Source organism: Methyloligella sp. GL2 (assembly GCF_013341275.1).
Taxonomy (GTDB): domain Bacteria; phylum Pseudomonadota; class Alphaproteobacteria; order Rhizobiales; family Methyloligellaceae; genus Methyloligella.
Genome location: NZ_CP054476.1, coordinates 2,645,903 through 3,102,287 on the forward strand (window position 1 = coordinate 2,645,903; position 456,385 = coordinate 3,102,287).

Annotated in this window: 412 protein-coding genes, 6 tRNA genes and 3 riboswitches (2 of these 421 cut by a window edge); of the genes, 204 read left to right on the forward strand and 214 right to left on the reverse strand. The window is 64.1% G+C overall.

Annotation, left to right across the window (positions count from 1 at the left end):
* The 3 genes in view from HT051_RS12325 to HT051_RS12335 are tightly spaced (at most 6 nt apart) and all read left to right on the forward strand, a layout consistent with a single transcriptional unit that may run on beyond the window.
* A protein-coding gene (locus tag HT051_RS12325) for an ABC transporter ATP-binding protein (protein ID WP_174542309.1) crosses the window boundary here: on the forward strand, positions 1-1,109 show its 3' portion. 34 nt of this gene lie to the left of the window's left edge; 1,109 of the gene's 1,143 nt are visible here — the last part of the coding sequence; its start codon lies beyond the left edge, outside the window; its stop codon occupies positions 1,107-1,109.
* Positions 1,110-1,115: 6 nt separating this feature from the next.
* On the forward strand, positions 1,116-2,012 hold the full coding sequence (locus HT051_RS12330; RefSeq protein ID WP_174542310.1) for an ABC transporter permease subunit: 897 nt from the start codon (positions 1,116-1,118) through the stop codon (positions 2,010-2,012).
* Positions 2,009-2,824: an ABC transporter permease gene (locus HT051_RS12335; protein WP_174542311.1), complete on the forward strand. Its 816-nt coding sequence runs from the start codon at positions 2,009-2,011 to the stop codon at positions 2,822-2,824. The genes HT051_RS12330 and HT051_RS12335 overlap by 4 nt, the downstream gene beginning before the upstream one ends.
* Positions 2,825-2,846: 22 nt before the next feature.
* On the opposite strand, the gene HT051_RS12340 is transcribed toward HT051_RS12335, so the two are convergent.
* The 3 genes from HT051_RS12340 to cobF form a co-directional block, all read right to left on the reverse strand.
* Positions 2,847-3,788, reverse strand: coding sequence for a DMT family transporter (locus HT051_RS12340; RefSeq protein WP_174542312.1), 942 nt, complete (start codon positions 3,786-3,788; stop codon positions 2,847-2,849).
* A gap of 264 nt (positions 3,789-4,052) precedes the next feature.
* Positions 4,053-6,179 (reverse strand): molybdopterin-dependent oxidoreductase, encoded by a 2,127-nt coding sequence (locus HT051_RS12345; protein WP_174542313.1) that lies wholly within the window; start codon positions 6,177-6,179, stop codon positions 4,053-4,055.
* A gap of 185 nt (positions 6,180-6,364) precedes the next feature.
* A complete protein-coding gene (cobF, locus tag HT051_RS12350) occupies positions 6,365-7,123 on the reverse strand; it encodes a precorrin-6A synthase (deacetylating) (RefSeq protein WP_174542314.1) in 759 nt (252 codons plus the stop codon).
* A 170-nt stretch (positions 7,124-7,293) separates the two neighbouring features.
* Between cobF and cobT the strand changes: the two genes are divergently transcribed.
* Complete coding sequence (cobT, locus tag HT051_RS12355) at positions 7,294-8,355, forward strand: nicotinate-nucleotide--dimethylbenzimidazole phosphoribosyltransferase (protein ID WP_174542315.1); 1,062 nt, start codon at positions 7,294-7,296, stop codon at positions 8,353-8,355.
* Between the two features lie 24 nt (positions 8,356-8,379).
* On the opposite strand, the gene HT051_RS12360 is transcribed toward cobT, so the two are convergent.
* On the reverse strand, positions 8,380-9,267 hold the full coding sequence (locus tag HT051_RS12360) for a DUF1289 domain-containing protein (RefSeq protein ID WP_174542316.1): 888 nt from the start codon (positions 9,265-9,267) through the stop codon (positions 8,380-8,382).
* A gap of 19 nt (positions 9,268-9,286) precedes the next feature.
* Positions 9,287-10,333: a threonine-phosphate decarboxylase CobD gene (gene cobD, locus HT051_RS12365; protein WP_174542317.1), complete on the reverse strand. Its 1,047-nt coding sequence runs from the start codon at positions 10,331-10,333 to the stop codon at positions 9,287-9,289.
* A gap of 30 nt (positions 10,334-10,363) precedes the next feature.
* Here cobD and cbiB point away from each other — a divergent pair, with 30 nt between their 5' ends.
* Positions 10,364-11,347, forward strand: coding sequence for an adenosylcobinamide-phosphate synthase CbiB (cbiB, locus tag HT051_RS12370; protein WP_174542318.1), 984 nt, complete (start codon positions 10,364-10,366; stop codon positions 11,345-11,347).
* Here the strand turns inward: cbiB and HT051_RS12375 are convergent.
* Genes HT051_RS12375 through cobU form a run of 3 tightly spaced genes read right to left on the reverse strand, consistent with a single transcriptional unit; the run spans position 11,330 to position 13,992 of the window.
* Complete coding sequence (locus tag HT051_RS12375) at positions 11,330-12,817, reverse strand: cobyric acid synthase (protein ID WP_174542319.1); 1,488 nt, start codon at positions 12,815-12,817, stop codon at positions 11,330-11,332. The genes cbiB and HT051_RS12375 overlap by 18 nt on opposite strands.
* Positions 12,817-13,440 (reverse strand): cob(I)yrinic acid a,c-diamide adenosyltransferase, encoded by a 624-nt coding sequence (gene cobO / locus HT051_RS12380; protein ID WP_174542320.1) that lies wholly within the window; start codon positions 13,438-13,440, stop codon positions 12,817-12,819. Before cobO ends, HT051_RS12375 begins: the two co-directional genes overlap by 1 nt.
* A gap of 12 nt (positions 13,441-13,452) precedes the next feature.
* On the reverse strand, positions 13,453-13,992 hold the full coding sequence (gene cobU, locus HT051_RS12385) for a bifunctional adenosylcobinamide kinase/adenosylcobinamide-phosphate guanylyltransferase (RefSeq protein ID WP_174542321.1): 540 nt from the start codon (positions 13,990-13,992) through the stop codon (positions 13,453-13,455).
* Between the two features lie 36 nt (positions 13,993-14,028).
* Positions 14,029-14,224, forward strand: a riboswitch (cobalamin riboswitch).
* A gap of 30 nt (positions 14,225-14,254) precedes the next feature.
* Between cobU and HT051_RS12390 the strand changes: the two genes are divergently transcribed.
* Genes HT051_RS12390 through cobJ form a run of 9 tightly spaced genes read left to right on the forward strand, consistent with a single transcriptional unit; the run spans position 14,255 to position 23,568 of the window.
* Positions 14,255-14,440: a CbtB domain-containing protein gene (locus HT051_RS12390; RefSeq protein WP_174542322.1), complete on the forward strand. Its 186-nt coding sequence runs from the start codon at positions 14,255-14,257 to the stop codon at positions 14,438-14,440.
* A gap of 10 nt (positions 14,441-14,450) precedes the next feature.
* A complete protein-coding gene (locus HT051_RS12395) occupies positions 14,451-15,215 on the forward strand; it encodes a CbtA family protein (RefSeq protein ID WP_174542323.1) in 765 nt (254 codons plus the stop codon).
* Positions 15,215-15,640, forward strand: coding sequence for a DUF1636 domain-containing protein (locus HT051_RS12400; protein ID WP_246810079.1), 426 nt, complete (start codon positions 15,215-15,217; stop codon positions 15,638-15,640). The genes HT051_RS12395 and HT051_RS12400 overlap by 1 nt, the downstream gene beginning before the upstream one ends.
* Positions 15,637-16,674 (forward strand): cobalamin biosynthesis protein CobW, encoded by a 1,038-nt coding sequence (cobW, locus tag HT051_RS12405; RefSeq protein ID WP_174542324.1) that lies wholly within the window; start codon positions 15,637-15,639, stop codon positions 16,672-16,674. Before HT051_RS12400 ends, cobW begins: the two co-directional genes overlap by 4 nt.
* 10 nt (positions 16,675-16,684) lie before the next feature.
* Positions 16,685-20,134: a cobaltochelatase subunit CobN gene (cobN, locus tag HT051_RS12410; RefSeq protein ID WP_174542325.1), complete on the forward strand. Its 3,450-nt coding sequence runs from the start codon at positions 16,685-16,687 to the stop codon at positions 20,132-20,134.
* Complete coding sequence (gene cobG / locus HT051_RS12415; protein WP_174542326.1) at positions 20,131-21,408, forward strand: precorrin-3B synthase; 1,278 nt, start codon at positions 20,131-20,133, stop codon at positions 21,406-21,408. Before cobN ends, cobG begins: the two co-directional genes overlap by 4 nt.
* An 11-nt stretch (positions 21,409-21,419) precedes the next feature.
* Positions 21,420-22,052, forward strand: coding sequence for a precorrin-8X methylmutase (locus HT051_RS12420; protein WP_174542327.1), 633 nt, complete (start codon positions 21,420-21,422; stop codon positions 22,050-22,052).
* Entirely contained in the window at positions 22,049-22,807 is a 759-nt protein-coding gene (locus HT051_RS12425; RefSeq protein ID WP_174542328.1) for a precorrin-2 C(20)-methyltransferase, read from the forward strand. Before HT051_RS12420 ends, HT051_RS12425 begins: the two co-directional genes overlap by 4 nt.
* Positions 22,804-23,568: a precorrin-3B C(17)-methyltransferase gene (gene cobJ / locus HT051_RS12430; protein WP_174542329.1), complete on the forward strand. Its 765-nt coding sequence runs from the start codon at positions 22,804-22,806 to the stop codon at positions 23,566-23,568. The genes HT051_RS12425 and cobJ overlap by 4 nt, the downstream gene beginning before the upstream one ends.
* Here cobJ and HT051_RS12435 read toward each other — a convergent pair.
* A complete protein-coding gene (locus HT051_RS12435; RefSeq protein WP_174542330.1) occupies positions 23,535-24,308 on the reverse strand; it encodes a cobalt-precorrin-6A reductase in 774 nt (257 codons plus the stop codon). The two genes, cobJ and HT051_RS12435, sit on opposite strands and share 34 nt — an antisense overlap.
* Here HT051_RS12435 and cbiE point away from each other — a divergent pair.
* The 7 genes from cbiE to HT051_RS12470 all read left to right on the forward strand — a co-directional run bounded on the left by cbiE (position 24,307) and on the right by HT051_RS12470 (position 31,261).
* The gene (gene cbiE / locus HT051_RS12440; protein ID WP_246810080.1) at positions 24,307-25,554 is read left to right on the forward strand and encodes a precorrin-6y C5,15-methyltransferase (decarboxylating) subunit CbiE; all 1,248 of its coding nucleotides are present in this window, start codon (positions 24,307-24,309) and stop codon (positions 25,552-25,554) included. The genes HT051_RS12435 and cbiE overlap by 2 nt on opposite strands.
* 62 nt (positions 25,555-25,616) lie before the next feature.
* The gene (locus HT051_RS12445; RefSeq protein WP_246810081.1) at positions 25,617-25,934 is read left to right on the forward strand and encodes a cobalamin biosynthesis protein; all 318 of its coding nucleotides are present in this window, start codon (positions 25,617-25,619) and stop codon (positions 25,932-25,934) included.
* On the forward strand, positions 25,931-26,695 hold the full coding sequence (gene cobM, locus HT051_RS12450) for a precorrin-4 C(11)-methyltransferase (protein WP_174542332.1): 765 nt from the start codon (positions 25,931-25,933) through the stop codon (positions 26,693-26,695). Before HT051_RS12445 ends, cobM begins: the two co-directional genes overlap by 4 nt.
* 51 nt (positions 26,696-26,746) lie before the next feature.
* On the forward strand, positions 26,747-27,544 hold the full coding sequence (cobA, locus tag HT051_RS12455) for a uroporphyrinogen-III C-methyltransferase (RefSeq protein WP_174542333.1): 798 nt from the start codon (positions 26,747-26,749) through the stop codon (positions 27,542-27,544).
* Entirely contained in the window at positions 27,541-28,872 is a 1,332-nt protein-coding gene (locus HT051_RS12460; RefSeq protein ID WP_174542334.1) for a cobyrinate a,c-diamide synthase, read from the forward strand. Before cobA ends, HT051_RS12460 begins: the two co-directional genes overlap by 4 nt.
* Before the next feature lie 184 nt (positions 28,873-29,056).
* Positions 29,057-30,478: a mannose-1-phosphate guanylyltransferase/mannose-6-phosphate isomerase gene (locus tag HT051_RS12465; RefSeq protein ID WP_174542335.1), complete on the forward strand. Its 1,422-nt coding sequence runs from the start codon at positions 29,057-29,059 to the stop codon at positions 30,476-30,478.
* A 282-nt stretch (positions 30,479-30,760) separates the two neighbouring features.
* Positions 30,761-31,261, forward strand: coding sequence for a polysaccharide biosynthesis/export family protein (locus HT051_RS12470; protein ID WP_174542336.1), 501 nt, complete (start codon positions 30,761-30,763; stop codon positions 31,259-31,261).
* 12 nt (positions 31,262-31,273) lie between these two features.
* Here HT051_RS12470 and HT051_RS12475 read toward each other — a convergent pair whose 3' ends face one another.
* Entirely contained in the window at positions 31,274-31,582 is a 309-nt protein-coding gene (locus HT051_RS12475) for a hypothetical protein (RefSeq protein WP_174542337.1), read from the reverse strand.
* A 499-nt stretch (positions 31,583-32,081) separates the two neighbouring features.
* Between HT051_RS12475 and HT051_RS12480 the strand changes: the two genes are divergently transcribed.
* The 3 genes from HT051_RS12480 to HT051_RS12490 all read left to right on the forward strand — a co-directional run bounded on the left by HT051_RS12480 (position 32,082) and on the right by HT051_RS12490 (position 35,659).
* Positions 32,082-33,347: an outer membrane beta-barrel protein gene (locus HT051_RS12480; RefSeq protein WP_174542338.1), complete on the forward strand. Its 1,266-nt coding sequence runs from the start codon at positions 32,082-32,084 to the stop codon at positions 33,345-33,347.
* Between the two features lie 221 nt (positions 33,348-33,568).
* Positions 33,569-33,988 (forward strand): hypothetical protein, encoded by a 420-nt coding sequence (locus HT051_RS12485; protein ID WP_174542339.1) that lies wholly within the window; start codon positions 33,569-33,571, stop codon positions 33,986-33,988.
* A gap of 306 nt (positions 33,989-34,294) precedes the next feature.
* Positions 34,295-35,659 carry a sugar transferase gene (locus tag HT051_RS12490; protein WP_246810258.1) on the forward strand — a complete coding sequence of 455 codons (1,365 nt, stop codon included), beginning with the start codon at positions 34,295-34,297 and terminating at the stop codon, positions 35,657-35,659.
* 68 nt (positions 35,660-35,727) lie between these two features.
* Here the strand turns inward: HT051_RS12490 and HT051_RS12495 are convergent, their stop codons facing one another.
* A complete protein-coding gene (locus tag HT051_RS12495) occupies positions 35,728-36,117 on the reverse strand; it encodes a VanZ family protein (protein ID WP_174542341.1) in 390 nt (129 codons plus the stop codon).
* A 99-nt stretch (positions 36,118-36,216) separates the two neighbouring features.
* On the reverse strand, positions 36,217-37,506 hold the full coding sequence (locus HT051_RS12500; protein ID WP_208454320.1) for a hypothetical protein: 1,290 nt from the start codon (positions 37,504-37,506) through the stop codon (positions 36,217-36,219).
* Between the two features lie 165 nt (positions 37,507-37,671).
* Between HT051_RS12500 and HT051_RS12505 the strand changes: the two genes are divergently transcribed.
* Positions 37,672-38,721 carry a glycosyltransferase family 4 protein gene (locus HT051_RS12505; RefSeq protein ID WP_174542343.1) on the forward strand — a complete coding sequence of 350 codons (1,050 nt, stop codon included), beginning with the start codon at positions 37,672-37,674 and terminating at the stop codon, positions 38,719-38,721.
* Between the two features lie 7 nt (positions 38,722-38,728).
* Here the strand turns inward: HT051_RS12505 and HT051_RS12510 are convergent, their stop codons facing one another.
* Genes HT051_RS12510 through HT051_RS12525 form a run of 4 tightly spaced genes read right to left on the reverse strand, consistent with a single transcriptional unit; the run spans position 38,729 to position 42,110 of the window.
* Positions 38,729-39,499: an FkbM family methyltransferase gene (locus HT051_RS12510; protein WP_174542344.1), complete on the reverse strand. Its 771-nt coding sequence runs from the start codon at positions 39,497-39,499 to the stop codon at positions 38,729-38,731.
* A 3-nt stretch (positions 39,500-39,502) separates the two neighbouring features.
* Positions 39,503-40,186 (reverse strand): class I SAM-dependent methyltransferase, encoded by a 684-nt coding sequence (locus HT051_RS12515; protein ID WP_174542345.1) that lies wholly within the window; start codon positions 40,184-40,186, stop codon positions 39,503-39,505.
* 22 nt (positions 40,187-40,208) lie between these two features.
* Positions 40,209-41,291, reverse strand: coding sequence for a glycosyltransferase (locus HT051_RS12520; protein ID WP_174542346.1), 1,083 nt, complete (start codon positions 41,289-41,291; stop codon positions 40,209-40,211).
* Positions 41,292-42,110, reverse strand: coding sequence for a WecB/TagA/CpsF family glycosyltransferase (locus HT051_RS12525; RefSeq protein WP_174542347.1), 819 nt, complete (start codon positions 42,108-42,110; stop codon positions 41,292-41,294).
* A 609-nt stretch (positions 42,111-42,719) separates the two neighbouring features.
* On the opposite strand from HT051_RS12525, the gene HT051_RS12530 reads away from it, so the two are divergent.
* Entirely contained in the window at positions 42,720-43,379 is a 660-nt protein-coding gene (locus HT051_RS12530; protein WP_246810082.1) for a sulfotransferase, read from the forward strand.
* A gap of 13 nt (positions 43,380-43,392) precedes the next feature.
* Here the strand turns inward: HT051_RS12530 and HT051_RS12535 are convergent, their stop codons facing one another.
* The 8 genes from HT051_RS12535 to HT051_RS12570 form a co-directional block, all read right to left on the reverse strand.
* Positions 43,393-44,817 carry a Coenzyme F420 hydrogenase/dehydrogenase, beta subunit C-terminal domain gene (locus HT051_RS12535; RefSeq protein WP_174542349.1) on the reverse strand — a complete coding sequence of 475 codons (1,425 nt, stop codon included), beginning with the start codon at positions 44,815-44,817 and terminating at the stop codon, positions 43,393-43,395.
* 100 nt (positions 44,818-44,917) lie between these two features.
* Complete coding sequence (locus HT051_RS12540; protein WP_174542350.1) at positions 44,918-46,165, reverse strand: polysaccharide pyruvyl transferase family protein; 1,248 nt, start codon at positions 46,163-46,165, stop codon at positions 44,918-44,920.
* A gap of 70 nt (positions 46,166-46,235) precedes the next feature.
* A complete protein-coding gene (locus tag HT051_RS12545) occupies positions 46,236-47,630 on the reverse strand; it encodes a flippase (RefSeq protein WP_174542351.1) in 1,395 nt (464 codons plus the stop codon).
* On the reverse strand, positions 47,627-48,538 hold the full coding sequence (locus HT051_RS12550) for a glycosyltransferase family 2 protein (RefSeq protein ID WP_174542352.1): 912 nt from the start codon (positions 48,536-48,538) through the stop codon (positions 47,627-47,629). Before HT051_RS12550 ends, HT051_RS12545 begins: the two co-directional genes overlap by 4 nt.
* A 64-nt stretch (positions 48,539-48,602) precedes the next feature.
* Positions 48,603-49,199 (reverse strand): hypothetical protein, encoded by a 597-nt coding sequence (locus tag HT051_RS12555; protein WP_208454321.1) that lies wholly within the window; start codon positions 49,197-49,199, stop codon positions 48,603-48,605.
* Positions 49,196-51,385 carry a polysaccharide biosynthesis tyrosine autokinase gene (locus tag HT051_RS12560; protein WP_174542354.1) on the reverse strand — a complete coding sequence of 730 codons (2,190 nt, stop codon included), beginning with the start codon at positions 51,383-51,385 and terminating at the stop codon, positions 49,196-49,198. The genes HT051_RS12555 and HT051_RS12560 overlap by 4 nt, the downstream gene beginning before the upstream one ends.
* A gap of 54 nt (positions 51,386-51,439) precedes the next feature.
* Positions 51,440-53,002, reverse strand: coding sequence for an O-antigen ligase (locus HT051_RS12565; RefSeq protein WP_174542355.1), 1,563 nt, complete (start codon positions 53,000-53,002; stop codon positions 51,440-51,442).
* Positions 52,917-53,636, reverse strand: a complete 720-nt coding sequence (locus tag HT051_RS12570; RefSeq protein WP_246810083.1) for a metallophosphoesterase family protein — start codon at positions 53,634-53,636, stop codon at positions 52,917-52,919. Before HT051_RS12570 ends, HT051_RS12565 begins: the two co-directional genes overlap by 86 nt.
* Positions 53,637-53,833: 197 nt before the next feature.
* Between HT051_RS12570 and gluQRS the strand changes: the two genes are divergently transcribed.
* Both gluQRS and HT051_RS12580 read left to right on the forward strand, forming a co-directional pair.
* Positions 53,834-54,697: a tRNA glutamyl-Q(34) synthetase GluQRS gene (gene gluQRS, locus HT051_RS12575; RefSeq protein ID WP_174542356.1), complete on the forward strand. Its 864-nt coding sequence runs from the start codon at positions 53,834-53,836 to the stop codon at positions 54,695-54,697.
* Positions 54,698-54,832: 135 nt separating this feature from the next.
* Positions 54,833-55,207, forward strand: coding sequence for an HPF/RaiA family ribosome-associated protein (locus HT051_RS12580; RefSeq protein WP_174542357.1), 375 nt, complete (start codon positions 54,833-54,835; stop codon positions 55,205-55,207).
* 48 nt (positions 55,208-55,255) lie between these two features.
* On the opposite strand, the gene HT051_RS12585 is transcribed toward HT051_RS12580, so the two are convergent.
* Together HT051_RS12585 and HT051_RS12590 are read right to left on the reverse strand one after the other, a co-directional pair.
* Complete coding sequence (locus HT051_RS12585; protein WP_174542358.1) at positions 55,256-55,846, reverse strand: NTP transferase domain-containing protein; 591 nt, start codon at positions 55,844-55,846, stop codon at positions 55,256-55,258.
* On the reverse strand, positions 55,800-56,819 hold the full coding sequence (locus HT051_RS12590; protein ID WP_174542359.1) for an XdhC family protein: 1,020 nt from the start codon (positions 56,817-56,819) through the stop codon (positions 55,800-55,802). Before HT051_RS12590 ends, HT051_RS12585 begins: the two co-directional genes overlap by 47 nt.
* A 252-nt stretch (positions 56,820-57,071) precedes the next feature.
* Between HT051_RS12590 and HT051_RS12595 the strand changes: the two genes are divergently transcribed.
* From HT051_RS12595 to HT051_RS12665, 15 genes are all read left to right on the forward strand, one after another.
* Positions 57,072-58,061, forward strand: a complete 990-nt coding sequence (locus tag HT051_RS12595) for an ABC transporter substrate-binding protein (protein ID WP_174542360.1) — start codon at positions 57,072-57,074, stop codon at positions 58,059-58,061.
* Positions 58,058-58,918 carry an ABC transporter permease gene (locus tag HT051_RS12600; protein WP_174542361.1) on the forward strand — a complete coding sequence of 287 codons (861 nt, stop codon included), beginning with the start codon at positions 58,058-58,060 and terminating at the stop codon, positions 58,916-58,918. The genes HT051_RS12595 and HT051_RS12600 overlap by 4 nt, the downstream gene beginning before the upstream one ends.
* Positions 58,915-59,718, forward strand: a complete 804-nt coding sequence (locus HT051_RS12605; protein WP_174542362.1) for an ABC transporter ATP-binding protein — start codon at positions 58,915-58,917, stop codon at positions 59,716-59,718. The genes HT051_RS12600 and HT051_RS12605 overlap by 4 nt, the downstream gene beginning before the upstream one ends.
* Complete coding sequence (locus HT051_RS12610) at positions 59,715-61,283, forward strand: GMC family oxidoreductase (protein ID WP_174542363.1); 1,569 nt, start codon at positions 59,715-59,717, stop codon at positions 61,281-61,283. The genes HT051_RS12605 and HT051_RS12610 overlap by 4 nt, the downstream gene beginning before the upstream one ends.
* Before the next feature lie 145 nt (positions 61,284-61,428).
* Positions 61,429-62,094: an NADPH-dependent F420 reductase gene (gene npdG / locus HT051_RS12615; protein ID WP_174542364.1), complete on the forward strand. Its 666-nt coding sequence runs from the start codon at positions 61,429-61,431 to the stop codon at positions 62,092-62,094.
* A gap of 34 nt (positions 62,095-62,128) precedes the next feature.
* The gene (gene cofD, locus HT051_RS12620; protein ID WP_174542365.1) at positions 62,129-63,130 is read left to right on the forward strand and encodes a 2-phospho-L-lactate transferase; all 1,002 of its coding nucleotides are present in this window, start codon (positions 62,129-62,131) and stop codon (positions 63,128-63,130) included.
* Entirely contained in the window at positions 63,127-65,520 is a 2,394-nt protein-coding gene (gene cofH / locus HT051_RS12625; RefSeq protein ID WP_174542366.1) for a 5-amino-6-(D-ribitylamino)uracil--L-tyrosine 4-hydroxyphenyl transferase CofH, read from the forward strand. The genes cofD and cofH overlap by 4 nt, the downstream gene beginning before the upstream one ends.
* A 214-nt stretch (positions 65,521-65,734) precedes the next feature.
* On the forward strand, positions 65,735-66,700 hold the full coding sequence (locus tag HT051_RS12630; RefSeq protein ID WP_174542367.1) for a CoA transferase subunit A: 966 nt from the start codon (positions 65,735-65,737) through the stop codon (positions 66,698-66,700).
* Positions 66,693-67,463 carry a CoA-transferase subunit beta gene (locus tag HT051_RS12635; protein ID WP_174542368.1) on the forward strand — a complete coding sequence of 257 codons (771 nt, stop codon included), beginning with the start codon at positions 66,693-66,695 and terminating at the stop codon, positions 67,461-67,463. Before HT051_RS12630 ends, HT051_RS12635 begins: the two co-directional genes overlap by 8 nt.
* Before the next feature lie 17 nt (positions 67,464-67,480).
* Complete coding sequence (locus tag HT051_RS12640; protein ID WP_174542369.1) at positions 67,481-68,437, forward strand: LLM class flavin-dependent oxidoreductase; 957 nt, start codon at positions 67,481-67,483, stop codon at positions 68,435-68,437.
* 27 nt (positions 68,438-68,464) lie between these two features.
* A complete protein-coding gene (locus tag HT051_RS12645) occupies positions 68,465-69,769 on the forward strand; it encodes an ArgE/DapE family deacylase (protein WP_174542370.1) in 1,305 nt (434 codons plus the stop codon).
* 109 nt (positions 69,770-69,878) lie between these two features.
* A complete protein-coding gene (locus HT051_RS12650) occupies positions 69,879-72,248 on the forward strand; it encodes a xanthine dehydrogenase family protein molybdopterin-binding subunit (RefSeq protein WP_174542371.1) in 2,370 nt (789 codons plus the stop codon).
* A complete protein-coding gene (locus HT051_RS12655) occupies positions 72,245-73,072 on the forward strand; it encodes a xanthine dehydrogenase family protein subunit M (RefSeq protein WP_174542372.1) in 828 nt (275 codons plus the stop codon). The genes HT051_RS12650 and HT051_RS12655 overlap by 4 nt, the downstream gene beginning before the upstream one ends.
* Positions 73,069-74,283, forward strand: a complete 1,215-nt coding sequence (locus HT051_RS12660; protein ID WP_174542373.1) for a 2Fe-2S iron-sulfur cluster-binding protein — start codon at positions 73,069-73,071, stop codon at positions 74,281-74,283. The genes HT051_RS12655 and HT051_RS12660 overlap by 4 nt, the downstream gene beginning before the upstream one ends.
* Before the next feature lie 75 nt (positions 74,284-74,358).
* Complete coding sequence (locus HT051_RS12665) at positions 74,359-75,135, forward strand: GntR family transcriptional regulator (RefSeq protein ID WP_174542374.1); 777 nt, start codon at positions 74,359-74,361, stop codon at positions 75,133-75,135.
* A 26-nt stretch (positions 75,136-75,161) separates the two neighbouring features.
* Here the strand turns inward: HT051_RS12665 and HT051_RS12670 are convergent, their stop codons facing one another.
* Positions 75,162-76,364 carry a diaminopropionate ammonia-lyase gene (locus tag HT051_RS12670; RefSeq protein WP_174542375.1) on the reverse strand — a complete coding sequence of 401 codons (1,203 nt, stop codon included), beginning with the start codon at positions 76,362-76,364 and terminating at the stop codon, positions 75,162-75,164.
* Between the two features lie 255 nt (positions 76,365-76,619).
* Between HT051_RS12670 and HT051_RS12675 the strand changes: the two genes are divergently transcribed.
* Positions 76,620-78,095: an aldehyde dehydrogenase family protein gene (locus HT051_RS12675; RefSeq protein WP_174542376.1), complete on the forward strand. Its 1,476-nt coding sequence runs from the start codon at positions 76,620-76,622 to the stop codon at positions 78,093-78,095.
* 27 nt (positions 78,096-78,122) lie between these two features.
* Here HT051_RS12675 and HT051_RS12680 read toward each other — a convergent pair whose 3' ends face one another.
* The 6 genes from HT051_RS12680 to HT051_RS12705 all read right to left on the reverse strand — a co-directional run bounded on the left by HT051_RS12680 (position 78,123) and on the right by HT051_RS12705 (position 84,875).
* A complete protein-coding gene (locus HT051_RS12680; protein WP_174542377.1) occupies positions 78,123-78,821 on the reverse strand; it encodes a cysteine hydrolase family protein in 699 nt (232 codons plus the stop codon).
* A gap of 131 nt (positions 78,822-78,952) precedes the next feature.
* On the reverse strand, positions 78,953-79,729 hold the full coding sequence (locus HT051_RS12685; protein ID WP_174542378.1) for a (2Fe-2S) ferredoxin domain-containing protein: 777 nt from the start codon (positions 79,727-79,729) through the stop codon (positions 78,953-78,955).
* 12 nt (positions 79,730-79,741) lie between these two features.
* On the reverse strand, positions 79,742-80,809 hold the full coding sequence (locus HT051_RS12690) for an iron ABC transporter permease (RefSeq protein ID WP_174542379.1): 1,068 nt from the start codon (positions 80,807-80,809) through the stop codon (positions 79,742-79,744).
* On the reverse strand, positions 80,806-81,765 hold the full coding sequence (locus tag HT051_RS12695; RefSeq protein WP_174542380.1) for an ABC transporter substrate-binding protein: 960 nt from the start codon (positions 81,763-81,765) through the stop codon (positions 80,806-80,808). Before HT051_RS12695 ends, HT051_RS12690 begins: the two co-directional genes overlap by 4 nt.
* On the reverse strand, positions 81,762-82,568 hold the full coding sequence (locus tag HT051_RS12700) for an ABC transporter ATP-binding protein (RefSeq protein WP_174542381.1): 807 nt from the start codon (positions 82,566-82,568) through the stop codon (positions 81,762-81,764). The genes HT051_RS12695 and HT051_RS12700 overlap by 4 nt, the downstream gene beginning before the upstream one ends.
* A gap of 12 nt (positions 82,569-82,580) precedes the next feature.
* On the reverse strand, positions 82,581-84,875 hold the full coding sequence (locus HT051_RS12705; RefSeq protein ID WP_174542382.1) for a TonB-dependent siderophore receptor: 2,295 nt from the start codon (positions 84,873-84,875) through the stop codon (positions 82,581-82,583).
* A gap of 109 nt (positions 84,876-84,984) precedes the next feature.
* Positions 84,985-85,181: riboswitch (cobalamin riboswitch) on the reverse strand.
* A gap of 573 nt (positions 85,182-85,754) precedes the next feature.
* Here HT051_RS12705 and HT051_RS12710 point away from each other — a divergent pair.
* Positions 85,755-86,768 (forward strand): response regulator transcription factor, encoded by a 1,014-nt coding sequence (locus tag HT051_RS12710; protein WP_174542383.1) that lies wholly within the window; start codon positions 85,755-85,757, stop codon positions 86,766-86,768.
* A gap of 110 nt (positions 86,769-86,878) precedes the next feature.
* Here HT051_RS12710 and HT051_RS12715 read toward each other — a convergent pair whose 3' ends face one another.
* The 8 genes from HT051_RS12715 to HT051_RS12750 all read right to left on the reverse strand — a co-directional run bounded on the left by HT051_RS12715 (position 86,879) and on the right by HT051_RS12750 (position 97,458).
* A complete protein-coding gene (locus tag HT051_RS12715) occupies positions 86,879-89,200 on the reverse strand; it encodes a N,N-dimethylformamidase beta subunit family domain-containing protein (protein ID WP_174542384.1) in 2,322 nt (773 codons plus the stop codon).
* An 80-nt stretch (positions 89,201-89,280) separates the two neighbouring features.
* Positions 89,281-89,646, reverse strand: coding sequence for a hypothetical protein (locus tag HT051_RS12720; protein ID WP_174542385.1), 366 nt, complete (start codon positions 89,644-89,646; stop codon positions 89,281-89,283).
* 31 nt (positions 89,647-89,677) lie between these two features.
* Positions 89,678-91,999 carry a LamG domain-containing protein gene (locus HT051_RS12725; protein ID WP_174542386.1) on the reverse strand — a complete coding sequence of 774 codons (2,322 nt, stop codon included), beginning with the start codon at positions 91,997-91,999 and terminating at the stop codon, positions 89,678-89,680.
* A gap of 41 nt (positions 92,000-92,040) precedes the next feature.
* Entirely contained in the window at positions 92,041-93,690 is a 1,650-nt protein-coding gene (locus HT051_RS12730; RefSeq protein WP_174542387.1) for a branched-chain amino acid ABC transporter permease, read from the reverse strand.
* A gap of 3 nt (positions 93,691-93,693) precedes the next feature.
* Positions 93,694-94,575, reverse strand: a complete 882-nt coding sequence (locus HT051_RS12735; RefSeq protein WP_174542388.1) for a branched-chain amino acid ABC transporter permease — start codon at positions 94,573-94,575, stop codon at positions 93,694-93,696.
* A gap of 3 nt (positions 94,576-94,578) precedes the next feature.
* Positions 94,579-95,346: an ABC transporter ATP-binding protein gene (locus HT051_RS12740; RefSeq protein ID WP_174542389.1), complete on the reverse strand. Its 768-nt coding sequence runs from the start codon at positions 95,344-95,346 to the stop codon at positions 94,579-94,581.
* Positions 95,347-95,356: 10 nt separating this feature from the next.
* Positions 95,357-96,160: an ABC transporter ATP-binding protein gene (locus tag HT051_RS12745; RefSeq protein ID WP_174542390.1), complete on the reverse strand. Its 804-nt coding sequence runs from the start codon at positions 96,158-96,160 to the stop codon at positions 95,357-95,359.
* A complete protein-coding gene (locus HT051_RS12750) occupies positions 96,160-97,458 on the reverse strand; it encodes an ABC transporter substrate-binding protein (RefSeq protein WP_174542391.1) in 1,299 nt (432 codons plus the stop codon). The genes HT051_RS12745 and HT051_RS12750 overlap by 1 nt, the downstream gene beginning before the upstream one ends.
* Before the next feature lie 344 nt (positions 97,459-97,802).
* Here HT051_RS12750 and HT051_RS12755 point away from each other — a divergent pair, with 344 nt between their 5' ends.
* The gene (locus tag HT051_RS12755) at positions 97,803-98,684 is read left to right on the forward strand and encodes a transporter (protein WP_246810084.1); all 882 of its coding nucleotides are present in this window, start codon (positions 97,803-97,805) and stop codon (positions 98,682-98,684) included.
* A 100-nt stretch (positions 98,685-98,784) separates the two neighbouring features.
* On the opposite strand, the gene HT051_RS12760 is transcribed toward HT051_RS12755, so the two are convergent.
* From HT051_RS12760 to HT051_RS12770, 3 genes are all read right to left on the reverse strand, one after another.
* A complete protein-coding gene (locus HT051_RS12760) occupies positions 98,785-99,393 on the reverse strand; it encodes a helix-turn-helix domain-containing protein (RefSeq protein ID WP_174542392.1) in 609 nt (202 codons plus the stop codon).
* 206 nt (positions 99,394-99,599) lie between these two features.
* A complete protein-coding gene (locus HT051_RS12765) occupies positions 99,600-99,911 on the reverse strand; it encodes a hypothetical protein (RefSeq protein ID WP_174542393.1) in 312 nt (103 codons plus the stop codon).
* 125 nt (positions 99,912-100,036) lie between these two features.
* A complete protein-coding gene (locus HT051_RS12770; protein ID WP_174542394.1) occupies positions 100,037-101,392 on the reverse strand; it encodes a ferric reductase-like transmembrane domain-containing protein in 1,356 nt (451 codons plus the stop codon).
* A 367-nt stretch (positions 101,393-101,759) separates the two neighbouring features.
* On the opposite strand from HT051_RS12770, the gene HT051_RS12775 reads away from it, so the two are divergent.
* Positions 101,760-102,338, forward strand: coding sequence for a DUF1523 family protein (locus HT051_RS12775; RefSeq protein WP_174542395.1), 579 nt, complete (start codon positions 101,760-101,762; stop codon positions 102,336-102,338).
* Positions 102,339-102,474: 136 nt separating this feature from the next.
* On the opposite strand, the gene HT051_RS12780 is transcribed toward HT051_RS12775, so the two are convergent.
* Positions 102,475-102,548, reverse strand: a tRNA-Gln gene (locus HT051_RS12780).
* Positions 102,549-102,800: 252 nt separating this feature from the next.
* Here HT051_RS12780 and HT051_RS12785 point away from each other — a divergent pair.
* Positions 102,801-102,877 (forward strand) — tRNA-Pro (locus HT051_RS12785).
* A gap of 110 nt (positions 102,878-102,987) precedes the next feature.
* Entirely contained in the window at positions 102,988-103,530 is a 543-nt protein-coding gene (locus tag HT051_RS12790) for a 5-formyltetrahydrofolate cyclo-ligase (RefSeq protein ID WP_174542396.1), read from the forward strand.
* A 9-nt stretch (positions 103,531-103,539) separates the two neighbouring features.
* Here HT051_RS12790 and HT051_RS12795 read toward each other — a convergent pair whose 3' ends face one another.
* Positions 103,540-104,349, reverse strand: coding sequence for a hypothetical protein (locus HT051_RS12795; protein WP_174542397.1), 810 nt, complete (start codon positions 104,347-104,349; stop codon positions 103,540-103,542).
* A gap of 445 nt (positions 104,350-104,794) precedes the next feature.
* On the opposite strand from HT051_RS12795, the gene HT051_RS12800 reads away from it, so the two are divergent.
* Positions 104,795-106,399 (forward strand): glucan biosynthesis protein, encoded by a 1,605-nt coding sequence (locus HT051_RS12800; RefSeq protein WP_246810085.1) that lies wholly within the window; start codon positions 104,795-104,797, stop codon positions 106,397-106,399.
* A gap of 401 nt (positions 106,400-106,800) precedes the next feature.
* On the opposite strand, the gene HT051_RS12805 is transcribed toward HT051_RS12800, so the two are convergent.
* Positions 106,801-109,116: a DUF1989 domain-containing protein gene (locus HT051_RS12805; RefSeq protein WP_174542398.1), complete on the reverse strand. Its 2,316-nt coding sequence runs from the start codon at positions 109,114-109,116 to the stop codon at positions 106,801-106,803.
* A gap of 95 nt (positions 109,117-109,211) precedes the next feature.
* Entirely contained in the window at positions 109,212-110,567 is a 1,356-nt protein-coding gene (locus tag HT051_RS12810) for an NAD(P)-binding domain-containing protein (protein WP_174542399.1), read from the reverse strand.
* Positions 110,568-110,955: 388 nt separating this feature from the next.
* Here HT051_RS12810 and HT051_RS12815 point away from each other — a divergent pair, with 388 nt between their 5' ends.
* Complete coding sequence (locus HT051_RS12815) at positions 110,956-111,882, forward strand: MBL fold metallo-hydrolase (protein ID WP_174542400.1); 927 nt, start codon at positions 110,956-110,958, stop codon at positions 111,880-111,882.
* A 468-nt stretch (positions 111,883-112,350) separates the two neighbouring features.
* Here HT051_RS12815 and HT051_RS12820 read toward each other — a convergent pair whose 3' ends face one another.
* Positions 112,351-113,256 (reverse strand): DUF1499 domain-containing protein, encoded by a 906-nt coding sequence (locus HT051_RS12820; protein WP_174542401.1) that lies wholly within the window; start codon positions 113,254-113,256, stop codon positions 112,351-112,353.
* Between HT051_RS12820 and HT051_RS12825 the strand changes: the two genes are divergently transcribed.
* Complete coding sequence (locus HT051_RS12825; protein WP_174542402.1) at positions 113,255-114,643, forward strand: aminotransferase; 1,389 nt, start codon at positions 113,255-113,257, stop codon at positions 114,641-114,643. The genes HT051_RS12820 and HT051_RS12825 overlap by 2 nt on opposite strands.
* A 330-nt stretch (positions 114,644-114,973) precedes the next feature.
* Here HT051_RS12825 and HT051_RS12830 read toward each other — a convergent pair whose 3' ends face one another.
* Positions 114,974-115,744, reverse strand: a complete 771-nt coding sequence (locus HT051_RS12830) for an SDR family NAD(P)-dependent oxidoreductase (protein WP_174542403.1) — start codon at positions 115,742-115,744, stop codon at positions 114,974-114,976.
* A 44-nt stretch (positions 115,745-115,788) separates the two neighbouring features.
* Positions 115,789-116,430, reverse strand: a complete 642-nt coding sequence (pdxH, locus tag HT051_RS12835; RefSeq protein WP_174542404.1) for a pyridoxamine 5'-phosphate oxidase — start codon at positions 116,428-116,430, stop codon at positions 115,789-115,791.
* 277 nt (positions 116,431-116,707) lie between these two features.
* Here pdxH and HT051_RS12840 point away from each other — a divergent pair, with 277 nt between their 5' ends.
* The 5 genes from HT051_RS12840 to HT051_RS12860 all read left to right on the forward strand — a co-directional run bounded on the left by HT051_RS12840 (position 116,708) and on the right by HT051_RS12860 (position 120,656).
* Positions 116,708-117,052, forward strand: a complete 345-nt coding sequence (locus HT051_RS12840; protein WP_174542405.1) for an RT0821/Lpp0805 family surface protein — start codon at positions 116,708-116,710, stop codon at positions 117,050-117,052.
* Positions 117,053-117,250: 198 nt separating this feature from the next.
* Positions 117,251-117,529, forward strand: a complete 279-nt coding sequence (locus HT051_RS12845; protein WP_174542406.1) for a hypothetical protein — start codon at positions 117,251-117,253, stop codon at positions 117,527-117,529.
* 147 nt (positions 117,530-117,676) lie between these two features.
* Positions 117,677-118,498, forward strand: coding sequence for an enoyl-ACP reductase FabI (fabI, locus tag HT051_RS12850; RefSeq protein ID WP_174542407.1), 822 nt, complete (start codon positions 117,677-117,679; stop codon positions 118,496-118,498).
* 231 nt (positions 118,499-118,729) lie between these two features.
* Positions 118,730-119,824 carry a chorismate synthase gene (gene aroC / locus HT051_RS12855; RefSeq protein WP_174542408.1) on the forward strand — a complete coding sequence of 365 codons (1,095 nt, stop codon included), beginning with the start codon at positions 118,730-118,732 and terminating at the stop codon, positions 119,822-119,824.
* A 124-nt stretch (positions 119,825-119,948) separates the two neighbouring features.
* Positions 119,949-120,656 (forward strand): NAD-dependent deacylase, encoded by a 708-nt coding sequence (locus tag HT051_RS12860; RefSeq protein WP_174542409.1) that lies wholly within the window; start codon positions 119,949-119,951, stop codon positions 120,654-120,656.
* Positions 120,657-121,006: 350 nt separating this feature from the next.
* Here HT051_RS12860 and HT051_RS12865 read toward each other — a convergent pair whose 3' ends face one another.
* Positions 121,007-121,756 (reverse strand): TlyA family RNA methyltransferase, encoded by a 750-nt coding sequence (locus HT051_RS12865; protein WP_246810086.1) that lies wholly within the window; start codon positions 121,754-121,756, stop codon positions 121,007-121,009.
* A gap of 375 nt (positions 121,757-122,131) precedes the next feature.
* Here HT051_RS12865 and HT051_RS12870 point away from each other — a divergent pair, with 375 nt between their 5' ends.
* A complete protein-coding gene (locus HT051_RS12870) occupies positions 122,132-122,614 on the forward strand; it encodes an SET domain-containing protein (RefSeq protein ID WP_246810087.1) in 483 nt (160 codons plus the stop codon).
* A 117-nt stretch (positions 122,615-122,731) separates the two neighbouring features.
* Complete coding sequence (locus HT051_RS12875; RefSeq protein WP_174542412.1) at positions 122,732-123,229, forward strand: hypothetical protein; 498 nt, start codon at positions 122,732-122,734, stop codon at positions 123,227-123,229.
* 26 nt (positions 123,230-123,255) lie between these two features.
* On the opposite strand, the gene dxs is transcribed toward HT051_RS12875, so the two are convergent.
* Entirely contained in the window at positions 123,256-125,193 is a 1,938-nt protein-coding gene (dxs, locus tag HT051_RS12880; protein ID WP_174542413.1) for a 1-deoxy-D-xylulose-5-phosphate synthase, read from the reverse strand.
* A gap of 188 nt (positions 125,194-125,381) precedes the next feature.
* Here dxs and HT051_RS12885 point away from each other — a divergent pair, with 188 nt between their 5' ends.
* A complete protein-coding gene (locus HT051_RS12885) occupies positions 125,382-125,864 on the forward strand; it encodes a hypothetical protein (protein WP_174542414.1) in 483 nt (160 codons plus the stop codon).
* 34 nt (positions 125,865-125,898) lie between these two features.
* Here HT051_RS12885 and HT051_RS12890 read toward each other — a convergent pair whose 3' ends face one another.
* The 3 genes from HT051_RS12890 to HT051_RS12900 form a co-directional block, all read right to left on the reverse strand.
* Positions 125,899-126,156 (reverse strand): exodeoxyribonuclease VII small subunit, encoded by a 258-nt coding sequence (locus HT051_RS12890; protein ID WP_174542415.1) that lies wholly within the window; start codon positions 126,154-126,156, stop codon positions 125,899-125,901.
* Between the two features lie 253 nt (positions 126,157-126,409).
* Positions 126,410-127,240, reverse strand: a complete 831-nt coding sequence (locus HT051_RS12895) for an SMP-30/gluconolactonase/LRE family protein (RefSeq protein WP_246810088.1) — start codon at positions 127,238-127,240, stop codon at positions 126,410-126,412.
* Between the two features lie 216 nt (positions 127,241-127,456).
* Positions 127,457-128,389: a histone deacetylase family protein gene (locus tag HT051_RS12900; RefSeq protein ID WP_174542417.1), complete on the reverse strand. Its 933-nt coding sequence runs from the start codon at positions 128,387-128,389 to the stop codon at positions 127,457-127,459.
* A gap of 123 nt (positions 128,390-128,512) precedes the next feature.
* Between HT051_RS12900 and HT051_RS12905 the strand changes: the two genes are divergently transcribed.
* Both HT051_RS12905 and HT051_RS12910 read left to right on the forward strand, forming a co-directional pair.
* Positions 128,513-129,490, forward strand: coding sequence for an L-threonylcarbamoyladenylate synthase (locus HT051_RS12905; protein WP_246810089.1), 978 nt, complete (start codon positions 128,513-128,515; stop codon positions 129,488-129,490).
* Positions 129,487-130,923: an FAD-binding oxidoreductase gene (locus HT051_RS12910; RefSeq protein WP_174542418.1), complete on the forward strand. Its 1,437-nt coding sequence runs from the start codon at positions 129,487-129,489 to the stop codon at positions 130,921-130,923. The genes HT051_RS12905 and HT051_RS12910 overlap by 4 nt, the downstream gene beginning before the upstream one ends.
* A 46-nt stretch (positions 130,924-130,969) precedes the next feature.
* Here HT051_RS12910 and HT051_RS12915 read toward each other — a convergent pair whose 3' ends face one another.
* Positions 130,970-132,142 carry an alpha/beta fold hydrolase gene (locus HT051_RS12915; protein ID WP_174542419.1) on the reverse strand — a complete coding sequence of 391 codons (1,173 nt, stop codon included), beginning with the start codon at positions 132,140-132,142 and terminating at the stop codon, positions 130,970-130,972.
* 272 nt (positions 132,143-132,414) lie between these two features.
* Here HT051_RS12915 and HT051_RS12920 point away from each other — a divergent pair, with 272 nt between their 5' ends.
* The 3 genes from HT051_RS12920 (at position 132,415) to HT051_RS12930 (ending at position 134,069) form a co-directional block, all read left to right on the forward strand.
* On the forward strand, positions 132,415-132,993 hold the full coding sequence (locus HT051_RS12920; RefSeq protein WP_174542420.1) for a hypothetical protein: 579 nt from the start codon (positions 132,415-132,417) through the stop codon (positions 132,991-132,993).
* A 61-nt stretch (positions 132,994-133,054) separates the two neighbouring features.
* A complete protein-coding gene (locus HT051_RS12925; RefSeq protein WP_246810090.1) occupies positions 133,055-133,675 on the forward strand; it encodes a TIGR02301 family protein in 621 nt (206 codons plus the stop codon).
* Between the two features lie 160 nt (positions 133,676-133,835).
* Complete coding sequence (locus tag HT051_RS12930; RefSeq protein WP_246810091.1) at positions 133,836-134,069, forward strand: hypothetical protein; 234 nt, start codon at positions 133,836-133,838, stop codon at positions 134,067-134,069.
* Between the two features lie 30 nt (positions 134,070-134,099).
* Here HT051_RS12930 and HT051_RS12935 read toward each other — a convergent pair whose 3' ends face one another.
* On the reverse strand, positions 134,100-134,771 hold the full coding sequence (locus HT051_RS12935; protein ID WP_174542421.1) for a LysE family transporter: 672 nt from the start codon (positions 134,769-134,771) through the stop codon (positions 134,100-134,102).
* A 70-nt stretch (positions 134,772-134,841) separates the two neighbouring features.
* Here HT051_RS12935 and HT051_RS12940 point away from each other — a divergent pair, with 70 nt between their 5' ends.
* Positions 134,842-135,492 (forward strand): hypothetical protein, encoded by a 651-nt coding sequence (locus HT051_RS12940; RefSeq protein ID WP_174542422.1) that lies wholly within the window; start codon positions 134,842-134,844, stop codon positions 135,490-135,492.
* Between the two features lie 21 nt (positions 135,493-135,513).
* Here the strand turns inward: HT051_RS12940 and HT051_RS12945 are convergent, their stop codons facing one another.
* On the reverse strand, positions 135,514-136,845 hold the full coding sequence (locus HT051_RS12945) for a dihydroorotase (RefSeq protein ID WP_246810092.1): 1,332 nt from the start codon (positions 136,843-136,845) through the stop codon (positions 135,514-135,516).
* A gap of 87 nt (positions 136,846-136,932) precedes the next feature.
* On the opposite strand from HT051_RS12945, the gene HT051_RS12950 reads away from it, so the two are divergent.
* Positions 136,933-137,811, forward strand: a complete 879-nt coding sequence (locus HT051_RS12950) for a folate-binding protein YgfZ (protein WP_174542424.1) — start codon at positions 136,933-136,935, stop codon at positions 137,809-137,811.
* Between the two features lie 8 nt (positions 137,812-137,819).
* Positions 137,820-138,410: a DNA-3-methyladenine glycosylase I gene (locus tag HT051_RS12955; RefSeq protein ID WP_246810093.1), complete on the forward strand. Its 591-nt coding sequence runs from the start codon at positions 137,820-137,822 to the stop codon at positions 138,408-138,410.
* Between the two features lie 33 nt (positions 138,411-138,443).
* On the opposite strand, the gene HT051_RS12960 is transcribed toward HT051_RS12955, so the two are convergent.
* Positions 138,444-138,686: a DUF2188 domain-containing protein gene (locus HT051_RS12960; protein WP_208454322.1), complete on the reverse strand. Its 243-nt coding sequence runs from the start codon at positions 138,684-138,686 to the stop codon at positions 138,444-138,446.
* A 142-nt stretch (positions 138,687-138,828) separates the two neighbouring features.
* Here HT051_RS12960 and HT051_RS12965 point away from each other — a divergent pair, with 142 nt between their 5' ends.
* From HT051_RS12965 to HT051_RS12975, 3 genes are all read left to right on the forward strand, one after another.
* Positions 138,829-139,440: an HD family hydrolase gene (locus HT051_RS12965; protein WP_174542426.1), complete on the forward strand. Its 612-nt coding sequence runs from the start codon at positions 138,829-138,831 to the stop codon at positions 139,438-139,440.
* 115 nt (positions 139,441-139,555) lie between these two features.
* Positions 139,556-140,083: a tyrosine phosphatase family protein gene (locus tag HT051_RS12970; RefSeq protein WP_174542427.1), complete on the forward strand. Its 528-nt coding sequence runs from the start codon at positions 139,556-139,558 to the stop codon at positions 140,081-140,083.
* 3 nt (positions 140,084-140,086) lie between these two features.
* A complete protein-coding gene (locus HT051_RS12975) occupies positions 140,087-141,100 on the forward strand; it encodes an NAD regulator (RefSeq protein ID WP_174542428.1) in 1,014 nt (337 codons plus the stop codon).
* A gap of 3 nt (positions 141,101-141,103) precedes the next feature.
* Here the strand turns inward: HT051_RS12975 and HT051_RS12980 are convergent, their stop codons facing one another.
* The gene (locus tag HT051_RS12980) at positions 141,104-142,813 is read right to left on the reverse strand and encodes an NAD-dependent malic enzyme (protein WP_174542429.1); all 1,710 of its coding nucleotides are present in this window, start codon (positions 142,811-142,813) and stop codon (positions 141,104-141,106) included.
* A 379-nt stretch (positions 142,814-143,192) separates the two neighbouring features.
* Between HT051_RS12980 and HT051_RS12985 the strand changes: the two genes are divergently transcribed.
* From HT051_RS12985 to nadC, 4 genes are all read left to right on the forward strand, one after another.
* The gene (locus HT051_RS12985) at positions 143,193-144,380 is read left to right on the forward strand and encodes a PQQ-dependent sugar dehydrogenase (RefSeq protein ID WP_246810094.1); all 1,188 of its coding nucleotides are present in this window, start codon (positions 143,193-143,195) and stop codon (positions 144,378-144,380) included.
* 202 nt (positions 144,381-144,582) lie between these two features.
* Positions 144,583-145,659 carry a quinolinate synthase NadA gene (nadA, locus tag HT051_RS12990; RefSeq protein WP_208454323.1) on the forward strand — a complete coding sequence of 359 codons (1,077 nt, stop codon included), beginning with the start codon at positions 144,583-144,585 and terminating at the stop codon, positions 145,657-145,659.
* Between the two features lie 23 nt (positions 145,660-145,682).
* The gene (locus HT051_RS12995) at positions 145,683-147,311 is read left to right on the forward strand and encodes an L-aspartate oxidase (RefSeq protein WP_174542432.1); all 1,629 of its coding nucleotides are present in this window, start codon (positions 145,683-145,685) and stop codon (positions 147,309-147,311) included.
* Positions 147,312-147,334: 23 nt separating this feature from the next.
* Positions 147,335-148,198, forward strand: coding sequence for a carboxylating nicotinate-nucleotide diphosphorylase (nadC, locus tag HT051_RS13000; protein ID WP_174542433.1), 864 nt, complete (start codon positions 147,335-147,337; stop codon positions 148,196-148,198).
* Here nadC and HT051_RS13005 read toward each other — a convergent pair.
* The 9 genes from HT051_RS13005 to HT051_RS13045 all read right to left on the reverse strand — a co-directional run bounded on the left by HT051_RS13005 (position 148,149) and on the right by HT051_RS13045 (position 158,815).
* Positions 148,149-149,501: a cell wall hydrolase gene (locus HT051_RS13005; RefSeq protein ID WP_174542434.1), complete on the reverse strand. Its 1,353-nt coding sequence runs from the start codon at positions 149,499-149,501 to the stop codon at positions 148,149-148,151. The genes nadC and HT051_RS13005 overlap by 50 nt on opposite strands.
* 262 nt (positions 149,502-149,763) lie before the next feature.
* Positions 149,764-152,478, reverse strand: coding sequence for a pyruvate, phosphate dikinase (gene ppdK, locus HT051_RS13010; protein WP_174542436.1), 2,715 nt, complete (start codon positions 152,476-152,478; stop codon positions 149,764-149,766).
* Between the two features lie 77 nt (positions 152,479-152,555).
* Positions 152,556-153,005 carry a gamma-glutamylcyclotransferase gene (locus HT051_RS13015; protein ID WP_174542437.1) on the reverse strand — a complete coding sequence of 150 codons (450 nt, stop codon included), beginning with the start codon at positions 153,003-153,005 and terminating at the stop codon, positions 152,556-152,558.
* A gap of 90 nt (positions 153,006-153,095) precedes the next feature.
* Positions 153,096-153,902, reverse strand: coding sequence for a c-type cytochrome (locus tag HT051_RS13020; RefSeq protein ID WP_246810095.1), 807 nt, complete (start codon positions 153,900-153,902; stop codon positions 153,096-153,098).
* A 163-nt stretch (positions 153,903-154,065) separates the two neighbouring features.
* Positions 154,066-154,545, reverse strand: a complete 480-nt coding sequence (locus HT051_RS13025) for a c-type cytochrome (RefSeq protein ID WP_174542438.1) — start codon at positions 154,543-154,545, stop codon at positions 154,066-154,068.
* A gap of 10 nt (positions 154,546-154,555) precedes the next feature.
* Entirely contained in the window at positions 154,556-156,637 is a 2,082-nt protein-coding gene (gene glyS / locus HT051_RS13030; protein WP_174542439.1) for a glycine--tRNA ligase subunit beta, read from the reverse strand.
* Entirely contained in the window at positions 156,634-157,569 is a 936-nt protein-coding gene (locus HT051_RS13035) for a glycine--tRNA ligase subunit alpha (protein ID WP_174542440.1), read from the reverse strand. Before HT051_RS13035 ends, glyS begins: the two co-directional genes overlap by 4 nt.
* A 147-nt stretch (positions 157,570-157,716) precedes the next feature.
* A complete protein-coding gene (locus tag HT051_RS13040; RefSeq protein WP_174542441.1) occupies positions 157,717-157,926 on the reverse strand; it encodes a hypothetical protein in 210 nt (69 codons plus the stop codon).
* Positions 157,927-157,945: 19 nt separating this feature from the next.
* Positions 157,946-158,815, reverse strand: coding sequence for a S49 family peptidase (locus HT051_RS13045; RefSeq protein ID WP_174543014.1), 870 nt, complete (start codon positions 158,813-158,815; stop codon positions 157,946-157,948).
* A gap of 293 nt (positions 158,816-159,108) precedes the next feature.
* Here HT051_RS13045 and HT051_RS13050 point away from each other — a divergent pair, with 293 nt between their 5' ends.
* Complete coding sequence (locus tag HT051_RS13050; RefSeq protein WP_174540127.1) at positions 159,109-159,378, forward strand: hypothetical protein; 270 nt, start codon at positions 159,109-159,111, stop codon at positions 159,376-159,378.
* A 243-nt stretch (positions 159,379-159,621) separates the two neighbouring features.
* Positions 159,622-159,927 (forward strand): hypothetical protein, encoded by a 306-nt coding sequence (locus tag HT051_RS13055; RefSeq protein ID WP_174542442.1) that lies wholly within the window; start codon positions 159,622-159,624, stop codon positions 159,925-159,927.
* Positions 159,928-160,066: 139 nt separating this feature from the next.
* Here the strand turns inward: HT051_RS13055 and HT051_RS13060 are convergent, their stop codons facing one another.
* Positions 160,067-160,867 (reverse strand): tRNA1(Val) (adenine(37)-N6)-methyltransferase, encoded by an 801-nt coding sequence (locus HT051_RS13060; protein ID WP_174542443.1) that lies wholly within the window; start codon positions 160,865-160,867, stop codon positions 160,067-160,069.
* Positions 160,868-160,871: 4 nt separating this feature from the next.
* Positions 160,872-161,105: a DUF2007 domain-containing protein gene (locus HT051_RS13065; RefSeq protein ID WP_174542444.1), complete on the reverse strand. Its 234-nt coding sequence runs from the start codon at positions 161,103-161,105 to the stop codon at positions 160,872-160,874.
* A gap of 211 nt (positions 161,106-161,316) precedes the next feature.
* Here HT051_RS13065 and HT051_RS13070 point away from each other — a divergent pair, with 211 nt between their 5' ends.
* Positions 161,317-162,252 (forward strand): polyprenyl synthetase family protein, encoded by a 936-nt coding sequence (locus HT051_RS13070; protein ID WP_174543015.1) that lies wholly within the window; start codon positions 161,317-161,319, stop codon positions 162,250-162,252.
* Between the two features lie 2 nt (positions 162,253-162,254).
* On the opposite strand, the gene HT051_RS13075 is transcribed toward HT051_RS13070, so the two are convergent.
* The 3 genes from HT051_RS13075 to HT051_RS13085 all read right to left on the reverse strand — a co-directional run bounded on the left by HT051_RS13075 (position 162,255) and on the right by HT051_RS13085 (position 166,808).
* Positions 162,255-163,136: a 4-(cytidine 5'-diphospho)-2-C-methyl-D-erythritol kinase gene (locus tag HT051_RS13075; protein WP_174542445.1), complete on the reverse strand. Its 882-nt coding sequence runs from the start codon at positions 163,134-163,136 to the stop codon at positions 162,255-162,257.
* An 89-nt stretch (positions 163,137-163,225) separates the two neighbouring features.
* Entirely contained in the window at positions 163,226-165,037 is a 1,812-nt protein-coding gene (locus tag HT051_RS13080; protein ID WP_174542446.1) for a tetratricopeptide repeat protein, read from the reverse strand.
* Positions 165,038-165,173: 136 nt separating this feature from the next.
* Positions 165,174-166,808, reverse strand: coding sequence for an electron transfer flavoprotein-ubiquinone oxidoreductase (locus tag HT051_RS13085; RefSeq protein ID WP_174543016.1), 1,635 nt, complete (start codon positions 166,806-166,808; stop codon positions 165,174-165,176).
* Positions 166,809-167,039: 231 nt separating this feature from the next.
* On the opposite strand from HT051_RS13085, the gene HT051_RS13090 reads away from it, so the two are divergent.
* Together HT051_RS13090 and moaB are read left to right on the forward strand one after the other, a co-directional pair.
* Complete coding sequence (locus tag HT051_RS13090; protein ID WP_174542447.1) at positions 167,040-167,885, forward strand: uracil-DNA glycosylase family protein; 846 nt, start codon at positions 167,040-167,042, stop codon at positions 167,883-167,885.
* A 358-nt stretch (positions 167,886-168,243) separates the two neighbouring features.
* Positions 168,244-168,786, forward strand: coding sequence for a molybdenum cofactor biosynthesis protein B (gene moaB, locus HT051_RS13095; protein ID WP_174542448.1), 543 nt, complete (start codon positions 168,244-168,246; stop codon positions 168,784-168,786).
* Here the strand turns inward: moaB and HT051_RS13100 are convergent.
* The 6 genes from HT051_RS13100 to HT051_RS13125 form a co-directional block, all read right to left on the reverse strand.
* Positions 168,783-169,712, reverse strand: a complete 930-nt coding sequence (locus HT051_RS13100; protein WP_174542449.1) for a LysR family transcriptional regulator — start codon at positions 169,710-169,712, stop codon at positions 168,783-168,785. The two genes, moaB and HT051_RS13100, sit on opposite strands and share 4 nt — an antisense overlap.
* Before the next feature lie 115 nt (positions 169,713-169,827).
* Positions 169,828-170,673, reverse strand: a complete 846-nt coding sequence (locus HT051_RS13105) for an ABC transporter ATP-binding protein (RefSeq protein ID WP_174542450.1) — start codon at positions 170,671-170,673, stop codon at positions 169,828-169,830.
* A 2-nt stretch (positions 170,674-170,675) separates the two neighbouring features.
* Complete coding sequence (locus HT051_RS13110) at positions 170,676-171,764, reverse strand: ABC transporter substrate-binding protein (RefSeq protein WP_174543017.1); 1,089 nt, start codon at positions 171,762-171,764, stop codon at positions 170,676-170,678.
* Between the two features lie 45 nt (positions 171,765-171,809).
* The gene (locus HT051_RS13115; RefSeq protein WP_208454325.1) at positions 171,810-172,703 is read right to left on the reverse strand and encodes an ABC transporter permease; all 894 of its coding nucleotides are present in this window, start codon (positions 172,701-172,703) and stop codon (positions 171,810-171,812) included.
* On the reverse strand, positions 172,700-173,734 hold the full coding sequence (locus tag HT051_RS13120) for an isopenicillin N synthase family oxygenase (protein ID WP_174542451.1): 1,035 nt from the start codon (positions 173,732-173,734) through the stop codon (positions 172,700-172,702). Before HT051_RS13120 ends, HT051_RS13115 begins: the two co-directional genes overlap by 4 nt.
* The gene (locus HT051_RS13125; protein ID WP_174542452.1) at positions 173,731-174,441 is read right to left on the reverse strand and encodes a hypothetical protein; all 711 of its coding nucleotides are present in this window, start codon (positions 174,439-174,441) and stop codon (positions 173,731-173,733) included. Before HT051_RS13125 ends, HT051_RS13120 begins: the two co-directional genes overlap by 4 nt.
* A 317-nt stretch (positions 174,442-174,758) precedes the next feature.
* Between HT051_RS13125 and HT051_RS13130 the strand changes: the two genes are divergently transcribed.
* Together HT051_RS13130 and HT051_RS13135 are read left to right on the forward strand one after the other, a co-directional pair.
* Positions 174,759-175,325 carry a TetR/AcrR family transcriptional regulator gene (locus HT051_RS13130; protein WP_174542453.1) on the forward strand — a complete coding sequence of 189 codons (567 nt, stop codon included), beginning with the start codon at positions 174,759-174,761 and terminating at the stop codon, positions 175,323-175,325.
* Positions 175,326-175,391: 66 nt separating this feature from the next.
* Positions 175,392-175,673: a DUF4242 domain-containing protein gene (locus tag HT051_RS13135; protein ID WP_208454326.1), complete on the forward strand. Its 282-nt coding sequence runs from the start codon at positions 175,392-175,394 to the stop codon at positions 175,671-175,673.
* 33 nt (positions 175,674-175,706) lie between these two features.
* On the opposite strand, the gene HT051_RS13140 is transcribed toward HT051_RS13135, so the two are convergent.
* The gene (locus HT051_RS13140; RefSeq protein WP_208454327.1) at positions 175,707-176,351 is read right to left on the reverse strand and encodes a TIGR04282 family arsenosugar biosynthesis glycosyltransferase; all 645 of its coding nucleotides are present in this window, start codon (positions 176,349-176,351) and stop codon (positions 175,707-175,709) included.
* A 54-nt stretch (positions 176,352-176,405) separates the two neighbouring features.
* A complete protein-coding gene (locus HT051_RS13145; RefSeq protein ID WP_174542454.1) occupies positions 176,406-177,095 on the reverse strand; it encodes a TIGR04283 family arsenosugar biosynthesis glycosyltransferase in 690 nt (229 codons plus the stop codon).
* A gap of 162 nt (positions 177,096-177,257) precedes the next feature.
* Here HT051_RS13145 and HT051_RS13150 point away from each other — a divergent pair, with 162 nt between their 5' ends.
* From HT051_RS13150 to HT051_RS13165, 4 genes are all read left to right on the forward strand, one after another.
* Positions 177,258-178,322 (forward strand): PA0069 family radical SAM protein, encoded by a 1,065-nt coding sequence (locus HT051_RS13150; RefSeq protein ID WP_174542455.1) that lies wholly within the window; start codon positions 177,258-177,260, stop codon positions 178,320-178,322.
* 135 nt (positions 178,323-178,457) lie between these two features.
* Complete coding sequence (locus HT051_RS13155) at positions 178,458-179,129, forward strand: ribonuclease HII (protein WP_174542456.1); 672 nt, start codon at positions 178,458-178,460, stop codon at positions 179,127-179,129.
* Between the two features lie 99 nt (positions 179,130-179,228).
* On the forward strand, positions 179,229-180,332 hold the full coding sequence (locus tag HT051_RS13160) for a site-specific DNA-methyltransferase (RefSeq protein WP_174542457.1): 1,104 nt from the start codon (positions 179,229-179,231) through the stop codon (positions 180,330-180,332).
* Complete coding sequence (locus tag HT051_RS13165; protein WP_174542458.1) at positions 180,329-180,532, forward strand: hypothetical protein; 204 nt, start codon at positions 180,329-180,331, stop codon at positions 180,530-180,532. Before HT051_RS13160 ends, HT051_RS13165 begins: the two co-directional genes overlap by 4 nt.
* Before the next feature lies 1 nt (position 180,533).
* Here HT051_RS13165 and mutY read toward each other — a convergent pair whose 3' ends face one another.
* On the reverse strand, positions 180,534-181,688 hold the full coding sequence (gene mutY / locus HT051_RS13170) for an A/G-specific adenine glycosylase (protein WP_174542459.1): 1,155 nt from the start codon (positions 181,686-181,688) through the stop codon (positions 180,534-180,536).
* A 164-nt stretch (positions 181,689-181,852) separates the two neighbouring features.
* On the opposite strand from mutY, the gene HT051_RS13175 reads away from it, so the two are divergent.
* From HT051_RS13175 to HT051_RS13215, 9 genes are all read left to right on the forward strand, one after another.
* Positions 181,853-182,404 carry a DUF721 domain-containing protein gene (locus HT051_RS13175; protein WP_174542460.1) on the forward strand — a complete coding sequence of 184 codons (552 nt, stop codon included), beginning with the start codon at positions 181,853-181,855 and terminating at the stop codon, positions 182,402-182,404.
* Positions 182,405-182,500: 96 nt separating this feature from the next.
* Entirely contained in the window at positions 182,501-183,247 is a 747-nt protein-coding gene (locus HT051_RS13180; protein ID WP_174542461.1) for a DsbA family protein, read from the forward strand.
* Positions 183,248-183,444: 197 nt separating this feature from the next.
* The gene (locus HT051_RS13185; protein ID WP_246810096.1) at positions 183,445-183,918 is read left to right on the forward strand and encodes a DsbA family protein; all 474 of its coding nucleotides are present in this window, start codon (positions 183,445-183,447) and stop codon (positions 183,916-183,918) included.
* Between the two features lie 96 nt (positions 183,919-184,014).
* Positions 184,015-187,470 carry a chromosome segregation protein SMC gene (gene smc / locus HT051_RS13190; RefSeq protein WP_174542462.1) on the forward strand — a complete coding sequence of 1,152 codons (3,456 nt, stop codon included), beginning with the start codon at positions 184,015-184,017 and terminating at the stop codon, positions 187,468-187,470.
* Positions 187,471-187,751: 281 nt separating this feature from the next.
* Positions 187,752-188,078, forward strand: coding sequence for an AtpZ/AtpI family protein (locus tag HT051_RS13195; RefSeq protein WP_174542463.1), 327 nt, complete (start codon positions 187,752-187,754; stop codon positions 188,076-188,078).
* Between the two features lie 90 nt (positions 188,079-188,168).
* Positions 188,169-188,882, forward strand: a complete 714-nt coding sequence (locus tag HT051_RS13200; RefSeq protein ID WP_174543022.1) for a F0F1 ATP synthase subunit A — start codon at positions 188,169-188,171, stop codon at positions 188,880-188,882.
* Positions 188,883-188,929: 47 nt separating this feature from the next.
* A complete protein-coding gene (locus HT051_RS13205; RefSeq protein ID WP_174542464.1) occupies positions 188,930-189,157 on the forward strand; it encodes a F0F1 ATP synthase subunit C in 228 nt (75 codons plus the stop codon).
* Between the two features lie 27 nt (positions 189,158-189,184).
* The gene (locus HT051_RS13210) at positions 189,185-189,670 is read left to right on the forward strand and encodes an ATP F0F1 synthase subunit B (protein ID WP_174542465.1); all 486 of its coding nucleotides are present in this window, start codon (positions 189,185-189,187) and stop codon (positions 189,668-189,670) included.
* A 10-nt stretch (positions 189,671-189,680) separates the two neighbouring features.
* Positions 189,681-190,169 carry an ATP F0F1 synthase subunit B gene (locus tag HT051_RS13215; protein WP_208454328.1) on the forward strand — a complete coding sequence of 163 codons (489 nt, stop codon included), beginning with the start codon at positions 189,681-189,683 and terminating at the stop codon, positions 190,167-190,169.
* 53 nt (positions 190,170-190,222) lie between these two features.
* Here HT051_RS13215 and HT051_RS13220 read toward each other — a convergent pair whose 3' ends face one another.
* Positions 190,223-190,831, reverse strand: coding sequence for a hypothetical protein (locus HT051_RS13220; protein WP_174542466.1), 609 nt, complete (start codon positions 190,829-190,831; stop codon positions 190,223-190,225).
* Between the two features lie 267 nt (positions 190,832-191,098).
* Here HT051_RS13220 and ispH point away from each other — a divergent pair, with 267 nt between their 5' ends.
* Genes ispH through rnhA form a run of 3 tightly spaced genes read left to right on the forward strand, consistent with a single transcriptional unit; the run spans position 191,099 to position 193,539 of the window.
* Positions 191,099-192,088, forward strand: a complete 990-nt coding sequence (ispH, locus tag HT051_RS13225; RefSeq protein WP_174542467.1) for a 4-hydroxy-3-methylbut-2-enyl diphosphate reductase — start codon at positions 191,099-191,101, stop codon at positions 192,086-192,088.
* Between the two features lies 1 nt (position 192,089).
* Entirely contained in the window at positions 192,090-193,049 is a 960-nt protein-coding gene (gene thrB, locus HT051_RS13230; RefSeq protein WP_174542468.1) for a homoserine kinase, read from the forward strand.
* A gap of 49 nt (positions 193,050-193,098) precedes the next feature.
* The gene (gene rnhA, locus HT051_RS13235; RefSeq protein WP_174542469.1) at positions 193,099-193,539 is read left to right on the forward strand and encodes a ribonuclease HI; all 441 of its coding nucleotides are present in this window, start codon (positions 193,099-193,101) and stop codon (positions 193,537-193,539) included.
* A gap of 10 nt (positions 193,540-193,549) precedes the next feature.
* Here rnhA and HT051_RS13240 read toward each other — a convergent pair whose 3' ends face one another.
* Entirely contained in the window at positions 193,550-194,035 is a 486-nt protein-coding gene (locus HT051_RS13240; protein ID WP_174542470.1) for a peroxiredoxin, read from the reverse strand.
* Positions 194,036-194,141: 106 nt separating this feature from the next.
* Positions 194,142-194,891 carry a protein-disulfide reductase DsbD domain-containing protein gene (locus HT051_RS13245; protein WP_174542471.1) on the reverse strand — a complete coding sequence of 250 codons (750 nt, stop codon included), beginning with the start codon at positions 194,889-194,891 and terminating at the stop codon, positions 194,142-194,144.
* A gap of 288 nt (positions 194,892-195,179) precedes the next feature.
* On the opposite strand from HT051_RS13245, the gene HT051_RS13250 reads away from it, so the two are divergent.
* The gene (locus HT051_RS13250) at positions 195,180-195,797 is read left to right on the forward strand and encodes a YqgE/AlgH family protein (protein WP_174542472.1); all 618 of its coding nucleotides are present in this window, start codon (positions 195,180-195,182) and stop codon (positions 195,795-195,797) included.
* On the opposite strand, the gene HT051_RS13255 is transcribed toward HT051_RS13250, so the two are convergent.
* The 12 genes from HT051_RS13255 to coxB form a co-directional block, all read right to left on the reverse strand.
* Positions 195,788-198,892: an EAL domain-containing protein gene (locus HT051_RS13255; protein WP_174542473.1), complete on the reverse strand. Its 3,105-nt coding sequence runs from the start codon at positions 198,890-198,892 to the stop codon at positions 195,788-195,790. The genes HT051_RS13250 and HT051_RS13255 overlap by 10 nt on opposite strands.
* 99 nt (positions 198,893-198,991) lie before the next feature.
* Positions 198,992-199,579, reverse strand: a complete 588-nt coding sequence (locus HT051_RS13260; protein ID WP_174542474.1) for a GNAT family N-acetyltransferase — start codon at positions 199,577-199,579, stop codon at positions 198,992-198,994.
* 14 nt (positions 199,580-199,593) lie between these two features.
* On the reverse strand, positions 199,594-200,874 hold the full coding sequence (locus HT051_RS13265) for a pitrilysin family protein (RefSeq protein ID WP_174542475.1): 1,281 nt from the start codon (positions 200,872-200,874) through the stop codon (positions 199,594-199,596).
* The gene (thrC, locus tag HT051_RS13270) at positions 200,871-202,304 is read right to left on the reverse strand and encodes a threonine synthase (RefSeq protein WP_174542476.1); all 1,434 of its coding nucleotides are present in this window, start codon (positions 202,302-202,304) and stop codon (positions 200,871-200,873) included. Before thrC ends, HT051_RS13265 begins: the two co-directional genes overlap by 4 nt.
* 118 nt (positions 202,305-202,422) lie before the next feature.
* On the reverse strand, positions 202,423-203,214 hold the full coding sequence (locus tag HT051_RS13275; protein ID WP_174542477.1) for an SURF1 family protein: 792 nt from the start codon (positions 203,212-203,214) through the stop codon (positions 202,423-202,425).
* The gene (locus tag HT051_RS13280; protein ID WP_174542478.1) at positions 203,215-203,625 is read right to left on the reverse strand and encodes a DUF983 domain-containing protein; all 411 of its coding nucleotides are present in this window, start codon (positions 203,623-203,625) and stop codon (positions 203,215-203,217) included.
* Between the two features lie 79 nt (positions 203,626-203,704).
* Positions 203,705-204,592, reverse strand: a complete 888-nt coding sequence (locus tag HT051_RS13285; RefSeq protein ID WP_174542479.1) for a cytochrome c oxidase subunit 3 — start codon at positions 204,590-204,592, stop codon at positions 203,705-203,707.
* 63 nt (positions 204,593-204,655) lie between these two features.
* Positions 204,656-205,288 (reverse strand): cytochrome c oxidase assembly protein, encoded by a 633-nt coding sequence (locus tag HT051_RS13290; protein ID WP_174542480.1) that lies wholly within the window; start codon positions 205,286-205,288, stop codon positions 204,656-204,658.
* A 26-nt stretch (positions 205,289-205,314) separates the two neighbouring features.
* Positions 205,315-205,461 (reverse strand): hypothetical protein, encoded by a 147-nt coding sequence (locus tag HT051_RS13295; protein ID WP_174542481.1) that lies wholly within the window; start codon positions 205,459-205,461, stop codon positions 205,315-205,317.
* Positions 205,461-206,426, reverse strand: a complete 966-nt coding sequence (locus HT051_RS13300; protein WP_174542482.1) for a heme o synthase — start codon at positions 206,424-206,426, stop codon at positions 205,461-205,463. Before HT051_RS13300 ends, HT051_RS13295 begins: the two co-directional genes overlap by 1 nt.
* Before the next feature lie 108 nt (positions 206,427-206,534).
* Positions 206,535-208,139: a cytochrome c oxidase subunit I gene (gene ctaD / locus HT051_RS13305; protein WP_174542483.1), complete on the reverse strand. Its 1,605-nt coding sequence runs from the start codon at positions 208,137-208,139 to the stop codon at positions 206,535-206,537.
* A 67-nt stretch (positions 208,140-208,206) separates the two neighbouring features.
* The gene (gene coxB, locus HT051_RS13310; RefSeq protein ID WP_174542484.1) at positions 208,207-209,097 is read right to left on the reverse strand and encodes a cytochrome c oxidase subunit II; all 891 of its coding nucleotides are present in this window, start codon (positions 209,095-209,097) and stop codon (positions 208,207-208,209) included.
* 567 nt (positions 209,098-209,664) lie between these two features.
* Here coxB and HT051_RS13315 point away from each other — a divergent pair.
* Positions 209,665-210,180, forward strand: coding sequence for an invasion associated locus B family protein (locus HT051_RS13315; protein ID WP_174542485.1), 516 nt, complete (start codon positions 209,665-209,667; stop codon positions 210,178-210,180).
* Positions 210,181-210,424: 244 nt separating this feature from the next.
* On the opposite strand, the gene HT051_RS13320 is transcribed toward HT051_RS13315, so the two are convergent.
* Both HT051_RS13320 and HT051_RS13325 read right to left on the reverse strand, forming a co-directional pair.
* A complete protein-coding gene (locus tag HT051_RS13320) occupies positions 210,425-211,831 on the reverse strand; it encodes a glutamate--cysteine ligase (protein ID WP_174542486.1) in 1,407 nt (468 codons plus the stop codon).
* A 112-nt stretch (positions 211,832-211,943) separates the two neighbouring features.
* Positions 211,944-212,675: a 16S rRNA (uracil(1498)-N(3))-methyltransferase gene (locus HT051_RS13325; RefSeq protein ID WP_174542487.1), complete on the reverse strand. Its 732-nt coding sequence runs from the start codon at positions 212,673-212,675 to the stop codon at positions 211,944-211,946.
* A 42-nt stretch (positions 212,676-212,717) separates the two neighbouring features.
* On the opposite strand from HT051_RS13325, the gene ubiA reads away from it, so the two are divergent.
* From ubiA to lpxK, 6 genes are all read left to right on the forward strand, one after another.
* Positions 212,718-213,689, forward strand: a complete 972-nt coding sequence (gene ubiA, locus HT051_RS13330) for a 4-hydroxybenzoate octaprenyltransferase (protein WP_174542488.1) — start codon at positions 212,718-212,720, stop codon at positions 213,687-213,689.
* Positions 213,690-213,931: 242 nt separating this feature from the next.
* A complete protein-coding gene (locus HT051_RS13335; RefSeq protein WP_174542489.1) occupies positions 213,932-214,756 on the forward strand; it encodes a 3'(2'),5'-bisphosphate nucleotidase CysQ in 825 nt (274 codons plus the stop codon).
* A gap of 62 nt (positions 214,757-214,818) precedes the next feature.
* The gene (locus HT051_RS13340) at positions 214,819-215,055 is read left to right on the forward strand and encodes a DUF4170 domain-containing protein (RefSeq protein ID WP_174542490.1); all 237 of its coding nucleotides are present in this window, start codon (positions 214,819-214,821) and stop codon (positions 215,053-215,055) included.
* 138 nt (positions 215,056-215,193) lie between these two features.
* On the forward strand, positions 215,194-217,053 hold the full coding sequence (locus tag HT051_RS13345) for an ABC transporter ATP-binding protein (protein ID WP_174542491.1): 1,860 nt from the start codon (positions 215,194-215,196) through the stop codon (positions 217,051-217,053).
* Positions 217,054-217,068: 15 nt separating this feature from the next.
* Positions 217,069-219,069, forward strand: a complete 2,001-nt coding sequence (locus tag HT051_RS13350; RefSeq protein ID WP_174542492.1) for a glycosyltransferase N-terminal domain-containing protein — start codon at positions 217,069-217,071, stop codon at positions 219,067-219,069.
* A 9-nt stretch (positions 219,070-219,078) separates the two neighbouring features.
* Positions 219,079-220,095, forward strand: a complete 1,017-nt coding sequence (lpxK, locus tag HT051_RS13355) for a tetraacyldisaccharide 4'-kinase (RefSeq protein WP_174542493.1) — start codon at positions 219,079-219,081, stop codon at positions 220,093-220,095.
* Positions 220,096-220,317: 222 nt separating this feature from the next.
* On the opposite strand, the gene HT051_RS13360 is transcribed toward lpxK, so the two are convergent.
* Together HT051_RS13360 and xseA are read right to left on the reverse strand one after the other, a co-directional pair.
* Complete coding sequence (locus HT051_RS13360) at positions 220,318-220,536, reverse strand: DUF2093 domain-containing protein (RefSeq protein WP_174543024.1); 219 nt, start codon at positions 220,534-220,536, stop codon at positions 220,318-220,320.
* 85 nt (positions 220,537-220,621) lie between these two features.
* Positions 220,622-222,259 carry an exodeoxyribonuclease VII large subunit gene (gene xseA / locus HT051_RS13365; RefSeq protein WP_174542494.1) on the reverse strand — a complete coding sequence of 546 codons (1,638 nt, stop codon included), beginning with the start codon at positions 222,257-222,259 and terminating at the stop codon, positions 220,622-220,624.
* A 109-nt stretch (positions 222,260-222,368) separates the two neighbouring features.
* Here xseA and purD point away from each other — a divergent pair, with 109 nt between their 5' ends.
* Entirely contained in the window at positions 222,369-223,634 is a 1,266-nt protein-coding gene (gene purD / locus HT051_RS13370) for a phosphoribosylamine--glycine ligase (RefSeq protein WP_174542495.1), read from the forward strand.
* Positions 223,635-223,704: 70 nt separating this feature from the next.
* Positions 223,705-223,914 (forward strand): hypothetical protein, encoded by a 210-nt coding sequence (locus HT051_RS13375; protein WP_174542496.1) that lies wholly within the window; start codon positions 223,705-223,707, stop codon positions 223,912-223,914.
* A gap of 549 nt (positions 223,915-224,463) precedes the next feature.
* Here the strand turns inward: HT051_RS13375 and HT051_RS13380 are convergent.
* Positions 224,464-224,922: a nucleoside deaminase gene (locus HT051_RS13380; protein WP_246810097.1), complete on the reverse strand. Its 459-nt coding sequence runs from the start codon at positions 224,920-224,922 to the stop codon at positions 224,464-224,466.
* 40 nt (positions 224,923-224,962) lie between these two features.
* Between HT051_RS13380 and HT051_RS13385 the strand changes: the two genes are divergently transcribed.
* The 3 genes from HT051_RS13385 to HT051_RS13395 all read left to right on the forward strand — a co-directional run bounded on the left by HT051_RS13385 (position 224,963) and on the right by HT051_RS13395 (position 227,623).
* Complete coding sequence (locus tag HT051_RS13385) at positions 224,963-225,892, forward strand: pseudouridine synthase (protein ID WP_371740587.1); 930 nt, start codon at positions 224,963-224,965, stop codon at positions 225,890-225,892.
* The gene (gene rsmD / locus HT051_RS13390; RefSeq protein WP_174542498.1) at positions 225,893-226,462 is read left to right on the forward strand and encodes a 16S rRNA (guanine(966)-N(2))-methyltransferase RsmD; all 570 of its coding nucleotides are present in this window, start codon (positions 225,893-225,895) and stop codon (positions 226,460-226,462) included.
* 99 nt (positions 226,463-226,561) lie between these two features.
* Entirely contained in the window at positions 226,562-227,623 is a 1,062-nt protein-coding gene (locus HT051_RS13395) for a hypothetical protein (protein ID WP_174542499.1), read from the forward strand.
* A 12-nt stretch (positions 227,624-227,635) separates the two neighbouring features.
* On the opposite strand, the gene HT051_RS13400 is transcribed toward HT051_RS13395, so the two are convergent.
* The 9 genes from HT051_RS13400 to ileS all read right to left on the reverse strand — a co-directional run bounded on the left by HT051_RS13400 (position 227,636) and on the right by ileS (position 239,626).
* Positions 227,636-228,496 carry a hypothetical protein gene (locus tag HT051_RS13400; protein WP_174542500.1) on the reverse strand — a complete coding sequence of 287 codons (861 nt, stop codon included), beginning with the start codon at positions 228,494-228,496 and terminating at the stop codon, positions 227,636-227,638.
* A gap of 68 nt (positions 228,497-228,564) precedes the next feature.
* Positions 228,565-230,442: a DNA mismatch repair endonuclease MutL gene (gene mutL / locus HT051_RS13405; protein WP_174542501.1), complete on the reverse strand. Its 1,878-nt coding sequence runs from the start codon at positions 230,440-230,442 to the stop codon at positions 228,565-228,567.
* A 631-nt stretch (positions 230,443-231,073) separates the two neighbouring features.
* A complete protein-coding gene (locus tag HT051_RS13410; protein WP_174542502.1) occupies positions 231,074-232,396 on the reverse strand; it encodes a glucose-6-phosphate isomerase in 1,323 nt (440 codons plus the stop codon).
* A gap of 67 nt (positions 232,397-232,463) precedes the next feature.
* Positions 232,464-233,726 carry a pitrilysin family protein gene (locus HT051_RS13415; protein ID WP_174542503.1) on the reverse strand — a complete coding sequence of 421 codons (1,263 nt, stop codon included), beginning with the start codon at positions 233,724-233,726 and terminating at the stop codon, positions 232,464-232,466.
* Between the two features lie 12 nt (positions 233,727-233,738).
* Entirely contained in the window at positions 233,739-235,031 is a 1,293-nt protein-coding gene (locus tag HT051_RS13420; RefSeq protein ID WP_174542504.1) for a pitrilysin family protein, read from the reverse strand.
* Between the two features lie 39 nt (positions 235,032-235,070).
* Positions 235,071-235,346 carry a hypothetical protein gene (locus tag HT051_RS13425; protein WP_174542505.1) on the reverse strand — a complete coding sequence of 92 codons (276 nt, stop codon included), beginning with the start codon at positions 235,344-235,346 and terminating at the stop codon, positions 235,071-235,073.
* Between the two features lie 121 nt (positions 235,347-235,467).
* Positions 235,468-236,007 carry a hypothetical protein gene (locus HT051_RS13430; RefSeq protein WP_174542506.1) on the reverse strand — a complete coding sequence of 180 codons (540 nt, stop codon included), beginning with the start codon at positions 236,005-236,007 and terminating at the stop codon, positions 235,468-235,470.
* A 92-nt stretch (positions 236,008-236,099) separates the two neighbouring features.
* On the reverse strand, positions 236,100-236,633 hold the full coding sequence (lspA, locus tag HT051_RS13435; RefSeq protein WP_174542507.1) for a signal peptidase II: 534 nt from the start codon (positions 236,631-236,633) through the stop codon (positions 236,100-236,102).
* A gap of 11 nt (positions 236,634-236,644) precedes the next feature.
* On the reverse strand, positions 236,645-239,626 hold the full coding sequence (gene ileS / locus HT051_RS13440) for an isoleucine--tRNA ligase (protein ID WP_174542508.1): 2,982 nt from the start codon (positions 239,624-239,626) through the stop codon (positions 236,645-236,647).
* A 45-nt stretch (positions 239,627-239,671) separates the two neighbouring features.
* Here ileS and HT051_RS13445 point away from each other — a divergent pair, with 45 nt between their 5' ends.
* Positions 239,672-240,400 carry a hypothetical protein gene (locus tag HT051_RS13445; protein ID WP_174542509.1) on the forward strand — a complete coding sequence of 243 codons (729 nt, stop codon included), beginning with the start codon at positions 239,672-239,674 and terminating at the stop codon, positions 240,398-240,400.
* A gap of 150 nt (positions 240,401-240,550) precedes the next feature.
* Here the strand turns inward: HT051_RS13445 and HT051_RS13450 are convergent, their stop codons facing one another.
* Together HT051_RS13450 and HT051_RS13455 are read right to left on the reverse strand one after the other, a co-directional pair.
* Positions 240,551-241,492 (reverse strand): bifunctional riboflavin kinase/FAD synthetase, encoded by a 942-nt coding sequence (locus tag HT051_RS13450; RefSeq protein ID WP_174542510.1) that lies wholly within the window; start codon positions 241,490-241,492, stop codon positions 240,551-240,553.
* Between the two features lie 78 nt (positions 241,493-241,570).
* Positions 241,571-242,032: a MaoC family dehydratase gene (locus tag HT051_RS13455; protein WP_174542511.1), complete on the reverse strand. Its 462-nt coding sequence runs from the start codon at positions 242,030-242,032 to the stop codon at positions 241,571-241,573.
* Between the two features lie 242 nt (positions 242,033-242,274).
* Between HT051_RS13455 and HT051_RS13460 the strand changes: the two genes are divergently transcribed.
* Together HT051_RS13460 and HT051_RS13465 are read left to right on the forward strand one after the other, a co-directional pair.
* Positions 242,275-242,658: a response regulator gene (locus tag HT051_RS13460; protein ID WP_174543026.1), complete on the forward strand. Its 384-nt coding sequence runs from the start codon at positions 242,275-242,277 to the stop codon at positions 242,656-242,658.
* 16 nt (positions 242,659-242,674) lie between these two features.
* Positions 242,675-243,097, forward strand: coding sequence for a hypothetical protein (locus tag HT051_RS13465; RefSeq protein ID WP_174542512.1), 423 nt, complete (start codon positions 242,675-242,677; stop codon positions 243,095-243,097).
* Between the two features lie 4 nt (positions 243,098-243,101).
* Here HT051_RS13465 and HT051_RS13470 read toward each other — a convergent pair whose 3' ends face one another.
* Both HT051_RS13470 and HT051_RS13475 read right to left on the reverse strand, forming a co-directional pair.
* The gene (locus tag HT051_RS13470) at positions 243,102-244,028 is read right to left on the reverse strand and encodes a TIGR01459 family HAD-type hydrolase (RefSeq protein ID WP_174542513.1); all 927 of its coding nucleotides are present in this window, start codon (positions 244,026-244,028) and stop codon (positions 243,102-243,104) included.
* A gap of 130 nt (positions 244,029-244,158) precedes the next feature.
* A complete protein-coding gene (locus tag HT051_RS13475) occupies positions 244,159-245,412 on the reverse strand; it encodes a hypothetical protein (RefSeq protein WP_174542514.1) in 1,254 nt (417 codons plus the stop codon).
* 248 nt (positions 245,413-245,660) lie between these two features.
* Here HT051_RS13475 and HT051_RS13480 point away from each other — a divergent pair, with 248 nt between their 5' ends.
* The 3 genes from HT051_RS13480 (at position 245,661) to HT051_RS13490 (ending at position 249,739) form a co-directional block, all read left to right on the forward strand.
* Positions 245,661-245,948 (forward strand): co-chaperone GroES, encoded by a 288-nt coding sequence (locus tag HT051_RS13480; RefSeq protein WP_174542515.1) that lies wholly within the window; start codon positions 245,661-245,663, stop codon positions 245,946-245,948.
* Positions 245,949-246,057: 109 nt separating this feature from the next.
* Positions 246,058-247,710, forward strand: coding sequence for a chaperonin GroEL (gene groL / locus HT051_RS13485; RefSeq protein WP_174542516.1), 1,653 nt, complete (start codon positions 246,058-246,060; stop codon positions 247,708-247,710).
* 256 nt (positions 247,711-247,966) lie between these two features.
* Positions 247,967-249,739 carry an ABC transporter ATP-binding protein/permease gene (locus tag HT051_RS13490; RefSeq protein ID WP_174542517.1) on the forward strand — a complete coding sequence of 591 codons (1,773 nt, stop codon included), beginning with the start codon at positions 247,967-247,969 and terminating at the stop codon, positions 249,737-249,739.
* Between the two features lie 296 nt (positions 249,740-250,035).
* Here HT051_RS13490 and hisG read toward each other — a convergent pair whose 3' ends face one another.
* The 7 genes from hisG to HT051_RS13525 all read right to left on the reverse strand — a co-directional run bounded on the left by hisG (position 250,036) and on the right by HT051_RS13525 (position 259,609).
* Positions 250,036-250,743 carry an ATP phosphoribosyltransferase gene (hisG, locus tag HT051_RS13495; protein ID WP_174542518.1) on the reverse strand — a complete coding sequence of 236 codons (708 nt, stop codon included), beginning with the start codon at positions 250,741-250,743 and terminating at the stop codon, positions 250,036-250,038.
* Positions 250,743-251,918, reverse strand: a complete 1,176-nt coding sequence (locus tag HT051_RS13500) for an ATP phosphoribosyltransferase regulatory subunit (protein ID WP_174542519.1) — start codon at positions 251,916-251,918, stop codon at positions 250,743-250,745. The genes hisG and HT051_RS13500 overlap by 1 nt, the downstream gene beginning before the upstream one ends.
* A 6-nt stretch (positions 251,919-251,924) precedes the next feature.
* Positions 251,925-253,418, reverse strand: coding sequence for a histidine--tRNA ligase (gene hisS, locus HT051_RS13505; protein WP_174542520.1), 1,494 nt, complete (start codon positions 253,416-253,418; stop codon positions 251,925-251,927).
* Positions 253,419-253,517: 99 nt separating this feature from the next.
* Positions 253,518-255,461: a PAS domain-containing sensor histidine kinase gene (locus tag HT051_RS13510; RefSeq protein ID WP_174542521.1), complete on the reverse strand. Its 1,944-nt coding sequence runs from the start codon at positions 255,459-255,461 to the stop codon at positions 253,518-253,520.
* A 114-nt stretch (positions 255,462-255,575) separates the two neighbouring features.
* Complete coding sequence (glcF, locus tag HT051_RS13515) at positions 255,576-256,925, reverse strand: glycolate oxidase subunit GlcF (RefSeq protein ID WP_174542522.1); 1,350 nt, start codon at positions 256,923-256,925, stop codon at positions 255,576-255,578.
* 6 nt (positions 256,926-256,931) lie between these two features.
* Positions 256,932-258,155 (reverse strand): glycolate oxidase subunit GlcE, encoded by a 1,224-nt coding sequence (glcE, locus tag HT051_RS13520; protein WP_174542523.1) that lies wholly within the window; start codon positions 258,153-258,155, stop codon positions 256,932-256,934.
* Between the two features lie 8 nt (positions 258,156-258,163).
* The gene (locus HT051_RS13525) at positions 258,164-259,609 is read right to left on the reverse strand and encodes an FAD-binding oxidoreductase (RefSeq protein WP_174542524.1); all 1,446 of its coding nucleotides are present in this window, start codon (positions 259,607-259,609) and stop codon (positions 258,164-258,166) included.
* 181 nt (positions 259,610-259,790) lie between these two features.
* On the opposite strand from HT051_RS13525, the gene HT051_RS13530 reads away from it, so the two are divergent.
* Entirely contained in the window at positions 259,791-260,186 is a 396-nt protein-coding gene (locus tag HT051_RS13530; protein WP_174542525.1) for a c-type cytochrome, read from the forward strand.
* 52 nt (positions 260,187-260,238) lie between these two features.
* On the opposite strand, the gene HT051_RS13535 is transcribed toward HT051_RS13530, so the two are convergent.
* Positions 260,239-261,330, reverse strand: coding sequence for a TRAP transporter substrate-binding protein (locus HT051_RS13535; RefSeq protein ID WP_174542526.1), 1,092 nt, complete (start codon positions 261,328-261,330; stop codon positions 260,239-260,241).
* Between the two features lie 442 nt (positions 261,331-261,772).
* On the opposite strand from HT051_RS13535, the gene HT051_RS13540 reads away from it, so the two are divergent.
* From HT051_RS13540 to HT051_RS13550, 3 genes are read left to right on the forward strand one after another with little or no spacing between them, the layout of a single operon-like run.
* Positions 261,773-263,725, forward strand: coding sequence for a nucleoside-diphosphate sugar epimerase/dehydratase (locus tag HT051_RS13540; RefSeq protein ID WP_174542527.1), 1,953 nt, complete (start codon positions 261,773-261,775; stop codon positions 263,723-263,725).
* 23 nt (positions 263,726-263,748) lie between these two features.
* Positions 263,749-264,762, forward strand: coding sequence for a glycosyl transferase (locus tag HT051_RS13545; RefSeq protein ID WP_174542528.1), 1,014 nt, complete (start codon positions 263,749-263,751; stop codon positions 264,760-264,762).
* On the forward strand, positions 264,759-265,712 hold the full coding sequence (locus HT051_RS13550; protein WP_174542529.1) for an NAD-dependent epimerase/dehydratase family protein: 954 nt from the start codon (positions 264,759-264,761) through the stop codon (positions 265,710-265,712). Before HT051_RS13545 ends, HT051_RS13550 begins: the two co-directional genes overlap by 4 nt.
* Positions 265,713-265,740: 28 nt before the next feature.
* On the opposite strand, the gene HT051_RS13555 is transcribed toward HT051_RS13550, so the two are convergent.
* Entirely contained in the window at positions 265,741-266,889 is a 1,149-nt protein-coding gene (locus HT051_RS13555; RefSeq protein WP_174542530.1) for a glycosyltransferase family 4 protein, read from the reverse strand.
* Positions 266,890-267,045: 156 nt separating this feature from the next.
* On the opposite strand from HT051_RS13555, the gene HT051_RS13560 reads away from it, so the two are divergent.
* Positions 267,046-267,588 (forward strand): PRC-barrel domain-containing protein, encoded by a 543-nt coding sequence (locus HT051_RS13560; protein ID WP_174542531.1) that lies wholly within the window; start codon positions 267,046-267,048, stop codon positions 267,586-267,588.
* 119 nt (positions 267,589-267,707) lie between these two features.
* On the opposite strand, the gene HT051_RS13565 is transcribed toward HT051_RS13560, so the two are convergent.
* Positions 267,708-267,784, reverse strand: a tRNA-His gene (locus HT051_RS13565).
* 269 nt (positions 267,785-268,053) lie between these two features.
* Positions 268,054-268,551, reverse strand: a complete 498-nt coding sequence (locus HT051_RS13570; protein WP_174542532.1) for a phasin family protein — start codon at positions 268,549-268,551, stop codon at positions 268,054-268,056.
* 308 nt (positions 268,552-268,859) lie between these two features.
* On the opposite strand from HT051_RS13570, the gene HT051_RS13575 reads away from it, so the two are divergent.
* From HT051_RS13575 to HT051_RS13600, 6 genes are all read left to right on the forward strand, one after another.
* On the forward strand, positions 268,860-270,230 hold the full coding sequence (locus HT051_RS13575; protein ID WP_174542533.1) for a HAMP domain-containing sensor histidine kinase: 1,371 nt from the start codon (positions 268,860-268,862) through the stop codon (positions 270,228-270,230).
* A 381-nt stretch (positions 270,231-270,611) separates the two neighbouring features.
* Positions 270,612-271,649, forward strand: a complete 1,038-nt coding sequence (locus tag HT051_RS13580; protein WP_371740614.1) for a Fe(3+) ABC transporter substrate-binding protein — start codon at positions 270,612-270,614, stop codon at positions 271,647-271,649.
* 10 nt (positions 271,650-271,659) lie between these two features.
* Entirely contained in the window at positions 271,660-272,199 is a 540-nt protein-coding gene (locus tag HT051_RS13585) for a hypothetical protein (RefSeq protein ID WP_174542535.1), read from the forward strand.
* A gap of 83 nt (positions 272,200-272,282) precedes the next feature.
* Entirely contained in the window at positions 272,283-273,911 is a 1,629-nt protein-coding gene (locus tag HT051_RS13590) for an iron ABC transporter permease (protein ID WP_174542536.1), read from the forward strand.
* Positions 273,912-274,038: 127 nt separating this feature from the next.
* Positions 274,039-275,931: an AsmA family protein gene (locus HT051_RS13595; RefSeq protein ID WP_174542537.1), complete on the forward strand. Its 1,893-nt coding sequence runs from the start codon at positions 274,039-274,041 to the stop codon at positions 275,929-275,931.
* A 97-nt stretch (positions 275,932-276,028) separates the two neighbouring features.
* Positions 276,029-277,222 (forward strand): extracellular solute-binding protein, encoded by a 1,194-nt coding sequence (locus tag HT051_RS13600; protein WP_174542538.1) that lies wholly within the window; start codon positions 276,029-276,031, stop codon positions 277,220-277,222.
* A 625-nt stretch (positions 277,223-277,847) separates the two neighbouring features.
* Here the strand turns inward: HT051_RS13600 and bcsS are convergent.
* On the reverse strand, positions 277,848-278,591 hold the full coding sequence (gene bcsS / locus HT051_RS13605; RefSeq protein ID WP_174542539.1) for a cellulose biosynthesis protein BcsS: 744 nt from the start codon (positions 278,589-278,591) through the stop codon (positions 277,848-277,850).
* Positions 278,592-279,288: 697 nt separating this feature from the next.
* Between bcsS and HT051_RS13610 the strand changes: the two genes are divergently transcribed.
* Positions 279,289-279,747, forward strand: coding sequence for a phasin family protein (locus HT051_RS13610; RefSeq protein ID WP_174542540.1), 459 nt, complete (start codon positions 279,289-279,291; stop codon positions 279,745-279,747).
* A 78-nt stretch (positions 279,748-279,825) separates the two neighbouring features.
* On the opposite strand, the gene HT051_RS13615 is transcribed toward HT051_RS13610, so the two are convergent.
* Genes HT051_RS13615 through HT051_RS13630 form a run of 4 tightly spaced genes read right to left on the reverse strand, consistent with a single transcriptional unit; the run spans position 279,826 to position 283,769 of the window.
* A complete protein-coding gene (locus tag HT051_RS13615; RefSeq protein WP_174542541.1) occupies positions 279,826-280,563 on the reverse strand; it encodes a peptidase in 738 nt (245 codons plus the stop codon).
* A gap of 10 nt (positions 280,564-280,573) precedes the next feature.
* Entirely contained in the window at positions 280,574-281,410 is an 837-nt protein-coding gene (locus tag HT051_RS13620; protein WP_174542542.1) for a transglutaminase family protein, read from the reverse strand.
* Positions 281,410-282,375, reverse strand: a complete 966-nt coding sequence (locus HT051_RS13625) for an alpha-E domain-containing protein (RefSeq protein ID WP_208454329.1) — start codon at positions 282,373-282,375, stop codon at positions 281,410-281,412. The genes HT051_RS13620 and HT051_RS13625 overlap by 1 nt, the downstream gene beginning before the upstream one ends.
* The gene (locus HT051_RS13630) at positions 282,372-283,769 is read right to left on the reverse strand and encodes a circularly permuted type 2 ATP-grasp protein (protein ID WP_174543028.1); all 1,398 of its coding nucleotides are present in this window, start codon (positions 283,767-283,769) and stop codon (positions 282,372-282,374) included. The genes HT051_RS13625 and HT051_RS13630 overlap by 4 nt, the downstream gene beginning before the upstream one ends.
* Positions 283,770-284,162: 393 nt before the next feature.
* On the opposite strand from HT051_RS13630, the gene HT051_RS13635 reads away from it, so the two are divergent.
* Positions 284,163-284,798, forward strand: coding sequence for a MarC family protein (locus HT051_RS13635; protein WP_174542543.1), 636 nt, complete (start codon positions 284,163-284,165; stop codon positions 284,796-284,798).
* Here the strand turns inward: HT051_RS13635 and HT051_RS13640 are convergent.
* From HT051_RS13640 to HT051_RS13675, 8 genes are all read right to left on the reverse strand, one after another.
* Complete coding sequence (locus tag HT051_RS13640) at positions 284,795-287,959, reverse strand: efflux RND transporter permease subunit (RefSeq protein ID WP_174542544.1); 3,165 nt, start codon at positions 287,957-287,959, stop codon at positions 284,795-284,797. The two genes, HT051_RS13635 and HT051_RS13640, sit on opposite strands and share 4 nt — an antisense overlap.
* Before the next feature lie 9 nt (positions 287,960-287,968).
* Entirely contained in the window at positions 287,969-289,120 is a 1,152-nt protein-coding gene (locus HT051_RS13645; RefSeq protein ID WP_174542545.1) for an efflux RND transporter periplasmic adaptor subunit, read from the reverse strand.
* Positions 289,121-289,581: 461 nt separating this feature from the next.
* Positions 289,582-290,595 (reverse strand): energy transducer TonB, encoded by a 1,014-nt coding sequence (locus tag HT051_RS13650; protein WP_174542546.1) that lies wholly within the window; start codon positions 290,593-290,595, stop codon positions 289,582-289,584.
* Positions 290,592-291,083, reverse strand: a complete 492-nt coding sequence (exbD, locus tag HT051_RS13655) for a TonB system transport protein ExbD (RefSeq protein ID WP_174542547.1) — start codon at positions 291,081-291,083, stop codon at positions 290,592-290,594. Before exbD ends, HT051_RS13650 begins: the two co-directional genes overlap by 4 nt.
* 15 nt (positions 291,084-291,098) lie before the next feature.
* Positions 291,099-292,223, reverse strand: coding sequence for a tonB-system energizer ExbB (exbB, locus tag HT051_RS13660; protein ID WP_246810099.1), 1,125 nt, complete (start codon positions 292,221-292,223; stop codon positions 291,099-291,101).
* Between the two features lie 189 nt (positions 292,224-292,412).
* On the reverse strand, positions 292,413-295,514 hold the full coding sequence (locus tag HT051_RS13665; RefSeq protein WP_174542548.1) for an efflux RND transporter permease subunit: 3,102 nt from the start codon (positions 295,512-295,514) through the stop codon (positions 292,413-292,415).
* Complete coding sequence (locus HT051_RS13670) at positions 295,511-296,578, reverse strand: efflux RND transporter periplasmic adaptor subunit (protein ID WP_174542549.1); 1,068 nt, start codon at positions 296,576-296,578, stop codon at positions 295,511-295,513. The genes HT051_RS13665 and HT051_RS13670 overlap by 4 nt, the downstream gene beginning before the upstream one ends.
* A gap of 231 nt (positions 296,579-296,809) precedes the next feature.
* Positions 296,810-297,571, reverse strand: coding sequence for a Spy/CpxP family protein refolding chaperone (locus HT051_RS13675; protein WP_208454330.1), 762 nt, complete (start codon positions 297,569-297,571; stop codon positions 296,810-296,812).
* 221 nt (positions 297,572-297,792) lie between these two features.
* On the opposite strand from HT051_RS13675, the gene HT051_RS13680 reads away from it, so the two are divergent.
* Complete coding sequence (locus HT051_RS13680) at positions 297,793-298,512, forward strand: response regulator (protein WP_174542551.1); 720 nt, start codon at positions 297,793-297,795, stop codon at positions 298,510-298,512.
* Positions 298,509-299,756: a HAMP domain-containing sensor histidine kinase gene (locus HT051_RS13685; protein ID WP_174542552.1), complete on the forward strand. Its 1,248-nt coding sequence runs from the start codon at positions 298,509-298,511 to the stop codon at positions 299,754-299,756. The genes HT051_RS13680 and HT051_RS13685 overlap by 4 nt, the downstream gene beginning before the upstream one ends.
* Before the next feature lie 3 nt (positions 299,757-299,759).
* Here HT051_RS13685 and HT051_RS13690 read toward each other — a convergent pair whose 3' ends face one another.
* The 3 genes from HT051_RS13690 to HT051_RS13700 are packed head-to-tail and all read right to left on the reverse strand — an operon-like array spanning position 299,760 to position 302,108.
* The gene (locus HT051_RS13690) at positions 299,760-301,145 is read right to left on the reverse strand and encodes a HAMP domain-containing sensor histidine kinase (protein ID WP_174542553.1); all 1,386 of its coding nucleotides are present in this window, start codon (positions 301,143-301,145) and stop codon (positions 299,760-299,762) included.
* Entirely contained in the window at positions 301,135-301,800 is a 666-nt protein-coding gene (locus HT051_RS13695) for a response regulator transcription factor (RefSeq protein ID WP_174543030.1), read from the reverse strand. The genes HT051_RS13690 and HT051_RS13695 overlap by 11 nt, the downstream gene beginning before the upstream one ends.
* Positions 301,800-302,108: a PepSY domain-containing protein gene (locus tag HT051_RS13700; RefSeq protein WP_174542554.1), complete on the reverse strand. Its 309-nt coding sequence runs from the start codon at positions 302,106-302,108 to the stop codon at positions 301,800-301,802. Before HT051_RS13700 ends, HT051_RS13695 begins: the two co-directional genes overlap by 1 nt.
* 130 nt (positions 302,109-302,238) lie before the next feature.
* On the opposite strand from HT051_RS13700, the gene HT051_RS13705 reads away from it, so the two are divergent.
* Positions 302,239-302,523, forward strand: coding sequence for a PepSY domain-containing protein (locus tag HT051_RS13705; RefSeq protein WP_174542555.1), 285 nt, complete (start codon positions 302,239-302,241; stop codon positions 302,521-302,523).
* Between the two features lie 35 nt (positions 302,524-302,558).
* On the opposite strand, the gene HT051_RS13710 is transcribed toward HT051_RS13705, so the two are convergent.
* A complete protein-coding gene (locus HT051_RS13710) occupies positions 302,559-303,782 on the reverse strand; it encodes an MFS transporter (protein WP_174542556.1) in 1,224 nt (407 codons plus the stop codon).
* Between the two features lie 216 nt (positions 303,783-303,998).
* Here HT051_RS13710 and HT051_RS13715 point away from each other — a divergent pair, with 216 nt between their 5' ends.
* From HT051_RS13715 to HT051_RS15185, 6 genes are all read left to right on the forward strand, one after another.
* Entirely contained in the window at positions 303,999-304,433 is a 435-nt protein-coding gene (locus HT051_RS13715; RefSeq protein ID WP_174542557.1) for a curlin, read from the forward strand.
* A gap of 42 nt (positions 304,434-304,475) precedes the next feature.
* Positions 304,476-304,901 carry a curli-like amyloid fiber formation chaperone CsgH gene (gene csgH / locus HT051_RS13720; protein ID WP_174542558.1) on the forward strand — a complete coding sequence of 142 codons (426 nt, stop codon included), beginning with the start codon at positions 304,476-304,478 and terminating at the stop codon, positions 304,899-304,901.
* A 37-nt stretch (positions 304,902-304,938) separates the two neighbouring features.
* Entirely contained in the window at positions 304,939-305,361 is a 423-nt protein-coding gene (locus HT051_RS13725; RefSeq protein ID WP_174542559.1) for a hypothetical protein, read from the forward strand.
* A 173-nt stretch (positions 305,362-305,534) separates the two neighbouring features.
* Positions 305,535-305,726, forward strand: coding sequence for a hypothetical protein (locus tag HT051_RS13730; RefSeq protein ID WP_174542560.1), 192 nt, complete (start codon positions 305,535-305,537; stop codon positions 305,724-305,726).
* Between the two features lie 80 nt (positions 305,727-305,806).
* Positions 305,807-306,361 (forward strand): carboxymuconolactone decarboxylase family protein, encoded by a 555-nt coding sequence (locus HT051_RS13735; protein ID WP_174542561.1) that lies wholly within the window; start codon positions 305,807-305,809, stop codon positions 306,359-306,361.
* A 170-nt stretch (positions 306,362-306,531) separates the two neighbouring features.
* On the forward strand, positions 306,532-308,748 hold the full coding sequence (locus tag HT051_RS15185) for a diguanylate cyclase (RefSeq protein ID WP_246810100.1): 2,217 nt from the start codon (positions 306,532-306,534) through the stop codon (positions 308,746-308,748).
* Positions 308,749-308,762: 14 nt separating this feature from the next.
* On the opposite strand, the gene HT051_RS13745 is transcribed toward HT051_RS15185, so the two are convergent.
* A complete protein-coding gene (locus HT051_RS13745; protein WP_174542562.1) occupies positions 308,763-311,954 on the reverse strand; it encodes an efflux RND transporter permease subunit in 3,192 nt (1,063 codons plus the stop codon).
* Positions 311,955-312,008: 54 nt separating this feature from the next.
* Positions 312,009-313,070, reverse strand: a complete 1,062-nt coding sequence (locus HT051_RS13750; RefSeq protein WP_174542563.1) for an efflux RND transporter periplasmic adaptor subunit — start codon at positions 313,068-313,070, stop codon at positions 312,009-312,011.
* Between the two features lie 365 nt (positions 313,071-313,435).
* Here HT051_RS13750 and HT051_RS13755 point away from each other — a divergent pair, with 365 nt between their 5' ends.
* Together HT051_RS13755 and HT051_RS13760 are read left to right on the forward strand one after the other, a co-directional pair.
* Positions 313,436-314,467 (forward strand): glycosyl hydrolase family 28-related protein, encoded by a 1,032-nt coding sequence (locus tag HT051_RS13755; protein WP_174542564.1) that lies wholly within the window; start codon positions 313,436-313,438, stop codon positions 314,465-314,467.
* 65 nt (positions 314,468-314,532) lie between these two features.
* On the forward strand, positions 314,533-315,471 hold the full coding sequence (locus HT051_RS13760) for an ankyrin repeat domain-containing protein (protein ID WP_174542565.1): 939 nt from the start codon (positions 314,533-314,535) through the stop codon (positions 315,469-315,471).
* 5 nt (positions 315,472-315,476) lie between these two features.
* Here the strand turns inward: HT051_RS13760 and HT051_RS13765 are convergent, their stop codons facing one another.
* Together HT051_RS13765 and HT051_RS13770 are read right to left on the reverse strand one after the other, a co-directional pair.
* Positions 315,477-316,082, reverse strand: a complete 606-nt coding sequence (locus HT051_RS13765) for a cytochrome c4 (RefSeq protein ID WP_174542566.1) — start codon at positions 316,080-316,082, stop codon at positions 315,477-315,479.
* A gap of 98 nt (positions 316,083-316,180) precedes the next feature.
* Complete coding sequence (locus HT051_RS13770; RefSeq protein ID WP_174542567.1) at positions 316,181-317,902, reverse strand: PQQ-binding-like beta-propeller repeat protein; 1,722 nt, start codon at positions 317,900-317,902, stop codon at positions 316,181-316,183.
* Positions 317,903-318,221: 319 nt separating this feature from the next.
* Here HT051_RS13770 and HT051_RS13775 point away from each other — a divergent pair, with 319 nt between their 5' ends.
* Together HT051_RS13775 and HT051_RS13780 are read left to right on the forward strand one after the other, a co-directional pair.
* A complete protein-coding gene (locus tag HT051_RS13775) occupies positions 318,222-319,463 on the forward strand; it encodes an ABC transporter substrate-binding protein (protein WP_371740588.1) in 1,242 nt (413 codons plus the stop codon).
* A gap of 35 nt (positions 319,464-319,498) precedes the next feature.
* Complete coding sequence (locus HT051_RS13780; protein WP_371740589.1) at positions 319,499-320,485, forward strand: PQQ-dependent catabolism-associated beta-propeller protein; 987 nt, start codon at positions 319,499-319,501, stop codon at positions 320,483-320,485.
* A 6-nt stretch (positions 320,486-320,491) separates the two neighbouring features.
* Here HT051_RS13780 and HT051_RS13785 read toward each other — a convergent pair whose 3' ends face one another.
* The gene (locus tag HT051_RS13785) at positions 320,492-321,010 is read right to left on the reverse strand and encodes a polymer-forming cytoskeletal protein (protein WP_174542570.1); all 519 of its coding nucleotides are present in this window, start codon (positions 321,008-321,010) and stop codon (positions 320,492-320,494) included.
* Positions 321,011-321,436: 426 nt separating this feature from the next.
* Here HT051_RS13785 and rraA point away from each other — a divergent pair, with 426 nt between their 5' ends.
* Positions 321,437-321,937 carry a ribonuclease E activity regulator RraA gene (gene rraA, locus HT051_RS13790; RefSeq protein WP_174542571.1) on the forward strand — a complete coding sequence of 167 codons (501 nt, stop codon included), beginning with the start codon at positions 321,437-321,439 and terminating at the stop codon, positions 321,935-321,937.
* A gap of 163 nt (positions 321,938-322,100) precedes the next feature.
* Entirely contained in the window at positions 322,101-323,336 is a 1,236-nt protein-coding gene (locus HT051_RS15310) for a DUF2853 family protein (protein WP_208454331.1), read from the forward strand.
* A 49-nt stretch (positions 323,337-323,385) separates the two neighbouring features.
* On the opposite strand, the gene HT051_RS13805 is transcribed toward HT051_RS15310, so the two are convergent.
* The 3 genes from HT051_RS13805 to HT051_RS13815 all read right to left on the reverse strand — a co-directional run bounded on the left by HT051_RS13805 (position 323,386) and on the right by HT051_RS13815 (position 327,329).
* Positions 323,386-325,008: an arylsulfatase gene (locus HT051_RS13805; RefSeq protein WP_174542572.1), complete on the reverse strand. Its 1,623-nt coding sequence runs from the start codon at positions 325,006-325,008 to the stop codon at positions 323,386-323,388.
* A 319-nt stretch (positions 325,009-325,327) separates the two neighbouring features.
* Positions 325,328-326,770 (reverse strand): DUF1254 domain-containing protein, encoded by a 1,443-nt coding sequence (locus HT051_RS13810; RefSeq protein WP_174542573.1) that lies wholly within the window; start codon positions 326,768-326,770, stop codon positions 325,328-325,330.
* Positions 326,771-326,936: 166 nt separating this feature from the next.
* Complete coding sequence (locus HT051_RS13815; RefSeq protein WP_174542574.1) at positions 326,937-327,329, reverse strand: hypothetical protein; 393 nt, start codon at positions 327,327-327,329, stop codon at positions 326,937-326,939.
* Positions 327,330-327,501: 172 nt separating this feature from the next.
* Between HT051_RS13815 and HT051_RS13820 the strand changes: the two genes are divergently transcribed.
* The gene (locus HT051_RS13820) at positions 327,502-327,711 is read left to right on the forward strand and encodes a hypothetical protein (RefSeq protein ID WP_174542575.1); all 210 of its coding nucleotides are present in this window, start codon (positions 327,502-327,504) and stop codon (positions 327,709-327,711) included.
* An 88-nt stretch (positions 327,712-327,799) separates the two neighbouring features.
* Here the strand turns inward: HT051_RS13820 and HT051_RS13825 are convergent, their stop codons facing one another.
* Entirely contained in the window at positions 327,800-329,089 is a 1,290-nt protein-coding gene (locus HT051_RS13825; protein ID WP_174542576.1) for a hypothetical protein, read from the reverse strand.
* Positions 329,090-329,204: 115 nt separating this feature from the next.
* Entirely contained in the window at positions 329,205-329,900 is a 696-nt protein-coding gene (locus tag HT051_RS13830) for a CerR family C-terminal domain-containing protein (protein WP_174542577.1), read from the reverse strand.
* 113 nt (positions 329,901-330,013) lie between these two features.
* On the opposite strand from HT051_RS13830, the gene HT051_RS13835 reads away from it, so the two are divergent.
* The 4 genes from HT051_RS13835 to HT051_RS13850 are packed head-to-tail and all read left to right on the forward strand — an operon-like array spanning position 330,014 to position 335,171.
* On the forward strand, positions 330,014-331,099 hold the full coding sequence (locus HT051_RS13835; protein WP_174542578.1) for an efflux RND transporter periplasmic adaptor subunit: 1,086 nt from the start codon (positions 330,014-330,016) through the stop codon (positions 331,097-331,099).
* Complete coding sequence (locus tag HT051_RS13840; protein WP_174542579.1) at positions 331,096-332,868, forward strand: ATP-binding cassette domain-containing protein; 1,773 nt, start codon at positions 331,096-331,098, stop codon at positions 332,866-332,868. Before HT051_RS13835 ends, HT051_RS13840 begins: the two co-directional genes overlap by 4 nt.
* 3 nt (positions 332,869-332,871) lie before the next feature.
* Positions 332,872-334,044 (forward strand): ABC transporter permease, encoded by a 1,173-nt coding sequence (locus HT051_RS13845; RefSeq protein ID WP_174542580.1) that lies wholly within the window; start codon positions 332,872-332,874, stop codon positions 334,042-334,044.
* Complete coding sequence (locus HT051_RS13850; protein ID WP_246810102.1) at positions 334,041-335,171, forward strand: ABC transporter permease; 1,131 nt, start codon at positions 334,041-334,043, stop codon at positions 335,169-335,171. Before HT051_RS13845 ends, HT051_RS13850 begins: the two co-directional genes overlap by 4 nt.
* Before the next feature lie 14 nt (positions 335,172-335,185).
* Here the strand turns inward: HT051_RS13850 and HT051_RS13855 are convergent, their stop codons facing one another.
* On the reverse strand, positions 335,186-335,791 hold the full coding sequence (locus HT051_RS13855) for a hypothetical protein (protein ID WP_174542582.1): 606 nt from the start codon (positions 335,789-335,791) through the stop codon (positions 335,186-335,188).
* A gap of 123 nt (positions 335,792-335,914) precedes the next feature.
* Between HT051_RS13855 and HT051_RS13860 the strand changes: the two genes are divergently transcribed.
* On the forward strand, positions 335,915-337,144 hold the full coding sequence (locus HT051_RS13860; protein ID WP_174542583.1) for a glutaredoxin: 1,230 nt from the start codon (positions 335,915-335,917) through the stop codon (positions 337,142-337,144).
* A 112-nt stretch (positions 337,145-337,256) separates the two neighbouring features.
* Here HT051_RS13860 and HT051_RS13865 read toward each other — a convergent pair whose 3' ends face one another.
* Together HT051_RS13865 and HT051_RS15060 are read right to left on the reverse strand one after the other, a co-directional pair.
* The gene (locus HT051_RS13865; RefSeq protein ID WP_174542584.1) at positions 337,257-338,189 is read right to left on the reverse strand and encodes a DUF2950 domain-containing protein; all 933 of its coding nucleotides are present in this window, start codon (positions 338,187-338,189) and stop codon (positions 337,257-337,259) included.
* A 32-nt stretch (positions 338,190-338,221) separates the two neighbouring features.
* Positions 338,222-339,844: a DUF3300 domain-containing protein gene (locus HT051_RS15060; RefSeq protein WP_246810103.1), complete on the reverse strand. Its 1,623-nt coding sequence runs from the start codon at positions 339,842-339,844 to the stop codon at positions 338,222-338,224.
* Positions 339,845-340,299: 455 nt separating this feature from the next.
* Here HT051_RS15060 and HT051_RS13875 point away from each other — a divergent pair, with 455 nt between their 5' ends.
* The 4 genes from HT051_RS13875 (at position 340,300) to HT051_RS13890 (ending at position 346,113) form a co-directional block, all read left to right on the forward strand.
* Positions 340,300-341,904 carry an arylsulfatase gene (locus HT051_RS13875; protein WP_246810261.1) on the forward strand — a complete coding sequence of 535 codons (1,605 nt, stop codon included), beginning with the start codon at positions 340,300-340,302 and terminating at the stop codon, positions 341,902-341,904.
* 128 nt (positions 341,905-342,032) lie between these two features.
* Positions 342,033-342,410, forward strand: coding sequence for an MliC family protein (locus tag HT051_RS13880; protein ID WP_174542585.1), 378 nt, complete (start codon positions 342,033-342,035; stop codon positions 342,408-342,410).
* A gap of 154 nt (positions 342,411-342,564) precedes the next feature.
* On the forward strand, positions 342,565-343,323 hold the full coding sequence (locus HT051_RS13885) for an alpha/beta fold hydrolase (RefSeq protein WP_174542586.1): 759 nt from the start codon (positions 342,565-342,567) through the stop codon (positions 343,321-343,323).
* Between the two features lie 249 nt (positions 343,324-343,572).
* Positions 343,573-346,113, forward strand: a complete 2,541-nt coding sequence (locus HT051_RS13890) for a sulfatase-like hydrolase/transferase (RefSeq protein WP_174542587.1) — start codon at positions 343,573-343,575, stop codon at positions 346,111-346,113.
* 96 nt (positions 346,114-346,209) lie between these two features.
* Here the strand turns inward: HT051_RS13890 and HT051_RS13895 are convergent, their stop codons facing one another.
* Positions 346,210-348,051 carry an ABC-F family ATP-binding cassette domain-containing protein gene (locus HT051_RS13895; RefSeq protein ID WP_174542588.1) on the reverse strand — a complete coding sequence of 614 codons (1,842 nt, stop codon included), beginning with the start codon at positions 348,049-348,051 and terminating at the stop codon, positions 346,210-346,212.
* A 463-nt stretch (positions 348,052-348,514) separates the two neighbouring features.
* Here HT051_RS13895 and HT051_RS13900 point away from each other — a divergent pair, with 463 nt between their 5' ends.
* A complete protein-coding gene (locus HT051_RS13900; protein WP_208454332.1) occupies positions 348,515-350,260 on the forward strand; it encodes a sulfatase-like hydrolase/transferase in 1,746 nt (581 codons plus the stop codon).
* 112 nt (positions 350,261-350,372) lie between these two features.
* The gene (locus HT051_RS13905) at positions 350,373-352,061 is read left to right on the forward strand and encodes an alpha/beta-hydrolase family protein (protein ID WP_174542590.1); all 1,689 of its coding nucleotides are present in this window, start codon (positions 350,373-350,375) and stop codon (positions 352,059-352,061) included.
* 20 nt (positions 352,062-352,081) lie between these two features.
* Here the strand turns inward: HT051_RS13905 and HT051_RS13910 are convergent, their stop codons facing one another.
* The 3 genes from HT051_RS13910 to HT051_RS13920 all read right to left on the reverse strand — a co-directional run bounded on the left by HT051_RS13910 (position 352,082) and on the right by HT051_RS13920 (position 355,919).
* Complete coding sequence (locus tag HT051_RS13910) at positions 352,082-352,861, reverse strand: alpha/beta fold hydrolase (RefSeq protein WP_174542591.1); 780 nt, start codon at positions 352,859-352,861, stop codon at positions 352,082-352,084.
* 197 nt (positions 352,862-353,058) lie between these two features.
* The gene (locus tag HT051_RS13915; RefSeq protein ID WP_174542592.1) at positions 353,059-354,156 is read right to left on the reverse strand and encodes a glycosyltransferase family 2 protein; all 1,098 of its coding nucleotides are present in this window, start codon (positions 354,154-354,156) and stop codon (positions 353,059-353,061) included.
* Positions 354,157-354,359: 203 nt separating this feature from the next.
* Positions 354,360-355,919 carry a glycosyltransferase family 39 protein gene (locus HT051_RS13920; protein ID WP_174542593.1) on the reverse strand — a complete coding sequence of 520 codons (1,560 nt, stop codon included), beginning with the start codon at positions 355,917-355,919 and terminating at the stop codon, positions 354,360-354,362.
* A gap of 485 nt (positions 355,920-356,404) precedes the next feature.
* On the opposite strand from HT051_RS13920, the gene HT051_RS13925 reads away from it, so the two are divergent.
* From HT051_RS13925 to yecR, 10 genes are all read left to right on the forward strand, one after another.
* Positions 356,405-356,632, forward strand: coding sequence for a hypothetical protein (locus HT051_RS13925; protein ID WP_174542594.1), 228 nt, complete (start codon positions 356,405-356,407; stop codon positions 356,630-356,632).
* 145 nt (positions 356,633-356,777) lie between these two features.
* The gene (locus tag HT051_RS13930; protein WP_174542595.1) at positions 356,778-357,029 is read left to right on the forward strand and encodes a hypothetical protein; all 252 of its coding nucleotides are present in this window, start codon (positions 356,778-356,780) and stop codon (positions 357,027-357,029) included.
* 224 nt (positions 357,030-357,253) lie between these two features.
* The gene (locus HT051_RS13935) at positions 357,254-358,708 is read left to right on the forward strand and encodes a DUF1254 domain-containing protein (RefSeq protein WP_174542596.1); all 1,455 of its coding nucleotides are present in this window, start codon (positions 357,254-357,256) and stop codon (positions 358,706-358,708) included.
* Positions 358,709-358,727: 19 nt separating this feature from the next.
* A complete protein-coding gene (locus HT051_RS13940; protein WP_174542597.1) occupies positions 358,728-361,139 on the forward strand; it encodes a sulfatase-like hydrolase/transferase in 2,412 nt (803 codons plus the stop codon).
* Positions 361,140-361,268: 129 nt separating this feature from the next.
* Positions 361,269-362,258: an HTH domain-containing protein gene (locus HT051_RS13945; protein ID WP_174542598.1), complete on the forward strand. Its 990-nt coding sequence runs from the start codon at positions 361,269-361,271 to the stop codon at positions 362,256-362,258.
* A 299-nt stretch (positions 362,259-362,557) separates the two neighbouring features.
* Positions 362,558-363,325, forward strand: a complete 768-nt coding sequence (locus HT051_RS13950; RefSeq protein ID WP_174542599.1) for a hypothetical protein — start codon at positions 362,558-362,560, stop codon at positions 363,323-363,325.
* Positions 363,326-364,080: 755 nt separating this feature from the next.
* Entirely contained in the window at positions 364,081-365,292 is a 1,212-nt protein-coding gene (locus HT051_RS13955) for a phage major capsid protein (protein ID WP_174542600.1), read from the forward strand.
* A gap of 627 nt (positions 365,293-365,919) precedes the next feature.
* Positions 365,920-366,771: a hypothetical protein gene (locus HT051_RS13960; protein WP_174542601.1), complete on the forward strand. Its 852-nt coding sequence runs from the start codon at positions 365,920-365,922 to the stop codon at positions 366,769-366,771.
* A gap of 3 nt (positions 366,772-366,774) precedes the next feature.
* Positions 366,775-367,350: a tail fiber assembly protein gene (locus HT051_RS13965; RefSeq protein WP_174542602.1), complete on the forward strand. Its 576-nt coding sequence runs from the start codon at positions 366,775-366,777 to the stop codon at positions 367,348-367,350.
* An 86-nt stretch (positions 367,351-367,436) separates the two neighbouring features.
* On the forward strand, positions 367,437-367,766 hold the full coding sequence (gene yecR, locus HT051_RS13970) for a YecR family lipoprotein (RefSeq protein ID WP_208454333.1): 330 nt from the start codon (positions 367,437-367,439) through the stop codon (positions 367,764-367,766).
* A 205-nt stretch (positions 367,767-367,971) separates the two neighbouring features.
* Here the strand turns inward: yecR and HT051_RS13975 are convergent, their stop codons facing one another.
* The 4 genes from HT051_RS13975 to HT051_RS13990 form a co-directional block, all read right to left on the reverse strand.
* The gene (locus HT051_RS13975; protein ID WP_174542603.1) at positions 367,972-368,163 is read right to left on the reverse strand and encodes a hypothetical protein; all 192 of its coding nucleotides are present in this window, start codon (positions 368,161-368,163) and stop codon (positions 367,972-367,974) included.
* 69 nt (positions 368,164-368,232) lie between these two features.
* A complete protein-coding gene (locus HT051_RS13980; protein WP_174542604.1) occupies positions 368,233-368,622 on the reverse strand; it encodes a hypothetical protein in 390 nt (129 codons plus the stop codon).
* 118 nt (positions 368,623-368,740) lie between these two features.
* A complete protein-coding gene (locus HT051_RS13985) occupies positions 368,741-369,040 on the reverse strand; it encodes a helix-turn-helix transcriptional regulator (RefSeq protein ID WP_174542605.1) in 300 nt (99 codons plus the stop codon).
* A 249-nt stretch (positions 369,041-369,289) separates the two neighbouring features.
* Positions 369,290-369,703, reverse strand: coding sequence for a hypothetical protein (locus HT051_RS13990; protein ID WP_174542606.1), 414 nt, complete (start codon positions 369,701-369,703; stop codon positions 369,290-369,292).
* A 91-nt stretch (positions 369,704-369,794) separates the two neighbouring features.
* On the opposite strand from HT051_RS13990, the gene HT051_RS13995 reads away from it, so the two are divergent.
* The 4 genes from HT051_RS13995 to HT051_RS14010 all read left to right on the forward strand — a co-directional run bounded on the left by HT051_RS13995 (position 369,795) and on the right by HT051_RS14010 (position 372,009).
* A complete protein-coding gene (locus HT051_RS13995) occupies positions 369,795-370,013 on the forward strand; it encodes a helix-turn-helix domain-containing protein (RefSeq protein WP_174542607.1) in 219 nt (72 codons plus the stop codon).
* A 39-nt stretch (positions 370,014-370,052) separates the two neighbouring features.
* The gene (locus tag HT051_RS14000; protein WP_174542608.1) at positions 370,053-370,577 is read left to right on the forward strand and encodes a hypothetical protein; all 525 of its coding nucleotides are present in this window, start codon (positions 370,053-370,055) and stop codon (positions 370,575-370,577) included.
* 4 nt (positions 370,578-370,581) lie between these two features.
* Positions 370,582-370,782 (forward strand): hypothetical protein, encoded by a 201-nt coding sequence (locus HT051_RS14005; RefSeq protein ID WP_174542609.1) that lies wholly within the window; start codon positions 370,582-370,584, stop codon positions 370,780-370,782.
* Between the two features lie 270 nt (positions 370,783-371,052).
* Complete coding sequence (locus HT051_RS14010) at positions 371,053-372,009, forward strand: tyrosine-type recombinase/integrase (protein ID WP_246810104.1); 957 nt, start codon at positions 371,053-371,055, stop codon at positions 372,007-372,009.
* A 76-nt stretch (positions 372,010-372,085) separates the two neighbouring features.
* Here HT051_RS14010 and HT051_RS14015 read toward each other — a convergent pair.
* From HT051_RS14015 to murA, 8 genes are all read right to left on the reverse strand, one after another.
* Positions 372,086-372,161: transfer RNA gene (locus HT051_RS14015), tRNA-Phe, on the reverse strand.
* Positions 372,162-372,292: 131 nt separating this feature from the next.
* Positions 372,293-372,511, reverse strand: a complete 219-nt coding sequence (gene yacG, locus HT051_RS14020; RefSeq protein ID WP_174542611.1) for a DNA gyrase inhibitor YacG — start codon at positions 372,509-372,511, stop codon at positions 372,293-372,295.
* 8 nt (positions 372,512-372,519) lie between these two features.
* Complete coding sequence (locus tag HT051_RS14025; protein ID WP_246810264.1) at positions 372,520-373,140, reverse strand: Maf-like protein; 621 nt, start codon at positions 373,138-373,140, stop codon at positions 372,520-372,522.
* Between the two features lie 145 nt (positions 373,141-373,285).
* Positions 373,286-373,504, reverse strand: a complete 219-nt coding sequence (gene infA / locus HT051_RS14030) for a translation initiation factor IF-1 (protein ID WP_045365920.1) — start codon at positions 373,502-373,504, stop codon at positions 373,286-373,288.
* Between the two features lie 137 nt (positions 373,505-373,641).
* Entirely contained in the window at positions 373,642-374,133 is a 492-nt protein-coding gene (locus HT051_RS14035; RefSeq protein ID WP_174542613.1) for a UPF0262 family protein, read from the reverse strand.
* The gene (gene hisD / locus HT051_RS14040) at positions 374,133-375,434 is read right to left on the reverse strand and encodes a histidinol dehydrogenase (protein WP_174542614.1); all 1,302 of its coding nucleotides are present in this window, start codon (positions 375,432-375,434) and stop codon (positions 374,133-374,135) included. The genes HT051_RS14035 and hisD overlap by 1 nt, the downstream gene beginning before the upstream one ends.
* A gap of 9 nt (positions 375,435-375,443) precedes the next feature.
* Positions 375,444-375,905, reverse strand: a complete 462-nt coding sequence (locus HT051_RS14045) for a DUF2948 family protein (RefSeq protein WP_174542615.1) — start codon at positions 375,903-375,905, stop codon at positions 375,444-375,446.
* A 128-nt stretch (positions 375,906-376,033) separates the two neighbouring features.
* The gene (gene murA, locus HT051_RS14050; RefSeq protein WP_174542616.1) at positions 376,034-377,323 is read right to left on the reverse strand and encodes a UDP-N-acetylglucosamine 1-carboxyvinyltransferase; all 1,290 of its coding nucleotides are present in this window, start codon (positions 377,321-377,323) and stop codon (positions 376,034-376,036) included.
* A gap of 538 nt (positions 377,324-377,861) precedes the next feature.
* Here murA and HT051_RS14055 point away from each other — a divergent pair.
* From HT051_RS14055 to HT051_RS14070, 4 genes are all read left to right on the forward strand, one after another.
* Positions 377,862-377,936, forward strand: a tRNA-Thr gene (locus HT051_RS14055).
* Between the two features lie 82 nt (positions 377,937-378,018).
* Positions 378,019-379,401, forward strand: coding sequence for an L-serine ammonia-lyase (locus tag HT051_RS14060; protein WP_174542617.1), 1,383 nt, complete (start codon positions 378,019-378,021; stop codon positions 379,399-379,401).
* A gap of 83 nt (positions 379,402-379,484) precedes the next feature.
* Positions 379,485-379,916: a thermonuclease family protein gene (locus HT051_RS14065; RefSeq protein ID WP_174542618.1), complete on the forward strand. Its 432-nt coding sequence runs from the start codon at positions 379,485-379,487 to the stop codon at positions 379,914-379,916.
* Positions 379,913-380,479 (forward strand): hypothetical protein, encoded by a 567-nt coding sequence (locus HT051_RS14070; RefSeq protein ID WP_174542619.1) that lies wholly within the window; start codon positions 379,913-379,915, stop codon positions 380,477-380,479. The genes HT051_RS14065 and HT051_RS14070 overlap by 4 nt, the downstream gene beginning before the upstream one ends.
* Before the next feature lies 1 nt (position 380,480).
* Here HT051_RS14070 and HT051_RS14075 read toward each other — a convergent pair whose 3' ends face one another.
* The 9 genes from HT051_RS14075 to mscL all read right to left on the reverse strand — a co-directional run bounded on the left by HT051_RS14075 (position 380,481) and on the right by mscL (position 389,421).
* Entirely contained in the window at positions 380,481-381,263 is a 783-nt protein-coding gene (locus tag HT051_RS14075) for a sulfite exporter TauE/SafE family protein (RefSeq protein ID WP_246810105.1), read from the reverse strand.
* Positions 381,264-381,336: 73 nt separating this feature from the next.
* Positions 381,337-382,809, reverse strand: a complete 1,473-nt coding sequence (locus HT051_RS14080; protein ID WP_174542621.1) for a GTP-binding protein — start codon at positions 382,807-382,809, stop codon at positions 381,337-381,339.
* Position 382,810: 1 nt separating this feature from the next.
* Positions 382,811-383,716, reverse strand: a complete 906-nt coding sequence (cysD, locus tag HT051_RS14085) for a sulfate adenylyltransferase subunit CysD (protein ID WP_246810106.1) — start codon at positions 383,714-383,716, stop codon at positions 382,811-382,813.
* Positions 383,713-384,906, reverse strand: a complete 1,194-nt coding sequence (locus tag HT051_RS14090) for a phosphoadenylyl-sulfate reductase (protein ID WP_208454334.1) — start codon at positions 384,904-384,906, stop codon at positions 383,713-383,715. The genes cysD and HT051_RS14090 overlap by 4 nt, the downstream gene beginning before the upstream one ends.
* Entirely contained in the window at positions 384,893-386,548 is a 1,656-nt protein-coding gene (locus HT051_RS14100) for a nitrite/sulfite reductase (protein ID WP_174542623.1), read from the reverse strand. Before HT051_RS14100 ends, HT051_RS14090 begins: the two co-directional genes overlap by 14 nt.
* Positions 386,535-386,879: a DUF2849 domain-containing protein gene (locus tag HT051_RS14105; protein WP_174542624.1), complete on the reverse strand. Its 345-nt coding sequence runs from the start codon at positions 386,877-386,879 to the stop codon at positions 386,535-386,537. Before HT051_RS14105 ends, HT051_RS14100 begins: the two co-directional genes overlap by 14 nt.
* A gap of 5 nt (positions 386,880-386,884) precedes the next feature.
* Positions 386,885-388,321 carry a siroheme synthase CysG gene (gene cysG, locus HT051_RS14110; RefSeq protein ID WP_174542625.1) on the reverse strand — a complete coding sequence of 479 codons (1,437 nt, stop codon included), beginning with the start codon at positions 388,319-388,321 and terminating at the stop codon, positions 386,885-386,887.
* Positions 388,321-388,671 (reverse strand): 2Fe-2S iron-sulfur cluster-binding protein, encoded by a 351-nt coding sequence (locus HT051_RS14115; protein ID WP_174542626.1) that lies wholly within the window; start codon positions 388,669-388,671, stop codon positions 388,321-388,323. The genes cysG and HT051_RS14115 overlap by 1 nt, the downstream gene beginning before the upstream one ends.
* Positions 388,672-389,004: 333 nt before the next feature.
* Positions 389,005-389,421: a large conductance mechanosensitive channel protein MscL gene (mscL, locus tag HT051_RS14120; RefSeq protein ID WP_174543036.1), complete on the reverse strand. Its 417-nt coding sequence runs from the start codon at positions 389,419-389,421 to the stop codon at positions 389,005-389,007.
* Between the two features lie 296 nt (positions 389,422-389,717).
* Here mscL and HT051_RS14125 point away from each other — a divergent pair, with 296 nt between their 5' ends.
* Together HT051_RS14125 and HT051_RS14130 are read left to right on the forward strand one after the other, a co-directional pair.
* On the forward strand, positions 389,718-389,978 hold the full coding sequence (locus HT051_RS14125) for a sodium/substrate symporter small subunit (protein WP_174542627.1): 261 nt from the start codon (positions 389,718-389,720) through the stop codon (positions 389,976-389,978).
* Between the two features lie 7 nt (positions 389,979-389,985).
* Entirely contained in the window at positions 389,986-391,866 is a 1,881-nt protein-coding gene (locus HT051_RS14130) for a hypothetical protein (RefSeq protein ID WP_246810265.1), read from the forward strand.
* Between the two features lie 46 nt (positions 391,867-391,912).
* Here HT051_RS14130 and HT051_RS14135 read toward each other — a convergent pair whose 3' ends face one another.
* A complete protein-coding gene (locus tag HT051_RS14135; protein ID WP_174542629.1) occupies positions 391,913-392,347 on the reverse strand; it encodes a secondary thiamine-phosphate synthase enzyme YjbQ in 435 nt (144 codons plus the stop codon).
* 229 nt (positions 392,348-392,576) lie between these two features.
* Here HT051_RS14135 and HT051_RS14140 point away from each other — a divergent pair, with 229 nt between their 5' ends.
* The 3 genes from HT051_RS14140 to HT051_RS14150 all read left to right on the forward strand — a co-directional run bounded on the left by HT051_RS14140 (position 392,577) and on the right by HT051_RS14150 (position 397,400).
* Positions 392,577-395,501 (forward strand): SEL1-like repeat protein, encoded by a 2,925-nt coding sequence (locus tag HT051_RS14140; protein ID WP_174542630.1) that lies wholly within the window; start codon positions 392,577-392,579, stop codon positions 395,499-395,501.
* Positions 395,502-395,661: 160 nt separating this feature from the next.
* On the forward strand, positions 395,662-396,588 hold the full coding sequence (locus HT051_RS14145) for a sulfite exporter TauE/SafE family protein (protein ID WP_174542631.1): 927 nt from the start codon (positions 395,662-395,664) through the stop codon (positions 396,586-396,588).
* Entirely contained in the window at positions 396,585-397,400 is an 816-nt protein-coding gene (locus HT051_RS14150; protein ID WP_174542632.1) for a TIGR02186 family protein, read from the forward strand. The genes HT051_RS14145 and HT051_RS14150 overlap by 4 nt, the downstream gene beginning before the upstream one ends.
* 282 nt (positions 397,401-397,682) lie before the next feature.
* On the opposite strand, the gene pdeM is transcribed toward HT051_RS14150, so the two are convergent.
* Positions 397,683-398,381: a ligase-associated DNA damage response endonuclease PdeM gene (gene pdeM, locus HT051_RS14155; RefSeq protein WP_174542633.1), complete on the reverse strand. Its 699-nt coding sequence runs from the start codon at positions 398,379-398,381 to the stop codon at positions 397,683-397,685.
* Positions 398,365-400,953 (reverse strand): ligase-associated DNA damage response DEXH box helicase, encoded by a 2,589-nt coding sequence (locus HT051_RS14160; RefSeq protein WP_174542634.1) that lies wholly within the window; start codon positions 400,951-400,953, stop codon positions 398,365-398,367. Before HT051_RS14160 ends, pdeM begins: the two co-directional genes overlap by 17 nt.
* 130 nt (positions 400,954-401,083) lie before the next feature.
* On the opposite strand from HT051_RS14160, the gene HT051_RS14165 reads away from it, so the two are divergent.
* Positions 401,084-401,380, forward strand: a complete 297-nt coding sequence (locus HT051_RS14165; RefSeq protein ID WP_174542635.1) for a DUF6460 domain-containing protein — start codon at positions 401,084-401,086, stop codon at positions 401,378-401,380.
* A 9-nt stretch (positions 401,381-401,389) separates the two neighbouring features.
* Here the strand turns inward: HT051_RS14165 and HT051_RS14170 are convergent, their stop codons facing one another.
* Positions 401,390-402,430: a quinone-dependent dihydroorotate dehydrogenase gene (locus HT051_RS14170; RefSeq protein WP_174543037.1), complete on the reverse strand. Its 1,041-nt coding sequence runs from the start codon at positions 402,428-402,430 to the stop codon at positions 401,390-401,392.
* A 53-nt stretch (positions 402,431-402,483) separates the two neighbouring features.
* Positions 402,484-402,852: a DUF952 domain-containing protein gene (locus HT051_RS14175; protein WP_174542636.1), complete on the reverse strand. Its 369-nt coding sequence runs from the start codon at positions 402,850-402,852 to the stop codon at positions 402,484-402,486.
* 114 nt (positions 402,853-402,966) lie between these two features.
* Here HT051_RS14175 and HT051_RS14180 point away from each other — a divergent pair, with 114 nt between their 5' ends.
* Genes HT051_RS14180 through HT051_RS14190 form a run of 3 tightly spaced genes read left to right on the forward strand, consistent with a single transcriptional unit; the run spans position 402,967 to position 404,958 of the window.
* Complete coding sequence (locus tag HT051_RS14180) at positions 402,967-403,665, forward strand: helix-turn-helix transcriptional regulator (protein ID WP_174542637.1); 699 nt, start codon at positions 402,967-402,969, stop codon at positions 403,663-403,665.
* 16 nt (positions 403,666-403,681) lie between these two features.
* Positions 403,682-404,401, forward strand: a complete 720-nt coding sequence (locus tag HT051_RS14185; protein ID WP_174542638.1) for a thermonuclease family protein — start codon at positions 403,682-403,684, stop codon at positions 404,399-404,401.
* 56 nt (positions 404,402-404,457) lie between these two features.
* Positions 404,458-404,958: a lysozyme inhibitor LprI family protein gene (locus HT051_RS14190; protein ID WP_174542639.1), complete on the forward strand. Its 501-nt coding sequence runs from the start codon at positions 404,458-404,460 to the stop codon at positions 404,956-404,958.
* 8 nt (positions 404,959-404,966) lie between these two features.
* Here the strand turns inward: HT051_RS14190 and HT051_RS14195 are convergent, their stop codons facing one another.
* The gene (locus tag HT051_RS14195; protein WP_174542640.1) at positions 404,967-406,601 is read right to left on the reverse strand and encodes a lysine--tRNA ligase; all 1,635 of its coding nucleotides are present in this window, start codon (positions 406,599-406,601) and stop codon (positions 404,967-404,969) included.
* Here HT051_RS14195 and HT051_RS14200 point away from each other — a divergent pair.
* The 3 genes from HT051_RS14200 (at position 406,600) to HT051_RS14210 (ending at position 407,767) form a co-directional block, all read left to right on the forward strand.
* Positions 406,600-406,890 (forward strand): hypothetical protein, encoded by a 291-nt coding sequence (locus tag HT051_RS14200; RefSeq protein ID WP_174542641.1) that lies wholly within the window; start codon positions 406,600-406,602, stop codon positions 406,888-406,890. The genes HT051_RS14195 and HT051_RS14200 overlap by 2 nt on opposite strands.
* A 96-nt stretch (positions 406,891-406,986) precedes the next feature.
* Positions 406,987-407,400 (forward strand): tellurite resistance TerB family protein, encoded by a 414-nt coding sequence (locus tag HT051_RS14205; RefSeq protein ID WP_174542642.1) that lies wholly within the window; start codon positions 406,987-406,989, stop codon positions 407,398-407,400.
* 94 nt (positions 407,401-407,494) lie between these two features.
* Entirely contained in the window at positions 407,495-407,767 is a 273-nt protein-coding gene (locus HT051_RS14210) for a hypothetical protein (protein ID WP_174542643.1), read from the forward strand.
* A gap of 39 nt (positions 407,768-407,806) precedes the next feature.
* Here the strand turns inward: HT051_RS14210 and HT051_RS14215 are convergent, their stop codons facing one another.
* Positions 407,807-408,703 carry a hypothetical protein gene (locus HT051_RS14215; protein ID WP_208454335.1) on the reverse strand — a complete coding sequence of 299 codons (897 nt, stop codon included), beginning with the start codon at positions 408,701-408,703 and terminating at the stop codon, positions 407,807-407,809.
* A 396-nt stretch (positions 408,704-409,099) separates the two neighbouring features.
* Here HT051_RS14215 and HT051_RS14220 point away from each other — a divergent pair, with 396 nt between their 5' ends.
* The gene (locus HT051_RS14220) at positions 409,100-409,684 is read left to right on the forward strand and encodes an HdeD family acid-resistance protein (protein ID WP_246810108.1); all 585 of its coding nucleotides are present in this window, start codon (positions 409,100-409,102) and stop codon (positions 409,682-409,684) included.
* An 89-nt stretch (positions 409,685-409,773) separates the two neighbouring features.
* Here HT051_RS14220 and HT051_RS14225 read toward each other — a convergent pair whose 3' ends face one another.
* A complete protein-coding gene (locus HT051_RS14225) occupies positions 409,774-410,622 on the reverse strand; it encodes a transporter substrate-binding domain-containing protein (protein WP_174542646.1) in 849 nt (282 codons plus the stop codon).
* A 273-nt stretch (positions 410,623-410,895) separates the two neighbouring features.
* On the opposite strand from HT051_RS14225, the gene HT051_RS14230 reads away from it, so the two are divergent.
* Entirely contained in the window at positions 410,896-412,743 is a 1,848-nt protein-coding gene (locus HT051_RS14230) for a glycosyltransferase family 2 protein (protein ID WP_174542647.1), read from the forward strand.
* A 40-nt stretch (positions 412,744-412,783) separates the two neighbouring features.
* On the opposite strand, the gene HT051_RS14235 is transcribed toward HT051_RS14230, so the two are convergent.
* Positions 412,784-412,858 (reverse strand) — tRNA-Gly (locus HT051_RS14235).
* 94 nt (positions 412,859-412,952) lie between these two features.
* Here HT051_RS14235 and HT051_RS14240 point away from each other — a divergent pair.
* Positions 412,953-413,927 (forward strand): radical SAM protein, encoded by a 975-nt coding sequence (locus tag HT051_RS14240; protein ID WP_174542648.1) that lies wholly within the window; start codon positions 412,953-412,955, stop codon positions 413,925-413,927.
* 180 nt (positions 413,928-414,107) lie between these two features.
* On the opposite strand, the gene HT051_RS14245 is transcribed toward HT051_RS14240, so the two are convergent.
* Positions 414,108-415,469 (reverse strand): sodium:alanine symporter family protein, encoded by a 1,362-nt coding sequence (locus tag HT051_RS14245; protein WP_174542649.1) that lies wholly within the window; start codon positions 415,467-415,469, stop codon positions 414,108-414,110.
* A 607-nt stretch (positions 415,470-416,076) separates the two neighbouring features.
* On the reverse strand, positions 416,077-417,255 hold the full coding sequence (locus HT051_RS14250; RefSeq protein WP_174542650.1) for a 2'-deoxycytidine 5'-triphosphate deaminase: 1,179 nt from the start codon (positions 417,253-417,255) through the stop codon (positions 416,077-416,079).
* 138 nt (positions 417,256-417,393) lie between these two features.
* Here HT051_RS14250 and aac(6') point away from each other — a divergent pair, with 138 nt between their 5' ends.
* Both aac(6') and metZ read left to right on the forward strand, forming a co-directional pair.
* Positions 417,394-417,843 carry an aminoglycoside 6'-N-acetyltransferase gene (gene aac(6'), locus HT051_RS14255; RefSeq protein ID WP_174542651.1) on the forward strand — a complete coding sequence of 150 codons (450 nt, stop codon included), beginning with the start codon at positions 417,394-417,396 and terminating at the stop codon, positions 417,841-417,843.
* Between the two features lie 35 nt (positions 417,844-417,878).
* Positions 417,879-417,957, forward strand: a riboswitch (SAM riboswitch).
* Positions 417,958-418,047: 90 nt separating this feature from the next.
* Positions 418,048-419,244 carry an O-succinylhomoserine sulfhydrylase gene (metZ, locus tag HT051_RS14260; protein WP_174542652.1) on the forward strand — a complete coding sequence of 399 codons (1,197 nt, stop codon included), beginning with the start codon at positions 418,048-418,050 and terminating at the stop codon, positions 419,242-419,244.
* A 76-nt stretch (positions 419,245-419,320) separates the two neighbouring features.
* Here metZ and HT051_RS14265 read toward each other — a convergent pair whose 3' ends face one another.
* Positions 419,321-419,617: a GIY-YIG nuclease family protein gene (locus tag HT051_RS14265; protein ID WP_333502649.1), complete on the reverse strand. Its 297-nt coding sequence runs from the start codon at positions 419,615-419,617 to the stop codon at positions 419,321-419,323.
* A gap of 213 nt (positions 419,618-419,830) precedes the next feature.
* Here HT051_RS14265 and argE point away from each other — a divergent pair, with 213 nt between their 5' ends.
* Complete coding sequence (gene argE / locus HT051_RS14270; RefSeq protein ID WP_208454336.1) at positions 419,831-420,991, forward strand: acetylornithine deacetylase; 1,161 nt, start codon at positions 419,831-419,833, stop codon at positions 420,989-420,991.
* 304 nt (positions 420,992-421,295) lie between these two features.
* Here the strand turns inward: argE and HT051_RS14275 are convergent, their stop codons facing one another.
* The 3 genes from HT051_RS14275 to HT051_RS14285 are packed head-to-tail and all read right to left on the reverse strand — an operon-like array spanning position 421,296 to position 424,470.
* Positions 421,296-422,249: an Hsp33 family molecular chaperone gene (locus HT051_RS14275; protein WP_174542653.1), complete on the reverse strand. Its 954-nt coding sequence runs from the start codon at positions 422,247-422,249 to the stop codon at positions 421,296-421,298.
* Positions 422,249-423,238: an ornithine carbamoyltransferase gene (gene argF / locus HT051_RS14280; RefSeq protein ID WP_174542654.1), complete on the reverse strand. Its 990-nt coding sequence runs from the start codon at positions 423,236-423,238 to the stop codon at positions 422,249-422,251. Before argF ends, HT051_RS14275 begins: the two co-directional genes overlap by 1 nt.
* 38 nt (positions 423,239-423,276) lie before the next feature.
* Positions 423,277-424,470: an aspartate aminotransferase family protein gene (locus tag HT051_RS14285; RefSeq protein WP_174542655.1), complete on the reverse strand. Its 1,194-nt coding sequence runs from the start codon at positions 424,468-424,470 to the stop codon at positions 423,277-423,279.
* Positions 424,471-424,894: 424 nt separating this feature from the next.
* On the opposite strand from HT051_RS14285, the gene HT051_RS14290 reads away from it, so the two are divergent.
* Positions 424,895-425,407, forward strand: coding sequence for a GcrA family cell cycle regulator (locus tag HT051_RS14290; protein ID WP_174542656.1), 513 nt, complete (start codon positions 424,895-424,897; stop codon positions 425,405-425,407).
* A gap of 367 nt (positions 425,408-425,774) precedes the next feature.
* Here the strand turns inward: HT051_RS14290 and phoB are convergent, their stop codons facing one another.
* The 7 genes from phoB to HT051_RS14325 form a co-directional block, all read right to left on the reverse strand.
* Positions 425,775-426,488: a phosphate regulon transcriptional regulator PhoB gene (gene phoB / locus HT051_RS14295; protein ID WP_174542657.1), complete on the reverse strand. Its 714-nt coding sequence runs from the start codon at positions 426,486-426,488 to the stop codon at positions 425,775-425,777.
* A gap of 11 nt (positions 426,489-426,499) precedes the next feature.
* The gene (phoU, locus tag HT051_RS14300) at positions 426,500-427,228 is read right to left on the reverse strand and encodes a phosphate signaling complex protein PhoU (RefSeq protein WP_174542658.1); all 729 of its coding nucleotides are present in this window, start codon (positions 427,226-427,228) and stop codon (positions 426,500-426,502) included.
* A gap of 29 nt (positions 427,229-427,257) precedes the next feature.
* Positions 427,258-428,043 (reverse strand): phosphate ABC transporter ATP-binding protein PstB, encoded by a 786-nt coding sequence (gene pstB, locus HT051_RS14305; RefSeq protein WP_174543040.1) that lies wholly within the window; start codon positions 428,041-428,043, stop codon positions 427,258-427,260.
* A gap of 78 nt (positions 428,044-428,121) precedes the next feature.
* Positions 428,122-429,435, reverse strand: coding sequence for a phosphate ABC transporter permease PstA (pstA, locus tag HT051_RS14310; RefSeq protein ID WP_174542659.1), 1,314 nt, complete (start codon positions 429,433-429,435; stop codon positions 428,122-428,124).
* Positions 429,435-430,916, reverse strand: a complete 1,482-nt coding sequence (pstC, locus tag HT051_RS14315; RefSeq protein WP_174542660.1) for a phosphate ABC transporter permease subunit PstC — start codon at positions 430,914-430,916, stop codon at positions 429,435-429,437. The genes pstA and pstC overlap by 1 nt, the downstream gene beginning before the upstream one ends.
* 93 nt (positions 430,917-431,009) lie before the next feature.
* Positions 431,010-432,053 carry a PstS family phosphate ABC transporter substrate-binding protein gene (locus HT051_RS14320; protein ID WP_174542661.1) on the reverse strand — a complete coding sequence of 348 codons (1,044 nt, stop codon included), beginning with the start codon at positions 432,051-432,053 and terminating at the stop codon, positions 431,010-431,012.
* A 454-nt stretch (positions 432,054-432,507) separates the two neighbouring features.
* Positions 432,508-433,815: an ATP-binding protein gene (locus tag HT051_RS14325; protein ID WP_174542662.1), complete on the reverse strand. Its 1,308-nt coding sequence runs from the start codon at positions 433,813-433,815 to the stop codon at positions 432,508-432,510.
* A gap of 241 nt (positions 433,816-434,056) precedes the next feature.
* Here HT051_RS14325 and ppk2 point away from each other — a divergent pair, with 241 nt between their 5' ends.
* The gene (gene ppk2, locus HT051_RS14330; protein WP_174542663.1) at positions 434,057-434,938 is read left to right on the forward strand and encodes a polyphosphate kinase 2; all 882 of its coding nucleotides are present in this window, start codon (positions 434,057-434,059) and stop codon (positions 434,936-434,938) included.
* An 86-nt stretch (positions 434,939-435,024) separates the two neighbouring features.
* Here ppk2 and HT051_RS14335 read toward each other — a convergent pair whose 3' ends face one another.
* Positions 435,025-435,408 carry a gamma-butyrobetaine hydroxylase-like domain-containing protein gene (locus HT051_RS14335; RefSeq protein ID WP_246810109.1) on the reverse strand — a complete coding sequence of 128 codons (384 nt, stop codon included), beginning with the start codon at positions 435,406-435,408 and terminating at the stop codon, positions 435,025-435,027.
* Positions 435,401-435,595, reverse strand: coding sequence for a DUF6494 family protein (locus HT051_RS14340; protein WP_174543041.1), 195 nt, complete (start codon positions 435,593-435,595; stop codon positions 435,401-435,403). The genes HT051_RS14335 and HT051_RS14340 overlap by 8 nt, the downstream gene beginning before the upstream one ends.
* Before the next feature lie 309 nt (positions 435,596-435,904).
* Between HT051_RS14340 and moaA the strand changes: the two genes are divergently transcribed.
* Both moaA and HT051_RS14350 read left to right on the forward strand, forming a co-directional pair.
* Entirely contained in the window at positions 435,905-436,891 is a 987-nt protein-coding gene (moaA, locus tag HT051_RS14345) for a GTP 3',8-cyclase MoaA (protein WP_174543042.1), read from the forward strand.
* Positions 436,892-437,058: 167 nt separating this feature from the next.
* Positions 437,059-439,008 (forward strand): bifunctional diguanylate cyclase/phosphodiesterase, encoded by a 1,950-nt coding sequence (locus HT051_RS14350; RefSeq protein WP_208454337.1) that lies wholly within the window; start codon positions 437,059-437,061, stop codon positions 439,006-439,008.
* Positions 439,009-439,343: 335 nt separating this feature from the next.
* Here the strand turns inward: HT051_RS14350 and HT051_RS14355 are convergent, their stop codons facing one another.
* Both HT051_RS14355 and HT051_RS14360 read right to left on the reverse strand, forming a co-directional pair.
* The gene (locus HT051_RS14355) at positions 439,344-440,528 is read right to left on the reverse strand and encodes an Mrp/NBP35 family ATP-binding protein (protein ID WP_174542666.1); all 1,185 of its coding nucleotides are present in this window, start codon (positions 440,526-440,528) and stop codon (positions 439,344-439,346) included.
* An 82-nt stretch (positions 440,529-440,610) separates the two neighbouring features.
* A complete protein-coding gene (locus HT051_RS14360) occupies positions 440,611-441,723 on the reverse strand; it encodes an NADH:flavin oxidoreductase/NADH oxidase (protein ID WP_174542667.1) in 1,113 nt (370 codons plus the stop codon).
* A 116-nt stretch (positions 441,724-441,839) separates the two neighbouring features.
* Here HT051_RS14360 and mobA point away from each other — a divergent pair, with 116 nt between their 5' ends.
* Together mobA and HT051_RS14370 are read left to right on the forward strand one after the other, a co-directional pair.
* Positions 441,840-442,460: a molybdenum cofactor guanylyltransferase MobA gene (mobA, locus tag HT051_RS14365; protein ID WP_174542668.1), complete on the forward strand. Its 621-nt coding sequence runs from the start codon at positions 441,840-441,842 to the stop codon at positions 442,458-442,460.
* 127 nt (positions 442,461-442,587) lie between these two features.
* The gene (locus HT051_RS14370) at positions 442,588-444,963 is read left to right on the forward strand and encodes a transglycosylase domain-containing protein (RefSeq protein WP_174542669.1); all 2,376 of its coding nucleotides are present in this window, start codon (positions 442,588-442,590) and stop codon (positions 444,961-444,963) included.
* A 200-nt stretch (positions 444,964-445,163) separates the two neighbouring features.
* On the opposite strand, the gene HT051_RS14375 is transcribed toward HT051_RS14370, so the two are convergent.
* Positions 445,164-445,559: a GIY-YIG nuclease family protein gene (locus tag HT051_RS14375; RefSeq protein WP_371740590.1), complete on the reverse strand. Its 396-nt coding sequence runs from the start codon at positions 445,557-445,559 to the stop codon at positions 445,164-445,166.
* A 197-nt stretch (positions 445,560-445,756) separates the two neighbouring features.
* Here HT051_RS14375 and HT051_RS14380 point away from each other — a divergent pair, with 197 nt between their 5' ends.
* The 3 genes from HT051_RS14380 (at position 445,757) to HT051_RS14390 (ending at position 449,479) form a co-directional block, all read left to right on the forward strand.
* Complete coding sequence (locus HT051_RS14380; RefSeq protein ID WP_174542670.1) at positions 445,757-447,640, forward strand: Yip1 family protein; 1,884 nt, start codon at positions 445,757-445,759, stop codon at positions 447,638-447,640.
* Between the two features lie 127 nt (positions 447,641-447,767).
* The gene (locus HT051_RS14385; protein WP_174542671.1) at positions 447,768-448,406 is read left to right on the forward strand and encodes a hypothetical protein; all 639 of its coding nucleotides are present in this window, start codon (positions 447,768-447,770) and stop codon (positions 448,404-448,406) included.
* An 80-nt stretch (positions 448,407-448,486) separates the two neighbouring features.
* A complete protein-coding gene (locus HT051_RS14390) occupies positions 448,487-449,479 on the forward strand; it encodes a zinc-dependent alcohol dehydrogenase family protein (RefSeq protein ID WP_174543044.1) in 993 nt (330 codons plus the stop codon).
* A 246-nt stretch (positions 449,480-449,725) separates the two neighbouring features.
* On the opposite strand, the gene HT051_RS14395 is transcribed toward HT051_RS14390, so the two are convergent.
* Complete coding sequence (locus HT051_RS14395; RefSeq protein WP_208454338.1) at positions 449,726-449,893, reverse strand: hypothetical protein; 168 nt, start codon at positions 449,891-449,893, stop codon at positions 449,726-449,728.
* A gap of 176 nt (positions 449,894-450,069) precedes the next feature.
* Between HT051_RS14395 and adh the strand changes: the two genes are divergently transcribed.
* Together adh and HT051_RS14405 are read left to right on the forward strand one after the other, a co-directional pair.
* On the forward strand, positions 450,070-451,590 hold the full coding sequence (gene adh, locus HT051_RS14400; protein ID WP_174542673.1) for an aldehyde dehydrogenase: 1,521 nt from the start codon (positions 450,070-450,072) through the stop codon (positions 451,588-451,590).
* Between the two features lie 224 nt (positions 451,591-451,814).
* Complete coding sequence (locus HT051_RS14405; RefSeq protein ID WP_174542674.1) at positions 451,815-452,180, forward strand: DUF779 domain-containing protein; 366 nt, start codon at positions 451,815-451,817, stop codon at positions 452,178-452,180.
* A 17-nt stretch (positions 452,181-452,197) separates the two neighbouring features.
* On the opposite strand, the gene HT051_RS14410 is transcribed toward HT051_RS14405, so the two are convergent.
* From HT051_RS14410 to ybaL (HT051_RS14420), 3 genes are all read right to left on the reverse strand, one after another.
* The gene (locus tag HT051_RS14410) at positions 452,198-452,857 is read right to left on the reverse strand and encodes a hypothetical protein (protein ID WP_174542675.1); all 660 of its coding nucleotides are present in this window, start codon (positions 452,855-452,857) and stop codon (positions 452,198-452,200) included.
* 160 nt (positions 452,858-453,017) lie between these two features.
* On the reverse strand, positions 453,018-454,808 hold the full coding sequence (gene ybaL / locus HT051_RS14415) for a YbaL family putative K(+) efflux transporter (RefSeq protein WP_174542676.1): 1,791 nt from the start codon (positions 454,806-454,808) through the stop codon (positions 453,018-453,020).
* Between the two features lie 31 nt (positions 454,809-454,839).
* Positions 454,840-456,385, reverse strand: partial view of a YbaL family putative K(+) efflux transporter gene (gene ybaL / locus HT051_RS14420; protein ID WP_174542677.1) — the 3' portion only. It continues 269 nt past the right edge of the window; 1,546 of the gene's 1,815 nt are visible here — the last part of the coding sequence; the start codon falls outside the window, past its right edge; the stop codon is at positions 454,840-454,842.

Below are 456,385 nucleotides of genomic sequence, written 5' to 3' on the forward strand. Positions count from 1 at the left end.
CTTGGCTGGATGCTGACGCGAAACCGATCATCAGCTTTGAGAATGTCACCAAGAAGTTCGGCGACTTCACTGCGGTCAACACTCTCAATCTGAAAATCTACGAGCGCGAGTTTTTCGCGCTGCTGGGCTCCTCGGGCTGCGGCAAGACCACCTTGCTCCGCATGCTGGCCGGCTTCGAAACCCCGACCAGCGGCTTCATCCTCGTCGACGGCCAGCACATCAACGACATTCCGCCGAACAAGCGCGCCATCAATATGATGTTCCAGAGCTATGCGCTGTTTCCGCATTTGAGCGTCTGGGACAATATCGCCTTCGGTCTGCGCCGCACCGACATGGAGAAAGACGCCATCGGCGACCGGGTCACCGAGATGCTGCGGCTGACGCAGCTCGACGGGTTCTCGCACCGCAAGCCGCATCAGCTTTCCGGCGGGCAGCGCCAGCGTGTGGCCTTGGCCCGCTCTCTCGCCAAGGCACCCAGGATCCTGCTGCTCGACGAGCCGCTGGCCGCGCTCGACAAGAAGCTGCGCCAAGAGACGCAGTTCGAGCTGATGGACATCCAGGAGAAGACGGGCACGACCTTCGTCATCGTCACCCACGATCAGGAGGAGGCGATGACCGTGGCCTCCCGCGTCGCGGTGATGAACAAGGGCAATCTGCTACAGGTGGCGACGCCGGGCGAGATCTACGAAGCGCCCAACTCGGTCTATGTCGCCGACTTCATCGGCGAGGTGAACATCATCGAGGGCGAGGCGAAGCTCGAAGGGCCCGACAAAATCGCGATCACCTATGCGGAGAACATGCCGCCGATCATCTCTGTCGGGAAGACCGAGGGGATAAGCGAAGGGCAGAAAGTCTCCTTCATCGTCCGTCCCGAGAAGGTCCGGGTCTCGCTGACCGGCGACGACGACCGGGCCAACAAGGTCAAAGGCACGGTGATGGACATCGCCTATCTCGGCAGTATCTCCACCTATCACGTGCGTCTGGATAACGGGCAGATGCTCTCCGCCCAGATGACCAACACGCAGCGCATCGAACATCGCGAAATCACTTGGGACGACCAAGTCTGGCTGAGCTGGTCGGACGAGGCTGGCCTGGTCCTTACGCAGTAAAAGCTCATGAATTTCCGCCGGCTTCTGATCATCGTCGTTCCCTACGCCTGGCTGATCGCGCTGTTCCTCGTTCCGTTTCTGATTATCCTGAAGATCTCGCTGTCGGATATCGCCATCGCGATTCCGCCCTACACGCCGACCTTCGACCTCTCGGCCGGCTGGGAGGGGGTGAAGACGTTCTTCTCGGAACTGGATTTCGAGAATTACATCTTCCTGTGGACCGACGACCTGTATTGGAAGTCCTTCCTCTCCTCGATCACCATTGCCTCGGTCTCGACCTTTCTCACGCTTCTGGTGGCGTTTCCCATCGCCTACGGCATGGCGAAGTCGCCGCCGAGCTGGCGTCCGACCTTGATGATGCTGGTGATCCTGCCGTTCTGGACCTCGTTCCTGATCCGCGTCTATTCCTGGATGGGCATCCTCTCCAATAACGGCTTTCTGAACAGCTTCCTGGTCTGGACCGGGATCATCGACAGCCCGCTGCATATCCTGAACACCAATATCGCGGTCTATATCGGCATCGTTTACACCTACCTGCCGTTCATGATCCTGCCGATCTACGCCAGCCTGGAGAAGATGGACATCTCGCTGCTGGAGGCGGCGGAAGATCTCGGCTGCACCCGGATGTCGGCATTCTGGCTGGTCACGGTTCCTCTGGCGCGCCACGGCATCATCGCCGGCTGCTTCCTGGTGTTCATTCCGGTGAACGGCGAATTCGTCATCCCCTCGCTGCTCGGCGGCTCCTCGACCAACATGATCGGCAAGGTGCTGTGGGATGAGTTCTTCAACAACCGCGACTGGCCCGTCGCCTCGGCGGTGGCCATCGTCCTCCTATTGATCCTGGTGATCCCGATCATGCTGTTCCAGCGCAATCAGCAGAAGCAGCAGGAGGCTGTGCTATGAACGGCCGCCCCTTAAGCTGGTTCAACGTCACCTCGCTGACCTTGGGCTTCGCCTTCCTTTATCTGCCGATGCTGATCCTGGTGATCTACAGCTTCAACGCCTCGAAGCTGGTGACGGTGTGGGCCGGGTTCTCGACCAAATGGTACGTCGCGCTGATCCACGATCAGCAGTTCCTCGATGCGGCCTGGGTCACCTTGCGGGTGGCCGTCGCCTCCTCCACCTTGGCGACGATCCTCGGCACCATGGCGGCCTACGCGCTGACACGGTTCAGCCGCTTCGCCGGGCGCACGGTGTTCTCCGGAATGATCTACGCCCCGCTGGTGATGCCGGACGTGATCATCGGTCTGTCGCTTCTCTTGCTGTTCATCTCCATCGGGCTGGACCGGGGCATCTTCACCATCATCCTGGCCCATACCACCTTCTCCATGTGCTACGTGGCGATCGTGGTTTCGTCGCGGCTGCAGAGCTTCGACAAGTCTCTGGAAGAAGCGGCGCTGGACCTTGGCTGCACGCCTTTCGACGCCTTCAAGTCGGTGACCTTGCCGATCATCGCCCCGGCGGTGATCTCGGGTTGGCTGCTCGCCTTCACCCTGTCGCTCGACGATCTGGTGATCGCCTCCTTCGTCACCGGCCCCTCGTCGACGACCTTGCCGATCAAGATCTTCTCCTCGATCCGGCTGGGCGTGAATCCTGAAATCAATGCGCTTTCCACGATCCTGATCGCCATCGTGGCGGTGGGCGTGATCACCGCATCGCTGGTGTCGAAGCGCACCATCGCCAAGCGGGAACGCGAGGCGCTGGAGGCCAACTAGGCCGGCTTCGGCAGCCCGCCCTCTAGAGCGGCGGGCGATCCCGCTTGAGGATCTTCTTGCGGTCGACGCTGGCCACGAGAAGGGCGACCAGGATCAGCGCGCTGCCGGCCACCTGCATGGTGGAGAGCGGCTCGCCCAAGAACAGCACCGCACCGCCGACGCCGAACACCGGCACGAGGGTCAGGAACAGCGAGGCCTGCTGCACCGGAATGGTGCGCACGGCGATGAGGTAGAGCCAGAACGCGATGGCATGCTGGACCAGGCCGGAGGCGATGATGAACAGCCACTCGCCCATGGTCGGCCATCGGGAAATCTGCTCCCAGCCCAGGCTGAGCGCGACAGCCGCGGCAATCGCCACTACGATCAGGCCGAGACCTTGCTGCATCCCGGCCATCAGCAGCGGTGGGGCATGCTCGGACAGGCGGCTGGAGAGCACGACGTAAAGCGCAGCGAACAGCGTGCCTCCGACAATCAGCATGTCGCCGGCGAACTGCCCGGTCCCGTCCTCGCCGCCGGTCACGGTCACGCAGCCCGCGCCGATCACCGCCAGGATGATGGCCAAGATATCGCGCTGCTTGCTCTTCACGCGGAACAGCAGAAACAGCAGCCCTAAGGAGAGGACCGGCTCGGTGGCGCCGATCAGCGAGGCGCTGGAGGCCGAGGTGAGTGCAAGGCCCTGCATGCCGACCACGTAGGACAGGCCGGGCTCCAGAATGCCGTTGAGCGCGGCGCGGCGGGCGGCCCGGTCGATGCGCGGAATGCCGTTGATCGCCAGGATCAGCACCCAGGTCAGGGTGACGCTGGTGATCAGCTGCACGGTCACCAGGGAGAGCGGGGGCAGCACGGAGAGCGCGCCCTTGCTCATCACCGTTGCCAGGCCCCAGCAGGCGGCCGAGGAGACAATAGCGAGCGTTGCAACCCCCCTGCTCGGCGCCGGGGCCATGGTAAGCGATCCTGTGGTCATGATTTCACGCGTCGGCAGGCGGCGGAAACGAGGCCCCTATTGGCCGTGCCGCGCCGGCAGAGTCCGTGAAAGATCGTCCGCCGGGGCGCCGCTGCGCAGATGCTGGTAATGCATTTTTCGGCATTGCGCAATTTGATCAAATAACGCAGCGCCAGTTTTTATCTCGCAAAGCGTGCTTCGAAGCCTTTTGGCGAGATCGTCGGCCCGGACGCGAAGACGGGAGGCAAGCTGGACGCCCGCCTCCCGTCCGTCGTTCGACCCGGTTCAGTTCGCGAGGCTGACCTCGACGAGATTGTCGGAGAATGAGGGGGCGTGCCCCATATCGGTGAACTCGGCCGAGCTGATGCTGTTGACCGTGCCCTGGTTGAGCTGCCGCCAATAGCCGAGGGTTGCGACGACGATGCCGGGATTGACGTCGCTGGTGAGCCGGGCAACGCCCTTGAAGGTGCCGCGGCCGTTGCCGACCTGGACGCGGTCGCCATCGACGATATTTCGCGCGCCCGCATCCGCCGGATTGATCATCACGAACTGCTCGCCCTGGCCTCTGATCTTGTCCTCCATATTGGCGTAGCAGGAGTTCAGGAAGCCGTGGCTCTTGGGCGAGACGATGCTGAGCGGATATTTGCGGGCCAGCTCCGGATTGGTGACCGGCGATTCCCGCGCCGGGATGTAATCAGGCAGCGGATCCAGATCTTCGCCGGATTGCAGCTCGGCATACATCTGGCGGAACGGACCAGCGACGAAGTTCTTGGCGCCCTCGATGAGAAATTCGCATTTGCCCGAAGCGGTCGGGAAGTTGCCCTCCTTATGGGGCGCCCGATCGTCGGGGGTTCCGACCTTGAGCCGGGCGAAACCGTTCTCCCGCAGATAGTCGAGGTCGATCCCTTCGCAGGCCGGCGAATCCCAATCGACGAAGTGCTCCAGGCACTCCGTGTCGCTCCATTTGAAGTTCTCTTCCTCATAGCCCATCCGCGCCGCGAGCCGGCGGAAGATCTCTGCATTCGGGACCGCCTCGCCGGGCGATTCGGCGCATTTGGTGTTGTAGGTGAGATGGAGATGCCCCCAGGAGAGGATCATGTCCTCCATCTCCGCGCCCATCGATGCGGGAAGCACGATATCGGCATAAGAGGCGGTGTCGGAGATGAAATGCTCGGCCGAGACGAGGAACAGATCCTCCCGCATCAGGCCTTGCACGATCTTGTCGGTCTCCGGCGCCTGGGTGACGGGATTGGAGTTCCAGCACATCATCGACTTGATCGGCGGGTCGAGCGGGATTTCGCCGGTGAGTGCCCGTCCGATCTGCAGATTGTTGACAACGCGGGTTTTCTCCGGGATCAGATCGGGCCGGCAGATCACGTCGAATTTGTAAGGATGCTCCCAGACCGGGAACTGGGTCACGCCGCCACCGACATGGCGCCAAGCGCCGGTGAGCGCCGGGATCGAGGTGACGGCGCGGATGGTCTGGCCGCCGCCGTAATGGCGCTCCAGCGCAACGCCCATGCGGATGCCAGCCGGCTGGACGGTGGCGAGCTCGAAAGCCAGCTTGCGGATATCGGCCGCCGGCACACCGGTGATCGCCTCGGCCCATTCCGGCGTTCTTGAAGCGGCGCGCTGTTTCAGCTCTTCGAAGCCGACCGTGTAGTTGTCGACGTAATCCTGATCGACCAGCCCCTGCGCGATGATCGAATTGATCAGCGCCATCGCAAGGGCCCCATCGGTGCCCGGCTTCGGGCAGATATGCCAGTCGGCGGCCTTGGCGGTGCGCGACGCATAGGCGTCGATCACCACCACCTTGGCGCCGGCATTCTGGGCCTCCTTCACGATGGCCCAGTGATGCAGATTGGTGCTGATGCTGTTGCAGGCCCAGATCACGATATATTTGGAATGGGCGTAGCTTTCCGGATCGAGGCCGGCGGTGGCGCCGACGGTGAGCAGCCAGGCGGTGCAGGAACCCTCGCCGCAGAAGGTCCGTTCGCAGACCGTGGCGCCCATGCGGTTGAAGAAGGCATCGCCGCCATTCAGGCCGTGCACCAGGCCTTGGTGGCCGAGATAGCTGTAGGGGATGATGGCTTGCGGGCCGTATTCGGCGATGATCGCCTTCCAGCGCGTGGTGATCTCATCGAGAGCTTCGTCCCAGGAGATGCGCTCGAACTGCTTGGAGCCCTTAGGCCCGACCCGGCGCATGGGATAGAGCAGCCGGTCGGGATGATAGTGCCGCTTCTCGTAATCCTTCAGCTTCACGCAGAGCCCGCCGCGGGTGATCGGGTGGTCGGGATTGCCGCGCACGCGCGTGAGCACGCCGTTATCCACGTCGAACAGCATCGAACATGTGTCGGGGCAATCGTGCGGACAGCCGCCGTAAAAGGTCTTGGTGGTGACGTGCTCGTTCATCAATTCCCTCCCAGAACGCTCAACCGCCCTCCCCATCGGGGAGGCGCCAAGGGGGCACGTTAGCAGACTTGCTGCGACATTTTGGCACAAATTCCAGCGCCGTTTTGCCGGTTGGGAGCAGTCACGGCATTGGGCAACGCGCCCCGCGCCGTATTCCGTTTCGATTCCGGTTGGGAGCCGCAGAGCTAGGCGAGGCGGCGGAGAAGGTAGATATCCATGATCCACCCCTTCTCGGCGCGGTGCTTTTCACGAGTCGCCAGGATGTCGTCCAGCACCTCGGCGACCTTGCCTTGGCGCAGTACCTCGTCCTCGCTGCCGAGATAGGCGCCCCACCAGATTTCCAGATCCTGGCCCGCAAGAGAGTTCAGCCCGGTTCCGCCATCGAGCATGACGACGACCGTCTCGGCGCAATCTGGGAAGCCTTGCTGGGCGAGCTTGCGCCCGGTGGTGATCAGCACCGCCTCGCCGACCGTGTTCAGCGTCATCTTATGGGCGGCGGCCAGAGCATGCAGGCTGCTGATTCCGGGGATCACCTCGTATTCGATGGCAAGGCTCTTATCGGCGGCAAGCGCCGGCAGAATGCGCAAGGTGCTGTCGTAGAGCGAGGGATCGCCCCAGACGAGAAAGGCGCCGGTTTCGCCGTCTTTCAGCTCGTGTCGAATCAACTTGGCGAAGGCTTCGCCCTTGGCGGCATGCCAGTCGGCGACGCCCTGCTTATAGCCGCCGGCCGCGTCGCGCTTCGGGCTTTCCGCCTCCACCCAGCGGGGGCCCTCGCCTTCGGAAAAGCGGGCGCAGATTTCCTTGCGAAGCCGCGTCAGATCGGATTTTTGCGGCCCCTTATCGAGGGCGAAGACCACGTCGGCCGCATTCAGGGCGGCGATGGCCTCTATCGTCATATGCTCCGGATTGCCGGTTCCAATTCCGATCACATAGAGCTTGTTCAAGGCTTTGACATCTCATGGTTTCGCTAGGCCTTTGCGGCTTCGGCTCCGGTGATAGACGGGGCACGCCGCTCGCGCAATGGAGCGGCGCCCCCGCGCCAATCGGTCCGGCTTGACGTCTCTCTTCCGAAGGGTCTCCATGCGGGCCGAAACGAGCCGGAGGAAAAACACGCGTGACAGAGCAAGATTGGGTAGCCGCCCCCGCCGCATCGCCCTCGGAGCAGCATAGGCAAGCCGCGGCCGCGCGGCAGGAGGTGCTGACCAAGCCGCCAGGATCGCTCGGCGTGCTGGAGGATTTGGCGGTGCGGCTGGCGGGCTTACAGCAGACCGACCGGCCCAAGGCCGACAGCGCTGCCATCGTGCTGTTCGCCGGCGATCACGGCATCACCGCGCAAGGCGTCTCGCCCTACCCCTCCGACGTCACGGTGCAGATGCTCTATAATTTCACCAGCGGCGGCGCGGCGATCTCGGTGCTGGCGCGGGAGCTCGGCGCCTCGCTGGAGGTGGTCGATGTGGGAACGCTGGCGAAAGACGCGATCGACGGCGTGGTCACCGATAAGAACCGGCGCGGCACGGCGGATTTCTCGCAAGAGCCGGCGATGACGGAGCAAGAGCTTTGCTTCGCGCTTGGCGCCGGAAAACGGGCGGTGGCGCGCCTCGCCGAGCAGAAGCCGGATATTCTGATCCTCGGCGAGATGGGCATCGGCAACACGACGGCGGCGGCGGCGATCGCCGCCGCTCTCCTCGGCAAGCCGCCGGCGGAGCTGACCGGCGCCGGCACCGGGCTCGATGGAGACGGCATCTCCGCCAAGGCGCGGATCATCGGCGAGGCGTTGGCGCGCCACGGCATCGCCGCGGGCGAGACCCCGCCGCTGGAGGTGCTGCGCAAGGTCGGCGGGCTGGAGATCGCCGCGCTTTCCGGCGCGATGATCGCCGCGGCGCAAGCGGGAATTCCGGTGCTGGTCGACGGGTTCATCGTCACGGCAGCGGCCTTGGCTGCGGTGCGGATCAATCCGTCTTGCCGGGATTGGCTGCTGTTCTCGCATCGCTCTTTCGAGCAGGGCCACCGCATCGTGCTGGATGCGCTGGAGGCGCAGCCGCTGCTCGATCTTCGGCTGCGGCTCGGCGAAGGCTCCGGCGCGGCCACAGCCCTGCCCTTGGTGCGGCTCGCCTGCGCGCTGCATGCGCAGATGGCGACCTTCGAGGAGGCGGCGGTCTCGGGTCCGCAGGGCTGATCGTCTCTCCGGCGGACTTCGCGCTTAGGCCGGCGGCGTGCCGGGATAAAAAATCGCGATCGGCGCGGCGTATTCCGGCAGTCCCAAGGCGGCGGGGATTTCCTCTCCCGTCGTCAGAAACTCAGCCAAAAGATGGGTGTGGGGACCGGTGGGCGAGGTACCGCCAGGCGGCGGAATCTCGGCGAAGACCTCGATGCGGGCGAGCCCCGTCTCCACCACGCGGTGCGGGCTCTTCTCGATGATCGTCGCGCCGGTCTTAGCCATCAGCTCGGTCCAATGGCGCCCCTCGGCGGCGCGCAAGGCGGCGATCAACTCCGCATCGCCGGTCCGCACGCAGAAGCGGCTGGCGCGGCGGGCGACACCGATATCGAACAGCTCGTGGTCGCGAAACTCCGGATCGATCGCCGCCTCATCGGGGCCGAGCGGGGTCACCACCTCGGCCATGGGCAGCGCCACGCGCCGCTTGGGCAGGCCGAGCACCACAGGCCCGTCGCCATCGAAGGCGAACGCGCGCAGCTTCTCCGAACCCTTCAGGCGGAAGCGAGCTTTGGGCATGGCGGCCGTAAGCTCGTCCTCGCCGCGGGTCACTGTGGCGTCGCGGTCGTGGCAGGGAAATTCCGCCACCGCGCCCGGTGCGCCGGCAACCCAAGTGCCTCGGCCCTCGCGGATGGTCTCGCCGACCCAATCGAGCAGCTCGCCGCCGGCATAAGGCAGCAGCCGGACCCGCACGGAGAGTGCCTGCAGGCGCTCGGGGATCAGCTGCCAGATGGCGTCCTTGCCGGCCTCGTCGAGGGAGGCCCAGGCGCCGATCTCATCGCCGGAGCGGCCGCAGCCGAGGCAAAAGCCGGTGCTCTCGTCGAGCTTGCAGATGCCGATACAGGGCGAGTGGCGGTTTTGGGTTAGCGCGGTCATGCCTCTCTCCTAGACCATCTCACGATGGCTGCAAGCCGGACAATGCGGCAAGCTTTGCCGGGAGATCTTGCAAGGCAGCCGCGAGGCGCTGCCACTCCGCCTCTGGGCCGGGCAGACCGAAACGGAGCCAGCGCGGATAGGCCGGGAACTGGCGCAGATAGATGCCGGCCACGCCGAGATGTGCGGCGATGTCGCCGGCCTTCTCATGCGCAGCAAGGCGAAACAGCGGGGTTCCGCCGAGGATTTCCAGGCCGGCTTCGGTCAGCATTTCGTCGAGCCGGTCCGCCCCCGCAGCAAGCGAAACTCTCGCCTCTTCGAGCCAAGCGTCATCGGCAAGCGCGGCGGTGCCGACGCTCAAGGCGGGCGCGGCGACGGACCAGCGGCCGAAAGCCTGTTGCAGCGGGGCGGCCTCTTGCGCGTGGGCAATAGCGAAGCCGAGTCGGAGACCGGCGAGGCCGTACATCTTGCCGAAGGAACGCAGCACGACGGTGCCCCGCGGCAACTCCGGCACCAGGCTCACCGGCTCGGCCATGGCATCGGCGAAGGCCTCGTCGACCACCAGAAGCCCACCCCGCGCGCCCAGCTCTTCCGCCAGCGCGTGCAGCGTGAAAAGCGGCGTGATGCGGCCGGTCGGGTTGTTGGGATTGACGACGATGACGGCTTTCGCATCGCCGATCTCGTCCAGCTCGGCGATTTCCGCGACCTCGTGGCCCTCGCGCCGCCAGGCAATGGCGTGCTCGCTATAGGTCGGGCTCAGCACCGCAGTCTTGCCGGGTGGAAGCAGCCGCGGCAGCGATTGAATCAGGGCCTGGGTGCCGGGCGCGGCGACGATCTCGGCCCGCTCGGGCACGCCATAGCGGCGGCGGCCGGCCTGGCGCAGGGCTTCCTCAGATGAGGCTTGCGGAAGCTGGGCCCAGAGCGCCGTATCGAGCGGCGGCACCGGATAGGGATTCGGGTTGATGCCGGTGGAAAGATCGATCCAGGGCAGCGGCGCATCGGGAAAGCCCCGCGCCGCGGCATCGAGATCGCCACCATGCGCAACCGGTTCCGGCTCGGCCCCGCTCATGCTAGCACCTGAGGCCCGGTTGGATCGGATATGCACGCCCTCATCACGCTTCTCGCCCTCTTCTTCGATGCCGCTCTCGGCTACCCGCAATGGCTGTTTGGCGCCATCGGGCATCCGGTCAGCTGGATCGGCAGGCTGATAGCACGGTGCGACGCGGCCTGGAACGGCAAGGGACGTGGTAAGGGACGCAGCGCCGCGGTCAGGCGGCGGAACGGTGTCGCAATGCTGCTGCTTTGCCTCGGCGTCGCGCTTGCCGCCACGCTTGGCGCGCAAGGGCTGGCGCTCTGGCTGCTGCCCAGTTGGGCCGCGCTTTTGCTGCTCGGCCTCCTCGCCAGCAGCCTGCTGGCCCAGCGCAGCCTCAACGATCATGTCGCCGCCGTGGCACACGCCTTGGAGACCGGCACGCTGAAGGATGCTCAAGGCGCGGTCTCGCAGATTGTCGGGCGCGATCCCCACAGCTTGGACGCCCATGCCATCGGCCGCGCCGCCATCGAAAGCTTGGCGGAGAATTTCTCCGACGGGGTCACCGCGCCGGGCTTCTGGATGGTGATCGGCGGGCTTCCCGGCGCGGCGCTGTATAAGACCATCAACACCGCCGACAGCATGGTGGGGCATCGCAGCGAGCGCCATGCCGCCTTCGGCTGGGCCTCGGCAAGGCTGGACGACCTGGTCAATCTGCCGGCTTCGCGGCTCTCCGCTCTGATGCTCGCTGGTGCAGCGCTCTTGGTGCCTAAAGCCTCGGCGCGGGGTGCGATCAAGGCGGTGTTCCGGGATGCCAAGCAGCATAAATCGCCCAATGCCGGCTGGCCGGAAGCGGCGATGGCGGGGGCTCTGGGGCTGAAAATCGCCGGGCCCCGCATGTATGACGGGGTGCTGGTGCCCGATCACTGGATGGGCGACGGGCGCGCCAGCGTCGAGGCTGCCGATATCCGCAGGGCGCTCACCCTGTTTCGCGTCGCCGCGCTGCTGCAAGCGGCGCTGGTGGCGGCGATCGCCCTACCCTTCGTGCTCTAGGGAGGGGGCGCGGGCGATCTGCAAAATCGCATCGCAATCGACATGGGCTTCCAGATGGGCGGCCAGGGCATCGAGAGCGGCTTCCACCGTCTCCTCGTAGGCAGTGCCGGCCTCGCCGCCCCCGAACCAGGCCATCCAGGCGCTGCGCTGGCGATCGTCGGCGAACAGCCCGTGCACATGGCAGCCGGCAATGGCGCCGGTGGGATCGGCGGCGCCATCGGTACGGCCATCGGCAAAACGTAGCACCGCGCGGGCGCAGTCGGGGCCATCGGTGCGCCCGACATGCATCTCATAGCCCTGGAACGGCACCTCGCCGGGCAGCGAGATGCCGGAGACCTCGGCCAGGATCTTCTCGTCCGTAAGGGTGGTCTCGATATCGAGCAGGCCGAGGCCTTCTGATGTGCCAGGCTCCCCCTCGATGCCGTCCGGATCGGCGATGCGACGCCCAAGCATCTGATAGCCGCCGCAAATGCCGAGCAGCTTGCCGCCGCGGCGAAGATGAGCGCGGATGTCGATATCCCAGCCAGTTTCGCGCAGCGCCTGCAGATCGGCGATGGTGGCTTTCGATCCGGGCAGGATGACCAGCGCGGTGTCGCCGGGGATCGGCGTGCCCGGATTGAGGAAGACGAGATCGATATCGGGCTCATGGGCCAGCGGATCGAAATCGTCGAAATTGGAAAGCCGCGGATAGGCCAGCACGGCAATGCGCGTCTTGCCCTCGGCCAGCGGCTTGGCACGGGATCTGACGCCCATGGCGTCTTCTTCGGGAAGGCGCTGGGCGTCGCGGCAATAGGGCACGAGACCGAGGGACCGCCAGCCGGTCGCCTCGGCAATGCGCGCCATGCCATCAGTGAACAGCGCCGGGTCGCCGCGAAATTTGTTGACGATGAAGCCTTCGATCATGGCGGCATCTTCCGGCGGCAGCACCGCCTTGGTGCCGACCAGGCTGGCGATAACGCCGCCGCGGTCGATATCGCCGATCAGCACCACGGGCACGTCCGCAGCGCGGGCGAAGCCCATATTGGCGATATCGCCGGCGCGCAGATTGACTTCCGCCGGGGAGCCGGCCCCTTCCACCAGAACGATATCCGCCTCTTCGCCAAGCTTTCCGAAGCTCTCCAGCACCGCCCCCATCAGCTTGGGCTTCATGCCCTGATAGGCGGCGGCCTTGGCATTGCCCAAGACCTTGCCCTGCACCACGACTTGCGCGCCGATATCGCTTTGCGGCTTCAGCAGCACCGGGTTCATATGGACGCTGAGGGGCAGTCCGGCGGCGCGGGCCTGCAAGGCCTGCGCCCGGCCGATCTCGCCGCCATCGGCCGTCACCGCAGCATTGTTGGACATGTTCTGCGGCTTGAACGGCGCGACCTTCAGGCCGCGCTTTGTGAAGGCGCGGGCGAAACCGGCAACGAGCAGCGACTTGCCGACATCGGAGCCGGTGCCCTGAAACATGATGGCTTTCGCCGCCATCAGAACTCGATGCCCTCCTGGGCTTTCACGCCTGCATCGAAGTGATGCTTCACCGGGGTCATCTCGGTGACCAGATCGGCGGCCTCGATCATCTCCGGCTTGGCATTGCGGCCGGTGACGACGATGTGCAGATCGGGGCGGCGGGCGGAAAGCGCGGCAACAACCTCGCCGACATCCAGATGGCCATAGCGCAGCGAGATGTTCAGCTCGTCGAGCACCAAAAGCCCCAGATCGGGATCGGCCATCAGCTCCTTGGCCTTACCCCAAGCCTTCTCCGCCGCAGCGACGTCGCGCTCGCGGTCCTGAGTCTCCCAGGTGAAGCCTTCGCCCAGCGCATACCAGGTGACCCGGTCGGGGAACATATCGATGGCAACTTTCTCGCCGGTGTCCCAGGCGCCCTTGCCGAACTGCACCACACCCACCTTCATGCCGCGCCCCAGCGCCCGCAGCAGCAGGCCGAACGCGGCGGTGGATTTGCCCTTGCCCTTGCCGGTGTTGACGATGAGCAGGCCCTTTTCGATGGTCTTGCCGGCGACTTCGGCGTCTTGCACCGCCTTGCGGTTGGCCATCTTGGTCTTGTGGCGTTCGCGCTCCTGGTCGTTTTCTTCGGGGGTCTCGGCCATTGCGGGCCTCCTTTACGCGGGGGATTTCAGGGTGAGGGGAATGCCGGCGGTCATCAAGACCACCTGATCGGCGATGGCGGCGATACGCTGATTGAGCAGCCCTTGCGCATCGCGGAAACGCCGGCCGAGCGGCGTATCGGGCACGATGCCGAGGCCGACCTCGTTGGAGACGGCGACGATAGGACCGGGCGCCCTCTCCAGCGCGGCGACGAGGCGTGCGCTCTCCGCCTCGATATCGCGTTCCGCAAGCAGGATATTGCTCAGCCACAGGGTCAGGCAATCGATCAGGATGGCGCCCTCCTCCGCCTCGGAGATGGCGCGGGCCAAATCCAGCGGCGCCTCCAGCGTGCGCCAGTCCTGCCCACGGCGCGCCTGGTGGTCGCCGATCCGCGCCTTCATCTCAGCATCCAGGGCTTCCGCCGTCGCAAGATAGGTCCAGGGCGGCGGCGCAAGGCCGATCAGCGCTTCGGCATGGCGGCTCTTACCGGAGCGCGCGCCGCCAAGCACGAGGGTCAAACGGGGCAAGGAAGCGAGCGAGGAAGCGCCGGTCATGAGCGGTGAATTCGATTGACGGACATCGGAGCGACCCTTTATCAAGATGGGAACGGTTCCCCGCAAGGGGATTTAAAAGGGAATGCGGTGCCGCTCTCCGGAGCGAATTCCGCAACTGCCCCCGCAACTGTAATTGGCGAGCCTGAGGCGATTTCACCACTGGGAGACCGGGAAGGTGGCCAAAGGCAAGGACCCAAGAGTCAGGAGACCTGCCGTTGGTGTTGCAGCTCGTCGGGCCACGAGGGGTGGCTAAGGAGGCAAAATGAACGCTCAGACCTACAACAGCACAGCAGCCGCTAGCAGCGAGCGCTCGCAGGTGATCATCGCCGCGACCATCGCTCTGGTGTTCGGATTGGGCCTGGTCTTCACGACCGGCTTCGCTCATTCGAGCAGCATCCACAATGCGGCGCACGATACCCGTCACGCGCTGAGCTTCCCCTGCCACTAAGGCAGCCCTCATGCTGATGCGTATACTCGCGGTCGGCCTTCTGGCCGGCCTCGTTTCCGGTGTTCTGGTCGCGCTATTGCAGACCGTCACCACCACCCCGATCATCATCGAAGCCGAAGTTTATGAGAATGGCGGGGGCCACGAGACCCACGACCATGGCGGCGAGGCCGCGCTGCAATCCGGGCTTCTGCACTATGCCGTCGCCTCCGCCGAGAAAGCAGAGCTGATCTTCGTTCATGCCGGCGAGGATCATGGCGCGGGCGACGTCTGGGCGCCCGAGGACGGCCTGCCCCGCACCCTCTATACCAGTATCGCCACGGTCGGCACGGCGATCGGCTTTGCCATGATCTTGCTGGCCGGCATGCTGTTCGCCGGCGACACCATCACCGAGAGCCGAGCCATGGCCTGGGCCGCGGCGGGCTTCGTCGCGACCGGGCTTGCACCAGCCGTCGGGCTTTCGCCGGAAGTGCCGGGCATGGCGGCGGCAGAGTTATCCAGCCGCCAGGCTTGGTGGTTCGCCACGGCGACCTGCACCGCAGCAGCTTTGTGGCTGATCCTGCGCGGCAGCAACAACTGGTACCGCCTGCTTGGCGTCGCGATCCTGGTCGCGCCGCATGTCTGGGGTGCGCCGCATCTTACCGAGCATCCGGCAAGCAGCGTGCCTGCCCATCTGGCGGCGCAGTTCGCCAGCACCTCGCTCGCGGTTCATGCGGTGCTGTGGCTGCTGACCGGCTTCTTCGTCGGCTTCTGGTGGAAACGCATCGGGCAGTCCTGATGGCGCCCAAGATGCCGGTACCGGAGACAGACGCGGCCGTCACGGTCTATGTCTGCACCGCCTGCCGCAAAGTGCTGAAGGAGGAGGCGGATTTCGACGATGTCGGCCGCCGCTTGCTGCAAGCGCTGGAGCAGAAGCTATCGGACGCCGGTGACAGCAAGGTGCGGGTGGCCGGCGTGGATTGCCTCGCCGTCTGCACCCGCCCCGCGACACTGGCGCTGACCGCCAAGGGGCGCTGGACCTATGTGCTCGGCGATCTCGACCCCGATGCGCAGCTTAGCGAGATCGTCGATGGCGTCCTCGCCTATGCGCGGTCGGAGAACGGCATCATCCCCTGGAAGGAGCGCCCCAAGTGCTTCCGCAAAGGGGTGGTCGCCCGCATTCCGCCGCTCGGATTTGTGCAACCGGAGATCGACCCTTCATGAGTAGCCTCGCCAAAACCCCCGCCACCATCGTCACCGGCTTCCTCGGTGCGGGCAAGACCACGCTGCTGCGCCATGTGCTGGAGAATGCCGGAGACCGGCGTATCGCGGTGATCATCAACGAGTTCGGCGATGTCGGCATCGACCGGGAGATTTTGCAGGGCTGCGGGGTCAAAGGCTGCGGCGAGGACGGCATCGTGGAGCTCTCCAATGGCTGCATCTGCTGCACCGTGGCGGACGATTTCATCCCCGCCCTGGAGGGGCTGCTGGGGATGGCCGAGCCGCCGGAACACATCATCATCGAGACCTCTGGCCTGGCGCTGCCGAAGCCGCTGGTGCAGGCATTCAACTGGCCGGATATCGCCTCGCGCGTCACCGTGGACGGGGTGATCGCGGTGGTGGACGGGCCGGCCGTGGCGGCGGGCCGCTTCGCCGACGATACCGAGGCGCTTGCCGCGCAGCGCCAGGAAGACGGCTCCGTCGATCACGAGAACCCGCTGGAAGAGGTCTACGAGGATCAGCTGCTTTGCGCCGATCTGATCGTCATGAACAAGTCCGATCTGATGAGCGAAGACCAGCGGGCGAAAGTCGCCGCCGAGATCAAGCAGACGGTGCCGCGCGCGGTGAAGGTGGTGGAGACGGAAGGCGCACAGATCGATGCCGCCGTGCTGCTCGGGCTTGGCGCGGCGGCGGAAGCCGATCTGGACGCCCGCCCCTCGCATCACGACCATGAGGAAGAGCACGACCACGACGATTTCGACACCTTCATCGTCGATCTGCCGCAAGTGGAGGAGACCGAGACGGTGATCGCACGGATCGCGGAGGCCACCGGCAGCCACGACATTCTGCGGGTGAAGGGGTTTCTGGACGTGAAGGGCAAACCGATGCGCCTTCTGGTGCAGGGGGTCGGCGGCCGTATCCAACAGCAATTCGACCGGCCCTGGCGCCCCGACGAGGCACGCCACGGGCGGCTGGTGATCATCGGGCAACACGGGCTCGACCGCGAGGCTATCGCACGATCCATCGCGGGCGAGTAAGCTCTCAGATATGCATCTGCTTGCCACCGATACCGCAACGCTGGACGAGGTCGAGACCGCCGTCGACCTTGAGCAGAGTCCTGCGGATATCGTGGTGCTGTCCTTCTCCGACAGCGACCTCTCGGCGCTGGCGGCCGCTTGGGGGCAAGATCGGAACCAAGACCGGGAAAACCTGCCCATCTTGCGGCTCGCCAGCCTGAAACGGCTGCGCCATCCGATGTCAGTCGATCTTTATATCGAGACGGTGATCGCCGGCAGCCGGTTGGTGATTATCCGCAGCATCGGCGGGCTGGATTATTGGCGCTACGGCTTCGAATCCGTCGCCGCTTCCTGCGCCAAGCACGGCATCTTGCTGGTGGCGCTTCCCGGTGACGATAGGCCCGACCCGCGGCTGGCGAAGCTTTGCACAGCGCCGGAAGAGGCGGTCGCAGCGTTCGATGCGTATTTCCGGCAGGGCGGGACAGAGAATTTCGGCAACGCTTTGCGCCTTGGGGCGACGCTTCTGGGTCGCGAGGCCGAGGTGGCGCCGCCCGTGCCGCTCGGGCCTGCGATCGGCATGCACGCCGACGGGAGCATGGCGGCGGCCGCCGAGCTTACGCCTGCCGATCCCGGCCGGCCGGTTGCGCTGATCGTATTCTACCGGGCGAGCCTGCTGGCCGCCGACACCGCGCCGATCATTGCCTTGATGGACGCGCTCACTGGCGAAGGCATGAGCCCGCTAGCGCTTGCCGTGACCAGCCTGAAGGACCGCCACGCTGGCGCGGAGATCGAAGCCCTGATCGGCCGTGCGAAACCGTCCGTGGTGCTGAACGCCACCGCCTTCTCGGCAAGGCGCGAAGACGACACCACGGTGCTGGATGCCGCCGATTGCCCGGTGCTGCAGGTCGCCATGGCCGGCTCGGCTTTCGAGGCTTGGGACGACTCCTTGCGCGGTCTCTCGCCCAGCGATCTGGCGATGAATGTGGTGCTGCCGGAGCTGGACGGGCGGCTGTTTACCCGGACCATCTCGTTCAAGGAAGAGCGGGAGGCGGACCCGGCGCTGCAATATTCCGCCACGCTGCATGGCCCGGCGATGGATCGCATCGCCTATGTCGCTAAGCTCGCCGCAAGCTGGGCGCGGCTGCGGGAGACGCCGCGCGAGGACCGGCGCCTGGCGCTGATGATCTCCGATTACCCGGCGCGCGGCGGCCGCACCGGCTATGCTTGCGGGCTGGATACGCCGGAAAGCGTCGCCTCGATTGTGCGGCTGTTGCGCGAGGCGGGCTACGCCACCGGCGATGCCGATTGGCCGGCGGAGGAGATCATTCCGCGTCTGACCGACCGCGCTTCCGAAGACATGCTTCGCGTGCCGCTTTCCGCCTATCGCGCTTGGACTGTGGCACATCCGGAGAATGTCGCCGCGATAACCGAGGCATGGGGGCCGGTGGAAGACGATCCGCAATTCGACGGCGAAGCGTTCCGGTTTCCGTGCCTCCGCGCAGGCAATTTGTTGGTGCTGCTGCAGCCGGACCGCGGCTCTTTCTCCGACCGCAGCCAGGGCTATCACGACCCGACCTGCCCGCCGCGCCATTCCTATGCGGCGCTCTATAGCGCGCTACGCGAGGCGGAGAAGATCGATGCGCTGATTCATCTGGGCACCCACGGCACGCTGGAATGGCTGCCGGGCAAGGCGCTGGCGCTTTCCAAGAGCTGCTTCCCGGAGGCCCTGCTCGGGCCGGTGCCGGTGATCTATCCCTTCATCGTCAACAATCCGGGCGAAGCGGTGCAGGCCAAGCGGCGCATCTCGGCGGCGACCATCGGCCATCTGACCCCTCCCCTCAGCGAGGCCGGGCTGCACGGCACCATGGCCGAGCTGGAAGGGCTGATCGAGGAATATGCCGAGGCCGAAGGCGTCGACCGGCGGCGCGTGCCGCTGCTGGAGGCGGAGATTCTAGAGGTCGCCTGGCGGACCGGCATGGCCGCCGATTGCGGCGTGACCAAAGACGATGCGCCGCGCGAGGCCATCGCCAAGCTCGACGCCCAGCTCTGCGATATCAAGGATCTTGCCATTCGCGACCGGCTGCATGTGTTCGGTCAGGCGCCGGAAAGCAATGCGCGCGGGGACCTTGCCGCCGCGGCGCTTGCCAGCCTTGCCGAAAGCAACACGCCGGCGACCAAGGAGTGGATCGAGACGCTGCTCGGCGAGTGCGCAGGCGCGGAACGCGACGGCCTGTTGGCGGCGCTGGACGGGCGACGCGTGGCGCCGGGGCCCGCAGGGGCGCCGACACGCGGCCGGCTCGACGTGCTGCCGACGGGGCGGAACCTCACCACCATCGACCCGCGCTCCATCCCGACGCGCATCGCCGCACGGATCGGGGCGCGGGCCGCGGACGACGTGGTGCGGCGGCATTTGCAGGATCACGGCGACTACCCCCGGGCGCTGATGCTGGACCTTTGGGCCTCGGCGAGCTTGCGCACCGGCGGGGACGATCTCGCGCAAGCCTTCGCCTATCTCGGGGTGACCCCGACCTGGGATGGCGGCTCCAACCGGGTAACCGGCATCGAGGTGCTGCCCATCGCCAAGCTGGAGCGGCCGCGCATCGACGTGACCTTGCGGATCTCCGGCCTGTTCCGCGACATCTTCCCGGCGCAGATCGCCCTGTTCGACATGGCGGTGAGGAAGGTGACGGAGCGGGACGAGGACGAAGAGTGGAACCCGCTCGCGGCCGCACGGCAGCGGGGCGAGAGCCTGTCGCGCATCTTCGGCGGCGCGCCGGGCAGCTATGGCGCCGGGATGACCGATCTGGCCCTGGACGGGGTTTGGGAGGCGCGCGGCGATCTCGCCGAGGCCTATCTCCGGGCCGGCTCTTATGCTTACGGGCCTCAGCATGAGGGGGTTGCTGCGCGCGATGCCTTCGAGGCACGCATCGCCGAGGCGGACGCTCTGGTGCATCCGCAGGACGACCGGGAGCGCGATCTTCTCGATGGCGACGGGATCGCCGATTTCGTCGGCGGGTTCGCCGCGGCGGCCGCCTCGTTGAGCGAGAAGTCCCCTGCCCTTTATCACCTCGACACGTCCAAGCCGGAGACGCCGGTCACCCGCACGCTGAACGAGGAGATCACCCGTATAGTGCGCGGGCGGCTGACCAATCCGCGCTGGATCGCCGGCATGCTGGAACACGGCCATCGCGGCGTCGCGGAGATGGCGCAAGCGGTGGACGCGCTCTATGCCTTCGCCGCCGGTACGGAGGCCGTCCCTGGCCATCTGTTCGATGCGGTGCATGAGGCGCTGATCGCGGACGAGGCGGTTTGCGCAGCGATTCGAGCGGCCAATCCGGACGCCTTGCATGCGATGACGGCGCGGCTCGACGATCTCCTCGCGCGCGGGCTTTGGACGCCGAAGCGCAACGCGGTGCATGGCGAGCTGGCGCAAGCGCGCCTACAGCTCGGCGGCGCCAATTTTGGGAGGGCCGCAGAATGAGCCTCACCCTCGAACACCAGATCCGCGGCTGGTGCCCCGGCGCCTTGCGGCCGATGCAAAGCGGCGATGGGCTGATCGTGCGCTTGCGCCCCTATAGCGGTGCGTTCAGCGCCGCCGACCTGCATCTTATCGCCAAAATTTCAATGGCTTACGGAAACGGTCTGATCGACCTGACGCGCCGCGCCAATCTGCAATTGCGGGGCATCGGCGAGGATGTGCTGCCCGATCTGTGGCATGTGCTGGCCGATGTCGGGCTGCTGGACGAGACGGCAGAGGCGGAATCGGTGCGCAATGTCATGCTCAACCCGCTGGCCGGGATCGACCCTTGCGAGCGGGCCGATCTTCGTGCCGTCGCCGACGGTATCGAACAGCGCCTGGCCGCCAATCCTGCCCTGTGGCAGCTTGCCGGCAAGTTCGGCTTTCTCATCGACGGCGGCGGTCTATTGCCGCTTGCCGCCGAGCGCGCCGATATCCGGCTGACCGCCATCGACGGCACCCGGCTCGCCATCGGTCTCGACCGGCAAGACGACATCGATTCCAGCATCGATTGGCTCGGCGCGGTGGCGATCGAGGACGGCGCCGCTCTTGCGGTCCGCGCCGCGTCTTTGTTCCTCGACCATCGCCCGAACGCGCGTGCCCGGATGCGCGATTTGACCGGCGCCGCCTATGGAAGCTTGCGACAAGCGCTGACAACCGTGCTGGAGCCGATGGCATCGGCGCCCGGCGAAGAGAGCCGCCCGCCCATGCTCGGCCCCATTTATTCGGACGACCGCATCGTCGGGTTCGGGCTCGCTAGCGCCTTCGGACGCATCGAGGCCCCTGCCCTTCTGACGCTGACCGATCCGACGGCCATGCTCGGCATTTCGGAATTCCGGCTCTCGCCCTGGCGCGCGCTCTATGGGGCGGTCGAGAATGCGGACACCGCCGAAGCCCTGAGGCAGCGCGCTTCTGAAACCGGCTTCATTCTCGATGCCGACGATCCGCTGCTCGCCATCGACGCCTGTCCGGGTGCGCCCGGCTGCGCCTCGGCGAGATGCGATACCCGGGCGGCGGCGCGGGCCATCGCTCCCCGGCTGGCGCAGCTCGGCTACCGCAGCTGCCATATCTCCGGCTGCGCCAAAGGCTGCGCGCGGTCGGCCAAGGCCGATTTGGTGCTGATCGGCGAGGATGGCGGATTCGACGTGGTGCATGACGGCACGGCGGGCGACCGGCCGGAGCGCCGGCTGGCGGCACGCGACGTTTCGCGCTTGCCGGCCTCCCGCGAAACCGTCTAGGACGGCGGGCCATGTCTGACTCTTCTTCCTATATCCGCGACGGCGCGGAGATTTATCGCAATTCCTTCGCCATCATCCGGTCCGAGGCGGATCTCTCCCGCTTCTCCGGCCAGGCCGAGAAGGTGGCGGTGCGCATCATCCACGCCACCGGCATGGTGGAGATCGTGCAGGATATCGTGATGTCCGACGGCTTCGCCGATGCGGCGCGCGGGGCGCTGCTCGCTGGCGCGCCGATCCTTTGCGATGCGCAGATGGTGGCCCATGGCGTCACCCGAGCGCGGCTGCCGTCCGGCAATCAGGTGATCTGCACGTTGAGCGATCCCGACGTGCCGAGGCTGGCCGAGGAAATGGGGACCACCCGCTCCGCCGCGGCGCTGGAGCTGTGGCGGCCGCATCTTGAAGGTGCTGCGGTGGCCATCGGCAATGCGCCAACCGCCCTGTTCCGCCTTTTGGAAATGCTGGAAGACGGGGCGCCAAAGCCGGCGGCCATCATCGGCGTGCCGGTTGGCTTCGTCGGCGCCGCCGAATCCAAGGAGGCGCTGGCCGCTTATGCCGGCGTGCCCTACCTGATCGTTCGCGGACGCAAGGGCGGAAGCGCCATCGCGGCGGCGGCGGTGAACGCGCTGGCGAGCGAAGCAGAATGAGCCCGCTGGAGCGCATTGCCGGGGAAGCGGAGAGCGGCACGCTGTACGGTATCGGTGTCGGGCCGGGAAACGCACGCTATCTCACGCTTCGCGCGGCGGGGCTGATCGGCAGCGTCGACATCCTCGCCTATTTCGCAAAGCGCGGGCGCACCGGCAATGCCCGCAAAATCGTGGCACCTCTCATCGCCGACGGCCGCACCGAGCTGAAATTCGAATATCCCTTCACCGACGAGATTCCGGTCTCCGATCCCGATTACGTCTCTTCCATCGGCGCGTTCTACGAGGATATGGCGACGCAGCTTGGGGCGGCGCTTCGGGACGGAAAATCGGTGGGCCTCCTCGCCGAGGGCGATCCGTTCTTCTATTCCTCCTTCATGCATATCTGGCGGCGGCTCGAGGGCGACTTCCCCATCGAGGTAGTGCCGGGGGTTACCGGCATGTCGGGCTGCTGGACCCGCGCCAATATCCCGATCACCTGGGGCGACGACGTGCTCGCCGTGCTGCCGGGAACGCTCTCCGAGGCGGCTCTGGCGGAGCGCCTCTCCCTCGTCGATGCGGCGGTGATCATGAAGGTGGGCAAGAATTTGCCCAAGGTGCGCCGCGCGGTGGAGGCGGCCGGGCTCACCGCCCGCGCTATCTATGTGGAACGCGGCACCATGGAGGCGGAGCGCATTCTGCCCTTGGCCGATTGTCCCGAAGAGGCGGGACCCTATTTCGCCATGGTGCTGATCCCCGGCAAAGGGCGGCGGCTATGAGCGGGCGGCTGACCATTGTGGGGCTCGGGCCGGGCGATGCCGATCTCACCACGCCGGCGGTGACGGAGGCCTTGCGCGCCGCGACGGACCTGATCGGATACGACACTTATCTGGCGCGGGTGCCGGATTTCGGCACCGAACAGCATCGCCACGGCTCCGACAACCGGTACGAGCTGGACCGGGCGCGCCACGCCTTGACCCTTGCCGCGGAAGGCCGGCATGTGGCCGTGGTCTCCGGCGGCGATCCCGGCGTCTTCGCCATGGCGGCGGCTGTGTTCGAAGCGGTCGAGACCGGCGATCCTTCCTGGCGCGATCTCGATATCACCGTGCTGCCGGGGGTGAGCGCCATGCTGGCGGCGGCGGCGGAAGCCGGCGCACCTTTGGGGGGCGATTTCTGCGTCCTCTCGCTCTCCGACAATCTGAAATCCTGGGAGACCATCGCGAAGCGTTTGACGGCGGCGGCGGCGGGCGATTTCGTCATCGCGCTGTATAACCCCGCCTCCAAGGCGCGGCCGCATCAGTTGGGCGAGGCCTTCGATCTTTTGCGCCAAGAGAAACCGCCGGAAACGCCGGTTCTGTTCGCGCGCGCGGCCGGCTCGAAAGACGCCACGCTGACGGTGACGACGCTGGGAGAGGCCGATGCCGGGCTCGCCGATATGCGGACCCTGGTGATTATCGGCTCGAAGGGAACGCGGCTGATCCCACGCGAGGGGCGCCGGCCTTTGGTCTATACCGCCCGTTCCGAAGGAGAAGCGCGGTGAGCGCGCAGCGCCTCCAGCCATGCGAGCGCCGCCTCGGCGTCGGCGACGCTGTGGACGCCGGCCGGCTTTTCGGGTCGCTGCACCATGACCACGGGAAGATTGAGGCTGCGCGCGGCGGCGAGCTTCGGCGCGGTGGCCGCCCCGCCGGAATTCTTCGAAACCAGGATGTCGATGCTGCGCTCCCGCAGCAGTGCCGTCTCGGCCGCCTCGTCGAACGGGCCGCGCGCCAGAAGCAGCTCTGCGTTGGGCGGCAGGTCTTCCGGCTGCGGCGCTTCGATGGAGCGGATCAGGTAACGATGCTGGGGCGCGGCTTCGAAAGCGGCGACCTCCTGACGACCGATGGTGAGGAACACACGGCGCGGGGCTTCACCCAGAGCTGCCGCCGCCGCATCCATATCCGCCACCTCGATCCAGCGGTCGCCCTGTTGCGGCGCCCAGGCCGGGCGCAGCAAACTGAGCAGCGGAACGCTTTCGGCCTTTGCCGCAGCAACCGCATTTTTCGAGATCTGCGCGGCGAAGGGATGGGTGGCATCGATCACCGCCTCGATCCCCTCGTCTCTCAACCATTGCCGCAGAGCCCCCATGCCGCCAAAGCCGCCGATGCGGTAAGCTATGGGCGGTGCGGCCGGCGCCGCGGTGCGGCCCGCCAAGGAGAGGGTCGGCGCAAAGCGCGTATCGCCGGCGAGGCGCTGCGCCAGCCGGGCGCTTTCCGTGGTGCCGCCGAGTATGAGGATCCGCATGGCCGTCTCTGAAATGCCTGCATTCGAGACCGGGAGCATACCCAAGCGGTGGCTGTCTGTCGTCGGCATCGGCGAGGACGGGGTCGCCGGGCTCTCCCCCATCGCCCGCACGCTGATCGGCGAGGCGGCGCTGGTGGTCGGCGGCCGGCGACATCTCGAACTGGCGGCATCGCTGATCGGCGGCGAACAGCTTGCCTGGCCAAGCCCGATCGACGAGGCCTATCCGCAGATCCTGGCCCGCCGCGGCGAGACGGTGGTGGTGCTGGCTTCGGGCGATCCGTTTTATTACGGCATCGGCAAGCAGCTTGCGGCGCTGGTCGATGCGGATGAGATGCTGTGCCTGCCGCAGCCTTCGGCCTTTTCGCTGGCGGCGTCGCGGTTCGGATGGGCACAGCAGGATGCGACCACAGTCTCGCTGCATGGCCGGCCGCTGGAGCGGATCATTCCCTTGCTGCAGCCGGGCGCGCGCATTCTGGCGCTGTCCTGGGACGAGACCACGCCGGAGAAGCTCGCCGCGCTTTTGACGATGCGAAAGCTGGGGGCAAGCCGCATCACGGTGCTGGAGCGGCTTGGCGGGTCGGCCGAACGAGTTCGCAGCGTACTCGCGCGCGATTTCGATCTCGCCGAGATCGATCCTCTCAACACGATTGCGCTGGAGATCGCCGCCGAGCCGGGCGCACAAATCCTCAGCCTCGCAGGGGGACTCGACGATGCCTGGTTCGAGAATGACGGCCAGCTCACCAAGCGGGAAATCCGCGCCGTTGTGCTCTCCTCCCTCGCCCCGCGCCAAGGCGAGCTGCTGTGGGATATCGGGCTCGGTGCGGGCTCGGTCGCGATCGAGTGGATGCTGCGCGCCCCCTCCATGCGGGCCATCGGCATCGAGGAGCAAGCCGAGCGGGCGGCCCGGGCGGCGCGCAATGCGGCGGCGCTGGGCGTGCCGGATCTCAACATTCTCGAAGGCCGCGCGCCGGAGGCACTCGCCGGTCTGCCGGCGCCGGATGCGGTGTTCATCGGCGGCGGCTTGAGCGACGGCGCGCTGGAGACGGCATGGAACGCGCTGAAGCCGGGCGGGCGGCTTGTCGCCAATGCGGTGACCCTGGAAGGCGAGCAGATTTTGGCCGCCGCCTATCAGCGGCTCGGCGGCGCGCTGACCCGGATGGAGATCGCCCGGGCCGAGCCGGTCGGTTCGATGCAAGGCTGGCGCCCGGCCATGCCCATCACCCATTTTCGTATCGAGAAGCCATGATGGTCGCGGGGATCGGCTGTCGGAAGGATGCGCCTATCGAGGCGATCGAGGCGGCGCTTATCATGACGTTGAAAGAGTGCGGATTGGAGCGCGATGGGCTCGATGCGCTGGCGACGGCCGCCGAGAAAAGCCGCGAGCCGGGGCTTGTTAAGCTTGCGGAATCTTTACGCCTTCCGCTGATGGCGGTCACGGAGGCGGAGATGCAGGCGGTGGCCGATAAGGCGCTCAGCGTCTCCTCGCGCGTGATGGCGCTGAAGGGCGTACCGTCGGTCGCCGAAACGGCGGCGCTGGCTGCGGCGGGTAAGGATGCGCGGCTCTTGGCACCGCGGCTTTCGACGAAAGGCGCAACTTGCGCGATCGCCAGCGGAGGCAGCGCATGACGGTGCATTTCATCGGCGCTGGGCCCGGCGCTGCCGACCTGATCACCTTGCGCGGCCGCGATCTGATCGCCCGCTGCCCGGTCTGCCTCTATGCCGGTTCGCTAGTTCCGCAAGCGCTGCTAGAGCACTGCCCGACCGGCGCGCGCATCGTGAATACCGCGCCGATGTCGCTGGACGAGATCGTCGCCGAGTTCGAACGCGCCACGGCGGCGGGCGAGGATGTGGCGCGGCTCCATTCCGGCGATCTGTCGATCTGGAGCGCGCTCGGCGAGCAGCTCCGCCGGCTGGACGGGCTCGGCATTCCCTATACGGTGACGCCGGGCGTGCCGGCCTTCGCCGCCGCTGCCGCCGCCATGGGAGCGGAGCTGACCTTGCCGGAAGTGGCGCAGACCGTGGTGCTGACCCGGACACCGGGCCGCGCCTCCTCTATGCCGCCGAAGGAGCAACTTTCGGCTTATGCGGCGACGGGCGCGACGCTCGCCATCCATCTTTCCATTCAGGCGCTGGATGCGGTGCTCGCCGAACTGATCCCCCATTACGGGGCGGAGTGCCCGAGCGCGGTGGTCTACCGGGCGAGCTGGCCGGAAGAGCGCATCATCCGGGCGCCGCTTGTCATGCTCGCCGAGAAGGTTGGGGCAGAGCCGGAGATCGACCGCACCGCGCTGATCCTGGTCGGCCCGGCGCTGGCGGCGGAAGGCTTCCGGGAGAGCGCGCTCTACGATGCGGGCTATCAGCGGCGCTATCGCGGGAGGCCGGGATGAGCGCGATGACGGCCCCCCTTTCAGCGCAAACGAGGCGAGCGGCTTAGCGGCATGGATCAGCTTCCTTCGGATTTCCCGGATTTTCCGGACTTCGCAGCCGGCGAGGTGTGGCTGGTGGGCGCCGGGCCGGGCGATCCGCGCCTGCTCACCTTGATGGCGCTGCACGCGCTGAAGACAGCCGACACCATCGTGCACGATGCGCTGATCGATTCGCGGCTGCTGTCGCTGGCGGCGCCCGATGCGCAGATCCTGCCGGCGGGAAAGCGCGGCGGACGCCCCTCCCCGCAGCAGGCGGAGATCACCGAGAAGCTGATCGCCCTGGCCCAAGAGGGGCGGAAAGTGCTGCGGCTGAAAGGTGGCGATCCTTTCGTGTTCGGGCGCGGCGGCGAGGAGGCGAGCGCCCTGGCAAACGCCGGCATTCCCTTCCGTATCGTGCCGGGGCTGACGTCCGGGCTCACCGCGGCGGCACTGGCCGGCATTCCGGCCACCACGCGGGAGACCAATCACGCGGTGATCCTGGCGACCGGCTATCGCGCCGCCGAGGGGCAATCGGCGGAGGACTGGAGCGCGATCGCGCGGACCGGCCAGCCGGTGATCCTCTATATGGCAATGTCGCGGCTCGGCGAGATCGCGGACGCCTTCCTGCAGGCCGGCGCCGATCCCGATCTGCCGGTGACGCTGATCGCGCATGCGACATTTTCCGATGAGCGTTTGCTGGAGACCCGGCTCGCCACCGCGGCGGCGGACGCCAAGGCGGCGGCACTGGACGCTCCCGCGATCGTCATCATCGGCCGCATTGCCGCCCTCGGTCCGGCGCTGCGCGAAGCCTTGCTCAGGGACGGATCATGACTTCCCGGCCCGGGCTGATCATCGCCGCGCCCCGCTCCGGCTCGGGCAAGACCACGGTGAGCTTGGGGCTGACCCGTGCTCTCACCCGCCGAGGCGTCGCGGTGCAGCCGTTCAAATGCGGCCCCGACTATATCGACCCTGCGTTTCTGAGCGCCGCCGCAGGACGCCCGGCGATCAATTTGGATAGCTGGGCGATGCGCCCAGAGCTGATCGGACATCTGGCGGGAAGCGCCGGCGCGGATGCCGCGCTCTGTCTGGTCGAAGGGGTGATGGGCCTGTTCGACGGGGCCGGTCACAAAGGCCAATGCGGCAATGGCTCGACGGCGGATCTTGCCGCGCTGACCGGCTGGCCGGTGATCCTGGTTCTGGATATCGGCGCCCAGGCGGAGACCGCAGCGGCGGTTGCGTTCGGCTGCAAGCTCTACCGGCAAGACATTGGAATCACGGGCGTTATTCTGAACAACGTGGCGGGTGCGCGGCATGAGGCCATGGTGCGGGCACCGCTTGAGAAAATCGGTCTCCCGGTGCTGGGGGCGATCCCCAGGGGCGCGGCGCTGAGCTTGCCGGAACGGCATCTCGGCCTGGTGCAGGCGGAGGAGACGGCCGATCTCGATGCGAGGCTGACGGAGATTGCCGATACCATCTCCGAGGCGGTCTCGCTGGATGACGTGATGGCGGCCGCGCGTCCTTTGCGGCTTTCCGGCGGGCTTCTCTCCGATACGCTGGGTTTTGTGCCGCCGCCGGGGCAGCGCATCGCGCTGGCGCAGGACCGGGCCTTCACCTTCCTCTATCCGCATCTCCTCTCCGGCTGGCATGCGGCGGGGGCGGAGATCCTGCCCTTCTCGCCGCTGGCGGACGAGGCGCCGGACGCAACGAGCGATGCGGTCTGGCTGCCGGGCGGCTATCCGGAGCTCAATGGCGACACGCTCGCCGCGGCAGCGAATTTCAAGCGCGGCATGCAGGCGGCGGCGTCCCGCGGTGTGCCGATCCATGGCGAGTGCGGTGGCTATATGGTGCTGGGCGCGGGGCTGGAGGATGCGCAAGGGAGCCGCCACGAGATGCTCGGCCTGCTCGGGCTCGAGACCTCCTTCGCTAAGCGCAAGCTGCATCTGGGCTATCGCCGCGCCCGGCCGCTCGGCGAGGCCGGTAGGAGCGCAGAGCTTTACGGGCACGAATTCCACTACGCCAGCGTGCTGGCAAATCCGGACGCGCCGTTCGCGGTGATTTTCGACGCGGCGGGCAAGCCGGTGGCGGATACCGGTGCAAGGCGCGGCACTGTGACCGGCGCCTTCTTCCACCTGATCGACCGCGCGCCGACCGATACTTAGTCTGAGTATTTTCCAGTAACTTTTTGTGCGCCCCGATATCGGAAGATAAGCGCCCGACATCAGAGTCGGGAAAATTGGCGGTTTTGATACTTGGTGTCGCCCCCTGCATGTGCGGCTTTCGCCTGCCGCCGAATGGTGACTATATTAACGAGTCGCTACACGCTTACTGGGGGAGATGCGTAGCATGACGAAGATTAGGCCCTTCATCTTGTCGGGGGGTTCGGGAACGCGGCTGTGGCCATTATCGCGCGCTGCCTATCCCAAGCAGTTTCTGAATCTGATCGGCGAGGGAAGCTTATTTCAGCAGACCTGCGAAAAGACCGGCGATCCGATATTTGAAGATCCGACGATCCTCAGTAGCAATCAGCACCGGTTTCTGGTCGCCGAGCAGCTACAGCAGAGCGGGCTCGAGGATGCGACAATCATTCTGGAGCCGATGGGGCGCAATACGGCGCCGGCCGCGGCGATCGCGGCTCTCACTGCCGGGCGAAAGCAGGTCGATCAGCTCTGCCTGTTGCTGCCTTCCGATCATTTCATTCCCGATCGCGCGGCCTTCGTGAAAGCCGTTGCGTCCGGCATCGACGCAGCGAAGGCCGGATCCATCGTCACCTTCGGGGTTGTCCCCGACCGGCCCCATACCGGCTATGGCTATATGGAGGTGGAGAGCGGCGAAGGGATCGCAACGGTCCGCCGCTTCACCGAGAAGCCGAGCGAGGAGGTGGCGCAAGAGTTTCTCGAACAGGGCAATTACCTCTGGAATGCCGGCATCTTCCTGTTCACCGCCGAAACCCTGCTGACGGCGCTCGAGACCCATAAACCGGAGATTTTGAACAATTGCCGCACGGCGCTCAATCGCGCGATTCTCGATCTGGACTTCGTGCGGCTCGACCCCCTCGCCTATTCGGAGGTCGAGAATATCTCGCTCGACTACGCCATTTTGGAGAAGGCGGAGTCGGTGAAATGCGTACCGCTGGATACGGCCTGGAGCGATATCGGGTCCTGGCGCGGCATGTGGGAAGCGCATGAAAAGGATGCCGACGACAATGTCGTCCTGGGCAGCAGCCAGGCGGTGCTTCGAAACACCCATGACAGCCTGGTCTATAGCGACGGGCCGCTGGTGGCACTGGTCGGCCTGAGCGACGTCTTCGTGGTCAGCACCGACGATGCGGTGCTGGTGACCAGCAAGGACCGGGCCGAGGAGGTGAAGGAGCTCGTCGAGCAACTCAAGGTCAACGACAAGCGCGAGGCGACCTTCCATGCGCGGGTGCACCGGCCGTGGGGCTGGTATGAAGGCCTCAGCCTCGGCGACCGGTTTCAAGTCAAATGCATCATGGTGAAGCCGGGGGCGCAGCTTTCGCTGCAGAGCCACTATCACCGGTCGGAGCATTGGGTGGTGGTAAGCGGCACCGCCGAGGTGACGAAGGGAGAAGAGCGCTTACTTCTCAGCGAGAATCAATCCACATATATCCCGATCGGAGAGCGTCACCGCCTGGCCAATCCGGGCAAAATACCGACCTACTTGATCGAAGTGCAGTCGGGCTCGTATCTCGGCGAGGACGATATCGAACGCTTCGACGATATTTATGGGCGCAGCACGGCTGATTGACGGACCGGCCTTCAAATATATCGCTCCCTTGGAGCCCGCTGCACCGCTGAGTGCGCCGAAGCGCCGGCTAGTATTTTATGCGGCGGTGCGGCATCTACACATGGTTAAGATCCTTAGTCTTAAAGTGCCTGCACTTGGACGGGGATGAATTTGATACTTGGCCAACTGAGGAACGCGATTTTGAATTGGGCTTTTCGCACAGCCCTTCTGCTGCTGCTTGCAATTGCAATGGCCGGCTGCGCCTCCTCGGGCGGTGGAAGCCCCGCTGCCCGCGGCTCGCAGATGACCGCGTCGATCGCCGGCAATGGCGGCCTCGTTCCCAATTCCCTGGCCGAACGCTTCGCTCCCGGCGACAAGGTCAAAGTCGTGGTCTATGGCGAGGATAGCCTCACCGGCGACTATCTTGTGGATGGGGGCGGATCGATCACGCTTCCGCTTGCCGGCTCGGTTCGCGCCTCCGGCCTGACCAAAGCGCAGCTGGAACGCGCGATATCGTCCAAGCTGCGCTCCTATCTGCGAAATCCGCAAGTGACGGTGGAAGGAACCAACTTCCGGCCCTTCTATGTGCTCGGCGAGGTGCAGAAACCCGGAGAGTACGAATATCGCAGCGGACTCAATATCCTAAGCGCGATCGCAATCGCCGGAGGATCGACCTATCGGGCTAGCAAATCCAAGGTCTACATCCAGCGCTCGGGCAAATCCAAGATGGAAACCTTCTCCCTGTCTCCGGATGTGAAGGTCGGGCCGGGCGACGTCGTCAGGGTGCCGGAACGCTTCTTCTAATCGCCCGGTCTGTCATTGGCGGGTTCGATACAGGCGGCGTAGAGCCTCTCCTTCCAGAAGCACCATCTGCTCGGTGAGCCCGCCGTTTCGCCGACGCCAAGACTGGATCTCCGCCGGATACATCTTGAAAATCGCAGCCGTGATGCCCGCATTGGTGGACCGGCGGCGGCCGCTCTTGGTCTTGATGGCGTGAAAGCCCAGCCGGGCGCGCTCAGTCACGCAGATCCGCTGCGGCGGGACGATGGCGGCGACCAGCGTGCAGGCCGAGAAGCAGTCGCCGTCGATCATCATGCGCTTTCCCGAATCGCGAATATTCATCATGGCGCGCATGTACTCGGCAACGCCGCCGCCCTTGTCGTTGGCAATGCGGACCGCGCCGGCGGCAGCTCAGGCAGTCGTTACCGCCACCAGAACGAGCATGATTGCTGAGCTGCCGGGTGTGCGCGCCATAAGGGAGTTGCCCGCGATAGGCGAAGTCTTACTTGCGCGCACCTGTGGCGTACTCGCAACAAGGGAACTCAAAACAGAATTTTATTCCTGAGGTAAATATTTTTAACCAATTGGCGTGTTGCAATGCAGCAGGAATATAGTCTGAATAAGGTTGTCGAGTAAGTCCGGCATCTCAAGTCGATATTGCGGATTAGGGGTAGTTTTCCGCGATTTCAGGGAAGCGGACCGGATCGGGAGATCCGATACGACAGACGACCCGGTGGGGCACGCGATTTGCGAACGGGTTTTGGGGGACGTTATTAGACGCCACTTGGCATTGACCGCCCGGGCAAAAGGCCTGCTTGGGCTGGGGATATGCGCGGCACTCTTGGTGGGCGGCGCGGCTCTCCCCGCACGCGCAGGCGAAGCCCCTTCCGTCCCCGGAACCGAGATCTACAATTCCCGCATCCGCTCCTTGCATCAGACCGTGCGCGAGGTGGAGAGCGACCACCGGCCCGAGACCACAGCAGGTGCGATCCCGGTGTTCGACTGGCTGGTCTACGGCCAGCTCGGCGTCGGCAGCGCCTATAACAGCAACCTCAACGGCTCCAGCTCCAATCCGCAGAGCGCATCCGGCGTCAGGCTGACGCCCTCGGTGCTGGCACTGCACGACACCGGCATTCACCGGACCGAGCTCTATGGCATCGGCGATATCCGGTTCTACCCTTCCGAGAGCGTCACCACTTTCGACAACACCCGTGTCGGCGGCGTCGAAACCTGGGAGATCCAGCGGGACCTGATCTATCGCATCCAGGGCCAGGTCGGGTTCGACAACGACATCACATCGATCGGCAATCCGGGTCAGGCCGGGGTTCCCGACGAGCCGATCCACTATCGGCAGGATTTCGCCTCAACCTCGCTGGAAAAGGGGTTCGGGCGGTTCTTCGCCGCGGTCGGCGGCAGTCTTGCCCATAACGACTTCCAGAATTCGAAGGATGCATTCGGCAATGTCGTGAATGAGGATTTCCGCGACGGAACCGACTACACGGTGACGAACCGGCTCGGCTATTACGTGAGCGGGTTCTCTTACGTCTATGTCGAACCATCCTGGCAGTGGCAACGCTACTCTGAGGCGTCCTACCTCAATTCGGACGGCACCCGGATCGTGGCCGGTGTCGGCTCGGAGCGAATCAGCCTGTTCAGCGGCGAGATCTATACCGGTTATTTCAGCCAGGACTTCGAGGACCCTTCCTACGGCACGGTCGACGGGCCGCTTTATGGCGGCACGCTGTCCTGGTTCCCCCGCCGGTTCCTCACCTTTACGGCAAATCTCGATCACGGCTTCAGCACATCGGACTTTCGCGCCCAGCCGACGAATATGGGCAGCATGACGGAAGATTATGTCGGTGCGTTGAGCGCCGAATGGTCGGTGACCCGCGCGGTAACGCTGGACGCAGGGTTCGGCTATACGACCGAGGATTACATCAATTCGATCCGCCGCGACGAGATCACCTCGGCATCGGCGGGAATTACGTATTACTTCCGAAACCATTTCGGACTTAATGTCGAGTATACCTATAGCGACCGTGATTCGAATGTTCGCGGTGCCGGGTATTCGAGCAACTTCGTTTCGGCGGGAGCAAAAACTCGGTTCTAAGTGCGTCGGATTGCCGCATAGATTGTGTTGCATATGCAACTAGGCACACTTGGATCGACAGAATTGGCGCCATTTACTTGGTTGGGAGCAACCTGGCACTGTTCAATCAAACCGGAACGGTCATACTTACAGATACTAGCCAAGCAAGAGGGCATTCCAGCAAAGCTTGGCGGACGAGAGCGATGGTTGTTAATAAGCTGAAACAGGCAGGGATTGCGGCCTTGGCCACCAGCGTTGCCTTTGCGGGGTTGCCGGTTCAGGCAATGGCGCAAAGCACCGTAACACCTGCTCGCGCGGTCGAGGTCGCTATCGCCCCCTCGATCGTCAGCACCTTCGCAAACTATCCCGATGGCGGTGCCGAACTGTCCGCTGCGGTGACCGATCTGCTGGTTGGAAATCCGGAAATCGCGCCCCAATTCGTCGCCTATATGCGCAGTTCGGAGGACCTGAACGACGCGCAAAGATCGGCTGCGAAGCGAGGCTTTCTGGACGCTTTGAGGCGTCTTCGCGCCGTCAGCAACCCCGGCGGAATGCCGCCTTGGATCTTTCTCGTCAGCGCCGGTGTGCTCGGCGGTGCCTTCGCCGTTTCCACCAATATCGACCGCAACAACCCCAGCCACATACCGATTAGCCCGAACTAGCGGGCGCGGCGAGACGATACCGACGCCGAGCGAGACGGTTCTGAAGCGGACATTGTCGCTCCAATCCGATAGGTGCCGGAGCGGTCGGATGCGCTATGCGTGAACCTCACGCCCGCAACGCAACCTCCATAAGTAAAATCACCACCGCTGCGTTCAATTTTGGCTTCAGCGTCAGAAAACTCTTTGTGCAGAACGAGAACGCTCTATCGACGCTCCGCCGGAAAGCTGCTATCGATAATATCGTCGAGTAAGTTTACTTGGGGGCATACTCGGGCTGCGGCTGTGACTGACATAGATATTCATCATGTGAGATCGCTACGTGACGAAGCAGCGGTCCGCCACCGAGAAACGCTGCGGATCGGATTAAGCTTTCTCGTCGGCATTCTCGACCTTCTCATTATATTCAGCGCCGCGGTTCTCGCATCCTACTTGCGCGCTGGTGTATTTATCTCCGAGTACACCCGACACTTTCTACTCATCATATTTCCGCTGTATCTGGTTATCGCGCTTGGAAGGCGGGCTTATTCGCTGAAAACATTGGCGAAATGGTCATCCGCGGTGCGGCGAGCCGAGACGGCGCTCATCATGACGGCGCTCCTGGTGTTCGCAGCCGCATTCTCCTTCAAGGTCAGCGAAGACTATTCCCGCCTGGAGATCGGCTATCTGTTCACGATCGCGGCCATGCTGCTCGCCCTGTCGCGGATCCCCATCGCCAACATCGTCGCCGGCAACGAGCTGATCCAGACCCGGGGTATCTGCCTGGCCGACGATGTGCATTGTCCGATCGGACGAGAGGTCGCGGAGGTCATCGGGGTCACGGAAGCCGGATTGGAGATCCGCCAAAACGATCCGCGCTTTTGGGAGCGGCTGAACGACTATCTCGACGGCTTCGACCGAGTCGTACTCAGCTTTCAGGATAGCGAGTTACGCAATGAATGGGTGGCCGTGCTTCGCCAGACGGGTTTTCCGGCCGAGGTCGTCTATCCCGATATCTCGCGGCTTGCCCCGCTCGGCATCGGCCGTTGGGGCGAGGACCCGACTTTGGTGGTGGCGCGCGGTCCGCTCAGCGTGCGCGACCGCGTTCTGAAGCGGCTTTTCGATCTATCGGTCACGCTGCTGCTATTGCCGCTGGTGCTGCCGGTCGCCTGTTTGATTGCGATCGCGATCCGTGCGGAATCGCGCGGGTCCGTGATCTTCGTGCAGAAACGCCTGGGACGCCACAATCACTCCTTCTATTGCTGGAAGTTCCGGACCATGCGCGCCGAACTCACCGACATGACGGGGAATCGCTCGGCCAGCCGCGACGACGACCGGATTACCCGCGTCGGAAAGTTTCTCCGCCAGACCAGCCTGGACGAGGTGCCACAGCTTTGGAACGTGCTGATGGGCGATATGAGCCTGGTCGGGCCGCGGCCGCATGCGCTCGGCTCGCGCGCCAAGGGCGCGCTGTTCTGGGATGCGGCGCCGAATTATTGGGAGCGCCATGCGGTCAAGCCCGGCATGACGGGGCTGGCCCAGGTCAGAGGCCATCGCGGCGCGACTCACACAACGCGCGATCTGGAGCTTCGGGTCGCCTCCGACCTCGACTACATCAACACTTGGTCGCTGTGGAAGGACATCCAGATCATCGTGCGGACCTGCGCGGTGATCGTGCACCGGAACGCTTATTAGAGCGGGTGTCCCTTGCGGGAATCATCGCTCCTGCGATCCCTGCGCCCCGGATCTGAGGCAACGCGGCTCTAAGCCGTTCTCGACAGATCGTCGGCTTTCGAAGTCCTGGCCCGCATTACCGCAAACTCGACGATGGCGATGCCGGCGACGATGCCGGCCAGATTGGCGGCGACGTCCTCCCACGATCCGGTACGGCCCGGCACAGCCATCTGCAGCAGCTCGATCATGATCGAGAACCCAAAAAGCGCCGCACCAAAAATCAGAGAACGCCGGAACAACAGAACACACAGCATCGCAAAGCCGGCGTAACAGGAGGCGTGCACAATCTGATCGAAGCCATAGTCGGAAGGCGGCGCAAAATCCGGGATCAAGGAGCCGGCCAGGATGCCCGCCCCGATCGCGGCCAGAACGGCGAGGCGGAGCCAGGACGGCAGCTTGGTTCGGAGTGTTCGCTGCATAGCTCTGAAATCCTTCCGGCTGGTTCCCGAGGGCATTCGCGACTCAGATGGCGGCGATTCGATCTATGGAGCAATGGGATAGCGCTTGCGGTCCAGCGCTCATTGCTCATCCTGCTTGCGACTTTCTGCAGCAGCAACCTCCATCGCGGCGGTGACGGCCGACACCCCTTGCCGCGCGAGGACGCCGATGCCGAAGCCGAGGATCGCGCCGGTTTTGAGCGAGAGCATCGCGCCGCCGAAGAGCGAGCCCATAAACAGGTAGACCATCACAGCGGCGCAGAGAAAGGAGGTTGCCGGCGCGCGCAGCGCGGCCCCGGAGGCCAGTTGAAAGAAGATGAAGCAGCCGATCAGCCCGACATGGGTGATGAGATTGACGAGGCCGGCATCGCCGAGATTGGTGGCGTCGATACCGCCGAGAAAGAGCTGAGCCGGCCCGGTGGCGGCGAGATCGCCATAGGTCCAGGCCAGACGCCCCCCCAAATCTCCACCGATAAGCCCGGCATTGGCGTAGACGAGGGCGCCGAGCACAAACAATGGAATCGGCAACACGCTGACGGCGCCGAGCGGGATGCGGCGAAGAAGCGGATATCCCAAGACGAGGGCCGTGCTCAACGCCACCGAAAGCCGGGTATCTGCGAGAATGCCGAGAAGCAGGCAGATCAGGATCGGAAGCACCTTTTTGGCGGCCGGCAGCGATGCATCGCTCAAGGTGAAGATCACCGCGATAGTGGCGAAATAGCCGAGTGACAGAGGCTCGATGAAGATCGAGCCCGCCCTGTGGCTTGCCCCAAACAGCGTTCCACCAATCCGATAGGCGCCCAGATAAAGATTGGCCTCGGCGTTGGTTCCTTCGCCGGTATTGGTCCAGCTCCGCGTGCTCGTGTAGTAGCTCAGCGGGTCGCAGAACGCGATGTACTGATCGGTGAAAGCGAGCTCGAAAATCGCGACGCCGAGGATGACCAGCAGAAGCTTCGAGACGATGCCGGCGATATTGGCGCGGCTCGACCAGCCCAGCAGCACGAATATGGGAATGAGGTAGAGCCTGTACACAAACGCCGTGTCGAACTTGTTCGTGTAGAGCGACGATAAGAGAAACAGCAGCGCCAGGGCGCCAGCCAAGATCAGATAGAACTTGTTGATGACGGGGTCCGTCAGCCAGAGGCCGAAGCCCGCACCGGCGATCGCCAGGTAGCACAGCGTGACCATGCCGGTGCTGACCGACATGACATGCGCATTCAGGACGGCGAGCAGAAAGTTGGAGAAAACCGCCGCAAGTAGGATCGCCAGAGTTAAGTAATGTCGCCAAGTGCCGGCTTGACGCGCCCCGCTGGGGCTGAGGGAATGCGCAAGGGGTGAACTCGATGATAGGCTCATCAAAACCTTCGCCAAACGGCCGGACTAGACGGCCAAATTCGTGACCTGCTTATACTTGCCAGCTTATACTTCCATCGGGATGGAATTCGTAACAGGCCAAATCCCTTTCCCCGCTCATAGCCCGCCGCCGGGACAGCGACGCGTCCCAACTCGTCCCGTTTGATTCCAGGCTTTTCATCCATGACAAGTATACTTGTCTTCCAGAACTACTTCACGCCCGCGCGGCATGCCTTGTTCGAACGCCTGTGCAAAAGAGGCGTCGCGCTCACCGCGCTCTATATGCATCTGCCGAGCGACGAAGGGCGCGCCTGGTCGCCGGTGGAAGATCCGCCCTACCCTGCGGTCCAGCTGCCGCATTTCTTCGTGGGCAAGACGCTGTTCTTCTGGGTTCCGATGCGGTTCTGGCGGGCCAATATCATCGTGCTCGACAACAATCCGAGCAATATCTGCATGATTTTGTGGAGCGCACTTTTCGCCCTATGCGGCTCCAGACTCGGCATGTGGGTGGAGCATATCCCGGATCGCTACAAGGGGCGGCTGAAGCTCGCCTATCAGGCGGCGTGCACGCGGCTCCTGGCGCTGCTCTGCCCGATCCGCATCGCCTTCTCAGACATGACGCGGCGCTATCTCGAGGATTACGGCATCGACAGAAACTTGCGCCGCATGGTGCAGGCGGTGCCGCCGCCGGGGAAACATGCGCCGGCTCGGCCGCCAGCTCCCTTGCGCCGCTTCGGTTATCTCGGCTCGGACGGACCGCGGAAGAATGTACAGGCGCTGATCGAGGCGTTCGGCGGGCTCGGTCGGGACGACGTTACGCTCAAGATCGCCGGCTTCACCGGCGAACAGGAAATGCCCGGCCTGGACTTTCTCGGCTATGTCGACGAGGCCAGCCGCGAAGCTTTCTTCCAATCTATCGATGTGCTGATCTTGCCCTCCCTCGCCGATCCTTGGGGCTTCGTGATCAACGAGGCGCTGGAGCGCGGCTGCCTGGCGGTGGCCTCGGAGCGCTGCGGCAGCGCCGAGCTGGTTGCGAAAATCTCGCCCGATCTCGTCTGCGGCATCACGCCGGCAGAGATCGGCACCTGTCTGGAAAAGCTGATCGCGCTCGACGCATCGGAGCTCGCCGCGCTACGCGCCAAGGTTCCGGACGCGCTTGCCGGCTATTCCATGGACGCCGCAACGAACCGCTTCGCCGGCATCGCGCGGGCACTCGCCGGCGGGGCGTCTTAGCAACCGGCTAATCGCTGGAATGGATGACACGCAGCCCGGGCTGCTCGGTACGCCGGCGATAGAGATAATCGTGGAAGGAGAGCTGGTCGACACGGTCGTAATGGCTGCCGAGCAGCTCGTCGACCGCGGCGAGATTGCCGGTCTCGACCAGGATATAGTCGATGATGTGGCGGTCCATATCGACGCCGCTCAGCACATTAAGCTCGTAGCCTTCCACATCGAGGGACAGGAGATCGACGCGGCTCAGGCTGTATTTGTCGAGCAGCGTGGAAAGGGCGTGGATCTCGCTCTCGAAGGGGATCGCCTCTTCACCCACCCAGCTGGCGCCGCTCTCGGCATGGGCCTTGGCGCCGCCCTCTTCCAGGTGGCTCCCCGGCGTATCTTCGGCGACGGTCATCAGGGCGCCGTAATAAAGCGTGGTGGTGGTGCCTTCCTGATCGAAGCCGCCGAGGGCGCAAGATTCCACGATGGCGTTGCGCTGCTTACGGCAGATCTCGGCGATCCACGGAATCGGCTCGATGAGGAGGCCGGACCAGCCGAGCTTGCGCTCCAGATACCAGGTGTTGGATTGCGAGAGCCCGTCATTGGCGCCCGCCTCGATGAACACGCCGCCCTTCCGGTCGCCGATATATTTCAACAACTTACGGTCGAGTTCGTTATGCGCCGGGAACTGGTCGACACCCAGCTTTTCGAGGCCGACGGTCAGATAGTAGCGCAGCCGTTTGCGTTGCTTGGCGTTGAGCAGCCGGCTGACGGAACGAATGAGAGTCTTCTTCAAGTCTTAGCCTTCCCGGCGGATCGCCATGAGGGATTTCGGAAGCGGGCCGAGCCATTCGAAGCGGATCTCCGCATCGGGAAACAGGGCTTTCATCTGAGCCCTGTCCAGCATGATGGCGTCTTGCACCGCACGCATCGCCTCGCCCATATCGGCGGCGCGCGGATAGTTGCCGAGCCGCATTTTCAGCATCAGCTTGGCGCGCCAGCTATCGGGCAGCCAGTGGTAGAGGGGCGCGATGGCATGGGGCTCGACCGGAAACCAGTAATAGGGCGTCTGGATGTAGTAGGCCGGCGCCAGGCGCCGCGCCGTCTCGGCGAAAGCCTCCATCTTCGGCCAAAGACCGACATGCTCGATGGTGGAGTTTGAATGGACGAGATCGAAGCTGCCGGATTCGAACTCTTCAAGCGCGCAGGCATCGCCCTGAACCACCTTGAACAGCGGCGAGGCGCTGGCTTGCTGAGGCTCGGGATTGATCAGCGCGATAGATACGCGGTGTTGCTGGAGATAGTCTGCGCCGAAAATCTTCCAATAGACCTCGCGCCCGCCGAGATCGGCGATGCGGACCTGCCCCTGCTTGGCGAAAACGGCTTCGATGAGATCGGCAATGACCTGCTTTCGTGCAGACCGGAAGCGCGATCCTAGGGAGTTCGGGTTGTCGTAATTTACGAGGTCCGTGAGCTGGCTCATTTCGTTCCGCGTTCTCCGCCTGTCAATTGCTCTTGGAGCATAGGCCGGGCTGGCAGGGAGACATCTCCTCCGCCCGCACCAAGGCTTCGACCTTGCGTGCAATCCCCGTCCAATCGAAGCGCGCGCCATAGGCCTTCGCGTCATGCCGCGGCTGGGTTGCCGCCTCTTGCAGAAGCGCGGCGACCTCGCTCGGCGTTGCGGTGCCGGAGACAAATTTGGCCCAAGGCGCGGCAACAGAACGGTGGATGGGAAGATCGGAGCAGACGATGGGACAGCCCTCGATCCCCGCCTCCACCAGCGGCATGTTGAAGCCTTCGGCGTGAGACAAGGAAACGAAGGCGGCGCAGTTGCGGTAGAGCCAGGCAAGCTGCCCGTCGCTGGCATCGTCGAGCCAGAGCAGGCGCTTCTCCGGGCCGGCAGTCTGGCGCAGCCTTTCCACCACATCGCCCCAGCCGGGGCGGCCGGCGACGACCAGCGTGTAGGGCGCATCCCCCGCCGCCGCCAGCATGTCGAGCACGCCGTCGTAATTCTTGCGCGGCTCGACGGTGCCGACGGCAAGGACAAAAGGGCTCCCGTCCAAGGCAGCGACAGGTTCCGGCGCGAGGGTGCGCAAATCGAGACCGGGCGCATTGCCGACGCAGTCAAAATCCAGTCCGAACAGGCTGCTCAGCTCTTTGGCGGTGAGCTCTGTGGGGGCAGCGCGCACATCGTAGCGGCGCAGCATCCACTTCTCGACGGTTTTGAACAGCAGCTTGCCCTGCCAGCTATTGCCGGCATCGCGCGTCCAGGGGAAGCTGTCATGAATGATGCGCAGCAGCTTCTGGCGAGTCAGCAGAAATAGGGGCGATGCCGGATAGCTTGGGCAGACGACCGTGACCGGCTCGCCCGCGGCGAGCTTGGCGGCGATGCGCGGCATGGCAAACCAGCCGCCCAGTGCATTCGAGACCGGCACCACGCCTTTGCCGGAGATAAGCGCCGGGTCCATCACCACCGCATGAGTATCCGGCTCGGCCTCGCGCATCGCCTCGAACAGATTGATGCCATAGCGCTCGATGCCGGTGGTCTCGGGGCGGCGGGTGGCGAGGACGAGGTCGAAGACGATCATTCAGCAGGCCGTGGCATCGCCGGACGATGCCCCCCGTTTGAAGACCGTCCACAGAAGCAGCCGCCAGACGGCGGCCGGGTAAAGCAGACAATAGCGGGCGAAAAGTCGCCGCGGCTCCTGGGCGAAGCGGAAGGCCCATTCGAGGCCGAGCTTCTGGATCAGGCGCGGCGCGCGGCGCTTCAGCCCGCCGAGCATCTCGAAGGATCCGCCGATCCCGATCACCACCGCGCTGGGCAGCTCGGCGAGCACAGCTTGGCCGACGATATCTTGCTTGGGCACGCCGAGCGCAATGAAGACGAGCTGCGGCCCGGCCGCGGCTACATCCTTCGCCACTCGGCTAAGCCCCTCCGGATCGGTGGGGATGATGTCCGAGTTGAGATAGGCAATCCGATCTTCGGAGACGCCATATTTCGCCAGCGCCAGCTTCGGATCGACGCCGCCGATAATGCCGAAGGAGACCCCCTCGCCGCGCTGCAGCAAGGTCTCGACGAGATCGACTCCGGCGATGCGCTCTTGCGCGATGCGCGAACCGCTCGTCATCCGGCAAGCCCAGTGCACCGGCGCACCGTCGGCGCAAATCATCTCCGCGGAGCGGATCATCCCGCCATAGACGGGATCGCGGGCGGCACGGCCGAGATGCTCCATGTTCAGGGTCACGGCATGGCCGCCCTGCCCCGATCTGGCGCGCTGCAGCAGAAGCTCGGCGAAACGGTCCGCCGTCGTGGCCGTCACGTCGAAGCCGAGCAGATCCACCACGGCCATATCCGTGTCGCCCGGTTTTGCGATTTCACCGCCCGACGGCGAGACTTTTGCCGTCATCGCCCTGCCCCCCGCATGGCTTGGCCCCATATGGCTTGCCCCGTATGACTTGCCCCGTACGACTGGCTCCAGCCGCGGCGCGAGATCCACAAATCCCTTGAGGCCCGCGTCGACGAAAATCGACAATCAATTCTGCGAAGCACAGCGTCAGGCACGAAGTGAAGGACTAGTCGAATCGGCGTGGCCATCCGGGCCAAGTATTAATGTATATTACGATATCAGTCCGAGGGGCGCGATCCCAACAGAAGAGTTGGCGAAATGAACAGATTCATCGAAAAAAGAGCGGCGTTAGGCCCCTACGGATACCCGCCACAAAACGCGCCACACCTGCTGCGGCGGACAATCGACTAATCTACTTGGAGTACCGGCCGATTCGCGCTTGAGAGTCGAATGACGCAGTGATCGCGGTTATTTTCCGGTATGCGAGATTTACGCAACGTGAGCGCTGGGGGCTAGAAAATGGATGGGCGCATTCGCCATATTATTTATCAGCATATTCATGGCATCGCGCTGGATGCGCGTCAGGCGTTCCAGAAACTTACTGGGCAAGATAAAGCGCTAAAATCTCAGACATTCATCTGTGGCTGTCCGCATAGCGGAACAACGCTGATGGCGAATATGTTTGCGGCGCATCCGCAAGTTTTCATTCCGATGCGCGAGACCGAGATTTTCCACTTCACTGCTGAGACCCGCCGCGGGCTGAGGAACCTGCAAGAGCAGGCCAAGCTCGCCGGCAAGCCGCATCTCGCCGAGAAAACGCCGATCCATGTGTTCTCGCTGGACCGGATCCGGGAGCTGGTCCCGGGCGCGACATTCGTCATCATGATGCGCGACGGGCGCGATGTCGCCGCCTCCTTCGTGAAGCGCTGGGGCAATGCCGATGGCGGTTTCCGCAACTGGGTCGATGCGAGCGAGATCGCAACCGAGGCGCGAGGCGCGGACGACGCCATCGTGGTCCGTTACGAGGATCTGATCGCCGATCCGCAAGACGTGCTGGAGAAGGTTTGCGGCTTCGTTGGCATGCCCTTCGATCCGGCCATGCTGGAATATTACAAGGTGCAACGCTCCTGGTTCGGCGTGAAGCGGCCGGAGAAGACGGGCGGCAAGGACGGGGTGGAGCACAAAACGCTGCGGAGCTGGCAGGTGAACCAGCCGATTTTCGACGGCCGGGGCGGCTGGCGGAAGATCCTCCGCGATGAGGATGTGGCCCGCTTCAAGACGTCTCCGGCAAACGAGCTGATGCAGCGTTTCGGCTACGCCGTCGAATAGGCCGGCGGCGCCTCTACAAGAAACGCTTCAACGGCCGGGTCAGAACCCGGCCCAACTTTCCTGCGACACGCGCGGGAGTGTAACGGGCCATTTTATCGGTCCGGCTGAGCGCCCGCAGCTCGGGCGCGATGGCTTGCCTGAAAATCGCAAGATCGCCGCGCTGCTTGGCCTGGCGGAACGCGTCGTGGCTGCGCATGGCGAGACGCTCGCGGATGCGAATAATGCGCTTGCGCAGCATGGAGACACGGAGAGAGCCCGGCGCGATGCGCTTGCGCGGCACGTGCTCGCCGCGACGCAGAGCATTTTTCAGCCGCACCGAAAGCCCCAAATGGCGATGGCGGAAATTGCCGCCCTGCGAGGCGAGGAGATCGGCCATGGCGAGCGGCTCGAACACGATCTCGGACGACCGCAGGCCCTCCTCGAAGATGGCCTGAAGCTCGGGGTTGCGGCAGACGACGATATTGGTGCCGCGCCAGTCTTTCGCGAAGCGATCGACCCAGGCATCGCCGAAGCAGACATCGGCCGTCTCGGCGAAAATGTCGTCGCAGAAATCGCAGGCGCGGAGCTGGAACAGCGCATGGCCCCAATTGCCGCCGAGCATGGTGAGCGAGGTGGCGTAGCGCCAGTCGGAAGAGCCGCGGCGCAAGGCGCCGAACTCGTAGCGGTTGGCCGGCTGATCGGGAACCTTATGGCGGAAGTCGACGCGCGCCAGCTCGTCCGGGCTCACCCCGACCTGCCAAGCCATCAGCTCGGCGAAGCCGGAGCTCTTCAGATGGCCGCAGACGAGCCCCAGAAAATAGCCGAGCTGCTCGGAGAGGACGGGATCGGACTTGGCGAGAAGGCGCGCCGCCTTGATGAAGCACGGCACGCCGACAAGCGCGTAGCGTTTGCCGTCGCCGCGCACGGCGCGAAGCGCAGCGGAGAGCTCGGTGGAGTAATATTGCGACTTGCGCCGCTGCAGCAGCTCCTCGGTGCTGGTGGAGACGCAGTAATCGAACAGCCGCCCCTCTTCGCGCCCCTCGCCGACATGGATCACCCCGTCGATCATGCCACGCTCCAGCAATTGGATCAGCAGCCAGCTGGTCAGCCCGCCGGAGCTGCTGTCGGTCACCGTTTCGGTGTCGGCGACGCGCCCTGCGTTCAGGGAAAGATAGTATCCGGTGCGGGGGTCCTGCGCCTGACCGCTTTTGCCGAACAGCTCTTCGGCGATGGCGGTCTCGTCGGGGGCGGCATCGGAGAACGGGCAGACCGCGCCGAGCTCGGCTCGCTCCACGGGGCCGACCTCTTCCAGCGAGGCCTCGTAAGCACCGCTCTCGTTCAGGCGCATGGTCACCGAGCCGCACGCCACCGCACAGCCGCCGCAGCCGACGCAAAGCCCGCGCTGCACCACGTCGGAAATCGAAAACCCGTCGGCGCGCGCCTCGCTAGGAACCGCCATTGCCGATCTCTCCACCGGTCTGCTCGCGCTGGCGAACGGGGCGAAAGCCCTGATGCGCCACTGGCGAATACCGGTTTGCAAACTCATGGCAGAGATCTCCTCAAGCGGCCTCTAGGATGGTCTTCAGGCGCTCGAAGCTGGTGAGCGCCCGCTGCTTCATTTCCGCGGCGCGATCGGTGGTTCGCGGCATGTCTTGTGCGATGGCGAAGGCGGCGCCGATCTTGTCCGCGGTCATGTCGACGACATCGATGGCGAGATCCTTGGAGATATCCTCGCCGTAATAGTCGCGGAAGATGGCGAAGGACTTGCGGGAATAGCCGATGGCGACGGCGGGCACGCCTTGCGAGAGCGCGGCGATGGTGGCGTGGGTGCGCGCGCCGACCAGCACATCGCACAGCGCCACGATGCCCTTGAACTCGCTCGCCGAGAGCGGCAGGGAGAGCACCAGATTGCGCTCCGGATGCTCGAGCTGGCGCAGCACCTCGGTGCAGGCGAACAGATCGTTGGCCTCGATGGCGATGTTCTGCACGTGGGGAATGAGGATCGCGGCATAGCCATTGGCGTTGAGCTCGTTCACGAACTTCGCCGTCTCGCCGATATAGTCGACCTTCCCCTCCGCACCGCGATAGCCGACGATGCCGGCGCTGACCGAGACGCCGACGAGCTTCTTTCCCTCGATGGGGAAGTGATGCTCCACCTCCAGGATCCGGCGCGCCGCGTCGGCGTCGATGCTGGGCAGCAGGAAGGCCACATCGGCCGCCTGATGCACAGGGATCTCGGGCGCGATCTTCTGCAGATACTCCAGGCTGTCGCTCTCGCGCACGGTGCACATGGCAATCGCGCCGGCATGCTTCCTCAGATAGGCCTCCTCCGCCGGGGCGAAGGGTCCCATGGTCTGGGCCATGAAGAACACCGGCTTGCCGAGATGCAGGATATGGCAGTGGGAGCGGAAATTGCTCGGCCCGTAATCGCCGGTAAACACGTCGCCGCCCGTGGCGACGATGATGTCCGCATCGGACAAGGCTGTGAGGCTGCGGCGGGAGATCGCGCCGGGTTTTTCCGACGGCAGAAGCGTCTTCTCGGCAAGGCGCGCCATGCGGATCTGCGGCCCTTGCAGCGCCTTGAGGCGCAGGGGCGAGGGCCAGGACAGGGGATGGGCATCATAGGTGGCGGCAACGTCGTCGCCGAAGATCTTCCGGTCGTATTTGGCATCGGCGCTATGCAGCGAGATCTTCGCCGCATCGCGCCCGATCACCGTGTGGATGCCATCGATTATGGAGCGGACAAGCGCTTCGCAACCGCGATTGCGCGCGCCGGTCATGCTGGCTATCGCAACGTTATGCACCATTCCCCCTTACGGTCCCGGCGAAGGCGCCATCGCTCGCTGATGGCATGACGGGACGCTGTCGCCCGGCTCGCTATCCGAATGGGACGGTGACGAAGCCAAGGCGTTTCTTCATCGCTACGAGCATCGAAATATTCGCGACACAGAGGCTTGTGGCGGTCGCGATCGCGGCTCCCTCCGTGCCGAATTGCGGAACCAGCAGAAAATCCAGGCCGATATTGACGGCGATGGCGAGGATCGCGCCGAGCGCGGCATCGAACTCGAAGCCGCTCATCTTCAACACCAGCCCGACCGGCCCGCTCACCACGCTGAACAGCTGCCCGGCGGCGAGAATGGCGAGCGGGGTCGCCGCGACCGCATAGCTGGCGCCGAACAGCAGGCTCAAGATCGTGCCGCCGAAAAAGATGCAGATGGCGGCGAAAGGCACGCTGAACACCATGCTGGCATAGACCGAGCGGTGGGTGATGCGCCGCAGCCGGTCGAGTTCTCCGCCATGGAACAGGGCCGAGAAATGCGGCGCGAGGACCACGTCCATGAACGACACTGCCAGCGGCACCTGCAGGGCGATGAGGAAGGCGGCGCGGTAGACACCGACATCGCTGGAATCGCGATAGAAGCCGAGGAAGATCAGATCGGCCTCCGCGTTGATCACGCCGACGCCGCCGATCAGAGCAAAGGGCAGCAGGCTGCGCAGCCAGGCCTTGGTGTCGTAACTCGCCTGGATGCCGCGCATCTCGGTGGGGAAGCAGCGGACCAGCAGCCAATATCCGACGATGAAGGCGATCAGGGCGGAAAGGACGTTCAAGGCCATCGCCGACCAGGGCTGGAGGCCGACGGTCAGAAGAGCGATGCCGGTGGCGAGGAAAAACACGCCCGGCCGGATCAGCCGTTCCGGCAACTGCCCCTGCAGCACATGGCCGAGCCCTTGCAGCACGCTGGCACGGATGCGGCCTAAGGAAACGATGGGAATCAGCGCGAAGGCGATGATCACGGTGACGCCGATTTTATGCTCGCCGGCATCCGGCCAAAGCAGCAGCCAGGCGGCGAGGCCCGCGCCGAACAGCAGGACGATGGCGAAGGTGATCTGATTGGCGCGCAGGATCACGCCGCGCATCAGGTTCCATTCACCGCGCGCCCGGTATTTGGCGACCTCGCGCAAGACGAGCGTGGCGAGGCCAAGCTCGGTGAGCACGGAGAGGATGTTGACCATGGCCATGGCGAAGGCATAGACGCCGAACGCCGCCGGCCCCAGGAAGCGGGCAAGGAGACTGGTGGTGACGAAGGCAAGCAGCATCGTAGCCATACGCAGCCCGGCCGTGCCGAAAAATCCGCTGGCGATACGGCGGAACAGGACGCCGTTCGGATCGGCGCCGGTCAGGCGGCTGATCAGTGCCAAGAACCGGCCCACAGGGCGCGCCTCGGCGGGGGCGGCATCGCCGCCGGCTTCTGAGGAGAGCACCGGCTTCATGCCCCACCCCTGACGCTTTTCAGCTTCGGCGCGGCCTTCAACTCCCGCGGCGGGGCACCGCGCACGAAGGGCGACTGGGGCAGCAGCAGCGGTCCGAGCAGCAGCGCCCAGAGACGGATGACCGTCCATTTGGCTTCGCGGAATTTCAGCCGCAGGGCGGCGATCAAGATCTTCGCCAGCGTCTTGGCCAGCACCACCGCATAGCGCAGATAGAAGCCATAGCGCAGCAGCACCAGGCCATTGCCGAAGGCATAGAAGGCGATCTTGTTGCCGTAGCTGTCATCCAGGATGAGCGGCGGATGATCGAGCTCCAGATCGGCATGGCGGATGCCCTTGACGCCGCCGATGACCAGACGCAGGCCGAGATCGTGCCCCTCGCTGGAGGCATGCAGGCAGCCCGGCCCCAGGCGCTCGTCATAGCGATAGGCGAGGAACAGCTGCCGCGGAATGAGCAGACCCGGCTCCCAGAATTCGCGCACGCCGCCAGGGGTATCGTAGAGGAAGCTCTGCTCGATGCGCGGGGCCACGGAGATCTCGCCGGAGGTGCGGACATTGGCGATGGCGAATTGGCAATCGTTCTCGGCGAGATAGCGGGCGGCGCGGCGAAGATAATCGGAACCGACCGGCACGGTGTCGTCATCGAGGAACCAAAGCCAGTCGGAAGTGGCGAATTCCGCACCGGCATTCCTCGCATGCGAGCTCGCCTTGGTTCCGCTCAAGATCACCCGCAAGCCCCGATATCCAGACGGGATCAGAGGCGAATCCGGATCGCCCTGCCAAACGACGACAATCTCTTCGACCTCTTCGATCTGCTCGAGCGCAGCCAGCACCTCCTCGAGGCGCTCGCTCTTATCGGGACCGCCGATGGTCGCCAAGACGACGGATGCGCGGATCGTCTCTTGCGTCATCGCCGGCGCCGTCCCATCCGAAATCTTCTGCGAACCATCTCGATTGCCTCCGCCCCCAACACGGCTATTGCTCGGCGAGCCCCAGCCGCTTCAGACGGTAGGGCTTAATGTCGTAATATGTTGCCAGCGTCTCGCCGATCTCGTGCCGCTCGGTCTCAGGAATCCCGGCCGATGCCCGGCGATAGCGCTCCGCGCTTACGGCATTGATGCGCGGCGCCACCGTTGCCGTGTCACGTATGATCGACCTGCGTAACTCGGGAGTGAGAATGTCCCATCGCGAAATGCCGAGGATCGCCCTCTCCTGCATGATGTAAGCTTCATTCGGCGCGGTGAGCTGCGACATCAGCAAGGCGGCGTTGAATTCCTCCGGCGGTCTGTTTTTGCGCAAATCCGCAAGCCACAGCCAGAAGCCCGACGAGCTCGGATTCTGGCGAAGCTCCTGATCGACGATCAGCACGATCTGGTCTTGCAGCTTGGCGGCGAAGGGCCGGGTGTCTCCCTCGCCTGCCGCTGCGTCCTGCGCCGTTCCGGCATCCGAAGCGGCCGGCTCGGATGAGGCCAGCCAGCTCGGCGGAAGCACCGCGGAGAAGAACAGCTGGCCGCCAACCACGGCAAGAGCCACGCCGATCAAGAGGCTTCCTGTCACCGCCAGCCATCTCATTGCGTGTAGTACTTCTGATAGTAGCTCGTCCCGTAATAGGCATGACGGCCGTAGCGGGCGGCTTGGCTCTCATCGATCATATTCAGCGCGAGGCCGGCGATCTTCTTCTCCTTGGCGAGCTTTTTCAGCGCCTCGCCGACCATATCGCGAGGCGTCGATCCCCATCGCGTCACCAGCACGACCTTGTCGACCATCCTGGAGACGATCACCGAGTCGATGACCGGCCCGACCGGCGGGGTGTCGAAAATCACCAGATCGTAGAATTCGGCAAAGCTGGCGATGGTCTCCTTCATCCGGACGGAGTTCAGAAGATCCGGCGGATTGCTGGTCTTGGTGGCGCCGCTACCGATGACGCAGACCCCACCGGCATCGCGATATTTGTGGACCACGCGCTGTAGCTCGACCTGCTGCATCAGATAGTCCACCAGGCCCGGCGTCTTCTCCAGGCTGAAGGATTTGGTCAGGCTCGGCCGCCGCAGATCGCAATCGACCAGCAGGACCCGGGACCCGCCCGCCGCGGCGGAGAACGCCAGAGCGGTGGCGATGGTGGTCTTGCCTTCGCCCGGCATGGCGGAAGTCACCATGACCAGCTTCGGCGGGTTGTCGATATCGGCCATCTCGATGCCGGTGCGCAAATAGCGGATGGATTCGCTGAAGCGCGAGAACGGCTTGGCGAGACAGAGCTGCTGCGGCGTCAGATTCCGCCCCTGCCATTCGAGATCGGTGTCATCCAGAAACGCGATGGAGCTGAGCACCGGCAGATGCAGCTGCTCCTCGAGCTGCCGGGGCGAGGTGAACCCCGGATTGAACAGCTCCAGCAGGAAGGCACCTCCGGCCCCCAGCCCGACGCCGAGAAGCATGGCGACGGCGAGGAACAGACGCTTGTTCGGATAGCTCGGCCCTCCCGGCGGCGTCGCGGCGGAGATGATCCTGGAGCCTTGCGCCTGATAGCTCTTCTCCTCCTCGGTCACCTTGGCGCGGGACAAGAACTGCTCGTAGAGGGTCTTGTTGGCGGCGGCCTCGCGCTCCAGCTCGCGTAGGCGGATCGAGCTTGCATTGTCGAGACCGGTCTCGCCGGTCAGCTCGCGCAAGCTTTGCTGCAGCGATTGCTCGCGGGAGCGCGCCACCTCGTAATTGTTCTTCAGATTGTCGATGATGCGGTGGACTTCGGCATCGATCTGGTTGCGAATGGCGGCCTGTTCGGCGCGGACATTCACCACCAAAGGATGACGATCGCCGTATTTGGTGACCAGATCGGCTTCGCGGGCGGAGACCTCGGCCTCTTGCTGGCGCAAGGAGGCGATGACCGGCGACTTCACGACGTCCGGAACCGAATCCAGCTTGCCGCCGCCTTCGAGCAGCCTATTCGCCTGTTCCCATTTCGCTCTGCTTTCCGCCGCCTCGGCGCGGGCGGAGACCAGCTTGGCGTTGATCTCCGAAAGCTGCTGCTCGTTGATGGTGCCGGTATTGGTGGCGACGAGATGATGCTCGGTGCGGAAGGTCTCGACCGCGCGTTCCGATTTGCGCAGCTGCTCGCGAATAGTTTGCAGCCGTTCGTTGAGCCAGGCGGATGAGCGCTTTGCTGCTTCGTAGCTGGCTTCGAGCTGGTCGACGATATAGGCGTCGGCGACGGCATTGGCCAAGTCGGCGGCCCGTTTCGGGCTTTTCGAGGTGACCGCAATCTTCAGGATATAGGTGCGCCCCTGCCTTGCGACGTCCACGGCGTTGGCAAGCTTGCCGGTCGAAGCAACCTGGGCCATCCGATCTCGGCTCGGGTCGGCTTTCTCGTCCGCACTGGAAAACAGCGAGGCGAAGAAACCAGGCTTGCCGGCGCTGCTGCCGAATTCCGGATCGTCTATCAGGGTCTCCTTCTCCACGACCCGGCGCAGAAGCGAATGGGATTTGATCAGCGCGACCTGGCTGTCGACCATCGCCGTGTCCAGGGCGATATCGGACAAGGCCGATTGCCCTCCCAGAGCGCTGCGTTCGGGCGGATCGAGAAGGATCTGGGCGGCGGCGGTATAGCGCGCCGGGATACTGGAGATCACCACCAGGGCAAGTAACAGGACGATGCCCGTCGTGCCCGCGATAAATCTCCAGCGCCTCAGGAAGAAGTCGTAGACTTCCCGAATATCGAGGCGATCCGTGGCGGCCCCCACCACCTGCATTGGGATGCGACCATGCATAGGACGCTATATTCCCCCGCTCCAATTCAGCCGGACGCCGCGTCCGGCTTCGACTTAACTCCGGCCCAACGCCTCGCCGACAAGGCCATCGCCGGTCTCGATCCGGCTACTCCAGGATTGCGCGACGCCGGCTCCAAGTATCGCGATCCAAGTCAAAGCGACCGCTTGTATTTGAAGGCTGAAATCGACAAAGGAATGAAGTCCGACAAGGACGGATCCGGCCACCGCGACCGCTGGCAGATAACCGCTTCGCTGCCGCGTCGTTGCCCCCCGGAGGCACAGAAATACGAGAAAAACCACGGCGCCGATCAGACAAGCCGCCATCGGCACGCCCAATCCCTGGAGCAACTCCAGATAAGTATCATGCGCCTTGTCCCATATGTCCCATGGGCTCATTGAAGTATCCCGATACATGGGAAAAATATCTTCGAAAGTACCATACCCCATGCCCAGTATGGGCGCGTCGCCGACCGATTGCCAAGTAATAGCGTAGACGGCGGTCCGGCCAGCGGCATTTACTCGGCTGAGCCGGTCGAAGAACAGGTCGCCATATATCAATACCGTGGCGACGACGACGGCGGCCGCGGCAAGCACCAACAGACCGGCAAACCGGCCATGCTTCCGGCCGCCCAGCAGCAAGAGGCCCGAAAGCGCCATAAGCCCGGCGAGGGAGGAGACGATCCCGGCCCGCGATCCGGTCAGGATCAGCGCGACACCGATGGTGAAAAAGGCGACGAGCAGAAATCCGCCCCAGCCGGCGGTGGTCTCGATCGCGCTGCCCAGCTGAAAGCGCCAATTGTCGGCAACCCGCGCGGTCGCTCGGCGATATGTGGAGATTATCGTTCCAAGACAAGCGATTAACGCGAGGCCGAAATAGGTGGCCGCGTTGTTGCGGTTGATGAATGTCGCGGTGACCGATTCCTTATAGTAGAGCTTCGGATACCAAAGGATCCGGTCTGGAAGCAGGAAATGCGCGATCAGACCATAGCCGGCATAGACGAAGCCGATCAGCGCGACCGCTTGCAGAAACTTGGATGCGCGCCACGGATTGCGGCAAAGCTGAAGCGCCAGCCAGAATACGGCGGCGGCGGTCAGCAAGCGCAAGCCGGCCTCCCAAGTATGTTGCGGATTGACGGTGATGCGGCCTTCGACATCGTGGCCGAGTGCATCGGCCGCCATGCCCCATAGCGGATGGTGCCAGGATTGCGGGGTGAAGCCGCTGAGCTGCACGCCGATCCAAATCACCACGGCGAGGAAGGCAAGCGCCGGCAGCCAGAGGCGCTTCAGGGCAACCGGGTGCGCCATGCCGCGGAAGATCAGCGAACCTTCATAGGCGACAAGCAGCGCGCCGAAATAGAGCGCGTTACCGCCCCAGGCGACGGGGCGGTTGCTGCCGAACCAGAACGGCGCGGCCGCGATGCCCAGCAGAAGCAGGCCGAAGAAGATCTCGTCGATGCGCGAGGCAGCCCGGTGCTTGAGCGGATCTATTCCGCTTTGAAGCGCCGAAAACTCAGTCGGGATCGCCTCGGTGCTAGCCACTGGAAATCGCCCTTCGGCTGGGGCCTGAAAGGCAAATGGCGGAAAGCTTCCGAGTGGCGTAGGCGCCGGTATCCACATTGATGCGGTGGCGGCCGATATAGACCTCCTCGCCCGGCGTATGGCCGTGCACGATGGTCTTTTCGAAGGGCCCGTCGAAATTCAGGAACTCCTCGCGGATCCACATCAGATCGCGAGGGTCTTGCCGGTCGAGCGGAACGCCGGGCCTCACGCCGGCATGGCAGAAGAAATATTCGCCGCTCTCGGCCGAGGGCTGCAGATGCTGGAAAAAGCGCAAGTGGCTCTGCGGCAACCGCTCGACGAAGGCATCGCGCGCGGCCGCGAACCCGCGGCCGATCCGGACCTCTTTCACGTCCACGCCATAGGATGTCAGCGTCTCTAATCCCCCGAAATAACGCCACTGATCGACTATCTCGGGCTCAAGTAGAAAACGCAACAGGGTCTGCTCGTGATTTCCGGCGAGAAACGTCGCCGGCGCCGGCAGATCGGAGGTTAGCAGGTCCAGGACGGCCTTGGAGTCAGTCCCCCGATCGACGTAATCGCCGAGAAAGACCAGGTGCGCCATCTCCGGATCTTGCACGTTCCCCTTGATATCATTGTCGATTTTCGACAGCAGATCGAGGAGGGGCAGCCGCATCCCGTGGATGTCGCCGACGGCATAGATGCGCCGATCATCGGGAATAGAGATGCTCACGAATAGTCGCTCTTGCTGGCGGTTGCGGCTGTGCACAACGACTTGGGTGTCGTGCCTTCGCCGACGCTAACTGAGTCGGGGCACTTAATCAGGCCTCTGAAGATATTAGATAATATCCGCCGGTTCTGACGAGCCGGTGTCGCAGGCACTGGAGATAAGTCATTGATCGTGCCTATCGGCTTCGATACGGCTCTGGCATGGCTCTCGTCGCGGAACGTTTCGCGCCCTCCCCGACCGGCGCATTGCATCTGGGGCATGCGTTTTCGGCATTGACCGCCTGGGAGGCCGCGCGCGCGGCGGGCGGTAGATTTCTACTGCGCATGGAAGACCTCGACACCGGCCGCAGCCGGCAAGATTTCGCCGATGCGATCATGGCCGATCTGCGCATGCTGGGCATAAGCTGGCCCGAACCGGTGCTGTATCAATCGAGCCGCACGGCAAGCTATGCCGCGGCAATCGATAAGCTCGCCGCACAAGGCCTGGTCTATCCCTGCTTCTGTACCCGGGCCGAGATCCAAGCGGCGGCCGGCGCGCCGCAAGAGGGCGCGGAGATGGGGCCGCCCTATCCCGGCATTTGCCGCGGCCGGCCGTTTCAGCCAGACGACAAGCCTCACGCACTTCGCCTCGATATCGCCAAGGCGATTGCCGCGCTCGGCGGAGCGGCGGCAGTGTGTAGGCTTTCGTTTGACGAGATCGGCGAAGGTCCCAATGGCGAGCAAGGCCGGATCGCCCTCGACCCGGAGCAACTGATCGGACAGATCGGCGACGTGGTGCTGCAGCGGAAGGACGGCGCCATCGCCTATCATCTGGCCGTGGTGCTCGACGATGCGTTTCAGGGCGTGACCCATGTGACGCGGGGGCAAGACCTATTCCCCTCCACCCCGCTGCACCGGCTGCTGCAGGCCTTGCTGGACAAGCCGACACCGATCTACCGGCATCATCGCCTGATCCGCGACGAGATGGGGCGGCGCCTCGCCACGCGGGACCGGGATCTTTCGCTCGCCACTTTGCGCGAAGCCGGCGCCACCGCCGCCGATATCCGCGCACGTGTGGGATTGTAGGGACCGCGCCCTGGCCCGGCCGCCTCATTGTCGTGGCAAGGTCATGCTAACGGATTGTGGCGTTTGATTTTCCCCGAAGCTGCTCAGCAGCCGCTGGCAGCGTAAAGATCGTTCAGAAACCAGCGGGACTTGGAAATGACGTCTACCCTTCAAATCAGCTACCGCGATATCGAACCGTCCGAGGCGATCGAAAGCAGAATCGCCGAGCATGCCGCAAAGCTCGACGCGTTTTTTAGCCGGAGCCTCGTCTACGACATCGTGGTGGAGATGCCGCACCGGCACCACGAAAAGGGCAATCTCTACAATGTGCGTATTCACATCAGCATGCCGGGGCGCGATGTGAACGTGGACCATGCCGGACGGCAGGATCACGCGCATGAGGACATCAATGTCGCCATCCGGGACGCTTTCGATGCGGCGCGACGCCAGCTTCAGGACCGCGTCCGGGAGATGGAGGGAGACGTGAAGCAGCACTCGAAAGCCGCACCGCCGCAATCCGAGGAGCGTTAGGCGTCCGAACTCGCCGGGCTTCGGCTTCGTTCAGCGCAGTGGCTCCGCTTAGACCCCGCCGCGTGAAGAGAGACGTTTCTCCGCCTCGGCGATATCCCCTCTCCGGTCGACATCGATCAACATGCCGGCGGGTGGCTGCAAGCTGGTGAGCTGCGGCTCGCCTGCGAGCAGCTTGGCCGCGCCATGATCGCCCTCAAGCCGGCCAAGCGCCGGAAACAGGCGGCTGGGAAACAGCGCCGGCGCGCCGTGCCGCCCGCCGGGATAGACCGTCGCGGCCGGCACAGGCGCGGCAGCCAGTTCACGCAGAAAATCCGGATCGAGCAGCGGCATATCGGCCAGAAGCAGCAGCATGGTCCCGGCCTGCCTGGCGGAGGCTTCGGCCGCCGCAAGCCTCAAGGACGCGCTCAGCCCGGCCGCGGGCTTGGGATTTTGCAGCAAAGCCCAATCGGGCCAGTCGGCGAGAAAGCTTGGCGGGGTCGGCCCGACGACCACGGCGCCCGGCGCCAGCCCCGCATCGGCGACGGCTTGCAGCACCCAACTGCCCAGCGGGCGCCCGGCACAGCTTGCGTCGAGCTTCGATGCGCCGAAGCGGCTAGCACGCCCGGCGGCAAGAACGGTTATGAAGGGTGCGGCGTTCATCAGTCGGGTCTTGGGCAGCTCCTCGATCCGGCATGGCCTGGCACGATACCGCCTTGTTGTAGCAGTCGACGAGCTGGGCCATCACCGACAAAGCCAAGCTCTGCGGGTCGCGGGCCGACGGGATAAGCCCGATCGGGCCGGTCACCCTGTTTAGCGCATCTTCCGCCACGCCCCGTAAGCGCAGTGCCTCGAGACGGTTCGCATGGGTCTTTCGGCTGCCCATGGCGCCGACGAAAAGCGCCGGCTGGCGCAAAATCTGCGGCAGGAGACCCAGCTCCCAGTCGTGATCGTGAAACAGCATAACCACCGCAGTCTGGCGATCGATGGAAAACCCGATATCGCTATCGGGCATCTGAAGATGGTGCCCCTTCCCTCCCATCTCGGCGGCAAGCGCCACCAGATCCTCGTCCGGGCTTGCCAGACAGATTTCCACGTCCAGCCCGGCCGCAAGACGCATCAACGAGAGCGCCTCTGCGTCCCGGCCGAAGATGCAAAGCCGCAAAGCCGGCAAATGGCGGACTTGAAATTTACCGCCCAGCCAGCCGGTGCCGGCATCGCTGCCGGTGCGCAGCGCCATGGCGCCATCGCGGCCGAGCGCCCAGACCAGGCTGGTGCGCTGCTGGTGCAAGCGCAGCGTCTCAGCGAGCAAGGCGCGCGGCGGATGCGGCGTGAAGGCCAAATCGATGCCGCCGCCGCAGGGAAGCCGGATATCGATGAAGCGCGAGCCTGCGCCGAAGCGGATTTCCTCGGCCCGGCCGCTCTCTATGACGCGGCGCGCCTCGGTGACGACCGCCGCTTCGATGCAGCCGCCGGAAACCGAGCCGACATAAGCGCCGGTCTCGCTTACCCCCATATGGGACCCGACCGCCCGCGGCGAACTGCCGATCACATCGGTGATGGTGACAAGCGCGGTGCGCTCGCCACGCTCGGCGGCATCAAGCAGAAAGCGCAAGAGACCGGAGAACGCGTTCATCGGGTGCCGCACCGATCCGGCGACCGGTCCCGCCTTGCGATCTGCGTATAATTTTTAGGCAGCTGTGGGCGACGCGGCAGGCAGAAAAGGGGCGCATGCCGGCTGGCCTTCGTCCCGGCAATCCCGATTTTTGGCGGTTTCGCGCGGAAAATACCGCCTTTCGATAGCTGGCACATTATTTGCTGTCTTTCTAACGTACTATCTATAGTATCTTAAGCACTCCTTGCACTGAAAGATGGAGGAAGAGTTTCGATGTCGCACCGCGTTTTCTGTCTTGCGGTTTGTATGTTCGCCCTGATGTTCGGGGTGGCGCAAGCTGCTGAAACGATCCCCGAGAAACCCGAGACCAACGAAGTCTCGATCGGCGTGCAGCCCTGGCTCGGCTATGGGCCCTGGTATATCGCCAAAGAGAAGGGCTTCTTTGCCGAGCATGGTCTCGACGATGTGAAGCTCGTCAATTTCAGCGAGCAAAAGGACATCAATGCCGCGCTGGTCTCCGGCGAGCTGGATGTGGCGAGCCTGCCCACCAACGCCGCGCTGCAGATGGCTCAGACCGGCCTGCCGCTGAAGATCGTGCTGCTGCTCGATTTCAGCCTGACCGCCGATTCCATCATCTCCAAGGATGTGGACTCGGTGAAGGACTTCAAAGGCAAGAAGGTCGCCTATGAGCTCGGCGCCACCAGCGACGTGCTGCTCAACTATGCGCTGGCGGCCAACGGCATGACCATCGACGACATCGAGGCCGTGCCGATGCCGGCAGCTCAGGCGGGTTCGGCGCTGATCGCCGGCCAGGTGCCGATCTCGGTCACCTACGAGCCTTATCTCACCGTTGCGATGGGTCAGGATGATGGCGTCAAGCTGATCTATTCGGCCGGCGAAAATCCGGGTCTGATCAGCGACGTTCTGGCGGCGCCCGACACCATGCTGGAAGAGAAGCCCGGCGTGATCCTGGCGCTGGTCGAATCCTGGAACGATGCGCTCGAGTATTACCGCGCGCATACCGATGAAGGCCGCGCCATCATCGCCAAGGCGGTCGGCGCAACGCCGGAAGAGCTGGAGACCGCTTTCGACGGCGTTCAGTTCTACTCGGTGCCCGAGAATGCCGAGCACCTGTCGAAGGAGTTCGCCGGCAAGACGCTGAAGGACGTGTCCGAGGCCAGCTATGCGGCGAAGATCCTGCCTGAGCCGTTCGATCCGGACGGCATGGTCGAGGTCGACTTCGTGGAAGCGGCCAACAAATGACGACAAGCTTGCCCAATCGGCAAGGCGTTGAGGCCGCCGCGTCCCAGAACGGGGCGCGGCGGCCGCGCCGTCGACTGATCGACATGACCGCGACGGTGGGCCGGGGACGCTTCATCGCCATCGCCGTCTTTTCGTTCTGCGTTATTCTGCTGGTCTGGTGGGGTGTGACGGAGGCCGAGCTGGTCCGCTCGCTATTCCTGCCCTCTCCGGCCAAGGTCGTCACCCGCCTCAGCGCGCTTGCCGCGAGCGGTGACCTTTGGACCGATCTGACGACGAGCCTGCTGCGAATCGCGATTGCCTTTGCGCTGTCCTGCGCCATCGCGATCCCGGGCGGTATCCTGATCGGCTCCTACCGGGTCTTGGACGCGATGTTCGAGCCGGTGATCGATTTCGTACGCTATATGCCGGTGGTGGCCTTCGTGCCGCTTTCCATCCTGTGGTTCGGAACCGGCGAATTTCAGAAATGGCTGATCATCTGGATCGGCACTTTCTTCCAACAAATTCTGATGGTCCAAGACTGCGTCAAGCGGGTGCCGCGCGACTTCGTCGATGTGGGACGCACGCTGGAAATGCCGGCTTGGAAAATTCTGATCAAGATCGTGCTGCCGGCCGCCGCGCCGGGCATTTGGGATGCGACGCGCATCTGCCTCGGCTGGGCCTGGTCCTGGCTGGTGCTGGCGGAGCTGGTCGCCGCGACCACGGGTCTGGGCTACCGCATCACCGTGGCGCAACGCTATTTCCAGACCGATACCATTATCGGCTACGTGCTCGTGCTCGGGTTTCTGGGGCTGCTTTCCGATCAGCTGATGAAGTTCCTCGCCAGCCGCATGTTCCGCTACCAGAAGGTGTCGCGATGACCGCCTATCCGAGACTGAAACTTGAGAACGTCACCAAGTATTTCGGCCAGGGCGCGAAGCGGATCAAAGCCGTCGACGATGTCAGCTTTACCCTGGCCGAGAACGAATTCGTCTCTCTGGTCGGGGCTTCGGGCTGCGGCAAGAGCACGATCTTGTCGATCATCGCCGGACTGCAAGACTGCGACGAGGGCGTGGTGCTGGTCGACGGTATGCCGATCTACGGACCCGGCCGCGACCGGGGCGTGGTGTTTCAAAGCTACAGCCTGATGCCGTGGCTCACCGCGCTGCAGAATGTCGAGTTCGCCCTGCATGCGGCCGGCATCCGCCGTAAAGAGGCCCGCGAGATCGCCCTTGAACATCTGAAGCTGGTGAAGCTTGAGAAGTTTCAGGACCGCTATCCGAGCGAGCTTTCCGGCGGCATGAAGCAGCGGGTCGCGATTGCGCGCGCCCTCTCCTATCGGCCGAAGATCCTGCTGATGGACGAACCGTTCGGGGCGCTCGATGCTTTGACACGCAGTCATATGCACGAGCTGCTGACGTCGATCTGGGAGGAGCACCGGTTGAGCGTGCTGTTCATCACCCATGATGTCGACGAAGCGGTGTTTCTGTCAGACCGGGTGATGGTGATGAGCAATCAGCCCGGCCGGATCAAGCTCACCGTTCCGATCACGTTGCCGCGGCCGCGCACGGCCGACACCATGACAACGGATGCGTTCCGGGACGCCCATTGGACGGTGCTCAGCGCCATCCGCGAAGAGTCGATGAAGATTGCTGACAAGGAGGGTATGGCAGCGTCATGAGTGTGCCTGATCTACTGAAATCCTACGATTTCATCGTTTGCGGCGGCGGCTGCTCCGGCGCGGTGGTCGCCGCGCGGCTCGCCGAGAGCGGCGATGCGACGGTTCTCGTGCTGGAAGCGGGCGGCGACGAGCGCATTCCGGAGATCGAGGACTCGACCATCTGGATGCGCAATATCGGATCGGAGCGCGACTGGCAGTTCACCGCCGAGGCGAGCCCCAGCCTGAACGGCCGGAAGGCGCCTTTGCCGATGGGCAAGGTGCTCGGCGGCGGCGCCAGCATCAACGGGCTGGTCTGGGCGCGCGGCCATAAGAACGATTTCGACAGCTGGGCCGAGGAAACCGGCGATCCGGGCTGGAATTACGAGTCCGCCGTGGAGCTCTATAAGCGCATCGAAGATTGGCAGGGGCCGAACCCCTCGGGTCTGCGCGGCAAAGGCGGCCCGATGTATATCACGCCGCCAAACGATCCGATTCCCGTCGCCCCGGCTTTGGTGGAAGGGGCCGCTTCGATCGGTATTCCGCCGGTCGACGATCTGAATGCCGAAGCGGTCGAGGGCGACGGCAATTGCGGCATCGCCAATATCAACGTCAAAGACGGCAATCTGCGGGTCTCAACGGCCGGCGCTTATTTGCGTCCGCAGATGGGCAATCCCAATCTCACCGTGCTGCTCGGCGCCGAGGTCGATCATCTGATCATCGAAGACGGACGGGCGACCGGCGTCGCCTTCAGCTATCAAGGCCAGTCGCTAACGGCCAATGCCAGCGGCGAGGTGATCCTCTCCTTGGGCGCGATCAACACGCCGAAGGTGCTGATGCTCTCGGGCATCGGCGACGAGGCGCAGCTTACGCGGCAGGGCATTGCGGTGCGGCAGCACCTCCCCGGCGTCGGCCAGAATCTGCAGGATCACATCCTGATGGCGGGCTGCGTCTGGGCCTATAACGAGCCCGAAGCACCGCGTAACAACTCCGCCGAGTTCACCTTCTTCTGGAAGAGCGATTCGTCGCTGAAGACGCCGGATCTGCAGCCGATCCTGGAAGAATGCGCCTTCGGCAGCGAGGTGACCCGGGAAGAGTACGACCTGCCGACCGATCCCTCCCTGACCTTCACCTTGGCGCCGGGACTGGTGCGCCCCGAGAGCCGCGGGCATATCGAGCTGACCGGGCCGAACGCCTCCGACCCGCTGAAGATCCACGCAAATCTGCTTAGCGATCCGGCCGATATGAAAGCCCTGACCCGGGCGGTCGAGCTTTGCCGCGAGATCGGCAATTCGCCGGCGCTGAAGCGCTTTGCGCAGAAGGAGATCATGCCGGGACCGCTGAAAGGCGATGCGCTGGAGACCTTCATCCGCAACGCCGCCGGCACCTATTTCCACGAGACCTGCACCGCCAAGATGGGCAAGGACGCGCTCTCGGTGGTGAGCGGTTCGCTGGAAGTCTACGGCATCAAAGGCCTGCGCATCGCCGATGGCTCGGTGATGCCGTCGGTCACCACCGGCAACACCATGGCGCCTTGCGTGCTGATCGGCGAACGCGCCGCGGACCTGATCAAGGCGGCACACGCCTAGGCCGCTTATGGCCCGGGCCGCGCACAGTCGCGGCCTGGGCATATTAGTATTGTCTTACTAATGATAGTATGTTTTCTTTGGCCTGTCGGATCGGCCCTCCCCGACTGGATCCGGAGGCCGCCGGCAGGCAAAGGAAACCGAATTTATGTCTGACATATCGAAACCCGTTATCGGCATCATCGGCGGCACCGGCAGTCTCGGCTCCGGGCTTGCGAAGGGCTGGGCGAGAGCCGGCCACCAGGTCATCATCGGATCGCGCGCCGCGGAAAAGGCGGCCTCTGCCGCGGCGGAGCTTGGCTTCGGCATCGAAGGCGACAGCAACTGGGCGGCGGCGGCGGCGAGCGATATCGTGGTGCTGACCGTGCCGTTCTCCAATCACGGCGCAATCCTCGGCGAGATCAAGCCGGCGGTGGACGGCAAGATCGTCGTCGATACCACCGTGCCGCTGGCGCCGCCGAAGGTCTCCAAGGTGCAATTGCCGGAGGGCGGCTCTGCCGCGTTGATTACCCAGCGTCTTCTCGGTGAGACTGTGCGGGTGGTTTCGGCGTTTCATACGCTGGGGGCCGCCAAGCTTCATGCGGGAGAACGTGCCGATTGCGATGTTCTGGTGTTCAGCGACGACAAAGGCGCACGCAATACCGTGATCGCGCTTGCCGAGCTGGTGGCGCGGCGCGGCATTGGCGGCGGCAGCCTGGCCAATTCGGCCGCCGCCGAGGCGATGACCTCGGTGCTGATCTGGATCAACCGCCAGTGCAAGATCACCGGCGCAGGCATCGCCGTTACCGGTCTCGAGGCGGCACAGCAGGCCTAACCATGCGCAAGCAGTTTCCGGAGGACTTGGTTCGATGAGCGGCGACGCCCTCTCCCATATCGGTCCCGGGCGCGTCGTTGCGCTATGCGGCGGTGTCGGCGGGGCCAAGCTGGCGCTGGGGCTGTACCGGCTTCTCGGCGAGGATCTCTCGGTGGTGGTCAATACCGGCGACGATTTCGAGCATCTGGGGCTGGCGATTTCTCCAGATGTCGACACCGTGCTCTATACGCTTTCGGAGCGCGCCGATAAGGAACGCGGCTGGGGCCGGGAGGCAGAATCCTGGAATTTCTTAGGGGCGCTGTCCGAGCTTGGCGGAGAGACCTGGTTTCAGCTCGGCGACAAGGATCTGGCGCTGCATGTCTTGCGCAGCGCGGCGCTGGCCCGCGGCGAGAGCCTTTCGGACATTGTCGCAAGCTTCGCGCAGCACTTTGGAATCAAAGCCAAAATCCTACCCATGTCGGACGATCCGATCCGCACCGTGGTCGAGACACCGGAAGGAAACCTCCCCTTCCAGCGCTACTTCGTTGAGGGGCGCTGCGAGGAAGAGGTGATCGGGGTGCGGTTCGACGGCGTCGACACGGCCTGCGTCTCCAAGCCGGTGATTGCCGCGCTGAAAGCGCCCGACCTCCGCGCCATCGTGATCTGCCCGTCCAATCCGTTCCTCAGCATCGATCCGATTCTGGCAACGCCCGGCATGCAGCATCTCATTCGCTCGGCGAAGGCGCCGGTGGTCGCGGTCTCGCCGCTGATCGGCGGGGCTGCGGTGAAAGGCCCGACCGCCAAGATCATGACCGAGCTGAAGGTGCCGGCAACGGTACAGGCGATCGCCGTTCACTATCGCGGCCTCATCGACGGGCTGGTGATCGATCAGGCGGATGCGGCACAGCGCGAAGATCTGGAGCTGCCCTGTTCGGTGAGCCATACGCTGATGACCACCGAGGAGGATCGGGTGCGTCTGGCGGGCGAGGTTCTGGATTTCGCCAATAAGCTCGCCCTCGAGGCCGAGGCGGCGCCACCGCGCGGAGCGGCGTCATGAGCAATTCCGCCGAGATACTGAAGACGCTGGACGGCACGCGGCTGAGCCGGGCCGAAGCCATCGCGCTTTGCGAGCTTACCGATCTGACGCCGCTGTTGGACGCAGCGGCGCGGCGGCGCGATTGCGCTCATGGCGAGATCGTCTCCTATTCCCGAAAAGTGTTCATCCCGCTCACCCAGCTTTGCCGGGATGTCTGCCATTACTGCACCTTCGCCCATCCGCCGAAAAAGGGGGAGCGGGCGTTTCTGAACGCCGAGCAGGTGCTGGGAATCGCCGAGGCGGGCCGCAAGGCGGGCTGCAAGGAGGCGCTGTTCACGCTCGGCGACAAGCCGGAGATGCGCTACCGGATCGCGCGCGAGGAGCTAGAGGCGCTCGGCCACGAGACGACGCTTAGCTATCTGGCGGAGATGGCGGCGCTGGTGCTGGAGAAGACCGGCCTATTGCCGCATATCAATCCGGGGCTGATGGACGACGCCGATCTCAGCAGCTTGCGTCAGGTTTCGGTCTCGCAAGGCATCATGCTGGAAAGCGCCTCGGAGCGGCTTTGCCAGAAGGACATGCCGCATTACGGCTCGCCCGATAAGCTGCCGGTAATGCGGGTCGACACCATCCGCCGTGCCGGCAAGCTGCGCATCCCCTTCACCTCCGGCATTCTGATCGGCATCGGCGAGACGCGGGAAGAGCGGATCGACGCGCTGCTCACCTTGCGCGATCTCGACGACGTCTACGGTCATATCCAGGAGATCATCGTCCAGAATTTCCGCCCCAAACCGGGCACCCGCATGGCGGACGTGCCGGCACCGAGCCTGGACGAGCATCTGTGGACCATTGCTGTGGCGCGGCTTTTGTTCGAGCCGTCGATGAATATCCAGGCCCCGCCCAATCTCAGCCCGGGCGAGCTTTCCGCGCTGGTCGCCGCGGGGATCAACGATTGGGGCGGCGTCTCGCCCGTCACACAGGATTTCGTCAATCCGGAAGCGCCCTGGCCGCATCTGACCAAGCTTGCGGAAGCGACCGCCGCTGCCGGCAAGCAGTTGACCGAACGTCTTGCGGTCTATCCGGCATTCGCGCGCGAGCCCAGCCGCTGGATCGACAAGAAGGTGCAGAAGCGCTTTCTCGATCTGATCGACGGCGAAGGGCGACCGCGCCATGAGAACTGGCGTGTCGGCGGTCTGGAAGCCGTGCCCGCCAGTGAGGCGGCGCGCATCGCCGCGCCCGCCCCGGCTGTGCTGCCGGGAGCTTTTCGCCCGATCCTGGCCAAGGCGGAAACCGGCGCAAGCCTGTCGGAAGCGGAAATCGTCACGCTGTTCGAAGCGCGGGGCGATGCCTTCACCGCGGTGTGCCGGGCGGCCGACGATATGCGCCGGGCGGTCAACGGCGACATCGCCAGCTTCGTCGTCACCCGCAATATCAACTACACCAATATCTGCGCCTTCAAATGCCAGTTCTGCGCCTTCTCCAAGGGGCGGGCCGGCGACACGCTGCGCGGCACGCCCTACGTGCTTGAGATGGACGAGGTGGCGCGCCGGGTGCGCGAGGCCTGGGCGCGGGGCGCCAGCGAAGTCTGCATGCAAGGCGGCATCCACCCCTCCTATACCGGCGAGACCTATCTGGAGATCTGCCGCACGGCGAAGCAAGCGGTGCCGGAGATGCATATCCATGCCTTCTCGCCGCTCGAGGTCTCCCATGGCGCGACGAGCTTAGGGCTCAGCGTGGCGGAGTTTCTGACAGCGCTGAAAGAGGCCGGGCTCAGCACCCTGCCGGGCACTGCGGCAGAGATCCTGGACGACGAGGTCCGGGCGATCCTGTGTCCCGATAAGCTCGACACCGAAGGCTGGCTGGACGTGGTGCGGACGGCGCATGGGCTCGGGCTTCGCACCACCTCGACCATCATGTTCGGCCATGTCGAGCGCTACGCGCATTGGGCGCGGCATTTGCTGCGCATCCGCAAGCTGCAGATGGAGACCGGCGGGATCACCGAGTTCGTGCCCCTGCCCTTCGTGCATATGGAAGCGCCGATCTATCTGCGCGGCGGCGCCCGTCCGGGACCGACCTTCCGGGAAGCCATCCTGATGCACGCCGTGGCGCGGCTGGTGCTCTATCCGCATATCGCCAATATCCAGGCGTCTTGGGTGAAGCTCGGCGAGGACGGCGTCAGCCACTGCCTCGATGCCGGGGCCAACGATCTTGGCGGCACGCTGATGGATGAGAGCATTTCCCGCTCCGCCGGCGCCTCCCATGGCCAGGAGATGACGCCTTCGCGCATGGAGGAGATCATCCTGGCGGCGGGCCGGCTGCCGCGGCAGCGCAATACGCTTTACGGCAAGCCGCCGCGGGCGCACCGCGCCGTGCCCGAGCTCATTCCCGCCGACCTCTGCCCGTCCGGCTGACATCCACAATTATCGCCGTCCCGACTGAGACCTAACGGCTCACAGGCTTGAACCAAATGCGTAATGTTTGCTAGTCTTACTAATCATAGTATGTTTATGGTCTCACACATTGCCGGGGCCGATGCGGCCCCCGCATCTCATCTCGGAATAGACCGGCCAGCCCATTCCATGCCGGTGGCTTGGGATCAAAGCATGGCCCGTGAAAGGATCAATCGTGCCGTCATCTGACGTGCAGTCTTACGCGACCCTCAGGGAGGATCTCGCCAAGCGGGATCGGAGCCTGCGCGAGAAGGTCGTATCGTTGGAAGAAGCGGCCGGGCTGGTGCGCGACGGCATGCAGGTCGGCATTGGCGGCTCGACCATGTCGCGCACGCCGATGGCGCTGATCTGGGAGCTGATCCGCCAGGGGCGCAAGCAGCTCTCCTGCTCGCGCTGCATCGTCTCCACCGACGGCGACCTGCTGTTCGGCGGAGGCGTGGCCGACGAGATCGTCACCAGCTGGTTCGCGCAAGGCATTCTGTGGGGCCTCTCCAAGGTGATGCGTCATCACGTCGAGGCCGGCGACAAGCGCTATCAGGAGTGGAGCCATCTGGCGATGGGCATGCGCTTCCGCGCCGGCGGGATGGGCGTTCCCTTCCTGCCGATCCGCTCGATGCTCGGCTCCGATTTGATGCCGCTGCGGCCTGAGGCGAAAGAATTCGACTGCCCGTTCACCGGCGAGAAGCTGCTGCTGGTGCCGGCGCTCAATCCCGATGTGGCGATCATCCATGTGCAGCGTTGCGACGCTTACGGCAATGCGCAGATCGACGGTCTGCAATTCATGGATATCGATCTGGCGCTGGCGGCGAACAGCGTGATCCTGACCACGGAGCGGATCGTCTCTAACGATCAGATCCGGCGCATGCCCGATCACACCAAGATTCCCTTCATGTGCGTCGATGCCGTGGTCGAGGTGCCCTACGGCGCCGCGCCACATGAATGCTACGGCCTGTACGAGCCGATGATGAAGCACATGGAGGCTTACGTGGCCCAAGTGAATGCCGATCCGGTGGAGGGCATGAAGGCCTATCTCGACCGCTTCGTATACGGGCCGAAAAACTGGACCGAATTTCTCTCGCTGATCGGCATGGAGGAAATCGTGGAGGCCAGCCGGCAAGGCCGGAGCATGTATAATGACTAGCAGCAACCGGTATACCGCTTCGGAGATTTTGACGGTTCTCAGCGCCCGCGCGCTGGAGAACGGGCAGCTGGTGTTTGCCGGGATCGGCATCCCGCTGCTGGCGGCGACATTGGCGCAGCGGCTGGGACGGCCGGGGCTGACCATCCTGTTCGAGGGCGGCGTCATCGGCGCTTTCGTCGAGCCGGGCAAGCTGCCGCCTTCGACCAACGACCAGCGTTGCACCAAGCGGGCCAATATGGTGCTGGGCAGCGCCGACGTGCTGCTTCTGTTGCAGCGCGGCTATGTCGATATCGGCTTCATGGGCGGCGCCCAGATCGACCAATACGGCAATCTGAATTCCTCCTTCATCGGCGACCCCGACGCGCCGAAGGTGCGCCTGCCGGGGTCCGGCGGCGGCAACGACATCTCCAGCCTGACCAACATGATCGTGGCCATGAAGCACGAGAAGCGCCGCTTCGTGGAGCAGGTCGATTTCATCACCAGCCCCGGCTACCTGCGCGGGCAGAACAGCCGCACTGATGCCGGGCTTCCGGCCGGCGGCGTGTTCCGGGTGATCACCGAGCTCGCCGTATTCGGCTTCGACGCGGAGACGCGCCGCATCAAGGTGCTGTCCCTCAATCCCGGCGTCACCGCGGAAGAAGTGCAGGACAATACCGGCTTCCCCCTCACTTTCGACGACGGCGTGACCGTCACCGAGCCGCCGACCAACGAAGAATTAGAAACGCTGAGGATGCTCGATCCGGAGCGCCTTTTCACAGCCTGACGAGACCCGAGGAACAGATGACCAGCCTAACCAAGACTTTCGGAATTGCTGCGCGCAATTTCACCGCCTATCCGGAAATGCCGGATGCCAAGGCCCTTGTCGATTACGGGGTGCATGCCGAAGAGCTGGGCTACGATTCCGTCTGGGTCTGGGACCATATCCTGCTCGGCGTCGATCCCAATTTCCCGATCATCGACTCCCTCACCGTCCTCACCGGCATCGCCGCGCGCACCAGCCGCATCAAGATGGGCACCGGCATTCTGGTGCTGACGCTGCGCAACCCGGTGGTGCTCGCCAAGCAGCTCGCCAGCATGGATCAGCTGTCCCGCGGCCGGCTGGTCATGGGCATGGCGGCCGGCTGGTATAAGCGCGAATTCGACGCCGTGGGCGTGCCGTTCGAGAAGCGCGGCAAGATCATGGACGAGAATCTGGAGATCATGAGCCGCCTGTGGACCGAGGAGAAGGTCAGCGGCGAATATCTCAATCACAATCTCCGCTCAGCGGTGATGTATCCCAAGCCCTATCAGAGCCCGCGCATGCCGATCCTGATCGGCGGCTATGTCGACCGCGTGCTGAAGCGGGCGGCGACCCGCGGCGATGGCTGGCTGACCTATTTCTACCAGCCGGAAGACTTCAAGCGGTCCTGGGACAAGATCCGCAACTTCGCCGAAGAGGCGGGCAAGGATCCCGACACGGTGCTCAACGCTTCGCAGCTGCCGATCATGGTGGGCGATTCCCGCGAGGCGGTGCACGACGAGATGATGGAATGGCTGAACGCGGAGTGGGACTTCCCCTCCCATAGCGATTGCTCGCGGGACAGCGCCATCATGGGCAACGTGGACGACTGCGTCGAGCAGCTGCAGGCGCATATCGATGCCGGCGTGCAGAAGATCATCTTCGTTCCCTACAAATACCGGCCCGATCAGGTCGAAGTCATCGCGCGCGAGATCATCCCGCGCCTCAAGGCCCTCTAGTTTTCCAGCCCTTCGGAGACAGTTCGCATGACCGATCCCAATCGCCAGAAGATTTTCGACACGATCGACGCCAACAAAGAGCAGGCCATCGAGCTGCTGCGCAAGATGGTGACGATCCCCAGCGTCACCGGCGACGAAGCCGCCATTCAGGCCTTTGTGGCCGAGTATATGCGGGGCATCGGCCTGGACGTCGATATGTGGGAGACCGATTGGGAAGAGCTGAAGAAGCATCCGGGCTATCGGCCGGTTGCGCGCGGCTATGAGGGACGGCCGAATATCGTCGCCACCTGGAAGGGCACCGGCGGCGGCCGCTCGCTGCTGCTCAACGGCCATACCGACGTGATCCCGGTGGGCGACGGCGAAGGCTGGAGCGACGATCCCTGGTCGGCCAGCATCCAGGACGGGCGTATCTACGGCCGCGGCTCCTGCGATATGAAGAGCGGCGTGGCGAGCCATATCCTCGCCGTGCAGTTTTTGAAGCAGCTCGGCCTGGCGCCCAAGGGCGACGTGATGATCAATGTGGTGATCGACGAGGAAGTCAGCGGTCACGGCACGCTGGATACGGTGATCCGCGGCTATACCGCCGATGCCGGCATCTCCGGCGAGACCAGCGATCTCGGCGTGCAGCCGGCCTGTATCGGCCGCATCTGGTTCGAGATCGAGATCCAGGGCAAGCCGGCCGGCATTCAGCAGCGCTATGAGGGCGTGAACGCCATCGAGCTCGGCTACAAGATCACCCAGGCGGTGGCGGAGCTGGAGGCCGAGCGCATCGCCACGGTGACCCATCCGCTCTATCCGAGCGCCATCGATTCCCTGCCGTGCATCATCGGCAGCTTCCAGGCCGGCACCTATCCGAGCGCCTTTCCGGCCACCTGCCTGTTGAAGGGCAGCATCGGCACAGTGCCGAGCGAGGATCACGAAGGCGTCAAGCAGAGCCTGGTCGACAAGGTGGCCGAGGCCGCCGCACAAGATCCTTGGATGAAGGACCATCCGCCGAAAGTGCGCTTCGTCGGCTATGACGCGGAGGCCTCGGAAATCCCGGTGGCCCATCCGATCGTGGACGCGGTGTCGCGCGCCTATACCGAGGTGACGGGCAAGGATCCGGTGATCAGCGGCCGCCAGGGCGCAGCGGATACCCGCTTCCTCAACAGCTACGGCGAGACGCCGACGGTGATCTTCGGCCCGGGCTCGACGGCGGTGATGCATTCGGACAATGAATATGTCTCGATCGAGGATTACATCACCGCGATCAAGGTTATGGCGCTGGCCATCTACGATTGGTGCCAAGTCGAAAGCGCCGAAGCCGAGAGCGCCTCAGGAGAGAGCGCTTAAGGCTGATCGAGATTAGATCGCACCCGGCGCATGCCGGGGCGGTAGCCTGCCGCTCGTAAGGAAGTCCGGACTGTCCCCTCTTTACGGGCGCACAGGCATGGGAGCACGGATGAGCGAACAGGGCGTAGGCGCTTCGCTGAAGCGCAAGGAAGACGACCGCTATTTGCGCGGCCGCGGCCAGTATGTCGGTGATATTCGTCTCGCCGGCATGCGGGACGCCGCCTTCGTGCGCTCGCCGATTGCCCACGGCAAGATCAAGTCCATCCACGTTCCGGAAGAGTATCGCGACCGGGTCTTCACCGCCGCCGATCTCGATGCGGACGGGGTGAAGCCGATCGTGGCGGTCTCCGGCCTGGCGGGGTTCAAAGTCTCCGAGCAGCCGGTGCTTGCCTTCGACAAGGTGCGCCAGGTGGGCGAGCTGATCGCCATGTGCATCGGCGAAAGCCGCGCCGAGGCGGAAGACATCGCCGATGCGGTCGAGGTCGAGTTCGAAGAGCTGCCGGCGGTGCACGACATGCTGGAGGCGCGCAAGCCCGGCTCGGCGCTGCTGCACGAGGCCTGGGGCGACAACATCTTTCTGGAGACCCAGATCGATGTGGATATCGAATCCGCCTTCGACGCCCCGATCAAGATCACGCGGGAAATCTCCACCGCCCGGCAATGCATGGTGCCGATGGAAGGACGCGGCACGGTCGCCACCTGGGACAGCCGCATGGAGCAGCTGGTGCTCTATACCGGCAGCCAGATGCCGCATATCGTCCGCACCGGGCTTTCCGAATGTCTGGGGCTGGAGCAGACCCAGCTGCGCATCGTCTCGCCCGATGTCGGCGGCGGCTTCGGCTATAAGGGCATTCTCCTTCCCGAAGATATCTGTCTCGGCTGGCTGGCCTTGCGCTGCGGCTATCCGGTGCGCTGGCTGGAGGACCGGCGGGAGCATTTGACCGCCGGCGCCAATTGCCGCGAGCATCATTATTCGATCACCGCCTATGCCGATCGCGACGGACGCTTGCGCGGCATCGATTGCGAGGCGACGGTGGATTCGGGCGCCTATTCCTCCTACCCGTTCTCCGCCTGTCTTGAGGCGGCGCAGGTGGCGAGCATCCTGCCCGGGCCTTACGACTTCCCCGCCTATCGCTGCCGCACCTATTCGGTGGCCACCAATAAATGCCCCATCCTCCCCTATCGCGGCGTGGCCCGAACCGGCGTCTGCTACGCGATGGAGCTGATGCTGGATGCGGTGGCGCGCGAGGCCGGGCTGGAGCCCGCCGAGGTGCGGATGAAAAACCTCGTTCGCCCGGAGCAAATGCCGTTCAACAACATCACCCATAAGCATTTCGACAGCGGCGACTATCCGGAAGCCTTGCGCCGGGCGATGGCGCATATCGATATTGAGGCGTTCCGCGCGCGCCAGAGGAAGGGCGAGCCGGACGGACGCCTGCTGGGGCTCGGACTTTCGGTCTATTGCGAGCAAGGCGCCCATGGCACCTCGGTCTATGCCGGCTGGGGCATTCCCATGGTGCCGGGCCATGAGCAGGCGACGGCACGCATGACGCCCGATGGCGGGCTGGAGCTGCGGGTCGGCGTGCACTCCCACGGGCAGAGCATGGAGACCACCTTGGCGCAGGTGGCGCATGAGGTGCTCGGCATCCCGACGGACAAGATCAAGCTGGTGCACGGCGACACCGAATACACCCCCTACTCCACCGGGAGCTGGGGCTCGCGCTGCGCGGTGATGGCCGGCGGCGCGGTCTCCACCGCCTGCAAGGAGATTGCCCGGCTGGCCAAGGCGGTCGGCGCCCATATGCTGCAAGTGAAGCCGGAAGAGGTGGAGCTGGCGCAAGGGGCGGTCTATTCGCAGACCGGCCGCGTGACGCTTACCGAGATTGCCCGCACCTGGTATTTGCGGCCGCAGGATTTGCCCAAATCGGTCGATCCGCGCGGACTGGAGGTGACCATCGGCTATAAGCCGGAGCGCGATACCGGCACGTTCAGCTATGCCGCGCATCTTGCCACCGTCGCCGTCGATCCGGAGACCGGCGATATCGAGATCCTCGACTATGTGATCGCCGAGGATGGCGGCAAGCTGATCAACCCCATGGTGGTGGACGGGCAGATCTATGGCGGTCTGGCGCAAGGCATCGGCACCGCGCTCTACGAGGAGATGCGGTTCGACGGCTCCGGCCAGCCACTCGCCTCCACCTTCGCCGATTATCTGCTGCCGGGACCGACGGAAGTGCCGGCGCCGAAGCTGGATCATATGGAGACGCTGGCGCCCTATACCGAGTTCGGCGTGAAGGGGATCGGCGAAGGCGGCGCCATCGCGCCGCCGGCAGCGATCGGCAATGCGGTGAACGATGCGCTGAAAGGGTTCGGTGCAGAGCTGCTGCACTCTCCGATGACGCCGCGCCGCGTGCTGGAAGCCATTGCCGAGGCGAAGGCTGCGGGAACGGCTACGCGATCCGATGAGGTGGTGTCGTGAAGCCGGTGAATTTCGATTATGCGCGGCCCTTGGACGTGGACGGGGCGCTGGCCTTGCTCGCCGACGAGACCGCGCTGGTGAAGGTGGTCGCCGGCAGCCAGTCGCTCGGCCCGATGCTCAATCTGCGCCTGGTGCAGCCGGACCTACTGGTCGACATCACCGGGGTGGAGGAGCTGCGCTCGTTCGAAGAGAGCGGCGATAAGCTGACCCTCGGTGCCTGTATCACCCATGCCGATATCGAAGATGGACGCCTGCCCGACGTGACCCATGGCGCCTTGCCGAGCGTTGCATCGGGCATCGCCTATCGGGCGGTGCGCAATCGCGGCACGGTCGGCGGCAGCCTGACCCATGCCGATCCTTCCGCCGATTGGGTTTCGATGCTGGCGGCACTCGGAGCGACGGTGACTTTGCGCGGGCCCGAGGGCGCGCGGCATCTGCCGGTGGAAGAGTATATGCTCGGGGCGCTGGAGGCCGATCTTCGGCCGGGCGAGCTTCTGGTCTCGGTCACCGTGCCGAAGCTCGGTTCGGGCGCAAGCTGGGGCTATTACAAATCCTGCCGCAAGACCGGCGAATTCGCCCATGCCATCGGCGCGATGCTGATCGATCCGGAGCGCGGGATCTGCCGCGCGGTGATCGGCGCCACCGAGACGCGCCCCTTGGTGATCGCCGATGCGAAGGGGCTGATCGGCGACGGAGACCCGGCCGCGTTCGACAGTAAGGCCGTCACTGCCGCGCTGACCGAGGCGGGCATGCGCGATCCGATCGAGCGGCAGACCCATAGCGTTGCGCTGCGGCGCGCGGTCGAAGGAGCGCGAGGCCGATGACCCAGGTCACTCTCACCGTCAACGGTAAGCCGCTTTCCGCCGAGGTCGAGCCCCGCACCCATCTGGCCGATCTCTTACGCGAGACCCATAACCTCACCGGCACCCATATCGGCTGCGAACACGGGGTTTGCGGCGCCTGCACCATTCTGATCGACGGCGTGCCGGCGCGCTCCTGCATCACCTTTGCGGTGGCGTGCGAGCAGGCCGAGATCACCACCATCGAAGGGCTGGACGAGGACGAGATCGGCGCGGAGCTGCGCGAAGCCTTCCAAAAGGAGCATGGGCTGCAATGCGGCTATTGCACCCCGGGCATGATCGTGGCGGCGCGCGACTTGGTGCTGCGGCTGCAGGCGCCGAGCGAAAAGGAAATCCGCACGGCGATGAGCGGCAATCTTTGCCGCTGCACCGGCTATGTCGGCATTATCCGGGCGATCCAGGACGTGATCGCCGAGCGGCGCGCGCGGGGGATCGATGCGATCCCCGATGGCGGCCGCAAAGCGCTGGGTCCGGCCGGGTCTGGTCACGCTGCGGCGGCCGAGAGCGCTGCACCGCGCAAGGAGACGGCCGCCGCTGCAACGAGCAAAACGGTCGCCGCGGAGGCGCTGGAGGTCGACCCCGACTGGAAGCCGCAGACCTCGTTCCGCCAGAGCTTCACGGTTTCGCATTCCCCCGCCGAGGTCTGGGCGTTCTTCGGGCGGATCGCGGATGTGATCGCCTGCCTGCCGGGGGCCTCGCTCACCAGCGAGAGCGAGGACGGCCAGGTGACGGGCGAAATGCGGGTCAAGGCGGGGCCGATCGCGGCAGCGTTTCAGGGCGTGGCCCAGGTGACGCGCGACGAGGCTTCCCGCAGCGGCCGGGTGATCGGAACCGGGAAGGATACCCGCAGCAAATCGGCGACGCGCGGCGCGATGGAGTATCGCGTCAAGCCGGCGCCGGACGGCGGAACGGATGTGGAGGTCGATGTCGGCTTCACCCTCACCGGCATGCTGGCGCAGTTCGGCCGCTCAGGTCTGGTCAACGACGTCGCCAACCGGCTCACCTCGGCCTTCGTGCAGAATCTCGAGGCGCGGCTCGACTATGCCGCACGCGGCGGCGAAGGGGAGGCGCCGGAGCCGGCGGTTGCGGCGGAACTCAATGCCGGGGCCCTGCTCTGGTCGGTGATCGCAGGCCGTCTCAAGCGCCTGTTTGCCAAGTTATTCGGCCGCGGCTGAGGTTTTACGCTGGGTATCGGCGGTTGAACCGCTTATCGAGTGGTCCGGAAAATCCAACTACAGTACATTTGATTCATGAGCAAACTCACCGCCATCTATGACCGCAGCCGGGTCCCCCTTTACCTGCAGGTCGCCTCCGTCATGCGCCAGCGGATCCAGAAGGGATACTGGAAAGAGGGGCAGAAGATCTCCACGCTGGAGGAGCTCGAGGCGGAGTTTTCGGTCGCCAGGGTGACGATCCGGCAAGCGGTGGAGATCCTGCGCGACGAAGGGCTGCTGGAGTCCTTGCAAGGGCGCGGCACCTTCGTCTCCAACCGGCCGAAGAACAGCCGTTCCTTCGATCTGATCACCGATTTCGACTCGGTGCTGGATTCGCTGCAGAGCAATGTGGTGAAGCGGGTGGAGGTGAAGGAGCACCGGCCGGCGCCGCTGCTTGCGCCCGACGAGGGGACGCCGGCGGAGGACTACACCTTGCTGCGCAGCGTTCAGTACAACGAAGGCGCGCCGTTCTCGGTGGTGAACCTGTTTCTCGATACCCAGATTTTCGAGCGCGATCCCGAACAGTTCAAGCGCGTGGCGGCGCTGCCGGTGATCATGGATATGGACGATATCGTTATCGCCCACGCCTATCAGACCCTGACCATCGGCGTGTCCGATCCGGAGACCGCCGATCTCCTCAAGATCGGTCTCGGCGAGCCGACGGTGGATTGCCATCTGGTGCTGATCGACGATAAGGGGACGGCGATCTACAACGCCAATATCCACTACATCAAGGACTGCGTGCGGTTCCGTACCGATCTGCTCGGCAATACCGGACCGCGGCGCGGGGGACGCTCCAAGAAGAGCAAGTAGAGCGCCCGCCCCGCGGGGCTTGCCGGCTAGGCCGAGACGGCCGTGGCAAGAACCTCTTCAGGCGTCCGCCCAACGATGGACTGATACAGCGCCTGGTCGGTGGCGCCTTCGCTATTGATCAGGAAGACGCGGGAGTCGGGGCCGAGCTTCAGCGCCTTCCGCATCTCCTCATCCTCCATCGCCGCCAGCAGACCGGCAAGGCCGGCACCGCCGCTTTCGCCGGAAACGATGGCCGGATCGCTCGCGACCGGCGCGGCAAGCGTGCGCATAGCGCCTTTGGCGTCTTCCTCGCCGATGGTCTGGAAGGCGTCGGCGCAGCGGCTCAGCACGCGCCAGGCGACGAGAGAAGGCTCATAGCATTCCAGCATCGCCATGATGGTGGACTGGCTGTCGTCGATCTTCACGGCCCGGCCCTGCTTGGCGCTTTCGAAGACGCAAGCCGCCCGGTCCGGCTCGACCACCACGAAGGTCGGGCGGCTCTCGCCGTAGCGGCCGGCGAAATACCCGGCCACCGCCGCGGCAAGCCCGCCGACGCCGGCCTGCATGAAGATATGGGTCGGGGCTTGCGTCATCTCGCGCGCCGCCTCGCTGAGCATGGCGGTATAGCCCTGCATCACCAACGCGGGGATGCGCTCATAGCCGGGCCAGGAGGTGTCGGAGACGACAATCCAGCCGCGCTCGGCGCAGACCTTCTCGGCCTCGGCGACGGAGTCGTCGTAATTGCCCGGCACGCGGATGATGTCGGCGCCGTAGCTGGCGATGGCTTCGACGCGCTCGTCGCTGACGCCGGAATGGACGAAGATGGTGGCCTTGGCGCCGACCAGCTTGGCGCCCATGGCGACGGATTTGCCGTGATTGCCGTCGGTAGCGCAGCCGAACGCCATCTCGCCGGCGACCTGACGCACCTTCGGCGATTGCAGCTCGCTGATATCGATGGTGGCGCCGGCCTGGCGGCTGGCTTCCTCGAGCACCAAACGGATCACCGCATAAGAGCCGCCAAGAGCCTTGAAGCTGCCGAGCCCGAGCCGGGTGCTCTCATCCTTCACCAAGATATCCTTGATGCCGATCTTTTCGGCCAGGCCCGGCAAATGCCGCAACAAGGTCGCGGCGTGATTGGGCCGATAGGTGAGATAGCGCTCGACCTCGGTCGCCGCCTCGGCGCTCAAGGTGGCTGCATCTTCCGTCTCCAGAGGCTGATTGTGGTCCGGCGTCGTATTCAAAAGAAGCATTTTTCGTAGCCGCTTGTACTTTGTTGCAATCCGGTACATCCTATTGTTCTAATCTTAGTAAGACAAGGCGTGGCGTGATGCTGCAGGCCCGATACCGGGGCGGGTGGCGATATGCCCCTGGCGGCGCTGTGCCAAGTCTTTGATTATGCGCGCTTCCTACTCCTGCGGTGGGGCGGCGGCCGGGCCCGAAGACGGGGCGGCAGGACGGCCCGGTAGGTCGGTGCGTTATTCGTATAACGGCGAGAAGGTTACAGCATGAATCCGGACGCAATCGAAACCATCGACGGTCTTCCGACCTACAAACTGTTTATCGACGGGGCGTGGGTCTCCTCCCAGCGCAACGAAATTGCCGACGACATCAATCCGGCGACCGGCGAGGTTTTTGCCCGGGTGCAGCAGGCCGGCGCCGAGGAGGTGGAGCGCGCTATCGCGGCCGCCCACCGCGCCAGCGAGAGCTGGGGCAACACGCTGGCCTCGGAGCGGGAAATTCTGCTGCTCAAGGTCTGTGACATCATCACCAAGCGCCAGGACGAGATCCGCGATCTCCTGATCGAGGAATGCGGATCGGTCTCCGGCAAGGCGCAGTGGGAGATCGAATATGTGATCGATCTGATGCGCAGCACCGCCGGCGACGTGCGTCACGTGTTCGGCGAGACCATGCCGATGACCCAGCCGGGCCAGCTTTCCCTGTCGGTGCGGCGCCCGCTCGGGGTGATCGCCGGCATCGCGCCGTTCAACTCGCCCTTCCTGCTCTCGATGAAGAAGATCGCCTTCGCCCTGGCGGCGGGAAACACCTTCATCCTGAAGCCCTCGGAAGAAACGCCGATCTCCGGCGTGGTGATTGCCGATATCTTCCAGGAAGCGGAAACTCCTGCCGGCGTGCTTAACGTCATTCCGGGCGTGCCGCAGCATATCGGCGAAACGCTGCTTTCCGATCCGCGCGTCCGCATGATCACCTTCACCGGATCGACAAAGACCGGCCGTTATCTCGCCGTCGAGGCGGCCCGCAATCTGAAGCGCTTCACGCTGGAGATGGGCGGCAAGAGCCCGCTGATCGTGCTGCAGGATGCGGAGGTCGACTACGCGGTCGATGCGGCCGCGTTCGGCATCTATCTGCATCAGGGCCAGGTCTGCATGGCGAACTCCAAGGTGATCGTGGAGAAGCCGCTTTACGACGCCTTCGCCGAGAAATTCCTCGCCAAGACCAAGACCATCAAGGTCGGCGATCCGCGCGAAGAGGACACGGTGGTCGGGCCGCTGATCCGCCAGTCGCAATGCGAATTCATCGACGGGCATATTCAGGACGCAGTCGAGAAAGGCGCCAAGCTGCTGACCGGCGGCACCCATGAGGGAGCGTTCTATCAGCCGACCGTGCTGGCCGGGGTGACGCCGGAGATGCGCATCTATCACGAAGAGACCTTCGGCCCCGTCGTGTCGCTGATCTCGGCGGAGGATTCCGAAGAGGCGCTGCGCATCGCCAACGACACCACTTACGGGCTTTCGGCCGCGGTGGTAACCAACGATCTGCAGAAGGCGCTGGATATCTCCATGCGGCTGGAGTCCGGCATGGTGCATGTCAACGACACCACCATCACCGACGAGCCGCATGTTCCGTTCGGCGGCGCCAAGAATAGCGGCTTCGGGCGCGAGGGCGGTCATTACTCCTGGGAAGAGATGACCGAGGTGAAGTGGATCACCATGCAGATGGGCCAGCGCCAGTTCCCGTTCTAAGACGAGACCAAGCGGAGCCGCCCTGCTCTATCGCGGGGCGGCTTTGCTGAGCGCCAGCACCAGATCCTTAGATGTGGCGACCGCGCCGAAGATACCGCCTTCGGTGACGATGGTGCGGAGCGCCGCAGCGTGATTTTCCGGATCGGTGGCGGCGCAGCAATCCGACAGGGTGAGGCATTCGAAGCCCCGCTCCACTGCCTCCCGCAAGGTCGAGTTCACGCAGATATCGGTGGTGACGCCTGCGAAGATCAGATGGGTGATGCCGCGCACCGTAAGGATCTGCTGCAGATCGGTGGCGTGGAAGGCGCTGTAGCCCGGCTTGTCGATGACCGGCTCGTCCGGCTCCGGGCAAAGCGGCTCGACGATCTCCCAGCCCGGCTCGCCGCGGATCAACAGCTTGCCGAGCGGCCCTTGTGAGCCGATGCCGGCGCCGGCATTCTCCGAGCGCCAGCGTTTCAGCGGCGGCAGATCGCTCAGATCCGGTCGGTGCCCCTCGCGGGTATGGATGACGAGGCCGCCCCAATCGCGAAGCTTGGCGCGCACCTTCTGGATCGCCGGGATCAGCCCGCGCGCCGCATCGACGTCATAGCCGGCGTGGTGGACATAGCCGCCTTCGGCGCAGAAATCCTTCTGCATATCGATGATCAGAAGCGCCGTCTTCTCCGGCGCCAGCGCCCCATCGTGAGGCCAGCTATAGGGTGTGGCTTGGACCGCGACCGTCTGCATCAATTCGATATCCCGCTTTGCTGGCGTTGCGACCCGCCAGGAGATACCCGGCGGTGACGGCCGGGGCAAATGCCGCTTTGTCCCATCCGTATCGGACGGGGCGCGCATGCGAGCGTAGCGGCGTTCCCGCCTCAATCCTCGGTGACGTGATCCTCGGTGACGTGGACGATGAATTCTTGCACCGGCGTGCCGCCGACCAGGTGCTCCTCGACGATGCGGTCGATGCGCGCTTCGGTGAGGCCGCCATACCAAAAACCGCCGGGATAGACGGTCATCAGCGGGCCGAGATTGCAGGGAAACAGGCAGGAGCAGCGCACGCACATCACCCGCTCGGGACCTGCGCCGAGGGCGCGGTGCTGCTTCATCTTCGCGCGCAAATGCTGAAACAGCGGCTGGGCCAGGCGATGGGCGCAGCGGGCGCCGATGCAGAAATAGATCTGCCGGTTATGCTCGGGCACCTTGGACCAGCCAGGCTTGCCGAGGCTCGGTTCGGTGAGCGCGACGTCCCGGCTCTCCGGCTGGCTAAGAAGTTCGGCGACCGCGTCGGCAAGATCGATCGCCTGCTCGACCGGCGGCAGCAGCCGCACCTGCATTTCGGTGCCGCGGTCCTGCCGCCACTGATTGAGCGCACCGGCAAGCCAGGTGGAAAGCGCCGGATCGGCCGGCACCATGCAGGTGACGATGGCGGCGCTTCTCACCCCCTCGCGCATCAGCTCGTCGAGCACTTGCGGCAGAGAGGGGCCGGTCAGGTCGCCGAAGGCAATCTCGATGCGGCTTTCTTGCCAGCCGTGCGGAAGCCTCTCTTCCACCTGCTCGCGAAGTTGCTTCAGGGCTTGGGTGCGGTCGAAGGAGGCGCGGCCGTAGAGAATCACGGCTTCGGCCGCTTCGGCGTTTGGTTTCAAAGTCATAGGGTTTCCGTTTCAGACCTTCTTCTTGCGCATCAGCCAGAGGAAGAAGAGGCCGCCGATCAGCGAGGTGACGACGCCCAAGGGGATCTCGCGCGGGGCGAAGACCGTGCGCGCGGCCGCATCCACCCAGACCAGGAAGATGGCGCCGAGCAACGCGGTGACGGGCAAGAGCCGTTTCAGATTTCCGCCGGTAAAGAAGCGGGTGACATGGGGCAGCATGAGCCCGACGAAGCCGATGCCGCCGCAGGCGGCAACGATGGTGCCGGTGATCAGCGCCGCCACGACCAGCACCTCGATACGCAGGCGCCCGACATGGATGCCGAGGCTTTGGGCGGTGTCGTCGCCGAAGGCGAGCGCATTGATGGCGGGGGCGCGGAGGCAGAGCCAGAGCGTGCCGAGAAGCGTCGCCAGTGCCGGTGCCAGCAAGCTGTCCCAGCGGGCGGTGGCAAGCCCGCCCATCATCCAGAACAACACCGTGTCGGCGGCGCGATGGGAGTCGCTGACGATCAAGGTGTTGGTGACCGCCTGGAGGATGAAGGCGACAGCGACGCCGGTGAGCACCAGGCGGCCGCTGGAGGGCGTTTGCCCTCCGCCATGGGCAGCAAGGAAGACGAGCAGCATGGCGGCCATGGCGCCGATGAAGGCGGCAAGAGGCAGCCCGAGCATGCCGGCGAAAGGACCGATATGCAGGATCACGATGACGGCGCCGAGCGCCGCACCGGCGGAGACGCCGAACAGATAAGGATCGGCCAGCGGATTGCGGGTGAGCACCTGCAGCACCGCGCCGACCACGGCGAGACCGGCCCCGGCGATGGCGCCGAGCAGGACGCGCGGCAGACGGAGCTGCCAGACGATATTGCTCTCGGCGAGGTTCCAATCGCCGGCGGCGCCGGACCAGCCAAGATGCTGGGCAAGGATACCGGCGACCTTGCCAGGCACGATAGAGACCGGGCCGATGCCGACGGCAACGAGGGCGGAGACGACGAGCAGCACACCGAGCGCGAGGCTCCAGGCGGCAATGCTGCGCAGGCGGCGCCCCTCACCCGCCGTCGGCGCAGAGTTTCCAACTATCCCGCTCATTCCCCGAAGCGCTCCGGATGGAGGGCGCGGGCGATCTTCTCCAGCCCGTCGACGCTGCGGGTCGAGGGTGTCTGCTCGGCGTAAGTCAGCGGAATGAACTGGCGCTTGCGGATCGCCTCGATATGGCTCAGCTCGGGCTGGGCGGTGAGATAGGTGATGGTGTCCTCGATCGGTACGCGGTGATCGTTGACGATGATCCATTGCGGATCGCGGCGGATCATCTCCTCCCAGCTGACGCGGATATAGCTGTCCGCCACATCGTCGAAGATGTTTTGGCCGCCGCCGAGACGGATGATGAGCGAGGTCATGGCCTGGGCGCCGGCGGAGACCGGCGGCGTGCCGACGTGGCAATGGTCGCAATACATCACCCGGGGGCGCTGCTCGACGCCTTCGAGGCGGCGTTCGACGTCAGCGACCCGGGCGCGCAGATCCGCTTCCACCTGGCCGGCGCGGCGCTCGATGCCGAAGATCTTTCCCAGCGCTTCGATATCGGCATAGAGCGTTTCCATGCTGATGGGCGCGACCTCGCCGATGCGCACGCAGCTTTCGCGAAGCGTGTAGGTCTTCACGCCGAACCTTGCGAGCGAATCCGGGTTGAGGCCGGTGGTCTCGGAGAAGCCGTAGCTCCAACCGGCGAACATGAAATCGGGATTGAGACCCAGCACCGATTCCAGGGACGGGTAGCGGGTGACGAACTGATTGAGACCGGCAATGACGTTGGGATCGTCGATCAGCTTGTCCTCGACGCCCGAGATCCCGGAGACGGCGACGAAGCGGTCGGCAAGCCCCAGATCGAGCACGGTCTGGACCATATTGGTGTCGTTGACGAGGGCGCGCTTCGGCGCCTGATCGAAAACCTCCGTCTCGAAGCAATTCTGCACCTCGACCGGATAGGCATGCGCATCGCCCGAACCGAGCACGGCAAAAAGCGCCGCGAGCATGAGGGGCCTTTTCATCTTTCCTCCTCCACCGCGAGAGGCTCCAGCGCGATACGCATCCGCCCCGTGACGGGATGGGTGTCGATTGCCGCCGCGACGGAAAACACGTCGCGCAAGTGATTGGCGGTCAGCGCCTCTTGCGGCGTTCCGTCGGCGACCACCCTTCCCTGCTTCATCAGCACGATGCGGTCGCAGTGGCGCGCGGCGAGCTCGATGTCGTGCAGCACGGCGACGACGGTGATCCCCAGCGAACGCACCAGTTTCAGAACCGCGAAGCGGTGCTGGATATCGAGGTGGTTGGTCGGCTCGTCGAGCAGCAGGATTTGCGGCTCCTGGGCCAGGGCGCGGGCGATCATCACGCGCTGGCGCTCGCCGCCGGACAGGGTCTCCACCGCCCGGCCGGCGAAGCTCTCCAGCTCAAGCTGCGAGATCGCCTGCTCCACCTTGGCGATATCGTCGGCATCGTCGCCGCTCAAGAAACTGCGGCGATGGGCGAGCCGCCCGAGGCTGACGACGTCGCGCACCGAGAAGCCGAGCGCAGCTTCCGCATCCTGGCCCTGCAGCGCCAGGCGGCGGGCGATGGCCGCCGGAGAGAGGCCGAAGACGGGCTCTCCCTCCAGCAGCAACTCTCCGCCGGACGGCCGGTCGAGCCCGGCGAGGCAGCGCAGCAGGGTGGTCTTGCCGCAGCCATTGGGGCCGAGGATGCCGAGGAAGCAGCCTTGCTCTATTTGCAGGCTGACGTCCTTCAGCACCTCTTTGGTCCCTTTGCGGCAGCAAAGACCGGACGCCACAATCGCCGGACCGTCGGCTTTCCCGGACAAATCGGCCTCCGCTCAGAAGCCGATCCGATAGGACAGCTCGAAGGTCTGGGGCTGCCCCAGACGCCACATCGAGCTGTTGCCGGTCTGGGCGTAGACCTCGTCGAAGAGGTTGAAGCCCCGCAGGCTCAGAGTGGATTTCTCCGTCACGCGGTAGTCGAGCATGGCGTTGACCACGGTGAAGCTCGGCCGCTTGGAGGTGTTGGCATAGTCGCTATAGACGCTGCCGACATATTGCAGCCCGCCGCGGGCGACCCATTTCGGCGCGAAGGCCCAGCTCAGCCAGAGATTGGCCACCTGCTCGGGCACGTTGCGCGGCTGGTTGCCGGCGTAAGACACCACCCGTCCGTTCACCGATTGGGTGAAGTCGTCATATTCCGCCTGCAGCAAAGCGAGATTGCCGTCGGCGCGGAGGGTCTCGGTCAGCTGCATGGAGAGCGAGGCCTCCACGCCTTGCGAGGACTGAGCGCCGACCTGCACGGTTTTGGCGGAGTTGTGCGGATCGGTGGTGAGCAGGTCCTCCTTCTCGATCCGGTAACCGGCAAGGGTGAACTCGCCGCGGCCGCCCCAGAACAGCTGCTTCACGCCGGCTTCGACCTGATTGCCGGTGGTCAGATCGAAATCGTCATAGGAGGCGCTCATGGTGATCAGGCTGGTGACCGGATCGGCGGCGGTGGAATATTGCGCGTAGAGCGCGGTGTTCTGGAACGGATTCCACACGGCGCCGACACGCCAGCTCAAAGAGTCCAGCCGCTTGGTGAAGCTGTTCTCAGGCGTGCGGTAATCGGTGCGCTCGACCTCCGGGGAATCGTAGCGCAGCCCTGCAAGCACCGAGAGGTCGTCGGTCAAGGACAGATGGTCCTCGAAGAAGACCGAGGCCTGGTTGGTCTTGGAATTGAAGCTCTTGCTGGTGCCGGCCTCGTTGATGAAGCGGCCCGGATTGAAGTGATAGGCGTTGACCGTCGAGCTGCCGCCATAGGGCGAATTGTTGATATGGGTGAAGTCGATATGGTTGACGTCGAAGCCGCCCAAAACCTTGTTTTTCATCCCGAACAGATGGTGATCCAGGGTGGCGTCGAACCGGTTCCCGATCTGCTCCTGCTCGTGATAAATCTCGATATAGACTGAGCGGTCGACCCAATTGCCGTTTGGCTGCAGGCTATAGCTCTCCGCATTCTTCCAATGCCGGTCCGAGGTCACGTAATAGGCCGTGTTGCGGATGGTGACGTTCTCCGTCGGCGTCCACTCGGTTTTGAATTGGGTCCAGTTGTCCCGGAAGCTGACCGCGGAATCGTTGACATTGTAGTTCTTGGAGCGGATGCGCTCCGGCACCTTGCCGTTGAGCAACGGCGAGCCGAAATAGCGCAGCGGCTCCTGATAGCCGTAGTCGTGGGACAGAGTGAAGGAGAGGTCGGAGGTCGGCTCGTAAAGGATCGCGCCGGCGATCATCAGATCCTCGAAGTCGCCATTCTCGTCGAGCCAGCCGTCATCGGTCTTCTGGCCGGCGATGTTGAAACGATAGGCCGCCTTGTTGGAGATGGCTCCGCCGCTGTCGAAGGCGCCGCGCTTCTGCCCCTGATCGTTGAAGCTGATCTCGGCCTGGTTGATGCTCTCGAAGGTCGGCTTCTTGGGGACGACATTGATGGTGCCGCCGATGGCGCCCTCGCCATAGAGCACCGAGGCGGGCCCGCGCAGCACCTCGATGCGCTCCACGCTCCAGGTGTCGAAGGGGAAGGTCATGGTGCCGGCACCGACATAGAAGCGGGTGCCGTCATAGAGGTTCATCACCGAGTTCACGCCGTCGAAGCCGCGCACGCTGTATGAGCCGCCGCCATTGCCCGGCGCGCCGAGCCAGGTGAAGCCGGCGGCATCCTGGGTGATCGCCTCATGCACGGTCTGCTGGCCGCGATCGCGGATCTCCTCGCCCGGAATGATCTGGATGCTGGCCGGGGTCTCGAACGGCGTAAGCCCGAGCCGGCTGCCGCTCTCGCTCGGGGCATTGAGGTTGAGACCGTCGGGCTGCAGCTCGGAGCCGCTCGGCCCCGCAGCGAGGCTGTCGGCTTCGGTCTGCGCGCCGCTCGGCCGTGGCGTCACGGCCGGGGCCGATGCGGCGGTGCTGGTTGTTCGCGGCGCCGCAGGCGCAGGCGGTGCGTCCTCGACCACAATGGGATCGAGGACGAAAGAGCCGGCGCTGTCCGCACCCTCCTCCTGGCCGAAAGCGCCGGTGGCGAGGATGGTGGTGGAGAAAAGCGCGAAAGCGGTGCCCTTCGCCGCGCGGGCGAAAGAATAACGATAGGATTTGGATTGCACTGGGAACTCCCATGCGGTGAACACGTCACCGCGAACGAGTTCCTCTCCGTCTGCATCTGTCGCGCAATACGGTTAGGCCCCAGCCGAAACACCCCGTCCGACTTGCTCGCGTGTGACCGCGGTTGACGGCAGGTCTCCTGACTTGCGGGTCGCAGCCATCTGCCGTCTTCCCAGGCCAAGGCCCAGTGACATTGTGGCAGGAGGCTCGCCGCTCACAGTTGCGGGGGCAGTCACGGCATTGTGCGCAAAGGCACGCACCGCGTTCCCTTTTGATCCCAGATGGGAACCGTCGAGGGGATGTTTAATGGAAAGTTAAATTCTGCGTCAAGGATTCGATTGCATTGCTCAAGGAACGGACCGGCTGGTTCCCAACATGCCGGGGGAAACGGCTGCTACAGCCCCATCTCGGTCACGCTGGGATGGTCCGCCGGGCGCGGGCCGCTCCGCTCCCAATGGTACAGGCGGTCGGACTCGGCAATCGGAAGGTCGTTGATCGAAAGATGGGCTGAAGGCCTGCGGCGCCCCTTCCAGGCGGTGTTGGGCCCCGCCGATCAGGATAGGACTGCCTCTCCCGACCGACGCTAGGCCGGCGTACCTGCCAGACCGTTTTCCGCCTCTTCCTATCGCAGTTGACGTAGTCCTCCGCCTAGTTTTTAGGCGATTTTTAAACTGCTTCAAAATAGCGCATTTGCGTTTACAGCAATACGCTTGCGTCTAGTGCAATTTCCCGCCTTGATTTCAACCGCATGGATCTTGCAAGCGATCCGCAAGGCTTGGTGCCGAATTTGCATGGGAGATCAATTGCTCGGCGGACTGGATGATTGTGACTCCGCCGGGCTGGCGAGGCGCGCAGCGCTCGCTCAATAAAGGATGAGGGATATGGGGGAACTGGACGTCATCGAACCGGTTGTGCGTGCGATGGTGCCTATCGCCGGCCGCAACGCAGATCCTGAGGCCCAGATCACCGAGAATGCCGAGCATATTATCGGTCTCGTGCAGGATCTGGTGCACTGCGCGGCGATTTCTCTGACGACCTGGAATCCCCTTTCCGGAACCCATCGTCACGAGACTCTCGCCAACAAGGGATATTCGCTGCGGACGCTGGAGCATGTGAACGACGCCTTCGTGCAGAACAATCGCGCGTTTGCTCTGGCGCATCTCCACGATCCGCGCTCGTTGCGCTGGTGCGATTACCGCGAGGATTGGAGCTTCGACTTCTCCGATACCGAGTCGGCGCAGGACTACCTGATACCGGACGGTTTCCAGGAAGGCTCCACCATGTGCCTTCGGCTGCCCGACGGCCGTTATACCGGCGCCATCCATATGAGCTGGGTGAAGCCTCCCGAAGCAACCAGCGAACGGCGGATGATCGTCGAACGCTTCCGCCCCCTGCTCGCAGAGCTCTGCGATCAGCTGCGCATACCGCGCGTCTTTGCTGAGACCATGGCGCCCGGCGCCTTCGCCCTGGTGATCTCGCCGAACGGCTCGACCTTCTGCTTGCCGAACCGCTCCGAGGGACCGCATCTCGGCGAGAATGGCGCGCTCAGGCACCTGATCATGAAACCGCAGGGCCGCCTGCCCGAACGCTTCCTCTGGCCCGACGATGAGGGGATGTGCCACCGGGTGACGATCACGCCATGCCACGGCAATGCCAGGCTCGTCACCGAGGAGCTGACCACTTGGCCTTACGGACTATCGATGCGGGAGCTTCAGGTGCTGTATCTCGTCGCCGGCGGCGCATCGAACCCGGAGATCTCGGAGATGCTGTTCATCTCGGCACGCACCGTCTCCACCCATGTGGAGCATATCCTGGACAAGATGGGCTGCTTCTCGCGGGCCAAGCTTGCCGCCATGGCGGTCTCCGAAGGGCTGCTGCTCGCCGAGAGCCCGTAGGCAGCCGATAAGCGGGTGCGGGGAGACGGCAGACCGTCTCCCCGTCTCTCCATGCGCATGACGCCTGAAGAGCTGTGTCTCTCGTCGATCGGACTTTGCAGGAGGCAGGCTTACTCTGCCGCCACTGCGACCTTCTCCTTGGCGCCGGGCAGCGGCCCCGGCTCGGCGAAGGCATCCACCACATTGCCGAGCAGCGTGGAAACGTTGTTGTCGAAATTGTTGATCGGCAACGCCATGCCAAAAGCGATGGAGCCGGTCGCGACCACCGCTCCGCCATTATGGGAGGGGCAGAAGGTGAAGTCGCCGCGGAGCTCATGGTTATGGGTGCCCGAGAAGCCCTGATGGGCGTAGGCACCCTCCTCGTCCATGGCGACGTAATTGTCCGGATGCCCGCCGGAGGAAGCGATCACCTTGGTATCGGGCGGGGTGCCGAAATCGAGATGATAGCGATCAAGCTCGATGCCTGCCGCGCCGCCATTGCCGAGCCCGAAATTGCCGATCAGCTCGCCGGGCTCGATGCCTTTCGTGATCCAGGCGAGCTCGGGATCGAAGGCGTCAGGCATCAGCTCGTATGGCCTGGAATGGGCGAAGCCCTCGCCGGCCATGGTGACGCCGGCGATCTTCTGGCCGTAGCGGGCGATCTTGTTCCACAGCCCGCCCATCTGGCCGGTGGTCGCCATATGATATTCGCCGGGCTGGGCGAGCCAGGCCTTCCAGTGGCCGCCGACCTTGCGGCATTCCATCACCGTCGGGTCATCGTCGCGGAAAGCGACATTGCAGCAGAAGCTGTTGGCGCCGACGCAAATATAGCGGCCGCCGCCGGCGATATAGTCCTCCGTCGCGTCCATCATATTCTCCGAGTAGTACTCGGGATGGGTGGAGTTGAGGACGCAGTTATACGGCGCCATGGCCGCGGCGCCTTCGTAGTGGATGTCCTCGTCGGTAAGGATGTCGTAGTCGTAGCCCTTATGCTCCAGCCAGGCGACGACCGAGAGGTCGGCGGGGAAGTTCCACGGCATGCCGAAGGCGGAGATGCGGTATTTCGGACGCATATTGAGCAGCGGCCGGTGATAGCCGGTGTAGCAGACGCCCGCCCCGTCGGCGTGGTGGTCGTAGGCGCCGAGGCCGAACTCCGGATTCTTGTACATCTCGATATCCGGCTCGGTGATCGTCGGCGGCTGCCCGCCCATCGGCTGCACGATGCTGCCGTCGAGGGCGAAGCGCTCATTGGCATAGGCGAGATAGGTCGCGGTGGAGAATAGGAAGGCAATGCGTCCGGTCGGCTTTTTCGGCCGCACGAAGAACACGACATATTCCTCGGCGAGCCCCGTGCCATCGCCACTGCGAAGCCGCATGGCATAAGCGCCGCTGCGGATCTTCTCCGGCAGCTTGAACTTGGCAGTAACTTTCCAATTGCTGTCGATCACCGCATCGTCGTGAAACTCGATGCCGCCATATTGCTCCGGTGCGAGGCGGAAGCAGTCATTGCGCGCAGTCCAGTTCCAGCCGGTCATGGCGCGCACCGGCCGGTTATAACCATAGGCGTTGAGGCGGTTGGGTCCGGTATCGACGACCTCATCGCCGATACCGCGATCAGTATAGCCTACGGTGGTATCCCAGTAGGCCACCAGCCCTTCCGCCGGGGGCTCGCCGCCTTGGCGCAGCCCATCCAGCTCTGCTCGGCCGAGCGCCCGGTCGTAGACGCCGCAACGGTCGATCTTGCCGCAATAGAGCTGGGAGACGAAGTCGCCGCGCAGTTCATGCCAATCGCGCGAACCCGCCATCAGGAACGGCGTCTCGTCGAGATTCTTCTGGCGGAAGCGGAACACCTCGGAGACGTGGGAGCGGTAGTCGATGGGCGTCACCCTGCCGAGCCGGCTGTTATAGCGGTTCGGCACGCCCTCTTGATAAAGCGTCGCCTTGCCGGTCTTGGTGTCGAAGGTGGCGGCGACGAAATACCAGACCTGCTCCTGCAGCGGCACCTCGGCCTCGACATAGTCGATCTCGTCGCCACGGCCGACCCAGAACTCGAGCCGTCCGGTGCGGTTGATGCCGAGGCAATAGCCGAAATTCCGCCGGTTATCCCAGCGGCCCAAGATGCACTGGCGATGGCCGATCTCCGGCGTGCGCGGCCAGATGAAGGCATGCAGGGTAATGCTGCCGTCGAGGGCCAGGGTCTTCGCCGGATCCTCGACCTCCAGGAACGAGCCGACCTGGGTGAACTGCTTCTCCACATCCCAGACGCCGTTTGCCTCGCAATCGACCTCCTCCTCGATGAAGCCGGGACCGTCCGGGTGCTCGTCGCCATGGATCAGCCGAACCAGCTGCGCATCGACCGTGTCGGTGCCGTCGGCGCTGACATGGATCTGCACCTCCTCCCCCACCTTGAGAGACAGCTTGTCCGAATATCCGAATACCTTGACTTGGGCCATTTCAGCTCACTCTAAAATTCTGTGATCCTCGCCCCTTGGGGCGGTGCATTTTTTGGGGCGGCGCATTTTTAGGGCGCGTTCTACGATTCCAGCAGGTCCTGGATATGGAGCAGGAAGACGCCGTGGCAGGCTTCCTTCGCGGTCGGGAAGACCTCGTCGCCGACCGGCCTCGGCGCCACGCCCCGGTGGCCCGACATCGCCACCAGCCGGTAGGCCTTGAACGGCGTCACCACCTTGACCGCGTATTTGTCGGCAAGCGGCTGCTGGCGGAAATAGATCAGCAGACGCTCCAGCGGTTCGCTGTGCTGTCCGAACGGGGAGCGCTTGTGCTCCTCGATGACTTCCGGCGTGACCAGCGTCTTCAGGAAGTCGCGCCGATAGCTGTCGAAGCGCTCCCGATAGACGACTTCGCGGTCTTGGGACGTGTCCGATTCTAAAGGCCGCATGTCAGCATCCTTCTTCTGTTGCGTGGCGCCGTTAGCGCCACTGCTTCTCTTCGCTGATCCATGCCCAGCCGGGGAGCCGCCCCGGCTCGACGAAGGCGTCGAGCACATTGGCCAGCACCTTGCCGGCGTTGTTCTCGAAATTGTCGACCGGGAGAGCCTGGCCGAAGGCGATCGAGCCGCAGGCAAACACCGCTCCGTGATTGGGCGCGGTGAAATAGGTCATGTCCGCCCGCACCCGGGAATCGTGGGAGCCGTAAAGGCCCAGATAGGCGTAAAGCACGATCTGCTGGTTCACCGCATAGACGTCGGTGTGGCCGCCGGAGGAGGCGATGATCTTGGTGTGGGGTGGCGTGCCGAGGGTGTGCTCGTAATGATCGAGCGCAAGCCCCGCCGCGCCGCCATCGGCAAGGCCGGTATCGCCGATGATCTCTCCCTCTACGCCCTTGGTGATCCAGCTCGACATACGGTGATAGCTGTCGGGCATGCGGCGGTAGAACTCGCTGCTGCCGGCGCCTTGGCCGGAGAGTCCGATCCCGACGAGCTTCTGTGGCGGGCGGCCGAGCGGCATCCACGGACCGCCGCGCATGCCGTCTGTCGCCATATATTGCTCGCCATGGGCCGAGGCCCAGGTCTTGTAGCCGTCGTCGCGGCGGCGGATCTCTAGAGCCCACGGCTCGTCGTCTCGGAAGCCGCAAGAGTGCACGAAGCCGTTGGCGCCCATGTAGATGTAGCGGCCGCCTTCGGCGATATAGTCTTCCACCGCGTCCAGCATGCGCTCGCTGCAATATTCCGGGCGCGTGCCGCTGAGGACGCAGGCATAGGGCGCCAATGCATCGAGCCCTTCGCGGTGGAGATCCTCGTCAGTCAGGATGTCGTAGGCATAGCCGTGATGCTCCAGCCAGGCGGTGATGGAGAGATCCGCCGCCAGGCCCGACGGCACATCCAGGCTCGGCGTCCGGTATTTCGGGCTCATGTTGGGGATCGGCCGGCGGTAAGAGCTGTAGACGACCCCGACGCCGTCAGCGTGCTTGTCGTAGGTCGACAACCCGAACTCGCCGCGCCGGTAGAGCTCGATATCGATCTCCGAGACGATCGGGAAACGGCCCATCACCGATTGCCGCTGAGGATCGTCGAAGCTCATCTGCTCGTTGGCGAAGGCAAGGTAAGTCGCCGTCGGGAAAACGAAAGCAATGCGGGCGGACGGTTTGGCCGGCCGTACGAAGAAGACGATATGCTCTTCGCGCAAGCCGGCGCCCTCGCCCGCCCGCAGGCGCATGGCGTAGACGCCACTGCGCAGGGACTTCGGCAATTTCAGAGACATGGCGGCCGGCCATTTGCAGTCGACCAGTTGATCGGCATGGAACTCGATCCCGCCGAATTCCTCGGGCGCCAGCCGGAAGCAATCGGTGAAGCCGGTCCAGTTCCAGCCGGTCTTGCCGCGGACCGGACGGTTATAGCCCTTGGCGTCGAGACCGTAGGGACCAGTGTCGACGACAAGATCGCCAATGCCGCGATCGGTGTAGCCAAGGCTGGTATCCCAGGCCGCGACCACGTCGTCCTTCGGCAGCGCTTCTCCTGCTCCGATCGCATCGAGTTCTTCGCGGCCAAGCGCTCTACCGTAGACACCGCAGCGGTCGATCTTGCCCCAGTAAAGCGCACCGACGAAATCGCCGTGCTCTTCGGACCGGTCGCGGGCACCGGCGATGAGGAACGGGGTTTGCGTGAGGTTTTGCTGGGAAAGCCGCAGCTCTCCGGAGGGATGGGAGGCGTAGGGCAGCGCCGCAACTTCACCCAGCAAACTGTTGTAGCTGTTGCCGACGCCCTCTTGATAAAGCGTCGCGCGCTTGGTTACGGCATCGAAGCTGACGGCCACGAGATACCACATCTGCAGATGCAGCTTCTCGTCCGCGACCAGCCGGTCGATCTCGCCGTCCCAGCCCAGCCAGAATTCCAGCCGGCCGTCCTCGTTGATCCCGAGACCGTAGCCATCTCCGGTCGCCGCATCCCAGCGGCCGAGGATGGTCTGGCGTTTTCCGGAGTCCGGCCAGCCCGGCCGGATAAAGGCCCACAAGGTGAAGCTGCCCTCTAGCGCAAGACGGTTTTCCGGATCGTCGACCTCCAGGAAGGTGCCGACTTGCGTAAACTGCTTGGCGACGGCCCATGTGCCGTTGGCCATGCAGTCAACTTCCTCCTCAATGAAGCCCGGCCCGTCCGGATGCTCATCGCCATGGATGAGCCGAACCAGCTGTGCCTCCACCTCTTCGGTGCCTTCGGTGCTGACGTGGAACTGAATCGCGTCCCCCGCTTTCACCGAGATCTTGTCGGTGTAGCCAAAAATCTCGACGTTCCCCATTGCTCGCTTCCTGTCGGTTTTTTCGCGCGTCATCGCCAAGCTCACGATTCCAGCAGGTCCTGAACGCGGCGCAGGAACACGCCGTGGCAGGCAGCGTCGTAAGAGGGATAGATCCGGTCCTCGACCAGACGGGGCGGGACGCCCTTATGTCCGGAGAAGGCGACGATGCGGTAGTTCTTGAACGGCACCACGTTGAGGATGCCGTATTTCTCGACCTGCTCGCGGGTGCGGAAGTAGATCAGCAGCCGCTCCAACGCATCGCTATGCTGGCCGTTCAGGGTGACGCGGTGTTCCTCGATGATCTCCGGCGAGACCAAGGTCTTCAGGTGATCGCGGGTCATCTTGTCGAAGCGCCGGGCGTAGACGATGCCCTTGTCGTCGGTCTCCGTCGCCTCCTCGGGCAGCATCTCGCCGCCCTTCTCGGCGCGGGTGGAGCGGTGCTCGCTCTTCTTCTTGTCGCGCCAGGCGCGGAACTGGGTCTTGATGCCGAACAGGCCGTTGCGGAGATACAGCACCACCAGAAGCGCGATCAGTCCGACCAGCACCAGGCGTAGCGGTCCGAGCCCCAGCATCACCTTGTCGAGGAAGACGACGATCAGCGTACCGGCGACCGCACCCTCCGGGCGGCCGATGCCGCCGATCACCAGCATGGCGAGGCCGAGCAGCACGGCATCGAAGCTGAAGATCGAGAAGGAGACGCCGCCGAAATTGGTGACGTAGAAGCCGCCGATGAAGCCCAGCGCCGCGGCGTAGATCAGGAAGATCCAGACGCGGGCGCGGCGGAAATCGACGCCGGTCGCCTCGGCGAAGGCCTCGCGCTTTTCGGGCGCCATGCGCAGCAAGCGTCCGATCCGTCTGCCGCCGACGAAGCGGTGCAGAAACAGCGCCGCCAGCATCAGACCGAAGCAGGCGTAATAGCCGAGCAGAAGCTGGTGATCCGAAGACCAGCTATCGGGGATATAGGAATCGGCGCCGTAGAGCCCGCCATTGGAGCCGCCGAACTCGCTGGAGGTGGTGAAATAGACCCGGCAGAGCTCGTTCAGGCCGAGAGTCAGCAGCGCATAATAGAAGCCGTCGAGGCGAGTGGCCGGAAAGGCGATGACAGCACCGAAGAGAAGCCCCACCACGGCACCGATCGGCGCCAGCATCCACCATGAGAAGCCGTATTGGATCGACAGATAGGCGGTTATGAAGGCGGAGGTTCCGACGATGGAATAGGTGGCGAGGGAGAAGATCCCGCCGATGCCGATCACCAGATTCCAGCACAGATTGATCGCCGCATAGATGCCGAAGGTCGCGCCGGCGACGAGCAGCGTGTACTGCATGTTCGACGGGGCGAGCAGCGGCGCGATGGCCAGAGCCGCCAGACAGAGCAGCCAGTAAATCGGCCGCCGGTCGGCGACGGTCTTCTCGCGCTGCAGGGTCTTGCGGTTATATTCGCCGCGGACATCCAGCACGCGCCGGCGCGTCGGCCAATAGCGCATGCGGCTCCAGAGGCGTCCGCCGTGCCCTGCAAATTTGTACCAGTAGCGCAAGCGGCCGACGGGATAGAGCTTGGTCTTGGATTCCCGCCTCGCGCGCCAGACATCCTGATGGCTGTGCCAGGCATTGGTCGGGAGCTCTTCGATCTCCTTGCCGCCCGGCCAGACCGCCAGCGGATTGCGCCATTTAACTTCGTTGGTCTCCGACATCGCCTAAGCCTCCCGCGCCCGGTCCAGCAGGCCGGCAATGCCGCGCGGCCGCACCAGGAGAATGGCAATGATCAGGAGGAACTGCGTGATCAGCACGTATCTTCCCCCGATCGTCACATTGGTGATTGCTTCGTTGAATCCGAGGATGATGGCGGCAATGACCGCGCCCCGGACACTGCCCAGCCCGCCGCAAAGGGCGATGCTGACGCCTTTGATCATCGGGGTCAGACCGCCGAAGGGTGAGATGTAATAGGTGTTCGACAGCAGCACCGCGGCGAGACCCGCCAGGGCGCCGGTGATGGACATGACGAAGAACGAAGTCTGCCGCACGCCGATACCGACGATGGAGGCGGCGTGGGGGTTCATCATCATGGCCCGGATCTCAAGCCCGCGCCGGCTGCTCTGCATCCAGCGGAGCACGATGACCAGCATGAGGATCGCGGTGACGACGCTGCCGATCTTGTCGCCGGTCAGCACCAAATCTCCGAGCGAGACCTTCCAGTAGCCGAAGATCGGCGGAAGACTTTTGGAGCGCGGCCCGAACCACCAGAGCAGCGCCTGGGTGCCGATCAGGTTGATCGCCAACGTGGCGATCATGCCGCGCATGGTGAAGTTCGGCTTGTCGTGAATGGGAATGAAGGCGAGCGCATTGATCAGCACGCCGCAGAGCGCGCCGGAGAGGATGCCGCCGGCAAGCACCGCCCCGCCCCAGGGCGAGATATATTGCGCGGTCAGCCAGGCGCCGTAGCCGGAGAAGGCGAAGACGAAGCCGTAGCCGAGATTCAGCAGCCCCAAGCTCGACCAGGTGATCGAGATGCCGATGGCCAGGGTGCCGTAGATCGTGGCGAGCACGATCGCATTGCTGATGACGAACCAGATATCCACCGCTCAGCCCTTTTCTTTTCCGGACAGGCTGAGAGCCGCAGAGGCCTCGCCCGTCAGCTTCCCAACATGCATGCCGATCACGCGGTCGACCCGCCCCTCGAGCAACGCAACATTCTGTTCGGCGATGACCATGGCCGAGTTGCCGAGATCGATCTCCATCAGCGCATCGATCACCGCCCGGCCGATCTTCGGCGCAAGGCCGAGCGAGGGCTCGTCGACGAGGAAGAGCGATGCGTCGGTCATCAGCCCGCGTCCGATGGAGACCATGCGGCGCTCGCCGCCGGACAGCCTCCCGACCGGCACGGTCAGGAGCGTCTTCAGATGCGGAAAGATGGTCAGCACCCGGTCCTTGCGGTTGGCGCGATCGCGCCAAGACTCCGCGGTGAAGGCACCGGAATCGAGATGCTCCTCGACCGAAAGACCGTGAAAGATTTCATCGCCTTGCGGGATCAGAGCGAGGCCTGAGCGCACCACCAGATGGGTGTAGCGGCCCGGGCCCTGGCTGCGATTGCGGCCGACCTCCTTGCCGTTCAGCTTGATGGAGCCACGCTGCCAGCCGGTCAGTCCGGCAATGGCATAAAAGAGCGTCGACTTGCCGTGGCCGTTGAGGCCGACGAGGCCGATGCGCTGGCCCGCGCCGACAATCAGATCTAGATCGTGGATCACCCGCATCGGGCCGTAGCCGGCCGAAAGCTGGGAGATGTGGAGCACCGCAGGAGCGCCGGGCTTGGGCTCTTCGGGTGCGGGATTTGCTGAAACCGTGCCGTGCATGACGCGCCCCTTAGAGAAGCGGACCGTCGATCGCGGACTCGTTTTCCGAGCCTGGATCGTCGGTGCCGAAATAGGCTGCATGGACGCGCGGGTCCTGCAGCACATCGTCGATCAGCCCGTCGGAAATCACTTCGCCCGCATCCATCACCATCACCCGGTCGGCGATGGTGCTGAGCAGCTCGATCCGGTGCTCGACGATGATGATGGCGATGTTCATCTCCTTGGAGAGGAGCCGCAGGAGATGGTCGATCTCGTCGATCTCGGAATTGATCAGCCCGGCGGCGGGCTCGTCCATCAGCAGGATCGAGGGCTCGCGCATCAGCAGGCAGGCCAGCAGCAGCTTGCGCCGGCTGAACGTATCGAGCTGCGGGGTGGGCGTATCGTCGTCCACCGTCAGCCCCACCAGGTCGGCGCCGTATTCGGCATCGTGCTTGGTGAGATACGGCTTGTAGGCCTGGCGCGCCGCCTTGAAGGTTTGCCCCACGGTGAGCTCGTCCGGCACCACCGGCGTCTGATAGGTGCGCGCGATGCCGAGCCGCGCCCGTTTATGCAGCGGCAGGGGAATGATGTCGTTGCCCTTGAAGGTGACGGCTCCCTTCTTCGGACGCATGCGCCCCGAGAGCACCTCGAACAGGCTGGTCTTGCCGGCACCGTTCGGACCGATGATCCCCAGCACCTCGCCCTGATGGACGTGAAGATTGATGTCGCTGAGGATCTCCCGCCCGCCGAGATCGAGGGCGATTCCGCTGCAGGCGAAGACCGGCGCTCTGGCCTCTTTCGCCGAGGCGCCTTCTTTGCGAATACCGCGTGCCATCAGGACCACCACGGCGCCGGCTTGATCTTCTCCTGCGCCAGCTCGTCGGGGAAGATGATTTTGTGCTCTTGATCCTGGATCTGGCAGTAGTACTGCGACTGCCCCTTATCGAGCTCGGGGACCTGCAGACTATCGAACCCGTTATCGGGGAAGTGGCGCGTCTCCTGATACGGGTTGTTCATGTCGTAGTGGCCGCACACCCCGCGATAGGGATTGGCCTTAAGCCAGGCATTCACCTCCGCGAATTTGCGCGGATCGCCGACCGCCTCCCAGGCATTCTTCAGCATGAAGGGGACGTCGTAGCCGAGGCCGGTGTAGACGAGCCCCATCACGCCGGGGAACCGCTCCTGATATTTCTTGCGGAACGCCATGCCCTTCTCGTCGGCATAGACACCGGTCACCGTGCTCCAGCAAAAGCCGTTCGCCGCCGGGCCGCACAGGGTGAGAAATTCGGGCTGCGAGGGCCCGTATTGCAGGTAGACGAGCGAGTCGGGCACCGGGTCGTAGACGAACTGCGTGGCAAAGCCGGCAAGCTCGGCGGCGACCCAGTGATCGATGATGATCATGCCGGCATCCACCTCTCTTAGCTCGCGGATGACGGTGGCCCAGTCCTGCACCGGATATTGGATATCGGTGATGCGGGCGATCTCGAACTTGCCGTCCTTCTTGATCGCTTCTTGGGCGCATTTGGAGATCGTCTGGGTGTAGGCGATCTGCTCCTGGACGATGTGGATCTTGCGGTTCTTCGGGGTCCAGCCGCCCTTGGTCTCGGCATGCGCCAGCCATTGCGGGAAGGTCCAGCCGTAATTGACCTCGGCGCTGGTGGCCATGAACACATGGCCGAATTTCTCCGGATCGTCCTTCACCGCTTCGGAGGAGACGCGGTTCGCCGAGCCGTGCAGGAAGGGGCATTTATACTGCGAGGAGACGTCCATCGCCGGCAGCGGCGGCAGCATGTAAGGGTTGGAGATGGCGTCGACCTTGGCGTCGATGCAGGCAGCGATCGCCTGCTTGCTGCTTTCCGGCGACAGCGGATCGAAATCGATCACGACCTGCTTCAAGGGGCGCCCGAGAATGCCGCCCGCGGCATTGATCTCGTCGACCGCGATGGCTGTGCCGTTGATGTGATCGCCATGGTCGGCGGCGCCGACGGCGGCGGTCGAGGTGGCGGGCACGCCGAGCAGAATCGGCTTCGATGAGGCGAAGGCCCGGCGCGAAATGAAGGGCGCCGCGAGCGTCGACGCCAATGCCGCTCCAAGCCCCAGATTGACCGATCTGCGTGTGATGTCGCCTGCCATGTTCCTGCTCCCGTTGGGCTGATCGCTGCGAAGGCGGTGAATTCGATGGCCCGATCATTCGCGGCAGGTCGCAAGGCTCGCAATACGTCAACCGACCGATTTTCAACGCCGGACACCCATGCATGATTTGCCGCAGGCACAAACCGCTTGCACCAAACGCAATACGGAGTCGGGCGGGGAAGTGCCCCAAAAGAGCCAAACAGAACTCGGGGGACGTTATGAAAGCCAACTGTAAGTGCGACCGCTGCGAGCGGTTCGCAGAGTGCCGACGAAAGCAGGAAATCGAAGTTTCAGGACGCAGCGAAAATGCCGGGGATGCGAGTCGCCGACGGGCGGCAACACGGGTGAAGCAGACGATTTGCGGGGTACTGGCAGCTGGCGCCGTGATGCTCAGCGCCCAGCCCGGTCATGCCATCGATGTGAACTCACACGACTGGGTCCCGTTGCCCGATGGAACCGATCTTTTCCTCAACTACAACATCTACGGAACGCGCAGCGAGTATGTCGACAAGTCGGGTAACAAGACGTCGGCGGGGACCAATCTGGACTCCTTCGTCTCGCTCGCCCGCTATGTGCATTACACCGAAGTCGCCGGCATGAAGGCGGTTGTCCAAGGCGTGTTGCCGGTCGGCACGCTTTACAACGCGGAGCTGGGCGGGGTCGATCTTGGGGATTCGACGGGGTTCGGCGATCCGGTCGTTGCGGCAGCGCTCTGGCCGTATGCCAATGACGAGACCAAGACCTATCTCGCTATCGAGCCGTTCCTGACACTTCCGCTCGGGCAGTACGACGAATCCTCGCCGGTCAATCTCGGCGAGAACCGATGGAAGCTCGATCTTCAATTCGGTTGGTATCAGGGGTTGACCGAAAAATTCGGGATGCAGCTCACCTACGACATCATCTGGTACGGCGACAATAACGATGCCGGCGGCGGTAGCCTGACGCTGACTCAGGACAATACCTACCAGTTCCAAGCCTGGCTGAACTACGACTTCGCACCGACCTGGAACGTCGCCATCGGCTATCAGAAGCAGATGGGCGGTGACGAATATGTGGGCGGCGTGGCGACGGGCAACGCCACCGAGCGCGACCAGGGCCGTCTGGAGCTTTCCAAGTTCCTCACCCCGACATTCCAGGTTCTGGGTGACATCTCCCACGACTTCAAAACCGAGGGTGGGTTTGCCGAGGATTTTCGCGGGACGCTTCGCCTCGCCAAGGTCTTCTAGGCGAACCTTCTAGGAGAGACTGCTTCCGTCATACCCTTTGGGGATGACGGGCGTGCCGCGGGCCCCTTCCCCGCGGCACTTTTTTTCGCGGGGCGCACGATCAGGCGATGACGCTGAGAAACAGCACCCGATCGTCCAGGATCTCCTCCGGCCCATGCAGCACCGAGGCTGAGAAGGTGAAGGCATCGCCCGGCTCGAGGACGAAGGTGGCCTCGCCCACCCGATAGGCCATGCGGCCCTCAAGCATATAGATGAACTCGGTGCCCGGATGCTGGAAGCGGAGATAGGCTTCGCTGTTCTTGTCCATCTTCACCAGACATGGCTCGAAGGCTTTGCCCGGCTCGCTGAGATGGGAGAGCAGCCGATAAGTATGGCCGTGCTTGGTGCCGGCCCGCACCACCTCGGTCTGATCCGCCGCTTTCAGGAGCTCGGCCGCGCCCTTGGCTTGGGCCTGCTCCACGTCGGCGATGAGACTTGAGAGATCGACGCCGAGGCTGGCGCAGATCCGCCCCAGAAGCGTGAGGCTCGCCACCGACTGGCCATGCTCGATGCGGCTCAGCATGGCGACGGAGATACCGGCGGCGTCCGCGACGTCGCTAAGCTTCAGGCTGCGCTGCTGACGGCTTCGCCGGATCGCAGCGCCCACCCCCTCCTCGAAACTCACATTCGAGATCGACGCGCCGGGGATGATGGCAGGCGCTTCGTTCAACTGCTCCGCGGAACCGCGTTTGCGCCTAGAGCGCCCAATTCTGACCTTTTCCGACACGTCCGGCCTTCCAGTCCGCCGTTCTTCCAGGAATATGCCGACAGCGGAATCACTTGGCGACTATCGCCCTTCGGGACGGCGTTTGCCAAGGCAAGCTGCGACGCAGGGTGACGGGAAAGCGCATCCCAGGTCGGTGCAGAGAACTTCCCTCAGCAATTCGCATCGATGAGCTGTTGGGAGAGTTGCTTGATCGCGTCATCCTCGGCCAGATCCAAGGATTTTCGGGCGTCGGAACAGTTCTGCGCCGGGTCGTTATTATTGGCCGCTCGCAGGCCATAAAACATGCCCGTGGTGGCGTTCTCCGCTGCGGCATTGTCAATCAGCCGCGTGCACGCCTTCACCACCTCGGCGCTGTCGTTCCCCTGGGTGCAGACGGCGAAATCCTGTTCCAGCCCGTCATAGGCAAACGCCTGCGTAGACGCGATCAGCGCCAGAGCCGGCAGCAAACTCAAAACACGCATGTGGTTCTCCCCTTCCCCCTAGACCGGACCGCGAAGATCCATGCCCGACCAGCCACATTACGCATTGTAGGGAGCAAACATGCAACCTGGAAGGGTCGCGCAGATGCGTTAATTTGGGATCGATCTCACCGCAGGTTGAAGAGCTCGCGATGGAAATGCTGCGCCACCGGAAATCCATGAGCGGCGAAATCGCTTTGCAGCGCATGGCCGAAGCCGGCCGGCCCGCAGAACCAGATGCTGGCCTCTTGCCATTGGCGAACCGTGCTTCGGATCTGCTCCCCGGTCAGGAGACCGTCGCGCGAATCGAGCATCAAATGCAGAACGACATTGGCCGCCTTGGCGTCGGCCGTGAGCTTGGCGAACGCCGTCTCGTCCGCATCGGGGGTGCAGTGAAACAGATGGATGGTTTGCGGTCGTTGCCCGCCCTGTGCTTCTGCTCTCAGCGCCGCCAGATGCTTCATCTGGGCAATAAAGGGCGTGATCCCAATGCCTCCTCCGATCCAGATCTGGTGCGGACGATCGTCGTCGAAGGTGAAGCAGCCATAGGGGCCCTCGATTTTCATCGCCTGCCCAACAGCAAGCCGCTCGCGCAGACGGCTGGTATGATCGCCAAGCTCCTTGGCGATCAAGGCGATCTGCCGGGTCTTGTCGTCCCAGCCGGAGGCGATCGTGTAGGGATGCGCGCCCTCCGCCGCGTCCGAGGTGGCGAAGGCGAATTGGCCTGACTTATGGCCCGGCCAGCCTTGCGACACGTCGATCCCGATCTCGAGCGCCCGCACGCCCGGATAATATTGCAGCGAGGCGATCTCGCCCGGCACCTGGCGATCGGCCCCGATCCGCCCGAAGAGGGCGACGAGAGAGGCCCATGCCCCCGCGACCAGCAAGACCGCCATCACCCAGCCGATGGGCGCGGTCCAATAGCTGAAATCCATCAGAACGACCGAATGGAAAACCAGCACGAGATAAGCCGGCACGATCAGCCAATGGGTCTTATGAAACAGCCGATAAGGAAAGTAGCGAATAAGGGCGAGCACGAGCAGCACGACGAGGGCATAGAATGCCCATTCGCCGCTGGATTCGGCCGTGTGGCGCAGGCTGCGGAACGTTGCCTCGACTGCATTGCCGGGCGGGGAGCGAACCCCGTGACGGCCCGGGGTAAACCATCCCCAACCCGCCGCCCATTTCGGCCCTTTCGCCCAGAGCCAATGAACAACGGCGACGGCAAGGACGGCGATGCCAAACCATTTATGCAGGCGGTACATCTTATCGAGGCCGCCGAACCACCGCTCGGGCCAATGGGGCCGAAGCGCCAAGACCATCGCCAGGCACATCGCGCCGATGGCGATGACACCGCTATACTGCATGACTGCAGAGCGAACCGCGCGGAAGTTGTCCGCTTGAAACACCGACGGCTCGGCGAGGAACCATAGGATGGTCAGGAGCGCGAAGGCCCCCCAAAACGTGCGTTTGATATTCAGCATGACGATGGCATCGCCCGAACGACTTGTCTTCGGCAAGTATGCCACGGCTGAATGGTTGGCGGCATGTCCGGTTGGCGCGGGAGGCAGAAAATTGCTCACACACCGCAAGAACGCGGCCACCCGATATGGGGTGGCTGTGCTGGGAGGTGAGCACGAACGGATCTCGGTAGTCCGGCCTGAAAATGGCTGGGAAGCTCTTTGGTAGCCCAGCTAATCTCGTCTCATGACATGGCGCGGACAATTCCTTCGGCTCAAATAAGCGTCTAACATCCTCCTGCCAGCCGCAACACGAAGAGCAGCACGGCGGCGGGCAAAAGATGCGGCGGCTCGACCGTTTCGAGTCTCATTTGCGGTAGGGGTTTGCGGCATGCTCGAGGCTTATTTGTCTTTCGGTTACATCGTCCTCGCCGCGATTTTGCTGCTCGCCTTCATCCTATGGCGCCAGGGGGCTCCCGTTGTCGCCATCGTCGCACTCGTGGTGGGCGTTCCGCTGTGGTTTGGATGGGAATACGCCCGCCCGACATGGACCACCGGGATCATCACCGGAACCGAAGTGCGCCGCAGCGATCCCGACGCCCGCGGCCATACCACCGATGTCGAATATATCTACATGCGCAACCGGTCCGATCGGGGGCTTGAGCTGATCAACGACGATTCTTGGTGGTGGTTGAAGCGCAATAGCGAGCGCGTCTTCAACGACGCCAAGACCGCGCAGGAGCGCGATACCGAGATGACCGTCATGTGGTATCGGTGGCGCTCCACGCTGTTCACCTGGTACCCCAATGTGATCGCCATCGGCCCATCCGGCTCATGGCCGTGGTGGTCGTGGCGCACCATCGCCTTCTACGGCCTCTCCGTCCTGCTCTGGCTCGGCTATTTCTACGCCTTCATCAAGCTGCGCCGGGCGACGGAGCCGCTGCGCGATAGCGACGCCGATGATGCGTAGGCCGCGACGGGCGTGAGAGCTTCCTCTCGTCGCACTGTGCCTGCGCGAAAGGTCGATGCGTGGTGGAATTGCGGGATTTTCGGCGCGCCGTTGCGGCCAATGTGCGGAGGAACCGGAGAGGTCACCCGATATGAGGTGGCTGGGGCGCCAGGATTCGAACCTGGGATCACGAGACCAAAACCCGTTGCCTTACCACTTGGCCACGCCCCAATCGCTGTATCGGAATTTGGACCTCAGGCGATTCTGCGCCCGGCCGGCCCGATCGCGAGGAAACTCGCGATTCCTCTCGGCGAGGGCCGGACCATACAGCCTGGCCGTTTTGCCCGCAACGGGGGGATTTGCACGATTGAGCCTATCGGAAGCCTCCCTCCCCGCCCCCTGCGACAGAAGACTTCACATAACCGGGAGAGGCTGCTTGCAGCCGCAAAATCAACCGTCTATATACGGACCCTCTTTGACAGGCGGAGTGTAGCGCAGCCTGGTAGCGCACCTCGTTCGGGACGAGGGGGTCGCAGGTTCAAATCCTGCCACTCCGACCAGCCTTTTTGAGGGTCTCAACTTTTTTGGACCCCACACTTCCCGCGATTTACGGTTTCTGTCGATCATGGACGATGCCGAGATCAAAAGCTGGAAGAGAGCCGCACGCGAGATGCTTATCGCTGCGCGTCTGGAGATCCCCGCGGCTGTACAGGCCGATGCTGCCGTGACCATCGCGGCCGGGCTGGATAAGGCTTTCGCGCAGCTTGGAATCACCGATCTCTCCGGATTGACGGTCAGCGCCTATTGGCCGTTCCGCGGCGAGCCGGATCTGCGAGATTGGCTCGCTTCGGTTTGCACCCGCGGCGGAAAGGCGGCGCTGCCGGTGATCGAGGGCAAGGCCATGCCGCTCTCCTTTCGCTTCTGGCAGCCGGACGCGGAGATGGAAGAGGGGCGCTGGAACATCCCGATTCCGGCCGCATCGGAGTCGGCGACGCCGGATATCGTCATCGCGCCTTTGGTGGGATTCGACCGGGAGGGTTATAGGCTCGGCTATGGCGGCGGGTTCTACGACCGCACCCTGGCGGCGCTGCCGCAGGGCACGCGCTTCATCGGTGTCGGTTATGCGGAGAGCGAGCTGCCGACCACCCATCCGCAAGACCACGACATCAAGACCGATCTGATCGTGACCGAACGGGAAATTATCGCCGCGTAAGCGACGGCTCTATTTCTCCGGGAACAGGAAGGTCGCCGTGGCGCGCAAGCCCCAATCGGGCCCGCCATCGGGCCGGTCGAGATAGACCCTGCCGCCGAATTGCAGCTGCACCGGCTGCTCACCGAATTTGTAGATATGGCTGACCGCCAGATTGACCGGAATGGTGGCCTCGTTCGCTTGCCAATCGAAGGTCGACTCGGTGTTGAGCGCCAGGGTGGTCGAGGACGGCCAGGTATAGGTCAGGAAGGGCTGCAGGAAGGCGGCGTTGACGTCCGGCTTGGTGGCACCTCCGCCGGTATCGGCATAGGACCAGATCTGATTGGCGAGCACACCATAGGTCCAGCCGGATTGCTGTTTCAGCACAACCGCCGTCGGGCCGACACCCCATTTGTCGGCGCTGAGCTGGGCATCGGTGCCGGTGGGCCAGAGGAAGGCGGGGCCGACACCCCAGATGATGCCGCTCTTGGTCTGTTTCGGCGAGAGGAAGAAGCTCTGCACCGTGTCGCCGAGACCGAACACGCTATCGACGCCGGTGGCCGGCGAGCTGGCGCCGACGACCGGCAGGATGGTGCGGGTGATCAGGTTCCAGTCTTCGGAGATGCCGAAGGGGATCACCGGCTGGATGTTGAGGGTGCTCTTATCGCCATCCTTCGGCCCGAAGCAGCAATCATAATTATATTGGAAGGGAACGCTGATCAGGTTGGCGACCGGATTGGCGAGCTGTTTGGCGAGATCCGCCGAGCTGCCCTCCTGCGCCGCCGCGGGCGATGCGAAAAAAACCAACACGGCCGCGATGGCCAGACGGAACCCGCGTCTCATAAGCCCCCCTTCACCCCTTTGGAACGCGAGGCAAGCGCCTCATACTCCACGTCCCCAAAACGGTCGCCAGGCTAGCCTCATTCGCTTTTATGATTCTGGCCACGACCTTACCACGAAGCGCCGTGGCAATCCGGACAGGCGATGCGGTCACGTATGATTTTCATCTGCCGTGGGCAAAAAGCGACACTTCGGGCTCCCTCCCCGGCGGGACAGCAGCAGGCGTTTCAGGTCGCAGGGACCTTTTCGGCCGGATAGGCGTTGGTTTCCCTTGATTTACAGGGCGTGGCGCATGCCGCCGATCCGCTGCACGGGTGCGAAAGTTTTGCCGCATTTGCCGCCGACAAAGAGGCGGGCGCAGCGAGGAAGATCTCGCAGCAACACGCACGCGAACGCCGTTTTCGAAGACGTAACCCCAGATTGGGACCGCAACATGCAGGGTGGCCGTATGGACCGCAAGAATGATCCTCTTGGCAATCTGACCGCCGACCGGCGGCAGCTTCTGATCGGCATGACCGCGCTGTTCGCCAGCGCCGGCCTGCCCTGGCCGAAAGCCGAGGCTGCTTCGGCGGATGGCGGGCTGCAGCTCGGCGAGGAAGCCCCGTATAGCTTCGATGCCTTGAAGAAGCGGGCCAAGGCGCTGGCCGAGAAGCCCTACGTGGCGCCTAAGATCCCGCATGAAGACGTGCTGGAGACGCTCGGTTTCGAGGCCTATCAGGGGATCACCTTCGATCCTGAGAAGACGATGTGGCGCGAAAAGGATTCCCCCTTCGCCTTCCAGCTCTTCCACCAGGGGAAATTTTTCAAGACGCCGGTGAAGCTCTACACGGTGGAGGACGGTGCGGCGCGGCAGATCCGCTATTCGCCTGATGTGTTCAGCTACAAGGACGGCTCGCTGCGCAACAAGCTGCCCGACGATCTGGGCTATGCCGGATTCCGGATGATGGAGCCGGACAATAAGAGCGACTGGCTCTCCTTCCTCGGCGCCAGCTATTTCCGCGCCGCAGGGCCGGAGCGGCAATACGGGCTGTCGGCGCGCGGTCTCGCCGTCGATACCGGCCTGCCACGGCCGGAAGAGTTTCCGCGTTTCTCCGAGTTCTGGCTGCACAAGCCGAAGGACGGCGCCGGTGCCGTCGAGGTCGATGCGCTGCTTGAGAGCGAGAGCGTGACCGGCGCCTATCGCTTCTTGATCTCGCAGCCCGACGAGGTGGTGATGGACATCGAGGCCGACCTCTATGTCCGCAAGCCCATCGAGCGGCTCGGCATCGCCCCGCTGACCAGCATGTTCTGGTTCTCCGAGACCAACCGCAAGGACGGCGTCGATTGGCGCCCGGAGGTGCATGACAGCGACGGGCTGGCGATGTGGACCGGTAAGGGCGAACGCATCTGGCGGCCGCTGAACAACCCTGCCACGGTGCGCACCAGCGCCTTTCTCGACGAAAATCCGCGCGGCTTTGGCCTATTGCAGCGCGACCGGCTGTTCGCCGATTACGAGGACGACAGCACCTTCTACGATAAGCGCCCCAGCGTCTGGGTGGAGCCGATCGGCGATTGGGGCGCGGGCGAGGTGCACCTGCTGGAAATCCCCACCGACGACGAGATCTACGACAATATCGGCGCCTATTGGAAACCCGCCCAGCCGATCAAGGGGGGCGATGAGCTGAAGTTTTCCTACCGGCTGCATTGGGTGGCGGGCGATCCGTTCGGCGCGCCGACCATCGGCCGGGTGGTCTCCACCCGCACCGGCCAGGGCGGCGTTCCGGGCCAGCCGCGCCCGGCCAACACCACGAAATTCGTGATCGATTTCGAGGGCGGTCCACTGGACCGGCTGGAGCAGCGCTTCGATCTGGATGCGGTGATCGACGCCTCACGCGGCGAGATCGAGAACCCTTACGTGATCAAGGTGGTGGGCACCGATCGCTGGCGTGCCTTCTTCGACCTGAATGTCGAGGGCACCGAGCCGGTGGAGATCCGCTGCTATGTGGCGCTGGACGGCGAGACGCTGACCGAGACCTGGCTGTACCAGTTCGTGCCCGGCGCAAACCCGGCTTAGGGGGTTCGCGCTTACCTCCCCCTAGAAGGGGGAGGTCGCGTTGGGCTGAGCCCAACGCGGGTGGGGGTCGATCTCCCGCTCTTCTATTGCAAATCACAAGACCCCCTCCCCGACCCTCCCCCTTCCAGGGGGAGGGAGCACGCCGTGCCTGTTACTCGCTGCAATAACGCGCCGGCCCTTCAGTTGTCACCCTCGGGCTTGACCCGAGGGTCCATGCCGTTACCGAGCAGCGCGTTCCGAACGCTGACATGATCGCCTGAGCTTGCAGAGGCGTAACGGCGTGGATGCCCGGATCAAGTCCGGGCATGACGACGCGATAAAAAGCCGAAACCTTTATCCCCGGGTCTCGCTTACGCTCGCGCCCGTCGTGTGTGCGGCCTTCCGCCTCTAAGAGAGCAGCGCTAAACCCGCACGCGCTCCTTCTTCGGATCGAATTGGCAGAAGCCGGTGACGGTCGCCTTGATGCGCTTTTGATGGCCGTCGAGCTTGCCGATCTCAACCTCGGTGCCGAGCTCCGCCTTGGAGATATCCAGGCGGGCCAGCGCGATGTTCTTCTTCAGGATCGGGGAGCGGGTCGAGCTGGTCACCACGCCCACCTGCATGCGGCCGATATAAACCGGATCGCCGTGATGGACGCAGTCATTGCTGTCGATCTCGAGCCCCACCGCCTTCTTCTGCGGATTGGCGCGGCGGCGGGCGATCGCCTCGGCACCAATGAAGGCATCGTTGTGATCGATCTCCTTCGGCACGGTGAAGCCGATGCCCGCCTCGACCGGATCGGTCTGATCGCAGAACTCGTAGCCGGCGAAGATCAGCCCGGCCTCGATGCGCACCATATCGAGGGCGAGCAGGCCGAAGGGACGAAGCCCGAGAGGCTGGCCGGCCTCCCAGATGGCGTCAAAGACCTTGGGCGCGGCGTCCGGATGGCACCAGACCTCGAAGCCGAGCTCGCCGGTATAGCCGGTGCGGGAAATCACCACCGGCTGGTCGGCGATGCGGCCGATGGTGAAGCGGAACCATTTCAGCTCCTCCATGGTCGGCTGATGCGGCGGGGTCCAGACGATCTCCTTGAGAATATCGCGGGAGTTCGGCCCCTGCACGGCGACGTTATGGAGCTGATCGGTGGAAGAGCGCACCCAAGCCTTCAGATTGCGCTCCGCCGCGATGTTGCGCATCCAGATGCCGAGATAATCGTCGCCGCAGACGACGCGGAAATTGTTCTGGCCCAGGCGGAACACGGTGCCGTCGTCGATCATGCCGCCGGTCTCGTAGCAAAACGCGGTGTAGACCACCTGGCCGGTGCTCAGCTTGCGGATATTGCGGGTCGAGACGAGCTGGCAGAGATCTTCCGCGTCGGGTCCGGTCACCTCGAATTTGCGAAGCGCGGAGAGATCCATGATCACCGCCTTCTCGCGGCAGGCCCAATATTCCTCGATCGGCTCCACGTCGGAGAAGCAGGTGGGCAGCCAGAAGCCTTTGTAGTCTTCGAACTTCCGGGTGAGCGCGGCAAAGCGCGGATAAAAGCCGCTTTCGCGCGTCATGCGCGGCTGGGCGTCAGGCGTCATGCGGTGGGCCTTCCCCTTCGGAAACAGATTGTCCTTGTCGTAGACGCGGACGTGAATATCGGTGGGCATCCAGGCATTGGCCGGATCGATATCGTCGGCGCAGGAGGAGCTGGCGCAGACCAGATCGGTCAGTGCGCGCAGCAGCACGTAATCGCCGGGCCGTGACCAGGGCTCGTCGAGACCGATGCCGTCGGTGTCGTCGACAAAGGTGTTGTAGAAGAAGTTGATCGCCGGCCAGCCGTTGCGCGGGGCGATGCCGTAGGGCGCCAGGCAGCGATTGAAATTCTCGGTGCAGTTGTCGTGACCAGGATAGCCCATGTCCTCGTAATATTTCGGGCTGCAAGCCAGCATGAAAGTGTCGTGGCGGCCGACGGTATCCTGCACCACCTCGACCAGCGGCTTCTGGGTCTGATCGAAATATTTGGAGTGGAGGCCGGGGCCGGGCGCCGCCGAGCCCATCAGCGTATGGGTGGTGGTGGCGTCGAGCCCGTTCTCGATGCCCTGTTCCAGCGCGGCAGCATCGAAGGCGAGGAAGTCGGAACATTGCCGCCCCTCGACATCGATGATCTGGATGTAGTCGCCGGCCTTCACCTTATAGGCGGAGGCGGTCGCCGCATCGATGCGCAGGTCGAGCTTGGGCTCGGCGAGCGGCGGCGGGGCATCGAGCTGCTCGTCGTGATCGTGCTCGATCTCGATCAGAAGCTCGGTCGGGGTGTCTTGCGCATCGGGGGCCATGGCGGCACCGGGTGCGAAGACCAGGCAGAGCCCGTTGCTCTTGACCGCGAAGGTCGCCTCGGCGCCGGGCGCACTCTCGCCGCCGAACAGCGCACCGCCGCGCACCGCATCGGGCTGGATGTCGCGGCTGACGAGCGCGTTCTGGGCGACCGCCCGCCCCTCGCCGGCAAGGCCTAGCGCCTCGTCCAAGGTCGGACCGCTCAAGCTATTCAGCGATGGGATCACCGCCTGGCCGCCTTCGGTCTCGGAGATGGCATAGAGAAGGCCGGGCTGGCAGCCTTCCGGATCGCGGACGGTCAGCTTATCGCCTATGCGAACGCCGAAGGCGATCACGCCGCCGCCGGCCACCCGCAGGCGCCGGACGCGATTTGAGGTCCGCGGCTTCTCGGCGAGCAAGGTGTCGCTTTGCATGCTCATGATGCATCTCCCGCTGGCTTAACGGGCGAGCGGGGAATGGCCAGTTGCTTTGGCCATCCCCGCGCCACGCCATTCATGTCGTTGGCGTCTGCCGGCTATTCCGCCGCTTGCGGCACGTTGAGGAAGGCTTCGAGACTGTCGTCCAGGGCCTTCATCCACACCGTGTGGTGCTTCGGCGACATGGTGCCGGTCAGGGTCGAGGGGTAGGCCCGATCGCGATAGGTCAGGATCCCCGCTTCCTTATGATGCTCCCACTCCTTGAAGAGTTCCGCGACGCGGTCGACGTCGAGATGCGGATAGTCGGTCTTCTCGAGGAGATCGCGCACATAGTCGGTCTGGAAATCGATTTCCTGCTCGGGATCCTCGCAGGCCTCTTCCATGGCGACCCATTTCTCGCTGTCGGCCTTCATCTCTTCCTTGGAGGGAAGCGCGATGCGGCCGAGCATGACGTCGCGGGCATACCAGGCCTGCGCGTCGAACATATTGAAGGTGTAATACTGATCCTGCGCGCCGATATACATCAGCTTGGGATTATCGACCCAGAAGATGCCCTTGTAGAGGTTCGGCGGAAACAGGCGGTTGCGGGTCTGGAGCCGCAGCTCATCCGGCAAGAACGGGTAGTAGTTCAGATAGCCGGTGCAGAGCACCACCGCATCGATCTTCTTGGTCGAGCCGTCGGCGAAATGGGCGACATTGCCGACCAGCTTCTGCAGCAGCGGCTTCTCCTCGAAGCCTTCGGGCCAGTCGAAGCCCATCGGCGAAGTGCGGTAGGAGAAGGTGATCGAGTTGGCCCCGTATTTGTGGCACTGGACGCCGATATCCTCCGCCGAATAGGAAGCGCCGATCAGCAGCACGTCCTTGCCCTTGAACTCCAGGGCATCGCGGAAGTCATGGGCGTGCAGCACACGGCCCGGGAACATCTGCAGACCTTCGAACTCGGGAATGTTCGGCGTTGAGAAGTGGCCGTTGGCGGTCACCACGTAATCGAACTCTTCCGAATAGACTTTGTCGTTGGGCAGGTCGTGCACAGTGACGGTGAACTTCTCCGTCTCCGGGCTGTATTCGACCGAGCGGACCGGGGTGCGGAAGCGCACATAAGGCCGGACGCCGCTCTTCTCCACCCGGCCCATGATGTAGTCGGCCAGCACGGCACGCGGCGGATAAGATGGGATCGGACGGCCGAAATGCTCCTCGAAGGAGTAGTCGGCAAACTCCAGACATTCCTTCGGCCCGTTGGACCACAGATAGCGGTACATCGAGCAATGCACCGGCTCGCCATATTCGTCGAGGCCGGTACGCCAGGTGTAATTCCAAAGGCCGCCCCAATTGCCCTGCTTCTCGAAGCAGACCAGCTCGGGCACCTCGGCACCCTTCTGTTTGGCGGATTCAAAGGCGCGAAGCACGGCCAGGCCGCTCGGCCCCGCTCCGATCACGCATACGCGTTTGGTCATAATAGGCTCCTCAAGATACCTAGTCCCTGAAGTTACCGGGCGCCCAAAAGGCCCAATCCGAGCCCAATTCACGCCTTTAGGTCTTGATGATTTAGGTTCATCGAATATTGAATGTGTGTCAATAAGATTTCCTGACAGGAAATTACGCACTCTGCTTAAATAATTTGCACTCTGCTCTACAAAATCGCATCGAGCACACCTTTAAGGTGCAGCCAATTGTCTTCGCCCTCATTGCGTTTCGAGCTGCTATACAATCGGGAAAGGCATTGGAGCGGAGCCACAATTTGCGCAAAATAGAGTGGAAGGTTCCGCCTCGCGCATCGCTTCCGCCAAGAAGACTCATGGTACGGTTCCACGTCGCTTGGCTTTCCAGAAACGTTGAAGAGCAATGACCGCAGAACTTGCGTTTAACCGCAGTGTCGACGTCGAGTATGGCGTCGCCGAGGAGATGGCACCCGGAGTCCGGCGCATCGTCGCCAATAATCCGGGTCCTTACACGTTCCTCGGCTCGAACACCTATATCGTCGGCCAGGGCGAGGTCGCGGTGATCGATCCGGGCCCGGCGGACAAGGCGCATCTTGCCGCCATCGCCGAGGCGACCCGTGGCGAGCGCATCACCCATATCCTTCTCACCCACCGGCATCGCGACCATTGCGACGGGGCGCGGCCGCTGCAAGCGGCGCTCGGCGGCGAGATCTATGCCTTCGGCATCGAGGGCAAGCGCGGCAACGCGGTGATCCCGGGCATGGAGGATTACACCGATTTCGGCTTGCAGCCCGATCGCGTGCTGGCCGATGGCGAGACGGTGCGCGGCGCCGGCTGGGCGCTGGACGTGATCCACACGCCGGGCCATGCGCGCGATCATCTCTGCTTCGCCCTGGTCGGCCAGCGGACGGTGTTCACCGGCGACCATGTGATGGGCTGGAACACCACGGTGATTGCACCGCCAGAGGGCAGCCTGGCGGAGTTCCTGGCCTCGATGGAGAAGCTGCTCGACCGTAACGACAAGGCGTTCCTGCCGGGCCATGGCGGGCAGATCCTCACCCCGCGCCGCGTGGTGCGGGCTTACATGATGCACCGGAAATGGCGCGAGCAGACCATCCTCGCCTGCCTGGAAGAGGGGGTGAACACCATCGCCCCGATCGTCGACCGGCTGTATGGCGGGCTGGAGCCGGGGCTGAAGGGCGCCGCGGCGCTCTCCGTGTTCGCACATCTGGAATATCTGATCGAGCGCGGCCAGGTGGAGACCGAAGGCCCGGCCGGGCTGCTCAGCACCTATCTGCTGGCGGAAACCGAGACGCGCCGCGCGTCTTAGGCGCTGCCGGGTGCGGACCCGCCCCCTTCCCTGTCTGACATCATACCCGAAGCCGGTATCCAACTGCAGACACCGAACCCGCGTCTGGATTCCGGCTTACGCCGGAATGACGCCTGCGATTAGCGCAAGCGCTCTTTATCCCAACGGTTGTCATGCCCCAACGATTGTCATGCCCGGCCTTGTGCCGGGCATCCATGACCACGGTGTGAGCGATTCAACTTCCGCCGGTGTTCATGGATTGCCGGGACAAGCCCGGCAATGACGATGTGCTTGGGACAAGGCTCGGGCATGACGAGGTGCTTGCAGGAAGACCGCTGCAACAAACCGCGGCGCTCTCCCTCCCCCTGGAAGGGGGAGGGCCGGGGTGGGGGTCTAACAGCCCACGCTTCGCCTACCAGCAGACCCCCCTCTAGCTCCCCCCTTTTAGGGGGGGAGGATTCGGCCCTGCTTTAGGGGTGCCCCAACCGTCTACCGCCCCGGCGTGCGCTGGGGGATCGGCGGGGCAGGCTCGGCCTGCTCCAACGCGGGGCGCTCGCCCTTCTTGATGCCCGCGTTGATCTCGGCGAAGAGCTCGCGGATGCGGCCCGCATTGGTGCCGAAATCGTGGTTGCCGTAGCGCGAGACCGAGCGGGCATCGACGGTGGCGGTCGCCTCGTCGCCCAGGATCTCCACCGCGATATCGTCGGTGAAGCCCATGATCAGGGTGCGGTCGGTGGCCTGCAGATAGCCCAGGCTGTTTTGCACCGGCGGCTCGGAGACCACGATATCCCAATTGAGCCGCCGCATGGCTTCGCGGGTAAGGCCGAAGGCTTCCGCCGCGGAGCGCTCCAGCACCAGCGGATGGATGTCGCGATAGGACTCTTCCTGCAGGGCGATATCTTCAGCACTCGGGGACACGATGGGAATCGCGTCGGCAGGGCGGACATCCATATCCTTGAACAGGATCGGGCGCTCCGGCGTTGTGCTGACCTGGCTGAGCGGCGGCATCTTCAGAGCGAGGAAGCCGAACGAAGCCAGAGGCGCCAGACCGATCACCGCGATGACGATGCCGACCAGCGCTTCGCCCACGCCGTAATAATCGCCATACCAAATGCGGAGCAGCCCGGCGATGCCGAGAACCAGCGCGGCAAAGAGGCCGACCCCGGACACCGCGACCAGGTTGATCGCCGCCGGGGTGGAGAGCGAGGCGAAATGATGCAGCAGCCCAGTGAGAATCAGCAGCTGGAAAAAGAACAGCGCCAGGCGGCGCGACCAAACCGGCTCATAAGCCTGTTTAAGGACGTACTGCGCCGTTACACCGCTTGCCTCGAAGGCAATGCTGTTGCACTTGGAGAGACGGCCCTCCTCGGGCACCGCATGATAGGAATGTAGCATGGCATCGACCGACCTTGAGCAGCAGCGCGATATCGCAAGCCTGATCCACCCTTATACAGACCTTTCCGCATTTCGCGAGCAAGGTCCGACCATCCTCACCAAAGGAAAAGGCGTCTATGTCTATGACGACACGGGACGCCGCTATATCGAAGGCTTGGCCGGTCTTTGGTGTACCGCGCTCGGCTACGGCAATGAAAAGCTGATCGAGGCGGCGACCAAGCAGCTCGAAACCCTATCCTACACCCATCTGTTCGGCGGCAAGAGCCACGAGCCGGCGATCCAGCTGGCCGAGAAGATCAAGCAGCTTGCCCCCTGCCCGGTTTCCAAGGTGCTGTTCACCTGCTCCGGCTCGGAGGCCAACGACACCCAGGTGAAGCTGGCCTGGTATTACAACAATGCCCGCGGCAAACCCGAGAAGAAGAAGATCATCTCACGCATCAAGGGCTATCATGGGGTGACGGTGGCGAGCGGCAGCCTAACGGGGCTACCCAACAACCATCTCGATTTCGACCTGCCTTACGGCGACCGCTTCGTCTATGCCGATTGCCCGCATCATTACCGCTTCGGCGAGCCGGGCGAGAGCGAGCGGGATTTCTCGGCGCGGCTTGCGGAAAATCTCGACGCGCAGATCCAGGCGGAAGGCCCGGACACCATCGCCGCCTTCATCGCCGAGCCGGTGATGGGCGCGGGCGGTGTGATCGTGCCGCCGGAGGGGTATTTCCCGGCGATCCAGGCGGTGCTCAACAAATACGACATCCTGTTTATCGCCGACGAGGTGATCACCGGCTTCGGGCGGCTCGGCACCATGTTCGGCTCCGAGGCGCTGTCGATTAAGCCGGACAGCCTTTCCATGGCCAAGGCGCTCACGAGCGCTTATGCGCCACTCGGCGCGCTCACGATCTCCGAGCCGATGTTCGAGGCGATGATGGCGGAGAGCGAGAAGATCGGCACCTTCGGCCACGGCTTCACCTATGGCGGCCATCCGCTCGGCGCCGCGATCGGCGTCAAAGCGCTGGAGATCTACGAGCGCGACGACATCCCGGGACGGGTCGCGGGGATCGCGCCGCAATTCCAGGCGCGGCTGAAGGCGCTGGCCGACCATCCGATGGTAGGCGAGGCCCGCGGCATGGGGCTGATCGGCGGGCTGGAGCTGGTTGCCGACAAGGGCACCAAGACGCCGTTCGATCCGGCGATGAAGGTCGGCCCGCGCACCGCGGCGCTGATCCAGGAGGAAGGACTGATCGTCCGCCCCATCGGCGACACGCTCGGCCTCTGCCCGCCGCTGATCATCACCGAGGAGCAAATCGACGAGATGTTCGACGCGCTGACCCGCGGGCTGGATGCGGCGGAGGAGATGGTCCGGGCGCAAGGCCTGCGCGCGGCTTAGGGGCGCGGCCCGACGTCCAAGCACGGGCCGGTCCTCCCCTCTAAAAGGGGACAGTTAGAGGGGGGGGGTCTGCTTTTCCCCAAAGCGGGGTTTGTTCGCCCCATCCTCATTCGACCCCCACCCCGGCCCTCCCCCTTCTAGGGAGGGAGAAGGCTGCGGTCTGTTGCAGCGACCTTCATCCAAGCACCTCGTCATGCCCGGACTTGATCCGGGCATCCACGCCGTTACTGGTCGGGAAATTCCAAGCGCATTCGCTTGCTTTGGAGCAAGCTGCACGGAAACGGCATGGATTGCCGGGTCAAGCCCGGCAATGACGAAGCTGAGTGAAAGCTAAACGTGCTGGCCGCCGTTGATGTGGAGCTCGGCGCCGTTCACGTAGCTGGATTGCTCGGTGCAGAGGAAATAGATGGCCTTGGCCACCTCTTCCGGCGTGCCGAGCCGGCGCATGGGGATCTCCTCCTCCACCAGCTTGTCGGTGCCGGGGGAGAGGATCGCGGTGTCGATCTCGCCGGGCGAGATGGCGTTGACGCGAATGCCTTGCGGGGCGAAATCGGCCGCCATTTCGCGGGTCAGGCCGGCAAGCGCCGCCTTCGAGGTGGAATAGGCCGCGCCGGCAAAGGGATGTACGCGGGAGCCGGCGATGGAGGTGACGTTGACCACCGCGCCCTGCGCCGCTTTCAGCTCCTCGATCAGTCCGCGCGCGAGCATCACGGGGGCGAAGAAATTCACCTGAAACACGGCCTGCCAATCGGGGATCGGGGTGTCGAGGGTGGAAAGCCGCGCGCCGCCCTCGCCTTTCGGCGAGATGCCGGCATTGTTGACAAGCGCGTTGAGGCGCGAGCCTTGCGCCTTCAGCCGGTCGCGCATCTCGGCGATGGCCTCCATGGTGTTGGCGCTGTCGGCGAGGTCGACCTGAATATGGTCCTCGGGGCCGGCCTCCCAGGGGCAATTCTCCGGGAAAGGATGGCGCGAGCAGGTGATCACCCGCCAGCCGGCGGATGAAAATCGCTTCACTGTCGCATGGCCGATGCCACGGCTGGCGCCGGTCAGGATCAGCGTCTTGCGGTCTTCATTGGGAATCACAGTTCCGCGCTCTTCCATTCAATCGAAAACAAAACCCGCCCTAAGATAGGGATTTGCGGGGCTTACGGGTAGAGCCTGGTCTTCTCCCAGGGATGATCGGGCGATTCCCGCCGGAACACGATGCGATCGTGCAGGCGGAAGGGGCGGCTGGCCCAGAACTCGATCTGTTTCGGCACCAGGCGAAAGCCGTTCCAATGGGGCGGGCGGGGCACTTCGCCGCTGCCGAATTCCTCCTCGCGCTCCCGGACCGCCTCTTCGAACACTTCGCGGGAGGCAAGCGGGCGGGATTGCTGCGAGGCCCAGGCGCCGATCTGGCTCTCCCGGTGGCGGGATGCGAAATAGGCATCCGCCTCTTCCTCGGTCACCGGCTCGACGGGGCCGCGCGCCCGGACCTGCAGGCCAAGGCTCTTCCAATGCAGGCAGATCGCCGCTTTCGGGTTGGCGGCGAGCTCATCGCCCTTGGCGCTTTCCAGATTGGTGTAGAAGACGAAGCCTCTCGGATCATGGCCCTTCAACAGAATCATGCGCAGATCGGGCAGGCCTTCGGCATCGCAGGTGGCCAGCGCCATGGCGTTGGGGTCCGCAGGCTCGGTCTTCTCCGCTTCTAAGAACCATGTCTCGAACAGCGCAAACGGATCTTCCGCCTGCTCGAAATTGGCGGCGACGGGCGACGCAAAACCGGATGTGCTCGCTAATTCACTCATATTTTTTCGCCTCTTACCGGTACTTTGCCGGGAAACCTCGATTTTTTCATCCCGCTCCGGCACCGGCATTTACGCTTTACTCACCCTGATAGCGCAGCATGGGGGCTGTTGATAGTGGGCGCTGTGGCTTGTATCGCCGCGCGTCAAATCCGAGGGACGATTGGTTATGCGTACGTTCCGTTTTCACGCTCCTATCATCATTGGAGCGGGTTGCCTCGCGTTATTAGTATCGGCGCCCGCTCCAACCCAACCGCTGGCCCAGGAGCAGCCGGCAACATTGAGCGCCGAAGGAGTTTCCGTCTCCTTACAGGGCAACGAGATTCCGCCGCTCGATGGCGGCGAGTTGGCCGATTTGCGCTCGCATCTCGACGGCAGCGACCGTTCCGCCGCGATCCGGGCGCTGGAAATCGCCCTGACCGAGCTTGGCGACGGCTCCACCCTGGTGTGGCGCCGGCCGGAACGCAAGCTGATGGGGGTGATCAAGCCGGTCGCCGCCTTCCGCGACGGCCGGGGCCGGATCTGCCGGCAGATTCACTACTCCATCGCGCTCGGCGATTATATGCGCGAGATCGAAGGCGCGGCCTGCCGCGGGACGGACGGGAATTGGCACTATTCGGGTTAGCGGCGCGCCAGTGCTTTGCCTGACCTTTGCCCCTAAGCCCCGCGACCGGTAGACTTTCCCGCAATTGGACCGCCAATCGAGGAAAGCCGAAAGATCATGCGTCTTGGGAATGTTGCAGTGCTTGCAGGACTGACGGCTGGATTGGTCGTTGCGGGATTTGCCTTTGCGCCCGCTGGAGCGGCCGCGGCGGAGCCGCATATGCGGACCCAGCCCCACGCCAATGAGCGGGGCATCTGGAAATCCTATGCGCCGAAGGGATTGCACGGGGAATTCCACAATTACGACCCGATCGGGCTGGTCGCCGGCGATCTGATCCATACCGATTGCTCGATCAATTGGACCGATCCGGATAACGGCAAGACCTACTGCTTCAACAGCGCCACCTCGCTGGTCTATTTCGAGCGCTGGCCGAAAACCTATGCCGCGAAAGCCGCCAAATCCTTCGATCAGCTGAAGCCGGCGCATCGCGGCTTCTGATCGCACGCCGCCCCGCCGTTGCATTCTTTATTAATTGCCAGGGCTTAAGGGAGGCCTTTATCGCTTCCGCATGAAGGCCACTTTGACCCTTTCGAGGGGCGTCGGTTTCTGCTTTAAAGCGGCCAGCGTGAACAGGGGGAGAGGCGTATGCCCGAACTAGGCAAGTTGATGGCAGGCAAGCGCGGCATCGTGATGGGCCTTGCCAATAATCGCTCCATCGCTTGGGGAATCACCAAGGCTTGCGCCGATCAGGGCGCCGAGATCGCACTCACCTATCAGGGCGATGCGCTGAAGAAGCGCGTGGTGCCGCTGGCGGAGCAGATCGGCTCCAAGCTGGTCCTGCCTTGCGACGTGAACGACGAAGCCTCCATGGATGCGGTGTTCGAGACCCTGGAGAAGGAATGGGGCAGCATCGACTTTCTGGTGCATGCCATCGCCTATTCCGACAAGGAGCAGCTCGACGGCCGCTATGTCGACACCACGGAAGACAATTTCACCCAGACGATGAAGGTTTCCTGCTTCTCGCTCACCGCGCTGGCCAAGCGCGCCGAGAAGCTGATGACCGATGGCGGCTCTGTGGTGACGCTGACCTATTACGGCGCCGAGAAGGTGATGCCGCATTACAATGTGATGGGTGTCGCCAAGGCCGCGCTGGAAGCCTCGGTCCGCTATCTCGCCGCCGATCTGGGCGAAAAGAACATCCGGGTGAACGCGATCTCCGCCGGGCCAATCAAGACGCTGGCCGCCTCAGGCATCGCCGATTTCCGCTACATTCTGAAGTGGAACGAGTACAACGCGCCGCTGCGGCGGACGGTGAGCATCGAGGAAGTCGGCGACGGAGCGCTGTATCTGCTCTCCGATCTCGGCCGCGGCGTGACCGGCGAGATCCTGCATATCGATTCCGGCTATCACATCGTCGGCATGAAGAACGAAGACGCGCCCGATATGGCCAAGGTGCTGAAGGAGTAAGAGGCGCGCGCACGCCTCCTCTGTCATGCCCCGGGCCTGCATCCTTCGAGACGGCGCGTTCCGCGCCCCTCAGGATGAGGTGCGATTCAGGCGCTTGCCTCTCTCCTCATGGTGAGGGCGAGCGAAGCTCGCGTCTCGAACCATGAAGGCCCGGGAAGCAACGCTTCCTTTCCACCTTTTCGAATACGTTCGCCGCTGGACGGCATCCGCGCTCGAGCCTAAAACACCGCCATGTCACACAACACGTTCGGCCATCTCTTCCGCATGACCACCTGGGGCGAAAGCCACGGGCCGGCGATCGGCTGCGTGGTGGATGGCTGCCCGCCGGGCATTGCGCTGACCGAGGCGGATATCCAGGGCTATCTGGACAAGCGCCGGCCGGGCCAGTCGCGCTACACCACCCAGCGCAAAGAGCCCGATGCGGTGAAGATCCTCTCCGGCGTGTTCGAGGACGAGGCGACCAGAGAGCAGGTCACCACGGGCACGCCGATCGCGCTGCATATCGAGAATGTCGATCAGCGCTCGAAGGATTACGGCGACATCAAAGACAAGTTCCGCCCCGGACACGCCGATTACACCTATTGGCAGAAATATGGGGTGCGCGATTGGCGCGGCTCGGGAAGGGCTAGCGCGCGGGAGACGGCAAGCCGCGTGGCGGCGGGCGCGGTGGCGCGCAAAGTGCTGCCCGGCGTCACCATCCGTGCCGCGCTGGTCGAGGTCGGCCCCTACCCGATCAATCGCGAGAACTGGGATTGGGACGCGGTGGACGACAATGCGTTCTTCTCGCCCGACCCGAAGATCGTGGAGAAATGGGGCGAATATCTCGACAGCTTGCGCAAGGCCGGCTCCTCCTGCGGCGCGGTGATCGAGGTGATCGCCGAGGGCGTTCCGGCCGGGCTCGGCGCACCGATCTACGCCAAGCTGGATCAGGATATCGCCTCCGCCATGATGAGCATCAACGCGGTGAAGGGCGTGGAGATCGGCGCCGGGTTTGCCGCTGCGGCGCTAACCGGCGAAGAGAATGCCGACGAGATGCGCACCGGGGCGGACGGCGAGCCGGTCTTCCTCTCCAACCATGCCGGCGGCGTGGTGGGCGGTATCTCGACGGGGCAGCCGATCGTTGCGCGGTTTGCGGTGAAGCCGACCTCCTCGATCCTCACCCCGCGCCAGACCATCGACAAGATGGGTCAGGAGACCGACGTCTCCACCAAGGGGCGGCACGATCCATGCGTCGGCATCCGCGCCGTGCCCATTGGCGAAGCCATGATGGCGCTGGTGCTGGCCGATCATTACCTGATGCATCGCGGCCAGACGGGGAAGGGCTAGGCTCTCCTTCTCGCTCCCGTCATACCGGCACCAGCCGGTATCCAGCACCAGCTTCTGAGCCAAAGGTTAGATCCCGGATCAAGTCCGGGATGACGAGGGAAGCGCGCGCAGACTAAGATCGCCCATGCCCTACCGAAACATCGTCATCCTCACCGGCGCCGGACTTTCGGCCGAAAGCGGGCTCGGCACGTTTCGCGGCCAGGGCGGGCTGTGGGAGGAATACGACCTGGAAGAGGTGGCGACGCCGCAAGGCTTCCTGCGCAATCCGGGCAAGGTGCACGATTTCTACAATATGCGGCGGCGCTGGCTGGCGGAGGCTAAGCCCAATGCGGCGCATTTCGCGCTGGCGCGGCTGGAGCGCGAGCATGACGGCGAGGTGCTGACCGTCACCCAGAATATCGACGGGCTACACGAGGCCGCCGGCTGCCGCCATCCGATCCATATGCATGGCGAGCTCGGCTCGGCGCTTTGTGGCGCTTGCGGCGCGCGGCAGCCTTGGGAGGGCGATCTCTCAGTAGATACGCCCTGCCCCTCCTGCCATGCGGCGGGTAGCATGCGCCCCGACGTGGTGTGGTTCGGCGAGATGCCGCGGGAGATGGACCGCATCGGCGCGGCGCTGTCGAAATGCGATCTGTTCGTCGCCATCGGCACTAGCGGCACGGTCTATCCGGCGGCCGGGTTCGTGGCCGAGGCGCGCGCCGCCGGCGCCTATACGGTGGAGCTGAACCTCGACCCATCGGACGGGGCACGGCTGTTCGGCGAGGGGCATTACGGGCCGGCGAGCGAGATCGTCCCGGCCTTCGTGGATACGCTGCTGGCGGAAACTTGCTGAGCGCCTGGCCCGGGCCTTCATGGTTCGAGACGCGAGCTTCGCTCGCCCTCACCATGAGGGGAAAAGCTGTGGTCTATCTCCGCCCCTCATCCTGAGGGGGCCGAAGGCCTGTCTCGAAGGAGAGGGGCGGCTTCGGCTTCCGGTCCTTTCGTCATTGCCGGGCATGACGATGTGCTTAGAGGAGAAGCGCTGCCACGAGCCGTGGCCTGCCCCCTCCCCCTGGAAGGGGGAGGGTTGGGGAGGGGGTCCCTGCTCTCCGCTAAGACTTGACCCCCACCCGGCTCGCAGCGCGAGCCGACCTCCCCCTTTTAGGGGGAGGTGCGCGGCTCGCTCCTCAGGCAAAAAGCCCCTCACTCCGGCTTCAGCGCGCCGATGAGGAATTCCTGATTGCCGCTGCCGCCGAGGATCGGCGATTCGATCTCGCCGACCACCGGCCAGCCGGCGTCGTATTCCAGAAAATCCCGCACCCGGGCGAGCGCGATCTGACGGTCCAACTCGTCCCTAACGATGCCGCCCTTGCCGATGGCTTCCGGCTCCAGCTCGAATTGCGGCTTCACCAGCGCGGCAAGAAAAGCGCCAGGCGCGGCAATATCCAACGCCCGCAGCAAGACCAGGCTTAAGCTGATAAAGGAGACATCGGCAGTGATGGCTGTGATCGGCGCATCGAACATCTCCTTCTGCAAGCTTCGCGCATCGGTCTTCTCCATGACATGCACGGCGGGGTTCCGGCGCAGGCTGTGATGCAGCTGGCCATGGCCGATATCGACGGCATAGACGCTCGCGGCGCCGCGCTGCAGCAGGCAGTCGGTGAAGCCGCCGGTCGAGGCGCCGACATCGAGGCAGGTCCTCCCCGTCGGATCGAATCCAAAGGCATCGAGCGCGGCGGCAAGCTTCAGCCCGCCGCGAGAGACGAAGGCCATGGCATCTTCGGAAAGCGCGATGTCCGCGTCTTCGGAAACCAGCTGTCCGGACTTCTCCGCTTGCCTGCCATCGACGCCGACACAGCCCCGCTTTATGGCGTCCGCAGCGCGGGAGCGGGTCTCCGCCAGACCCTTGGTCACCAAAAGCTGATCGAGCCGTGTTTTTTTGTAGCGGGACAAGGGCTTTGCTCTTAAATGGCCAACTCCGCCGATGCTTTTCGGCGCTGCCTTCAGGCAGAAGCGTAACGAAGACGCCGGCCCGGCCTTCTTGCGCGTTTGCATCGGGCCTTGGATGCGCCTCCTAAGATGCTGATCAAAACCTATAACGCAGTCAGCGTTGTTCAACGACCCGGCGATTTTTCGCAGGAGCTCCCGGCGGAAGCACCGCTTACCGCCCTTCCCCACATCGCCGAGACGGCGCCGGACGACAACCAGCCTCCGCGAAGCTCGTAGCAAAGGACATCGCTACGCATGGCCGAACATGCTGTTTCCCTCGCGGTTCTGACAGCGGAACCGGGTGAAGGGACCGCTTATCTTACGCCCAAATGCGAGGTCGTGACCGCACCGGAAAAGGGCGGCAAGACCGTGGTGGCGAGGGAGGCGATCGGCAAGGACGAGCTGATCGCCATGTGGAGCGGCCGGCTGGTGCCGGGCGCAGCGCTGGCGCAGCTTTCCGAGGCTCTCAGGCGGCGCACCGTGCAGGTGGACGAGGACCTGTTCCTCACCTCGCTGAACACCACAGAGGGCGCCGATATGCTGAACCATTCCTGTGCGCCCAATGCCGGAATTCGCGGCCAGATCGGCATCGTGGCGATGCGGGACATCGCGCCCGGCGAGGAGGTCACCTTCGACTACGCCATGTGCGACAGCGCTCCTTATGACGAGTTCGATTGCGGCTGCGGCGCGCCGGAATGCCGGGGCAAGGTAAGCGCCGAGGATTGGCGCAATCCTGTGCTTTGGCTTCGTTACAGCGGGTATTTCTCGACCTATCTGGCGGTGCGGATCGCCAAGCTTCAGGGGCTCCGACGGGCGTCGTAGCAGGCGCCAGGAGCCATTGCCGGTTTTTCCCGGAGTGGCGGATTACATTTGCCCTCAACGCCCGCTTGCACTACGACAGGGCGGGCTGGGGCGAATGATATGAAGGCTTTATCTTCCATGGTTCAGACGGCTCTGAGGCTTTTCACCGCGCTTTTCACCCTTCTCTCTCTTACCGCTCTGCCGGTCTCCGGCGGCGCGCGGGCGCAAGCGCCGGAAATCTGGTCGGCCAGCGTGACCGGCGATATGAGCGCGCTGCGCTACGGCCCGCTGGACGATGCCGCCCTGCCGATCTTCCTGCTCTCCTGCTTCAACGACATGAAGATCGCCGTGCTCGACGTCTATGGCGATCTCGGCGAGGCGAAAGCAGGAGATGCGCTGGAGATGGAAGTCTCCGGCGGCAAGCTGGCCGCGCCGCTGAAGGGCAAGGCCGAGACCGAAGAGACGAGCGGCAGCCTCTATGCCGAGGCGAGCGAGTTCGGCATCAAGCCCGTGATCAACGTTCTGGAGTTGGAAGGGCCGGTGACGGTGAAGGTCGGGGAAACCAAGTTGGAGCTTTCCGATGCGGGACGTGCAGAGGCGGTGAAGGACTTCGCCATGCATTGCCGGATCAAATAAGCGCTAAGTCTGCAGCGCAGCCTGTCTTAGGCGCGGTTCGGCGCGTCCTTCGCCTGCTCCTTGCCGAGCGCGGCAAACACCGTCTTCACGATCCCGTCGGCATCGAGCCCGGCTTCCGCATACATGGCTTCCGGCTTGCCCTGATCGATGAAGCTATCGGGGAGCACGAGGGTGCGCACCCGCAAGCCCTGATCCAGCAGGCCTTCCTGCGCCAAAGCATGCAGCACGCTTGAGCCGAAGCCGCCGGTGGAGCCTTCCTCGATGGTGATCAGCACCTCGTGGTTCGCGGCAAGATCGCGGATCAGATCCATGTCCAACGGTTTGGCGAAGCGGGCATCCGCTACGGTGGTGGAGAGGCCGAAGCCGCCGAGCTGATCAGCCGCCTGCATCGCCTCGCCGAGACGCGCGCCAAAGGAGAGCAGCGCCACCTTAGAGCCTTCGCGCAGCACACGGCCCTTGCCGATCTCCAGGATCTCCGGCTGTTCGGGAAGCGGCAGCCCGGTCCCCTCGCCGCGCGGATAGCGGAAGGCGATGGGGCCTTCGTCATAGGCCGCGGCGGTCGCCACCATATGGGTCAGCTCGGCCTCGTCGGCCGCCGCCATCACCACCATATTGGGCAGGCAGCTCAGAAACGCCGTATCGAAGGTGCCGGCATGAGTCGGCCCGTCGGCCCCCACCAGGCCGGCGCGGTCGATGGCGAAACGGACGGGCAGCTTCTGCACCGCCACGTCATGCACCACCTGATCGTAGGCGCGTTGCAGGAAGGTGGAGTAGATCGCCGCGAACGGCTTGTAGCCCTCGGCGGCCAGCCCCGCGGCAAAGGTCACCGCGTGCTGCTCGGCAATGCCGACATCGAAGGCGCGATCGGGAAATGCCTCGGCGAATTTGTCGACGCCGGTGCCGGACGGCATAGCGGCGCTGATGGCGACGATCTTGTCGTCCCGCTTCGCCTGCTCGATCAGCGCATTGGCGAAGACCTTGGTGTAGCTGGTCGGCTTGCCGGCCGATTTCTCCTGGGCGCCGGTGAGCACGTCGAAACGGCCGACGCCGTGATACTTGTCGGCAGATTCTTCCGCCGGCTCGTAGCCCTTGCCCTTCTGGGTGACGACATGAACCAGGACCGGCCCGTCTTCAGCGTCGCGCACATTGCGCAACACCGGCAGCAGGTGATCGAAATTATGGCCGTCGATGGGGCCGACATAATAGAAGCCCATCTCCTCGAACAGCGTGCCGCCGGTCCATAGGCCGCGGGTATATTCCTCGGCGCGGGCGGCGCGGCGCTCCCAGCTCTTGGGCATCTTATGGGCCAGCTGCTTGGCCCAGTTGCGGATCTGGCGGTAGGTGCCGCCGGACAGCAGCCGCGCCAGATAGGCGCTCATAGCGCCGACCGGCGGGGCGATGGACATGTCGTTGTCGTTGAGGATGACGATGAGGCGCGAATCCATGGCGCCCGCATTGTTCATCGCCTCATAGGCCATGCCGGCGCTCATGGCGCCGTCGCCGATCACGCAGACCACGTTGTTGTCGCCGCCGGCGAGATCCCGCGCCACCGCCATGCCGAGACCGGCGGAGATGGAGGTGGAGGAATGGCCGGCGCCGAACACGTCATATTCGCTTTCGGCTGGCTTGCAGAAGCCGGAAAGGCCGCCGGGCTGGCGCAGGGTGCGGATGCGGTCGCGGCGGCCGGTCAGGATCTTATGGGGATAGCATTGATGGCCGACATCCCAGATCACCTTGTCCTTCGGCGTGTCGAACACTTTGTGCAGCGCGATGCTCAGCTCCACCACGCCGAGCCCTGCGCCGAGATGGCCGCCGGTGACGGAGACCGCATTGATGGTCTCGCGGCGGAGCTCCTCGGCAAGCTGGGTCAGCTCGGCATCGTCCAGCGCGCGCAGATCGTCCGGCGTTTTCACCCGGTCGAGCAGCGGCGTCTCATAGGTCGGAATGGGGGTCGGGGCGTTCATGCGCTCATTATTAGCGGTCGTAAATTCAAAGTCTGACAGGCTCTAAGCCCAACCGCTACTAAATGGAAACTGGAAGCAAATCTTACCAGTCGGCAACATCTCTGTCATGACCTGAACCAATGTCGTATCTACCTTTTCGGCGATTACGCTAAAACAAATTATTAGGGATTCAAGCTGTGAGCATGAACATGTCTGAAGAGACTGAAGAGCTATTTGCCGCAGTAGGACGCGCTATCAGCGAATGGGCATTCGTTGAGAGCGCGTTAGCACGTCTATTTTCTCTTAGTGTCCATTCTTCGCACCCTTCTGCTGCCGAGGCGGCCTTCTATTCGGCCACGAGTTTTCGGACCAAGCTTGAACTTCTTACGTCCGCTCTGGCAATTAGCTCACCGAATTCCACTCACTGCTGGAAGGCGCTGTGCAGAAAACTGACTAAGCGCTCAAAGAAGCGAAACCATCTCGCACATTTTCATTTTCTAATCCGTTCTGACGATAAAGGTTGTTCAGTCCGACTCGCACCACCAATGGGCAATCCATCAAACGAAATCGAAATATTCGACGACAACCATTGCTATAGCGTCGAAGACATCGAAACAGCGCGGTCTGAATTCGTCAGAGCAAAGAACGAAGTGGATGAATTCCGCCAATCCTTGGGGAACTCCAAGCAGTGATTGTCACTCCACCGCATGCCGATCTTTCGCACCGCTATTCGTCGACATCCAAGGGCTCGGTGCCGGTCGCATTGCCGCTGCCGTCGAGGGAGATTTTCTCCACCTTGGCCTCGGCCTTCTTCAAAAGCCCGTCGCAATGGAGCTTCAGCGCCTCGCCGCGCTCGTAAATGAGGATGGAGTGCTCGAGCTCCACATCGCCCTTTTCCAGGCGTTCCACGATGCCTTCGAGCTCCTGCAAGGCTTGCTCGAAGCTCATTTCCTTGATGTCGGAATGATCCGGTGCTTTGGCCATGCTTCGCTTTAGCCTTAAGCGGCGGATCGGATCAAGGGGAATGGGGGGCAAGGCCGTCATCACGGCCAACTCCTCCCCCCTAAAAGGGGGGAGTTAGAGGGGGGTCTTATTCGCGGCGTTAGAGCCTGGAACGAAGCGCTGACCCTCCCCCTTCCTGGGGGAGGGCGTAGGCCGTGCCGGTATGATCTGCGCCCGACACGGCATCGCTTTGCCGTTTCGCTGGCGGCGGCCGCCGCCCGCGATCGGCAGGTGCCTAGTGTGCGGCTTCGACTTGCGGCAGCGGCATGGCGCGGAGCTGAAAGCTCGGCCTGGGGCCGTCCTTCTTGGCCTCGTCGAACAGATAGCTGAGCTGGCCTTCGGTGACCCAGGCCCGATCGCCGACCACGGTGACGCCGGTCGGCTCCGTGAAGGCTCCGATAGTTTCGATATCGACCGTGTCGCCATCGACGGTGATCAAGTCCAGCTTGCCGGCGCCCTCCACCATGACAAAGCCGCCGGGAACGGGCCGGATCCCGTCGGGCTTGCCGAGGGGAGGCGTTTCCAGCTTGGCGATCCCCTTCGCCTCGCCGTCTTCCACATCGATGCGGAAGAGCTCATTGGCGCTAAAGGTGTTCACATAGAGATTGCCGTCCGGGCCGAAGGCCAGCCCGTCGAGCCCGCCTTTCAGGACCGGGTCGCTGACCCAGATTTCCAACTCCTCGGCGCCGGGCGCGAGCTTCACAATCTCCATGCCCGCAGTATTGGTGGCATAGACCGCGCCGTCGGGCGCAATTGCGATGTCGTTGCAGACTGCGCCTTCCATGGGAAACCGATAGCTGACCTTGCCCTCGCCGGTGTTCAGATCGAAGCCCTTCAGGAAGCCGCCCTCGATATCGGTCGGGCCGTCCACGCCGATGCCGGAGATATCGTTGGAACAGACCCAGAGCAGTCCTTTTTTCTCATCGGCGAGCAGCCCTAAGGTCGAACGCGTGTCATAGGCGCCGGGCTCGATCCACAGCTCCGGCTCACCGCCCGGGGCGATGCGAATCACGCCGCCGTCGGAGATGCTGCTGACATAAAGCGTTCCGTCTTTCGTGGACGTCACATTCTCCGGAAAAGGGAAGCTTCCGGGCAGTGCGATCTCAGCCGGCTCGGCCGTCGCCAAACCCGGCGTCATCCCCAGCGCTATCCCTATAAGCGTGCGGAATGCGGCAGTCCTCAAAGGCATCATGGTCGTCTCCCTAGAAATTGGACGAGATTTTTTGTGAGCTTCTCGTCTCTTGCTGAAATGGGGCAAAGCCCCGGTCGAAATCGATACGCGTTATGCGGCGGCCATCAAACTCCTTACATGCAGAGCGGTGGAGCGGGCGAGGGCTTCAAGGGCATAGCCGCCTTCCAGCATGGAGACGGATCTGCCGCCGCAATGGGTGGCCGCCAGCTGCATCAGCCGGTCGGTGATCCAGGCGAAATCCTCGTCGTTCAGCTCGATCTGAGCCAAAGGATCGCTGCGATGGGCGTCGAACCCGGCGGAGATCAGGAGCAGCTCCGGCTTGAAATCGTCGAGGGCCGGCAGGATGCGGTCCTCCCAGGCAGCTTTGAATTCGGCCGAGCCGTCGCCGGGATCGAGGGGCGCATTGACGATATTGCCGGCAATGCCGGTCTCGTCCGCCGCGCCGGTGCCCGGAAAAAGCGGCATCTGGTGGGAGGAGCCGTAGAAAAGCTTCGGATCGGACCAGAAGGATTTCTGGGTGCCGTTGCCGTGATGGACGTCGAAATCGACGACCGCGATACGGGTCAACCCATGGGCGGCGCGGGCATGGAGCGCGGCGATGGCGATATTGTTGAACAGGCAAAACCCCATGGCCCGCTCGGCTTCCGCGTGATGGCCCGGCGGGCGGATGGCGCAGAAGGCATTGCCCACATCCCCCGCCATAACTTTATCGACGGCAAGAATGCCGGAACCGGCAGCGCGGAGCGCGGCCTCCCAGCTTCCCGGCGAGACCACGGTATCGGGATCGAGATGGGCATAGCCTTCGATCGGAACGGAACGTTCCACCTCCGCGATGAAGCTTTCCGGGTGGATCCGCGCGATGTCGGACAGCGCGGCGCGGGGGGCTTCTTCGCGGCGGAGATCTGCAAAGGCTTCGTCGTCCATGGCCCGGCCAATGGCGCGCAGGCGGTCGGAGCGCTCCGGATAGCCGGGGCTGGTGTCGTGCTTCAGGCAGTCGGGATGGCTGACGTAAAGCGTGGTCATGACTCCATCTCTATCACGGTCCGGCGCATGCGCGCAGCTTGACCGGAGCATGCGAAAGCGCGAGAGAACTCCAAGATCGATGGCGTCATCAATGACATAAGCCAAACGGCAGAGAGCCAAAGCTTGTCCGCAGACATCAAAATCGTCGCCCGAAGCGACAACGATATCGCAGGCGCCGCACGCGCGCTGGAGACTGGCGAACTGGTCGCCTTCCCCACCGAGACGGTTTATGGGCTGGGCGCGAACGCGCTGGACAGCGCTGCGGTGGCGGCGGTGTTCGCGGCCAAGCGGCGGCCGCGCTTCAATCCGCTGATCGTGCATGTCGCGGACCTGGAAACGGCGCGGAACTATGCGCAAATCGGTCTCGTGGCGCAGAGATTGGCCGAGGCGTTCTGGCCCGGCCCGCTGAGCATGGTGCTGCCACGGCGCGACGATTGCCGCCTCAGCCCGCTGGTGACGGCGGGGCTGGAGACGGTGGCGCTGCGGTCTCCGGCGCACCCCATCGCCCAGAGACTTTTGCGGCGGACCGGACTTCCGATCGCCGCGCCGAGCGCCAACCGCTCGGGCAAGATCAGCCCGACGCGCGCCGAGGATGTGCGCGCCGAGCTTGGCGATCTTCCGGCCGCGATCCTCGACGGGGGGCCTTGCGAGATCGGGCTGGAATCGACGGTGGTTCGGGTCGCCGATGGCGAGGTGGAGATGCTGCGCTTTGGCGCCGTGACGCGCGAGGATATCGAAGCCGCGCTGGGACGCCCGGTGAAAGTGCCGTGGGGACAAACGAGCGATGCACCGGTCTCGCCGGGGCAGCTTTCCAGCCATTACGCGCCGGAGGCGAAAGTGCGGCTCAATGTGAGCGCACCTGCGGAAGGAGAAGCGCTGCTGGCCTTCGGGCCGGATGTGCCGACGTTCGAGGGGCCGGTGGTCAACCTGAGCGAGAGCGGCGATCTGAAGGAGGCCGCGGCGAATTTCTTCGCCGCCTTGCGCACGCTCGACCAAAGCGGCGCCACGACCATCGCGGCGATGCCGATCCCCAATCAAGGGCTTGGGGAAGCGATCAACGACCGGCTGGCCCGCGCCGCGGCGGAGCGGCCGAACGCATGAGCAAAACCGTGAAAATCGCCGCACCCTCGCCCGAAACGCTGAAGGCCTTGGTGAAGATCGTCGGCGCCGAGCACGCCATCACCGATCCGGCCGAGATGGAGCCCTTCTTACATGAATGGCGCGACCGCTATCACGGCAAGGCGGCGCTGATCTTGCGCCCCGGCACGGTGGAGGAGGTCAGCCGCATCATGGCGCTGGCCAACGAGACGGAGACGGCCATCGTGCCGCAAGGCGGCAATACCGGGCTGGTCGGCGCGCAGATCCCGTTCGAGAGCGGCCATGAGGTGGTGCTGTCGCTCGGCCGGCTGAACCATATCCGGGAGATCGATACGACCGGCAACACCATGACGGTGGAGGCCGGGGTGGTGCTGGCCCAGGCGCAGGAAATCGCCGCCAATGCCGGGCATCTGTTCCCCTTGCGCATCGCCTCGGAAGGAAGCTGTCAGATCGGCGGGGTACTCTCGACCAATGCCGGCGGCACGGCGGTGTTGGCTTACGGCAATGCCCGCGACCTGGTGCTGGGGCTGGAGGTGGTGCTGGCGGATGGGCGCATCTGGAACGGGCTGAAGGCGCTGCGCAAGGACAATAGCGGCTACGACATGAAGCATCTCTTCATGGGGGCGGAAGGGACGCTCGGCATCATCACCGCGGCGGTGCTGCGGCTGTTTCCGCCACCGGCGGAGAACGTCACCGCCTTTGTCGGCCTGCCGAGCCTGGAGAAGGCGGCTGCCTTCTTCGACCGGGCCTACGCGGCGGCGAGCGGCGAGCTGACCGCCTTCGAGATTTTGCCGCGGATCGGCATCGAGTTCGTGGTGCGCCACGGGACCGGCATGAGCGATCCGCTGGAGACGCCGCATCCCTGGTATGCGCTGATCGAGCTGACATCGCCGAACGCTTCGGCGGGGCTGGCGGAGACCGCGGAGAGCTTGCTGAGCGAGGCTTTGGAGGCGGGCGAGATTTCAGACGGGGCGATTGCGCAATCGCTGGATCAGGCGGCGGCGTTCTGGCGCTTGCGGGAGTTCATGAGCGAAGCGCAGAAATTCGAGGGCGCCAGCATCAAGCACGACGTCTCGGTGCCGGTGGCATCGATCCCGGAGTTCATTTCGCGGGCGGACGATTTCGTGGCGCTGATGGTGCCGGATGCCCGGCCCTGCCCGTTCGGCCATTTCGGCGACGGCAACATCCACTACAATGTGAGCCAGCCGCCGGGTTTGGACCGGGCGATCTTCCTCTCCCATTGGGAGGCGGTGAATGCCGGGGTGCATGAGATCGTGCTGGATTTGGGCGGATCGATCAGCGCCGAGCACGGGATCGGGCGCATGAAGCGCGATATGCTTCGCCATGCCAAATCGGCGGTGGAGATGGATCTGATGCGGACGATCAAGAACGCCCTCGATCCCAAGGGAATCTTGAACCCCGGCAAGGTGCTTTAGCGCACGCTTGCCGGGGCTCGATTGTCTGGTTTAACCGCTGTCTCGCTTAACCGCCGCAGACGCTCGGGGCGGCCTCGCCGGCAAAGCGGGCCGCGATCCACTCGGCGACCATCTTGCCGCTATCCTTGGCAATGGCGCGATGGCCGGTCTTCGGCAGCACCACCATTTTCACCTTGTTGCCGCCGGCGCAAAGGTGATCGCCGTATTTCCGGGTCACAGCCTCGGGCACGACCTCATCCTTGCCGCCTTGAGCGATAAACACCGGGATGTCGCGCGGAAGGGAGCCAGGCGTGTTGTCCGCCATCAGGGTAGACCAGGGTTTGGTGGTGCCGAGTTCCTTGGTCAGGATCGGCATCTTCTTGAACGGCAGATCGTCGCCGAGCTTGGCGCGCAGATCGACGAAATCGTGGACGCACTGGCTGGCCTGCTCCTCAACCGCGTGCACGGCGGCAGGATCGACAACGGACTCGGTCTTGACGCCGTAGATGCGGGACCAGGACGACAGCAGATAGGAGGTCAGGTTGTCACCGGCCTTGGTGGCGAAGTCGTCATCCACCAGATCGGCGAGATAGGTGATCGGGGACGCCGCGGCGACACCGATCGGCTTCAGCTCGCGGGCGTAGCTGTGAGCCATCTTCGCGGCGAAGAAGGCCGCCTGGCCGCCCTGCCCCTCGCCCCAGACCACGAACTCCTTGCCGGCGCCAGCCTCGGGCATGGCGATGGCGGCACGAACCGAATCGAGCACCGCGCGCCCTTCGCTCTCACCGACGAGGTAAGGATGCAGGCCCGGCGTGCCGAGACCCGGATAATCGGTGGCGGTGATCACGTAACCCTGCTTCAGCAGCGGAAACAGACCGTCGATATCGTCGAAATGGACCATCCCCATGGAGGGGGCGCATTTCGGCGCGATGCCGGTGGTGCGGTGGGCCCAGGCCACGACCGGGCGCTGGCCAGCAGGCGCGCCGTCCTTGGGAACGATGATCACGCCGGAGACGGCGATCGGCTCGCCCTTCATCCCCTTGGAGCGGTAGATGACCCGATAGGCGGTGCCGCCAAGGGGAGAGCGCAGCATCTTTTCGGACTTGATGATGCTGCCGGGCGCGCCGGAGATGGTCTCTCCCGCAAGGCTATAGAATTTGGATTGGGATTCGGCATTGGCGCCAGCGGCACCGAACAGGAAAGGCAAAACTGCAAGAGCGAATAAGAGTGCGCGGGTCATGACAGCCACATCGAGTTGTTGAAACGGAAGCGCCTTCTAACACGAAAAGCGGGGCGAAAGCCCAGCCCTTGACCGGTTCGGAGCGAAGCATTTTGGCGTTATGGTATCGAAGCCGGGCACATGAAGCTGCGCGACCTTCCGGTCGATATGCACGCAAAGCGAGAATTTCGCGCGTATTCCGATAAAAATCTTACAAATCCGCGGTCAACAGCCGTTTCGGACGGGGTGGAGTAACGCTTTGGTAAGCCAGCTGGGAAACAGTGAATCCCATTATGAGCCTGATCAGGGGTAAGGCCATGTTTGCCGAGCAGAAACAACAAGGCGAAGCCGCACGGCAGGAGCTGGAAGAAGACGTTAGCCGAGAGGATATCGTCGCCGCTTTCCGCCTGGCCATGGTCGACCATTTCCGGTCCCATATTCCCGGCACCAACATCAATGAATCGACGCTGCTTGCCAGCGATTATCTGAATCATTTTCATGAGTTGGTGATGCTGCTCGAAGCGCTGGCGACCGACCCGGACGATTTCGCCGAGGATCTCGCCGCCTGGCGCCCCCTCACCTATGAAGAGCATTTCTCCTTCTCCGGTTTCCGCGACAAGAATCTGGCGATCGCCGCTTATCGCCGGGCGCCGCAGCAGACCCGCGAGGCTTTCGACCAGGCGGTGGAGCGGCTACATGGCGAAGCGGTGATGGTGATCGCCATCATCCGCAGCGAGCTTGCAAGCGACGACCGCTCCGCTCTCCCGGCGCGCTGCTACCAGGCCGGCGAGCGGCTCACGGTGCTGATCGACGCGGCCAATGCCATCGCCGTCGGCGGCGACGGGGCGGCGACCGATTTCGGCGGCGAATAAGCCCTTTCGTCTTCTAAGACCCAGCGGTTTTCCCGCGGCAAGGATAGCTTGCGGCGCATCGATGCGCGTGCGGCTGGATTTCGCCGCTTTGAAGCGCTACTCAGATTCCATGAGCGGACGGACACAGACTGCGATCTTGCTTCTGGCGGGCCTTGCCTGGCTTGCCGGCGGGCTGGTGGCCGCGCCGCCGCCGGCCAAGGCGCAGTTCTTCTGGTCGCCCTGGTTCGACGATCGTCCGCGCCGCAGCCGGCGTCCGCCGCCGAGCCCGCCTGTGGTGCCGCAACAGCCGCCGGCCGGCGATCTGGTGCCGGTTCCGCAAGCCGAGCTGCCGCCGCCTCCCCCGCCACCGGACGACCGGCCCTATGACGACAAGCTGATGCGGCTGGCCGAGATCCTCGGCGCGCTGCATTACCTGCGCGAGCTATGCGGGGCGCAGGAAGGCCAGCTCTGGCGCGAACAGATGGACGCGCTGGTGAAGAGCGAGGGCACCACCGCGGTGCGCCGGGCGCGGCTGGTCAACAATTTCAATGACGGCTATCGCGGCTTCCGCCGCACCTATCGGACCTGCACGGATTCGGCCACGGTGGCGATCGACCGCTTCACCCTGGAAGGCTCGCAGATCGCACTGGCATTGGCCGGGCCGACGGAGCCCACGGATCACGCCGCCAAAGCCTCCGAATAGGGGCGCCTGACAGGGCTCGCCGTTTCGCGCAGCGCCGCGGCCATAAACCTTACAAATTAACTGTCGGTTCACTCTGTGGCACAGGCCTCGCGTCTGGCGTGCTAGGCAAGCAGTTGAACAACGCGCGCGAGGGAGAAGAACGGTGCGAGGATCCTTGGTTTTGGACACGGTAGAAGACACCCATAAAGAAGCCGCGCTCGGCTACATTCTCGATGCCTGGGAAGAGGCGATCTACGACGGAATCGAGCCGGAGATGATGGCCAATGCGGCTCTGTTCGCGGCGCTTTCCGATCTGATCACGATTTACGGCGAGGACGCGGTGGCCAAGATGGCCGGCGGTCTTGCCCGGCGCATCAATCACGGCGAATTCACCTTGCGGCGCACCACCCAGTAGCGGCGCAGGAGGGCGCGGCCGGCGCCCGGGCTAAACCGGCCCGATACCGGCAAAGACTTTCACAAGCAGCACCACGCCAAAGACGAGAAGGATGCTTGCGGCGATCCGATTGATCAGCCGCAGGCGTCCTTCCGTCAGGCGATGGCGTATGGTGGCGATCAGCTCCGACAGGCCGAGCCACCAGGCAAGGCTGCCGCCCATCACCGACAGCACCACGATCATCGCCTCCCAATAGGTCTCAAGCCCGCCGACCAGCGAGCCGAGCCCGCCGAAAATGGCGAGCATGCCGAGAATCGCGCCCGGATTGGTCACGGTGAGCAGGAAGGTCTGGGGGATGATGCCCATATGGCTCGCCACGGAGGAGCGCTCGTCGGCCGGCACTTCCAGGACGGGGCGGGTCAGAAACAAGCCGACCCCGAAAATCAGGATGATGATGCCGCCGATAATCTGGATCCAGCCCGCATAGGCGATCATGATGTCGGAGACGGCGGTCATGCTGAAGGCGGCGATGGCGGCCAGCAGCCCATCGCCGAGCACCGCGCCAAGGCCGGCCGCCAGGCCGCCGCCGAAGCCGCGCGCCACGGCACGCTGGATCACGAGGACGTTGACCGGCCCGGTGGGAGCGGCCACAAGAAGGCCAATGATCAACCCGGACACCACCAGTTGGATGCCGGAGAGCACGATATGGGCACCGGCTTCCATCGCGCGTTACTTCCAGATGGGACGAGGAGTCCGGCGGCGAAAATTTCGGTCCACCGATACGGGGTGATGCATGAAACCGTTCGGAAAATCAGTGTTCGTGGCCTGCGCAGCATTGGTAGCGGCCAGTGCCATTTTTGTCTACGCCTTCGATGATCGAGCCCGCGCCGGCGAGCAGGTGCAGCCGAAATCCTCGCAAGCGCCTGCGAAAACCCAGGCCTCGCCCGCGCCATTGCCTCTACCGCCGGCAGAGACCGGCACGGCGGAAAGCGGCGCGACGCTCTACGATATCGGCGCTCTGCCGGATCCTGTGAAGAGCAAGCTGGAGCGAATCTTCATCGCCGCGCAAAGCGGGGATCTGGAAAAAATGCGCCCGGTGCTGGAATCCAACGGCGTCAAGCCGCTGGTGCGCAACGAATGGACCCACGATCCGATCGCCTATTGGAAAGAGGTTTCCGCCGACGGCAGCGGGCGGGACATCCTGGCTGCGGTGATGAATGTGTTCTCACTCGGCTTCGTGAAAACCGGCTCAGGCGAGGAGACGATCTATGTCTGGCCCTATTTCGCCAAGCGCGACCTGACCAAGCTGACCCCGGTGGAGCAGGTGGAGCTCTACCGCATCGTGCCGCCGAAGGAGGCGGCGGCGATGCTGAAGTCGGGAAAATATACCGGCTATAGCGCCGGGATCAGCGCCACCGGCATCTGGCATTACTTCCTGCGCTAGCGGAGCGGCCGCCCCTCGGCCCTACCCGGCTTTGGGCAGCGCCTCGCCGAACTCGACGGCACGCCCGCGGGGCTCGGTAATCTCGCCTTCCCACATCGCCTTATAGCCGCGAATGATGGTGCCGACGGGCCAGCCCTGCACGGTCTTGCCGGCAAACGGCGTCCAGCCGCTTTTGCTCTCGACCCATTCGTCGGAAATGGTCTCGCGGCGCTTCAGATCGCAGATGGTGAAGTCGGCGTCGTAGCCGACGGCAATGCGTCCCTTTCGGGAAATTCCGAAGATGCGCTGCGCGCCGGCGCTGGTGAGGTCGATGAAGCGGGCGAGGCTGAGGCTCCCCTGATTGACCTGGTCCAGCATCACCGGCACCAAGGTCTGCACGCCGGGCATGCCGGAGGGCGAGGCCGGATAGGGCTTCGCCTTCTCCTCCAGCGTATGCGGCGCGTGATCGGAGCCGAGCACGTCGACCACGCCCTGATCGAGGCCCCACCAGAGCACGCGCTGATGCTCGACATCGCGGATCGGCGGGTTCATCTGGGCCTTGGTGCCGAGAAGCTCGTAGGCCTCCGGCGCGGCGAGCAGCAGATGCTGCGGCGTCACCTCGACGCTGACGACATCCTTATGCAGGGCGAGAAGCTCCATCTCCGCGGCTGTGGAGACATGCAGCACATGGATACGCTTGCCGGCGATGCGCGCAGCAGAGATCAGCGCCTCGGTGGAGCTGAGAGCGGCTTCCGCATCGCGCCATTCGCTATGGCTTTTCGGATCGCCCTCGCGGCGGATATCGGCACGGTCGCGCAGGCGCCCTTCATTCTCCGAATGGAACGCGGCGCGGCGGGAGATGCGGGAGAGCAGCGCGGCCAAGGCCTCGGGGTCCTCGAGCAGGAGATCGCCGGTGGAGGAGCCGAGAAACACCTTGATGCCGGCGGCGCCCGGCAGCTTCTCCAGCATGGGAAGCAGATCGATATTGTTTTGCGTCGCGCCGACATAGAAGGCGAAGTCGCAATGCATGCGCCCGGTGGCGCGGGCGACCTTGTCTTCCAGTGCCTCCTTCGAGGTGGTGACGGGGTTGGTGTTCGGCATCTCGAACACGGCGGTGACGCCGCCCGCCACGGCAGAGCGGCTGCCGCTCGCCAGGTCTTCCTTATGCTCGCCGCCGGGCTCGCGGAAATGGCATTGGGTGTCGATCACGCCGGGAAGGATATGCAGCCCGGTCGCCTCGATGGTCTCCGTGGCCTCGCCGTCCGGAATATCGCCGATCGCGGCGATGCGCCCGCCCGCCACGGCGATATCGGCCTTGGCGCTGCCGGCGTGATTGACCACTGTGCCGTTCTTGATCAGGAGGTCGTAGCTCAAGGAAGACTTTCCTTCCGTCGGTGCGCCCTTGCGGGAGCGGAGGCGCTTCAATACATCTGGGTGCCCTTGCTAGCAGAGATGCGCGCCATGAGCCATTGTCAGAAATTGCTACTCGACGATCGGGCGGTGATCGCCGTTTCCGGGGAAGATGCGAGCCATTTCCTGCAAGGCCTCGTCACCAGCAACATCACCCATGTTTCAGACGGCACGGCCATCTATGCAGCGCTGCTGATACCGCAGGGCAAGATCCTGTTCGACTTCTTCATCGCAAGCGACGGCAAGGGCGGCTATCTGTTCGATTGCCTCGCCGAGCAGGCGGCAGAGCTCGCCAAGCGCCTCACCTTCTACAAGCTCCGCGCCAAGGTGGAGATTGCGGCACGGCCGGAGCTTCGCGTGGCCGCATTGTTCGGCGACGTGCCGGAACCGCTCGATCTTCCCGATGGCGTCATCGCCTTCCCCGATCCGCGGCTTGCGGCGCTGGGGACGCGGGTGATCCTGGACGCGGACGATTTCGCCGCGCTCCCGGGCGAGGCGGCAAGCCAAGCCGACTACGATAGCTTACGCATCGCGCACGGGGTTCCGGCCGGCGGGCAAGATTTCCAGTATGGCGGCACCTTCCCGCATGAGGCGCTGCTCGACCAGCTCGGCGGCGTCGACTTCACCAAGGGCTGCTTCATCGGCCAGGAGGTGGTCTCACGCATGGAGCATCGCGGCACGGCACGCAAACGCATCGTGCCGGTAAGCGCCGACGCGGATCTCCCGGAACCGGGCACCGAGATCAGCGCCGACGGCGCGCCGATCGGCACGCTCGGCTCGGTGAGCGGCAGGTCCGGCCTAGCGCTGATCCGGCTGGACCGGGCGGGCGATGCGATCTCCAAGGACAAGCCTCTGATGGCCGGCGATGTGGCGATCTCGCTCGCCAAACCCGATTGGGCGCGTTTCGCCATCCCGACGGAAGCGGCATGAGTGCCGGCATGAGCGAAGACGAGACGCGCTGTCCCTGGGCGGGAAACGATCCGCTCTATATCGCCTATCACGACACAGAATGGGGCGTGCCGAAGCACGATTCCCGCGCACTGTTCGAGAAGCTGGTGCTGGAGGGATTCCAGGCCGGGCTTTCCTGGATCACGATCTTGCGCAAGCGCGAGCGCTTCCGCGAGGTGTTCGACAATTTCGAAGCCGCGCAAATGGTGGATTACGGGCCCGAGAAGATCGAAGCGCTGCTGAAGGATCCCGGCATCATCCGCCATCGCGGCAAGATCGAAGCGGCGATCTCCAATGCCCGCGCCTTTCTAGAGCTCGAGCAAGGCCCCGGCTTCACCAACTTCATCTGGGACACGGTGGACGGGCAGACGGTGCAGAACGGCTTCCGCAGCATGAGCGAGATTCCGGCCGAGACCGCGCAAAGCCGCGCGCTCGCCAAGGCGCTGAAAGCGCATGGCTTCCGCTTCTGCGGTCCGGTGACAGTCTATGCCTTCATGCAAAGCGTCGGGCTGGTGAACGACCATCTGGTATCGTGCCCGCGCCACGCGGCTTGCGCCGGCCTTGCCCAGCAGGCCGGCTGATGCGAGCCGCCGATTTTGCCAAGAGAATTGAAGCTAGCCGCGGCCACGTGGATCGCGATTGCGTGGATAGGTGCGCTCTTCCTGGATCTTGCCGTCGCGTTTACGGATGCGCACAGATCCCTCTTTCACCGCTTTTTCCAGGACACCACCCTTGATCGCGTCGGCTTTGGTCTTGAACCTCTTCACGACGTCCTTGGTCGATTCGTTCTTCAGTTCCCACTTGCTGTTCGTTGAGTTGTACATCAGCGAATAGCGGGTCAGCTTGGTCTTTGCCATCTGTCATGCTCCCCTGTGACGTGAAAAGACGACCCTGCGATACTTAGTCATACTATGAACTTTAACTTCATACTTCCCCTAAGTGTTTTGGCAATGGTTGTGCAACTTGTCGAGCCCTCGATTGCCAAATGGCAGGTTACGAATGGCTAGTCTCGGCGAGAACAAGGCGCGGGCATGGCAGCGCATGCTGAGCGGGCGGCGGCTCGATCTACTCGATCCCTCGCCGCTCGATATCGAGATCACCGATATCGCCCACGGACTTGCCCGGGTGGCACGCTGGAACGGCCAGACCCATGGCGAGCATGCCTTCTCGGTGGCCGAGCACAGCATGATCGTGGAGGAGATCGTCGCGGCGCTGAATCCGGATATCGACCGGCGCTGGCGGCTGGCAGCGCTACTGCATGACGGGGCGGAATATGTGATCGGCGATCTGATCAGCCCGTTCAAGGCGGCACTCTCGTTCGATTACAAGGAGTTCGAGAACCGGCTGCTGGCGGCAATCCATATCCGCTTCGGCCTGCCGCCAAAGCCGCCGCAGAAAATCGAAGCGCTGATCAAGCGCGCCGACCGCATCGCCGCCTTCTATGAAGCGACCCGGCTGGCCGGTTTCGAGGTGGACGAGGCGAAGCGCTATTTCGGGGCGCCGCGGGGGCTCGATAGCAAGCTTGCGAACAAGCTCACCAAGCTGAAGCCGCTGCCGGCGGGCGAGGCGCAGGCGCGCTTCCTGAAACGTTTTTCAAAGCTTCATCTTTGATCAACACAAAGATGCGTAAAAGCCTTAGTGATTCGGGGATTTTGTTGCGATTCGTCCGCGATTTCGCCATGAAGCCTTGCTATGGGGACGCACACTAGGGAGTGCGTACGAGACGATGCCCAAACAAACCATTTATGTTTCTCCGCTCAGCGGCGTTGCAGGCACCGTCGCCGATGCGGGGGTGAGCCATCTCATCACGCTGATCAATAGCGAGATGCAGGTGGATACGCCGGCCAGCATCGAGCCGATGCGGCATTTGCGGCTTTCGATGAACGATATCTGCGACCCGACGCCGGGGCGTACCGCGCCTTGCGTCGATCATGTGCAGGAGCTGATCGATTTCGCCCAAAGCTGGGACCGCGAGGCGCCGCTGCTGATCCATTGCTGGGCCGGCATCAGCCGCTCCACGGCCGCCGCCTTCATCGTGCTCTGCGCGCTGAACCCGGAGCTCGACGAGCGGCGCGTTGCGCAGTCTTTGCGCCAAGCCTCCCCCACCGCCTATCCCAACCGGCGGCTGGTGGCGCTGGCCGACGAGCTGCTCAACCGCGAGGGCCGTATGCTGGCGGCGGTGGAAGCGATCGGCGATGGCGAAATCGCCGCCGAGGGCCGGGTCTTCACGCTCGACGCGCAACTCGCGGCGTAAGTTATGGCGGCCCCATCAAGCGCCGCCCGTCCCGGTCCCGACACGGCGACCGATCTCAAGATCGAAATCGGGCTGAACGCCGCCATCGTCACGGTGGCGGAGCGGCAGCCGCAAATCCTGGTGGTGCGTCCGGGCACGGTCGGTTCGGGCGAATACGATGCCCTGCCCTTCGGCCCGTTCGCGCCGCGCAATCACCGCACATTGGAAATTGGCCTGCGCGCCTGGGTGGAGGAGCAGACCGGTCTCGATCTCGGCTATGTCGAGCAGCTCTATACTTTCGGCGATCGCGGCCGCCATGCGGAGCCGGGAGATGGCGCCTCGCATATGCTGTCGGTGGGCTATCTGGCCCTGTCCCGCGGCAGCGCCGACGATCTGCGCGGGGCGCATTGGTCGCCCTGGTATGCCTATTTCCCCTGGGAAGACTGGCGCAAAGGAAAGCCCGCCATCCTCACCGACGAGATCGAGCCGCGGCTGAAGGAATGGGCCGAGCGTCCGCCGCTGCCCGGCGCACCGGCACGGGCGCTGCGCCGCCCCGACCGGCTGAAGATCGGCTTCGGCATCGGCGGCGGCTGGGACGAGGAGAAGGTGCTGGAGCGCTACGAGCTGCTCTACGAGGCCGGCCTCGTCACCGAAGCCAAGCGCGACGGGCGGAAAGCCGCCGGGCAATGGCAGGACTTGCCGGAGATCGGCCGACCGATGGCTTTCGATCACCGGCGCATTCTGGCGACCGCCATCAGCCGCCTGCGGGGCAAGCTGAAATACCGCCCGGTGGTGTTCGAACTGCTTCCGGCCGAGTTCACTCTGTACGATCTGCAGCAGACGGTGGAGGCAATCTCCGGCACGCTGCTGCATAAGCAGAATTTCCGCCGCCTGGTGGAGCATGCCGGTCTCGTGGAGCAGACCGGCAATGTCTCGACCCGCACCGGCGGCCGGCCGGCGCGGCTTTACCGCTTCCGCCGCGAAGTGGTGCTGGAGCGGCCCGCCCCGGGCTTGCGGGTGAAGCCGGCGCGGGGCTGAGCCTTAGGTCTCGCTCTTTGGCACTTTCGGCCGGTAGGGCCGATAGACCGGCTCCCAAATCTGGGCGCGGATCATTTCCTCCAGCGCATCGTCTTCGAAGGGCGGGCAAAGCCCTTCCTCCCGCGCACGCAAAGCCACCGCCTTGGCGACCTGCATGGCGACAGCGCGCAGATCGTCGACCGGCGGCAGAAGCGGCGCGCCAGGATCCTGCCAGGCCGGCGACATATTGGCGAGGGCCCGCGCGGCAGCGGCGAACATGCCGTCGCTGACCCGCCTTGCCTGCACCGCCAGCACGCCGAGCCCCAGCCCCGGGAAGACATAGGCATTGTTGGTCTGGGCGATGGGCACCTCCGCGCCGTTCCAATAGACCGGCGGGAACGGGCTGCCGGTGCCGATCACCGCGCGGCCCTCCGTCCACTGGATGAGCTCCTGGGGCGTTGCCTCGGCATGGGAGGTGGGGTTCGACAGCGGCATGATGACGGGGCGCTCGACCTTGGCGGCCATGGCGCGGATCGCTTCCTCGGTAAACAGGCCCGGCTGGCCGGAAACGCCGATCAGCACGGTGGGCTCGGCATTCTTGACGACATCGAGCAAGCCGATCCGGCCCGGCGTCTCGCACGACCAGCCGCTGACCGCCTCGGCGCTCTGCACGAAGGGCGCCTGGAACTCCAGCAGGCCGGGCATGTCTTCCACCAGCAGACCTTGCGCATCGATGGCGAAGAAGCGGCGTTTGGCCTCCGCCTCGCTGAGCCCCGCCTCCATCATCTCGCGCAGGATCAGATTGCCGATGCCGCAGCCGGCGCTGCCGGCACCGACAATGGCGATGCGCTGGTCGGCGATTTTCTGCCCCGCGGCGCCGACGGCAGCGAGCAAGGTTCCGGCGGCGACCGCCGCAGTGCCCTGGATATCGTCGTTGAAGGTAAGTAGCCGGTCGCGGTAGCGGTGCAGCAGCTTGCCGGCCTGGGCGCGGGCGAAATCCTCCCATTGCAGCAGCACGTTGGGCCAGCGCTTCTCGACCGCCGAGACGAAGCGTTCGACGAATTCCTCGTATTCGGCGCCGCGAATGCGTTTGTGGCGCCAGCCGACATAGAGCGGATCGGCCAAGCGCTCCGGATTGTCGGTGCCGACATCGAGTAGGATCGGCAGCGCGGTTCCCGGATCGAGCCCAGCAATGGCGGTATAGAGCGACAGCTTGCCGATGGGGATGCCCATGCCGCCGGCGCCCTGATCGCCTAGCCCTAAGATGCGCTCGCCGTCGCTGACCACGATGGTCTCGACATAGTCGTAGCGCGGCCGGTTCAGGATCTCTTCAATCTGGTCGCGCTGCGGCCAGCTGAGAAACAGGCCGCGGGGATAGCGCCAGTAATGGCTGAACTCCTGGCAGCCCTCGCCCACCGAGGGGGTGTAGATGGCGGGAAGAGTCTCGGCGAGATTGCGCTCCAGCAAGGCGTAGAACAGCGTCTCGTTGGTGTCCTGGAGATTGCGCAGGAAGAGATATTTCTCCAGCCCGGTCTCGAATTGGCGCAAGGCCTCGAGCCGGCGCTCCATCTGCTCGTCCAGGGTCGAGACATGGGCCGGCAACAGCCCGTGCAGACCGAACAGATTGCGCTCCTGCTCGTCGAAGGCCATGCCCTTGTTGAGCAGCGGCTCGGTCAGCAACGGCGCGCCTTCCAGATCGACCTCGATATATCCGTCCGGGGAGATTTTTCTCATGAGCGGCCTCTCGAAGATATGCCGCCGGATGACCGGCCCTGCGCGTGGCAGTTGGGCCGGGAGAAACTCTGGTCGGGACGACAATCAAGCATTGGCGGGCGGGTGCCGTTTTGCGGGCACCTAAGTCTGTTGAATGTCCGGCGGCGGGCGGGGTCTGCCCCCACGGCCGAATTCCGCATATTGAAGCAAGGGAATTACGACAATGCGGGCGCGAGAGGCCGCGTGGCCGGAGCAACGGGTGTAGCCCAATTGGCGATTCAAAGCCACGCGTTCAAGGCGCAAATCGCGAAGGCGTCTTGGCGCGCCCAACCTACGCCGGATTGTCGTGGCTTGCTGGGGCGATCGAGATGCGCCCAACACAGCCTATGAGGACATTGCGATGCAGCGCTCCAGCGCTTTCCCGACCCGGTCCGGCGGCTCCGGCACGCTGCTGGCGGTGGCCCTCCTGACAGCCGGGCTTCTCTGGATGCCCGATCCCCATAAAGGCGGCGCGATTGCGCAAACCCGGCAGATCGAGAGCGAAGCCGGCCCCATTGCCGTGGAGACCATCGCCTCCGGTCTCGACGAGCCTTGGGGATTGGCGTTTCTGCCGGACGGATCGATGCTGGTCACCGAGAAGACGGGGCAGCTCCGCCGCATCGCCAAGGACGGCACGGTTTCCGATCCGATCGCGGGCGTGCCCGAAGTCTGGACGCAAGGCCAGGGCGGGCTTTTGGGCGTAGCGCTGGATCCCGACTTCAAAGACAACAAGCTCGTCTATCTCGCCTTCTCGGAGCCGGGCGAAGGCGGCAAGGCCGGCACGGCAGTGGCGCGCGGCAAGCTTGACGGCGATACGCTCAGCGGGGTGGAGGTGATCTTCCGCCAGAGACCGAAGATCGACGGGCGCAACCATTTCGGCGGACGGCTGGCGTTTGCGCCGGACGGCACGCTGTTCGTCACCACCGGCGAGCGCTTCCAGTTCGAGCCGGCGCAGGATCTGACCAATACGCTGGGCAAGGTGGTGCGGATCAATCGGGACGGCTCAATCCCGGACGACAATCCTTTCGTCGGCGACGACACCGCGCTGCCGGAGATCTGGTCCTACGGCCACCGCAATGTCGAGGGCGCGGCGATCAACCCCGCCACCGGGGAATTGTGGACCCAGGAATTCGGCCCGCGCGGCGGCGATGAGCTGAACAAGCCGCAAGCGGGCAAGAATTACGGCTGGCCGGTGGTGAGCTGGGGCGACCATTACGACGGCGAGAAGATCCCCAACCCACCGACCCATCCGGAGTTCGAGGATGCGGTGCGCCATTGGGTGCCGGCGATCTCCGCCTCGGGGATGACCTTCTATACCGGCGATGCAATTCCCGAATGGGACGGCAATATCCTGCTCGCAGGGCTCGCCTCGCAAGCCATCATCCGCCTCTCCCTGGAGGACGATGCGGTGACCGGCGAGGAGCGGCTCGCCATGGGCGCGCGAATTCGCGATGTGGCGCAAGGACCGGATGGCGCAATTTATGTGCTGACCGATGGCGCAGGCGGCAAGCTCTTGAAATTGACTAAAATTTCCGATTCCGAAGGGTAGTAATCCACTGTTTTACCCCTCTGGAAATCGCGTCTTCCGTATCTTATAGTCTTAGAGAACACATTCTAAGGAGGGGCCGGCGGGAAGCCGCATCGGCCTCGCCGGCACAGGCCCGCATATCTTGTGCCGGTAATTTAACATCCTATATATACTCAATATGAGTATTAATAGGCAGATCAATGTGGAACGGAGATTTGAGCCCATGACGGCACCTCATCTCAACGATAGCTCGGCGGAGCTGGCCCAGCGCTACGAAGGCGCGCCGCTGCCGGATCATATGATCCCGGAGCTCGCCTTCACGCCTGAGGTGGAGCGTGCCACCGCGCATCTCTATGAGAAGGTGAAGCGGGTGATCCCGCCGATCGAGTGGCCGGGCTTTGCGCCCTACGTCAAGGCGATCAACGACTTGAAGGCGCACCGCAACGCTGTGGTGCTGGCGCATAACTACATGACGCCGGAGATCTTCCATTGCGTCGCCGACGTGGTGGGCGATTCCCTGCAGCTTGCGCGCGAGGCCTCCAAGGCCGATGCCGACGTCATCGTGCAGTGCGGCGTGCATTTCATGGCTGAGACCTCGAAGCTGCTGAACCCCGACAAGACGGTTCTGATCCCCGACAGCAATGCGGGCTGTTCGCTCGCCTCCTCGATCATCGGCGCCGATGTGCGTGCGCTGCGCGAGGCCTATCCGGGCGTGCCGATCGTCACCTATGTGAACACCTCCGCGGAGGTGAAGGCGGAATGCGATATCTGCTGCACCTCCTCCAACGCGGTGAAAGTGGTGGAATCGCTGGGCACGGACCGGGTGCTGCTGATCCCGGACGAGTATCTGGCGAAATACGTGGCGACTCAGACCGACGTGGAGATCATCACCTGGAAGGGGCATTGCGAGGTGCATGAGCGCTTCACCGCAGAAGAGCTGCGCGCCTATCGCGAGGCCGATCCGGGTGTGAAGATCATTGCCCATCCCGAATGTCCGCCGGACGTGATCAACGAGTCCGATTACACCGGCTCGACCAGCGGCATGATCCATTGGGTGCAGGACAACCAGCCCAGCAAGGTGCTGCTCGTCACCGAGTGCTCGATGAGCGACAACGTGGCGGTGGAAGCGCCGGGCGTGGAGTTCGTGCGTCCCTGCAATCTCTGCCCGCATATGAAGCGCATCACCCTGCCGAAGATCCTCGACAGTCTCATCTTCATGAAAGAGGAGGTGAGCGTGCCGGAGGACGTGGCGGAGCGCGCGCGGACCGCCGTGGAGCGGATGATCAACCTCAATCACTAAGCCTTGTCTTAAGGAGCATTCCCGTGAGCAATGCCGAACAGCGGCGGTCGGGTACCTTCGCGGCCGATGAGGGCGGGCGCATCGTCGTTATCGGTGCCGGGCTCGCCGGGGTTTTCACCGCGCTGAAGCTCGCCCCGCTTCCCGTCACCGTGGTCTGCGGCGCACCGTTCGGCGAAGGCGGCTCCTCGTTCTGGGCGCAGGCCGGCATTGCCGCCGCGGTCGGCGAAGGCGATACGCCGGAAGAGCACGCTGCCGACACGGTCGCGGCGGGCGCCGGTATCGTCAATCCGGGCATCGCCGAGCTGATGGCACGGGAGGCCCGAGCGCGGGTCGAAGAGCTGCTCGCCTATGGCGTGCCCTTCGACCGAGATACCCAAGGCCATCTGGCGCTCGGCAAGGAAGCCGCCCATCATCACAGCCGCATTTTGCATGTACAGGGCGACACGGCGGGCCTAGCGATCATGACGGCGCTGATGGAGGCGGTGCGCAAGACGCCTTCCGTCACCATCATGGATGGCTGGTCGGTCGGCGATCTGGTGATGCGCGGCCGCCATGTCTCGGGCGTGGAGCTTTGGGCCGCAGACGGATCGGGCGAACGCTGCATGCTGCCGGCCGACCGGGTGGTTCTGGCCACAGGCGGCACGGGCCAGCTCTTCTCCATCACCACCAACCCGGCGCCCTCGCGCGGCGAAGGGGTCGCGGTGGCGGCCCGGGCCGGCGCCATCATTGCCGATGCGGAGTTCGTGCAGTTTCACCCCACGGCGCTGAATGTCGGCGCCGATCCGGCGCCGCTGGCGACGGAAGCCTTGCGCGGCGAAGGCGCTCCGCTGATCGACAAGCGAGGGGTGCGTTTCATGCGCGGTGTGCATCCCGATGCGGAGCTGGCGCCGCGGGACATCGTCGCCCGTGCGGTCTACCGCGAGGTGATGAGCGGGCGCGGCGCCTATCTCGATTGCCGTTTCCTCGGACCTGAGATCGCGACGCGGTTTCCGACCGTCTATGCGGAATGCCGGGAGGCGCAGATCGATCCGGTCACCGAGCCGATCCCGGTGGCGCCGGCGGCGCATTACCATATGGGCGGCGTGCTGACGGATGCGAACGGGCGCACCAGCCTGGACGGGCTTTGGGCCTGCGGCGAGGTGGCGTCCACGGGCGTGCATGGCGCCAACCGGCTCGCCTCCAACTCGCTGCTCGAGGCGGTGGTGTTCGGTGCGCGTGTCGCCGCCGATATCAAGGCGAATGCCAACCGCATCGACCGCGTGCGGCCGGTGATGCTGGAAACCCACGACACGCTTACCGAAGACCATAAGGCCAAGCGGCTGCTCGCCCTGCGCCAGACCATGACGGCGAAGGTCGGGGTGATGCGCGAGGGCGACTCCCTGGCGGATGCGCTGCAGGTCCTCGGCGAGATGAAGGCCGAGGAGAGCGACCGTACTTTGCGCAATATGCTGACCACGGCGACGCTGATCACCGCGGCGGCTTTCGCGCGCAAGGAGAGCCGCGGCTCGCATTTCCGCAGCGACTATCCGGAGGCCGTGCCGCAGCTCGCCAAGCGGAGCTTCTTCACCTTGCGCGAGGCGGAGGCGATTGCCGCGAAGGTGGCGCCCGAAGCCGAGCCGCAGCCCGCGGTGGCCACACCGCTCCACGCTTAAGACCAAGCCGAGGCGCATCCCCCATGTCCGGCAGTTCACCTGAACTCACGCTCCCTGCGTCCCTCGTCGAAGAGACGGTGAGGACGGCGCTGGAGGAAGATCTCGGTCAGGCCGGCGACATCACCACCAACGCCATTATCCCGGCCGAGGCGGAAGGCGCGGCGGAGATCGTGGCGCGGGAGAACGGGGTGATCGCCGGGCTCGAAGTGGCCGAGCTGGCCTTTGCCCTGCTCGATCCGGAATGCGCTTTCACCTATCTCGCCGAGGACGGCGATTCGGTGTCGCCGGGAGAGGCGGTCGCGCACATCGAGGGAACCACCCGGGCGCTACTGACGGCGGAGCGGGTGGCGCTGAATTTCCTCGGGCATTTGAGCGGCATCGCCAGCCTGACCCGCCGCTTCGTCGAGGCAGTCGAGGGGACTGGCGCGATCATCGTCGACACCCGCAAGACGACGCCGCATCTGCGCGGGCTGGAGAAATACGCGGTGCGCTGCGGCGGCGGGCAGAACCACCGTTTCGGCCTCTACGACGCGGTGCTGGTGAAGGACAATCACATCGCCGCGGCCGGCGGCATCGAGCCGGCCTTGGCGCAGCTCAAATCCCGCGTCGGCCATGCGGTGAAGATCGAGGTGGAGGTGGACCGGCTGGATCAGCTGGAAGAAGCGCTCCGCTTGCCGATCGACACGGTGCTGCTCGACAATATGGACATCCCCACCCTCACCCGCGCGGTCGAGATGACCAAAGGCAAGGTCACCACCGAGGCCTCGGGCGGCGTCAATCTAGAGACGGTGCGGGGGATTGCGGAAACCGGCGTCGAGCTGATCTCGGTCGGGGCGCTTACTCACTCGCCGAAAAACCTAGACTTGGGGCTGGACTGGACGCGCTAGCGATGCTGGCCGTGGTCGAGACCATAGAGACCGGCTGAGGGCCCATGCTGTCGGCCGGGTTGGCCGGCGTGTTCTCGGCTGCCGCCTGCATCACCACGCCATGGGGCACTTGGGGCTGGGATAACTCGGATTGGGGCGTCTCGGCATCGGCGACCTGGGTTTGGGCCGCATCGTCGTCCGCCTCTTCCTCGAGCACAGCCTGAAGCAGCTCGGTGGTCGCCACGGTGGCGTTCAGATCGAGCGGCTCGTCCTCGTTGGCGGCCTGCATCAGATCGGCCGACACGACATAGGGCTCTTCCTTGCGCTTCTTATAGAAGATGTGGCTGCCGATGGTGTCGATCTTGTTCATGCTGCGAGCCCAGCGGGGGCGCACGTAATTGGCGTGGTAGAAGGTCGAATAGCCGACATCCTCTAACCAGGCCTTGCCGGAGGTCACGTCGCGGGCCAGCTTCTGCGCCAGCTCCCATTGCGGACCTTCCTTGGCATTGTCGGTCTTGCCGTCGCAGGTGAAGGAGAACTGGCAGCCCTTCTTGAACTGGCCCTGATAAACCACGCCGCAGACGGTGTCGGGGAATTTCGGGCTGCGCACGCGGTTCATGACCACCTGGGCCACGGCGAGCTGACCTTCCTGCGATTCGCCGCGGGCTTCGAAATAGATCGCAGTCGCCAGGCAGCGGCGCTCGCGCTCCTCGAATTCGGCTTCGGTCTCGCCCTTATAGGAGATGCTGCCCTTCTTCTCCTCCAGCGGCTTGTAGACTGCCCATTGCAGAAGTGCGGTGCCGTCGTAATCGGGGCCCGAGGCAAACGCGCTCTCGGACTCGGTGGGCTTCATGAAGATATTGGTGCCGCGCCCGTCGGCCAGCGCGCCTGTGAGCTTGACCGTGGTGTAGGTGTGCTTCAGCCGGTCGGCCTTGGTCTCGCGGTCGATGGCCTCTTTCTGCACCTCTTCGAGGGAGGCATCGACGCCGGCGCTGGCAAGCACCGAGGCGGCGATGGTCTGGCGGCCGGCATAGGTCGTGGTTTTGACGGTGTGGTATTTGTCGGCGCGGGGCCCCTTCTCGGCGGAATGGAACAGCTTCGCGGTCTCCGGCGAAAGCGGCTTGAGCTCGTCGGTATCGGCGAGCGCCAAGGTCAGCGGCCGATCGGAGCCGTCTCCCGACAAGAGAAGTTCGAGCTGAAAACCAATATCGTTGCCTGGAACGGCCGTCACATAGGCCAGCCCCGCAAGCGGTAGCCCCACTGCCGCACCGATCAGGCCAAGCCATACGCCCCGGCTTTTACGCCCGCATGAGCTGTCGCTCATGGTCCCTCCAGCTTCGTCCCCGTACCCCGAAGAAACCTTGAGCCTATTGCGCGCGGCTCACACAGCTTCCCCGCCGTCCAATTAAGGCAAAAACGCGCCAAAATCGGACATTACCAGCTAATTTTCCGGAGGAATTGGCGGCCCTGCCGCCCGATCGTGCCCCGGATCCCGTCTCAGTCTCCACAAAGCTCGCCCAGAATTTTGGGCAAAATGTGGTGAACGAGGTCTTAGCGAGTCTTCGCAGATTGGACTTAAAGGGGTGTTAAGAGGGAACTTTCCCCGTTGCGGCGAGCGCGGCCTGAGCGGCGGCGAGACGGGCGATCGGCACCCGGTAAGGCGAGCAGGAAACGTAGTCGATCCCGGCCTTCTCGCAAAAGCGGATGGTCGCCGGGTCGCCGCCATGCTCGCCGCAGATGCCGGCTTTGAGGCCGGGATGGGCAGCACGCCCGCGCGCAATCGCGATCTCCATCAACTCGCCCACCGCCTTATCCAGGGTCATAAACGGGTCGTAGCTGATGATGCCCTTATCGGAATATTCGCCGAGGAAGCGACCGGCATCGTCGCGGCTGAGACCGAGGGTGGTCTGGGTAAGGTCGTTGGTGCCGAAGGAGAAGAAATCGGAGGTTTCGCCGATCTCGCCGGCGGCGAGGCAGGCACGCGGCAGCTCCATCATGGTGCCGACGGTATAGGAGAGCGAAACGCCGGTCTCCTCGGTAACCTTGGCAGCGACGGCATCGATGCGCGCCTTGACGATATCGAGCTCGGCTTTGACCGTGACGAGCGGCACCATAATCTCCGGGCGCACTTCGGTCTCCAGGAACTTTCCCGCCGCGATGGCGGCCTCGAAGATGGCGCGGGCCTGCATCTCGGCAATCTCCGGATAGGAGACCAGCAGCCTTGCGCCGCGATGGCCGAGCATCGGGTTGAACTCGCGCAGCATGCCGACGCGGCGCTTCAGCTTGGCGATGCTGACGCCGAGCACGCGGGCGACCTCCTCGATCTGGTCCTCGCGATGGGGCAGAAACTCATGCAGCGGCGGGTCGAGCAGACGGATATTCACCGGCCGCTCGCCCATGATCTCGAACAGCAGCAGGAAATCCTGACGCTGCATGGGCAGCAGCTTGGCCAGTGCCTCGCGGCGGCCTTCCGAATCCTCGGCAAGGATCATCTCGCGCATCACATTGATGCGGTCCTCGTCGAAGAACATATGCTCGGTTCGGCACAACCCGATGCCCTCGGCGCCGAAATCGCGGGCCTGCTCCGCCTCGTGGGGCGTGTCGGCATTGGCGCGTATGGCCATGCGGCGGAAGCCGTCGGCCCACTGCATCAGCGTGGCGAAATCCTCCGACAGGTCGGGCTGGCGCATGGCGACGCGGCCCTTGATGATCTCGCCGGAGGTGCCATCGACAGTGACGATATCGCCCTTCTGCAAGGTGGTGCCGTTTGCGCTCAGGGTCTCCTGATCGAGGTCGATATGGATGCGGCCGGCGCCGGAGACGCAAGGCCGGCCCATGCCGCGGGCGACGACGGCCGCATGGCTGGTCAGTCCGCCGCGCGTGGTGAGGATGCCGACGGCGGCATGCATGCCTTGCACGTCCTCGGGCGAGGTCTCGATGCGGGCGAGGATCACGGTGTGGCCTTGCGCCTTCAGATGCACCGCCTCGTCGGCATCGAACACCAGCTCGCCCGATGCGGCGCCGGGCGATGCGGCAAGGCCGCGGCCCAGCACCTCCTTCGGCACATCGGGGTCCAGGGTCGGATGAAGCTGCTGATCGAGCTGGGCGGCATTGATGCCGGCCACGGCCTCCTCGCGGCTGATGATGCCTTCGGAGGCCATGTCCACGGCGATCTTCAAGGCGGCGGTCATGGTGCGCTTGCCGGTGCGGGTCTGCAGCATCCACAGCGTCCCCTCCTCCACCGTGAACTCGATGTCCTGCATATCGCGGAAATGGGTCTCCAGCGTATCGCAGACGGTTTTGAGCTCGGCGAAGGTCTCCGGCATCAGCTCTTCCATGGAGGGGCGTGTGTCGCCGGAGGCTTTCTGCGCGCCTTTGGTCAGAGGCTGCGGCGTGCGCAGGCCCGCGACGACATCCTCGCCTTGCGCGTTGACCAGAAACTCGCCGTAGAGCTCTTTTTCGCCGGTGGAAGGATTACGGGTGAAGGCGACGCCGGTGGCGCTGAGCTGCCCTCGATTGCCGAACACCATGGCCTGGATGTTCACCGCCGTGCCCCAAGCATCGGGGATGTCGTGCAGGCGGCGATAGGCGATGGCGCGGGCATTCTGCCAGGAGCCGAACACGGCGGCGATGGCGCCCCAAAGCTGATCGTGCAGGTCTTGCGGGAAAGGCTCGCCGAGCTCCTCCTCCACCAGCTGCTTGTAGCGGCGGACGATCTCCATCCAGTCTTCCGCCGAGAGCTCGGTGTCGAACTCGAAGGCTTTCAGGTTCTTGAAGTTCTCCAGCACCTCTTCGAACAAATGATGATCGATACCGAGCACGACATCGCCATACATCTGGATGAAGCGGCGATAGGTGTCGTAGGCGAAGCGGTCGTCGAAGCGCGCGGCGATCCCCTGCACGGTCTCGTCGTTGAGGCCGAGATTGAGCACCGTATCCATCATGCCCGGCATGGAGGCTCTGGAGCCGGAGCGGACCGAGACCAGGAGCGGGTTTTGCGCATCGCCGAATTCGGCGCCTACGGTCTCGCCGACGAAGCGCAAGGCATCCTCGGCCAGCGGCTTCAGCGCTTCGGGCAGGCGGCGTCCGGATTTGTAATAGGCGGTGCAGACCTCCGAGGAGATGCTGAAGCCGGGCGGGACGGGAAGACCCAGCCGCGACATCTCGGCGAGATAGGCGCCCTTGCCGCCGAGGACATCGCTCAAAGCGGCGGAGCCGTCGGCCTTGCCGGCGCCGAAGGTGTAGACCCATTTCGGCGCATCGACGATGACAGGCTCGTTCTGGCTGATATCTGATGCCATGTCGGAGGGGTGCCTCTTTTGCCGCTCAGCGCGGCGGGAAACAAATCAAGCCGGTAGAATGCCCATGCAAAGAACGGCTATGGCTGCGAGAAGCTGTCTGGGCCTGCGTGCTCCAGCCAATCGCCACTGGCAACGCGCGGCCCGCGCGGGAAGACCAAAGCATAGGCCCAAGCCTCGATGCGGCGTCCGGTGCCAAATCCGGTACCATGTCTGGTGCCGTGTCCGGAACCAAGGCGGACACTGACAGACAAGCGTTCATAATCCCCGAACGGATGTTCGCTGGCGAGGCCTTCATAACGGTCCAGGGTGTCGAGCAGTTTCCCATTGGCGGAGAAGGCGAACACTTCGCCGCGGATGCGGGCGCTCTCGCCCTCATCGAAGATTGCGCCGGGATAGCTGCCGAGATCGTAGAGCACGCCTTGCGCCCAGCCCTCGCCGACATGCTCCGCGGCGCTGTGCAGATGCCGCGCCACCGGGTGGGTGTGGTCCGATCGCAAGGTGCCGTAGACGAAGAGAGATTGGCGCATGGGCAACGATATGAAAAAGGCGGGGACGCAATCTGTCCCCGCCCTTCTTGTCTAGCGCCTATCGGAAGACGGGAAAAGCGTCTCTCTTCCCTATTCGAGCCCCTCGGGCATCGGCGGCGGCTTCTTTTCCTTCAGGGAATCGGGGTTCACCGAGCGAATCCAGGCGATGATCTTCCAAAGATCGTCCTCGGATTTGATCGCCGAGCCCATGGCTGGCATCGGACCGACGACGTTCTCGGAGCCCTTGCGGGTCATGCCGTAATCCTTCTGCAGCCCATCGCTGCCGACGGTGACGATGCGGAACAGCGTGTCGTCATCGGCGCCATAGACCCAGACCGGATTGGTCAGCGGCGGGCACATGCCGCCCCCGCCGGTGCCGCCGTGACAGCCATTGCAGGAAAGGCCCATATAGAGCTTGTGGCCTTCCTCGGCGACGGACTGATAATCGGTGTAAGGGTTCTTCAGCTCGCCTTGCGGCGTGTTCTTCACCGCTTCCTCCGGCGTCATGGTGCCGGCCTCGCCGGCATCGGCAGCGGCGCCTTCTTCCTCGCTTGCCGCATTGGCCTCGGCTTGCATTTTTTCGGCGTCGGCTTCCGCCTCACCGACCGCTTCGCCAGCGGCCACCTCGGCATCGGTCGGCGGCGACACGTCGCTGCCGCCAGCGACTTCCGGCTCCATGGTGCCGGGAGCGCCGGCATCGGCGGCAGCACCCTCCTCCTCAGCCTCGCCGACCATCTGATTCTCTTCCTGGTCAAGCGTGGCTTCGGCCTCGCCGGGCGTTACGGCGCTTTGCTCGGTCTGATCGGCTTTGCTGGTGTCTTCGTCTTCGGAACCGCAGGCGGTTAAGGCAGCGGCGCTCAAAATCAGGACGCAGATCGTCACAGTGAGTCGATGCATTTGGCTTCCTCCATAACCGTGCATTCGATCGCGCGCGGACCCGCCTTCCCGGGGCGTTGTTTTCGCCGCGCACAACCTATGGAGGAAATCTAATGCAAAAATTCCCAGACCATTCCAGGAAAAACTTCCCGAAGCTGCACGCATCGCGTGGGCGGGATTGCGTCTATTGCGCGGTGCCGGCGCCGGAAGCGCGGCTGCGCAGCCAGGTCACGATCTTCCAAAGATCGCGGTCGGTCTCAATCAGCGAGCCCATGCCGGGCATCGGCCCGACCTTGGTCTCGCGGGCCTTGCGGCGATAGCCGGCTTGCTGCAGCGGGCCGGTGCCGATGGCGATCAGGCGGAACAACGTGTCGTCGTCGTCGCCATAGACCCAGACCGAATTGATGGCCGATGGACAGACATGGCCCGAGGCGTCGGCGCCGTGACAGCCGACGCATTCGGATTTCGCGAACAAGGCTTTGCCTTCGGCGGCAATGGCCGCATCGCTCGGATCGAAGGGGTTCTTCAGCGCGCCTTGCGGGGTGGCCGCGACCCGCTCTCCGGGAGTCATCACCGTTTCGGGACCGGGCACGCGGCCGATGCTGAAGACGAGCAGAGCGAGCCCTACGATGCCGATCAGGAGTGCGACGAGCATCCGCGGCATGGCGCCGGCTTCAGCCTTCGATCTTGGAGAAATCGGCGACCGTATGGGTGGCGGCGCGGATGCGGTTCAGAAGCTTCAGCCGGTTGACGCGCAGCAGCGGATCGTCGGCATTGACGGTGACGCGGTCGAAGAAGGCATCGACGGGTCCGCGCAGCTTGGCGAGCGCGCCCATCACCGCCTCGAAATCCTCATGCTCGATGGCGCTAGCGATCAGCGGCTCGGCGGCGTCCAGCTCCTCGGCCAGCGCCACCTCTTCCTCCATGCCGAACAGGGCCGGATCGGGCGCGCCGTCATAGCGCGTTCCGTCCTTCTTCTCCTCGATGCGCAGGATGTTGTTGGCGCGCTTGGCCCCGATCAAAAGATTGGCGCCGTCTTCGGTCTCCAGGAATTTGCCCAGTGCTTCGACACGGCGGACGATCATCAGAAGGTCGTCCTGGCCGGGAAGCGAGAACACGGCATCGATCAAATCGTGACGGGCGCCTTGGTCGCGGAGATAGACTTTCAGGCGGTCGGCGAAGAAGCCGAGGAGGTTCTTCTCCGTCTCTTCCTCTTTGCCGTCCAGCCCGTGGATGGCCGGGTCGAGCCCGGCCATGACGATGGAGAGGGTCTTCATCAACGGCAGGCGGAGGCCGTTCTCCAGCACGATGCGGATGACACCCAGCGCAGCGCGGCGGAGCGCGAAGGGATCCTTCGAGCCGGTCGGCTTCTCGTCGATGGCCCAGAACCCGACCAGCATGTCCAGCTTGTCGGAAAGCGCCACGGCGATGGAGACCGAGTCTTCCGGCACCGCATCGGACGGCCCCATGGGCTTGTAATGGGCGGCGATGGCGTCGGCGACGTCCGGATGCTCGCCCTCTTCCAGAGCGTAGTAGCGGCCCATGATGCCTTGCAGCTCGGGGAACTCGCCGACCATCTCGGAGACCAGATCGGCCTTGCACAGCATGGCGGCGCGCTCCGAATCCTCGGTATCGGCGCCGATCAGCTTGGCCAGCTCCACGGCCAGTTTCCGGATGCGCTGGATGCGGTCGTATTGGGTGCCGAGCTTCTCGTGGAAGACGATATCCTTCAGCCGCGGTGTGGCATTCTCAAGCGCGATCTTGCGATCCTGATCGAAGAAGAACTTGGCGTCGGCCAGGCGCGCACGGATCACCCGCTCATTGCCGGCAGTGATGGCCTTGCCGCCGTCCTTGGCTTCGAGGTTGGAGACCAGAACGAAGCGGTTGGCGAGCTTGCCGTCAGGCGCTGTGACCGAAAAGCATTTCTGATGCGCCTTCATGGTGGTGGCCAGCACCTCCGGCGGCACGTCCAGGAAGCTTTCGTCGAAGCTTCCCATCAGCGGCACCGGCCATTCGGTGAGGCCGGCATTCTCGGCAATCAGCGCTTCGTCCTCGATCAGCGACAGCCCTTCCGCTTCGCACAGCGCCTTGGCACGGCTGCGGATTACGTCGCGGCGCTCTTCCGTATCGAGGATGACCTTGGCGGCGCGGAGCTTCTTCTCGTAATCGGCGAAATCTTTCACCGCGAAGGGCTCCGGCGCCAGGAAGCGGTGGCCGCGGGTCTCGCCGCCGGAGATCAGCCCGTCGATCTCAAACGGGATCACCTCGCCGTTGAATAGGCAGAGCACCGAATGCAGCGGGCGCACCCAGCGGAGTTTGCCGGCGCCCCAGCGCATGGATTTCGGCCAGGGGAAATTATTGACGATGACCGGCACCACCTCGGCGACGATCACCGGGGTCGGGCGCCCTTCCCGCTCGATATTGGCGACGTAGAACTCGCCCTTCTTGTCGGACTGGATTTCCGCCTCGTCGATGGAGGAAAGTCCGGCCGATTTCAGGAAGCCTTCGAGCGCCTTTTCCGGCGCACCGACACGGGGGCCTTTACGCTCCTCGGAGACATTGGGCGAGGCGACGGGGACGCCCTCGATCACCGCGGTCAGGCGGCGCGGGGTGGAACAGCTTTTGACGGCGCCGACTTCGAGCCCGGCCTGTTTCAGCCCGTCCTCAAGCAGACGCGCCAGCTCGCGCTCGGCCGCGGCCTGCATGCGCGCGGGGATCTCCTCGGAGAACAGCTCAAGCAGAAGTTCGCCGCTCATGCGCCACCTGCTTCGGTCTTGAGCCAGGCGGCGCAGCAGGCCTTAGCCAGGTCGCGCACCTTGAGGATATAGCCCTGGCGCTCGGTGACGGAGATGACGCCGCGGGCATCCAGCAGATTGAAGATGTGCGAGGCCTTGATGCACTGGTCATAGGCCGGCAGCACCATCTCGTGGCGGCTGCCATTCTCGCCCTTCTCCAGCAGCGCCTTGCATTCGGTCTCGGCGTCGCGGAACTGGTTGAACAGCAGCTTGGTGTCGGCATATTCGAAATCGTAGCGGGAATATTCCTGCTCGGCCTGAAGGAAGACGTCGCCGTATTTGACGCGGGAGTCTCCCTCGCCGCCGTTGAAGTCGAGATCGTAGACCCGGTCGACGCCCTGCACATACATGGCCAGCCGCTCCAGCCCGTAGGTGAGCTCGCCGGTGACCGGCTCGCAGTCGAAGCCGCCGACCTGCTGGAAGTAGGTGAACTGCGAGACCTCCATGCCGTCGCACCAGACCTCCCAGCCAAGCCCCCAGGCGCCCAGCGTCGGGCTCTCCCAGTCATCCTCGACGAAGCGGACGTCGTGGTTGAGGAGGTCGATACCGATCGCGGCGAGGCTCTCCAGATAGAGCTGTTGGATATTCTGCGGCGAGGGCTTCAGCACCACCTGGAACTGATAATAATGCTGCAGACGGTTGGGGTTCTCACCGTAGCGGCCATCCTTGGGACGGCGGCAGGGCTGCACATAGGCGGCGCTCCACGGCTTCGGCCCGAGCGAGCGCAGCGTGGTCGCCGGATGAAACGTGCCCGCCCCCATCTCCATGTCGTAAGGCTGCAGGATCACGCAGCCTTTGCTTGCCCAATAGCGCTGCAGCGTCAGGATCAAATCCTGGAAGGAGAGCGGCGCCTTCGGCGCAGGCGCGGGGCTGGATTGTTCAGGTTGAGCCATAGTCGCTAAAGCGTGTCGCAAAGGGTCTGGAGGCGTATCGCCTGTTTGGACGGGCGGGACGAGCTGCGGGAACGATGCGTACCCGCCTCTCTATTTCGGATCGAAAGCTTAAGATCAAGCACCGTTACAGCAAGAAACCGGACGCTTTCACGAAAGATCGGATTGCTGCGGGCGGTAGATCCCGGTCGCCGGGTCCTGCTCCAGCTTGGTGCCGAGGCTTTCGCGGCGCTGATGCTCGGCCATGGCGTCGCGAGCCTCGCGCAGATCGGCAGCGACCCGGTCTTGGGCGGTCTTGAACCATTTGCGGGCCAGCAGCAGGCCGGCACCGGCGGCGAGAAGGACGATCACTTGAGGCATGGCTTATCCCCTTAACGGGCTAGAGCCCATATCGCGACCACAAGGCGCGCGCTTCGAGCGAGGAGATTAGATCGTCGGCGAGGCCGCCAGGCAAGGCGCGAAGCGCCGCTCCCAGATCGGAGGCGCCCAGTTGAACGCCGACTTGCGGCTTGCGGCGGAACCAACCGGTCTTGGTCTGCACCATCTTGAGGCGGACATCGGAGCCGTAGATCTCACGCATCTTGCTGCGAAGATCGGAGAGACCGTCGATCAGGCCCAGCTCATGCGCCTTCTTGCCGGACCAGAACTCGCCGGTGAAAAGCTCCTCGCCGGCAGCCTCGATCTTGGCGCCGCGGCGCTGCTTGACCAGACCGACAAAGGCGGCATGGACATCGCGCTGCACCGCCTTGATGCGCTCCACATCCTCCGCCTTTTCCGGCTGGAAGGCGTCCAGGGTCGATTTGGAGCCGCCGGCGGTATAGACGCGGCGCTCGATGCCGAGGCGGTTGATCATCTCGTGGAAGCCGAAGCTGGCGGAGATCACGCCGATGGAACCGACGATGGAGCTGGTATCGGCGTAGATCTCATCGCCCGCCAGCGCCAGGAGATAGCCGCCGGACGCGGCAACGTCCTCGGCGAAGACATAGACCTTGATGTCCTTCTCGTCGGCAAGCGCGCGGATGCGCCGGTAGATCAGAGTGGACTGCACCGGCGAGCCACCGGGGGAATTGATCTGAATGGCGACGGCCTTGGCGCCGCTCATGGAGAAGGCCTTGTCGATGGCGCCGGCGACGCCGGAGAGGGTCAGGCCGGGGCGCAGCGGCGTCACGGCACCGATGGTGCCGGAGAAGCGCAGCACCGGCACGACATTGCCGGGCTCGAACCAGCTCTTGCCCGGAAAGGGCGGCATGCGGTCGAGAAAGCTCTTCGGCTGCACGGCGTCTTCGGGCGTTGCGGGGGGCGGTGACTGAGGGGGTGTGGGGTTTTCCATGGCGCTAGAACGTATAGACGGTTGCGGCGAAATCAAGCGGTGCGCCTTGGCGGCCGGTTCTGCGACGGCCCCTAAGCTTTCCTTAAGCGAATTTCACCTTGTTCCGCCGTTTTTCGCTCCCTATTTGATATTCTATCCGTTGCTGGACGTTCGAGGATGTGCGGTGGGATTTCCTGTGCCGAGGAACCGCAGATCTGCAAGGAGGAACGACGATGAAGAAGGTTCTGACCTTTGCCTTTGCGGCGGGTGTCCTTCTATTGGCGGGTATTGCGGTTCCCACCCAGAGCGCCCAGGCCGGCGTTAGCGTCTATGTCGGCCCGCGTTATGGCTATGGCTACGGCTATTATCGGCGGCCTTATTACGGCTACCGCTATTACCGCTACCCTTACGCCTATTACCCCTATTGGCGGCGGCCTAATTACTACCACTACCGTCGGCCCTATCGCCATTACCGCAAATATTATCGCCGGCGTTGGCGCTAGGCGATTACGCACCCAGTCTCAAAGGTTCCGAAGGGCCGCTCTCGTGCAAGATCGAGGGCGGCCCTTTTGATTTTCGCCCCCATTTCAGCCGCTTCGATACCTTCCACCAGGCTGAACGCCAGATGAACGGCGCGTCCAGCTTCGGTTCAGCGCGGCTCCTCTAAAACCACCTCCAGGATTTGAGCCGCGTGGCTCAGCCACAGGCCGGGCGCCGGTACGGCGTCCACTTTGGAGGGTTCTTCGATGCTGAAATATCTGCTTCTCGGCGCTGCCGCTCTGGGCCTTGCAACGCTGGCGCCGGTGGGTCTTGGCGCCGGCAAGGCGGAGGCCGCCTCGGCGACCATTCAGGTCCACTACAACAATTGGAACCGCGGCTATTACCGCGGCCAGGGCTATCGCCGCGGATACGGCTACCGCCGCCCCTATTACGGTTATCGCCAGCCCTATTACGGCTACCGCTACCGTCCGCGCTGCTCCTATCAGCCTGCCGTCGCCTATTGGAGCCCAGGTTTCGCCTTCGGCGCCGGCAATCGGCTGGTCTGCCGCTAACCCGCCCGACTTTACCCCGCTGGACCGGTGACGGCGTTCTCGTCCGCCCGCCTCGCCGGTCCTGCCTGAAGGCCGCCGTCTCCGCCCCCCGCTTGGAGCGGCGGCCTTCTCTTTTTTGGAATGCTTGTTTCGTGTCCGATCAGGAGATGAAGAGCGGTGCACCGGCCCGCAGCACCGCTTCGGCGGGCGGGGTGTAGCCGCCCTTCCCGTCATGCAGGACGAGGCCCGGCAGAAGCTCCAGCCCGCCGCGCCGTCCCTTGATGCCGCGCACCAGAATGCGGCTCGCCGGAGCGCCGGGCTTGGCAAATAGCGGAAATACCCGAAGCGCGCCGAAACGCGGCTGCAAGAGCTGCAACAGCTCCGGCAGCACCTCCGGCCGGTGGATGATGGTCAGAGCGGCCCGCGCCGCCGCCATGGCGGTGAGGAAACGCACCCAGGCGGCAAGCCCGCCTTCGGCCATGACATGGGCCTTCTCCGCCTCCGGTGCGGAGCGCACGCTGCCGGCGCGGTAATAGGGCGGGTTGGCGATGACATGGGAGAAACTCTCGCGGGCGAGGCCGGTCTCGGCCAGCCGCTTGCCCGGCGCGGTCACGTCGGCCTCGATGACCCCGTATCGCTCCGAAAAGCCGTTGCGTTCGCCATTCTGGCGGGCCAGCGCGCAAAGCGCCGGATCGGTCTCCACTGCGGTGACCTGCAGGGACGGGAAACGCGACAGCAGGCAAAGCCCGGCGACCCCTGCGCCGGCGCCGGCATCCAGGATGCGCAAGCCTTCCCCGCCGTTTCCGCCCGCTGCGTCTTGAATCGCGGCGGCGGCAAGGAACACGGTATCGGAGCCCGCACGATGGCCGGTTCTCGGCTGCAGAGCGTGAAACCGCCCGCCGAGAAAGCCATCGAGGCTGGTCGCCGCGCCGCTCACTTCACTGTTGGACGCTTGGGACATGTGTTCAGACAGCACCGTCACGGCCTGCGGCATGCTCGATGCCGGCATCGGCGAGCAGCCGCTTGGCTTGCGCCAGAGCGTCGTCCTCGACCAGGACGCGGCGCGGCAAAACGCCAAGCGATCCTTCCATGACGCTCATATTGGCGTCCGCGACAATGAAGCCCAACTCGGCTTCGGAAAGCAGCGCGCTGACATAGGAAATCAGCACAGCATCATTGCTTCTGAGCAATTCCTTCATAGATAGAGCCCTGTCTTGCCCTTCTTGCCGCCTTGACCTTATATCCGGCGGGCTGAATATAGGGCGTCATTTGGGGCGTCCTGGCGAAAAAAGTCTTGGAAAGTCTCAGAAACCCTTGGGGAGAGTGACCGTGGGAGTCGTCGTCGAACTAGACGAGAAACGGAAATCCGCGCCTAGCGTGGCCGCATTGGCCGCTCTCGTCGAAGAGGATATGGGCCAGGTCAACGCGATCATCCTGGAACGCGCCCGCTCGCATGTGGACCTGATCCCGGAGCTTGCGCGGCATCTGATCGATTCCGGCGGCAAGCGTTTGCGCCCCATGCTGACCATCGCCTCGGCCAAGCTGTGCGACTATTCCGGCGAGGGGCATGTGCATCTCGCCGCCAGCGTGGAGTTCATGCACACCGCCACGCTGCTGCACGACGATGTGGTGGACGAGAGCAGCCTACGCCGCGGCAAGGCGGCGGCGCGCGTGCTGTGGGGCAACGAGGCGAGCGTGCTGGTGGGCGATTACCTGCTCGGCCAGGCCTTCAAGATGATGGTCGATGTCGGCTCGCTCGGGGCTTTGCGCATCCTCTCCAACGCGGCGGTGACCATCGCCGAGGGCGAGGTGATGCAGCTTGTGACCGCCAACAACACCGCCACCACCCAGGACGAATATCTGGAAGTGATCAACTGCAAGACCGCGGCGCTGTTCGCGGCGGCTTGCGAGGTCGGCGCGGTGATCGCCGAGCGCCCCAAAGCGGAAGTCACGGCACTGCGCGATTACGGCCGCAATCTCGGCCTCGCCTTCCAGCTGATCGACGATGCGCTGGACTATTCCGGCGAGCAGGCGACGCTGGGCAAGACGGTGGGCGACGATTTCCGCGAAGGCAAGGTGACGCTGCCTGCGGTGCTCTGCTACCGGCGGGGCGACGCGGAAGAGCGCGCCTTCTGGGAGCGCACCTTGCAGAACGGCGATGTCCAAGACGGCGATCTGGAGCATGCCATCGCGCTGATCGACAAGCACGGCACGCTGGAGGCGACGGTGGAGCGGGCGCGCGATTACGGCGCGATTGCCGCCGATGCGCTTGCCATCTTCCCCGACGGCAAGGTGAAGTCGGCCATGCTCGAGACCATCGAATTCTGCATTTCGCGGGCCTATTAGGCCTAGCCGATCGCCGCTGCGGCAACCCACCAGCGCGGCCGTCTTTGCTTGAGCCGTTCGGCTTGGGCGAGCGCCTGCTCCTGCATTTCGAACAGCGCAAAGGCCGTTGGTCCGCTGCCCGAAAGCCGCGGATAGAGCGCCCCTTCCAATTCGCTCAAAGCGGCGAGCACATCGCCGATCACCGGCTGCAGCCGCAGCGCCGGCTCCTGCAGATCGTTGCCGCGCTGCTCGAGATAGGCGGCAAGCTTGGCGAAGCTGCCGCCAAAGGCAGGCAGCTCGGCAGGCGCAGGCTCGGCCTCCAGCTTCGGCGCGGTCAGAGCGGCATAGACCGCACCGGCGGAGAGCGGCACGCCGGGATTTGCCAGCACCGCCCAGCAGAGCGGAAGATCGGCGACAGGCTGCAGGCGCTCGCCCTTGCCGCCCATCACGGTGGCGCTTGCGCTTAGGCAAGCGGCGATATCGGAGCCGAGCTCCCCGGCGATGGCCATAACGGTCTCATCGCTCAGCACCCCCGGATTGGCGCGTTGCAGCAGGCGCAACGCAGCAGCGGCATCGGCCGAGCCGCCACCGATCCCGGCGGCAACCGGCAGACGCTTTATCAGGTGGAATTCGCCGCTGCGTAGTCCCGGCGCCTTGGCGGCGGCGGACGCGGCGGCTCTCAGGATCAGGTTCTCAGAATCGATGGCCCCTGCGAACGGTCCTTCGCAAGAGAGCGCCGCCCTATCGCCCGGCGACAAGCCCAAGCTATCGGACAGCTCTGCGAAGACGGTGAGACTATCGATCTCATGAAACCCGTCCGCGCGGCGGCCCAGCACCTTCAGGGTGAGGTTGAGTTTGGCCTTGGCCTCATCCTGCAAGCGGCTCGTTTCGGGCGGGACGGTCATAGCAGGACGGTCGTGGCTGGCCGGCCGCAGGAGCGGCTCTCTCAAGACTTGTGGGGCGCGGGGCGCTTTGCGCCAGAGCTTGGCGCGCGTCAGCGGGCGGTCTGGCCGTCGTCGACGGTGCGCTCGGCCGCTTTGGTATTGGGCTCTTCTTCCAGCCCGTGCGCGATCTTCTGCTTCAGATCCTCGACGCTGACTTCGGTCGGGCCGAGCTCGATAGCCTGGCGCCACTGATACTTGGCTTCGAGCTTGCGACCGACCTTCCAATACACATCGCCGAGATGATCGTTGATGGTGGGATCGTCGGGCTGCAGCTCGACGGCGCGCTCCAGATGCTTCACCGCCGCGTCGAGATTGCCGATGCGGTAATAGGCCCAGCCCAGGCTATCGACGTAATAGCCGTCCTCCGGCTTCAGCTTCACGGCTTTGCGGATATAGGACATGGCCTGCTTCAGATTGGTGCCGTGATCCACCCAGGTGTAGCCGAGATAGTTGAGGATCAGGGATTCGTCCGGGGCCAGCTCCAACGCCTGCTTCAGGTCCGCCTCGGCTTTCGACCAATTCTTCAGCCGCTCGTAGCAGACGCCGCGGGAGTAATAGAGCGTCCAATTCTCGGGCTTGGGATCGCCGGCGAGCTCGATCGCCTTGTCGTAGTAGGGCAGCGCCTCTTCGTAACGCTCATGGGAGCGCATGATATTGCCCAGCGCATCGACGGGACGGATGTCGTCCGGGCTCTCGGCGATCAGCGCTTCCAGGATTTCCTTGGCCTCGTCGACCTGATCCAGGGCGTTCAACGCGAAGGCGCGCTGGATCTGCACATTCACCCAAAGCGGCGAATCCTCGGGGACCTTGTCGAGCGCGGCCAGCTCAAGGTCGTATTTCTGCGCGCCGTCGTAAGCCTCGGCCAGGGCCACATGGGCGAGGTCGAGATCGGGCTTCAGATGGATGGCGAATTGCAGGAAGACGACGCCCATATCGAGCCCGCCCTCGCCGGCCAGCGCATCGCCGATACCGTAGAACACTTCGGCCAGACCGTCATTGGGCGTCTGCACCAGCAGCGGCGGGGTCTCGCCATCTTCCAGCTTCTTCAGCAGCGATTCGGAGATCGGATGCTTGCCGGCGCGGTTGATGGCCGTCTTCATGATGTTGATGGCGCGGTCGCGGTTGCCGTTATTCACCTCGTGGCGGGCATAGGCGTCGGCGACGCGCACGGTGCCGGGGCTGCGCTCGAAGGCCTCGGCCAGCGCCTTGCCGGCCGCTTCGGGCTTATCGTCGACATCTGCGATCAGGCCGCGGTGATAGCGCTGATAGAATTGCGCCCAATCGGCCTGGCTGAGACCGTCCAGGGTCGCGAAGGCGGCCTCGGGATTCTCCTCGGCGCCATCGACCCAGGCACGCGCCAGATTGGAGGCGAGGTCGGCGATGGGGCCTTGGCGGGCGGCGGCGAAATGCACCCGCGCAGCTTCGTAATTACCGTTCTCGAAAGCGTCGCAGCCGAGCAGGAAGCGGGCGATGCGATGGGTCGGATCGACTTTGATCAGCTTCTTGGCCAGAGTGACGGAGCGGTCCCAATTGCCGGCGGCGACATCGAGCAGGAAGGACTGCTCCAGCAGCAGGGCATTGTCGGGATCGCGGTCGAGCGCCTTGGAATAATACTGCGCGGCGGTGCCGATATCGTGCTGGTCGCGGGCGAGGCGGCCGGAGAGATAGTCGCCGAGGAGATTGCTGGGCGGCCCGTCTTCGGTCTGGGTCTCGGCGGAGCCGACATCGGAGAAAATGGTCGGGGCGGCAAGGCCGACAAGCACCGCGCCAAGCAAGCCCCAGCGCAGCAGAGGGCCTTTCAGGCTCCCGTTTTGAGGCTTCTTGGAAGGCTTGCGCTCAGAATCGGTGCTCGGCTTCGTCATACGGCTCTCCGCCAAATGTCCCACATTTCCACCCCTTACGACCTTGTGTAGGCCGTTTCAGGGCAAGTGGAAACTTAAAACCCGTTCACGAAAAGGGCCATAGGCTGCGGCATCGAGGAACCGGCCTTTAACCCCATCACATATTCGCGTAGCTCGGTCCGTCGCCCCCTTCCGGCGGCACCCAGGTGATATTCTGGGCCGGATCCTTGATATCGCAGGTTTTGCAGTGGACGCAGTTTTGGGCGTTGATCTGGAAGCGCTTTTCGCCCCCCTCCTCGATCACCTCGTAAACCTGGGCCGGGCAGTAGCGCTGTGCGGGCTCTGCATATTCGGGCAGGTTCTTCTCGATCGGGATTGAGGGATCGGTCAGGCGCAGATGCACCGGCTGGTCCTCGGCATGGTTGGTGCCCGACAGGAAGACCGAGGAGAGAATGTCGAAGGTCAGCTTGTTATCCGGCTTGGGATACTCGATGGGCTGGGCCTTGTCCGCTTTCTCCAGGCTCGCAAAATCGGGCTTCAGATGCCGCAATGTGTGCTTCAGGAATGGCAGCAATGTGTTGAGCCACATATCGATGCCGCCGAGCGCCACGCCGATACGGGTGCCGAAGCGGGACCAAAGCGGCTTCACATTACGCACCGGGTTCAGATCCTTGGCGATCTCGCCGCTGCGGACCTTCTCCTCATAGGCGGTGAGCTCGTCATGGCTGCGATCGGCGCCGATCGCGTCGAACACCGCCTCCGCCGCGGCCATGCCGGACAGCATGGCATTGTGGCTGCCCTTGATGCGGGGGACGTTCATGAAACCCGCCGCACAGCCGAGCAGTGCGCCACCCGGGAAGGTGAGCTTGGGGATCGCCTGCAAGCCCCCCTCGGTCAGCGCCCGGGCGCCGTAGGAGATGCGTTTTCCGCCTTCCAGATGCTGCTTGATGACGGGATGGGTCTTGGAGCGCTGAAACTCCTTGAACGGGTTGAGATAGGGGTTGGCGTAGTCGAGATGCATGACGAAGCCGACCGACACCAGATTATCCCCGAAATGGTAGAGGAAGGTGCCGCCGCCGGTCCTGTCGTTCAGCGGCCAGCCCATGGTGTGCTGCACCAGGCCGGGCTTGTGCTTCTCGGCCGGGATTTCCCACAACTCCTTGAGACCGATGCCGAATTTCTGCGTGCCGCTGTCCTTGTCCAGCGCGAAGCGCTTGATCATCTGCTTGCTCAGGGAGCCGCGGGCACCTTCGGCCAGAAGCGTATATTTTCCGGTGAGCGCGATGCCGGGGGTGTAGGTGTCCTTATGGCTGCCGTCGCGGGCAACGCCCATATCGCCGGTGATGACACCCTGCACCTCGCCGTTCTCGCCGAAAATCGCGTCGGTCACGGCGATGCCGGGATAGACCTCCACGCCCAGCGCCTCGGCCTGCTCGCCGAGCCAGCGGCAGGTCGCACCGAGGCTGCCGGCATAGCAGCCGTGATTGTTCATCAAGGGCGGCGTGAACAGATTGGGCATCCGCACGCTGCCGCTCTCCGTCAGGTAATAGAAGCGGTCGTCGGAGACTTGCGTCTTGAGCGGGCTGTCCTGCTCGCGCCAATCGGGAAGCAACTTGTCGAGCGCAATCGGATCGACCACCGCGCCGGAGAGGATATGGGCGCCGACCTCGGCTCCCTTCTCCAGCACCACCACGTTGAGGTCCTGATCCTTTTCGGCGGCGAGTTGCTTCAGCCGGATCGCGGCCGCAAGTCCCGCAGGACCGGCACCGACGATCACGACGTCGAACTCCATCACTTCCCGTTCGGGTTCTTCGCTCGCAGTCTCTTCGCTCAACGATCAGGCTCCCAGTAACGCATCTCAAACATGACGAACCCGCCGGCCGCAAAACGGCGGCAGCCAACCGGAACAAAGGCGGGTAATGCTCTTCCGGACCATTGGCCCGCGAATGAGCCGGCCAGACTCTCCCGTCGCGCGATTAAGGTCAAGTGCTGCAAGCGACGCAAGCTATGGTAAATCAGGCAAATGGAAGACAGTCAAAAACCGGCTGAAGACGCCCGCGCCGTCGCCGCAATACTGGATTGGTATGCCGCGATGGGGGCGGACGAGGCGATTGCCGATGCGCCGTCCGATGCGTTCGCGCTGAGCGCCAAGGCGGCAGCGGCTGCGGCGGAACCTGCGCCGCGGCCCCCGCTGGCCCGCCGGGATGCCCCACGCCGGGAAGAGGCCCCACCGCCGCCGCGCGGGGTGAAGCCGCCGCCGGTCAACACCGGAACCGCCGTTTCGCTGCAAGAGGTGCAGGCAAAGGCCAAGACCCTGGCCGAGCTGGAAGCGCTGGTGCAGGAATTCGAGGGCTGCCCGCTGAAGCGCACGGCAAAGAATACCTGCTTCTCCCGCGGCAGCGACACGGCCAAGGTGATGCTGATCGGCGAAGCGCCGGGGCGCGACGAGGATATGCAAGGCAAACCCTTCGTCGGCCGGGCCGGGCAGCTTCTGGACAAGATGCTGGCGGCGATCGGGCTGGACGAGAGCTCGGTCTACATCACCAACACGGTGTATTGGCGCCCGCCGGGGAACCGCACGCCGACGCCGGAGGAGATCTCATCCTGCGCGCCGTTCCTGAAGCATCAGATCAGCCTGCTGCAGCCGAAGCTTTTGGTGCTGCTCGGCGGGGCGGCGGCGAAGAGCATGCTGCAGCGGAGCGAGGGCATCATGCGGCTTCGCGGCCGCTGGATCGATTATCAGGGGATCGACGGCCCCATCCCCGCCATGGCGACGCTGCATCCGGCCTTCTTGCTGCGCAACTCCGCCGCCAAACGCCAGGCCTGGCAGGACCTTCTGATGGTGAAGCAGGCGCTGGATAAGGGGTGATCGAGCGCCTCCTCTTCCAGCCCCTCTGAATGTCATTGCCGGGCTTGACCCGGCAATCCAGTAACCAGGGGTGTCCGCTGAAGACACCTCTCCCCAATGGGGAGAGGTCGGATGCGCAGCATCCGGGTGAGGGGGAGCGGGATTCGGCGAGCTTGGCACCCCCTCACCCCAGCCCTCTCCCCCACGGGGAGAGGGGGCAGGCCGTGCCTCATCATAGAGCCCGCAGTCCCCATCGCACTTGTCATTGCCGGGCTTGGCCCGATATTCGATACACGCTCGTGCTCGACCGGCACGGCGGTGATCATGGATGCCCGGCACAAGGCCGGGCATGACAGCTGAGAGAAGAGCGTAACATCACATGCCCCGTTTCGATGAGAGCCGTCCGTTCATTCCGATCCGCATCGCGGTGCTGACCGTCTCGGACACCCGCACCAAGAAGACCGACAAATCCGGTCCGCTGCTGGCGGAGATGATCGAAAGGGATGGCCACGTGCTGGCCGAACGTGCGGTGGCCACGGACGATGTGGACTCGATCCGCGCGCAGGTCGCGGCCTGGTGCAACGACCCGCAAATCGACGTGGTGATCACCACCGGCGGGACAGGCTTTACCGGGCGCGACGTGACGCCCGAAGCGGTGCGGCCGCTCTACGACAAGGAGATCGAGGGGTTCTCGGTGGTGTTCCACATGGTGAGTTTCGAGACGGTGGGCACTTCGACGATTCAATCCCGCGCCTGCGGCGGGCTGATCAACGGCACTTACGTGTTCTCGATCCCCGGCTCGCCGGGGGCCTGCGAGGATGCCTGGACCAAGGTGCTGAAGTTCCAGCTCGACAACCGCCATCGGCCTTGCAGCTTCATCGAGATCATGCCGCGGCTGAAAGAGGGCAAGCCCGACGCTTAAGCCATCGCCGGACCGGTGGCACGAAGCCGCCGCCGCGCCTCGTCCAGGGTGAGCTGCGCCGGCAGGCTGCGGTTCGGCATCGGGCGGGTGACCATGTAGACCGGATAGGTCGGCAGCAGCGCGCAGGAGAGCAGCGGCCAGAGCTTCTTGCCCCGCACCTCCGGCTCGGCGACGCGGGTCGGCAGAAAGCCGATCGCGGCGCCGGTGAGGATCAGTCGCTTCAATTCGCCGAGATCCTCCGAGCCGCCGCGGGAGCGCTTGCCGAGTTCGAATTGCCGCCGGTAATTGGCGAGCTCCAGCGGCTCGTCGCGGCCGGTGAGGAAGAAATATTCGCCCGCCAGATTGCGCGGATTGTCGAAGCTCTGGCCGTAAAGCGGGTGGGCGGCAGCGCAATAGAGCTGCTGCGTCTCGCTCGAGAGCGGCTCGTAGGTGAGCACCTGATCGAGCATCTGCACATAGGAGAGGCCGATATCGGCATCGCCGACCCGCACCTGCTCCAGGATGGACTGCCAGGGTGCCGTCTCGATGGTAATCTCAAGCAGAGGATGGCGGCGGGCCATGGCCTGCAGCACCTCGTCGAAGGCGCGATCGACGATCTGGGTCATGATGACGATGCGGAGCTGGCCGCGCACGGTGCCGGCGGTCTGGGCCAGAAGATCCGGCGCGCGGCGCATCAGCTCGACCATCTCCGAGGCAATCTCGTAGACGATCTGACCTTCCGGGGTCACCGAGAAGCCGGCCGGTCCACGCTCGCATAAGGTGACGCCGAGCTGATCTTCCAGGCGAGACAGGGCCTGGCTGGTGGCGGGCTGCTGCCGCCCCAGATTCTTGGCGGCCGCCGTGACGCCGCCATGCTGCACGATCTCGTGGAACAGGCGGATCAGGTTCCAATCCAGCCGCCGCCACAGCATTTCGTTCGGGTGCATCGCGCCACGCCTCATTTCCAGGCCCCCAGGATAGGGGCCATGGCTCGCTGCGATCTTAGCGGAAGCAGGCAAACGAACATATGGTAGGTGCGCGGCGAACTGCGCCGATGGGCCGTCAGTGGCGGATGCCGTTCAGCAGGTATTTCTGCCAATGCAGGAATTCGGCGGAGACGATCAGCTCTTCCTTGCCCTTCTCGGCATCGCGGGAAAGCCCCGGAAACACCTCGTCGGAGATGCGCCCCGGATGAGGTTTGAAGATGATCACCTTGTCGGCGAGATAAAGCGCTTCTTCGATGTCGTGGGTGACCAGAAGCGCGGTGAGCCCGGTCTTGGCGACGATCTCGTGCAGCAGATCCTGCATCCGCCAGCGGGTCTCGTAATCCAGCGCACCGAAGGGCTCGTCGAGAAGCAGGATCTTCGGTCCCGGCGCCATGGCCCGGGCCAGCGCCACGCGTTGGCGCATGCCGCCGGAGAGCTGGCTTGGATAGACATCGGCAAATTCGCTCAACCCGACCAGCTTGAGGAACTCTTCGGCCGCGGCGCGTCGCATACGGCCGTCGATACCGGCGAGCCGCAGCCCGTATTCGACATTGCCGCGCACGGTGAGCCAGGGAAACGAGGTGTAGCTCTGGAACACCATGCCGAGATCGGCGCCGGGCCCTTCGACCCGGCGCCCATCCAGCTCGACAGAACCGGTGGTCGGCTCGGCAAGACCGGCGATGATGCGAAGCATCGTCGACTTGCCGCAGCCGGAGGGGCCGAGCAGCACGGTGATGCTGCCCTCCGGCACGTCGAAACTGCACGGCTCGATGGCGGTGATCTTCTCGGTGCCCTTGCGGGCCGGCGGGAAGACCTTGGAGACGCCGGCAACGCGCAGGCAAGTCCTGCCTTTATTGGGACGCCGCGGCGGGCTGCCCCCCTGTTCAAGGCCGGCGACAGGATTTGCTGCGCGCGCCGTCATGCTCACTCCCCTTCGTAGCCGCTTTCGGCCAGCACCTCGAACGGCGTCAGCGAGACGCCATCCTCGAAGGCCGGCTTGTCGTCGATCAGGCCGAACTTGACCCACCAGTCGGAGACCAGGTCGTAGTGATCCTTGATCTGGCCGTTCTTCTGGCCAAGCGCGGCAAGCTCCGGATCGCCGGGAACGACGCCCATGAACTTGGCCCCGTCGGAGTAGCCGTAGACGACGATGCCGCCCTTGTTCTCCTCGGTGCCGTCGCCGATCACCAGCTCGACATCCTCGATCTCGAAGCCGAGCGCATCGGCCATGATCTTGTTGGCTTCCTCGGGATGCTCGCGCCAGTATTTCACGCCCTCGTAATAGGCTTTCAGGGTGAGTGCGGCCCATTTGCCGCCATCCTCGTCGACGAAGCCGTCGCGCATATACATGGAGTCGGCGAGGAGCCCGTTCTTGGCCCAGAACGGCGTGGCGGAGGTGGCCATCACCTTGGCGCCGTCCAGGTTCTCCTTCACGTTCTTGGCGTAAGGCTCCCAGAACTCGCCGCCAGCAACCTGGCCGGAGATCATCGCGGCCATGGCGTCGTCCATGATCAGATTGGTGAACTTCACGTCGTCGATGGAGACGCCGTTCTGCTCCAGCCAGATGCCCATATAGATCTGGGTCAGACCGCCTTCGAGCACGGCGACGCTCTTGCCCTTCAGATCTTCGGCGGACTCGATCTCAGGCCGGACGATGATCTGGTCGGTGCCGTGGGAGGGGTTGGTGTAGGCCACCATCTTGATGCCGTTGCCTTCCGCTGCGGCGAGCGGCGCGTATTCGGCGGTGCTGGAAGCGACATCGAGCTTGCCGGCCGACATCAGGCCGAAGCTCTGATACGGGTCCTCGATGATCTGGATATCGAGGTCGATTTCGGGAACCAGGTTCTTTTCCTTGGCGACGAACCAGAAGGCGTAGCCGGGCCAGGAGAACAGCGCCACGCGGACCTTCTTCGGTTCGGCGGCATTGGCGGTGCTCACGACAAGGACCGTGAACGCCAAGAGCAGTGCGAAGACGCCGAAGTGACGTCGGAAGGCAGTCTGGAAGGTTTTCATCGACACGTTTTTTGCTCCCTTTACGTGTTGGACTTCATCTCACTCTCAGCTCCGTTCCTGCTCGATAGCCTCATAGACAAACAGGCGTTTGCCGACGAAGCGGAACAGGAGATCGAAACAGACGCCTAAAATTCCGATGGTGAGGATGCCGGCCATGACGTCGTCGACGCGGACGAAGCGCTGGGCGCGCATCATCATGGCGCCGATGCCGTCGGTGGCGGCGACGATCTCGGCGATCACCAGATAGGTCCAGCTCACCGCCAGCATCTGGCGCAGCGCGTCCCAGACGCGGGGCCAGGAGGCCGGCGCGATCACCGTGAAATAGACTTGCCTGGTATCGGCACCGAGGGTGCGGGCGGAATCGACGAAGTCGCGCGGCACGGCGCGGACGTGATCGGCGATTACCGTGGCCAGGAACCAGACCACGCCGAGGAAGAGCAGCGCCACCTTCTGGCCGTCCCCTGCCCCGAGCCACATCAAGAGCAGCGGCACGAAGGCCGGCGCCGGCAGATAGCGGAAGGCGGAAATCAGCGGGCCGAAGAAGGCCGAAACCGAGGCCGAGGTGCCCATCAGGAGGCCGAGGGGGTAAGCAACCGCCACGGCGAGGGCGAAGCTGAAGGTGATGCGGTAGACGCTCTTCAGAACATCGTAGAGAAAGCCCTTCTGGATCAGATCGTAGAGCGCTACGAGCACCTGCCAGGGCGATGGCAGCAGCCTCGGCGAGGCAAACTCCAAAGCGTTGGCGAGCCACCACAAAGCGATGAAGCTCACCACGCCGAGGAGTCCGAGCAGCAACCGCCGCCGTTGGCTGATGGCCCCGAAGACCTGCAAGCCGGACTTCGCCTTGCCAGCGTTTGCTTCGGCGGGCTGCGCTTCGGCCGACCGCTCCTTGTCGCGGTCCAGGGACTGGTTCAATGCGGGAGCGGTCTCGGTCGTCACGAGGCTTTTCGCTTTGCTTCCTGACCGAAGGAGGACAGTGCGCGGCTGTTCTCCGGCAGCACCAGCTCGCCGCGGGCCATGCGTTCCTTCAGATAGGTGAAGGTCTGCGCGGTCTGGGCGTGAAGATGCTCGCCGGCGATCAGCGGCTCGTAGGCCGGGGGCGTGCCGTCGGAGACGAATTCCGGCATCGGCTCGACCTTGGCCCAGTAATCGGCGGAATAGAAAAGCGGGAAGGAGTAGCGCTCCTCCTTCACCTTGCGCACCCGATGGGAGGTGGCGGTGAAGCGGCCGTTGGACCAGACCTCGAGCGTATCGCCGATATTGATGACGAACGCGCCTTCCACCGGCGGAGCATCGATCCACTCGCCTTCGTCGTTCATCACCTCAAGCCCCGGCGCCGTCGGCAGCAGCAGGGTGAAAGCCTCGTAATCGGTATGGGCGCCGATGCCGGCCTGGTCCGGCGGGGCGTCGGGGTCGAACGGATAATGGATCAGCCGGAGCTGCGAGGGCGGCTTGGTGAAGAAGTGGTCGAGCGCGGTCGGCTCCAGGCCGAGCGCCTCGGCAAAACCCTGGATCAGCCTGCCGCCGAGATCGAAGGCGGCATTGTAATAGGCGGTGATCTTCTCCTTGAAGTCGGGGCTGGACGGCCACTGATTGGGACCGAGCATGGGATTTCCGGCGAGAAAGTCCGGATCGTCCTTGGGCAAATCCAGGGAGAGATCGTAGGCTTCTTTCTTATCCTTGGAGCCGGAGGCGAAGACCTCCTCGCCTTCGGGCACATAGCCGCGGTGATTGCTGGAATTGCCGATATAGACCTTCATCTTCTCTTCCAGAGGAAGATCGAAGAAGTCCTTGGTGGCCTTGCGGAGGCCGGCAACGGTCTCTTCCGGGATGCCGTGGCCGGAGATGTAGAGGAAGCCGACATTCTCGGAGGCTTCGCGGATCTTATCGATCACCGCCTTGTGCTTTGCCGCATCGGGGCTACCGAGGTCGGTGATGTCGACGAGGGGGATTTCCTTGAACGAACTCATCGATGGACTCCTTGAGTGTCAAAATCCATGGACAGGGATTGGGAGGGGGTGAAATGGCCCGAGACGGCCGGCGCCGCCTCGCCATCGATGCCGATGGCTTGCAGAAGTTCGGGCCAGGTGAGCTTGTCGCCGGAAAAGGGCTGAGCCGGCAGCATTGCTGCCACCTGCCATAGCTCTTGGTCTTGAATGGCGAGGAGAAAGGCCGGTGCATTCCGATCCGCCGGCTTCCAGGCGGCGAAGGCGAATTGGCCGATACGGATAAAAAGCCCGGCGCGGTCGCCGACGCAGTCGCGCAAATAGCAGCCGAAATCGCCCTTCTCCGGCTCGGCGAGACGATGCCAATGCTCCAGATAGGCGATATGCACGCCGTCTTCGCGCAGGATATCGCCTTCCCAGCGGAGATACCCCTCGTCCGGCGGGGCATCGGCGGGAATGCCGAAATCCCAGTCCGGATCCCAGTGGAAGATATCGCCGCGCTGGCGCAAATTTCCGGCGAACGCCATGGCGCCTGGCGCAGCGGGGCCATCCCCCGGAATACGGATATCGCCGCAGAACGTGCCGAATTGCAGCCAATAGACTTGAGAACTGGTGTCGCGGCTGCCGTCGGGTTCCTGCAGAAGGCTCCGCCGCCAGACGCCGCCTAGCGCCTCGAGCGTGAGGGCCGCGCCCGCCGGCCGCATCGCCATATCGGTCACATTCGTATCCATGGCCGGCAGTGTGCCGGCGATCCTGCATTGGCAAAACTGGCATTTTTCATATGTCAGCCATTGATTTGATCAATGATTGGCGGCAGATTCGAGATACAATACTGAAATATAACGGATTTTCGTGGCTCCCCTTCTGCTAGCGGGGCTGTTGCTCGACGCCGCCACGGACGGGCTGCGACGGAATGGGCCAGGCGGCGCGCTCCGCGCTGCCCTCCCCTCGCCAGGGCGGAACTCCTACCTACCGATAGGTAGACACGTTTAGAGCAAGGCTCTAGGCTTGCCTTCCCTATCGAATTCCCGACCGGCGACGATTCCCTATGGCGCTTGCGACGCGAGACCTTCTCCTGAAAGAGGCAGAGACCTTGATGCGGACCCGCGGCTATGCGGCGTTCAGCTATGCCGACCTCGCCGAGAAGGTCGGCATCCGCAAGGCTTCGGTGCATCACCACTTCCCCACCAAGGAGGCTTTGGGGACGGCGCTGATCGACAGCTACTTGCAGGATTTCGAGGCGGCGCTGGAGCAGATCCTCGCCGAGGAGAAAACCGCATCTGCCCGCCTCACCCGCTATGCGGAGTTTTTCGCCAGCTCGATGCGCGCCGGGATGATGCCGCTTTGCGGCGCGCTCTCGGCGGAAGCTTTCGTGCTGCCCGCCTCGCTGCAGGAGCGGGTCGGCAATTTCTTCGAGCTGCATCTTTCCTGGCTGGCGAAGGTGATCCGGGACGGGCGCAAAGCCGGCGAGCTGAAGGCCGATCTGAAGCCGCGCCAGACGGCGATCATGCTGCTCAGCACGCTGGAAGGCGCCAGCCTCGTCTCGTGGGCGACACAACAGAAGAACATCGTCACCCCGACCTTCAAGGAGGTTCTATCCGGCTTGGAGGCGTAAAAGTTTTTGACCTGCAGACCTACCTACTAGATGGTAGATGCGCACAATCAAAACGGAGGAAACGTTATGGCTTTGAAGAAATACATCATCGAACGGGATATTCCCGAGGTGGGCAAGCTCGACGCCGATCAGCTTTCCGGTGCCGCGGCGACCTCGAACGATGCGCTGTGCAAGATCGGCGCGGACAACATCCAATGGGTGGAGAGCTATGTCGCCGACGACAAGACCTTCTGCGTCTATCTGGCCAAGGACGAGGATGCGATCCGCAAGCATGCGGAGCTCTCTGGCTTCCCGGCGACGAAGATCACGGAAGTGAAAACCATGATCGATCCGAGCACCGAGAAATAGCGCGCAATCGGCCTTGGGGAGACCGCCGCCTGTCTAAACGACGAGCGTCCGGTCTCCTCGCGGCTGCGTCTCCCGCCGGCGCAAGGGCGCAGGGAAAACCATACGCGCCGCCGGCCCCATAAAGCGGCGATAGGCGGTGCTGCCGTCGACGTCGGAAAGCGTGGCGGCAAGGCCGATACGGCGGCCCTTCAGGTTGCCGATCACGTCGAGCAGGGCTTCGGAGCTCGACCAGCGGACATCGTCGAAGGGATGGAGCTGGCGACGCGAAAAGCCGGCTAGCCAGAAACCGCCATCGCGCGCCGGGCCGAACACCGCATCGGCCCTGCCTAGGCGCCGAAACGCGTCGGCGATGTCGGCCGGCTCAATTTCCGGAATATCGCTGCCGATCAAAACCGCCGGACCATTCGCCTTGTCGAGCAGGCGCTGCATGCGCTCGCCCAGATCGCCCTCGCCCTGCCCGACCAGCTCCACGCCGTGACGCGAGGCGAGCCGGCGCCAGAACGGATCTGCGATGGCCTCATGGGGAGCGACGGCAAGCTGCACCCGCCAGCGCGGATCGTGGGCGAGACGCTGCAGCATCCGGTTCAGGCAGTTGCGGTAGAAGCGCAGCGCCGCGACATCGCCGATCTCGGCAGCCAAGCGCCGCTTGGCGGCGCCCAGCCGCGGCGTCTTCGCCATGACAATCAGGACTGGCTGTCTGCGCTTTGCGCGGCTTCGCATCATGCGCCCCGCCTAGCCATAAAGCCGGGCGAGCATGCGCGAGGGAAGACGGAAGAAATACAGCGCCAGGCAAGAGAGATTTCGAAGCCCCCGCGCCAGATAGCCCTCGCGGCGATAGCGCTCCGCCGAGGTAACGGCGATCGTATTCAGCATCACCAGCTGGCTGCGCTTGAGCTTGCGCACCAGATCGACGTCTTCCATCAGCTCCATGGGCTGGAATCCGCCGATCTCCTCGTAGAGCTTCCTCGGGATCAGCAAGCCCTGATCGCCGTATGGCAGGCGGAACAGCATGAAGCGCAAGGCGACCCAGCGCTCCAACGCCCAGGGGCGCAGCCCGTCATCGTCGAGCTTGAAACGGAAGGTCGCGGCAGCCGGCGGGCGCTCGCCCCGCTGAATACGGCCGATGAACTGAGCGGCATGGTCGATCCAATCGGCATCCAGCACCGTGTCGGCATGCAGAAAGAGCAGCCAGTCGGACTTGGCAGCCTCGGCACCTTTCTTCAGCTGAATGCCGCGGCCGCGCTCGGTGCGCAAAATCTCCATCCCCGCCGCATCGGCAATATCGGTGGTGCCGTCGGTCGAGCCGCCATCGACCAGGATCGCCTCCGTCACCAGCCCCTCGATGGCAGCCGGAATCAGGGCGTTCAGGGTCGGGACCAGATGGGCCTCGGCATTAAAGCTGGGGATAACCACGGAAATCATGGCGGGACTATAGCGTTTACTTCTCAGGCGGCAATGGCGCTTGAGAGCCACAAACCGTCGTATGTTCTTGCTTTGTTCACGTCGAATGCCTATAGAGGAGGTATGAGCGTGGGACTTAGAAAAGCCGATCCGCATGAGCATGCAGGCCTGGAGGCCGGCTGAGTGACCGCTTTGCGCCGCCGCGGCCGGGGCGCGCAGTCCAACCGCTCGGGCCGTTTCGAGCCGCTTCGCTATGAAGGCTTCGACGATGGTTGGGGCGGCCTTGAGGCCCTGGAAGGCTTCACCACCAAGGTGCAGGAGGTCCGGGCCAAGACCATCATCACCCGGAACGACTCTCCCGATATCGGCTTCGACCGCTCGATCAATCCCTATCGCGGCTGCGAGCATGGCTGCATCTACTGCTTCGCGCGGCCGACCCATGCCTTTCTGGGGCTTTCGCCGGGGCTGGATTTCGAGGCGCGGCTGTTCGCCAAGGTGAATGCGGCCGAGGCGCTGAAGCGAGAGCTGAGCGACCCGAAATACAAGCCGGCCACCATCGCCATCGGCACCAATACCGACCCCTATCAGCCTATCGATAAGCAATACCGCATCATGCGGCAGATCCTGGAGGTGCTGGACGAGGCGGACCATCCGGTGGCCATCGTCACCAAGTCGAGCCTGATCCTGCGGGATCTCGACATCCTCTCCTCCATGGCGCGGCGGGGGCTGGCCAAGGTGGCGCTGTCGGTGACCACGCTGGACGCCAAGCTGGCCCGGGCGATGGAGCCGCGGGCGGCAACGCCGGAGAAGCGGCTTGAGACGCTGCAGGCGTTGAGCGAGGCGGGCGTGCCGACCTCGGTCATGGTGGCGCCGGTGATCCCCGGCCTCACCGATATGGAGATGGAGCGTATCTTGGAGCGGGCCAGCGTCGCCGGAGTCACTCATGCCGGTTATGTGCTGCTCCGCCTGCCGCTGGAGATCGCCGACCTGTTCACCGAATGGCTGGAGGCGAACTGCCCCGACCGGGCCAAGCGGGTGCTGTCACTGATGCGCCAAGCCCGCGAGGGCAAGCTCTACGATTCCAAATGGGGCGAGCGCATGGAAGGCAACGGTCCTATCGCCTGGATGATCGGGCGGCGCTTCGAGCTCGCCGTACAGCGGCTCGGCATGAACCGGGGCAAGCAATCCTTGCGCACCGATCTGTTCGAGCCGCCGGTGCTGCCAGGGCAGCAAATGCGGCTACTGTAGCGGATGGCCTACCTGGCGGCCCGTCTTACGCGGCCGCTATTTTCCACAATCGCTCCCCGGCGATTTTCGCCCATCCCGCGGCATTTACGGCGTCGGGCGTTGCCAAGCCGATGCGGTTTCCGCAAAAGTTCGGGCATGGACGCGTTGTTCGAATCGCCGGTCATTCCCGATTTTCCGACCTTCGAGCGGGAAGAAGCCTTGATGAGCCGCTATTCCGGCCCGGTCGCCGGGATCGACGAGGCGGGGCGTGGGCCGTGGGCCGGTCCCGTAGTGGCGGCTTGCGTGATCCTGAACCCGGCCCGCATTCCCGAAGGCCTCAACGATTCCAAGAAGCTCACCGAAGACGCCCGCGAGGACCGTTTCGAGGAGATCCTGGCGACCGCAGCAGTCGGCATCGCCATCGGCCAAGTGCGGCGCATCGACAAGGACAACATCCTGCAAGCCAGCCTCTGGGCCATGCGCAAGGCCTATCGCGATCTCGGCGCGCCGGCTTCCGCGGCGCTGATCGACGGCAATCTTTGCCCCAAGCGCTTTCCCTGCAAAGCCGAGGCGGTGATCGGCGGCGACGGGCGCTCTGTCTCCATCGCGGCCGCCTCCATCGTCGCCAAGGTCACCCGCGACCGGCTGATGGTGAAGCTGTCGAAGCGCTACCGCCGCTATGGCTGGGAGCGGAACAAGGGCTACGGCACGCGAGAGCACGCCGAAGCGATCGAGAAGCACGGCGTCTGCATCCATCACCGCCGCTCCTTCGAGCCCATCGCGCGGGCCCTTGCCGGCGACGAGATCGCCGAACTCCCCTTCGATTAAGGCGGCCTTTACCCTCTTTCTTCACCATGACTCAGCTTCGGTCGACGGTTCGGCCGAGGCCTCGATTTATTTGTTTCGCGTCATCGGGGAATGCTGGTCATGGCTGCTGCGACGGGGGAGCGGACGCTCCCGCTGAATGAAATTATCCTGGGCGATTGCATTGCGGAGCTTGCCGCGCTGCCCGACAAATCCATCGACCTGATCTTCGCCGACCCGCCTTACAATCTGCAGCTTTCCACCGAACTGCTTCGGCCCAACAATTCGCGCGTCGACGGCGTCGACGACGAGTGGGACAAGTTCGAGAGCTTCGCCACCTACGACCGCTTCACCCGCGAATGGCTGGCCGAATGCCGCCGCGTGCTGAAAGACGACGGCGCGCTGTGGGTGATCGGCAGCTATCACAACATCTTCCGCGTCGGCGCATCTTTGCAGGATCTCGGCTTCTGGATCCTCAACGACGTGATCTGGCGCAAGACCAACCCGATGCCGAATTTCCGCGGCCGCCGCTTCACCAACGCCCATGAGACGCTGATCTGGGCCAGCAAGAGCCAGAAGAGCCGCTACCGCTTCAATTACGAGGCGCTGAAATCCTTGAACGAGGATTTGCAGATGCGCTCCGACTGGCTGTTCCCGATCTGCTCCGGCGCCGAGCGGCTGAAGGTGGAGGACGGCAAGAAGGCGCATCCGACGCAAAAGCCGCTGGCGCTGATCGAGCGCATCATCCTCGCCACTTCCCATGAGGGCGATGTGGTGCTCGATCCCTTCTCCGGCTCCGGCACCACGGCCGCTGCGGCCAAGCGGCTCGGGCGGTCCTTCATCGGCATCGAGCGCGACGAGGAATACGCCAAGATCGCCCGCCAGCGCGTGGCCGATATTGCGCCGCTGCCGCGCGAGGATCTGCAGCTCAGCAAGGGCAAGCGCTCGGAGCCGCGCGTGCCGTTCGGCTCGCTGGTCGAGCTGGGGCTGATCTCTCCTGGCACAGTGCTTTACGACGCCCGCGCCCGCCACGAGGCGAAGGTGCGCGCCGACGGCAGCATCGCCATTGGCGGGGCGCAAGGCTCCATCCACAAGATGGGCGCCCATGTGCAGGGCGCATCCGCCTGCAATGGCTGGACCTTCTGGCATGTGGAGCAGAAGGGCACGCTGACCCCGATCGATGCGCTGCGGACCAAGGCGCGCCAGCGTCTGGAGCTGAATTCGTGACGCGGGAAACGCCTGAGGATAAAGCGCGGCTTCGCGTGTTTTGGATGCCGGAGAGCGTGCCGGCGACGCCCCGCCCTTCGGAGGTGCTTTCGATCAAAGGCGATCGGCCGAAAGCTGCGATCCGCGGGGTACGCCCCTTCCGCCTGCCCGACAGCCGCCCCTTCCCGCGCCGCGCCTATCCCGTGCGGGACAAGGACTAAGCTAGATCAGCTCGGCCGCCGCACTGCTCGACGGCGCCTTGCGTTTGCGCGGCTTTCCGCCATCCGCATTGCCATCTGAGTTGCCGTGGGCGATCACCTTGCGCATGACGCTCGGCAGAGCGGCATCGGGAAGATCGCGCAGGGCCACCCAGCGGCAGCGCTCCGGCTCGGCGGCAGCGCTCAAGGCGATATCCGCCGGGGCTTCGGCGTAAAGCACCTCAAGCTCCAGATGGAAATGAGTGAAGGTGTGGGCCACCTGTCCGGCGAGCTTGCGCCAGGCGATATCAGCCGGCGCCAAACCTTCCGGCGCGGAGGGACGCTCCTCCTCCCATGGCGTGGACGGGACTTCCAGCATGCCGCCCAACAGCCCGCGCATAGGCCGGGTGCGCAGCAGCACCGCGCCATCCTCCCGCACCAGCAAAAATGCCGTGCCGCGCCGCGTGGGCCGCTCCGCCTTCACCGCCTTGTAGGGCAGCTCTGCGGCAATCCCCGCCGCATAGCCTACGCAACACCCGCGCAAAGGGCACAGCCCACAAGCGGGGCGCTTCGGCGTGCAGATGCCACTGCCGAGATCCATCATGGCTTGCGCGAAATCGCCCGCCCGGCTGTCCGGCGTTAGGCTTTCGGCCAGAAACTTAATCTCCGGCTTGGCCTTGGGCAGCGGCGTTTCCAGCGCGAACAGCCGCGCCACCACCCGCTCGATATTGCCGTCGATGGGGCTCGCCCGGCGTCCGAAGGCAATGGCCGCAATGGCGGCAGAGGTATAGCCGCCAATGCCGGGTAACGCGCGCAAGCCTTCTTCGGTATCGGGAAAGACGCCGCCATGATCCTCCGCCACCCGCACAGCGCAGGCATGCAGATTGCGGGCGCGGGCGTAGTAGCCGAGCCCGGCCCACTCGGCGAGCACGTCCTCGATCGGGGCGGCGGCAAGATCGGTCACCGCCGGCCAGCGCGCCAAGAAGCGGCCATAGCGCGGCAGCACCGCCTTCACCGTGGTCTGCTGCAGCATCACCTCGCTGAGCCAGACCTTATAGGGATCGGCGGCGCCTCCCCCCGGCGGCACGCGCCAGGGCAAGCTTCGCCCCTCCCGCTCGTACCAATCGAGCAGAAGCCGGGCGATCTCAGCCTTGGTGTTCTCGCCGAGCGCAGCTCCCATCTGCACGCATCCTCATTTCAACCCAGAAGCGCTCTCGTTCGCGCCGGTGCCATGGTGTAGTCTCGCCTGAGCTCAAGGCAAGCTTGGGGGCCGCCTCATCCACCGGGTTTGGCTTGCACCGGGCTTTGGCTCGGCGGCGGCGCGCAACAGGCGGGACACGGCAGATGACAGACGGCAGCGGCGACAATCGGGCCCCGGGCGGGCGGCGCGGCAGCAGCGCGAAGCCCATCGCGGCGCTGGTGGCCAAGACGCTGGCGCCGGCGGCGCGGGCGCGCGGCTTCACCACCATGGCGCTCTTGCGCGACTGGCCGACCATCGCCGGGGCCGAGCTTGCTCAATTCACCAAGCCGGAGAAAGTGAACTGGCCGCGCAGCCGCCAATCGGATGTGGAGGATGCAAAGCGGCGCTCGAAACGCCCCGAGGGCGCCACGCTGATCCTGCGGGTCGATGGGCCGCGGGCGCTGGAGGTGCAGTATCAGGCGCAGCAGCTGATGGAACGGGTGAACCGGTATTTCGGTTATCGCGCCGTGGTGGAGATGCGCCTGTTGCAAGCGCCGGTCACGCCCCGCACGCCGGAACCCCGTCCCGCCCCGCCGCCTTTGGATCCGGAGACCGTGCCCAAAGACGCGAAAATCGAGTCCCAGGACTTACGCGATGCGCTGGTGCGGCTGGGCTCTGCAGTGCGGGCGAAGAAGAGCCAAAACAGCGCGGCATAACGGCTGGGGCTGGCATTCGCCGCTCTCTTGCCTTAACCAACTGCTCTAAACAGATGCCAGAGCAAGGCGCGATTATTCAACGAGTGGAGTGAAGACGTGGCCCAAGGAAGCAAATCCCCGAAATCGCAGTTCCAACTCATTCTGGTCGCAGCGATCTTCATCGTCGCGCTGGCGGCAGGCGGCGTCTTCTTCCTTACCTCGCCCGGCGGCAACGGCGTGAGCGAGGCCCAGGCCGCGACGGGCGAGGCCGGCAGCACCATTCCGATGGAAGAGCTTATGGCCAAGGGGCCGCTCCCCGATGTGGTGATCGGCGATCCCGATGCGCCGGTGACCATCGTCGAATACGCCTCGATGACCTGCCCGCATTGCGCCGACTTCCACGAGAACGTCTATCCGGAGCTGAAGAAGGAATATGTCGACACCGGCAAGGTGAAGTTCATCTTCCGCGAGTTCCCGCTGGATATCCTCGCTGCGCGGGCCTCGATGCTGGCCCGCTGCGCCGGGCCGGACCGGCAGATGGCGCTGGTCAGCGCGCTGTTTCAGACCCAGCGGAGCTGGGCGGTGCCGGGCGACGAGCAGAAGTCCATGGACGGGCTGCTTCGCATCGCTCGCCAGGCCGGCTTCAGCAAAGAGAGCTTCGATAAGTGCCTGAACGATCAGGAGCTTTACGAGAATATCGTCAAGATGCGCGCCAAGGGCTCCAAGGAGTTCGGCGTGAACTCGACGCCGAGCTTCTTCATCGACGGCAAGCCGCTCGGCCGCGAGCATCAGCTTGAGAATTTCGAGCAGGTGCTGGGCAAGGCCGATACGGGCGACACCGCGGAAAGCGGATCCACCGAATAGACGCGCCGTTTTCATATAGGAGAAAGGCGCCGCTCCGGCGCCTGATCGGGGCGGCGGCGCTGGTAGCGGCAGCGCTCAGCCTTGCCAGCTGCGGCACGCCGGGCGAGACGGGAAGCGCCGCGGTCGAGGAGACCGACGATGTGGTGACGCCGGGGCCCTTGGGCGACCGGTCCTTGGGCTCGGCAAACGCACCGGTTGTGGTGGTCGAATACGCCTCGCTCACCTGTCCATATTGCCGCAATTTCCACGAGAAAGTTTTCCCCAGGCTGAAACGCACCTATATCGACACGGGAAAAGTGCGCTATGTGGTGCGCGAGTTTCCCATCGGCCGGTCGGCCGGCAATGCGGCGATCATTAATCGCTGTGCCCCGGCCAGCCAGTATTTCCAGCTTTACGGCCTGTTCCTCACCCATCAGCGCGAATGGGTAAGCCAGGAGGTCCGGCTGGATGCGATCTACGGCGTCGCCAAGCGGATTGGCATGAGCCGGGCGACGTTTGACAAATGCCTCGCGAATCAAAGCATGATCGATGCTCTTGATGAGGTGAAACAGCGGGGACGGAGATTGGGCGTGAAAGGAACGCCGACTTTCTTCGTCAATGGACAGAAGGCCCAAGGCGCCGTCAGCTACGATGAGATCAAAGCGATGATCGAATCGAAGGGCAGCACTTAGGGCAGCGCCGCGTAACTTCGGGGCGCATGTTTTCGACTTTGCGTTGCTTGCTCATGGCGCAGCGTCTAGTTGGGGCCAAATTGAGGTCATGACACTTTGAAGATCACCCGTCTTCGCCTTCTCGGCTTCAAATCCTTCGTCGATCCGACCGAGCTCGTCATCGAGCACGGGCTGACGGGCGTCGTCGGGCCGAATGGCTGCGGCAAATCCAATCTGTTGGAAGCGCTGCGCTGGGCGATGGGCGAGACCTCGTATAAGAGCATGCGCGGCTCGGCGATGGAGGATGTGATCTTCGCCGGCTCGCAAGGCCGTCCGTCGCGGAATACCTGCGAAGTCACCCTGTTCATCGACAACAAGGCGCGCACCGCCCCCGCCGAATTCAACGGCGAGGAGGAGCTAGAGGTCACCCGCCGCATCGAGCGCGAGGTCGGTTCCGCCTACCGGGTGAACGGCCGCGACACGCGGGCGCGCGATATCCGGCTGCTGTTCGAAGATGCCGCCACCGGCGCCCGCTCCCCCGCTCTGGTGGGTCAGGGCCGGATCGGCGAGATCGTCAGCGCCCAGCCGCAGGAGCGCCGCCGGGTGCTGGAGGATGCCGCCGGCATCGCCGGTCTGCATAGCCGGCGGCACGAGGCGGAGCTGCGGCTGAAAGCGACCGAATCCAATTTGGAGCGGCTTGCCGACCTCACCGGCCAGCTCACCACCCAGCTCAATTCGCTGAAGCGGCAAGCGCGCCAGGCGCAGCGCTATCGCGAGACCTCCGAAAAAATCGGCAAGCGCGAAGCGCTCTATCATCATCTGATGTGGACGGGGGCCTGCACGGCGGTCGAGGAGGAAGAAGCGGTCTTCCAGGCGGCTCTGAGCGCGGTCGGACAGGAGACCCGCACCGAGGCGGAAGCCTTGCGGGCGCAAGCCGAGGCGGCGGAAAAGCTGCAGCCCTTGCGGGACGAAGAGGCGACGCGCGGCGCGGTGCTGCACCGGCTCACCGTGGAGCGCGAAACCCTGGACCGGGAAGAAGAGCGGGCCCAGGCGCGCCATGCGGAGCTGGAGAACCGGCTGGCCCAGACCAGCCGCGATCTCGCGCGCGAGGAAGAGCATATCGCCGAAGCCGAGGAAATGCTGCGCAGCCTCGGCGACGAGGAGCGCAAGCTCAACGAGGTGAGCACCGGCGACGACGAGGAGCCGCGGCTTCGCGAGGCTGCCGAGCGCAGCGCCGGCCTGCTGCAGGAGGCGGAAGCGGCGCTCGGGGAAGCCACCGAAGCCCTGGCCCAGGAGCGTGCCGAGAAGCGCCGGCTGGAGAGCGAAGTCGCCGAGCTGGACCGCCGCATCGCTCGGCTCGAGGAGCAGAAGGCGACGATTCTGGAGGATCTGGCGATCGCCGAGGAGCGGGACGGCAACCGTACCGATCTCGCCGCGCTGAATGCCAGCCTGGATCATCTCACCCATAAGCTCGGCGGTATCGAAGACGAGCTTTCCGCGGCGGAAGCGGCGGAAGAAGCCGCCCGCAACGCCGAGAGCGAACTGCGCGGCACCGCCTCATCCGCCCGGCTGCGCCGCCAACAGTTGGACACCGAGCTCGCCACCTTGCTGAAGCTGCTGAAGCCCGCCTCGCAGGATGAGTGGCAGCCGCTGGTCGAGCAGGTGAAGGTGCAAGGCGGCTACGAGGAAGCCATCGGCACGGCGCTTGGCGACGATCTCGATGCGGCGAGCGACGAAGAAGCCCCGGCTCATTGGCGGCAGATCGCGGCCCATGGCGAAGAGCCGGCGCTGCCGGGCGGCGTCACCCCGCTCAGCGATTTCGTCAGCGGCGCTTCGGTGCTGGAGCGGCGTCTGGCGCAGATCGGCGTGGTGGCGCAGGACGATGGCGACCGGCTACAGAAAGAACTGAAAGTCGGCCAGCGCCTGGTCTCGAAGGAAGGCGATCTGTGGCGCTGGGACGGCTATAGCGTCCGCGCCGGCGCGGCGACCGCTGCCGCGGCCCGGCTGGTGGAGCGCCGCCGGCTGGAAAGCCTGAAAGAGGACGCCGAGAAGGCGGAGCGCGAAGCCCATGAGGCGAGCGATGCGCTGGAAACGGCGATCGCCAAGGCGCGCGAGGCCTCCGAAGCCACCAAGGCGCTGCGCCAGCAGGCGAAGGAGACCCAGCGGGAGGTTTCGCAGATCCGCGATGCCATCACCGCCGCCGAGCATGAAATTCAGAAGCGCAGCAAGGCGCTGGGGGCGCTGGTCGAGGCCCGCACCCGCACCGAGGATTCGCTGAACGAGGCCAAGGCCGAGAGCGCCAAGGTCACCGAAGCGCTGCAGGAGCGCGGCGGGCTGGAAGCTTTGGAAGCGAAATCCCAGGCGGCGCAAGAGGCGGCCGCCGAAGCCCGCAGCGCCCATGCCAAGGCGAATGCGGATCTGGAAGCGCATCAGCGGGGCATCCGCATCCGCCATGAGCGCATGCAGGCGATCACCGGCGAGCTGGAGCTGTGGCAGAAGCGAATCGCCAAGGCGGGCGATCAGATCGAGACTTTGCGCTCGCGGGAGCAGGAGACCCGCAACGACCTGATCGAGCTGGCCAAGCTGCCCGAAGATATCGAGCAGCGGCGCAATTCGCTGCTCAACGCCATCGCCCGCGCCGAGAAGGAGCGGGCCGAGGCGGCCGACGCCCTGGCCGAGGCCGACACCGACCGCCGGGCCCATGAGCGCACGCTGCGCGAGGTGCAGGAACGGCTGGCCGGCGCACGCGAGGCCAAGGCCCGCAGCGAAGCCAAGCTGGAAGCGGCCCGCAACAAGCGGTCCGAGGTTTCCCATACCATCCGCGAGCAGTTCGACTGCGCGCCGGAAGACTGCCTGAAGCTGGCAGAACTCGAAGAGGGCAAAGAGCTGCCGCATATCTCCCAGGTCGAGGCGGAGCTGCATAAGCTGAAGGCCGACCGGGAACGGCTCGGCGCGGTCAATCTGCGGGCCGAGGAGGAAGAGGCGGAAATCAGCGGCCAGCTGGAAGAGATGGACCGCGAGCGCGCCGACGTCGAGGCCGCTATCGCCAGCCTTCGCAAGGCGATCGCCGATCTGAACCGCGAGGGGCGCAAGCGCCTGCTGGATGCGTTCGATACGGTGAATGCCCATTTCAAGCGGCTGTTCGAGGTGCTGTTCGGAGGCGGCGCGGCGGAGCTGCAGCTGGTCGAATCCGACGATCCGCTGCAGTCGGGGCTGGAGATCGTGGCCCGCCCGCCGGGCAAGAAGCCGCAAGTGCTGACGCTGCTCTCCGGCGGCGAGAAGGCGCTGACGGCGATGGCTCTGATCTTCGCGGTGTTCCTAACCAACCCCTCCCCCATCTGCGTGCTGGACGAGGTGGACGCGCCGCTGGACGACGCCAATGTGGAGCGGTTCTGCAATCTGATGGAAGAGATGGCCAACAGCACCGATACCCGCTTCCTGGTCATCACCCACCATCCGCTGACCATGGCCCGGATGAACCGTCTGTTCGGCGTCACCATGGCCGAGCGCGGCGTGAGCCAGCTGGTTTCGGTGGATCTGGAGACCGCCGAACAGCTGCGCGATGCGGTCTAGGCGGAACGCCCGAAAACACGCCGTTTTGGGCTCCCGTTTCACCCCTGCGAGGCTTTGTGCCTGCTGCGTTTACCGCTCAACGTAAACCCTTGCCGAAATTGACCTTACAGAGCATGGCGAAATCTTGACTCCGGTGAAAGGTTCACTAAGGTGCGCCCGGGCTGAGGACCAGCCGGTTCTCCGGCGGTTCCCTTCACGATAGAGCAAGCGCTATGGCCGGAGCCTCTAAGGGGCCGGGACGCAAGAAAAGCGACCAGGACACCGAGACGATTCGGCGGCGTTTGAACGATCTTGAGGGGAAGCTTGGGCAAGTCCGCGCGCGCCGCGGCGAGCTGCCAGATTCCGACGATGCGGGACGGCGCTCGGCATTCGGCAACGCGATGCGGCTTGGGATGGAGTTGATCGCCGGTGTGGCGGTCGGTGGGTTTATCGGCTGGACGCTGGACCAATGGTTCGGGACGGCGCCGCTGATGATGGTGGTGTTCCTGTTTTTGGGGGGCGCCGCCGGCATTTTGAACGTGATACGAAGCGCGAAGGCGATGCAGGCCGGACAGCCCTACCCGGGCAAGGACCTGCCCCCGGAGGCTTCGGACGATGATGACGGATAGGACGGATTAGTGTTCGAAGCATTCGCGGCCGAAACGGCAGAACATGGCGCTGCAGCAGCTGGGCATGGGGGCGGCGGTCTCCCCGATCCGATGCACCAGTTCGAGATCACGCGCCTCGTGGAGCTCGACGTTTTCGGTCTCGACGCCTCTTTCACCAATTCGGGCCTGTTCATGGTGATCGCCGCGGTGCTAGTCACCGGCTTCCTGGTCTGGGCCATGCGCCGTCCCTCGATGGTGCCCTCGCGCAGCCAGTCGATCGCCGAGCTTTCCTACGAATTCGTCGCCAACATGGTGCGCGACAATAGCGGCACGGCGGGAATGCCCTATTTCCCGTTCGTTTTCACGCTGTTCATGTTCATCCTGGCGCTGAACATGCTGGGCCTGGTGCCCTACTCCTTCACCGTGACGAGCCATATCATCGTCACCTTCGCGCTGGCCTTATTCATCCTGACCGGCATCACCATTATCGGCTTCATCAAGCATGGCGCGGGCTTCCTGCGACTGTTCGTGCCGAAGGGCGTGCCGGTGGTCTTGCTGCCGCTGATCGCGGTGATCGAGATCATTTCCTATCTCACCCGCCCCTTGAGCCTGTCGGTCCGGCTTTTCGCCAATATGATGGCCGGCCACACCATGCTGAAGGTGTTCGGCGCCTTCGTGGTGGCGCTGGGCTTTCTCGGCGGATGGGCGCCGCTGGCCTTCATGGTCGGCTTTACCGCCCTCGAAGTTCTGGTCGCATTCCTACAGGCTTACGTGTTTGCGATCCTGACATGCATCTATCTCAATGACGCACTACACCTGCATTGAGGTGGAGCCAGTTTATCCTTAGTCACCAATCCCAACGGGAGGAATGAATGGAACCCGAAGCAGCTAAGTTTATCGGCGCAGGTCTCGCCTCGATCGCCCTGGTCGGTGCCGGTCTCGGTATCGGTACGATTTTCGGCAACTACCTCGCCGGTGCGCTCCGCAATCCGTCGGCCGCAGCCGGTCAGTTTCCGAACCTGCTTCTCGGCTTTGCTCTTGCCGAGGCAACCGGCCTGTTCGGCCTGGTGGTCGCGCTGATCATCCTGTTCGTCTTTTAATCAGCTAAACCCGACGAATAGACCGATATGCCGCAACTAGCCCCCGCCGATTGGCTGCCCCAGCTCATCTGGCTCGCCATTGTCTTTGCCGTCTTCTACGTGCTGATGGCGAAGCTTGCGCTGCCGAAGATCGGCGGGGTGATCGACGCGCGCCGCGACAAGATCAAATCCGACCTGGAAACGGCGGACGGTCTGCGGCGCAAGACGGAAGAAGCCATCGCCGCCTATGAGCAGGCGCTTGCCGAGGCCAAGCAAAAGGCCCACGGCATCGCCCAGGAGGCACGCGATAAGCTGAATGCGGAGATCACCGCCGAGCGCGAGAAGCTGGAGGCCGAGCTCGACAGCAAGGCCGCCGAAGCGGAAGACGCGATCAAGAAGGCCAAGGAGTCGGCGCTGAAAGAGGTCGACGGCATCGCCACCGACGTTGCGAGCGATATCGTCAACAGCCTGATCGGCGTCAGCCCTTCCAAAGACGAAACCGCCAAGGCCGTGGCCTCGGCGCGACAAGGCTAGGAGAGTTCCGTTGGAAATCGCATCTGCTGAATTCTGGGTCGGAATCTCCTTCCTTCTCTTCGTGGCCCTGGTGGTCTACCTGAAAGTGCCGCGGATGATGAACGCGGCGCTGGACAAGCGTGCCGAAGGCATCGCCGCCGATCTGGAAGAAGCCCGCTCCTTGCGGGAAGAAGCCGAATCGGTACTCGCCGATTACCGCCGCAAAGAGGCGGAGGCGATGAAGGAGGCCGAGGATATCGTGCAGCTCGCCAAGCGGGAGGCCGAATCCTACGCCGCCGAGACGCGCGCCAATATGAAAGAGCAGTTCGACCGCCGCACCAAGCTTGCGGAGGAGAAGATCGCACGGGCCGAAGCTCAGGCGGTGGCCGATGTGCGGACTGCTGCAGTGGAGGCGGCCGTCGGTGCCGCCCGCACGCTGGTCGCCGACAAGATGTCCGCCGACCAGGCCGACAAGCTGCTCAAAGACAGCATCGAATCGGTGAAATCGAAGCTGAACTAATCGGCTTTTTTTTTCGAGACGGTTTGACTAGAGGCGGCCGCTAAGCTGCCGCCTCAGCCTCTCTTCAGCGCCACGAAGATCTCGTAATCTTCCGGCCGCGTCCCGAGCGAAATCGGGAAGCTCACACTCCGAACAAGCGAGAAATACCCGGACGTCTGCCCGCCGGGTATGCTGGCGCTAACGCGCTCCTGCCTGGACGAAATCACCCGGTGATCGGCGTTGGTGACGCGAATCGAGACCGGGAAGCTGACCGAGGTCGAGCGTCCCTTCGGCCCAAGCAGCACGCGGCCCGAGATGCCGTAGCGCACGGTCATGCGGGTACCGGTGAGCTGGCAATCGCGCGACAGCTTGGTCAGCTCGCCGCGATAGACGATGTAGTTCGAATCGCCGGAATGGCCGCCCTGATAGACCGTCACCAGCCGGTCCTGCGGCCAGGCGACGACCTTCGGACAATGGGTCCCTGCCCCTTCGACAATGCCGGTATCGTATGAGGCCGGTGGCGGCGCGGCAGGGGCCGGCGCCTGAGCCGGAGCTGGTGCCTGGGTGCCAGCAGCGGTGGTGCCTTGGGCCGGTGGCAGCGGCGCATCGTTGGTCTCGGAGCTGAACGGGTTGGAGAAGCCGCCCATGGAGCAGCCGCCAAGCAGCAGCGGCAAAGCAAGCATGCAAGCCGCTCTCAACCTGGCCGGCCGGGCAGCGAACTCCCGGCGCACGCACCGATTTTGGGCAAAACGCGTCAACTTACCCCCGTGCTCGGCTTGACAGATACCGTCTCCACACCTGAAATGCCGCCAGTCGAAGCCAAAATTATGGCGGGCCGCCCGTGGAGCAATCATGCTTCAGCGGCTGCCAAATTAGCCGCAGCGCAAGGGGTTCACAAGAGCCCGCGACAGGCCCCGACGGGCCTTCTGATATTAACCTTTTCGAGGCCAATGGACGCCGAATTCCAAAGCCTTCGCCCTGCACCGCTTCCGCCGCTTACCATTTATCTGGCAGCGCCGCGGGGATTCTGCGCCGGCGTCGACCGGGCGATCCAGATCGTGGAGCTGGCGCTCGCCAAATATGGCGCGCCGGTCTATGTGCGCCACGAGATCGTGCATAACCGCTATGTGGTGGAGAACCTGCGGGCAAAGGGCGCGGTGTTCGTCGAGGCTTTGAGCGAAATTCCCGACACGGACGCGCCGGTGATCTTCTCCGCCCACGGAGTGCCCAAAGCGGTGCCGGAAGCGGCCAAGAAGCGGCAGATGTTCTATCTCGATGCCACCTGCCCGCTGGTCTCCAAGGTGCATGTCGAGGCGCAGCGACAATTCCTCGCCGGCTACGAGATCGTTCTGATCGGCCATGCCGACCATCCGGAGGTGATCGGCACTATGGGGCAATTGCCGGAAGGGGCAGTGGCGCTGATCGAGACGGTTGAGGACGCGGAACGCTTCCAGCCGAAAAACGCCGAGAAGCTCGCCTGCATCACGCAGACGACGCTTTCGGTGGACGATACCCGCGATATCGTCGCCACGCTGAAGACCCGTTTCCCGGCCCTGCTCACCCCGGCCAAGGACGATATCTGCTACGCCACCACCAACCGGCAGGATGCGGTGAAATCCATCGCACCGAACTGCGAGCGGATGATCGTGGTGGGCTCACCCAACAGCTCCAACTCCCAGCGCCTGGTGGAAGTGGCCGAGCGCGCCGGCTGTCCGCAGGCGGTGCTGCTGCAAGGGGCCGGCGAGATCGACTGGGCGATGTTCGAGGGAATCTCCAGCCTCGGCATCACCGCAGGCGCCTCGGCCCCGGAAATCCTGGTGGACGAGATCATCGACGCCTTCCGCGGCCGCTTCGACGCCACGGTGAAGACGGTGACGACGGCCGAGGAGAATATCGCCTTCAAGCTGCCGCGCGAGCTGCGCGAGGAGCCGGCGCTCTAGCATGGCGGTCTATACCGACGTTTCCGATTCCGAATTGAAGCCCTTCCTCTCCAGCTACGGCATGGAGCGGCTGATCTCGTTCAAAGGGATCGCCGAGGGGGTGGAAAACAGCAATTTCCTGGTGGAGACCGAAGCCGGCCGCTTCATCCTCACCCTGTACGAGAAGCGGGTGAACCCCGACGACCTGCCCTATTTCCTCGGCCTGATGGAGCATCTGGCCGCCAAAGGCATCTCCTGCCCGCTGCCGGTGCACGACAAGGCCGGCAACGCGCTGAAAGAGCTGGCAGGGCGGCCTGCCGTGCTGATCACCTTCCTGGAAGGGATTTCACCCAGGCGCCCGAGCATTGCCCAGTGCGAGGCGCTGGGCGCGGCGCTGGGCGCGTTTCATCTGGCCGGGGCCGACTTCCCGATGCAGCGGCAAAACGATCTGTCGCTTTCCGGCTGGGGACCGCTGTTCCAATCCATCGGCGATGACGCCGATACGATCCGACCCGGGCTTGCCGCCGAGATCCAGACCGAGCTCGATTATCTGTCGGCGCATTGGCCGGAGGACCTGCCGGAGGGGGTGATCCACGCCGATCTCTTCCCCGACAATGTGTTCTTCCTCGGCGATCTGGTCACCGGTCTGATCGACTTCTATTTCGCCTGCAACGATATGCTGGCTTACGACATCGTGATCTGTCTCAACGCCTGGTGCTTCGAGCCCGATGGCAGCTTCAACGTCACCAAGGGGCGCGCCATGCTGAAGGCCTATCAAGGCGTGCGGCCGATGCGCGACGAGGAGCTTGCCGCCCTGCCCGTTCTGGCGCGCGGCGCCTCGCTCCGCTTCTTGCTGACGCGGATCTACGACTGGATCAACACCGACGCGGATGCGCTGGTGCGGCCCAAGAAACCGGACGAATATTGGCGGAAGCTCGGCTTCCACCGCCAGGTCGGTTCGTTTCACGACTATGGGCTTTAGGGGTGAAGCCGGCGGTTCTGCCGGCAAAATGCGGCAAAGGAGACGATAGATGCCGGTGGTGGTCATCCACACGGACGGGGCGTGCTCGGGCAATCCCGGGCCCGGCGGCTGGGGTGCGATTTTGGAATCGGGCGAGCACCGCAAAGAGATCAAGGGCGGCGAAGCGCTGACCACCAATAACCGCATGGAGCTGACCGCGGCGCTGGAGGCGCTGAAGGCGCTGAAGAATCCCTCCACGGTCGAGCTCTATACCGACTCCAATTATTTGCGCGGCGGCATCACCGGCTGGATCCATGGCTGGAAGAAGAACGGCTGGAAGACCGCCGCCAAGAAGCCGGTGAAGAATGCCGAGCTGTGGCAGGCGCTGGACGAAGCCGCCGCCCGCCACAAGATCGAATGGCATTGGGTGAAGGGCCATGCCGGGCATGACGAAAACGAGCGCGCCGACGAACTGGCGCGCGAAGGCATGGCCCCGTATCTCGGCCGCTAGCTGCGCGCCGCTAGAGCACCTTCAACATGGCTTCCGCCGAGCTGACATCGGCTTCGCCCGGCGAATCCTCCACGCTCAGCTGCTCCACCACGCCGTCCTTGACCAACATGGCGTAGCGTTTGGAACGGGTGGCGAGGCCGAGGCCGCTGGCGTCGAAATCCATGCCGATCTTCTTGGTGAATTCGGCATTGCCATCGGCGAGGAAGGCGATCTTGCCCTTGCCGCCGGTGATATCGGCCCAGGCGTCGAGCACGAAGGCGTCATTCACCGCCAGGCAAGCGATGGTATCGACACCCTTCTCCTTGAACGCCTCGGCATGCTCGATGAAGCCGGGCAGATGGCGCAAGTGGCAGGTGGGGGTGAAGGCGCCAGGCACGGCGAACAGCACCACGGTCTTGCCGCCGAAGATCTCCGCAGTGGTCTTCGGCTCAGGTCCGTTTTCGCCCATCACAAAAAACGTGCTCTCCGGCAATTTGTCGCCAACCGCTATGGTCATGGTCTCCCCTCGATTCTTTTTTCATGTCGCAGCGCCGTTTTCGCCGGCGCGAAAGGCGGCAGCTTAGACGCATATCTCATCGAGACAAGGAGAGACCCGACTTGCGCTATTCGAAGCGCCAGCTCGCCTCGCGCGCGCCGCGATCGCCGACCAGCGTCAGGGTGAAGCGTTTGCCTTTCAGAGCCTCGGCCTCGTCCATGTCTTGGAATGCGACTGTGAAGCGCTTGGTTCCGCCATCGGAGCCAACCAACTCGGGCGGCGGCACATATTCGCCTTCCGCCTCAATATAGAGGTCGGTCCGTTCGGAATTTTTCGGGAAGTTCGCCTCGATCAGCAGCGTCGGCGTCTTGCCGCCAAGCTCCGGCGTCACCTTGACGATGGCCGGCAGCTTGCCTTGCGCTTGCGGCTTCGGCACCAGAGCAAGATAGCGGTCGAGCAGCATGGTGGTGCCCGAATCGGGCTTCGGCTCCGGCGGCAGTGCCATGGAAAGCTCGGCCTGATTGGGAATGCAGATATCCTTGCAGAGCCCGTATTCCATCTGCAGCTTCAGATCGACCGGCTCGGACGGGTCTTTCGGCGTCACCCGCAGAGGAAACACCACCTCGTTCTTGTAGCCATAGGAGATGCCGCCGGCCTCCTCGAAATTGCCGGGAGCCGGATAGAGCACGTCGACGGATTTGAGATTGCTCGAGCCGGACCAGTCGAAATAAGGCGGCACGCCCGAATCGCCCGGGTTGCGCCAATAGGTCTTCCAGCCGGGGTCGAGCCTGATCTGAATGCCGGCCCAGATGCTGTCGGCCCCCGACTCGACCGGCTTTCCGGAGATCAGGCGAAGGTCGGAATCGGCCGCGCTCACCCAAGGGGAGGCTGCGGCAAGTGCCGGCGCGGATTGGCAGAAACCCAAGCCAAGGAGTACTGCAATTGCCAGTGCGGCCGGCACGGCAAGACGGGGCTGGATGATGTCTAAGCTTAAGAACCGATTAGGCTTTTTCATAATCAACCTTGCCAGACGCGACCAGGATCGCGACATTTCTCTTGTGCAGGCAAACCTTGCGCTTTGCTCGGCCTGTGGCGGGCTTGGCGAGATTGCCCGATAGTCCATTGCCGCTTCACAAGGCGTAATGCCCAGCATAGTCTTTATGCAATGACAGACGAGATCACAGACGATCACAATCCGCGCAACGGATATCTCGACGGTCAGCTTCTGATAGCGATGCCCGCCATGGGCGATCCACGCTTTTCCCGCGCCGTGATCTATATGTGCGCACATTCGGGCGACGGTGCGATGGGAATCGTGATCAATCAGCGCGCCCCGCATATCGACTTTTCCGACCTGCTCGACCAGCTCGAGATCACCCCGGCGGATCAGCGCATCTCGTTGCCGAGCCTTTCGCCCTCCTCGATGGCGGTGCATCTGGGCGGACCGGTTGAGACCGGGCGCGGCTTCGTGCTGCATAGCTCCGATTACTTCAAGGCCGAGAGCACGCTTCCGATCGATGAGGGCGTGTGCCTGACGGCGACGGTCGATATCTTGCGCGATATCGCCGCCGGTTCGGGGCCGGACAAGGCGCTTTTGGCGCTGGGCTATGCCGGCTGGGCGCCGGGGCAGCTTGAGAGCGAGATCCATGCCAATGGCTGGCTGCATTGCGATGCCGATGCGGAGCTATTGTTCGCCCCCGATATCGAGCAGAAATACGAGCTGGCGCTACAGCGGATCGGCGTCGACGTCTCGCGTCTTGCCAGCGAGTCCGGTCACGCCTGAGGCGTCGAAGGGGCGCTGTCGGGCGGGCCTTGCATCGGCTCATGTCCCGTAGCTGCTGCCGAGCTTTGGGTATGCGGCTCTGGCGCCTGCGCTCCCCCTGCCCCATTCGAACCGTTGCCATTGCCATTTCCGGTGCCGGCCATCTTGGCACGCCGCCGGCCGCCTTTGGCCTTATGGCTGGCCAGCGCATGCAGCAGCGCCGCCACCTGCTTCACCGACATCGGCTCGCCGTAATAGAAGCCCTGGCCGTATTCGCAGTCCAGATCGCGCAAGTGCGCGGCGTGGTCCTCCGACTCGATACCTTCGGCCACCACCTCTTTGCCGAGATCGTGGGCGAGCATGATGATCGATTTCAGGATCAGCGGGCTGGTGCCGTCGAGGCCGCCGTCGCGCACCAGAGATTTGTCGATCTTGATGGTGTCGCACGGGAAGCGGTGCAGATAGCTGAGCGAGGAATAGCCGGTGCCGAAATCGTCGAGCGCGACGCGGGCGCCGAAATTGCGCAGCCAGTCCAGGAGCTCCACCGCGCGTTCCGGATTTTCCATCAGCAGAGATTCGGTGATCTCCAGGCGCAGCGTGCCGGGCGGCACCACGTCGCTGGCCAGGAGATGGCGGATATCCTGCACCAGATCCTGGCGGAACAGCTGGCGGCTGGAGACATTGACGGAGACGAAGAGCGGGTCACGCTCGCGCGGCAGCGCCTTGTGCCAGAAGGCGGCCTGCTCCAGCGCCTGTTTCAGCACATAGCTGCCGAGCTCGACGATCAGCCCGGTCTCCTCGGCCATCGGGATGAAATCGTCGGCACCGAGGCGGCCCCGGGTCGGATGGTCCCAGCGCAATAGCGCCTCGAAGCCGGCGAGCTGATTATTGGCGATGCGGGTGATCGGCTGATAGACGACGGCGATCTGCTTGCGCTCGATGGCGCGGCGGAGATCGCTCTCCAGGGGAAGCTGGCCTTCCTCCTCGCTGCGGCTCGCCGGATTGAAGATCTCGATGCGGTCGGCGCCGGCGCGTTTGGCCTGCAGCATGGCGATCTCGCCCTCGCGCAGGAAATCCTGGGCAGTGTCGTGGGTGCCGTCATGCACCACGATGCCGATTGACGCGGTGAGCACGATCTCCTTGCCGTCGATCTTCATCGGCGTCCTGAGCGAGCGCCGCACCCTGTCGGCCAGCATGGCGACGTTGCGCGGATCGATCTCGGAAATCAGCATAATGGCGAACTGGTCGCCGCCGAGACGGGCGAGCGTATCTTGCGGGTTGAGATGGCGCTGCAGACGGCGGGCCAGGGTCAGCAGCATGGTATCGCCGGTGACCAGCCCGAGGCTCTGATTGACGTTCCGGAAGCGGTCGATATCGATGAAGATGATGGTCGGGCGGTTGCCTTGCGCCTCTTTCATCCGGGTGATGGCGCCTTGCAGCCGGTCCATGAACAGCTCGCGGTTGGGCAGGCCGGTCAGATGGTCGTGCACCGAATCGTGCATCAGCCGCTCGTGGGAGCGCTTGATGCCGGTGACGTCGCGCAGCAGGCCGACGCAGCGGAGCAGCCGCGGATTGTCGCTCTCCGGCGCATGGCCGCGCAGCTCGTACCACAGATAGGTGCCGTCATGGCGGCGCAGGCGGAAGTCGAGATCGATATCGCCGCCATGGTTCTCCTGCAGCGACATCAAGGTGAGACGGAAACGCTCGCGGTCGCCGGGGTGCATATGGCCGATGAATTGATCCAGCGTGCCGTTGAGGCTGCCCGGGGGCAGACCCAGCGTCTCCTCGATCTCGACGCTGACGCTGACCTCCTCGGCGCCGCTGCTCCACTGCCAGATGGCGGAGCCGGAGCTGTCGACGGCCAGCGCCTTGAGCTGCGACTGGGTGAGCGGGCCGAGCTGGGCGACGGGGCCTGAGCGGAAGGCGAACTGGGTGACCGAGAAGCCGAGCAGCACCAGGATCAGCACCAGACCGGCGAGGAAGCCCGATAAAGCGAGATCGCCCTGAAGCTGACCAATCACGATCATGCCGGCGCCGAACATCCAGACCAGGAACAACAACCAGGTCGGGATCAGCGCCAAAGCGCGGTCCTGGCCGCGCAGCGCCAGATAGAAGACTAGCCCGGTGCCGATGGCAGCGAGCGGGATGCAGGACATCCGCGTCAGTCCGGCGGCGATCTCCGGATCGATGACAGCGAAGATGACGAGCCCGAATTGCAGAGCGATCCAGCCCCAGAACACGGAGCGGATCCAGTTATGCCAAAGGCCGATGCGCAGGAAAGTGTAGAGGAACAGCACGATGGAGGCGACGAGGCCGGCTTCGGCGGCGGCGCGGTAGACGGCGGTACGCTCCACGGAGATGGGGAACAGCTTGTTCCAGAATCCGAAATCGACGCAGAGATAAGCGAGGCCCGCCCAGGCGACCAGCGCGGTCGCCGGGAAGATCGCGCGGTGGTTGGCGGCGAAGATCGCGGTCAGGAAGATGGCGAGCACGCCGGCGATGCCGAGCAGCACGCCGTTGAACAGCATGCGGTCCTGCTGCTTGTTCTGATAGGCCTCCGGGTCCCAGAGCGACATGCGCGGCACGTCCTTGGAGGCGAGCTCGGCGGCAAAGGTGATGGTCTGGCCGGGCTCCAGGCTGACGCGGAAGATATCGGCGCGGTTATTGGGCACCCGCTCCGGCTTGAAGCCCAAGGACGGGGTGACGGCGCTGACGCGGTCGGAATCGAGCTCGGGCCAATAGAGGCCGGAATTGGTCAGGCTGTAGCGCGGCGCGATCAGCCAGCGAACCATGCGCTGTTTGGTCGGGTTGGCCAGGGCGAAGACCAGCCAGCTCGGGCTGGTGCCGGGTGTGGCGGCCTGGATCGCCATGCGGCCGACATAGCCGTCCTGCCCGGGCGCGGTCTCGATCTGCAGCCGGTCGCCTTCCGCCTCGTGCAGCTCGGCCAGCGAGGTGACGTCGATACGGACATAGTTCGGGTTGACGGTGATGGCATCGACGGCAAGGGCCGGCGCAGCGGCGAACAGAATGGCGATCAGCGCGAATAGCAACAGCAGGACTCGTGCAGCGGCGAAATGCGCGCCAGCGGCCGCCTCCGGAAGGCGGTCCGGCCGCATCGCGGCCAGGGCCCGGCGTCTTCGGTCGGCCGCATGAGCTGTGCCAGAGGCGTTCACGTCTGCACTCTTTCCCCTTGCTTCATCGGTCCGAAGCGCGCCCTAAAGGCGTTCGTCCGTATCAAGCAGCGCGTAGAGCAGGTGATCCTGCCATTCGCCGTTGATGCGTAAGTAGCGGCGCGCAAATCCCTCCTGCTTGAACCCGGTTTTCTCCAAGAGTCTCTTGGAGGGGGTATTGTTCGGCAGGCACGCCGCCTCAAGCCGGTGCAGGTCAAGCGAGTCGAATACAAACGGAATAACAGCCCGCACCGCCTCTGTCATGTAACCGCGGCGTGCGTATGGGGCGCCGGTCCAGTACCCAAGCGTGCAAGCCTGGGTCACCCCGCGGCGCACATTGCAAAGGGTCAGCCCGCCGACCAGCTCTTCGGTCTCGTTGCTGAAGACGAACAGCGCATAGCCCATATCCTCGCGGAGATCGCGCAGGTAGTGGCGCACGCGGCGGCGGTAAGACGAGCGGCCGAGCTCGTCCGGCGCCCAAAGCGGCTCCCAGGGCCGCAAGAATTCATAGCTTTGACTGCGCAATTCCGCCCAGGCCGGATAATCGCCCATCTGCGGGGTGCGGAGGGTGACCCGCTCATTGCGGATGACGGGGCCGATATCGCTGGAACTGGCGGGACGCAGCAGCGCCATCTGAAATGCTCCCCTTACGCCGCCCGGCTCGGCGGCGATACGAATTGCGCGGCGACCGCATCGAAGCGCTTCTGATTGCCGACCGGGCCGACAGTGGCGAGGCTGAGCGGCGAGGCCAGAAGCTTCTCCGCCTGGCGGCGCACATCCTCCAGGCTGACCGCCTCGATGCGCTCGATCGCCTCGTCGTTGGGAATGGTGCGGCCGAGCACCAGAAGCTGGCGGGCGAGCTGATCTGCGCGGGCACCGGAGCTTTCCAGCGCGGTCAACAGCCCCATCTTCACCTGGGCGCGGACCCGGGCCAGCTCGTCCTCGTGGAAGCCTTCCTCGGCGCCGCGCACGATCTCCTCGCGCAGCACCGCGAAGAGCTGGTCGGCGCGCTCGGGGCCGGTCGCGGCGTAGATGTTGAACAGCCCGCCATCGGAGAGCCCGTAGGCATAGGCGAAGACGGAATAACAGAGGCCGCGTTTCTCGCGCACCTCCTGGAACAGGCGCGAGGACATGCCGCCGCCGAGCAGCGCGGCGAGCATCTGCATCTTGAAGTAGTCTTCATGCAGGAAGGCCGGCGCCTCGAAGCTCAGGGCGAGATGGCTCTGCTCGAAGGATTTCTGCGAGCTGCGGATGCCGCCGACATAATGGGCCGCTTCCGGCTCTCCAGCAGGGCTCGCCTCGACGCCACCGAAATAGCGCTCCGCAAGCGCCAGGAAGGCCGCGTGATCGACGGCGCCGGCGGCGGCGAGCACCATGCTCGGGCCGTGATAATGGGCGGTGAGATAGCGGCTGAGATCTTCGCGGGTGAAGCGCGAGACGCTCGCGCTGGTGCCGAGGATCGGGCGCCCCATGGGCTGGTCGGGATAGGCCGCCTCCTGCACCAGATCGAACACGGTGTCGTCGGGCGAATCCAGCGAAGCGGCGATCTCCTGCAGGATGACGTCGCGTTCGCGGGCCAGCTCCAGCTCGTCGAAACGGGCATTGAGCAGGATATCGCTCAAGATATCCATGGCCAGCGGCACGTCCTGACGCATCACCCGGGCATGATAGGCGGTGCTGTCGACGGCGGTGGCGGCGTTGAGATCACCGCCGACGGCCTCGATCTCCTCGGCGATATCGCGCGCCGAACGGCGGGCGGTGCCCTTGAAGGCCATATGCTCCAGGAAATGCGCCACGCCGTGCTCGGCCAAGGTTTCGCTACGGCTGCCGGCACCGATCCACACGCCGAGCGAGACGGTCTCGATCCCCGGCATCGCCGCGGTGACCACGGTGATGCCGTTGGCGAGCTTTGAAACGGACGGGGTCACGCGCCGGCCTCCGCGGATTGCGCGGCGCGGGCATTGGAAGCGATGTAATCGGCGACGGTCTGGAAATCGGGCGGCAGCGTCTCGCAGCGCTCCTCTTCGCCGAGCCGATCGATCAGCCGCTGGGGCTGCTCGGGGATCCGGCCGGTGGCGCGCTCCACCGCATCGGGGAACTTGGCGGCATCGGCGGTCGATAGGATCACCATCGGGATGGTGGTGTTGCCCTCGTCGCGGGCGCGGCGCTCGTCCAGGGCCGAGGCGATGGCGACGGCGGTATGGGGATCGATCAGCACGCCAGTCTTGCGGTAGAGGCGGCCGATGGTCTCTTCGACCTCGGCTTCCGGAATGCTGTAAGCGCCGAAGACCTGTTTCAGGCGTGCCAGCTCGCTGGCGCTCATCTGCAATTTCCCCGTCTCCTGCAGCTCCTGCATGAGCGTCCTGATGCGCGCGTCGTCCCGATCGACAAGCTCGAACAGCAAGCGCTCGAAATTGCTCGCTAGCTGGATATCCATGCTGGGGCTAGTCGTCGCGACAACGTTTCGCGGCTCGTAGATTCCGGTCGCGAAAGCGCGCGGAAGACTGTCGTTGAGGTTCGTGGCAACAACGAGGCGGTTGATCGGCAGGCCCATCCGCTTCGCCGCATAACCTGCGAAGATATCGCCGAAATTCCCGGTGGGCACGGTATAGGAGAGCGGTCGCCACGGAGCGCCCAAGGCCACGGCCGAGGTGAAGTAGTAGACGATCTGAGCGACGATGCGGGCCCAGTTGATGGAGTTGACGCCGGTCAGCTTCAGCCGGTCGCGCAAGGGCAGATCGTTGAACAGGGATTTCACGATCGACTGGCAGTCGTCGAAGGTGCCTTCCACCGCGATGTTGAACACATTGGCGTCGGGGACCGTGGTCATTTGCCGCCGCTGGATGTCGGTGACCCGGCCCTTGGGATGCAGGATGAAGACGTCGATCGCCTCGCGGCCGCGGAAGGCCTCGATGGCCGCCGCCCCGGTATCGCCGGAAGTGGCGCCGAGCACGGTGGCGCGCTGGCCGCTGCGGAGCAGCGCCCGGTCCATGAAGCGGGCCACCACCTGCATAGCGAGGTCCTTGAACGCCAGGGTCGGACCGTGGAACAGCTCCAAAATCCAGAGCTTCGGGGTGATCTGGCGGAGCGGCGTGACGGCCGGATGGGCGAATTGCGCATAGGCCTCATCGATCACCTCGCGCAGATCGTCCAGGCAGGGATCGCCCTGCAGATAGGGCGCCATGACGCGGTAGGCAACTTCGGTATAGTCGAGCCCAGCGAGGCCGGCGATGTCGTCCTCTGAGAAGTGCGGCCAGGTTTCCGGCATATAGAGACCGCCGTCGCGGGCGAGCCCGGCCAGAAGCGCGCCTTCGAAAGACAAGGATGGGGCCTCGCCCCGGGTACTGAAATATTTCACGGGCAACCTCGAAAAGGGGCGCTACGAGCGGCGCAAACCCAAGCAAATTTATTGGGGCGAAACTACGCGCCGGAGGCTTTTCCCGCAAGGAATTGCGCCGCTATTTGCGTGGTTTGCGTTAAGCCTCGCCGTCCGGGTCCAGCGGCTTGCCGCGTAGCACGCTCCAGCCATAGATCACGAACACCACGGCGAGCGCGGCCGCCATGGAGAACCAGGTCAGCGCATATTGCAGGTGGTTGTTGGGCAAGGCGAGATCGGTCTGACCGCCCTTCGGCCAGCCGCCGGGAATGTCGCTCGCCTCGGCATCGACAAAAAAGGGCGCGATTTCCGGCGGACTGCCGGCATAGGCGGGATAGATCGCAGCTGTGAGCGCGGTCATGTCGCGCCAGTACCAGCGATCCGCCTCGGGGTCGTTTTCCGGGGTGAAATAGCCTTTCGGGCGCGGCTTGCGCACCAAGCCGATCACCTCGGTCTCGCCTTCGATTTCGCCTTTTTCGCGGGATTTTGGGGCCTTCAGGGCGTTGGGCACATAGCCGCGGTCGACCAGCACGACGGGGCCGCCCTCCTCGCGGAACGGGGTGAGGACATGCCAGCCGGGCTTGCCGCCCTCAGAGATGGCGTAGATCTGACGCTCTCGGGCATTGTCGTAGCGGCCTCGCAGCTTGACCCGCAGATATTCGATGTCCTCGCCGTCGGCGGCCCGCGCCAGCGCTACGTCGAGCGGCACGGGCGGGGCATGGACGCGGGTGTCGATCTGGGCTAGCAAGCCCTGCTTCCACTCCAAACGGTGGAGCTGCCAAAACCCGAGCCAGAGCAGAAGCCCGAACACGGGCACCATGAAAAGGAAGAACCAAATCAGCCGCTTGCCGCCTTTGGGCGGGCGCGGCGGATATTGCGAAGAGGCCGCCATCTAGTCCTTATGCAGCTTGCCTTCGGCGGCTTCATGGCGGAACTGAAGTGCGACCAGAAGCCCCTTCAGCGGCCGCAGCATGCCGATCGGCAAGATGATGGCCAGCGGTCCCCAAAGCAGCGCATGCAGCCAATAGGGCGGCTGGTAGACGAGCTCCACGAAGAGCGCCGCGCCGACGATAATGAAGCCGGTGATGATCATCACGAAGATGGCGGGGCCATCGCCCGCATCGGCGAAGGAGAAATCGCGGCCGCAGACGTCGCAGCTCTTTTTCAGATCGAGAAAGCCGGTGAACAGCGATCCCTCGCCGCAATCGGGACAGCGTCCGCGAAGACCGCGCCAGATGGTGAGGCCCGTGGAGGCAGGCGCGCCAGCGTGGCTTTTGGCGGCTTTGGACGATGTGCTGGTCATGCTGGGCAGCGAAACCTCATCTTGGAACGAAAAGGGGCGGCCGTATCGGCCGCCCCCTGAAGCCTGGGTTTGTTATAGCCTAGTGGGCCGGATAGTTGGAACCCGCACCCCAGATGTAGATCGTCGTGAACAGGAACAGCCACACGACGTCGACGAAGTGCCAGTACCAGGCGGCGGCCTCGAAGCCGAAATGCCGCTGCGGCGTGAAATCGCCCTTGATAGCGCGCCACAGCATTACCGCCAGGAAGATGGTGCCGACGATGACATGGAAGCCGTGGAAGCCGGTGGCCATGAAGAAGGTCGAACCATAGATGTGGTGCGAGAAGCCGAAGCCGGCATGGCCGTATTCGAACATCTGGCCTGCGGTAAACAGGATGCCCAGGACGACCGTGGCAAGAAGGCCGCGGATCAGGCCCTTGCGGTTGCCTTCGATCAGGCAGTGATGGGCGTAGGTGACCGTGGTGCCCGAGAGCAGCAGGATCAGCGTGTTGACCAGCGGCAGGCCCCACGGGTTGAAGGTGTTGGCGAACCAGCCAAGCCCCGCGACATCGGTATCGACGCTCGGAATCGGCGGCCATTCGCCCCCGGTCACCGCGGTGCGGGCGTAGGTCACCGCATCGTCCGGATAGAGGGCAACGTCGAAATAGGCCCAGAACCAGGCGACGAAGAACATCACCTCAGAGGCAATGAACAAGATCATGCCGTAGCGCATATGGAGCTGCACCACGGGAGAATGCTCGCCTCGGCGCCCCTCTTTCAGGACATCGCCCCACCAGGCAATCATGGTGAAGAGGACGAGGATCAGACCCGGCAAGATCCACAGTGCTTCGGGCTCACCTGCCTTCTTGGTGATGAAATACTGCAGCGCACCGAGGGCCAGAACGAAGGCGGCGATAGAACCGACAATCGGCCACGGGCTCGGGTTGAGGATATGGTAGTCGTGTTGTTTGGCGTGTGTGTCAGCCATTATTGCTCTCTCCGTTCGTCTCCCTAAACGAGGCGCACACGCCTCCCCCTTTACTCTTCTTCGTTACGAGCCGGAACGTTCCTCGGCGCCGGTATTGGGCGCCTTGGCCAGGCCCTGATCGTTGTCGTCGCGATAGAACGTATAGGACAGAGTAATATCCTGGATATTCTTGGTGTCGTCATCCTCCAGGAAGGCCGGATCGATAAAAAACGTCACCGGCATTTCCTGGCTCTGTCCCGGCTCCAGGCGCTGCTGGGTAAAGCAGAAGCACTGAACCTTGTTGAAGTAGCTCGCCGCCGTGCCCGGCGCCACGTTGAAGATGGCGGTGCCGACAACTGGCTTGTCGGATGTGTTGGTGGCCTTGAAGAAGGCGAGATTGCTGGCCCCGATCTGGACCGTCATCTCCTTTTGCACCGGCTCGAATTTCCACGGCAGGCCGGTGGCGACATTGCCGTCGAAGCGGACGCGGACGGTCTTGTCGGAGACCTGGTCGACGCCCGGAGCGGCATTGGCGCGGCGCGGCGTGCCGTCATAGCCGGTCTGCTGGCAGAAGATGCGATAGAGCGGCACGGCGGCAAAGGACAGCCCGACCATGCCGGCAACGAGACCGGCAAGAGTCAGCGCGACGATACCGTGACGGGCGGGCTTGGCGCCGCTCGCCGGTGTCTCGCTTCTGTTGGGCTCTTTGCCGACCATTCCTTCAGGCCTCGCTCGCCAATCGCTCAAAACGTCCGGTCGGCGACATTGCCGCCGAGCCGAACCAGAGTGACGATGAAGAACAACACGACCAGCGCAGCCAGTGCCCAGGCGATTGCCACGGAGCGGCGGCGGCGGCGGCGTTTGAACTCATCGGAATCGACATCGTCCATTAAACCGTCCAAAGCGGCGGGAGAGGACCGCCGCCTATACCAAAGGCGTGCTCGACCAGGAGCACGGCAAACAACAAGAACAGATACAGCACCGAATAGGCGAAGAGCTGCTTGGAAGCGCGGTAGCTGGTGTCGCCCTCGCGCTCGCGCCAGCAGCGCACCGCGAAGACCACGAACAGCGCGCCGAGCACGGCGGAGGCGGCGAGATAGAACACTCCACCAAGACCGATAAAGGCAGGCACGCAGCCGAGCGGCGCCAGGATCAGGCTGTAAATCAGGATCTGGCGGCGGGTGGCCGCCTCACCCGCGACCACGGGCATCATCGGCACGCCGACCCGGGCGTAATCGCCGGAGCGATAGAGGGCCAGGGCCCAGAAATGCGGCGGCGTCCAGATGAAGATGATCAGGAACAGCACGATCGGCGCCAGGGTCACCGAATCGGTGGCCGCGGCCCAGCCGATCACCGGGGGCATGGCGCCGGCGGCCCCGCCGATGACGATGTTCTGCGGCGTGGAGCGCTTCAGCCACATGGTGTAGATGCCGACATAGAAGCCGATAGTGCCGGCAAGCAGGGCAGCAGACAGCCAATTGACCATCAGCCCCAAACACATCACCGCGCCGATGGAGAGCACGATGCCGAAGGCGACAGCCTCGCTATGCTCCACCCGACCGCGCGGAATCGGGCGGCTGGCGGTGCGGGTCATGCGGGCGTCTATATCGGCGTCGTACCACATGTTCAGGGCACCGGCGGCGCCGGAGCCCACCGCAATGCAGAGCAGCGCGGCAATGGCCAGCACCGGATGGATTGCCTCGGGCGCGGCGACCATGCCGGCGAGCCCGGTGAACACCACCAGGAACATGACCCGCGGCTTCAGCAGAGCCAGGTAATCGCCGACATCACCGCCTAGAGTGGCGTCGAGGGCGGCATCATAGCTCTGTGCCTGGGATTGGGAGATATCGGCCATAGTGCAAAACTCGAAGACTGTTCTAGAGGCCGTTGCCAGCCAGGTCGGACCGGCCCCTCGCTTTTGCGTGGTTTGCATCTGCAAGGGGCCGTGCCGTCATTGTTGTCCTTACTTGATCCGCGGCAGCGTCTCAAAGCAGTGATACGGCGGCGGCGAGGACAGGGTCCATTCCAGCGTCGTCGCACCGGCACCCCACGGATTGTCGGCTGCGCGGGTCTTCTTCATGAAGGCCTGAACGATACCGAACAGGAACACCAGCATACCGGCAAAGGCGAGATAGGAGCCGATCGAAGCCACCAGGTTCCACCCGGCGAAGGCATCCGGATAGTCGGCATAGCGCCGCGGCATACCAGCCAGGCCGAGGAAATGCATCGGGAAGAAGGCCAGGTTGGCGCCGACGAACATCAGCCAGAAATGCAGCTTGGCGATGAACTCGGAGTACATGTAGCCGAACATTTTCGGGAACCAGTAGTACCAGCCGGCGAAGATGGAGAACACCGCACCGAGCGACAGCACGTAGTGGAAGTGGGCCACCACGTAATAGGTGTCGTGCAGCGAGCGGTCGACGCCGGCATTGGCCAGCATCACGCCGGTGACGCCGCCGACGGTGAACAGGAAGATGAAGCCCAGCGCCCAAACCATGGGAGCGCGGAACGACATCGAGCCGCCCCACATGGTGGCGATCCAGGAGAAGATCTTCACGCCCGTCGGCACCGCGATCACCATGGTGGCGAACACGAAATAGGCCTGAGTGTCGACGCCGATACCGGCGGCGTACATGTGGTGGGCCCAGACGACGAAGCCGATCACGCCGATAGCGACCATGGCGTAGGCCATGCCGAGATAGCCGAACACCGGCTTACGGGCGAAGGTCGAGACGATGTGGCTGATGATGCCGAAGCCCGGCAGGATCAGGATGTACACCTCGGGGTGACCGAAGAACCAGAACAGGTGCTGCCACAGCAGCGGATCGCCGCCCTTGGCGGAATCGAAGAACGCAGTGCCGAAGTTGCGGTCGGTCAGCAGCATGGTGATGCCGCCGGCCAGCACCGGCAGGGACAGCAGCAGCAGGAACGCGGTCACCAGCACGGACCAGGCGAAGAGCGGCATCTTGTGCAGCGTCATGCCCGGCGCGCGCATGTTGAAGATGGTGGTGATGAAGTTGATGGCGCCAAGGATTGACGAGGCACCGGCAAGGTGCAGCGACAGGATGGCGAAATCGACGGCCGGCCCGGGCGAGCCGGTGCTGGAGAGCGGTGCATAGAGCGTCCAGCCGCCGCCGACGCCGGTGGCGCCAGGGCTGCTCGGCATGAACAGCGAGATCAGCAGCAGCCCATAAGAGGCCGGAAGCAGCCAGAACGAGATGTTGTTCATCCGCGGGAAGGCCATGTCCGGCGCGCCGATCATCAGCGGCACCATCCAGTTGCCGAACCCGCCGATCATCGCCGGCATCACCATGAAGAAGATCATGGTCAGGCCGTGAGCGGTGGTGAAGACGTTGAACACCTCCGGATCGCCGAAGATCTGCATGCCGGGCTCCATGAGCTCGGCGCGCATGGCGACGGAGAGCGCAGCACCGATGACACCGGCCGTGATCGCGAAGATCAGATACATCGTGCCGATATCTTTGTGGTTGGTCGAATACAGCCAGCGGCGCCAACCGGTCGGGTGGTCCTCGTGGTGCGCAGCTTCTGCTTGGGCGTGGTCTGCCATGACTGTCTTCCTCGTTCTCAACGTAACGTTTTAAGTCTGACGACTAAATTCTAGCGGTCGGGCGGGCCTAGCGCTGCTCGGTTTCGGCGGATGCGAGACGCTTTGCGTCGGCTTCCGGCGCGTCGGCCGCAGGCCCCGTCTCCTCTTCGGCATAATGCTTATCGCTGCCGAGGGAGGCTTCCTTCGTCTTGGCCAGCCAATCGGCGTATTCGTCCTCGCTGACGACACGGATCTCGATCGGCATGAAGGCATGGTTGCGGCCGCAAAGCTCAGAGCATTGGCCGTAGAACGTGCCTTCGTGCTCGGCGCGGAACCAAGTGGTCTGCAGGCGCCCCGGCACGGCGTCGAGCTTGATGCCGAAGGACGGAACCGCCCAGTCATGGATCACGTCGGTGGACTTCACCTGGACCAGAACGTTCTTGCCGACCGGAACGACGAGCGGGTTATCGGTCGCCAACAGCCGCGGCTGACCTTCTTTCAGCTTGTCGTCGGAGAGCATGAAGGAATCGAAGTTGATCTCCTCGTCCGGGTACTCGTAGCTCCAATACCACTGATGGCCGGTGGCGGTGACCGTCAGGTCGGCCTTGGGATAATCGTATTGGGCGAAGAGGAGGCGGAAGGAGGGAATCGCGATCGTCACCAGGATGAGGATCGGAACCACGGTCCAGACCACCTCGAGCAGCGTGTTGTGCGAGGTGCGGGAAGGCTCCGGATTACGCTTGTCGTTGAAGCGGAACATCACGATCGCCAGCAGAACCAGCACGAAGATGGCGATGGCGAAAAGGATCGTGGTGACGAAGGTGTGGAAGCCGTGGATTTGCTCCATGATCGGCGTTGCAGCTTTCTGCATGCCGATCTGCCAATCGTGAGGCTGGCCGTCCTGCGCATAGGCCGAACCGCTGAAAACCAGCGCGGCGAACGCAAAAATACTCAGAAAACGTCGATCAAAAAACCCCATCTTGCACTCCTCAGTGTGCCCCGCCGGTGCCGGGAGCGACGCGCTCCAGCATCCGTGAACCTCCCTCAACACCGTGGACGTGACACGCCCCTGTGTGGTTACGAGACAAGAGGAGTTGTCGCGGTCTAATAGACCGCGTACGGCGTTCTCCCCCTTCTCGCTTCTTGCTTTGGCGTCGCGTATGCCACAGCCCGCGAGCCCCTTTTTAACGTGTAAAAATCATAAACAATATAGATTGGCAATACTCATCATTCCTGGCCTATGCGGCATATGCACGCTCGCGACGATAGAACTCGGTTATGCTGCAACGCAGTATATGGTTCGACCGCCCAATCGCGATGCCAGCAGCCCGGCCGTATGATTTCCGCCTTGCAGCGGGTCGAATTTTGGCCTTATTGCTTGGCCAAATCGACCTGGCTTCGCCCCGTCTAGAGTATGGCTCACGCTTTGCAGCGCATCCCCTCCTCCGCTAGTTTGGCCGCTATGATTCGCGTCCAATCCGGCTTCAAGTGTCGCTTCACATTCTCCCGATTCCGCACCCGATGGGCGCGGACCGGCACTGGCTTGATGCTGGCTTTGGCGATTCTTCTGACCGGCCCGGCCGGCGGATTCGCCCAGGAGACCGAGTCGGAGCCGACCGGCGTAACGGGTCCTGGCAGCGTGGTGAAGGAGACTTACGGCGCTTGGCAGCTTTCCTGCCGCACGCCGCCCGGAGCGCGGGAAGAAAAATGCGCCCTGGTGCAGAGCGTGACCGCCGCGGACCGGCCCAATGTCGGGCTCACCGTGGTGTTCTACAAGGCGGTGGCCGAGGACAAGAAGCTGCTGCGCGTGGTGGTGCCGCTCGGGGTGCTGCTGCCGACGGGGCTGGGGCTGAAGATCGACGACGAGGATGTCGGCAATGCGCCGTTCCTGAAATGCAGCCGCAATGGCTGCATCGCCGAGGTGGTGCTGCAGGATGCGGTGATCGAGAAGATGAAGTCGGGCAAGCAGGCCGTGTTCATCATCTTCGATACCTACGAATCCGGCATCGGCATCCCGGTCTCGCTGGAAGGCTTCACCAACGGGCTGCGCGGCGTGAAATAGCGCCTGAGCGGCTTTGGCCGCCGCAGCCTCCGACCATCCGAATTTTTCGAGAGCATAAAAAAGATCGGCGGCAGAGGCCTCTACCGCCGATCTATCATCCGTCGGGGGACGGACGCCATCTCGCCCGTGCAGGGTAGCGGACGAGAGGATAACTTGCCCCAGTTAACTGGCGACTAGAGCGATAAGTTTCAACAGCACTGTAGCAGAATTTTGGCAGTCCCACGAAGCTTTTGAAAAATCGGTGTTATTTCGCGGGCAGCGCGGGCGCGTGACCGTAGGCTTCGGCGGCGAAAAGCCGGTCGATCTGGCCTTGCCAGGGACCAGCGAAATCGGCCAGCAGCCGGTCGGCGGGCACGCCCCGCTCCAGGCTGGCCCAAAGCGGGTCGAGATGGACCCGCTCGTCGCGCCCCGACAGATCGAGCACGGCACGGCGGCGCAGCCCCTCTTCGGCAAGCCTCATCATCACTTTCGCGATATCGGCGACGGTGCCGCCGCGGAACGGCGCATCCAGCGCCTGGCGCGGCACGGCATCGCGTAAGGCCTGGCGCTCTTCCGCGGTCCAATCGGCAATCAGATCGGCGGCGGCGGCCAGGGACTGGCTGTCGTAAAGCAGCCCCACCCAGAGCGCCGGCAGAGCGCAGATATAGGGCATGGAGCCCCCGTCGGCGCCGCGCATCTCCAGGAAATGCTTCAGCCGCACATCAGGAAACGCGGTGGTCAGGTGATCGGACCAGTCCGAGAAGGTGGGCCGCTCGCCGGGAAGCGCCTCGAGCTTGCCTTGCAGGAAATCGGCGAAGGAGGCGCCGGAGACGTCGATATAATGCCCGTCGCGATAGACGAAATACATCGGCACGGAGAGCGCGTAATCGACATAGCGCTCGAACCCCATGCCGTCCTCGAAGGCGAAGGGCAGCCCGCCGGTGCGGTGCGGATCGGTGTCCCGCCAGATCTCGGCGCGATAGGATTTGAAGCCGTTGGGCTTGCCTTCGGTGAAAGGCGAATTGGCGAACAGCGCGGTTGCGACCGGCTGCAGCGCGAGGCCGACGCGGAGCTTTTGCACCATGTCGGCTTCGTCGGAGAAATCGAGATTCACCTGAACGGTGCAGGTGCGGAACATCATGTCGAGGCCGAGATTGCCGACCTTCGGCATATAGGCCGCCATGATCTTGTAGCGCTGCTTCGGCATCATCGGGGTTTCGGCCCGGGTCCATTTCGGCGAGAAGCCGAGCCCCAGGAAGCCAATGCCGAGATCGCGGCCGACCTCCTCCACTTCGGTAAGATGCTGGCGCAGCTCTTCGTAGGTCTCGTGCACCGTCTCAAGCGGCGCGCCGGAGAGCTCGAACTGGCCGCCGGGCTCCAGGCTGATCACCCCGCCCTTGGGGCAGTCGGGCCGGTTGAGGCCGATAATGTTGCCTTCTTCCATGACCGGGTGCCAGGCGAAGCGCTTCTCCAGCCCTTCCAGCAAAGCACGCACGCCGCGCGGCCCTTCGTAAGGGACGGGGCTGTCATCGGCTTCGTAGAAGAGGAATTTTTCGTGCTCGGTGCCGATGCGCCAATCTTTTGCGGGCTTGTTGCCCTTCTCCAGATGAGCGACCAGCATATCCCGCGACTCTATGATGGGGCTCGATGGCCCATCAACGCGTGTCGACATGGGATGAACTCCGGTTGTAGCGGGATGGCCGACCTTTAGCGGCGGCGATGCGCCTTGGATCAAGCGCTGTCGGCTTCCCTTTATCGCGTATGCTTCGTGCGCCTGACAAGTCCTACCGCCAATCCCCGAGCACGGCGTTAACAAGAGCAAGCGCGGCGACGGCGGCGGTATCGGCGCGCATGATCCTCGGTCCCAGCGAAATGGGGTGGACGAAGGGCTTTTCAAGCAGCATCGCCCGCTCCTCTTCGTGGAAGCCGCCTTCCGGGCCGATCAGCAAGGCAAGCGGCCCGGGCGCAATGGCCTCCAAGCTTTGCAAGGGCGATTGCCCGCCGGCCTGCTCGTCGGCGAAGACGATGCGGCGGTCCGCATTCCAGTTTTGCAGCAGCTTGGGCAGCTTTACCGGCTCGTCCACCTCCGGCACCCGCAGCACGCCGCATTGCTCCGCCGCCTCGACGGCATTGGCCTCCAGCCGGTCGATGCGGACCCGCTCGGCCACGGTGTGACGCATGATCACAGGCTGCAGCCGGCTCACCCCCATCTCGGTCGCCTTCTGCGCCATATAGTCGAGGCGGGCGCGTTTCAGCGGCGAAAAAAGGTAATGCAGATCGGGACCTGCGCTTTGCGGCCGGGTTTGGTCCACAAGGCGGAGCCTGGCGCCGCTTTTTCCTGCGGAAATCAGCTCTCCGAGCCACTCCCCCTCTTCGCCGTTGAACAGAAGAATGTTATCCCCCGGCTTGAGGCGCAGCACATTGGCCAGATAATGGCTTTGTGCGGCGGGACACTCGACCTCCGCGCCCGCACGCATTTGCGCCTTGACGAAGAGCCTCTGAAGCTTAGACGGCATGGCAGATGTTTTTCGGCATCAGGTGAAGAAACAGCAGGTGACATGACACGTCCTGGAAGCCAAGGCAAAAGCCAACCTGCAGCCGGCCAGAGCGCGGTGGCCGACGCCGTGCAAGGCAATTGGGTGGACCGCTACGCGCCAAAGGCGCTGCTCCCCTTCCTGCGGCTTGCCCGGGCGGACCGGCCGATCGGCTTCTGGCTCTTGGCGATCCCCTGCTTCTGGTCGGTGGCACTGGGCTACCGGGTGGAGGGGGTCGCGTTTCCCGATATCTCTATCCTGTGCCTGTTCGGCCTGGGCGCCTTCGTGATGCGCGGGGCGGGCTGCACCTATAACGACATTGTCGACCGGGATATCGATCAGGGGGTGGCGCGGACCCGCTCCCGGCCGATCCCTTCCGGTCAAGTCAGCGTGAAAAGCGCCATCGCCTTCATGCTGCTGCTCTGCCTGATCGGGCTTGTGGTGCTGCTCTGCTTCAACGGGCTGACCATCTTCCTCGGCTTCCTGGCTCTTCCCATCGTCGGGCTTTACCCCTTCGTGAAGCGGTTCAGCTATTGGCCGCAGGCGGTGCTGGGGCTGGCTTTCGGCTGGGGCGCGCTGATGGGCTACACCGCGGTTCAGGGCGAGCTCGACTGGGCCCCGATCCTGCTCTATCTCGGCGCGATCTGCTGGATCATCGGCTATGACACGATCTACGGCCATCAGGACCGGGAGGACGATGCCCTCTTGGGACTGAAATCCACCGCGCTCCGCTTCGGCAGCAACTCGCGCATCTGGCTCGCCGGATTTTATGGCACGGCCTGGGTGCTGTTCACTCTGGCCGGGCTCGCGGCGCAATGCGAGATCGTGTTCCTGCTCGGCATGGTCGCGGCCGGCGCGCATCTTTTCTGGCAGGTGGCAACCCTGGATATCGACGATCCGGACAACTGCCTGATGCGGTTTCGCTCGAACCGGGATTTCGGGGCGATTGTATTTGCCGCCATCGTTGCCGATATGTACCTGGCGGCGGTGCTGTAATCCCCAAATCTGGGGTTCGCAAAGTTCTAAGCCGGAAAAGTTTGATCCCGGGGCGCGGATTTTGACCGCGCATTCCCGGGATCCCCAACTGACGCCTTACTGTTAACTTCCTGCGTGTGGCCTTTGCGGCCTTACTTGGGAAGCATCTTGCACGGGAAGTTTTCCGAATCACTTAATGGACAATGTTAACGCCGAGTTTCGAACCTCCGCCCCACACGTATGATTTCTAACGACTTTCGCGAATGACAGCTCTCAAACAAAGCGCCGAGACCGGCGCCCCCACACTCCAGGACGACCTTGCGCTGCTGAAGGCCGCGGTACGCGACAGTGGTGCGCTGGCGCTCGGCTATTTCGACCGGCACTCGCTGCAGGTCGACAAGAAGCCCGACGGCAGCGAGGTCAGCGAGGCTGATCTTGCGGTCGATGCGGCGCTGAAGCGCGAGCTGGAGACCCCGCGCAAGGATTATGGCTGGCTTTCGGAGGAAACCGAGGACGACCGTTCCCGCCTGTCCCGCAGCCATGTCTGGGTGGTGGATCCGATCGACGGCACCCGCGCCTTCGTCCGCAGCATCCCGGAATGGACGATTTCGGCGGCGCTGATCGCTGACGGCGCGCCGGTGCTGGGCGCCGTGTACAACCCGGTCACGGACGAATTCTTTCACGCCATCAAGGGCGGCGGCGCCTTCCTCAACGACGAGCCGATCCGGGTTGGCACCGATAAGGGGCTGGCCGGCGCGCGGCTGATCGCCAGCGGCGGGCTGTTCCGCAAGGCGATGTGGCGCGATCCCTGGCCGGAGGTGGAGACCCGCTGGGTGAATTCGGTCGCCTACCGGCTGGCGCTGGTGGCTGCCGACCAGGCCGAGGCCACCATCTCGATGTCGCCGAAAAGCGAATGGGACGTGGCGGCGGCAGCGCTGATCGTGGAGGAAGCCGGCGGTGCGGTGACCGATCATGCAGGCAAGCCCTTCGCCTACAACCAGGCAACCCCGAAAATCCCCAGCGTCATCGGGGCGCCGCCGGCCATACACCATGCGATCATCGAGCGCACGCGCCAGGTAGAAATCTAGCCGCCGATTGGGCAAAGTGGCGGGCATCCAAGGACCAACAGGGGATAGTGAGGGAGAACGGCGTGGTGAAACCGGACCAGTTGCTGCATTTGGTGTTCGGCGGAGAATTGACGGCGGTCGATCAGATCACCTTCAAGGACGCAAGCGCACTCGACGTCGTCGGCATTTTTCCCGACTACCAGGCCGCCTATGACGCCTGGAAAGAGGCCAGCCACCGCAATCTGGACGACGCCTTGATGCGGTATTTCATCGTCGATCTCTCAGAGCTGATGGTGCCCGACAAAGACAGCGCCGGCTAAACGCCGGCGCCCGCCTCGCCGGAGCACCCGCATATGGCCGTCTGCTTCGTTTGGTGTTAGGACCCCAGCCAGCCGGCATGGTAGAAACCGGCATGGGGTTCGGCCCCGGGACTAAATGCCCGAAATCGAGGGAAATCCTTGAAAGATCAGTTGTTCAGTGATGCCCGCGACATTGCGCGCAAGAAGGACGGGCTGGACGCGGACTACACGACCCGCGAGATCGTGGTTCGCATCTGGCACGAGCATCTGCGCCCGCGTCTCGGCCTGCTTGCCATCGCCACGGCCGCCATGGTGCTCACCGCGGCGACGACGGGCGCGATCCCATTTCTGATCCAGACGGCGGCGGACGATGTGTTCGTCGCCAAGAAGCAAGAGATGATCTACTGGGTGACCGGCGGCATCGTCGCGATCACCATCATCAAGGCGCTCGCCGAATATGTGGCTCAGGTCACGGTTGGCTATCTCGGCCATCGTTTCATCGCCGACTTACGCATCCAGATGTTCGGCCAGTTGACCCGAGCCGATCTCGGCTGGATCCAGAACGTGCATTCGGGCCGGCTGCTCTCCGGCTTCCTCAACGACTCCAATCTGATCCGCGCCGCCGCCAGCCGCTCGCTGGTGACGCTGGGCGAAAACTATCTGAAGATCGTCATCCTGGTCGCCACCATGTTCTACATGGATGCGCGCTTCTCGATCCTGATCCTGCTATTCATGCCGGTTGCCTGGGTGCTGCTCGGGCGGCAGCGGCGCAAGATGCGCAAATCCACCAGCAAGTCGCTGCAGGAGACGGGCGACCTCAGCGCGCTGGTCTCGCAGACCTTGCGGGGGATGCGCGTGGTGCGCGCCTACGGGCAAGAGGACAAGGAGAAGTCCCGCGCCGCGACGACGGTCAACCGGGCGCTGGAATTCACCATGCGCGGCATGCGGGCCCGGGCGCTGTCCAGCCCGTCAGTGGAGCTGCTCACCGGGTGCGGCTTTGCGCTGGCGATCTATTTCGCCGGCACCAAGGGCATCCGCGGCGATCTCACCCTGGGCCATTTCATGGGCTTCATGACTTCGGCCGTGCTGCTCTACCCGCCGCTGAAGAGCGCTGCCACCTTGCAGACCCAGCTGCAGGAAGGCATGGCCGCGGCGAGCCGCGTGTTCGGCATCATCGACCTGCGGAGCAAGATGGAAGAAGCGCCGGACGCCAAGCCACTAGCGCTAAGCAAGGGCGCTTTGACTTACGACAATGTCAGCTTCGCCTATGAGCGCGGCACGCCGGTGCTGCAAGGCGTCAGCCTTGCCATCGAGCCCGGCAAGACCGTGGCGCTGGTCGGCCCGTCCGGCTCGGGCAAGAGCACCATGGTCAATCTGGCGCTCCGCTTCTTCGATCCGACCGAGGGCAAGGTCTCGATCGACGGGCAGGATATCGCCCATGTCACCGTCTCTTCCTTGCGCGACGCCATCGCCCTGGTGACCCAGGACCCGGTGCTGTTCGACGACACGGTGCGGGCGAATATCGCTTACGGCTCGCGGGCGGTGAACGAGGACGAGGTGATCGCGGCGGCCAAGGCTGCGGCGGCGCACGAGTTCATCAGCAATCTGCCGCAAGGTTACGACACGGTGGTCGGCGAAGCGGGCGCGCTGCTTTCCGGCGGCGAGCGCCAGCGCGTCGCCATTGCCCGCGCGGTCTATAAGGATGCACCGATCCTGCTGCTCGACGAGCCTACCAGTTCGCTGGACTCCCAGGCCGAGGCCAAGGTGCAGAAGGCGCTGGAGCAGTTGATGGAAGGCCGCACGGTGCTGATGATCGCCCATCGCCTTTCCACGGTGAAGAAGGCCGACATGATCTGCGTGCTGGATCAGGGACGGATCGTGGAGACCGGCCGTCACGAGGAGCTGGTCGCCAAGGGCGGCCTCTACGCACGGCTGCACCGCACGCAATTCGATATCGGGGGCGGGTTCGGCGCGGAAGCGGTCGACGACCCGGACGCGGTCGCGATGGCCGGCGAATAGGCCCGCGCCGGCGCGATGTCCAAACGTCTGTTCAGTTCTCCCCGCTTCATGGCAGGGCTCGGGCAACTGGCGGCTTGGTATATCAAGCTGGTCTATCACTCCGCCCGCATCCGCCGCACGCCGGACGATCTGGACCAAAAGCTGCTCCAGGAAGACCCGCAGATCTTCTGCACCTGGCATGGGCAATTCCTACTGTCGCCGATGATGCGCCCCGATTGGGTGCCGGAGGTGGTGGCCATGGTGGCGCGCCATGGCGATGCGGAATTCATCGCCGCCGCGCTTAAGCCGTTCGGGACGCATTTCGCCCGCGGGGCCGGGGCGGGAGACCGCAAGCGCGACCGCGGCGGGGCGCAGGCCTTGCGCGAGGCAGTGCGGGCTCTGGGGCGCGGCGCCACCATCGTGATCACCGCCGATGTGCCGCCGGGTCCTGCACGCCGGGCCAGCAAGGGGCTCGTCACCATGGCGCAGCTCTCAGGGAGGCCCATGGTGCCGTTTGCCATGGCGACCAAGCATTTCCTTGCCTTCAAGACTTGGAGCGCGCTCACCATCAACCTGCCCTTCTCCACCCTCGGCATTGCCGTCGGGGATGCGGTGCGGGTCAAGCGCGACGCGAGCGAGGAGGAGATCGAGGAGGCGCGGCTTGCCCTCGAAAAGGGCCTGAACGAGGCCATGGCCAAGGCCTATGCCCTGGCCGGGTCGGACGATCCCCTGTCCGAGGCCTATCAGGAGAAGATGAACCGCCCCGGCTTGCTGCTGAAGACCTATCGGGCGCTCACCTTCCTCGGCAAACCCTTCGTGCCGGCGCTGCTCGCCTTCCGGGCGCGGCACGGCAAGGAGGAGACGGAGCACCGGCCAGAGCGCTACGGCATCGCCAGCCTGCCGCGCCCCGACGGTTTCCTGATCTGGTTTCATGCCGCAAGCGTCGGCGAAGCCAATTCCGTGCTGCCGCTGATCGAGACGCTTTCCGAGGCGCGGCCCGACCTGCGCATCCTGCTCACCACCGGCACCGTGACCTCGGCGATGCTGGCGCGGGCGCGGCTGCCGAAAACCGCCATCCACCAATATGTGCCGCTGGACAATCAGGATTATATGCGCCGCTTCCTGCAGCATTGGCACCCCGATCTAGCCGTGCTGATCGAGTCGGAGATCTGGCCCAATCTGCTGTTGGAGGCCAAGCGCGAAAAGGTGCCGCTGGTTCTGATCAACGGGCGAGTGTCGCAGCGCTCCTATCGCCGCTGGCGCCGGCTTTCCGGTCTCAGCCGCCCGCTGTTCTCCGCCTTCAGCCTGGTCTTGGCGCAGAATTCGGTGATGGCGCGAAACTTCACCAAGCTCGGCGCGCCGAAAGCCATCGGGGTCGGCAATCTGAAAGCGGATTCGCCGCCGCCGCCGGCAGATCTTCCCGGCCGCACCGCGCTGGAAGAGTCTCTCGCAGGCCGCACCGTGTTCCTCGCTGCCAGCACCCATGCGGGCGAAGAAGATTTGGTCGCCCGCGCGCATCTTGCCTTGCGCGAGGAGATCCCCGACCTCCTCACCATCATCGTGCCGCGCCATCCCGAGCGCGGGCCTGGCATCGTCAAGGAGCTGCAAGGGCTGGGGCTCAGCTCGGCGCTTCGCTCCCGCGGCGCCCTGCCCTCCAAGTCGATCGACATCTATATCGCCGACACGATCGGCGAGCTCGGCATGTTCTATGCGCAGGCGCCGGTCTCCTTCATCGGCGGCTCGCTGGTGAAACATGGCGGCCAGAACCCGGTGGAGGCGATCAAGCTCGGCTCGGCGGTGCTGACCGGCCCGTCCTGGTATAATTTCCGCGATTCCTATTCGGAGCTGATCGCGGGCCGAGCCTGCATTCAGGTGGAGGACGCCCCCGGCCTTGCCGACGCGGCGCTGGCGCTTTTACGAAATGGCGAGAAGCGCGAGGCGATGATGAAGCGGGCCGAGACCTCCGTTCAGGAGATGAGCGGCGCGCTGGAGAAGACCTTGTCCGAACTGCAAGCCTTCCTGCCGCCGGTGAAATAAAGAGGCACTATGAGACAGACCCCCAGCTGGTGGTACGGGGAGCGGGGCTTGGTTTCCTCGCTGCTTTCTCCCATCGCGACGATCTACGGCAATATGGCCGCGAAGAAATCGGCCGGCGTGACGCCTTACGTGTCGCGGCTGCCGGTGATCTGCGTCGGCAATTACACCGCCGGCGGCGGCGGCAAGACGCCGACTGCCATCGCCATCGCGGACGTTTTGAAGATCGCCGGCGAAACGCCCGCCTTCCTGACCCGGGGCTATGGCGGCAAGGCGGAAGGTCCCACCATCGTCACCACCGATATGGATGCGGCGGATGTGGGCGATGAGCCTTTGCTGCTGGCCGAGCATGCGCCGACCGTGGTCTCAGCCGACCGGGAAAAGGGCGCGCAGGTGATCGAGACGCTGGAGGCGAGCGTCATCATCATGGATGACGGGTTCCAGAACCCGTCGCTGCACAAAGATCTCGCGGTGATCGCCATCGATGCGCGGGCCGGTATCGGCAACGGCATGCTTATCCCGGCAGGGCCGTTGCGGGCGCCGCTGGAGGAGCAGATCGCCAAGACCGACGCACTGGTCGTGGTCGGTGAAGGGACCAAGGCGGATAAGGTCGCCGCGCAAATGATCGCCGCCGGCAAGCCTGTGCTGAAGGCGCGCATCGAGCCGACACAGGATACCCGCTGGCTTTCGGTGCTGCCGGTGATCGCCTTCGCCGGCATCGCCCGGCCGGAGAAGTTCTTCGCCACGCTCGGCCAGGCCGGCGGACGCATCGAGGGCAAGCAGGTCTTCCCCGATCATCACCGCTACACCGCCAAAGAGGCGCAGGCGCTGCTCGATCAGGCGCAGGAGAAGAGCTGCATGCTGGTGACCACCCAGAAAGATTGGGTGCGGCTGCCGGACGACCGCGAGACGCCGCAGGGCGAGCTGAAATTCCGCTCCCGCCCGCTTGCCATCGCCATCCGCATCGGCGACGAGGCGGCGCTGGGCGACCTTGTAATGGCTGCGGTGAAGACGAAGCGCGGGGCTTAGTTTCACAGCGACCGCGTCCCTCTCCTTCGTAATGCCCGGACTTGATCCGGGCATCCACGCCGTTACAGCGCAGCATATGCCAGCGCGCATCGCTTACTTCCGCGCAAGCCGAGAGGCAACGGCATGGATTGCCACCCGGATCCGGCTTCGCCGGTCCGGGCGCAGGCTCACGTCAAGCCCGGCAATGACGATGATCTTGGAAATGGGCAGAACCCAACTCCGCTACTTCGCGTGGGTCTCGCGGTAGCGCTGCAGCGAGGTGGCGGCGTCGAGATAGGGCTCCTGCAGCTCGACGCTCCAGTAGCGCAGCTCCTCCAGCGGGATCGCCTTGCCGGTGACGGCGCAGCGCACGAAATCGCCGGGCGAGAGCACCTGCACCTCGCCATCGAGATATTTCAGCTTGGCTTCGCCTTTGAAGCCGAGACGTTCGAAGCGATTCATCACGGGTGGAAGACTTTCTTACGCTGAGCCGATGGATTTTCGCCGAACACCATAGCGCCCGAAATGCGAAACCGCCAGATCGCCGCTAAAGCAGGGTGCCCTGCTTGTCCGGCGTTTTATCGGGCGATTTACCGGACGGCTTCGATGCGGATTTCGCCGTCTCGGGTTTTGTCGGCGCTTTGGCCTCGGGCCCGGAATGCTCAGGGCGGGAGGAACTCCCGCCCTTTCGGTCCGCCACGGCTTCCTCGGCCCGAGCCCCTACATGGCCATCGGCAAGCTGGATATCAAGCAGTTCGCCGGAATGAATTCGGCTGGCACTGCGGACCACGGTGCCGGCCTCGTCGCGCACCAGAGCAAAACCGCGGGCCAGCACATTCTCCGGACCGAGCGAACTCAGGAGCTTGGCCTGCTCCTCGAGGCGGCGGCGCTTCAGCTTCGTTTCGGCGATCAGCCCGCGCGCCATGTCGCGGCTGCCGACATTGAGCCGGTCGCGTGCGGTGCGCAGCTTTCCGGACAGAAGATGCGGCCGGAGCCGCGCGGCCCGCTCCAGATGCCTTCGATGCTCGCGCGCATTGGCGAAGAGCGAGGGCGGCAGGCGGCGAGCCAGCGCATCGAAATGCTGGCGCGGCGCGGTAATGAGTTGGGAGAGGCGCGGCAGCCGGGTCGCGGTCGCCATGTAGGAATGACGGGCGCGGTGGATATTGGTGCCAAGGCCCCGAGCGAGCCGCGCGGCAACGGCATCGAAATGCTGCCGCGGCAGTGCCAGGATCGCTGCCGCCTTGGGAATACCGCGGGAGGCGGCAAGGAAGCGGCTCTTATGCCCCTCCACCCCCCGGCGGAGATGGCTGAGCATGCGAAGCCCATAGCCGGAAATCTGCAAGGAGAGGTCGGCGCGCACCGGCACGGCGCGCTCGGCGGCGGCAGTCGGCGTCGGGGCACGGTGATCGGCGATGTAATCGATCAGGGTCCAGTCGGTCTCGTGGCCGACGGCGGAGATCAGCGGAATGGTGCTTGCTGCCGCGGCACGGGCCACCTCCTCCTCGTTGAAGCCCCAGAGATCCTCCAAGCTGCCGCCGCCACGGGCGACGATGAGAAGATCGGGGCGCGGGAAAGCCCCGCCGGCGCCAACCGCGTTGAAGGCCTCGATGGCAGCGGCGACCTCGGCTGCACTGGTCTCGCCCTGCACCCGCACCGGCCAGACGATGACATGGCTGGGGAAGCGGTCTTCCAGACGGTGCAGGATATCGCGGATCACCGAACCGGTGGGCGAGGTGACGACGCCGATCACCCGCGGCAGGAAGGGCAGCGGTTTTTTGCGCGCCTCGTCGAATAGGCCCTCGGCGGCGAGTCTTTTCTTGCGCTCTTCCAGAAGTGCCATCAGCGCGCCGATGCCGGCGGGCTCGAGCTGCTCGATGACGATCTGATATTTGGAGCGGCCGGGATAGGTGGTGATCTTGCCGGTGGCGATCACCTCCAACCCCTCTTCCGGCTTGAACTTCAACCTTCCATAGGTGGAGCGCCAGCACACCGCATCGATCGCCGCCTTCTCGTCCTTCAGGGTGAAATAGGCATGGCCCGAGGCGTGCTGGCCGCGGAAGCCGGAAATCTCGCCGCGCAGGCGCACATGGCCATAGGCATCCTCCACCGTGCGCTTTAAGGAGAAGGCGAGCTCGGAGACGGAGTACTCGACGAGGTTGCTTTTGAAATCGGTCGAATCGGGCATTCCACAGCCTGGCTTGGTTTTGCGCCGGAAAGCGCGCTAAGAACGCGCGGGCGCGTTCGGCGAAACTAGCAAGCGCGCGGATAAAACAACAGGCGAGGAGCGTAAAGCGTTGAAGGTTCTTGTGATCGGATCGGGGGGACGGGAGCACGCGCTGTGCTGGAAGCTGGCGCAGTCGCCACTGCTGGAGACGCTTTACTGCGCGCCGGGAAATGCCGGCATCGCCAAGGTCGCCGAATGCCTTGCACTGGATGCCGCCGACCACGAGGCGGTGATCGCCTTCTGCAAGGAGACCGATATCGGCTTGGTGGTGATCGGGCCGGAGGCGCCGCTGGTGGCGGGGCTGACCGACGATCTGGAAGCGGCCGGCATCAAGGTGTTCGGTCCCTCCAAGAACGCCTCCCAGCTGGAAGGCTCCAAATACTTCACCAAGGCGCTTTGCGACTACGCCAAGATCCCGACGGCGGCTTACGGCAAGTTCGACACCGCTTCGGAGGCCCGCACCTATCTGGAGACCCACGATCTGCCGGTGGTGATCAAGGCGGACGGGCTCGCCGCCGGCAAGGGCGTCACCATCGCGCACGATGCCGGCCAGGCCTTGCGGGCGATCCATGCCTGCTTCTCCGGCGAATATGGCGAGCCCTGCTCTGTGGTGATCGAGGAGTTTCTGGAGGGCGAAGAGGCGAGCTTCTTCGTCCTCACCGACGGCAAGACCATCCTGCCGCTGGCCACGGCCCAGGATCACAAGCGCGCCTTCGACGGCGATGAGGGGCCGAATACCGGCGGCATGGGGGCCTATTCCCCTGCCCCGGTGATGACCGATGCGGTGATCGCCCGCACCATGAAAGAGATCATCGAGCCCAGCGTTGCGGCGATGGCCAAGGTGGAGATGCCGTTCAAGGGCGTGCTCTATGCCGGGCTGATGATCGAGGACGGGCAGCCGAAGCTGATCGAATACAATGTCCGCTTTGGCGACCCGGAATGCCAGGCGTTGATGATGCGGCTCGATTCAGACCTGCTGCCGGCCCTGCTGGCTGTGGCCGAAGGCAAGCTGGAGGATGTCTCGCTCGATTGGCATGACGGCGCCAGCCTCTGCGTGGTGATGGCGGCGGAGGGCTATCCCGGCGCTTACGAGAAGGGCTCGGAGATCAAGGGGCTGGATGCGGCCGATGCCGAGCCGGACGTCACCGTGTTCCATGCCGGCACCAAAGCTGATGGGGACAAGGTACTGGCCAATGGCGGGCGGGTGCTCGGCGTCACGGCGCGGGGGGCTTCCATCGAGGACGCCCAGAAAAAAGCCTATGCGGCCGTCGCCAAGATCGACTGGCCGGAAGGTTTCTACCGCAAGGATATCGGCTGGCGGGCTTTGGGGCGGTAGGCACGCTCTGCTTGCAACTTATCGTGCATTCCCGCTAGAAGCGATCTTCTTAGGATGGGAGGATCGACTTATGGATGTGAAGATCAAGACCTTTGACGTTGATATGAACGTCAAGAACAATGGCGTGGAATTCGAAGTTCGTCGGCCGAACGGCGGTGAGCATCTCGGCGACCTTATTCTACAGAAGGGGCATCTGGTCTGGTGCAAAGGGCGTACGCATCGAGAAAATGGCGTCAGAATTACTTGGCAGAGGTTTATCGATTGGGCAGAGAACCTTTAGGCACAGCTCCAACTACGCCCCTCGTCGTCATGCCCGGACTTGACCCGGGCATGACGAAGGAGAGAGGGACGAGGCCCGTTTCCCCTGCTCCGTCATACCGGCAACAGCCGGTATCCAGCTTCAAGCGCCGAGCCGGCCTGCTGGATTCCGGCTTGCGCCGGAATGACGCCCCTCGTGAGAAAGGCGCCGCAAGCGGCGCGCCTCGGGGTGACCGTTTCGGACAGTCACGCCCTCCTCGAACACGCAAAAATTTCGCGTCAGATGGAGCTATTAAGGTGAACGCTAAATCTTTGGTCACGCTTTTGTGCAATACCGTTGCCAAACACGGGGGATACCCCTATCTACGGCTCAAAGCTTGACTTCTTGTTTCGGAGAGTTTGATGGCGCGCTATTTCAGCGACCGGACCCTTGCATCTTTGCTCGCAACCAGCGCGTGCGCTGTGCTGATCTGGATGCTGTCCATGCCGGCCACGGTCTGACCGGCCAGGACTTCGCCTTTTCGTCTTTTTTCAAGCCCGCTTTTTAGACGCGTGCACAAGGCAATTGCGCCTAGCGCCGGGCCTCGAAGAAGCGTTTCAGCAAGGCGCTCGCGCGGCTCTCTCCGATCCCCCCATAGACTTCCGGCGCATGATGGCAGGTGGCCTGGGTGAAGAGCCTGGGGCCATGCTCCACCCCGCCGCCTTTCGGATCGTATGCCCCGAAATAAAGCCGCCTTACCCGCGCGAAGGAGATCGCCGCCGCGCACATGGCGCAGGGCTCCAAGGTGACGTAGAGATCGCAATCGGTCAGCCGTTCGGAACCCAGCTTGGCGGCGGCTTCGCGGATCACCATCATCTCGGCATGGGCGGTGGGATCATTCAAAGCCTTGCCGCAATTCCCCGCCGATGCCAGAACCTCGCCTGAGGCGCTGACAAGCACGGCGCCGACCGGCACCTCGCCGCGCTTTGCAGCGGCTTCCGCCTCCGCCAAGGCCAGGTCCATCGGGCTTTCGCCTGCGAGGGGCCGCATCTTAGGTTTCGCTTCCAACTTGGGTTCCATGGGAAAAGACATGCGCCGGTCAGACAATCAGGGTCAAGAGACGGGTGCGCCCGAAGGTCAAGCGCCGAAGAGCGCGGGCGAGAGCATGCGCATCGCCAAGGCCATCGCCCGGGCGGGGCTTTGCTCGCGGCGCGAGGCGGAGAAGTGGACGCTCGAGGGGCGCGTGGCGGTGAACGGCAAGGTGCTCGAGGGGCCGGCTTTCGTGGTCTCTCCCGGCGATCAGGTCACCGTCGACGGCAAGCCCCTGCCCGCGGCCGAGCTGCCGCGGCTTTGGCGCTATCACAAGCCGAAGGGGCTGGTGACCTCGCATCGCGACGAGCAAGGCCGCAAGACGGTGTTCGAAGCTTTGCCACCGGAGCTGCCGCGGGTGATCTCCATCGGGCGGCTGGATATCGCCACGGAAGGCCTCTTGCTGCTGACCACGGACGGGGCCATCGCCCGGCATTTGGAGCTGCCGGCCACAGGGTGGCTGCGCCGCTACCGGGTGCGAGCCTACGGGCATGTGACCGATCAGGCGCTGGACGAAATCCGGCAAGGCGCCGTGGTGGACGGGATCGCCTATGGCCCGGCCGAGGCGGAGATCGAGCGCGAGCGGGGCGACAATGTCTGGCTCACCCTCGGGCTTCGCGAAGGCAAGAACCGCGAGGTGAAACGGCTCTTGGAGCATCTGGGGCTGAAGGTGAACCGGCTGATCCGCATCTCCTTCGGGCCGTTCAGCCTAGGGGATATGGCGCCTGGCGCGGTGAAGGAGGTGGAGCCGAAATCGCTCGCCAGCCATCTCGGCGTGGAGCTGGCCAAGGAGCTGGGGCTACGCCAGCCGACCAAGCATGGCGACCGCAAGCCGGCGCCCCATCGCCGCCAGGACACGCGCGGCACCGTGCCGAAACCGGAGTCCAAATCGCGAAAGCCCGGTTCGAAGCCCCGGAGGGCGAAGCGCTAGATGCGGATCATTGCCGGCAAGTTCAAATCCCACAGCCTGCAGGCACCGAAGGGCGATGCCACGCGGCCGACCTCGGACCGGGTGCGTCAGGCGCTGTTCAACGTGCTGGAGCACGGCATCGGATTCGATTTCGAGGGGGCGCGCGTGCTGGACCTGTTCGCCGGCACCGGTGCGCTGGGGCTGGAGGCGCTGTCTCGCGGGGCCAAGTTCTGCTGCTTCATCGACGAGGCCTCCGCCGCGCGGGCGGCGATCCGCAAGAATGTCGAGACGCTGGGCCTGACCGGTGCCACCAAGATCTGGCGGCGGGATGCCACAAGGCTCGGGCCTGTGGGCACGCTGGCCCCGTTCGATCTCATCTTCCTGGATCCGCCCTACGGTAAGGATTTGGGGGAAAAAGCGCTTCTGAGCGCCTATGACGGCGGCTGGCTGAAGCCGGATGCCATAGCGGTGCTGGAGGAGCGCGCCGGCACCGAAATTCCTTTGCCTGCCTCATTTTCGGTTCTAGACCGGCGCCGCCACGGCGATACCGAGGTCAGCGTTCTTGGGCAAAACTCCACCGACCCCACATGAGTGTTGGCCCCGCCGCCAAAGCTATGATTTAGTTTCGGCGTTGGGGCTGTTGTGTAGGGGGTTGCCTTGATGCGGCGTAGGTATTGGCTCAGTTCCTTGTTGGCGCGGTACCCCCAGATCCGGCCCGGGCATCTTGCACTTTTTGCTCTGGTTTTTCTCGCCCCGCTCCTCGCCACACTGTCTCCCGCGAGCGCCTTCCAATCCGGCAATTGGTACGGCAACGCCAATTACGAGGATGACGGCAGTTTCCGCGACTGCACCATGACCGCCACCTATCAGAGCGGCATCACTCTCGGCTTCATCATCAGCCGCGACTACGATTGGGGCATGGTGCTGGTGAACGATGGCTGGAACCTCAAAGTGGGCAGCGCCCAGGACATCAGCCTGGAGATCGACGACCGGCCCAAGATTTCCGCCATCGCCAAGGTGATCGATTCGAAAGGCATCGTGATCCCGCTGGAGAATTCCGACGAGGTGCTCGACGCCATGCGGCACGGGCATCTGCTGACCGTGCATACCGGCTCTGGCGATCTGGAGTTCGAGCTCCACGGCAGCTCGACGGCAATCCAGGCGCTGGCCACTTGCGTGAAGCAGCAGCTGGCCATGGAGAAGAATGGCGGGCCGGGCGGCGGCGCCTTCGCCGATCTGCAAGCGGAGCCTGACGAGGCGGAGGCCGACGACACCAAGCTGTTCCATGGCAGCGAGGCGATCGTGTTTGCTTCCAACCTGCTGGCCGATGCCGGGATCACCGACTACACGATGCTGGATCCGGACAAGAATCCGCTGAGCGGCTTCGACGTGGTCTGGACCTACAGCAACGGGCTGATCGGGGCGCTGACCGGCTACAAGAACATGCAGGATGTCGATCTCGACGAGGCGGCTGACATCATGATCAGCGACGATGCCAAATCCTGCACCGGCAATTTCTCATCCGGCAAGAAGATGGCCGGTCCGGTCGGCTCGGTGAATATCCGGCGGCTCTATACGGCCTGCCGCGGCGATGCCGATCCGATCGAGATCCACTACACGCTGTTCAAGACGCCGGCCGGCCACATCATCCAGATCGCCCATATCCGGCTGGACGACAAGCAAGTGCCGCCGGACGAGCTGGCCAATGCGGACGATGCGTTTCTGGCACCGCCCGTGGTCGGGGATATGTAGGGCGGCTTCGCCTCACTCCTGTCCCAGAGCCTTGGCGAGCTTCGCTTGCTCGGTGATCTTGACGAAACCGTCGCCGCAGCGCTTGGCCTCGATCTCACAGAAAACCCCAGTCTTTCCGTTCAGGGTGAGCGCGGCATCGAGATTGGCGCGGCTTGTATAGAGGCCGTAGCGGATATCGGCGTCCTTATCGGTGATGGAGAGGATGTCGAGACGCTTGCGGTAGCGTTTGATCCATTGCCCGTCGCGGCCGCGGAGGTCCCAGCCACAGCTGCTGGCATTGCAGGGAATGACGGCGTCGAGATCGTCGCCAGCCTCGGCGATGGAAAGGCGTTCTCCCGTGCTGGCGGATTTCCAATAGATATCGCCGTCCGGGTCTTGGGTTTCCCAGACGCCGGTCTGCGGGTTCTTCACATCGATCACGACATGGGAATACGGCCTCTCAGGGCGTCCGGTGCCGAACATGGCGACGGTGCGCACCTGGTAGCCGAGCGCCGTCAAAATACGGCCGAAGAGGTGAGAGCGGGTGCTGCATTCCATATGGGCGCGCTCGTTGGAGCGGCCCTCGGCGTGGGCGATGATCTTGCGGAGATAGGGGCCGGTGTTCGGGGCGGAATGCATGGCCCAGAACTCGTCGTCGACCAGGTGACGGCTATGGTCGTTGAGAAAGCCGCGGATGCGGTCGATCTTGGCGTGGAAATCCTCGGCGGCGCGGTCCATATCGCCGACGGCAATGACCTTCTCCAGATCGGCGGCGAAGCGCTTCTCGGAGACAAAATCCTTCACCAGCCCGGCACCGATTCCGGTCGACGCGGCAAGCGCGAGAATGGCTGCGATGCCGACCAAAGGCCGGCGCGTGGCCTTGCGCAAGCTCATTGGCTCTACGCCTCAGAAGAGCTACCCCACGGATAAGACTACCACTTTTCGGGCAAAGCGAGACGTCTCTAACGTCGCGCGAAGAGCTTCTCGATATCGGCGATGGAGAGTTCCACGTAGGTGGGCCGGCCGTGATTGCACTGGCCGGAGAACGGCGTGCTCTCCATATCGCGGAGCAGCGCGTTCATCTCCTGCGCGTTGAGACGGCGGCCGGCGCGGACGCTGCCATGGCAGGCCATGGTGGCCAGCACGTGATCGAGCTTTTCGCCGAGCAGCAGGGCCTGGGCCTCGTCGTCGCCAAGCTCGTCGGCCAAATCGTTCACCAGCCCCTTGATGTCGCCCTGGCCGAGCAAGGCCGGGGTTTCGCGCACGGCGATAGCATTGCCGCCGAAAGGCTCGATCACCAGACCCAAGCGCTGCAGATCGTCAGCGGCGGCCAGCAGCCTTGCGCAGCGCTCCTCGTCCAGCTCGACGATCTCCGGGATCAGCAGGCCCTGGCGGGCGATGCCGCCATTCGCGATGGATGTCTTCAGCCGCTCATAGACCAGGCGCTCATGGGCGGCGTGCTGATCGACGATGACGAGAGATTGCTCGGTCTCGGCGATAATGAAGGTCTCGTGCAGCTGGGCCCGCGCCGCGCCGAGTGGGAAATCCTGCGGCACCTCTTGCGGGGTCTCAGACGGCGCAGGACGCTCGGCGAGCGCTTGGGCGGCCTCGGTATAGGGGCGGCTATCGACGCTCGGCGCATTCAGCGTCCCGAGCGGGGCCTGATAATCCCGATAGGCTTGATAGTCGGGGCGTGGGGACGGTGCGCCGCCTTCACCGAAGCCGCCATAGCTCGTCGGCGCGGGCCGAGGCCAAGACGTGTCGCGCCCGGCGGATTGGGTCAGCCGCGACAGCGCCACCTGGCTAAGGCTCGCCGTGGCGCGGTGACCGGCGGCGGCCAGCGCCTCGCGGAGGCCCGCGATGATCAGCGAGCGCACGGCTTGCGGCTCGCGGAAGCGCAGCTCCGCCTTGGCCGGGTGGACGTTCACATCCACCTCCTCCGGCGGCAGGTCGAGGAACAGCACCAGCATGGGATAGCGGCCGGCGGGAATGTAATCGCCATAGGCGCCGCGCACCGCGCCGGTGAGCAGCTTGTCCTTCACCGGACGTCCGTTGACGACGAGATATTGCTGCAGGCTGGTGTTCTTGTGCAGGGTCGGCAGGCCGGCGAAGCCGCGCAGCCGCATCGAGCCCCGCGCCACTTTCACCGGCAGCGCATCGCGCACAAAGTCGTCGCCCAAGATGCGGCCGACCCGGTCGAGGCTGTCGTCCAACAGGCCGGGCTGGCAGGCGGGCATGCGAAAGCTGGCGCGCTCGCCCAGCGTCAGGCTGAAGGCGATCTCCGGATGGGCGAGGCTCAAGCGCTTGACGCAATCGGAGATGGCGCCGCTCTCGGCCCGTTCCGACTTCATGAATTTCAGCCGCGCCGGGGTGGCATAGAAGAGATCGCGCACCTGCACCTCGGTGCCGGCGGGAATCGGCGATGGCTTCAGCGCAGCTTTCTTGCCGCCATCGACGGTGATCTCGAAGGCCTCCTGAGCCCCTTCCGCCCGGCTTTGGATGGTGAGCCGCGCCACCGCGCCGATGGAGGGCAGCGCCTCGCCGCGAAAGCCGAGAGTAGCGATCTGCTGCAGGGTCTCGTCGTCGAGCTTGGAGGTGGCGTGGCGCTCCACCGCGAGCTGCAGATCCTCAGCGTTCATGCCGCGGCCGTTATCGGTGATAGAGATCAGGCCGAGCCCGCCGCCGGTGGCGGCAACGTCGATGCGGGTGGCGCCGGCATCGATGGCGTTTTCCACCAGCTCCTTCACCACGCTGGCCGGGCGCTCGACCACCTCGCCGGCGGCGATGCGGTTCACGAGGCCGGGCGGGAGCTGGCGAATCGGTCTTAGGCTTGATGACATGGGTTCAGAAGTATCGAATCTGCGGCCCGGTTCCTAATCCGGGACGGGTCTTTTGCACCGCTTCTCCCCAGGGCGATGCCGGCGTCATTCCGGCTCAAGCCGGAATCCAGCTTTTCGATGGACGGTGCGTAAGGCTGGATACCGGCTGTTGCCGGTATGACCGGTGCCTTGAAGCTCGATCGTCATGCCCGGCCTTGTGCCGGGCATCCACGATTTTGGAGAAAGCAGCGCTGTTACGTGGATGGCCGGGACACGCCCGGCCATGACGGGAGAGACTGGCGCGGGCGCCATAGAGCACGGCTGGTCCTCCCCCCTAAAAGGGGGGAGCGAGAGGGGGGTCACATTGGCCTGAGAGCACCGGCCAGCGCTGCCGACCCCCACCCCGGCCCTCCCCCTTCCAGGGGGAGGGGGTAGGCCGTGCCGCTCCTCTTTGTCGCCATCCCCGGGCATGACTTGAGCCTGCGCCCGGACCGGCGAAGCCGGATCCGGGGGGGCCATGCCGTTACCCCGCCGCTTGCACCGGAGTGTCGAAGGAGCGCTGGTCGCGTTGAGACGAAACGGCGTGGATGCCCGGATCAAGTCCGGGCATGACGAAGGTGCTTTGAGCGAGGCTAGAGAACCAAAATGACCCCTAAGCCCCCAGATACTGCCGGGTGAGGATCTTGCCCGCTTCCACCGCCGGCTGGTCGAAGGGATCGACGCCCAAAAGATGTGCCGAGAGGATGGTCTCGAGCATGAAATGCATCATCAGCGCGCCGAGGGTTTCGGCATCCAGGGTCTCGATATCCATGGTGCGCACGGCCCGGCCGGCATCGATCAGGGCCTGGGGAATGGCCTTCTGCTGGGCAGCGACGAGATCGCCGGCGCATTTGCCGGCGAGATAATCGGCATTCGCCAGCTTGGCGAGATCGGGCGCGATGCGCGGTCCGGCGCCGGCGCCGCCGGGGCGGAGCACGGTGATCAGATGCTGCGGCGCGCCGTCGAGATAGAGCTGCAGCTGGCTGTGCTGATCGACCGGGCCCAAGGCCGCGACGGGCGTGGTCCCCTTCCCGTCCTTGCCGAGGCTCTCGCCCCAGAGCTGCACGAACCAGGCGGCGAAGCGGCCGAGCCGGTCGGAATAGGGCATCAGCACGCTCGCCTTGATCCCCTTCTCCTTGGCAAGGCCGATCTGGACCGCAGCACCGATGGCGGGGGCGAAATCGGCCGGCTCGCCATCGGCCATCATGGCGGCGATGACGGAGGCGGCGCCTTCGCGGATCTTCACCGGATCGATGTCGCGGGCGAGCGCGGCCAACAGCCCGGTATTGGTCAGCGCCGAGAAGCGGCCGCCAATGCCGGTATCGTGGTCCAGAACCGGGATGCCGTAGGCTTCGCACAGATCGCGCAGGCCGTTCGTCTTGCCCGGCATGGCCGGCTCGGTGAGGCCTAAGAACAGCTCCGGCATCTTTTCCTCGAGCCCGTGGGTCCGCACTCTCTCCATCGCCGCAATGGCCTGGGTCAGGGTCTCGGGCGTGCCGCCGGATTTGGAGATCAGGATGAAGCGTGTGGTCTCGAGATCGAGCCGGGCGAGGCTCAATTCCAAGGTCCGCGCATCGAGATTGTCGTAGAAGCGGGTGCGGGGGTTGGGGCCGTTACGGTCGCCATTATCGCCGGGGATCGACCAGCCGCCATACTGAGCGATGGTCTGTCCGCCGAGGCTGGAGCCGCCGGTGCCGAAGAAGACGATGGTCTTGGCGCCTTGCGCCAGACGCTGAAACGCCTCGACCATGGGCGGGATGTCGTCGCGCCGCTCGGCGACGCGCAGGATCGGCAGGCTGCCGGACTCGTATTCCTCGTGCAGCTTGTGCATACGCGGCTTGAGCCGGTCGAGATAGCTTTCGAAGGCGAGCGGACTGAGGCCGCCCTCGCCGATCCCCGCTTCGAGACAAGCTTCCACCGATTGCACGAATGCCATGATCGTTCGTCCCCTCAAGGTTTTGGCGTGAGTGCTCTAGACGCGGCTTCGAGACGCGCGTTCGCCCTTATCCAGCGAGTGCTTGGGGCGGCATCTCGGCGGGCTTGCCGACGATGGTGGTGATCAGCCGGTCGGCATGGAGCATGCGCTTGGCGACGCGAGCGACATCGTCGAGGGTGACGGCGTCGATCAGGGCGTTGCGCTCATCGACATAGTCGACGCCGAGCCCTTCAAGCTCCAGCCAGAGCAGCTGGTTGGCGATTGCCGCGGAGGAGTCGAAGCGAAGCGCATAAGCCCCGGTGAGATAGCGCTTGGCGCCATCGAGCTCGTCCTCGGTGGGGCCGTCGGCGGCGAGGCGTTCCAGCTCGGTCTGGATCACCTGCAGCGACTGGCCAACCGCCTCGTTCTTGGTGGCGACGCGGCCCATGAAGACGCAGGCATGGGCGAAGGGGAAAAGGTGGGAATTGACCGAATAGGCCAGCCCCCGCTTCTCGCGCACCTCCTCCATCAGGCGGGAATTAAACCCGCCGCCGCCGATGATGTAGTTGAGGATATAGGCGGGCAGAAAATCCGGGTCGGTGCGCATGATGCCGGCCTGGCCGAACTGGGCGATGGATTGCGGGATATCCATCTCGATGACCTCGCGGAACGGGCCTTCCGCCGGGGTCGCATCGGGAATGGCCGCAAGCTCGGCGGTCTCCGGCAGCGCGCCGAAGATGCGGTCGAGATCCTTGGCCAGGGTCGCCGCGTCGATATCGCCGACCACGACGATGGTCAGATTGTCCTTGGCGTAGACCTTGTCGGCATAGGCGCGCAGATCTGCCGGCTCGACCTCGGGAATGGTGTCGAGGCTTCCCTTCACGGGCCGTGCGTAAGGGTGGCCCTTGAAGGCGGCACTGGTCCAGGCGCGCGAAGCGATATTCACCGGGTCGTTCTGATCGAATTTCAGGCTGGCGAGGATCTGCCCTTTCACCCGCTCGGTGGCATCGGCGTCGAAGCGCGGCGCGGACAGCACCTTGGCGAGAAGCTCGAAAGCGGCCTCGCGGTTCTCGGTCAGGGTCTGGAAGCTGCAGGTGATGACGTCGCGGGCGGTGTCGAAATCCATATGGATGGCCAGCGACTGCTCCAGCTCCTGATAGGCGGCGGCGTCAAGATCGCCGGCGCCCTCGTCCATCATGCCGGTGACGAAATAGGAGAGGCCGTCCTTGCCGTCAGGATCTTGCGCGGCCCCGCCGCGGAAGGCGAAGCGGAGCGCGACGAGCGGATTGTCGTGGGATTCGACCAGGAAGGCTTTGATGCCGCCTGGGCTTTCGATGCGTTGAACTTGCATGGGCGGGACTAGCTATGCGGCAAGGGATTGAGCGGCCGGCTCGAGAATGCCGGTCACGGAATTCTCGTCGGTGAGATAGGTGCGGGCGACGTCGGCGATCTCCTCCGGCGTCACCTTTTTCAGCCGGTCGGGCCAGGCCTCGATCTGCTCCAGGGTCATACCGGTGGCCATGCGCCATCCGTAATGGCGGGCCAGGCTCTGATGGCTGTCGGCGGCATAGATGAACTGGGCGAGATAGGCATTGCGGGCCCGGTCGAGCTCGGCTTGGGTGACGCCGTCGCGCTTCAGATCCGCGATGAAGCGGGAGAGCGCGTCATCCAGCTGTTCGGCGGTGACGTTCTCGGCCGCCACGCCGTAAAGCGCCAGACGCCCGGAATCGAGCCCGGTATCGGCGTACCAGCCGCCGGCGGAGGCGGCGATCTTCTCCTCAACCACCAGGCGGCGATAGAGCTTGCCGGCGGTGCGCGCGGAGACGACCCGCATCATCAGATCCAGCGCCTCGGCCTCGCCTGGCTTAGTCGCGGAATTATAGCTCGGCACGCGGTAATGGCGCTGCACGGTGATGCGGCCGGCGCGCGGATCGGCCAGGCGGATGGTCTCGCCCTTCGCGTGGGGCGCTTCGGGCGTGCGCTTGCGGAGCCCAAGCTCCGGGTTGGGCGCATGCTTGCCGTAGGTCTCTTCGGCGAGGCGGCGCACCTCTTCCGGCTCGACATCGCCGGCAACCACCAGGATGGCGTTGTTCGGCGCATAGAAGCGCTTATAGAAGGCCAGCGCATCGTCGCGGGTGAGCTTGGCGATCTCGTTTTCCCAGCCGATGATCGGAATGCCGTAAGGGTGGGTCTCGAACAGGGCGGCCATCACCTTTTCCTGCAGGATGCTGCCCGGATCGTTATCGACCCGCGAGCGGCGCTCCTCCAGGATCACGTCGCGCTCGGTCAGGGCCGATTCCTCCGACAGGCGCAGATTGGCCATGCGGTCGGCCTCCATGGCCATGACCTTGGGCAGCCGATCCTTGGCGACGCGCTGGAAATAGGCGGTGACGTCGTGGCTGGTGAAGGCGTTATCCTCGCCGCCATTGCGCGCCACGATCTTGGCGAACTGGCCGGGGGGGATCTCTTCGGTCCCCTTGAACATCAGATGTTCGAGGAAATGGGCCACGCCCGACGCGCCCTTGGGGTCGTCGGCGCCGCCCACCTTGTACCAGAGAATCTGGGTGGCTACGGGCGCGCGGTGGTCGGGAACAACCACGACCTGCAGCCCGTTGTCGAGCTGGAACTCGGAGATTTTCGGCGAAGGTTTCTGCATATCGGGCCAACGTTTAGCACGGAACGGCCCAGAGTTTCATCATTCGCCTGCAGGGGCCGGCTGCTCGTTGCATTTGGGGCCGAAAGTCCAATCACCCTCGGTATGGGCGTTCGCGTCGCAGGGCCGCGTCGCGACATCGGGTGGTGGAGGCTCGACGGGTGCGCCGATCGGCTTGATGCAGAACACGTGTCCGGTGACCGGGTTCACCTCGGCGATCTCGCATTTCGGCTTTTCGTCCTCAGCATGCGCGGGCGCAGCCAGGGCGAGCGTCAGAAACGCAAGGGTGGGCACGGCTTTGATCAGACAATTTCGCATCGTTCCTCGCAAACAGATGGGATCTCGCGCGCCGCCCGTTCAGACGCGGGCGCAGACATCCGGCTTCACGCCGAGCTTACGGGAAATGGAGGGGCCGTACTTGTACGAACCCGCTATGCCGTTAAGAGCCTTGATAGGTCCCGGCGCTCGGATGGAACGGATCGTTGTTCTCCGGCACGGTTCCCGGAGGCTTGTAAGGCTCCGGCGCGCGCTTCTTGGTCGCCGAGCGGTTGACCGGCGGCGTCGGATCGGCGGGATCGGGCGAGGGAATATCGCTAACCGCCGCCTCTTTGGTCTTGTTGCCGCCGAAGATCTTATCCAGCAGGGTTTCCTTGCCGGCATAGGGGTTCAGCGGCTCGGTGGAGGCGGCCTTCTGCTTCTCCGCTTCGGCCTGCTTCTCGACCAGCTGCTGGCGGGCGATCTCAGGATCGGTGGGCCAGTTGGGCTGGGAAGCGGCATTGCCGGAGCCGGGCGGCGGCAGATAATTGGTGTTGGGCGGGATCACCAGCGGGGCACGTTCGGACATCTGGGTGTCCTCTTGCTTCCGCTCGCCGGAAAGCCCCGCATAGTCGAAGATCTTGCCCTGGAATTCGACACCGCCGCATCCGCCAAGGGCCAGCACGGAGGGCACCAGGCAGGCAGCGAGCAGCCCACGCGTCATGCGTGCAGCAGCATCGATCCTCGCTTTGGTCTGGGCTTGCCCCACGTTTCCCTCGTATCCAGCGCAGAAATTGGCTCAAATCCCCGCTTTTCCTACATGTTAGAGGGGTTTGAGACCTTTTTATGGTTGCCGAAAAATGAGTCATAAAGCAGTCCGATGACCCCGGCAACCACGGCACAGTCAGCAACGTTAAAGACGTACCATTCGAAGCCGAAGGCATGCAGCGCGTAGAAATCGGCCACTGCGCCATAGGCGATGCGGTCGATGGCGTTGCCGATGGCCCCGCCGATGATCAGTCCGAGCGAGATGGCGGCAAGGCGCGAGGGCACGCGGGCGAGCCAAATCCCCAGCCCCAGCGCAACGCCGAGGGCGAAGATAATCAGCATCCAGCGGCCGAAGGCGCCGTCCTGCTGCAGGAGCCCGTAGCTGATGCCGCGGTTCCAGACCATCACCAGGTCCAGGAACGGCGCGACGGCGACCGGCGCCTTGTCCTCAATGCCATAGACGAAAAGGAACCAGAGCTTGTTGGCCTGATCGGCGATGACGATGGCGGCGGCCACGGCAAGGCCGAGACCGCAATAGGTTCGTGCGCCGACCTCAGCGCTTGTCTCTGTCTCGGCTACCATGGACGGCTATCCTATTCGGCCGCGGCGGCACGGCGGGCGTCGAACTGACGGACCGCCTCCGCATCGCGCGGGGAGAGATCGGGAAATTCCGGATCGGCGCCGACATCGGGCGAGATCTTCCAGGAGCGGGCGCATTTCTTGCCCACCGCCTCGATCACCTCGACGGCAACGCCCGGCACTTCGCTGAGACGGAAAGCGCCTTCCGGCCCCTCGCCTTCGATGATCTCCGCACCGCTGGTGATGAAGATCTCGGCCGGATCGAGGCCTTCGAGGCTGGCGCGCATGGCATCGTCGGCGATGTAGACCTTGGGCGCGGCATCGAGACTGGCGCCGATGCGGCGCTCTTTACGCTCGATTTCCAGGGCGCCGGTGACGGCACGGCGGAGGCTGCGCAGCTGCTTCCATTTCCCGGCCAGCGCCTCGTCGCGCCACGTGTCCGGGATATTGGGGAATTGGCGAAGATGCACCGAGTTGTCCTCGCCGGGGAAGCGGTTGAGCCAGGCTTCCTCCATGGTGAAGCAGAGCATCGGCGCGAGCCAGGCGGTAAGCGCCTCGAACAGGATATCGAGCACGGTCAGCGCCGAGCGGCGCACGATACTGTCGTGAGGCTCGCAATAGAGCGCATCTTTCCGGATGTCGAAATAGAAGGCGGAAAGATCGCCGACGCAGAAATTGAACAGCGCATGGAAGATGCGCTTGAAGTCGTAGGCGTTGTAATTCTCGCGCACGAACGTATCCAGCTCGGCGAGCCGGTGCAGCATGTAGCGCTCCAGCTCCGGCATCTGCGACGGCTCCACGCGCAGCTCCTCGCGGTAATGGGCGAGATTGCCGAGCATGAAGCGCATGGCGTTGCGGAGCTTGCGGTAGGAATCCACATTGGCCTTGAGGATCTCCGGGCCGATGCGCAGATCCTCCCAATAGTCGGAGGACATGGCCCAAAGCCGCAGGATCTCCGCGCCGGACTGCTTGATGACATTCTCCGGCGCTACGGCGTTGCCGGCCGATTTCGACATCTTGCGGCCCTGCTCGTCGACGAAGAAGCCGTGGGTGACCACCGCCTCGTAAGGCGCGCGGCCGCGGGTGCCGCAGGCCTCCAGCAGCGAGGACTGGAACCAGCCGCGATGCTGATCGGAGCCTTCCAGATAGACGTCGGCCGGCCATTTCAGATCGGGGCGGTGCTCCAGCACGAAGGCATGGGTGCAGCCGGAATCGAACCAGACATCGAGGATGTCGTCGACCTTCTCCCAATCGTCCGGATTGTCGACCACCCCTTCCAGGAACCGCTGCTTGGCGCCTTCGGCGAACCAGGCATCGGCGCCCTCCTGCTCGAAGGCGGCAACGATGCGGTGCTCCAGCATCTCCGACTTGGCGAAGCCGGCACCGGGGATCACCTCGCCGGTCTCGGCGTGGCGGAAGATGGTGATGGGGACGCCCCAGGCGCGCTGGCGCGAGACCACCCAGTCGGGCTTGCTCTCGATCATGCCGCGCAGGCGGTTCTCGCCGGCGGCGGGCACGAAGCTCGTGCCGCCGATCGCTTTGAGCGCCCGATTACGCAAGGTGTCGCCGTCCCCGCCGAGCGCCTTGTCCATGGCGATGAACCATTGCGGCGTATTGCGGAAGATCACCGGCTTCTTGGAGCGCCAGGAATGGGGATAGTCGTGGCGAAGACGCCCGCGGGCGACCAGATTACCGGCCTCGACCAGCGCCTCGATCACCGCATTGTTGGCATCGCCCTTCTCGCCCTTATCGTCGATGACGCGCTTGCCGGTGAAGCCGTAGGCCTCCTCGGTGTAGAAGCCGTCGGCATCCACGGTGAAGGGGATGGCCGGGTCGATGCCGCGGGCCTGAAGCTCGGCCTTACTGTCTTCCCAGAGCACAAAGTCTTCCATGCCGTGGCCCGGTGCGGTGTGCACGAAGCCGGTGCCGGTCTCGGCGGTGACATGCTCGCCGGGCAGCAGCGGCACGTCGAAATCGTAGCCGAGCTCATGCAACGGATGCTGCACCGCGCCTAGGCTAGCGGGATCGACATCGCTCATGCGGGTCCAGCCCTCGATGCGGGCGGCATTTTCCAGATTCTCGGCCAGCACATCGGCGAGGATCAGCTTGTCGCCGGGCTTCGCCCAATTGTCCTCCGGCGCGGCGGTCACCTCGTAGAGCCCGTAGCGAATATCGGGCGAATAGGCGATGGCGCGGTTGCCGGGGATGGTCCAGGGCGTGGTGGTCCAGATCACCACGGCGGCGCCGGACAGCTCGCCCTCGGCCTGCACAAGCGGGAACTTCACGAAGATGGTGTCGGAAACCACCTCCTGATACTCGACCTCGGCCTCGGCCAGGGCCGTCTTCTCTACCACCGACCACATCACCGGTTTGGAGCCGCGATACAGCGTGCCGTTCATGGCGAATTTCATCAGCTCGCGGGCGATGATCGCCTCGGCTTCGAAAGCCATGGTCGTATAGGGGTTGTCCCAATCGCCGACGATGCCGAGGCGCTGGAATTCCTTGGACTGAATCTTGACCCATTTCTCGGCGAACTCGCGGCAGACGCGGCGGAAGGAGTTGATCGGGATCTCGTCCTTGTTCTTGCCCTTGGCGCGAAAGCCCTCTTCCACCTTCCACTCGATGGGCAGGCCGTGGCAGTCCCAGCCCGGCACGTAGGGAGCATCCTTGCCCATCATGCCTTGCGAGCGGGAGATGACGTCCTTCAAGGTTTTGTTCAGCGCGTGTCCGATATGAAGGTTGCCGTTGGCGTAAGGCGGGCCGTCATGCAGCACGAACTTGTCGCGTCCCTCGGCCTCCCGGCGCAGGCGATCGTAGAGCCCGATCTTTTCCCAGCGGGCGAGGATTTCCGGCTCGCGCTGGGGCAGACCGGCCTTCATCGGGAAGTCGGTTTTGGGCAAAAACAGGGTTTCGCTCCAATTGCGCTCCGCCTGCTCGCCGTTCCCCGATTGAGACGGCTGTGGTTCTTGCGGCTTTTTTGAGTCAAGCTCAGTCATGGATACTTGGGGGTTTGAGTGGTTTTGGAAAATTGGCTTGAGACGATGAGCTTGGCCGTATCGGCTTGGGCTCTGCCCTTCGCGGGAACCGCCCCTGAGACCTCGTCCGGCAAGACGCGGGAGGAGGCGTCTCAGGCGCCGCAACTGCCTGCGCTCTGGTCGCCGGAAACATGGATGGCTCAAGGCCAGCAATTTCAGCCCGGGCAAACCTCAGGCTGGCCATCCATGCCATGGATGGCGCTGGAGAACCAGACGCCACCGGAGCCGGAGCCGAGCTTCCCCACGGTTTTCGATTGGATGGCCGTCTGGATGCCGAAGCCGCCGGAGCCGAAGCGGACGCCGATCGAAGAGTTCTGGGCGCAGTTCCTGCCCCAATTCCAGCCGCAGCAGGCCGCGCCGTCGCTTTGGGGCCAGCCATCGTCGCCGGATAAGCTTTGGATGAGCTTTTGGACCTCAATGCAGCCGCAAGAGATACAGCGCAACTGGCAGGCCGTCTCCACCTGGATGCAGTTCTGGCAGACGCTGTGGCCCTGGCTGATGCCGTGGCAGAAACAGATGCTGCTTTCGGCGCCGGGCGCCAATCCGTGGATGCAGATTTGGGCTTCGACCTCGTCGCTGTCGCCGTGGCAGCCGACATGGAAGCCATCATGGAAACCGTCGGGGCAAGATACGCCGTTCGGCATGCCGCCAATGGCCAATTTCTGGGCCGCAGCGGCCACGCCCTGGTGGCGCCCGGACGGCTCATCGCGCCCAGGAACGTCGCAAAGCTCATAACAGCGGCCTTAGGGTCGCGTTCCGGCGCTTCACACTTCGCCATTTCGGTGTGCTCTATCCCGCTTATCCGTCCGGGTTTTCCGGGCCGTGGTGTCCCGCCTTCTAGCAACGGCGCTGCCGACAATCCAGTAGGGTAACGCGCGGCGGCGATCAAACCGGCGTGGCCGGCGCCTTGGCCAGAATCTCGGCAATCTTGGCGCAATCGTCGTCCATCTGGGCCGAAAGCTCTTCGGGCGTGTCGAATTTGCGGTCGTCTCGAACCTTCTCGATGAACTCGATCTCGATATTCTTGCCGTAGAGATCGCCTTCGAAATCGAGGACATAGGCCTCGAAAGTCGGCGCACCGTCGCCGAAGGTGGGGCGCGGCCCGACATAGCCGGCGCCGCTATAGATCTCGCCTTCGACATTGACCCGGACCGCATAAATGCCGTGGGCGATCTCGTTGCCCGGCGCCAGTGGCAGATTCACGGTGGGAAAGCCGAGCCCGGCACCGCGGCCGGCACCCGATTCCACGTTGCCGCGCATGCGCCACCAATAGCCGAGCGTGCTGGCGGCCAGCCGCATATCTCCTTTGGCCAGCGCATCGCGCACCTGGCTGGAGGAGAGGATGGCGCCGTCCTCGGTCACCGCCGGAACCACGGAAACCTCGAAGCCCAGCCTCTCGCCGAACTTGGCAAGGGTTTCGGGGTCGCCGCTGCGGCCCTTGCCGAAGTTGAAATCGTGGCCGACGACGATATGGCTGGCACCGAGACCACCGGCGATCACCTCCTCGGCGAAACGCTCCGCGCTATAGCCGGCGAAATCGGCATCGAACGGGATAACCACCGCCAGATCGAGGCCGAACTCCTCCAGAAGCTCCAGCTTCACATCCACCGGGGTGAGCTCGAAGAAGGGCTTATCGGGGGAGAAGAAGCGACGCGGATGCGGATCGAAGATGATCGCCCCCGACTTGCCGCCGGAGGCCTTGGCAAGCGCCTCGGCCCGGCCAAGCAACGCTTGATGACCGCGGTGAACGCCGTCGAAATTGCCGATCGCCAGGGCCGCGCCTCGCGCAGAGGCAGGCACGTCCTGCCAGCCGCGGACCACATCCATTCTTATTCGTCCTTCAGCCTTGCCGGTCGTCTTACCGGCCTTCGTCTCGCCCCAGCCTTGTTCTCGCCGGGCTCACTCTTAGGCCTGTTCCTTGCGGTCGACCATCACCACGGCCTGACCAGTGATCACGGGCTTACCGTTTACGGTGCATGCGCAGTCCAGCACCACGCGGGACTTGGCCGCATCCAGGCTGGCGATCTTGACCGTCGCAGTGACCTCGTCGCCGAGATAGACCGGCGCGCGGAACTTCATATCCTGAGACAGGTAGATACAGCCAGGCCCCGGGAGCTTGGTGCCGAGCACGGTGGAGATCAAGGCGCCGGTCAGGAAGCCGTGAGCGATGCGTTTCTTGAACATGGTGGTCGCCGCAAAGCCCTCGTCGACATGAACCGGGTTCACATCGCCCGACAGGACGGCGAAACGGTCGACATCCTCCGCGGTGATGACCTTGGAATAGCTGGCCTCCATACCCGGAGACAAATCTTCAAAATAATAGCCGTGGCCGAGGGCTGCCTCAGCCGGCACCGCGTCATCGCTCATGGATTGATCCTTACCTCTGGTCGGTCGGCGCGCAAAATAGCCAAGCCCCTTGCCGACTGCAAACGTCTCGGCGCCGCGCAGGCGTTAAGCCGGCGTCAAACTTAACCGTCCGTTCATGGGCGGAGCGTAGGATTTTCAGCAATTGCCGCTCCAATCGGGGAGTCGGGGGAATGAATAAAGCACTGGCCTCCGCGGCCACAAGACAAGGCGTGCTCGGCGAAATGCGGGGCATGGGATGGGAAATGAGTGTCGATCCGAATATGTCGGTCCTCGTCGTCGACGATTACCGCACCATGGTCCGTATCATCCGCAATCTGTTGAAGCAGCTCGGCTTCACCCATGTGGACGAGGCCTCCGACGGGACCTCGGCGCTGGATATGATGCGGCACAAGCAATACGGGCTGGTGATCTCCGATTGGAATATGGAGCCGATGACCGGCTATGAGCTGCTGCGCGAAGTCCGCTCCGACATGGACCTGGCCAAGACGCCCTTCCTCATGGTCACCGCCGAATCGCGGGCCGAGAATGTGATGGCCGCGCGCCAGGCCGGCGTGAACAGCTACATCGTCAAGCCCTTCAACGCCGCCACGCTGCGCACCAAGATCGAATCGATCTTCGGCCGCTAGTCCGAAAGACATCGCCATGAGCCAGCAGACCGGTCGTTGCGACGACCGCTATATCGGAGGCTGCGAAACGACAGCCGCCGAGATCGGCAAGCTTTGCTACGCGCTGAAGGAGCTGGCAGGAATCCGCAGCACGGCGGAGACGGCTGCGACTGCGATCCTGACCGCCTGCGAACGGATTCTCGAAGCTTGCGAGAGCGAAACGCCGGAAAAGGCGAAGGAGATCGCCGAAGAGGCCGTGATCGAGATCATGACCTCGTGCAGCTTCGACGATCAGGTGGGACAGGCCTCGACGCGGGCGCAAACCGCCTTGAAAGAGGCGAGAGGGGCCTTGCTCAAGGCGCTGCCGACGGCGGAGACCCACGAACCGCGCGAGGATGACGAGCGGCTGGATCAGTCGCTGGTCGATAGTCTCCTCGCCAAGGGAAGCGACGGCGCCTAGCGCTTTACGTCAGCTTCAGCATGGCCGCGACCGGCAGCGGGTTGGGGCCGAAGAAATCCGACAGAGTGTCGCCGTTGAGAGGCGGGTCCTCGCCGGCCTCGGCCATTTCGTTATGGGAGGCCGGGGTGATGAGATCGCTGGCATGCAGCCCGCCGGCGATGAACACCGAATCGATCCCCGCCGCGGCCGCGCCGGCCATATCGGTGTTGATGCCATCGCCGATCGCCAGCACCTCGGACCGCTCGACCTTGCGCCCGGCAATCTCGGCAAGCTGCTCGAAAGCCAGCTCGTAGACCGGCGGGTAAGGCTTGCCGGCGTAGATCACCTGGCCTTCCAGATCCTCATAGACATCGGCAAGAGCGCCGGCGCAGTAGACCAGCTCGCCGCCCCGCTCGACCATGTGATCGGGATTGGCGCAAAGCATGGTGAGGCCGCGCTCGGCCAGATCGGCCAAGAGATCGTGATAGGTCTCCGGCGTCTCGGTGGTGTCGTCGAACAGGCCTGAGCAGACGACCAGCTCAGCCTCCTCAGCCTTCGTCAGATGTAGATCGAGACCTGCGAAAATGGTGCGGTCGCGCTCCGGGCCGATATGGAACACCTTGGCGCCGGCACGCTTCTCCAGCTCCCGCCGGGTCAGATCGCCGGAGGTGACGGTGGCGTCGTAGGCCTGATCGAGCACGCCGAGGCTGTGCAGCTGGGCCCGGACGGCGGGGCTCGGACGGGGCGAGTTGGAGAGCAGCAGCACCTTACCGCCCTTGGCCTTGAAGGCGCAGAGAGCGTCCACCGCAGCGGGGAAGGCTTTCACCCCGTCATGCAGAACACCCCAGATATCGACAATCCAAACCGGATAGCGATCGCCGATCTCGGCAATCGACGAGATGATCGGAATGGCGGAGGTCGCCGCCTCCTCGGGTATTGCGCTGCTGGTCATGGTGCCTCGGCTATGGCGACGCGGGATGCGAAGGTCAAGCCCGCAGCGAAGGGCCTAGCGCAATTGGGTTACTTTTTAGCTAGAGACTCGACCTAAAGTTGCAGAAAGCCGTGTCAGGGTTGCCGCAAGGTCAGACGCCGGGTTTCGGTTCGGCCGGCGATTCCTCACCCTCCTCGCCGGGCGATTCGGTGTCGGCGCCTTCTCTCGGCTCTTCACCTTCCGGCTCTTCCGCGGCAGGAAGCTGCGGTTCGGCTTCGCCGGTCCCGGAGTCGCTTTGCGGGTGCGGGATCTCGGTGTCGAGCTCGAGCAATTCGATTTCGTCGATCTCGCCCTCTTCGGCTTCCAGCTCGGGCTCTGGCTCGGCAGGCAGCGGCGCCTCGTCTTCCGCCGGCAGGTCGAGCACGGCTTCCTGTTCCTCCAGCGCTGCGACCGTCAGGCTGAGCGGCTCGGGCTCTTCCTCGGCTTCTTCGGCGGGGAATTCTTCCTCGGGAAACTCTTCCAGAAATTCTTCGGCGGGCGGTTCTTCCGCAGGTTCCTCCGGAACCTCGGTCTCCAGCGGCTCCGGCTCGAGGCTTTCGGCGGTTTCCGGCACCGTCTCCTCGACAGGCGGCATTTCCGGCTCTTCGCTCGGAGCGGCTTCCGCCTCTTCGGCCGGTCCGGTCTCGAGCGCCTCGACACCTTCCTCGATCGCGGCGATCACCGCGCCCATGGCGACTTGGGTGTCAATATCGGTTTCCGGGATTTCTTCTTCGCCGGGCTCTTCCACGCCGGCATCCTCGACCTCGCCGGAATCGACCAGTCCGAGCGCGTGCTCGTCGGGCATCTCGCCCGTATCGGCGTCCGCCTCTACAACTTCGTGCGTTCCGGTGGCGGCACGGGCGATGGCCTCCGATCCCGCCAGATCCACGGAAAGCTGCTTCATCAGCCCTTCGAGCTGGCGCAGCTCGTCATTCAGCTGCTCGCGCTGGCTGCGGGTCTCCACCTCCAGCTCGGAGCGCAAGCCCTCGAGCCGGCCCTGCAGCGCCTCCACATCCTCCGAAAGCCGCGCCAGCTTGGAGGCCTCGTAATCGCTCAAGGTCTGGTCGAGCCGCTCGACCTTATCGCTCAAGGAACCGAGACGGGCGACGTCGGTTTCCATCTTGTCGATACGCTGCAGATCGTTGTCGATGATCTCGAGCACTTCCTCGAAATCGTCCATCCGCGCGTTCTCGCCGCCACCGCGGGAAAAGCGAGTCATCAGAAGATGAGTGGAAATCATGATCGCCAGCAAAGCCGCACCGGCAATCAGCGCAGGCAGCAGGCCAATTCCGCCATGCACCATCAGCGCAGCCGCCAAGGCCGCGGCGACGATGGTCATCGCAATGATTACAATCGCATCGAGCAAGAGCCGCGCCTCCCCTCAGCATCCGTTGCCGGATCGTCACCCCGCAAATGTATATGTCACTTTGTTAGCAGCGACAGCGCCGAAGGCCAAGCAGGCTCCGCCCGAACGGCTCCGAATCGGCGCCCCGCCTTGACATCCAAGGCTCGCAAACGATATCCGTGGCGCAGCTTTTGGCACTCTCAGACGTTAAGTGCCAGTTAGCCATTTTTCCAGCAGAGACCCTCGTTATCTAGTTAGGAGAGAAGCTCATGGAATTTCGTCCCCTCCATGATCGTGTCGTGGTCAAGCGGCTCGAAGAGGAGACCAAGACCAAGGGCGGTATCATCATTCCCGATTCCGCCGCGGAGAAACCCCAGACCGGTGAAGTCGTCGCGGCAGGCCCGGGCGCCCGGGGCGAGGACGGCAAGGTTCAGCCGCTGGACGTCAAGGTTGGCGACAAGGTGCTGTTCGGCAAGTGGTCCGGTACCGAGGTCAAGATCGACGACCAGGAACTCCTGATCATGAAGGAGTCCGACATCATGGGCGTGCTCGGCTAAGCCTGAGCGCGTTTTTTTTCGTCCCCGGAGGACCGGCAGCACCGGCGACCCGCTGTTCGAGAGGCGTCTTCCGGGAACAGTTTCAGTTTTCGAGATGGAGTAAACTCCAATGGCAGCCAAAGACGTAAAATTCGGTGCCGAAGCGCGCGAGCGTATGCTGCGCGGCGTCGACATCCTTTCCAATGCGGTGAAGGTGACGCTCGGCCCCAAGGGCCGCAACGTGATCTTGGAGAAATCCTTCGGCGCGCCGCGCTCGACCAAGGACGGCGTCACCGTCGCCAAGGATATCGAGCTTGAGGATAAGTTCGAGAATATGGGCGCCCAGATGGTGCGCGAGGTGGCCTCGAAGACCAACGAGACCGCCGGTGACGGCACCACCACGGCGACCGTGCTGGCCCAGTCGATCGTGCGCGAAGGCCTCAAGGCCGTCGCCGCCGGCATGAACCCGATGGATCTGAAGCGCGGCATCGACAAGGCCGTGACCGAGGTCGTCGCCGATATCCGCAAGCATTCCAAGAAGGTCTCCGGCTCCGAAGAGATCGCCCAGGTCGGCACCATTTCGGCCAATGGCGAGAAGGCCATCGGCGACATGATCTCCGAGGCGATGCAGAAGGTCGGCAATGAAGGCGTGATCACCGTCGAGGAAGCCAAGAGCCTGGAGAGCGAGCTCGAGGTCGTCGAGGGTATGCAGTTCGATCGCGGCTACATCTCCCCCTACTTCATCACCAATGCCGAGAAGATGGTGGCGGATCTGGAGAACCCTTACATCCTGATCTACGAAAAGAAGCTGTCCGGGCTTCAGGCCATGCTGCCGCTGCTGGAGTCTGTGGTGCAGTCGGGCCGTCCGCTTCTGATCATCGCCGAGGACGTCGAAGGCGAGGCTCTGGCCACGCTGGTGGTCAACAAGCTGCGCGGCGGCCTCAAGGTCGCGGCCGTCAAGGCGCCGGGCTTCGGCGATCGCCGCAAGGCCATGCTGCAGGATATCGCCATCCTGACCGGCGGCCAGGTGGTCTCCGAGGATCTCGGCATCAAGCTTGAGAACGTCACCATCGACATGCTGGGCACCGCCAAGCGCGTCAACATCACCAAGGACGACACCACGGTCGTCGACGGTGCCGGCGACAAGAAGGATATCGACGAGCGCGTCGGCCAGATCCGTGCGCAGATCGAGGAGACCTCTTCGGAGTACGACAAGGAGAAGCTGCAGGAGCGTCTGGCCAAGCTGGCCGGCGGTGTTGCGGTGATCCGCGTCGGCGGTGCCACCGAGGTCGAGGTGAAGGAGCGCAAGGACCGCGTCGACGATGCGTTGAACGCGACCCGCGCGGCCGTGGAATCGGGCATCGTCGCCGGTGGCGGCACCGCCCTGTTGCGGGCCTCCAAGATCCTGACCATCACGGGCGACAATGACGACCAGGAGGCGGGCATCAATATCGTCCGCCGCGCGCTGCAGGCGCCTGCCCGTCAGATTGCCGAGAATGCCGGCGTCGAGGGCTCCATCGTGGTCGGTAAGGTGCTCGACAACAACAAGGACTCGTACGGCTATGACGCCCAGAACGACGAGTATGGCGATCTCGTCGAGCGCGGCATCATCGACCCGGCCAAGGTGGTTCTGACGGCGCTGACCGATGCGGCTTCGGTCGCCGGTTTGCTGATCACCACCGAGGCGGGCGTCGCCGAGGCGCCGAAGGACGAAGCCGCCGCGCCGGCCATGCCTGGCGGCATGGGTGGAATGGGCGGCATGGGCGGCATGGACATGATGTAGCCGCCGCTTTTCGGCTCATTTACGCGATTGAAGGGGCGGTCTTCGGGCCGCCCCTTTTTTCTTGGCAACCAAGGCTGGAGCTGCCGCGCCTTACGCAATGGTAATTTTCCGACTCTTGCTTTCGGCGCGCCGCTCCCCGAAAAATGCGCATCGCTTCACCGGCGCCGCGTAGCGCCGCCAGAGCGGCCTTTTCTGCCGTCTCTAGCGGCGTTCCGGGCCCCCTCCTCAAATCCAAGGGTGTCACGTCAGGAGTCCTATGTCGGCTTTCATGACCACAATGCGGGATTTCATGCGCATTGCCCTTCCCTACTTCAACGGGGAGGACAAATGGGCCGGTCGCGGCCTATTGGGCGTGGTGGTCGCGATCCAGCTGTTTCAGGTCTGGCTGAGCGTCCAGTTCAACACCTGGTACCGGAATTTCTACAACGCGCTGGAGCAGAAGGACTGGGACAGCTTCATCTATCAGCTCGGCATCTTCACCGCGCTGGCCACCGCCTTTATCGTCTCGGCGGTTTATGAGCTTTATTTGCGGCAATGGCTGCAGATCCGCTGGCGCGCCTGGCTGACCGACAGCTACATGTCGCGCTGGCTGGCCGCGGGGACCCATTACCGGATGCGGCTGCGGGGCGATCAGATCGACAACCCCGATCAGCGCATCGCCGAGGATTTGCGCTCCTTCGTGATCACCACCATGGGGATCGGGCTGGGGCTGCTCAGCTCCGTCGTCACGCTGATCTCGTTCATCTTCATTCTCTGGGGCCTGTCGGCGGGCCAGCCGCTGGTTCTCGGTTCCTGGTCCTTGCAGATTCCCGGATATTTGGTCTGGGCGGCGCTGTTCTATGCCATTCTCGGCACTTGGCTGACGCATCTGATCGGCCGCCCGCTGATCCGCCTGAATTTCGATCAGGAGCGCTATGAGGCCGATTTCCGCTTCAACCTGGTGCGCCTGCGCGAGAACGCCGAAGGGGTGACGCTGCTCTCGGGCGAGGATGTCGAGCGCCAGGGGCTGAAAGAGCGTTTCGGCCATGTGATCAAGAATTGGCGCGCCATCATGAGCCGGACCAAGAAGCTCACCTTCTTCACCGCCGGCTACAACCAGGCGGCGACCATCTTCCCCTTCGTCGTGGTGAGCCCGCTGTATTTCGCCGGCTCCATGACGCTTGGCGGGCTGATCCAGATCTCCCAGGCCTTCGGCAAGGTGCAGGAGTCGCTCTCCTTCTTCGTCGATGCCTATGACAACATCGCCAACTGGAAGGCGATCCTCGACCGGTTGAGCGGCTTCGAGCGGTCTTTGGAATGGGCGCAATCCCTCGATACCGGCGACGAGATGAGCCTCAAGCAGGCCGCCGCCGCGCACGACTCCTTGCGGGCTCAGGATGTGGTGGTGGCGCTGCCCACCGGCCGGGATATCGTGCGCGTCTCCGATTTCGACGTGAAGCCGGGCGAGAAGGTTCTGGTCACAGGGCGCTCGGGCTCGGGCAAGACCAGCCTGTTCAGGGCGCTTGGCGGCGTCTGGCCGTTCGGCCAGGGCGATGTGGAGCTGCCGAGCGAAAGCGAGGTGCTGGTGCTGCCGCAGCGGGCCTATATGCCGCTCGGCACCTTGCGGCGCGCCGTCACCTATCCGGCGGCCGAGGATGCCTATCCGCTGGAGGAGGTGGAGGAGGCGCTCGAGGCGGTCGGCCTCGGCAAGCTCAAGGGCGAGCTGGGCGAGACGGCCTATTGGGCGGATCTTCTTTCCGGCGGCGAACAGCAGCGACTCTCCATTGCGCGCGCGCTGCTGCAGAAACCGCACTGGCTGCTGTTGGACGAAGCGACCAGCTCCCTCGACGAGGAATCGGAGACGCAGCTCTACCAGCTGCTCCTGGAGCGGCTGCCCGATACGGCGATCGTCTCGATCGGCCACCGCGCCGGGCTTACGGTGTTCCACGACCGGTTCTATCACCTGGCGCAGGACGATAACGGCGATCATCATCTGCGCCCGGTCGACGGTCCTGCCGGGATGGGCACCGCGCCGGAGCCGGCCAAGTAGCCGTCGGCGCGATCCCCCGTTGCGATTCCGGGGCCTGCATCCTTCGAGACGGTGCTTACGCGCCTCCTCAGGATGAGGGTTGAGGTCACGGCGCGATCTCTAAAACCCCTCATGGTGAGGGCGCGCCTTTGGGCGCGCGTCTCGAACCATGCGGCGCTCGGCACCGGCCCCAGCCCAAAGCACGGCATCATACCGGCAGCAGCCAGTATCCAGCTTCAGTCTCCGAACGATCGGTTGGATTCCGGCTTAAGCCGGAGCGACGGAGTAGCGTGTGGGGCGCCCAAGGGAGCGCGCCGCTAAAGCGCGTCCTTGATACGGGCGATAATCTCATCGCTGCGAGCTTTCACCTCAGGGCTCCACTCGGCATTGTGCGCGGCAACCAGCTGGGCCTGAGACGACAGGATCAGCCCGTCATCCAGCACTTTGAGATGATTGGCGCGGAGCGTCGTTCCCGTGGTGGTGATATCGACGATCAGCTCGGCCGTGCCGGCAGCCGGCGTGCCTTCGGTGGCGCCGGCGCTCTCCACGATGCGATAGCCGGAAACGCCCTTCTGCGCGAAGAAGCGCCGGGTCAGATTCAGATATTTGGTGGCGACCCGTAAGCGGCGGCCATGCACTTGCGCAAATTGCGCGGCCACGTCTTCCAGATCGCCGACGCCGGTGACGTCGATCCAGCAGGCCGGAACCGCCACGATCACGTCGGCACGGCCGAAGGCGAGCGGCACCACCAGCTCCACCTCGCGCTCGACGTCGTAGATGGTCTCGCGCACCAGATCCTCGCCGGTGACGCCGAGATGCACCTGTCCCGCTTTCAGGTGGTGCACGATCTCCGAGGCGGAGAGGAACACCACCTCGACATCGTCATAGGCATCCAGCGCACCTCGATAGCCGCGCTCATGGCCGACCTTGCGCAGGCCGAGATCGGCACGCTCGAACAGCGTGGCGGTGGCCTCCATCAGGCGCCCCTTGGAGGGGATGGCGATGCTGAGCTTTGTCTTCGCCATCAGCGCAATCCTTGCACAACGGCGAGCAGCCGCTCGGTGTGAATGGCGCAGCCGATAGCCGGCACGTCCTGTGGCGCGCCCAGATGTTTCAGAAGCCCGTCGTAGCGGCCGCCGCCGGCGAGCGGGCTGCCCTCGCCCAGGGTCGGGATTTCGATCTGGAAGACGAGGCCGGTGTAATATTCCAGGTTACGGCCGAAATCGGCGGCGAAGCGGGCACGGGCGAGATCGATGCCCTCCTCTTCCAGCCGCTCGAAACGGCGCACCATGCGTTGCAGCGCCTCGTCGAGATCGAGGCCGGCGCCGCGGGCGATCATGGCGATACGGCCGATGGATTCCTCCGGCGTGCCTGAAACCGCGAGATAATATTCGATCACCGTGGCGATCTCTTTCGGCAGCGGATCGGCGACCAGATCGGCGGCGAAATCGAGCAGCTGGCTGGTGATCTCCGCCAGCGTGCGATTGCCGATCAGCGGCAGCTCGCGCTCCTTCAGATACGCATCGACCTGGGCTTGCGCGGTGTCGAAATCGTCCAGATCCAGGGCGCGAGCGAAATCGGCGATATTGCTTTCCGCCTCCGGGCGCTCGCCGCGGCTGAGGCGGCGGAGCATGCGGTGGAAGATTTCCGGGCGCCAGAAATAGTGGCGCAGCTTGCGGCGCCAGCGATCCGGGATCTCCAGCGCATCGAGCAGCGCGAAGAACATGGCGATATCGCCGAAGCGCAATTGAATGTCGTCGAGGCCGGTCTGGCGGATGGCGGCGGAGGCCAGCAGCACCATCTCGATATCGGCCGCCTCGCGGTCGGCAATGCCGAAGGATTCGATGCCTGCCTGGCGGAACTCGCGCGGATGGGTCTGACTGGCGCCGCCCGGCTGATAGCGGAAGGCCGGGCCGTTATAGCAATAGCGCGCTTCCTTGTCGGCTTCCGGGTGCCGCGACAGGTAAAGCAGCGAAACCGGCACGGTGAGATCGGGGCGCAGGCACAGCTCCTCGCCGGACAAATCGGTGAAGACATAGGAGCGGCCACGCAAGGCCTCGCCGATGCGATCCAGGAACACCCCGGCCGGCTGGAGGATGGAGGGCGCCACGGGCTCGTAGCCGGCGGTCTTGAACGTGTCCAAGAGCTTGGCGGCCTGGATCTCGAGGGCCTCGAAATTGCTGACGGATTCTGCAGCCATAAAGGATCAGCTCTCGTAACGCGCCAAGACGTCCTTGACCGCGGCGACCATATCGCCCTCGCCGACGGAGAACTGGGCCGGGCGGCTTTCGCGCCATTCGGCGTTGTCCTCGATTCCCTCGGCCAGGCGCGCGCCCTCGATCAGATCCTTGATGGTGACCATGCCCTGGGCCAGCTCGTCGCCGCCCTGGATGACGACGCAAGGCGCGCCGCGCTTATCGGCATATTTCATCTGCGCCTTCATGCCGGAGCCGCCGAGATACATCTCGGCGCGGATGCCGGCATCGCGCAGGGCCTTGGTCAGGGCGAAATAATCGGCGCGTCGCTCCTTATCCAGCACCAGCACCACGACGGGGCCGAGCACCTCCGAATCCTTGGATTTGCCTAGCAGATCGAGGGCATGGCGGAGGCGCGAAACGCCCATGGAGAAGCCGGTTGCCGGGACTTCCTGGCCGGTAAAGCGCTGCACCAGCCCGTCATAGCGCCCGCCGGCGCCGACCGAGCCGAAGCGGACGGGGCGGCCGTCGTCGTCGGTGACCTCGAAGGTCAGCTCCGCCTCGAACACCGGGCCGGTGTAATATTCCAGGCCGCGGACGATGGAGGGATCGACCATGATGCGGTCGCCGCCATAGCCGGCGGCCTCCCAGATCGCGGTCATCTCTGCGAGCTCGGCTGCGCCTTCGGCGCCGGTCTCCTGGCCTTCGAGCAGCTTTTGGAGGCCTGCAAGGATCTCCTCGCGCGTTCCTTCGCCCGATTGCACGAAGGCGAGGATGGTCTCGATCTCGCCGGGGGCGAGCTTGGCACCTTCGGTGAAATCGCCGCTCTCGTCCTTGCGGCCCTTGCCGAGAAGATCGGTGACCCCCTCGACGCCGAGCCGGTCGAGCTTGTCGACGGCGCGCATGACGGTCAGGCGCTGTGCCGGGTTCTCGGCAAGGCTGGCGACGCCCGCCTTCTCCATGACGCCGTCGAGCAGCTTGCGGTTGGAGACCTTGATCACGTAGTCGCCGCGCTGGATGCCCAGGGCCTCCATGACGTCGGCAGCGAGCATGCAAAGCTCCGCATCGGCGGCGGCGGTAGGCGTGCCGACGGTATCGGCGTCGAACTGGGTGAATTGGCGGAAGCGGCCGGGACCGGGCTTCTCGTTGCGGAAAACGGGGCCGGTCTGATAGCGGCGGAAGGGCTTGGGCAGGGTCTGCGCGTTGGCGGCAACGTAGCGGGCGAGCGGCGCGGTGAGGTCGTAGCGCAGCGACAGCCACTGCTCGTCGTCGTCCTGGAAGGAGAACACGCCCTCATTGGGCCGGTCCTGATCGGGCAGGAATTTGCCCAGCGCATCGGTATATTCGATGCTCGGCGTCTCCAGCGGCTCGAACCCGTAGGCCTCGTATACGCGCCGGATCACCTCCAGCATCGCCGTGGTCTGGCGGATTTCGGATGCGCTCGCGTCTTGCAGCCCCTTGGGCAGACGGGCCTCGGGGCGGGCCGGCTTGTCGTTCTTACTCATTGGGAATCGGCGTTTCGTAGGAAGCCTCTGCCGCCGGGTTCTAGACCATTGGCCGAGCACCAGCAAGCGGCGCCCTCGGCTCTTCGCGGTTTCGCGCCTCTAGGGGCTGGCGGTCAGGCCGTGAATGGTGGAGAGCAGCATCGAGGGCTCGTAGGGCTTTCCCATGTATTGGGTGTTGTCGTCGGCCTCGGTGCCGACGATGGGCCCGGTGCGGTCGTAGCCGGTGAGAAACAGCACTTTCAGCTCCGGATGGCGGCGGCGCGCCTCGGCGACCAGCTCATGGCCGCTCATGCCGGGAAGGCCGATATCGGTGAGCAGCAGGTCGATCTCCGGGTGATCTTCCAGGATGGAGAGCGCCTCTTCGGCACCGGCGGCGTTATGCACGCGCATGCCGGCATTCTCCAGAATCTCCACGGTGGCGATGCCGACCAGGAAATCGTCCTCCACATAGAGCAGATGCAGCGGTTCTTCGGGCACCGGCGCCTGCTTTTCGGGGGACTGCACCGGCTTCGATTTCGGCATGTCGCCTCGATCGGCAGCGGGCAGGATCAGCCTCACCGTGGTGCCTACACCCGGTTCGCTGTCGATCGCCGCATCGCCGCCGAGCTGCTGCATCGCGCCATAGACCATGCTGAGGCCGAGTCCGGTGCCCTTGCCAAGCTCCTTGGTGGTGAAGAAGGGATCAAAAGCGTGGCACAGCACGTCGGCGCACATGCCCTCGCCGGTATCGGTCACCGAGATGCAGACATATTTGCCGGGGGCCAGCCGCTCATGCTCGCCGATATCGCAATTCTCGGTGGCGATGGTCAGCAGCCCGCCATAAGGCATCGCATCGCAGGCATTGAGCGCCAGGTTCAAGATGCCGGTCTGAAGCTGGCCGGGATCGGTCGCGGCAGGGCGGAGATCGTCGGCGAGCCTATAGTCGAGCTTGATGTTCTCATGGCCGGAGCGGCGGATCAGGCTGGCGATCTCGGTTACTGTCTCGTTGATATCGGTGGGGATGATCTTCAGCGGCTGCTTGCGCGCAAAAATCGCCATCTGGCGGACCACGGCAGCGCCATCCTCGGCCGCCTGCAGCGCCGCTTCGATGGGGCCGGCCAGCTGGGGCGCGGCGCCAGTCTTGGCGCGGATCAGCTCCAGATTGGCGACGATGGCGGTGAGGAAATTGTTGAAGTCGTGGGCGACGCCGCCGGTCAGATGGCCGAGCGCCTCCATCTTCTGGGCCTGATGCAGCTCCTCGCGGGCGAGCTCCATGGCCTGCTCCGCCTCGTGCTGCTGGGTGATGTCGCGGGTGACCTTGGCGAAGCCGACGATGCGGCCCTCGTCGTCCTGCACCGGCTGGATCACCACATTGGCCCAGAAGGTGCTGCCGTCTTTGCGGACCCGCAGGCCTTGCGCCTCGTAATGCCCCTCGCGCAACGCGGCGGCGAGGGCCTGCTGCGGCTTGTCCTCCTCCTGCTCCTCGGCGGTGTAGAACATGGAGACATGGCGGCCCAGCACCTCGTGGGTCTTATAGCCCTTGATGCGCTCGGCGCCCTTGTTCCAATTGCTGATATTGCCCTTCATATCGAGCATGAAGATGGCGTAGTCGCTGACCGCGTCGACCAGGAAGCGGAAGCGCCGTTCGCTCGCCAGGAGCGCCTGCTCGGCCGCGTGGCGCTCGGACATATCGCGGGTGATCTTGACGAAGCCGATGACCTCGCCCTTCTCGTCGCGGATCGCGTCGAGCACGGTCTGGGCATAGAAGCGGGAGCCGTCGCGGCGAATGCGCCAGCCCTCCTCCTCGTGGCGCCCGGTGCGGCTGGCGATGGCCAGCGCCATTTTGGGCTTGCCGTTGGTCTGATCTTCCGGGGTGAAGAAGCGGGAGAAATGCTGGCCCAGCGCCTGCTCGGCGGTATAGCCCTTGATGCGCTCGGCGCCGGCATTCCAGCTGGAGATATAGCCGTCGCGATCGAGCATATAGATGGCGTAATCGACCACCGCATCGAGCAGCATCTCGGTGTTCAACTTCTCCTTGATGGAACCGTTGCCGTGATTCGTCATCAACAAGTGCCGACTATCCTCGCGCGTTGCAGGGGGTGGAATGCCTAAGCAAAGCGAAAGTTGCATGTCCGGCAAAAACGCAGCTCACCCGTGAAACCGCAAATCCGGCGCTCGCTAGGCCGGCTCGGTCCCGATCAGCTCTCGGACAGGCTTTGCTTCCCCCTCAAGCTCCTTAATGCTCGCCGGGCACGGTCCGCCCGTGGCCCAGTCCAGCAGCTCCACCGTGTGCACCACTGGGGCGCTGCTACCCCCTTTAAGTTGGCAGAGGCAGCCAATGTTCCCGGTCGCCACGATATCGGGGGAGAGATTTTTGATATGGTTAAGCTTTCTATCCCGCAGCTCGGTGGAAAACTCCGGCTGGAGCAGGCTGTAGGTGCCGGCGGAGCCGCAGCAAAGATGGCCTTCGGGAAGGTCGACGAGGCGGAAGCCGGCCTCGCGCAGCAGGGTTTTCGGCTCCCGGTCGATGCCCTGACCATGCTGCAGCGAACAGGGCGACTGGTAGGCGATCTTCAGATTGCTCCAGATCGCAGGCGCAATCAGGCCGAAATCGGCGAGAAACTCCGAAATATCGTAGGTGATGGATGAGATCGCCGCGGCGCGGTCGGCATAGCCGCGGTCGCGGGAAAGCAGCGCGCCGTAATCCTTGACCATGGTGCCGCAGCCCGAGGCGGTCACCAAAATGGCATCCAGCGGTTTTTTGCGCATCTCGGCGGACCAGGCATCGATATTGTGGCGGGCAAGCTGGAGCGCCTGCTCTTCCTTGCCGAGATGGTGGTCCAGAGCGCCGCAGCAGGCCTGATCGGTAATCGGCACCACCTCGATGCGGTGGCGCTCCAGCAAGCGGCAGGCGGCCTGATTGATCGAGGATTGCAGCAGATCCTGCACGCAGCCTTGCAGCACGGCGACGCGCCGCAACGGCGCCGCCGGCGCCGAGACGATATTTTCCTGCGCGGGCAAGGTCAGAGGCGGCAGCTTTTCCGGCACCATGTCGAGAGCGTTGACGATGCCGCGAAAGCCCAGCGCTTGCGCCACCGGTTTCAACGGCCGGATCAGCCAGCCGGCCCAGAGCAAAAAGCGGAAACGCGAGGGGTACGGCATGGTCTTGGAGAGGAACCAGCGCTTGATGCGCTGGCGCCACGGCCGCTTCACATTCTCCTCGATCTTGACCCGGGTCATGTCGACCAGATGCATATAGTCGACGCCGCTCGGGCAGGTGGTCATGCAGGAGAGGCAGGACAGGCAGCGGTCGATATGGGTGACCAGCGGCTGGGTGATCTGCTCCTCTTCGTACATCTCCTTCATCAGATAGATGCGGCCGCGGGGGGAATCGCGCTCGTCGCCCCGCAGCACGTAGGTCGGGCAGGTCGCGGTGCAGAAGCCGCAATGCACGCAGCGGCGCAAGATCTCGTCGGCTTGCGCGATCTCCGGGTTCTGAAGCTGGCGAAGGGAGAAGTTGGTCTGCATGACGGATCAAATACCGGGATACATGCGGCCGGGGTTGAGAATCCCCGCCGGATCGAAAGTATCCTTCAAAGAGCGGCTGAGCGCCATCAGCGCCGGCTCCAAAGGCTGGAAAACATGGACGGAGGCGCGGATGCCCGGCTCGGCGCGGATCAGCGTGGCATGGCCGCCATATTCGGAAAGAATGCGCCGTATCTCCACCGCGCCGGCATCGGAGGTGGGGTCGGGCTCCAGCCAGATCAGCCCGCCGGACCAATCGAACATAGTGCGGAAAGACAGGCTGTGGCGGAGCGCGGCGACAAACCCGGCCGCCTTGTTCGGAGCGGTGGAGATGCGCCAGAGCGGCCGCTCGCGGCTTTGCATCGGCTTCAGCTGGCGGATCTCGGCCCAGAGCTTGCGCGAGCGGGTGGCGGCCAGCACCGTGTCGGGGTTGTAGGCGGCGAATTTCCGCTTGAGCTGGCCGATGCGGTAGCGGACAGCGCTCTCGAAGCCCTCGACCCGGAGCAAGGTCGCGTTGGTTTGGCTATCGCTCAAGGCGGCGTCGGAGAAGCTCGCACCCAAACCTTCGGTCAGATGCACCGTGCCGGAGACGTCGTAGGGGCTGGCCATGGCATCGGCCATCAGGCCGAGGGCGGCCTCCTCGGGTAGGTCGTGGAACACCAGGGTCTGCACCTCTTCCGGCTTCGGCAGCACCTTCATGGTGATCTCGGTGAGGATGCTCAGTGTGCCGCAGGAGCCGGTGAGAAATTTGCTCAAATCGTAGCCGGTGACGTTCTTCATCACCCGGCCGCCAGCCTTGAAGGCTTCGCCGCGCCCGTTCACCGCCTTGATGCCGAGGATGTTGTCGCGGGCGGCGCCGGCAAGGATGCGGCGGCTGCCGGAAAGACCGGTGGCGAACACGCCGCCGATGCTGCCCTCCCCCGGCTTGCCGCCATAGGCCGGCGCAAGGTCCAAAGGCTCGAAGGCGAGCTGCTGCTTGTTGTCGTCGAGGAGCTTCTCGATCTCGGCAAGCGGGGTGCCGGCCCCGGCGGAGAGCACCAGCTCGGTCGGCTCGTAAAGGCTGACGCCTTCCAACTTCTCGGTGCTGACCACGGCGCCGGTCTGCACGGGGCGGCCGAAGGGCAGCTTGGAGCCGAGGCCGCGCACCTCGAGCGGCAGACCTTCCTCGGCATAGGTCTCGACGATCTCGGCGAGCTCGTCGGCGGAATTCGGGGCATGGAAGCGCTGCTGCATGGGTACCGTCAGCCCGCGCCGCTGCCGCTGCGCGCTTCGCGGGGAAAGACCTTATCGGGATTGAGCTGCCATTGCGGATCGAACAGATCCTTCAGGCGGGTCATCTGGAGAAGATCCGCCGGGCCGTATTGCCACGACATCAGATCGCGCTTCTCCACGCCGACGCCATGCTCTCCGGTGAGACAGCCGCCGAGCTCCACGCAGGCTTTGAGGATGTCCGCGCCGCAGGCCTCGGCCCGCTCCAACTGCTCCTCGTCGCTCGAATCGTAGAGAATCAGCGGATGCAGATTGCCGTCGCCGGCATGGAAGATATTGGCGACGTCGAGACCGTAGCTTGCCGCGATCTTGGAAACGCGGGCCAGCGCCTCGGGCAGCTTGGAAACGGGGATCACCCCGTCCATGCAGAAATAATCGGAGATCTGCCCGATGGCGCCGAAGGCGGCCTTGCGGCCGCGCCAGATGGCCTCGCTCTCCTCCGCCGACTGGCTGACGCGGCTTTGCAGAAGATCGTATTCGCTGGCGATCTCCTCGATCTTCTCCAGCAGCCAGGCGACCTCCTCCTCGGAGCCTTCCACCTCGACGATGAGGATGGCTTCGGCGTCGAGGGGATAGCCGGCATGGGCGTAATTCTCGCAGACATGAATGGCCGGCTTGTCCATGAACTCGATGGCGACAGGAACGATGCCGGCGGCGATGATGCCGGCGACGCAGGCACCGGCGGATTCCGAAGACGGAAAGGCGAGCAGCATGGGCCGCGCCGTCTCGGGCATTTTCAAGAGCCGCACCGTCGCCTCGGTGACGATAGCGAGCTGGCCTTCGGAGCCGGTCAGCAGCGCCATCAGATCGTAGCCGGGGGAATCGAGGTGATCGCCGCCGAGCTCCACCACCTCGCCGCTGACCAGCACCACCTTCATGCCCAGAATGTTGTTCACGGTAACACCGTATTTCAGGCAATGGGCGCCACCGGAATTCATGGCGATATTGCCGGCAAGCGTGCAGGCGAGCTGGCTGGAGGGGTCGGGCGCATAGAAGAAGCCGCGCGGGGCGGCTTGTTGCGAGATGGCGAGATTGGTGATGCCGGTCTCGACTCGAGCGGTGCGGTTCACCTCGTCGATGGCGAGCAGCTTGTTCATGCGCGAGACGCAGATCACGATGGAATCGGCGCTCGGCAACGCCCCGCCGCAGAGCGAGGTGCCGGCGCCGCGCGGCACCACCTTAATATTGTTGTCCCAGCAATAGCGCATGATGCGGCTCACCTCTTCCGTCGTGCCGGGCAGCACCACGGCGAGCGGCAGGCAGCGATAGGCGGTGAGCGCGTCGGTCTCGTAGGTCCGGCGCCCCTCCTCGTCGGTGATGAGGACGGCGTCGGGCGCCAGCTTCTTGAGCTTCTTCACGATCTGATCCCGGCGCGCCAGGATTTCAGCATCGGGCTCGACGATTGCGGGATGCACCATCCCTGCTTTTTCGCCTATTCGGCGCGCGCGGACCAGCCCTGTTTTCGCCCGATTTGCCCAAGAGCGCCGCCTATGGCGCGGAAACCACAAGCAGCGATCATGGCTTGCGGGGGCAAACCGATCTCAGCAAACTGCGTTGTCCTTTGGTTGAGACCCAAGGTGATACCTAGGGAGTGTTGAGATGAGACTGATTTTGGGAAGTGTGCTGGGAGCGGCTTTGCTGCTCTCAGGGAGTAGCGCTGCATTCGCGGCGGATGCCGAGAAAGGCAAGGAAATCTTCAACGCCAAATGTGCCATGTGCCACCAGGTCGGCGAAGGCGCGACCACGGTGGTCGGGCCGGAGCTGAACGGCATTGTCGGCCGGAAAGCGGCATCGATCGAAGGTTTCTCCTATTCGCAAGGCATGAAGAAGCTCGGTGCGGATGGTTACACCTGGACCGAGGCGCATCTGGACGAATGGATCAAAGACCCCAAGGCGATGATCCCCGATTCCATGATGTCGATGGCATTCGCAGGTTTGCCGGACGAGACCGAGCGGGCCGACGTGATCGCCTATCTGAAGACGTTCTCCGAGTAGAGCGCGCAATTATGGGTCCGGGCTTGGAGACAGGCCCGGACCTTCCTCGACCTCACTCCGTCGCGCTGGTCATCGGCGGCTCGAGGCTTGACGCACCCGCCATCGGCGCCACAGCGCCAGGCGTTGCGATTTCCGCCCGGAATTTCCGAATATCGTCCAGCACCTGGCTGAAGAACGGATCGTGCTTGCCCTGCTGAGCGGCGATCTCGTCCCAGGTCTGATGCAGCCGGTCGAGCACCGGCGCCGGCAAGGTCTCGATGGTCACGCCCTGATCGGCAAAATCCGACAGCGCCTTGGCCGCGAGCACCGGGTTCTCGCTCATGGTCTGAAACATGGTGTCCCGGCAGGCGGTCTCGATCCAGAGCTGCTGCTGATCGTCCAGCGCATTCCAGCGATCCTTGTTGATCAGCAGCTCCATCACGGTTTCCGGTTGCTGCCAGCCGGGCAGATAGATGCGTTTCACCGCCCCAGCGAGATCGGTGCGGGCATCGACCGGCGGCGGGTAAAGCTCGGCGGCATCGATATCGCCATCCTGGAAGGCTTGGTTGAGCTTGCTGCCGGGGACCAGGGCAGGCGATGCACCGAGCTTCTGCATCACCAGCCCACCCTGGCCGAAGATACGGATGCGGAGCCGTTCGATATCCTCCGGGCTCTTCAGCTCCTTGGCAAACCAGCCGGCGGTCTCCGCCCCGCCGAAGGCGCAGGGCAAGACGTGCACGTTGAAGCCGCCATCGTCATACATGTGCTGATAAAGCGTCAGCCCGTTACCGGCATAAAACCAGGCGGCATAGGTCTTGGCATCGGGGCCGAAGGGAAAGCCGGAGAACAGTGCCGCGGCGGGCAGGCGGTTGGCCCAGAATTCGGCCTTGGAGAAACCCGCAGCGGCCGTCCCCTTGGAGACGGCATCCAGGATATCCTGGGGCATCACATTTTGCCCCGGCTGCTCGATATCGAAGGACAGCGTGCCGCCGGAAAGCGCGCCGACCTCCGCCGCCCAATCCTTCACCGGCTTGCCCAGCCCGGGAAGATGGGTGCCGTAGGTGATCGGGGTGGAGAAGTGAAGCGGCTCTTCGGCGCCCGCCTGCGCAGGCGCGGCGGCGAGAAACAAGGCGACGAGGCTTGCGCAAAGGCGCCGTCGGATCATCCCTCTCTCCCCCTTGGGGCGGTGCGCGTATTCCAATCGCGGCTCCCGCCAACCGGGCCGGCCTTTATCTCGCCACGAGACTCGGCCAGTTCAATTCTGGCCAGTTCGATCCTGGTAAGACCGACTCAAAGCGTCCATCCCTCTGCCAGTCTAGCTTGCACCAAGCCGCTCCGGCCAGACAGCGAGGCCGACTTTGGGGAAAACGCGTGCTGTTCGGCTTTTAGCTAACATTGAAACTTTCGCCGCTTTATGACGCAAAACTTTCATGCTCGAGCGCCAAGAAGCAGCGAAAAACAAGGCATTTGCGTTTTGGGGCCGTTCCGGGCATTAACTACCCTTCCTCCCGCGCATCAGCTATTGTTTTCCGCCTGAAGGGGCGCATGAGGGTTTACGGGTCATGGGAATGAAGTCGGCCGACCGAGCTGGGGTGGGGCCAACGGTCATGCGTTTCGTCGCTTGGCTGATCGAGAGCCCGCGCTGGTTCAAGCGCTGCCTGCTTTTCGCCAACGACTTCGTCTTGCTGCTGCTCGCCCTGTGGGCCGCCTATTCGCTGCGCCTCAGCGAATTCTACGTTCCCGACAAGCCGGTTCTGATCTTCCTGCTATTTGCGGGTCCCGTGATCGGCGTGGTCACCTTCTATCTGCGCGGGCTCTACAAGCTGGTGACCCGCTTCATCGGCCCGGAAGGCACCACGCGCATCTATGTCGCCGTGGTGCTGGCGGTGCTGCTCTGGGCGCTTCTGGTGCTGTTCGTCGGGGTACGGCCGCATCCGCGCTCGGTGGTGGTGATCTACGGCCTGATCGCCGCCGGTCTGATCCGGCTTTCGCGGCAATGGGCCGGCGCGATCCTGCTCCGCTTCGTTCCCGACCATAAGCCGCTCAGTTTCGACGAGCGACCGCGGGTGCTGATCTACGGCGCCGGCTCCAGCGGCATCCAGTTGCTGCGCTCCCTGAACGAGGCCGGCAAGCACAAGATCGTCGGCTTCATCGACAACGATTCCTCCCTCGCCGGGCAGTACGTCCACGGGGTGAAGGTGATCCGGCCGGAGAAGCTCGCTTCCACCATCACCCGCGAGGGCATCCGCGAGGTGATGCTGGCCATGCCGTCGGCGCGGCGGAGCGAGCGGCGGGCGGCGATCCAGGCGCTGGAGCCCTTCCCGGTCGAGGTTAAGACGGTTCCCAATCTGGACGAGATCGCCTCCGGCGCGGTGGAGATTTCCGATCTCCGCCCGATCGACGTGGAAGATTTGCTCGGCCGCGATCCGGTGGCCCCCGATATGGAGCTGATCTCCGGCCATGTGCGCGACAAATCGGTGATGATCACCGGCGCCGGCGGCTCCATCGGCTCAGAGCTGACGCGCCAGCTTCTCGCCTTCAAGCCGAAAGTGCTGGTGCTGTTCGAGCTGTCGGAGGTGGCGCTCTATCAGATCTCCATGGAGATCGAGGCGCTGCAGCAGCAGCCGGGAAGCGGCATCGCCAATACCCGCGTCGTCACCGTTCTGGGCTCGGTGCTCGACCGGCGGCTGGTGAGCCGCACCATCTCCGATTACGACGTGGAGGTGATCTATCACGCCGCCGCCTACAAGCATGTGCCGATCGTGGAGATCAACGCCTTCGCCGGTATTCAGAACAACACCTTCGGCACGCTGGCCCTGGCCGAAGAGGCGCAGGAGCTGGGGGTTGAGCGCTTCGTGCTGGTCTCCACCGACAAGGCGGTGCGCCCGACCAATGTGATGGGGGCGAGCAAGCGGCTGGCCGAGCTGATCCTTCAGGCGCTGGCCGAGGACCCCAACTCCACCACCATCTTCACCATGGTGCGTTTCGGCAATGTGCTGGATTCCTCCGGCTCGGTGGTGCGGCGCTTCCGCGAGCAGATCCGCAATGGCGGGCCCGTCACCGTGACCCATCCGGAGATCATCCGCTATTTCATGTCGATCCCGGAAGCGGCGCAGCTGGTGATCCAGGCCGGCGCCATGGCGACCGGCGGCGAAGTCTTCGTGCTGGATATGGGCATGCCGGTGAAGATCGCCGATCTGGCCCGCACCATGGTGCATCTGTCCGGGCTTCAGGTGCGCGACGAGGGAAATCCGGAAGGCGATATTCCGATCGAATTCGTCGGGCTGCGCCCCGGCGAGAAGCTCTATGAGGAACTCTTGATCGGCGAGAACACCACCGGCACCAGCCATCCGCGCATCTTCAAGACCCATGAGCCGATCCTCGCATACGAGGATCTCGGCGCGGTGCTGGAGCGGCTGGACGATGCCATGCAGCGCCATGACGAGATCGAGCTGCAAGAGCTGCTGCGGGGGACGGTGGAAGGCTATGACGAAGCCGCCGCCGGCCATCCGCTGTCTGCCGGCCCCGAGTGGCACAGCATCTCGCGCACCGTCCACTAGTCCAACATATCAGCGGTTTCACCATGGCAGAGAAGATCATCGTCTCATGCGCCGTCGTGGCCGCTTGTGCCGTTCTGACCGCGGTGCTGATCCTGGCGCTGATGCCAACCTTGCAGCGGCACTTCATCGCCATTCCGAACGAACGCTCCTCGCATAAGAGCGCCGTGCCGCAGGCGGCGGGCCTCGCCATCATGGCGGCGATGCTGGCGGTCTATGTCGCGCTGTGGGCGCTGGGGCATTTGGAGGCCTCGGCACCCTCGCCGATCTCGGTGCTCAGCGCCGCGGTGGGGCTGACCCTGCTCGGCGCGCTGGACGACGCCATGAGCCTGCCGGTCTCCTGGCGCTTCGCCGGGCAAGCCGCGGCGGCGATCCTGATCGTGCTCGGCCTGCCCGACAGCTTCCAGATCTTGCCCGGCGCCATGCCGCTGGCAGTAGAGCGGCTGCTTCTGGTGATCGGCACGGTGGCCTTCATCAACGCGGTGAACTTTCTCGACGGGATCGACTGGATCACCGTGGCGCAGACCGTGCCGATGACGCTCGGCATCATCGCACTCGGCTATCTCGGCGCAGTGCCGGACAATGTGGCGCTGCTGGCGCTGGTGCTGCTCGGCGGGGTGCTGGGTTTTGCCGTGTTCAACAAACACCCGGCGCGCATCTTCCTCGGCGATGCCGGCAGCCTGCCGATCGGGCTTTGCCTTGCCTGGATGCTGATCTTCGTCGCCCGCGCCGATATCGTCGCGGCGCTTCTGCTGCCGCTCTACACGCTTTCCGATTCCGGGCTGACGCTGGGCCGGCGCATCGCCAATGGCGAGAAGATCTTCAGCCCGCATCGCAGCCATTTCTATCAGCGCGCCCTCACCCTGGGCTTCAAGGCGCCGGACGTCACCACGCGCATCTTCATTCTCGGCAGCCTGCTGGCCGTGCTGGCGGTGATCGCAGCGGTGACCAATTCGCCCCTGCTTGATGTGGCACTGCTGCTGGTCGGGGCCGGCGCCACTGGCATCCTGCTGCGGATTTTGGCAAGAGGGCGGGTATGACAGAGACGGGCATGACGGGAAAGGTTCTGGTCACCGGCGCCGCCGGGTTTATCGGGCGCGCAACCGTGCACGCGCTTAGCGAGGCGGGATGGCAGGTGCGCGCGGCGACTCGCGATCCCTCCAAGATCGAAGCGAGCGAGCGCGTGGAGCCGGTCGCCATGGGCGATCTTGGCGATGAGATCGACTGGGCGCCACTGCTGGACGGGGTGAGCCATGTGGTGCATTTGGCCGGGCTTGCCCACGCGCCGGGCGTGCTCGACGAAGAGACCTATATGCGGATCAACGCCGCGCCGGTGGGCAAGTTGGCGGACGCAGCCAAGGGTCGTGTGGAGCGGATCGTCTTCATCTCTACCACCCGGACGCAGGCCGGGCTTTCCATCGACGAGCCGGTGAATGAGGCGCTTTCCCCGCAGCCGACGGATTCTTACGGCCGCTCCAAGCTGGAGGGCGAAAGGCTGCTGATCGAAAGCGGCGTGCCTTACACGATCCTGCGCCCGACGGTGATCTACGGCCCGCATATGAAGGGCAATCTCGCTTCGCTCGCCACCATGGCGAAGACGCCGATGCCGCTCCCCTTCCAAGCGCTGACCAATAAGCGCTCGCTGCTGGGGCTGGACAGTTTGGTGTCGGCGATCCTGCTGACGCTCACCTCGGAGGCGGCGCTGAACGAGACCTTCGTCGTCGCCGATACCGAGCCGGTGACGGTCGGGGAGATGATCGCCGCGATCCGGGCCGGGCTCGGCCGCAAGCCCAATCTGGTCTCGATCCCGGAAGGGGCGCTGCGCCGGGTGCTGCACAGCTTCGGGCGCGGCGGCGACTGGGACCGCATCTCGGGCAATTTCGTGGTGGATAGCGCCAAGCTACGCGGCATCGGCTGGGAGCCGGCGACGAGCTCGACCGAAGGTATCGAAGCGGCGATCCGGACCGAAGGGGCGCTGACGACGCTTTAGGGCTTGTCGGCTTCAGGACTTGCCGGCTTCAGGACTTGCCGGCTTCGCTCACCTTGGCCAGTAGCTCGCTGTAAAGCGCCACCGTCTCCTGCCCCACGCGATCGGCGGAGAATTTCTGCTCTACCCGGGCGCGGGCGTTCTTGCCCATGCGCTGCCGCAGCGCCGCATCGCCTGCCAATTTCTCCATCGCATCGGCGAAGGCTTGCGGATCGTCCGGCGGCACCAAGAACCCGGTTTCGCCATCGATGACGATCTCACGGGAGCCCGGCACATCGGTCGCCACCATGGGCCGGCCGCAGGCGGCGGCCTCCAGCAAGGTCTTGGGCAGCCCCTCCCCGCCGCGCGAGCCGAGCACGGCGAAATGGGCCTCTTTCCAGACCTCGCGCACATCGTCCTTATGACCGAGCCAGTGGATGTTGAAGGCGGAGGCGAATTCGCGCAGCTGCTCCGGCGCCAGCGAGCCGGGATTCTCCGGATCCTCGTCGCCGACCAGCAGGAGCCGCAACTCCACCCCGCGATGGCGCAAGATCTCATGGGCCTCGACGATGGTCGGCACCCCCTTCACTGCGACCATACGGCCGACAAAGGCGGCGGTGACCGGCGGCGGCGGCTCGGGCAGCACGGTGAAATGCGCAGTATCGACGCCGGAGCCGAGGATCATGCGGATGCGGTCCTGCGGTACGCCGAGATCGCGCAGGAAGGCGGCATCGTCGGGGTTCTGCACCAGGGCCCAGCTATAGGCGCGGGTGAGCAGAAAGCCGAGCAGCTTGCCCACCAGCTGGCGGATGGCCTCGGTCTCGCGTCCATTGTCGGCGAACAGCGTGCCGCGCCCGGCCAGCCCGTTGATCACCAGCTTGACCGGCGAGACGAGCGCTGCGCTGCTGCTGGCGATGATCGGCTTGATGCCGACATTGTGGACGATGACCGGCCTCAGCTTGCGCATCAGCCGGCGGATTTCCCAGGCGGTGCGCAGAATGCGGGTTGGCGAGAAGCCGCCGCGGGAAAGCGGCAGGTCGTAGGAGGTAAAGCCTTCGGCATCGATCTCGCCGCGGCGGGCGCCCATGCGGCCAGCGACATGCACCTCGTAGCCGGCATCGCGGGCGGCGCGCGCCATGGGCAGGCGATGGGTGAGGAAGGCCCAATCCTCGGTGATCACGAAGAGCAGTCGGCGTGGCATTCGCGATCTCGTCAGGAAGACGCGTTGAAGAGAAGCGCTCGGCGGCCCCGCGGCGGGGCCGACCCTTTGTGGTCGATTGCCGCATGGCTTGCAAGCGGAACAGCCGCCCGGGCGCGGACGTTGTGAGCCTCAGTGAAAGCAAGAGAGGAGGACAGCATGAACACGTTTCTCTCGTCGACCGCGATCGCGCTCCTGCTGGCAAGCGGCATTGCCAGTCCGAGCCTCGCGCAAGAGGCGGCAAGCCCCGATGCGGGCCCGGCCCCGATGCAAATGGAACCGCACGGCCAGATGGGCGAGATGGGCCAGATGGGCGATGCCGCGGCGATGAACGGCAGCAGCGCGAAGGGGGCGGTGAGCTTGCAAGCCAAGCTTCCGGAGAATGCCGATCCGGTCAGCAATTACTATCACCAGGTGGTCTATGGCCCTGACGGGAGTCAGATCGGCGACATCAACGATCTTCTGATCGGCCCGAATGGCCGAATCGCCACGGCGATCATCGGCGTCGGCGGCTTCCTCGGGGTCGGCGAGAAGAATGTCGCCATTCCGTTCGCGGCGCTGCTGGAGAGCCGGGATGAGACCGGCGAGATCCGCCTGACCTTGAATGCCACCAAGGCGGCGTTGGAGAAGGCGCCCGGCTTCACCTTCGATACCGAGACGAAGACCTGGCAGCCGATCAAGGATCAGGACCGGCCGAGCTGAGCGAAACAGACAAGGCTTAGATGCGCGAAAGGGCCGGAGCGATCCGGCCCTTTTCATTTGCGGCGTCTTCTTTACTTAAGAAGTCTTCGCTGCGGTCCGCGTGAAGGGGGCCGCCCGGATGGTACCGCTGACTGGATTCGAACCAGTGACCTCTTGATCCACAATCAAGCGCTCTAACCAACTGAGCTACAGCGGCGCAACGATCCGTTTCGGATGCGCGAACCTAAGGGCTGTCGCGCCCTCTGGCAAGCACCGGAGAGGTGAGAATTTGCCGGCCCCGCACGACCGCAATGCCGCACCTTCTAGCACCAAATCGCAGACACAAAAAAGGCCCGAGCGAACCCGGACCTCTCAACTAGGGGAACGCATGGCGGAGGCTTGGCCTCCTCTGGTTCTCGCTCGGCATCCCGCCAAGCGGCCGCGGCGTTCTCGCGGACTGGTCTGCCCTGCCTTGACCGGTCCGGTCTATTTGGCGAGGGCGCGGTCGAACTGGCTCTTGATCGGAGCCGACGCATCCTCGGCGATCTTGGCCGAAAGGGTGCGAATCTCGCCGGCCTGATCGGAGAAGGTCTCCATCTGCTTCTGCATGAAGGCCTGCTGCATCTTGGCAAACTCGCCGAAATCCTTGGCCTCGGAGAGCTGCTTGGCGAAGGCGAAGCTGGTGTTCATGTTGGTCTGGGCCATTTCGAAGAGCTTCTGGCTGAAGGCGGAAGCGCCCTGCCCGTAAGCATCGAAGGATTTCTCGAAAGCCTGGACCGTGTCTTCCATCGCATCCTTGGCCTTCTCGTAATTCTCACGGCTCTGGGCGATTGCCTTCTCGGCCATGTCACGGAAGCCTTCGGGGATGGCGGCGGTGAAGTCGTTCGAGAAGTCGGAAGCCGCTTTCTCCGCGGTTTCGACTGTCTCTGCGACCGCGTCCTTCGCCTCCTCGATCGCGCCCTCGGGGGAGTCAGAGCTGGTCATTGGGTGGTCTCCTAGATTGGCGTAAAGCGATTGGCGTAAAGCCACCTCGCGGCGGACATGACAATATCATGCTGCACTGCAATATAATATGGTGCATCGCGGCGGCACAAGGGAATGTCGCGGCAATCCCATCATTTTTCGCGCTCTAGACGCCTCGCGCCATTCGCGCTATGGAACTTTTTAGCCCTTTACTAAATTTAGGGGCCAATTGAGACTGGATCGCTAACCCTAGTAGAATCCAAAGCTCAGAACCGCCCGCTACCGGACAGTAGCGCCCTCAAGCGACCGCAGCGTGACTGTGCAGGCCCATGGCGGACACCTTCCAGAAGCATCACGGCAAAGAGAACGACCAGACCCGCGAAGCGCTGGAGCACATCGCCCGGGCGCTGGGACGCGCGCCGGGCCAGTCGGCGCCGATGCAGACGATTCCGGAAGACAGCGCCACGCTCGCGCTGGCAAGCGGCGCACCGGTGCTGCAGGGCGAAAGCCTGAGCCTGCTGCTGGATGCGATGCCGACCGCGGTCGCCCTGATCGAGAAAGATGCGCTGCTTCTGGCCAACAAGGCCTTCGTCAACGCGTTCGGCTTCGGCTCGTTCGAGGAGCTGCAGGCGGAGGGCGGCTTGCGGCGCATCGTGCCGAAAGGTTTGGACGAGGCCGAGGTGGTGGTGAGCGCCGATAGCGAGCGCTTGTCGCAAATCCGCGTCGAGGGCCTCACCCGCGGGCGGCGCCAGATCAAGGCGCAGTTCGAGGTGACGGTCATCGCCCCGGAGCGGAATTTACGCCTGTTGCGGCTGCTGGACAGCGCCGGACGGGTCGAGCCGCAAGCGGCGACCGAACCGGACCAACAGATGCCTGCGGCCGACGCCCCGGCTCCTGCTGCGGAAGAAGCTCCTGCCGCGGAAGAAGCTCCTGCTACGGAAGAGGCTCCTGCCGCGGAAGCGGCCGCTGCGCCCGAGCCGCCGCTCGGCGCCACCGAGCAGCAGCTCGGCTTCCTCGCCAAGGTGAGCCACGAGGTGCGCACGCCGCTCAACTCGATCCTCGGTTTCGCCGAGCTGATGATCGGCGAGAAGCTGGGGCCGATCGGCAACGACCGCTACAAGGGCTATATCGAGGATATCCATCGAAGCGGGCTCTATGCGCTGAGCCTGCTCAACGACCTTCTGGATCTCTCCAAGATCGAGGCGGGCAAATTCGAGCTCGACTTCACCGCGGTGGATCCGGAGGAGATCGTGGAGGAATGCATCCACAGCCTGCAGCCCCTGGCGAAGCGCGAGCGCATCTTGCTGCGCACCTCGCTGGAGCCGGGCCTGCCGCACATGCTGGCGGACCGGCGGCGGCTGAAGCAGATTCTGCTCAACCTGCTTTCCAACGCCATCAAGTTCACCCGCGAAGGCGGCCAGGTGATCTTGTCCGGCACGCTGACCTCCAAGGGCGCCTTGCGGCTGCGGGTCAGCGATAACGGCGTCGGCATGGGCGCCGACGAGGTGCATCTGGCCATGCAGCCCTTCAAGCAGCTGGATACCGCACCGCGTAAGCAGGGCGGCACCGGGCTCGGCCTGCCGCTAACCAAGGCGCTGGTGGAAGCGAACCGGGCGCGCTTCATCCTCTCCAGCGAAACCGGGCGCGGCACCTCGGCCGACGTGGTGTTCCCGAAGGAACGGCTGGTCAAGCCGTCCTAACCGGCGCGCCGGCGACGCTCTTCGCTTGAAAAGTTTCGGTCGCTCTATTCGGCACTCACCTCTCTCCTCTTCACCCGCAATGCATGCGCTGCTCTGCATTGTCGAAATTCTACTTTCGTCTTTTCTGAACATCTGTAAGTAAAACTTCACGACAACTTATCGATGCCTCTCACACCTAAATACTAGAAGCTTTCTAAGGTGCGTTAGACTTCGACTTAGGCGTTGACCTTGCCGGTAAGACGATTTAATCGGGAAGATAGAGTCATATTTTTTGCGGTCTGCCGGGGATGCGCAGGCCGATCCGATACCGGGGCCTTGAACCCCGCCTATTGGAGGAGTGAGATGAAGTCCGCCCTTGTGCGTATGGCGGCGTTGGCGCCTATGGCTTTCGGCCTGGCGCTTGGCGCGGCGACGCTGACCCTATCCGGCAATCCGGCCGCGGCCGACGAGGCTGCCGGCGAGGTCAATGTCTTTTCCTACCGCCAGCCTTATCTGATCGCACCTCTGTTCGACCGTTTCACCGACGAGACCGGCATCACGGTCAATGTGGTCTATGCCAAATCCGGACTGATCGAGCGTATCGCAACGCTCGGCCGCAATTCGCAGGCCGACGTGCTGCTCACCACCGATATCGGCAATCTCACCCAAGCGGTGGATGCCGGCATTGCGGAAGCCTTCACCTCCGAGCCGCTGGAAGCGGAGATCCCGGCGCAGTATCGCGCCGAAGACGGTAGCTGGTGGGGCCTCACCCGCCGGGCGCGGGTGATCTACGCCTCCAAGGACCGGGTGGATCAGGACAGCTTCACCTATGAGGAGCTGGCCGAGCCGAAATGGCAGGGCAAGATCTGCATCCGCTCCGGGCAGCATCCCTACAACATCGCGCTGATCGCCTCGATGATCGCCCATCACGGCGAGGAAGAGACCGAGGCGTGGCTGACCGGGCTGAAGAACAACCTGGCCCGCAAGCCGGCCGGCAACGACCGGCTGCAGGTGAAGGGCGTCTATACCGGCGAGTGCGATATCGCCATCGCCAATACGTATTACATGGGCTCCATGCTCACCAATGAGGATGAGCCCGAGCAGAAAGAATGGGCAGAGTCGGTGCGCATCGTCTTCCCCAACACGGAAGGCCGCGGCACCCATGTGAATCTCTCCGGCGCGGTGCTGGTCAAGGACGCGCCGCACCGGGAGAACGCGGTGAAGCTGCTCGAATTCCTGGCCTCGGACGAGGGGCAGGAAATCTATGCCGAGGTCAACCACGAATACCCGGTAAAGCAGGGGGTGGCCTGGTCGGACTTGGTGCAATCCTGGGGCGACTTCAAAGCCGATCCCCTATCACTCAATGAAATCGCGGCTCTGAGAAAGAGGGCGAGCGAGCTCGTCGACAAAGTGGGTTTCGACGACGGGCCGAGCTCGTAAGGAGGCTGATATGAGCTTTCACAACAAGCAACTGAACGGCATGGTGGATATGGGGTCCTCAAGCCAACTTTACGTTCCGCCGCGGCAGGGCGCCGAATGGCTGGTCGGGGTCGGCTTCCGCTGCTGGCTCGCCGGCTACGACACCGGCGACATCGCCTGCTGGGAGACCGGTTGGAACGAATATTCCAAGGCGCTGGGACCGGAGCGGGCCAAGCGCGCGGTGACCGAGCTGGCCTGCTGGGTGCGCACCTTGCGCGGCCATGCCTCGCGCAAGATCGAGTACTACCCGTTCGGCTGCAACGGCTTCTGCCCGGATGAGTGCATGGCGGTGTCGCTGATCGCCGCCTCGCAGCATAGCCGCTGCCCGGCGATGCAGGCCTGCGCCCTGGCGCTGACCGGCTCCAGCTTCGTCGATCCGGTGATCGATGCGGCCAACGCCTTCGGCGATGTGCTGCAGGATGCCGATCTGCGGCTGAGCCCCGAAGCGGTGGCGGCGCTGGCCGCCAATTCCCGCGGCGGTGAGAACGCTGCCGCTGCAGGCCGCGGCTGAACGCAACCGGGCATCTTGGGCTGACCGCCGCGGCACTCGCTGTCGTTGCGGTCACGCTCGCCCCGCTTGCGGCGATCCTCGCCATGGCCGCCGGCAGTGGCGAGGAGAGCATCTGGCCGCATCTGGCCGCCAATGTGCTGCCCGGCGTGTTGCGCCAGACCCTCGGGCTGATGGCCGGCGTCGCGGTGCTGACGCTGACGGTCGGCACCGGCACGGCTTGGCTTGTCACCATGTACCGCTTTCCGGGCAGCAAGCAGCTCGCCTGGCTGCTTCTGCTGCCGCTCGCGGTCCCCAGCTACATCATCGCCTTCTGTTACCTGGAGCTGTTCGACTATACCGGCCTGGTGCAGGTCTATTTGCGCGAGGCGTTCGGCTGGCAAAGCGCGCGCGACTACTGGTTTCCCAATATCAGCACGCTGGGCGGGGCGATCTTTCTCTTGAGCGCAGTGCTCTACCCTTATGTCTATCTCACCGCGCGGGCGAGCTTCCTGCAGCAATCGGTGAGTCTTCTGGAAGCGAGCCGCACACTCGGCGCCGGACCGTCGGAGACCTTCTGGCGCATCGGCCTGCCGCTGGCGCGCCCGGCTCTCGCCGCCGGCGTGGCGCTAGCCCTGATGGAGACGCTGAACGATATCGGCGCGGTGGAATTCTTAGGGGTCAAGACGCTTACCGTCGCCGTCTACGACACTTGGCTGTCGCGCAACAGCCTGTCGGGCGCGGCACAGATCGCCTGCGTGATGCTGGGCTTCGTGCTGGTGCTGGTCGCTTTGGAGCGCAGCTCGCGCGGCCGGCGGCGTTTCCATCAGCTTGGCGGCAAGGACATGCGTCCCCCGGCCGTGACGCTGACCGGTTGGCGCGGCTGGGCCGCCACGACCGCCTGCATCCTGCCGATCGTGATCGGCTTTGCGCTTCCAGCGCTGGTGCTGCTTCGCTCCGCGCTCACCTATCTGCCGCGGGCGACGGAAGAAGCTTTCCTGAGCGCGGCCTGGAACAGCCTGTCGCTCGCCATAATCGCCGCGGTGCTGGCCCTCGTCTTCGCGCTGGTGCTGGCCTATGCGCGGCGGATGACGCAGTCGCGCCTGGTGCGGGCGGTGAGTCTGGTCCCCTCCATCGGTTATGCGGTGCCGGGCACGGTGCTGGCGCTCGGCCTGCTGGTGCCGCTCGCCTTTCTCGATGACGGGCTGCTGCGGCTTCGCGAGACGTTGACCGGAAATGGCGGGCTGCCGCTCCTCACCGGCACGGCGTTTGCCATCGTGCTCGCTTATAGCATCCGCTTCCTCGCTGCCTCGTTCGGTGCGACGGAGGCGGGGTTCTCGCGCATCTCGAGCAATATGGACGCGGCCAGCCGCACCCTCGGCGCCAGCCCGTCACAAACCCTGCGGCGCATCCATTTGCCGCTGCTCCGCCCTGCCCTTGGCGCGGCGGCGCTTCTGGTCTTCGTCGACAGCATGAAGGAGCTGCCTGCGACCTTGCTGCTCCGCCCCTTCAATTTCGAAACACTGGCGACCGAGGTCTTCACTCTGGCGGAGCTGTATCGCTATGAGGAGGCGGGACTTTCGGCGCTTGCCATCGTTCTGGTCAGCCTTTTGCCGGTGCTTTTGCTGCACCGGGCGCTGGGCGCCGATTCGCGTCACGCAGCGCTTCGCGGCGGGCTCGCCCCGACCCGTCCGGTCCGCGCCGGATTGTCATCCCCAGCTTATCCAAGCCGATAATTCGGTCCGTTGACAAAATTTGGCCGCGGGGTCGCTATCCTTGTTCTATCCAGTTACAAGCGTGACTTGTCCTCGATTTCCAAAGGTGCCGTCATCAAACGGTAACCCATAGTCAAAGGTGGTCGTCATGAAGCCGCGGCAACTGCCCTGGAAACGGCTTCTTCTCCTGGTTGTCGTCGCCGCCCTTGCCATCATTGCTCTACTGCCCTGGGCCATCGGCGACACCTCCGGCTTTCGCCAAAGGGTTGCGGCCAAGCTGGAGGGGTGGACCGGCGGTGCGGTGTGGCTGACCGGGCCGGTGGAGGTGCGCTATTTCCCGGACATCTCGATCCGCGCCGGCATCGAGATCGCCGAAGCGACGCGCTTCCCATACACGGTTTCAGTCTCCGCCGAGCGGGCCAAGGTGGCTCTGAGCCTCAGCGATCTCCTTATCGGGCGGCTGACCATCGAGTCGCTGAAGCTGCGCGAACCGAAATTCAAGATTGTCGCCAAGGACGACGATGCGCCGGCCAAAACCGCCGGCAAGCTGCTGACCGAGCTCTATCGCACCACGCCGGTGGAGGTGCTGGAGATCAAGGATGGCGAGGTCGAGATCCTTTCCGGCGGTGGAAGCCAGAAGATCGCGCATCTGAACGCGCGGATCGACGCCGGACGCTCGGCGGAACTCGCCTCCGCCGAAGGCTCGTTCGAATGGCATGGCGAGCCGGTGCAGTTCGCGCTGAAGACCAAGCTTGCGCCGCTGCTCGCCGAGGATGCCGCGCCCGATGCAACGGTGCCGGTGACCTTCGACGTGACCTCACCGATCTTGACCGCCAGACTCAAAGGGCGGGCGGGCTTGCGGCCGTCGCTGCATCTTGCCGGCGATATGCGCAGCGCAATTCCCGATCTGCGCAAGCTGCTGAAATGGTCCGGCATTGCGGAGCTGGACGGGCCGGGCTTGCGCGATTTCTCGGCCAACGGGCGGTTTGAGGCTTCCGATGGCGCGCTCACCTTCGACGAAGGGCGGTTCTCGCTCGACGGCAATGAGGCTTCGGGGCTTTTGATGATCGGCCATAAGGCCGACCGGCCTCGGGTCGAGGCGACGCTGGCTTTCGGCGCGCTCAATCTCGATCCCTATTTTCCGGCCGACGACGCGAAAGAAGCGACGACAGACGAGACGGTCGAGGGAACAGACGAAGACGCAGCGGAGCCGGCGAAGCTCGCCGACATGCCCGCACAGTCTGCAGGCAAGGCGCGACTGTTCGACTGGCCCCTGGTGCGCTGGATCGATACCGACCTGCGGCTTTCCGCCTCCTCGGTGGCAGTCCGCGGGCGGAAGCTCGGCGGCGGCGCCTTCACCCTCTCCTCCAATCACGGGGTGCTGGTGGGCGATGTCGGCGAGCTGGAGCTTTGCGGCGGCGCGTTGAGCGGGCGCCTGCGCCTCGACATTTCCGAACCGCGCGCACGCGGCGACCTGACCGGCCATCTCGACAAGGTCTCCATCGAATCCTGTCTGGCGCTGCTCGGCGAGGATCTGCCCTTTTCCGGCACCGGCACGCTGAAGGGCACGGTGTCGAGCCAGGGGCAGGACTGGGGGCAGATCCTGCAGAACCTCTCGGGCAATTTCCGCGTCTTCGCCGAGGATGGCGGGCTGCCGATTGATGTCGCCGCGTTGATGGACGATGACGGCCCGCTGGAGGGAGTCGGCTGGGCGGAGGAGTCCGACAGCCCGTTCAGCGAGCTCAAGGCCACCTGCCATGTCGGCTCCGAACATATTTGGTGCCCCAAGCTCTCGCTGGAGACGCCGACCGGTCCTATATCCGGGACGGGCGATATCGATATCGCCGAGCGCAGCCTGAATTGGAGCTTGCAGCTGCTGCACCGGGACGACAGCAAGGCGGACGCCACTCCCGTGCCGGCGCAGAAGCAGGTCGCCATTCGCGGGCCGCTGGCACAGCCGGTGATCGGGCGCGTCAATGCGGGCACGGCGGGCGTCGCGGCGCCTGCGATCGCGCCGCCAACGCCGGTGACGCAGAACTGAGATGCGTATGAGGGACCGTATCAGCTAGAGGTGCGATGGCATGGTGAGAACGGGGCAAGCGAGACATATTGGCGGGAGAGGGAAGGCCCGCGCCGGCTTGTTTGCTTCTGTCTTGCTGACCGGGCTGCTGGCTGTCACGCCCCTTCCCGCCAAGGCGGAGAGCCCGCTCAGCGTCGTTACCTGGGGCGGGGCGTATGAGCAGTCGCAGCGCGAAGCCTATTTCGCGCCCTTCACCAAGGAGACCGGAATCGAGGTCGAGGTGAAGAGCTATGACGGCAGCCTCAAGGAGATCGAAGCGCAGATCGGCGAGGATCCGGATGTGGTCGATGTCTCGACCGCCGCGCTGAAGACGCTGTGCGAGAAAGAGCTGCTCGATCCGATCGACAAATCCATCCTGGAGCCGGCGCAAGGCGGCGTCGCACTCTCGGCCGGTCAAAATGCGGGCGATGCGCGGGCCGCGACTCCGGCCTCGAGCGCGGCAGGGGATTTTCTGCCCGGCGGTCTTTCCAAATGCGGCGTGGCGAGCGTCGCCTGGTCGGCGGCGGTGGTGTTCAACAAGGACAAGCTGAAGCCTGCGCCAACCAAGCTATCCGCCTTCCTCGACCTGAACGGGTTCCCGGGACGGCGCGCCTTGCCGAAGACCGCACGCTACACGCTGGAGACGGCGCTGATGGCGGACGGTGTGCCGCCAGGCCGCGTCTACAACGTGCTGGCGACGCCGCAAGGCCAGGACCGCGCTTTCGCCGCGCTGGACAAGATCAAAAGCTATATCGCCTGGTGGACCCGGCCCTCGACGCCGCTAAGCTGGGTGCATGACGGCAAGGCCACGATGGGGCTTGCCTATACCGGACGCATCTTCCGTTCGGCGGTCGAGGCGCCGGACCTGATCGGCATTCTCTGGGACGGGCAGATCTACGATCTCGACCATTGGGCAATCCCCGAAGATGCCGCCAACAAGGACGAGGCGCGGAAGTTCATCGCCTTCGCCACGGCGCCGAAGCGGCTTGCCGCCCAAGCCGAGCTCACCGCCTACGGGCCGATGCGCCGTTCGGCCATTCCGCTGGTCGGAAACCATCCGATGATCGGCACCGATATGCGGCCGTTCCTGCCGACGGCGCCGGCACATTTTTCGAACGCGCTGCAGTTCGACGAGCTGTGGTGGGAGAAGCACGGCGCAAAGCTGGAAGCGCGCTTCGAAGCTTGGCGCAAAGACGCTTCGCGGAAGACCGACGCGACGGCGGATGCCGGCCAGCGCAAAAAGAAGAAGAGAAAAAAGAAAGAGGACCGCTGAGCGCGGACCTGCCGATGCAGTGCGTTCACGCATCTCTGACAGAAATATGTCGGATGCAGCCTTGCACTGTCACTGATCCGCCACAGAGCCTCCTTGGCGCATGCGCCTGAGCGCAAGCCGGAAGAGCCGGGCGGCGTAGCGCCGACGTCATGTCGCGTCAAATCAAGCCGGATGAAGTCGAATTTCGAGTGCTTCGTCTATAGAGCTGAGCAGGCTACCGAATTCGATTTTGCGCCTGCACCGCGCGGCACACGGCGATGCCGCCCGCTGCGCTTCATCCGTGTACCATCGATCAAACGCGCGTTTTCCAGCGAAACCCCGGCAGTTTCGAACCGCCGATTCACAACCGGGAAAAAATGCCAAGCCGGGCATTGTTGGGTTTGCGTTGGCGTCCGTGTTGCGCCATCTTAAACGCAAGAGAGCGTTGGAGGCGGATCGCTTCACAGACGAGTTCTCTCTCTCAAATTACGAGACCAAAGAGGGCGCGAGGCCGGAGGATTGGCCTCGGACGATGAGGCCGTACGGCTCATTGTGACTAACGTGCTGCCGGAGCGGGGCCGGCAGCACGTCTCCTCTTTCTCCCTCACAATTCAAACCAAACTCACTCGTCGATGCATCGTGCAGGTCAGAACGCGCGGTAGAGGTTGAGAGTGAAATAAGCGCTGCCCTGGCGCTCCAGATAGTCGCCGGTGACGCCGCTTGCCGCGATGACCTCCACGCGCGGAAGCTGGAGCTGGACAAAGGCGCCGCCGCGCCCGGCATTATATTCCCGATTGCCTTGCGCGCCGCCCTCGAGCCCGACAGCGAGCTTGGGGCGAAGGCGGAAGCCGAGGCGGCTCGCGGTCCAGTATTCCTGAAAGGCGGTGCCGTAGGAGGCATCCAAGGTAACGAAACTCCGCGCCGAAAGATCGAACCAGCTTTCCGCCTGGACGCGCAGGCCGACCGCGCTTCCCTGCACCGAGTTGTTCGGATCTCTCGGCGAGATATCCTGGTCTTCGGCTTCGATGCCGGCGAAGAGCTTCACCACCGCCCTGCCCGGCTGGAACTGATAGCCGAGCAGCGCCGCACCGTAGGTGTTGTTGCCGTCGAAGGTGACACTTTGCCGGCCGCCGGGTGCAGCCAGGGTGCCGTCGTAATTGTAACCGCCATAGGCGCCGACGATGCGGCCGCGAAAGCCGGGCTGCCACAGGCTGCTGCCGAATGCAGTGCCGGCGCCAAGATAACCGGCGGCGGAATTTCCATTCACGCCGAAGCCGCTGAAAATCTCCACGCCGGGCGGAGCGGTCTGCGAGACCTCCTCGGCACGCACGGCGGAGAAATCGAAAAGCGGAAGAGAAATCGGAACAGCCAGGAGGACGGCAGACAGCATGGCGGCCATCCGGCGCCATGCTCCGGCGTTGCCTCCCTTTATCCCGGCAGGACAGTGCCAGACTTTGCGCGACCCAAACACAGCAAACCCATCCCCCAACGGCTTCACTATGGGAGATCAACCAGAAGGGGGCCAATGTTATTTCTGCAACTTCAACAAAAGCCGCCCGGAATACACGTAAGACGTGTATATAATGCTACAGAGCGCGCTTAGGTTATATGTTTTTCTTTTGTTCTTGCCGGATCGGCGGCGTTCCACGTCATCTAACCGGCACAGCTCGACCTCCGCCGCGGCGAAAGCGATCGCTGCCGGCCGGACCGAAAACGTGGCGCGCGCCGCTCTCCTGCAAAACCTGGAGCGGCGAGATGCATCAGGTTTCAAAGACGTGTCTTTCGCGGCCTTGTCACAATGGAGAAGTTAGAAACCAAATTCTCGTATAATCCTCGAAACTTGCTTTTCGATCTGCGAAGAAACGATTGGGGCGCGAAGCTGTGATCGTGCCGACTGCTTCGAGGGAAGCTCTATGCTATCGTTGATGTTCAGAAGTCTGATGTGGGCGGCGTGGTGGCCAACCAGCACGTGGCTTCTGGCAATGGAGAAAGCGCAGGCGAATGCGAAGGCCTTCGTGGATGCGGGGATGCACGAGGCGCGGGCGGGAGACGAAACCAAAGCCGATCGGGAAGTAACGGAGGACAGTATGCCGAACGAGGCATTCAGCAAGATGGAAGTACCGGAATCGTTGCGCGCGCTGATGAAGATGGGCATCGAGCAGGCGCGGTATTCTTTCGAGACATTCGCCGCCAATAGCGAGAAGGCGCTACGCGCTTTCGAGACCAACTCGGTGACCGCGCGGGAAAGCGTGCGGGATCTGAATCACCGCATCGCCGAGATCGGCCGCGCCAATGCCGAAGCGAATTTCGCCTTCGCCATGAAGCTGGCCGAGGCGAAGGACTTCAACGAGGCGCTGGCGATGCAGAGCCAGCACGCCAAGACCCAGATGGAAACTTTCTCCAAGCAGCTTGAGGAAGTCCGAGACATGGCGGCGAAGGCCATCCAAGAGTCCAATCCGGGCGCCGGCAATCCGTTCTCGCCGAGCGGCAGCGCCAGCAGCCCCGGCTTCGGATCGAAGCCCGGCGAGAGCGGCAGCTCCTACTAGCAACCGCCGCTGCGGCCGGCTGGCCGCTCAGAAAACAATTTTCGAAAGACGCTTTGGCGCGAGGGCGTGTCCCTCGCGCTAATACTTCCAGCCGGGCTCATCCTCGATATGGCCGAAGGCCTCCAGGATCGCCTTGCCCCATTTCTCGTGGATGGACTGGAGATAGGGGTCGTTCTGGTCGAGCCTTTCGGTGAAGGCCGGCTCGAAGCTATCGCGCCGATAGATCAGGATATCGATGGGCGGCCCGACGGAGACGTTGGAGCGCATGGTGGAATCGAACGAGATCAGCGCGCATTTCACGGCATCGTCCAAGCTGGATTTAGGATTGAGGATGCGGTCGAGAATGGGCTTGCCGTATTTCACCTCGCCGATCTGGAAATAGCAGGTGTCGCCCATCGCCTCGATGAAATTGCCGGCGTCATAGACCATGAACAGGCGCAGCTTGCCGCCCTTCACCTGGCCTGCCAGCAGGATCGAAGCGCTGTAATCGACCTGCGCCTGCAGCATGTGCGGATCGTCGATAGTGTGCATCTCGCGCATGGCCTTGCCCATGACGCGGGCGGCGCCGAACATGGAATCCACCGCCCAGAGATCGCGCTCCGGATCCTCGCAGCCGAGCCATTCGTCGATCAGGCTGATCACCCCTTGGGTGAGCGACAGATTGCCCGCGGTCAGCACGGCGAAGAAGCGCTCGCCCGGCTTCTCGAAGACATGCATCTTGCGGAATGTGGACACCCTGTCGATGCCCGCATTGGTGCGGGAGTCGGAAGCGAGCACGATTCCGTCATCGAGCAGAATACCGACGCAGTACGTCACGGCGGGAATCCTATTGCGAATGGGACTGAGACTGCATTTGGGCCTGACCAGGAAAGGCGACGGTCGCATGCATGGTCTCAACACCACCGCCACTGCGCACGCCGCGAATCGGACTGGCCTCAGAATAGTCCAAGCCGACCGCGGTGCGAATATGCGCTTCGGTCGCTGATGAGCGATTTGTGGGATCGAAGCTGACCCAGCCAAGACGCTCGACATAAGCCTCCGCCCAAGCGTGGCTAGCAGCGTGAGCTTCGTGCTCCTGGTCGGCGGCGAGATAGCCGCTGACATAGCGCGCCGGAATGCCGAGCTTGCGGCAGATGGCGCAGAAGATATGCGCGTGATCCTGACAGACGCCGCTGCCCTGCTCCAAGGCTTCGGCGCCGGTGGTGTGGACATGGGTATCGCCCGGCGAATAGGTCACCGTATCGGCGATCTTCAGCATGATGGCGTGGAGCGCATCGATCAGATTGCTTTCGGCCTGCTTGCGGAAGGGCTCGGCGAAATCGCAGATCGCCGGGCTGCACAAGGTGTACATGGTCTCGCGCAGATACAGCTCCGTGGGGAGCTCGGAGGGCGCCAGGCCGACGATGCCGTCGGTGTTCCTGGTGCGCACCAGCCCGCTCACCTTCACCTTCAAGGCGCTGACCGGCTTGTTGACGGTCAGGGTATGGCAGCGATTGCCGTATTGATCGGACCATTCGAAGGTCGAGGCGCCGGGGGTGGAGAGATTCCAGGTCTCCACCGCCTGGGTGCGCCCCGAGAGCGGAGTCATGCGCAAATACTGCGTGCTGGTGAGCAGCGGCTGCGAATACTCGTATTGGGTGGTGTGTTCGATACGGACCAGCATCAGGCCACCGCTGCGATAGAGGCCGGGGTCATCAGGAAGTCCTCCTGGATTTGAATGCCCAGCGCATTGTTGTTCTGAAGGAAGTCGGACAGGAATTCGTGCAGCCCGCAATTGAAGATTTTGTCGATGCGGCCGTATTTGAGCCCGGAATAGGTCTGCCCGGCGATGCGGCGGCATTCCAGCGGCTTCTTGCCGGCAAGCTCGTCGAGGGAGCCGATCACCGCCTCGTAGCAATGATGCAGCGAGCGGGGCATATCCTGCCGCAGGATCAGAAGCTCGGCGACGCGCCAGGGATAGACCGTATCGTGATAGATGCGGCGATAGGCGCGGAACGCCCCGACGGAGCGCAGCAGCGCCGCCCATTGATAGTAATCGACATAACCGCCGACCTCCTCGGTCTCGGGCAGCAGCACGTGATATTTCACGTCGAGGATGCGGGCGGTGTTGTCGGCGCGCTCGATGAAGGTGCCGAGGCGGATGAAGCGGAAGGCATCGTCATGCAGCAACGTGCCGAAAGTCACGCCGCGGAACAGATGCGAGCGCTCCTTCACCCATTCGAAGAAATCGCGGAAGCCCCAGCGCTGCAGCCCTTCGTAATCGAGATACTGCACCTGCAGCCAAGTGGCGTTGATGCTCTCCCAGGCCTCGCTGGAAATCGCGGTGCGCTGGGCGCGGGCATTCTCGCGGGCGCCGTGGATCAGCGACCAGATGCTGCCGCTGTTGCGCGGGTCGAGCACCACGTAGCGCAGGATATTCTCATGGCTGAACTCGCCGTAGAGCTCGTCGAAGCGGCCGCAGCCCGGCGCGATGGCGAGGATCGGATCGAAATGCAGGTCCTGGATATCGATGGCCGAGGGCAACAGCGCCATGCGGAAGCTGACATCGAGCATGCGCGCGGTGTTTTCGGCCCGCTCGATATTGCGCGACATCCAAAACAGGTTCTCCGCTGTGCGGCTGAGCATCATTTGGCATCCTCCAGCACCCAGGTGTCCTTGGTGCCGCCGCCCTGGCTGGAATTGACCACCAGCGATCCCTCGCGCAGCGCCACGCGGGTGAGCCCGCCGGGGATCACGGAAGTCTCCTTGCCCGAAAGCACGAAGGGGCGGAGATCGACGTGGCGCGGCACGATCTTGCCGTCGGCGAAGGTCGGCGCGGTGGAGAGCTTCAGGGTCGGCTGGGCGATGAAGTCGGACGGATTGGCCTCGACCCGCTTCTTATAGGCTTCCCGCTCCGCCGCTGTGGAAGCCGGGCCGATGAGCATGCCGTAGCCGCCGGAGCCGTGCACCTCCTTCACCACCAGGTCGTGGAGATTCTCGAACACGTATTTGCGGTGGGAGGGATCGCGCAGCATGTAGGTCTGCACGTTTTTCAGGATGGCGTGCTCGCCGAGATAGAACTCGATCATGCGCGGCACGTAGGTGTACATCGCCTTGTCGTCGGCAACGCCGGTGCCGATCGCATTGGCCAGATTGACGGTGCCAAGACGCACCGCGGAGAGCAGGCCGGGCACGCCGAGCAGCGAGTCCTGGCGGAAGGCCAGCGGATCGATGAACGGATCGTCGATACGGCGGTAGATCACGTCGACCCTGACCGGACCTTCGGTGGTCCGCATCCAGACATAGCCGTCGCGCACGAACAGGTCGGAGCCTTCGACCAGCTCCACGCCCATCTGCTCGGCGAGGAAGACATGCTCGAAATAGGCGCTGTTGTACCGGCCCGGCGTCATCAGCACGACGACCGGCTCCTCGTCGCCGCCCGGCGAGACGGAGCGCAAATTCTCGATCAGCCGCTCGGAATAATTGCCGACCGGTGAGATGTTCTGATTGGCGAAGGCGTCCGGGAAGAGGCGCATCATCACCTCCCGGTTCTCCAACAGATAGGAGACGCCAGAGGGCGTGCGGACATTGTCTTCCAGCACGAAGAAATCGCGCGCGCCGGTGCGCACCAGATCGATGCCGGCGATATGGGCGTAGACGTCGTTAGGCAGATCGACGCCCATCATCTCCGGCTGGAAGGCCGGATTGAGCAGCACCAGCTCCGGCGGCACGATGCCGGCCTTGATGATCTCCTGCTCGTGATAGATGTCGTAGAGGAAGGTGTTGATCGCCTTGACGCGCTGCACGCAGCCGCGCTCGACGAGATCCCACTCGGAGCGGTCGATGATGCGCGGAATAATGTCGAAGGGGATCAGCCGCTCGGTGCTGCCGCCTTCGGTATAGACGGCGAAGGTGATGCCGACGCGGCGGAACAGCTCCTCCGCAGCACCGGTCTTGGTGGTCAGCTCCTCGACCGTGACCTTTTCGAGAAATTCGGCGAAATCGGCGTAGGCCGGACGGATCGTCCCGTCCGGACAGCGCATCTCATCGAAAAATTGTTTGGCCCGGGCCTCGGCTTCGGGATCCCCGGAGTTGTCCCACAACTCCACCTTCTCAAGACTCTCGGACAATGCGCACCGACTTGTTATTCAACGCCTTTCCAGGCAGCCCTGTCGCCTCTCAAACCGGCATTTGCATCCGCGCATGCCGGTTTTCCGTTGTAACGACTTAAACAGATGCTCTCCGATTGAGCAACTTTCTTGGCCGCCTGTTTCTTAGACAGATTCTGCCGCAACGTTCGGCACCGGCCCCGAATGCCCCTTGCGCGACGTAAGGTGCGGTTCACGGAGCGGCCCGGACGCGCTATCGGCGAGAGAATCGCTCTGCCGCCCCTTTTCCCATTTTTTCCCGGCGGGGCCAATCTCCGGAGCTCCACGATGCTGGATACTTTTCTCACCGCGTTCACGGCGTTCTTCGCCGTAGTCAATCCGATCAACACCGCCGTGCTTTTGGCGAGCCTGACCCCGAATTTCACCGACGCCGAACGGCGCTGGATCTCGGTGCGCGCGGTATCGATCGCCAGCATCATTCTGCTCGGATTCGTTCTGATCGGTCATCCGGTGCTGACCGAGCTCGGCGTCTCGCTGGCGGCGCTGAAAGTGGCGGGCGGCATCATCTTGATGATCATCGCCCTCCGAATGACGCTGGGCACGTCCACCGCCCATACGCTGTCGAGCTCCGAGCATGAAGAGGCCGCGGCGAAGACCGATGCACGCACCGAGATCGCCGTGTTTCCGCTGGCGACGCCGCTGATCGCCGGCCCCGGTGCGATGACCAGTGCCATCGTGCTCAGCGCCGGCGGCCATGGGGTCAGCAACCAGTTCGCGGTGGTCGTCGCCCTACTGGCGGTGATGGCGGCGACTCTCGCCCTGCTGCTGATCGCGCAGACGATTCAAGAGCTGCTCGGCGTCACCGCCCGCAAGGTGGTGGTGCGGGTGCTCGGCATCCTGCTGGCGGCATTGGCGATGCAGTCGATCTTCAACGGCATCGCCGATAGCCACCTTCTCGGCTAGCTCTTGGTCTCCGCTTCGCTCTCCTCGCCCGGATGATGGGGCTTCTTGGCGAACTTCCGGACAGCCACGTAGAAGATCGGGGTGAAGAGCAGACCGAAGAAGGTCACGCCCAGCATCCCCATGAACACGGTGGTGCCGAGAGATTGGCGCATCTCGGCGCCGGCGCCGGTCGCGATCATCAGCGGCAGCACGCCGAGGATGAACGCGAAGGAGGTCATCAGGATCGGACGCAGACGGGTTTGAGCGGCGTGGGTCGCGGCGGCGAACCGGTCCTGCCCCTCCTCCTCGTTCTGCTTGGCGAACTCGACGATCAGAATGGCGTTCTTCGCCGCAAGGCCGATCAACACCACGAAGCCGATTTGGGCCAGGATGTTGACGTCCATGCCGCGCATCATAAGACCGGAGACCGCGGCCAGCAGACACATCGGCACGATCAAGATCACGCTGAAGGGTAGACTCCAGCTCTCATATTGCGCTGCGAGCAGCAGGAAGACGAACACCACCGATGCGATGAAGACGTAGATCGCCGCGTTGCCCGCCGCATTCTCCTGATAGGCGAGCTCGGTCCAGGCGAAGCTGTAGCCCGCCGGCAGCACCTCGCTTGCGATCTTCTCCATCGCCGCGATGCCATAACCGGAGGAGTAGCCCGGCAGGGTGTTTCCCTGCACCGCCGCGGAGGGGAAGATATTGAAGTGCTCCACGCGGTACGGACCGGTGATGTTGCGGAAATCCGCCACTGCACCGAGCGGCACCATCTCGCCGTTGGAATTCCGGGTCTTCAGGTTGGCGATGGTGTGCAGATCCTGGCGGAACTTGCCGTCGGCCTGTGCGGTCACGCGATAGGTACGGCCGAGATAGTTGAAGTCGTTGACGTAGACCGAGCCGAGATAGACCGAGAGGGTCTCGAACACGTCGGAGGCGGAAACGCCCATCATCTCGGCGCGGACGCGGTCGATATCGGCATAGACCTTCGGCGTCCGGGTGTTGAAGCCGGTGAACACGCCGACCAAACCGGGCGTCTGGTTGGCCTGAGCCGCCACGGCATTGGCCGCTGCCTCAAGCTGCACCGGGTCGCCGCCGCCGACATCCTGGATTTCCATCTTGAAGCCACCGGTGGTGCCGATACCGCGCACGGGCGGCGGCATGATGGACAGCAGGAAGCCTTCCTTGATGGAACCGAATTTCTGGTTCAGCTCGGCGACCAGCGCTTCAGCCGTTTGCCCCTTCTCGGCTCGTTCCTCGAACGGCTCGAGGGTGGAGAAGATCACCGCCGAGTTGGACGCCTGGGTGAAGGTCGCGCCGTCCAAACCGACGATCGGCACCACATGGGCGACGCCGGGGGTATCCAGAACGGTATCGATCACCTTCTTGGCGACGGCATCGGTCCGGGCCAGCGAAGCGCCGGGCGGCAGCTGGATGATGTTGATCAGATAGCCGAGATCCTGATTGGGGATAAACCCGGTCGGGGCCCGGCCGAATTCATAGACCGTCAGACCGATAAGCCCGGCATAGAGGACCAGCATGATGCCCGCCAGGCGCACCAGGCGCGCGGTCATGCGGCCGTATTGGTCCGCGATCCAGTCGAAGACCGTGTTGAATCCGCCAAAGAACTTGTGCACCAGCCGGGCGAAGAAACCACCGCCGTGATGCTCCTCGTGCGGCTTGAACAGCAGCGCGCAAAGCGCCGGGCTCAAGGTCAGCGACACGACCATCGAGATCGCGGTCGCGGTGGCGATGGTCACGGCGAACTGGCGGAAGAACTGGCCGGTGATGCCGGTAAGGAAGGCGGACGGAATGAACACCGCACTCAGCACCAGGGCGATGGCGACCAGCGCGCCGCCCACCTCGTCCATGGTGGCGTGGGAGGCCTCGCGGGGGGACAGCCCCTCGCGGATTTTTCGTTCCACGTTCTCCACCACGACGATGGCGTCGTCCACCACGATACCGATGGCGAGCACCAAGCCGAATAGCGACAGATTGTTGAGCGAAAATCCGAGCGCGGCGAGCATCGTACAGGTGCCGACCAGCGACACCGGAATGGCGACGATCGGCACGATGGAGGCGCGCCATGTCTGCAGGAACACCACGATCACGATGACCACCAGGATCACCGCTTCGATCATGGTGTGATACACGGCGCTGATGGATTCGGAGATGAAGACCGTCGGGTTATAGACGATGTCGTAGCGAAGCCCTTGCGGGAAGGATTTCGACAACTCGTCCATCGCTGCGATGACCTCGTCGGCGGTGTCCAACGCATTGGAGCCGGGCCGCTGGAAGATGCCCAACGGGGTGGCGACGCGCTTGTCGAGATAACCGTTCAGCGAATAGTCGGCCGCGCCGAGCTCGACGCGCGCGACATCGCGGACGCGGGTAATGCGCCCCTGCCCGTCGGTCTTGACGATGATATTGCCGAAGGCTTCGGCGTCCGGCAGGCGCCCTTGCGTCTCCACGGAGAGCTGGAACGCACCCGGCTGCGGCACGGGCGGCTGATTAATGACGCCGGCCGCGACCTGAACGTTCTGGGCGCGCAAGGCGGCGACCACGTCTCCGGAGGTCAGCCCGCGGACCGACATCTTCTCCGGATCGAGCCAGATGCGCATGGAGTAGTCGCGGGCGCCGAAGATGCGGGCCTCGCCGACACCGTCGATACGGGACAGCACATCGCGCACATGCAGCGTGGCGTAGTTGGAAATATAGAGCTGCGAGCGGGAGTTATCTGGCGAGCTCAGATGGACCACCATCAAAAGGTCCGGCGACTGCTTGTTCACCGTGACGCCGATGGCGCGCACCTCTTCCGGCAGACGCGGCTCGGCGATGGCCACGCGGTTCTGCACCAGCACCTGCGCGGTATCGAGATCGGTGCCCAGCTTGAAGGTGACGTTCAACGTCATGCGGCCGTCGCTGGTCGATTGCGACGTCATATAGAGCATGTTGTCGACGCCGTTGATCTCCTGCTCCAACGGCGTCGCGACGGTCTTGGCCACGACGTCGGCGGAGGCACCGGAATATTGCGCCGCCACCGAAATAGAGGGCGGCGCGATCTCCGGATACTGGGCGATCGGCAGGCTGAAGAAGGACACCGCGCCGATCAGTGTGATCAGGATCGACACGACACCGGCAAAGATCGGCCGGTCAATGAAGAAATGGGAGAGGTTCATCGGACGGCCTTATTCGGTCACCGAGGAGGCATCGATCTCTGAGTCTTCCGGCGTGACGCTGCCCTGCGGACGGACGCGCATCAGCCCATCGACGATGACGGTGTCATCCTTGCCGATCCCGTCGCGGATCACGCGGAGATTGTCGCCGACGATGGGGCCGAGATCGACCACCTTGGGCACCACGTTATTGTCCTTGTCGACGGTGAACAGGAGCTTGGAGGACTGGTCGGTCACCACGGCGGCATCGGGAACCAGAAGCGTGGGCTTGCGGGCAGAGGCCGGCACGCGGACGCGGCCGAACTGGCCCGGCGTGATGTGCATATCCGGATTGGGGAACTGCGCCCGCATGGTGATGGTGCCGGTGGAGGTGTCGTATTGGTTGTCGACGAAGTCGATGACGCCTTCACGGTCCCAGGTCTTCTCGTCGATGAGCTGGCCTTCCACCGCAAGACCGCCATTGCGCTCCGCCTTCACCTCACCGGATTCGATCAGGCGCTTATATTCGGCGCCGTCGGCCTCGGAGACGTTGAACACGAAGTGGATCGGATCGAGGGAAACGATGTCGGTCAAAAGCGTGGCGTTACCGCCAGTGCCGCCGATGACCAGGTTGCCGACGCTCACCTCGTGACGGCTGACGCGGCCGGACATGGGCGCGATCACATGGGTGTAGTCGAGATTGAGCTTGGCCTGCTGCAGCGCCGCTTCCGACGATTCCACGGTCGCCCGCGCGGTATCCACCGTCGCCTGGCGCTCATCGAGGGTCGCCTGGGCCGCGAAGTCCTTCTGGCGGAGCTGCGAGGTCCGCTTCAGCTGGGCTTCGGCGAGCCGGAGCTGAGCCTTGGCCTCTTCCAGCGCGGCCTTTGCCGAATCCAGAGCAAGCTCATAGGGGCGCGGCTCGATGACGAAGAGCAGGTCGCCCTTCTTGACGATCTGACCGTCCACGAAATGGATGGATTCCAGATAGCCGCTGACCCGGGCGCGCACATCCACCGCTTCCTTGGCCTGGAATTGACCGGTGAAGTCGCTCCACTCGGTGATGTCCTTCACGGCGGGCTTGGCCACAGTCACGGGCGGGCCGGCCTGCTGCTGCGCCTGCTGCTGCTCGCCACCGCCCATGAAGAAGAAATAGTAGACGCCGCCAGCGACCAGCGCTGCGATCACCAAAATCGCAAGGAACCCGCGACCGCCGCCTGAACCAGGGGCATCGCTCTTACTTGCCGCGTCCTTATTTGCCGACGCCGTGCTAGCCGGCTTCTGCTTCGTTTCTACCATATTTCGTATGCGGGCCTTGCCCCTCCAGAGAAAATCCAAGCTTTTCGGTGGATTGTCGGCCCGTCCCCCAATTTCAGTGCACGGCACCGTTTACGACGCCGCTTATTTAGGGGCCCGAGCAGGGAAATGCGAGCGGTTGGATCGACTTTTTTAGTGAAAATTCCAAAAATGTCGCCGAGACGTAGCATCGCAGCAACGCTTCGTCCAGCGACAGATTGTGAACTATTGTAACGAAATGCTGCCCGACCGGCCTTGCGGTCTAGGGGCGCAGTGCCGAAAAGGGATGCGTTCTTTTCGGCCGGAACGCTCCGAATAACGAGGCGGTGCTGCGCGATTCCTGCGCGCATCCCCTATCGCAAATTGAAGGTGAACGGCACCGTCAGAACCTTGCCCTTAGACGCATATTGCACGGGCGGAGCCGGCATCGGCGATGCCTCGTCAAGCAGCGTCAGCACCGAATTGTCGAGGATTGTCGAGCCTGAGGATTTTGAGATCCTCGCCGAGATCAGCCGGCCGGCGCCGTCGATCCGAAACTGCACATAGACGGTGCCGGTTTCGCGTCTCGAACGGGCCTCCAACGGATAGTTTTTCTTGGCCTCGAGATATGCCGCCAACTTGGCCATCCATTCCTTCCGCGCCTCGCCGAGCTGGGCCTTACTCTCGATCTGAGCCGGTGCCATCGCCACCTCGGCAAACTTTTCCTGGATCTCAGGCTGGGCTTCGACCGAAGCTTCGGTGGGAGCCGATGCGGCGTGGGGCTTCACCATCGTTGCGCTCTCCGGCGCTGCGGACGCTGCCGTCGCTTCGGGAACGACAACTTCCGGATTTTCCGCCTCTACGACGTCGGGAATCGTCGGATCGAGCGCGCGCACCTCTTCGACATCCTGAGGCGTATCGACGAGAGAGGCGATCTTCTGCTCGGCATCGTCGATCTCCGCCTCATGGGGATTGAGCACGACCTCCTCGCCGTCGCCTTCCGCTTCGGCAATCTCCTCCAGATTTTCCTCCGGCGCGTCGGATGCGTCCGAGGCCGCACTTGCCGCGCGGGCTTCCGCTTGCGGGCCGATCGCCACATCGCGATCTTCCATCGTCGGCGCGGCCAGTTCCGGCGCGAACTCCACCATCACGGCGGAGGGCGGCGCACCGACCTGCATGGGCGCATTGGAGAAAGCGATGACCGAGACACCGGCGACGGCATAGCAGGTCATCACGGCGAAGGCGGCAACACCCCAGAGCGCCCGGTCGCGCCAGGAATAGCGGGTGATCTCGACCCCGCACAGGGCATGGCAGGCAAAGCAGCAGCTTTCGGCGTTGCGCGGCGCTTCGGCAGCGGCCGGAGCGCGATTTTCAATCTTATCGCTCATCGGGCTTGAATCGTCTGGATTGGAACATCGGCTGGGCTGCTCGGCGCGGCGGAAGACGCATTGCCGGCACCGGCCCCTTCCAGCCCGACAAGCGCGATCTTCAGATAGCCGGCGCTGCGCAGCACGTTCATCACCTCCATCAGGTCCCCGTAATCGACCGTTTTGTCGGCGCGCAGGAAGATGCGGGTGTCCTTATTGTCATTGGTGGCGCGATCGAGCACTGGGCCTACGGCGCTGCGCGGCACGTCGGCCTCGCCGACCGAGACGGTGAGATCCTTCTGCACAGTGACATAGAGCGGTTCGCTCGGCCGCTGCTGTGGCTCGGCGGTGGAGGCCGGCAGATCGACCTTCACGTCGACGGTGGCGAGCGGCGCCGCCACCATGAAGATGATGAGCAGCACCAGCATGACGTCGATGAAGGGAGTCACGTTGATCTCGTGGCTCTCCTCCATCTCGTCATTGTCCATATTGTTGAGGCTGCCGGCCATGACGCGTGCGCTCCCCTATTCGGCTGCTGCGGCGCGCTGCTTGCGGCCCGCGGCCTGCGGCACAAGCTGATGGGCGTCGAGCTGGCGGCTGACCAGGCGCTCGACCGCGGCCGAGGCATCGGCAAGCAGCTGGCGATAGCCGGTGATCGAGCGGGCGAAGAGATTGTAGATGACCACGGCCGGAATGGCGGCAACCAGGCCGAGCGCTGTGGCGAGAAGCGCTTCGGCGATGCCCGGGGCGACCACGGCGAGATTGGTGGTCTGCGCTTCGGAAATGCCGATGAAGGCGTTCATGATGCCCCAGACGGTGCCGAACAGGCCGACGAAGGGCGCGGTGGAGCCGACGGTGGCGAGAAAGCCGGTGCCCTTGGAGAGGCGCCGGCCGGCGGCGGCCTCGATGCGCGACAGGCGGGAGGTGACGCGCTCCTTCAGCCCGGCGGGCGAGAGCTGGTCGCCCATCATGGAGGAGACCGTGACCTCCTCTTTCGCCGCCTTGGCCAACATGGCCGCGGGCCCCTTCTGATCGTTAAGCGCCAGCACCGCGGCATCCAGGCTGGAGGCCTCGGCAATGGCCTTCAGCGCCTTCTCGGCGCGGGATTTCGCGGTGGCGATCTCAAGCGATTTGGCGACCCAGATGGTCCAGGTGAAGAAGGAGGCAAGCGCCAAGCCGATCATCACCGATTTCACCACCCAATCGGCGGCCATGAACATGCCGACCGGGGAGAGATCGTGGGGCAGATGCTCCGAGGGAACGCCCGCATCGGCCTCCGACGCAGGAGATTGACTTGCGGATTGACTTGCGGCTTGCGGCTCCACAGGGCTCGCCGCGCCGTCAATCTGAGGGGCGGCCTCGCCGGCCTCGGATGCGACGTCTGACGAAATCTCGGGCAGGGTCGCGTCAGATGCCTCGGCGGCAGGCGCATCGCTCGCCGGCGCATCGGCCGGAGCTTGCTGCACGGTTTCGGGCTGGGCGGCGGGCGCATAGGGGACGGAGGTTTCGCCGCCAGGGGTCTCGGCCGCGTCTTGGGCTGCGTCTTGCGCATATCCGCCTTGCGGCGCCAGACCGAGCGAAAAGGCGATTACGGCGGCACTCCCCAAAACGCGCAAATCGGCGCGCGCCACCATCGAAGCCAGTCCCATTCAAAATCTCCTGCTTACAGCCAGAAAAGCCGTGCCGTGGAAATGACGGCCGGCTCAAACTTGACTTTTAGATACAGGAATAAAATCGAAATCCGCAAGAGGCGATGGAGTCACGGTGATCCTTGCAAGCGATGCAACCCAGATTTCTCAAAGCGTTCTGCCGAATTTCCGGGGAAATTTAGGTGTGGGCTAGTGCTTCGCAACCGGCGCAGTATCGATTTCGGGCAAGGTCACGGTCCAGCGCAGCATGCGGCCGAGCCAAGTTTGCAGATCGTCCATCACGGTGAAGATCGCCGGGACATAGATCAGGCTCAACGCGGTGGAGCTGAGCAGGCCGCCGATCACCGCGATCGCCATAGGCGCGCGGAACTCGGCATCGGCGCCAAGGCCAATGGCAATGGGCAGCATGCCTGCCCCCATGGCCACGGTGGTCATGACGATGGGACGGGCGCGTTTGCGCGCGGCATCGATCAGCGCGTCATGGCGCGACATGCCCCAATCCTTCCTGGCGAGGATCGCGTATTCCACCAGCAAGATAGAGTTCTTGGCGGCGATGCCCATCAGCATCAGCACGCCGATCAGCACCGACATGGACAGCGAGCTGCCGGTGATCAGCAGGAAGGCCATGGCACCGCCAATGGCAAGCGGCAAGGCGGTGAGGATGGTCACCGGCTGCACGAAGCCCTGGAACAGCAGCACCATGACGAAATAGAGCAGCACCACGCCGGAGATGATGGCGAGCTGGAAGCCGCTGAACAGCTCCTGCATGCGCTCGGTATCGCCGGCGGCGACCCGGGTCACGCTGTCGGGCAGGTTCTGCATGGTCGGCAGGGCACCGATCATCTCGTTGGCTTCGCCAATGGTAGTCCCGATCAGCTCCGCCTCGATGGTAGCGCTGCGGCGGCGGTCCACCCGGTCGATCTGGTTGGGGCCGGAACCGAGGCTGAGATCGGCGACCGAGCTCAACGGCACCGAGCCGTTCGTGGCCGGGACCCGCAGGGTCTCGATACGGGCAAGATTGGAGCGGGCATCGTCCTTCAGCATGACGCGGATATTGATCTGCCGGTCCTTGAGATTGAACTTGGGCAGGTTCTGATCGGCGTCGCCGAGCGTGGCGATATTGGCGGTCTCGGCAATGTCGCTTGTGGTGACGCCGAGGGCGGCGGCCTTATCGGCCTTCGGGGTGATCAGAAGCTCCGGACGGGCGAGCGCCGAGGTGGAGCCGATATTCTGCAGGCCGGGCAGGGTTCGCATATCCCGCAGCAGGCCGTTCACCGCCTGCGAGAGCGCATTGCCGTCGTCGCTGGTCAAGGTCACGGTGACCTTGGCGCCGGAGCGGCCATCGGCACCGAAACGCATGCGGGCGCCCGGGATCTTCGCAAGCTCCGGGCCCATCTCGGCCTCGAATTCCTGCTGTGATAGATCGCGCTCGTCGCGGGGTTTGAGATTGACGGTGACCGTCGCGGTGCGGACCTCGCCGGCGGTATTGCTGCCCGGCGCGCCGCCCTCCCGCTCGCTGCCGATGGCGGTATAGACCGAGGCGACCTCCGGACGCTTGGCGAGGATGGCCGCGGCTTGCTGCGCCGTGGCATCGGTCTCATCCAAGGTGGCGCCCGGCGCCAGCTCGACGGAGAGAATGGAACGGCCGCGGTCGGAGGCGGGCATGAAGTCTGTCGGCAGCAGGCTGGCCAGATAGATCGAGCCGATAAAGAAGGCGATGCCGCCAAGCACGGTCAGCCAGCGAAAGCGCAGCGCGACGCCGAGCAGCTTGAGATAGGCGGGCACCCAGAAGGCTTCGTCCTCCTCCTTGCCGCCGGTCCGCATCAGATAGGCGCCCATCATCGGGGTCAGCAGCCGCGCCACGACAAGCGAGAAGAACACCGAGCAGCAGACGGCGATGGCGAAGGCCTTGAAGAATTGGCCCGGAATGCCCGGCATGAAGGCGACCGGCATAAACACCGCGATGATGCTGAAGGTCGTCGCCACGACGGCAAGACCGATCTCGTCGGCGGCTTCGATTGCCGATTCGTAGGCGCTCTTACCGCTGGTGCGCATATGCCGGACGATATTCTCGATCTCGACGATGGCGTCGTCGACGAGGATGCCGACCACCAAGGCGATGCCCAGAAGCGTGATGTTGTTGAGCGATTGGTTGAGCAGATACATCACCGCGAAGGTCGGCAACAGCGAAAGCGGCAAGGCGACGGAGGAGATCAGCGTCGCGCGGATGTCGCGCAGGAATAACCAAACCACGACGACGGCGAGGAGCGCACCGAGCCACAGCGCCTCGAGCGCGGCGTCGTAGCCTTCCAGCACCCAGTCGGTCGACGAGGTCACCTCCGAAAGGGTGATATCGGGATGGGCGGCATCGAACGCCTTGAGCCTGGTGCGCACCGCATCGGCGACATCGACCTCGCTGGTGCCGACGGAGCGGTAGATCGAGAAGGCAACGACCTCCTTGCCGTTCAACCGGGCGCGCTGGCGGGGCTCGGCCCAACTATTCTCGACGACCCCCAAATCGGAGAGCTTGACGGTGCGCCCGTCATCGAGGGGGATGCGGGTGGCGGCAAGCTGCTCGACGCTGGAGACGCTGCCCAAGGTACGGATCGCCTGCTCGCCCTGGCCGAGCGTGGTGCGGCCGCCGGGCTGGTTGACGTTCTGCTGATCGAGCACATCGGAGATTTCCGCGGCGGTGACGCCGAGCGCCATCAACCGATCGGGATCGAGACGAATGCGGATTTCGCGGTCGACACCGCCGGAGCGGGTGAGCTTGGAGACGCCATCGGAGCCGAGCACGGCCTTGGAGATGTCGTTGTCGACGAACCAGGAGACCTCGTCGGGGGTCATATCCGGAGCATCGATCACATAAGTGAGGATCGGCCGGTCGGTGGCATCCACCCGCTCGACGGTCGGCTCCAAAACGTCGGAAGGTAGATTAGAGCGGATCGAGGAAATGGCATTGCGCACATCGTCGGTCGCCCGGTCGATATCGGTTCCGAGCAGAAAGCGCACCTCGGTATCCGAGGAGCCTTCGGTGACGGTGGAATTGATGTGATCGATATTGCTGAGGCCTGCGACGGCATTCTCGACCAGCCGGGTGACCTGGGTCTCCATCTCGGTCGGCGCCGCGCCCGACCAGGAGACATTCACGGTCACGGTCGGCACGTCGATGTCCGGATTGGTGTTGATGCGGAGCCGGTCGAAACTCAAGGCACCGAATAGGGTCAGCACCAGAAACAGAACGATGGTGGGGACGGGCTTCTTGATCGCCCAAGCCGAGATGCCGTTCACCGCACGATCTCCGAGGGAAGCGCGGCCGACGCGGTTTCCGCCCGGACCGGATCTCCCTCATTGAGAAGCCCGGCGCCGCTGACGACGATACGCTGGCCCGGCGAGAGCCCGTCTTCGACCGCGACTTGATCGCTGGTTTGGCGGCCGAGGGAGAGCGCGGCAAACGCAACGGTGCCGTCGTCTTGGAGCACGAAGGCACCAGCCTTGCCGCCACGCCAGACCAGAGCCTTTTGCGGCACGGTGGTGGCGATCTCATTGCCGGCATCGATCTCGACCCGTGCGAACATGCCGATTTTCAGCGGGGTATCTTCGGGAAGCGCGACATGGACGACACCGAGCCGCGTCGTCTCGTCGACGATCTCGGCGGCTTGGCGGACGGTGGCGGGATAGCGGGCACCGGAGGGACCGATCACGGTTGCGGACTGACCGGGCCGGATCGAGGCAAAATCAGCTTCGGGGATTTCGGCGTCCAGCTCCAAACGCCCGTCGCGGATCAGCCGGAACAGCTCGGTGCCCGACTCCACAACCTGGCCGAGGGTCACACTGCGCTCGGCGACAATTGCGTCGGTCGGGGCGAGGATTTCGGTACGCGCCAGCTCGGCCTCGTATTGGGCCAGCAGCGCCTTGGCTTCAGCAAGGTCGGCGGCCGAGGTTTTGACCAAGGTGGCGCGCTCATCGATGGTCTGCTCGCTCAAGATTCCCTTGGTCATCTTGTCGGCGCGCTGCAAATCGGTTTTGGCGTTGGCGAGCGTGGCTTCGGCCTTCTCGATGGCGGCTTTCTGCTGCGCGATCTGCGCCTGCAGGAGCCGGTCGTCGAGTTTGACGAGCCGGTCGCCCTTTTGGACGCGATCGCCTTCGTCGACATCGACGGCGGTCACGGCAAGGCCGCTGGCCTCGGAGCCGATGGGCATTTCGCGCCAAGCCACGACCGATCCGGTCGCGGTGAGTTTGTTCTCGATGCTCGATTGCGCGACCGGCGCGACGAGAACGCTCAAGGCGGCCTGCACACCGCTCGGGTTGGTGGCGGCATCGGCGCTCTGAGCTTGCGCGGAGACAGTCGCCATGAGGATTGCCGCCATCAGCAGAATCGAAAGTAGCAATGCGACCTGATAAAAGCGCGTCATTTTCTGGGATCCCTGCCTTGTGCCCCTGCCGGCGGTCTCGATCGCCGTAGTGATGGAAGCGGGGAGGGCCGGCTGGCTACTGCCGACGGGCCGCTCCCCTCTTCCGGGTGTTGCCTCTCATCCGCCGGCGCAGTGAGCCGCGCCGGCGCAATCTTCGTGAGGAGGGACGGCTTACTCGCTGGCGCCGTCGGGGCCGCTATCGGCCGGAGCCGGACCGCCCTGCGGGCCCTGACCCATGCCCTGACCCATGCCAGGTCCTTTGCCGTAGCCCATTCCAGGTCCTTTGCCATGACCCATGCCAGATCCCATGCCAGATCCCATGCCAGGACCCTTGCCATGACCCATCATGCAGGGACCCTTCTTACCGGGGCCGCCCTGGCCGGGGCCGAAGCCACCGTGGAACCCGCCGTGCGGACCATGCATGCGGGCTTCATGAGCCTGCACCTTGGCAAGCTGCTCGGGGGTGAGGGTCTCGCGCAGAGCTGCGATGGCCTTCTTCAGCGCCTCGGCCTTGTCGGCACGCTCGATGGCCCGGTCAGCAAAGCCTTCAGCCATGGAGAAGGCTTCCGGCTTCTCATCCGGATTGGGCGCGGCATCGGGAGCCGGCGGCGCGGGCGGCTGCATCATGGCGAGCATCGCATCGGTGAAGTCGCGCCAGGTGTCGAGCTGCTCGGCACGAATGCCAATCTCGGTTTCCATAGCCGCGAGACGGCTCGCCATGGTCATCTGGAAAGAAGGCTTGTGGTCGCCGCCGCCGAAGCGCTTATGGTCGCCGCCGGGGCCACCAGAACCGCCGGGCCGCTTGCATTGTTCCATCTTGCCATGCGGGCCGCCATCGGGGGGTCCTTTGCGGTCCTGGGCGATGCCGGCGCCAGCAGCGAGGGCAAGCCCCGCCGCCACGGCAACGGCAATCAGAGGTTTGGTGAGTTTCATTGTGGTCACTCCTTGGTTCGCTCAATGCAAACGAACGTAGGCGCAATCCGTTGCTTCATTTCGACGGTGAATTTCCGAGCGTTTCCGGATTCTGGAATTTTGTTTCAGAGTGTTTCTGGGAGGGCTGCGCTCAACACTCGCTTACAATTTTCTCCTCGCTGGCTTGCCGGGCGGCGGCTAGATAGAGGCTGACGCTTGGGGCGCTTCGCGGAGTTTATTGAATGCAGTCTTCACCCCAGATCCTCGTCGTCGACGACGACCCCGAAATCCGGAAGCTTCTGGCCCGCTATGTCGAGAGCCAGGGATTTCGCGTGCTTCTCGCCGCCAGCCGGCGGGAGCTGGAGGAGCGTCTGGAGACGCATCGGGTGGATCTGATGGTGCTAGACGTGATGCTGCCGGACGGGTCGGGGCTCGATATCTGCCGCGATCTGCGCGCAAGGCGCTCCACCGTGCCGATCATCCTGCTCACCGCGCTGAAAGAAGATGTCGACCGTATCATCGGGCTTGAGATCGGCGCCGACGATTATATGGGCAAGCCGTTCAATCCGCGGGAGCTGATCGCCCGCATCCGCGCGGTGCTGCGCCGGCGCTCCGAGCTGCCTGAGACGCAGCAGGCCACCGGCTATCAATTCGAAGGCTATACGGCCGAACCGTCCTCGCGCCGGGTCACCGACCCGGAGGGCAAGGAAGTGGATCTGACCGGCGCGGAATTCGACCTGCTGCAGGTGTTCTTGGAGCGCCCGGGGCGCGTGTTGTCGCGCGACCAGCTTCTCGATCTCACCCGCGGTCGGGAGGGCGACGTGCTCGACCGCTCTATCGACGTTCTGATCAGCCGGCTCCGGCGCAAGCTCGGCGAAGGCGGCAACCATCTGTTCAAGACGGTGCGCAATGGCGGCTATCAGCTCGCCGTGCGGGTCGAAACGTCGGGTGATGCCTCGTGAACACGCTCCGCGCGCGGCTCGCCGCCCTGCTCATCATCGTCATCGTAACCGTGGTCGGCTTGGCCACCGCTCTCTCTATGATGGTGTTCGGACCGCCGGGACCGGAAAAGACCGTCGGGCCGGTGATCAGCCAGATCGAGATGTTGAAGGCTCTCGCCGAACAGGGCCCCGATGCGCCCAATCTGCCATTCTCCAAAACCCCGGCCCAAGGCAAGATCGACCAGAGCATGACCGGTTGGCTACGGGAGACGCTGAAGACGCAAGGCCATGATTGGCCCATCATCGTCACCCGCACGGAGCATCGCGGTCCTTTGACCGTCTCGGTGCCGATGGCCGAGCGGGGCTATCTGCTGATGCCGATGCCGGTTCTGCCGCGGCCGGGTGGCGGGTGGCATATTTTCTGGCGCTGGATGTTGCTGATCACGGTCGCTGCTGCTGCGGTTGCCATCTTCTTCGCCTATCGCATGACGCGGCCTTTGGTGATGCTGGAAAACGCCATCGCCACGGTCGAGCCGGAAGGCATTATGCCGGAGCTGCCCGAGAAGGGACCGGCCGAGGTGCGGGCGACGGCACATGCCTTGAACCGTCTCTCGGCGCGGCTCCGAAACGCGGTGGAAAGCCGGATGCGGCTGGTGGCAGCGGCGGGCCATGACTTGCGCACGCCGATGACGCGGATGCGGCTTCGCGCCGAGTTCTTGGATCTCGACGACGAGGAGCGCGAGCTTTGGCTGAAGGATCTCGACGAGCTGGACCGCATCGCCGACAGCGCCATTCTCTTGGTGCGCGAGGAGGTGGACCAGCCCGCGCCGGAGACCATCGCGCTGGATAAGCTCATCAGTCAGATCGCCGAGGAGCTCGTCTCGCAAGGGCGGAAAGTGGAGCTTGGCCCCCTGCCCGCGCTCTCGGTGAAAGGAAGCCGGCTGGCGCTGACCCGCGCGCTGCGCAATCTGATCATCAATGCCGCGACCCATGGCGGCGGGGCGACGGTGAGCCTTGCCGCGAAGGACGATCAGGCCGTGGTGACGATCGAGGACGAGGGCCCGGGCATTCCGGAGGATTTGCTGGGTCAGATCTTCGAGCCGTTCTTCCGGGTCGATCCCAGCCGCCGGCAGAATATCGCCGGCGCGGGACTCGGGCTGACCATCGCCAAGGAGATCGTGCAGCGGGCCGGCGGCGACGTGGAGATCGAGAACCGCAAACCGCGCGGCTTGCGCCAGGTCATTACCCTGCCGCTGGAGCAGTAGGCTCTACCCCGCGCGGGGCAGGATCAGGCTGACGGCTAGGCCGGGATGGCGGTTCCGAAGTTCGACCTTACCGCCCCAGGCTTCGGCGATATCGGCAACGATGGCAAGCCCGAGCCCACTGCCCGGTCCGGCGCTGTCGAGACGCGTACCGCGGCGGAGCACATCGGAAAGATGGGCGTCGGGTACGCCCGGCCCATCGTCGCTGACAGTGATGACCGTCGAGGTCTCGTCTTGCGATGCCTCGATGCGCACGGTGCTCTTCCCATGGCGGGCGGCATTGTCCATTAGATTGCCCAGCGCCTCGGCAAGGTCCTGCCGCTCGATGGGTGCGATCAGCCCTTCCGGCACAGCGATCTGCCAATCCAGCTTGGCGCCGCAGACGGTTTTCGCCAGCACGGCGCGAACATCCTTCGCGACCGCGGCGACATCGGCGGTGGCGCGGCTCGTCGCGGGTGCGAGCCGGGCGCGGGTGAGCTGGCGCGTTACATGGCGCTGCATGTCCTCGGCAAGCGACAGAATCTCGTCCGCCGCTTCGCTCTCGCCCTTGCGGCGGAGCTTGTCGGCCTCGCCGGTCAAAACTTGCAGCGAGGTCTTCAGCCCATGGGCGAGATCGGCGGCTTGCCCGCGCGCCTTCTCCATTTGCCGCCCTTGCGCATCGAGCAGCGTGTCGATCTCTTGGGCCAGCGGTGCGACCTCCTCCGGGAAGCCGGAGCCGATACGTTCTGCCTTGCCGGATCGAATCTCGGCGAGCTTGGCGCGAAGCCGGCTCAACGGGCGCAGCCCGATGGAGACTTGCGCCCAGGCGGCGGCGCCGAGCAGCAGCCCGATCAGCAGCAGAAACGGCACCAGCACGCTGGCGAAGCGCCAGGCCGCTGCATTCAGCTCGGCCGCATCGATGGCGACGATGGCGGTGACGGTCTTGTCGCCCATGGCGGGAGGCAGCGCGACGCGGCGCTCCAACCCGTAGAGAGAGGTGCCGCCCGGCCCCGCCAGGCGGCGATGGGTGACGGTCTCTTCCCTTTCTTGCGGTGCGGGAGGGGCGAGCTCGAAATCCCAGAGCGAGCGGGAGCGGAAGACGGGGCCCTCCGGCTCGACGCGCAGCTGCCAATAAAGCCCGGAGAGCGCCTTCTGAAAGCGGGAATCCCCCGGGGGACGCAGCACTTCGAGCGCACCGTCCGGCCCCGGTCCGAATCCAGCGATGAGCTGATCGAGATGCACTTTCAGCTCGCTATCGACCCAGCTCTCGACATGGCGCTGGAACAGCACGGTGAGGATCAACGCCGCGATCAGAAGCGCGGCGAGGCTGGAAAGGCCGGCGGCGAGCACCAGACGCCGGCGCAGCGAGCCGGGTTTCTTCGCCACCCTTTCGATGCGGGGTTCAGCCGTCATCGCCGGGCACCGCATAGCCGAAGCCACGGCGGGTCTCGATGGACTCCGGTCCCAACTTCTTGCGCAGCCGCGCGATCACCGCTTCCAGCGCATTGGCATCGCGGGCATCGTCGTCGCCATAAAGATGCTCGATGATCTCGCCCGCCGGAACCACGCGGCCCTGATGATGCAGCAAATAGGAGATCAGGCGGTATTCCAGGGGCGAGAGGCTGACCGGCACGCCGTTCTTGGAAAGCCGCATCTGCAGCGTATCGAGGGTCAGCTCGCCCGCCTCGATGATCGCGGCGCCATGGCCGCTCGCCCGGCGGATCAGCGCGCGGAGCCGGGCCAGCAGCTCCTCCATGCGGAAGGGCTTGGGCAGATAATCGTCGGCGCCGGCCTCAATGCCCTCGACCCGCTCCGGCCAGGCGCCGCGCGCGGTGAGGATCAGAACCGGGGTCTGGCGCTTGGCGGCACGCCAGCGCTTCAGCACGGCGAGCCCGTCCATCTTCGGCAGGCCGAGATCGAGGATGATGGCGTCATAGCTGCCGGTATCGCCACGGAACCAGGCCTCCTCGCCATCGCCTACAATCTCGCTGGTGAAGCCGGAGGCGTTCAGCGTCGCCTCAATATCGGCCGCGATGCGGCTATCGTCTTCGACGATGAGGATATGCATCAATCCTCGTCTTCCAGATCGAGGATTTCGCCAGTCTTGGCATCGACCTCGACCTCCTGCACCCGCCCCTCCGGGCGCACCAGCTTGAACTCATAGATATAGCGCCCGTCCTCGCGGTCGAGCTCGACCTCGATGATCTCGCCGGGGATTTGCGCCTTCAGCTTCTCGGTGATCTCGGCAAGCGGCGCAACGCGGCCCTCCTCCAGGGCGCGGCGGGCGGCATCGTGATCGAGGTCGTCGGCGCGGGACGGCGAGACGGCAAGGGCCAGCACGATCAGAAGCAGGCAGAAGGGTGCGGTCTTCTTCATAGCGCCAGTGTCGCGCGTTTTGCCTGACAAATCGCTGACGACGGCGGTCAGGCTGGCATCAGCGGGGATTTTGCAGAGTTCACGGCATCGGGGCGATGCGCCCTTTCCAAACCGATGAAGGAGTTTGCAGATGAAGACGCTTTTCACCACCACCGCCCTTGCTGCCATGCTGGCTGTCTCCGCCGCCGCGCTTCCCGCTTTCGCCTGGGACGGGCCCCGGCTAAACGTGCCGAAGGAGCGCTGGATGTCGCCGGCGGAGCTGAAGGACAAGCTCAGCGCGCAAGGCTACAAGGTCTATGAGATCGAGAGCGACGACGGAGCCTATGAGGTCGAGATGGCCGATAAGGACGGCACGCGCATCGAAACTTACGTTCATCCGGAGACGGGCAAGCTGCTGCCCGGCTATGACGACTAGGCTTAAGCGCGACGCGGAGCTAGGGCGGCGGACGATCAGCCGCCCTCCTCCTCCGCATAGGCCATGTCGATCTCTTTCGCTTCACGCCCCGCGAGCGCCAAGAGCCCAACGGTGATCGCCGCGCCGGCCGCGACCAGCGCAAGCGCGATGCCGTAGCTGCCATAGCGCGAGGCGATCCCGGCCTGCATGGTGGCGTTGTAAGAAGCAAGCAGATTGCCGAGCTGATAGACGAAACCGGGGAAGGTACCGCGCACCTCCGCCGGCGATATCTCGTTGAGATGGGCCGGCACGATGCCCCAGCAGCCCTGCACCATGAACTGCATCGCGAAGGCGGCAACGGCCAGCATGACCACGCCGTCGGCCATGGCCCAGAACGGCGTGATGAGAAGCGCCAGCCCCGCGCCGAGGGCCAGGGCATAGCGGCGCCCGATGGCTTGCGACAGCGCGCCGAAGATCAGCCCGCCGAGAATGGCGCCGATATTGTAGATCACCGCGATGATGCCGATGGCTTGCGGATCCAGGCCGCGGTCGAGCTTCAGGAAGGTGGGGTAGAGGTCCTGGGTGCCGTGGCTGAAGAAAGCCATGCCCATCATGAAGACCATGGCGTAGAGGGCGAGGCTCCAATGCTTGCGCAGCACGTCGAGCATGCGGGCCGCGCCCGGGCCTTGCGAGCTCCAGGCCGGAGATTCGGCGACAAAGCTGCGGATATAGAGAACCAGCAGGGCGGGCAATGCGCCGACGATAAACATGCCGCGCCAACCGATGACATCGTAGAGCAGCGCATAGACCACGGCGGCGAGGAGATAGCCACTCGGATAGCCCGCCTGCAGCAGGCCCGAGGCGACGCCGCGCGACTTCACCGGGATCGATTCCATGGTGAGCGAGGCGCCGACGCCCCATTCCCCGCCCATGGCGATACCGAACAGAGCGCGGAGAATGAGGAAGACGATCAGATCGGGCGAGAAGGCGGTGGCGAAGCCGAGGATGGAGAAGGCCAGCACATTGGCCATCAGCACCGGACGGCGCCCGTAGCGGTCGGCGAGACGGCCGAACAGCAGCGCGCCGATGGGGCGCATGGCAAGGGTCAGAGTGACCGCCCAGGTGACCGTTTCGACGCTGACACCGAACTCCTCAGCCACGTCCACCATGACGAAGATCAGAAGAAAGAAGTCGAAGGCATCCAGCGTCCAGCCGAGATAGCTGGCGATCAGGGCGTGACGCTGCGATTTCGTCCAGCCCTTGAAGGCACCGAAGATCATTTCCCCCTCCCCTTATCGTTTCGCCCTCGATCATACGCGAAGTCGCGCGGGCTGAAATGCTTCTGTTTTCCACAAAAATTGGCGCTGCCCAACAGGGCTCAGCCCATGAATGCGACCTGAACGCCGCATTCAAAACGGGTTCAAAGCGCCTCCTCTAGAACTGGTCCTCATCACGGACACGGCAGCAAGCCGGTTCGGAAAACTGGAGGACTAGAGATGAAGTTTCGGACCCTATTTCTCGCTGGCGTCACGGCCTTAAGCTTCGGCGCAGCAACCCTTCCGGCCCAGGCGGGCGGCTCGGTCTATCTGGAGCAGCGCGGCGGTTGGAACGAATTCGGCGGCGGGCAGCACGGTACCCGCAACCGCATCACCGTCGATCAGCGCGGCCGGGCCAATGGCGGCTTCGCCACCCAGCGCGGCTGGCGCAACCACACGGTGATCGGCCAGCAGGGCCGCGGCAACTATGCCGACACCGATCAGCGCGGCGGCCGCAACATCGTCGGCATCGCCCAGTTCGGGCGCGGCCATACCGCCATCACCAGCCAGGACGGCAACGGCAATGCCATCGGCGTGATCCAGGCCGGGCGCGGCAACACCGCCCATGCCCGCCAGATCGGCCGGGGCAATGTCTCGGTCATCGTCCAGGACTGACGCGGACGCTTCCTCCACCAAAAGGATACGAGGAGAAAAGTCATGATCAGGATGTTGAGCTTGGCGGCGGTGCCCGCCCTCTCTCTCGGAATGGCGTGGGGGGCTTCCGGCCTCCCCGCCAACGGCGAGGCGCCTCAGTCCGCAAAGCTGCAGCGGGCGCAGAATGCCGGGGCGCTGTCGCAATGCGATATCCGCGTCGGTAGCTCCGGCGGCATGCTGACCCTGGAGGGCGTCGCTTCAGCGGACGTGCCGCTTTCCGGCTCCTATGAGCTGAAGGTGACCCAGACGGGCGGCGGCAGCAGCGCCAATATCGTCCAGAGCGGCGCGTTCGACGTGGCGCCCGGCATGCCCGGCTCCCTCGGCACCATCACCCTTTCCAACACGGGCGGCTACGCGGCGAGCTTGCGCGTTCGCGGCCTCAACGGCGCGGTGCTGTGCACCCGCCAGGTCGGCACCACGCGCATCTAGCCGAAGCCGCGCAACGCAAGAACAAGGAGGCATTTCGATGGCTGGAATTTTCAAGACAAGCGCACTTGCCGCCGCTCTGCTGGGCTTTGCGGCCATGGCGCCGGCCCCGGCTTCGGCCGGCTCGTTCGGCCTCATGGTCACGCCCTCGGGCGATACGGCGAAGCTGATCCGCAGCGGCCTGCAGATCTACGCCATGGCCGAGCAGCACGAGAGCGGATCGCGCAAGAAGAACCGCGCCCGCGTGGAGCAGCGCGGCAAGCGCAACGCCTCCGCCATCGGCCAGAAGGGCCGGAACAACAATGCCTTCGTGGTGCAGAACGGCGACGACCACCGCGCCAATGTCCGGCAGGCAGGCCGCAACAACACGCTCGGCGTGTTCCAGTTCGGCCGCGGCACGGATCTCGATATCGGCCAATACGGCCGCAACCAAACCGGTCTCGTCTTCCTAGGTGGCTGGTGACGTGACTGGCAGGCGAGGACCTCCCCGCAGGCCAGCGCCGGCGGCGGAGGTCTTTGCCGTCCCTTGCATGTGCATATTATTCCTGTGCACGCTGAAATAGTTTTCCCCCATGCCGTGCGCTATGATCGGAAACATTGCTCCGACACTCAATTTGCGGGAGGATTTTTTCGGATATGGGACATAAAAGCCGCCTCACCCCCTGGTATATCGGCCTTGCCATCGTGTTCGCCGCGGTGATCTTCGTCGGCTACCGGATGTTTGCCACAAGCTGCCCGGCGCCGATCGCGCTGGAGCTCGGCGTGCTGACCGTGGTGCCGATCGTCTATCTGGTGCTGATGTATCTCACATTTGTGAGCCAGAAGTGAGCGCGAGGCGCATTGCCTAAGGGAGACGAGGCTCGCTAGGCTTTGGGGAATCTTTTCCTCAAGCCGCGAGCCTTGCTGCCATGCGTATCGCGCCGAAATCTCCTTCCGCTTACCCTTGGTATCTGCGCCCGTTCTTCTGGAACCAGAAGCGTAAATACGGCGCCGTGCTGGATGCCGCCCTGCTCTGGGGCCGGGCGCCAAAGCTGTTCGTCGGCGTAGCGTTTCTCTATGGGCTGATCGACCGGAGAAACTCGCCGCTGGATCCGGCCTTACGCTCCTTGGTGACGGTACGGGTCTCGCAGGTGAACCACTGCCCGTTCTGCGTCGATATCAATTCCAACACACTGATGAAACGCGGGGCGAGCGCCGAGAAGGTGGACGCGCTGGACCGCTGGCGGGAGAGCGACCTGTTCGATGCGCGTGAGCAGGCGGCGCTGGATTATGCCGAGGCGATGAGCGGTCCCGGCACGCCGGTTACCGACGCGCAGATCACGGTGCTGAAGCGCTTCTTCGACGAGGATGCCATCGTCGAGCTCACCGGCCTGATCGCCTTCCAGAACCTCTCCTCCCGGTTCAACGCGGCCCTCGCCGTGCCGCCGCAAGGCTTCTGCAAGCTTCCCGACAGAGGCGACTAGGTCGCCTTAAGCTAAGGGTTTGGAATTACGAACGATTTTCCGCAATTCGTGGAGGATTGCGTAACGGCTCTATGGCATGCTTCCGCTATTGTTAATGTCGCGCCTAAACCAAGAAAACGCGATCGCGCAGCGGTGCCGATCTTCGCGCATCGCCTTCACTTCGTTAGCCCATGGCCGCCTTTCTGCAATCCCAGCTCGACTTCATTTTCTTCTTCTATGGGCTCGCCTTCATCCTGTTGGGCGCGGTGTGTTTCGGCATTCGTTATACCGAGCGCGAGGGCGCGGTATGGAAGGTTCTCGGCAGTTTCGGCTTCCTGCATGGCGGGTTGGAATGGCTCGATCTCATCGCGCTGATCTTCGGCGATTCTCCGGCCTTCGCCTGGTTCCGCACCGGGCTGATGATCTCATCCTATGTTCTGCTCATCGAGTTCGCCCGTCAGGTCGCCATCCTGTCCAGCTTCACGGTCCCGGGCCGCTGGATCTATGGCGTGCTGCTGGTGCCGGTGGCGATCGGCGCCATCGCCGGAGGAAATGACGAGGCGAATGCGCTGGGACGGTATTTCTTCGGCTTCCCCGGTGCGATGGCAACGGCCTGGGTGTTTGCCTACCACGCGACATTGCTCTCCGGCCGGGAACGGAAGCTGGCGATCGGCGCCAGCGTCGGCATCGCGCTTTACGGCATCGTGGCCGGCCTCATCGTGCCCGCAGCGCCGATTTGGCCGGCAAGCGTTTTCAACTACGCCTGGTTCACCGAGACCACTGGTCTGCCCATCCAACTTGTACGCGGGCTGATCGCTTGCTGGACCGCCTTTGCGATTTGGGGCATTTGGGGCCACAAGCTGATGCAGGAGATGGCGTCGACCCGCTATACCGCGCATCTGCAGCGGCTGTTCGCCATGACGCTTACGGCCATGGCGTTGATCCTGGTCTGCGGCTGGGTCCTCACCCAGTATCTCGGCGATATCTACAAAAAGAGCATCGAAGCGGAATCGGACGGCCATGTCTCTCTGGTCGCCAGCCATCTTGAAGACGAGATGGGCATTCTTGATTCCGTGGCCACGTCGCTTGCCGGCACACCGACGGTCCGCGCGCTTCTGGAAGGCGATGACAACCTCCCGCCGGGTCTCGGCCAGTATGTGCTGGACCTCAATGTTACCGCGGCGAGAGGGGAGTTCGGGCTGATCCTCAATTCGGCCGGCGATACCATCATCAGCTCCAACGGCAAGGGGCCGGTGGGCCGTGGCGAAATTGCCAAGTTCACGATCGCTCCTCAGCGCCTGCAGGCCCTTACCGGCAAACCGTTTCGCCAGCTTGCTTTTGCCCCGATGCGCCAAGAGAGCGTCTATTCGGTGAGCCTGCCGGTGCGCGATGCGGGCGGCGAGGTCATCGGCGCGGCGGTGCTGGAAAAATCGCTCGCCGCATTCGCCAGAGATCTCCGCGGACTGGAGACGCCATTCTTGCTGGCGGCCCCGAACGGCGTGGTTATGCTTTCCAACCGTCCGGAACTGCTGTTGAAGCCGCTCTGGTCTCTTCCGCCAGGATTGCTTCCGACCGTAGAGGCGGAGTACGGCAAGCTCAACTTGCCGCCGCTGCTCGAACGGCCTGTGGGCGATACAGAGTGGATCCGGCTCGGCGGCACAAGGACCTTCGTGCAGCGGGAGCCGGCCGGTCAGAGTGGCTGGAGCATCGTCACCTTGACCGCGGCGCGCGGCATCTTCGCCAGCCGCGTGCTTGGGATCATCGTCACCTTGATGGTGACGGCCACGGCCCTGGTCTATCTCGCCGGCCGCGAGCGCCGTATCCACGACAATGTGCAGATGGACCAGCGGCTGGAGCTGGAACTGCTGGCCCGCGATCTCAAATCGCAAGCCACCACCGATCCCGTCACCGGTCTCCGCAACCGGGCGAAATTCAACAAGCGGCTGGCGGACGAGATGGCGCGGGCCGAGCGCTATGCAACGCCGTTCTCGCTCGTGCTTTACGATATCGACGGCTTCAAGACGATCAACGACACCCAGGGACACCAGGTCGGCGACCAGCTGCTGGTCGAACTTTCGGAGCTGGTGGCCCGCAAGATCCGGCGCACCGATTTCTTCGCCCGCTGGGGCGGAGACGAATTTGCGATCATCGCGACGCAAAGCAGTGGAGACCGTGCAGCGCGTTTGGCCAAGAGCCTGGTCAAGACCGTGTCGGAACACCGGTTCAAAGCGGCCCCGCATGTGACCTGCAGCTTCGGCGTCGCCGAGTATAGCCGCGGCGAAACTGCCGAAAGCCTGTTGTCGCGCGCCGACGAGGCGCTCTATCGCGCCAAGATGAATGGCCGCAATCGCGCCGAACGTGCGCCGCCGCGCAAGCCCAACGGCTCGGGACTGGTGGAAGTCGCCTAAGGTCTAGCGATACTTCACGCCGCCTTCTTGCTGTCCGGCGCGGCGGCCTTGGAAGCCGCTTTCAGGCGGACCGGCCGCTTGGCATAGCCCGCAAATCTGAACACCGCCAATGTCAGCGCCGGCAGGAAGGTGAGCGTGACGATCGCGGTGCCGAGAATGCCGAACAGCACGATGGCACCGACGCCGCGATAGAGCTCGGTGCCCGCGCCGGGGATGAACACCAGCGGCGCGAGACCGCAAATCGTGGTGACCGTCGACATGGCGATGGGGCGCAGCCGGGAGGAGACCGCCTCCATCACAGCATCCTGCCCGCCCATGCCGAGATCGCGGACGTTATAGAGCGCGCGATCGACGATCAGGATCGGGTTGTTCACCACCGTGCCCATCAGGATCAAAAAACCCAGCATGGTGATCATGTCGAAGGGCTGCACCAGCGGCTCCATGCCGAGCATGGGGAGCAGCGAGCCGACCCAATTCATCACCGCAAGCCCGACGAGACCGCCGGCCACGCCGAGCGGAATGGCGGTCATGATCAGAAGCGGATAGCCCCAATGGGTGAAGATGGCGACCAGCAGCAGATAGATGATGACGATGGCGACGACGTAGTTGCTGAACAGTGCGCTGCGGGTGGCGTCGAGATCGTCGGAGGCACCGGAAATATCCATGCTGACGCCGTAGGGCACTTGCGCCGTCTCGCGCAGGTAATCGACAAGCTGGCTCTTCACGATGCCAACGCCGGTCTCCAGCGCCACGCTCTCGGGCGGGATGATATTGAGGGTGACGGTGCGCTTGCCGTCGATGCGGCGGATGGTGCTGGTATCGACGGTCTCGTGGATATCGGCGAGGGCTGCGAGCGGCACGATGGTGCCTTGCGGCGTGTGCACCGGAAGCTGCCCGACCGTATCGAGGGAGGTGGGCAGCCCGTTGCGGCTATAGAAATAGATGTCGATCTTCTCGTCGTCCTGGAAGAACTCGCCGACATAGGCGCCGTCGGTGAAGCTGGCGACGGTGAAGCCGAGATCGTCGGCCGTCATGCCGAGCTCGGCGGCACGCTCCCAGTTGGGACGCACCTCGATCAGCGGCTGCGACAGGGTCAGGGTCGGCGGATCGGCCTGGATGCGCGGGTGATCGAAAATCTCGTTGGCCCGGTCGTAGGCGGCCGAGGCGACGGCGTAGACGTCCTGCAGGCGGCGCCCCGAAATATCGAGGCTGATGCTGCGCGTGCCGCCATCGTTGCTGGTGATGATCGAGCCGCGGGAAACGAAGGCGCGCATGCCGGCATAGCTCTCGAATTTCCGCGTCAGCACGCTCATCAGCGCTTCGATATCGCCGGGATCGACGGTCTCGGCGACGATGCGCAAACCTTCCGCCTCGATGCGGAGGAAGACGTATTTCAGCGCCGGCACGTCGACCTCACCGTTGTGGAAGCGCGCCGGATCGTCGTCGACGAAGGGCATCAGCTCGGCATTCAGCTCTTCGCCGATCTGGCTCATGGTGTCGAGATTGTAGCCGGGCGGCGCGTTCATGCGGGCGAACACTTTAGGCTCCTCGCCCTCGGGCAGATATTCGGCCGGCGGGGTGAGTAACACGATGACCACGACGCTGGCGGCAATCACGCCAGCGATGACGGCGAAGCGGCGGAATGCCGTTGCGGTCAGCCAGGAGACGCCGCGCACGATGAGGCCGTCGCCGCGGCCTGCGCCCGCAGTCTTGCCTTGCGCGGCGAGATCGAGATAGGCCGCGGCGGTGGGGATCACCATGATGGCGACCAGCATGGAGGCGAGGATCGAGGCGGAAACCGCAATCGCGATGTCGGAGTAGAGCTGGCCGGCCTCCTCGGCGATGAACAGGATCGGCACGAAGACCAGCACGGTGGTCAGGGTCGAGGCGAGCACAGCAGGCCAGACCTTGCGCACGCCTTCGATGGCGGCGCGCAAGCGGTCGAGCCCGCGCCTTCGCTCCAGGTCGATGCTTTCCAACACGACGATGGAATTGTCCAAGGTCATGCCGATGGCGAAGGCGACGCCGGCCAGCGAGATGACGTTGATGGTGCGGCCCGCGAGCGCCAGCCCGATAAAGGCCGCGATGGTACAGATGGGAATACCGAGGATGCCGACCAGCGTGGCGCGCGGCGATCGCAAGAATAGATACATCACCAGCGTGGCCAGCACCGCACCGATGGCGAGGTTGGTCCAGACATTGGCGATGGAGGCCTCGACATAAGTGACGTCGTCGGCGGTCTTCTCCAGGATCATCCCCGTCGGCTTCAGGATATCCTCGTTGATCGGCCCGACCTGCTCCATGATCGCCTTCTTGATGGCGATGACATTGGAGCCCGGCTCGCGGCGGATAGAGACGAAGATGATCGGCCGCTCGTTGACGAAAGCCCGCTGGTAGATCTCGAAATGGCCGAGCTTCACATCGGCCACGTCGCCCAGGCGGATAATGGTGCCGCCGCGCCGGGCGATGATCAGATCCTTGAGCGAGTCCGGATCGTCGAAGCGGCCGATGGTGCGCAGCAGATAGCGCCGCTTGCCGCTTTCGATCTCGCCGCCGGAGGTGTCGCGGTTCCGGTTGCGGACCGCTTCACGCACCTCAGTCAGCGACAGGTTGCGCTCGGCCAGAGCGGCGGCATCGAAGACGATCTGAATCTGCTTTTCCGCGCCGCCGCCGACGCGGACATTTTCCACGCCGGGCACGTTCTCAAGCCGCGGGCGCACCTCGTCCTCGACGAAGTCGAGCATCATATCCATATCGAGCTGGCGCGGATTTCCGGGCAGCGGCGAGACCCGGAAGAACATGAAGGAATTGGCGCTGAACGAGCTGGCGAAGATGCGCGGCTGGTCGACATTCTCCGGGTAGGAGGGAACCTGGCTCAGCGCATTGTTGATGCGGATCAGCGTCTCGTTGAGATCGATATCGTAGGGAAATTCCAGCTCGATCTCGGCGCTGCCGCTTTCGGCGCGGGCGATCAGCCGCTCCAGGCTGGGGATCGAGCGGAGATATTCCTCCTGCTCGATCAGGATTTCCTTCTCGATATCCTGGGGCGTGGCGCCAGACCAGCGGGTCTGGACGGTGACGGTGCGGACCTCCAGATCCGGGATCATCTGCACAGGAATACGGAATGCGGCGACGATGCCGAGCACGCAAATGATCAGCGTGGCGACTGCGACCAGGGTTCCGTGCGTAACGATCCGTTCAAACACCCGGGCAGGATCCTTTCTTGCCCCTTTTATTATTCGTGCCTCTAGCCATGGCGGTTAGCTGGCAAGCCGGACGGCTTGCCCCTCGTGCAAGGATTCATTGCCGCGCACCACCACCTGCTCGCCGTCCTTCAGGCCGGAGAGCACCTGCACCATGCCGCCGAAGGCGAGGCCGATCTCGATCTTGCGTTCCTTGACCTGAGCGACGCCGTCTTCTTCCTCGACCACCCAGACGGTGATACGTCCGTCGGGATGGCGGATCAGCGCATCGCGGCTGACCACAACATCCTCGTCGCCGGTCTTCAATTTGAGTTTGGTGCGGGCCGACATGCCCGGGGTGATGGGCAGATTCTCGTCGACGGGAAGCACCCGCAAGGTGAAGGTGCGGGCATCGGGATCGCTGACCGGGATCAGCGCACCGATCTTCGCCGGGAAGGTTTTTCCGGGGATGGCGTCGAACACCAGGCTCGCCTCGGCGCCCTTGCTGACTTGCGCGAAATATTGCTGTGGCACCGGCGCATCGATACGCAGGCCTTTCATCGCTACAAGCTCGAAGGCGGCCGTGCCGGTGGCAAGCCATTGGCCGAGCTCGGCCATGCGTTCGGAGATGATGCCGTCATAAGGCGCGCGCAGCTTGTGGCGCTCCAGAATCGCGGCGCGGCGGGCGAGCTCGGCCTTGCGGCTCTCCAGCGCGGCGGTGTCGATCTCGACCTCGGCGGCGCGCGCCTCGGCTTCATTCTGGGTGCCGTAATTACGCGAGGCGAGCTTGTCGGCGATCCGCAAGCGGCGCTTGGAATCGGCAAGCTCGGCTTCGGCCTGATGGGTCAGAGCCTCGGCCTGGCTGTAGGCCGCCTCTTCGATCTCGGCATCGAGCTCCAAGAGAAGATCGCCCTGTTTCACCTCGGCACCGCTATCGTAATAGATGGCGCTGACCAGTCCATCAACCGAGGTGGAAATCTGCGAAGCGCGCGGCGAGGTGACGGTCGCCGACAGCTCCAGCTCGCGGACCACGGGGGACAGTTTGGCGGTTTCCGTCTCGACCGGCGGCGCATCGGTCTGGGCGCTCGCCGGGACGGCGCAAACCAGGAGAAAAAAGGACGCGGCGAGAAAAGCTTGCATCGACCGAACATGCCGGCATCGCGCAACGCCGCCATGACAGGCAAAGCCGGGCAGATCATTCGTCACGTTGGGCGTCATGGCGAAGACTCTATCCTTCCGAATATCGGCCCCCGGACCTCGGCTTATCCCGGCGCGGCAGGAATTTGGGGGGCTCTGCGCCGGTTTGCAAACCCTATGAGGCGCAAAAGGCCGGTCAAGGCCAATCTGGCAAGGGATAATGCCACGCGCGCCTCTTTCCGACTGAAATTATAGGTAAATATCGCTGATCGTGGCCTCATCCCGGCCACCCGGCTCTCGAAAGCTCTCTTGCAAGCTTTGCGGCTTCCGTGATCTCTCAGGGGCGCCGAGGCGAGAAAGGACCATCGATGACGAAACGAGGCTGCGCGGCGATCGGCATCGCCGCATCTTGTGCATTGGCCATCGGGCTTGTGGGCCCTGCCCCGGCGGCGGCCGATGCTTCGCCCTCCTGCGATGTGACGCCCCGCACCTCCTTGGTGGTGAACGTCAAGGATATGGGCGCCAAGGGCGACGGCAAGACCAACGACACCAATGCGATCCGCCGCGCGATCCAAAAGGTCGCCGGCACGGGCGGCATGGTCTATGTCCCGAAGGGCGTCTATCTGGTCGACACGGTGAAGAAGCGGCTGAGCCTCGGCAGCGACATGACCTTCAAGCTCGCCGATGGGGCGGTGCTGAAGGCGATCCCGACCGGCTCGCAGCGCTATTCGGTGCTGATGGTCCAGGGCATCTCGCAGGTCAACATCACCGGCGGCACGCTGCTGGGCGACCGCAAGGAACATAAGGGCAAAGGCGGCGAATGGGGCATGGGCATCCGCATCGCCGGAGATGCGCGCCATATCACCATCGCCGGGGTCAGCGCGACGCATATGTGGGGCGATGGGTTCTATGTTTCCGGCGCCAGCGATATCCGCTTCTGCGGGGTGAATGCCGATCAGAACCGGCGCCAAGGGCTGTCGATCATCTCGGCCACGAACGTGCTGGTGCGGGATTCCATCTTCCAGAACACTCATGGCACGGCGCCGGCTTCCGGCATCGATCTGGAGCCGGACAAGCGCTCCACGGGCATCGCCAATATCCGCATCGAGAATAATCAGTTCATCGACAATCAGGGCGACGGGCTGATGGTGAGCGGCAAGAGGGCGGAGATCCGCAACGTGAAGATCATCCGCAACACGTTCAAAGGCAGCCGGCCGATCCTGGTGGAGAACGCGCCGAAGCTTCGCCAGAACGACATCTGCTACAACCGCTTCATCACCTATCAGAAGCAGGACGCGGCGGGGATGAATGCCTATGCCGAGCCGGTGCAGCGCATCGTCAGCCAGTCGGGATGCGAAAATAGCGGCATCGAGATCCACCGCGTGACCAAGAAGAAATAAGCGCTCGCGGCGGGCGCTGTGGTTTCAACTCGACGGCGTCAAACAGAGCCAGTAAAATTGAGCCCATGACCTTTCGGCGCGTGACAGTCTCGCTGACGCATCCGGCCTTGCTTCTTGGCACACTCCTCAGTGCCGCGCTGCCGAATGCGGCGCTTGCCAACGACAAGGACTGCGTGATTCTGGAGGAGAGCTACGCCCAGATCGCGCGTCATGCCAGCCCCATCGAACGCAACAATATGCTGTTCTCCGCCACCGATAAGGGGTGCGAGAAACTGGCTCTGCTGACGCTCGAAGACGGCGCCTCGCTACAGGCGCGGGACCGCTTCGGCGCCAATCCGCTGGCCCATGCGGCAAAGGCGGGACAGCCGGAGCTGGCCGCCGTATTCCTCGAACGGGGCGCGGCAATCGACGCCCGCGATCTGGACGACTCGACCGCGCTCTACAAGGCGGCGGAGACCGGGCGGATGGATGTGGTCGAGCTGTTGGTCAAGCACGGGGCCAAGGTCGACCTCCCCGGCCGCAGCGGGATCACACCGCTCGGCGCGGCCGCCTATATGGGCAGCATGCCGATCGCCACCTTCCTGATCGGGCAAGGCGCCGATCCCAACCGGATCGACGAGACCGGCAAGACCGCCATCGTCTATTCGGCGGGGCGGGGCTTCACCCAGCTGACCGAGCTGCTTCTGGATAATGGCGTGGACGTCAACGCCCGCTACGGCAACGATCTGACCGTGCTGATGTGGGCGGCGGGCTATTCCAGCGAAGCGGGCCTACGCGACATGCAGAAGGTCATCGCCCTGCTTCTGGAGCGCGGCGCCAAGGTCGACGATCAGGATAATCGCGGGCGCACCGCGCTGATGATCGCCGCGGAGCTGGATCATGCCGCGGCGGTCGATCTGCTGCTCGAACACGGCGCCGACAAGACCTTGCGCGACAGCCAGGGCAAGCGGGCGAGCGACCTGACTTCCCTCACCGCTTTGCGGGAGAAGCTGGCCGCCCGCTAACGCCGCTAGCGGTTTCCGAGATAGGCGTCGATCTGCAGCCCGGCGAGATATTTCGCCAGCGCGGCGATGTCGTCCTTCGAGGCGGATTTCATCAGATCCGACATGCCGGGATTGTTGCCGCGGCTGCCGTCTCGGAAGGCCAGCATGGTCTTATGCAGGTATTCCTCCGACTGGCCGGCGAGCCTCGCCGTGGTGCCGTCGCCCTGGAAATGATCGAGGTGACAGCCGCGGCAGCCAATCGAGGAGGCAGCGGTCTGCGCCATCTTGGTGACATCGTCGGGGGCCGAAGGCTGGCCGAGATTGGGCCATTTCTGCTTGGTAAAATAGGCAGCGAGTTCCTGCATGTCGGACTTCTCCAGCTGGGCCGCGATGGGCTCCATGATGGGGTTCTTGCGGAAGCCCTTCTTGAAGTCGCGAAGCTGCAGATAGAGATAGCCCTCGTTCTGCCCCCAGATGACCGGCGTCTCCTTATTGATCGGAACGCCGTCCGCCCCGTGACAACCGGCGCAGATCGCCGCCTTGGCCGGTGCCTCCTGGGCGAGAAGATTTCCGCTGGCGAACGCAGCGGCAAGACACAGCGCCAAAGCCATGGCGCGAGCAAACAAATTCATCGAAATTCCCCATCTCAACCGTGTTCTTCAGCGGTCGCGAAAAGGACGGAGCGAAACGCCCCGTCCTTGCCGCAACAGCGTGTCGTTGCCGGCAACGATCAATCGACCGTGAAGGCGATGATGTTGTTGCCGCGCTTGAAGTCGATCTGGGTGTTACCGCCCGCACCGACCACGATGTATTGCTTGCCGTCCACCGCATAGGAGGCGGGCGGCGCGTTGACGCCGGCACCGGCATTGAACGACCACAGCACGTCGCCATTCTCCGCATCGTAGGCGCGGAACCAGCCGTCGCCCTCGCCGGTGAAGACGAGACCGCCGGCGGTGGTGAGGGCACCGCCCATCATCGGCAGCGGGGTCTTCACCTGCCATTTGATCTTGCCGGTGTTGTAGTCGACGGCGGTGACGTTGCCGAACTGCTCGGAGCCCGGGATCACCTTGAAGGCGCCACCAAGCCACAGCTTGCCGCCCGGATAGGCCGAATTCTCGACATGGTAGGTCATCGGCTGATGCAGGTTGACCGCATAGGTCAGGCCGAGATCGGGATTGACCGCCATGGGCGACCACTCCACGCCGCCATTGGCGCCGGGCAGCATCTTGGCGCCTTCCGGCGTCGGCAGGGTCCACATGCCGGTCTGATCGACCATCGGCTCGGAGAAGCGGATCAGGCTGCAATCGTCCCGGTTATGGACGTAGACATTGCCGGTCTTGCCGGCATGGATCACGCCGGGGACGGTCTCGCCGTCTTCGTTCTTCACGTCCAGCAGGATCGGCGGGCTGACCGAGTCCAGATCCCAGACATCGTGGGCGATGTACTGGAAGTGGCAAACATACTCGCCAGTCTCCAGATCCACCGCGACGAGAGAGTCGGTGTAGAGGTTGTCGCCCGGACGGATCGAGCCGTCGAGATCGGGAGACGGGTTGCCGACCACGAAGTAGATGCGCTTGGCTTCAAGATCCACAGCCGGGTTCTGCCAGACGCCGCCGCCGAGGGTCTCGTACGGATCGCCCAGCTTCTTCAGCGCCGCCTTCTCGGCCTTGATGTCGCGATGCATGTCCTTGCCGGTGGCATCGTGGGTGGCCCAGACGCCGACGGAATTTTCCGGGATGGTGTGGAAGTTCCAGACCTGCTTGCCGGTCTCGGCATCGTAAGCGCGGACGAAGCCGCGGATACCGTATTCGCCGCCATTGGTGCCGATCAGAATTTTGCCATCCACGGCGGTCGGGGCCATGGTCTCGCTATAGCCGAGCTCTGGATCGGCGATCTCAGTCTCCCAGACGAGGCTGCCGGTCTTGGCATCCAGCGCCACCAGCTTGGCGTCGAGGGTGCCCATATAGACCTTGTCCTTGTAGATGGCGACGCCGCGGTTGTTGGGGCCGCAGCAATAGGTGGTGATCGGCCCCATCTTGTGGGTGTAGTGCCAATACTCCTCGCCAGTCTTGGCGTTCAGCGCATAGACGTGATTGAAGGAGGTGGTCACATACATCACCCCATCGACGACGATCGGCGTCGTCTCCAGGGATTCCTTCACCTCGGTCTGGAAGATCCATGCCGGATGAAGCTTGCCGACATTGGATTTGTCGATCTGCTTGCCCGGAAAATAGCGGGTCTGATCGTAATTGCCGTTGGTATGAAGAAAGTTGTTGGCGTCACCCGCCGCCGCGCTGAGCTGATCCTGGCTCACCGAGGGAACCGGCGCCGGCTTCACTTTTTTAGTGGTCGCATTCTCGATTTCGCTACCGCTGAGCGCCGGGCCGGCGAAGCTCGCGACACCGAGCAATAGCGCACCACTCAGCGTGGCCGCTGTCCTTAAACACCCCATTTTTTCCTCCCGTTCGACCGGTGCCGCTCGGCCGGTTCATCCGGCCGTTCTGTCAGCACACGGCGAAAAAAGACTGCGCGGGGTGCGTCATTTTGTCAATAATCCTTGCCATGTATGCTATCTCAGATTTCCGTTTCTCTTCTCGTTTTTCGGGAAGATTTTCCTGGCTCAAGGATTTGCGAGAAGCTTGCCGGGGAGGCTTCCGGAAGCCTCGGTGTTGGCGTAGGCCGTTGCGGTCAAAAGGTTTTATATGCAGGTTCATAAGCGAAGCCGGCCGCAGACGCGAGGGGGAGGACAACGCCGAGAGGCGCCACCCCCGTTGTGGCGGCGCGTTACATTAAATCTTCGCGACAGCCTCCTAATCGCCCTGCTCGGGCTTGTAATCGCCTTGCCGGCACCCGGCGGATCGGCGGCTCAGCCGGCAAATGAGGCCGGCGGCGTCTCCGAGATTCCCATCGGCTATATCGCGCAGGCGGTGAAACGCCCGATCCCTCTCTCTCGCCTGAATACACGGCCGGAGAATCTCGGGATTGCCGGGGCTAGAATCGCGCTGAAGGACAACAACACGACGGGCAAGTTCACCAAGCAGCATTTCTCGCTCGACGTGAAAGAGGTGCCGATCGGGGGCGATGCGGTGGCGGCTTTCGAAAAGCTCGCCGAGACTGGGCATCATTTCATTCTGGTCGATGCGCCGGCGGAAACGCTGCTTGCATTGTCCGATGCGGCAAAGGGCAAGGACATCCTGCTGTTCAATGTCAGCGCCGAGGACGTGGCGCTGCGCCAGGCGGATTGCCGGGCCAATGTGCTGCATACCGCGCCGGATCTCGCCATGCTGGCGGATGCGCTGACCCAGTATCTGGTCTGGAAGCAGTGGCAGCGCTGGTTCGTGGTGAGCGGCCCCTATCCGAAAGACCAGGCCTATCTCCGGATGCTGCAGCGCGCGGCCAAACGCTTCGGCGCGCGCATCGTCGCCACCCGCGAATACCAGGAGACGCCGGGCGCGCGGCGCTCCGATACGGGCCAGCAGCTGATCCAGCGGCAGATGCCGGTCTTCACCCAGAACGTTCCCGATTACGACGTGCTGCTGGTGGCGGATCGCAGCGAGATCTTCGGCCCCTATCTGCCCTATCGCAGCTGGGATGCGCGGCCCGTTGCCGGCACGGCGGGCTTGCGGGCGATGAGCTGGCATCCGGCGCATGAGCAATGGGGCGCGACGCAAATGCAGAACCGGTTTCAGCGCTTCGCCCACCGCTTCATGCTGCCAGTCGACTATCAGGCCTGGCTGGCAGTGCGGGCGATCGGCGAGGCTGCCTCGCGGGTCGGCACGAACGATTTCGGCAAGATAGATGCGTTCCTGCGCAGCGACAAGCTGGAGCTTGCGGCCTTCAAAGGGCGCAAGGTGAGCTTCCGCAAATGGGACGGGCAGATGCGCCAGCCGATCATCGTGGCCGGGCCGGAGCTACCGGTCTCGGTGTCGCCGCAAGAAGGCTTCCTGCATCCGAAATCGGTCACTGATACGCTTGGGTTCGATGCGCCGGAGAGCGCATGCAAAATGCAATGAAGGGCGCGAGCGAAGCGCCACGGGAGGGAATGTTTATGTCCATGAGGTTGGGCGCGATCGGCGCCGCATTTGCCTTGGCGTTATCCGCCCTATCTGCGGCAGGGCCGGCATCCGGCTACACCGTCTATGTCTCCAACGAGAAGGGGAATTCCCTCACCGTTATCGACAGCGAGACGCTGCAGGTGCTGGAGACCATCATCGTCGGCGAGCGGCCGCGCGGCATCATCCTGACCCATGACGATAAGCATGTGCTGATCTGCGCCAGCGATTCCAACACGGTGCAGGTGCTCGACGTGGCGACCCACGAGATCGTCGGCAATCTGCCTTCGGGCCCCGATCCGGAACTGCTCAACATCCACCCCTCGGGCAGCCCGGTTTATATCGCCAACGAGGACGACGACCAGCTCACCGTGGTGGATCTCGATACGGAGAAGATGATCGCCGAGGTCGCGGTGGGCGTGGAGCCGGAAGGCGTCGGCGTCAGCCCCGACGGGAAGACCGTGGTGGTGACCTCGGAGACCACCAACATGGCGCATTTCATCGACACCGAAAGCTTCGAGATCACCGACAATGTGCTGGTCGGGTCGCGGCCGCGCTTCGCCGAGTTCACCGCCGACGGGTCGCAGCTCTGGGTGACCTCGGAAGTCTCCGGCACGTTATCGGTGATCGACGCCAAGACCAAAGAGATCATCAAGACCATCGGCTTCGACGTGCCAGGCGTGCAGCCCGACTATGTGCAGCCGGTCGGGGTGCGCGTCAGCGCCGACGGCAGCAAAGCCTTCGTGGCGCTGGGGCCGGCCAACCGCGTTGCGGTGATCGACGCCAAGACGTTCGAGGTGATCGACTATCTGCTGGTCGGCAAGCGGGTCTGGCAACTCGCCTTCACCCCCGACCAGAAGCTTCTCTTCGCCACCAACGGCAATAGCAACGACGTGTCGGTGATCGACGTCGACAGCCTGAAAGTGATCAAGTCGATCCCCACCGGCACCGCGCCTTGGGGCGTCGCCATCACCCGGAACTAAGCGCCGCTACTCCGCCGCGTGCAGCTCGGTATCGGGCATCGGGCTTGCGGGTTTTGCCGGCTTCGCTGCACGCTCCGGTACAGGTTCGGGCTGCGGTTCCGGTTGCGGCTGTGGCTCCGGCTGCTGTTCGGGGGCTTGCGCCGCTTGAGCCGATTGCGCTGCGGCACGTTCGGTCGCCGCCTGCTCGTCGCCGCAGGAGAAATCGCCTGCCAGAACCGCCCCACGCTCGACCTGGAAGTCGCCGCAATGCACCTGCCCCTCGACCCGGCCGGTGGAACGGAGCAGCAGAAGCTCCTTGACCTCGACATTGCTGGACAGGATCCCCTGAACATCGGCCTCGTTGGCGACGACATTGCCCCTCACCGCGCCCGCCGGCCCGATATGCAGCGACCCCGCCGTAACGTCGCCTTCCACGGTTCCCTCGACGACCATCTTTTCAGGCCCGGAAATCTCGCCTTTAAACGTCACACCGGGCCCGATATACGCCCCATTCGACTCAGAGAGCCGGAACTCGTCGGTTGCCATTCTGGCCATCTCCCCGCTTGCTGCGGCCTTGGCCATGCCCTTGCTAGCCGTGGCCGCATATCCAGTCCGTTTCCACCGCGATACGCAAACGCAACGCGAACAAACACGACGCAACACGACAAGCCGAGCTGCCTCTCTCAGCAGCGTTTCCGGCGTCTTCGATGCTAGTTGAAACCCACTCCCGACACTACCGGTGCGCTATAGCGCTGGGGCTATCCACATGCGCTGTGGACAGAAAATTCCCGACAGAAGTGGATTTTTTGCCGATGTGCAGTGGCTTAAGAATGAAGACTTCATGTATCCGCAGAACCGTGCGGAAGGCGCCTCTTGTCCGGCGAAGATGAGCCTTCCGTTTCTTTCGCACCCGCTCTGTCCGAATCTCGATTCCAATCACCGCATCTAAAGGGCCGCATCCAAAGGACCGCCATGACCTATCCGTGCCTCAGCAAATCCACCTGCGATCTCTACGACCAGTTCCTCGACGAGGCGCGGGTACCGTCGCCGATCTTCCGCGATTTCGGCGGCAAGCGGCGCTTCGGCGGCACGGTCGCCACGGTGAAATGCTTTGAGGACAATTCCCGCATCAAGGAGCAGGTGGCGACCGACGGCACCGGCAAGGTTCTGGTGGTGGACGCGGGCGGCAGTCTGCGCTGCGCGGTGCTGGGCGATCTCGTCGCCGGGGAAGCGGCCAAGAATGGCTGGGAGGGCATCATCGTGCTCGGCGGCGTCCGCGACAGCGCCGCGCTTGCCGAAATCGATATCGGAATCAAGGCGCTGGGAACCAACCCCCGCAAATCGGTGCGCCGGGGCGAAGGCTCGGTGGCGTTGCGCATCGATATCGCCGGGGCCTCGGTCGAGGATGGCGATGTGGTGGTCTGCGACGAGGATGGCATCATCGTGCTGACCGAGGCGCAGGCGAAGGCATAAGCGGGCATCCGCTTTCGGGCCGTTCAAAGGCCCTGCAAAGAAGCGCGGCAGTGAGGCTTCCAGGTCATAGACCGGCCTCCGAAATTCGGCCTAAGTAGCGGCTTCGAGCCGCCCTTCCCGCATCTAGGGCCCGGCGGCTGCCAACATCCTCAAGGGGGGAAAGATGCAAAAGGCTTTTGCAGAATTCATCGGCACCGCAGCCCTCGTGCTGATCGGCTGCGGCGCGGCCGTCATTGCCGGCATGGGCAGTGGCGCCACCGCGATCGACGTGCTCGGAATTGCATCGGCCTTCGGTCTTGCGCTGATCGCCATGGCGTATGGCATCGGGCAGGTCTCCGGCTGTCACATCAACCCGGCGGTCAGCTTCGGCGCGCTGTGCGCGGGGCGCATGGGCTTCGGCGATTTCGTCCTCTATGTGATCGCCCAGGTGCTGGGTGCGCTGGCGGGTGCCACGGTGCTGTTCTTCATCCTGTCCGGCAAGGCGTCGGGCTGGGATGGCGGCTTGGGGCAAAACGGCTTCGGCGCCGGCAATTTCGGCGAATACAGCATGGGCGCGGCCTTCCTGTTCGAGATGGTCGGCACCTTCTTGTTTCTGGTCTGCATTCTCGGCGTCACCCAGAAGGGCGCACCGGTGGGGATCGCGGGACTCGCCATCGGCCTGACCTTGATCGCCCTGCATCTGCTGGGTATCAACATCACCGGAACCTCGGTGAACCCGGCCCGCTCTATCGGACCGGCCATTGTCGGCCATTCCACCAATCCGGAGGCGGAGAGCCAGCTTTGGCTATTCATCATCGCGCCGCTGATCGGCGCGGGCGTTGCCGGCATTCTGTTCCGCACCGGCATCCTGTCCGCACCTTCGGAGGAGATCCCGGTGCGCGGCGAGGGCGAGTCCGACGTGGCCGCGGGCGCTTCGGCACCGGAGCCGGTCGCCGCCGCTCAAGCGCTGAGCTCCAGCGGGAGCTCGGTGAAGCGCGATACTGCTGCCGAACCGGCCAAAACGGCGACCAAGGCAGCGCCTAAAGCGGCCGCCAAATCGACGACCAAGTCTGCTGCCAAGTCGAGCAGCCGGGCGGCACCGAAAAAGAACTGGGCGGCGGATGTGAAGAAATATGTCCCGGACGCCAGCGACACGGCGATCGACGGCATCGTGCGCTATCTCGGCATTGCCTTGCAGAGTCGGGACGCTTCGCTGGTCTCCTATTCCGACCAATCGGAGCTGGACCGGGTGCGCGAGAGCTTCCTGAAAAAGAAGCTGAAGCTCACCGCCCCGGATGCCGAACTCGATGCCGCGATTGCCGAGATCGGCGCGCGCATGAAGCGGGTCCGCAACAAGAACCGCGTGACGGTCTATTACCTGCTGGCCGAGCGCTTCGATAAGCTCTCGCTGTTCGCTTAGGAAACAGCACCGGCCGGCATGAGAGAATGCCGGCCGGCTTAAGCTCCGCCTATTGCGGGTTGGTGCCGAGCTTCTCCAACGACTTCTCCAGCGCTTCCATCTGACCGCCGACGGTGAAGCTCGCCGGCCGCTGGCGCGGCGGGTAGTCCTCGAAGGTCTTCAGGAAGTTGCCGACATAGGCCTGGGCCGGAACCAGCACAAACGCCCGCGACAGCGCCCAGTCATAGTAGGTGTTGGAGGTGACGTCGGCCCGCTCATAGGGATCGCGGCGGAGATTGAATAGCTTCGGCACACGAAGCTCGGTGAAGGGTTCCGCCCAGATCCTGAACGTTCCATTGGCGCGCTGCTCGAGGAACACGACCTTCCAATCGTTATAGCGCAAGGCCATCAGGTCGCCGTCGTCGGAGAAATAGAAGATCTCGTTGCGCGGTGCGTCTTCCGTTTCGCCCGTCAGATAGGGCAAGAAGTTGTAGCCATCGAGATGGACCTTGTATTCCTCCGGCCCGGCTTGATAGCCGTCGAGCAGCTTCTGCTTGATATCGGGCTCGCCGGCCGCAGCCAGCAGGGTCGGCATCCAATCCATGTGGTGCATGATCTTATTGGAGACCGAGCCCGGTTCGATATGGCCGGGCCAGCGCACCATGGCCGGCACGCGCCAGCCGCCCTCCCAATTGGTGTTCTTCTCGCTGCGGAACGGCGTGGTCGCCGCATCCGGCCAAGTGTTCTGATGCGGTCCGTTATCGGTCGAGTAGAACACGATCGTATTGTCGGCGACGCCAAGGTCGTCGATCGCCTGTAAAAGCTGACCGACCTGGCGATCATGCAGCACCATGCCATCGGAATACTCGTCCTGGCCGGAAATGCCGCGATCCTTCTCCGGCACATGGGTGCGGAAATGCATATGGGTGCCGTTCCACCAGACGAAGAACGGCACACCGGCCTCGACCTGCTTGGTGATGAAGGCGATGGCGGCCTGGACGGTCTCGTCATCGATGGTCTCCATGCGCTTCTTGGTCAGCGGCCCGGTATCCTCGATGGTCTGCTTGCCAACCTTGCCGAAGCGCGGATCCACCGTCTCGTCATCCGTGTCGGTCGCGTAGGTGTGGAGCACGCCGCGCGGGCCGAAGGTCTCGCGGAATTTCGGATCCTTTGGATAGTCCTCGTTCTCCGGCTCCTCCTCGGCGTTCAGGTGATAGAGGTTGCCGAAGAACTCGTCGAAGCCGTGCACCGTCGGCAGGAACTCGTTCTTGTCGCCGAGATGGTTTTTGCCGAACTGGCCGGTGGCATAGCCGAGCGGCTTGAGCAGTTGGGCGATGGTCGGATCCCCAGCACGAAGCCCGAGATCGGCGCCGGGCAAGCCGACCTTGGAAAGGCCGGTGCGGAACACGCTTTGACCGGTGATGAAGGAGGACCGGCCCGCGGTGCAGCTTTGCTCGCCGTAATAATCGGTGAAGACCATGCCTTCATTGGCGACACGGTCGATATTGGGGGTCTTGTAGCCCATCAGCCCTTTGGTGTAGGTGCTGATATTTCCCTGGCCGATATCGTCGCCCCAGATGACGAGGATGTTCGGCTTGGTCTCCTCCGCCTCCTGGGCCAGGGCGGATTGCGGGATGAGAGCGATCAGCATTCCGGCAGCCAATGCTCTCGCCAACATTGCTATCTTGGACATTCCTCACCTCCCTTTACTTTCTTCAATGCAAAGTACTTAGAGCGTTAGCTCTCGAGACGAGCTGATGTTTTTCAAACGAACCAGCCGTGAAGCTTAGCTTTTCTTGATGGCACTGGGGAGTCTGTTGCAAATTCCACACTCTCTCGGAAGAGTTGTGCTAGAGTCCGGCCCTAAAATTGGCGAAGAAGGCCGGCCCCCAAGGCCCACGCAGGGAGCAGGTCGATGACGTCGGTGTTTGCGCATAACCCAAGGACGCTGCTCCACGTCTCGCCCTATATCCGGCGCCACGGCATTTCGCCCCGGCGGTAGGTGCGGCTCGCTACTTCGCGGCTTTCTTGATGACGGGTGGCTTCCAGCTGCCGTTGCCGACGGGCAGGATCGAGGGCGGTTCGGTCTTCGGCCAATAGAGCCGCATCACCATGTAGATCGGACCGTCCGGCGCCGGCAGCCAGTTGGATTCCTTCTCCGGCCCCGGCGACTTGTTCTGGATATAGATCGTCAGCGAGCCGTCCTCGTTCTTCTTGAGGTCCGGCAGCATCGGCGAATTGATCAGATAGCGGTCGATCGGGTTCTTGATCAGCAGCTGGGTCTTGCCGTCATACATGGTCACCGACCAGAAGGCGTTGACCGGCGGCAGATCGCCTTTTGCGAAGGTCAGTGTGTAATTGGCCTCGCTGCCATCGAGCGGCTTACCGTCGGCGTCGGTATGCGCGAGCGGATAGGTGGCCTCGACCGCATCGTTGCCATAGATACCGCCCTTGGCGCCAGCAGCTCGCTTCAGCCAATCGCCGTCATAGAAGGCGGCATCGCCGAACCAGGAACCGAGCTTCCATCCATTGATGTCGGCGGCGCCTTTGGCGAGATAGTTGGCGACCTTCTTGGCCCCTTGCTTCATGCCCAGACCGATCTCGATGCGGTGGCCGAGAGGGAGCTGATGGAAATCGAATGTCTTGTCCGGGCCGACACCGATCTTGGCGAGCTTGGCGCGGATCTCCTTCTCGTTCTCGGCAGGCGGCGCGAATTGCAGCGCGAAGTCGAGATACTCGAAGAAGTTGGTCTTCATCAGATCCTTGTCGATCTTCGGAAAGTCGACCGTCGCTGCGGCGGGCGGCGCGGCAGTGCCGAGATAACTGTGCAGCGGCTGCATCTTGTAGCCGGCCTGAACCTTCTTGACGTTGTCGATATCGGCGGGATCGAAAAGCTGGGTGCGGAAGATGGCGAGAGAGAAATCGGTGGAGGAGCGGAACACCTTGTCGATGCCTTTCGGCGCCTCGCCCTGCCAGCTGGGCCCGACCACCATATAGCTGCCGGGCTTACTGCCCGTCGCCCGGCTGCCGATATAGCCGTAGTTGAAGGTGTTGCCGTCGACGAGCTGCACCGAGTAGTAGCGCTTCTTCGCCACCTTCGGCACCGAGATCACGATAGGCTCGGCCCGCAGATCCATCCAGCCCATGGAATAGGGCGTGTCGCTGTTGGGCGTGACCACAGCGGTGTCTTTGTAGGTGTAGACCTGCGAGTCGTTCTTGATGTGGTTGAACGGCGCCTTGTACTGGCTGGAGGTCTTGTCGATGGCGTATTCGTACATCACGCCGTAATTCATCACGATGGGCAGGCCGTAGACGAAGCCCTCTTCGGCGATCTCCTTGGCCTCGCGGATATCCGGCCAATCTTCCGCCCCGGCTGCCGGCGCGGCGAAGACGAGCGCGGCAAGGCTGAAGCCAAGCCAGGCCGCTTTGGCGAAGTCGACTGTTCGGATCGGCATTTCGATACTCCCGCGAAATTCCATGCTTCTGTGTCCGGCAGGCAAGGCTGAGGATCGCAACTATAGGCTGTAATTCCGGGCGCGTCCTCTTCGGGGTGCGCGCTAGCGCCGGGAGCAGCCTTGCGTCTTGCCATTTGGCGCCAGAGACGAGGCGCCATGAAACCGGTCAGCCGGAAATACGCGAGAGCTGCAGCACGCGGCCGAAGCCGAGCGTGAAGACGCCATGCAGGATCACCGCCGGCCAGAGCAGCGGTCCGACGGTCTCGCCCCGGATGCCCAGGTAGAGTAGGAACAGGAAAGCGCCAAGATTATAGGCAAACAGGGCCAGGAGCGCGCTGTGCTGGCGCCGTGCCGGCCAGCAGGCAATGCAAAGCGCCAGAAGCGCAATGCCGGCGAGCTGCGCGGCGGGGAGCCCGACGCCTTGCGGATCGGCGCCAAACAGCAGCCGCACCGCGAGAGTGGGCAGAAAAACAAGCGCAAGGCCCGTCGCCACCTCGACGAGCACCGAGGCACTCGCGATCTTCCCGGTCCAGTCTCTTCCCAACATTCGCTTCGGCATCGCCCCCTCCTTAATTCGGTTTTACCCGTTTTATCGCATTTCGCACCGCTCGCCGGTTGACGGAATCTTGGAACGGTTCTAACTTAAATTTCTCTTTGGGCGAGAACCGGTAGGCAGCGCTCTGCGTTTCACCGGTGTCTGGATTTCACGGTTGAGATGAGGAGGCATTCTCATGACCACTTGCGCTTGCGACAACTGCCAGTTCTTCGACAATCAAACCAAGGCGTCTTCGAGCGCCGCGGAAAAAGCCGGCCTTTGCCGCTATAACCCGCCGCTTCCCGAGGACGGCAAGACCAGCGCTTGGCCCGTGGTGGCCAAGCAGGATTGGTGCGGCCACTTCGCCGCCACCGTCGAGCGGTTTATGCCGGCTGCGGCCGAGTAAAGCGCTCACCGCTTTTTAAATCCGATTTTTAGGAATTCGCCCGGCGCGTCCTCTGGGAGGGATGCGCCGGGTTTTCTTTTGTCCGGTTTCAGGCTGGCGCAGCAGCGAGACTCTTTGCGATTGCCTCGGCTTCCGCCTGACGCTCCGGCGCGATCACCGCCCAGGGGTATTCGGCAACCAGCGCCAGAACCGAATCGCGCCATCCCGCCTCGCGCATCTCCCGCAAAGACGCGAGCACGAAATCGGCGTCGGTATGGGCGAGCAGCGTCTTCACCGGCTGGCCATCGGCGGATGGGGCAACGCCCCGCTTCCTGAAACGCGCGATGCTTGAGGTAACCAGCTTGCGCTGCTCGGCTTGCTCCGCAGCGCGCACCTGCTCATGGAAGCGCAATGCCTCGGCCTCGATATCGATCTGCGGCGGGCTCGCCTCGGACTGCGCGGGCGGCGGCGTATCGCGAAAATCGATCCGGCCCTCGGTTGCCTCGGCGAGCCAGACGACATCTTCGGCGACGAGATCGCGGACCTCATGCCAATCGATGCCTGGCATCTGAAAGCGGTCGGCCGGATCGAGCTTGGCCAGGGCCGGCACGATGCTGCGGGCGCGAGTAGGATTATAGTCCTTGCCTTTCAGATAGGGGATTCGCCGGTTGATCGCTTCCAGCAGATGGACGGCGGTGTTGGAGAGGCTCTCATTGGCGCGCAGCACCTCGACGCCAAGCTCCCCCGGCGACCGGCCCAGGCTGACATCCAGAAAATCGGTGACCACGTCGCCGCCCTTCAGCGCGCTACGGTCGAAGGACCGGATATGCACCGTTGGGAAGGTCTCGATGAACTTCTCCAACCGCAGGCGGTATTTCGGCAGGACGCTTTGCGCCACGAGATCATCCGGTCCTTCCGGCGCCGCGTGAAGTCCGGCCTTGATCTCTTCGAAGCTCTGGCCGGATTTCACCAATTGCTGGGCGCGACTAGTGAAGCCGCCGAAGGGCTCCCGCACATAAGCGATGATTTCGATTTCGTCGAAATAGCGTTCCAGGAAGGTCTTGAGCTCTGCAAGCTTCGCCTTCGGGAGCTGGGTGAAGCCCTCGCCGGAGACGATCTCAATTTCCGCCTCGCTCTCGGCGAGGTAACGCTCGAACTCTTGCCGGGCCCTGTTCCAGAAGGCCGGGCGCGCGGCGAAGGACGGCGTCATCGGCGCAAGAACGCGCGGCATCGCCACCAGCCGCGCATCGAAGCAGCCGGTAAGATAGGAGTGGTTGCCGCGGCCGGGGAAATAGCCGATGCCGCGCGCGCGCAAAGCGTCGCGGACGTGAAACAGGCTGCGCTGGATGGACGAGGTACCCGTCTTATGCAGCCCGATATGGAAGACGCAGCGGCGCACAGCTCTCCGACCTTCGCATGGAAACAGCTCACGGCCCGCCAGACTCATTCGGTGACGACCGTCTTCGGGCGACTAAATCCCATAAGGCGGAACGCGGCAAGCCGGCTACGTTGCGCTAGCTCTTCGCCTCTTCGGCGAGTGCCTTGAGACCGGCCAGCGCATAGCGGGTCATGCGGTCGACCAGGACCGGCGCATCTTCCGGCTCGAGGCGGAGATAGGGAAAGGCGATCTTCAAAGTGGGGCGGTCGCCGATCACCAAAAGGATGTTCGGCGCGATCACGCTGACGCAGCCATGGGCCACGAGGGGGTGATCCTCGGGCAGGCCCATGAGGTCGGAGACGATCGCCCGTATGATGCTCGCCTTGCGGGGAAATTCGTTCTGGAGCAGCTGCATGGCGGGCGATGGGGCGAGGAACTCCCGGCTCAGCACCTTCAGCTTCCAGGAGGTGGAGTTGGGGCCGGTGACCCGGTCCGCAATCACGGTGAAGAACGCCCGCAGCTTGGCCTCCGGCGTGGTCTCGGCTGCCGTCGCGCCCGATAGGGTCTCGTAGCTCAAAAGCTCGTCATGCGCCTTCACCAGCACTGCGGTGTAGAGATTTTCGATCCCGCCGAAATAATAGTTCACCGCCGCTGGATTGATGCCGGCGCGCTCGGCGATTTCCTTGCCCGTGGCGCGGTCCGGTCCTTTCTCGGCAAAGACCTGGCCGGCCGCCTCGAGCAGGGCCTGAACCTTGCCGTCGCCCCGGTCCTGCCGCGCAGCGCGATAGGCGCGGGCATCCAATGGCGGCAAATTGGGAAAGCGGGTTTCCATAGATGCAGCATAGCTGCCGGCGCGATATAACTCAAATTCAAAATTAAAATTTGAATTTGACGCAGATCGAAGCAGTGCCTAGTCTCGTTGGAGACAAAGGAAGGGCCGGTCTCATGCGGCGTCGCTTAATCATTGTCGGACTTGCCGTGATTGCCGCGGCCGCCGGTCTGGCGTGGTGGTACTCCAGCCATAACGGCAGCTCCGACGAGCTGACGCTTTACGGCAATGTGGATCTGCGCCAGGCGGCGCTCGCCTTCGACAACAGCCAGCGGATCGCCGAGGTGCTGGTCGAGGAAGGCGATCACGTCGAGAAGGGCCAGGTGCTGGCCAAGCTAGATACCGGCCGCCTCGCCCCGCAAGTGGCGGAGGCCGAAGCCACGGTCGCAGCACAACGTGCCGTGGTGGAGCGGCTGCATAACGGCAGCCGGCCGGAGGAAATCGCCCAGGCCCGCGCCGATCTCGCCTCCGCCAAGGCAGATGCGGTGAATGCCAAGAAGCAATACGAGCGCAAGAAGACGCTGGTCGCCAAATCCTATGCCAGCCAGCAGGACGCCGACACCGCGCTGGCCGCCATGGAGGTGGCCGACGCCAAGGTGGAGGTGGCGCAGAAGGCGCTCGATCTCGCCATTGCCGGGCCGCGGGTGGAAGAGGTGGCCGAGGCCGAGGCACAGCTTCGCGGCGACGAGGCGCAGCTCGCTCTCCTCAAGCAGCAGCTCGCCGATGCGGTTCTCAAAGCGCCGTCGAACGGCATCATCCGCTCGCGGCTGATGGAGGCGGGCGAGATGGCGACGCCGCAAAGCCCGGTCTATTCGCTTGCCCTCACCGACCCGAAATGGGTGCGCGCCTATGTGTCGGAAACCGATCTGGCAAAGGTGCATCCCGGCATGGCGGCTTTCGTCCAAGTGGACGGGCTACCAGACAAGAAGTTCGAAGGCTGGGTCGGTTTCATCTCGCCTGTGGCCGAGTTCACGCCGAAGACGGTGCAGACGGAAGAGCTGCGCACCAGCCTGGTCTATGAGGTGCGGGTGTTCGTGAAGGACCCGGACGATCAGCTCCGCCTCGGCATGCCGGCGACGGTGCTGCTGCCGCTAGGGGCCGATGCGCCGAAGCCACATACGGGCGAAGAGCCGGCGATCTCTTCCGATGCTCCCGCCCCATCCGAAGCCGCCGCCGCTGCGAGCCCTACGGGAACGCAATGACCGGCGAAGCGCCCCCTCCCCTGATCGTCCGCGATGTGGTGAAGAGCTTCAAGCGGGAGACGGGCGAGCCGGTGCTGGCGCTCGACCATATCTCCTTCGAGGCTAGGCAAGGCACGCTGACCGCGCTGGTCGGCCCGGATGCGGCCGGTAAGACCACGCTGATTCGGCTCGCCACCGGGCTGATCACCCCCGACGAGGGCTCGCTTCAGGTCGCCGGGTTCGACGCCGCCAAAAATCCGCAGGAAGTGCAGGACCGCATCGGCTACATGCCGCAGCGCTTCGGCCTCTATGAAGATCTCACCGTGCAGGAGAATTTCGATCTCTATGCCGATCTGCACGGGGTAAGCGGTGCGGAGCGCGCCCGGCGCTACAACCAGCTGATGGAGATGACGGCGCTGGGGCCATTCCGCGACCGGCTGGCCGGGCGGCTCTCGGGTGGCATGAAGCAGAAGCTCGGCCTCGCCTGCACGCTGGTGCGCACGCCGGAGCTTCTGTTGCTCGACGAGCCGACGGTGGGCGTCGATCCGCTATCGCGGCGCGAGCTTTGGGACATCATCCTGCATCTGGTGCATGAAGAGCGCCACACCGTGCTGCTCAGCACCTCCTATCTGGACGAGGCGGAGCGCTGCGATCACACGGTGGTGCTGTATGACGGCAAGCCTCTGGCGCAAGGCAAGCCGGAGGAGATCAGCGCCAAAGCCGAAAAGCGCAGCTTCCTGGTGACCCCGCCGGAAGGGCAGAACGCCCGCAATCTACAAGCGCAGCTGCTGCAGAACCGGACTATCGCCGATGCTGTGCCTCATGGCGGCGAGGTGCGCCTGGTCACCGCCGAGGCGTCCACCCCCGGCGCCGAAGCCAAGGCGCTGAAGCTTCCGAGCAAAGCCGTGCGGCGGACCGCGCCGCGCTTCGAAGACGGCTTCATGGTGCTGCTGCACGGTCACGGCGAACGCGAGGCGAAGATCGACATGACCCTCGACAAGGCACCGGGCGAGGCGCGCGGGCCAGCGGTGGAGGTGCACGATCTGGTGCGCAAGTTCGGCGCGTTCACCGCCGTCGATCACATCAGTTTCAGCGTCAAGCGCGGCGAGATCTTCGGGCTGCTGGGCCCCAACGGCGCCGGCAAGACCACTACCTTCCGCATGCTGTGCGGGCTTCTGCCGGCGAGCTCCGGCACGTTATGCGTCGCCGGGGCCGATCTTCATACCGCGCGGGCCTCGGCACGGGAGCGGGTCGGCTATATGGCGCAGAAATTCTCACTCTACGGCGCCCTCAACGTCACCGAGAATCTGGATTTCTTCGCCCGCGCCTATGGGCTCCTCGGACGGCGCAAGCGGCAGCGCCTGGATTGGGCGATGACGCAGTTCGAGCTGCGCGAGTTTGCCAAGCTTACCAGCGAGCAGCTTCCCGGCGGCTATAAGCAGCGCCTCGCCATGGCGGCAGCGCTGCTGCACGAGCCGGATATTCTGTTTCTCGACGAAGCCACCAGCGGCGCCGATCCCATGGCGCGGCGGGAGTTCTGGAGCCGCATCAACGCGCTCGCCGAGCAAGGCGTCACGGTGATCATCACCACCCATTTCATGGAAGAGGCGGAGTATTGCGACCGGGCGGTGATCATGGATGCCGGGCGGCTTCTGGCCGAAGGCACGCCGGCGGAGCTTCGCGGCTATGCCAAGACGGCGAAGGGCCACAAGCCCAGCATGGAGGATGCCTTCATCGCCATCGTGGAAGAGGCGCGCAAAGCCCGCGCCCAGACGGATGAGGCCGCATAAGCCATGGCCAAACGCGACGTCGCACAGCCAGAGCGCCTGGAGCCGGAGGCCGATAGCGGCCCGCGCAAGCTGCAGCGCATTATCGCCCTGGTGCGCAAGGAGAGCTATCAGGTGATGCGCGATCCGAGCAGCATCGCCATCGGCGTGGTGCTGCCGGTGATCTTGCTGCTGCTGTTCGGCTATGGGCTGTCGCTGGACGTGAAGAACGTGCCCGTCGCGGTGGTGCTGGAGGATGCCTCTCCGGATGCGCGCGGGCTGGCCTCCGGCTTTGCGCTCTCGCCCTATTTCGACGCTTATCCGGTGCGCTCCATGGCCATGGCGGAACGGCTGATGCGGGCCCGCGAGGTGGATGGCATCGTGCGCATCCGCTCCGATTTCAGCCGCGAGACGGCGCGCGGCCGCGGCGAGGTGCAGGTCGTGGTGCACGGCACCGACGCCAACACCGCGCGCATCGTGCAGGGCTATGCCAATGGCGCGGTGGGGCAATGGATGGCCCGGCGGGCCGCCGAAGGGCACCCCGTGGGCGCCGCACCGATCGATATCGAAAGCCGGCTGTGGTTCAACGCCGCCAATGACAGCACCTATTTTCTGGTGCCGGGGCTGATCGTTCTGGTGATGACGCTGATCGGTGCGTTTCTCACCGCGCTGGTGATCGCGCGGGAATGGGAGCGCGGCACGTTCGAAGCGCTGTTCGCCACCCCTGTGCATGCCGACGAGATTTTGCTCGGCAAGACCATCCCCTATTTCGTGATGGGAATGATCGGGCTGGCGCTTTGCGTGGTCGGCGGGGTGGTGCTGTTCGGCGTGCCCTTGCGCGGCTCGATCCCGGTGCTGGTCATCGTCTCGATGCTGTATCTGCTGGTCTCGCTCGGCATCGGGCTGGTGATCTCCGCGGTGACCAAGAGCCAGCTCGTCGCCAGCCAGATGGCGCTGCTTCTCTCCTTCCTGCCAGCGATGATGCTGTCGGGCTTCCTGTTCGACCTCAACAGCATGCCGGCGGCGATCCGTGCGATCACCTATGTGCTGCCGGCCCGCTATTACGTGGCGCTGCTGCAGACGCTGTTTCTGGCCGGCGATGTGTGGAACGTGATCTGGCCCAACGCCGCGGTTCTGGCGCTGATGGCGATCGCCCTGATGCTCGGCGCCAAGGCCGCAATCCGCAAGAGGCTGCCATGAGGCGGATGGTTCTTGCATCGGTCTATCGCGTGCTGGCGCTGATCGCCAAGGAGCTGCTGGTGCTGCTGAAGGATCCGCGCAACCGGATCAGCGTGTTTCTGCCGCCGCTGATCCAGACGCTGATGTTCGGCTATGCGGCGACCTACGATCTCAACAACGTGCCCTACGCGGTGCTGGATCAGGACCGCAGCCAGGCCAGCCGCGAGCTGATCTCCCGGCTGGACGGCTCCGGCGTGTTCAACCGGGTGGCAACGCTGGACCGGGCCTCGGACATCAAGACCACCATCGACGACCGGGATGCCATCCTGGTGGTGCAGATCGGCCAGGAGTTCGAGCGCGACCTGCAAGCCGGGCGCACCGCCGAGCTGCAGGTGATCGCCGATGGGCGGAACTCCAACACTGCCGGTGTCGCGTTGTCCTATGTCAGCGCGGTGGCGCAGAGCTTCGGTGCCGAATGGCAGCAGGCGCATAACCAGACCGGACCGCCGATCACCATGACCACGCGGGCCTGGTACAATCCCTCGCTGGAGACGCGCTGGAACATGATCCCGGCGCTGGTCGGCACGCTGACCTTGCTGCAGACCCTTTTGCTGACGGCAATGTCGGTGGCGCGGGAGCGCGAGCAAGGCACCTTCGATCAGCTGCTGGTGACGCCGTTCCGTCCCTACGAGATCATGATCGGCAAGGCGGTGCCATCGATGATGGTGGGCACCATTCAGGCGACGCTGATCCTGCTGGTGGCGCAGCTTTGGTTCCGCATCCCCTTCGCCGGCTCCTTCGTCACCCTCTATATCGGGCTGGTGTTCTTCCTGATGGCGTCGGTGGGGATCGGGCTGATGGTGTCCTCCTTCGTGAACACCATGCAGCAGGCGATGCTGTTCTCCTTCGTGCTGCTGATGCCCTTCACCCTGCTGTCAGGGCTGACCACGCCGATCGCCAACATGCCGCAAGTGCTGCAATACCTGACCCTGCTCAATCCCCTGCGCTATGCCATCGAGATCGCGCACCGGGTCTATCTGGAGGGTGCGGGGCTGGTCGAGCTGTGGCCGGATATCTGGCCGCTGATCCTGATCGGCGCAGTGACCCTGCCGGTCTCCGCCTGGATGTTCCGCCACCGGCTGACGTGACGGGGGGCGTCGTCTCAGATTCGCACCACCAGCATCTCGGCTTCTAAGAGACTGAGATCGTCCGACCAGCCGGTGCGCAGCAGCATGGCGCCAAGCAGATTCAAGCAAGGCTCGGGCGTGAGCTTCTGACAGGCCGGGAGATCGCCGCAATTCTTCGCGAAGGCCTGCGCCGCGATCAAAGCGTCGGCTTTGTGATCGACGCCCTTGTCTTCACCACTGACGAAGGCCTCCCACATCAGGATTGTGCCGGGCTCGGACGGCGGATTGCGATAGTCGAGCGTCACCACTGCGCTGGGCATCGCGGCCCGCAGCGTTGTCAGAAGATTCGGGACCACGCCCAATGCTGCGGCCAAGGTAGAAGCCCCTGGACCGGCACTCCAGGACCGTCCCTCTTCGCCCTGCCGGGGCTTGAGCGTCTCATTGAGATCGTCGCGCATCGGCACCCAAAGCGGCGCTTCGAAGCCGAGAGACACAGGCCCTTTTGCCGAGGCCTCGGCGATCCGCTTGACCAGACCTTCGAAATCGGCGTCGAAGGATTCGTCCGGTGCAATCGCCCAGGCTAGATTTCCTTTGTTCGGCGAGCCGATATCGACCGCGGCAACCAGCGTCGGTTTGAACATGCGCAACTCCCCCTTTGCGAGCGCATCCGGATATTTCTACCTTTGCGGGTATATCCGGAAATGTCTACTCGTTCATGTAATGAGCCCGCCGATCCGCTATCCTTCTCTGTCATGAGATGCGGCTTGCTGAGCTTTTTGCTGGTGCTAGAGCTGGTACTTGTGGCCCTGCCCTCTGGCGCACAGGCGCAAGACGCCGCGCCCGCCTTCGATCAGACCCGGGTTCATCTCTATTTCTTCACCAGCCCGACCTGCCCTCATTGCGCCAGGGCGCGGGCGTTTCTGACACCGCTCCTGGCCGATAAGCCCGCCGTCAAGCTGCACGATTTCGAGCTGGACGGAGACCCGATCGCAGAACGGGCATTCGTCGACCTCACGCGGAGCTTCGGCATCGATCCGCCCTCGGTGCCGCTGATCGTGGTCGGCGGGCAGGTTTTCCTCGGCTACGACACCGATGCCAGCACCGGCGCGGAGATCGAGAAGGTTCTGCAGCGCTGCCTTCAAAGCCCCTGCGTCGATCCGGCGGCGCCGATCATTGCCGCGGCGACGCGCGAGGCTGAAGGCGAGACGCCGGTGCCGGATGTGACCATCAACCGGACCGGCGTGCCCAACCGGCTCAGCGTGCCGTTGCTCGGCGAGGTCGAGACCAAGAGCCTGTCGCTCCCAGTGCTGACCATCGTCCTGGCGGCGATCGACGGGTTCAATCCGTGCGCCATGTGGGTGCTGATCTTCCTGATCGGGCTGCTGCTGGGGCTGAACGATCCGGTGCGGATGTGGACGTATGGAGCGGTGTTTCTGATCACCTCCGGCGTGGTCTATTTCCTCTTCATCGCCGCCTGGCTGAATCTCTTCTTATTCCTGGGCACGCTCGCCTGGGTGCGTATCGCGGTGGGCGGCTTCGCGCTTCTCGCCGGCGGCTATAATCTGATTGAATTCGTGCGCAATCCGGATGCCGCCTGCACGGTCACCTCGCCGGAGGAGCGGCGGCGGGTGATGGACCGGTTACGCGATGCGGTGAACCAGCGCTCCTTCCTGCTGGCCATCCTCGGCATCGTGGTGCTGGCCGTGGCGGTGAACATGATCGAGTTTCTGTGCTCGGCGGGAATTCCGGCGGTCTATACCCAGATGCTCTCCTTGAGCGATCTTTCCACGCCGGCCTATTACGCGTATCTGGCGCTCTACATCTTCGTGTTCATGCTGGACGATGCCATCGTCTTCATCGCCGCCATGGCGACCCTGCAGGCGAGCGGCCTTGCCGCCACCTATTCGCGCTACTCGCATCTGATCGGCGGAGTGGTGCTGGCGGCGATTGGGCTGCTCTTGATCCTGCGGCCGGAGCTGCTTGCCTTCGCTTGATGTATGTTTCGGAGCGAACGGCGCGATAGCGCCAAATGGCAAGACTTCCGGTGGCCAGAAGCAACGGCCCCACTTGGCGGCGTCCCTTCGGGGATGCCGCCAGCCTCCTTCGTCATTGCAGGGCGGTGTCGAGATCGACCTTGGTCCAGCTCGTGTCGGGATCGAAGCTTTCGATCTTGTCGGCAAGCGCATCGGTGTCTTCGCCGAGATCCTTCTGGAACACCACGCCGTCGTGATTGACCATGAAGGTCATGATGCCCGAATTGCCGTAGGCTGCCGGGTAGGCGAGAAGCGCAAAGCCGCCGATCATGCGTCCGTCGACGACATAGTCGTAGGCGCCGCCCTCGGCGTCGGGACCCTGGCTTGTGAGGATGCAGTAATAATAGCCGTGATAGGGCTTCGGCTCTTCGCCGAATTCGTAGCCTTCCGCCGAGGCGTCGGCGAACAGGGCGCCCAGCGGGCTCGGCGTCTCGCCGTCCTTGGTCGCCCAATAGAGCCCGTCCTTCTTGCCCGGCGCGCTCATCAGGAATTGCGCGTAAGGCGGCGGCGCCTTGCCGTCGATATCCAGGGCGGCATAGTCGTTCTGCGCGGCGACATAGGCGAGCGAGGCCTGGATCGCGGAGAGCTCGTTGCGGCCGATGCGGCGGAGCAGGATCTCATCGAGACCGGCAGCGGAATCGAACTCCCATTCGCCGTCTTTCTTGACGATCGGGATCGGGAACGGCCAGCTATCCTCACCGATTATGAGGATCGAGGTGTCGTCCCCCTCATAGTGCATGCTGTGCTTCTTCTCATAGCCGGCGATGAAGGCATCGCGGGCATTGCGGTCGGCAACCTTGTCGCCGGATTGGACGACGTCGCGGCCGTCGGGGCCGAGGATGTCCAGAACCGCTTTCCGATCCGCCTGCTTGGCGGCCGAGACGAGCGCATCCGCCGCCGCTTCGGGGCTGTCGAATTTCTCCTGGGCGAGGGCCGGAGCACACCAAAAGGCGAGAACGGCAAAAAGTGCCGGCAGCCATCGCCGCGTTACCAGAGCGTGACTCATTGCAGTGTTCCTCAAACGATCACCTCGATCCCCTAGCGTCTGCGCCTATGGGCGCCGCCACTCGGACGCCTCGCCGGCGCACGCGCCATATGGCTGGGGCTGCGATGGCCGACGCTGGCCTTGCCGCGGTTGGAGAAACTCTTGGCCTTGGCGCCATCGCCCTTGTTGAACGCATTGCCCGAGGGCCGTTTCACTTGCGGCTTGGCTTGGGGCTTAGGTGCGCTCGGCTTCTTGATATTCGGCTTGGCGACATTAGGCTTCGGCGCGCTGGGCTTCTTAATGTCGGGCTTGGCGATCTTCGGCTTCGGAACATTGGGTTTCGGCGCGTTCGGTTTCTTGATATCCGGCGCCTTGCCAATAGCGGGCTTGCCCCCTTGCCCCGGCTTGACGTTGCCGGCGCCCGGCTTCCGCTTCAGCTCCGCCTCAAGATCGCCGACGCTGGGGCGCTTGTCGCCGCCAGGTCCCGGCTTGATATTGCCGATATCGGGACGGTTGGCACCGCCAGGCCCCGGCTTACCGCCGCCGCCCGGGCGATTGGCGAGATCGGGTCCGCCGCCGGGTCCTTTGCCAGGCCCTTTGCCGCCAGGCGCTTTACCTGGTCCACGGCCGCGATAATCAGGCCTTTTATTGGACGTATTGGCCTTGGCGTATTTGTTCTTCACCTGCTGATTGTTGTAGTTCACGCCGCGGCGATGGTAGCTGTTGTGCTGCCAATTGCCGATCTTCACGTTGTTGTCGTGGATGTTGACGTTCCGGTTCACGTTGACCCGGATGTCGTCGTGATGCCAGTCGAAGCCATCGCCCCAGATGGCGTTTCCGATGGCAAAGCCGGCGCTCCAGGCAAGACCGGTGGCAATGGCACCTCCCACCACATAGCCGGGACGCGGCGGAAAATAATAAGGCGGATAATCGGGATAAGCCCAACCGCCATAGACGACCTGCGGCTCGTAATAGGGCACGTAGACGGTCTGGGGCTGGGTCGGCTGGATCACCACGACGGGCTGCTGGTTGACCTCCTGCTGCACCGTCACCGTCTGCTGATCGTTGGATTCCAGCTTGCCGTTCTCCTGGGCCTTTAGGCGCAGGCTCTGCACGGCCGCCATCACGTCGTCCTGCTGGGCCAGCACGGCATCGCCGAGATCCGACGTCCAATCGAGATTCTGGTTCATCATCGAGAGCACGTCGGGCACGGCGGCGAGCGCCTTGATGCTGTTGTCCCAATCCTGCTGATCGACCGCCTCGGTCAGCGCATCGCCCTTCAGATCCTTATGGGCTTCGACCCAGCGCTCGGCCTGCACCACTTCCAGCGGATAAGTAGCGGCGATCAGCACTTGAGCGAGGAGCGGATCGGGATAGAGCGCGATCGGGGCGACGAGCTGCTCGAGCTGCGCTTCGTCGAGAAGCGGCGCGGATTGGTCTCCGGAAGCCGACTCATCCGGCGCGGCTTCTTGCGGCGCGGCGTCTTGTTGGGGCGCGGCGGCGTCGGACGCGGCATCTGCGGGAGCAGTATCTTGGGGAGCAGTTGCCTCGGGTGCAGCCTCTTGCGAGGTGGCATCCTGGGCCAGGACCTGTTGAGCGGAGACCGGCTGGGCCAAGACCGGACCGGCCAACCCGAAAGCCAGAAGCATCGCCAAAACGCTCGGTGTGACTCGCATAACATCTCCGCAACATGGCGCCTCGGCAGGCAGGGGCGAGCTTAGCCCTGCCGGCCACGCCGGTCCATCAAAACGCGCAGACGGGGAACGGCCTCGCGACGATATGGTTGCCGGGCGCGAACGAATAACGTCCTAAGCCACGCCGCCTGGCCAGACCCCCTCACCTGCGGGCATTCGTTCGGACGAATAAGGTATTGCTAAGCATGACCGGGGGAATTCCGCGGTCTGTCTTGATCTTGAAGTTCCAGGGTGATCGCATCCTGGCTTTTCCGGGAGGAGAGGTGACGACTTTGACTAAGCCATCCGTATTTACGAAGGGGCGCGGACGGACAGGCCGGGGGCTTGCAGCCTTCGCCGCCGCGCTCGCTCTCGGTTTCGCCGCGCACTCAGCGCCTGCATCCGCGCAGGAAGCAGACCAGGAAAGCGCGCAGAAGAAGCCGAACATCCTGTTCATCATGGGCGACGATATCGGCTACATGCAGCCGAGCATCTATCACCGGGGCCTGATGGTCGGCGAGACGCCGAATATCGACCGCATCGGCCAAGAAGGGGCGATGTTCACCGATTATTATGCCGAGCAGAGCTGCACGGCGGGGCGCACGGCCTTCTTCACCGGCATGAACCCCTTGCGGGCCGGCATGCTCTTGCCCGAGATCCCCGGCAGCCCGTCCTACCTGCAGCCCGGCACGCCCGCGCTCGCCAAGTTTCTGCTGGATCTCGGCTACAACACCGGCGAGTTCGGCAAGAACCATCTCGGCGATCACACAGACTCGCTGCCGACGGCCCACGGCTTCCAGGAATTCTGGGGCTATCTCTACCATCTCGATGCGATGCAGGGTGTGAGCTTCCCCGACATCAACAAGACGCCGACGGACCAGGCCATCGCGCCGCCTTGCAAGAACACGCCGATCCGCGGCCTGAAGGAAGTGCCCGGTGCGGTGGATCCGGAGACCACGATCTGCCTGACGCCGCCGCGGCCGATGCTCTCCTGCACCTCCTCGGACGGCACCGAGAAGAACCAGACCTGTTCGGACGAAGGTCCGCTCACCCTGGAGCGCTCCAAGACCGTCGACGAGGAAATCTCGGCCAAGGTCATCGACTTCATCGACCGCAACGATCCGGAGAAGACCGGCAAGCCGTTCTTCGTCTGGTACAACCCGGCCCGCATGCACGTGACCACGGTGCTGTCCGACAAATACGCAGCGATGATGGGCGTTGAAGGCGGCAAGGACTGGGGCGCCAACGAAGCCGGCATGAAGCAGATGGACGACAATATCGGCTATGTCCTCAAGAAGCTGGAGGATATGGGCGAGCTCGATAACACCATCATCGTGTTCACCACCGATAACGGTGCGGAGACCATCACCTTCCCCGATGGCGGCGTCACCCCGTTCAAGGGCGGCAAGCTGACCACTTGGGAAGGCGGCATGCGTGCGCCCCTGGTGGTCCGCTGGCCCGGCCATATCGCGCCCGGCACGGTCAAGACCGGCATCGTCTCGGCGCTGGATTGGGTGCCGAGCCTGGTGGAGGTCGCGGGCGGTCCCAAGGACGACACGCTGAAGAAGGAGATCGAGGCGGGGAAATATCCCGGCATCGTCAAGACCACGCTCGACGGCGTCAATCAGACCGACTACCTGCTCGGCAAAGCGGAGGAGTCGCCGCGCGACTACCTGTTCTATTATTCCGGCAAGCAGCCCTCTGCGGTTCGGTACAAGAACTGGAAGCTCTATTTCGCCATGGTCTCCGACGACCCGAGCGGCTTCGTCAACGGGGTGATCCCGTATAGCTGGACCCAGGTGGTGAACATCAAGCGCGACCCGTTCGAGACCTCCATCGGCACCCAGATCAAGACGCTGATGGGTGTCGGCGGCGCGCTCGCCGGGCCGGTCACCGCCTACCAGTATGACTGGAACATCCTGCCGATCGGCCAGGCGATGTGGCTGAAGGAGCTGGAGACCTACAAGGATTATCCGCCGCTGCAGGATCCGGCCAGCTACAACCTGGATCAGGTGATCCAGCAGGTGAAGACCATGCCGACGGCGAGCCACGCCGGCCAGTAGGACGGCTCTCGCTGAGACCTTTGGACGGGCGCCCCTCTCGGGCGCCCGTTTTGCTTTCAGAGCCGGATTGTCCCTCCGCCCCGGCGGGCCCATAGTGCCGCCCTCATTCGCATCAGGAGACCAGCCATATGCAGGATATCACCGGGACTCGACGCAAGACCTCGAAGCGGCGTTTATCGCTTCTCCTTGCGGCGCTGCTCGCAAGCGTTGCCTTGCCGGGAAGCGCCTCTGCCGAGGATGCGGCAAAGCCAATCTCCGAAGCGGTGTTCAAATGCGATGCGGATAAAGCGATCGACGCCACGTTCTACCCGGACAGCGTCGCGCTGACCTTGAGCGATGGGCGCAGCATGACGCTGCCGCAGGTGATCTCCGGCTCGGGTGCGCGCTACGCCAACAAGGACGAGAGCTTCGTGTTCTGGAACAAGGGCGACACCGCCTTCGTCACCGAAGGGCCGGACGAGACCATGACCTTCGAAAACTGCATCGCCGAGACGGATGCGGGCTAAGCCCCTCTATCAATCATAAGGAGACTACATGACTTTTTATCGCGTAACCCGGCGGGCAGCCGCGGCACTGTTTCTTGCTCTCCCGATTGCGCTGTTGAGCGCATTTGCGGGCGAGCGCGTACTCGCAGCGACCCCCGAGGGATGGTCGCGGAAGATGATCGACAAGGGCGACGTGCATCTTGAGATCTTCGAACGCGGCAAGGGCCAGACCGTGCTGATGCATCCCTCGCTCGGACGGCCGGCACAGGATTTCGAGAGCCTCGGCAACTCCGTGGCGGAGGCCGGCTACCACGTGGTTCTGATCAATCCGCGCGGCATCGGCGGGAGCACCGGTCCGATGGAGAATGTGAAGCTGCAGGACCTCGGCAACGACGTCTGGATGGTCGCCGACCAGCTCGGCGAGGACAAGGTCTTCATGCTCGGTCAGAACTTCGGCAACCGCGTCTCGCGCACCGTATCGTCGCTCCAGCCGGACCGGGTGATCGGGCTCATGCTGCTCGCCGCCGGCGGCGAGATCCAGCCGAGCAAGGCGACCTGGGCGGAGTTCCGGAAGATGTACGATCCGAACCTGTCGCCGGCGGAACATCGCGAGGCGGTGATGAGGTCGATGTTCGCGCCTGGCAACAGCCCCGACGCCTTCCTCGACGGCTGGCACACGAAGACGGCGGAGCTACAGACGAAAGCCGCCGAACGCACGAATTTCAAGCCGCTGTTCAATGGCGGCACGGCGCCGGCGCTCGTGGTTCAGGGTCTGCAGGACAAGATTGCGCCGCCCCAGAACGCGTTCGATTTCGTCAGCAACCGTCCCGATGCGCGGCTGGTCGCCTTCCCCAATATGGGCCATGCCATGCTGCCAGAGCAGCCGGAGCATATCGCCCATGCCGTCATCAATTTCCTCAACGATCAGAAGTGAGGGGATGAGCGGCCGCCGGCCGCAATAACGCGAGATGCGAAAACGGGCGCTCCGACGGGGCGCCCGTTTTGTTTGGTCTTTGCCGAAGCTCTTGGCACGCTTGAATTCGTCCCAGGCCTTGGCATCAAATGGCAAGACTTAGGGGGTTTGATAATATTAGTTTTGGCACGAGCTAGAGGATCCGGTCTTCTGCAGCTATTTGTATTTCTTATGTTTTATCGTGCATCTGACCGCTCGGAGGAAACAGGAATGCTGATGAGGCGAGTTTGGTTTAATCGTGGGCTGGCGGGGCTCGGTCTCGCCGCCGGTCTTTATGCCGGTTCTCTGGTTCCGCTGGAAGACGTGGCCAATGCGCAGGAGATGACCGGTGTACCGGGCTCCCCGGCGGCCACCACCACCATCGACGGGCGCTATCTGCCAAACCCACCGCAAGCGTTCCACGGCGAGATCAATCTCAATGCGACCCAGTCGAAGCCCTATTGGCCGGCGCGGGTGGTGCCGCCAAAGGGCGCGCCGAACATCCTCTTGATCATGACCGACGATGTCGGCTTCGCGGCGCCTTCGACCTTCGGCGGGGTGATCCCGACACCGGCGCTGGACCGGATCGCCAATGCAGGGCTGCGCTACACCAATTTTCACTCCACCTCGCTCTGCTCGCCGACCCGCGCAGCGCTGATCACCGGGCGCAATCACCACGCGGTCGGCTTCGGGGTGATCACCGAGCAATCGACGGGCTTTCCCGGCTATAACAGCCTGATCGGGCCGGAGAACGCGACCATTGGCCGGATCCTGCTCGATAACGGCTACCGCACCTCGTGGTTCGGCAAGGACCACAATACGCCCGACTGGGTGGCAAGCCAGGCCGGCCCGTTCGACCAATGGCCGACCGGCATGGGGTTTGAGTATTTCTACGGTTTCGTCGGCGGCGATACGAGCCAGTGGCAGCCGAACCTGTTCCGCAACACCACCGCCATCTACCCCTATGTGGGCGATCCGTCCTGGAACCTGACCACGGCGATGGCGGACGACGCCATCCATTGGCTGAAGCAGCTCAACGATATCGACCCGTCGATGCCGTTCTTCCTGCATTACGTGCCGGGCGGCACCCATGCGCCGCACCATCCGACGCCGGAATGGATCGAGAAGATCACCGACATGCATCTGTTCGACGGCGGGTGGAACCAGCTGCGCGAGACGATCTTCGCCAATCAGAAGAAGCTCGGCGTGATCCCCGAGGATGCGGAGCTGACCTCCTGGCCGGAGAAGCTCTTACGTAAGTGGGATACGCTCTCCGACGAGGAGAAGAAGCTCTATATCCGCCAGGCCAATGTCTATGCCGCCTATCTCGCCTATACCGATCATGAGATCGGCCGGGTGATCCAGGCGGTCGAGGATATGGGCAAGCTCGACGACACGCTGATCATCTATATCAGCGGCGATAACGGCTCGAGCGCGGAAGGGTCCCCAAACGGCACGCCGAACGAGGTGCTGCAGTTCAACGGCATCGAGCTGCCGGTCAAGGACCAGATGAAGTTCTACGACGCCTGGGGCAGCGACGAGACCTATCCGCATATGGCGGTGGCCTGGACCTGGGCGTTCGACACACCGTTCAAATGGACCAAGCAGATCCCCGCCTATTTCGGCGGCACGCGCCAGGGCATGGCGATCTCCTGGCCGAAGCACATCACCGATAAGGGCGGCATCCGCAATCAGTTCAGCCACGTCATCGACATCGTGCCGACCCTGCTGGAGATCACCGGCATTCCGGCGCCTGTGATGGTGGACGGCGTTGCTCAGAAGCCGATGGACGGGACGAGCCTCGTCTACAGCTTCGACAAGGCGAATGCGGACGCGCCCTCGCGCCACCACACCCAGTATTTCGAGATGATGGGCGTGCGCGGCCTCTATCACGATGGCTGGATGCTGAGCACCGTGCCGCAGCGCGCCCCGTGGGTTCTGGTCGGCAAGACCATCGAGGACCCGGCCAACGCCTATAAGTGGGAGCTCTACGACGTCAGCAAGGATTGGACCCAGAACCATAATGTGGCGGACCAATATCCGGAAAAGCTGCGGGATATGCAGCAACGCCTGTGGACCGAGCTGCAAAAGAACCAGGCTCTGCCGCTCGATGCCTCGGTGGCAACGCGCCTCGTCGCGCCGCGCCCGAACGCCACCGCAGGCAAGACCGAGTTCGTCTATTCCGGCGAGACGGTGACGGGCATCCCCCATGGCGATGCGCCGAACCCCTTGAATGCGTCCTACACGATCACCGCCGAGGTGGAGGTTCCGGAAGGCGGCGCCGAAGGGATGATCCATACCAATGGCGGGCGCTTCGGCGGCTACGGCTTCTATCTGAAAGACAGCAAACCGGTCTTCCTGTGGAACCTGCTGGCCCTGAAGCGGGTGCGCTGGGAAGGGAGCGAGCCGCTATCGCCGGGCAAACACACGATCAGCTTCGACTTCAAATATGACGGGCTCGGCATGGGCACTCTCGCCCTCAACGATATGGGCGGAATCGGCAAGGGCGGCACCGGCACTTTGTCGGTGGACGGCAAGATTGTCGCCACACAGAAGATGGACAAGACCGTGCCCTTGACCCTGCAATGGGACGAGACCTTCGATATCGGCGCCGATACCGGAACCCCGGTGGACGATGCCGATTATCACGTGCCGTTCGGCTTCACCGGCAAGCTGGACAAGCTGACCATCTCCGTGGATCAGCCGACGCTTTCGGAAGCCGACATCAAGAAGATCGAGGCCGCTCAAAAAAGCGCAGCCGACGCGAACTAGCCTCGCTTGGCATGCAGCCGATGGACGGCAATATCGGCGATGTACCGAAGACGGGCGCTCCGACGGGGCGCCCGTTTTGTTTTCGGGGGTCTGCGACTAAGCCCCGATCTCTTCGCGCAGGATTTCCAGGTGCAGCCAGTCTTCCTCGCACCTTTCCAGCTCGGCATGGGCTTCGGCGAGGCGCTTGGTCGAGGCGGTGAAGGCCTCGACATCGCGGGTATAGAACTCCGGATCGGCCAGCGCCTGTTCGAGCTTGGCGACTTCCTTATGCAGCTTGTCGATCTGCCGCGGCAGGGTTTTCAGGGCGTGCTGCTCTTTCGGGCTTAAGCGGCGCTTCTGCGGCTTGGGCTGCCCTTTCTCTTCGGCCGCCGCATTGGAGGCTTTCTTCGCGCGCGCCGGCTCCGCCTCGCCGCCCTCTCCGGCGGTGGATTTCTCCATGCCGTAGCCGCGCTGGGCCACCATGTCGGAATAGCCGCCGGCATATTCGATCCATTGCCCCTCCCCCTCATAGGCGACCGTCGATGTGACGGTGCGGTCGAGGAAGTCGCGATCGTGGGAGACCAGGATCACCGTGCCGGGATAGCTCGCCAGCATCTCCTGTAAGAGATCGAGGGTCTCCAGATCGAGATCGTTGGTCGGCTCGTCGAGCACCAGGAGGTTGGACGGATGCGATAGGGCCACGGCCAGCATGGCGCGGCCGAGCTCGCCGCCGGAGAGCGCCTTGATCGGGGTCGGCGCCTGCTCCGGTTTGAACAGGAAATCCTTCATATAGCCGACCACATGGCGGGAGCGGCCGTTGATGATCACCGAATCGCCCTTGCCGCCGGTCAGCGTCGCGGCAAGGCTGCGGTCGAGATCCAGCTTCTCGCGCTTCTGGTCGAGGGTGGCGATCTCCAGATTGGTGCCGAGCTTCACCGTGCCGGCGTCCGGCTGAAGCCCGCCGGTCAGGAGGTTGATCAGCGTAGTCTTGCCAGCGCCGTTCGGCCCGACAATGCCGACCCGGTCGCCGCGGACGATCTTGATGCTGAACTCTTTCAGGATGGTCCGGTCGCCGTAGGATTTGGCGATGCGGTGGGCCTCGATGACGCGCTTGCCCGTCTCGGCCGCCTCCTGCACCTCCAGCTTCACCCCACCGGCGGAGCGGTTGCGGCGGAGCTGATCGCGCTGGCGGCGAAGCGAGCGCAAATCCTCTAGCCGGCGCTGATTGCGCTTGCGGCGGGCGCTGACGCCGTAGCGCAGCCAATGCTCCTCCTGCACGATCTTGCGATCGAGCTTGTGGCGCCCCTTTTCCTCTTCCTCCAGCACCTGATCGCGCCAGGCCTCGAAGCCGGAGAAGCCCTGCTCCAGGCGGCGGGTCTCGCCGCGGTCGAGCCAGACGGTGGCGCGGGAGAGGTTCTCCAGAAAGCGCCGGTCGTGGCTGATCATCACGATGGCCGAGCGGGAGGCTTTCAGCGCCCGTTCCAGCCGCTCGATGGCGAGCAGATCGAGATGGTTGGTCGGCTCGTCGAGCAGCAGGATATCCGGCTCGGCGGCCAGCACCCGGGCGAGCGCGGCGCGGCGCGCCTCGCCGCCGGAAAGCTTGGCCGGGTCTTCATCGCCGGTAAGGCCGAACTCGCCGAGCCAGATGGTCGCCGCGTGGGGATCGTGGCTGGCGGGGAGGCCCGCCTCGACGAAATCGCGGGTGGTGGAGAAGCCGGAAAGATCCGGCGCCTGGGGCAGATATTCCAGGGTGGTGGAAGGCTGCAGGAAGCGGGTGCCGCCATCGGGCTCGATCAGCCCGGCGGCGATCTTGAGAAGCGTGGATTTGCCCGAGCCGTTCCGCCCGACAAGGCACAGCATCTCCCCCGGCCCGACGGAGAGCGTCGCCCCGCTGAGCAGCGGCTTCAGCCCATAGGTCAGATCGATATCTTGCAGAAGAAGGAGCGGTGGCGGAGCCATAGGCGGATTTGCAGCAAAGTGCGGTGCGAAGGCAAGGCGGGAATGACGGGAAATGGTGCCGCAGGGCGCTGCGGGCGAGGCAACGTCATCAATCGGCCCGCCGTTCGCCCCCAGACGACGTGCGAAGGATGGCTACCCACAACCTTTAGTGTTAATTTCGAAGCATCTGGATCTCACACGTATCAGTGCTCTTGGAGCCAGAGAATGAGACACCAGACTTCGAGCCGCCGGCCTGTTGCGTTCTTGCTGTCCGCCCCGGATAGCAAGCTTAGCTCTATTTTACCGACGGCATCTCCCAACCAAACAAAGATCTCTCAGCATGGCGCGGCGCGCAGCGTGGGTGCTTGCCCGCCGTCATCGCCGCTCCCGGAGCAAGAGAGGCATGTGCGCATGAAGGAACAGCAAGGAGGATGCAATGCAAAGGATTGCTACACGTTCAGCGTTGAAACCATGGCACGCCGTCTTGATCGCCGGCGCGGTCATGCTGGGGGTCTCGGCGATGCCGGGCACCGCCACAGCGCAAAACCCCCGCGGCGATACGACCGGCCCGACATCGGCGCCGGGTTACGATCACCCCTGGGACACCATCCATCTGAAGGATGTTAAGCCCGCCGACAACATGTACCCGGCGCTCCAGCGTCCGGAGCAGGAAAAGGCCGCCGACGAGAAGCTTGCCGCATTGGCAAAGAAGACCGGCAAGAAGCCGAACGTCTTCATTTTCCTGATGGACGATACCGGGTTTTCGGACCCCGGCTTTACCGGTGGCGGCGTCACGTTCGGCAATGCGACGCCGAACATGGACAGGTTGGCGAGCGAAGGCCTGACGCTGACCTCAGCCTACTCGACACCGTCCTGTTCCCCGACCCGCGCGACCATCCACACCGGGCAAAACCCGTTGCATCACGGCATTCTGCGCCCACCAATGTATGGCGAGAAGGGCGGTCTCGACGGCGCCATCACAATGCCGATGCTGCTCAAGGAGCTCGGCTACTACACGCAAGGCGTGGGCAAATGGCATATGGGCGAGAACAAGGGCTCGCTGCCGCAGAACACTGGGTATGACGACTATGTCGGCTTCCTCGGCGTCTCGGACATGTACACCGAATGGAGGGATGTCTATTTCAACCCGGAAGTCGCGTTATCGCCTGCTCGCTTCAAGATGATGGAGGAGGATAGCTTCGACCATCACGAGGTGCATTGTACCCCGGCGGACAAGGAGAAGTGCGAGAGCGGCAAGCTGATCGACCTCGACTATATCAAAGACCTCGATCAGCACTGGCTAGAGGTCAGTCTCGACTTCCTCGATAAGCGGAAGGGCGACGATCAGCCCTTCTTGCTTTACCACGCCACGCGCGGCTGCCATTTCGACAACTATCCGAACGATGAGTATGCCGGTAAATCCGCGGCGCGCACGGTGTTCAGCGACTGCATGGTGGAGATGGACGACATCTTCGGGAAAATCATAGACAAGCTGGAGGAAACTGGAGAACTCGAGAACACCTTGGTTCTCTTCCTCGGCGGCGATAACGGTCCTGAATGTGAGGTCCCACCGCATGGCCGCACGCCGTTCCGCGGCTGCAAAGGCTCCCACTGGGAAGGGGGTGTGCGGTCGTCGGTCTTCGCCTATTGGAAGGGCGTGATCGAACCGCATAAGTCGGATGGCTTGTTCGACTTTGCCGACATCCTGCCGACGGTACTCCATCTTGCGGGTGTCCCCGGCGCGGATCTCGCCGGCAAATTCCCCAAGGACCGATATATCGATGGCGTCGATCAGGCCTCTTTCCTGATCGCGGATGACGGCCAGTCGAACCGGCGTAGCCGCCCCTATACCTTGAACCAATATTTTGCCGGCATACGCGTGGACGAGTTCAAATATATCTGGACGGGCGAGATCGAGAATGGCGTCGTCCAGAAAGGCGACTGGGGCGGGTTCAGTGGGGCGCTCTTCACCGATTCCGGTGGGGCCATCATGTTTAATCTCTACACGAACCCGCAGGAGGACGTGAGCATCGGCATCCGTCACATCCCGATGATGGTGCCGGTGATGGGAGCCGCGTCGTTCTATTTGACGGAGCTGGCGAAATACCCGCCGCAGTTCAAGATCGGCTTCCTCAGCAATAATCCCCCGGTTTATAACTTGGCGCCGGAAGCTCGAAAGGCGATGCAGAAGGTGCTCGAAGAGCGGGGACTCGGACGGGCGAACCCGTAAGAGGACGACAAACAAGGACCGCGCTGCCGAGAGCGTAGCGCGGTCCACATTGTGCGTTGCGGACATTTTGAACGCACTTGCCTTGGCGGCGCGGTCTGGCAAGATTTCGCCCATGACCGACAAAAAGCGCCCGCGGGCCAAATCGCAGACGCCGCCTTGGTGGCTTCCGTCCTTCACCGGGCTGTTTCTCGGTTTTCTGTTCTTCGTCCTGACCTTCACGCCGTCGCTGATCCCGCGCCCGCCGCTGTTCCAGGGGCTGCTTGGCGGGCTTGCCTTCTTCATCGGCTATGCCATCGGCCATGGCACGGTGCTGCTATGGCGCTATCTGGAGCTGCCGGAGGTGCCGGCCCCCTGGCGGCGGGGCGTGAATATCGTGCTGGGTCTGGCCTGCGTGATCGCAGCCGCGCTCTATATCCCGCGCGCCACCGCCTGGCAGGACAATGTCCGGGCGCTGCTGAACATGCCGCCGGCCGAGCCCGCCAGCGTAGTGCAGATGATCGTCATCGCGGTGCTCGTGGCGGTGCTCTTGATGCTCTTGCTGCGCGGCTTGGTCGCCGGCTTCAGCGCCGCCTCGGCGCTGGTTTATCGCTGGGTGCCGCGCCGGATCGCAGGGCTGCTCGGCGCGGTGATCTTCGCGGTGCTGCTGGTGACCTTGGTGAACGGCACGCTGATCAGCGCCACCATCACCGCCATCGACAAGGCGCAAGCGCTGACCGATATCGCCAGCCCGCCGGGCGCCGTTATCCCAACCGAGAAGACGCGCTCGGGCGGGCCCGGCTCGAAGATCGCCTGGCAGGATCTCGGCCGCGCCGGGAAGCGCTTCGTCACCGAGGGGCCGCGGAAAGAGGAGATCGAGGCCTTCACCGGGCGCCCAGCACTGGAGCCGATCCGGGTCTATGCGGGCCTGCGAGCGGCGGATTCGCCGGAAGAGCAGGCCGGGCTGGCGCTCGCCGATCTGATCGAAATGGGCGCGTTCGGCCGGTCGATCCTGGTGATCGCGACGCCGACCGGCACCGGCTGGATCGACAATAACGGCATCGCGCCGCTGGAGGTGATGCATGACGGCGACGTGGCCACGGTGGCGGTGCAGTATTCCTATTTGCAGAGCCCGCTCTCGCTGATCCTGGAGCCCGGCCGTTCGCAGGATTCGGCGGCCGAGGTGTTCCGCGTGATCTACCGCTATTGGCAGGATCTGCCCGAGGACAGCCGGCCGAAGCTCTATCTGTTCGGCCTTAGCCTGGGGTCACTCGGGTCGGAATCCTCGCCGCCGATGTATGCCTGGCTCGGCGATTCCTTCGACGGCGCGGTGTGGACGGGCCCGCCCTTCCGCAACCGCATCTGGCGCGGCATCCAGCGCGACCGGGAGGACGGCTCGCCCGCCTGGCGCCCGGTGTTCGAGGACGGGGCGAATTTCCGCGTCATCGGCCATGGCGACAGCGCCGAGGAGGCCGCCGCCGATTGGGGCCGGGTGCGGATCGTCTATATCGCCTATCCGAGCGATGCGATCGCCTTCTTCGAGGAGAGCATGCTCTACCAGCAGCCGCAATGGATGAGCCCGCCGCGCGGCACGGATGTCTCGCCGCTGCTGCAATGGTTCCCCATCGTCACCGCACTACAGGTCGGGATCGACATGATCTTCGCAGCCGAGGTGCCGCCAGGCCACGGGCACGACTATGCGGCGGCGGATTATATCGAGGCGTGGAAAGCGGTCAGCGCGCCGGAGGATTGGACCGAGGAGGATGCGACGCGGCTGGCGACCGAGCTGCAGAAGCGCGCGGAGAAGAACAGCAGCTCCTGGTAAGGTCGTGGGCCGCCCCGCCTTCACTCCGCGTCTTCGCTCGTCCCTTCGGTCAGGCGGCGGGCCAGCTCGCCATAGGTCAGATCGGGGTCGAACCGCCCGGTCTGCAGAAAGATCATCGTCTCGGCGATGACCAGCGGATTGTTCATCATCAAGGTATGGGTGGCGGGCAGCACGATGTGATCGGCCATGCCGTCGATCTTGGTGCTTTCGACCGAGACCGCGCCGTCATCCTCGCCCGGGATCATGGCGGAGAAGACCGGGTTCACCGACATGTTTCCGGCGATCACGCCGAGGTCGAAATCGACCGGTCCGAACCGCGCCGGCCCCTTTTCCTTGTCGGTGCCGAGCTGCTGGCCTGCGGGGCCGGTGATGAACTGATAAAGCGCCAGGTCGCCGATGGCATCCACCACCTCGGAGCCGTGGTTCGGCGGCGCCAGCATGACGACGCGTCCGAGATTTTCCGGTGTCTTCAGCCCGAGCCAGCCGCGAATGAGAATGCCGCCGAGGGAATGGGTGACGAAATTGACTTTTTGATCGCCGCATTCGGCGACCGCCTCGTCGAGATAGGTGACGAGCTCCTCGACGGTGGCGCTGCGCGAGGGGTAATCGACATTGACCACCTGGTAGCCCGCAGCGGAGAGCAGCTTCTCCATCACGAAGAACGAGCTCTCGCCGCGGCCGAGACCGTGCACCAGCACGACGCATTGATCCTCGACCTGCGGGATGCGGTCGGCAAGGCTTTGCGCCGAGGCCGAGCCGGGCACCAGCAAGGCTGCACAGAGAAGCAATATCGGGCGCATGACGTGACCTTCCGGGACTAGCCCTCTCCTCCGGGCCGCAAGGGAATCCCGCAGCGTCCGGCGTTCGTATACCGGCCCTTCATATAGGAGCTGTCGCCGATTGTGCAGGGGCGGCAATGCGGCTGATCACCTGCCGTATCGCACCGCCAGCCGGCGGTGAAGCCAGGGGCTACGTTCTGTAGCGGCGATCCTGCCGGCTATTCGCGCCAGGTGACCACCGAGGTCGCCGCATAGTTCCAGATCGAGCCGACAAGCGCGCCGGCAAGCCCGGCGAGCAGCCACATCGTGTCCCATTGGTAGATGAGCGTCGCCAAGCCGACATTGGCCACCACGCCGACGCCGCAGATCATGGCGAAGGACGCAAAGCCGGTCAGCAAGCGCCAGCCGTGACGGCGGCGGTCGCGATAGGTCAGCGCGTTGTTGAGCAGATAGTTCGACAGCATGGCGAGCATGGTGGCGCTGAACTGAGCGAGCGCAAATTGCATTCCGGCCGACAGCAGACCCCAGAGCGCCACGATGTTGATGGCGACGCCGCTGCCGCCGACAAGGCCGAACATGATGAAGCGGACCGGCAGCCGGTCGTCGGTCAGCTTGGCCAGAAGCAGGCCGAGATATTCCAGGCTGACCACGAGATCGAGCTTGCTCTCGCCGGCCAGACGCGGCGCAAACTGATACTCGCATTCGCGAATGCGCAAATCGCGGGGCGCAGAGGCGACGATATCGAGAAGGATCTTGAAGCCCTGATTGGAGAGCCGCGGCGCCACCTGCTCGACGACGCCCCGGCGGATCATGAAGAAGCCGCTCATCGGATCGCTCAGCTCGACATGCAGCAATCGCCTAGCCAGCGAATTGGCCAGATCGCTGAAGCGCTGCCGGTCGGGCGACAGGGCCGCATCCGCCTCGCCCGTGCTCTCCCCGGCTTGACGGGTGGCGACGACGAGGTCGGCGTCTTCGCCCTTCAGCATCTGGAGCATGCGGGGCAGCACGGCCGGGTCGTGTTGCAGATCGCCATCCATGACGGCGACGAGCGGCGCGGAGCTGGACAGCATGCCTTCGATCACGGCGCCCGCCAGGCCGCGGCGCTTAATCCGCCGGATGCCCCGAATACGGGGATCGCGCCGGGCGATTTCTCGCACCGCGGCGATAGTGCCGTCCTGAGAATCGTCGTCGACGAAAATGACTTCCCAACGGATGCCCTGCAAAGCGCGCGTCAATCGAGCGACAATGGGTTCGATATTGCCGCGTTCGTTCCGCGTCGGAATGATGATGGAAAGTTCGGCCGGGAGCGGTTCCATCGACGGTGCCGGAGCGTATATGTCGTTTGCCGGAGCGTGACCGGGGCGCGGGGCGACCGGTCGCCTTTGCGCGGCGTCCAGTCCGGCCCCTCCCAGGCGCATCGACGCTTGCTTCGAAGAACTCCGCATGACTCACATCCCCCGACGCCACGCTGCTACTTCGTTACAATTCGTCAGGAGCAACAAAGATTGCCGGCTTTGGTTCAGAATCGGCCGTCTGCGGACACACCGCTGAAGCCGCGCCCGAGATAGACCGACAGATCAAGCACGGGCATTCCTCCCTGCTTAATGGGGATATGCGACAGTTCTGTAATGCTCTGGAAGGACGGCCCATAAAAACGCTCGACTTTCGAGAGGGGCAAATTTTGTCCGATAATCAATGCGTCCTGGCCGCGATGGGCCTCCGGCCGGGTGAGAATGCCGTAAGCGTGCGGGTTGCGCGCCAGGCAGAGCACCGGAAGCTGGCCGTGCAGCGCATAGTCGATCTTGCCGGCATCCTGCCAACCGGTCGCCGCAACGAACAGGTTCGGCCGGGTCAGAAAGCCGCGCGCCTCAAGCTCGGTTTGCAGATCGCTCCAATCGAGCGCGGCGCGGAGCGGATATTGCGGCCCCGCCGCCTTCGACGGCGCCAGCCAAGCCCAGGGAAGCTGGGCCAGCGCGATGGTGCCGGCGAGCAGGACCGCAATGGAGATCGCGGTTACGGCAAGCCAGCGCCGCATCCGGCTGCGCCCTACCTCAAGCGCATTGGCGACCCAGCGGCCGAGCAGCGGAAACAGCATCAGATAGCCGGGCGCTGCCCAATGGGGCAGCGTGCGGGTGCCGATGCCGGCGACCAATGTGAACGCTATGATCGGCCCGATGGCCAAGCAGGCCAACATCCATTGCCGGTCTTGCCTGGGACCGCCGAGGCAGGCCCGCACGAGGCACAGGAGCAGCGGCAGCCAAAGCCAGGGAAGCAGGTACAGGGCTTGGCCGCCGAGGGCAAGGAGCGGGCCCCATGGCGTGAATTCGCGCGGATCTGCGCGGTCGGCCTGAAATGCGAAGGCGGCCCAGCCATGCTGCACATTCCAGATAATCGCCGGCAGACAGACCACCACTGCCAGCGCGGCCCCCAAATAGGGCCATGGGCTCGCCAGCCAATGACGATGGCGGGAACTGGTGAGCAGGAAAAGCCCGATGCCGGCGAAGAGAAAGACGCCGTGCAGCTTCGCCATCATGGCGAGGCCGCCGCAGAGGCCTGCGGCCAGCCACCAAAGCGGGGCTTGCCGCCCGGGAACGAACAGCGCCACGGCGGCGCAATAGGCGCCGGCCAGCAGAGCGGCGTTGAGCGGACCGTCGGGCAACACCCAAGTGCCGCTGGTCCAAGCGACGACCGGCGCGCAATTGAGCGTCACCACGGCCCAAAGACCCGCCCGCTCTCCGAAGAGCAGCCGCGTCAGGATAAACATCAGCCACGTGGTCAGCGCGAAGAGCGCAATGAACGGCACGCGCAGCGCCAGAGCGGTTTCCCCGCCGAACAGATGCGCCCCGGCCCAGGCAAGCCACCAGGCGAGCGGGGGATGATCGTAATAGCCAAGCTGCAAATGGCGCGCGGTCGCGGCGGTGTAGCTCTCATCGACGCCAAGGCCGAGGCTTGCGGCAAAGATAACGCGGATAACCGCCGTGACGGCGATAATCGCCAACACGGCTTGCGCCGGCGAGAGCCTTGCCGCCATGCCATGGGCTGAATGGCCCGACCCGGCGTGGTCCGTCTTTTCAGGCATCGGCGATTGACTCAAAAACACGGCCTCGCTGGCGGCGCCTAGACGGACAAGACCATGGACCGGCACACCACATATTGCTCGCCCGTCTTTCTGCAATGAAAGATGGGCCGGAGGCGAGGACAAAACCATCGAATTTGGAAACAAAGGGATTTTCCAATTTCAGCGTCGCTCGCCGATGCTGGGAGCATAGAGCGATGGAGCTTCCCTCGGGCATCCATCGTGGCGACCGTTCTCTGCGGACTGTCCTCCGTAGAACACGGGGCCAACCCCGCCTTGAGTAGAATTATTTAGCCTATGGAACCGCCAGACCGAATGGCGAGTTTCGAGGAAGACGGCGAGCGAGCCGGCCGAATCCAACGGTCGCAGTCAAAGGCGATCGACGCAGGATCGGTGTCGGCAGAGCAGCCGCAAGACTTTGGGAAGGCTGGCTGAGCAGGCGATCGGATAGGCAGGAAGGTGACACTTTTTGTCTACGGAGAAGATCCATGAACCGCCTCTATGCCTATCTCATCCTCATCCTGGTCGCCGGCTTCGCAGGTCCGGCCTTGGCCGTCGATCTGTCCAACGTGAAATCCCAAGCTGCCTGTGAGGCTGCCAGTGGTGTCTGGGACCGCGAAGCTGACGGCTGCGTGGCGAAAGAGTCCCAGAGAGCTTGCGAGCTTCGCGGCGGCATGTGGGAGGACGGCTCCAGCACGTGCTCGGTTCCCGAATAAGCGCTTTGCGATATCCGCGCCGCTGGCGGCGTCTCCACTCAGTCTCCGCCGCGCGGCCAACCCTCCGGAGCGGCTGAACGCTCCGAAGGTTTTGCCCCATCCCCGGGGCCAAGATGCAAGGAGCAAGATGCAAGGAGGAAGTGCCATGAAGATGCGTAAGACGTTCCGCATTCTAACGCTCAGTCTGATGCTGCCGCTGACCGTGTTGGCGGTCACATCGGCGAGTGCCGAGGACGATGATCAGAAGAGCGACAGCAGCGCCGTCAAGGGCGCAGCGAAAGGTGCCGCGGCCGGCGCCATCCTGCCCGGCGTGAGCGCCAAGACCGGCGCTGCCGTGGGCGGTGTGACCGGCGCCATCAAGAAAAATGAGGACGAAAAAGGAGGCGAGGCCGAATAAGGCAGCGCCCTAGTCCGCCGGGCCGCGAAGGTTCGTGCCGACCGCATGCAACCTCTTCGCGAGCGTGATCGTGCATTAGGTCAACGGGCGCGGCCCTCCGCTGCACCCCAAAAAGGTTCTGGAGCAAAGCTCCTGGAAACGTCCCGTTTTACGCCCTCACGGAGGGGAATCGGGGTGACCCTTTTCCCCTCTTTTCGGCTTGTCCGATGGGGAGGAGGCTTATCATGCGACAGGTTCTGGCAGCGATTGCGCTTACCCTCGGGCTTGCGCTTGCCGGCGCCGAGGAAGCGAACACCGAAGAAACGATCGACACCCGTATCGGTCCGCTCACGTTCGAGAGCGGGTACCCTTCCCAGGAGTCGGTCCAGAAGCTCTACGACGAGTTGGACTTCCAACGGGCGGCCCAGGCTTACATCTGGGGCATCCCCGCGGTCGGTCTCAATCAATGGCGCCGCGCCCACTATAACGTCTTCGATGGCAAGAGCGGTGAGATGTTGAACTATTTCGACTTCGCCGAGAAGCTCGGCATCCTGACGCCGAACTACACCACGCCGTACATCATCACCTTCATCGACCTCGAGGAAACCGGGCCATTCGTCATCGAGGTCCCCGCCGGACAGATCGCGGGCATGGTTCTCGACAACTGGCAGCGTGTGCTTGCCGATCTTGGTGTGGTTGGCCCCGACATGGGCAAGGGCGGCAAGTACCTGATCGTGCCGCCCGGATACGGCCCGGTCGAAGCCGACGGCTATTTCGTCGTGGAATCGCCCAGTCGCGATGTGTTCGCCGGATTCCGGCTCCTGGGGGACGACAAGGAAAAGGCGATCGCGGAGTTAGTGCCGCAGATCAAGACTTACAGCTGGACGCCCGAAGGCACGGGAGAGCCAATGCCCGCACGCGCCGCCGGCGACAAGACGTGGAGCCAAATGCCGCCCCACGGGATGGCCTATTGGGACGGCCTGAACGAGGTTATCCAGCGTGAACCGGTCGAGGAGCGTGACCGATTCATCTTGGCGCAGCTCAAATTCCTCGGCATCGAGAAGGGCAAGCCATTCGAACCTGACGAACGCCAGAAAAAGATTCTCGAAGACGGCGTCATCGTCGGCGAAGCCATGGCCAAGGCCAACACGACCGACAAGCGCGTCGAGCCCCCCTTCTGGGACGGCACCAATTGGAAGCACGCCCTGGTCGTCTCGACAGACCAGAAGGCCAATACCTACGATCAGCTCGATGAGCGGGCCGCCTGGTTCTACGAGGCCGTTGCCATCTCGAAGGCCATGCTGACTGAGACGCCGGGCGTCGGTCAGCGCTACATCGCCTCGTACAAAGACGGGGACGGCAAGTGGCTCTCGGGAGAGAACACCTACAAGCTGCACGTTCCGCCGGACCCGCCCGCCGCAGGGTTCTGGTCGGTCACGGCCTATGACGAGGGCACGCGGCAGATGCAGGTCACCGAACAGGGGCGCCCTGACATTTCTTCGCGCAAGGAGGACATCGTCAGGAACGACGACGGGTCGATCGATGTCTATTTCGGGCCCGAGGCGCCGGAAGGGCATGAAGCAAACTGGGTTCAGACCAACGCCGACAAAGGCTGGTTCGCCTATTTCCGCTTCTATGGCCCGACCGAGCCGTTCTTCGACAAGTCGTGGGCGTTACCTGACATCGAGAAGGTCGAGTGAGTACTTGAGGAGCAATCCGATGAAAAACTCTCGCGTATTCCTTGTCACGGCAGCTCTGCTGTTTTTTTCGATTTCGTCAGTCGCGGCGCAGGACATCGACCGGTCGGTGCTGCCGATGCCGGATCCGCCCTTCAAGGGCACGATCGGGCTGACGCCGGCGGATTCGGTAAAGGATTTTCCGAAGCCGGTCGAGGCGCCAGAAGGCGCACCGAACATCCTGATCATCCTGACCGACGATGTCGGCTTCGGCGCCAGCAGCACGTTCGGCGGACCGATCCCGACGCCGACCATGGACCGCATCGCCAATGCCGGTCTCCGGTTCAACGCCTTCCACACCACGGCGCTGTGCTCGCCGACGCGCGCCGCTCTGCTGACGGGGCGCAACCATCACAGCGCTGCCACTGGCGTGATCATGGAGGCCGGGGTCGGCTATCCCGGCTACAACACGCTTGAGCCGCAATCGAAGCGGGGCTTGGGCGATATCCTGAAGCTGAACGGCTACAACACGGCATGGTTCGGCAAGAACCATAACGTGCCCGACTGGCAGACCAGCCAGTCCGGTCCGTTCAGCCTGTGGCCCGTGGGGCTGGGCTTTGAATATTTCTACGGCTTCGTCGGCGGCGACACCAATCAATGGGCTCCGGCGCTGGTGGAGAATACGCGGCCCATCGAGCCGCCCCATGACGACCCCAGCTACAATTTCGATGAGGACATGGCGAACAAGGCCATCGCCTGGATCCGCATGCAGCATGCCGTGGCGCCGAGGAAACCGTTCTTCGCCTATTACGCGCCCGGCACGGCGCACGCGCCGCATCATGCCCCGAAAGAGTGGATCGAGAAGTTCAAGGGCAAGTTCGATCAGGGCTGGGACAAGCAGCGCGAGATGACGCTGGCCAAGCAGAAGGCGATGGGCATCGTCCCGCCGGACACCCAACTGACCGAACGCTCCGAAGGGATCGCCGCCTGGGACTCCCTCGACGATGATCAGAAGAAGCTGTTCACCCATATGATGGAGGTTTACGCCGCGGCGCTGGCTCACGCCGATTACCAGATGGGCCGCATCGTCGACACCATCGCGGAGCTCGGCGAGCTCGACAACACGCTGATCATCTATATCCAGGGCGATAACGGCGCCTCCGCCGAGGGCAGCGCGCAAGGGCTGCTCAACGAGATGACCTTCTTCAACAATCTGAAGGAGCCGTTCGACGAGGTGCTGGCCCGCATGGACCAGCTCGGCGGGCCGATGACCTTCAACCACTATCCGATCGGCTGGGCGCATGCGATGGACACGCCGTTCCAGTGGACCAAGCAGGTCGCCTCGCATTTCGGCGGCACGCGGAACGGTATGGCGGTCTCCTGGCCCGCCAAGATCAAGGCCCGCGGCGAGATCCGCCCGCAATTTGCCCATGTCATCGACATCATGCCGACGGTGCTGGAGGCGACCGGCATTCCGGCGCCGTTCTCGGTCTACGGCATCCAGCAAGAGCCGATCGAAGGGGTGAGCATGATGTACGCCTTCGACGACCCAGAAGCGCCCTCGCAGCACAAGACGCAGTATTTCGAGATGTTCGCCAACCGCGCGCTCTATCATGACGGCTGGGTGGCCGCGACCACGCCGGTGGCGCCGCCTTGGGCCAGCGTGGTCGAATATGTCGATCCGATCGATGGCTATAACTGGGAGCTCTACAACGTCGCGGAGGATTTCAGCCAAGCCAACGATCTGGCCGAGAAGAATCCCGAAAAACTACGCGAGCTGCAGCGGCTGTTCTATATCGAGGCGGTCAAATACGACGTGCTGCCCCTCGACAACACCAAGGTGGAGCGGCTCGACGTGACCAACCGGCCGAGCAATATCCGCGGTCTCTCCGAGTTCACCTATTACGACGGCATGACGCGCATTCCGGAAGGCAGCGCGCCCAATCTGAAGAACAAGTCGTTCGGCATCAGCGCCATCGTCGACATTCCGCAAGACGGTGCCGAAGGGCTGATCATGACCCAGGGCGGACGCTTCTGCGGCCTCGGGCTCTACCTGCGCGACGGCAAGCCGGTGTTCCACTACAACCTCGCCGGCGTGGAGCGCTACGAAGTGGCGGGCGATGAGAAAGTGCCGCCCGGGCGGCACGTCATCACGGTGGACTTCAACTATGACGGCGGCGGCCCCGGCAAGGGCGGCGAAGCCACCCTTTCGGTGGACGGCGAGAAGGCCGCCAGCGGCCGCTTGGACCAGACCATCCCCTATCGCATGTCGCTCGACGAGACACTGGATATCGGCGAGGACACCGGCACGCCGGTTAGCGAGGACTACAAGGTGCCGTTCAAGTTCACCGGCGATATCGAGAAGGTGACCATTAACATCACCGAAGAGAAGCTGACCCCGGCGGAGCTGGAGGCCTACCGGAAGGGCCGGGTCAGAAGCGCCATCGCGCAGTGATCGCGTACGCCAGTAGCGAGGCGCTGGAACGCTATCCTGCGCTTCGAGGTGTCCTAGCTGATGGAAAGAATGGTGCCGGGCGCACTACTTTGAGGTGCGAGAAGACTGGTCGCATGAGATAGTTCAGCCGTGTTTATCGGACTTGAAGTCTACACTCACGTGGCGGATGGGGGGAAAAAGGAGATGGAGAAGCTTACCTTTCTAAAGTTGGCGAAACGAGTGCTTTCGGAAGAGAACCGGCCTCTCTCACCCTCCGAGATTTGGAAGGTGGCAACCGCAAAAGGCTACGACTCTCAACTCCAAAGCCAGGGCAAAACCCCTGGCCAAACGCTCTATTCCGCTGTCTTTCTTGACCAACGAGACAATCCCCTTTCGGAATTCGTAAAAGTAGGAACGCGCCCCGCACGGTACTTTTTGAAAGAGTTGGCGACAAAGCAAAGAGCCAATGAGCTTGAAAGGGTGGCATCATCTGACCCAAAGGTCCCTGAAAAATACCATTACAAAGAGAGCAGCCTGCATCCATTTCTCAGTTACTTCGTCGACCAACAATTCAATGCATACGCAAAAACTATCCGGCACAACACGTCTTCTCGCAAAGAATTTGGCGAATGGGTTCACCCCGATGTAATTGCGATCCACTATCCGCTTAGAGACTGGTGTTTAGACGTCGTTGAACTGAGCGCCGCCATGGGCGCGATGGCGGTTAAGTTCTACTCGTTTGAGATCAAGAAGCGCCTGTCATTCGGCAATCTTCGAGAAGCCTTCTTTCAGGCGGTGTCAAATTCATCTTGGAGCAACGAGGGTTATTTGGCAGCTGCCGACATCTCGACTGACGACGATTTTCAGTCTGAACTCAGAAGGTTGTCGGCCTCCTTCGGGATAGGCGTAGTTCAGCTAGATGTGGAAGATCCGAACGCTTCCCAAGTCCTCTTTCCAGCTCGTGAACGAGATACGCTGGATTGGGATACGCTGGACAAGCTGGGCATGAACCAAGATGTTCGCGGGCTTCTAAAACGCGTGAAGAACGATCTGAAGACGACAGAAATTCGAAAAGAAGATTGGGACAGAATCCTTTCGCCCGACGAGCTCATTGCAACCATAGCTCCGACTTGCCGGTAACAAGGCTATTCTGAAGTACTCTCCGCAGGGTACTACTCGAAGGCACCAGCGGAACGGAATTGGATCGCCGAATGACATCGCTTCATCCCGACGGAAATGTCCGACAGGAGCGAATGCCAGCAGGAGAGAAGTGGTGCCCAGGGGCGGATTCGAACCACCGACACGCGGATTTTCAGTCCAAACGATTTCAAGTCGGGTCAACGGCTTAGCTGTAAAACCCGCCGAAACCCACTTTCCAAATATCAACGACTTAGCGCAGCTCTGCAAAACGCGCAGCGCCCCAAAATGCAGGCTGCGTAATGACACGATCTGCCGCGAAAACGAAGCTTCCGCGCGAGTTCAAAACGCGTGCTTACTATGCTCTTGCGACGCGGGCCGACTTGTCGTCCTCGGCCAAATCGATCGGCGTAATTGTGGTCGATCATTACAATCGCGAGACCGGCCAATGCGACCCGAGCATCGGTCGGCTTATGCAGTGTTCCGGATTCAGCCGGACCGCCGTCCTAACCGCAATCAAAGAGCTGGAGGGCGGTCGCCGCGATAAAAGCCGCAAGTGGCAGCAAACGGGCGAACGCCTGATCGAGCGCGTCCGGCATGGCGGCAAGTCGCATCGCAATGCCTACCGCGTGAACTGGTCCGCACTCGGGTGCGCGAGCGCCGCGGCTCAAGGGTGTGCAACTGCACACCGTAAGGGTGCGCAACCGCACACCGTTAAGGGTGTGCAACCGCACACCCAAACCTTTGAAGTAACCTCTGAAGAGAAACCTTTGAAGACGGGCTCGCCAGGAGGAGCGCCGGGATCGGCCCAAGCCCAAACGCACTTCATGCTGCCCATCAAAGGCGGGGGCATGAGGGAGATTACATCCAGCCAACAGGTCTGTCGTGACAAGGCGGCAGAGCGATGGGAATCGGATCTGCGAACCTGCCTAACCCCTTGCGCCTATGCCGATGCTGTGGAGCGGATTACCCCGCAGATGGAGCAGGCAGCGACGGAAGCAGAGCTCGATCATCCGGGGAGTGGGGCGCGGCTGTTGATGCTGCAGCTACGGGAGCGCGCCTGTGCCTAACATCCTCCCTAAGCTTTCCCCTATCTCTCAATCAACCTTGCGCGCGCTCATTGCGACCTGGCTGCAAGACACCGAGGCGGGACGGGATGCGGCCGCCGCCGGCGGCAGCGTCGATAGCGTTCTAGAGCTGATGGGAGCAGGCCTAGCGCGCGCCTCGTTTGACGAGATTCGCGGCGGGCGCATTGTTGGCTTTCGGATCGAGGCGACAGAGAAACTGATGCGATTGGGCGACACTCCGCGGGCGCGTCGCCAACGGGGACGCGTGAGCCGGCCGCAATCATGCGCCGCTTTGTGCAAAGCATCGGGAACCCCCTTGACAGGATTCCTCCAAATCGAATCTAGTTTGTGCATCGAATCGGCATTGCTTCGCGCTGCCGGATCGTCCTGGTTGTCGGCATTGCTTCGCGCTGCCGAGTCCGTCGAAGGCCAAGCTGGCAAGCTTCGCGCTGCCGCAACGCCGAAGACCTCCAGTCGCAAACGAGAAAACAGCATCCCGCAACTGGCGGGTGCTGCGCGACGTGAGGTGACGGACGCATGAGCACTGATCCCGAATTCCAAAAGCTGTACCAGGCTTGGCTATCGGCCCCATCGGCAACCAAATGCTCTGCGGCTGAGAAGGTCCTTGATCGGGCCATGGTTTTGGCCGGGTGGAGCCGCACCGAGCGTCGTCAGACTTTAGCCCATGCAAAGGCCGAGGCGCGCTCGGAAAAAGTAGCGCTGGCTGACGCTATTGCCTCTCTCAAGGAGACACTCCAATGAATGCAACTCCCCGTGGCCTTGTCGGCCGTGTTTACGCGCAAGGGCCCGATGCGGCCGCCATCCTCACCGACATTCAGACTTCCGTTGAGGACTGGAAGAAAAAGCAAGGCTCCCGCGTCGACGAGCTTGAATCCGCGATCGATGAGAACGCGCGAGCGCTTGCAGCCTTCAAGATCGGCGGCGTCGGCAGCGGCGACGACGATACGCCGGCTGCCCGACGGCAGGCGGTCGCCAATCTCGGTGTGTTTGGCCGTACCGGGCGTCCGGATGCTCTGACCGAAGGGTTCGAAGTAAGGGCTGCGATGCGGTCGGACTCGAATCCGGATGGGGGCTACTTGGTCCCGGAGGAACTGTCGAAAGAGATCATTCGGCACCAGCGCGACGATAGCGCTATGCGGCGCCTGGCACGGGTGATCACCACCAGCTCGGCGAGTTTTAAGCAGCCCGTCTCACAGGGTGGCCTCGCGTCTGGTTGGGTGGGCGAAACGGAGGCGCGCCCCGAGACGGCTGGCGTTTCACTGCGGATGCTGGAGATTTTCGCAGGCGAGGTCTATGCGATGCCTGTCGTCACCCAAAACCTGCTCGACGACAGCGCCTACAATCTCGGTGAGTTCCTAACCACTGAGATCACGGACGCCTTCAATGAACAGGAAGGTGGCGCTTTCATTCACGGTGACGGCATCAACAAGCCGCGAGGTTTCCTCACCTATGACGCCGCCCCCGCCGCTGACGCGACCCGAGATGCGGATAAGCTGCAATACGTTCCGACCGGGGTCGCGGCTAGCCTTTCCGACGAGACTCACAATGGTGCTGACACGCTTATCGATCTCGTCTTCAGCCTGAAGGCGAAGTACCGCAGCAACGGCGCGTGGCTGATGAACTCGGCTTCGGCTGCGAAGATCGCCAAGCTGAAAGACGCTGAGGATCGATACCTCTGGCAGCCTGCCCTGTCGAAGGGGCTCCCACCCATGTTGCTGGGCTATCCTGTCGAATTTGACGAGGACATGCCGGACATCGAAGCGAATGCGATGCCCGTCGCATTCGGTGATTTTCAGCGCGGCTACATGATCACAGATCGGTCGGGCGTTCGCATCCTTCGCGACCCGCTCACCGCGAAGCCCTACGTGAAGTTCTACGCGACGAAGCGCGTCGGCGGCGCGGTGATCGACCACCACGCAGTCAAGCTGCTCAAGGTGGCATCGAGCTAGTCAGGATCCTGCATCGCGGCTCTACCTTTCTCCCCGCGATGCTCGAAGCGGCGGCCGGTGTCGGCGCTACCGGCCGCCGCCGTTAGCTCCCGAAGGAAGGGGGGTAGGGAAATCTCCAAAGCGGCGGTTTCCAGGACCGGTGTGGTCCCACAATTGTTCTGCGCGCGAGTTTCCGAAAACTTTTTTTGAAAAGGCACACTCGGAGGAACTGATGGGAGGGGGGCAAATCTTCGACGAAGGGCCGTTTCCGGGACCGGTGTGGGTCTCACGCGCGGATTTTTTTCGCGCTTTCTGGATTTTTGGGTGTTCCACGCCAACGACAGCGACACGGCACATGGTGCAGATGAACAGGGGGTTTAAAAATGGCGGTTAAAAACAAAGCTTTGTCTGGTGCTGTGTCGGATTCAAAGCCCGGTAAGCCGCATCACGATCCGCGTGGCGCGGGCGGCGAGGCTATTATTTTTCCGGAACCGACCTCAGTTCCCTTCCTGGCATTCGACCTCTCAGGATTCGATGGCGGCGATGTGATGCCAGAGAGGCCACCGGAGAGGTCAGGATCCGAACCTTCCGCAAATTTGCCGAAGGTTATGCACGCGCCGTCGCGCGGCGGCGGAAGAGGCTGAGAAAATGGCACTCCTCAATATCCAATACCGCGGCAATATCCGTTGCACCGTGAACGAGACCGGCACCGGCACAAGCGTGACCTTCAAGGATGCACTGGCGCGGAGCTTTACGCCGGCGCAAGCAGGCGCCGAAGCTGCCGGGGGCCCGATCCCCTATCGCTTCGACGATGGACCAAATTTTGAGGTTGGTCTGATGCCATTGACCGGCGATCCCGTGACCGGCGGCACGCGGGTTGTCGAGAGTTCGAGCAACAGCAATGCGCCGATCAACCTCACCTCGGCGGCAATCTTCAGCAGCGTGTTGCGCGCTGATGATTGGAACGAGATGCGCAAGTGCATCATGGCGCCGGGCGACCTGATCGTCAGCTATGACGAAAGTCAGTATGTCGATGACCCGCGGCCGCTGGTTTTGCTGGATGGCTCAACCATCACCGATGGGGCGGCGGACTTCCCCATCGTTGCGGCACGCTATCCCGACATGGTGAGCGGAGACGATCTTGTGCTGGCCGATCCGCGCGGCATGTTCCCGCGTATCTGGGACGGTGGTGCCGGCGTCGATCCCGACGCTGTGACCCGCACCGCCTCGATTGCGGGCGGAACGGCCGGCGACCATCCGATGACGGACCAGGGCGATGCCATCCGAAATATCGCGGGTAGCGTTAGTGGTGTTGGCACCACGCGACTGGGCGGTGCCTCTGGCGCATTCGACACGAGCGGCGCGACTAGCAACGGCGCCAGCGGCGGCGGCAACAGCGGCTACACCAACTTCGATTTCGATGCATCGCGCGTCGTGCCGACTGCCGACGAAAACCGGCCGCATAACCACACGATCTCTCTCTGGATGCTGTTGGGGTAAGCTATGGACCTTCATCACTATCATGCCGAGACCGGCGAATACCTGAAGACCGCGCCGGCCCGCGCTGTACCGGGGCGTGAGAAGCTGGACGCGAGCGATCCCAAGAAATGGCTTCGCCCGCCCAACACGACCGACGAGGCGCCGCCGGAACTCGGCGAGGGATACGCCGCCGTGCGGACCGGCGGAGAATGGGTCCAGGTCGAAGATCACCGCGGCGAGACGGTCTTCGACACCGCAACCGGAGCCGAAAGCGAAGTGACGAGCCTTGGCCCGCTGCCGGAGGGCGTGACGCCGATCGAGCGGCCCAGTCCCTTCCATGTGTGGAATGAAGGTGAGGGCGCATGGCAAGAGGACGCAGACGCTAAGCAGGCCGCGCTCATTGCGGGCGTGAAGGCCGAAGCGTTCCGACGCATCTCCGAGATCATGCCGCGCTGGATGGTCGATCGGGAGGTTTCCGGCGGCGCCCCTATCCCGACCGCGACCAAGACTGCAGTCGAGGCGATCCGTGCCAAGTCGGATGCGATCGAGGCGCTGGACGCGGTTCCCGAGGGCTTTACCTCGGACGAATACTGGATCTGATGGCGCCCGCTAAGGTCGCTGGAATTCGGTTGCGCAACCTGCCATATTCTCCCTTCTGGGGGTTGGAGCGTATGGGGTTGGGGACAATGTTGCGCGTATATGTATTCACCATCGCGATGATGGCAGCCGCGGTCGGCCTTGCGGGGTGTTCGGCACAAAAAGAGTTGGTCGCGACGGGCGGAAGCCGAGCCGATGGCACGATCGACTTGAGCTACGAATATGGTGCTTTTGAGAAGCCCGTCTTCAGCGAAGCGCAGGGCATTGCGACAGCCCAGGAGCGCTGCAAGGCATGGGGATATTCTAGCGCCGAGCCCTTCGGTGGCCAGAAACGCGAGTGCCAAGAGACTAGCCAATATGGCTGCGTGCGCTACTTCGTGACGATGACATATCAATGTCTCGGCAAGGGGAACACCTAGCCGGCTCGCACCAACAGGCTCTGGGAGCGCCCTGGAGAACCCTTCATCCATGGAGCCCCTCTCACGAAGGTTGAGAAGAAAAGTGCATCAGCGACTTTGAAAACTTCGTCTGGGCGACATCCAAATGCCTAAGCTCCATAAGATGAAGCTCACAGCCAAGGTGGGTGTCACGGGTTCTCTAAATGGAACAGCCTTCCGGCGTGGGCTAAGCCGGGCGAAAGGGTGGTTTGTGAAGTTGTTGAGCCGGAAGGTGCGGCAACGCAATCGACAAAATCGACTCGCCGACCATGAGCGGCGCATAGAACGCGGCGGCGAATACTTCGAGCGAGTCACGATGGTCGATGATGGCGAGGTCGTTCATGAGGTCCGGGAACCGCTCGATCATCACGTCGGGCACGGATCTGCTCGTCGAAGACGAAGGTGAAGACGAAGGTAATGGGTAGCGAATTCCCCCGAGTCTGTCAGGCTACCGGTCGCAACGCCAGGCGAGCAATGCTCTCCCACAGAGAAAAGTTGCAGAAATCCCGCTAAATAGTGCTCCCCAGAAATTCCAGAACACGGCATCCTTGAGGGCGAGGAAGAACGGATCGTCAGCAGGTGCGGCTCCCCAGTACGACTTCATCGGCGGATGCCCGCCCGATGCCGAAAAAAACCAGAACAGGGCAGCAAGAAAGGCCGATATGGCGATCATGGCGTCCAATATTTTCAGCCAGGGCACTGCCTGAGCGGCCCCCATTGCCGAGCGCGGAAAGGCCGCGCGGACAGCCGCAGGGAGTTCATGACCAGGCCGGGCGTTCTGGAAGTCGTCTGAGGTCCATTCGGGGTTGTCGGGATCGAGCTCGTTCTCGCTGGGCATGTCATGCCTCCGCATTGTTGGGCTAGCTCTCCAACGCTAGCGCCTCCGCTTTGAAGTCTAACATGCCCTACCGCTTGCCACGCTTCAGGCCAGCCGTGATCGCTACGCTGCAGATGGCCTAGTTTTTCTCGTCCGGCAAGACATCGCCCAGGCCGACGCGAAGAACGCTGGCGATACGCTCCAGTGTGGGATGATCGCCCTGGTGCTCGCCGCTCTCGATCATGGACAGGAGGGATTGTGAGATCTCGGCAGCCTCGGCCAACTCCTTCTGGCTTAGATTTCGGTATTGCCGCAAAGGACCGATGGGCGAGCGCGAAATCTCGATCGCCTCCCAAACGGAATCGGGCAACGCGATTTCCCGCTGGCGCTCTTCGGCCAACCGGGCGAGAGCCGCATCCTCTTCCGATTCAGTCTTCATGATCGGTATTCTCATTGCCTCTTGCTTCGCACGATACATCCCCTTGCGGGGACGGAAAAGGCGCCAGCCGGGGCCGGCGCCTTTCATTCCGCTCTAGGACTATTGAATCTGATGCGACGTGTTCCAAGCCTCTTGGAAGGCTCTAAGAGTTTGTTGGGTGGCATCAAAGGTTGACGGGCAACCAAATAATGCGCTCTCCGAGTCGATCGTTCACGGGCTCGTCGTTCCCAACATCCAGGACTGATTCGACTAGCAGTCCGGAGACTCGTCCGGGCGTCCTTGCCCCGTCTTGATATTGGTAACTTCTGCCCGCTCCACGCTAGCTATGATCCCCGCCAGCGTGTCGGCGATTTCGTGCGTCATATCCATAAGCTCCGTCCCGAGGTCGCTGCCGATGTCGTCAAGGGCGCTCGCCGCCGCGATGATCCGTAGACGACTGACACAGGTGCCAAGCTCGTCGAGACTCGCGATATCTATCTCCCTGGCCGTCACCATCGGCTTATCGCAAACGGTTTGGTCTTCTCCAAAAGAGCGAATCAACTGCCAAACCTTAATCTTGTCTGAGGCGGGGAGCTTCCTCCAAGTGGCCTTAAACATCTCAAGATCGTCGAGAGGGCTCAGATCACTCTGCTCAGTGGTTTTCAGATGCTGGATGCTAGTCATAGCGCCTACCTTTGCTGTCTTGCGGTCAACAATTAATGTTGATACCGTGCCCACAACCTTTGGCTCTGTCAACAAAAAATGGTGATAGCGTATGACGCCGGCACAAGCGCGAGCGGCCCGAGCTCTTCTCGACTGGACACAGACGAAGCTTGCCGCGACCGCTGGTCTAGGGCTCTCCACGATCGTCGATTTCGAAAAGTCGAGACGCGAGGTTTCTCGCGAAGCTCAAGCCGCAATCCGCGGCGCCTTAGAAGCTGCCGGCGTCGAGTTCACCAATGGCAAGGGACTTGGAGTCCGGCTTCGGAGCTAGACCACTTGCATACTTTTCACGAGCATGCTATCGGAGAGCATGGTTAAGCACTCAAATGATTCCGAACAATATCGCTTCACTGCAAAGCAGATTGGGGAGCTGACCGACGGTCGCGTGTCGCTCAAGACGCTCAATAACTGGGTCGCGAAAAAGCAATGGTTCACGGAGCTGGCGCCTTCAGAGAAGGGGCGCCCCCGGCTCTTTTCACGTGCCAACGTCATAGAGGCGGTCTTGGCGTCATACTTCATGATGGCCGGCCTTCCGCGCAGCGGCGCTTCGACCCTGATGCAGCTCCTCGTTGTGAATGCGAATGGTTCCGGGGGTTGGGTCGGCGACCTTCGCGACAAATTCGAACTCCTGCCCTATCTGCGCCCGCGCTCCAAGGATTGGCATCTGCTGCTCAATTGCTCTGAGGAACGTGAGTCCCTCACCTTCGGGCGCCTTGACGAAATTCGGGCGGTAAGCACCGGGGCGCTTGCGAATGAACTGAGCGGATCGACATCCAGCACAATTGTGATTCCGATATCCGCGATCATCGCGCGGATCGATGAGATCGGGAGCTGAGGCAATGAGACTCGAATACGAAGACAAGCCGATTGAGGAATGCGATAGCGAAACGCTGGTTGCCGCGCGCGAAAAGGTAATCGCTCGCGGCATGGTCCTGCTCGATGACTTGGCGATCGGCGGCAAGATACTTGAGGCCATCGAATCGGAACTCGGCAGGCGGGGAATAGCAGCCGCCACCGCCTCGATTTCGCGAGTGCAATAATGGCGCGGCTGGTCGGAGAGGCGATAGCAGCAAAGCGCGTCGGGCTCCCTCTCGCGACCTTCCGGAATTGGGTCGCGCTTGGCCGCCTGCCCCGCCCCCTTCCCGATTGCGGCATGTTCGACATGAAAGCGATTGATGCCGCCCTTGACCGGCTGTCCGGGCTTGGGGGCCCTAGCAACGCGCTAGACGCTTGGCGAGGGGGGCGCAGCAATGCGGGTTAGGCTCAAGGGAATCCATTGCGTCACCAGCCGCCTGGCGACCGGGCGGAAGGTGACCTACTACTATGCTTGGCGCGGCGGTCCCCGCCTCGTCGGCGAGCCGGGCTCGCCAGAATTCTTGCGGTCTTACGAAGCCGCGCATAGGAACAGGCACCAGCCCGACCGTTCCGCATTCCTATCGGTCATCTCCGCTTACAAATCGTCTCAAGAGTTTCGGCGCCTTCGCGAGCGAACCCAAGCGGACTATCTCAAGCAGATCCGAAAAATCGAAGCCGCATTCGGTGGCTTGCCGCTCGCGGCGCTCGACGATCCCCGCGTCACGCGGGACTTGCTCGAATGGCGGGACAGCATGGCAGCGAGCCCGCGGCAGGCGGACTACGCTTGGACCGTTCTTATGCGCGTGATCTCTTGGGCACGCGGACGAGGCTTCACGACTTATCGGCCGCCCGAGCGTGTCGAGCGGCTCTATCATGCCGACCGCTCCGACAAGATCTGGCGCGAAGAGGATATCGCGGCCTTTTTCGCCGTAGCGTCCCAACCGCTGCAACGCGCATTGGTGCTCGCGCTTGAAACCGGGCAGCGCCAAGGCGATCTGCTCGCGCTCCCCTGGAGCGCTTTCGATGGAATCTGGCTCCGGCTCCGGCAGGCCAAGACCGGCCGCCGGGTCAATGTTCCGGTGACGAAGCGCCTTAGCGCCGTTCTCGAATCAACACCGCGCGTCTCGCCGATCATTCTCACCAACGGGCGCGGGCAGCCCTGGCAGGCGAATGCTTTCAGAAAGGCCTGGGGTGCTGCTAGCCGCAAGGCGGGGATCGTCGGTCTAACGTTCCATGATCTGCGGGGCACGGCCGTGACGCGCCTGTCCGAAGCCGAGTGCACACCTCAGGAAATCGGAACAATTACCGGCCACAGCCTGCGCGACGTGGGCGTGATCTTGGACCGCTATTCGGCACGCACCGATAAGCTCGCTATCGCTGCGATTGCAAAGCTCGAAAGGGGGGAACGGTGAACGCTAACTGTAAAACGGGGTGTAAAACGCGCACGCTGCGCAAGAGCTTCGAACGCCCTAACCCCTTGAAAAGGAATGGTGCCCAGGGGCGGATTCGAACCACCGACACGCGGATTTTCAGTCCGCTGCTCTACCAACTGAGCTACCTGGGCTTATCCGGCGCGAGGGCCGCGCCTTTCGCGGAGCCGCACTGTGGCTCAGGCGGAGTTAAATTTGCCTGAGCGGGCGCGCCGCATTTGCGAAACCCGGCTTATAGGCAATCCGCCCCTTTCTGTCGAGAGGGTTAGACGTCCTCGTCGTCATCGGGGGCAAGCGGGCCTGCCGGTTCGCCGGGAATGGCATAGCGGCCCGAAAGCCAGCGGTTCAGATCGACATCGGCGCAGCGCTTGGAGCAGAACGGACGATGGTCGGGCGATTGCGGCTTGCCGCAGATCGGGCATTTGGCGCGGTTGGCGCTTTCACCCTTGGATTCGGGCCGTTTTCCTGCGTTTTCGCCCGTCACGCGCCCCCTCACTCAGGCTCCACCTCGGCCTTGTTGAGCCAGAAATAGGTCACCGGGAAACCTTCGCCGGCGAGCAAATTCACCGACTCGTAGAGCGGCAGGCCGACGACGCTGGTATAGGAGCCGACCATCTTGACCACGAAGCTGCCGGCGATGCCTTGCACCGCATAGCCGCCCGCCTTGCCGCGCCATTCGCCGGCGGCGATGAAGGCGGTGATGTCGTCGCTGGAAAGGCGGCGGAAGCGGACGCGGGTCTCCACCACGCGCTCGCGAATCTTGCCCGAGGGGGTGACCATGCAAATCGCGGTATAGACCCGGTGGGCGCGGCCGGAGAGCAGCTCCAGGCAGCGGATGGCGTCGGCCTCGCGCTCGGGCTTACCGAGGATGCGCTTTCCCACCGCGACGACGGTGTCGGCGGCGAGGATGAAGGCGTTGCCGTATTCGGCTTCCGATTTCAGCGCCTTCTGGATGGCCTCGGCCTTGGCGCGGGCCAGGCGGCGGACGAGATGGCGCGGCGCTTCGCCCCGCTTCGGCGTCTCGTCGACGCTCGCGGGCCGGAGCGCATCGGGGGTGATGCCGGCCTGTTCGAGAAGCTGCAGGCGCCTCGGCGATGCGCTGGCCAGAACCAGCTTGGGCCGGTGGCCGCCGCCCTTTGCCGCGCGCTTGCCGTTGCCGCGGCCGGAAGCTTCCGCCGAGGGCGCATCGGCCACAGCGTCGGGCTTGGCCGGGCTTTGCTCAGCCGGCTGCTTTGGCTTCGTACCTTTCGGCACGAGCCTATTTAAAGCGGTAAGTGATACGGCCTTTGGTGAGATCATAAGGCGTCATCTCGACCAGCACTTTGTCACCGGCAAGCACGCGGATGCGGTTCTTGCGCATCCGGCCCGCGGTGTGGGCAATGATCTCATGTTCGTTCTCGAGTTTCACCCTGAAGGTGGCATTCGGAAGCAGTTCGGTGACCACTCCCGGAAATTCGAGCATCTCTTCTTTCGCCATATCTTCCTTTCGTCTTCGCTGGCCGGCGGAGAATGGTCGCCGCGCGGCGCAAAATCAAGGGCGATCGCGGCAAACGCCGATATTGGCGCAAAACCCGCCGCGTCCCGAAGGCGGGCGGTGCCGTCCGATTTTGCGAATCAGCCCTTCCAATGCAGGGCACAAAGCAGGGTGAAAAGCCGCCTTGCGGTATCGGTGTCGACGGCGATCTTGCCTTCCAGCCGCTCCTTCAGGAGCTCGCTGCCTTCGTTATGCAGGCCGCGCCGGCCCATATCGATGGCCTCGATGCGCGATGCAGGTGCCGTCTTGATCGCGTCGAAATAGCTCTCGCAGATCAGGAAATAATCCTTCATCAGCCGGCGGAACGGGGTGAGCGACAGGCTCACCTCGGTGACCGGGTTCTGCGCTTCGTCGCCGATGGCGAAGATCAGCCGGTTCTCGGCGATGGAGAGGTTCAGGCTATAGGGCCCGTCTTCGGTGCCTTCCGGCTTGAAGCTATTGTTCTCCAGAAGATCGAAGATGGCGACCTCGCGCTCATGGGCGACATCGGCGTTCACATTGGCGATGGAGGCCTGGTCGAGGTTTACCTCGATGAGGCGGTTCTTCTCTTCGCTGCCGCCCTCCCCGCTCATCAGCCGCCCCGACGATTGGTGCGGATGCCGACGGAGCGGGCATGGGCATCGAGCCCTTCGGCTTCGGCCAGGGTCATGGCCGCCGGGGCCAGCGCTTCCAGCGCATCGACATCGAGTTTCAGGAGCGAGGTCCGCTTCATGAAGTCGAGCACGCCGAGGCCGGAGGCAAAGCGCGCGCTCCGCGCCGTCGGCAGCACATGGTTGGAGCCGGCGACGTAATCGCCGATCACTTCGGGCGTATAGCGGCCCAGGAACATAGCGCCGGCATTGCGGATCTTGTCGGCCAGCGCGTCCGGATCGCCGGTGGCGATCTCCAGATGCTCAGCGGCGATGCGGTCGGCAAGCGCGGGCGCCTCTTCCAGGTCTTTCACCAGGATGATGGCGCCGAACTCGTCCCAGCTCGCTTGCGCCGTCTCGGCCCGCGGCAAGGTCTTGAGCTGATCCTGCACCGCCTGCTCGACTTCTCTCGCGAATTCGGCATCGTCGGTGATCAGGATCGACTGGGCCGCGGTGTCATGCTCGGCCTGAGCCAAAAGATCGGCGGCGATCCAGGAGGGATCGTTGCCGTTATCGGCGATCACCAGCACCTCGGAGGGGCCGGCGATCATGTCGATGCCAACCGTGCCGAAAACCTGGCGCTTGGCGGCGGCGACATAGGCGTTGCCGGGGCCGACGATCTTCACCACCGGGGCAATGGTCTCGGTGCCGTAGGCCAGCGCAGCGACGGCCTGAGCGCCGCCGATACGATAGATCTCGTCGACGCCGGCCATCTCGGCAGCGGCCAGCACCAGCGGATTCAGGGCGCCATCGGGGGACGGCACCACCATGACGAGGCGCGGCACACCGGCGACCTTGGCCGGCACGGCGTTCATCAGCACCGAGCTGGGATAAGCCGCGGTGCCGCCCGGCACGTAAAGCCCGGCCGATTCCACCGCGGTCCAGCGGGAGCCGAGCTCGACGCCGAGATCGTCGCGATAGCGGTCGCTCTCCGGGCGCTGGCGCTTGTGGTGATCGAGGATACGGTCGTGGGCGATCTTCAGCGCCGCCAGCGTGGTATCGTCGGATTGGCGCTTGGCCGCGGCAATCTCGTCCGCCGTGATGCGCAAACCCGCCTGTTCCAGATCGATGCGGTCGAAGCGCTTGGAGAGTTCGATGAGGGCTGCATCGCCGTCTTTGCGCACATCGGCTATGATCTTGGCGACGGCGTCGTTGACGTCGGCGGAGGATTCGCGCTTTGCGGCGAGAAGCTCTGCGAAGCGCGCCTCGAAATCGGTTTCGGAATTGTCGAGCCAGAGGGCCATAACGTCTCTTTACGCCCCTGCCCCGGATTCGGCATCCGGGTGTTCGGGCTTATTCTTGGTTTGCCAGACAGGACCGAGATCCTTCAGCTCCGCTTCGATGCATTCGGCATCAAGCCGGATGGTCACGTCGCCGGAGAAGGTCAGCTCGATGATGCCGCTGGGGGAATCGCCCGGCTCGAAGCGGATGGCGAGCAGCGACAGGACATGCCCCTTCTCTTCCGGATCGACGCCCTTGATCTGAGCGTTGAACACCCGGTCGAAGCGCAAGGCGGCGCGGCGGCGGCGGTGATGATCGGGCCGGGTTCCCTCGCCGAGCGCCTGTTCCCAATCGAACCGGTTGAGCACGGCGGCGAAGCGCTTCTGCGCCGGCAGATAAGCCATATCGTCGACGCGCAGCACCGCATCCTGCAGATGCGCCGAGATGATCTTCAGATCCTCGTCGTCGAGGGCGAGAAGTTTCAGCGGGGTCATAGTCGCGACGGGTTCCTAACTGGACGGGGCGTGCCGCGAGGCCTTGGCCGCGGCGTTTCCGTGGGCGGTTCTAGCAGACCCGGCGGGAAATTGCAGCGGACCACATGACATAGGGCTTAGATGAGGCCTTAGCTGGAAAGCCGCTCGATCTCGGCGCCGCATTGGCCGAGCTTCTCCTCGATGCGCTCGAAGCCGCGATCGAGGTGATAGACGCGGTTGATGACGGTCTCGCCCTCGGCGGCGAGCCCGGCGATGACCAGGGACACGGAAGCCCGTAAGTCCGTCGCCATGACTTGCGCACCGCGCAGCTCGTCGACGCCGGTGACGATAGCGGTGTCGCCCTTCAGGTCGATGCGGGCACCGAGCCGGGCCAGCTCCTGCACATGCATGAAGCGGTTCTCGAAGATGGTCTCGCGCACGGTGGAGGTGCCTTGGGCCAGGGACATCAGCGCCAGAAGCTGGGCCTGCAGATCAGTGGGGAAGCCGGGGAACGGCTCGGTCTCCACCGAAGAGGGGCCGACGCCGCTGCCGTTGCGGGCGATGCGGACGCCATTTTCGCGCTCTTCCACCTCGATGCCGCTATTGCGCAGCACGTCCAATGCGCTTTGCCAGAGCTCGGGCTTGGCGCCTTCCAGCAGCACGTCGCCGCCGGTGGCGGCCACGGCCATGGCATAGGTGCCGGTCTCGATGCGGTCGGGCAGCACGAAATGCTCCGCGCCGTGCAGCTCTTCGACGCCCTGCACATGCAAGGTGGAAGTGCCGATGCCCTCGATCTTGGCGCCCATGGCGATCAGGCAGTTGGCCAGATCGCCGACCTCCGGCTCACGGGCGGCATTCTCGATCAGGGTCTCGCCGCGGGCCAGCACGGCGGCCATCAGCGCATTATGGGTGGCACCGACGGAGACTTTGCCAAGCGTGATACGGTCGCCATGCAAGCCGCGCGGGGCCTTGGCGATGACATAGCCGCCTTCCAGCTCGATCTCGGCGCCGAGCGCTTCCAGCGCGGTCAGGTGCAGATCGACGGGACGGGTGCCGATGGCGCAGCCGCCGGGCAGCGAGACCTTGGCCCGGCCGCAGCGGGCGATGAGCGGCGCCAGAACCCAGAAGCTGGCGCGCATCTTGGAGACCATCTCATAGGGCGCGGTGGTGTCGACGATCTGCTCGGCGGCGAGCTTGAAGGTCTGGCCGTCGCCATTGCGCTCGCCGGAGCGCTTGCCGACCACGGTGAGGTCGACGCCGTGATTGCCGAGAATGCGGCCGAGCAGGTTCACGTCGGCGAGCCGCGGCACGTTCTTCAAAGTCAGGGTATCGCGGGTCAGAAGGCTCGCGATCATCAGCGGCAGGGCGGCATTCTTGGCGCCCGAGATCGAGATCGTCCCGACCAGGGGATTGCCCCCCTTAATGCGAATTCTGTCCATGGTCTGCTCCCCCGGCCCTTGTCTCCCCGGGCATTCGGATTTGCCCCTTTATCCCTCAAAACCGGATGCCGCAAGCGGCGCTTCCGCTGGTGCTCCCTTGTCGGGACGCTCAGCTTATGGCTTTGAAGGCAGGTCTTCTTGCTTCGGTCCGGTCTCTACCCGGGCCCGTTTCTGAGCCTTCCGCTTGGCGAGATTGGCCCGCAATTCCCGGCGCAAGCGTTCCGCACGGCTCTCAGGCTCGGCTTCAGAGCCGCCGTTTTGGGCTGGTTTTTCCGGCAAAGACATCAGATTCGTCCCTCATGTCATTTTCGGCCGCGCCCGTCACGGCTTCGTTATATCAGGTTTTGCAAGCGAAGCGGGAGTGGCAGAAAAGCCGCGTTTCATTTGACGCGTTTTTACAGGCTTTGCCGCCTTGCGCGAAAGACGGCGCTATGGCAGTTTCGCGCCGCTCGCCCTCGCATTCGCGGGGGCGGCGTGCTTCAAGGCATCGCCGCAAGAAACGCGCGCTTTTTCGACAAGCGCCCGATTCCGGCCCTTCGCCGCCGTAGCTCAGTGGTAGAGCGCGTCATTGGTAATGACGAGGTCGAGTGTTCAATCCACTCCGGCGGCACCAGTTTTCTTCTGCCAGCAATATTTGCCGAAGCGGGCTGGGCACCTTCTCATCCCGCGAGACCGGTATTATCTGTTAGAGCTCAATGTTTCTGAGCGTCTTCGACATTTTCAAGATCGGCATCGGACCTTCGTCGTCGCACACGATGGGGCCGATGACGGCTGCACAGCGCTTTCTGGCGGCCCTGCGGGCGCTTCCCTCGGCGAATGCCATCAGCCATGTCCAGGCGCGGCTTTACGGCTCCCTCGCCTTTACCGGCAAGGGGCATTGCAGCGACCGGGCGATTCTGCTCGGCCTGTTAGGCTACGAGCCGGCAACGTTCGACGTGGCGGAAGCCGATGAGCGAATCGCGCTGTTGCGGCAGGAGAAGATATTCCACCCCGCCGGCCTGCCGGCCATCCGCTTCGATCCCGAGACCGATCTGATCTTCGATTACGGCCCGCCGCTTCCCGGTCATGCCAACGGCATGATCTTTTCGGCTTTTGATCGAGACGGCGCCCTGCTTCTGGAAGCGACGTATTATTCCATCGGCGGCGGCTTCGTGGTGAGTGCAGACGAGCTGGACGCCGGCGCGGCCGCCTCGGAAGAGGAGCTGGGGAGCCCGTTTCCCTTCGACACGTCGAGAGCGATGCTGGCCATGGCCCGGGAAAGCGGGCTTTCGATCAGCGAGATGAAGCGGCGCAACGAGGAGGCAAGACTGCCGGCCACGGCGGTGAAGGAGCGTATCGGCAAGCTGTGGCAGACCATGGCGGCTTGCATCGATCGCGGCCTGACCACGGAAGGCGTCTTGCCGGGCGGGCTGAAGGTCAACCGCCGCGCGCCGCGCATGCTGCAGCAGATGAACGGCGAGCGGCAATCCAACTCCCGTCAGCCGTTCACGGCGATCGACTGGCTCTATCTCTACGCCATGGCGGTGAACGAGGAGAACGCCGCCGGCGGCCGGGTGGTCACGGCGCCGACCAACGGCGCGGCCGGCGTGGTGCCGGCGGTGATTCGCTATTATCTCGATCAATGCGTGGGGTCGTCGCCGGAACGGGTGGAAGATTTTCTGCTGACCGCCGCGGCAATCGGCGGGCTGATCAAGCATAACGCCTCGATCTCCGGCGCCGAGGCCGGCTGCCAGGGCGAAGTGGGCTCCGCGTCGGCCATGGCCGCGGCCGGGCTCTGCGAAGTGCTGGGCGGAACGCCCGCGCAGGTGGAGAACGCGGCCGAAATCGCGCTGGAGCATCATCTGGGGATGACCTGCGATCCGGTCGGCGGACTGGTGCAGGTGCCGTGCATCGAGCGCAACGGGCTGGGCGCGGTGAAAGCGGTGACCGCCGCCTCGATCGCGCTGCGCGGCGACGGCTCCCATTTCATGCCGCTGGACAACTGCATCGCGGCCATGCGCCAGACCGGCGAGGCCATGAGCACGACGCTGAAAGAGACCAGTCTCGGCGGCCTCGCCGTGAACCTTCCCGAATGCTGAGGCGCTAACGCGCCGATTCGCGCCATGAGCGCGATCAAAGCGCTATTCTCTTTTTACGTGTATTGCGCTATGAAATACACGTAATGCGTGCTTTTCCGCTTTCCTCGCTTATTGCAGGTCTTGCCGCGGCGCTGATCGTCATCGACGGCGACACGGTGCATACCGCCGATGGCGAGAAATACCGGCTTCCGGGGATCGATGCGGCCGAGATCGGCCATGCGCAATGCGAGGCGGAGTTACGGCTCGCTCTCCTCACCAAGCATCGGCTGGAGCAAATGCTGGACGGCGCCGAGGTGAGGTTTCGCGGCGAGAGCCCGCCCAGGCGGGATCGCTATGGCCGCGTCCTCGCCGATCTCATCATCAATGGGCAGGACGCCGGCTGCATCCTGATCAAGGAAGGCTATGCGCGACCCTGGCGCGGCCGGCGGGAAGATTGGTGCGCGGGCAAGGACGCGGAGCGTGTCGATGCCGCCGCGCTGTCTTGTGTGGCAAGTAACGAAAGGGAAGCTGAATGATCGATCCCAACATCTACGTTCGCCCTCTTGAGAACGACTTCCTCATCATTCAAGGCGAGGCGATTGCCCTAGCGGAGGCCCCTCAATGGCAGGATTCCGAAGCGCGGATCGCCGATATCGGCTACCGCGACCGCGTCCTCTCGATGCGCGATTCTGCCTCACGGATTCTCCACGATATGGCTGGCCGAATGCAGGAGCTGCCTGGGCTGCTCGAAACAGCCGAGAATCCTGAAGCGCTCGAAAGAGCGCAGTCTGAAATCCTCGATCTCGCCTCTTTGAGCGCGGAACTGGGAACCGTCTTTCGGGGGATGAGGGATCTCGATGAGCTTGCATCTATGCGGCTCGGCGCCGCCAAAGCGGGAGCAAGCCGGTTTCAGCGCTGGATGAAATCTCTCGGGACTTGGATCAAAAGATTCTCGAATCAACTGTGGCAGCTCCTCTCCTCGCTGTTCAAACCGAAGGAGTGGAAGCTTGCAGGTTCGATCGGCACCGGTCCGTTCAACCTCGTGAACGCATCGATCGAAGTGACGTTCGATCTCGGCAGGTCCAGCGCTGCTCCCTAACCTAGTGATTATAGATGCTGTAAGCGGCGTAGCAGAGGGTGGCGGCGAGGATCGGCCGCAGCAGCCATTCCGGCGCCAGGCCGCAAAGCCTTGTGCCGAGCAGCATACCGGGGATCGAACCGACCAGCAGCGCCGCGATCAGCATGAGATCCACATGACCGAGGCCGAGATGGCCGAGACCGCCCACCAGGGTGAGCGGGATGGCATGGGTGATGTCGGTGCCGACCACGCGGCGGGCCTTCAGGGCCGGATAGAGCGTCGCCAACACGGCAACGCCGATGGCGCCGGCGCCGACCGAGGTCAGCGTCACCAGCACGCCCAGTACCGCACCGAAGACAACGGTGGGGATGGTCCTCGGTGTGACGTCGGTCTCCGGGCCTGCGGTCGCCTTCTGGAATTTCGGATAGAGCAGGATCGCCAGCGCGCTCACCGGCAGCACGAAGACCAGGCCATTCCTGATGCTGCCTGCCAGCGCCTCGGTATCGAAGGGCGCGAAGGCCATGATGCCGAGCACAATCAGCGCGGCGGGTACACTGCCGGCGGCAAGGCGGAAGACGATCGGCCAATCGACATGGCCGACCACGTGATGCCGCCAGCCAGCGGTGAACTTGGTCAGGCTGGCGTAGAGCAGATCGGTGCCGACGGCGATCTGCGGGCTCACCCCAAAAGTGGAGATCAGAAGCGGGGTCATCAGCGCGCCGCCGCCGACCCCGGTCAGACCGATGAGGAAGCCGACGACACAGCCCGCCCCTACGAGCGGCAGAAAATCTGCCACCCAGCTCATATCCCACATTCGCGATTTATCCCCTTGAGACGCGGGCAAGGATTGGCCCCGGCCTCTTCACCCAACGCTTTTACTAAATCTCGACGGTAACTGGAACGCCCACCGAGCGTAGCAGAATTGCCACTTCTTGGGCACGCCGGTCAAATTCGGCGCGGTCGTCGGGCGAATCGCCAAGATCGGAGCAAAGCCCGCGTGCGAGGAGATCGCGGCTCAAAACATAGCGATTCTCGGAAGATGAGGCACCGGATTGTGCCCAGGTGATAACGCCGCCGGCCACCGTCGTCCCATCCAACGCGCTAACCAGGACAAAGTTTCCGGTAGCAGGAAGATCCTTGAAAAGATCGAGCGGAGTGGGCCGGCCGAGCATGATGCGGCAATCGGCGATGTCGTTGACGGCGCAAGAATGGGCCGGGGCCGATTGCAGCGTCTCGAAGTCCACCAGCGCCGAAACGCTCAAGCTGGAGACCGAGACGAGATCGGTATTGGTCAGCAGCAGATAGCCGGCTTCCGGGTCGAACGGGGTCTCGGCGACCCAGACGATTCGGGCCTCCAGCACATCGGCATTGACCGGCGCTGTGGCGGGTTCGGAAAGCACCGCGCCGCGGGAGATATCGAGATCGGTGTCGAGCTCCAGCGCCACCGCGTCGCCCGCCGCCGCCATCTCGCGGTCGCCGTCCATGGTGGCGATACGGGCGATGGAGGCGGCCAGGCCGCTTCGGATATCGGTGATGCGGTCGCCAACGGCAATCGCGCCGGAGGCGACGGTGCCGGCAAGGCCGCGGAAATCGCCGTCGCGCAGCACGGTCTGCACCGGAAAGCGGAACGGCGCATCCTGCGCCTCGGCGGCCGGGTTCGCTGCCTCCAGATAGTCGAGCAGGGTCGGCCCGTCATACCAGGGCATGTTGCCGGAAGGCTCGGAGACATTGTCGCCGGTGAGCGCGGAGACCGGGATGGTCTGGATATCGGTGAAGCCGAAGCGTCCCGCCATGGCGGTGAAATCCGCCTCGATCTCGCGGAAGCGCGCCTCGTCGAAACCGGTGAGGTCCATCTTGTTGACGGCGAGCACCACATTCTTGATGCCGACGAGGTCGCAGATCGCGGCATGGCGCCTGGTCTGGCGCTTGGCGCCGTGGCGCGCGTCGATCAGCAAAATCGCGACATCGGCATGGGAGGCGCCGGTCGCCATGTTGCGGGTGTATTGCTCGTGGCCCGGCGCGTCGATGATGACATAGCGGCGGCTGGGGCTCTCGAAGAAGCGCCAGGCAATGTCGATGGTGATGCCCTGCTCGCGCTCGGCCTGCAGCCCGTCGAGCAGCAGCGAGAAATCGACATGCTCGCCGTTCACATTGCTGCGGCCCTGGCTCTGAGCCAGCACGGAGGCTTTCTGGTCCTCCGAGACGGCGCCGGAATCCCATAGCAGGCGGCCGATCAGGGTCGACTTGCCGTCATCCACCGACCCGCAGGTGAGCAGGCGGAGCATGCTGCCGGCGGCTTCCGCAGGCGCAGCGACAGCGACGTCACGATCTACAAGCGCAGCCAAAGTCATTTTAGAAATACCCTTCGCGCTTCTTCATCTCCATGGCGCCGGCCTGATCGTGGTCGATCAGACGCCCGGCGCGCTCGGAGAATTTGGCGCTCAATGTCTCTTCGATTACGGCAGCAAGATCCGTCGCGTCCGACTCCATGGCCGCGGTGAGTGGGTAGCAGCCCAGGGTGCGGAAGCGAATCTTGCGCATTGCCGGCTCTTCGCCCGGCTTCAGCGGCAGGCGTTCGTCGTCGACCATGATGAGCTGGCCGTCGCGCTCCACCACCGGGCGCTCCTTGGCGAAATAGAGCGGCACCACGTCGAGATTCTCCAGCGCGATATAGCGCCAGATATCCGCCTCGGTCCAATTGGACAGCGGGAAGATGCGCACCGTTTCGCCCTTAGCCAGGCGTCCGTTCAAGATGTTCCACATCTCAGGCCGCTGACGGCGCGGCTCCCAGCGATGGCCTGCGGCGCGGAAGGAGAAGATGCGCTCCTTGGCACGGGAGGCCTCCTCATCGCGGCGGGCACCGCCGAAAGCGGCATCGTAAGCGCCGCCATCCAGTGCCTGGCGCAAGGTCTGGGTCTTCATCACGTCGGTATAGACCGACGGCGGATGGTCGAACGGGTTCACCCCCTTCTCCACACCGTCTTGATTGGTGTGAACGAGGAGGTTGAGCTCGTATTTTTCGGCGACGCGGTCGCGGAACTCGATCATCTCCCGGAACTTCCAGGTGGTGTCGACATGCAGCACCGGGAACGGGATCTTGGCCGGCCAGAAGGCTTTGCGCGCAAGATGCAGCAGAACCGTGGAATCCTTGCCGATGGAATAGAGCAGCACCGGATTGCGGAACTGGGCCGCCGCCTCGCGGAAGATGTGGATGCTCTCCGCCTCCAGCAGCTTCAGATGAGAAGTGAGAACTGTCATGCGGCCTGCCCTTCGCTCACGCGCTCGCGCATGGGGTTCATGTGCAAGCCGCATTCCTTCTTCTCCTCGCTCTCCCACCACCAGCGGCCGGCGCGCGGGTCCTCGCCCGGCTGGATGGCGCGGGTGCAGGGCTGGCAGCCGATGGAGATGAAGCCGCGGGCATGCAGCGGGTTCACCGGCACGTTGTGCTCGGCGAGATAGGCATCCAGCTCCTCGCCGTTCCAATCGGCGAGCGGATTGACCTTGATCAGCCCATGGGCGGCGTCCCACTCGGCAAGCGGCATCTCGGCGCGGGCGCCGGATTGCTCGCGGCGCACGCCGGTGATCCAGGCCGCGGCGCCGGCAAGCGCCTTGTTCAGCGGGCGCACTTTGCGAATCTCGCAGCAGCTCTTGCGGTTCTCGATGGACTGGCGGAAGCCGAACACGCCGTCGCGGGCAACCAGCTCCTCGACCTCCTTGGCGTCGGGCACCACGGAGCGGATGCGCAGCCGGTAGCGGATCTCCGACATCTCCAGGGTCTCCAGCACCTCCGGGAACAGCCGGCCGGTGTCGAGGGTGAAGATATCGAATGCGCCGCCATCGGGGCGGGCTTCGGCGATGGCGTTGAGGATCGCCTGATCCTCCAGGCCAAGGCTGGAGGAGAAGGCGAGCCGCCCGTCGACACTCTCGGCGATCAGCGCCATGCGCGCTGCGATATCCTTGGTTCCGGCCAGCTTGTCGGCAAGCGCTTTGGCGGCGCTTTCGCCGTCACCGGCCGGGCTCTCAGCGTCGCCGGCGCGGCCTGCGCTCTCGCCCTTGCCGTAGCGCATGGCGAGCGGATTACGCACGCCGGGCTGATAGGCGCGGTCGATGCGGGCCAGGGATTCTTTCCAGGTCTCGGTCGCTGCCGGATCGGCGAGCTCGGCGGTATCGAAGCCGCAGCGCAGCAGGAAGGGCGCCAGGTCCGGGATCAGATAGCCGACCGCGCGGATCTCGCCCTTGAAGCCGATGCGCTCGCGCAGCAGCCGGGCCAACGTCATGCCGCGCCCGTCGCCGAAATTCGGGAACTGGATGGCGATGGGACCGGCATTGTCGCCCGCCTCCTTCGCCGCTTCGGCGAGGGCGGCATCGTCGGTTTCGGGCACCAGCTCGACGATGGGCGGGGCTGCGTCGGTCAAGAGAGACCCGCTGGAAAGATCAACGAGCGCCATACAAAGCCTCCTTGAAGGGCTCGGCGCCGAGACGGCGCCAGGTATCCAGGAACGTCTCCCCCTCATCGCGATGGGCGATATAGGTGGAAACGATGGTGTCGATGGCATCGGGCACCGCTTCGGCGCGGAAACCCGGGCCGATGATGGAGCCGATCGAAGCATCGTCCTTGGGGCTGCCCCCAAGGGTGATCTGGTAAAGCTCGGTGCCTTTCTTATCGACGCCGAGAATGCCGATATTGCCGGAATGGTGATGCCCGCAGGCGTTGATGCAGCCGGACATGTTCAGCCGGATCTGGCCGATCTCCGCCTGGCGCTCCGGATCCTCGAAGCGCTTGGCGATCTCCTTGGCGATCGGGATCGAGCGCGCGTTGGCCAGATTGCAATAGTCGAGGCCGGGGCAGCAGATCAGATCGCCCAGCAGCTCGTTATTGCCGGTGGCGAGCCCGCCCGCGGCCAGCGCATCGTACAGCGCCGGCAGATCGCTCCAGGCCACATGAGGCAGAATCAGGTTCTGGGTGTAGTTCACCCGGATCGCGCCATTGCCGTATTGCTCGGCAAGGTCGGCGACCAGCTCCATGGCCTCGGAGGAGGCATCGCCCGGCGTGCGGCCCGGCTCCTTCAGGGAGACGACCACGCTGGTATAGCCCGGCACCTTATGGGGCTTGGCGTTGTTGCGCAGCCAGCCGGCGAAGGCCGGATCGGTCTCGCGGCGAGCATCGACGCCCTCGTCGCGCACCGGGCGCGGCGCAAGCGCCGGCGGCTCGAAATAGGCGGCGATGCGGTCGTATTCGGCCTGCGGAAGATCGATGCTCTCCTTGCGGTTCGCTTCCCAATCGGCCTCGACCTCCTCACGGTATTTGTCGATGCCGAGCTCGTGCACCAGGATCTTGATGCGCGCCTTGTAGATGTTGTCGCGCCGGCCATAGCGGTTATAGACCCGCAGCATGGAGTCCAAATAGGAGAGCAGATGCTGCTTCTCCAGGAAGGGGCGGATCTCCTTGCCGACGAAAGGCGAGCGGCCCATACCGCCGCCGACCAGCACGCGGAAGCCGGTCTTGCCGTCCGGACCTTTGACGATGCGCAGGCCGATATCGTGGAACTCCGTGGCGGCGCGGTCCTCGGCAGCGCCGGAGATGGCGATCTTGAACTTGCGCGGCAGCCAGTTGAACTCCGGATGCAGGGTCGACCACTGGCGGATCACCTCGCACCAGACGCGCGGGTCCTCGATCTCGTCGAAGGCGGCGCCGGCATAAGGGTCGGCCGTGGTGTTGCGGATGCAGTTGCCCGAGGTCTGGATGCAGTGCATCTCGACATCGGCCAGGGCATCGAGGATGTCCGGCATATCCACCAGGCGCACCCAGTTGAACTGCAGGTTCTGCCGGGTGGTGAAATGGCCATAGCCGCGATCGTATTTGCGGCCGATCATCGCCAGTTGGCGCAGCTGCCTCGGCGACAGCTCGCCATAGGGGATGGCGATGCGCAGCATATAGGCGTGGAGCTGCAGATACAGGCCGTTGCGCAGGCGCAAGGGCTTGAACTCAGCCTCGCTCAGCTGGCCGGAAAGACGCCGTTCGGCCTGATCGCGAAACTCGGCGACGCGCTCGCGGACGAACGTATTATCGAACTCATCATAGCGGTACATCGTACCAGTCCTTCGTCAGTGTCGTTTTGTGGGCGGCGCGGATGCGCTCGCGCACCGAAAGGGCGACGGGGCCCTCGTCTTCGATCATCACGCCGATGGGGTAGACCTCAACCACCAGCCGGTCGGCGACCGCCTTGTCGGCGATGCCTTGCATCTGTTGCAGCGTCTCGTCGTCCTCGGCGAAACGCGCCTTCGCCATATCCTCGGTCCAGCCACCTTGGCCATCGAGGTAGACGACGATGCCGTCGCTCAAGCGGTTGGCGGTCAGGGCCTGGACGGTATCGCCCGCCTTGTTGGCGTCGGCGAGCCGTTTTGCGTTGCGCTTATCCATGACGCTTATCCATGCGCGAGCCTCAATTCGGAACGGGCCAGCACCTCATCGACGGTGCCGGAGACGGCAAGGCCAGCGACCTCGCCGAAGAACAGGACGGCCGGGCTCTCGAGCCCAAGGCTCGCCGGATCGGCGGCGAGCTGGGCCAGATCGGCGCGCACGCGGCGCTCGTCATCCCGGCTGGCATTTTCCACCGCGAGCACCGGGGTGTGCGGCGCCCAGCCGGCTGCAAGCAGTTGCTCGGCGACGGTGCCGGAGGTGGAGACCCCCATATAGAGCACCAGCGTGTTGCCTCCCTTCGCCAGCGCGGCAAGATCGATCCCGTCGAAATCCGGCCGGTCGCTGGCCGCCGCGTGACCGGAAACGAAGGTCACGCTGTGCGCATGCTCACGATGGGTCAGCGGGATCTGCACGCTGGCGGCAGCCGCAACGCCTGCAGTGATGCCCGGCACCACCTCGCTCTCGATCCCGGCGGCACGCAGAGCGTCCAGCTCCTCGCCGCCGCGGCCGAAGATGAAGGGATCGCCGCCCTTCAGCCGGACCACCGTCTTGCCGGCGCGGGCATGCAGCACCAGCAGCCGGTTGATCTCGGCTTGGGCGACCGAATGGGCGCCTTTCGACTTGCCGACCGGAATCAGCTCGGCCTCGCGGCGGGCGTAATCCAGCACCGCCTTGCCGACCAGCCCGTCATACAGCACCACGTCGGCGGCCTTCAGGGCGCGCACAGCCTTCAAGGTGAGCAGCTCCGGATCGCCCGGACCGGCGCCAACCAGCACGACGCGGCCCGGCGCTTGCGTCTCGTCCGAGGCGGCCCGATCGATGGCCTCGCCGATCAGACGGCGGGCGGCAATCTCGTCGCCGGCAAGCGCGGCACTGGCTGCTTCGCCGTCGAAGATACGCTCCCACAGCTTGCGGCGGCCGGGGCCTTCGGGCAGCGAGCTGGCGACCCGCTCGCGGAACTCGCCGGCGAGCTTGGCCAGGCTGCCGAGGCGCGGATGCAGCTCGCGCTCCAGAAAGGCGCGCAGGCGCTGGGCCAGCACCGGAGCTGCGCCCTCGGTACCGATGGCGACCGTCACCTCACCGCGATCGACGATGGCCGGCAGCACGAAGCTGCAAAGCTCCGGCCGGTCGGGCACGTTGACGGGCACGCCGAAGGCGCGGGCCATGGCGGAGATGCGGGTATCTTCCGCATCGTCCTCGGTGGCGGAGACGACCAGCGGCCGACCGCGCAGCTCGGCAATGCCGGGGTTCGGGGCGATGGCGCGCACCTTGCCGTCGGCCTCCAGACGGGAGAGCTCGTCGCCGAGGCTCTCAGCCGCGACTTCGACCAGCGCGGCACGCTTCAGCAGAAGCCGCGCCTTGATGCCGGCGAGATCGCCGCCGCCCACCACCAGCGGGGGCTTGGCGTCGACGCGAAGGAAAATGGGAAAGCTCTTCATCATCAGCCTCCCACCGCCACGGGCTGAGGTGGCAGCTCGGCGAGGCTGTCCTCGGCGAGCTCGACCTCGAGCCCATCCAGCTCGGGCGTCATGATCAGCTGGCAGCTCAGACGCGAGCGGTCCTCCACGTTGAAGGCGCCATCCAGCATCTCCAGCTCTTCGTCCTCGGCCGGCACCAGCTTGTCCAGCCACTCCTGCTTCACGCGCACATGGCAGGTCGCGCAGGCGCAAGCGCCGCCGCACTCTCCTTTAATGGGGAGTCCCCAATCGCGGATCACTTCCATCACCCGCCAGCCCTCGAGGGCTTCGAGACGATGGGATGTGCCGTCGGGCAGATGCACCGTGATGAACATCGAAAGGCGCCTCTTGGAAAACCTGTTCGTTTGCGTTTGCTAGCGCGGATCGCTCGCGGCCCAGCTCTGGGCCCGAGAGACCGTAAGGTAGTAAAATATCTTTGCGTTTGTAAGCCGGTCAGGGGCGAAAAACAGCAAACTTGTTCCGCCATCGGAGAAAAAGTGGAATTTTTTTCTTTTCAGCCGGAGGTGCGCAACGGACAGATCCCGGCGGGCGAGGCTCGCGCAAAATCATTCCCCGAAAACAGGGCTACAAGCACGGCCAGGTCATGCCGGCAGGGGCCTTACCGGGCTTTTGGCGGGCTTGGCGGCCTGCGAAAAAACGCTGCAGGCCTAGGATTTGTCTTTCAGAAGGTCCCGGATCTCCTGCAAGAGCTGGACGTCCCGCGGCTCGGCTTCGGGCTCGGGATTTTCCTCCTGCTTGCGGCGCAGCTGGTTCATGCCCTTGATCAGCATGAACAGCACGAAGGCGACGATGGCGAAGCTGATCACCGAGTTGATGAAGATGCCGTAATTGACGGTGGCGACGCCGGCATCGTTGGCGGCGGCGATCGTCGGATAGGACTTGCCGTTCAGGGCGATGAAAAGATCGCTGAAATCGACGCCGCCGGTGAGCACGCCGATGGGCGGCATGATCACATCGTCGACCAGGGATTTGACGATGGTGGAGAAGGCGGCGCCGATGACGATGCCAACCGCCATGTCCACCACATTGCCGCGCAGGGCAAATTCCTTGAATTCGTTGATGATCGACATAGGCCCCTCCTCGTCGTCGGATCTTCTCGCAATACGCCGGCTCAAAGTGCCGGCAGGCTGGTGACTCCGCTTCGGATCGCCTCACCCGGCATGCTCTGCCTTATTCCTACGCCCTATTTTTGCCATGTCCGAGCCCATGAGAGAAGGCGTTTGCCTGGCTTATCCGCTTGCCCGGCGCCACTGGGCGGTCTGGTCCGGTTTACACGGTGGGCGGCAAGTGGTTAGTGCTTGCGCGCGGGGCCGAAGATCGGCTCCGATCGGGTGGGGCCGGAAGCAAGGAGGGACGCGGGATGGAAGAGCTGGGAGCCCATGCGCGCTATTGGCGCGATACTCTGATCCTTGCCGCGGCGCTGCTCGGCGCGATCCTGCTGATCGGCATGGTGCTGATCTTCGGGGTTGAGAGCTTCAACCAATACCGTTTCTTCCGCTTTCCCTTCGGCTTCTATCTGATCGCGCAAGGCCTGGTGCTCGCCATCGCGGCGGGCGGCTTCTGGTATGCCCGGGTGCAGCAGCGGCTCGACGAAGAGCTCAGCGAAAGCGGGGAATTCTAACGTGCCGATGCGCTCCGCCCTGCGGTTCAGGACCCCCAATCCGCATCTTGGGGCCTATCTCGGCATCATCACCAGCGCCTTCATCTCGCTGTCCATCCTGCTGGCGCTGCTGGAGCAGATGGGCTGGAGCGAGGCGGCGATCGCACCAATCCTGATCCTGGCGCCCGTGGTGCTGGCGGTGGTGATCGCGGTGCGGGTGCGGACCGAGACGCCGGAAGATTATTTCGCCTGCGGCCGCCGGGTACCGGCCTTCTATAACGGCGTGGCCATGGCGGCGACGCTGATCGGCGGGATCGGCTTCTTCGCCTATGCCGGTGCGGTGTTCTTCCTCGGCTTCGACGGGCTCGCCATCGGACTTGGCTGGAGCTTCGGCATGCTGGCCGGAACGGTATTGTTCTCCGGGTATTTGCGGAAATCCGGCGCCTATACCGTGCCGAGCTTCCTCGGCCACCGCTTCCAGTCCACGACGGTGCGGCTGACAGCGGCCTGCCTGCTGCTGGTTCCGGTCATCCTGCTGCTTGCCGCGGAGATGAAGATCGTCGGGGTGATCGCGGCCCTGTTCCTGCCTATTCCGTATTGGATCTGCGTGCTGGTGGCCGGCGCGGTGATCGCCGCGATCGTGATCCTCGGGGGCTTGCGGGCGCTGACCTGGACGGGGAATGCGCAATTCGTCATCGGGGCCGTCGCCTTCGCCGTGCCGCTGGTCATCGTTTCGGTGCTGCTGACGGTGCTGCCGACGCCGCAGCTCACCTATGGCGAACGCTTCGACCCGCTGACCCGCGCCGAGATCAATGCCGGCATCATGTCGAAAGTGCCCTCGGGGATTTCCGATGCGCTGCCGGGGGATGCGCCGCAAGCCAGCGACAAGCCGTTCGCCCAGTCCTTCGGCGCCATCGGCTCCGGCGGCTTCTTCCTGCTGTTCCTCGCCGTGGCCTTAGGAACCGCCGCTCTGCCCAGCGTGCTGATCCGAAGCGGAGCGACCTTGAGCGTCGCCGAGCAGCGCTTCGCCGGGGCTTGGGCGGTCCTATTCGTGGCGCTGTTCGTGATCAGCGTGCCGGCGGCGGCACTATTCGCCAAGGTGATCATGTTCCACGGCCTGTCGCAGATCGATCCCAACACCTTGCCGAACTGGATGAACCAGCTGGTCGCGCGCGGGCTTCTGATCGCGCAAGACGCCAATAGCAGCGGCGGCCTGCAGGCCTCCGAACTCCTGATCCTGCGCGACGGGGTGATGGTGTCCTTGCCGATCCTGTCCCGCCTGCCGCTGGTCTGCGCGGTGATCGTGGCGGCGGGCGGCATTTCGGTCGCGCTCGCCGCAGCGGGGGCGCATCTCTTCACCCTCGGGGCGAGCCTCGCCGACGATATCTACCAGCTCGCCGATCAGCGCATCCGCCCCGAGAGCCGGTTTATCGACCTGCCGCACCACATCATCGTGTGGGGCGTCATGGGCACGCTGTCCTTCGCCACGGCGCTGTTTCTCGCCGTCATCGGCGATATCGATGTGCTGCAAGCGGCGCTGACGGCGCTCGCCTTCCTCGGCGCGACCTTCTTCCCCGTGCTGCTGCTCTCGATCTGGTGGGAGCGCTTCACCCGCTCCGGCGCCCTGTTCGCCATGGCGACGGGCTGCGGCACCATGGTGATCGAGCTTCTGTTCCGCGGCGCGCTGGAAGACGGCCAAGTCGGCACCGCGACGGCGCTTGCCAGCGTCATCGGCGCGCTGCTGGCTACCGGCGCCGGCGTCGCGGTCAGCCTTTGGGACACGCCGCCCTCGGCGGCCGAGCTCGGCTATTTCGATGCCTTGCGCGATCCGGACGGCGAATCGATCTACGACGAGGCGAAGGCGCGCATCCAAGCGGCCGCGGCGAGCGGCAACGGCGCACGGAGCTGACGAGATGCGCCGCCAGGCGCCCTCTCCCGCATCCCAATCCTGACACTCAATCCTGGCAGCGACCGAGAAAGTTGAGGGCGAGCTGGCGCCGGTGGGGCGCTGTGCGGTGCTCCAGCACATAAACCCCCTGCCAGGTGCCCAGCACCATATCGCCCTCGCGCACCGGGATATTGAGGCTGACCTCGTTCAGCATCGCCTTGATGTGGCTCGGCATGTCGTCGGGGCCTTCTTCGGAATGGGCGTAGTCGCGACTCTCCGGCGCCAGGATCTCCAGCGTATCGAGAAGATCGCGGCGGACATTGGGGTCGGCATTCTCCTGGATGATCAGCGAGGCCGAGGTGTGCCGGATGAAGACGGTGAGCAGCCCTGCCTCGGCGCCGATCTGCGATAGCCATTGCCGCAAGCTCGACGTGATCTCGACGAATCCCTTGCCGCGTGTTTCGACGGTCAATCGGTGGTCGGCCTGCATCACATCGCTCATCGGTCGGCGTCTCCTTCGCTTTCGCTTCGTCCGTATACGGACTGCTTCGCCTTGAAATCATTGGCGTCCGTGCCCCGAACGTCCCAGGGCGGCGCGTAATTTAACCGGAAATTTACCCTCCCAGCCCCAGTTTGATTGAGACGATTTGGGTGCGCCCTCGGTGCGAGCGACCGCGTTCGAGGCAGACGCGCCAATGACGGCGACAGGAAATTCACGGCGGACAGGCGGCATGGCTTCGGAATCCAGTCTTAAGAATGACAATCAAGGCGATGGCGGTGCAAGCCAGGCATCGGTGGAAAACCTCATCAAGAGCCTGATCGAGCGGGTCGAGGATAGCGAGCGGCGCTACGCCGATGCGCTGGACCAGCTTCATTCCCGGCTGGATCGACTTTCGGCAGCGACGCTCGAGGCCAAATCCGCCAGCGAATCGGATGACGGCAAGACCCTCGACCGGCTGCATCAAGAGGTGAGCAGCCTGGCCCAGAAGCTTTCCAGCGAGAGACAGCCGGAAAGCGACGAGAGCGACGTCTTCGCCAAGCTGGCCCGGGGCAGCGAGCCTTTCGCCGCGCCTTCGGAGGACAGTTTCCTCGGTTCGCCGGCCGAAGACAGCTTCCTGGGGGCGCCGCCGGCAGAGGAGCCGAAAGCCCCGTACGAGACGAGCCGGCCCGACAGCTTGTTTTCCGAAAGCGAAGCAGCGGCGCGCGATCTCGGTATGCCCGAATACGAGCTGCCGTCGCTGAGCGCCGGCGAAGACGAGGGATTTGCCGGCCGCACGGAAGAGACCGCGCAATCCGATTTCGGCGAGCCGGCTTTCGAGCACGATTTTAGCGCCGGCACCCCGGAGCCCGCCCCGGCGGCGCCGATGGAGACCGCCGATTACGCCCGCCGCCTGGTGGATGCCGCCGCGCGGCTTGAGAATTCACTGCAGACCATCGTCCCGAACGATCAGATCGAGGCGCTTAACGCCAAGATGAACGAGATCGCGGCCAATCTCGACCGCGCTCTGCAGCGGGGCCAGGCCGAGGCCGCGCGGCCGGATGCGCTGCAGCATATCGAGACGCAGATTTCCGATCTTTCTCAGCAGCTTGGCCGCGCGGAGACGGAGATTTCCAAGATCGGCGGGATCGAGGAGCAGCTGAGCCAGCTGATCTCCCATATCGACACCCAGCCGAGCATGGAGGATGTCGCCCATCGCGCCGCATCGGAAGCCGCCAGCCTGGTTTCCAGCGAGGTGAAAGCGAGCGCCGCAGAGCGGCTTGAGGCGATCCACAAAGATATCGTCGCCATGAACGAACGGTCGACGACCACCGACGACCGCCTGGCCGACACGCTGAGCGCGGTGCACGATTCCTTGAAGAAGCTGGTGGAACAGTCGGAGCGCCCGTCGCCGCCGCCGGCCCCCCGGCGCGCGCCTTTCGCCGAGCCCAGCGCCCCGATGGCAGCCCCTATGGCAGCCATGGCGGCACCGGAGCAGACCCCGGCCGCGGCACAGCCCGCGCCGCCTCCAGCGCTGAAGCCGCAGCCGCAGCCGAAAGCTCAGCCCGAATCGGCCGGCCGCAGCCTGCGCAGTCAGCTTGCCGAGATTCTGCCCGAAGACGAAGAGGACGAGGTTCCGGCGTTCGGGCGCAAGGGCGCGCCGATGCGCGATCCTCTGGAGAATAAGGGCCCGGAACTGCCGGCCCGCTATGTGGAAGCCGATTTCACCGCCACGCGCGATGAAGACGAGGCGGACGAGGACGGCGCAAGCGACAGTTTCGTGGCCGCGGCCCGGCGTGCAGCCCAGGCTGCCGCCGCGAAAAGCGAGAAAGAGCCCTCCGGCTGGCGCGAGCGCCGGCGCAACAAGGCGGCTGCCGAGGACACCGAAACAGTGGAGCAGCCGCAGCGCCGCAAGACGCGCAACTATCTGATGTTCTTTGCGGTGATCTTGCTGATCGTCAGCGCTAGCCTGCTCTATAGCCGGCTGAAGTCGAAGCCCGACGATACGGCGCCCGCCGCCATCGAGCAGAGCGAACCTGCGCCTTCAAGCAGCGAGTCGCCCGGCGACGGCGCCACCAACGACGATACGCCCGGCTCGCCGGCCGATCATCGCGGCGAGAAATCCGGCCGTCTCAATATGCCGACCGAAATCGGCGCGCTGCAGCAAGGCGGCGCCATGCCCGGCACGAATGCCGACGGCCCGACCCTCGCGCCGCAGCCGGTGGCGCTGAAGCCCGACGATAACGGCCTGCCCCCGGGGGTGAGCCTTTCGATCTTCGAGAGCGAGACGCCGGCGACGGCGGCCGCGTCCAAGGCCAAGCCGGACAGCAAGAAGGCCTCGCTGCCTCTGCCGCCGGCCGAAGCCGGGCCTTTGAGCCTGCGCCAGGCCGCCGCCGAGGGCGACCCGAAAGCCCAATATGTGCTCGGCCTGCGCTACGCCGAATCCGAGACGCCGAACATGCAGGAAGCCATGCGCTGGCTGCGGCTTGCCGGTACGGGCGGACTGGCCCCGGCGGAATACCGGCTCGGCGTGCTCTACGAGCGCGGCGAAGGGGTCGAGTTCAATCTCGACATGGCCCAGAGCTGGTATATGCGCGCCGCCGAGAAGGGCAATCTGAAAGCCATGCACAACCTCGCCGTGATCGAGGGCGGCAAGAACGGCTCCGGCGACTATTCCGGCGCCTATAACTGGTACGCCAAAGCCGCCCAGGGCGGTCTGGGGGACAGCCAGTTCAACCTGGCGGTTCTGCTGGAGCACGGGCTCGGCACCGGGAAGAACCTTGTCGGCGCCTATAAGTGGTATGCCCTGGCCGCCAGCCAAGGCGACGCCGAGGCGACCAAGCGGCGCAATGCGCTGAAGGCCCAGCTCTCGGCCGCCGATCTGGCCAAGGCCGAATCGCAGATTGCCACCTGGCGCCCGACCCTGACCGAGCGGGAAGCCAACGAGGTGATCCCCGATCCGACCTGGATGGCCGAGGCGGTGCTGCCGAGCAAGGCGCTGATCACCAAGACCCAGAGCCTGCTCAACAGCCTCGGCTACGATGCCGGTCCGGTGGACGGCGCCATGGGCGAACGCACCCGCTCTGCGATCCTGGATTTCGAGCGCAAGAACGGCCTGCCCGAGACCGGCGAGGTCAGCACCAAGCTGGTGACCCGCCTGGAGAAACTGGCGAGCTAAGCCCCGCCAGCCGCGGGACATTTCCGCCACCCCGGGCCGTAATTTGGCCCCGGTCGTGGCATTAATTCATCACCGTTGCCCCCGCGCATCGCCGGCCCATTGACAGGCCGCGCCGCGGCGAACACGGTGGGGCGAATAAGAACTCAGCCTCACCGGGCCAATGCTTCAGGTCTACCTGCCCATCGCCGAGATTTCAGTGAACCTTTTGGTGATACTGACGCTTGGCGCCGCGGTGGGATTTATTTCCGGCATGTTCGGCGTCGGCGGCGGCTTCCTGCTCACCCCGTTCCTGATCTTTCTCGGCATTCCGCCGGCCATCGCGGTGGCCACAGGCGCCAATCAGATCGTCGCCTCGTCGGTCTCCGGCGCGCTGGCGCAATGGCGCCGGGGCAATGTCGACACCACGATGGGGGGCATATTGATCATCGGGGGCTTAGCCGGCTCGATTGCCGGCGTGCTCTTGGTGAAAGCGCTGAAAGCCTACGGCCAGGCCGACCTCGCCATCTCGCTGGGCTATGTCACCTTTCTCGGCACAATCGGCTCGCTGATGCTGGCGGAGAGCGTGCGGGCGCTGCGCCGCGAACGCCAGGGCAAGCCGGTCAGCGTGCGCCGTCCCGGCTCCCATAACTGGGTCCACGGCCTACCCTTCAAGATGCGCTTCAAGCGCTCCAAGCTCTATATCAGCGCCATCCCGCCGCTGCTGATCGGCGCCATGGTCGGCATTCTGGTCTCGGTGCTCGGCGTCGGCGGCGGCTTCATCATGGTGCCGGCGATGATCTATCTCTTGCGTATGCCGACCAGCGTGGTGATCGGCACCTCGCTGTTCCAGATCATTTTCGTCACCGCGGCGGTCACCTTGCTGCATGCGGTGTTCAACCAGACCCTGGATATCCTGCTCGCCTTTCTGCTGATCGTCGGCGGCGTGCTGGGCGGGCAATACGGCGCCCGCGCCGGGCAGAAGCTGAAGGGCGAGCAGCTTCGCGCGCTTTTAGCGCTGATGGTGCTGGCGGTGGCGATCCGGCTGCTGATCGGGCTGGTGGTGACGCCGTCTGATCTCTACAGCATCGCGCCGGTGGTCCCGCTATGACGCCGCAGCGCCGCGATATGCAGGGGCTGGTCTTTCTCCTCGCCTTCGGTCTTTGCCTCGGTCTGACAGCACCGGTTTTCGCCCAGGGCCCGAAACCCGGCGCTGCCGTGCCGAGCGAGCGGGTACGGTCCGACATCTCCACGCGGGAGATCGAGATCCAATCCAACTTCACCGGCATCGAGATCGTGATCTTCGGCGCAGTGGATAATGCGGCCCCCTCGCCGGACGGGGCGCCCTATGACGTGATCGTGGTGATCAAGGGTCCGAGCCAGGATCTCGTCGTGCGGCGCAAGGAGCGCGTCGCCGGTATCTGGATCAACGGCAAGTCGGAGACCTTCGACAACGTGCCGGGCTTCTATGCCGTGCTGTCGACGCGGCCTTTGCGGGCGATCGCCACCGAGGAGGAGCTGGCCGAGCACAGGATCGGCTTCTCGGCCCTGGATCTTGGGCCGGACGACAACACCTCGGTGGACGACGATCTGTTCCGCCAGGCGATGATCCGGCTGAAGGAAGAGCATCTGCTGTTCCAGGATCTGGACAATGCCATCGGCTTCGTCGGGCAGAGCCTGTTCCGCGGCACGGTGGATCTGCCGGTCAATGTGCCCACCGGCCTCTACACCACGGAAGTCTATCTGTTCCGCGACGGGCAGTTTCTCAGCAAGGACGAGAGCGCTCTCAACGTGAAGAAGGTCGGCTTCGAGCGGGGAGTCTACACCCTCGCCTTCCACCACCCGGTGGTCTACGGCCTGGCCGCCGTCGCCATTGCCCTGTTGATGGGGCTGTTCGCCTGGTTCCTGTTCCGCAAGGATTAGGGTGGGAGCGGTGGCTCTTCCCTGAGGGCGCATCAACTCGCACCGGTCATACCGGCAACAGCCGGTATCCAGCCGCAAACGCTGCGGCTCTTGGTTGGATGCCGGCTCAAGCCGGCATGACGGCAGACGGGACGGTGCCGCCGACGCGCCAAACCGATGCGTTTCCCCTCATCCTGAGGGCGCGCGAAGCGCGTGTCTCGAAGGATGAGGCCACATGGTTCGAGACGCATTTGCTTTCGCAAATGCCCTCACCATGAGGAGCCAAAGCTCTGCCTGCAGCGATCAGCCCGCCAAAGCGCGGCCGTGGAAGGGATAGACCCGGTCCTTGCCCATCAGCCAGACGGCGAGGCTTTCGCGGTCGAACAGGCCGGCGAAAGCGCGACCCATCACGTCCAGCCCGCCGGAATAGGCACCGAAGGCCGGCATCACCAGGCGGTTGCCGTCAGTGGCGAAGCATTTGCGGCGGATGGCCTGGCCCTGGCGCACCACGCGGGCGATGGGGTGGAGATGGCCGGCGATCTCGGCGCTTTGGGGCGAAGGCTCGTGGCGCAAGGTGATGCCGTTGACGGCGAGCTCGGTCGCCACGGAGCCGCCGAGATGGGTGGGGATTTCCGGATCGTGATTGCCGGTGATCCAGATCCAGTCGCGGCCGCGCTGCAGCTTGGCGAGCGCGGACCTCTCTTCCGGACCCAAAGCTTCGGCGACTTCGGACGTATGAAAGCTGTCGCCCAGCGCCACAATGCAAGCCGGATCGAAATGGGCGATGACTTGGGCCAGACGGCGCAGCGTGGTGCGGCTGTCGTAAGGCGGCAGCATCTGGCCGCGCCTTGCATAAGCCGCCCCCTTTTCCAGATGCAGATCGGCAACCAGCAGCGTGCGCTCGCTCTCCCAATACAGCGCGCCCGCCGCATGGGGCACGAAGGCGTGGCCGGCAAAGGAGAGGGCAAAGTCCGGCGTCCCGGTCTCAGAGCTCCGAAGCATGAGACCCCATTCCTTCTGGACCGAAGTCCCCGCCCTCGCGGTCTTGGCCCATGGCTTCGGCGATGAGTTCGTCGACGGCTTCACGCAGCAGGCTTTCCTTGGCTTCGCCGGGCACGCTTTCGCGGCCGATCTCCAGCATCACCGGCACCGCCAAAGGCGAGACCCGGTCCAGGCGAATATGCCTGATTCGTCCCTTCACCCGTTTCAGTAGGCCGTTGAGGCGGCCGACGTCGATGAGCCCGGAGGCCGCATCCGCCCAGGCGGCCTGCAGCAGAATGTGATCGGGCTCGTGCTCGCGCAGCACGTCGTAGATCAGGTCGGAGGAGACGGTCATCTGGCGTCCGGATTTCTCTTGCCCCGGATGGCGGCGCTCGATCAGCCCGGCGATGGTGGCGCAGGCCCGGAACGAACGCTTCATCAGATTGGATTCGGCGAGCCAGGCATCGAGATCGTCGCCCAGCATATCCTCGTCGAACAAAGCATCGAGATCGAGCCGCCCGGTGGCAATCATGCTGCCCATATCGTTCAGCCCCCAAATGGCGAGGGCATATTCGTTGGCGACGAAGCCGAGGGGGCGGGCGCCGAGGCGCTCCAGCCGGCGGGTAAGCAACATGCCGAGGCTCTGATGGGCGAGCCGTCCCTCGAAGGGGTAGCAGACGAGATAGAATTTCTGCGCCCGCGGAAAGCTCTCCACCATGATCTCGTCGATGGCCGGGACGGAGGAGACGTCGCGCTGCAGCCGCAGCCAATCGGAGACGGGCGCTGGGAACCGCGCCCAGCCGGATTGCTCGGCGAAAAGACGGCGGACGCGTTCGGCCAGATAGGTGGAGAGCGGGAACTTGCCGCCGTCGTAAGACGGCACTTTCGGCTCGTCCTTATGGCTGCGAGTGACGATGACGTCGTTCTCGCGCAGCCCCTCGAAACGGAGCACCTCGCCGGCGAACAGGAAGGTATCGCCGGGGAGCAGCTGCTCGACGAACCATTCCTCCACCTCGCCGAGGACGCGGCCGGCGGCGAGCACGCTTTTCGGTTTCAGCGCCCCGCCCTTGCCCCGCGCAAGCCGCACACGGAGCATCGGCGCTTCGACGATGGTGCCGGCATTCAGCCGGTATTGCTGGGCGACCTTCGGGTGAGCGATGCGCCAGAGCCCTTCGGGGGTAGCCTTCAGCTTGGCGTAACGCTCGTAATGGGAGAGCGCATAGCCGCCGGTGGCGACGAAGCGGACGATCTTGTCGAAGTCTTCGCGGGTGAGGTCCTGATAGGGCGCGGCACTGCGCACCTCTTGGAAAAGATCGTCGGCGTCGAACGGGGCGGAGCAGGCCACGCAGAGCACGTGCTGGGAGAGCACATCCAGCGCGCCAGGGCGGAAGGGCGGGGTATCCTGCGCGCCCTCGGCGGCCGCCTCCTGCGCGGCCCGGCATTCCACCACCTCGAAGCGATTGGCGGGAACCAGATAGGCCTTGCTCGGCTCATCCATACGGTGATTGGCGCGGCCGATACGCTGGGCGAGACGGCTGGCGCCTTTCGGCGCGCCGACATTGATCACGAGATCCACGTCGCCCCAGTCGATGCCGAGATCGAGGGTGGAGGTGCAGACCACGGCGCGGAGCTTGCCCGCCACCATGGCGGCCTCGACTTTGCGCCGTTGGGCCACATCGAGAGAACCGTGATGCAGCGCGATGGGGAGCGTATCGTCATTGATGGCCCAGAGCGCATGGAACAGCATCTCGGCCTGCGAGCGGGTGTTGACGAACATCAGGCTCATCTTATGGGCCTTGATCGCCTCGTAGATCTCAGGCAGCGCATAGCGCGCCGAATGGCCGGCCCAGGGTAATTCCTGCTCCGCCTCCAGGATCGAGATATCGGCTTTGACGCCGCCGCCGGCCGTTAGGATCTCGGCGAGCTTGCTGGCGCCGGTCTCCCGATGGGGCATCAGGAAGGCGGCAAGCTCGGTGGGACGCGCGACGGTGGCCGAAAGACCGATGGTGACGAGATCGGGCGAGAAGCGCCGCAGCCGCGCCAGATCGAGGGCGAGGAGATCGCCGCGCTTGGTGGAGGCGAAGGCATGCAGCTCGTCGAAGATCACCATGCGCAAATCGGCGAACAGCGCGGGCGCGTCCTTGTGGGAGAGCATTAGCGCAATCTGCTCCGGCGTGGTGAGCAAAATATCGGGCGGGATCAGACGCTGGCGCTGGCGGCGCGAGGCCGGCGTATCGCCGGTGCGGGTCTCCAGGGCGATATCGAGCCCCATCTCCTCCACGGGCGCGGCCAGGTTGCGGGCGATATCGACGGCCAGCGCCTTCAGCGGCGAGACATAGAGGGTGTGGATGCCGCGGCCGCGCTTCGCCCCGCTCTTCTCGCCAAGATCGACGAGGCTGGGCAGGAAGCCGGCCAGGGTCTTGCCGCCGCCGGTTGGCGCGATCAGCAGCGTGTCCTTGCCCGCCTCCGCGGCACGCAGCAAAGCGAGCTGATGGGGATGGGGCGACCAGCCGCGCGCCGCAAACCAGCCGGCAAACGGCGCCGGCAGAGCCGCTCCGCCGGTCTCGTTCCCCTGCTTGAGGCTTCGCTGCATTCGTCCCTCTTATCCACGCCTAGGGTCGCGATGTTTGGACCGATGCTTGACCTTCGGCCCTCGCGGCACCAATTTTGACCTGACGCGGCGCGCCGATAAAGGCGCCAGGCAGCAGAAGGATGATCCCGGTATGGAACGGTTTTTTGGCGGCAACCCGCTCCTGGTCCTGATCCGCCTGTCGATCATTTCCCTGATCGTCGGCATGCTGCTGGCCGCTTTCGGCTTCAGCCCGTTCGAGATCGTCGAGAGCCTGCAGCGGCTGGCGACCTCAATCTACAATATGGGCTTCCGGGCGGTTGAGGAATTCGGCCGCTACTTCCTGCTCGGCGCAGTGCTGGTGTTCCCGATCTGGCTGGTGGCCCGGGTTCTGAAAGTGATGATGCGCAGCAACCGCTCGACGCCAGCCAATATCGACCAACATCATTAAGCTCGAAGTCTAGAGCGGCGGCTGCTCGGCCCATTCGGCGGCACCGCTGCCGATCAGCGCTTTCAGATCGCTTTCACCGCGCTGCTCCAGCCTGTCCAGAATGGCCTGCTTGATCTCACCGACGAGGCCGGGGCCTTCGAACACCATGCCCGTATAAAGCTGCACCAGGGAGGCGCCCGCCTCCAGCTTGGCGATGGCGGTCTCGCCGGAATGGACCCCGCCGACGCCGATCAGTGGCAGCTCGCCTTTGGTCAGAAGATAGATATCCGCCAGCATGCGGGTGGCGCGCTCGAATAGCGGGCGGCCCGACAGACCGCCCTGCTCCTTGGCGAAGTCGGCATCGCGCAAGCCATCGCGGGCGAGGGTAGTGTTGGAGATCACCATGCCGTCGATGCCGGCCTCGCGGCAGGTCTTGACGATGGCCCCCAGATCATGGCGCGGAATATCGGGGGCAAGCTTCACCAGAAGCGGCGGCATGCGCCCGGTCTTGGCGCTTTCGCGCCGCGCGCCATTGATGGCGGCGAGGAGCTTGGCCAGCGCCTCGGGGGTCTGCAAATCGCGCAGGCCCGGCGTGTTGGGCGATGAGATATTGACGGTGAAATAGCCGGCAACGTCGCTCAAGCTCTCGATGCCGCGCACATAATCGGCGATGCGGTCGTCGCTGTCCTTGTTGGCGCCGATATTGACGCCGACCACGCCCGAACAACCGGACCGCAGCCGCTCCAGCGCAGCCGCCTGGCCCTCATTGTTGAAGCCGAGACGGTTGATCACCGCCTGATCCAGCTCGGAGCGGAAGATGCGCTTTCCCGGATTGCCCGGCTGGGGCTTCGGGGTGAGCGTGCCGACCTCGGCAAAGCCGAAGCCGATCTCGAGCAGCGCCTTCGGCACTTCGGCATTCTTGTCGAAGCCGGCCGCCATGCCGATGGGATTGGGAAAATCGAGACCCCAAACGGTTTGAGCGAGGCGCGGGTCGTCCGGCTCTTCCTGTTTCGGATGCAACCCCAGCTGCAACGCGCGGATGGTCAGCCCGTGGGCGGCTTCCGGATCCATGGTGCGCAGCACCGACTGGCCGAGCCGGAAGGCGGTGGGGCCGAACAGCCCCTTCACGCGGCAAGCCCCAGCTTTTCGCGGACCGCATCGCTCAAGGGGTGGCTGCCATCGGCGGCAATCGCCAGGGGCTCCGACCAGAGCAGCGCTTCCAGCGGCAAAGAGCCGTAAAGATGGGGAAACATCTCGCCGCCGCGGGAGGGCTCGAAACGAAGCGCATCGCCCAGCGCCTTGGCGTCGAAGGCGAGCAGCATGAGATGGTTCTGGCCGGTGAAATGCCGCTCCAGCGTGCCGGGCACCTGGGAGGCGAAGGAGAGATGAATGAAGCCGTCGCGCAGATCGTCGGCCGAGCCGTCCAATGCGCCACTCTCCTCGGCAGACGCCAAATCGGCGCTCTCCGTAATCTTGTAAACGATTTCACTCATAAGCCTCTCGCTCCTCCCGGCGAGACCCTATGCGTCGGGGGGCGGCCAAGCAAGACGGCATCTTGGCCGAGGATTGGGGTTTGCCCGGCGGCGGGTTTGGGCAATAATTCCTATATGGCAAGATCGGCCCCCCCCCCGAATTTGCGCCGCCCCGGCAAAGGCGCCGCTGGCGAAGGCCCCCCTGGCCAAGACGCCGATACGGCGCTGACCCATAGCAAGGTCTGGTCGGCGATCGATGCGCTCGCCGCGCGTTACGGGCTTTCGGTTTCGGGGCTCGCCAAGCGGGCGGGGCTCGACGCCACGGCTTTCAACCGCTCCAAGCGGATCACGGCGGAAGGCCGCCCGCGCTGGCCGACTACGGAGAGCCTGGCCAAGGTGCTGGAGGCGACGGGCGCGGATCTCGGCGATCTGGTGGCTCTGCTCCGCCAGGAGGCGTCCGCGCAGGACGCCATCCCGCTGATCGAGCTGGCGCAAGCCGGCAGCGGCGGCTTCGGCGAAACCGGGTCTGCCTGGGAGCATGTGGCGCCGCCGGCCCTCCAGGACGAGAATGCCTACGCCCTGGAAGTGACCGGCGACAGCATGGCGCCGCTGTATCGGGCCGGCGATGTGTTACTCGTCTCACCGAGGATGGCCGTCGCCGAGGGGGACCGGGTGGTGCTGAAAACCAAGGACGGCGAGGTGATGGCCAAGATCCTGGTCAAACGCGGGCCGAAGACGGTGGAGCTCGCCGCGCTCAATCCGGAGCAACCGAATTTGGTGTTTCCCACCAAGCGGATCGAATGGATGCACCGGATCCTTTGGGTGAGCCAATAGGAGACGACGCTTTTCCATGTACACGCTTGCGCGCATCGTCGCACTTGCCTTCGGGGTGGCCGTGCTGATGCTGTTCGTGCTGCCGCATATCCTTGGCCTTGCGCCGGACCGGGATGACGGGCCGCAGCTTGCGATCGAGACGCCGCCGGCCGGCAACTCCGACACACCCGATAAGCAGGCCATTCAATCCTGGGGCACGAGCCTGCCGAAGGATGCGCCGGGAGGATCGGTCGCCAAGCGCGTGGATGCGCCGCAACCGCCCAAGCCGCAGCCGGCGCTGGCCGATGCGCCGGAAGAGGTGCGGCGCTTCGCGGCGATCGAGAAGGGCCATGCCATCAAGGCGGGCGCCCTGCCCCGGCGGCGCTATTACCGCGTCGTCGTCACCGATGGGGCGACGCTGCAGGCGGGCAGCAAGACGATCCGGCTGAAGGGGATCGAGGCGAAGAGCATCGATGCCGAATGCGAGGCGTCGAACGGCGCGGCTTGGCCCTGTGGATCGAAAGCGCGCGGCGCGCTGATGCGGCTGATCCGCGGCCGGGCGGTGATCTGCACCACCCCGCCGAGCGGCGAGCGGGAAAGCTTCAGCGCCCGCTGCACGGTGAGCGGGACCGATCTTTCCGAATGGATGCTGCGCCAGGGCTGGGCGACATGCACCACTCCCGCGCCAGAGGCGCTGGCCGAGGCAGAAAGGGCAGCAAAACAAGAAAAGCTCGGCCTTTGGCAGAACGGCAATTGACTTGTCGCGCGGGGCTCGCCTCCATAGGGCGGTCTGAAAGAGAGGGCCCCCGATCCATGACCCGAATCCTGCTCGCCGCCTTGATCGCCCTTGCCGGGCTTCTCAGCATGATGCCGGAGCGCGCCGCGGCGGCGGCGGATTTCACGCCGACCAAGCAAGACCGGGAGCGGGTGCGCGATTGCTTGAACCGGCACGCCTCGGATTCGGCGCCGCTGGACGAGGTGGCCGATTGCGCCGGCTCGATCACCGATTTCTGCAACGATCAAGAGACGACGGCAGAGACGCTCTCCTGTTTTCGCCGCCACGAGCAGGTTTGGGATGCGCTGCTCAACGGCTGGTACAAGGGCGCGCGGGACTCGCTGGACCCGGCCTCGGCTGACGCTTTGAAGACGGCGCAAACCGCCTGGATCGCCTATCGGGACGCCAAATGCGGCTTTTGGAGCACGCGATATAGCGGCGGCAGCATTCAGGCCGTGGTCGGCGCCAATTGCCTGGCCGAGGCAACGGCGCAGCGGGCCATCGAAATGCATGAAATCTGGCGGGAAGCGCGGCTGTAGGCCTGGCTTTACGCCGATTTCTCCAGCGTCTCCTTGATCAGCTTGCGGGCATTGTCGATGCCGTAAAGCTCGATGAAGGAGCCGAAGCGCGGGCCTTGCGTCTGTCCCAGCAACACCTCGTAAAGCGCGCCGAACCAGCTCCGCAGCGGCTCGAATTCATGCGTCTTGCCGATTTCGTAGACGAGGTTCTGGATATCCTGCGCGGTGGCGCCTTTTTCCAGCTCGCCGAGCTTCTCTTCCAGCTCGCGCATGGCGGCGGCTTCCTGCTCGGTGGCATCGCGATAGCGCTTGTTGGGCTTCACGAAATCGTGGAAATAGCGCACCGCGTAGCCGACCATCTGGTCGAGCAGCGGATGGGCTTCCGGCGTGGCACCGGGGCAGTAGCGCTGGATGAAGCCCCACAGCACCTGGGCGTCTTCGGAGTTGGACGCCGAGGCGAGGTTCAGAAGCAGCGCAAACGAGATCGGCAGCTCGGCCTCGGGCGGCGTGCCGCTATGGATATGCCAGACCGGGTTGCGCAGCTTGGCGTCGGGCTCTTCCTTGTCGAAAGCGGCGAGATGGCCGACATACTCGTCCACCGCCTTGGGGATGACGTCGAAATAGAGCCGCTTCGCCTTACGCGGGCTCTGAAACATGTAAAGGCTCAAGCTCTCCGGCGTGGCGTAGGTCAGCCACTCCTCGATGGTGAGGCCATTGCCGCGGGACTTTGAGATCTTCTCGCCGTTCTCGTCGAGGAACAGCTCGTAGTTGAAGCCTTCCGGCGGATTGGCGCCGAGGATCTTGGCGATGCGGCTGGAGAGCTTGACCGAGTCGATCAGATCCTTGCCGGCCATCTCGTAATCGATGCCGAGCGCCACCCAGCGCATGGCCCAGTCGGCCTTCCATTGCAGCTTGCAATGACCGCCGGTGACGGGAAGCTCGGTCATCTCGCCGGTGGCCGGATCGATGAAGCGGACGGTGCCGGCCTCCTTGTCGACCGAGTCCAGCGGCACTTGCAGCACTTCGCCGGAGACCGGCGAGATGGGCAGGACCGGGCTATAGGTGGCGCGGCGCTCCGGCCCCAGCGTCGGCAGGATCACGTCGCGCACCGCCTCGTAATGGGCAAGCAGCTTGAGCAGCGTCTCGTCGAAACGGCCGGCGCGATAGCATTCGGTGGCGGAGAAGAACTCGTACTCGAAGCCGAAACTGTCGAGGAAGGCCCGGAGCCGCGCATTGTTGTGCTGGCCGAAGCTCGGCTGCTCGCCGAACGGATCGGGGATCGCGGTCAGCGGCTTGCCCAGATGCTGGCTCACCATCTCTTTGTTGGGGATGTTGTCCGGCACCTTGCGAAGCCCATCCATATCGTCGGAGAAGCAGATCAGCCGCGTGGCGATCTTGTCCTCGGTGAGCACGCGAAAAGCATGGCGCACCATGGTGGTGCGGGCCACCTCGCCGAAGGTACCGATATGAGGCAGGCCCGACGGGCCATAACCGGTCTCGAAGATCACCGGTCCATCCGTTTTGGGCTGTTTTTTCAGGCGCTCGACGACTTTGCGCGCCTCCTCGAAAGGCCAGGCCTTGCTGGTTTCGGCGGCAGCGAAAAGATCGGGATCGAGCGGCGGCAGCGGCGTAGCGCCGGCCCCCGTTTCAGCGGATGCGGTCATGGGCTTGAAAACCAGGCTTGATGGTTCGGTCGCGGAAGCGTTTTTGCTCGCGCGCGGGGAAACTAGGTCGCGCAACGGAACGCGTCAATGCGCGAGGAACGGGCGCTTACTCTTTGTCGTCACCCCCGGACTTGATCCGGGGGGCCATGCCGTTGCCTACCAGCTTGCGCAGCGCATCATTGACGCTCCGAATAGGCTGCGCCGTAACGGCATGGATTGCCACCCGGATCCGGCTTCGCCGGCCCGGGCGCAGGCTCACGTCAAACCCGGCAATGACGAAGATATGTAACGGAGAGGCTGATCCCCAGTCTCCGCGCTTGCCGCAGCCCCGCGAATTGCCTAGCTTCGCCAGCCGATACACCAACTCTTATCCCGGAGCTTTTCCATGACCGATCCGCTGAACCATCACGAAGCGCTGATCTATGTGATGGTGACCATGGCCGCGGTCGACCGGGCCATGTCGGATGCGGAATTCGCCCGCATCGGCGAGACGGTCTCCGCGCTTCCCGTGTTCGACGATTTCGAAACCGACAGCCTGGTCTCCGTCGCCTCGGCCTGCGGCGATCTTCTCGGGGAAGACGACGGGCTGAAGCGGGCGCTGGGGCTGATCAGGGGTGCGCTGCCGGAGCCTTTGCGGGAGACCGCCTATGCCTGCGCGCTGGAGGTGGCGGCGGCCGATCTCGACGTGCCCGATGTGGAGACGCGGCTTCTGGAGATGATCGCCGATACGCTGGAGCTGGATCAGTTAACCAAGGTCGCCATCGAGCGCGGCATCCGGGCCCGGAATATGGTGCTGTAAACATCGGATCTGGCGGGAACGGCGTCCCGGCTTTCCCGTTATCTTCCCAGGTATATTGCGTGCCGGCATGCCGGCGACCATTGCGGAGGAGTCGATGTTGAATTTGCACCGTGAGCAGAAGCCCAGCCATCTCATCGATACGGACGAGCTCTATGCCGAGCTCGACGCCTTGCGGCGTTCGGTGAACTCCCTCACCCATTCCTTCGGCGACACTGCCAGCCACAGGGCCGCGAAGGCGCGCGCCTTTGCGAGCGAGAAGGCCGAAGAGGCCGAAGATCTGATGAAAGATCACCTCGCCGCATCGGTGCTGATCGCGCTGGGTCTCGGCGCCCTGGTGGGTTTCCTGATCGGGCGCAGCACCGACTAGGCGCCGTTCAACGCCCTTCCTCGAAGACCGCAGCCTGCCTCAATGCAGCAGCTTGACGGCACCGCTATAGAGGGCGCCGCCGATGACGCATGGCACGGTGACCTGCGCCTGGCCGAGGGCGGTTGCCGCGACACAGCCGGTGGCGATGCCGATGGAGCCTGCGGTCTCCAGCTTCGACATGCCGTTCGCCTCGACGACCTGCTGCTTCTGCGCCTCCTGGATGGCGGTAAGCTGGTCCTCGCGCACATCTTCGGACTTGAACAGCTCCGCCGCCTCGATGACGTCGCGCAACGGCGCGGCGATTTCTTTCGGCTGGCGGGGCAACTCTGAGCGGTAAAGCGCGATCAGGTTGCGGTTCCGCTCGCCGTAAGAGGCCAGCGTCCATTTCGCCGTACCGCCGATGGTCGCCTTGTCGACGCCCTTGGGATCGCGGGTCCAGCCGGCGGTGAGTTTGCTCCAGGAGAAGCCCGGCTCGTCCTTCGCCTTGGCCCAGCGCAGCGCATCGATGATGCGCATGACCGGCTGGTATTGGCCGGTAGCGGCGTAATAGCCCCAGAGCGTGTAGATCAGCTCGGTATCCTGGTCGAGATCGGCCTGCATCAGGAGCGGCTCCTTGCCGTTCAGATAGTCGGCGATCATCGGCTCGCGCAGCGGCATCTTCGACCGGTAGCGGATCAGGACATCCTCCCAATCGGGACGCCCGGAATAGGCGATGGCCTTGATGATCACCGCCTGCTCCTTGCCCGGCATGGGGAACATGCCGGCGACGAGGCCGGGGCCGTCCTTCGGATTGGTGCCGAGTACGCCGGCAATGAAGCCGGTGCAGAAGCCGCGCTTCTCCGTGTCGCCCAGAAGACCGAAGCGCTGCATGGCGTGCACCGCTTCCGGCAGGCGATACGGCGCCGGATGCTCGCGATAGGTCGCCGCCCATTCCATCAAAGCTTCGGGCGAAGCGAAATCTGACGCGGCGGAGGCCGCTCTAGCGGGTTCGGAAAAGGTGAGGAGTGCGGACGCGAAGAGCGCACCGAGCATGGGAGTGAACGCAAAAATACGCATCGTTCATCAGCCTCTGCCCCCCGGCCCCAGCACGATGACGACAAGCGAAAAGGTTAATTCGCTTGCCGCATAGAAGCAGAATGCGCCCGGTTTCTCAACATTCTCCTGCTCGAAGATTGCCGACTTGCGTTAACCACAAGGCGTCGCGCCGCCGATGCCGAACCGCTTCGAAAACCCTGCTTCTTCATAGTGGGCAAAGGGTATCGGGCCTATCATGCCGCCGATTCGCCCCGGAAAGCCCGGAACCGGGGATAGCCCATGAAGAGGAGAGGTCTGATGGCGACTGCAAACGACGTGGCATTGAGCGAAGCCTTATCGGCAAGCTGGTGGGCGATGGGCCTGCGCGGCCTGTTCGGCATCGCCTTCGGTCTGATCTGCATTCTGGTGCCGAGCGCGGCGATCCTAACGCTGGTGCTGCTGTTCGCGGCCTACATGCTGGTGGATGGCGTGTTCGCCATCGTCTCCGGCATCCAGAAGGCGCAGCACGGAGAGCGGTGGGGTCTGTTGATCCTGGAAGGCGTGGTCGATATCGCCGCCGGCGCGATCGCCTTTCTGTGGCCGGGGCTCACGGCGCTAGTCTTCGTCTACCTGATCGCGTTTTGGGCGGTGCTCAGCGGCTTCCTGATGCTGGCGGCCGCGTTCAGCCTGACCCTGGAGCATGGGCGCTGGTGGCTGGCGCTAGGCGGCATCGCCTCGATCATCTTCGGCATCGTGCTGCTGGTCGCCCCGCTGGTCGGCGCCGTGGTGCTGACCTGGTGGGTTGGAGCCTATGCGCTGATCTTCGGTGCGATCCTCCTGGTGCTGGCCTTCCAGCTGCACGGCAAGCATGAGGAAAAGCAATCCGCGCCCGCAGCCAAGTAGAGCTCGCCGGAGAAGCGGCGACGAGGCGAAGACAAATTCGGGGCGTCTCTCCACGGAGAGGCGCCCTTTTCGTTTGTCTGCCCGACCGCCTAGAAGAAGTTCATCGGGAAGTAGCGCAGGAACAGCTCTTCGTAGCGGCCGGTGGAATGCACCTGCTGCAGGGCGTAGTTCAGGATCTGGGTCATCTGCCGGTCGCCCTTTTTCACGGCGATGCCGACCCCCTCGCCGAAGAACGTCCCATCCATGAATGGCCCGCCGCGGAATTCGCAGCAGCCGTCGCTGGTCACCCCGTTCAGCCAGAAGGTGAGACCAATGCCGTCGCCGAAGGCGAGATCGGCCTCACCCGAGGCGAGCGCGTCGGTGACCGCATCGGCGGAGCTGAAGGCGACAAGCTGGCTTTGTGGGAAATAGGCCTTCAGATACGCCTCGTGGCCGGTGCCTTCGACCACCGCGATCTTCACGTCTTGCAAGGCCTCGGGGCTGATATCGCGATGCGGGCTGTCCTTGCGGGCGATGAAGCGGGCCGGGCTGATGTAGTAGCGGTCGGTGAAATCGGCCTTCGCCACCGTCTCCGGGCTGATGCGGATCGAGGCGATGGCGGCATCGGCGCTGCCGTCGTCGAGCGCGGCAAACAGGTCGTCCCAATCGGTCTGCTGCACGTCGCATTCGACCTCCAGCACCTCGCAGATGGCATAGGCGAGATCGACATTGAAGCCGGTCAGCACGCCCTCCTCGTCGAAATACTGGAACGGCGGATAATCGCTATCGGTGACGAAATGCAGGGTCTCCAGATCGCCGAGATCCGGGGTCTGCGGCACCACATCGCCGCGCCAGCTATCGGGCACGATCTCGGTCTTGGCTTGTGCGAGGGCGGACTCGCTTAGGGCCGCGAGCCCAAGCAGAAGCGCGCCCGCGAAGAGCAGCGCCGTGCAAGGCATCGTGGCAAGGTTTGGCCGAAAACGGCTTGGCCGCAGACGAATCATGGCGTGCTTCTGAAGAAGAGTCCCCGATAGGGTTCTACTGCGCCGCCGCGCCGCTGTCAGCACGAACCAACGAGACTCACCCGTTTTACGTGTAAATTTAGATTTTACACGCGAATTCAATGGTTTCTACACTTATTCCGTGTCCTCGCCTAAACTTCCCCCGCCCTCAAGCGGTCACCACGCCACTTGCGGGACAACAAATCGGGGCGCCGGTTCGGGGGGATCGAAGTGCAAGTTGCGCGTCACGCGCCGGCTTTGCCTGGCGGCGATTCCCGGCGGCTCACCCGCTCGCAATACGACTTCCTGCTTGGCCGGCTGATCGACCGCGCCACCTTAGCCCGAGCACAGGCGCTGGCTTTGCGCTGGGGCGTGGCGCCGCATGAGGTCTTGATCGCCAATGGCTGGATCTCGGCGGAGGATTACACGCGCGCCCTGGCGGCGTTCTGCGGCGTCGGATTCGTGCCGGAGACCCATCTCGATGCGGTGCCGGCACGGTCCAGCGACCGGCCCAAGGATTGCCTGCGGGCCGGCTTGCTGCGCCAGCGGGGCATGCGCCAAGCGGTATTCGCACCGGAGCAGATGGCGCCGATGCAGCTTCGCCGCGATTTCGAGGCGCTGGGCGGGCGTGTCTGCTTCGCCGCATCGCAGACGGTGCGCGGCGCGATCCGGCACCATTTTGCGCCTGAGCTGAAGCATGAGGCCTCCGAAGCGCTCTTCGAGCGTTTCCCCGACCGGTCGGCGAAATCGCCAGTGGCGCTCTGGATGCGTATCGCGCTGGCGCTTGGCGCCATCTTGCTGGCGGCAGGGCTTATCTTCGCCTTTGCCGGGACGGTGCGCGCGCTCAGCCTGCTGATGGTGATCGCCTTCGTGCCGGTGATCGGGCTGCGGATCGCAGCGCTGTGGCATTTCACCGAAGCGGCGAAGACCGAAGCGCCGCCGGCGCGCATGGCCGATGCGGCGCTTCCCGCCTACAGCCTGCTGGTGCCGCTGTTGCGCGAGGCGAAGGTGCTGCCGCGGCTGGCTCATAACCTCTCCCGCCTCGACTACCCGGCGGCAAAGCTCGACATCAAGCTGATCCTGGAAGCAGGCGACTTGGAGACCATCGCGATGGCGCGAGCGCTGGATTTGCCCGGCAATTTCGAGATCGTCATCGTGCCGTCCGGCTTTCCGCAAACCAAGCCGAAGGCGCTGAATTACGCCCTCCCCTTCGTGCGCGGCGAGTTCGTGGCGGTGTACGATGCCGAGGACCTGCCGGAGCGCGATCAAATCCGAAAGGCGGTCGCCGCCTTCCGCGCCGGGCCGCCGGATCTCGCCTGTCTGCAAGGCCGGCTGAACATCTACAATCCGGAAAAGAGCTGGCTCACCCGGCAATTCACGCTGGAATATTCGGCGCTGTTCGACGGGCTGCTGCCGACGCTGGATCATTACGGGCTGCCGATCCCGCTCGGCGGCACCTCGAACCATTTCCGCCTCTCCGCTTTGCGCTGGCTCTCCGCCTGGGACGCCTACAACGTCACGGAGGACGCCGATCTCGGCATCCGCCTGGCGCGGGCCGGGTATCGCTGCGGCACCCTGGCCTCCACCACCTATGAGGAGGCGCCCGCCCGGCTTTGGGCCTGGGTCAAACAACGCACCCGCTGGATGAAGGGATACTTGCAGACCTGGCTGGTGCATATGGGAAGGCCGGTCGCGCTGTGGCGCGAGCTGGGGCCGAAACGCTTTGCCGGCTTCCAGCTGATGGTCGGGGGCACGCTGCTTTCGGTGCTGATTCACCCGTGGTTCTACGCGCTTGCGGGGTACGATCTTCTGCGTGGCGCCTTCTTCGCCGCGCCGGCAAACCTGCTCGCCACGCCGCTTTGGGGGCTGGCGCTGCTCGATGTCACCATCGGCTATGGCGCCGCGATGGCGCTCGGCTTCGCCGCGGCGAGGCGGCGGGGCGCCTATCGCCTGATACCGCATGTGGCGCTGATGCCGCTCTACTGGCTGCTGATCTCGTTTGCCGCCTATCGCGCGCTCTGGCAGTTCCTCACCGGCCGCTTCACCTGGGAGAAGACGGAGCATGGCGAGGCCGGCTGAGGCCCGGCGGGCGGCACAAGACAGCGATTTTTTGAAGGATTGGAGCGGGTGATGGGAATCGAACCCACGACACGTAGCTTGGGAAGCTACTGCTCTACCACTGAGCTACACCCGCGTTCCGCCAAAGCTCCTAGCACGAGCTTCGCTCACCGGAAAGTGTTTGCAGCTTGACTAGGCCAGGCCGCGCTTAGCCCGTAAGCTCGCAAGCGATGACGATCCACACCACGCCGAAACCGATTGCCAAATTCGAAGACCCCGACCGCACCGCCAGCGGCGAGCCCCGTGCGCGCGTGGGGCTGGAGGTTTTGCGCACGCTTTGGATCAACACCGGCAGCCTGTGCAATATCGCCTGCGCCAATTGCTATATCGAATCCAGCCCCAAGAACGACCGGCTGGCCTATATCACCGCGGCCGAGGCGGCAGCCTTGTTCGACGAGGCGCTGGAGGGCGGGTTCGGCACGGAGGAGATCGGCTTCACCGGCGGCGAGCCGTTTCTGAACCCTGAGATGGTCCCGATGCTGGAGGCGGCGCTGTCCCGCGGCTTCCGGGTGCTGGTGCTGACCAACGCCATGCAGCCGATGCTGCGGCCGCGGGTGCGCGATGGGTTGCTGCGTCTGAAAGAAACGCACGGCGACCGGCTCGTCTTGCGGGTCAGCCTCGATCACTACGCCGCGGCGATCCACGATACCGAGCGCGGCCCCGGCGCCTTCGGCAAGGCGCTGGAGGGCATGGATTGGCTGAGCCAGGAAGGCTTTTCTGTTGCCATTGCCAGCCGCGCCGGTTTCGCGGAGAGCGAGGCCGATTTGCGCGAGGGCTTCGCGCGGCTGATCGCGACGCGGGGCTGGACGGTGGAGCCTTACGATCCTTCAAGCCTGGTGGTGTTTCCGGAGATGGACGAGACGGCCGAGGTGCCCGAGATCACGTCTGCCTGCTGGGACATTCTGGGCAAGAGCCCGTCGGACGTGATGTGCGCCTCAAGCCGCATGGTGGTGAAGCGCAAGGGCGCCAAAGCCTTGAGCGTACTGCCCTGCACGCTGCTGCCTTACGATCCGCGCTTCGAGATGGGGGCGAGCCTTGCGGACGCCGCCCGGGCCGACGGCCCGATGTTTGAGGACGGCGCGGTGAAGCTGTGCCATCCCCATTGCGCCAAATTCTGCGTGCTCGGCGGGGCGAGCTGCAGCTGAGGGCTTCCCAGCCTCGCTTTATCCACGTTCGTCATGCCCGGACTTGATCCGGGCATCCACGCCGTGAGCCATCGGCAAGGTCAGCGGTTGCAACTGTGCCGCCGCATTCGCCGCTCGGGAACGGCATGGACCCCCGGGTCAAGCCCGGGGGTGACGACGGAGAATAGGGAGGAGCCGTGCCTAATAAGGATTGTCTTCCGACTTGCCGCGGCTGCGGAAAAACTCCCGCGCTGTGGCGAAGACCACCGGGCTCAGCAGCGCCAGTGCAATCAGGTTGGGGATCGCCATCAGCGCGTTCAGCGTATCGGCTAGCAGCCAGACAAAGCTGAGCTTCACCGTCGCCCCGGCCAGCGGCGCCAGGCACCAGATCATGCGGAAGGGCAGGATCGCCTTCACCCCGAAGAGATACTGCGTGGCCCGCTCGCCGTAATAGCTCCAGCCCAGCATGGTGGTGAAGGCGAAGACGGCGAGGGCGATGGCCGTGATATTGGCGCCGAAGCCGGGGAGCGCGCTCTCGAAGGCGAGCGTGGTGAGCTCCGCGCCGGTCTCGCCGCTGGTCCAGGCGCCGGTGCAGAGGATCACCAGGGCGGTGAACGAGCAGACCACCAGCGTATCGATGAAGGTGCCCAGCATGGCGACGAGGCCCTGGCTCACCGGGCCTTTGCACTCGGCGGCGGCATGGGCGATGGGGGCGGAGCCGAGGCCCGCCTCGTTGGAGAACACGCCGCGGGCGACGCCGAAGCGGATCGCGGCCCAGATCGTCGCCCCGGCAAACCCGCCGGTCGCGGCACTCGGCGTGAAGGCGTCGGAGAAGATCATGCCGAATGCGGCCGGAATCTCCTCCACATTGATGACCAGAACCGCCAAACCGGCGGCGACATAGGCGATGGCCATGATGGGCACCAGCGTGCCGGCCACGGCGGCGATGCGGTGAATGCCGCCAATCAGCACCGCGCCGACCAGCACGACGAGGACGAGGCCAGTGACCCACTGGGGGATGGCGAAAGAGGCTTCCAGCGCATCGGCGACGGAGTTCGCCTGCACCGTGTTGCCAATGCCGAAGCCGGCGAGCGCCGCGAACACGGCGAACAGGAAGGCGAGCCAGGCCCAGCGCTCCCCGAGCCCATTGCGGATATAGTACATCGGGCCGCCGACATATTTTCCGCGCGCATCCTCCTCACGGTATTTCACCGCCAGCACGGCCTCGGCGAATTTGGTGGCCATGCCGACCAGCGCCGTCATCCACATCCAGAACACCGCGCCCGGCCCGCCGAGGAAGATGGCGGTGGCGACGCCGGCGATATTGCCGGTGCCGATAGTGGCGGCAAGCGCCGTCATCAGCGCGTTGAACGGGGTGATCTCGCCCTTGCCGGCGGCCGCTCGGCCCTTCCACAGGAGAGCGAAGGCGTGGGGGATATTGAGGATAGTTCGGAAACGTAGCCCGATGGTCAGGTAAAGCCCGACGCCGAGCAACAGCACCAGCATGGGCACGCCCCAAACCAGGCCTTGCAGCCATTCGAGTGCGGCCTTGATCGCTTCCATTTTGTCCCCCGGTCTTCTTTTTTGGGCGTCGCCGCCCATTCCCCGGCAAGATTTATGGCAGAGATCGGAGCTTCAGGGAACTCGCGGTAGCGTAGCGGCCGTGCCTTCGTGCCGACTGCCTCTCCTTCGAGATGCGAGCAGCACGCTGCTCGCCCTCAGGATGAGGCGGTCTGGGGCTGTGCTTCACCTCTCCCATGGGGAGAGGTCGGCGCATCGCGCCGGGTGAGGGGTTACAGCGTCTCGATGGCTCGCCCCCCTCACCCCAACCCTCTCCCCGCCGGGGAGAGGGAGCAGGCTGTGCCGGACTACTCTCCTTCATCATCCCTGGGCATGACGAAGGAGAAATAGGAGAGGCCCAATGCAAGGCGTCATACCGGCAACAGCCGGTATCCAAATACACGACACGGCATTGTCGCTGGATTCCGGCTTAAGCCGGAATGACGCCCGTAGATGCGCGCCCGCTGGGCAATCCTACGAGCCCCGTCATGCTGAGGTGCGCGCCTTGGTGCGCACCTTGGCGCGCCTCGAAGCATGGCGAGCGTCCCGGCCACGTCTCCTTCGAGGCAGGCCTTCGGCCTTGCGCCTCAGGATGACGTGGCTCTGACGCTCAGCCCTGCTTGAAATGCTTGGAGAGCTTCAGCCCCTGGCCCTGATAGTTGGAGCCGATACCCTGGCCGTAGAGCGTGTCGGGGGTTTCGGTGAGCTTGTCGTAGACCAGCCGGCCGACGATCTGCCCATCCTCCAGGATGAAAGGGATATCGAGGCTGCGCACCTCGAGCACCGCCTTGGCGCCGGGGGCGGCACCTTCCGCGTAACCGAAGCCGGGATCGAAGAAGCCGGCGTAATGCACGCGGTATTCGCCGATCAGCGGATCGAACGGCGCCATCTCGGCGACATAAGCCGGCGGCACGGCGACGCTCTCCTTGGAGGCAAGGATATAAAATTCGTGCGGGTCGAGGACCAGGCGGCGGTCCTTCTCCACCTTCACCTCTTCCCAGAACTGGCCGATGGAGTAAGCCCCGATGCGGTCCATATCGACGATGCCGGCATAGCGGCGGGCGCGGTAGCCGATCAGCTTGGAACGGGACGGCGGCGCCAGATCGATGGAGAGGTTCAGCCCCTCGCGGATCGCGGCCTCGCCCTCGACAAGTCCGAGATCGGAATGGAGCTCGCGCAAGGCCCGGTCTCCGACACGGCCCGGGCGCTCGTCGGCGGCGCTGGGCTGGCTGCCGCGGCGGCGGAAGCGGATCTGGTTCAGGCGCGAGCCGGTCTTCACCTTGATGGAGAAGCTGCGCGGGCAGATCTCGGCATAGAGCGGGCCGGAATAGCCCTCCTCCACCGCATCGAAGCTGACCTGGCGGTCGGCGATCAGCCGGGTGAACACGTCGAGGCGCCCGGTGGAGCTTTTCGGATTGGCGAAGGCGGCAATGGTGGCGCGCAGATTCAGCGTCTCCATCAGCGGCACCAGATAGACGCAGCCGGTCTCCAGCACCGCGCCTTGGGTGAGGTCGATCTCGTGGAAGGTGAAATCGTCCAGCTTCTCGCGCACGGTCGCCTCGCGGCCGGGCAGGAAGCTCGCCCGGATGCGATAGGCGGTGCGGCCGAGCCGAAGATCGATGCTCGCCGGCTGGATCTGAGCCTCCTCGATGGGAGCTTCGCTCGAGCCGATCTCGCCCGCCTTGATCAGGGCGCGCAGGGCCTGCGCCGGCAGAACGCCGGTGCGGGAAAGGGCCGATTTCCCCTGATCGTGGGAAACATCGCCGGAAATGGTCTCGGCTGCTTGCATGGCTTCCATATAATGCGGGTTTCGCCGGATTTCCGGCCATCTTCCGCCTTCTGTGACACGGGAGCCATGACGCGTCACCTTTTGCTTTGGTCGCGAGGCCCCTTCTCCCCTGGATTCACACCGGTATAGGTTTCGCTCATGCAGATTATCAGATGCAGCCCCGACACGCTGGACGCCTGGCTCGGCTTGCGGGCGCAGCTTTGGCCGGATTCCCGTGAAACACACCGGAAAGAGGCCGAAGCCCTGCTGGCGCGGGCGGATGCGGCGGCTTTCTTGGCCCTGCGCGAGGACGGGGAAGCGCTCGGCTTTGCCGAGGTCGCCTTGCGGCATGACTATGTGAATGGCTGCAAAACCTCGCCGGTCGCCTTTCTCGAGGGGCTGTTCGTGGCTGGGGATGCGCGCGGCCAAGGCCGCGCGCGGGCGCTGGTCGCTGCGGTGGAAGCCTGGGTCGCCGAGCAGAACGTCTCCGAGCTCGCCTCGGACGTGCTTCTTAACAACAAAGCGTCCCAGAAAATGCACCAGTCCCTCGGCTTTCAGGAGACCGAGCGCGTGGTGTTCTACCGGAAGGCGGTTCTTCCGCCGCGGTGACACCTCTTGACGCTCGCGCGCCGAAGCGCTTTAAATCCGCAACTCGTGGTGATTTGGCCGGCCGGCTTGCAGCCACGTAAAACAAGTCGCTAAAAGGGCCGTTGTCAGCAAACTCGTTGCTCGCAAACCCGGTCTTTGGCACTTGTCCGAACCGGGTTTTTTTGTGCCCGCCGGCCGGAGATGTTTGGTGTCTGGAGGTGTCCCATGGGGACGAAAAGCGAGAGCGGCAAAGATTGGAAGCTGGCGACGACGCTGGTGCATGAAGGCACCAAGCGCAGCCAGTTCGGCGAAACCTCGGAAGCCATCTTCCTGAATTCCGGCTATGTCTATGACAATGCCGAGCAGGCGGAGGCGCGTTTCAAGGGCGAGGATCCCGGCTATGTCTATAGCCGCTACGCCAACCCGACCGTCTCGATGTTCGAAGAGCGCATCTGCGCCCTGGAAGGGGCGGAGGCCGCGCGCGGCACGGCAAGCGGCATGGCGGCGGTTTCCTCGGCGCTGCTCTCCTATCTGGCGGCGGGCGATCACATCGTCGCCTCGCGGGAGCTGTTCGGCAGCTGCCTCTATATCGTGGAGACGCTGCTGCCGCGCTTCGGGGTGGAGAGCACCATCGTCAACGGCGCCGATCTGAAGGCCTGGGAGGCGGCGATCCGGCCCAACACCAAGGCGATCTTCTTCGAGACGCCGACCAATCCGGTGCTCGGCCTGGTCGATATCGCCGCCGTCTCGGAGCTCGCCCATAAGGTCGGGGCGCTGGTCTTCGTCGACAATGTGTTCGCCACGCCCATGCTGCAGCGGCCGCTGGAGCTCGGCGCCGATGTGGTGGTCTATTCGGCGACCAAGCATATCGACGGCCAGGGACGATGTCTGGGCGGCGTGGTGCTGGGCCCGAAAGAGTATATCGAAGAGACCCTGCACACCTACCTCAAGCATACCGGCCCCTCGCTCAGCCCGTTCAATGCCTGGGTGCTGCTGAAGGGCTTGGAGACGTTGCCCTTGCGCGTTGAGCGGCAGGTGGCGAGCGCAGGCAGAATCGCCGATTTTCTTAGCCAGCAGCCGAAGATCGAGAAGCTGTTCTATCCGGGTCGCGAGGACCATCCGCAGCACGCGCTGGCAACGCGCCAGATGAAGGCGGGCGGGCCGATGGTGGCGCTGCAGGTGAAGGGCGGCAAGGCGGCAGCTTTCCGCCTGACCAACGCGCTTTCGATCTTCAGCATCTCCAACAATCTGGGGGATGCGAAAAGCCTGATCGCCCATCCGGCAACCACGACGCATCAGCGGCTTTCGCCGGAAGCGCGGGCCGATGCCGGCATCTTCGACAACACGTTGCGGCTTTCTATCGGGCTGGAAGATCCGGACGATCTGATCGCCGATCTGGAGCAGGGCCTGGCTGCGGTTTAAGGGGGGCGCGGGCCTTGGACCGACCCTGGGCAGCCCTATCGACGTCATGGCCGGGCTTGTCCCGGCCATCCACGTCTTACTGATTGATCTGTTCGAACAGGTCCGTCCACTCCGGATTCATGGCGAGGATCAGGCGCACCTTCCAGCTGCGCTGCCAGTACTTCATGTTGCTTTCTTTTTGGATCGCCGACTCGATGGTTTCATGGGGCTCGCACCAAACAAGGCGCTTTAACTCATAGCGCTTGGTGAAGCCTGGCGTGCGCGCCTCGCGGTGTTCCCAGATCCGACGCGCGAGGTCGTTCGTCACGCCCGTGTAAAGGATGCCATTCGGCTTATTCGTGACGATATAGACCCAGCCCCCAGTCATAGGCATCAATGATGCATTCGTGGATGGCCGGGACAAGCCCGGCCATGACGGCAGAGAGGCAATCTTCGGCCAGACGGACTCACGGCATCGCTTGTTTCAACACTCTCAATCCTTGCAAGAACATGTGCTAGAAGCCTCGCCAGACTCGCCCTCAGGATGAGGCGGGCGGAAAGCGTCCGCAGAGTGCGTATCGAGATGCTGCAATAGAGAGGCCCGCCCGTGCTGCAAACCCCGCCTGCCCCCTCGGAGCTGCTTGCCCAGCTCGTCGCCTATGACACGACCAGCGCGAAGTCGAACCTGCCGCTGATCGGCTTCGTGCGCGAATATCTGGAGGCGCATGGCGTACGCTCGCATCTGATCCCTTCCGAAGACGGGCATAAGGCGAGCCTGTTCGCCACCATCGGGCCAGAGGGCGTTGGCGGTATCGGACTTTCCGCCCATAGCGATTGCGTGCCGGTCGAGGGGCAAACTTGGACCTCCGATCCCTTCACCCTGACTTTACGCGACGGCAAGCTCTACGGGCGCGGGGCCTGCGACATGAAAGGCTTCCTGGCTTGCGTGCTGGCCTCGGTGCCTTCCTTCCAGAGCGCGGATCTGAAGGAGCCAATCCATATCCTCCTCTCCTATGACGAGGAGGTGGGCTGCGTCGGGGTGCGCCCGATGATCGCCAAGCTCGGCGACACGCTGCCCAAACCGCGCGCCGTCATCGTCGGCGAGCCGACCAGCATGCAGGTGATCGAGGCGCAAAAGCGCATCGACCTCTACCGCACGGTGGTGACCGGGCTGGAGGGCCACTCCAGCGCGCCGGACAAGGGGGTTAATGCGATTGCCTATGCGGCGGAGCTGGTGTTGGAACTGCAGCGCATCGCCGCCGAGGAGGCGAAGGTCACGCATGACGACCGCTTCGAGCCGCCTTATTCGACAGTCGGGATCGGGGTGATCGAAGGCGGCACCGCCTCCAACATCATCGCCAAGACCTGCGCGGTGGATTGGGAGGTGCGCAGCCTGCCGACGGCGGACCCGAACGCCATTCCGAGCAAGCTGATGGCCTATGCCGAAGAGCGGCTGCTGCCGCGGATGCGCGCGGTGTCGGAGCAATGCTCCATCGCCACGGAGCACGATCACGCGGTGATCGGCTTTCTCGCCGCGGCGGATTCGGACGCCGTGTCGCTGGGGCTGAAACTCACCGGCCATAACAAGCCGGGCACGGTGGCCTACGCCACCGAGGCGGGGCTGTTCGAGGCGGCGGGCTGCCCGACCGTGGTGTGCGGGCCCGGCGATATCGCCCAGGCCCATGCGGCGGATGAGTTCATCGCCGTCTCGCAGCTGGAAGGCTGCATGGCGCTGCTCGACCGGCTGAAGACGACGCTCTCGGCGTGAGGGCACGGCGTGCCCCCCTCCCTCTAAAAGGGGGAGGGTTGGGGTGGGGGTCAGACGACGGACCTCGGATCTTGAAACAGACCCCCCTCTAGCTCCCCCCTTTCAGGGGGGAGGATCCTGCTGTGCACAGCTCATCCCCTCTCCCTTGAAGCGAAAGAGCTAAGGTGGGGGGCGAGCCTCTGTGCTCAGGAAAAAGGATGGTGTTCATGGATCACCGGGACAAGCCCGGTGATGACGACAGACTATGGGGCGGATGCCATAGCTTCGTCGCCAGCCGGCGGGGCGGCGGAAAGCGGGCTTTCAACTACTCCGACGTGCCGCCGGCGAGATCGTCCGGATCGAAATTGTAGGTCTTGTTGCAGAACTCGCAGGTGACCTCGACCGCGCCGTCGACGGTCATCTCTTCGATTTCCTCATCGGAGAAGCTCTTCAAAAGCCCCTCCACCCGCTCGCGGGAGCAGCTGCAATAAGGGTCCAGCGGCAAGGGCTGGAAGGCGCGCACCCGCTCCTCGTGAAACAGGCGATAAAGCAGCCGCTCCGGGCCGAGGGTCGGATCCAGAAGCTCGTGATCTTCCACCGTCTCGGCCAGGGCCTTAGCGCGGTACCAGTCTTCTTCCTCTTCTGGCGTCGCGCCGCCGCCCTCTTCACCGCCCTCCTGAGTCAGCTTTTGCACCAGCAAGCCGCCGGCGCGCCAGGTCCAGCTCTTGTCGTCGCCGGGCTGATAATGCTTGGCGGTGACCAGGCGGAGGAAGGTGGGGAGCTGCTCCGACTGGCGGAAATAGGTATCCGCTGCGACGGTAAGGGACTCGCCGTCGAGCGCCACCACGCCCTGATAGCGCTCCATCTCCGGGCCGCGATCGATGGTCATGGCGAGATGGCCATGGCCAAGCAGCGCGCCAGGCTCCACATCGTCGTCCATCGCCGCCACCTGCTCCTCGTCGAAACGGGCATAGGCGCGAAGCTGGCCGGGGGTCTGATAGTCGGCGACCAGAAGATCGACCGCACCGTCGGTGGAGGCCTGCAGGATGAACTTGCCTTCGAATTTCAGGGCGGCGCCGAGCAGCGCAGCCAGCGCCACCGCTTCGCCCAGAAGCTTGGAGACCGGCTCGGGATAATCGTGGCGGGAGAGAATGTCATCCACGGTCGGGCCGAGCTTCACCACGCGGCCGACCACATGGGCCAGCTCGGCCTGGAACGGCAAAGCCAAATCGTCGTGGGGAATGACCAGCTCGGCCATCTGTTGCGATGGCCGGGCCATCAGCGTTCTCCCGCTTGTCCTTGTCCGGCGAGGCACCAGGCGAGGATCGCCTTTTGCGCGTGAAGCCGGTTTTCCGCCTCGTCCCAGACGACCGATTGGGGACCGTCGATCACTTCGGCCGTCACCTCGTCGCCGCGATGGGCGGGGAGGCAATGCATGAATATGGCGTCGGGCTTGGCGATTTTCATCAGCGACGGATTGACCTGGAAAGGGCGGAGCGCGGCGATGCGCTGTTCGGCGTCCTCATCGCCCATGGAAACCCAGACATCGGTGACGATGCAATCGGCGTCTTTCGCAGCCTCCTCCGGATCGGTGGTGAAGCTGACATCGGCGCTTTCGGCGTTCACGAAATCGATCAGCGCCTGCGAGGGGCCGAAAGCCTCCGGCGCGGCCAGCTTGAGCTTGAAGCCGAAGCGCGCCGCGGCATGGGCCCAGGAGACGGCAACGTTGTTGGCATCGCCGATCCAGGCGATCGTTTTGCCGGCGATCGGCCCCTTATGCTCCTCGAAGGTGAGGATATCGGCCATGATCTGGCAGGGATGCGACAGGGCGGTGAGGCCGTTGATCACCGGGATATCGGCATTCTCGGCGAGCTCGGTCAGCGTCTCGTGGGCGCCGCAGCGGAGCATGATGGCGTTCACATAGCGGGAGAGCACCTTGGCGGTGTCGGCAATGGTCTCGCCACGGCCAAGCTGCATGTCGCCGTGATTGAGGATCGTGGCCGTACCGCCGAGCTCCTGGATCCCGACCTCGAAGGAGACGCGGGTCCGGGTGGAGGGCTTCTCGAAAATCATTGCCAGGCGGGCATTGGGGCAGCGCTCGCGGCCATCGGCCAGCGTCCCCCTCGCCTGCTTCATGGCAAGCGCATCGTCGAGAATGGCCCGCAAGGTGGCGGGCGGCAGGCTATCGATATCGAGGAAATGGCGCGGGCCCTGGACGGACTGATCCTCAGTCGTCGGCGAGGTCGGCGCAGGTGTTGCTTTCTGCATGGGTCTTCAATCTGACCGTTCGGTTTTTCGGAGCCGGGCTAGGCCTCGGCCGGCACCGACGGCGCGAGCGCAGCGCAGGCGGCTTCGATCTTCTCGCATGCCTGATCGATCTCGGTTTCCCCGATGATCAGCGGCGGAAGCAGGCGCACCACGTTGTCGCCGGCTTGGACGGTCAGGAGCCTTTCTTCAATGAGTGATTTTACCAGCGCAAGATTAGAGACCGATGACGTGCACTTCAGGCCCAGCATCAGGCCCTGGCCGCGCACCTCCTCGATCACTTGCGGATATTCGTCCTTGATGGCCGCGAGGCGCTGCTTGAAGCGCAGCGAGATCTCGCAGACGCGGGGCAGGAAATCCGGCTCGAGCATCACGTCGAGCACGGCATTGCCCACCGCCATGGCGAGCGGGTTGCCGCCGAAGGTGGAGCCGTGCGTGCCGGGCGTCATGCCGGTGGCCGCCTCGTCGGTGGCAAGGCAAGCCGCGACGGGGAAGCCGCCGCCGAGCCCCTTGGCCAGCCCCATAATGTCCGGCGTAACGCCGGCCCATTGATGGGCGAACAGCTTGCCGGTCCGGCCCATGCCGCTTTGCACCTCGTCGTAGATCAGCAACAGGCCGTGCTCGTCGCAGAGGTCCCGCAGTTCGTGCAGGAAGCGATGGGTGACGTCGCGCAGGCCGCCCTCGCCAAGGATCGGCTCGATGATGATGCCGGCGGTCTCCTCGGTGATGGCGGCTTTCACCGCATCGAGATCGTGCAGTGGCACATGGTCGAAGCCGGGCATGGGCGGGCCGAAACCTTCAAGATGCTTCTGCTGACCGCCGGCGGCGATGGTGGCAAGCGTCCGGCCGTGGAAGGCGCCTTCGAACGCGATCAACCGGTAGCGCTCCGGGTTGCCTGTGGCGAAGTGATAGCGCCGCGCGGTCTTGATGGCGCATTCCATCGCCTCGGCACCGGAATTGGCGAAGAACACCTTGTCGGCGAAGCTCGCCTGGCACAGCCGTTCGGCCAGCCGCTCCTGGGCCGGAATTTGGTAAAGATTGGAAAGGTGCCACAGGCGCTGCGCCTGATCGGTCAAGGCCTCCACCAGATGGGGATGGCAATGGCCGAGCGCCGTCACCGCGATGCCGGAGCCGAAGTCCAGATAGCGCTCGTCGTTCTCGTCAATGAGCCAGGCACCTTCGCCGCGCGCGAAGGTTAATTCGTTACGGGCGTAGGTCGGAAATAGGGCCGACATCGGCTTTCCCCAGGGTGGTCTGTGTCCCTGAAACAAAACTGCCGCCAAACCGGCGGCAGCAAGGAAAAATAGAGCTTTAGGTCGGTGCACAGCGCCTGTCAATCGGCCCCCGTGCACAGGCTTTCCAGCGGTTTGTCTTAGGCCGAATCGAAGTTGTCCCCGGGGAATGGTTAAGGAAGGTTTGTGTTCCGGCCGCCGTGGTGGCAAAATTTGGCATCTTCGGTGGAAAACGCGGATTTCAAGCACGGCGGACGCTTGCCGCAAGAATCCGGAGCTAGTAGGGTAGTAACCGCTCGGCCACAAGATGTTGCGGTGTACGCGCAAGATCTGAGCGGTCCATCTCACATGTAGACCAGAGTTTTACTTCAGCCGTTTTTGCGGCCGGGGGCGGATTCTGAGTCCGAAAGAATACGAGGAGGCATTCATGGCTTGGAATGAAGAAAGGGTGGAGCTTCTGAAGAAGCTCTGGGCCGATGGGTTGAGCGCAAGTCAGATCGCAGGGAGGCTCGGCGGGGTCACCCGCAATGCGGTGATCGGCAAGGTGCATCGTCTGGGGCTTTCGGGACGGGCGACCACGTCGCGCTCTTCGGCGCCGCGAGTGCGCCGGACCCATACGCCCCGGCCTCAGCGGCAGCCGCAGGTGGTCTATGCCACGCGGGGCGCGACTGCACTGAAGCCGAGCTTCGAGGAAGAGGAAGAGGTCCAGGTCGCTCCGGCTCCCGCGGTGGAAGAGCTGGTGATCCCGCTGCATGAGCGGGCGACGATCTTGGACCTGAAAGAGAACATGTGCCGCTGGCCGATCGGCGATCCGGGGGAAGAGGGTTTCCATTTCTGCGGACGCAAGAGCCCGGTGGGCGTGCCCTATTGCGAACATCACGCGCGCATGGCCTATCAGCCCGTGCAGCGCCGCCGGGATAAGCGCTCAGCGACCGGTTAGAGGGACGGCTGGGCCGCCTGAGGCGAGCCCGGTCAAAAAAGCGGGGAACGAGAAGGCGCCACCTTAACGGGGGCGCCTTCTTTTTTGTTTGCGCTACCGGCCTCCGGCCTACTTGAGCGCTTGATTGGTGCGCTACCGGCCTACTTGAGCGCTTAATAAGACGGAAGCGATTTAGGGCACAGTCCTTGCCCTTCCGGGGGCGTCATGCCCGGCACTCGGGTCCAGCTTTGCTGGCCCGAGCACATGCCTTGTGCCGGGCATCCATGAACACAGCGGTCGCTGCTCAGACGCGGCGTTCGTGACACCCAAGTCAGATACGGCTGAAGCGCGCCATAAGACGTGGGGCGCCGGAACAGGATGCCGACGCTTAAGCGTCTTCGGTGAGGGCGTCGGAGAAGGCATAGCCGGCGCCGCGCACGGTGCGCACCGGATCGGCCTCGCTGCCGTTCATCATCGCCTTGCGCAGCCGCCCGATATGAACGTCCACGGTGCGCTCGTCGACATAGACATTGCGACCCCAGACGCCGTCGAGAAGCTGGGCCCGGCTGAACACCCGACCCGGGCTCTGCATCAGGAATTCCAGCAGGCGAAACTCGGTCGGGCCGAGATGAATGGCGCGGCCGTTGCGGCTCACCCGGTGGGAGACGCGGTCGAGCTCGATATCGCCGACGCTCAAGACGGAAGCGATACGCTCCGGATTGGTGCGGCGCAGGATCGCCTGCACCCGCGCCATCAGCTCGGGCACCGAGAACGGCTTCACCACATAATCGTCGGCCCCGATGGTGAGGCCGCGGATGCGATCGGTCTCCTCGCTGCGCGCGGTGAGCAGGATGATCGGGATGTTGCGGGACTCGCGCCCTGCCCGCAGGCGGCGGCACAGCTCCAGCCCGGAAAGCCCCGGGAGCATCCAGTCGAGAATGATCAGATCGGGCACGCTTTCGGCGACGGTCAGTTCCGCCTCGTCGCCCCGATAGACCACATCGACGGTGTGGCCGGCGGCCTCCAGATTGTAACGCAGGAGGAGCGCCAACGGCTCCTCATCCTCGACCACGAGGACCTTTGCACCTGCTCCGTTCGTCATCTTCACCTCGCTCAGCTAGCCGACCTTTGCAACGGCAAGGGCGTGCTGCTCGTCTTGTCGCCCTTGGGACGCTCATCGGAGATGGGCGTGCCATGGACCAGGAAGTAGACCGTCTCGGCAATATTGGTGGCGTGGTCGCCGACCCGCTCGATATTCTTGGCACCGAACAGAAGATGGGTGCAGAGCCCGATATTGCGCGGATCCTCCATCATGTAGGTGAGGAGCTCGCGGAACAGCGAGTTGTACATGGAGTCGATATCTTCGTCCTTGTACCAAACCTTCAGGGCCCGGTCGGCGTCGCGCTCGACGAAAGCGTCCAGCACCTCTTTGAGCTGCTCCAGGGCCAGATCGCCCATATGGCGCAGGCCGAGCATGAGCTGCTTGGGCTGCTGCTCCTCGACGACGGCCAGGGCGCGCTTGGCGATGTTCTTACCGAGATCGCCGATGCGCTCCAGATCGGAGGAGATGCGCAAGGCGGCCATGATCTGGCGCAGATCGTAGGCCAGCGGCTGGCGCCGGGCGATCATGGTGACCGCCTGCTCCTCGATCTCCTTCTCCAGGAGGTCGATGGATTCATCGAGTTGAATGGTATCGCCGGCGAGCTCGGGATCGCGCGCCTGCAAGGCGTCGATCGACTGCCCGAGAACCTGCTCGGCAAGGCCGCCCATCTTGGCGATCTTATTGTTCAGCGTGGAAAGCTCCTCTTCGTAGGAGCTGACGATGTGTTCGTGTTCGTCCATGGAGCGCTCTCCTGATAGCCGCCTGTCGCTTAGCCGAAGCGGCCCGTGATGTAATCTTGGGTGCGGACGTCAACCGGGTTGGTGAACATCTTGGTGGTGTCGTCCACTTCGACGAGATTGCCGAGGTGGAAGAAGGCGGTGCGCTCGGAGACGCGGGCCGCTTGCTGCATCGAGTGGGTGACGATCACGATGCAGAGATTGCTCTTCAGCTCGTCCATCAAGGTCTCGATGCGCGCGGTGGCGATCGGATCCAGCGCCGAGCACGGCTCGTCCATCAAGAGAACCTCGGGGCTCACCGAGATGGCGCGGGCGATGCAAAGCCGCTGCTGCTGGCCGCCGGAAAGACCGGTGCCCGGCTCGTCGAGACGATCCTTCACCTCTTCGAACAGGCCGGCGCGGGTCAGGCTCTGCACCACGATCTCCTCAAGGTCGGTCTTGGAGCGGGCGAGGCCGTGAATGCGCGGCCCGTAGGCGACATTCTCGAAGATGGATTTGGGGAACGGGTTCGGCTTTTGGAAGACCATGCCGACGCGGGCGCGAAGCTGCACCGGATCGACGTCGGAGGCGTAGATATCCTTGCCGTCGAGACGGATATCGCCCTTGATCTTCACCCCGTCGATGACGTCGTTCATGCGATCGAGGCAGCGCAGAAAGGTCGACTTGCCGCAACCGGACGGCCCGATCAGGGCGGTCACCGAATTGTCGAAGACATCGAGCGAGACGTCGTAGAGCGCCTGCTTCTCGCCGTACCAAAGATTGACGTCCTTGGCGGCCATTTTCAGGACGCGTTTGTCCTCCGGGAGAGCGCCCGGCATCTGCTCCGGCTCGACCGGCGGCTGTACGCGCGTGGCTTGCGCTTCTTCCAACTTAGCCTCCATTACCCTATCCCCTCTCTACCACTTACGCTCGAATTTGTGGCGTAGATAAACTGCAGCACTGTTCATGATGATCAGGAAGGCGAGCAGCACCATGGTGGCGCCCGCGGTCCGTTCGATAAAGCCGCGCTCGGCCGCCGTCGCCCACATGTAGATCTGGACCGGCAGGGCGGTGGCGGGCTCCAGCGGATTGGTCGGGTAGTCGGCCACGAACGCGACCATGCCGATCATCAGAAGCGGCGCGGTTTCGCCGAGCGCCTGGACCAGGCCGATGATGGTGCCGGTCAGCACGCCGGGCAGCGCCAGCGGCAGGACATGATGCAGAATGACCTGATGCTTCGAGGCGCCGACGCCCATGGCGCCTTGGCGGATCGACGGCGGCACGGCGCGGAGCGCGGCGCGGGTGGCGATGATGATCGTCGGCAAGGTCATTAGCGACAGCACCAGACCGCCGACCAGCGGCGCGGAGCGCGGCAGGCCGAAGAAGTTGATAAACACCGCCAGGCCCAACAGACCGAACACGATGGAGGGCACCGCGGCGAGGTTGTTGATGTTCACCTCGATGACGTCCGACAGCCGGTTCTTGGGCGCGAACTCCTCCAGATAGACGGCGGCGGCGACGGCCAGCGGCACGGCGAGCAAGATCACCGTCAGCATCATGAAGAAGGAGCCGATCAGCGCCACGCCGAGACCGGCGGTCTCCGGATAGCTCGAGGCGCCGTTGACGAAGAGGCCGGTATTGAACCGCTTCTTCATCATCCCCTCGTCGACCATTTGATCGACCCACTTGACCTGCTGATCGCTGATTCCGCGGCGGGCCTCCGGAATGTCGCGGTCGATGGAGCCTTTCAGCAGCGCATCGACATCGTCGGCGGCGAGCAGCCAAACTTCGCGATGCTTCCCGATCACCGACGGATCGTTCATCACGATATCGCGCAGCTGCACGTCGACGCCGCGGGAGAGCAGCTTATTGGCGGCGAAGCGCTCCTTGCGCTCGTCGGTGTTGACGTCCAGCACCTTGTAGAGCGCGGTGCGGGCCAGCTTGGTGTAGTCGGCGCGCATCAGCTCGTCCTGGTCGACCGGATTGCTGCCCGACGGGTTGACGATCGCCGGATCGAAATAGACATCCAGATGCGCCGAGGTCTGCAGGAAGGCGGTCCAGCCCTTGCCGATGATGGATCCGAATAGGAACACCAGGAAGGCCAAGGCGAACAGCAGGGCGAAGATGCCGTACCAACGGAACCGGCGCTCGGCGGCGTGCCGCTTGGCGAGCCGCTTGTGGCTCTCATTGGCGACGCTGATGCCTGGGAGGATCCCCGCTTGATCGGTCATTAGTCGTACTGCTCCCGGTATTTGCGGACGATGTAGAGGGCGTAGACGTTCAGCCCCAAGGTGATGACGAACAGGGTGAGACCGAGCGCGAAGGCGACCAGGGTCTGCGGGCTGTTGAACTCAAGGTCGCCGGTGAGCTGGCTGACGATCTTCACCGTGACGGTGGTCACCGGCTCCAGCGGGTTGAGGGTCAGGTTGGCGGCGATACCGGCGGCGAGCACCACGATCATGGTCTCGCCGATGGCGCGCGAGGCGGCCAGCAGCACCGCGCCGACGATGCCCGGCAAGGCGGCCGGCAGAATGACCTTCTTGATGGTCTCGGACTGGGTGGCGCCGAGCCCGTAAGAGCCTTGGCGCAGAGATTGCGGCACCGCGTTGATGATGTCGTCGGAGAGCGAGGACACGAAGGGGATGATCATCACCCCCATGACGATGCCGGCGGTCAACACGCTCGAGGCGGAGACGTCGATACCGATGGCGGCGCCCATATCCCGCAGGAACGGGCCGAAGGTGATCAGAGCGAAGAAGCCGTAAACGATGGTCGGGATGCCCGCGAGGATCTCCAGCACCGGCTTGGAGAAGGTGCGCACCTTGGTGTTGGCGTATTCCGACATGTAGATGGCGGCGAACAGCCCCACCGGCACGGCGACGAGAAGCGCGACCAGCGAGATGAAGGTGGTGCCCCAGAGCAGCGGCAGCAAACCGAACTGTCCGCTGGAGTCGGGACCGGCGCCAGCGGCGGAGAAGCGCGGATCCCAGACCGTTCCGAAGAAGAAGTCGGCCGGCGGCACGAGCTGGAAGAAGTGGATGGTTTCGAACAGAACCGAAAGCACGATGCCCAGCGTGGTGAGCACGGCAACGGTGGAAGCGGCGAGAAGCCCCGCCTGCATGACGTGCTCGACGATGTTGCGGGCGCGCAGCTTGGGCCGGATGCGCAAGTAACCCCAGGCGAAACAACCGATGGCCAGGCCGAAGCAGACGATGGGCAGGAGGATACGGCTCAGCTCGCGCTTGCTGGCATATTCGTCGGCCGCGCGAAGCAGATAGGGTTCGGGGTTGGAGCCGAGAATGACGTGATGTTTGGACAGGACGTCGCGCGCATCTTGGGTGGTGACGAAGCCGTAACCGGCCTTGCGCACGGTCTCGTATTCCTGGGGGCTGAGCTTGGGCAGGCCTTCGGCGATGCTGTCGACCACGTTCATGGTCAGGGATTTTTGCGCCTCGGAGCTATCCAGCACCGATTGCGGCATCTCCTGCATGGCGATGTATTGCAGCACCGGGCGCTCGGCGGCGGACCAGACGGCCAGCACCAGGAGCGCCGGCAAGACGGTCCAAATGGCGAGATAAGCGCCATGGTAGGATGGGCGGGAGTGAAGGATCCGGCTATCGCCTTCGGAGACGGCGTTGGATCGGTAGTTCCCGACGAAATAGGCGACGACTGCCGCTATCAAAAGGAACGCTAGGATTGCCAGACTGGACACGGTCGCCTCTTTGAAATTTTGCCCCGCAGGTGGGGAAGCGGATGACGCCAGAGGGACATCCGCCTCCCCGAATTCTCGAAGACCGAAGCGGTCTTACATGCTGAGGATCTTGCCCTCTTTGACTTCCTCGCGGAGAGCCTCAGCCTCGTCCTCCGGCAGCGGCACCAGGCCGTACTCGGCGAGCGGGCCGTCCGGGCCGATCATCTTGTCGCTGACGAAGTACTCGACGTACTCCTTCAGGCCCGGGATGACGTCCATGTGGTCCTTCTTCACGTAGAAGAAGAGCGGACGGGACACCGGATACTCACCCGAAGCGATGGTCGGGACAGACGGGGTGACGCCGCTCATGGTGGCGACCTTCAGCTTGTCGGTGTTGTTCTCGTAGAAGGAGAGACCGAACACGCCGATGCCTTCCGGATTGGACTGCAGGCGGGCCAGGGTCTCGGTGTAGTCGCCGTCGATGTCGACCGCGGCACCGTCCTTACGGACCTTGATGCAGGCATCTTCCACCGCATCCTCGTCCATGCCGGACTCTTCAAGCGCCTTCATGCCGCCGGAAGCCTCGCAGCCCTTGGCCAGGACCTTCTCCTCGAACACTTCGCGGGTGCCGTGCTTCTCGCCCGGGATGTAAGCGGCGATCTTCCAATCCGGCAGATCGGCGTTCACGTCTTTCCAGGTCTTGTTCGGGTTCTTGACCATCTTGCCGTCGACCGGAACCTGCTCAGCGAGAGCGAGGTAGAGATCCTTCGGCTCCAGAGCCAGGTCGGGGCCGTCGGCGGTGCTGGCGAAGACGATACCGTCATAGCCGAAGCGAACCTGCATGATGTTCTTCACACCGGCTTCGGAGCAGGCCTTGATTTCCTTGTCCTTGATCGGACGGGAAGCGTCGGCGATGTCGATGGTGTTCTCGCCGAGGCCCTGGCAGAACTGCTTCAGGCCAGCGGAGGAACCGCCGGACTCGACGACCGGGGTCGGGTATTTGGAGTAGGACTTACCGAAATCCTCGGCCACGATCTGCGCGTAGGGCAGAACGGTCGAGGAGCCAGCGATCTGAATCTGGTCACGCGCCAGCGCCGGGCCGGCCGTGCACAGCGCGGCAACAGCGAGCGAAGCCGCCGCAATAGAGATCTTTTTCACTTGTAGCTCTCCCTTGTTTGGATCTGAGCCGCCGTTAGCGCAGCATCACGCCGTCAGCTCGCGGGCAAGCTAGCCCTGAGCCTTAATCCTTTTATGACAGCGATGATTCGTCTTTGTGACAGGCAAACTCACTGATTTTACTAAGGTTTCTTCCAGCCTGGCTGTGGACTATCGGTTTTGCCGGCGCTTTCCGCGGGCCGCTCGTCTGACGGTGCCAATGCCACCCAGCGCAATCCTTTTCCGTCCGCTCCCATCGAGGCCGCACCGGTTGCGAAACCGCTTCCGCGCGCGGCACCCCGTTTCGAGCTGCAAGGCCGGGCTCTGCCCGGCTCTTTCGGTTTATGTCACTTATGTGACGTTTCGATAACAGTGCTGGGAGGGGGTCGGAGGCCCCTGTGGAGACAGGGGATAACTGGCGCGAATACGGGAAACGCGCCCGCGCGGAAGCCTGGTGTTATTCGGCGGCTTCGGGGGTCGCGTCGAGCGCGCCTTCGGGCCTTTCGGCGGCGTCGAACAGCACAGTGAAGCTGGAGCCTTCGCCCGGCTTGGAAGAGATCGCCAGCTCGCCACGGTGGCGGTTGACGATATGCTTGACGATGGCGAGGCCCAGCCCGGTGCCGCCGCTTTCCCGGCTATAGGCCACATCCACCCGGTAAAAGCGCTCGGTCAGGCGGGGCAGATGCTCCGCCGAGATGCCCTGACCATTGTCGACGACGGAGATGGAGTAGCGGCCGTTGCCGCGGCCATTGGGCTGGATATACCGGGTTTCGATCTTCACCACGCCTTCCTTGCCGCCATATTTGAAGGCGTTCTGGATCAGATTCTGCAACACCTGAACCAGCCCGTCGCGATCGCCGCGAATCAGGGCCGGGCTGGGGAAACGCTGAACTTCCAGGGTGGCGTTGTGCTCCTGGGCCAGCGGCTCCACCGCATCGCGCACATGATCGATCACCACGTTGAGATCGACGAGATTGCTCGGCGGCACGTGCACGTTCATCTCCGCCCGGCTCAGCGAAAGAAGCTGGTCGATCAGGCGGGTCATGCGGGCGGCCTGCTCGGCCATCACCTTCAAGAACCGCTCGCGGGCGCCGGAATCGTCCTTGGCGCTGAGCTGCAAGGTCTCGATGAAACCGCGCAAAGAGGCTAGCGGGGTGCGCAGCTCGTGGCTGGCATTGGCCACGAAATCGGCGCGCATCTGGTTGATGCGCTCAAGCTCGGTGAGGTCGCGCAGCAGAACCAGAATGCTGGGCACACGCTCATTGGGACGGGCAAGCGGCGCCACGGTGACCGACATGCGCCGCCCGACGGGCACGCGCTCGGCATAGGTCACGGTGATCGGGCGGCCGCGCTCGGGCGCATCGGACAGCGCATCGAGAAAGGCCGGATTGCGGATCACCGAGGAGATATGGCCGCCCTCGCGCAGCGAAGCGAAGGCATTCTGGGCGGCGGGATTGAAGAACAGCACATGGCCGGCCCGATTGAGCAAAATCGCCGGATCGGGGAAGGCTTCCACCACCAGACGCATGGAAACGTCGGCGTTGGATTTCTGGATCGGGCGCCGGCGCCTATCCTTTTGCTCGATACGGGTGGGCAGGTTGCGCGGTGCCGCCAGCACGCAGGCGATGAAAATCAGGAAGCTGGCAAAGCCATACGCCGCCGGCACGCCGGTGAATGCCACCAGCGTCGACAAAATCAGCGCCACGGCCAGAATCAGCCAAAACGCTGCCCTGAGCCTCGCACCTAGATCGTAAAAGCTGTCCATTCGGCGATACCTAGCATGTTCTGCACGCTGTAAAGGCGTCGATCCGCAACCCCGGCCGACACGCGCCGGGGTATTTCAACCAGACGGCAAAGCGAATCAAGCTTTCAGATTTCATTGATGATTGCGCGGAATCGATCACGGTTTTGCGACATGGCGCGTACTATCATCTTTGTATGTCGCTCCTTAGATAATGCCGTCTGGGCGTCAAAAAAGGGGGCGGGAAGAACGCGGAAGGAAACGAATGGCGGATCAATTCTTGCTCGAGGATGCGGGCAAAGGCGAAGAGCTGCCCGGATTCGATATCGACGATCCGAAATTGCCCAAGGCGATCGACGACAAGGCGATGCGCAGCGGCGGCTACCCTTATGACGAGCGGCTGAAGCACAAGGTCTATTCGGAACAGCTGGTGCCGCTGCAAATCGAGCTGTTGAAGCTGCAGCACTGGGTGGAGACCCAAGGCAAGCGCATTGTGATCATCTTCGAGGGCCGGGACGCGGCCGGCAAGGATGGCTGCATCAAGCGCTTTATGGCCCATCTCAATCCGCGCCATGCAAGGACGGTCGCTCTTTCCAAGCCAGACCCGGTGGAGCAAGGGCAATGGTATTTCCAGCGCTACGTGGCGCAGCTTCCCTCGACCGGCAATATGCTGATTTTCAACCGCTCCTGGTACAACCGGGCCACGGTGGAGCCGGTGATGGGCTATTGCACCGAGGCGCAGTATCACAAGTTCCTCAACGAATGCCCGCGATTCGAGCACGGGCTGGTCGAGGACGGGATCGTGCTGATCAAGCTGTGGCTCTCGGTGGGGCGCGAGATGCAGCTGAAGCGCTTCCATATCCGGCGGCACGACGTGCTGAAGCGGTGGAAGCTGACCGATAACGATCTCGACGGTCTCGGCAAGTTCCACGCCTATAGCGAGGCGCGGGACAAGATGTTCGAGTTTACCCACACCAAGCACGCGCCCTGGCTGGTGGTCCGCTCCAACGACAAGCGCCGGGCGCGGCTCAACTCCATCCGCGCGGTGCTGCACGGGTTGGATTATCCGGGGAAGGATAAAAGCGTCGCCACGGCGCCGGACCCGCAGATCGTGGGCGCGGACGACGCGTTCTTCGCCCATGCTTGATTGAACTCGCCTGACCGGAACGTTGCCCGATGCAAGCGCTGCCTAAGGCAAACGGCTGATCGGAAAGCCCGCGGATGGGGGTGGCGCTAACGCGTCAGCCCCTTCTGCGCCAGCTCCTCGATATAGGCCTGCCAGCGGGATTCGCGCGTCTCGCCCAGCTCCTTCAGATAGGACCAGGAGTAGAGGCCGGTGTCGTGGCCGTCATCGAACACGATGCGCACGGCATAATTGCCCACCGGATCCAGCCGGGCGATGCGCACAGTCTTCTTACCCGGCACGGTGACCCGCTGTTCGGGGCTGTGGCCCTGCACCTCGGCGCTGGGACTGACGACGCGCAAGAACTCCGCCGAAAAGTCGTGGCTGGAGCCGTCGTCAAACAGGACCAGCAGATTGCGCTTCTCCTTGTCGACACGAAGCTCGGTCGGCCAGGGTGCCGCTGCGCCGGCCGTGGCGGCCGCTTCCTCAGCCAAGGTCGATCTCGCCCTCGACGACATGGTCGAGTGCGGTGCCTTCGGCGGTCAGCACCGCCTTCACCTTCATCTTGCCCTTGCCGCCGAGATTCTCAGCGCGGACCACCTCCTCGATGGCCTGCTGAGAGGTCACGCCCACCTGTTTGAGAAATTTCCGCATCGACATGTTGAACTTCTCGTCGTTCATCGGCTGATTATCCATAGCTCTCCTCCTTCCGCCGCAAACCATGATATCGGAGAAATGGCCCCTATATTAGAGGGCCGAGCAAGGCTTTTCGGCATTTATCGACAAGGCGATGGCACGCAAGACGACAGCAACCGGCGGTTCGGACCGCCGCAAGACGCCCCTGAAGCGCCGCGATCCGCAGGCTCACGCGCTTGAGGATGCACGCTACCATGCACGCGTGGTAAAGAGCGCTAAGGTCTATAGCCGAAAGACGAAAACGCGCGAGGGCGCGGAGGAGGACGCGTGAGCATTTGGCAGCCGCAGCCGGCGATGGTCGATCCGTTCGGCCGGCACGTCACCTATCTTCGCGTTTCGGTGACGGATCGCTGCGATTTCCGCTGCGTCTATTGCATGGCGGAGAATATGAGCTTCCTGCCGCGCAAGGACCTGCTCACCCTGGAAGAGCTGGACCGGCTGACCACCGCCTTCATCGAGAAGGGGGTGCGCCGCCTACGGCTCACCGGCGGGGAGCCGCTGGTGCGCAAGAACATCCTGTGGCTGATCGAGCAGCTGTCGCGGCATTTGCGCTCCGGTGCGCTGGAGGAGCTGACGCTGACCACCAATGGCAGCCAGCTTGCCCGCCATGCGCAAGCCCTCGCCGATCTCGGCATCAAGCGCATCAATATCTCGCTCGATACGCTCGATCCGGACCGCTTCAAGACGATCACCCGCTGGGGCAATTACGATCAGGTGATGGAAGGGATCGAGGCCGCCAAGGCGGCCGGAATCCGTATCAAGATCAACACAGTGGCGCTGCTCGGGCTGAACGACGACGAGTATCCGCGTCTGCTCGAATGGTGCCACGGCAAGGGCTTCGACCTCACTTTGATCGAGACCATGCCGCTGGGCGATATCGGCGGCGACCGCACCGACCAGTTCCTGCCGCTCTCGGCGGTGCAGCAGCAGCTGGAGAGCCAGTATACGCTGACCCCGATCCCCTACCGCACCGGCGGACCGGCGCGCTATGTCGAGGTCGCCGAGACCGGCGGCCGGCTCGGCTTCATCACCCCGATGACCCATAATTTCTGCGAATCGTGCAACCGCGTGCGGCTCACCTGCACCGGCAAGCTGTATCTGTGCCTCGGCCAGGACGATGCCGCCGATTTGCGGGCGCCGCTGCGGGCCAGCGAGGGCAATGAACGGCTGAACGAGGCCATCGACGCGGCCATCGCCCGCAAGCCGGAGGGGCACGATTTCGTCATCGAGCGCGGCGGCCGGCCGGCGGTCGCGCGCCATATGTCGACCACCGGCGGCTAGCCCAACTCCCCTATCCGCATCCGCATTTGCTGCGCAGTTTGCCGGCGGTCTTAGGGCCGGATTTTCGGCATGGTTTTGTTAAGCACGCCCATTACGCCGATTTTAACCGCTGAGTCATAGGGTTGCGCTAAACAAGGCGGCAATTGCGACGCGGACTGATAATTCGGATGGGGATGCTCAAACAGCATTGGCAGTGGGCGGGGTTTGGACTTCTGGCAGTCCTGATCTGCGCAATCGCCATTATCGCGCCGGCGAAGATCAGCGGTTACCAGCTCGAGCGTGAAGCCGAGACGGCGGCCAACCGGATCTCGTCGGAGCTCGTCAGCCGTCCGGGCTATCTGCTCGATGCGCTGGCCTCGCCTTCGCTCGCCTCGCGCATGAACGAGATGTTCGGCGAGCTGGGCTACGCCCACCGCATCCTGCGCTACGAGCTCTATGACAGCGACGGAAAGCTGGTGTTTACCAGCGGGCAATCGGCGTTGGATCTCGATTCGGCCCAAGGCGACACTACCGCCGGGGCGCCGGCGGCGCCGCGTCATTCCCGCCCTTCTGTGTCGCTGTATGACGGAACGGGGGATGGAGGGCCGGACCATCTGGCGGCACTCACCGTCCCGATGCAGCTCTCCGGCAGCCCGCAAGGCACGCTGGTCGCCTTTCTCGATCAGAGCGATCAGGCACGGGCGTTCGGCGAATATTTCAGCCTGATCACCGTGATCACCTTGCTGCTCCTGGCGATCGGCATCGCAACCCCGGTCACGATCGCCTGGATGCGGAGCCGCGAGCGCTACCAGGCCGAGCAGCAGCTGCGGTTTTTGGAAAATCATGACGCGCTGACCGGGCTTCCGAACCGCACCGCCTTCACCAAGCTGTTGAGCGACTCGCTGAACCAGATGTTCCGCACCCGCACGCATATCGCGGTGCTTTGCGTGGACGTCGATAAGTTCAAAGAAATCAACGATATGCTGGATCACTCCGGGGGCGATGCGGTGCTCAGCGAAATCGCCCGCCGGATCCGCACCACAATGCGCGAGGGCGATCTGTTCGGGCGGCTCGGGGGCGATGAGTTCGCCATTGCGCTGACCGACATCACCAATCTCGCCGATGTGATGAACTTCATGCACCGGCTGGTGGATGTGATGCGCGCGCCCTTCCTGATCGACGGCAAGGAGATGGTGTGCACAACTTCTGTGGGCATCGCGCTGGCGCCGGGCGACGGCGAATCTGCCGGCGTCGTGCTGAAACATGCCGATATCGCGCTGACCCGCGCCAAGCGCGACGGCGGCCAGCGCATGTGCTTCTTCGAGCGCAGCATGGACAAGGCGCTGCAGCGCCGCCGCATGGTGGAGCACGAGCTACGCCTGGCGCTTGGCCGCGGCGAGTTCGACCTTCTGTATCAGCCGCAATTCTCGCTGCAGACCGAGAAGCAGACCGGCACCGAAGCGCTGATCCGCTGGTACCATCCGGTGCACGGCAAGATCGCACCGGCGCATTTTATTTCCGTGGCCGAAGATACTGGGCTGATCGTGCCGCTCGGCGAATGGGTGCTGCGCCGGGCTTGCTCGGACGCAGTGAAATGGCCCTCGCCCGTGACGGTGGCGGTCAATCTGTCGCCGGCGCAATTCCGCGACAGCGATATCGCCAAGGTGGTGTCCGACATTCTGGAAGAGACCGGGCTGCCGCCGGAGCGGCTTGAGCTGGAGATCACCGAAAATCTGCTGATCAACGATACCGAAGAAGTGCTGCAGAAGCTGAAGACGCTGCGGGCGCTGGGCGTCGCCATCGCCATGGACGATTTCGGCACCGGCTTCTCCAGCCTCTCCTATCTGGCGCGTTTCCCGTTCTCGAAGATCAAGATCGACCGCCAGTTCATCCATACGATGACCAAGGATCCGGCGGTGAAGGCGATCGTGAAGACCATCGTTGCGCTCGGCAAGGCGCTGGGCATGACGGTCACCGCGGAGGGCGTGGAGACTGTCGAGCAGGCAACCATGCTGCGGGAATATGGCTGCCCGCAGGTGCAAGGCTTCCTCTACAGCGAGCCGGTCTCGTCGGAAGAGGCCGGCCGCGCCACGCCGAAAGTGCGCACCTTGCGCAAGCAGGTCACCGCGGTCGCTTAATCGGGCTCTCCGACACTCAAATTCGTGGTCATACCCGGCCTTGTGCCGGGTATCCACAACCCCAGTCTTCGTGAATCAACGGAGGCCGGTGTTCATGGGTTGCCGGGACAAGCCCGGCAATGACGCTAGAGCAAGGCTTCGGTCGCAGCGCTGACTGGGTTAGAGGGGGTTCTTTTTCGCAATAGGCTTTGGAGCCGCCTGACCCCCACCCCGTCCCTCCCCCTTCCAGGGGGAAGGGGTAAGCCGACGCCTTGCTCAGCGCCAAGCACAACATCTCTCCTCACCCTGAGGGGGCGCGGAACGTGCCGTCTCGAAGGGTGCAGGCCCCGAGTCGTCTACTGCTCCATGACGATGCGCGGGGCGGCTTTAGGGCCTCCCTGGTGACGCTCCAGCTGCGAAAGCACCTTTCCGGCAATCTCGACATAGGCCTTGGCGCCGGCGCTCTCCGGATCGCTGGCGACGATGGGTGCGCCAGCATCGGAGGTCTCGCGGATGACCATGGTCAGCGGCACCTCGCCGAGGAACGGGATATCCAGCTTCTCCGCCTCGTGCCGCGCCCCGCCATGGCCGAAAATGTCCGACTGCCCGCCGCAATGGGGGCAGATGAAGGTGCTCATATTCTCCACCAGGCCGAGCACCGGCACGTCGACTTTACGGAACATGTTGAGGCCCTTGCGGGCATCGATCAGAGCAAGATCCTGCGGCGTGGAGACGATCACCGCGCCGGCAAGCGGCACCTGTTGCGCCATGGTGAGCTGGGCATCGCCGGTGCCGGGGGGCATATCCACCACCAGCACGTCGAGCACGCCCCAAGCGACATCCTTCAGCATTTGGCTCAAGGCCGACATCACCATCGGCCCGCGCCAGATCATCGGGGTCTCTTCGTCCACCAGGAAGCCCATGGACATGACCTTGAGGCCATAGGCCTCCAAGGGCTGGATTTTGTTGTCGACCAGCTCCTGCGACTTGCCCTTCAGCCCCAGAAGCCGGGGCATGGACGGACCGTAGATATCGGCATCGAGAATGCCGACGGTCTTGCCGAGGCTCTTGAGCCCGAGGGCGATATTGACCGCGGTCGTCGATTTTCCGACGCCGCCCTTGCCGGAGGCCACCGCGATGATGGCGCCGACACCCGGAACCGGCGTCCCCTTGGGACGGGCATCGGGGCCAAGCTTGGGCTTATCGAAGGGCGAGGTTTGCCGGGCCGGCTGTTGTGGCGGCGGGGCGGCGCTGGCGCCATTGCCGGGGGCCGGGCCGCTGCCCGCCTCCCGGTCTGCCGTCAGGGTCACGACGGCATTCTTCACGCCGGGCAGCGATTTCACCGCATGCTCGGCATCGATACGCATGCCTTCCAGGGCCTTGGCCTTGGCCGGATCGACGGCAATGGAGAAATAGACCTTGCCGTTATGGATGACGATTTCGGAGAGCAGCTCTTGGGCGACGATATCGCCCTTGCCGTCGGGACCGGGCACGCGGCTCAGCGCCTCGAGCACGTCCTGTTTGGTAATGTCTTCGCTCATGCCCGTATATCTAGTCGGCGGAAGCGCCGCCGTCACCCTCCGCGAGGCAGGCGCGTCTTGAAGGGTGACGGCGTTGGCGGCTTTATTTCACCGCGTAGCCGTATTGGATCGGCCAATCGGCGTCATAGCCGAGGGCGGGGGCGGCATGCACCGGCCAATAGGGATCGCGCAGCAACTCGCGTCCGAGCATGACCAGATCGGCCTCGCCGTCCTTGACGATGGCGCCTGCCTGCTCCGGCTCGGTGATCAGGCCGACGGCGGCGGTCATGATTCCCGCCTGTTTGCGGATCTGCGCCGCGAAGGGCACCTGGAAGCCGGGCGCGACCGGAATCTGCGCATCTGGCACCAGCCCGCCTGTGGAGGTGTCGACGAGATCGATACCGAGGGCTTTCAGCCGTTTGGCGAATTCCACCGACTGTTCGATATCCCAGCCGCCCTCGACCCAATCGGTGGCCGAGATGCGCACGAAGACCGGCAGCGTCCGCGGGACGATGCCACGCACCGTCTCGGCGATGCGCAAGGGAAAGCGCATGCGGTTCTCCAGACTGCCGCCATACTCGTCCTGACGGCGGTTGGAGAGGGGGGAGAGGAATTCGTGCAGCAGATAGCCGTGAGCCGCATGGATCTCGATGATCTTGAAGCCGGCCTCCAGCGCCCGGCGGGTGGCGAGCTGGAAGGCGCGCTGAATAGCGGTGAGGCCGCGCTCGTCCAGGGCGACGGGCTCCGGATCGTCCGGCTTAAAGGGAATGGCGCTCGGCGCCACCACCGACCAGCCGCCCTGCTCCACCGAACGCAGACGCTTGCCGCCGGCCCAGGGCGGCTCGCAGCTTGCCTTCCGCCCGGCATGGCCGATCTGGATGCCTGCCACGGCGCCATGGTTCTCCACGAAGCGGACGATGCGGGCCAGCGGGGCGACATGATCGTCGCTCCAGAGCCCCAGATCGCCGGGCGAGATGCGCCCGTCGCGGGTGACGCCGGTCGCCTCGACCATGATCAGCGCTGCCCCGCCGGCGGCGCGGCTGCCGAGATGGACGAAATGCCAATCGTTGGCGAGGCCTTCCTCGGCGCTGTATTGGCACATCGGCGACATGGCGATGCGGTTCTTCAGCTTCACGCTGCGAAGCGCCAGCGGCGCGAACAGATTCGCCGCGGTCCTGACCGTCGCAATCCCCGCCTTGGCGACGTTCTCGTTCATAATTCTTTCCCCGGTATATGAGTGGCATCAAAGGCTTCGCTGTTAGATAAGGCTGTAGCAGCGGGGCGCGACGCGACGGAACAGCGCGCCGCAAAGATGGTAAGGACATCGTCATCGTGACGGAGAAGATTGCCGGACTCTTGCTCGCCGGCGGCCGTTCCAGCCGCTTCGGGCGCGACAAGACGCAGAGCCTGCTCGGCGGGGAGACGCTGCTCGCCCGGGCGCTGATGCGACTCGGTCCGCAAGTCTCCGCGCTGGCCATCAGCTCCAATGCGGACCCGGCAACGCTGAGCCGTTATGGACGCCCGGTGCTGGCCGATGCGCTGGAAGGCTATGCCGGCCCGCTGGCCGGAGTCGCGGCAGGGCTCGCCTGGGCGCGCGAGACGATTGCCGGCGATGGGATCTTGGTGACGGCGGCGGCGGATACGCCGTTCTTCCCGGAGGATCTTGCGGCGCGGCTGGCTGCGGCGGCGCGGGAGACCGGCACCCCGGCCATGGCCGCATCACAGAGCGGCACCCATCCGACCTTTGCAGCTTGGCCGCTCTCCGTGGAACCGGCGCTTGCCGACTATCTGCAAGGCGGCGGGCGCAAGCTGCATGACTTTATGGCTCGGGCGGGCGCGCTCCGCGTGGAATTTCCGGTTGAGCGGCTTGGCGGCACCGGGATCGACCCGTTTTTCAATATCAACACCCCGGACGATCTGGCCGAAGCGGAGCGCCATCTGGCGGAGGGCTAGGTCGCGGGCGCGGCGCGACAGGCTCGCGCCAATCGGTTAGATTCCCGGCGGTCGGGGGGCCGTATCGCGCTGGCGTTCATTGACGCCCAAGCAAGATGTCCGAAGCCACGGAGAGTTGTTTCCATCGATGCTGCGTCTGGTCCGCTGGCTGCTCCATATCCTCGAGCTTGCGATCGCTCTTCCCCTCCGCGCGGTGCGTTTCCTGCTGACCACGGTGGCGTTCAATCCGCGCCTCGGGCGCTTGCGCCTGATCGTCGGGCCGCTGGTGCTCTATCTCCTTTTCGCGCTGACGCTAACCTACGTCTATGCGCCGATCCGCGGCTTCGCCGGGCAGTTCTGGATGGCGAAGGCACTCGCCTACGCCGACGAGCGCTCGCTCGCCACCGCGATCTACGATTCCAGGAACCGCTTCGTCGGCATCTTCGATCCGCTGCTCGATAGCGAGGCGGACTTCAACTATACCGGGCGGGCGATCGCCCTTCCCAACTACATCGCCTATCCCGACCACAAATCCCTGCATGTGGCCGCGGTGCCGGAGGATTACTGGTCCTGCCTCAGCTATCACGAGGACCGGCATCTCGGCGGCCTCGCAAATCCGTTCGGCATCGATCTCTACGGCGTGCTGAAAATCCCCGTCTCGACGGTGACGCGCTCGCTCCGCTCCGGCGATATCAGCCTCGGGGTCGGCGGCTCGACGCTCTCCATGCAGCTTGCCCGCATCTTCTTCAAATCCCCGCCGAGCCCCGACGAGAGCGCGAGCGAGAAGCTGTCGCGCAAGTTCAAGGAATGGTGGCTGGCACCGGTGATCCAGTGGCAGCTGACCCGCGGCGGAGACATCACGCCGATGAAGCGCTGGACCGCCGATCACTTTCCCCTGGCGCAGCGGACCGGCGGGCAGGAGCTCTACGGCGTGGCGCAGACCAGCCTGATCGTGTTCGGCAAGCCGGCATCGGAGCTCTCCACCGCCGAGCAATATGTGCTGGCCGCGGCGGTGAACCGGCCGATCATTCTGTTGGGCGGCTCCGAAGCGCTGGAGCAGCTGCGGGAGCAGAATTGGCACAAGCTGACCCGCGGCCGGGCGGAGGTTTGCGCCAATGCGCTGATCGAAGATGCGGGAAAGCGCGCCGCGGTGATCGCCGAGCTGGAGCGGTTGAGCCAGCGCCCGCCCGATCCGCACCCTCTGCCCTGGGGCGAGGATCTTCTCGCCGAGCTCTCGCCGGCCTTACGGGACCGGGCCGAGGCGAACCCGGTCTATCGCAGCAATGTGCTGCTGCCTTCGGTGAAATACGGCGTGCGCGAGGAGCTGAAGAGCCGCTTCGGCTTCGGTTGGCGCTCCCATGTCAGCGCGGTGCATCTCAGCTTGGACGCGGCGGAGAATTTCCAATTCCGCGACAAGGAGAAGGCGGCGCTGGCCAAGCTGGATGCGCGCTATCGCGGCCGGATCAACCCGGCCTATAGCCTGGATTTCGATACCGGCGCGGGCGCAGGCAAACGTCATCCGGACGTGATCATCGCCGCGGCGGACGAACAGGGCCGCCTGGTGCGCTATTTCGAGTCCAACTACAACGCCGCCTATTTCGGCTCGGCGGCGGCGCGAGACAAGAAGACCGGGCGTTACGACCCGGAGAGGGAGGCACGCGCTATCGCCTCGGTCGGCAAGATGATCGCCGGGATCGCCATCGCCAATGAGGGCAAGGATACGGCGGAAAGCCAGTGGCTGGATACGCGCGCGCCAGAAACGGGGCTGGAGGCCTGCGGCCACGGCGATTTGCGGCGCCTGCGCACGGCGGAGGTCTGCTTCGCCTGCTCGCTGAACACGCCGCTGCTTTGGCGCACCGCACAGGTGCCGAAATCCCAGCTTCTCGATCTCACCAACGAACTCGATATTACGCTGACCGAGCCGGTGACCTCGGCGGCCAATCTGGCCAAGAGCATCGTGGTCGGCCATGTCGCGGCGAGCCCGCAAGTGGTGCATCGGATGGCCGGTGTCGTGCTGGCCGGGCTTACGGGAGAGGGCGACAAGCCTTTGGGCCTGCCTGTGCTGACCGAAAAGCTGGATCTCTTGGACGATCAGGCCGAGGTGCCGCCGCCGCTTGCGCCAGTGGTGCCCAACGAGATCGCCAAACCGGCAAGCCACGCCGCGCTGCGGTCCTTCCTCACCGCGCCAATCTGCTATCCCCACGGCACCATGCGGCGGCTTTCCGATTGGTGCGCGGAGAAGCGCCAAGACGTTGCGCTGCACTTCGCCAAGACCGGCACGCGCGGGACGGGGGCGCTCGATCCCGCCGCCGACGATACGGTGGATCTTTGGGTGGCAGGCGGCATCCAGTTCGAGACCGGGGCGGCCTATTCCTATGTCGTGGTGGTCGGCACCGGCTCGCCCTCGGAGCCCTGGGCACGAGACCTCTATGCCGGGCAGATCGCCGAGCCGCTGCTGCGGGTGCTTTTGGAGGACTTGGAGAAGCGTCCGCCGGCGCCGGATGCGGTGACGCAGGCGGAGTAGGAGCGGCTGCGTTCTCCCCCGCCCTCTCCCTTCTCTCCTTCGTCACCCCCGGGCTTGACCCGGGGGTCCAGGGCCTCAAGCTCGGAGCAAGCCGCCCTGGATTGCCGGGTCAAGCCCGGCAATGACGACGTAATTAGGCAAAGCCCAACCCCACCCACCTTCGTCATGCCCGGACTTGATCCGGGCATCCATGCCGTGACCTATCGGTTGAGCTGGCGATAGAGATCGAACCACTCAGGGTTTTCTTTCTCGATCAGCGCGATCTTCCACTGGCGCGGCCATGACTTTATGGCCTTCTCCCGCTTGATCGCGCTCGCTGCGGTGGCGTGCTCTTCCATAAAGACGAGGCGCTTTACTTGATGCCGGTTCGTGAAATCGCTGAGACCTTCGCGATGCTCGAACGCGCGGCGCCGCAGATCGCTCGTAACGCCAGTGTAAAGCGTTCCGTTCTTGTGGCTGGCCAGGATATAGACAAAGAACGCCCTCATAAGTTGAGAGGTAACGGCATGGACCCCCGGGTCAAGCCCGGGGGTGACGAAGGTGGGTGGGGCTGTGGCCGCGAATTCCGAGCCAGCCGCCCTGGATTGCCGGGTCAAGTTTATGCTCGGGCCAGCGAAGCTGGCCCCGGGTGCCCGGCAATGACGAGCAAAAAAGATGCAAACCCACCCCCATTACCTATGGTTAACAAAGGCTTTAAGGGTTTGTTTCGCGCCGCAGCATCGACTAAAACAAGAGCCGTTGACCGGGCGCTGGGGGGCGTGAACCGGTCCGAGGGTCGGGAGTAGTTGACTGAATGGCTGTGCCCCCTAGTCCGCAAGACGATGCGGCAACGCGGTTTCAACGCGTGCTCGACCGGATGGATTCCGGCAATGAGCGCTTCGACCGCCTGCGCAAAGCCTATCCCAGCCTGATCAAGATCTTCCTGATCTTCTGCTTGGCCAGCCTTTCCTGGTACGCCACCTATACCGGCATGCTGCAGCTCATCACCGCCAATACCGGTGATGTGCCCTTCATCCAGAAAATCGCCATCGGCTTCGCCGTCGCCACGCTGATGCTGATGGTGCTCTACATCCTGGATTCGCTGTTCTCGCCGATGTCCTGGTGGCTGCGTATTCTCTATCTCGTCGGCTATGTGTTCCTGACCCTGATCTCGGTCGGGTTCGGCTTTGGCTTCTTCTGGCAGGTGCTGGAATCGCGCGCCGAGGCAACCCGCTCGGCGGAGGCGGCCATCGGCCAGGTCCAGCAATCGCTGGAGAAGGGCAAGGTGCGGATCAACCAGCTGGGCACCACGCTGGATTCGCTGACCACGCTGTCATCCGAAAAGGCCGTGCAGGAGCGCGAGCAAGGCGGCACCTGCCCCAACTCGCCGCCGGGCGACGGGCCGCGGCGGCGCTTGCGCGACGCGGACGCGGAGAATTTCGCCTTCACCTCAAATTTCATCAAATCGCGCTCCGGGAGCATCGAGACCGATATCGCGGCGCTGAACGCCGACCTCGCCAAGGTGCTGTCGCGCGATCCGTCGACCTTCAACGCGGCGACGGGTAACCGGAACGAGTTCCTGCGCGGGCTGAACCGCAAGCTCGACCTCACCATCACACGCTTCAACGCGCTGAAATCCGATCCGCAGCTTGCCGAGCAGCGAGACAGGCTGGCGGCGCGCTCGGAGCAGACCAGCTTCCCCGACGGGCGCGGCGGCACGTTCGCCTGCCCCGATCCGCAGCTGCAGACGGCGCTTCGCGGCGTGGTGCGGGCGATCGACAGCTTGCCCGTCATCGAGAAGACCGATGTCGCGGCAGTGGAAGGCTCCGAAGCAGTGGTCGAGGCGTTCCGCCGGCTGACCACCACGATGATCGGCGTCTTGCATTTCAAGCTGCCGCCCTCGCCGGACGAGCTGCGCGACCGCCAGCGCCAGGCGATCCAGAGCGCGGAGAACCCGCAAAGCGCCAGCGCCGCACAGCCGGAGGAATCCGCAGGTCTTGGCGAGCGCGACTACATTCCGCTGTTCGTCGCCATCTTCGTCGATTTCTGCCTGCTGCTGGTCTCGGTCAATCGGCCGATCAACCGCTTCCAGAACCTGCTGCATACGGTGCGCGATGCGCGGGACGGGCCGGTGGGCGAGATCCTGACGCGGTTCCACGACCGGCATCAGGACGGGCTGGCGCAGGAATTCGAGGTGTTCCAGCACGCGGTGTTCGATTTCCTCGGCGATTACTATGTCGCCGTGCCGGTGGATGCGCGCAGCATGGAGGCGCTCTACCTGACCAATCTGTTCGTCGGGCTGGAGGGCAAAGGCATCATCGACCGGGCGATGCTGCCGCCGACACCGGTGATCCGCCGCAAGCTCCGCCTGCAGGGCAGCCGCTTCGCCGACGCCTCCGCCTTCCGGCTCTACCGCTTCCGCCATGGCGCCTGGTCGAAGATGGTGCTGGATGCGATTTTGGGCACGCCAGTGCGGGCGAAGGCCGATACGGCGCAAGCAACCTCGGAGCCGCCTTCCCCCGACATGCCCTCGCCCAATGCCCCCTCGCCGGAGAGCGGCAATGGCGCGGCCCGCGGTAACGGCCATAGCCTCACCGAGCGCTTGAGCGATATGGGCTCCGAGCCCGATCCCGACGACGAGCCACCGGCCCTTCCGGGGCCGACAAACGGCAATGGGCGCCGCCCGCCCGAGGTTTAATGGCGCCCCCGTGCCAAAACGGTACGGGGTCAAACCTTCTTTAACTCCCTCCTGCTAATCCTAAGCGTGAACCGCAGCGTTGAGCATAAGCTCTTCGCGCAACCTAAGATTTCCACGAGGGGGAAAGATGCTCGCCAAGGCCGATACAGACCATTGCAAGGATGGCGTAAGCCAGCTCGACAAGCATCTTGATGCGCTGACTCGCTTTCTGGAGCAGGCCGAAGCGACGGCACACCCCGAGACCCGGGGCTTCACTCTGATCATCCGCTCCGCCGAATCCGATCCGGCCCGCGCTGTGGTCGCCATGGCGCAAGAGCTTGCCGCCGCCGGCATCCGGCCGCGCATCGTGCTGGCCAAGCTGGAGCCCTCCGAGGCGCTGCGCGAGCTCGCAGACGCACTCTCCCGTATCTATTCCGACGGCATGGACGATGCCGTGCGTTGGGCCAAGAACCCGAAGTTGCTCGATGCCCATGAGCAGGCCACCTATGGCGCCGATCTGTGCTGGTCGGGCGATGCCATGGGCCGCGATCCCAGCCGGCGCAATGCGCTTTCGCTGTTCGCGGAGGGCACACCCGATATGGTGCGCCTGGCCAAGCTGAGCTTCTCGGCGCTGTGGAGCGCTTCTTCGGAAGTCTCCGAGCGGCGGCTGCGCGCCGGTGCTGCGGAAAAAGCCCTCGAGGCATGCGGCGCCTCTTCGGACAACACGGTCTGGGATGCGGCGCTGGCCCGGCCCGCCGTGCCGGCCTGGCCGCTGATCCGCCACTAACTTTCCTTTGCGATTCCCTGCCGCATCCTCTGGCGTATTCGCGCAGAACGATGCAGCATAGCGACATGCATGCCTCGACTATGCAGGCCATGGTGCTCGATGCACCCGGAAAAGCCCTGCGCTCGACCAAGATCCCGGTGCCGAAGCCGGGCCCCGGTCAAATTCTTATCAAAGTCGCCGCTTGCGGCGTTTGCCGCACGGATCTGCATATCTTCGACGGCGAGCTGACCCATCCCAAGCTGCCGCTGGTGATGGGCCACGAGATCGTCGGCTATGTCGAGGAGATGGGGCCGCAGGTCGGCCAGTTCTCCATCGGCGACCGGGTTGGGGTTCCCTGGCTCGGCTGGACCGACGGCACCTGCCCCTACTGCCTGGCGGGCCGCGAGAACCTTTGCGACGACCCGCGCTTCACCGGCTACGATATCGATGGCGGCTATGCGGCGTTCACCGTCGCCGATCACCGCTACTGCTTCCCGATTCCGGATCGTTACACCGATGCCGAAGCCGCGCCGCTGCTCTGCGCCGGGCTGATCGGCTATCGCTCGCTGAAGCTTGCCGGCGGCTATCCGCAGCGGCTCGGCATTTATGGCTTCGGCGCCGCGGCGCATATCGTGGCGCAAGTCGCCCGCGCCCGCGGCTCGGAGGTCTATGCCTTCACCCGGCCGGGCGATGTGAAGGCGCAGGATTTCGCCCGCAGCCTCGGCGCAGTCTGGGCCGGCGCATCGGACGAGAAGCCGCCGAAAGTGCTGGATGCGGCGATCATCTTCGCTCCCGTCGGCGCGCTGATCCCGGCGGCGCTCCAGGCGGTGAAGAAAGGCGGCGTGGTGGTCTCCGGCGGCATCCATATGAGCGAGATCCCGGCCTTCTCCTACGATCTTCTATGGGAGGAGCGGGTGGTGCGCTCGGTCGCCAATCTCACCCGCGGCGATGCGGAGGAGTTTCTGGCGCTGGCCCCCACCATTCCGGTGAAGACCTCCGTGGTGGAGATCCCGCTGACCGAGGCCAACGAGGCGCTGCGGCGCTTGCGCGAAGGCGAGCTTTCCGGCGCGGCGGTGCTGATCCCCAGCCACTGACGCATTCGCGCCGAATATCCGGTTCGATTCCTAAAAACGCTGAGTGGGCGCCCTGCACCCCCTCCCCCTGAAAGCGGGAGGACGGGGTTAGGGGGCAAGCGGCCGTGCATACACTCTTTCGCCGAATGACGACCCCCCTCTAGCTCCCCCCTTTTAGGGGGGAGGATCCGGCCGCGCATAGCTTCCCGCTTCCCCTAAAAGGGCGAGGATGGACGTGCCTTTCTCCCGGCCGAAGCCCGAAAAAACCTATCTGTCTTTCTTGAGCTCGCCCTTGAAGCCGGGCACGTCGATCTTCACGACGTCGCGCTGGGTCGCGTCGTAATAGAGGTAACCGAGCACGGCGAGCCCGACCAGGGCGGCCCCCAGCAGGAAGGCCAGAACCGTGTTAATGCCGCCGCTCCGATTTGCCATCATCCCTCCAATCGAGCTTTCAACTCCGCCCGCTGCGTCGAATTGCGCTTGGCAGCGATGCCCAAACTTTGGCTCACTCCCTATCTACTAATAGATGGGCTGTCTGCCCCGGAAGGTATAAACTCGCCTTCCCAATAAAAAAGCATAATCAAACCGCTTAGACGGACGGAGGAATCGTCATGTTGCATGAGGTCATTGAAACCCTGAATTCGCGGGTCGCTCTACGCGCCCGATATGACAACTTTATCGGCGGCGAATGGGTCCCGCCGGCAGATGGGCGGTATTTCGACAATATCAGCCCGATTACCGGCAAGCCGGTCTGCCAGGTGGCCCGTTCGAGCGAAGCCGATGTCGAAAAGGCGCTGGATGCGGCCCACGCGGCGAAGGACGCCTGGGGCAAGAAATCGCCGGCTGCGCGGGCGGAGATCCTGAACAAGATCGCCGACCGGATGCAGGAGAATCTGGAGATTCTCGCCCAGATCGAGACCATCGATAACGGCAAGCCGATCCGCGAGACGCGGCTCGCCGACATCCCGCTGGCGATCGACCATTTCCGCTATTTCGCCGCCTGCGTCCGCACTCAGGAAGGCACCATCTCCGAGATCGACGACCAGACCCAGGCCTATCATTATCACGAGCCGCTGGGCGTCGTGGGCCAGATCATTCCCTGGAACTTCCCCATCCTGATGGCGGTCTGGAAGCTGGCGCCGGCGCTTGCCGCAGGCAACTGCGTGGTGCTGAAGCCCGCGGAGCAGACGCCGATGTCGATCATGGTGATGATGGACCTGATCGGCGACCTTCTGCCTGCCGGCGTGGTCAATGTGGTCAACGGTTTCGGCGTCGAGACCGGCAAGCCGCTGGCCCAGAGCAAGCGCATCGCCAAGGTGGCGTTCACCGGCGAGACCACCACCGGCCGCCTGATCATGCAGTACGCGTCGGAGAACCTGATCCCGGTGACGCTGGAGCTCGGCGGCAAATCGCCGAACATCTTCTTCGCCGATGTGATGGCCGAGGATGACGACTTCTTCCAGAAATGCCTGGAAGGCTTCGCCATGTTCGCGCTGAACCAGGGCGAGGTCTGCACCTGCCCCTCGCGCGCGCTGGTGCAGAAGTCGATCTACGAGCGCTTCATGGAGCAGGCGCTCAAGCGGGTGGAGCGCATCCGCCAGGGCGATCCGCTCGATCCGAAGACCATGATCGGCGCCCAGGCCTCCAACGATCAGCTGGAGAAGATCCTCTCCTATATCGATATCGGCAAGAACGAAGGCGCCAAGGTGCTGACCGGCGGCGGGCGTGCCTCGCTCGAAGGCGAGCTGGCCGACGGCTACTACGTCACGCCGACGGTTCTGGAAGGCAACAATAAGATGCGCGTGTTCCAGGAGGAGATCTTCGGTCCCGTCCTCGCCGTCACCACCTTCGAGGATGAGGACGAGGCGCTGGAGATCGCCAACGACACGCTGTACGGCCTCGGCTCCGGCATCTGGACCCGCGACATCAACCGGGCCTATCGCTTCGGCCGCGGCATCCAGGCGGGCCGGGTGTGGACCAATTGCTACCACCTCTACCCGGCGCATGCGGCCTTCGGCGGCTACAAGAAATCGGGTATCGGGCGCGAGAACCACAAGATGATGCTCGACCATTACCAGCAGACCAAGAACGTGCTGGTGAGCTACAGCCCCAAGCCGATGGGCTTCTTCTAGGCCGATTGGAGCCTGCGGGAGGAGGTCTTACCTCCTCCCGTCATTGCCGGGCTTGACCCGGCAATCCATGCCGTTTCATTGCCGCGTTCTCTGACCATCGCGTGCCCCGGAGCACATCGACGGGTAACGGCGTGGATGCCCGGATCAAGTTCGGGCATGACGACGGAATGTGACGCAGACCCTACCTTCCTTTCCGCGAGGCGGAGTGAAAGGAGATCGCGAACATGGTCGAAAGAGTGATCGCCACCGACGCCGCGCTCGATCTGATCGAGACGCTGAAGAAGACCCACGGGGACTTGATGTTCCATCAATCCGGCGGGTGCTGCGACGGCTCGGCGCCGATGTGCTATCCGGCCGGCGAATTCAAGACCGGCACCAACGACGTCTATCTCGGCGAGATCGGCGGCGCGCCGGTCTATATCGACGGCGACCAGTTCGAATACTGGAAGCACACCCAGCTGATCATCGACGTGGTGCCGGGGCGCGGCTCGGGCTTCTCGCTGGAAGCGCCGGAAGGCTTGCGTTTCCTGACCCGCGGCCGGGTGTTCTCCGACGAAGAAGCCGACCAGCTCGAAGCGACAGGCTCTTAAGCGACTCCCCCGGCTAGCTAGTCCGAATCTGATTCATCAGATTCGGTCAAATCCGGCAGCCCAAGAGCATCTGGTGGAGGAAGCTGTGGTTTTGCGTCTTGTTCCGACCGGCGGAGGCCGGATAAGGCTCCAGCGAGTTTTTCAAGCAGCTTCACAGCAGGCTCAAGATTCTTCGCTCCTTTTCCAACAGCCTCTGTCACAACGAGCAGTGCGTCAACGACGGCATCAAGTTTTGCCCGGTTGCGACCAATTTCGCGTTGGAGGTCATTCAAACGCTTGAGAATCGCCTCTCTTAGACGTTCTTCAACATCAGCGTTTTGCACGACTTTCCGGATATGAGCGATATAGCTTGACGCCTTATCCCTCCAGTCTTCGTCAAGCGAGACAAATTTTTGAGCGAGTTCTCCATCTAGATCGAATATGTGAGCGGCATAAACTGCATTTAAAAAATCATCAACTTGGTAGAGCTTTCCAAGAACAGAATCTCTACCTATAGATGACGGATCTCCATCAACTCTTGCGACAGAGAAATCTTCAATCTCCAGCGCTTTTGCTAACTCGCAAACACTATTAATATAGGAAGCTGCACGCAACACTTCAGTTTCCGACCCTCTAAGATCGCTTAACCGCATTCTATGCTGCTGCGCCAATCTAAAGAACTCGACCATTCGGTTCATAATCTGTGCTCCGTGCGGTGATTCAAGCTAGAACCTACCAGATCGTGCCCCCGCCGCAGCACCGGAAGGCTTGCGCTTCCTGACCCGCGGCCGGGTGTTCTCCGACGAAGAAGCCGACCAGCTCGAAGCGGCGGACTAGCCGGCACCTCGCCGGCTCGCGCTATTCCCCATTCCCCGCCGGCGCCGGCCGGGTGGGCTGTTTCGGCCCGCGCAGCGAGGTCTGCACGAATTCGGTGGAAGGCGGGGCTCCGGCAGCGCGCGCCATGGCCTCGGCGATGGGCGTGACGGAATTCAGCATCGCCTTGGCGATCTCATGCTCGCCCATCACCACGATGCTGGCGCCGTGCTTGATCAGATGCTCGATCTCGGCCTCCGAATGAGCCCGGGCCACGATCAGCAGGTTCGGATTGATGTCGCGCGCCTGCTGCACCACCTGGCCGCCTTCGAACGCATCGGGAATGGCGACGAGAAGACAGCGCGCGTCTTTCAGATTGGCGGCGGCCACCACCTCCGGATCCGCCGCATTGCCCTGGATGGCTTCGATGCCCTGGTCGTTCAGCTCCTTCACCGCATCGGGGTTGTCCTCGACGACGAAGAGCGCCGGCGCGCCGGGCGGCAGGCTCTCGGTGATGTAGGTGCCGACCCGGCCATGGCCGATCAGCACGATGTGGCCGGTGAGCTCGGTCGGAGCGATGGGCTCGCGGGTGAGTGCCTCCTCCTCGATCTCCTCGCTCGTCGGCGGCTGATCGGGGCGGCTGCGCTCTTTGCGGCGGAGCAGCTCCTCGATGCCGGCGAAGAGCAGCGGATTGATCAGGATGGAGAGGATCGCCCCGGCGAGGATCAGGTCGCGCCCGTCCTCGGGAAGCATATCCAGGCGCACACCGAGATTGGCGAGGATGAAGGAGAACTCGCCGATCTGCGCCAGGCAGGCCGTGACCACCAGGGAAGTGTTCAGATTGTGGTGGAACAAGCGCACCACGAGAAAGGCCGCCACGGATTTGCCGAACACGATCAGCGCCACGGTGGCGAGCAGCGCAAGCGGGGCGTCGGTGACGATGGTCGGATCGAACAGCATGCCGACCGAGACGAAGAACAGCACGGCGAAGGCGTCGCGCAGCGGCAGGGATTCCTGCGCGGCTTGCTGGCTGAGCTGGGACTCCGACAAGAGCATGCCGGCGAAGAAGGCGCCGAGCGCCAGGGAGACGCCGAACAGCTCGGCCGCGACGAAGGCGGCGCCGAGCGCGATGGCGAGCACCGCGAGGCGGAACAGCTCGCGATTGCCGGTATGGGCGACGTAATGCAGCGCGCCGGGGATCACCTTCTTGCCGACGACGAACATCAGCAGCGTGAAGGCGGTGATCTTGGCCAAGGTCAGCCCGACCGGCCAGGCGAGCTCGGAGACGGACAGGCTCTCTGCGCTGCCCTTTATCAGCGGAGCGAGCGCCGGCAGCAGCACCAGGACCAGCACCATGGCGATATCCTGCACGATGAGCCAGCCGACGGAGATGCGGCCGCGCTCGGTATCGAGCAGTCTTCGCTCCTGCAAGATGCGCAAGACGACGACGGTACTGGCCACGGAAAGACACAGGCCGAGGATCAGCCCGGCGCCGACGCTCCAGCCGAGGCTCCAGCTCAGCAGCATGGCCAGAGGGATCGAGATGGCGATCTGGGCCAGGGCGCCGGAGATGGCGATGGCACGGACCGAGAGCAGATCCTCGAGCGAGAAATGCAGTCCGACGCCGAACATCAGCAAGATGATGCCGACCTCGGCGAGCTGCATGGCGAGGTTGATATCGGCGACGAAGCCGGGGGTGAACGGGCCAACGCAGATACCGGCGACCAGATAGCCGATGAGCGGCGGCAGCTTCAGCCGCTGGGCCAGCACGCCGAACACGAAGGCCAGCAAGAGGCCAAGGGTGATCGTATAGATCAGTGGCGTGGAGTGGGGCATTGCTCGGGTCTCATTCTACTCTTCAGGTGCCTCACGCTTTGCTCCCCGGCGGGGTCTTCTCGCGCCCTGACGGGGTCTTCGCGCTGCGGCGCTTGGCCGGACCGGCCGGTCTCGATCGGGTGCCGGATTTCGGCTGCGTCTTGCGGCTCGTCTTGGCGGGCAGCTTCTTCGGGCGCGCCACTGCGGAGCGGATCATCGCTTCGTGCAGCATAGCCTTAGCGACCTCGTCCTTGTCGGTCACCACCACATCGGCGCCAAGCTTAGCGAGGTGTTCCACCTCGTCCTCCGAATGGGCGCGGGCGACGACGACGAGCTTGGGGTTGATGGCCTTGGCCTGCTCCACCACCTGGCCGCCCTCGAACCCGTCGGGGATGGCGATCAGCAGGCTGCGGGCCTTGTTCAGATTGGCAGCGGCGATCACCTCCGGATCGGCGGCATTGCCCTGGATGGCCTCGGTGCCCCGCTCCTTCAAGGCGGCGACATCCTCCGGATCGTCCTCAATGACCAGCACCGGACTGTCGGTCTCGCGCAGCAGATCGCCGATCACGCCGCCGACCTCGCCATGGCCGATCAGCACGACATGATCCTTCAGCGTGGTGTGGGGGACGGGCTCGCGCACCGCGGTGGCAGCCTCCTCGCCACTTGCCGCCTGTTCGCGGCGTGCCAAGAGCCGGTCGAGCCCGGCGAAGATCAGCGGGTTCAGCAGGATGGAGATGATGGCGCCGGCGACAATCAGGTCGCTGCCCTGGCGCGGCAGGATCTCCAGCGTCAGGCCGAGGGTGGCGAGGATGAAGGAGAACTCGCCGATCTGCGCCAGCGAGGCGGCAATGGTGAGGCCGATAGTGTTGGAATAGCCGAAGGCGCGGACGATGGCGTAAGCGGCGAGCGACTTGCCGACAACGATGATGCCGACCGTGGCCAGCACGGGCAGCGGCTCGCGCAGCAGGATCGCCGGATCGAACAGCATGCCGGCGGCGACGAAGAACAGCACCGCAAAGGCATCGCGCAAGGGAAGCGTCTCCTCGGCGGCGTGCTGGCTGAGGGCGGATTCGCTCAAGATCACCCCGGCGAAGAAGGCGCCAAGCGCGAAGGAGACATCGAACAGCTCGGCGGCGCCGAACGCGGTGCCGAGCGCGATCACCAGCACCGAGAGGCGGAACAACTCGCGGCTTCCGGTATGGGCGATGTAATGCAGCAGCCAGGGGATCACCTGCTTGCCGACGAGCAGCATAGTGGCGATGAAGGCGGCGATCTTGGCCAGTGCGATAGCGAGATCGCGCACCACCGCGACGGCGCTGGGGGCCGCGCCGCCAGAGTCTGCCAGAGCGCCGGCCATGGCAGGGAGCAGCACCAGCGCCAACACCATGGCCAGGTCTTCGACGATGAGCCAGCCGACGGCGATGCGGCCGCGCTCGGTCTCCACCAGCCGGCGCTCCTGCAACGCGCGCAAAAGGACGACGGTGCTGGCGACGGAAAGCGCAAGACCGAAGACGAGACCCGCGCCGGGCGTCCAGCCGAGCCAATGGCCAAGCCCCATACCGAGCAGCGTGGCGAAAGCGATCTGCACCACGGCACCG

Bases quoted from the DNA above. Each gene is read 5' to 3' on its own strand.
- HT051_RS13325 (WP_174542487.1), bottom strand. From the start codon at position 212,675: ATGCCGTCTAAGCTTCAGAGGCTCTTCGTCAAGGCGCAAATGCGTGCG.
- HT051_RS12545 (WP_174542351.1), bottom strand. From the start codon at position 47,630: ATGAAGCCGGTGCTCTCCTCAGAAGCCGGCGGCGATGCCGCCCCCGCC.
- HT051_RS13980 (WP_174542604.1), bottom strand. From the start codon at position 368,622: ATGCCCAGCGAGAACGAGCTCGATCCCGACAACCCCGAATGGACCTCA.
- HT051_RS12910 (WP_174542418.1), top strand. From the start codon at position 129,487: ATGAGCAAAACCGTGAAAATCGCCGCACCCTCGCCCGAAACGCTGAAG.
- HT051_RS15310 (WP_208454331.1), top strand. From the start codon at position 322,101: ATGCAAAAGGCTTTTGCAGAATTCATCGGCACCGCAGCCCTCGTGCTG.
- HT051_RS14105 (WP_174542624.1), bottom strand. From the start codon at position 386,879: ATGGATAAGCGCAACGCAAAACGGCTCGCCGACGCCAACAAGGCGGGC.
- HT051_RS14275 (WP_174542653.1), bottom strand. From the start codon at position 422,249: ATGGCCCGGCCATCGCAACAGATGGCCGAGCTGGTCATTCCCCACGAC.
- HT051_RS13480 (WP_174542515.1), top strand. From the start codon at position 245,661: ATGGAATTTCGTCCCCTCCATGATCGTGTCGTGGTCAAGCGGCTCGAA.
- HT051_RS13110 (WP_174543017.1), bottom strand. From the start codon at position 171,764: ATGAAAACCTTCCAGACTGCCTTCCGACGTCACTTCGGCGTCTTCGCA.
- nadA (WP_208454323.1), top strand. From the start codon at position 144,583: ATGACGGCACCTCATCTCAACGATAGCTCGGCGGAGCTGGCCCAGCGC.
- HT051_RS12600 (WP_174542361.1), top strand. From the start codon at position 58,058: ATGACGACAAGCTTGCCCAATCGGCAAGGCGTTGAGGCCGCCGCGTCC.
- cobU (WP_174542321.1), bottom strand. From the start codon at position 13,992: ATGACCGGCGCTTCCTCGCTCGCTTCCTTGCCCCGTTTGACCCTCGTG.
- HT051_RS12720 (WP_174542385.1), bottom strand. From the start codon at position 89,646: ATGCGGCCTTTAGAATCGGACACGTCCCAAGACCGCGAAGTCGTCTAT.
- HT051_RS13205 (WP_174542464.1), top strand. From the start codon at position 188,930: ATGGAACCCGAAGCAGCTAAGTTTATCGGCGCAGGTCTCGCCTCGATC.
- HT051_RS13130 (WP_174542453.1), top strand. From the start codon at position 174,759: ATGGCGCTTGCGACGCGAGACCTTCTCCTGAAAGAGGCAGAGACCTTG.
- HT051_RS13590 (WP_174542536.1), top strand. From the start codon at position 272,283: ATGGCCGCCGGCAGTGGCGAGGAGAGCATCTGGCCGCATCTGGCCGCC.
- argF (WP_174542654.1), bottom strand. From the start codon at position 423,238: ATGCAGAAAGCAACACCTGCGCCGACCTCGCCGACGACTGAGGATCAG.
- cobN (WP_174542325.1), top strand. From the start codon at position 16,685: ATGCATCTGCTTGCCACCGATACCGCAACGCTGGACGAGGTCGAGACC.
- hisD (WP_174542614.1), bottom strand. From the start codon at position 375,434: ATGGCCCTCTGGCTCGACAATTCCGAAACCGATTTCGAGGCGCGCTTC.
- HT051_RS12560 (WP_174542354.1), bottom strand. From the start codon at position 51,385: ATGCATGGTCGCATCCCAATGCAGGTGGTGGGGGCCGCCACGGATCGC.
- HT051_RS13820 (WP_174542575.1), top strand. From the start codon at position 327,502: ATGACCACTTGCGCTTGCGACAACTGCCAGTTCTTCGACAATCAAACC.
- HT051_RS13055 (WP_174542442.1), top strand. From the start codon at position 159,622: ATGCTGAAATATCTGCTTCTCGGCGCTGCCGCTCTGGGCCTTGCAACG.
- HT051_RS13865 (WP_174542584.1), bottom strand. From the start codon at position 338,189: ATGAGTCACGCTCTGGTAACGCGGCGATGGCTGCCGGCACTTTTTGCC.
- HT051_RS13635 (WP_174542543.1), top strand. From the start codon at position 284,163: ATGCTGGATACTTTTCTCACCGCGTTCACGGCGTTCTTCGCCGTAGTC.
- HT051_RS14250 (WP_174542650.1), bottom strand. From the start codon at position 417,255: ATGCAAGCAGCCGAGACCATTTCCGGCGATGTTTCCCACGATCAGGGG.
- HT051_RS14060 (WP_174542617.1), top strand. From the start codon at position 378,019: ATGTTTCTGAGCGTCTTCGACATTTTCAAGATCGGCATCGGACCTTCG.
- HT051_RS12765 (WP_174542393.1), bottom strand. From the start codon at position 99,911: ATGCGTGTTTTGAGTTTGCTGCCGGCTCTGGCGCTGATCGCGTCTACG.
- HT051_RS14385 (WP_174542671.1), top strand. From the start codon at position 447,768: ATGCTCGCCAAGGCCGATACAGACCATTGCAAGGATGGCGTAAGCCAG.
- coxB (WP_174542484.1), bottom strand. From the start codon at position 209,097: ATGGGGTTTTTTGATCGACGTTTTCTGAGTATTTTTGCGTTCGCCGCG.
- HT051_RS13240 (WP_174542470.1), bottom strand. From the start codon at position 194,035: ATGACCATAGCGGTTGGCGACAAATTGCCGGAGAGCACGTTTTTTGTG.
- HT051_RS13100 (WP_174542449.1), bottom strand. From the start codon at position 169,712: ATGCACCCGAACGAAATGCTGTGGCGGCGGCTGGATTGGAACCTGATC.
- HT051_RS13625 (WP_208454329.1), bottom strand. From the start codon at position 282,375: ATGATGCTCAGCCGCACAGCGGAGAACCTGTTTTGGATGTCGCGCAAT.
- HT051_RS12900 (WP_174542417.1), bottom strand. From the start codon at position 128,389: ATGACCACGCTTTACGTCAGCCATCCCGACTGCCTGAAGCACGACACC.
- HT051_RS13640 (WP_174542544.1), bottom strand. From the start codon at position 287,959: ATGAACCTCTCCCATTTCTTCATTGACCGGCCGATCTTTGCCGGTGTC.
- HT051_RS12805 (WP_174542398.1), bottom strand. From the start codon at position 109,116: ATGAGCATGCAAAGCGACACCTTGCTCGCCGAGAAGCCGCGGACCTCA.
- moaB (WP_174542448.1), top strand. From the start codon at position 168,244: ATGCCCCGTTTCGATGAGAGCCGTCCGTTCATTCCGATCCGCATCGCG.
- pdeM (WP_174542633.1), bottom strand. From the start codon at position 398,381: ATGCTTCGGAGCTCTGAGACCGGGACGCCGGACTTTGCCCTCTCCTTT.
- HT051_RS13595 (WP_174542537.1), top strand. From the start codon at position 274,039: ATGAAGCCGCGGCAACTGCCCTGGAAACGGCTTCTTCTCCTGGTTGTC.
- HT051_RS14410 (WP_174542675.1), bottom strand. From the start codon at position 452,857: ATGAACCGAATGGTCGAGTTCTTTAGATTGGCGCAGCAGCATAGAATG.
- HT051_RS13385 (WP_371740587.1), top strand. From the start codon at position 224,963: ATGCGCCGGTCAGACAATCAGGGTCAAGAGACGGGTGCGCCCGAAGGT.
- HT051_RS14220 (WP_246810108.1), top strand. From the start codon at position 409,100: ATGGCGACTGCAAACGACGTGGCATTGAGCGAAGCCTTATCGGCAAGC.
- HT051_RS12550 (WP_174542352.1), bottom strand. From the start codon at position 48,538: ATGACGCAAGAGACGATCCGCGCATCCGTCGTCTTGGCGACCATCGGC.
- HT051_RS13880 (WP_174542585.1), top strand. From the start codon at position 342,033: ATGCAGGATATCACCGGGACTCGACGCAAGACCTCGAAGCGGCGTTTA.
- HT051_RS13895 (WP_174542588.1), bottom strand. From the start codon at position 348,051: ATGGCTCCGCCACCGCTCCTTCTTCTGCAAGATATCGATCTGACCTAT.
- ubiA (WP_174542488.1), top strand. From the start codon at position 212,718: ATGACACGTCCTGGAAGCCAAGGCAAAAGCCAACCTGCAGCCGGCCAG.
- HT051_RS13380 (WP_246810097.1), bottom strand. From the start codon at position 224,922: ATGCGGCCCCTCGCAGGCGAAAGCCCGATGGACCTGGCCTTGGCGGAG.
- HT051_RS14210 (WP_174542643.1), top strand. From the start codon at position 407,495: ATGTTGAATTTGCACCGTGAGCAGAAGCCCAGCCATCTCATCGATACG.
- HT051_RS12860 (WP_174542409.1), top strand. From the start codon at position 119,949: ATGCCCTACCGAAACATCGTCATCCTCACCGGCGCCGGACTTTCGGCC.
- metZ (WP_174542652.1), top strand. From the start codon at position 418,048: ATGGGGACGAAAAGCGAGAGCGGCAAAGATTGGAAGCTGGCGACGACG.
- HT051_RS12565 (WP_174542355.1), bottom strand. From the start codon at position 53,002: ATGTGGATACCGGCGCCTACGCCACTCGGAAGCTTTCCGCCATTTGCC.
- HT051_RS13445 (WP_174542509.1), top strand. From the start codon at position 239,672: ATGAGCTTGGCCGTATCGGCTTGGGCTCTGCCCTTCGCGGGAACCGCC.
- HT051_RS12460 (WP_174542334.1), top strand. From the start codon at position 27,541: ATGACTTCCCGGCCCGGGCTGATCATCGCCGCGCCCCGCTCCGGCTCG.
- HT051_RS13065 (WP_174542444.1), bottom strand. From the start codon at position 161,105: ATGAAGGAATTGCTCAGAAGCAATGATGCTGTGCTGATTTCCTATGTC.
- HT051_RS13425 (WP_174542505.1), bottom strand. From the start codon at position 235,346: ATGCGAAATTGTCTGATCAAAGCCGTGCCCACCCTTGCGTTTCTGACG.
- HT051_RS12985 (WP_246810094.1), top strand. From the start codon at position 143,193: ATGCAGCGCTCCAGCGCTTTCCCGACCCGGTCCGGCGGCTCCGGCACG.
- HT051_RS12525 (WP_174542347.1), bottom strand. From the start codon at position 42,110: ATGACGGCAAAAGTCTCGCCGTCGGGCGGTGAAATCGCAAAACCGGGC.
- HT051_RS13710 (WP_174542556.1), bottom strand. From the start codon at position 303,782: ATGATCTTCGGTGCCTTCAAGGGCTGGACGAAATCGCAGCGTCACGCC.
- phoB (WP_174542657.1), bottom strand. From the start codon at position 426,488: ATGACGAACGGAGCAGGTGCAAAGGTCCTCGTGGTCGAGGATGAGGAG.
- HT051_RS14265 (WP_333502649.1), bottom strand. From the start codon at position 419,617: ATGCCTATGACTGGGGGCTGGGTCTATATCGTCACGAATAAGCCGAAT.
- HT051_RS13815 (WP_174542574.1), bottom strand. From the start codon at position 327,329: ATGCCGAAGCGAATGTTGGGAAGAGACTGGACCGGGAAGATCGCGAGT.
- xseA (WP_174542494.1), bottom strand. From the start codon at position 222,259: ATGCCCGATTCGACCGATTTCAAAAGCAACCTCGTCGAGTACTCCGTC.
- phoU (WP_174542658.1), bottom strand. From the start codon at position 427,228: ATGGACGAACACGAACACATCGTCAGCTCCTACGAAGAGGAGCTTTCC.
- HT051_RS13175 (WP_174542460.1), top strand. From the start codon at position 181,853: ATGACAGACGGCAGCGGCGACAATCGGGCCCCGGGCGGGCGGCGCGGC.
- HT051_RS12635 (WP_174542368.1), top strand. From the start codon at position 66,693: ATGACTAGCAGCAACCGGTATACCGCTTCGGAGATTTTGACGGTTCTC.
- HT051_RS13610 (WP_174542540.1), top strand. From the start codon at position 279,289: ATGCCGAACGAGGCATTCAGCAAGATGGAAGTACCGGAATCGTTGCGC.
- HT051_RS14390 (WP_174543044.1), top strand. From the start codon at position 448,487: ATGCAGGCCATGGTGCTCGATGCACCCGGAAAAGCCCTGCGCTCGACC.
- HT051_RS13260 (WP_174542474.1), bottom strand. From the start codon at position 199,579: ATGGCGCTGCTGCGTCCCGCCAGTTCCAGCGATATCGGCCCCGTCATC.
- HT051_RS13040 (WP_174542441.1), bottom strand. From the start codon at position 157,926: ATGCCTCAAGTGATCGTCCTTCTCGCCGCCGGTGCCGGCCTGCTGCTG.
- HT051_RS13375 (WP_174542496.1), top strand. From the start codon at position 223,705: ATGGATGTGAAGATCAAGACCTTTGACGTTGATATGAACGTCAAGAAC.
- HT051_RS13840 (WP_174542579.1), top strand. From the start codon at position 331,096: ATGACCGGCGAAGCGCCCCCTCCCCTGATCGTCCGCGATGTGGTGAAG.
- HT051_RS12890 (WP_174542415.1), bottom strand. From the start codon at position 126,156: ATGGCCAAAGCACCGGATCATTCCGACATCAAGGAAATGAGCTTCGAG.
- HT051_RS13885 (WP_174542586.1), top strand. From the start codon at position 342,565: ATGATCGACAAGGGCGACGTGCATCTTGAGATCTTCGAACGCGGCAAG.
- HT051_RS12345 (WP_174542313.1), bottom strand. From the start codon at position 6,179: ATGAACGAGCACGTCACCACCAAGACCTTTTACGGCGGCTGTCCGCAC.
- HT051_RS13005 (WP_174542434.1), bottom strand. From the start codon at position 149,501: ATGAGCGACAGCTCATGCGGGCGTAAAAGCCGGGGCGTATGGCTTGGC.
- HT051_RS13135 (WP_208454326.1), top strand. From the start codon at position 175,392: ATGGCTTTGAAGAAATACATCATCGAACGGGATATTCCCGAGGTGGGC.
- HT051_RS12750 (WP_174542391.1), bottom strand. From the start codon at position 97,458: ATGGCAGGCGACATCACACGCAGATCGGTCAATCTGGGGCTTGGAGCG.
- HT051_RS12475 (WP_174542337.1), bottom strand. From the start codon at position 31,582: ATGATGAATATTCGCGATTCGGGAAAGCGCATGATGATCGACGGCGAC.
- ppdK (WP_174542436.1), bottom strand. From the start codon at position 152,478: ATGGCATCAGATATCAGCCAGAACGAGCCTGTCATCGTCGATGCGCCG.
- HT051_RS14070 (WP_174542619.1), top strand. From the start codon at position 379,913: ATGATCGATCCCAACATCTACGTTCGCCCTCTTGAGAACGACTTCCTC.
- HT051_RS13845 (WP_174542580.1), top strand. From the start codon at position 332,872: ATGGCCAAACGCGACGTCGCACAGCCAGAGCGCCTGGAGCCGGAGGCC.
- ybaL (WP_174542676.1), bottom strand. From the start codon at position 454,808: ATGCCCCACTCCACGCCACTGATCTATACGATCACCCTTGGCCTCTTG.
- lpxK (WP_174542493.1), top strand. From the start codon at position 219,079: ATGAGACAGACCCCCAGCTGGTGGTACGGGGAGCGGGGCTTGGTTTCC.
- HT051_RS13015 (WP_174542437.1), bottom strand. From the start codon at position 153,005: ATGCGCCAATCTCTCTTCGTCTACGGCACCTTGCGATCGGACCACACC.
- HT051_RS12530 (WP_246810082.1), top strand. From the start codon at position 42,720: ATGGCGAATATGTTTGCGGCGCATCCGCAAGTTTTCATTCCGATGCGC.
- HT051_RS13140 (WP_208454327.1), bottom strand. From the start codon at position 176,351: ATGGCGAAGACGCCGCGGCTGGGCGCCGCCAAGCGGCGCTTGGCTGCC.
- HT051_RS13850 (WP_246810102.1), top strand. From the start codon at position 334,041: ATGAGGCGGATGGTTCTTGCATCGGTCTATCGCGTGCTGGCGCTGATC.
- cbiB (WP_174542318.1), top strand. From the start codon at position 10,364: ATGCACGCCCTCATCACGCTTCTCGCCCTCTTCTTCGATGCCGCTCTC.
- HT051_RS13080 (WP_174542446.1), bottom strand. From the start codon at position 165,037: ATGACGAAGCCGAGCACCGATTCTGAGCGCAAGCCTTCCAAGAAGCCT.
- HT051_RS14180 (WP_174542637.1), top strand. From the start codon at position 402,967: ATGGCAAGATCGGCCCCCCCCCCGAATTTGCGCCGCCCCGGCAAAGGC.
- HT051_RS13085 (WP_174543016.1), bottom strand. From the start codon at position 166,808: ATGGAGTTCGACGTCGTGATCGTCGGTGCCGGTCCTGCGGGACTTGCG.
- HT051_RS14245 (WP_174542649.1), bottom strand. From the start codon at position 415,469: ATGGAAGCGATCAAGGCCGCACTCGAATGGCTGCAAGGCCTGGTTTGG.
- HT051_RS13725 (WP_174542559.1), top strand. From the start codon at position 304,939: ATGGCTGGAATTTTCAAGACAAGCGCACTTGCCGCCGCTCTGCTGGGC.
- HT051_RS12715 (WP_174542384.1), bottom strand. From the start codon at position 89,200: ATGGCCCAAGTCAAGGTATTCGGATATTCGGACAAGCTGTCTCTCAAG.
- HT051_RS13315 (WP_174542485.1), top strand. From the start codon at position 209,665: ATGCTGGCTTTGGCGATTCTTCTGACCGGCCCGGCCGGCGGATTCGCC.
- HT051_RS13580 (WP_371740614.1), top strand. From the start codon at position 270,612: ATGGCTTTCGGCCTGGCGCTTGGCGCGGCGACGCTGACCCTATCCGGC.
- HT051_RS15060 (WP_246810103.1), bottom strand. From the start codon at position 339,844: ATGCGAGTCACACCGAGCGTTTTGGCGATGCTTCTGGCTTTCGGGTTG.
- HT051_RS14150 (WP_174542632.1), top strand. From the start codon at position 396,585: ATGACGCCGCAGCGCCGCGATATGCAGGGGCTGGTCTTTCTCCTCGCC.
- HT051_RS14175 (WP_174542636.1), bottom strand. From the start codon at position 402,852: ATGAGTGAAATCGTTTACAAGATTACGGAGAGCGCCGATTTGGCGTCT.
- HT051_RS13490 (WP_174542517.1), top strand. From the start codon at position 247,967: ATGTCGGCTTTCATGACCACAATGCGGGATTTCATGCGCATTGCCCTT.
- HT051_RS13670 (WP_174542549.1), bottom strand. From the start codon at position 296,578: ATGGCGACTGTCTCCGCGCAAGCTCAGAGCGCCGATGCCGCCACCAAC.
- HT051_RS12885 (WP_174542414.1), top strand. From the start codon at position 125,382: ATGTCTGAAGAGACTGAAGAGCTATTTGCCGCAGTAGGACGCGCTATC.
- HT051_RS13730 (WP_174542560.1), top strand. From the start codon at position 305,535: ATGGGACATAAAAGCCGCCTCACCCCCTGGTATATCGGCCTTGCCATC.
- exbD (WP_174542547.1), bottom strand. From the start codon at position 291,083: ATGGCCGGCAGCCTCAACAATATGGACAATGACGAGATGGAGGAGAGC.
- HT051_RS13360 (WP_174543024.1), bottom strand. From the start codon at position 220,536: ATGAATCGCTTCGAACGTCTCGGCTTCAAAGGCGAAGCCAAGCTGAAA.
- HT051_RS14340 (WP_174543041.1), bottom strand. From the start codon at position 435,595: ATGAACGACGAGAAGTTCAACATGTCGATGCGGAAATTTCTCAAACAG.
- HT051_RS13805 (WP_174542572.1), bottom strand. From the start codon at position 325,008: ATGTCCAAGATAGCAATGTTGGCGAGAGCATTGGCTGCCGGAATGCTG.
- HT051_RS13985 (WP_174542605.1), bottom strand. From the start codon at position 369,040: ATGAAGACTGAATCGGAAGAGGATGCGGCTCTCGCCCGGTTGGCCGAA.
- HT051_RS13715 (WP_174542557.1), top strand. From the start codon at position 303,999: ATGAAGTTTCGGACCCTATTTCTCGCTGGCGTCACGGCCTTAAGCTTC.
- HT051_RS13500 (WP_174542519.1), bottom strand. From the start codon at position 251,918: ATGGCTGCAGAATCCGTCAGCAATTTCGAGGCCCTCGAGATCCAGGCC.
- HT051_RS14145 (WP_174542631.1), top strand. From the start codon at position 395,662: ATGCTTCAGGTCTACCTGCCCATCGCCGAGATTTCAGTGAACCTTTTG.
- HT051_RS14285 (WP_174542655.1), bottom strand. From the start codon at position 424,470: ATGTCGGCCCTATTTCCGACCTACGCCCGTAACGAATTAACCTTCGCG.
- npdG (WP_174542364.1), top strand. From the start codon at position 61,429: ATGTCTGACATATCGAAACCCGTTATCGGCATCATCGGCGGCACCGGC.
- HT051_RS12845 (WP_174542406.1), top strand. From the start codon at position 117,251: ATGCGGACCCAGCCCCACGCCAATGAGCGGGGCATCTGGAAATCCTAT.
- HT051_RS12775 (WP_174542395.1), top strand. From the start codon at position 101,760: ATGCTCGAGGCTTATTTGTCTTTCGGTTACATCGTCCTCGCCGCGATT.
- HT051_RS13450 (WP_174542510.1), bottom strand. From the start codon at position 241,492: ATGGATGTGGTCCGCGGCTGGCAGGACGTGCCTGCCTCTGCGCGAGGC.
- HT051_RS13955 (WP_174542600.1), top strand. From the start codon at position 364,081: ATGAATGCAACTCCCCGTGGCCTTGTCGGCCGTGTTTACGCGCAAGGG.
- csgH (WP_174542558.1), top strand. From the start codon at position 304,476: ATGATCAGGATGTTGAGCTTGGCGGCGGTGCCCGCCCTCTCTCTCGGA.
- HT051_RS12420 (WP_174542327.1), top strand. From the start codon at position 21,420: ATGTCTGACTCTTCTTCCTATATCCGCGACGGCGCGGAGATTTATCGC.
- HT051_RS13940 (WP_174542597.1), top strand. From the start codon at position 358,728: ATGAAAAACTCTCGCGTATTCCTTGTCACGGCAGCTCTGCTGTTTTTT.
- HT051_RS12520 (WP_174542346.1), bottom strand. From the start codon at position 41,291: ATGATCGTCTTCGACCTCGTCCTCGCCACCCGCCGCCCCGAGACCACC.
- HT051_RS13930 (WP_174542595.1), top strand. From the start codon at position 356,778: ATGAAGATGCGTAAGACGTTCCGCATTCTAACGCTCAGTCTGATGCTG.
- HT051_RS14165 (WP_174542635.1), top strand. From the start codon at position 401,084: ATGGAACGGTTTTTTGGCGGCAACCCGCTCCTGGTCCTGATCCGCCTG.
- HT051_RS12770 (WP_174542394.1), bottom strand. From the start codon at position 101,392: ATGCTGAATATCAAACGCACGTTTTGGGGGGCCTTCGCGCTCCTGACC.
- mutL (WP_174542501.1), bottom strand. From the start codon at position 230,442: ATGTCATCAAGCCTAAGACCGATTCGCCAGCTCCCGCCCGGCCTCGTG.
- HT051_RS13335 (WP_174542489.1), top strand. From the start codon at position 213,932: ATGACAGCTCTCAAACAAAGCGCCGAGACCGGCGCCCCCACACTCCAG.
- rraA (WP_174542571.1), top strand. From the start codon at position 321,437: ATGACCTATCCGTGCCTCAGCAAATCCACCTGCGATCTCTACGACCAG.
- HT051_RS12495 (WP_174542341.1), bottom strand. From the start codon at position 36,117: ATGCAGCGAACACTCCGAACCAAGCTGCCGTCCTGGCTCCGCCTCGCC.
- HT051_RS13810 (WP_174542573.1), bottom strand. From the start codon at position 326,770: ATGCCGATCCGAACAGTCGACTTCGCCAAAGCGGCCTGGCTTGGCTTC.
- ctaD (WP_174542483.1), bottom strand. From the start codon at position 208,139: ATGGCAGACCACGCCCAAGCAGAAGCTGCGCACCACGAGGACCACCCG.
- HT051_RS12830 (WP_174542403.1), bottom strand. From the start codon at position 115,744: ATGGAAGAGCGCGGAACTGTGATTCCCAATGAAGACCGCAAGACGCTG.
- HT051_RS12725 (WP_174542386.1), bottom strand. From the start codon at position 91,999: ATGGGGAACGTCGAGATTTTTGGCTACACCGACAAGATCTCGGTGAAA.
- rnhA (WP_174542469.1), top strand. From the start codon at position 193,099: ATGCCGGTGGTGGTCATCCACACGGACGGGGCGTGCTCGGGCAATCCC.
- HT051_RS13160 (WP_174542457.1), top strand. From the start codon at position 179,229: ATGGCTGCTGCGACGGGGGAGCGGACGCTCCCGCTGAATGAAATTATC.
- HT051_RS13120 (WP_174542451.1), bottom strand. From the start codon at position 173,734: ATGAGTTCGTTCAAGGAAATCCCCCTCGTCGACATCACCGACCTCGGT.
- lspA (WP_174542507.1), bottom strand. From the start codon at position 236,633: ATGGTAGCCGAGACAGAGACAAGCGCTGAGGTCGGCGCACGAACCTAT.
- HT051_RS14185 (WP_174542638.1), top strand. From the start codon at position 403,682: ATGTACACGCTTGCGCGCATCGTCGCACTTGCCTTCGGGGTGGCCGTG.
- pstA (WP_174542659.1), bottom strand. From the start codon at position 429,435: ATGACCGATCAAGCGGGGATCCTCCCAGGCATCAGCGTCGCCAATGAG.
- HT051_RS13465 (WP_174542512.1), top strand. From the start codon at position 242,675: ATGAGCCAGCAGACCGGTCGTTGCGACGACCGCTATATCGGAGGCTGC.
- HT051_RS14140 (WP_174542630.1), top strand. From the start codon at position 392,577: ATGGCTTCGGAATCCAGTCTTAAGAATGACAATCAAGGCGATGGCGGT.
- HT051_RS12815 (WP_174542400.1), top strand. From the start codon at position 110,956: ATGACCGCAGAACTTGCGTTTAACCGCAGTGTCGACGTCGAGTATGGC.
- HT051_RS13255 (WP_174542473.1), bottom strand. From the start codon at position 198,892: ATGCGGCCGGACCGCCTTCCGGAGGCGGCCGCTGGCGCGCATTTCGCC.
- HT051_RS14115 (WP_174542626.1), bottom strand. From the start codon at position 388,671: ATGTTCATCACGGTGCATCTGCCCGACGGCACATCCCATCGTCTCGAA.
- HT051_RS12605 (WP_174542362.1), top strand. From the start codon at position 58,915: ATGACCGCCTATCCGAGACTGAAACTTGAGAACGTCACCAAGTATTTC.
- HT051_RS14325 (WP_174542662.1), bottom strand. From the start codon at position 433,815: ATGGACAGCTTTTACGATCTAGGTGCGAGGCTCAGGGCAGCGTTTTGG.
- HT051_RS13145 (WP_174542454.1), bottom strand. From the start codon at position 177,095: ATGATTTCCGTGGTTATCCCCAGCTTTAATGCCGAGGCCCATCTGGTC.
- HT051_RS13620 (WP_174542542.1), bottom strand. From the start codon at position 281,410: ATGCTGGTCCGTATCGAACACACCACCCAATACGAGTATTCGCAGCCG.
- HT051_RS13765 (WP_174542566.1), bottom strand. From the start codon at position 316,082: ATGAATTTGTTTGCTCGCGCCATGGCTTTGGCGCTGTGTCTTGCCGCT.
- HT051_RS12935 (WP_174542421.1), bottom strand. From the start codon at position 134,771: ATGGAAGCCGGTGCCCATATCGTGCTCTCCGGCATCCAACTGGTGGTG.
- HT051_RS13570 (WP_174542532.1), bottom strand. From the start codon at position 268,551: ATGACCAGCTCTGACTCCCCCGAGGGCGCGATCGAGGAGGCGAAGGAC.
- HT051_RS14240 (WP_174542648.1), top strand. From the start codon at position 412,953: ATGACGATCCACACCACGCCGAAACCGATTGCCAAATTCGAAGACCCC.
- HT051_RS12330 (WP_174542310.1), top strand. From the start codon at position 1,116: ATGAATTTCCGCCGGCTTCTGATCATCGTCGTTCCCTACGCCTGGCTG.
- HT051_RS14360 (WP_174542667.1), bottom strand. From the start codon at position 441,723: ATGAACGAGAACGTCGCCAAGGCGGGGATTGCGACGGTCAGGACCGCG.
- HT051_RS14045 (WP_174542615.1), bottom strand. From the start codon at position 375,905: ATGACCCCGCTGAAACTTCTCGCCCTCGACGACGAGGATCTGAAGATC.
- HT051_RS13540 (WP_174542527.1), top strand. From the start codon at position 261,773: ATGCGTTTCGTCGCTTGGCTGATCGAGAGCCCGCGCTGGTTCAAGCGC.
- HT051_RS12660 (WP_174542373.1), top strand. From the start codon at position 73,069: ATGACCCAGGTCACTCTCACCGTCAACGGTAAGCCGCTTTCCGCCGAG.
- HT051_RS13780 (WP_371740589.1), top strand. From the start codon at position 319,499: ATGTCCATGAGGTTGGGCGCGATCGGCGCCGCATTTGCCTTGGCGTTA.
- HT051_RS13210 (WP_174542465.1), top strand. From the start codon at position 189,185: ATGCCGCAACTAGCCCCCGCCGATTGGCTGCCCCAGCTCATCTGGCTC.
- HT051_RS13700 (WP_174542554.1), bottom strand. From the start codon at position 302,108: ATGAAGAAGACCGCACCCTTCTGCCTGCTTCTGATCGTGCTGGCCCTT.
- HT051_RS13935 (WP_174542596.1), top strand. From the start codon at position 357,254: ATGCGACAGGTTCTGGCAGCGATTGCGCTTACCCTCGGGCTTGCGCTT.
- HT051_RS14195 (WP_174542640.1), bottom strand. From the start codon at position 406,601: ATGACCGCATCCGCTGAAACGGGGGCCGGCGCTACGCCGCTGCCGCCG.
- HT051_RS14090 (WP_208454334.1), bottom strand. From the start codon at position 384,906: ATGGCGCTCGTTGATCTTTCCAGCGGGTCTCTCTTGACCGACGCAGCC.
- HT051_RS13835 (WP_174542578.1), top strand. From the start codon at position 330,014: ATGCGGCGTCGCTTAATCATTGTCGGACTTGCCGTGATTGCCGCGGCC.
- HT051_RS14395 (WP_208454338.1), bottom strand. From the start codon at position 449,893: ATGATGGCAAATCGGAGCGGCGGCATTAACACGGTTCTGGCCTTCCTG.
- adh (WP_174542673.1), top strand. From the start codon at position 450,070: ATGTTGCATGAGGTCATTGAAACCCTGAATTCGCGGGTCGCTCTACGC.
- HT051_RS13585 (WP_174542535.1), top strand. From the start codon at position 271,660: ATGAGCTTTCACAACAAGCAACTGAACGGCATGGTGGATATGGGGTCC.
- HT051_RS14080 (WP_174542621.1), bottom strand. From the start codon at position 382,809: ATGACTTTGGCTGCGCTTGTAGATCGTGACGTCGCTGTCGCTGCGCCT.
- HT051_RS13960 (WP_174542601.1), top strand. From the start codon at position 365,920: ATGGCACTCCTCAATATCCAATACCGCGGCAATATCCGTTGCACCGTG.
- HT051_RS13560 (WP_174542531.1), top strand. From the start codon at position 267,046: ATGAACACGTTTCTCTCGTCGACCGCGATCGCGCTCCTGCTGGCAAGC.
- HT051_RS13035 (WP_174542440.1), bottom strand. From the start codon at position 157,569: ATGGCTCAACCTGAACAATCCAGCCCCGCGCCTGCGCCGAAGGCGCCG.
- cysD (WP_246810106.1), bottom strand. From the start codon at position 383,716: ATGACAGTTCTCACTTCTCATCTGAAGCTGCTGGAGGCGGAGAGCATC.
- HT051_RS14290 (WP_174542656.1), top strand. From the start codon at position 424,895: ATGGCTTGGAATGAAGAAAGGGTGGAGCTTCTGAAGAAGCTCTGGGCC.
- HT051_RS13690 (WP_174542553.1), bottom strand. From the start codon at position 301,145: ATGACGGCTGAACCCCGCATCGAAAGGGTGGCGAAGAAACCCGGCTCG.
- cobD (WP_174542317.1), bottom strand. From the start codon at position 10,333: ATGAGCGGGGCCGAGCCGGAACCGGTTGCGCATGGTGGCGATCTCGAT.
- HT051_RS13470 (WP_174542513.1), bottom strand. From the start codon at position 244,028: ATGACCAGCAGCGCAATACCCGAGGAGGCGGCGACCTCCGCCATTCCG.
- HT051_RS13075 (WP_174542445.1), bottom strand. From the start codon at position 163,136: ATGACCGTCCCGCCCGAAACGAGCCGCTTGCAGGATGAGGCCAAGGCC.
- HT051_RS13735 (WP_174542561.1), top strand. From the start codon at position 305,807: ATGCGTATCGCGCCGAAATCTCCTTCCGCTTACCCTTGGTATCTGCGC.
- HT051_RS13250 (WP_174542472.1), top strand. From the start codon at position 195,180: ATGACAGACGAGATCACAGACGATCACAATCCGCGCAACGGATATCTC.
- HT051_RS13695 (WP_174543030.1), bottom strand. From the start codon at position 301,800: ATGCATATCCTCATCGTCGAAGACGATAGCCGCATCGCGGCCGATATT.
- HT051_RS13855 (WP_174542582.1), bottom strand. From the start codon at position 335,791: ATGTTCAAACCGACGCTGGTTGCCGCGGTCGATATCGGCTCGCCGAAC.
- HT051_RS13025 (WP_174542438.1), bottom strand. From the start codon at position 154,545: ATGCCGCGGATGCTCGTCGCACTCCTGATCGGCATCGTAGGGCTCGCT.
- ileS (WP_174542508.1), bottom strand. From the start codon at position 239,626: ATGACTGAGCTTGACTCAAAAAAGCCGCAAGAACCACAGCCGTCTCAA.
- HT051_RS14355 (WP_174542666.1), bottom strand. From the start codon at position 440,528: ATGAGCGAAGACATTACCAAACAGGACGTGCTCGAGGCGCTGAGCCGC.
- HT051_RS14075 (WP_246810105.1), bottom strand. From the start codon at position 381,263: ATGAGCTGGGTGGCAGATTTTCTGCCGCTCGTAGGGGCGGGCTGTGTC.
- HT051_RS13410 (WP_174542502.1), bottom strand. From the start codon at position 232,396: ATGGCATTCGTGCAATCGGTGGAAGCTTGTCTCGAAGCGGGGATCGGC.
- HT051_RS12645 (WP_174542370.1), top strand. From the start codon at position 68,465: ATGACCGATCCCAATCGCCAGAAGATTTTCGACACGATCGACGCCAAC.
- HT051_RS12610 (WP_174542363.1), top strand. From the start codon at position 59,715: ATGAGTGTGCCTGATCTACTGAAATCCTACGATTTCATCGTTTGCGGC.
- cobG (WP_174542326.1), top strand. From the start codon at position 20,131: ATGAGCCTCACCCTCGAACACCAGATCCGCGGCTGGTGCCCCGGCGCC.
- HT051_RS12665 (WP_174542374.1), top strand. From the start codon at position 74,359: ATGAGCAAACTCACCGCCATCTATGACCGCAGCCGGGTCCCCCTTTAC.
- HT051_RS15185 (WP_246810100.1), top strand. From the start codon at position 306,532: ATGGCCGCCTTTCTGCAATCCCAGCTCGACTTCATTTTCTTCTTCTAT.
- HT051_RS12740 (WP_174542389.1), bottom strand. From the start codon at position 95,346: ATGCACGGCACGGTTTCAGCAAATCCCGCACCCGAAGAGCCCAAGCCC.
- glcF (WP_174542522.1), bottom strand. From the start codon at position 256,925: ATGCAGACCAACTTCTCCCTTCGCCAGCTTCAGAACCCGGAGATCGCG.
- fabI (WP_174542407.1), top strand. From the start codon at position 117,677: ATGCCCGAACTAGGCAAGTTGATGGCAGGCAAGCGCGGCATCGTGATG.
- HT051_RS13105 (WP_174542450.1), bottom strand. From the start codon at position 170,673: ATGACGGCGCGCGCAGCAAATCCTGTCGCCGGCCTTGAACAGGGGGGC.
- HT051_RS14135 (WP_174542629.1), bottom strand. From the start codon at position 392,347: ATGAGCGATGTGATGCAGGCCGACCACCGATTGACCGTCGAAACACGC.
- HT051_RS13510 (WP_174542521.1), bottom strand. From the start codon at position 255,461: ATGACGAATCACGGCAACGGTTCCATCAAGGAGAAGTTGAACACCGAG.
- cofD (WP_174542365.1), top strand. From the start codon at position 62,129: ATGAGCGGCGACGCCCTCTCCCATATCGGTCCCGGGCGCGTCGTTGCG.
- HT051_RS13890 (WP_174542587.1), top strand. From the start codon at position 343,573: ATGCTGATGAGGCGAGTTTGGTTTAATCGTGGGCTGGCGGGGCTCGGT.
- HT051_RS13295 (WP_174542481.1), bottom strand. From the start codon at position 205,461: ATGGACGATGTCGATTCCGATGAGTTCAAACGCCGCCGCCGCCGCCGC.
- cobM (WP_174542332.1), top strand. From the start codon at position 25,931: ATGACGGTGCATTTCATCGGCGCTGGGCCCGGCGCTGCCGACCTGATC.
- HT051_RS13060 (WP_174542443.1), bottom strand. From the start codon at position 160,867: ATGTCCCAAGCGTCCAACAGTGAAGTGAGCGGCGCGGCGACCAGCCTC.
- HT051_RS13460 (WP_174543026.1), top strand. From the start codon at position 242,275: ATGAGTGTCGATCCGAATATGTCGGTCCTCGTCGTCGACGATTACCGC.
- HT051_RS14125 (WP_174542627.1), top strand. From the start codon at position 389,718: ATGGAAGAGCTGGGAGCCCATGCGCGCTATTGGCGCGATACTCTGATC.
- HT051_RS12335 (WP_174542311.1), top strand. From the start codon at position 2,009: ATGAACGGCCGCCCCTTAAGCTGGTTCAACGTCACCTCGCTGACCTTG.
- HT051_RS12695 (WP_174542380.1), bottom strand. From the start codon at position 81,765: ATGAAAAGGCCCCTCATGCTCGCGGCGCTTTTTGCCGTGCTCGGTTCG.
- HT051_RS14065 (WP_174542618.1), top strand. From the start codon at position 379,485: ATGCGTGCTTTTCCGCTTTCCTCGCTTATTGCAGGTCTTGCCGCGGCG.
- groL (WP_174542516.1), top strand. From the start codon at position 246,058: ATGGCAGCCAAAGACGTAAAATTCGGTGCCGAAGCGCGCGAGCGTATG.
- HT051_RS12360 (WP_174542316.1), bottom strand. From the start codon at position 9,267: ATGACCGCGCTAACCCAAAACCGCCACTCGCCCTGTATCGGCATCTGC.
- HT051_RS13630 (WP_174543028.1), bottom strand. From the start codon at position 283,769: ATGCGCTGTCCGGACGGGACGATCCGTCCGGCCTACGCCGATTTCGCC.
- HT051_RS12515 (WP_174542345.1), bottom strand. From the start codon at position 40,186: ATGAGCCAGCTCACGGACCTCGTAAATTACGACAACCCGAACTCCCTA.
- HT051_RS12810 (WP_174542399.1), bottom strand. From the start codon at position 110,567: ATGACCAAACGCGTATGCGTGATCGGAGCGGGGCCGAGCGGCCTGGCC.
- HT051_RS13045 (WP_174543014.1), bottom strand. From the start codon at position 158,815: ATGCCGCCCTTTCCGGGCAAGAGCTGGTTCGAGCCCGGCAATGTCGTG.
- HT051_RS12465 (WP_174542335.1), top strand. From the start codon at position 29,057: ATGACGAAGATTAGGCCCTTCATCTTGTCGGGGGGTTCGGGAACGCGG.
- HT051_RS12400 (WP_246810079.1), top strand. From the start codon at position 15,215: ATGGCGCCCAAGATGCCGGTACCGGAGACAGACGCGGCCGTCACGGTC.
- HT051_RS13050 (WP_174540127.1), top strand. From the start codon at position 159,109: ATGAAGAAGGTTCTGACCTTTGCCTTTGCGGCGGGTGTCCTTCTATTG.
- HT051_RS12980 (WP_174542429.1), bottom strand. From the start codon at position 142,813: ATGAGAAAAATCTCCCCGGACGGATATATCGAGGTCGATCTGGAAGGC.
- HT051_RS13705 (WP_174542555.1), top strand. From the start codon at position 302,239: ATGAAGACGCTTTTCACCACCACCGCCCTTGCTGCCATGCTGGCTGTC.
- HT051_RS14190 (WP_174542639.1), top strand. From the start codon at position 404,458: ATGACCCGAATCCTGCTCGCCGCCTTGATCGCCCTTGCCGGGCTTCTC.
- HT051_RS13905 (WP_174542590.1), top strand. From the start codon at position 350,373: ATGACCGACAAAAAGCGCCCGCGGGCCAAATCGCAGACGCCGCCTTGG.
- HT051_RS12590 (WP_174542359.1), bottom strand. From the start codon at position 56,819: ATGAACGCGTTCTCCGGTCTCTTGCGCTTTCTGCTTGATGCCGCCGAG.
- HT051_RS12540 (WP_174542350.1), bottom strand. From the start codon at position 46,165: ATGGTGCATAACGTTGCGATAGCCAGCATGACCGGCGCGCGCAATCGC.
- dxs (WP_174542413.1), bottom strand. From the start codon at position 125,193: ATGAACGCCCCGACCCCCATTCCGACCTATGAGACGCCGCTGCTCGAC.
- HT051_RS12745 (WP_174542390.1), bottom strand. From the start codon at position 96,160: ATGGCACGCGGTATTCGCAAAGAAGGCGCCTCGGCGAAAGAGGCCAGA.
- HT051_RS13965 (WP_174542602.1), top strand. From the start codon at position 366,775: ATGGACCTTCATCACTATCATGCCGAGACCGGCGAATACCTGAAGACC.
- gluQRS (WP_174542356.1), top strand. From the start codon at position 53,834: ATGGCTCTCGTCGCGGAACGTTTCGCGCCCTCCCCGACCGGCGCATTG.
- HT051_RS14100 (WP_174542623.1), bottom strand. From the start codon at position 386,548: ATGTACCGCTATGATGAGTTCGATAATACGTTCGTCCGCGAGCGCGTC.
- mutY (WP_174542459.1), bottom strand. From the start codon at position 181,688: ATGGGAGCTGCGCTCGGCGAGAACACCAAGGCTGAGATCGCCCGGCTT.
- HT051_RS13285 (WP_174542479.1), bottom strand. From the start codon at position 204,592: ATGGCTGACACACACGCCAAACAACACGACTACCATATCCTCAACCCG.
- HT051_RS12920 (WP_174542420.1), top strand. From the start codon at position 132,415: ATGAGCCTGATCAGGGGTAAGGCCATGTTTGCCGAGCAGAAACAACAA.
- HT051_RS12640 (WP_174542369.1), top strand. From the start codon at position 67,481: ATGACCAGCCTAACCAAGACTTTCGGAATTGCTGCGCGCAATTTCACC.
- HT051_RS12580 (WP_174542357.1), top strand. From the start codon at position 54,833: ATGACGTCTACCCTTCAAATCAGCTACCGCGATATCGAACCGTCCGAG.
- HT051_RS14350 (WP_208454337.1), top strand. From the start codon at position 437,059: ATGGGGATGCTCAAACAGCATTGGCAGTGGGCGGGGTTTGGACTTCTG.
- HT051_RS12940 (WP_174542422.1), top strand. From the start codon at position 134,842: ATGAAACCGTTCGGAAAATCAGTGTTCGTGGCCTGCGCAGCATTGGTA.
- HT051_RS12395 (WP_174542323.1), top strand. From the start codon at position 14,451: ATGCTGATGCGTATACTCGCGGTCGGCCTTCTGGCCGGCCTCGTTTCC.
- HT051_RS13350 (WP_174542492.1), top strand. From the start codon at position 217,069: ATGTCCAAACGTCTGTTCAGTTCTCCCCGCTTCATGGCAGGGCTCGGG.
- pstB (WP_174543040.1), bottom strand. From the start codon at position 428,043: ATGCCGGGCGCTCTCCCGGAGGACAAACGCGTCCTGAAAATGGCCGCC.
- HT051_RS12585 (WP_174542358.1), bottom strand. From the start codon at position 55,846: ATGAACGCCGCACCCTTCATAACCGTTCTTGCCGCCGGGCGTGCTAGC.
- thrB (WP_174542468.1), top strand. From the start codon at position 192,090: ATGGCGGTCTATACCGACGTTTCCGATTCCGAATTGAAGCCCTTCCTC.
- aroC (WP_174542408.1), top strand. From the start codon at position 118,730: ATGTCACACAACACGTTCGGCCATCTCTTCCGCATGACCACCTGGGGC.
- HT051_RS13155 (WP_174542456.1), top strand. From the start codon at position 178,458: ATGGACGCGTTGTTCGAATCGCCGGTCATTCCCGATTTTCCGACCTTC.
- HT051_RS14370 (WP_174542669.1), top strand. From the start codon at position 442,588: ATGCTGCGTCTGGTCCGCTGGCTGCTCCATATCCTCGAGCTTGCGATC.
- pdxH (WP_174542404.1), bottom strand. From the start codon at position 116,430: ATGAGTGAATTAGCGAGCACATCCGGTTTTGCGTCGCCCGTCGCCGCC.
- HT051_RS14170 (WP_174543037.1), bottom strand. From the start codon at position 402,430: ATGGATCCGGAAGCCGCCCACGGGCTGACCATCCGCGCGTTGCAGCTG.
- HT051_RS12670 (WP_174542375.1), bottom strand. From the start codon at position 76,364: ATGCTTCTTTTGAATACGACGCCGGACCACAATCAGCCTCTGGAGACG.
- HT051_RS13760 (WP_174542565.1), top strand. From the start codon at position 314,533: ATGACCTTTCGGCGCGTGACAGTCTCGCTGACGCATCCGGCCTTGCTT.
- HT051_RS13125 (WP_174542452.1), bottom strand. From the start codon at position 174,441: ATGGATACGAATGTGACCGATATGGCGATGCGGCCGGCGGGCGCGGCC.
- HT051_RS13650 (WP_174542546.1), bottom strand. From the start codon at position 290,595: ATGAGCGATAAGATTGAAAATCGCGCTCCGGCCGCTGCCGAAGCGCCG.
- HT051_RS13280 (WP_174542478.1), bottom strand. From the start codon at position 203,625: ATGACCAGCACATCGTCCAAAGCCGCCAAAAGCCACGCTGGCGCGCCT.
- HT051_RS12710 (WP_174542383.1), top strand. From the start codon at position 85,755: ATGGGGGAACTGGACGTCATCGAACCGGTTGTGCGTGCGATGGTGCCT.
- HT051_RS12535 (WP_174542349.1), bottom strand. From the start codon at position 44,817: ATGGCGGTTCCTAGCGAGGCGCGCGCCGACGGGTTTTCGATTTCCGAC.
- HT051_RS12680 (WP_174542377.1), bottom strand. From the start codon at position 78,821: ATGCAGACGGTCGCGGTCCAAGCCACACCCTATAGCTGGCCTCACGAT.
- HT051_RS12820 (WP_174542401.1), bottom strand. From the start codon at position 113,256: ATGCTACATTCCTATCATGCGGTGCCCGAGGAGGGCCGTCTCTCCAAG.
- HT051_RS13220 (WP_174542466.1), bottom strand. From the start codon at position 190,831: ATGCTTGCTTTGCCGCTGCTGCTTGGCGGCTGCTCCATGGGCGGCTTC.
- HT051_RS13525 (WP_174542524.1), bottom strand. From the start codon at position 259,609: ATGGTGCATCCCGCAATCGTCGAGCCCGATGCTGAAATCCTGGCGCGC.
- HT051_RS13415 (WP_174542503.1), bottom strand. From the start codon at position 233,726: ATGCAAGTTCAACGCATCGAAAGCCCAGGCGGCATCAAAGCCTTCCTG.
- cbiE (WP_246810080.1), top strand. From the start codon at position 24,307: ATGGCCGTCTCTGAAATGCCTGCATTCGAGACCGGGAGCATACCCAAG.
- moaA (WP_174543042.1), top strand. From the start codon at position 435,905: ATGGTCGATCCGTTCGGCCGGCACGTCACCTATCTTCGCGTTTCGGTG.
- HT051_RS12685 (WP_174542378.1), bottom strand. From the start codon at position 79,729: ATGACTTTGAAACCAAACGCCGAAGCGGCCGAAGCCGTGATTCTCTAC.
- HT051_RS13680 (WP_174542551.1), top strand. From the start codon at position 297,793: ATGCAGTCTTCACCCCAGATCCTCGTCGTCGACGACGACCCCGAAATC.
- HT051_RS12915 (WP_174542419.1), bottom strand. From the start codon at position 132,142: ATGACCCGCGCACTCTTATTCGCTCTTGCAGTTTTGCCTTTCCTGTTC.
- HT051_RS13200 (WP_174543022.1), top strand. From the start codon at position 188,169: ATGCACCAGTTCGAGATCACGCGCCTCGTGGAGCTCGACGTTTTCGGT.
- HT051_RS14215 (WP_208454335.1), bottom strand. From the start codon at position 408,703: ATGGAATGGGCGGCGACCTATCGCGAGCATCCGGCGCCGTATCGCCTG.
- hisG (WP_174542518.1), bottom strand. From the start codon at position 250,743: ATGGCGAAGACAAAGCTCAGCATCGCCATCCCCTCCAAGGGGCGCCTG.
- HT051_RS14225 (WP_174542646.1), bottom strand. From the start codon at position 410,622: ATGCCTTGCACGGCGCTGCTCTTCGCGGGCGCGCTTCTGCTTGGGCTC.
- HT051_RS13675 (WP_208454330.1), bottom strand. From the start codon at position 297,571: ATGAAACTCACCAAACCTCTGATTGCCGTTGCCGTGGCGGCGGGGCTT.
- cobO (WP_174542320.1), bottom strand. From the start codon at position 13,440: ATGGCCGAGACCCCCGAAGAAAACGACCAGGAGCGCGAACGCCACAAG.
- HT051_RS13755 (WP_174542564.1), top strand. From the start codon at position 313,436: ATGACGAAACGAGGCTGCGCGGCGATCGGCATCGCCGCATCTTGTGCA.
- murA (WP_174542616.1), bottom strand. From the start codon at position 377,323: ATGGACAGAATTCGCATTAAGGGGGGCAATCCCCTGGTCGGGACGATC.
- HT051_RS13550 (WP_174542529.1), top strand. From the start codon at position 264,759: ATGACAGAGACGGGCATGACGGGAAAGGTTCTGGTCACCGGCGCCGCC.
- HT051_RS14205 (WP_174542642.1), top strand. From the start codon at position 406,987: ATGACCGATCCGCTGAACCATCACGAAGCGCTGATCTATGTGATGGTG.
- HT051_RS13995 (WP_174542607.1), top strand. From the start codon at position 369,795: ATGACGCCGGCACAAGCGCGAGCGGCCCGAGCTCTTCTCGACTGGACA.
- HT051_RS13090 (WP_174542447.1), top strand. From the start codon at position 167,040: ATGGAAGACAGTCAAAAACCGGCTGAAGACGCCCGCGCCGTCGCCGCA.
- HT051_RS13400 (WP_174542500.1), bottom strand. From the start codon at position 228,496: ATGAGCTTGCGCAAGGCCACGCGCCGGCCTTTGGTCGGCATCGCAGCC.
- HT051_RS13990 (WP_174542606.1), bottom strand. From the start codon at position 369,703: ATGACTAGCATCCAGCATCTGAAAACCACTGAGCAGAGTGATCTGAGC.
- HT051_RS13535 (WP_174542526.1), bottom strand. From the start codon at position 261,330: ATGATCCGACGGCGCCTTTGCGCAAGCCTCGTCGCCTTGTTTCTCGCC.
- HT051_RS12975 (WP_174542428.1), top strand. From the start codon at position 140,087: ATGGCGGCCCCATCAAGCGCCGCCCGTCCCGGTCCCGACACGGCGACC.
- HT051_RS12675 (WP_174542376.1), top strand. From the start codon at position 76,620: ATGAATCCGGACGCAATCGAAACCATCGACGGTCTTCCGACCTACAAA.
- HT051_RS14380 (WP_174542670.1), top strand. From the start codon at position 445,757: ATGGCTGTGCCCCCTAGTCCGCAAGACGATGCGGCAACGCGGTTTCAA.
- yecR (WP_208454333.1), top strand. From the start codon at position 367,437: ATGTTGCGCGTATATGTATTCACCATCGCGATGATGGCAGCCGCGGTC.
- HT051_RS13950 (WP_174542599.1), top strand. From the start codon at position 362,558: ATGACACGATCTGCCGCGAAAACGAAGCTTCCGCGCGAGTTCAAAACG.
- HT051_RS13300 (WP_174542482.1), bottom strand. From the start codon at position 206,426: ATGGCCGATATCTCCCAATCCCAGGCACAGAGCTATGATGCCGCCCTC.
- infA (WP_045365920.1), bottom strand. From the start codon at position 373,504: ATGGCGAAAGAAGAGATGCTCGAATTTCCGGGAGTGGTCACCGAACTG.
- HT051_RS13875 (WP_246810261.1), top strand. From the start codon at position 340,300: ATGGGCGACGATATCGGCTACATGCAGCCGAGCATCTATCACCGGGGC.
- bcsS (WP_174542539.1), bottom strand. From the start codon at position 278,591: ATGCTGTCTGCCGTCCTCCTGGCTGTTCCGATTTCTCTTCCGCTTTTC.
- HT051_RS12505 (WP_174542343.1), top strand. From the start codon at position 37,672: ATGACAAGTATACTTGTCTTCCAGAACTACTTCACGCCCGCGCGGCAT.
- HT051_RS12340 (WP_174542312.1), bottom strand. From the start codon at position 3,788: ATGACCACAGGATCGCTTACCATGGCCCCGGCGCCGAGCAGGGGGGTT.
- HT051_RS13920 (WP_174542593.1), bottom strand. From the start codon at position 355,919: ATGCCTGAAAAGACGGACCACGCCGGGTCGGGCCATTCAGCCCATGGC.
- ppk2 (WP_174542663.1), top strand. From the start codon at position 434,057: ATGGCGGATCAATTCTTGCTCGAGGATGCGGGCAAAGGCGAAGAGCTG.
- HT051_RS12390 (WP_174542322.1), top strand. From the start codon at position 14,255: ATGAACGCTCAGACCTACAACAGCACAGCAGCCGCTAGCAGCGAGCGC.
- HT051_RS13750 (WP_174542563.1), bottom strand. From the start codon at position 313,070: ATGCAAGCTTTTCTCGCCGCGTCCTTTTTTCTCCTGGTTTGCGCCGTC.
- cofH (WP_174542366.1), top strand. From the start codon at position 63,127: ATGAGCAATTCCGCCGAGATACTGAAGACGCTGGACGGCACGCGGCTG.
- HT051_RS13070 (WP_174543015.1), top strand. From the start codon at position 161,317: ATGGGCCAGGTCAACGCGATCATCCTGGAACGCGCCCGCTCGCATGTG.
- HT051_RS13785 (WP_174542570.1), bottom strand. From the start codon at position 321,010: ATGGCAACCGACGAGTTCCGGCTCTCTGAGTCGAATGGGGCGTATATC.
- HT051_RS13575 (WP_174542533.1), top strand. From the start codon at position 268,860: ATGGCGGACACCTTCCAGAAGCATCACGGCAAAGAGAACGACCAGACC.
- HT051_RS14200 (WP_174542641.1), top strand. From the start codon at position 406,600: ATGGGCTTGAAAACCAGGCTTGATGGTTCGGTCGCGGAAGCGTTTTTG.
- HT051_RS13830 (WP_174542577.1), bottom strand. From the start codon at position 329,900: ATGGAAACCCGCTTTCCCAATTTGCCGCCATTGGATGCCCGCGCCTAT.
- HT051_RS12925 (WP_246810090.1), top strand. From the start codon at position 133,055: ATGCGCGTGCGGCTGGATTTCGCCGCTTTGAAGCGCTACTCAGATTCC.
- HT051_RS12730 (WP_174542387.1), bottom strand. From the start codon at position 93,690: ATGTCGGAGACCAACGAAGTTAAATGGCGCAATCCGCTGGCGGTCTGG.
- HT051_RS12595 (WP_174542360.1), top strand. From the start codon at position 57,072: ATGTCGCACCGCGTTTTCTGTCTTGCGGTTTGTATGTTCGCCCTGATG.
- HT051_RS12650 (WP_174542371.1), top strand. From the start codon at position 69,879: ATGAGCGAACAGGGCGTAGGCGCTTCGCTGAAGCGCAAGGAAGACGAC.
- nadC (WP_174542433.1), top strand. From the start codon at position 147,335: ATGTCCGGCAGTTCACCTGAACTCACGCTCCCTGCGTCCCTCGTCGAA.
- cysG (WP_174542625.1), bottom strand. From the start codon at position 388,321: ATGATGAAGAGCTTTCCCATTTTCCTTCGCGTCGACGCCAAGCCCCCG.
- HT051_RS13770 (WP_174542567.1), bottom strand. From the start codon at position 317,902: ATGGGGTGTTTAAGGACAGCGGCCACGCTGAGTGGTGCGCTATTGCTC.
- HT051_RS12875 (WP_174542412.1), top strand. From the start codon at position 122,732: ATGGTTCAGACGGCTCTGAGGCTTTTCACCGCGCTTTTCACCCTTCTC.
- cobA (WP_174542333.1), top strand. From the start codon at position 26,747: ATGGATCAGCTTCCTTCGGATTTCCCGGATTTTCCGGACTTCGCAGCC.
- HT051_RS12955 (WP_246810093.1), top strand. From the start codon at position 137,820: ATGAGCGAAGACGAGACGCGCTGTCCCTGGGCGGGAAACGATCCGCTC.
- HT051_RS12690 (WP_174542379.1), bottom strand. From the start codon at position 80,809: ATGAGCGGGATAGTTGGAAACTCTGCGCCGACGGCGGGTGAGGGGCGC.
- HT051_RS12425 (WP_174542328.1), top strand. From the start codon at position 22,049: ATGAGCCCGCTGGAGCGCATTGCCGGGGAAGCGGAGAGCGGCACGCTG.
- glyS (WP_174542439.1), bottom strand. From the start codon at position 156,637: ATGAGCGGCGAACTTCTGCTTGAGCTGTTCTCCGAGGAGATCCCCGCG.
- HT051_RS13020 (WP_246810095.1), bottom strand. From the start codon at position 153,902: ATGCATCGACTCACTGTGACGATCTGCGTCCTGATTTTGAGCGCCGCT.
- HT051_RS13420 (WP_174542504.1), bottom strand. From the start codon at position 235,031: ATGCAGAAACCTTCGCCGAAAATCTCCGAGTTCCAGCTCGACAACGGG.
- exbB (WP_246810099.1), bottom strand. From the start codon at position 292,223: ATGGGACTGGCTTCGATGGTGGCGCGCGCCGATTTGCGCGTTTTGGGG.
- HT051_RS12790 (WP_174542396.1), top strand. From the start codon at position 102,988: ATGCTTATCGCTGCGCGTCTGGAGATCCCCGCGGCTGTACAGGCCGAT.
- HT051_RS12950 (WP_174542424.1), top strand. From the start codon at position 136,933: ATGAGCCATTGTCAGAAATTGCTACTCGACGATCGGGCGGTGATCGCC.
- HT051_RS14005 (WP_174542609.1), top strand. From the start codon at position 370,582: ATGAGACTCGAATACGAAGACAAGCCGATTGAGGAATGCGATAGCGAA.
- ispH (WP_174542467.1), top strand. From the start codon at position 191,099: ATGGACGCCGAATTCCAAAGCCTTCGCCCTGCACCGCTTCCGCCGCTT.
- HT051_RS12825 (WP_174542402.1), top strand. From the start codon at position 113,255: ATGGCATCGACCGACCTTGAGCAGCAGCGCGATATCGCAAGCCTGATC.
- HT051_RS13915 (WP_174542592.1), bottom strand. From the start codon at position 354,156: ATGGAACCGCTCCCGGCCGAACTTTCCATCATCATTCCGACGCGGAAC.
- HT051_RS14160 (WP_174542634.1), bottom strand. From the start codon at position 400,953: ATGCAGCGAAGCCTCAAGCAGGGGAACGAGACCGGCGGAGCGGCTCTG.
- HT051_RS12970 (WP_174542427.1), top strand. From the start codon at position 139,556: ATGCCCAAACAAACCATTTATGTTTCTCCGCTCAGCGGCGTTGCAGGC.
- HT051_RS13290 (WP_174542480.1), bottom strand. From the start codon at position 205,288: ATGGTCGGCAAAGAGCCCAACAGAAGCGAGACACCGGCGAGCGGCGCC.
- cobJ (WP_174542329.1), top strand. From the start codon at position 22,804: ATGAGCGGGCGGCTGACCATTGTGGGGCTCGGGCCGGGCGATGCCGAT.
- HT051_RS14130 (WP_246810265.1), top strand. From the start codon at position 389,986: ATGCGCTCCGCCCTGCGGTTCAGGACCCCCAATCCGCATCTTGGGGCC.
- cobW (WP_174542324.1), top strand. From the start codon at position 15,637: ATGAGTAGCCTCGCCAAAACCCCCGCCACCATCGTCACCGGCTTCCTC.
- hisS (WP_174542520.1), bottom strand. From the start codon at position 253,418: ATGAGTAAGAACGACAAGCCGGCCCGCCCCGAGGCCCGTCTGCCCAAG.
- HT051_RS13320 (WP_174542486.1), bottom strand. From the start codon at position 211,831: ATGTCGACACGCGTTGATGGGCCATCGAGCCCCATCATAGAGTCGCGG.
- HT051_RS13545 (WP_174542528.1), top strand. From the start codon at position 263,749: ATGGCAGAGAAGATCATCGTCTCATGCGCCGTCGTGGCCGCTTGTGCC.
- HT051_RS13530 (WP_174542525.1), top strand. From the start codon at position 259,791: ATGAGACTGATTTTGGGAAGTGTGCTGGGAGCGGCTTTGCTGCTCTCA.
- HT051_RS12470 (WP_174542336.1), top strand. From the start codon at position 30,761: ATGACCGCGTCGATCGCCGGCAATGGCGGCCTCGTTCCCAATTCCCTG.
- HT051_RS13430 (WP_174542506.1), bottom strand. From the start codon at position 236,007: ATGACGCGTGGGCTGCTCGCTGCCTGCCTGGTGCCCTCCGTGCTGGCC.
- HT051_RS13455 (WP_174542511.1), bottom strand. From the start codon at position 242,032: ATGAGCGATGACGCGGTGCCGGCTGAGGCAGCCCTCGGCCACGGCTAT.
- HT051_RS12555 (WP_208454321.1), bottom strand. From the start codon at position 49,199: ATGAGATGGCTGGCGGTGACAGGAAGCCTCTTGATCGGCGTGGCTCTT.
- HT051_RS14035 (WP_174542613.1), bottom strand. From the start codon at position 374,133: ATGAGCGGGGAGGGCGGCAGCGAAGAGAAGAACCGCCTCATCGAGGTA.
- HT051_RS12375 (WP_174542319.1), bottom strand. From the start codon at position 12,817: ATGGCGGCGAAAGCCATCATGTTTCAGGGCACCGGCTCCGATGTCGGC.
- glcE (WP_174542523.1), bottom strand. From the start codon at position 258,155: ATGCAGCAGCGCTTCCATGCCCCGAATTCCGCCGACGAGCTCGCCGAG.
- HT051_RS14000 (WP_174542608.1), top strand. From the start codon at position 370,053: ATGGTTAAGCACTCAAATGATTCCGAACAATATCGCTTCACTGCAAAG.
- HT051_RS13910 (WP_174542591.1), bottom strand. From the start codon at position 352,861: ATGCGCCCGATATTGCTTCTCTGTGCAGCCTTGCTGGTGCCCGGCTCG.
- HT051_RS12965 (WP_174542426.1), top strand. From the start codon at position 138,829: ATGGCTAGTCTCGGCGAGAACAAGGCGCGGGCATGGCAGCGCATGCTG.
- rsmD (WP_174542498.1), top strand. From the start codon at position 225,893: ATGCGGATCATTGCCGGCAAGTTCAAATCCCACAGCCTGCAGGCACCG.
- HT051_RS12960 (WP_208454322.1), bottom strand. From the start codon at position 138,686: ATGGCAAAGACCAAGCTGACCCGCTATTCGCTGATGTACAACTCAACG.
- HT051_RS12435 (WP_174542330.1), bottom strand. From the start codon at position 24,308: ATGCGGATCCTCATACTCGGCGGCACCACGGAAAGCGCCCGGCTGGCG.
- HT051_RS12800 (WP_246810085.1), top strand. From the start codon at position 104,795: ATGGACCGCAAGAATGATCCTCTTGGCAATCTGACCGCCGACCGGCGG.
- HT051_RS13925 (WP_174542594.1), top strand. From the start codon at position 356,405: ATGAACCGCCTCTATGCCTATCTCATCCTCATCCTGGTCGCCGGCTTC.
- HT051_RS12795 (WP_174542397.1), bottom strand. From the start codon at position 104,349: ATGAGACGCGGGTTCCGTCTGGCCATCGCGGCCGTGTTGGTTTTTTTC.
- HT051_RS14405 (WP_174542674.1), top strand. From the start codon at position 451,815: ATGGTCGAAAGAGTGATCGCCACCGACGCCGCGCTCGATCTGATCGAG.
- HT051_RS12445 (WP_246810081.1), top strand. From the start codon at position 25,617: ATGACGTTGAAAGAGTGCGGATTGGAGCGCGATGGGCTCGATGCGCTG.
- HT051_RS13275 (WP_174542477.1), bottom strand. From the start codon at position 203,214: ATGGCGGCCTCTTCGCAATATCCGCCGCGCCCGCCCAAAGGCGGCAAG.
- HT051_RS13555 (WP_174542530.1), bottom strand. From the start codon at position 266,889: ATGCCACGCCGACTGCTCTTCGTGATCACCGAGGATTGGGCCTTCCTC.